General features: G+C 57.3%; 406 protein-coding genes, 2 tRNA genes and 15 pseudogenes (1 of these 423 cut by a window edge). 225 read left to right on the plus strand and 198 right to left on the minus strand.

Annotated elements, in window-relative coordinates:
- Positions 1-52 precede the first annotated feature (52 nt).
- The 4 genes and pseudogenes from ACMXYJ_RS15215 to ACMXYJ_RS15230 all read right to left on the minus strand — a co-directional run bounded on the left by ACMXYJ_RS15215 (position 53) and on the right by ACMXYJ_RS15230 (position 4,635).
- Positions 53-1,063 carry an ornithine carbamoyltransferase gene (locus ACMXYJ_RS15215; RefSeq protein ID WP_415760482.1) on the minus strand — a complete coding sequence of 337 codons (1,011 nt, stop codon included), beginning with the start codon at positions 1,061-1,063 and terminating at the stop codon, positions 53-55.
- Between the two features lie 70 nt (positions 1,064-1,133).
- Positions 1,134-2,390, minus strand: a complete 1,257-nt coding sequence (gene arcA, locus ACMXYJ_RS15220) for an arginine deiminase (protein WP_415760483.1) — start codon at positions 2,388-2,390, stop codon at positions 1,134-1,136.
- A 246-nt stretch (positions 2,391-2,636) separates the two neighbouring features.
- Positions 2,637-3,053: pseudogene (locus tag ACMXYJ_RS15225) on the minus strand (Hsp20/alpha crystallin family protein); the annotation flags it as partial.
- Positions 3,054-3,141: 88 nt separating this feature from the next.
- Positions 3,142-4,635 (minus strand): basic amino acid/polyamine antiporter, encoded by a 1,494-nt coding sequence (locus tag ACMXYJ_RS15230; RefSeq protein WP_415760484.1) that lies wholly within the window; start codon positions 4,633-4,635, stop codon positions 3,142-3,144.
- A gap of 280 nt (positions 4,636-4,915) precedes the next feature.
- Here ACMXYJ_RS15230 and ACMXYJ_RS15235 point away from each other — a divergent pair, with 280 nt between their 5' ends.
- Together ACMXYJ_RS15235 and ACMXYJ_RS15240 are read left to right on the plus strand one after the other, a co-directional pair.
- Complete coding sequence (locus tag ACMXYJ_RS15235; protein ID WP_415760485.1) at positions 4,916-7,198, plus strand: heavy metal translocating P-type ATPase; 2,283 nt, start codon at positions 4,916-4,918, stop codon at positions 7,196-7,198.
- A 28-nt stretch (positions 7,199-7,226) separates the two neighbouring features.
- Positions 7,227-8,363 (plus strand): annotated as a pseudogene (locus ACMXYJ_RS15240) (HAD-IC family P-type ATPase); the annotation flags it as partial.
- A gap of 131 nt (positions 8,364-8,494) precedes the next feature.
- Here ACMXYJ_RS15240 and ACMXYJ_RS15245 read toward each other — a convergent pair.
- Complete coding sequence (locus ACMXYJ_RS15245) at positions 8,495-8,914, minus strand: DUF6691 family protein (protein WP_415760731.1); 420 nt, start codon at positions 8,912-8,914, stop codon at positions 8,495-8,497.
- A gap of 2 nt (positions 8,915-8,916) precedes the next feature.
- Complete coding sequence (locus tag ACMXYJ_RS15250) at positions 8,917-9,351, minus strand: YeeE/YedE family protein (RefSeq protein ID WP_415760486.1); 435 nt, start codon at positions 9,349-9,351, stop codon at positions 8,917-8,919.
- 330 nt (positions 9,352-9,681) lie between these two features.
- Between ACMXYJ_RS15250 and ACMXYJ_RS15255 the strand changes: the two genes are divergently transcribed.
- A complete protein-coding gene (locus tag ACMXYJ_RS15255; protein ID WP_415760732.1) occupies positions 9,682-9,765 on the plus strand; it encodes a hypothetical protein in 84 nt (27 codons plus the stop codon).
- 54 nt (positions 9,766-9,819) lie between these two features.
- Here the strand turns inward: ACMXYJ_RS15255 and ACMXYJ_RS15260 are convergent, their stop codons facing one another.
- The 5 genes from ACMXYJ_RS15260 to ACMXYJ_RS15280 form a co-directional block, all read right to left on the minus strand.
- Entirely contained in the window at positions 9,820-10,521 is a 702-nt protein-coding gene (locus ACMXYJ_RS15260; RefSeq protein ID WP_415760487.1) for a VIT1/CCC1 transporter family protein, read from the minus strand.
- A gap of 31 nt (positions 10,522-10,552) precedes the next feature.
- On the minus strand, positions 10,553-11,524 hold the full coding sequence (locus tag ACMXYJ_RS15265; protein WP_415760733.1) for an FAD:protein FMN transferase: 972 nt from the start codon (positions 11,522-11,524) through the stop codon (positions 10,553-10,555).
- Positions 11,514-13,694 carry a PepSY domain-containing protein gene (locus ACMXYJ_RS15270; protein ID WP_415760488.1) on the minus strand — a complete coding sequence of 727 codons (2,181 nt, stop codon included), beginning with the start codon at positions 13,692-13,694 and terminating at the stop codon, positions 11,514-11,516. Before ACMXYJ_RS15270 ends, ACMXYJ_RS15265 begins: the two co-directional genes overlap by 11 nt.
- 25 nt (positions 13,695-13,719) lie before the next feature.
- Positions 13,720-14,190 (minus strand): DUF2271 domain-containing protein, encoded by a 471-nt coding sequence (locus ACMXYJ_RS15275; RefSeq protein ID WP_415760489.1) that lies wholly within the window; start codon positions 14,188-14,190, stop codon positions 13,720-13,722.
- A 92-nt stretch (positions 14,191-14,282) separates the two neighbouring features.
- On the minus strand, positions 14,283-14,606 hold the full coding sequence (locus ACMXYJ_RS15280; protein WP_415760490.1) for a PepSY domain-containing protein: 324 nt from the start codon (positions 14,604-14,606) through the stop codon (positions 14,283-14,285).
- Between the two features lie 132 nt (positions 14,607-14,738).
- Here ACMXYJ_RS15280 and ACMXYJ_RS15285 point away from each other — a divergent pair, with 132 nt between their 5' ends.
- The 3 genes from ACMXYJ_RS15285 (at position 14,739) to ACMXYJ_RS15295 (ending at position 17,982) form a co-directional block, all read left to right on the plus strand.
- Positions 14,739-15,398, plus strand: coding sequence for a response regulator transcription factor (locus ACMXYJ_RS15285; RefSeq protein ID WP_046815239.1), 660 nt, complete (start codon positions 14,739-14,741; stop codon positions 15,396-15,398).
- Complete coding sequence (locus ACMXYJ_RS15290) at positions 15,395-16,738, plus strand: sensor histidine kinase (protein ID WP_415760491.1); 1,344 nt, start codon at positions 15,395-15,397, stop codon at positions 16,736-16,738. The genes ACMXYJ_RS15285 and ACMXYJ_RS15290 overlap by 4 nt, the downstream gene beginning before the upstream one ends.
- A 596-nt stretch (positions 16,739-17,334) precedes the next feature.
- On the plus strand, positions 17,335-17,982 hold the full coding sequence (locus ACMXYJ_RS15295) for a hypothetical protein (protein WP_415760492.1): 648 nt from the start codon (positions 17,335-17,337) through the stop codon (positions 17,980-17,982).
- Positions 17,983-18,181: 199 nt separating this feature from the next.
- Here the strand turns inward: ACMXYJ_RS15295 and ACMXYJ_RS15300 are convergent, their stop codons facing one another.
- Together ACMXYJ_RS15300 and arsA are read right to left on the minus strand one after the other, a co-directional pair.
- Positions 18,182-19,435 carry a ferredoxin reductase family protein gene (locus tag ACMXYJ_RS15300; protein ID WP_415760493.1) on the minus strand — a complete coding sequence of 418 codons (1,254 nt, stop codon included), beginning with the start codon at positions 19,433-19,435 and terminating at the stop codon, positions 18,182-18,184.
- Positions 19,436-19,935: 500 nt separating this feature from the next.
- Complete coding sequence (gene arsA, locus ACMXYJ_RS15305; protein ID WP_415760494.1) at positions 19,936-21,696, minus strand: arsenical pump-driving ATPase; 1,761 nt, start codon at positions 21,694-21,696, stop codon at positions 19,936-19,938.
- 519 nt (positions 21,697-22,215) lie between these two features.
- Between arsA and ACMXYJ_RS15310 the strand changes: the two genes are divergently transcribed.
- From ACMXYJ_RS15310 to arsJ, 8 genes are read left to right on the plus strand one after another with little or no spacing between them, the layout of a single operon-like run.
- A complete protein-coding gene (locus ACMXYJ_RS15310) occupies positions 22,216-22,629 on the plus strand; it encodes an arsenate reductase ArsC (protein ID WP_415760495.1) in 414 nt (137 codons plus the stop codon).
- A gap of 7 nt (positions 22,630-22,636) precedes the next feature.
- A complete protein-coding gene (locus ACMXYJ_RS15315; RefSeq protein ID WP_415760496.1) occupies positions 22,637-22,993 on the plus strand; it encodes a metalloregulator ArsR/SmtB family transcription factor in 357 nt (118 codons plus the stop codon).
- A gap of 45 nt (positions 22,994-23,038) precedes the next feature.
- The gene (locus tag ACMXYJ_RS15320; protein WP_415760497.1) at positions 23,039-23,509 is read left to right on the plus strand and encodes an arsenate reductase ArsC; all 471 of its coding nucleotides are present in this window, start codon (positions 23,039-23,041) and stop codon (positions 23,507-23,509) included.
- A 16-nt stretch (positions 23,510-23,525) separates the two neighbouring features.
- Entirely contained in the window at positions 23,526-24,587 is a 1,062-nt protein-coding gene (arsB, locus tag ACMXYJ_RS15325) for an ACR3 family arsenite efflux transporter (protein ID WP_415760498.1), read from the plus strand.
- A 4-nt stretch (positions 24,588-24,591) separates the two neighbouring features.
- Positions 24,592-25,308, plus strand: a complete 717-nt coding sequence (gene arsH, locus ACMXYJ_RS15330) for an arsenical resistance protein ArsH (RefSeq protein WP_415760499.1) — start codon at positions 24,592-24,594, stop codon at positions 25,306-25,308.
- A gap of 13 nt (positions 25,309-25,321) precedes the next feature.
- Positions 25,322-25,828, plus strand: a complete 507-nt coding sequence (locus ACMXYJ_RS15335; RefSeq protein WP_415760500.1) for a cyclin-dependent kinase inhibitor 3 family protein — start codon at positions 25,322-25,324, stop codon at positions 25,826-25,828.
- A gap of 35 nt (positions 25,829-25,863) precedes the next feature.
- Positions 25,864-26,868 carry an ArsJ-associated glyceraldehyde-3-phosphate dehydrogenase gene (locus ACMXYJ_RS15340; RefSeq protein WP_415760501.1) on the plus strand — a complete coding sequence of 335 codons (1,005 nt, stop codon included), beginning with the start codon at positions 25,864-25,866 and terminating at the stop codon, positions 26,866-26,868.
- 12 nt (positions 26,869-26,880) lie between these two features.
- The gene (arsJ, locus tag ACMXYJ_RS15345; protein WP_415760502.1) at positions 26,881-28,101 is read left to right on the plus strand and encodes an organoarsenical effux MFS transporter ArsJ; all 1,221 of its coding nucleotides are present in this window, start codon (positions 26,881-26,883) and stop codon (positions 28,099-28,101) included.
- 335 nt (positions 28,102-28,436) lie between these two features.
- On the opposite strand, the gene ACMXYJ_RS15350 is transcribed toward arsJ, so the two are convergent.
- Complete coding sequence (locus ACMXYJ_RS15350; RefSeq protein ID WP_415760503.1) at positions 28,437-28,889, minus strand: winged helix-turn-helix transcriptional regulator; 453 nt, start codon at positions 28,887-28,889, stop codon at positions 28,437-28,439.
- 124 nt (positions 28,890-29,013) lie between these two features.
- On the opposite strand from ACMXYJ_RS15350, the gene ACMXYJ_RS15355 reads away from it, so the two are divergent.
- The 5 genes from ACMXYJ_RS15355 (at position 29,014) to ACMXYJ_RS15375 (ending at position 32,955) form a co-directional block, all read left to right on the plus strand.
- Positions 29,014-29,646: a class I SAM-dependent methyltransferase gene (locus ACMXYJ_RS15355; RefSeq protein ID WP_415760504.1), complete on the plus strand. Its 633-nt coding sequence runs from the start codon at positions 29,014-29,016 to the stop codon at positions 29,644-29,646.
- A 478-nt stretch (positions 29,647-30,124) separates the two neighbouring features.
- Entirely contained in the window at positions 30,125-30,760 is a 636-nt protein-coding gene (locus ACMXYJ_RS15360) for an NADPH-dependent F420 reductase (protein ID WP_415760505.1), read from the plus strand.
- Between the two features lie 48 nt (positions 30,761-30,808).
- Positions 30,809-31,774, plus strand: coding sequence for an SDR family oxidoreductase (locus ACMXYJ_RS15365; RefSeq protein ID WP_415760506.1), 966 nt, complete (start codon positions 30,809-30,811; stop codon positions 31,772-31,774).
- A 113-nt stretch (positions 31,775-31,887) separates the two neighbouring features.
- Positions 31,888-32,508 carry an NADPH-dependent F420 reductase gene (locus ACMXYJ_RS15370; RefSeq protein ID WP_415760507.1) on the plus strand — a complete coding sequence of 207 codons (621 nt, stop codon included), beginning with the start codon at positions 31,888-31,890 and terminating at the stop codon, positions 32,506-32,508.
- A 30-nt stretch (positions 32,509-32,538) separates the two neighbouring features.
- Positions 32,539-32,955, plus strand: a complete 417-nt coding sequence (locus ACMXYJ_RS15375) for a nuclear transport factor 2 family protein (protein ID WP_415760508.1) — start codon at positions 32,539-32,541, stop codon at positions 32,953-32,955.
- 237 nt (positions 32,956-33,192) lie between these two features.
- Here ACMXYJ_RS15375 and ACMXYJ_RS15380 read toward each other — a convergent pair whose 3' ends face one another.
- Entirely contained in the window at positions 33,193-34,248 is a 1,056-nt protein-coding gene (locus ACMXYJ_RS15380) for an alpha/beta hydrolase family protein (RefSeq protein WP_415760509.1), read from the minus strand.
- 620 nt (positions 34,249-34,868) lie between these two features.
- On the opposite strand from ACMXYJ_RS15380, the gene ACMXYJ_RS15385 reads away from it, so the two are divergent.
- The 5 genes from ACMXYJ_RS15385 to ACMXYJ_RS15405 all read left to right on the plus strand — a co-directional run bounded on the left by ACMXYJ_RS15385 (position 34,869) and on the right by ACMXYJ_RS15405 (position 42,635).
- Positions 34,869-35,384, plus strand: coding sequence for an Hcp family type VI secretion system effector (locus ACMXYJ_RS15385; RefSeq protein ID WP_415760510.1), 516 nt, complete (start codon positions 34,869-34,871; stop codon positions 35,382-35,384).
- Between the two features lie 135 nt (positions 35,385-35,519).
- On the plus strand, positions 35,520-37,565 hold the full coding sequence (tssI, locus tag ACMXYJ_RS15390; protein ID WP_415760511.1) for a type VI secretion system tip protein VgrG: 2,046 nt from the start codon (positions 35,520-35,522) through the stop codon (positions 37,563-37,565).
- Positions 37,562-38,428: a DUF4123 domain-containing protein gene (locus ACMXYJ_RS15395; RefSeq protein WP_415760513.1), complete on the plus strand. Its 867-nt coding sequence runs from the start codon at positions 37,562-37,564 to the stop codon at positions 38,426-38,428. Before tssI ends, ACMXYJ_RS15395 begins: the two co-directional genes overlap by 4 nt.
- The gene (locus ACMXYJ_RS15400) at positions 38,425-41,700 is read left to right on the plus strand and encodes a toxin VasX (protein WP_415760514.1); all 3,276 of its coding nucleotides are present in this window, start codon (positions 38,425-38,427) and stop codon (positions 41,698-41,700) included. Before ACMXYJ_RS15395 ends, ACMXYJ_RS15400 begins: the two co-directional genes overlap by 4 nt.
- A complete protein-coding gene (locus ACMXYJ_RS15405; protein WP_415760515.1) occupies positions 41,697-42,635 on the plus strand; it encodes a DUF6708 domain-containing protein in 939 nt (312 codons plus the stop codon). Before ACMXYJ_RS15400 ends, ACMXYJ_RS15405 begins: the two co-directional genes overlap by 4 nt.
- A 407-nt stretch (positions 42,636-43,042) precedes the next feature.
- Here ACMXYJ_RS15405 and ACMXYJ_RS15410 read toward each other — a convergent pair whose 3' ends face one another.
- Complete coding sequence (locus ACMXYJ_RS15410) at positions 43,043-43,654, minus strand: TetR/AcrR family transcriptional regulator (protein WP_415760516.1); 612 nt, start codon at positions 43,652-43,654, stop codon at positions 43,043-43,045.
- Between the two features lie 197 nt (positions 43,655-43,851).
- Between ACMXYJ_RS15410 and ACMXYJ_RS15415 the strand changes: the two genes are divergently transcribed.
- The 5 genes and pseudogenes from ACMXYJ_RS15415 to ACMXYJ_RS15435 all read left to right on the plus strand — a co-directional run.
- Positions 43,852-44,565, plus strand: coding sequence for an SDR family oxidoreductase (locus ACMXYJ_RS15415; RefSeq protein ID WP_415760517.1), 714 nt, complete (start codon positions 43,852-43,854; stop codon positions 44,563-44,565).
- A gap of 9 nt (positions 44,566-44,574) precedes the next feature.
- On the plus strand, positions 44,575-45,483 hold the full coding sequence (locus ACMXYJ_RS15420; RefSeq protein ID WP_415760518.1) for an alpha/beta fold hydrolase: 909 nt from the start codon (positions 44,575-44,577) through the stop codon (positions 45,481-45,483).
- A 40-nt stretch (positions 45,484-45,523) separates the two neighbouring features.
- On the plus strand, positions 45,524-46,444 hold the full coding sequence (locus ACMXYJ_RS15425; RefSeq protein WP_415760519.1) for a ketopantoate reductase family protein: 921 nt from the start codon (positions 45,524-45,526) through the stop codon (positions 46,442-46,444).
- A gap of 144 nt (positions 46,445-46,588) precedes the next feature.
- Entirely contained in the window at positions 46,589-47,914 is a 1,326-nt protein-coding gene (locus ACMXYJ_RS15430) for an epoxide hydrolase family protein (protein WP_415760520.1), read from the plus strand.
- Between the two features lie 192 nt (positions 47,915-48,106).
- A pseudogene (locus tag ACMXYJ_RS15435) lies at positions 48,107-48,328 on the plus strand (integrase); the annotation flags it as partial.
- 116 nt (positions 48,329-48,444) lie between these two features.
- Here ACMXYJ_RS15435 and ACMXYJ_RS15440 read toward each other — a convergent pair.
- The 8 genes from ACMXYJ_RS15440 to ACMXYJ_RS15475 all read right to left on the minus strand — a co-directional run bounded on the left by ACMXYJ_RS15440 (position 48,445) and on the right by ACMXYJ_RS15475 (position 55,510).
- Entirely contained in the window at positions 48,445-49,233 is a 789-nt protein-coding gene (locus ACMXYJ_RS15440) for an SDR family oxidoreductase (protein ID WP_415760521.1), read from the minus strand.
- 60 nt (positions 49,234-49,293) lie between these two features.
- Complete coding sequence (locus ACMXYJ_RS15445; protein ID WP_415760522.1) at positions 49,294-50,841, minus strand: amino acid ABC transporter permease/ATP-binding protein; 1,548 nt, start codon at positions 50,839-50,841, stop codon at positions 49,294-49,296.
- A gap of 64 nt (positions 50,842-50,905) precedes the next feature.
- Positions 50,906-51,700: an ABC transporter substrate-binding protein gene (locus ACMXYJ_RS15450; protein ID WP_415760523.1), complete on the minus strand. Its 795-nt coding sequence runs from the start codon at positions 51,698-51,700 to the stop codon at positions 50,906-50,908.
- Between the two features lie 43 nt (positions 51,701-51,743).
- The gene (locus tag ACMXYJ_RS15455) at positions 51,744-52,814 is read right to left on the minus strand and encodes an isopenicillin N synthase family dioxygenase (RefSeq protein WP_415760524.1); all 1,071 of its coding nucleotides are present in this window, start codon (positions 52,812-52,814) and stop codon (positions 51,744-51,746) included.
- A 14-nt stretch (positions 52,815-52,828) separates the two neighbouring features.
- Entirely contained in the window at positions 52,829-53,680 is an 852-nt protein-coding gene (locus tag ACMXYJ_RS15460; RefSeq protein WP_415760525.1) for a sugar phosphate isomerase/epimerase family protein, read from the minus strand.
- A 421-nt stretch (positions 53,681-54,101) separates the two neighbouring features.
- A complete protein-coding gene (locus ACMXYJ_RS15465; RefSeq protein ID WP_415760526.1) occupies positions 54,102-54,530 on the minus strand; it encodes a hypothetical protein in 429 nt (142 codons plus the stop codon).
- Positions 54,531-54,561: 31 nt separating this feature from the next.
- The gene (locus ACMXYJ_RS15470; RefSeq protein ID WP_415760527.1) at positions 54,562-54,762 is read right to left on the minus strand and encodes a hypothetical protein; all 201 of its coding nucleotides are present in this window, start codon (positions 54,760-54,762) and stop codon (positions 54,562-54,564) included.
- A 223-nt stretch (positions 54,763-54,985) separates the two neighbouring features.
- Positions 54,986-55,510, minus strand: a complete 525-nt coding sequence (locus ACMXYJ_RS15475) for a DUF2867 domain-containing protein (protein WP_415760528.1) — start codon at positions 55,508-55,510, stop codon at positions 54,986-54,988.
- A 236-nt stretch (positions 55,511-55,746) separates the two neighbouring features.
- On the opposite strand from ACMXYJ_RS15475, the gene ACMXYJ_RS15480 reads away from it, so the two are divergent.
- Complete coding sequence (locus tag ACMXYJ_RS15480) at positions 55,747-55,977, plus strand: SDR family oxidoreductase (RefSeq protein ID WP_415760529.1); 231 nt, start codon at positions 55,747-55,749, stop codon at positions 55,975-55,977.
- Positions 55,978-56,063: 86 nt separating this feature from the next.
- Here ACMXYJ_RS15480 and ACMXYJ_RS15485 read toward each other — a convergent pair whose 3' ends face one another.
- The 4 genes from ACMXYJ_RS15485 to ACMXYJ_RS15500 all read right to left on the minus strand — a co-directional run bounded on the left by ACMXYJ_RS15485 (position 56,064) and on the right by ACMXYJ_RS15500 (position 58,586).
- Positions 56,064-56,468 (minus strand): nuclear transport factor 2 family protein, encoded by a 405-nt coding sequence (locus ACMXYJ_RS15485; RefSeq protein WP_415760530.1) that lies wholly within the window; start codon positions 56,466-56,468, stop codon positions 56,064-56,066.
- On the minus strand, positions 56,458-56,829 hold the full coding sequence (locus ACMXYJ_RS15490; protein ID WP_046046710.1) for a Rid family hydrolase: 372 nt from the start codon (positions 56,827-56,829) through the stop codon (positions 56,458-56,460). Before ACMXYJ_RS15490 ends, ACMXYJ_RS15485 begins: the two co-directional genes overlap by 11 nt.
- A 63-nt stretch (positions 56,830-56,892) precedes the next feature.
- Positions 56,893-57,504, minus strand: coding sequence for a glutathione transferase GstA (gene gstA, locus ACMXYJ_RS15495; RefSeq protein ID WP_415760531.1), 612 nt, complete (start codon positions 57,502-57,504; stop codon positions 56,893-56,895).
- A 155-nt stretch (positions 57,505-57,659) separates the two neighbouring features.
- Entirely contained in the window at positions 57,660-58,586 is a 927-nt protein-coding gene (locus ACMXYJ_RS15500) for a LysR family transcriptional regulator (protein ID WP_415760532.1), read from the minus strand.
- Positions 58,587-58,685: 99 nt separating this feature from the next.
- Here ACMXYJ_RS15500 and ACMXYJ_RS15505 point away from each other — a divergent pair, with 99 nt between their 5' ends.
- Entirely contained in the window at positions 58,686-60,059 is a 1,374-nt protein-coding gene (locus tag ACMXYJ_RS15505) for an MFS transporter (RefSeq protein ID WP_415760533.1), read from the plus strand.
- A 170-nt stretch (positions 60,060-60,229) separates the two neighbouring features.
- Here the strand turns inward: ACMXYJ_RS15505 and ACMXYJ_RS15510 are convergent, their stop codons facing one another.
- From ACMXYJ_RS15510 to ACMXYJ_RS15535, 6 genes are all read right to left on the minus strand, one after another.
- On the minus strand, positions 60,230-60,796 hold the full coding sequence (locus ACMXYJ_RS15510; RefSeq protein WP_415760534.1) for a UbiX family flavin prenyltransferase: 567 nt from the start codon (positions 60,794-60,796) through the stop codon (positions 60,230-60,232).
- A complete protein-coding gene (locus ACMXYJ_RS15515; protein ID WP_415760535.1) occupies positions 60,783-62,291 on the minus strand; it encodes a UbiD family decarboxylase in 1,509 nt (502 codons plus the stop codon). The genes ACMXYJ_RS15510 and ACMXYJ_RS15515 overlap by 14 nt, the downstream gene beginning before the upstream one ends.
- Positions 62,292-62,356: 65 nt before the next feature.
- Positions 62,357-62,779 carry a DoxX family protein gene (locus tag ACMXYJ_RS15520; RefSeq protein WP_415760536.1) on the minus strand — a complete coding sequence of 141 codons (423 nt, stop codon included), beginning with the start codon at positions 62,777-62,779 and terminating at the stop codon, positions 62,357-62,359.
- Between the two features lie 15 nt (positions 62,780-62,794).
- On the minus strand, positions 62,795-63,826 hold the full coding sequence (locus tag ACMXYJ_RS15525) for a hydroxyacid dehydrogenase (RefSeq protein WP_415760537.1): 1,032 nt from the start codon (positions 63,824-63,826) through the stop codon (positions 62,795-62,797).
- Positions 63,823-64,695: a TauD/TfdA dioxygenase family protein gene (locus ACMXYJ_RS15530; RefSeq protein ID WP_415760538.1), complete on the minus strand. Its 873-nt coding sequence runs from the start codon at positions 64,693-64,695 to the stop codon at positions 63,823-63,825. The genes ACMXYJ_RS15525 and ACMXYJ_RS15530 overlap by 4 nt, the downstream gene beginning before the upstream one ends.
- 26 nt (positions 64,696-64,721) lie before the next feature.
- Positions 64,722-66,017: an aminotransferase class I/II-fold pyridoxal phosphate-dependent enzyme gene (locus tag ACMXYJ_RS15535; RefSeq protein ID WP_415760539.1), complete on the minus strand. Its 1,296-nt coding sequence runs from the start codon at positions 66,015-66,017 to the stop codon at positions 64,722-64,724.
- 141 nt (positions 66,018-66,158) lie between these two features.
- On the opposite strand from ACMXYJ_RS15535, the gene ACMXYJ_RS15540 reads away from it, so the two are divergent.
- Positions 66,159-67,085, plus strand: coding sequence for a transcriptional regulator GcvA (locus ACMXYJ_RS15540; RefSeq protein WP_415760540.1), 927 nt, complete (start codon positions 66,159-66,161; stop codon positions 67,083-67,085).
- A 121-nt stretch (positions 67,086-67,206) separates the two neighbouring features.
- On the opposite strand, the gene ACMXYJ_RS15545 is transcribed toward ACMXYJ_RS15540, so the two are convergent.
- The 4 genes from ACMXYJ_RS15545 to ACMXYJ_RS15560 all read right to left on the minus strand — a co-directional run bounded on the left by ACMXYJ_RS15545 (position 67,207) and on the right by ACMXYJ_RS15560 (position 73,542).
- Positions 67,207-70,227 (minus strand): EAL domain-containing protein, encoded by a 3,021-nt coding sequence (locus ACMXYJ_RS15545; protein ID WP_415760541.1) that lies wholly within the window; start codon positions 70,225-70,227, stop codon positions 67,207-67,209.
- Positions 70,215-71,330 carry a substrate-binding domain-containing protein gene (locus ACMXYJ_RS15550; RefSeq protein ID WP_415760542.1) on the minus strand — a complete coding sequence of 372 codons (1,116 nt, stop codon included), beginning with the start codon at positions 71,328-71,330 and terminating at the stop codon, positions 70,215-70,217. The genes ACMXYJ_RS15545 and ACMXYJ_RS15550 overlap by 13 nt, the downstream gene beginning before the upstream one ends.
- Positions 71,331-71,700: 370 nt before the next feature.
- The gene (locus tag ACMXYJ_RS15555; RefSeq protein WP_415760734.1) at positions 71,701-72,504 is read right to left on the minus strand and encodes a putative hydro-lyase; all 804 of its coding nucleotides are present in this window, start codon (positions 72,502-72,504) and stop codon (positions 71,701-71,703) included.
- An 84-nt stretch (positions 72,505-72,588) separates the two neighbouring features.
- Positions 72,589-73,542, minus strand: coding sequence for a LysR family transcriptional regulator (locus tag ACMXYJ_RS15560; protein WP_415760543.1), 954 nt, complete (start codon positions 73,540-73,542; stop codon positions 72,589-72,591).
- A gap of 266 nt (positions 73,543-73,808) precedes the next feature.
- On the opposite strand from ACMXYJ_RS15560, the gene ACMXYJ_RS15565 reads away from it, so the two are divergent.
- From ACMXYJ_RS15565 to ACMXYJ_RS15645, 17 genes are all read left to right on the plus strand, one after another.
- Complete coding sequence (locus ACMXYJ_RS15565; RefSeq protein WP_415760544.1) at positions 73,809-75,071, plus strand: OprD family porin; 1,263 nt, start codon at positions 73,809-73,811, stop codon at positions 75,069-75,071.
- Positions 75,072-75,207: 136 nt separating this feature from the next.
- Positions 75,208-75,423, plus strand: coding sequence for a TOBE domain-containing protein (locus tag ACMXYJ_RS15570; RefSeq protein WP_008145745.1), 216 nt, complete (start codon positions 75,208-75,210; stop codon positions 75,421-75,423).
- A 332-nt stretch (positions 75,424-75,755) separates the two neighbouring features.
- Complete coding sequence (locus ACMXYJ_RS15575) at positions 75,756-76,982, plus strand: RtcB family protein (RefSeq protein ID WP_415760545.1); 1,227 nt, start codon at positions 75,756-75,758, stop codon at positions 76,980-76,982.
- A gap of 93 nt (positions 76,983-77,075) precedes the next feature.
- Positions 77,076-77,207 carry a hypothetical protein gene (locus tag ACMXYJ_RS15580; RefSeq protein ID WP_415760546.1) on the plus strand — a complete coding sequence of 44 codons (132 nt, stop codon included), beginning with the start codon at positions 77,076-77,078 and terminating at the stop codon, positions 77,205-77,207.
- Between the two features lie 209 nt (positions 77,208-77,416).
- A complete protein-coding gene (nirB, locus tag ACMXYJ_RS15585; protein WP_415760547.1) occupies positions 77,417-79,978 on the plus strand; it encodes a nitrite reductase large subunit NirB in 2,562 nt (853 codons plus the stop codon).
- Entirely contained in the window at positions 79,978-80,355 is a 378-nt protein-coding gene (nirD, locus tag ACMXYJ_RS15590) for a nitrite reductase small subunit NirD (RefSeq protein WP_415760548.1), read from the plus strand. The genes nirB and nirD overlap by 1 nt, the downstream gene beginning before the upstream one ends.
- 40 nt (positions 80,356-80,395) lie before the next feature.
- The gene (locus ACMXYJ_RS15595) at positions 80,396-80,836 is read left to right on the plus strand and encodes a CBS domain-containing protein (protein ID WP_046046902.1); all 441 of its coding nucleotides are present in this window, start codon (positions 80,396-80,398) and stop codon (positions 80,834-80,836) included.
- A gap of 802 nt (positions 80,837-81,638) precedes the next feature.
- Positions 81,639-82,082 (plus strand): CopD family copper resistance protein, encoded by a 444-nt coding sequence (locus ACMXYJ_RS15600; RefSeq protein WP_415760735.1) that lies wholly within the window; start codon positions 81,639-81,641, stop codon positions 82,080-82,082.
- Between the two features lie 116 nt (positions 82,083-82,198).
- Positions 82,199-83,542 carry a coproporphyrinogen III oxidase gene (locus ACMXYJ_RS15605; RefSeq protein WP_415760549.1) on the plus strand — a complete coding sequence of 448 codons (1,344 nt, stop codon included), beginning with the start codon at positions 82,199-82,201 and terminating at the stop codon, positions 83,540-83,542.
- Between the two features lie 21 nt (positions 83,543-83,563).
- Positions 83,564-84,952, plus strand: coding sequence for an oxygen-independent coproporphyrinogen III oxidase (hemN, locus tag ACMXYJ_RS15610; RefSeq protein WP_415760550.1), 1,389 nt, complete (start codon positions 83,564-83,566; stop codon positions 84,950-84,952).
- A gap of 99 nt (positions 84,953-85,051) precedes the next feature.
- Positions 85,052-87,232, plus strand: a complete 2,181-nt coding sequence (gene nosR / locus ACMXYJ_RS15615; protein WP_415760551.1) for a transcriptional regulator NosR — start codon at positions 85,052-85,054, stop codon at positions 87,230-87,232.
- Positions 87,233-87,285: 53 nt separating this feature from the next.
- A complete protein-coding gene (gene nosZ / locus ACMXYJ_RS15620) occupies positions 87,286-89,208 on the plus strand; it encodes a TAT-dependent nitrous-oxide reductase (protein WP_415760736.1) in 1,923 nt (640 codons plus the stop codon).
- A 27-nt stretch (positions 89,209-89,235) separates the two neighbouring features.
- Positions 89,236-90,525 (plus strand): nitrous oxide reductase family maturation protein NosD, encoded by a 1,290-nt coding sequence (locus ACMXYJ_RS15625; protein WP_415760552.1) that lies wholly within the window; start codon positions 89,236-89,238, stop codon positions 90,523-90,525.
- Positions 90,522-91,445: an ABC transporter ATP-binding protein gene (locus ACMXYJ_RS15630; RefSeq protein WP_415760553.1), complete on the plus strand. Its 924-nt coding sequence runs from the start codon at positions 90,522-90,524 to the stop codon at positions 91,443-91,445. Before ACMXYJ_RS15625 ends, ACMXYJ_RS15630 begins: the two co-directional genes overlap by 4 nt.
- Entirely contained in the window at positions 91,442-92,272 is an 831-nt protein-coding gene (locus ACMXYJ_RS15635; protein ID WP_415760554.1) for an ABC transporter permease, read from the plus strand. The genes ACMXYJ_RS15630 and ACMXYJ_RS15635 overlap by 4 nt, the downstream gene beginning before the upstream one ends.
- Before the next feature lie 33 nt (positions 92,273-92,305).
- Positions 92,306-92,809, plus strand: a complete 504-nt coding sequence (locus tag ACMXYJ_RS15640) for a nitrous oxide reductase accessory protein NosL (protein ID WP_415760555.1) — start codon at positions 92,306-92,308, stop codon at positions 92,807-92,809.
- 109 nt (positions 92,810-92,918) lie between these two features.
- Positions 92,919-93,662 (plus strand): SDR family NAD(P)-dependent oxidoreductase, encoded by a 744-nt coding sequence (locus tag ACMXYJ_RS15645; RefSeq protein ID WP_415760556.1) that lies wholly within the window; start codon positions 92,919-92,921, stop codon positions 93,660-93,662.
- Between the two features lie 766 nt (positions 93,663-94,428).
- On the opposite strand, the gene ACMXYJ_RS15650 is transcribed toward ACMXYJ_RS15645, so the two are convergent.
- From ACMXYJ_RS15650 to ACMXYJ_RS15700, 11 genes are all read right to left on the minus strand, one after another.
- Positions 94,429-95,922 carry a cytochrome D1 domain-containing protein gene (locus ACMXYJ_RS15650; RefSeq protein WP_415760557.1) on the minus strand — a complete coding sequence of 498 codons (1,494 nt, stop codon included), beginning with the start codon at positions 95,920-95,922 and terminating at the stop codon, positions 94,429-94,431.
- Positions 95,919-96,758 carry a uroporphyrinogen-III C-methyltransferase gene (gene cobA, locus ACMXYJ_RS15655; protein ID WP_046046552.1) on the minus strand — a complete coding sequence of 280 codons (840 nt, stop codon included), beginning with the start codon at positions 96,756-96,758 and terminating at the stop codon, positions 95,919-95,921. Before cobA ends, ACMXYJ_RS15650 begins: the two co-directional genes overlap by 4 nt.
- Positions 96,759-96,828: 70 nt before the next feature.
- On the minus strand, positions 96,829-98,007 hold the full coding sequence (gene nirJ, locus ACMXYJ_RS15660) for a heme d1 biosynthesis radical SAM protein NirJ (RefSeq protein ID WP_415760558.1): 1,179 nt from the start codon (positions 98,005-98,007) through the stop codon (positions 96,829-96,831).
- 27 nt (positions 98,008-98,034) lie between these two features.
- Entirely contained in the window at positions 98,035-98,538 is a 504-nt protein-coding gene (ahbB, locus tag ACMXYJ_RS15665) for a siroheme decarboxylase subunit beta (RefSeq protein ID WP_415760559.1), read from the minus strand.
- Complete coding sequence (locus ACMXYJ_RS15670) at positions 98,513-98,956, minus strand: Lrp/AsnC family transcriptional regulator (RefSeq protein ID WP_415760560.1); 444 nt, start codon at positions 98,954-98,956, stop codon at positions 98,513-98,515. The genes ahbB (ACMXYJ_RS15665) and ACMXYJ_RS15670 overlap by 26 nt, the downstream gene beginning before the upstream one ends.
- On the minus strand, positions 98,949-99,464 hold the full coding sequence (gene ahbB / locus ACMXYJ_RS15675) for a siroheme decarboxylase subunit beta (RefSeq protein WP_415760561.1): 516 nt from the start codon (positions 99,462-99,464) through the stop codon (positions 98,949-98,951). Before ahbB (ACMXYJ_RS15675) ends, ACMXYJ_RS15670 begins: the two co-directional genes overlap by 8 nt.
- Positions 99,461-99,919 (minus strand): Lrp/AsnC family transcriptional regulator, encoded by a 459-nt coding sequence (locus tag ACMXYJ_RS15680; RefSeq protein WP_415760563.1) that lies wholly within the window; start codon positions 99,917-99,919, stop codon positions 99,461-99,463. Before ACMXYJ_RS15680 ends, ahbB (ACMXYJ_RS15675) begins: the two co-directional genes overlap by 4 nt.
- A 1-nt stretch (position 99,920) precedes the next feature.
- Complete coding sequence (locus ACMXYJ_RS15685) at positions 99,921-101,099, minus strand: cytochrome D1 domain-containing protein (protein WP_415760564.1); 1,179 nt, start codon at positions 101,097-101,099, stop codon at positions 99,921-99,923.
- Positions 101,096-101,422, minus strand: a complete 327-nt coding sequence (locus tag ACMXYJ_RS15690; RefSeq protein WP_046046545.1) for a c-type cytochrome — start codon at positions 101,420-101,422, stop codon at positions 101,096-101,098. Before ACMXYJ_RS15690 ends, ACMXYJ_RS15685 begins: the two co-directional genes overlap by 4 nt.
- Before the next feature lie 16 nt (positions 101,423-101,438).
- Positions 101,439-101,753: a c-type cytochrome gene (locus tag ACMXYJ_RS15695; protein ID WP_415760565.1), complete on the minus strand. Its 315-nt coding sequence runs from the start codon at positions 101,751-101,753 to the stop codon at positions 101,439-101,441.
- Between the two features lie 24 nt (positions 101,754-101,777).
- The gene (locus ACMXYJ_RS15700; RefSeq protein WP_415760566.1) at positions 101,778-103,466 is read right to left on the minus strand and encodes a cytochrome D1 domain-containing protein; all 1,689 of its coding nucleotides are present in this window, start codon (positions 103,464-103,466) and stop codon (positions 101,778-101,780) included.
- 199 nt (positions 103,467-103,665) lie between these two features.
- Between ACMXYJ_RS15700 and ACMXYJ_RS15705 the strand changes: the two genes are divergently transcribed.
- The 6 genes from ACMXYJ_RS15705 to ACMXYJ_RS15730 all read left to right on the plus strand — a co-directional run bounded on the left by ACMXYJ_RS15705 (position 103,666) and on the right by ACMXYJ_RS15730 (position 109,349).
- Positions 103,666-104,469, plus strand: a complete 804-nt coding sequence (locus ACMXYJ_RS15705; RefSeq protein WP_046046542.1) for a CbbQ/NirQ/NorQ/GpvN family protein — start codon at positions 103,666-103,668, stop codon at positions 104,467-104,469.
- Positions 104,453-105,040 (plus strand): cytochrome c oxidase subunit 3 family protein, encoded by a 588-nt coding sequence (locus ACMXYJ_RS15710; RefSeq protein ID WP_415760567.1) that lies wholly within the window; start codon positions 104,453-104,455, stop codon positions 105,038-105,040. Before ACMXYJ_RS15705 ends, ACMXYJ_RS15710 begins: the two co-directional genes overlap by 17 nt.
- 10 nt (positions 105,041-105,050) lie before the next feature.
- Positions 105,051-105,308: a cytochrome C oxidase subunit IV family protein gene (locus ACMXYJ_RS15715; RefSeq protein ID WP_415760568.1), complete on the plus strand. Its 258-nt coding sequence runs from the start codon at positions 105,051-105,053 to the stop codon at positions 105,306-105,308.
- Positions 105,309-105,555: 247 nt separating this feature from the next.
- A complete protein-coding gene (locus ACMXYJ_RS15720; protein WP_008156283.1) occupies positions 105,556-105,996 on the plus strand; it encodes a c-type cytochrome in 441 nt (146 codons plus the stop codon).
- Positions 105,997-105,999: 3 nt separating this feature from the next.
- Positions 106,000-107,430, plus strand: a complete 1,431-nt coding sequence (locus tag ACMXYJ_RS15725) for a cbb3-type cytochrome c oxidase subunit I (RefSeq protein ID WP_415760569.1) — start codon at positions 106,000-106,002, stop codon at positions 107,428-107,430.
- Positions 107,431-107,507: 77 nt separating this feature from the next.
- A complete protein-coding gene (locus ACMXYJ_RS15730) occupies positions 107,508-109,349 on the plus strand; it encodes a nitric oxide reductase activation protein NorD (protein WP_415760570.1) in 1,842 nt (613 codons plus the stop codon).
- Positions 109,350-109,413: 64 nt separating this feature from the next.
- On the opposite strand, the gene ACMXYJ_RS15735 is transcribed toward ACMXYJ_RS15730, so the two are convergent.
- Complete coding sequence (locus ACMXYJ_RS15735; protein WP_415760737.1) at positions 109,414-109,605, minus strand: protein DnrP; 192 nt, start codon at positions 109,603-109,605, stop codon at positions 109,414-109,416.
- Between the two features lie 5 nt (positions 109,606-109,610).
- Complete coding sequence (locus tag ACMXYJ_RS15740) at positions 109,611-110,294, minus strand: Crp/Fnr family transcriptional regulator (protein ID WP_046046537.1); 684 nt, start codon at positions 110,292-110,294, stop codon at positions 109,611-109,613.
- Positions 110,295-110,803: 509 nt separating this feature from the next.
- Between ACMXYJ_RS15740 and ACMXYJ_RS15745 the strand changes: the two genes are divergently transcribed.
- Complete coding sequence (locus ACMXYJ_RS15745) at positions 110,804-111,994, plus strand: NnrS family protein (protein WP_415760571.1); 1,191 nt, start codon at positions 110,804-110,806, stop codon at positions 111,992-111,994.
- A gap of 25 nt (positions 111,995-112,019) precedes the next feature.
- Positions 112,020-112,460, plus strand: coding sequence for a CopD family copper resistance protein (locus ACMXYJ_RS15750; protein ID WP_415760572.1), 441 nt, complete (start codon positions 112,020-112,022; stop codon positions 112,458-112,460).
- Between the two features lie 75 nt (positions 112,461-112,535).
- On the opposite strand, the gene ytfE is transcribed toward ACMXYJ_RS15750, so the two are convergent.
- Positions 112,536-113,210, minus strand: coding sequence for an iron-sulfur cluster repair protein YtfE (gene ytfE, locus ACMXYJ_RS15755; RefSeq protein ID WP_415760573.1), 675 nt, complete (start codon positions 113,208-113,210; stop codon positions 112,536-112,538).
- A gap of 155 nt (positions 113,211-113,365) precedes the next feature.
- Here ytfE and norR point away from each other — a divergent pair, with 155 nt between their 5' ends.
- The 7 genes from norR (at position 113,366) to ubiT (ending at position 120,098) form a co-directional block, all read left to right on the plus strand.
- Positions 113,366-114,895 carry a nitric oxide reductase transcriptional regulator NorR gene (gene norR, locus ACMXYJ_RS15760; RefSeq protein WP_415760574.1) on the plus strand — a complete coding sequence of 510 codons (1,530 nt, stop codon included), beginning with the start codon at positions 113,366-113,368 and terminating at the stop codon, positions 114,893-114,895.
- An 88-nt stretch (positions 114,896-114,983) separates the two neighbouring features.
- The gene (gene pdxH, locus ACMXYJ_RS15765; protein ID WP_415760575.1) at positions 114,984-115,631 is read left to right on the plus strand and encodes a pyridoxamine 5'-phosphate oxidase; all 648 of its coding nucleotides are present in this window, start codon (positions 114,984-114,986) and stop codon (positions 115,629-115,631) included.
- 243 nt (positions 115,632-115,874) lie between these two features.
- Complete coding sequence (moaB, locus tag ACMXYJ_RS15770; RefSeq protein ID WP_046046532.1) at positions 115,875-116,429, plus strand: molybdenum cofactor biosynthesis protein B; 555 nt, start codon at positions 115,875-115,877, stop codon at positions 116,427-116,429.
- Positions 116,426-117,661: a molybdopterin molybdotransferase MoeA gene (locus ACMXYJ_RS15775; RefSeq protein WP_415760577.1), complete on the plus strand. Its 1,236-nt coding sequence runs from the start codon at positions 116,426-116,428 to the stop codon at positions 117,659-117,661. Before moaB ends, ACMXYJ_RS15775 begins: the two co-directional genes overlap by 4 nt.
- Positions 117,662-117,737: 76 nt before the next feature.
- Complete coding sequence (gene ubiU / locus ACMXYJ_RS15780) at positions 117,738-118,733, plus strand: ubiquinone anaerobic biosynthesis protein UbiU (RefSeq protein ID WP_046046530.1); 996 nt, start codon at positions 117,738-117,740, stop codon at positions 118,731-118,733.
- A 10-nt stretch (positions 118,734-118,743) separates the two neighbouring features.
- A complete protein-coding gene (locus tag ACMXYJ_RS15785) occupies positions 118,744-119,634 on the plus strand; it encodes a U32 family peptidase (RefSeq protein WP_415760578.1) in 891 nt (296 codons plus the stop codon).
- Positions 119,628-120,098: a ubiquinone anaerobic biosynthesis accessory factor UbiT gene (ubiT, locus tag ACMXYJ_RS15790; RefSeq protein ID WP_415760579.1), complete on the plus strand. Its 471-nt coding sequence runs from the start codon at positions 119,628-119,630 to the stop codon at positions 120,096-120,098. The genes ACMXYJ_RS15785 and ubiT overlap by 7 nt, the downstream gene beginning before the upstream one ends.
- Positions 120,099-120,953: 855 nt before the next feature.
- On the opposite strand, the gene ACMXYJ_RS15795 is transcribed toward ubiT, so the two are convergent.
- The 4 genes from ACMXYJ_RS15795 to ACMXYJ_RS15810 form a co-directional block, all read right to left on the minus strand.
- On the minus strand, positions 120,954-121,349 hold the full coding sequence (locus ACMXYJ_RS15795; protein ID WP_415760580.1) for a putative zinc-binding protein: 396 nt from the start codon (positions 121,347-121,349) through the stop codon (positions 120,954-120,956).
- A gap of 74 nt (positions 121,350-121,423) precedes the next feature.
- Positions 121,424-122,098: a Crp/Fnr family transcriptional regulator gene (locus ACMXYJ_RS15800; RefSeq protein ID WP_033059073.1), complete on the minus strand. Its 675-nt coding sequence runs from the start codon at positions 122,096-122,098 to the stop codon at positions 121,424-121,426.
- Positions 122,099-122,184: 86 nt separating this feature from the next.
- Complete coding sequence (narL, locus tag ACMXYJ_RS15805; RefSeq protein ID WP_129444700.1) at positions 122,185-122,832, minus strand: two-component system response regulator NarL; 648 nt, start codon at positions 122,830-122,832, stop codon at positions 122,185-122,187.
- Entirely contained in the window at positions 122,829-124,631 is a 1,803-nt protein-coding gene (locus tag ACMXYJ_RS15810; protein ID WP_415760581.1) for a HAMP domain-containing protein, read from the minus strand. The genes narL and ACMXYJ_RS15810 overlap by 4 nt, the downstream gene beginning before the upstream one ends.
- A 304-nt stretch (positions 124,632-124,935) precedes the next feature.
- Between ACMXYJ_RS15810 and ACMXYJ_RS15815 the strand changes: the two genes are divergently transcribed.
- The 13 genes and pseudogenes from ACMXYJ_RS15815 (at position 124,936) to ACMXYJ_RS15875 (ending at position 141,414) form a co-directional block, all read left to right on the plus strand.
- Complete coding sequence (locus tag ACMXYJ_RS15815) at positions 124,936-126,240, plus strand: MFS transporter (protein ID WP_134102488.1); 1,305 nt, start codon at positions 124,936-124,938, stop codon at positions 126,238-126,240.
- A complete protein-coding gene (locus ACMXYJ_RS15820; protein ID WP_415760582.1) occupies positions 126,218-127,615 on the plus strand; it encodes a NarK family nitrate/nitrite MFS transporter in 1,398 nt (465 codons plus the stop codon). The genes ACMXYJ_RS15815 and ACMXYJ_RS15820 overlap by 23 nt, the downstream gene beginning before the upstream one ends.
- 69 nt (positions 127,616-127,684) lie before the next feature.
- Positions 127,685-131,458 (plus strand): nitrate reductase subunit alpha, encoded by a 3,774-nt coding sequence (locus tag ACMXYJ_RS15825; RefSeq protein ID WP_415760583.1) that lies wholly within the window; start codon positions 127,685-127,687, stop codon positions 131,456-131,458.
- A gap of 1 nt (position 131,459) precedes the next feature.
- The gene (narH, locus tag ACMXYJ_RS15830) at positions 131,460-132,998 is read left to right on the plus strand and encodes a nitrate reductase subunit beta (RefSeq protein ID WP_046047388.1); all 1,539 of its coding nucleotides are present in this window, start codon (positions 131,460-131,462) and stop codon (positions 132,996-132,998) included.
- Between the two features lie 2 nt (positions 132,999-133,000).
- Complete coding sequence (gene narJ, locus ACMXYJ_RS15835; RefSeq protein WP_223430084.1) at positions 133,001-133,756, plus strand: nitrate reductase molybdenum cofactor assembly chaperone; 756 nt, start codon at positions 133,001-133,003, stop codon at positions 133,754-133,756.
- Complete coding sequence (narI, locus tag ACMXYJ_RS15840; RefSeq protein ID WP_128871529.1) at positions 133,749-134,429, plus strand: respiratory nitrate reductase subunit gamma; 681 nt, start codon at positions 133,749-133,751, stop codon at positions 134,427-134,429. Before narJ ends, narI begins: the two co-directional genes overlap by 8 nt.
- Before the next feature lie 10 nt (positions 134,430-134,439).
- The gene (locus ACMXYJ_RS15845; protein ID WP_415760584.1) at positions 134,440-135,399 is read left to right on the plus strand and encodes a peptidylprolyl isomerase; all 960 of its coding nucleotides are present in this window, start codon (positions 134,440-134,442) and stop codon (positions 135,397-135,399) included.
- Between the two features lie 25 nt (positions 135,400-135,424).
- A complete protein-coding gene (moaA, locus tag ACMXYJ_RS15850; RefSeq protein WP_415760585.1) occupies positions 135,425-136,417 on the plus strand; it encodes a GTP 3',8-cyclase MoaA in 993 nt (330 codons plus the stop codon).
- Positions 136,418-136,793: 376 nt separating this feature from the next.
- Positions 136,794-138,809: a ribonucleoside triphosphate reductase gene (locus ACMXYJ_RS15855; RefSeq protein WP_415760586.1), complete on the plus strand. Its 2,016-nt coding sequence runs from the start codon at positions 136,794-136,796 to the stop codon at positions 138,807-138,809.
- Positions 138,810-138,841: 32 nt separating this feature from the next.
- Positions 138,842-139,009: an anaerobic ribonucleoside-triphosphate reductase gene (gene nrdD, locus ACMXYJ_RS15860; protein WP_017338867.1), complete on the plus strand. Its 168-nt coding sequence runs from the start codon at positions 138,842-138,844 to the stop codon at positions 139,007-139,009.
- Positions 139,006-139,701 carry an anaerobic ribonucleoside-triphosphate reductase activating protein gene (locus tag ACMXYJ_RS15865; RefSeq protein WP_415760587.1) on the plus strand — a complete coding sequence of 232 codons (696 nt, stop codon included), beginning with the start codon at positions 139,006-139,008 and terminating at the stop codon, positions 139,699-139,701. The genes nrdD and ACMXYJ_RS15865 overlap by 4 nt, the downstream gene beginning before the upstream one ends.
- 162 nt (positions 139,702-139,863) lie before the next feature.
- A pseudogene (locus ACMXYJ_RS15870) lies at positions 139,864-140,241 on the plus strand (MCP four helix bundle domain-containing protein); the annotation flags it as partial.
- 36 nt (positions 140,242-140,277) lie between these two features.
- Positions 140,278-141,414 (plus strand): methyl-accepting chemotaxis protein, encoded by a 1,137-nt coding sequence (locus tag ACMXYJ_RS15875; protein ID WP_415760738.1) that lies wholly within the window; start codon positions 140,278-140,280, stop codon positions 141,412-141,414.
- Between the two features lie 33 nt (positions 141,415-141,447).
- Here ACMXYJ_RS15875 and ACMXYJ_RS15880 read toward each other — a convergent pair whose 3' ends face one another.
- From ACMXYJ_RS15880 to ACMXYJ_RS15900, 5 genes and pseudogenes are all read right to left on the minus strand, one after another.
- Positions 141,448-142,827 (minus strand): 4Fe-4S binding protein, encoded by a 1,380-nt coding sequence (locus ACMXYJ_RS15880; protein WP_415760588.1) that lies wholly within the window; start codon positions 142,825-142,827, stop codon positions 141,448-141,450.
- Complete coding sequence (locus ACMXYJ_RS15885) at positions 142,815-143,669, minus strand: FTR1 family iron permease (RefSeq protein WP_415760589.1); 855 nt, start codon at positions 143,667-143,669, stop codon at positions 142,815-142,817. The genes ACMXYJ_RS15880 and ACMXYJ_RS15885 overlap by 13 nt, the downstream gene beginning before the upstream one ends.
- 22 nt (positions 143,670-143,691) lie before the next feature.
- The gene (locus ACMXYJ_RS15890) at positions 143,692-144,024 is read right to left on the minus strand and encodes a cupredoxin domain-containing protein (RefSeq protein WP_033055182.1); all 333 of its coding nucleotides are present in this window, start codon (positions 144,022-144,024) and stop codon (positions 143,692-143,694) included.
- A complete protein-coding gene (locus ACMXYJ_RS15895) occupies positions 144,025-144,555 on the minus strand; it encodes an iron transporter (RefSeq protein ID WP_415760590.1) in 531 nt (176 codons plus the stop codon).
- Between the two features lie 93 nt (positions 144,556-144,648).
- Positions 144,649-145,004 (minus strand): annotated as a pseudogene (locus tag ACMXYJ_RS15900) (hypothetical protein).
- 170 nt (positions 145,005-145,174) lie between these two features.
- On the opposite strand from ACMXYJ_RS15900, the gene ACMXYJ_RS15905 reads away from it, so the two are divergent.
- The 5 genes from ACMXYJ_RS15905 (at position 145,175) to ACMXYJ_RS15925 (ending at position 147,854) form a co-directional block, all read left to right on the plus strand.
- Positions 145,175-145,396: a DUF3079 domain-containing protein gene (locus tag ACMXYJ_RS15905; RefSeq protein ID WP_309673996.1), complete on the plus strand. Its 222-nt coding sequence runs from the start codon at positions 145,175-145,177 to the stop codon at positions 145,394-145,396.
- Positions 145,397-145,599: 203 nt separating this feature from the next.
- Positions 145,600-145,673, plus strand: a tRNA-Cys gene (locus ACMXYJ_RS15910).
- 433 nt (positions 145,674-146,106) lie between these two features.
- Entirely contained in the window at positions 146,107-146,595 is a 489-nt protein-coding gene (locus tag ACMXYJ_RS15915; RefSeq protein ID WP_415760591.1) for a hypothetical protein, read from the plus strand.
- Positions 146,592-147,446: a DUF5677 domain-containing protein gene (locus ACMXYJ_RS15920; RefSeq protein ID WP_415760592.1), complete on the plus strand. Its 855-nt coding sequence runs from the start codon at positions 146,592-146,594 to the stop codon at positions 147,444-147,446. Before ACMXYJ_RS15915 ends, ACMXYJ_RS15920 begins: the two co-directional genes overlap by 4 nt.
- Positions 147,447-147,608: 162 nt before the next feature.
- Positions 147,609-147,854: a type II toxin-antitoxin system Phd/YefM family antitoxin gene (locus ACMXYJ_RS15925; RefSeq protein ID WP_415760593.1), complete on the plus strand. Its 246-nt coding sequence runs from the start codon at positions 147,609-147,611 to the stop codon at positions 147,852-147,854.
- An 89-nt stretch (positions 147,855-147,943) separates the two neighbouring features.
- Here the strand turns inward: ACMXYJ_RS15925 and ACMXYJ_RS15930 are convergent, their stop codons facing one another.
- Both ACMXYJ_RS15930 and ACMXYJ_RS15935 read right to left on the minus strand, forming a co-directional pair.
- Positions 147,944-148,306, minus strand: a complete 363-nt coding sequence (locus tag ACMXYJ_RS15930) for a histone-like nucleoid-structuring protein, MvaT/MvaU family (RefSeq protein ID WP_415760594.1) — start codon at positions 148,304-148,306, stop codon at positions 147,944-147,946.
- 55 nt (positions 148,307-148,361) lie between these two features.
- Positions 148,362-149,402, minus strand: a complete 1,041-nt coding sequence (locus ACMXYJ_RS15935; protein WP_415760595.1) for a hypothetical protein — start codon at positions 149,400-149,402, stop codon at positions 148,362-148,364.
- A 439-nt stretch (positions 149,403-149,841) separates the two neighbouring features.
- Here ACMXYJ_RS15935 and ACMXYJ_RS15940 point away from each other — a divergent pair, with 439 nt between their 5' ends.
- The 3 genes from ACMXYJ_RS15940 (at position 149,842) to ACMXYJ_RS15950 (ending at position 152,878) form a co-directional block, all read left to right on the plus strand.
- Complete coding sequence (locus ACMXYJ_RS15940) at positions 149,842-150,210, plus strand: hypothetical protein (protein WP_415760596.1); 369 nt, start codon at positions 149,842-149,844, stop codon at positions 150,208-150,210.
- Positions 150,211-150,235: 25 nt separating this feature from the next.
- On the plus strand, positions 150,236-151,684 hold the full coding sequence (locus ACMXYJ_RS15945; RefSeq protein WP_415760597.1) for a relaxase/mobilization nuclease domain-containing protein: 1,449 nt from the start codon (positions 150,236-150,238) through the stop codon (positions 151,682-151,684).
- A gap of 492 nt (positions 151,685-152,176) precedes the next feature.
- Positions 152,177-152,878 (plus strand): hypothetical protein, encoded by a 702-nt coding sequence (locus ACMXYJ_RS15950; RefSeq protein WP_415760598.1) that lies wholly within the window; start codon positions 152,177-152,179, stop codon positions 152,876-152,878.
- A gap of 166 nt (positions 152,879-153,044) precedes the next feature.
- On the opposite strand, the gene ACMXYJ_RS15955 is transcribed toward ACMXYJ_RS15950, so the two are convergent.
- From ACMXYJ_RS15955 to ACMXYJ_RS15980, 6 genes and pseudogenes are all read right to left on the minus strand, one after another.
- On the minus strand, positions 153,045-153,404 hold the full coding sequence (locus ACMXYJ_RS15955) for a hypothetical protein (RefSeq protein WP_415760599.1): 360 nt from the start codon (positions 153,402-153,404) through the stop codon (positions 153,045-153,047).
- Between the two features lie 217 nt (positions 153,405-153,621).
- Entirely contained in the window at positions 153,622-154,206 is a 585-nt protein-coding gene (locus ACMXYJ_RS15960; protein ID WP_415760600.1) for a hypothetical protein, read from the minus strand.
- Positions 154,203-155,470: pseudogene (gene umuC, locus ACMXYJ_RS15965) on the minus strand (translesion error-prone DNA polymerase V subunit UmuC). Before umuC ends, ACMXYJ_RS15960 begins: the two are co-directional and overlap by 4 nt.
- Complete coding sequence (locus ACMXYJ_RS15970; RefSeq protein ID WP_415760601.1) at positions 155,467-155,658, minus strand: hypothetical protein; 192 nt, start codon at positions 155,656-155,658, stop codon at positions 155,467-155,469. The pseudogene umuC and the gene ACMXYJ_RS15970 overlap by 4 nt, the downstream one beginning before the upstream one ends.
- Positions 155,655-156,095: a LexA family protein gene (locus tag ACMXYJ_RS15975; protein WP_415760602.1), complete on the minus strand. Its 441-nt coding sequence runs from the start codon at positions 156,093-156,095 to the stop codon at positions 155,655-155,657. The genes ACMXYJ_RS15970 and ACMXYJ_RS15975 overlap by 4 nt, the downstream gene beginning before the upstream one ends.
- Before the next feature lie 742 nt (positions 156,096-156,837).
- A complete protein-coding gene (locus ACMXYJ_RS15980) occupies positions 156,838-157,623 on the minus strand; it encodes a LuxR C-terminal-related transcriptional regulator (protein WP_415760603.1) in 786 nt (261 codons plus the stop codon).
- A 133-nt stretch (positions 157,624-157,756) separates the two neighbouring features.
- On the opposite strand from ACMXYJ_RS15980, the gene ACMXYJ_RS15985 reads away from it, so the two are divergent.
- From ACMXYJ_RS15985 to ACMXYJ_RS15995, 3 genes are all read left to right on the plus strand, one after another.
- Positions 157,757-158,590 carry a carbon-nitrogen hydrolase family protein gene (locus ACMXYJ_RS15985; protein WP_415760604.1) on the plus strand — a complete coding sequence of 278 codons (834 nt, stop codon included), beginning with the start codon at positions 157,757-157,759 and terminating at the stop codon, positions 158,588-158,590.
- Between the two features lie 119 nt (positions 158,591-158,709).
- Positions 158,710-159,819, plus strand: a complete 1,110-nt coding sequence (locus ACMXYJ_RS15990) for a polyamine ABC transporter substrate-binding protein (RefSeq protein ID WP_415760605.1) — start codon at positions 158,710-158,712, stop codon at positions 159,817-159,819.
- A 64-nt stretch (positions 159,820-159,883) separates the two neighbouring features.
- Entirely contained in the window at positions 159,884-161,026 is a 1,143-nt protein-coding gene (locus tag ACMXYJ_RS15995; protein ID WP_415760606.1) for a P1 family peptidase, read from the plus strand.
- A gap of 518 nt (positions 161,027-161,544) precedes the next feature.
- Here the strand turns inward: ACMXYJ_RS15995 and ACMXYJ_RS16000 are convergent.
- Genes ACMXYJ_RS16000 through ACMXYJ_RS16030 form a run of 7 tightly spaced genes read right to left on the minus strand, consistent with a single transcriptional unit; the run spans position 161,545 to position 167,879 of the window.
- A complete protein-coding gene (locus ACMXYJ_RS16000) occupies positions 161,545-162,528 on the minus strand; it encodes a Csu type fimbrial protein (RefSeq protein WP_415760607.1) in 984 nt (327 codons plus the stop codon).
- Between the two features lie 16 nt (positions 162,529-162,544).
- A complete protein-coding gene (locus ACMXYJ_RS16005) occupies positions 162,545-164,938 on the minus strand; it encodes a fimbria/pilus outer membrane usher protein (RefSeq protein WP_415760608.1) in 2,394 nt (797 codons plus the stop codon).
- Between the two features lie 48 nt (positions 164,939-164,986).
- On the minus strand, positions 164,987-165,772 hold the full coding sequence (locus ACMXYJ_RS16010) for a fimbrial biogenesis chaperone (RefSeq protein WP_415760609.1): 786 nt from the start codon (positions 165,770-165,772) through the stop codon (positions 164,987-164,989).
- Between the two features lie 26 nt (positions 165,773-165,798).
- A complete protein-coding gene (locus ACMXYJ_RS16015; RefSeq protein WP_432760546.1) occupies positions 165,799-166,296 on the minus strand; it encodes a Csu type fimbrial protein in 498 nt (165 codons plus the stop codon).
- 4 nt (positions 166,297-166,300) lie between these two features.
- On the minus strand, positions 166,301-166,837 hold the full coding sequence (locus tag ACMXYJ_RS16020) for a Csu type fimbrial protein (RefSeq protein ID WP_415760610.1): 537 nt from the start codon (positions 166,835-166,837) through the stop codon (positions 166,301-166,303).
- 17 nt (positions 166,838-166,854) lie between these two features.
- Complete coding sequence (locus tag ACMXYJ_RS16025) at positions 166,855-167,394, minus strand: Csu type fimbrial protein (RefSeq protein WP_415760611.1); 540 nt, start codon at positions 167,392-167,394, stop codon at positions 166,855-166,857.
- Positions 167,388-167,879, minus strand: coding sequence for a Csu type fimbrial protein (locus ACMXYJ_RS16030; RefSeq protein WP_415760740.1), 492 nt, complete (start codon positions 167,877-167,879; stop codon positions 167,388-167,390). The genes ACMXYJ_RS16025 and ACMXYJ_RS16030 overlap by 7 nt, the downstream gene beginning before the upstream one ends.
- Positions 167,880-168,421: 542 nt before the next feature.
- On the opposite strand from ACMXYJ_RS16030, the pseudogene ACMXYJ_RS16035 reads away from it, so the two are divergent.
- Together ACMXYJ_RS16035 and ACMXYJ_RS16040 are read left to right on the plus strand one after the other, a co-directional pair.
- Positions 168,422-168,694: pseudogene (locus ACMXYJ_RS16035) on the plus strand (PAS domain-containing protein); the annotation flags it as partial.
- Between the two features lie 201 nt (positions 168,695-168,895).
- Positions 168,896-169,987, plus strand: coding sequence for a methyl-accepting chemotaxis protein (locus ACMXYJ_RS16040; RefSeq protein ID WP_415760741.1), 1,092 nt, complete (start codon positions 168,896-168,898; stop codon positions 169,985-169,987).
- 161 nt (positions 169,988-170,148) lie between these two features.
- On the opposite strand, the gene ACMXYJ_RS16045 is transcribed toward ACMXYJ_RS16040, so the two are convergent.
- The 3 genes from ACMXYJ_RS16045 to ACMXYJ_RS16055 all read right to left on the minus strand — a co-directional run bounded on the left by ACMXYJ_RS16045 (position 170,149) and on the right by ACMXYJ_RS16055 (position 171,974).
- Positions 170,149-170,745 (minus strand): hypothetical protein, encoded by a 597-nt coding sequence (locus ACMXYJ_RS16045; RefSeq protein WP_415760612.1) that lies wholly within the window; start codon positions 170,743-170,745, stop codon positions 170,149-170,151.
- A 316-nt stretch (positions 170,746-171,061) separates the two neighbouring features.
- Positions 171,062-171,526, minus strand: coding sequence for a hypothetical protein (locus ACMXYJ_RS16050; protein WP_415760613.1), 465 nt, complete (start codon positions 171,524-171,526; stop codon positions 171,062-171,064).
- Positions 171,527-171,764: 238 nt separating this feature from the next.
- A complete protein-coding gene (locus tag ACMXYJ_RS16055) occupies positions 171,765-171,974 on the minus strand; it encodes a hypothetical protein (protein WP_282314828.1) in 210 nt (69 codons plus the stop codon).
- 197 nt (positions 171,975-172,171) lie between these two features.
- Between ACMXYJ_RS16055 and ACMXYJ_RS16060 the strand changes: the two genes are divergently transcribed.
- Positions 172,172-172,993 carry a MinD/ParA family protein gene (locus ACMXYJ_RS16060; protein WP_415760614.1) on the plus strand — a complete coding sequence of 274 codons (822 nt, stop codon included), beginning with the start codon at positions 172,172-172,174 and terminating at the stop codon, positions 172,991-172,993.
- A 194-nt stretch (positions 172,994-173,187) separates the two neighbouring features.
- Positions 173,188-173,619, plus strand: a complete 432-nt coding sequence (locus ACMXYJ_RS16065) for a hypothetical protein (protein ID WP_415760615.1) — start codon at positions 173,188-173,190, stop codon at positions 173,617-173,619.
- A 162-nt stretch (positions 173,620-173,781) separates the two neighbouring features.
- On the opposite strand, the gene ACMXYJ_RS16070 is transcribed toward ACMXYJ_RS16065, so the two are convergent.
- A complete protein-coding gene (locus ACMXYJ_RS16070) occupies positions 173,782-174,459 on the minus strand; it encodes a hypothetical protein (RefSeq protein ID WP_415760616.1) in 678 nt (225 codons plus the stop codon).
- A gap of 399 nt (positions 174,460-174,858) precedes the next feature.
- Here ACMXYJ_RS16070 and ACMXYJ_RS16075 point away from each other — a divergent pair, with 399 nt between their 5' ends.
- Entirely contained in the window at positions 174,859-175,149 is a 291-nt protein-coding gene (locus ACMXYJ_RS16075) for a hypothetical protein (protein ID WP_348129774.1), read from the plus strand.
- Between the two features lie 147 nt (positions 175,150-175,296).
- Here ACMXYJ_RS16075 and ACMXYJ_RS16080 read toward each other — a convergent pair whose 3' ends face one another.
- Entirely contained in the window at positions 175,297-175,725 is a 429-nt protein-coding gene (locus tag ACMXYJ_RS16080; RefSeq protein WP_415760617.1) for a hypothetical protein, read from the minus strand.
- Positions 175,726-176,270: 545 nt separating this feature from the next.
- On the opposite strand from ACMXYJ_RS16080, the gene ACMXYJ_RS16085 reads away from it, so the two are divergent.
- On the plus strand, positions 176,271-176,648 hold the full coding sequence (locus ACMXYJ_RS16085) for a hypothetical protein (protein ID WP_027922974.1): 378 nt from the start codon (positions 176,271-176,273) through the stop codon (positions 176,646-176,648).
- Positions 176,649-176,947: 299 nt separating this feature from the next.
- On the plus strand, positions 176,948-186,646 hold the full coding sequence (locus tag ACMXYJ_RS16090; RefSeq protein ID WP_415760618.1) for a cadherin-like domain-containing protein: 9,699 nt from the start codon (positions 176,948-176,950) through the stop codon (positions 186,644-186,646).
- A gap of 30 nt (positions 186,647-186,676) precedes the next feature.
- Here the strand turns inward: ACMXYJ_RS16090 and ACMXYJ_RS16095 are convergent, their stop codons facing one another.
- On the minus strand, positions 186,677-187,783 hold the full coding sequence (locus tag ACMXYJ_RS16095; protein ID WP_415760619.1) for a helix-turn-helix transcriptional regulator: 1,107 nt from the start codon (positions 187,781-187,783) through the stop codon (positions 186,677-186,679).
- A 338-nt stretch (positions 187,784-188,121) separates the two neighbouring features.
- Between ACMXYJ_RS16095 and ACMXYJ_RS16100 the strand changes: the two genes are divergently transcribed.
- Together ACMXYJ_RS16100 and ACMXYJ_RS16105 are read left to right on the plus strand one after the other, a co-directional pair.
- Positions 188,122-188,481 (plus strand): hypothetical protein, encoded by a 360-nt coding sequence (locus ACMXYJ_RS16100; protein ID WP_415760620.1) that lies wholly within the window; start codon positions 188,122-188,124, stop codon positions 188,479-188,481.
- A gap of 128 nt (positions 188,482-188,609) precedes the next feature.
- On the plus strand, positions 188,610-188,918 hold the full coding sequence (locus ACMXYJ_RS16105) for a hypothetical protein (protein WP_415760621.1): 309 nt from the start codon (positions 188,610-188,612) through the stop codon (positions 188,916-188,918).
- 371 nt (positions 188,919-189,289) lie between these two features.
- Here ACMXYJ_RS16105 and ACMXYJ_RS16110 read toward each other — a convergent pair whose 3' ends face one another.
- Both ACMXYJ_RS16110 and ACMXYJ_RS16115 read right to left on the minus strand, forming a co-directional pair.
- Positions 189,290-189,844 carry a YdeI/OmpD-associated family protein gene (locus ACMXYJ_RS16110; RefSeq protein WP_403143339.1) on the minus strand — a complete coding sequence of 185 codons (555 nt, stop codon included), beginning with the start codon at positions 189,842-189,844 and terminating at the stop codon, positions 189,290-189,292.
- A gap of 291 nt (positions 189,845-190,135) precedes the next feature.
- A pseudogene (locus tag ACMXYJ_RS16115) lies at positions 190,136-190,345 on the minus strand (hypothetical protein).
- Between the two features lie 198 nt (positions 190,346-190,543).
- Here ACMXYJ_RS16115 and fleN point away from each other — a divergent pair.
- Complete coding sequence (fleN, locus tag ACMXYJ_RS16120) at positions 190,544-191,386, plus strand: flagellar synthesis regulator FleN (protein WP_415760622.1); 843 nt, start codon at positions 190,544-190,546, stop codon at positions 191,384-191,386.
- A gap of 162 nt (positions 191,387-191,548) precedes the next feature.
- Here the strand turns inward: fleN and ACMXYJ_RS16125 are convergent, their stop codons facing one another.
- The gene (locus tag ACMXYJ_RS16125; RefSeq protein ID WP_415760623.1) at positions 191,549-191,677 is read right to left on the minus strand and encodes a hypothetical protein; all 129 of its coding nucleotides are present in this window, start codon (positions 191,675-191,677) and stop codon (positions 191,549-191,551) included.
- A 361-nt stretch (positions 191,678-192,038) separates the two neighbouring features.
- On the opposite strand from ACMXYJ_RS16125, the gene ACMXYJ_RS16130 reads away from it, so the two are divergent.
- Positions 192,039-193,334 carry a hypothetical protein gene (locus ACMXYJ_RS16130; RefSeq protein ID WP_415760624.1) on the plus strand — a complete coding sequence of 432 codons (1,296 nt, stop codon included), beginning with the start codon at positions 192,039-192,041 and terminating at the stop codon, positions 193,332-193,334.
- Positions 193,335-193,414: 80 nt separating this feature from the next.
- Here the strand turns inward: ACMXYJ_RS16130 and ACMXYJ_RS16135 are convergent, their stop codons facing one another.
- The 4 genes from ACMXYJ_RS16135 to ACMXYJ_RS16150 all read right to left on the minus strand — a co-directional run bounded on the left by ACMXYJ_RS16135 (position 193,415) and on the right by ACMXYJ_RS16150 (position 197,678).
- The gene (locus tag ACMXYJ_RS16135; protein ID WP_415760625.1) at positions 193,415-195,973 is read right to left on the minus strand and encodes a caspase family protein; all 2,559 of its coding nucleotides are present in this window, start codon (positions 195,971-195,973) and stop codon (positions 193,415-193,417) included.
- Positions 195,974-195,979: 6 nt separating this feature from the next.
- Positions 195,980-196,306 (minus strand): hypothetical protein, encoded by a 327-nt coding sequence (locus tag ACMXYJ_RS16140; RefSeq protein ID WP_415760626.1) that lies wholly within the window; start codon positions 196,304-196,306, stop codon positions 195,980-195,982.
- 413 nt (positions 196,307-196,719) lie between these two features.
- The gene (locus ACMXYJ_RS16145; RefSeq protein ID WP_415760627.1) at positions 196,720-197,058 is read right to left on the minus strand and encodes a hypothetical protein; all 339 of its coding nucleotides are present in this window, start codon (positions 197,056-197,058) and stop codon (positions 196,720-196,722) included.
- Positions 197,055-197,678: a hypothetical protein gene (locus tag ACMXYJ_RS16150; RefSeq protein WP_415760628.1), complete on the minus strand. Its 624-nt coding sequence runs from the start codon at positions 197,676-197,678 to the stop codon at positions 197,055-197,057. The genes ACMXYJ_RS16145 and ACMXYJ_RS16150 overlap by 4 nt, the downstream gene beginning before the upstream one ends.
- 312 nt (positions 197,679-197,990) lie before the next feature.
- Between ACMXYJ_RS16150 and ACMXYJ_RS16155 the strand changes: the two genes are divergently transcribed.
- The 4 genes from ACMXYJ_RS16155 to ACMXYJ_RS16170 all read left to right on the plus strand — a co-directional run bounded on the left by ACMXYJ_RS16155 (position 197,991) and on the right by ACMXYJ_RS16170 (position 202,529).
- On the plus strand, positions 197,991-198,467 hold the full coding sequence (locus ACMXYJ_RS16155) for a DUF6232 family protein (protein WP_415760629.1): 477 nt from the start codon (positions 197,991-197,993) through the stop codon (positions 198,465-198,467).
- A 635-nt stretch (positions 198,468-199,102) separates the two neighbouring features.
- The gene (locus tag ACMXYJ_RS16160; protein ID WP_415760630.1) at positions 199,103-199,960 is read left to right on the plus strand and encodes a tetratricopeptide repeat protein; all 858 of its coding nucleotides are present in this window, start codon (positions 199,103-199,105) and stop codon (positions 199,958-199,960) included.
- A gap of 1 nt (position 199,961) precedes the next feature.
- On the plus strand, positions 199,962-201,863 hold the full coding sequence (locus tag ACMXYJ_RS16165) for a trypsin-like serine peptidase (RefSeq protein WP_415760631.1): 1,902 nt from the start codon (positions 199,962-199,964) through the stop codon (positions 201,861-201,863).
- A 150-nt stretch (positions 201,864-202,013) separates the two neighbouring features.
- Positions 202,014-202,529, plus strand: coding sequence for a hypothetical protein (locus tag ACMXYJ_RS16170; RefSeq protein ID WP_415760632.1), 516 nt, complete (start codon positions 202,014-202,016; stop codon positions 202,527-202,529).
- 55 nt (positions 202,530-202,584) lie between these two features.
- Here the strand turns inward: ACMXYJ_RS16170 and ACMXYJ_RS16175 are convergent, their stop codons facing one another.
- Positions 202,585-203,238: a hypothetical protein gene (locus ACMXYJ_RS16175; RefSeq protein ID WP_415760633.1), complete on the minus strand. Its 654-nt coding sequence runs from the start codon at positions 203,236-203,238 to the stop codon at positions 202,585-202,587.
- Between the two features lie 166 nt (positions 203,239-203,404).
- On the opposite strand from ACMXYJ_RS16175, the gene ACMXYJ_RS16180 reads away from it, so the two are divergent.
- From ACMXYJ_RS16180 to ACMXYJ_RS16200, 5 genes and pseudogenes are all read left to right on the plus strand, one after another.
- Entirely contained in the window at positions 203,405-203,644 is a 240-nt protein-coding gene (locus ACMXYJ_RS16180; RefSeq protein WP_415760634.1) for a hypothetical protein, read from the plus strand.
- A gap of 59 nt (positions 203,645-203,703) precedes the next feature.
- Entirely contained in the window at positions 203,704-204,021 is a 318-nt protein-coding gene (tnpA, locus tag ACMXYJ_RS16185) for an IS66-like element accessory protein TnpA (protein ID WP_415760635.1), read from the plus strand.
- Entirely contained in the window at positions 204,018-204,353 is a 336-nt protein-coding gene (gene tnpB, locus ACMXYJ_RS16190) for an IS66 family insertion sequence element accessory protein TnpB (protein ID WP_415760636.1), read from the plus strand. Before tnpA (ACMXYJ_RS16185) ends, tnpB (ACMXYJ_RS16190) begins: the two co-directional genes overlap by 4 nt.
- Before the next feature lie 50 nt (positions 204,354-204,403).
- On the plus strand, positions 204,404-205,930 hold the full coding sequence (tnpC, locus tag ACMXYJ_RS16195) for an IS66 family transposase (RefSeq protein WP_415760637.1): 1,527 nt from the start codon (positions 204,404-204,406) through the stop codon (positions 205,928-205,930).
- A gap of 969 nt (positions 205,931-206,899) precedes the next feature.
- Positions 206,900-208,532: pseudogene (locus ACMXYJ_RS16200) on the plus strand (efflux RND transporter permease subunit); the annotation flags it as partial.
- 351 nt (positions 208,533-208,883) lie between these two features.
- Here ACMXYJ_RS16200 and ACMXYJ_RS16205 read toward each other — a convergent pair.
- Both ACMXYJ_RS16205 and ACMXYJ_RS16210 read right to left on the minus strand, forming a co-directional pair.
- Positions 208,884-209,903, minus strand: a complete 1,020-nt coding sequence (locus tag ACMXYJ_RS16205) for a hypothetical protein (RefSeq protein WP_415760638.1) — start codon at positions 209,901-209,903, stop codon at positions 208,884-208,886.
- 126 nt (positions 209,904-210,029) lie between these two features.
- Entirely contained in the window at positions 210,030-210,452 is a 423-nt protein-coding gene (locus ACMXYJ_RS16210) for a hypothetical protein (protein WP_415760639.1), read from the minus strand.
- Positions 210,453-210,788: 336 nt separating this feature from the next.
- Between ACMXYJ_RS16210 and ACMXYJ_RS16215 the strand changes: the two genes are divergently transcribed.
- Genes ACMXYJ_RS16215 through ACMXYJ_RS16225 form a run of 3 tightly spaced genes read left to right on the plus strand, consistent with a single transcriptional unit; the run spans position 210,789 to position 215,405 of the window.
- Positions 210,789-212,369 carry a hypothetical protein gene (locus tag ACMXYJ_RS16215; RefSeq protein WP_415760640.1) on the plus strand — a complete coding sequence of 527 codons (1,581 nt, stop codon included), beginning with the start codon at positions 210,789-210,791 and terminating at the stop codon, positions 212,367-212,369.
- 8 nt (positions 212,370-212,377) lie between these two features.
- Positions 212,378-213,496, plus strand: coding sequence for a caspase family protein (locus tag ACMXYJ_RS16220; RefSeq protein ID WP_415760641.1), 1,119 nt, complete (start codon positions 212,378-212,380; stop codon positions 213,494-213,496).
- Positions 213,480-215,405: a hypothetical protein gene (locus tag ACMXYJ_RS16225; RefSeq protein ID WP_415760642.1), complete on the plus strand. Its 1,926-nt coding sequence runs from the start codon at positions 213,480-213,482 to the stop codon at positions 215,403-215,405. The genes ACMXYJ_RS16220 and ACMXYJ_RS16225 overlap by 17 nt, the downstream gene beginning before the upstream one ends.
- A gap of 63 nt (positions 215,406-215,468) precedes the next feature.
- Here the strand turns inward: ACMXYJ_RS16225 and ACMXYJ_RS16230 are convergent, their stop codons facing one another.
- Both ACMXYJ_RS16230 and ACMXYJ_RS16235 read right to left on the minus strand, forming a co-directional pair.
- Positions 215,469-215,900 carry a hypothetical protein gene (locus tag ACMXYJ_RS16230; RefSeq protein ID WP_415760643.1) on the minus strand — a complete coding sequence of 144 codons (432 nt, stop codon included), beginning with the start codon at positions 215,898-215,900 and terminating at the stop codon, positions 215,469-215,471.
- Complete coding sequence (locus ACMXYJ_RS16235) at positions 215,897-216,478, minus strand: alpha/beta fold hydrolase (protein ID WP_415760644.1); 582 nt, start codon at positions 216,476-216,478, stop codon at positions 215,897-215,899. Before ACMXYJ_RS16235 ends, ACMXYJ_RS16230 begins: the two co-directional genes overlap by 4 nt.
- A 392-nt stretch (positions 216,479-216,870) precedes the next feature.
- Here ACMXYJ_RS16235 and ACMXYJ_RS16240 point away from each other — a divergent pair, with 392 nt between their 5' ends.
- Both ACMXYJ_RS16240 and ACMXYJ_RS16245 read left to right on the plus strand, forming a co-directional pair.
- A complete protein-coding gene (locus ACMXYJ_RS16240) occupies positions 216,871-217,308 on the plus strand; it encodes an amidase family protein (protein ID WP_415760645.1) in 438 nt (145 codons plus the stop codon).
- Between the two features lie 443 nt (positions 217,309-217,751).
- Positions 217,752-218,150, plus strand: a complete 399-nt coding sequence (locus tag ACMXYJ_RS16245; protein ID WP_415760646.1) for a hypothetical protein — start codon at positions 217,752-217,754, stop codon at positions 218,148-218,150.
- Positions 218,151-218,339: 189 nt separating this feature from the next.
- Here the strand turns inward: ACMXYJ_RS16245 and ACMXYJ_RS16250 are convergent, their stop codons facing one another.
- Entirely contained in the window at positions 218,340-219,656 is a 1,317-nt protein-coding gene (locus tag ACMXYJ_RS16250) for a hypothetical protein (protein ID WP_415760647.1), read from the minus strand.
- 297 nt (positions 219,657-219,953) lie between these two features.
- Between ACMXYJ_RS16250 and ACMXYJ_RS16255 the strand changes: the two genes are divergently transcribed.
- The 7 genes and pseudogenes from ACMXYJ_RS16255 (at position 219,954) to ACMXYJ_RS16285 (ending at position 227,166) form a co-directional block, all read left to right on the plus strand.
- Positions 219,954-220,559: an SCO family protein gene (locus tag ACMXYJ_RS16255; RefSeq protein WP_415760648.1), complete on the plus strand. Its 606-nt coding sequence runs from the start codon at positions 219,954-219,956 to the stop codon at positions 220,557-220,559.
- On the plus strand, positions 220,559-221,047 hold the full coding sequence (locus ACMXYJ_RS16260) for a copper chaperone PCu(A)C (RefSeq protein WP_415760649.1): 489 nt from the start codon (positions 220,559-220,561) through the stop codon (positions 221,045-221,047). The genes ACMXYJ_RS16255 and ACMXYJ_RS16260 overlap by 1 nt, the downstream gene beginning before the upstream one ends.
- A gap of 146 nt (positions 221,048-221,193) precedes the next feature.
- A complete protein-coding gene (locus ACMXYJ_RS16265) occupies positions 221,194-222,105 on the plus strand; it encodes a hypothetical protein (RefSeq protein WP_415760650.1) in 912 nt (303 codons plus the stop codon).
- Between the two features lie 159 nt (positions 222,106-222,264).
- Positions 222,265-223,914, plus strand: a complete 1,650-nt coding sequence (locus ACMXYJ_RS16270) for a hypothetical protein (RefSeq protein WP_415760651.1) — start codon at positions 222,265-222,267, stop codon at positions 223,912-223,914.
- Between the two features lie 652 nt (positions 223,915-224,566).
- On the plus strand, positions 224,567-225,637 hold the full coding sequence (locus ACMXYJ_RS16275; RefSeq protein WP_415760652.1) for an RDD family protein: 1,071 nt from the start codon (positions 224,567-224,569) through the stop codon (positions 225,635-225,637).
- Positions 225,634-225,957 (plus strand): annotated as a pseudogene (locus ACMXYJ_RS16280) (RDD family protein); the annotation flags it as partial. The gene ACMXYJ_RS16275 and the pseudogene ACMXYJ_RS16280, both read left to right, overlap by 4 nt.
- Positions 225,958-226,143: 186 nt before the next feature.
- Positions 226,144-227,166, plus strand: a complete 1,023-nt coding sequence (locus ACMXYJ_RS16285) for a hypothetical protein (RefSeq protein WP_415760841.1) — start codon at positions 226,144-226,146, stop codon at positions 227,164-227,166.
- A gap of 740 nt (positions 227,167-227,906) precedes the next feature.
- Here the strand turns inward: ACMXYJ_RS16285 and ACMXYJ_RS16290 are convergent.
- Positions 227,907-228,179 (minus strand): helix-turn-helix domain-containing protein, encoded by a 273-nt coding sequence (locus tag ACMXYJ_RS16290; RefSeq protein ID WP_415760653.1) that lies wholly within the window; start codon positions 228,177-228,179, stop codon positions 227,907-227,909.
- A gap of 91 nt (positions 228,180-228,270) precedes the next feature.
- On the opposite strand from ACMXYJ_RS16290, the gene ACMXYJ_RS16295 reads away from it, so the two are divergent.
- Together ACMXYJ_RS16295 and ACMXYJ_RS16300 are read left to right on the plus strand one after the other, a co-directional pair.
- Positions 228,271-228,726, plus strand: a complete 456-nt coding sequence (locus tag ACMXYJ_RS16295; protein WP_415760654.1) for a hypothetical protein — start codon at positions 228,271-228,273, stop codon at positions 228,724-228,726.
- Positions 228,710-229,084, plus strand: coding sequence for a hypothetical protein (locus tag ACMXYJ_RS16300; RefSeq protein WP_415760655.1), 375 nt, complete (start codon positions 228,710-228,712; stop codon positions 229,082-229,084). Before ACMXYJ_RS16295 ends, ACMXYJ_RS16300 begins: the two co-directional genes overlap by 17 nt.
- Before the next feature lie 406 nt (positions 229,085-229,490).
- Here the strand turns inward: ACMXYJ_RS16300 and tnpC (ACMXYJ_RS16305) are convergent, their stop codons facing one another.
- The 4 genes from tnpC (ACMXYJ_RS16305) to ACMXYJ_RS16320 form a co-directional block, all read right to left on the minus strand.
- A complete protein-coding gene (gene tnpC, locus ACMXYJ_RS16305; protein ID WP_415760656.1) occupies positions 229,491-231,017 on the minus strand; it encodes an IS66 family transposase in 1,527 nt (508 codons plus the stop codon).
- A 61-nt stretch (positions 231,018-231,078) separates the two neighbouring features.
- Entirely contained in the window at positions 231,079-231,414 is a 336-nt protein-coding gene (tnpB, locus tag ACMXYJ_RS16310; protein WP_415760657.1) for an IS66 family insertion sequence element accessory protein TnpB, read from the minus strand.
- Positions 231,411-231,743 (minus strand): IS66-like element accessory protein TnpA, encoded by a 333-nt coding sequence (gene tnpA, locus ACMXYJ_RS16315; protein ID WP_415760658.1) that lies wholly within the window; start codon positions 231,741-231,743, stop codon positions 231,411-231,413. The genes tnpB (ACMXYJ_RS16310) and tnpA (ACMXYJ_RS16315) overlap by 4 nt, the downstream gene beginning before the upstream one ends.
- A 360-nt stretch (positions 231,744-232,103) precedes the next feature.
- Positions 232,104-232,409 carry a helix-turn-helix domain-containing protein gene (locus ACMXYJ_RS16320; RefSeq protein WP_415760659.1) on the minus strand — a complete coding sequence of 102 codons (306 nt, stop codon included), beginning with the start codon at positions 232,407-232,409 and terminating at the stop codon, positions 232,104-232,106.
- Positions 232,410-232,557: 148 nt separating this feature from the next.
- Here ACMXYJ_RS16320 and ACMXYJ_RS16325 point away from each other — a divergent pair, with 148 nt between their 5' ends.
- Together ACMXYJ_RS16325 and ACMXYJ_RS16330 are read left to right on the plus strand one after the other, a co-directional pair.
- Positions 232,558-233,496: a hypothetical protein gene (locus ACMXYJ_RS16325; RefSeq protein WP_415760660.1), complete on the plus strand. Its 939-nt coding sequence runs from the start codon at positions 232,558-232,560 to the stop codon at positions 233,494-233,496.
- 39 nt (positions 233,497-233,535) lie between these two features.
- On the plus strand, positions 233,536-233,982 hold the full coding sequence (locus ACMXYJ_RS16330) for a hypothetical protein (RefSeq protein WP_415755981.1): 447 nt from the start codon (positions 233,536-233,538) through the stop codon (positions 233,980-233,982).
- 153 nt (positions 233,983-234,135) lie between these two features.
- On the opposite strand, the gene ACMXYJ_RS16335 is transcribed toward ACMXYJ_RS16330, so the two are convergent.
- Positions 234,136-235,050, minus strand: a complete 915-nt coding sequence (locus ACMXYJ_RS16335; protein WP_415755982.1) for a hypothetical protein — start codon at positions 235,048-235,050, stop codon at positions 234,136-234,138.
- 355 nt (positions 235,051-235,405) lie between these two features.
- Between ACMXYJ_RS16335 and ACMXYJ_RS16340 the strand changes: the two genes are divergently transcribed.
- The 7 genes from ACMXYJ_RS16340 (at position 235,406) to tnpC (ACMXYJ_RS16370) (ending at position 243,754) form a co-directional block, all read left to right on the plus strand.
- Positions 235,406-236,470 carry a ComEC/Rec2 family competence protein gene (locus tag ACMXYJ_RS16340; protein WP_415755983.1) on the plus strand — a complete coding sequence of 355 codons (1,065 nt, stop codon included), beginning with the start codon at positions 235,406-235,408 and terminating at the stop codon, positions 236,468-236,470.
- Positions 236,463-237,785, plus strand: a complete 1,323-nt coding sequence (locus tag ACMXYJ_RS16345; protein ID WP_415755984.1) for an ABC-three component system protein — start codon at positions 236,463-236,465, stop codon at positions 237,783-237,785. Before ACMXYJ_RS16340 ends, ACMXYJ_RS16345 begins: the two co-directional genes overlap by 8 nt.
- Positions 237,772-238,305 (plus strand): ABC-three component system middle component 1, encoded by a 534-nt coding sequence (locus ACMXYJ_RS16350; RefSeq protein WP_415755985.1) that lies wholly within the window; start codon positions 237,772-237,774, stop codon positions 238,303-238,305. Before ACMXYJ_RS16345 ends, ACMXYJ_RS16350 begins: the two co-directional genes overlap by 14 nt.
- Positions 238,295-241,417 carry an AAA family ATPase gene (locus ACMXYJ_RS16355; protein WP_415755986.1) on the plus strand — a complete coding sequence of 1,041 codons (3,123 nt, stop codon included), beginning with the start codon at positions 238,295-238,297 and terminating at the stop codon, positions 241,415-241,417. Before ACMXYJ_RS16350 ends, ACMXYJ_RS16355 begins: the two co-directional genes overlap by 11 nt.
- Positions 241,418-241,558: 141 nt before the next feature.
- Positions 241,559-241,780 (plus strand): IS66 family insertion sequence element accessory protein TnpB, encoded by a 222-nt coding sequence (gene tnpB / locus ACMXYJ_RS16360; RefSeq protein WP_415755987.1) that lies wholly within the window; start codon positions 241,559-241,561, stop codon positions 241,778-241,780.
- Positions 241,781-241,823: 43 nt separating this feature from the next.
- Positions 241,824-242,183: an IS66 family insertion sequence element accessory protein TnpB gene (gene tnpB / locus ACMXYJ_RS16365; RefSeq protein WP_412041168.1), complete on the plus strand. Its 360-nt coding sequence runs from the start codon at positions 241,824-241,826 to the stop codon at positions 242,181-242,183.
- A 17-nt stretch (positions 242,184-242,200) separates the two neighbouring features.
- The gene (tnpC, locus tag ACMXYJ_RS16370; protein WP_415755988.1) at positions 242,201-243,754 is read left to right on the plus strand and encodes an IS66 family transposase; all 1,554 of its coding nucleotides are present in this window, start codon (positions 242,201-242,203) and stop codon (positions 243,752-243,754) included.
- A 23-nt stretch (positions 243,755-243,777) separates the two neighbouring features.
- Here tnpC (ACMXYJ_RS16370) and ACMXYJ_RS16375 read toward each other — a convergent pair.
- The 3 genes and pseudogenes from ACMXYJ_RS16375 to ACMXYJ_RS16390 form a co-directional block, all read right to left on the minus strand.
- Positions 243,778-244,017: pseudogene (locus ACMXYJ_RS16375) on the minus strand (hypothetical protein); the annotation flags it as partial.
- Positions 243,999-245,108: a TonB-dependent receptor domain-containing protein gene (locus ACMXYJ_RS16385; protein WP_432760548.1), complete on the minus strand. Its 1,110-nt coding sequence runs from the start codon at positions 245,106-245,108 to the stop codon at positions 243,999-244,001. The pseudogene ACMXYJ_RS16375 and the gene ACMXYJ_RS16385, both read right to left, overlap by 19 nt.
- 270 nt (positions 245,109-245,378) lie before the next feature.
- On the minus strand, positions 245,379-246,062 hold the full coding sequence (locus ACMXYJ_RS16390; RefSeq protein WP_415755989.1) for a TonB-dependent receptor plug domain-containing protein: 684 nt from the start codon (positions 246,060-246,062) through the stop codon (positions 245,379-245,381).
- 27 nt (positions 246,063-246,089) lie between these two features.
- Between ACMXYJ_RS16390 and ACMXYJ_RS16395 the strand changes: the two genes are divergently transcribed.
- From ACMXYJ_RS16395 to ACMXYJ_RS16405, 3 genes and pseudogenes are all read left to right on the plus strand, one after another.
- Entirely contained in the window at positions 246,090-246,521 is a 432-nt protein-coding gene (locus ACMXYJ_RS16395; protein WP_415755990.1) for a nitroreductase family protein, read from the plus strand.
- A 40-nt stretch (positions 246,522-246,561) separates the two neighbouring features.
- Positions 246,562-246,771 (plus strand): annotated as a pseudogene (locus ACMXYJ_RS16400) (hypothetical protein); the annotation flags it as partial.
- A 394-nt stretch (positions 246,772-247,165) separates the two neighbouring features.
- Positions 247,166-248,188 carry a zinc-dependent alcohol dehydrogenase family protein gene (locus ACMXYJ_RS16405; protein WP_415755991.1) on the plus strand — a complete coding sequence of 341 codons (1,023 nt, stop codon included), beginning with the start codon at positions 247,166-247,168 and terminating at the stop codon, positions 248,186-248,188.
- Between the two features lie 378 nt (positions 248,189-248,566).
- Here the strand turns inward: ACMXYJ_RS16405 and ACMXYJ_RS16410 are convergent, their stop codons facing one another.
- Both ACMXYJ_RS16410 and ACMXYJ_RS16415 read right to left on the minus strand, forming a co-directional pair.
- Positions 248,567-248,914 (minus strand): hypothetical protein, encoded by a 348-nt coding sequence (locus ACMXYJ_RS16410; protein WP_415755992.1) that lies wholly within the window; start codon positions 248,912-248,914, stop codon positions 248,567-248,569.
- A gap of 201 nt (positions 248,915-249,115) precedes the next feature.
- Positions 249,116-249,820 carry a hypothetical protein gene (locus tag ACMXYJ_RS16415; RefSeq protein WP_415755993.1) on the minus strand — a complete coding sequence of 235 codons (705 nt, stop codon included), beginning with the start codon at positions 249,818-249,820 and terminating at the stop codon, positions 249,116-249,118.
- Positions 249,821-250,498: 678 nt separating this feature from the next.
- On the opposite strand from ACMXYJ_RS16415, the gene relB reads away from it, so the two are divergent.
- Both relB and ACMXYJ_RS16425 read left to right on the plus strand, forming a co-directional pair.
- Positions 250,499-250,723: a type II toxin-antitoxin system RelB family antitoxin gene (relB, locus tag ACMXYJ_RS16420; RefSeq protein WP_415755994.1), complete on the plus strand. Its 225-nt coding sequence runs from the start codon at positions 250,499-250,501 to the stop codon at positions 250,721-250,723.
- Positions 250,724-251,241: 518 nt separating this feature from the next.
- Complete coding sequence (locus ACMXYJ_RS16425) at positions 251,242-251,451, plus strand: hypothetical protein (protein ID WP_415755995.1); 210 nt, start codon at positions 251,242-251,244, stop codon at positions 251,449-251,451.
- A 284-nt stretch (positions 251,452-251,735) separates the two neighbouring features.
- Here the strand turns inward: ACMXYJ_RS16425 and ACMXYJ_RS16430 are convergent.
- Positions 251,736-251,820, minus strand: a tRNA-Leu gene (locus ACMXYJ_RS16430).
- 224 nt (positions 251,821-252,044) lie between these two features.
- On the opposite strand from ACMXYJ_RS16430, the gene ACMXYJ_RS16435 reads away from it, so the two are divergent.
- Both ACMXYJ_RS16435 and ACMXYJ_RS16440 read left to right on the plus strand, forming a co-directional pair.
- Positions 252,045-254,591 (plus strand): hypothetical protein, encoded by a 2,547-nt coding sequence (locus ACMXYJ_RS16435; protein WP_415755996.1) that lies wholly within the window; start codon positions 252,045-252,047, stop codon positions 254,589-254,591.
- Complete coding sequence (locus tag ACMXYJ_RS16440) at positions 254,572-255,012, plus strand: antitoxin Xre/MbcA/ParS toxin-binding domain-containing protein (RefSeq protein ID WP_415755997.1); 441 nt, start codon at positions 254,572-254,574, stop codon at positions 255,010-255,012. The genes ACMXYJ_RS16435 and ACMXYJ_RS16440 overlap by 20 nt, the downstream gene beginning before the upstream one ends.
- 132 nt (positions 255,013-255,144) lie before the next feature.
- Here ACMXYJ_RS16440 and ACMXYJ_RS16445 read toward each other — a convergent pair whose 3' ends face one another.
- Together ACMXYJ_RS16445 and ACMXYJ_RS16450 are read right to left on the minus strand one after the other, a co-directional pair.
- Positions 255,145-256,557 (minus strand): hypothetical protein, encoded by a 1,413-nt coding sequence (locus ACMXYJ_RS16445; protein WP_415755998.1) that lies wholly within the window; start codon positions 256,555-256,557, stop codon positions 255,145-255,147.
- 389 nt (positions 256,558-256,946) lie between these two features.
- Entirely contained in the window at positions 256,947-257,981 is a 1,035-nt protein-coding gene (locus ACMXYJ_RS16450; protein WP_415755999.1) for a site-specific integrase, read from the minus strand.
- Here ACMXYJ_RS16450 and ACMXYJ_RS16455 point away from each other — a divergent pair.
- Positions 257,911-258,537 (plus strand): annotated as a pseudogene (locus ACMXYJ_RS16455) (amino acid ABC transporter ATP-binding protein); the annotation flags it as partial. The gene ACMXYJ_RS16450 and the pseudogene ACMXYJ_RS16455 overlap by 71 nt on opposite strands.
- A gap of 83 nt (positions 258,538-258,620) precedes the next feature.
- Entirely contained in the window at positions 258,621-260,231 is a 1,611-nt protein-coding gene (locus ACMXYJ_RS16460; protein WP_415756000.1) for a gamma-glutamyltransferase family protein, read from the plus strand.
- A 65-nt stretch (positions 260,232-260,296) separates the two neighbouring features.
- On the opposite strand, the gene mhpT is transcribed toward ACMXYJ_RS16460, so the two are convergent.
- Positions 260,297-261,532 carry a 3-(3-hydroxy-phenyl)propionate transporter MhpT gene (gene mhpT, locus ACMXYJ_RS16465; protein ID WP_415756001.1) on the minus strand — a complete coding sequence of 412 codons (1,236 nt, stop codon included), beginning with the start codon at positions 261,530-261,532 and terminating at the stop codon, positions 260,297-260,299.
- Between the two features lie 334 nt (positions 261,533-261,866).
- Between mhpT and ACMXYJ_RS16470 the strand changes: the two genes are divergently transcribed.
- A complete protein-coding gene (locus tag ACMXYJ_RS16470; RefSeq protein WP_415756002.1) occupies positions 261,867-263,177 on the plus strand; it encodes an OprD family porin in 1,311 nt (436 codons plus the stop codon).
- 57 nt (positions 263,178-263,234) lie between these two features.
- Here the strand turns inward: ACMXYJ_RS16470 and ACMXYJ_RS16475 are convergent, their stop codons facing one another.
- Positions 263,235-263,723: a MarR family winged helix-turn-helix transcriptional regulator gene (locus ACMXYJ_RS16475; protein WP_415756003.1), complete on the minus strand. Its 489-nt coding sequence runs from the start codon at positions 263,721-263,723 to the stop codon at positions 263,235-263,237.
- A gap of 212 nt (positions 263,724-263,935) precedes the next feature.
- On the opposite strand from ACMXYJ_RS16475, the gene ACMXYJ_RS16480 reads away from it, so the two are divergent.
- The 5 genes from ACMXYJ_RS16480 to ACMXYJ_RS16500 all read left to right on the plus strand — a co-directional run bounded on the left by ACMXYJ_RS16480 (position 263,936) and on the right by ACMXYJ_RS16500 (position 270,472).
- Positions 263,936-264,766: a p-hydroxycinnamoyl CoA hydratase/lyase gene (locus ACMXYJ_RS16480; RefSeq protein WP_140678313.1), complete on the plus strand. Its 831-nt coding sequence runs from the start codon at positions 263,936-263,938 to the stop codon at positions 264,764-264,766.
- A 129-nt stretch (positions 264,767-264,895) separates the two neighbouring features.
- On the plus strand, positions 264,896-266,344 hold the full coding sequence (locus ACMXYJ_RS16485) for an aldehyde dehydrogenase (protein ID WP_415756004.1): 1,449 nt from the start codon (positions 264,896-264,898) through the stop codon (positions 266,342-266,344).
- A 154-nt stretch (positions 266,345-266,498) separates the two neighbouring features.
- Positions 266,499-268,382, plus strand: a complete 1,884-nt coding sequence (locus ACMXYJ_RS16490; RefSeq protein ID WP_415756005.1) for a feruloyl-CoA synthase — start codon at positions 266,499-266,501, stop codon at positions 268,380-268,382.
- Positions 268,379-269,620, plus strand: coding sequence for a thiolase family protein (locus ACMXYJ_RS16495; RefSeq protein WP_415756006.1), 1,242 nt, complete (start codon positions 268,379-268,381; stop codon positions 269,618-269,620). The genes ACMXYJ_RS16490 and ACMXYJ_RS16495 overlap by 4 nt, the downstream gene beginning before the upstream one ends.
- A 138-nt stretch (positions 269,621-269,758) precedes the next feature.
- Positions 269,759-270,472: a GntR family transcriptional regulator gene (locus ACMXYJ_RS16500; protein WP_056740094.1), complete on the plus strand. Its 714-nt coding sequence runs from the start codon at positions 269,759-269,761 to the stop codon at positions 270,470-270,472.
- A 12-nt stretch (positions 270,473-270,484) separates the two neighbouring features.
- On the opposite strand, the gene ACMXYJ_RS16505 is transcribed toward ACMXYJ_RS16500, so the two are convergent.
- The 4 genes from ACMXYJ_RS16505 to ACMXYJ_RS16520 all read right to left on the minus strand — a co-directional run bounded on the left by ACMXYJ_RS16505 (position 270,485) and on the right by ACMXYJ_RS16520 (position 278,568).
- Positions 270,485-271,435: a PDR/VanB family oxidoreductase gene (locus ACMXYJ_RS16505; protein ID WP_415756007.1), complete on the minus strand. Its 951-nt coding sequence runs from the start codon at positions 271,433-271,435 to the stop codon at positions 270,485-270,487.
- 99 nt (positions 271,436-271,534) lie between these two features.
- Complete coding sequence (locus ACMXYJ_RS16510) at positions 271,535-272,593, minus strand: Rieske 2Fe-2S domain-containing protein (protein WP_415756008.1); 1,059 nt, start codon at positions 272,591-272,593, stop codon at positions 271,535-271,537.
- A gap of 375 nt (positions 272,594-272,968) precedes the next feature.
- Positions 272,969-275,725: an ATP-binding protein gene (locus tag ACMXYJ_RS16515; RefSeq protein WP_415756009.1), complete on the minus strand. Its 2,757-nt coding sequence runs from the start codon at positions 275,723-275,725 to the stop codon at positions 272,969-272,971.
- Positions 275,726-275,754: 29 nt separating this feature from the next.
- Entirely contained in the window at positions 275,755-278,568 is a 2,814-nt protein-coding gene (locus tag ACMXYJ_RS16520; RefSeq protein ID WP_415756010.1) for an ATP-binding protein, read from the minus strand.
- A 536-nt stretch (positions 278,569-279,104) separates the two neighbouring features.
- On the opposite strand from ACMXYJ_RS16520, the gene ACMXYJ_RS16525 reads away from it, so the two are divergent.
- The 7 genes from ACMXYJ_RS16525 to ACMXYJ_RS16555 all read left to right on the plus strand — a co-directional run bounded on the left by ACMXYJ_RS16525 (position 279,105) and on the right by ACMXYJ_RS16555 (position 284,910).
- A complete protein-coding gene (locus ACMXYJ_RS16525; RefSeq protein WP_415756011.1) occupies positions 279,105-279,266 on the plus strand; it encodes a hypothetical protein in 162 nt (53 codons plus the stop codon).
- 116 nt (positions 279,267-279,382) lie between these two features.
- A complete protein-coding gene (locus ACMXYJ_RS16530) occupies positions 279,383-280,306 on the plus strand; it encodes a SctD/MshK family protein (RefSeq protein ID WP_415756012.1) in 924 nt (307 codons plus the stop codon).
- A gap of 34 nt (positions 280,307-280,340) precedes the next feature.
- On the plus strand, positions 280,341-280,697 hold the full coding sequence (locus tag ACMXYJ_RS16535) for a hypothetical protein (protein WP_415756013.1): 357 nt from the start codon (positions 280,341-280,343) through the stop codon (positions 280,695-280,697).
- Positions 280,697-281,032: a tetratricopeptide repeat protein gene (locus tag ACMXYJ_RS16540; RefSeq protein ID WP_415756014.1), complete on the plus strand. Its 336-nt coding sequence runs from the start codon at positions 280,697-280,699 to the stop codon at positions 281,030-281,032. The genes ACMXYJ_RS16535 and ACMXYJ_RS16540 overlap by 1 nt, the downstream gene beginning before the upstream one ends.
- Positions 281,029-283,170 (plus strand): type III secretion system export apparatus subunit SctV, encoded by a 2,142-nt coding sequence (sctV, locus tag ACMXYJ_RS16545; protein WP_415756015.1) that lies wholly within the window; start codon positions 281,029-281,031, stop codon positions 283,168-283,170. The genes ACMXYJ_RS16540 and sctV overlap by 4 nt, the downstream gene beginning before the upstream one ends.
- Positions 283,167-284,489: a type II and III secretion system protein family protein gene (locus ACMXYJ_RS16550; RefSeq protein WP_415756016.1), complete on the plus strand. Its 1,323-nt coding sequence runs from the start codon at positions 283,167-283,169 to the stop codon at positions 284,487-284,489. The genes sctV and ACMXYJ_RS16550 overlap by 4 nt, the downstream gene beginning before the upstream one ends.
- Before the next feature lie 13 nt (positions 284,490-284,502).
- Positions 284,503-284,910, plus strand: coding sequence for a hypothetical protein (locus ACMXYJ_RS16555; protein ID WP_415756017.1), 408 nt, complete (start codon positions 284,503-284,505; stop codon positions 284,908-284,910).
- 8 nt (positions 284,911-284,918) lie between these two features.
- Here the strand turns inward: ACMXYJ_RS16555 and ACMXYJ_RS16560 are convergent, their stop codons facing one another.
- Positions 284,919-285,704 (minus strand): tetratricopeptide repeat protein, encoded by a 786-nt coding sequence (locus tag ACMXYJ_RS16560; RefSeq protein WP_415756018.1) that lies wholly within the window; start codon positions 285,702-285,704, stop codon positions 284,919-284,921.
- A gap of 187 nt (positions 285,705-285,891) precedes the next feature.
- Between ACMXYJ_RS16560 and ACMXYJ_RS16565 the strand changes: the two genes are divergently transcribed.
- From ACMXYJ_RS16565 to ACMXYJ_RS16625, 13 genes are all read left to right on the plus strand, one after another.
- On the plus strand, positions 285,892-286,473 hold the full coding sequence (locus tag ACMXYJ_RS16565; RefSeq protein WP_415756019.1) for a type III secretion protein: 582 nt from the start codon (positions 285,892-285,894) through the stop codon (positions 286,471-286,473).
- Between the two features lie 70 nt (positions 286,474-286,543).
- A complete protein-coding gene (locus ACMXYJ_RS16570) occupies positions 286,544-286,780 on the plus strand; it encodes a hypothetical protein (protein WP_415756020.1) in 237 nt (78 codons plus the stop codon).
- 105 nt (positions 286,781-286,885) lie between these two features.
- A complete protein-coding gene (locus ACMXYJ_RS16575) occupies positions 286,886-287,230 on the plus strand; it encodes a hypothetical protein (RefSeq protein WP_415760743.1) in 345 nt (114 codons plus the stop codon).
- A 3-nt stretch (positions 287,231-287,233) separates the two neighbouring features.
- Positions 287,234-288,013 (plus strand): type III secretion system inner membrane ring lipoprotein SctJ, encoded by a 780-nt coding sequence (gene sctJ / locus ACMXYJ_RS16580; protein WP_415756021.1) that lies wholly within the window; start codon positions 287,234-287,236, stop codon positions 288,011-288,013.
- Positions 288,013-288,678 (plus strand): type III secretion protein, encoded by a 666-nt coding sequence (locus ACMXYJ_RS16585; RefSeq protein WP_415756022.1) that lies wholly within the window; start codon positions 288,013-288,015, stop codon positions 288,676-288,678. Before sctJ ends, ACMXYJ_RS16585 begins: the two co-directional genes overlap by 1 nt.
- Positions 288,675-289,268 carry a FliH/SctL family protein gene (locus tag ACMXYJ_RS16590; protein ID WP_415756023.1) on the plus strand — a complete coding sequence of 198 codons (594 nt, stop codon included), beginning with the start codon at positions 288,675-288,677 and terminating at the stop codon, positions 289,266-289,268. The genes ACMXYJ_RS16585 and ACMXYJ_RS16590 overlap by 4 nt, the downstream gene beginning before the upstream one ends.
- Positions 289,265-290,596 (plus strand): FliI/YscN family ATPase, encoded by a 1,332-nt coding sequence (locus ACMXYJ_RS16595; protein WP_415756024.1) that lies wholly within the window; start codon positions 289,265-289,267, stop codon positions 290,594-290,596. Before ACMXYJ_RS16590 ends, ACMXYJ_RS16595 begins: the two co-directional genes overlap by 4 nt.
- A gap of 29 nt (positions 290,597-290,625) precedes the next feature.
- Positions 290,626-291,114, plus strand: coding sequence for a hypothetical protein (locus ACMXYJ_RS16600; RefSeq protein WP_415756025.1), 489 nt, complete (start codon positions 290,626-290,628; stop codon positions 291,112-291,114).
- Positions 291,111-292,172, plus strand: coding sequence for a type III secretion system cytoplasmic ring protein SctQ (sctQ, locus tag ACMXYJ_RS16605; RefSeq protein WP_415756026.1), 1,062 nt, complete (start codon positions 291,111-291,113; stop codon positions 292,170-292,172). Before ACMXYJ_RS16600 ends, sctQ begins: the two co-directional genes overlap by 4 nt.
- Entirely contained in the window at positions 292,169-292,822 is a 654-nt protein-coding gene (gene sctR / locus ACMXYJ_RS16610) for a type III secretion system export apparatus subunit SctR (protein WP_415756027.1), read from the plus strand. Before sctQ ends, sctR begins: the two co-directional genes overlap by 4 nt.
- Positions 292,823-292,829: 7 nt before the next feature.
- The gene (locus ACMXYJ_RS16615) at positions 292,830-293,099 is read left to right on the plus strand and encodes an EscS/YscS/HrcS family type III secretion system export apparatus protein (protein ID WP_415756028.1); all 270 of its coding nucleotides are present in this window, start codon (positions 292,830-292,832) and stop codon (positions 293,097-293,099) included.
- Positions 293,100-293,106: 7 nt separating this feature from the next.
- Positions 293,107-293,919 carry a type III secretion system export apparatus subunit SctT gene (gene sctT / locus ACMXYJ_RS16620; protein WP_415756029.1) on the plus strand — a complete coding sequence of 271 codons (813 nt, stop codon included), beginning with the start codon at positions 293,107-293,109 and terminating at the stop codon, positions 293,917-293,919.
- A 24-nt stretch (positions 293,920-293,943) separates the two neighbouring features.
- Entirely contained in the window at positions 293,944-294,990 is a 1,047-nt protein-coding gene (locus tag ACMXYJ_RS16625; protein ID WP_415756030.1) for an EscU/YscU/HrcU family type III secretion system export apparatus switch protein, read from the plus strand.
- A 462-nt stretch (positions 294,991-295,452) separates the two neighbouring features.
- Here ACMXYJ_RS16625 and ACMXYJ_RS16630 read toward each other — a convergent pair whose 3' ends face one another.
- Positions 295,453-297,021, minus strand: a complete 1,569-nt coding sequence (locus tag ACMXYJ_RS16630; protein WP_415756031.1) for a GMC family oxidoreductase — start codon at positions 297,019-297,021, stop codon at positions 295,453-295,455.
- Positions 297,022-297,235: 214 nt separating this feature from the next.
- Here ACMXYJ_RS16630 and ACMXYJ_RS16635 point away from each other — a divergent pair, with 214 nt between their 5' ends.
- The gene (locus tag ACMXYJ_RS16635; protein WP_415756032.1) at positions 297,236-300,832 is read left to right on the plus strand and encodes a hypothetical protein; all 3,597 of its coding nucleotides are present in this window, start codon (positions 297,236-297,238) and stop codon (positions 300,830-300,832) included.
- A 148-nt stretch (positions 300,833-300,980) separates the two neighbouring features.
- Here the strand turns inward: ACMXYJ_RS16635 and ACMXYJ_RS16640 are convergent, their stop codons facing one another.
- The 4 genes from ACMXYJ_RS16640 to ACMXYJ_RS16655 form a co-directional block, all read right to left on the minus strand.
- The gene (locus ACMXYJ_RS16640) at positions 300,981-302,627 is read right to left on the minus strand and encodes an AMP-binding protein (RefSeq protein ID WP_415756033.1); all 1,647 of its coding nucleotides are present in this window, start codon (positions 302,625-302,627) and stop codon (positions 300,981-300,983) included.
- 165 nt (positions 302,628-302,792) lie between these two features.
- Positions 302,793-303,356 carry a methyl-accepting chemotaxis protein gene (locus tag ACMXYJ_RS16645; protein WP_415760744.1) on the minus strand — a complete coding sequence of 188 codons (564 nt, stop codon included), beginning with the start codon at positions 303,354-303,356 and terminating at the stop codon, positions 302,793-302,795.
- 1,518 nt (positions 303,357-304,874) lie between these two features.
- The gene (locus ACMXYJ_RS16650) at positions 304,875-307,235 is read right to left on the minus strand and encodes an efflux RND transporter permease subunit (protein ID WP_415756034.1); all 2,361 of its coding nucleotides are present in this window, start codon (positions 307,233-307,235) and stop codon (positions 304,875-304,877) included.
- On the minus strand, positions 307,232-308,362 hold the full coding sequence (locus ACMXYJ_RS16655) for a WD40/YVTN/BNR-like repeat-containing protein (protein ID WP_415756035.1): 1,131 nt from the start codon (positions 308,360-308,362) through the stop codon (positions 307,232-307,234). Before ACMXYJ_RS16655 ends, ACMXYJ_RS16650 begins: the two co-directional genes overlap by 4 nt.
- 348 nt (positions 308,363-308,710) lie before the next feature.
- On the opposite strand from ACMXYJ_RS16655, the gene qhpR reads away from it, so the two are divergent.
- The 8 genes from qhpR to ACMXYJ_RS16695 all read left to right on the plus strand — a co-directional run bounded on the left by qhpR (position 308,711) and on the right by ACMXYJ_RS16695 (position 318,705).
- A complete protein-coding gene (gene qhpR, locus ACMXYJ_RS16660; protein ID WP_415756036.1) occupies positions 308,711-309,712 on the plus strand; it encodes an AraC-like transcriptional regulator QhpR in 1,002 nt (333 codons plus the stop codon).
- Positions 309,713-309,997: 285 nt separating this feature from the next.
- Entirely contained in the window at positions 309,998-310,618 is a 621-nt protein-coding gene (locus tag ACMXYJ_RS16665) for a c-type cytochrome (RefSeq protein ID WP_415756037.1), read from the plus strand.
- A gap of 8 nt (positions 310,619-310,626) precedes the next feature.
- A complete protein-coding gene (locus ACMXYJ_RS16670) occupies positions 310,627-311,811 on the plus strand; it encodes a cytochrome-c peroxidase (RefSeq protein ID WP_415756038.1) in 1,185 nt (394 codons plus the stop codon).
- Entirely contained in the window at positions 311,808-312,872 is a 1,065-nt protein-coding gene (locus tag ACMXYJ_RS16675; RefSeq protein WP_415756039.1) for a hypothetical protein, read from the plus strand. Before ACMXYJ_RS16670 ends, ACMXYJ_RS16675 begins: the two co-directional genes overlap by 4 nt.
- A gap of 11 nt (positions 312,873-312,883) precedes the next feature.
- The gene (locus tag ACMXYJ_RS16680) at positions 312,884-314,257 is read left to right on the plus strand and encodes a parallel beta-helix domain-containing protein (RefSeq protein ID WP_415756040.1); all 1,374 of its coding nucleotides are present in this window, start codon (positions 312,884-312,886) and stop codon (positions 314,255-314,257) included.
- A gap of 292 nt (positions 314,258-314,549) precedes the next feature.
- On the plus strand, positions 314,550-316,403 hold the full coding sequence (locus tag ACMXYJ_RS16685; protein WP_415756041.1) for a DUF1302 domain-containing protein: 1,854 nt from the start codon (positions 314,550-314,552) through the stop codon (positions 316,401-316,403).
- 18 nt (positions 316,404-316,421) lie between these two features.
- Positions 316,422-317,774: a DUF1329 domain-containing protein gene (locus ACMXYJ_RS16690; protein WP_415756042.1), complete on the plus strand. Its 1,353-nt coding sequence runs from the start codon at positions 316,422-316,424 to the stop codon at positions 317,772-317,774.
- Between the two features lie 127 nt (positions 317,775-317,901).
- Entirely contained in the window at positions 317,902-318,705 is an 804-nt protein-coding gene (locus tag ACMXYJ_RS16695; RefSeq protein ID WP_415756043.1) for an SDR family oxidoreductase, read from the plus strand.
- A gap of 173 nt (positions 318,706-318,878) precedes the next feature.
- Here the strand turns inward: ACMXYJ_RS16695 and ACMXYJ_RS16700 are convergent, their stop codons facing one another.
- Positions 318,879-320,681, minus strand: coding sequence for a hypothetical protein (locus ACMXYJ_RS16700; RefSeq protein ID WP_415756044.1), 1,803 nt, complete (start codon positions 320,679-320,681; stop codon positions 318,879-318,881).
- Positions 320,682-321,181: 500 nt separating this feature from the next.
- On the opposite strand from ACMXYJ_RS16700, the gene ACMXYJ_RS16705 reads away from it, so the two are divergent.
- The 5 genes from ACMXYJ_RS16705 to ACMXYJ_RS16725 all read left to right on the plus strand — a co-directional run bounded on the left by ACMXYJ_RS16705 (position 321,182) and on the right by ACMXYJ_RS16725 (position 327,938).
- Positions 321,182-322,921, plus strand: a complete 1,740-nt coding sequence (locus ACMXYJ_RS16705) for a type I secretion system permease/ATPase (RefSeq protein ID WP_415756045.1) — start codon at positions 321,182-321,184, stop codon at positions 322,919-322,921.
- A gap of 13 nt (positions 322,922-322,934) precedes the next feature.
- Positions 322,935-324,257 carry an HlyD family type I secretion periplasmic adaptor subunit gene (locus ACMXYJ_RS16710; protein ID WP_415756046.1) on the plus strand — a complete coding sequence of 441 codons (1,323 nt, stop codon included), beginning with the start codon at positions 322,935-322,937 and terminating at the stop codon, positions 324,255-324,257.
- Positions 324,258-324,289: 32 nt separating this feature from the next.
- Entirely contained in the window at positions 324,290-325,666 is a 1,377-nt protein-coding gene (locus ACMXYJ_RS16715; RefSeq protein WP_415760745.1) for a TolC family outer membrane protein, read from the plus strand.
- Positions 325,667-325,845: 179 nt separating this feature from the next.
- A complete protein-coding gene (locus ACMXYJ_RS16720; protein WP_415756047.1) occupies positions 325,846-327,276 on the plus strand; it encodes a coniferyl aldehyde dehydrogenase in 1,431 nt (476 codons plus the stop codon).
- Positions 327,273-327,938, plus strand: a complete 666-nt coding sequence (locus ACMXYJ_RS16725; RefSeq protein ID WP_415756048.1) for a polysaccharide lyase family 7 protein — start codon at positions 327,273-327,275, stop codon at positions 327,936-327,938. The genes ACMXYJ_RS16720 and ACMXYJ_RS16725 overlap by 4 nt, the downstream gene beginning before the upstream one ends.
- A 604-nt stretch (positions 327,939-328,542) precedes the next feature.
- Here the strand turns inward: ACMXYJ_RS16725 and ACMXYJ_RS16730 are convergent.
- Together ACMXYJ_RS16730 and ACMXYJ_RS16735 are read right to left on the minus strand one after the other, a co-directional pair.
- Positions 328,543-328,752, minus strand: a complete 210-nt coding sequence (locus ACMXYJ_RS16730; protein WP_415756049.1) for a hypothetical protein — start codon at positions 328,750-328,752, stop codon at positions 328,543-328,545.
- Between the two features lie 159 nt (positions 328,753-328,911).
- Complete coding sequence (locus tag ACMXYJ_RS16735; RefSeq protein ID WP_415756050.1) at positions 328,912-329,748, minus strand: NmrA family transcriptional regulator; 837 nt, start codon at positions 329,746-329,748, stop codon at positions 328,912-328,914.
- Between the two features lie 169 nt (positions 329,749-329,917).
- On the opposite strand from ACMXYJ_RS16735, the gene ACMXYJ_RS16740 reads away from it, so the two are divergent.
- Positions 329,918-330,604 carry a TetR/AcrR family transcriptional regulator gene (locus ACMXYJ_RS16740; RefSeq protein ID WP_415756051.1) on the plus strand — a complete coding sequence of 229 codons (687 nt, stop codon included), beginning with the start codon at positions 329,918-329,920 and terminating at the stop codon, positions 330,602-330,604.
- On the opposite strand, the gene ACMXYJ_RS16745 is transcribed toward ACMXYJ_RS16740, so the two are convergent.
- The 8 genes from ACMXYJ_RS16745 to ACMXYJ_RS16780 all read right to left on the minus strand — a co-directional run bounded on the left by ACMXYJ_RS16745 (position 330,601) and on the right by ACMXYJ_RS16780 (position 336,729).
- Positions 330,601-330,885 (minus strand): hypothetical protein, encoded by a 285-nt coding sequence (locus ACMXYJ_RS16745; protein ID WP_415756052.1) that lies wholly within the window; start codon positions 330,883-330,885, stop codon positions 330,601-330,603. The genes ACMXYJ_RS16740 and ACMXYJ_RS16745 overlap by 4 nt on opposite strands.
- 309 nt (positions 330,886-331,194) lie before the next feature.
- On the minus strand, positions 331,195-331,425 hold the full coding sequence (locus ACMXYJ_RS16750) for a hypothetical protein (protein WP_010460746.1): 231 nt from the start codon (positions 331,423-331,425) through the stop codon (positions 331,195-331,197).
- A 127-nt stretch (positions 331,426-331,552) separates the two neighbouring features.
- Positions 331,553-331,774 (minus strand): hypothetical protein, encoded by a 222-nt coding sequence (locus ACMXYJ_RS16755; RefSeq protein ID WP_415756053.1) that lies wholly within the window; start codon positions 331,772-331,774, stop codon positions 331,553-331,555.
- A gap of 72 nt (positions 331,775-331,846) precedes the next feature.
- On the minus strand, positions 331,847-332,887 hold the full coding sequence (locus tag ACMXYJ_RS16760; RefSeq protein WP_415756054.1) for a DNA topoisomerase IB: 1,041 nt from the start codon (positions 332,885-332,887) through the stop codon (positions 331,847-331,849).
- A 75-nt stretch (positions 332,888-332,962) separates the two neighbouring features.
- Positions 332,963-334,042: a molybdenum ABC transporter ATP-binding protein gene (gene modC / locus ACMXYJ_RS16765; RefSeq protein ID WP_415756055.1), complete on the minus strand. Its 1,080-nt coding sequence runs from the start codon at positions 334,040-334,042 to the stop codon at positions 332,963-332,965.
- 3 nt (positions 334,043-334,045) lie between these two features.
- Entirely contained in the window at positions 334,046-334,726 is a 681-nt protein-coding gene (modB, locus tag ACMXYJ_RS16770) for a molybdate ABC transporter permease subunit (protein ID WP_415756056.1), read from the minus strand.
- Positions 334,727-335,494 carry a molybdate ABC transporter substrate-binding protein gene (gene modA, locus ACMXYJ_RS16775; RefSeq protein WP_415756057.1) on the minus strand — a complete coding sequence of 256 codons (768 nt, stop codon included), beginning with the start codon at positions 335,492-335,494 and terminating at the stop codon, positions 334,727-334,729.
- A 170-nt stretch (positions 335,495-335,664) separates the two neighbouring features.
- Entirely contained in the window at positions 335,665-336,729 is a 1,065-nt protein-coding gene (locus ACMXYJ_RS16780; RefSeq protein ID WP_415756058.1) for an NAD(P)H-dependent flavin oxidoreductase, read from the minus strand.
- Between the two features lie 189 nt (positions 336,730-336,918).
- Between ACMXYJ_RS16780 and ACMXYJ_RS16785 the strand changes: the two genes are divergently transcribed.
- A complete protein-coding gene (locus ACMXYJ_RS16785) occupies positions 336,919-337,902 on the plus strand; it encodes an acrylyl-CoA reductase (NADPH) (RefSeq protein WP_415756059.1) in 984 nt (327 codons plus the stop codon).
- 53 nt (positions 337,903-337,955) lie between these two features.
- The gene (locus tag ACMXYJ_RS16790; RefSeq protein WP_415756060.1) at positions 337,956-338,444 is read left to right on the plus strand and encodes a GyrI-like domain-containing protein; all 489 of its coding nucleotides are present in this window, start codon (positions 337,956-337,958) and stop codon (positions 338,442-338,444) included.
- On the opposite strand, the gene ada is transcribed toward ACMXYJ_RS16790, so the two are convergent.
- The 6 genes from ada to ACMXYJ_RS16820 all read right to left on the minus strand — a co-directional run bounded on the left by ada (position 338,408) and on the right by ACMXYJ_RS16820 (position 342,081).
- Positions 338,408-339,481 carry a bifunctional DNA-binding transcriptional regulator/O6-methylguanine-DNA methyltransferase Ada gene (gene ada / locus ACMXYJ_RS16795; RefSeq protein WP_415760746.1) on the minus strand — a complete coding sequence of 358 codons (1,074 nt, stop codon included), beginning with the start codon at positions 339,479-339,481 and terminating at the stop codon, positions 338,408-338,410. The two genes, ACMXYJ_RS16790 and ada, sit on opposite strands and share 37 nt — an antisense overlap.
- Before the next feature lie 87 nt (positions 339,482-339,568).
- The gene (gene alkB, locus ACMXYJ_RS16800) at positions 339,569-340,249 is read right to left on the minus strand and encodes a DNA oxidative demethylase AlkB (protein ID WP_415756061.1); all 681 of its coding nucleotides are present in this window, start codon (positions 340,247-340,249) and stop codon (positions 339,569-339,571) included.
- Positions 340,239-340,943 carry a 2OG-Fe(II) oxygenase gene (locus ACMXYJ_RS16805; RefSeq protein ID WP_415756062.1) on the minus strand — a complete coding sequence of 235 codons (705 nt, stop codon included), beginning with the start codon at positions 340,941-340,943 and terminating at the stop codon, positions 340,239-340,241. Before ACMXYJ_RS16805 ends, alkB begins: the two co-directional genes overlap by 11 nt.
- A complete protein-coding gene (locus tag ACMXYJ_RS16810) occupies positions 340,940-341,446 on the minus strand; it encodes a methylated-DNA--[protein]-cysteine S-methyltransferase (protein WP_415756063.1) in 507 nt (168 codons plus the stop codon). Before ACMXYJ_RS16810 ends, ACMXYJ_RS16805 begins: the two co-directional genes overlap by 4 nt.
- Before the next feature lie 126 nt (positions 341,447-341,572).
- Entirely contained in the window at positions 341,573-341,749 is a 177-nt protein-coding gene (locus tag ACMXYJ_RS16815; protein ID WP_156363902.1) for a hypothetical protein, read from the minus strand.
- A 29-nt stretch (positions 341,750-341,778) separates the two neighbouring features.
- The gene (locus tag ACMXYJ_RS16820; protein WP_024164534.1) at positions 341,779-342,081 is read right to left on the minus strand and encodes a DUF1883 domain-containing protein; all 303 of its coding nucleotides are present in this window, start codon (positions 342,079-342,081) and stop codon (positions 341,779-341,781) included.
- 212 nt (positions 342,082-342,293) lie between these two features.
- Here ACMXYJ_RS16820 and ACMXYJ_RS16825 point away from each other — a divergent pair, with 212 nt between their 5' ends.
- Positions 342,294-342,650, plus strand: a complete 357-nt coding sequence (locus ACMXYJ_RS16825; protein WP_415756064.1) for a hypothetical protein — start codon at positions 342,294-342,296, stop codon at positions 342,648-342,650.
- A 72-nt stretch (positions 342,651-342,722) separates the two neighbouring features.
- Positions 342,723-342,953 carry a hypothetical protein gene (locus ACMXYJ_RS16830; protein WP_008155098.1) on the plus strand — a complete coding sequence of 77 codons (231 nt, stop codon included), beginning with the start codon at positions 342,723-342,725 and terminating at the stop codon, positions 342,951-342,953.
- Positions 342,954-342,964: 11 nt separating this feature from the next.
- Here the strand turns inward: ACMXYJ_RS16830 and ACMXYJ_RS16835 are convergent, their stop codons facing one another.
- A complete protein-coding gene (locus ACMXYJ_RS16835) occupies positions 342,965-343,246 on the minus strand; it encodes a hypothetical protein (protein ID WP_056740098.1) in 282 nt (93 codons plus the stop codon).
- A 139-nt stretch (positions 343,247-343,385) separates the two neighbouring features.
- Complete coding sequence (locus tag ACMXYJ_RS16840) at positions 343,386-343,577, minus strand: hypothetical protein (RefSeq protein ID WP_415756065.1); 192 nt, start codon at positions 343,575-343,577, stop codon at positions 343,386-343,388.
- Positions 343,578-343,844: 267 nt separating this feature from the next.
- On the opposite strand from ACMXYJ_RS16840, the gene galU reads away from it, so the two are divergent.
- A complete protein-coding gene (gene galU / locus ACMXYJ_RS16845) occupies positions 343,845-344,684 on the plus strand; it encodes a UTP--glucose-1-phosphate uridylyltransferase GalU (RefSeq protein WP_076030977.1) in 840 nt (279 codons plus the stop codon).
- A 135-nt stretch (positions 344,685-344,819) separates the two neighbouring features.
- Here the strand turns inward: galU and ACMXYJ_RS16850 are convergent.
- Positions 344,820-345,610: pseudogene (locus ACMXYJ_RS16850) on the minus strand (transposase).
- 179 nt (positions 345,611-345,789) lie between these two features.
- Between ACMXYJ_RS16850 and gorA the strand changes: the two are divergent.
- Positions 345,790-347,148 carry a glutathione-disulfide reductase gene (gene gorA / locus ACMXYJ_RS16855; protein WP_415756066.1) on the plus strand — a complete coding sequence of 453 codons (1,359 nt, stop codon included), beginning with the start codon at positions 345,790-345,792 and terminating at the stop codon, positions 347,146-347,148.
- On the opposite strand, the gene ACMXYJ_RS16860 is transcribed toward gorA, so the two are convergent.
- Positions 347,145-348,164, minus strand: coding sequence for a DNA-binding protein (locus ACMXYJ_RS16860; protein ID WP_415756067.1), 1,020 nt, complete (start codon positions 348,162-348,164; stop codon positions 347,145-347,147). The genes gorA and ACMXYJ_RS16860 overlap by 4 nt on opposite strands.
- 178 nt (positions 348,165-348,342) lie before the next feature.
- On the opposite strand from ACMXYJ_RS16860, the gene ACMXYJ_RS16865 reads away from it, so the two are divergent.
- The 3 genes from ACMXYJ_RS16865 to ahpF all read left to right on the plus strand — a co-directional run bounded on the left by ACMXYJ_RS16865 (position 348,343) and on the right by ahpF (position 351,698).
- A complete protein-coding gene (locus ACMXYJ_RS16865) occupies positions 348,343-349,287 on the plus strand; it encodes a site-specific integrase (protein ID WP_415756068.1) in 945 nt (314 codons plus the stop codon).
- A 145-nt stretch (positions 349,288-349,432) separates the two neighbouring features.
- Positions 349,433-349,996 (plus strand): alkyl hydroperoxide reductase subunit C, encoded by a 564-nt coding sequence (gene ahpC / locus ACMXYJ_RS16870; RefSeq protein WP_129444510.1) that lies wholly within the window; start codon positions 349,433-349,435, stop codon positions 349,994-349,996.
- Between the two features lie 139 nt (positions 349,997-350,135).
- Complete coding sequence (gene ahpF / locus ACMXYJ_RS16875) at positions 350,136-351,698, plus strand: alkyl hydroperoxide reductase subunit F (protein ID WP_415756069.1); 1,563 nt, start codon at positions 350,136-350,138, stop codon at positions 351,696-351,698.
- A 95-nt stretch (positions 351,699-351,793) separates the two neighbouring features.
- Here the strand turns inward: ahpF and gloA are convergent, their stop codons facing one another.
- Positions 351,794-352,315, minus strand: a complete 522-nt coding sequence (gene gloA / locus ACMXYJ_RS16880; RefSeq protein ID WP_033055156.1) for a lactoylglutathione lyase — start codon at positions 352,313-352,315, stop codon at positions 351,794-351,796.
- Positions 352,316-352,460: 145 nt separating this feature from the next.
- Here gloA and ACMXYJ_RS16885 point away from each other — a divergent pair, with 145 nt between their 5' ends.
- The gene (locus tag ACMXYJ_RS16885; RefSeq protein WP_415756070.1) at positions 352,461-352,985 is read left to right on the plus strand and encodes a DUF4946 domain-containing protein; all 525 of its coding nucleotides are present in this window, start codon (positions 352,461-352,463) and stop codon (positions 352,983-352,985) included.
- Positions 352,986-353,159: 174 nt separating this feature from the next.
- Here ACMXYJ_RS16885 and ACMXYJ_RS16890 read toward each other — a convergent pair whose 3' ends face one another.
- Both ACMXYJ_RS16890 and ACMXYJ_RS16895 read right to left on the minus strand, forming a co-directional pair.
- On the minus strand, positions 353,160-353,522 hold the full coding sequence (locus ACMXYJ_RS16890) for a histone-like nucleoid-structuring protein, MvaT/MvaU family (RefSeq protein WP_415756071.1): 363 nt from the start codon (positions 353,520-353,522) through the stop codon (positions 353,160-353,162).
- Positions 353,523-353,888: 366 nt separating this feature from the next.
- Positions 353,889-354,761, minus strand: coding sequence for a LysR family transcriptional regulator (locus ACMXYJ_RS16895; RefSeq protein WP_415756072.1), 873 nt, complete (start codon positions 354,759-354,761; stop codon positions 353,889-353,891).
- Between the two features lie 79 nt (positions 354,762-354,840).
- Here ACMXYJ_RS16895 and ACMXYJ_RS16900 point away from each other — a divergent pair, with 79 nt between their 5' ends.
- Both ACMXYJ_RS16900 and hppD read left to right on the plus strand, forming a co-directional pair.
- A complete protein-coding gene (locus ACMXYJ_RS16900; protein ID WP_415756073.1) occupies positions 354,841-355,785 on the plus strand; it encodes a DMT family transporter in 945 nt (314 codons plus the stop codon).
- A 252-nt stretch (positions 355,786-356,037) separates the two neighbouring features.
- Positions 356,038-357,114: a 4-hydroxyphenylpyruvate dioxygenase gene (gene hppD, locus ACMXYJ_RS16905; protein ID WP_046047435.1), complete on the plus strand. Its 1,077-nt coding sequence runs from the start codon at positions 356,038-356,040 to the stop codon at positions 357,112-357,114.
- 64 nt (positions 357,115-357,178) lie between these two features.
- Here hppD and rarD read toward each other — a convergent pair whose 3' ends face one another.
- The 3 genes from rarD to ACMXYJ_RS16920 all read right to left on the minus strand — a co-directional run bounded on the left by rarD (position 357,179) and on the right by ACMXYJ_RS16920 (position 360,855).
- Positions 357,179-358,066, minus strand: a complete 888-nt coding sequence (gene rarD, locus ACMXYJ_RS16910; RefSeq protein ID WP_415756074.1) for an EamA family transporter RarD — start codon at positions 358,064-358,066, stop codon at positions 357,179-357,181.
- A 249-nt stretch (positions 358,067-358,315) separates the two neighbouring features.
- Positions 358,316-359,329, minus strand: coding sequence for an aldo/keto reductase (locus ACMXYJ_RS16915; protein ID WP_415756075.1), 1,014 nt, complete (start codon positions 359,327-359,329; stop codon positions 358,316-358,318).
- Positions 359,330-359,544: 215 nt separating this feature from the next.
- Complete coding sequence (locus ACMXYJ_RS16920; RefSeq protein ID WP_415756076.1) at positions 359,545-360,855, minus strand: MFS transporter; 1,311 nt, start codon at positions 360,853-360,855, stop codon at positions 359,545-359,547.
- A gap of 170 nt (positions 360,856-361,025) precedes the next feature.
- Between ACMXYJ_RS16920 and ACMXYJ_RS16925 the strand changes: the two genes are divergently transcribed.
- The 4 genes from ACMXYJ_RS16925 (at position 361,026) to ACMXYJ_RS16940 (ending at position 366,684) form a co-directional block, all read left to right on the plus strand.
- Entirely contained in the window at positions 361,026-362,153 is a 1,128-nt protein-coding gene (locus tag ACMXYJ_RS16925; RefSeq protein ID WP_415756077.1) for a sugar diacid recognition domain-containing protein, read from the plus strand.
- Positions 362,154-362,432: 279 nt separating this feature from the next.
- On the plus strand, positions 362,433-363,575 hold the full coding sequence (locus tag ACMXYJ_RS16930; protein WP_415756078.1) for a glycerate kinase: 1,143 nt from the start codon (positions 362,433-362,435) through the stop codon (positions 363,573-363,575).
- 254 nt (positions 363,576-363,829) lie between these two features.
- On the plus strand, positions 363,830-365,455 hold the full coding sequence (locus ACMXYJ_RS16935; RefSeq protein WP_415756079.1) for a methyl-accepting chemotaxis protein: 1,626 nt from the start codon (positions 363,830-363,832) through the stop codon (positions 365,453-365,455).
- Between the two features lie 41 nt (positions 365,456-365,496).
- Positions 365,497-366,684: a pyridoxal phosphate-dependent aminotransferase gene (locus ACMXYJ_RS16940; protein ID WP_415756080.1), complete on the plus strand. Its 1,188-nt coding sequence runs from the start codon at positions 365,497-365,499 to the stop codon at positions 366,682-366,684.
- A gap of 126 nt (positions 366,685-366,810) precedes the next feature.
- Here the strand turns inward: ACMXYJ_RS16940 and ACMXYJ_RS16945 are convergent, their stop codons facing one another.
- From ACMXYJ_RS16945 to ACMXYJ_RS16965, 5 genes are all read right to left on the minus strand, one after another.
- Entirely contained in the window at positions 366,811-367,788 is a 978-nt protein-coding gene (locus ACMXYJ_RS16945; RefSeq protein WP_415756081.1) for a 2-hydroxyacid dehydrogenase, read from the minus strand.
- 21 nt (positions 367,789-367,809) lie between these two features.
- The gene (locus ACMXYJ_RS16950) at positions 367,810-369,108 is read right to left on the minus strand and encodes an MFS transporter (RefSeq protein WP_415756082.1); all 1,299 of its coding nucleotides are present in this window, start codon (positions 369,106-369,108) and stop codon (positions 367,810-367,812) included.
- A 103-nt stretch (positions 369,109-369,211) separates the two neighbouring features.
- Positions 369,212-370,198: a sugar kinase gene (locus tag ACMXYJ_RS16955; protein WP_415756083.1), complete on the minus strand. Its 987-nt coding sequence runs from the start codon at positions 370,196-370,198 to the stop codon at positions 369,212-369,214.
- Positions 370,191-370,973 (minus strand): sugar phosphate isomerase/epimerase family protein, encoded by a 783-nt coding sequence (locus ACMXYJ_RS16960; RefSeq protein ID WP_415756084.1) that lies wholly within the window; start codon positions 370,971-370,973, stop codon positions 370,191-370,193. Before ACMXYJ_RS16960 ends, ACMXYJ_RS16955 begins: the two co-directional genes overlap by 8 nt.
- A 158-nt stretch (positions 370,974-371,131) precedes the next feature.
- Complete coding sequence (locus ACMXYJ_RS16965) at positions 371,132-372,157, minus strand: LacI family DNA-binding transcriptional regulator (protein WP_415756085.1); 1,026 nt, start codon at positions 372,155-372,157, stop codon at positions 371,132-371,134.
- Between the two features lie 220 nt (positions 372,158-372,377).
- Here ACMXYJ_RS16965 and ACMXYJ_RS16970 point away from each other — a divergent pair, with 220 nt between their 5' ends.
- The 3 genes from ACMXYJ_RS16970 to ACMXYJ_RS16980 all read left to right on the plus strand — a co-directional run bounded on the left by ACMXYJ_RS16970 (position 372,378) and on the right by ACMXYJ_RS16980 (position 377,751).
- Positions 372,378-373,175 carry a hypothetical protein gene (locus tag ACMXYJ_RS16970; RefSeq protein ID WP_415756086.1) on the plus strand — a complete coding sequence of 266 codons (798 nt, stop codon included), beginning with the start codon at positions 372,378-372,380 and terminating at the stop codon, positions 373,173-373,175.
- Positions 373,176-373,263: 88 nt separating this feature from the next.
- Positions 373,264-375,270: a hypothetical protein gene (locus ACMXYJ_RS16975; protein ID WP_415756087.1), complete on the plus strand. Its 2,007-nt coding sequence runs from the start codon at positions 373,264-373,266 to the stop codon at positions 375,268-375,270.
- A gap of 285 nt (positions 375,271-375,555) precedes the next feature.
- Positions 375,556-377,751, plus strand: a complete 2,196-nt coding sequence (locus tag ACMXYJ_RS16980; RefSeq protein ID WP_415756088.1) for an autotransporter outer membrane beta-barrel domain-containing protein — start codon at positions 375,556-375,558, stop codon at positions 377,749-377,751.
- 68 nt (positions 377,752-377,819) lie between these two features.
- Here ACMXYJ_RS16980 and ACMXYJ_RS16985 read toward each other — a convergent pair whose 3' ends face one another.
- The 4 genes from ACMXYJ_RS16985 to ACMXYJ_RS17000 all read right to left on the minus strand — a co-directional run bounded on the left by ACMXYJ_RS16985 (position 377,820) and on the right by ACMXYJ_RS17000 (position 383,734).
- Positions 377,820-378,326: a hypothetical protein gene (locus ACMXYJ_RS16985; protein WP_415756089.1), complete on the minus strand. Its 507-nt coding sequence runs from the start codon at positions 378,324-378,326 to the stop codon at positions 377,820-377,822.
- A 301-nt stretch (positions 378,327-378,627) separates the two neighbouring features.
- A complete protein-coding gene (locus ACMXYJ_RS16990; protein ID WP_415756090.1) occupies positions 378,628-379,269 on the minus strand; it encodes a DUF1345 domain-containing protein in 642 nt (213 codons plus the stop codon).
- Between the two features lie 193 nt (positions 379,270-379,462).
- The gene (locus ACMXYJ_RS16995; RefSeq protein ID WP_415756091.1) at positions 379,463-382,561 is read right to left on the minus strand and encodes a multidrug efflux RND transporter permease subunit; all 3,099 of its coding nucleotides are present in this window, start codon (positions 382,559-382,561) and stop codon (positions 379,463-379,465) included.
- Between the two features lie 15 nt (positions 382,562-382,576).
- Positions 382,577-383,734: an efflux RND transporter periplasmic adaptor subunit gene (locus ACMXYJ_RS17000; protein ID WP_415756092.1), complete on the minus strand. Its 1,158-nt coding sequence runs from the start codon at positions 383,732-383,734 to the stop codon at positions 382,577-382,579.
- A gap of 267 nt (positions 383,735-384,001) precedes the next feature.
- On the opposite strand from ACMXYJ_RS17000, the gene ACMXYJ_RS17005 reads away from it, so the two are divergent.
- The 3 genes from ACMXYJ_RS17005 to ACMXYJ_RS17015 all read left to right on the plus strand — a co-directional run bounded on the left by ACMXYJ_RS17005 (position 384,002) and on the right by ACMXYJ_RS17015 (position 388,273).
- The gene (locus tag ACMXYJ_RS17005; RefSeq protein WP_008155184.1) at positions 384,002-384,703 is read left to right on the plus strand and encodes a response regulator transcription factor; all 702 of its coding nucleotides are present in this window, start codon (positions 384,002-384,004) and stop codon (positions 384,701-384,703) included.
- Between the two features lie 4 nt (positions 384,704-384,707).
- Positions 384,708-386,009: an ATP-binding protein gene (locus tag ACMXYJ_RS17010; protein WP_415756093.1), complete on the plus strand. Its 1,302-nt coding sequence runs from the start codon at positions 384,708-384,710 to the stop codon at positions 386,007-386,009.
- Positions 386,010-386,173: 164 nt separating this feature from the next.
- Positions 386,174-388,273 (plus strand): hypothetical protein, encoded by a 2,100-nt coding sequence (locus tag ACMXYJ_RS17015; protein WP_415756094.1) that lies wholly within the window; start codon positions 386,174-386,176, stop codon positions 388,271-388,273.
- Between the two features lie 334 nt (positions 388,274-388,607).
- Here the strand turns inward: ACMXYJ_RS17015 and pncA are convergent, their stop codons facing one another.
- The 4 genes from pncA to ACMXYJ_RS17035 are packed head-to-tail and all read right to left on the minus strand — an operon-like array spanning position 388,608 to position 391,151.
- Positions 388,608-389,237 (minus strand): bifunctional nicotinamidase/pyrazinamidase, encoded by a 630-nt coding sequence (pncA, locus tag ACMXYJ_RS17020; protein WP_415756095.1) that lies wholly within the window; start codon positions 389,235-389,237, stop codon positions 388,608-388,610.
- 52 nt (positions 389,238-389,289) lie between these two features.
- Positions 389,290-390,066: an anti-sigma factor family protein gene (locus tag ACMXYJ_RS17025; RefSeq protein ID WP_415756096.1), complete on the minus strand. Its 777-nt coding sequence runs from the start codon at positions 390,064-390,066 to the stop codon at positions 389,290-389,292.
- The gene (locus ACMXYJ_RS17030) at positions 390,063-390,560 is read right to left on the minus strand and encodes an RNA polymerase sigma factor (RefSeq protein ID WP_415760747.1); all 498 of its coding nucleotides are present in this window, start codon (positions 390,558-390,560) and stop codon (positions 390,063-390,065) included. The genes ACMXYJ_RS17025 and ACMXYJ_RS17030 overlap by 4 nt, the downstream gene beginning before the upstream one ends.
- Before the next feature lie 54 nt (positions 390,561-390,614).
- Entirely contained in the window at positions 390,615-391,151 is a 537-nt protein-coding gene (locus ACMXYJ_RS17035; protein ID WP_415756097.1) for a tetratricopeptide repeat protein, read from the minus strand.
- Between the two features lie 226 nt (positions 391,152-391,377).
- On the opposite strand from ACMXYJ_RS17035, the gene ACMXYJ_RS17040 reads away from it, so the two are divergent.
- Positions 391,378-392,151: a class I SAM-dependent methyltransferase gene (locus tag ACMXYJ_RS17040; RefSeq protein ID WP_415756098.1), complete on the plus strand. Its 774-nt coding sequence runs from the start codon at positions 391,378-391,380 to the stop codon at positions 392,149-392,151.
- On the opposite strand, the gene ACMXYJ_RS17045 is transcribed toward ACMXYJ_RS17040, so the two are convergent.
- The 6 genes from ACMXYJ_RS17045 to ACMXYJ_RS17070 form a co-directional block, all read right to left on the minus strand.
- Positions 392,148-393,101 carry a D-2-hydroxyacid dehydrogenase family protein gene (locus ACMXYJ_RS17045; RefSeq protein ID WP_415756099.1) on the minus strand — a complete coding sequence of 318 codons (954 nt, stop codon included), beginning with the start codon at positions 393,099-393,101 and terminating at the stop codon, positions 392,148-392,150. The genes ACMXYJ_RS17040 and ACMXYJ_RS17045 overlap by 4 nt on opposite strands.
- Positions 393,102-393,114: 13 nt before the next feature.
- A complete protein-coding gene (locus ACMXYJ_RS17050) occupies positions 393,115-394,140 on the minus strand; it encodes an alpha/beta fold hydrolase (RefSeq protein ID WP_415756100.1) in 1,026 nt (341 codons plus the stop codon).
- 85 nt (positions 394,141-394,225) lie between these two features.
- Complete coding sequence (locus tag ACMXYJ_RS17055; RefSeq protein WP_415756101.1) at positions 394,226-394,660, minus strand: YqaA family protein; 435 nt, start codon at positions 394,658-394,660, stop codon at positions 394,226-394,228.
- Positions 394,660-395,106 (minus strand): DUF411 domain-containing protein, encoded by a 447-nt coding sequence (locus ACMXYJ_RS17060; RefSeq protein WP_415756102.1) that lies wholly within the window; start codon positions 395,104-395,106, stop codon positions 394,660-394,662. The genes ACMXYJ_RS17055 and ACMXYJ_RS17060 overlap by 1 nt, the downstream gene beginning before the upstream one ends.
- 204 nt (positions 395,107-395,310) lie before the next feature.
- A complete protein-coding gene (locus ACMXYJ_RS17065) occupies positions 395,311-397,302 on the minus strand; it encodes a methyl-accepting chemotaxis protein (RefSeq protein ID WP_415756103.1) in 1,992 nt (663 codons plus the stop codon).
- A gap of 275 nt (positions 397,303-397,577) precedes the next feature.
- A complete protein-coding gene (locus ACMXYJ_RS17070; protein ID WP_415756104.1) occupies positions 397,578-398,573 on the minus strand; it encodes an aldo/keto reductase in 996 nt (331 codons plus the stop codon).
- 118 nt (positions 398,574-398,691) lie between these two features.
- On the opposite strand from ACMXYJ_RS17070, the gene ACMXYJ_RS17075 reads away from it, so the two are divergent.
- Positions 398,692-399,618 carry a LysR family transcriptional regulator gene (locus ACMXYJ_RS17075; protein WP_415756105.1) on the plus strand — a complete coding sequence of 309 codons (927 nt, stop codon included), beginning with the start codon at positions 398,692-398,694 and terminating at the stop codon, positions 399,616-399,618.
- Here the strand turns inward: ACMXYJ_RS17075 and ACMXYJ_RS17080 are convergent.
- The 6 genes from ACMXYJ_RS17080 to ACMXYJ_RS17105 form a co-directional block, all read right to left on the minus strand.
- Positions 399,607-400,560 (minus strand): GNAT family N-acetyltransferase, encoded by a 954-nt coding sequence (locus tag ACMXYJ_RS17080; RefSeq protein ID WP_415756106.1) that lies wholly within the window; start codon positions 400,558-400,560, stop codon positions 399,607-399,609. The genes ACMXYJ_RS17075 and ACMXYJ_RS17080 overlap by 12 nt on opposite strands.
- Positions 400,560-401,849 carry a phenylacetate--CoA ligase family protein gene (locus ACMXYJ_RS17085; protein WP_415756107.1) on the minus strand — a complete coding sequence of 430 codons (1,290 nt, stop codon included), beginning with the start codon at positions 401,847-401,849 and terminating at the stop codon, positions 400,560-400,562. Before ACMXYJ_RS17085 ends, ACMXYJ_RS17080 begins: the two co-directional genes overlap by 1 nt.
- Before the next feature lie 65 nt (positions 401,850-401,914).
- The gene (locus ACMXYJ_RS17090; RefSeq protein WP_415756108.1) at positions 401,915-404,317 is read right to left on the minus strand and encodes an acyl-CoA reductase; all 2,403 of its coding nucleotides are present in this window, start codon (positions 404,315-404,317) and stop codon (positions 401,915-401,917) included.
- 1 nt (position 404,318) lies between these two features.
- Positions 404,319-405,449: an acyl-protein synthase gene (locus tag ACMXYJ_RS17095; RefSeq protein ID WP_415756109.1), complete on the minus strand. Its 1,131-nt coding sequence runs from the start codon at positions 405,447-405,449 to the stop codon at positions 404,319-404,321.
- A 21-nt stretch (positions 405,450-405,470) separates the two neighbouring features.
- Complete coding sequence (locus ACMXYJ_RS17100; protein ID WP_415756110.1) at positions 405,471-406,712, minus strand: MFS transporter; 1,242 nt, start codon at positions 406,710-406,712, stop codon at positions 405,471-405,473.
- A gap of 274 nt (positions 406,713-406,986) precedes the next feature.
- Entirely contained in the window at positions 406,987-407,124 is a 138-nt protein-coding gene (locus ACMXYJ_RS17105; RefSeq protein WP_008155215.1) for a hypothetical protein, read from the minus strand.
- 157 nt (positions 407,125-407,281) lie between these two features.
- On the opposite strand from ACMXYJ_RS17105, the gene ACMXYJ_RS17110 reads away from it, so the two are divergent.
- Positions 407,282-407,470 (plus strand): hypothetical protein, encoded by a 189-nt coding sequence (locus ACMXYJ_RS17110; protein ID WP_010460665.1) that lies wholly within the window; start codon positions 407,282-407,284, stop codon positions 407,468-407,470.
- 19 nt (positions 407,471-407,489) lie between these two features.
- On the opposite strand, the gene ACMXYJ_RS17115 is transcribed toward ACMXYJ_RS17110, so the two are convergent.
- The gene (locus ACMXYJ_RS17115; RefSeq protein WP_415756111.1) at positions 407,490-407,861 is read right to left on the minus strand and encodes a fe2+ zn2+ uptake regulation protein; all 372 of its coding nucleotides are present in this window, start codon (positions 407,859-407,861) and stop codon (positions 407,490-407,492) included.
- A gap of 245 nt (positions 407,862-408,106) precedes the next feature.
- On the opposite strand from ACMXYJ_RS17115, the gene ACMXYJ_RS17120 reads away from it, so the two are divergent.
- On the plus strand, positions 408,107-410,452 hold the full coding sequence (locus ACMXYJ_RS17120; protein WP_415756112.1) for a bifunctional acylase PvdQ: 2,346 nt from the start codon (positions 408,107-408,109) through the stop codon (positions 410,450-410,452).
- A 57-nt stretch (positions 410,453-410,509) separates the two neighbouring features.
- Here ACMXYJ_RS17120 and ACMXYJ_RS17125 read toward each other — a convergent pair whose 3' ends face one another.
- From ACMXYJ_RS17125 to ACMXYJ_RS17135, 3 genes and pseudogenes are all read right to left on the minus strand, one after another.
- Entirely contained in the window at positions 410,510-411,511 is a 1,002-nt protein-coding gene (locus ACMXYJ_RS17125; RefSeq protein ID WP_415756113.1) for a FecR family protein, read from the minus strand.
- Positions 411,512-411,608: 97 nt separating this feature from the next.
- A complete protein-coding gene (locus ACMXYJ_RS17130; protein WP_415756114.1) occupies positions 411,609-413,240 on the minus strand; it encodes a hypothetical protein in 1,632 nt (543 codons plus the stop codon).
- A 139-nt stretch (positions 413,241-413,379) separates the two neighbouring features.
- Positions 413,380-414,063: pseudogene (locus ACMXYJ_RS17135) on the minus strand (dermonecrotic toxin domain-containing protein); the annotation flags it as partial.
- A gap of 230 nt (positions 414,064-414,293) precedes the next feature.
- On the opposite strand from ACMXYJ_RS17135, the gene ACMXYJ_RS17140 reads away from it, so the two are divergent.
- Positions 414,294-415,334: an Ldh family oxidoreductase gene (locus tag ACMXYJ_RS17140; RefSeq protein WP_415756115.1), complete on the plus strand. Its 1,041-nt coding sequence runs from the start codon at positions 414,294-414,296 to the stop codon at positions 415,332-415,334.
- A gap of 88 nt (positions 415,335-415,422) precedes the next feature.
- Here the strand turns inward: ACMXYJ_RS17140 and ACMXYJ_RS17145 are convergent, their stop codons facing one another.
- On the minus strand, positions 415,423-415,740 hold the full coding sequence (locus tag ACMXYJ_RS17145) for a DUF883 family protein (protein ID WP_123364977.1): 318 nt from the start codon (positions 415,738-415,740) through the stop codon (positions 415,423-415,425).
- Between the two features lie 165 nt (positions 415,741-415,905).
- Between ACMXYJ_RS17145 and ACMXYJ_RS17150 the strand changes: the two genes are divergently transcribed.
- On the plus strand, positions 415,906-416,157 hold the full coding sequence (locus ACMXYJ_RS17150) for a hypothetical protein (RefSeq protein ID WP_008155229.1): 252 nt from the start codon (positions 415,906-415,908) through the stop codon (positions 416,155-416,157).
- Here the strand turns inward: ACMXYJ_RS17150 and ACMXYJ_RS17155 are convergent.
- Positions 416,132-417,067, minus strand: a complete 936-nt coding sequence (locus tag ACMXYJ_RS17155) for a LysR family transcriptional regulator (RefSeq protein ID WP_415756116.1) — start codon at positions 417,065-417,067, stop codon at positions 416,132-416,134. The genes ACMXYJ_RS17150 and ACMXYJ_RS17155 overlap by 26 nt on opposite strands.
- 85 nt (positions 417,068-417,152) lie before the next feature.
- Between ACMXYJ_RS17155 and ACMXYJ_RS17160 the strand changes: the two genes are divergently transcribed.
- Complete coding sequence (locus tag ACMXYJ_RS17160) at positions 417,153-418,076, plus strand: carbon-nitrogen hydrolase family protein (protein WP_415756117.1); 924 nt, start codon at positions 417,153-417,155, stop codon at positions 418,074-418,076.
- Between the two features lie 148 nt (positions 418,077-418,224).
- Here ACMXYJ_RS17160 and ACMXYJ_RS17165 read toward each other — a convergent pair whose 3' ends face one another.
- From ACMXYJ_RS17165 to ACMXYJ_RS17200, 8 genes are all read right to left on the minus strand, one after another.
- The gene (locus ACMXYJ_RS17165) at positions 418,225-418,770 is read right to left on the minus strand and encodes a GNAT family N-acetyltransferase (protein ID WP_415756118.1); all 546 of its coding nucleotides are present in this window, start codon (positions 418,768-418,770) and stop codon (positions 418,225-418,227) included.
- 27 nt (positions 418,771-418,797) lie between these two features.
- Positions 418,798-419,271: an LEA type 2 family protein gene (locus ACMXYJ_RS17170; RefSeq protein ID WP_415756119.1), complete on the minus strand. Its 474-nt coding sequence runs from the start codon at positions 419,269-419,271 to the stop codon at positions 418,798-418,800.
- 136 nt (positions 419,272-419,407) lie between these two features.
- Positions 419,408-420,487 (minus strand): nucleoside hydrolase, encoded by a 1,080-nt coding sequence (locus tag ACMXYJ_RS17175; RefSeq protein WP_415756120.1) that lies wholly within the window; start codon positions 420,485-420,487, stop codon positions 419,408-419,410.
- Positions 420,488-420,599: 112 nt separating this feature from the next.
- Complete coding sequence (locus ACMXYJ_RS17180) at positions 420,600-421,910, minus strand: MFS transporter (RefSeq protein WP_056739956.1); 1,311 nt, start codon at positions 421,908-421,910, stop codon at positions 420,600-420,602.
- A 242-nt stretch (positions 421,911-422,152) separates the two neighbouring features.
- On the minus strand, positions 422,153-422,785 hold the full coding sequence (locus ACMXYJ_RS17185; RefSeq protein WP_415756121.1) for an N-carbamoylsarcosine amidohydrolase: 633 nt from the start codon (positions 422,783-422,785) through the stop codon (positions 422,153-422,155).
- A gap of 12 nt (positions 422,786-422,797) precedes the next feature.
- Positions 422,798-423,550: a maleate cis-trans isomerase family protein gene (locus ACMXYJ_RS17190; RefSeq protein ID WP_008149891.1), complete on the minus strand. Its 753-nt coding sequence runs from the start codon at positions 423,548-423,550 to the stop codon at positions 422,798-422,800.
- A gap of 19 nt (positions 423,551-423,569) precedes the next feature.
- Positions 423,570-424,388 (minus strand): alpha/beta fold hydrolase, encoded by an 819-nt coding sequence (locus ACMXYJ_RS17195; protein ID WP_415756122.1) that lies wholly within the window; start codon positions 424,386-424,388, stop codon positions 423,570-423,572.
- Complete coding sequence (locus ACMXYJ_RS17200) at positions 424,385-425,533, minus strand: FAD-dependent monooxygenase (protein WP_415756123.1); 1,149 nt, start codon at positions 425,531-425,533, stop codon at positions 424,385-424,387. Before ACMXYJ_RS17200 ends, ACMXYJ_RS17195 begins: the two co-directional genes overlap by 4 nt.
- 312 nt (positions 425,534-425,845) lie before the next feature.
- On the opposite strand from ACMXYJ_RS17200, the gene ACMXYJ_RS17205 reads away from it, so the two are divergent.
- From ACMXYJ_RS17205 to ACMXYJ_RS17220, 4 genes are all read left to right on the plus strand, one after another.
- On the plus strand, positions 425,846-426,898 hold the full coding sequence (locus tag ACMXYJ_RS17205; RefSeq protein WP_415756124.1) for a 2,5-dihydroxypyridine 5,6-dioxygenase: 1,053 nt from the start codon (positions 425,846-425,848) through the stop codon (positions 426,896-426,898).
- 152 nt (positions 426,899-427,050) lie between these two features.
- Positions 427,051-427,533 carry a MarR family winged helix-turn-helix transcriptional regulator gene (locus ACMXYJ_RS17210; RefSeq protein WP_415760748.1) on the plus strand — a complete coding sequence of 161 codons (483 nt, stop codon included), beginning with the start codon at positions 427,051-427,053 and terminating at the stop codon, positions 427,531-427,533.
- 161 nt (positions 427,534-427,694) lie between these two features.
- On the plus strand, positions 427,695-428,171 hold the full coding sequence (locus tag ACMXYJ_RS17215; protein WP_056739967.1) for a (2Fe-2S)-binding protein: 477 nt from the start codon (positions 427,695-427,697) through the stop codon (positions 428,169-428,171).
- A 16-nt stretch (positions 428,172-428,187) separates the two neighbouring features.
- Positions 428,188-431,742 carry a molybdopterin cofactor-binding domain-containing protein gene (locus ACMXYJ_RS17220; protein ID WP_415756125.1) on the plus strand — a complete coding sequence of 1,185 codons (3,555 nt, stop codon included), beginning with the start codon at positions 428,188-428,190 and terminating at the stop codon, positions 431,740-431,742.
- An 85-nt stretch (positions 431,743-431,827) separates the two neighbouring features.
- Here ACMXYJ_RS17220 and ACMXYJ_RS17225 read toward each other — a convergent pair whose 3' ends face one another.
- The 3 genes from ACMXYJ_RS17225 to ACMXYJ_RS17235 all read right to left on the minus strand — a co-directional run bounded on the left by ACMXYJ_RS17225 (position 431,828) and on the right by ACMXYJ_RS17235 (position 435,082).
- Complete coding sequence (locus ACMXYJ_RS17225; RefSeq protein WP_415756126.1) at positions 431,828-432,484, minus strand: TetR family transcriptional regulator; 657 nt, start codon at positions 432,482-432,484, stop codon at positions 431,828-431,830.
- 53 nt (positions 432,485-432,537) lie between these two features.
- Complete coding sequence (locus tag ACMXYJ_RS17230; protein WP_415756127.1) at positions 432,538-433,986, minus strand: nucleobase:cation symporter-2 family protein; 1,449 nt, start codon at positions 433,984-433,986, stop codon at positions 432,538-432,540.
- Positions 433,987-434,188: 202 nt separating this feature from the next.
- The gene (locus ACMXYJ_RS17235) at positions 434,189-435,082 is read right to left on the minus strand and encodes a LysR family transcriptional regulator (protein ID WP_415756128.1); all 894 of its coding nucleotides are present in this window, start codon (positions 435,080-435,082) and stop codon (positions 434,189-434,191) included.
- A 102-nt stretch (positions 435,083-435,184) separates the two neighbouring features.
- On the opposite strand from ACMXYJ_RS17235, the gene ACMXYJ_RS17240 reads away from it, so the two are divergent.
- Together ACMXYJ_RS17240 and speB are read left to right on the plus strand one after the other, a co-directional pair.
- Positions 435,185-436,276, plus strand: a complete 1,092-nt coding sequence (locus tag ACMXYJ_RS17240; RefSeq protein ID WP_415756129.1) for a polyamine ABC transporter substrate-binding protein — start codon at positions 435,185-435,187, stop codon at positions 436,274-436,276.
- A gap of 13 nt (positions 436,277-436,289) precedes the next feature.
- Positions 436,290-437,249 carry an agmatinase gene (gene speB, locus ACMXYJ_RS17245; protein ID WP_415756130.1) on the plus strand — a complete coding sequence of 320 codons (960 nt, stop codon included), beginning with the start codon at positions 436,290-436,292 and terminating at the stop codon, positions 437,247-437,249.
- Between the two features lie 115 nt (positions 437,250-437,364).
- Here the strand turns inward: speB and ACMXYJ_RS17250 are convergent, their stop codons facing one another.
- Positions 437,365-438,417: an aldo/keto reductase gene (locus ACMXYJ_RS17250; protein ID WP_415756131.1), complete on the minus strand. Its 1,053-nt coding sequence runs from the start codon at positions 438,415-438,417 to the stop codon at positions 437,365-437,367.
- 204 nt (positions 438,418-438,621) lie between these two features.
- Between ACMXYJ_RS17250 and ACMXYJ_RS17255 the strand changes: the two genes are divergently transcribed.
- From ACMXYJ_RS17255 to ACMXYJ_RS17275, 5 genes are all read left to right on the plus strand, one after another.
- Entirely contained in the window at positions 438,622-439,338 is a 717-nt protein-coding gene (locus ACMXYJ_RS17255) for a helix-turn-helix transcriptional regulator (RefSeq protein ID WP_415756132.1), read from the plus strand.
- A 52-nt stretch (positions 439,339-439,390) separates the two neighbouring features.
- The gene (locus ACMXYJ_RS17260) at positions 439,391-439,732 is read left to right on the plus strand and encodes a nuclear transport factor 2 family protein (RefSeq protein WP_415756133.1); all 342 of its coding nucleotides are present in this window, start codon (positions 439,391-439,393) and stop codon (positions 439,730-439,732) included.
- A 26-nt stretch (positions 439,733-439,758) separates the two neighbouring features.
- A complete protein-coding gene (gene zapE, locus ACMXYJ_RS17265; protein ID WP_415756134.1) occupies positions 439,759-440,877 on the plus strand; it encodes a cell division protein ZapE in 1,119 nt (372 codons plus the stop codon).
- A gap of 16 nt (positions 440,878-440,893) precedes the next feature.
- A complete protein-coding gene (locus tag ACMXYJ_RS17270; RefSeq protein ID WP_415756135.1) occupies positions 440,894-441,475 on the plus strand; it encodes a DinB family protein in 582 nt (193 codons plus the stop codon).
- A gap of 113 nt (positions 441,476-441,588) precedes the next feature.
- Positions 441,589-442,080 carry a GNAT family N-acetyltransferase gene (locus ACMXYJ_RS17275; RefSeq protein ID WP_415756136.1) on the plus strand — a complete coding sequence of 164 codons (492 nt, stop codon included), beginning with the start codon at positions 441,589-441,591 and terminating at the stop codon, positions 442,078-442,080.
- A gap of 48 nt (positions 442,081-442,128) precedes the next feature.
- Here ACMXYJ_RS17275 and ACMXYJ_RS17280 read toward each other — a convergent pair whose 3' ends face one another.
- The 4 genes from ACMXYJ_RS17280 to ACMXYJ_RS17295 form a co-directional block, all read right to left on the minus strand.
- Positions 442,129-442,335: a hypothetical protein gene (locus ACMXYJ_RS17280; protein WP_415756137.1), complete on the minus strand. Its 207-nt coding sequence runs from the start codon at positions 442,333-442,335 to the stop codon at positions 442,129-442,131.
- A gap of 96 nt (positions 442,336-442,431) precedes the next feature.
- On the minus strand, positions 442,432-444,669 hold the full coding sequence (locus ACMXYJ_RS17285; RefSeq protein WP_415756138.1) for a TonB-dependent siderophore receptor: 2,238 nt from the start codon (positions 444,667-444,669) through the stop codon (positions 442,432-442,434).
- 168 nt (positions 444,670-444,837) lie between these two features.
- A complete protein-coding gene (locus tag ACMXYJ_RS17290) occupies positions 444,838-446,571 on the minus strand; it encodes a phosphoethanolamine transferase CptA (RefSeq protein WP_415756139.1) in 1,734 nt (577 codons plus the stop codon).
- Positions 446,572-446,772: 201 nt separating this feature from the next.
- Positions 446,773-446,955, minus strand: coding sequence for a DUF6026 family protein (locus ACMXYJ_RS17295; protein ID WP_415756140.1), 183 nt, complete (start codon positions 446,953-446,955; stop codon positions 446,773-446,775).
- 272 nt (positions 446,956-447,227) lie between these two features.
- Between ACMXYJ_RS17295 and gnd the strand changes: the two genes are divergently transcribed.
- The 3 genes from gnd to ACMXYJ_RS17310 are packed head-to-tail and all read left to right on the plus strand — an operon-like array spanning position 447,228 to position 450,546.
- A complete protein-coding gene (gnd, locus tag ACMXYJ_RS17300) occupies positions 447,228-448,208 on the plus strand; it encodes a phosphogluconate dehydrogenase (NAD(+)-dependent, decarboxylating) (RefSeq protein WP_046054127.1) in 981 nt (326 codons plus the stop codon).
- Positions 448,205-449,728 carry a glucose-6-phosphate dehydrogenase gene (gene zwf, locus ACMXYJ_RS17305; RefSeq protein ID WP_415756141.1) on the plus strand — a complete coding sequence of 508 codons (1,524 nt, stop codon included), beginning with the start codon at positions 448,205-448,207 and terminating at the stop codon, positions 449,726-449,728. The genes gnd and zwf overlap by 4 nt, the downstream gene beginning before the upstream one ends.
- Entirely contained in the window at positions 449,725-450,546 is an 822-nt protein-coding gene (locus tag ACMXYJ_RS17310) for an HAD family hydrolase (protein WP_415756142.1), read from the plus strand. The genes zwf and ACMXYJ_RS17310 overlap by 4 nt, the downstream gene beginning before the upstream one ends.
- A gap of 117 nt (positions 450,547-450,663) precedes the next feature.
- Here ACMXYJ_RS17310 and nhaB read toward each other — a convergent pair whose 3' ends face one another.
- The 3 genes from nhaB to ACMXYJ_RS17325 form a co-directional block, all read right to left on the minus strand.
- A complete protein-coding gene (gene nhaB, locus ACMXYJ_RS17315) occupies positions 450,664-452,166 on the minus strand; it encodes a sodium/proton antiporter NhaB (RefSeq protein ID WP_415756143.1) in 1,503 nt (500 codons plus the stop codon).
- 78 nt (positions 452,167-452,244) lie between these two features.
- Entirely contained in the window at positions 452,245-453,534 is a 1,290-nt protein-coding gene (locus tag ACMXYJ_RS17320; protein ID WP_415756144.1) for a hypothetical protein, read from the minus strand.
- A 239-nt stretch (positions 453,535-453,773) separates the two neighbouring features.
- Complete coding sequence (locus ACMXYJ_RS17325; protein ID WP_008149930.1) at positions 453,774-454,043, minus strand: hypothetical protein; 270 nt, start codon at positions 454,041-454,043, stop codon at positions 453,774-453,776.
- A gap of 341 nt (positions 454,044-454,384) precedes the next feature.
- On the opposite strand from ACMXYJ_RS17325, the gene ACMXYJ_RS17330 reads away from it, so the two are divergent.
- Positions 454,385-454,411: the start of a sigma-54 dependent transcriptional regulator gene (locus tag ACMXYJ_RS17330; RefSeq protein WP_415756145.1), read on the plus strand. Its footprint extends 1,299 nt past the window's final position; only the first 27 of its 1,326 coding nucleotides appear in the window; its start codon is at positions 454,385-454,387; the stop codon falls past the right edge of the window.

Here is a 454,411-nt window from a genome sequence, read left to right on the forward strand (position 1 = left end):
CATTCCTTTTAGTAACATCGCTCCGCGCGATACGTGGAGACGATCGATACGGTTAGATATCTGCCAACGCCGACACCAGAATCGCCTTGATGGTGTGCATGCGGTTTTCCGCTTGCTCGAAGGCGATGTTGGCCGGCGATTCGAAGACCTCTTCAGTCACCTCAATACCGTTGGCCAGGTACGGATAGCGCGCGGCGATGTCTTTGCCGACCTTGGTTTCGCTGTTGTGGAACGCCGGCAGGCAGTGCATGAATTTCACGCGCGGATTGCCGGAGGCTTTCATCATGGCGGCGTTCACCTGATACGGCAGCAGTTGCTCGATGCGCTCGTCCCACGCTTCCACGGGCTCACCCATCGACACCCAGATGTCGGTGTGGATGAAGTCCACGCCTTTGACCGCTTCTTTCGGGTCTTCGGTGATGGTGATGCGTGCGCCACTGTCTTCGGCGAAGGCTTTGCATTGAGCAATGAAATCAGCGTGCGGCCACAAGGCTTTCGGTGCGGCGATGCGCACGTCCATGCCCAGTTTGGCGCCGATCATCAGCAGCGAATTACCCATGTTGTAGCGGGCGTCGCCGAGGTAGGCGTAGCTGATGTCGTGCAGCGGCTTGTCGCTGTGTTCACGCATGGTCAGGGTGTCGGCGATCATTTGCGTCGGATGGAATTCAGCGGTCAAGCCATTGAACACCGGCACGCCGGCGAACTTGGCCAGCTCTTCGACGATGTCCTGTTCGAAGCCGCGGTACTCAATGGCGTCGAACATCCGCCCCAGCACGCGGGCGGTGTCCTTCATGCTTTCCTTGTGGCCGATCTGCGACGACACCGGGTCGATGTAGGTGACGTGAGCGCCTTGGTCGTGGGCCGCGACTTCGAAGGCGCAACGGGTGCGGGTCGAGGTTTTTTCGAAGATCAGTGCGATGTTTTTGCCTTGCAGGTGCGCACGCTCGGTACCGGTGTACTTGGCGCGTTTGAGGTCACGGGACAAGTCCAGCAGGTAGTGCAGCTCGCGAGTCGTGTGGTGCATCAGCGAGAGCAGGCTGCGGTTGCGCATGTTGAAAGCCATGATGGGATCTCCTTGAGTTTGGGGTATCCACCTGCCTCCCGCTTTATGAGCGCGAAGCAGGGCACAGGAATTAATAGTCGATAGGATCGCGGATGATCGGGCAGGTCATGCAATGGCCACCACCACGCCCGCGACCGAGTTCGCTGGCGCTGATGGTGATGACTTCCACACCGGCCTTGCGCAGCAGCGTATTGGTGTAGGTGTTGCGGTCGTAGCCGATCACCACGCCCGGTTCCACGGCCACCACGTTGTTGCCGTCGTCCCACTGCTCGCGCTCGGCGGCGAAGCTGTTGCCGCCGGTTTCCACCACGCGCAACGTTTTCAGGTTGAGAGCTTTGGCCACGGTGTCGAGGAAGTTGGTTTCTTCGCGACGAATGTCGATACCGCCCGGTTTGCTGTCGTCAGGGCGCAGGGTGAAGGCGACGATCTGGCTGACCACTTCCGGAAAAATCGTCACCAGGTCGCGGTCGCAGAAGCTGAACACGGTGTCCAGGTGCATCGCTGCGCGGGATTTCGGCAGGCCTGCGACGATCACGCGCTCTACGACGTTGTGCTTGAACAGGTTCACCGCCAGTTGGCCGATGGCCTGGCGCGACGACCGTTCGCCCATGCCGATCAAGACCACGCCGTTGCCGATTGGCATCACGTCGCCGCCTTCGAGTGTGGCGTTGCCGTGTTCCTGATCCGGATCGCCATACCAGATCTGGAAGTCAGCGTTGGTGAACTCCAGGTGGAATTTGTAGATGGCGCTGGCCAGCAACGTTTCCTGACGGCGCGCCGGCCAGTGCATCGGATTCAGAGTCACGCCACCGAAAATCCAGCAGGTGGTGTCGCGGGTGAACTGGGTGTTGGGCAACGGCGGCAGAATGAAGCTCGAGTGGCCGAGGAAATCGCGGAACATCTGAATGGTCTTGCCGCCGAAGCTGTCCGGCAGATCATCCGCCGACACGCCGCCAATCAGGAACTCGGCAATCTTGCGCGACTCCAGGCTGCGCAGCCACGAGCTGACTTCGTTGACCAGGCCCAAGCCCACTGAATTGGCGGTGATCTTGCGCTCCAGGATCCAGTTCAGGGCTTCAGGGATGGCGACGATGTCGGTCAGCAGGTTGTGCATTTCCAGTACGTCGACATTGCGCTCGCGCATTTTGGTGACGAAGTCGAAATGGTCGCGCTTGGCTTGGGCGACCCACAGCACATCATCGAAAAGAAGCTCGTCGCAGTTGTTCGGGGTCAGCCGCTGATGGGCCAGGCCTGGAGAGCAAACCATGACTTTGCGCAGTTTGCCGGCTTCGGAATGTACGCCGTACTTAACTTTTTCCGTGGTCATTGCAGTGATCCTCCAGATGACAACTCATTCCCTCTTCACAGCGAGGGGCTTACAGGGACAGGAAACTTAAACGGCATGCGCGCGGCGGGTTGTGCGGATATCCTTAGCCAAACCATGGCCGCCTTGAACAGCAACATGGCTTGCGCTTATTAACCCGCCCCCCTGTAGTTTCTCGCCAACGGAAGTAGGGGGTCGCCTGCTTCGGACCCAGGTTCGAGAAAATCAAAGATGAGCTGGCGGAACTGGGTTGAACACCCGTTCGAAGGAACCGTAGTGACGCTCGCTGAGGTGATAGCCCTTCCTTTTTTCTTCCTTGTCCTCTTTCTTTTCGCCTTTGATGATCAGGCTGCCGTTGGACAGTTTGATCTCAATGTTTTTCTGATCCATACCGGGCAGTTCGGCAGTGATTTCGAAGCTTTTGTCTTTCTCGGTGATGTCCACGGCAGGCAGGCAGTGACCAATCAACTCCCGACGCCAGAGCGACTCGACATCGAACAGCCCGCGACCGAATGGCGACAGCCCAGAGCCGCGATTGAAGTCTTCGAACAAGTGATCAACCTGCTGGCGGAGTTTTTCCAGGGGGCGCCAAAGGTCTGTTGCCACCGGATGCTGACTGGCTTTGTTGTCGCTATGAACCGGCACTTTTTTTTCGCTGTTGCTCATTTTGATTTCTCCTCTTGGGTGATAGAGATGGATCGCAAACACCCCGTTTGCCGGTCCACCACGACAGAACAAACACATGACACTGCCCCTACAACGCCAGTGTCCCGGACCACAGCATCCAGCCGGCGAAGGCTGCCGCCGTCCAGATAATGATCAACAGTCCCGTCTCGGGGCCGCTGAGCGGTTGCCCCTGACGAGCCTTCATGGTGGCCAGGTAAATCAACGAACCGGGGGCGTAGAGCAAAGCGCTGAGCAACATGTATTTAGGCCCGGCGGCATACAGCAGCCACAGGCAATACAGTGTGGCGATCGAGGCGATGGCCATGTCGCGTAGTTGCAGGGCGCGGTGGCCGGCATAGGTCTGGCCCTGCCAGGTCAGTTTCAGCGCATACAGCCCGCTGAACAGGTACGGCAGCAGAATCATCGAGGTGGCCAGGGAAATCAGCGCGAGGTAACTGGCGCTCGAGTACAGCGTCAGTAACAGGAACAGTTGAATGCAGCTGTTGGTGATCCACAGCGCATTGGCCGGCACACCCTGGGTGTTTTCCACGGCGAGCGCGCCGGGCATGACCTTTTCCTTGGCCGGTGTGAACACCGATTCCGCCGCCAGCAGCGTCCAGGCGAGTAGGGCGCCCCCCACCGAAATGATCAAGCCAATGCTGATCAACACCGCGCCCCATGGCCCGGCTGCGGCCTGAAGCACGCCGGCCATCGAAGGATTTTTCAGGGCGGCCAGTTCAGGTTGTCTGAGAATGCCCAGCGAGAGTAACGACACTGCAATCAACAGCAACAGGGTGATGACAAAGCCGATGACCGTGGCGCGGCCGACATTGGCCCGCTCCGCTGCGCGGGCAGAGAACACATTGGCGCCCTCAATCCCGATGAACACCCAGACAGTCACCAACATGGTGCTTTTGACTTGATCGAGGGTGCTGCCCAGCGCGGGCGACCCCCAGAAGTCGACACTGAAGGTTTCACGCTGGAAAGCCGCTATCACCACACCAATAAACAGCAGCAACGGCACGATCTTGGCCACCGTCGTCAACGCGTTGGCGCGCGCTGCCGTGTGCATGCCCCTGAGAATCATCCAGTGCAACGACCACAGCACCACGGACGCCCCGGCAATCGCAGCTTTGTTATTACCTTCACCGAACAGGGGGAAGAAATAACTCAGCGCAGCGAACAAAATCACCAGGTAGCTGACGTTGCCGATCCAGGCGCTGATCCAGTAGCCCCAGGCTGAGTTGAAGCTGAGGTATTCGCCACCCAAGGCGCGGGCGTAGGCGAACACGCCGTTGTCCAGCGCCGGTTGGCGGTTGGACAAGGTCTGATAGACCAGCGCCAGCGACAGCATGCCGACGCCGGTGATCAGCCAACCCATCAGGATCGCCCCGGCACCCGCACTGACTGCCATGTTTTGCGGCAGGCTGAAAATGCCGCTGCCGATCATCGAACCGACCACCAGGGCAATCAGCAGGCTCAAGGACAGGCGCTTGGGTTCCACCTTTCGCAAACTGCCTGCAAGGGGGTGGGTGGCAGTCGGTGGGACGACCGGTTGGGTGCCTTGCAGGTGCGTAGCCATGGGAGCCTCCACGAAACGAGAGTTTCTGCATCCATTGAATGTGATGGTGCGACTGCTGACTCTAATTTCTACGTGAACGTCCAAGGCCTGGTTGATTTAGATCAGAAAGAGGGCAAACACCTGGTTTGTCCGGGCACAGCCATGACCTGCGTTGTGTCCAACGCCTCAATTGTGGCGCCTCGCCGGACACGAAAGACATTCGAGTCCTAAGCTCTACCTCGATGAGCGACAGATGTTTTTACAGCGAGGCATGCCAATCGCTTTTGAGGAACTCACTTCGATGCTCAGCAAATGGCTGGACCCCGTTCTATTGCTGCTCACCGCTCTGGCGCTGCTGGCCGGCGGCGTTGCGTATGTTGCGCAAGAACCTGATTGGGCATCGATGTGCTGGGCCGCAGGCAGTCTGGTGATGTCCGCGGTCCTGCTCATTGAGATCGTCAGGCGCCTGGCCCGACGCGAGGCCGGTGTCGACCTGATCGCGCTGCTGTCGATCACTGCCGCCCTGGTCTTTGAGCAGACACTCGTGGCGGCGGTGATTGCCTTGATGCTGGCGACCGGACGAACCCTGGAGTTTTTCACCAAGCAACGCGCCGACCGCGAGCTTCGTGCGCTCATCGACCGGGCGCCACGTTTTGCCTGGTTGCAGGAGGAGGGTGGCTTGCGCCAGATCCCCGTTGAGCAGGTCCAGCTAAATCAAACATTGCTGGTGCGGTTGGGAGAGGTGATACCGGTCGATGGTCGCCTGCTGAGTCATGCGGCCATTCTCGACGAATCGGCGCTCAGTGGTGAGTCGTTGCCCGTAACCCGTCGAGAGGGCGAGCAACTGCCCAGTGGCGTATCCAATGTCGGTGCGCCCATCCTGCTATTCGCCACGCGAACGGCTGCGCAGAGTACCTATGCCGGCATAGTGCGGCTGGCTGAGGAAGCACGTCGTTCGCGCGCACCTTTCGTGCGCCTGGCCGACCGCTATGCATTGTTCTTCATCCCACTGACGTTGCTGATTGCCGGATTGGCCTGGCATTTGAGTGGTGATCCTTTGCGAGCGCTGGCGGTTCTGGTGGTGGCCACACCTTGCCCTTTGATTCTGGCTGTACCGATTGCCATCATGTCGGGGATTTCCAGGGCAGCACGGCGCGGGATCCTGATCAAGGACGGCGTGACCCTGGAAGCGTTGGCCGGAATCAAGCAGGTGTTCCTCGACAAGACCGGCACGCTGACCAGCGGCCATGCCCGTCTGCAGTCGATAGAGGTCAACGGACTGGCCGATCCGCAGCGCCTGCTTGGCCTGGCCGCTTCGCTGGCGCAGGCCTCGACGCATCCTGTCTCTCAGGCAATTGTTGAAGCGGCGCATCAGCGTCAATTGCCTCTCAGCGTCCCACAGGAAGTAGAAGAAATCCCAGGCTCTGGACTTTGTGGGCACGTCGATGGCGTGCAGGTGCGTTTCGGCACGTTGTCTTTTGCTCACAAAGACGCCCCTGAAACTGACTGGGTCGCCGCCATGCTGCGCCACATGGATTACCTGGCGTGCAGTGGAAGCTTCATCGACGTGGATGGGCAACTCGCGGGCCTGCTGGTTTTCTCGGACAAGGTTCGGCGCGAAACTCCACAGACTCTGCGTCGACTGCGCAATAGGGGCATCGAAAAGATCGTCATGCTCACCGGGGATCGCCTGGAAACCGCCGAGATGATTGCGCTGTCTGCCGGGATTGACGAGCTGCATGCCGGGTTGACCCCTGAGGATAAAGTGCGTGCGGTACAGCAAGGTTGCCTGCGCACTAGCACATTGATGGTTGGCGATGGCATCAACGACGCCCCCGCGCTGGCAGCGGCGAATGTCGGCGTGGCCATGGGGGCCAGCGGTGCCACTGCTTCTGCACAAGCCGCTGGTGTTGTGCTGCTGGTGGATCGTCTGGATCGTCTGGTCGAGGCGCTGGACATTGCCCGACGCACCCGCTACATCGCCCGCCAGGGTGTGCTGGTCGGCATGGGGATGTCGTTGTTGGCCATGGCGGTGGCGGCCCTCGGTTACCTGCCGCCGCTGATTGGCGCCGTGGTGCAGGAGGGCATCGACGTGGTGATCATCCTTAACGCCTTGCGGGCACTGGGGCCATCGTGGGAGCTGAGGAAACGAAAGCTTGCCGCAGCGCATATTGATCGCCTGCAAGATGAACACCAGCAACTCTCCACCGTACTGAGCGATCTGCACCAACTGGCCAATGACTTTGCCCAGCGCCCACTTGCGCAAGCACAGACCGACTTGGTGGAGCTGGTCAACAAGCTGCAAACATCACTGGCGCAGCATGAGCGGGAAGATGAAAACACACTGTACCCGCTGCTGACGCGAAGCATGCCGGGCGAGGACCCGATGTCGGCTATGAGCCACGCTCACCGGGAGATTTTTCGCCTTATCCATTTACTGACGCGCATGAGTAGCGACTTCAGTTCCGACCCCGCAACGGCACCTGCTGATGAGATTCAGCATCAGCTGATTCGTCTGGATACCCTCGTGCGACTGCACTTTGATCAGGAGGAGGAACTGTTTCGTTATCTGGATTGGCGCTAGAAAATTAAGTCCGACAAAAGGGGATCAAATGAGTAAGACCGATGAGCGTGGCAAGCGTTGTATCGCCTCTCCATACCTCGTAGACGTCGAAACGATCGTCCGTGAGCTGGATTCTGACACCCGCGCAGGCTTGTCCAGTGCACAGGCGCAAATGCATCTGGGCCGTGACGGGGCCAATGAGTTGCGCCCCCAACCTGTCCTGCTGGTGTTATCCGAGGGCGATTTTGTGGGCGCCGATGCTCGACTCATTCAGGCCAATGCCTTACGGGTACTGGAAGCATCGCTGACCGGAGAGAGTGAACCGGTCTCGAAAAATGCAGCGCGTTTACGCACAGACATGCCTTTGGCAGAGCGCTCCAATATGGTGTTCAAAGGCACCGCCATCGCCCGGGGGTCGGGGCTAGGCGTCGTCACGGCAGTCGGTATGGCGACTGAAGTAGGGGCGATAGCTCATCTGCTGGATGTCACGCCCGAAGAGGTAACGCCTCTGCAAAAGGAAGTGCGCGAAATAGGGCGGATGCTCGGTATTGCAGTTCTGGTGATCGCTACGGTTGTCGTTGTGGCAGTACTGATGCTCTCTGAAATTCACACTGTCGACGATGTGCTGCGGGTTCTCCTGCTAGGTGTGTCCCTGGCGGTGGCTGCGGTGCCAGAGGGACTGCCTGCCGTTCTATCACTGGTGCTCGCATTCGGCATGCTGCGGATGGCCCGCAGCAAAGCCATCATCAAGCGACTGTCTTCAGTGGAGACTCTGGGGTCTGCATCAGTCATCTGCACCGACAAGACTGGTACGCTGACTCGATCCGAAATGACCATCCAGCAAACCATGACGGCATCCGGCAAAGCCGTGGTCAGCGGTGTCGGTTACGCCCCGAAGGGCCAGATTCATCACCAGGATCAGCCCATGGCCGGCGGCCCGGTGCACAGCGAAAATGTCCTGTTGTTGCGTGGCGGAAGCCTGGCCGGTAATGCCGCGCTTGCGCAGCAGGAAGATGGCAACTGGGTGATTCGGGGAGATCCGACCGAGGGTGCCTTTCTGGTGGCAGAGCGCAAACTTGATGCACCTGCACGCAACATCGAACGCTTCGAACGCGTGGCGGAAATACCGTTTACCTCCGATCGAAAAATGATGTCAGCACTGGTCATCGATCACGAGCACAGCGATGAGCGACTGCTGATCAGCAAGGGTGCGCCGGATGTACTCCTTCAACATTGCACACAGGTTCAAGTCGGGATGGATGTCGTGCCACTCACTGACGACCTTCGAGCAAAAGCCGTGGCTGAGCGATCTCCCTATCAATGGCTGAACCGGGTCTCCAGCGCCGTGAACAACAACATGCCAGCCAGCATGGCTAACATGAATACGAAGGCTTGCCAGTGTCCAGTTAACAGGATGGCCACTGCGGGACCAGGACAGATGCCTGCTATTCCCCAGCCAATGCCAAATAACAGGCTGCCGCCAATCAGGCGCGGGTCCAACTCACGTTTGATCGGTAACTGCATGGGGTTTCCGAGTAGCGAGCTCGATTGCTGGCGTGCCCAGGTGAGCGGGCCGATGGCTACGCCAATTGCCCCAACCATGACCAACGCCAGGGAAGGGTCCCAGGCACCGGCTAAATCCAGGAAAGCCAGTACTTTTCCCGGGTTGGCCATGCCCGCCAGAAGTAGACCCAAGCCGAACAGCAGGCCGGCAATGAATGCACTCAGTTTGATCATGTTCAAGCACCCGGCAGATGACGCAAGACAAACGCCGTAGCGAAACCACTGAACATGAAACACACCGTGGCGACCATAGAGCGCCGCGAAAGGCGTGATAGGCCGCATACCCCATGTCCACTCGTGCAGCCCGAACCGTAGCGGGTGCCGATGCCCACCAATACGCCGGCGACGGTTAGTCCGAGCCAGCCTCTCTGGAATTCAATGTGGGGCAGGGTGGCAAACAGTCCCCATAAAAGCGGAGCGATGAGCAGGCCCAGGAGGAACAGCGCTTTCTCAATTGCCCCCTCGCTCCGATGCTGTAAAAGACTGCCGATCAGACCGCTGATGCCTGCGATACGCCCGTTGGCGACGACGAAGAGACTGGCAGCCAGACCAATCAATGCGCCACCGGCCAAGGATGACCAGGGAGTGAAGTTAAGCCAATCGACATCCATGAGCCTTCTCCAGCGAAAATTGTAGTTACAGGGTGTGGATTACCACCAATGCTCCGATGGAAAACGCAATGGCGACTGTCCACCGCAAGCGCCCGGCTGCCAAGTTTGTAGCAACGCCGGAAATGGAAACCAGTGCTATAACGGCCAGCGACCTTGCAAGGACGGACTGTGCTGTCAGATTGGTGTATTGCTGCCGCGATAATGTTCGTCTGCAGGCTCTATCCCCTTGATGGCAACCCCCGACGATAAAACCGACCTTGCTCTGGCCATGGCATTGTTTGCGGCCATAAGCGTGGCCTTTGTAAGAGGGGCGTGGGATTTGTCCCGCAGATGTTCGTCTGGCGTTGGTTGTTTTCAGGCTGGACCTGTTTTGCTGCACCTGCAATTGCGGGTTGGATCAAGTTCCTGCATTGAGTACCGACGACATGAATGAACGCTTGAACGCCCACCAGAAAAACTTCGCCAGTATTAAACCACCGCTCCGAACAGCGATCCCACCAGCGCCGTGATACCCATGGCCAGTGCGCCCCAAATAGTCACGCGCCAGGCGCCGATCATGACTTTGGCACCACCGGCCTTGGCCGCAATAGCCCCCAGGCCGCCGAGAAATACCAGCGACATACCGCAAAGCCATGGCACAACGCTCTGCGCTGACGCGATGAAAACCACCGCCAAAGGCAATGCAGCACCCACCACGAAACTGGCGGCCGAGGCCAGGGCGGCCTGCAAGGGTTTGGCGGTGAGGGTGGCGCTGATGCCCAGCTCGTCCCGGGCGTGAGAGCCCAATGCGTCATGGGCCATCAATTGATCGGCCACTTGATGCGCCAGTTCGGGTGATACGCCGCGATGTATGTAGATGTTGGCGAGTTCGATGTGTTCGGCTTTCGGGTCGCTCGCCAGTTCTGCCCGTTCGCGGGACAGATCGGCCCGCTCGGTATCGGCCTGGGAGTGCACGGAAATGTACTCGCCTGCGGCCATGGACATTGCCCCGGCCATCAGCCCCGCCATACCGGTGACCAGCAACGTGGCGTGGCTGGCGTTGGCTGCCGCGACACCGATCAGCAGACTGGCGGTAGAGACAATCCCGTCGTTGGCGCCCAGGACGGCGGCGCGCAGCCAGCCGATACGATCGCTTCGGTGTGCCTCGGTGTGCCTGTGCATGAACTTCATTGTTTAACGGGACTCACTGTCATTAGCCGGTTCAAATCGGACGGGTTTCAATCTGCGTCTGCAACTGACCGCCGACAATGGATATTTCTTTGAACTGTTCACCCTCGCGCAGCACGAACAACGCGTCCATCCCGCGCTCCTGAGCCAGACGTGGGCCCTCGGTTTCGCCCAGGACCATCAGCGCCGTGGCCCAGGCATCGGCGAGCATGCACGAGGCCGCCACCACGGTGACGGCCGCGAGCGGGTTGCACAACGGTGCGCCGGTGGCCGGGTTCATGGTATGAGCATAGGACTGACCGGCCACATCGACCCAGTGTCGATAGTCCCCGGAGGTCGCAATGGCGGCATCGCTAAGTTCCATCACGCCCATGACTTCACGCACGCCCCGGTTGGGCTTTTCCAGGGCCACGGCCCAGCACTGGCCGTCAGGTTTGACGCCCCGGGCGCGCATCTCGCCATCGATGCCAACCAGGTAGCGGGTGACGCCCAAACCCTCCAGGCAACGGGCCAGTTCATCCACACCAAAACCTTTGGCGATGCCACTCAAATCAAGGTTCAACGGCACGCGCTTGCGCACCTGATTGCGTAGCGGGTCAACCACCAACGCGGCGCTGGCTGACAGCCGGGCGCGCGGCGCAATCGTGCCGAACGCTTGCTCTGTAATCGTCTGCTCTCCGGGGCCGAAGCCCCAGGCGTTAACCAGATCACCGACAGCGATGTCGAAGGCGCCGCCGGATTGCTGACTGACGCGCAATGCAGCAGACAGCACCGTCGCCAGTTCCTTGGGCACGGACACCCATTCCTGCTCGGGGGCGGCGTTGAGGCGGTTGAGGTCCGAGTCGGGTTTCCAGGTGGACATTTGCTGGTCCACCCGGGCCACGGCGCGCGCCAGGCGATGGCCAACGTCGTCGGTATCGATCCCGGCGCCGGCATAAAATAGGGCGGTGTAGCGGGTGCCCATGGTTTCGCCATTCAGGCTATAACGCTGCAACTCAGTAGACATCTTCACGGTAGCGTCCTTGTGCCTTGAGGGTCAGCACACTCAGGTTGAGAGGCGCCAACACTTCATCGAGGGCCTGCATCACGCCTTTGGCCATTTCGCGACTGCCACACACCAGCACTTGGGCACCTTTTTCAATCAGTCGGCGCAAGGCCAGGGCATCGCCGATCAGCCGGTCTTGCACGTAGCTGCGGTCCTGAGCCTGAGAGAAGGCGGCGCGCAATGCCGTGAGGCGTCGGTCCGACAAGTATTGGTTGAGCTCCGGTTCATAGAGGAAATCCGAGGCCGGGTTGCGCCCGCCCCAATACAAGTGCATCGGGTGTCGGGCCTTGTTGTTGCGAATAAAACCGGCCAGAGGGCCGATGCCGGTACCGGCGCCGATCAGGATCACCGGGTGTGTGCCCGACGCCGGACGAAATTGCGGGTTGGGCTGGATAAAAGCTTCGATCTGCGCGCCGATGTCCAGGCCATGAAGAAATTCCGAGCACATGCCACCGTTGTGTTTGCGCACACAGATCTCCAGCACGCCGTCCTGCGAACCGCTGGCCAGCGAGTAGAAACGCGGGATCGGGCTGCCCGGGGGCAGAATCCCGACCAGGTCGCCGGCCAGAAAGCCCGGCATCTCGCCGGAGGTTTTGAAACGCAGCACGTGGGTCGGCGCATTCACCTGTTCGCCATAGGCAATCCGCTCTGTCAGCTCCAATTGATGCGTACGCGGCTGCTGCGGGGTGTGAACAAGCACCAAGTCCTGTCCTAATACTTCGCCCAACGCGTGGCCCCAGCGCGCAAATTCCTGAGAGGACTGGCGGTTGACGGTTTCCAGCTCCAGCAATGGCGAGCCACCGGCCTGCAACATCGCGTCCTGCACCTGATGGGCGTACTGACAGAACTGCGCAAACTGGCGGTCGCCCAGACCCAGCACAGCAAAGGGCAGGCCGGGTTTGAAGCCGGTTTTGGCCAGCCGCGTCAGGAACTGCGAAGCCGAGGCCGGCGCATCGCCGTCACCGTGGGTCGCGGTGAGGATGAACACCCGTTGGGCATTGCGGTAATCGCCTACCCATTCATTCATTGCCGCGCTATGCACTTGATGGCCACTCTGGTGCAAGGCGTCGTGCAAGGTTTTGGCAAAGCCCCAAGTGCTGTTGTTTTCACTGCCCACCAGAATCACGCTGTCGGCGGAGTGGGCAGGGCTGTTGTGGCGAATGTTCGGGCCAGCCTTGCGGCGACGCCACCACAACAGGATGCCGGTTACGCTCATCAACGGCACGCAGAGGGCGCAGAGCCCCAGCGGCAGGCCCAGCCACCACAGGCCTTCGCCGGTGTGCAGCTGATAGATCCATTCGTAGAGGTTTTGCATCGAGTCGTGGGCTTGATAGGACAACAAGGCGCCGCTGGCCTGATCCACGTAGCCGTCGCCCTGGGCCGTGCGCAGGGAAAACACATCGTGCGGGTTGCCGGGGCTCGGGAAGACCAGCTCGCGCAGGTCGTTCAGGTCGGTGGCCTGCAAGGCTTGCAGCTTCGCCACCGGCAAGGCCGGGCCGGCGCTGACGTGGGCGGGGAAGGCGGGCTCACTCTGACTGCCGTCGGCGATAAAGCCAAAAGTGGTGGCGGACATGTAGAGCCCGCTCAATGCCGACAGCAGCAGCCCGAGCAAGGCCAGTCGCCCGACTTCAGCATGCCAGCGCTGGCTGAAGGTGCCCCGCAGTGGCCGCAGCAGGTTGCGCCAGCCGCCCAGGCGCCGGGCCAGCAATAGCGCACCGGACACCGACAGCATCAGCATGAACAGCGCGCCGACACCCGACACCCCATGGCCCGGCGTGCCAAGAAACAGCGAGCGGTGCAGGTCTTTCACCCACCGTGAGAACGCGGATGGCTCGTAAGGTGCGAGGCTTTTGCCGGTCAATGGGTCGACCTTTTCAGCCCCGGCCTGACCGTTCTGGTTGTAGTAGACGATCACCGTGCCGGACGCTGTGCGCTGGATCTGCTCCACGCCCGGAAAGTGGCTGGCAACGCGCCCGGCCAGTTGGCCGACGTTGAGTTGTCCGGCAGGAGTGGACGTGCTGTGCAGGCGTTCCAGCGCCGGGTCGACAGACAGGATCGCGCCGCTGATGGCCAATAACATGACCAACAGGGCGGCGATCAGGCCAGGAAGGGAATGGAACTGACGAAGCATGTTCAGCCTCCAGAAATGGCGGGTGCTACAGATCGTAAGTAAAGGAGCCCACGTAGGTACTGCCGGTCGCCGGCTTGCCTGCGCCCTTGGACGTCAGGGGCACGCTGACATCGGCGCGGGCATCACGTTTGTCCTCGACGGCGCTGTCGATTCGGATCTGATACCCGGCATCAATCAGGGTGTCTGCCAGTTCGACGCTGACTTTGAGCGTGCGCCCACTGCCGACACTGGCGCCGCTGACCCCGTCAAACTCGCTCGGATTCATTCCGCTGCCACGGGCCCAGTCGCCCAGGTGCTTGTAATATTTGGCCTTCTTGCCGGCCACCCAGAGGGTTTTCTGGTATTGGCCATTGGCGTCGGTGACGTAGATCGCCAGGTAGGCATCATTGCCGCTGTAGTTCTTGAGCTGTGTGGTCAAGGTCACTTCGCGGGCCTGGGCCAACCCCGGCAGGGCAATGGCGCCGACGAGGCAGGTTGCTGCGATGATCTTTTTCATGGCGGTGTCCTTTTGATCGTTAGGTCGAGAGCCTGGACTTGCTTGCTGACAGCAACCTGAAGCGCAGGAAAAATTCATCGACAGGTGAGGCGTCATTCGGTGAGCGGGCTGCCGAGGTAATCCCTGGCATCGCCGTCGTCCCGGAAATGGATCTCGAGTGTGTGCAGGCGCAGCGATGCCGGTGAATAGCTCGCTTCGATGGCATTGCCTTTGCGGTCCAACCCCTTGAGCTCGTAACAACCGTCGTCGACCTTGATGCGCTGCACGCTCCAGCCGTACTGCCGCTCGACCTGCTGACGCAAGGTTTCGCGCGGTTGCCAGTCGCTCACCGGGTCACTGCAATCGTCATCGGCCAGGGCGTAACCGCTGAGCAGCAGGCTCAATAGCGTGGCATTGGCAATAAAACCTGATTTCATGATCTGTCTCCTGCCGAGGTCGGCGTCTGTGGCATACCCTAAGGTGCATTCCTGACAACCAGCTGAATCTTCAGATTCACGTCAGGTAAAGCCATTAAGGTGCTGCACGACAACCATCACAGGAGGTGCCAGATGCGGGTTTTATTGGTCGAGGACGCACCCGGGTTGGGGGAGGCGGTGCGCGAGCAGATCGCCGATGACGGCCACGCAGTCGATTGGGTGCAGCGTCTGGACCATGCGCGCAACAGCGTGCGCACCACGCCTTACGACCTGATCCTGCTGGACCTGATGCTCCCGGACGGTCGCGGGCTGGATTTTTTGCGTCAGCAACGCTCGGCAGGGGACGTGACCCCGGTAATTATCCTGACTGCCCAGGATCAGATTTCCGATCGTATCGCGGGCCTTAACGCGGGTGCCGACGACTACCTGGTCAAACCGTTCGACCTGTTTGAACTCTCGGCCCGTGTGGCGGCGGTGGCCCGGCGTTATAGCGGCAATCCCAATCCGCAGATCAAGCTCGGTGATTTGCAGGTCGACATGAGTGCCCGTACGGTACAGCGGGCCGGTGCGACGGTGGACCTGACCGCGCGGGAATGGGCGCTGTTCGAGGCGTTTGTGCAGCGCCCCAGCGCGCTGCTGTCCAAGTCGCAGCTAGAAGAACGGCTGTATGCCTTCGGCGCCGAAATCGAAAGCAATACCATCGAGGTCTATATCAGCCGTCTGCGTAAAAAACTCGGGCGCGACCTGATTGAAACGGTGCGGGGCATGGGCTATCGGTTGATGTCCGCATGAAGCCGTCGTCAAGCCTGCAAAAACGTCTCGGCCTGGGATTGACGTTGGGCACGACCTTACTGTGGCTGGCGGCGACCGTCGGCGCCTGGCTGGTGGTGCAACATGAATTGAACGAGGCGTTCGACAGCGCGCTGGAAGAGACCGCGCAGCGCATTCTGCCCCTGGCCGTGCTGGAAATCAGCAACCGGGAAAACCCTCGTGAGGCACAACATGTCGCCACCCTGAAAATGCACAAGGAATACCTGACGTATCTGGTGCGCGATGCGAAGGGCGAGATCCTGATGCAGTCCCACGACGCCAACCCGAAGATCTTCAACCAACAACCGGCCGAAGGTTTTTCAACCACTAAAAAATACCGTCTCTACGCCGCCAGTGCGCTGCGTGAAACAGTGTTTATCGAAATCGCCGAACCTCTGGAACATCGCCGTGAAGCCGCCCGCGAAGCGTTGCTTGCCTTGTTGTTGCCGTTATTGGCGTTGATTCCCATCAGCCTGTATGGCACCTGGATGTTTGTGCGCATCAGCCTGCGCAGTGTATTGGCCTATCGTCGTGCCGTGGAGGTTCGCGGCGTGGGCGATCTGTCGCCGATCAACGTGGCGCGATTGCCGGCGGAAATCGCCCCGCTGGCCGAGGCGGTCAATCATCTGCTGGAGCGCTTGCGCAAGGCCTTGGAGGCCGAGCGCAGCTTTACGGCCAACAGCGCCCATGAATTGCGCACGCCACTGGCCGCGACCCTGGCGCAGATCCAGCGTTTGCGTCACGAAGCGCCCGAAGGCCCGTTGCGGTTGCGCGCGGCTAAAATCGAAACCTCATTGCGCGAACTGGCGCGGCTCTCGGAAAAACTCATGCAACTGGCCAAGGCCGAGGGAGGCGGGCTGTTGTCCGAAACGCCCCAGGACCTCATTCCGTTGCTGGCCCATGTGGTCGATGAGTGGAACCACAACAGTGGGCACCGGATCGCGTTGCACCTGCCAACCCAGGCGAGCGTGTACTCGACGATTGACCCGGACGCCTTCGCCATCCTGTTGCGCAACCTGATCGAGAATGCGCTCAAGTATGGCGCCGCGGATCAACCGGTCGAAGTCAGCCTCACCGATCAGGGGATGCTGCGAGTGGTCAATGGCGGCCCGCCGGTGCCCGAGGCGGTGTTGCAGCGACTCACCGAGCGGTTTGTGCGGGGTAACAGTGAAGCCAGCGGTTCAGGGTTGGGATTGGCGATCGCCAAAACCATTGTGCAGGGCGTCAACGCGAAAATACGGTTGGTATCGCCGGCGACGGGTCGAACGGAAGGATTCGAAGTCTGCGTCTGGTTTGCGCTGGCGTCGACTGTCGAAGGCTGAGGGCGGTGCCGGACAGGGATGCTAACGTGCTGTCCGGTCGCTCGATAAAGTCAGTGTGTTTTTTAAATGAAAGGTATGACTATTTAGTTGATGTATCAGGCCTGAATGAGAGTGGATCGCTATTGCCCTTGTTGTGCGCGTAGTCACAACTCATGGATCCAATAAACACTGTTTTATGTGGATGTCATTCGCCAGGCTAGTTGCCATGGGCGTTTCGGGAAAGTGCACGAATTACTGTGAGGAGAATATCGTTCACAATAACCACCGTTTGTCGGTAGTGCGCTCAAAAAATGAACATTCTGGAAGCTCGGGCCTCTGATTCTTCAGCACGTCACCCAAGACCTGCTCCTGCAGCCGCAGAAAAAAAGTGGAAAATTAACCTCATGTGCATTGAATGCTAATGGGGATTTTTTTACCTGAAATTCAGGAGGCAATAACTAAGCCGGTCATTGATTTGCCAAGTGAATCAATGGGCTAAGCAGTGCCAGGTCTATGAGTTGGCATATCTTATAAAAGTAAGATCGCACAGGGGGTTGATGCGTTGAATACCCTGTTAAGTATCGATCTGTACTATCGAATAAGGTGGAGAAAGTACCGTGGCGATAAATACAATTATGAGCCTGCTCGAAAATAAAGAGTTTATGGAGTTTTTTCGGTTGGGCGTTATTTACGTTCATTTAGTGTCGTGTTGTGTCGCTATTGGTTTGGTATTAACCAGTGATATTGCGATGGTGAGAGATTTGTTAAAGCGAAAAACATTCACTGAACATGATAATGCTCACATGGAAAGTCTCCAGAAGTCTGTCATCGTTGCATTGATAGCGTTGTGGGTGACCGGTATCGCCGTCATCGGTATTGATTACCTGGAAAAAGGTCTGGATTACTTCATGAATCCAAAGCTTCACGCCAAAGTGATTATTGTCGTGTTGCTGAGTTACAACGGCCTCTTGTTGCATCGCCTGGTATTGCCCGCGCTGCAAAAGGCCGGCTCCTTGCTCCATCTCGGGTTCAGCGCACGGATGCTGGCGCTGTTCTGCGGCTCGCTGTCGGCGGTGTCCTGGATGTATGCGGCCATGCTGGGAGTCGGGCGCCCGCTGGCCTGGAAATACTCCCTTTCCGAACTGTTGATGGCGTATCCGCTACTGATTGCGCTGGGGTTCCTGACGATGCTGGTGTTGACTCAGCGCGTGAAACGACAGGACCGCGCCGTTATTTCTGTGCGGACAGTAGCGAGCGCATGCTAGGCCGGTACTGCGCGTAAGTCTTTCGGGCTTGTCCATAGTCCGAAAGGTGGAGACCTTCGTGGTACAGGCTGAAACTCAGATGCGGCAATGCGCGTTTTGCCGAGGCAGTCGTTGCTGCATTCTTGACCGACCGCTAAAGTAAGTCCGTCAAATTAGGCGACAAAACCTGGGGCAATTTAGTGGGTTGCATCCCGCCGGGTCAACGGAACTCGAAGAGTTCGAAGTGCAGATTAGCTTTCGGGATCCGGTTGATATCCATCAGTTCATGCACCTTGGCCAGTAAACCTTTGGGGCCGCAAAAACTTACGTGAATCTTGTGTGGTTTGGTTTGAGCCACCGCTTGGCGCAAGGTTTCGGCCAACTGTTCGATGCCACCGACATTACGAACGAATTGTGCCCCGCGCATCTTGGTCATGGCTTGCAACTTCTCGGGCGGTGGGAAGGCGCGCGAGGGCGTGAAGCAATAGACCAGAGTCGCTTTTTCGAAGTCTTTGGCATCTGGGTCTTGCAACCAGGAAATGAAGGGCGAAATGCCCACACCTGCGCCAATCCAGATTTCCCGCTCGGCCTGAGGGGCGCGTTTAAAACGTCCGTAAGGGGCGTATATAGTGGCGCGCATTCCGATTTTGGCGCACGCGCACAGCTTTTTGGTGTAATCCCCCAGCCCTCTGATCATGAACGCAATCTGCCCATTCGGACCGTTGGCGCTAGCTATCGTGAAGGGGTGTGGCTCCCGCAGGCCCTTTTGCTGCATTGCCAGAAACGCGAACTGCCCGGCTTTGAAGTCAAACCCTTTATGGATCGGCTCCAGTGTCAAATGCAGTGCATCATTTTCCCTATTCACGGCTGTCACCCGGTACTCGCCCGCACGGGCAACAAATGGATAGAACACCAGCTTGTAGAGGGCGGCGAGCACACCCAGTCCGCAGAACAGCGTCAACCAGATACCCGAAGGGCTGAGCAGGGTGATCGGCGATTTGAAACTGAGCCAATGCACGATCACGATCAGGAACAACGGGCCGGAGAGCTTGTGCCACCATCGCCATAGGCGGTAAGGAATGTTGCGGTTCAGCGCCAATAGCACTATCAGACCCAGTGCGACATAGCTCAACTGGCGTACCAGTCGCGTCCAGTATTTGGGTAGTTCCAGGATAGACACGCTGTTCCAAGCATCTAGATTCGCCTTGAATACAAAATGATACGAGGCAAACACGAGAGCCCATATGCCTAGCCACTTGTGTGACTCATAGACGCGATCCAGGCCACCAAACAGACTCTCAACTACACCCCAGCGACTGGCCAGCAGGCAGCAAGCTGCCATGTAAACCAGTGCGCTAGTCCCGAGTGTCAGGCTAAGGGTTGCCGACGTCAGCCAAGTATCGACAGGTATGTCAATCAGCAGCGTTAGTGCCGTAATCAGCAAGATTCCGCATATGCAGTGCGAGGCTTTCAACGCGAATGCTCCAATCATTAATTCGGTGTTACATGACTGAAATCTCACCTTCCTTGGCAGTATCAGGGGCTTCAGACCCTAGCAGAACGCTGAAATAGGGATATGACCTCAGTCATAATCAGGGCGAAAATCCAAATGAGTCCGCTCGTACACACCGCCACTCTCCATACTTGGCATCCCGACTTGCTTGCTGATCACTTAAACCAACACGTCCTCTTTGCTTTTTTGCTGGACAATTGCGTCGACCTGAATAGCCCTGCGTCTCCTATTGGCCGATTTCTGCCTGTCGCGACCGGTTGAATCCACAACCCAAAGCGGCCAGTGACGATTGCCAAAATTAGTCAAAACAACATCCCCCAGATGTGTCTTAAAACCCGGGGGCGATTCATACATCACCGCGAGCATCCACGCTCCATGGCGCGTGGATGCTCACACACAAAGAAAATCACGTCTGCCCAGTCTTTCGGAGTGCAACCATCGAATCGCTCTCCTCTGGTTTGTCAGCTGTGTCTCTCGCTTAGTCGGAGCAAGCGTTCTACCCCAACAGGCTCCTCAGCCATCAAGGGGATCACGGCATAGCGTTGGGCGTGCTCACTGGCCACATGTTCAATTTCTTTGAGCTCATTTCGCGCTCGCTTGCGAAGTAATGGTGATTGAGTCCTGGAGGCCGCGATGCTGTTGTTGACCACCCACGCCCAAGGTTCAATGCCTGCGCGGCGCAGATCGGATTCCAGATTGGCAGCTTCAAGCACCGGAGTCGTCTCGGCCAATGTAACCAGTAAAACCTTGGTTTGCTTTGGGTCTTGAAGCTGCATCATTGGCGTACTGAAGCGGGTATTGCTGCCTTGCATCTGCCGAGCGATGTCGCGGTGATAGGCCCCCGTGGCATCAAGCAATAAAAGGGTATGCCCGGTCGGCGCTGTATCCATAACCACAAACTGCTTGCCAGCCTCCCGAATAACACGCGAGAAGGCCTGAAATACTGCGATTTCTTCGGTGCAGGGCGAGCGAAGATCCTCTGCCAAAAGTGCTTTTCCCTGCTCGTCCAGCTTTGCGCCTTTAGAGGCCATCACTTGATCACGATAGCGCTGAGTTTCAACGTGAGGATCTATGCGGCTGAGGGTCAGGTTCGTCATTGCCCCATCCAGGGTTTCTGCCAGATGAGCCGCTGGATCGGATGTGGTGAGGTGAACCGGTAGCCCTCTGTGTGCCAACTCGACTGCCACCGCCGCAGCGAGTGTTGTTTTGCCGACTCCACCTTTACCCATGACCATAATAAGTCCATGACCATCAGCGGCAATTTCATCGACTAAATCACTCAGGCTTGGTGCATGAATCTCGACCGTTGCAGATTCAATCTCATCAACGACTTGGCTATCTTCACTCAGTAACTGTTTCAGCGCTTCAACGCCGACTAGATTGAAGGCTTTGAGGGGAAGCTGATCAAAGGGCAGGGCCTTGAGCTCAACCGGCATTCCAGCAAGGGCCGCCTGTTCCCGTGCATACACCGCTGCGGCTAAAGGGTCTTTCTCTGCCTCAGTACTGGGCAACACTCCGTTGACCACCAGGTATTGCTTGCTCAGGCCAATACCCGCGAGCTCTTCGTGGGTGCGTGCGGCTTCACGCAGTGTGGTCGTTTGGGCGCGAGCAACGAGTACGAGCCGAGTACGTGCGGGATCGGACAGGGCTTCAACGGCCTTACGATATTGATCGCGCTGTTTATTGAGACCAGCCAATGGCCCCAAGCACGAGGCATCACCCTGGCCGGCCTCAAGGAAACCACTCCAGGCTCCAGGTAGTTGGAGCAGGCGAATGGTGTGACCGGTAGGGGCTGTATCAAAGATGATGTGGTCAAAGCCATCAGTGTGCTTGGAGCCCACCAGGAGTTCGGTGAACTCATCAAAGGATGCAATTTCTGTTGTACAAGCCCCGGACAACTGTTCTTCCATGCCTTTGACCACATCGGCGTCCAACACGCCTCGCGCAGGCCCGACAATGCGGTCTCTGTAGGCCTGAGCCGCGGCCTGGGGGTCAATTTCCAGCGCTGACAAGTTAGCAACGGCAGGTATTGGCGTGATGTTGTTGCCAATGCTGATGCCAAACACTTGGCCAACGTTGGACGCCGGGTCGGTGCTCACCAGCAGGACGCGTTTGCCTTGCGCCGTCAGCTGCAGCGCTGTAGCGCAGGCAATCGATGTTTTGCCAACACCGCCTTTGCCAGTAAAAAACAGAAACCGTGGTGCTTTCTCAAGAAACTGCATGAGTAATTCCCTAGCGATTCGACAGTCTGAACTCGTACGCACGAGTGCCATTGACCCTTTTTACTAACCAGAGCCTTACCAGCACACTGATTAATGCGCTTACCTGGTAGTCGTTATGCCCAGCGATCAGGATTGATAGCGCGTCCTGAGTCTAGTCCCCACGTGGAAGAGACGATCTGATCCTCGTCAAGCCTGGGGTAATGGCCGCAAGTGTATTGGGCGCCTGGGCGGGGTTCGCAGGGGCCGTTTGTTCATCGCAAGGTTCCTGCTGGGGCTGAAGTGTGGGGGCGCGTAAAGCCACTGTGATGACAGATTAATTACACATTCGGATATACGAGTAACCAGATGTTCCGTGATGGGGCTTCATGAGAAATGAATGGCGGATGTCCTTATGCTTATGGTTTTAGGAAGGTAATGGCTTTGCTGGCGGCTTTTCCTGCTCAGAAGCGGCGTTACTGCTTTACTGTATATGCGTAAAAACATATATTCGGAAAATCATATCCTCGTCGAGACTTGGCAATGACCGACAAGACCCGCGTGCTGTTTGTTTGTGTGGCTAACGCTGCCCGCTCGCAGCTGGCTGAAGCGCTGCTGCGGCACACTGATTCAGAGCATTTCGAGGCCTTTAGTGCAGGCAGCCTCGCCAGCGAGATCGATCCCCGCACCTTGGGATCGCTTCAGCACCTAGGTGTAAGTACCGAAGGGTTGTACAGCAAGTCTATCGATGAGTTTGCGGGAGAGCGTTTCGATTACGTCATCACGTTGTGTGATAAATCGTCTCTGGAATGTCATGCCCTTCCAGGCGCCGGAGAGGTGCTGGCCTGGAACTTTGAAGACCCGGTGACCAGCACCAAGCACGATGCATTCCGTCACACCCTTCACGAGATCCATGAACGCATCAAGATGTTCGTGTTGGTGAAAACCAAACCTTGAGACCCCTATGGCTGACCATCTGACACCAACCACTGTATTCAAATGCCTGGCCGACGAAACCCGCATACGCCTTATGTTGCTCATCACCCGTGAGGAAGAGCTGTGCGTTTGCGAACTGACCTGCGCACTCGATGAGAGCCAGCCGAAGGTTTCCCGCCACCTGGCGCAACTGCGCAATTGCGGTTTGCTGGAGGATCGTCGGCAAGGTCAATGGGTGTATTACCGCCTGCATCCCAGTCTGCCCGACTGGGTGATCACCGTACTGAAAACCACTCTTGACGCCAATCAGCATTGGCTCAGTCCTGACGCCAAACGCCTCGACGTGATGGGTGATCGCCCTCAGCGCCTAGCCGCTTGCTGCTGAGTTAACGTCTGCCCCGGCAGCGCTCGGCCTTTACGAGATAGCCTGATGAAGATTCTGTTTCTGTGCACCGCAAACAGCTGCCGCAGCATTCTTTGTGAAGCCATGTTCAATCATTTGGCTCCGACGGACATGCACGCCTACAGCGCAGGCAGCCATCCGAAGGGTGAAGTGCATCCGCTGAGTCTGAAAGCGTTGGATAAGGCTGAAATCTCGCCCGCAGGGCTCTATAGCAAGTCCAGCGAAGTCCATGAGCACCTGGCACCTGATTTCGTCATCACGGTGTGTGACAAGGCTGCCGGCGAAGCCTGCCCGGTGTTTTTCGGGCCCGCTATCAAGGGCCACTGGGGGCTGGCTGACCCTTCGGAATACCAAGGGGCTCAAGAAGAGATCGAGGCGGCTTTCGAAGCCACTCTGGAACAGATCAGAACCCGAATCGAAGCCTTCCTGGCTTTACCGCTAAAGCAGTTAAGTGCCGAACAACTCAAGGCCGAGCTGGCCCTGATCGGCACCCTCTGACACTGGAGACATGACGATGAGTAAAAGCCGTCTTTCTTTTTTGGATCGCTATCTGACGGTCTGGATCTTTCTCACCATGGCGATTGGTGTCGGCTTGGGCAGCCTGTTCGAGGGGCTGCCGGTCTGGCTTAACAGCCTGTCGGTGGGTTCGACCAATATCCCGATCGCCATCGGCCTGATTGTGATGATGTATCCACCGTTGGCCAAGGTCAGGTACGAAGAGCTGCCGGAGGTGTTCAAGGACAAGCGCATCTTGGCGCTATCGTTGATCCAAAACTGGGTGATTGGCCCAGTGCTGATGTTCGTACTGGCCATCGTCTTTCTCGCTGACAAGCCGGAGTACATGACCGGCCTGATCCTCATCGGTTTGGCTCGCTGCATCGCCATGGTGCTGGTGTGGAATCAGATCGCGGGCGGCAATAATCAATACGTCGCCGGGTTGGTGGCCTTCAACAGCATTTTCCAGATCCTGTTCTTCAGTGTGTATGCATGGGTCTTCCTTGGTCTGTTGCCGCCACTGTTCGGTCTGCAGGGCAGCGTGATTGACACCAACTTTGTCAGTATCGCCGAGTCCGTGCTGATCTACCTGGGCATCCCATTCCTGGCTGGCTTCCTGACGCGCAAGATCCTCATCAACCGCAAGGGCCAAACCTGGTACAGCGAGCGTTTCATCCCGAAGATCAGCCCGCTGACCCTGATCGCGCTGCTGCTGACCATCGTCGCTATGTTCAGCCTCAAGGGCGACATGGTGCTGCAACTGCCATTGGATGTGTTGCGCATCGCTATCCCGCTGACCATCTACTTCGTGGTGATGTTCTTCATCAGCTTTTGGATGGGCAAGCTGCTCCGTGCGGACTATCCACGCACCACCGCACTGGCCTTTACCGCCGCCAGCAACAACTTCGAGCTGGCAATCGCTGTGGCCATCGCCACATTTGGCCTGGCCTCGCCAGTGGCGTTCGCTACGGTGATCGGCCCACTGGTTGAAGTGCCGGTTTTGATCATGCTGGTCAGTGTGGCCCTCTGGCTCAAGCGCCGCTGGTTCGATCATCCGAAGGGTGCCCTCGCTCAGGAGTAAATTTATGACTGAAGAAATGATCCCTAACCTCGATGCTGAACTGGTCGATCTGCCGACCCTCGATAAGCTCGGCAGTACGTTGTCGGCCACGCACAAGCCGCGCATCCTGCTGCTCTACGGTTCGACTCGCGAGCGTTCGTTTAGCCGCCTGCTGACCGAAGAAGCTGCGCGCCTGTTGCAGCACTTCGGCGCAGAAACACGAATCTTCAATCCATCTGAGCTGCCGTTGCCAGACGATGTGCCGGACAGCCATCCCAAAGTGCAAGAGCTACGCGAACTGGTGCTCTGGTCAGAAGGTCAGGTCTGGTGCTCCCCGGAGCGCCACGGCTCGATGAGCGCGGTGTTCAAAGCGCAGATCGACTGGATTCCGTTGACCATGGGCGCGGTGCGCCCAACCCAGGGCAAGACACTGGCGGTGATGCAGGTCTGTGGTGGTTCGCAATCCTTCAACGTGGTCAACCAGCTGCGTGTGCTGGGTCGTTGGATGCGTATGTTCACCATTCCCAACCAGTCCTCGGTGCCGAAGGCCTACCTGGAATTCGATGACGCCGGGCGGATGAAGCCCTCCGCATTTTACGACCGTGTCGTGGACGTGATGGAAGAGCTGGTGAAATTCACTTTGCTGCTGCGTGAGCGGCAGGACTATCTGGTCGACCGCTATTCCGAACGTAAGGAGTCGGCGGAAGAACTCTCCAAACGCGTTAATCAACGCTCTATCTGAAGGACGCCTGATCGTGCACCAACATCCGTACTCCGTGCTTACCACGACAGCTGTGCAAGGCCAACTGATCTTCACGCCTTGCCCAGGCACCAAAGACGCGTCGGTCGCTGAGGCGCTGGACACTCTCAAGGCAGCAGGTGCTTCGGCCTTGCTGACGCTGATGCCCGCCGAAGAGTTGAGTCAGAACGAAGTCGAGAGTCTGCCAAAGCAATGCCAACAGCACGGCATCGAATGGTTTCACCTGCCTGTGGAAGACGATCAAGCACCTGCTGAGCCGTTTCAGGCTGCCTGGGAAGCCAATCGTGAGCGGATCAAGCAACTGCTCACCGAAGGCAAGAATATTACCATTCACTGCAAGGGCGGCTCGGGCCGTACCGGATTGATTGCAGCGCAACTGCTGATCGAGTGCGGAGTGCCGTTCCGCGGGGCGGTAAGCGAAGTACAAGCGCTGCGTCCGCGTGCGATTCAGCACTCTGCGCATATCAACTACATCAGTCAATTCGACATCGCCAAGTCGTAATTGCCCCCAGACAGCAGCCCCAAGAGAACAACAGCATGAGCATCAAAGTAGGTATCAACGGTTTCGGTCGCATCGGTCGTCTCGCCCTGCGTGCAGCCTGGGGCTGGCCAGAGTTCGAATTCGTGCAAATTAACGACCCAGCAGGTGATGCAGTAACCCATGCGCACCTGATCAACTTCGACTCTGTGCATGGTCGTTGGCACAACGAAGCCAGCGCTGAAGGCGATCATGTAGTGATTGGCGGCAAGCGCATCAAGGTCACCGCGAACAAAGCGATTGCCGACACCGACTGGTCGGGTTGCGATCTGGTGATCGAGGCCAGCGGCAAGATGAAGACGGTGGCGGTGTTGCAGGCCTATCTGGATCAGGGCGTTAAGCGTGTGGTGGTCTGTGCGCCGGTCAAGGAGCAGGGCGCCTTGAACGTGGTGATGGGCGTTAACCAGCACCTGTTCGACCCGGCGCAGCACCGCATTGTGACCGCTGCCTCCTGCACCACCAATTGCCTGGCTCCAGTGGTCAAAGTGATCCACGAGAATCTGGGCATTCGCCACGGCTCGATCACCACGATTCACGACCTGACCAACACCCAGAGCATCCTCGATCAGCCGCACAAGGATCTTCGCCGGGCCCGCGCTTCAGGCATGAGCCTCATCCCGACCAGCACCGGCTCGGCCACCGCGATTGCGGAAATCTTCCCCGAACTGCGTGGCCGCCTCAATGGTCACGCGGTGCGCGTACCGCTGGCCAACGCCTCGCTCACCGATTGTGTGTTCGAAGTGGAGCGCGCCACCTCGGTGGACGAGGTTAATGCGTTGCTCAAGGCGGCGGCAGAAGGCCCGCTGAAAAATATCCTCGGCTATGAAGTGCGCCCATTGGTGTCCATCGACTACCGCACTGACCCGCGCTCATCGATCATTGATGCACTGTCGACGATGGTGATCAATGGCACTCAGGTGAAGATCTATGCCTGGTACGACAACGAATGGGGTTACGCCAACCGCGCTGTTGAGCTGGCCAAGCTGGTTGGTTTGGCTGATTAACAGGGAGCGATCATGAACGCGTTGTCAGCCCTTTCCCCGCCAGTGCGCCAGTACCTGTTGGTGACCGGCAATTACTGGGCCTTTACCCTCACCGATGGTGCGCTGCGCATGTTGGTGGTGTTGCACTTCCATGCGTTGGGCTACAGCCCGTTGCAGATTGCGTTCCTGTTTCTGTTCTACGAAATCTTCGGTGTCATAACCAATCTGGTGGGCGGTTACCTGGGGGCCCGTCTAGGTCTGAATCGCACCATGAACATTGGTTTGGGCTTACAGGTGGCAGCCTTGTTGATGCTGACTGTGCCCGCCGCCTGGCTGACCATCCCTTGGGTGATGGGGGCCCAGGCGCTATCGGGTATTGCCAAAGACCTCAACAAGATGAGTGCGAAGAGTTCCATCAAGCTGCTGGTGCCCGACAACCAGCAAGGCACCCTTTACCAGTGGGTGGCAATTCTCACCGGCTCGAAGAACGCGCTCAAAGGCGTGGGTTTCTTCCTGGGTGGTGCACTGCTGGCATTGCTGGGCTTTACCGTTGCCGTGCTGGCGATGGCCGCGACTCTGGCGCTGATATGGATAGCCAGCCTGTTCCTGCTGAAGAAGGATCTGGGTAAAGCCAAGGCCAAACCGAAGTTTCGCGACATTCTCTCCAAGAGCCGGGCGATCAATATCCTCTCGGCGGCGCGAATGTTCCTCTTTGGTGCCCGCGATGTGTGGTTCGTGGTGGCGTTGCCGGTCTACCTGAGCACTGTGTTTGGCTGGGACTTCTGGAAGGTTGGCGGGTTCTTGGCAGCCTGGGTCATCGGCTACGGCATCGTCCAGTCGTTGGCCCCGAACATCACCGGAAAGAATCGCGGCCACGTCCCAGATGGGCGGGTTGCCTTCGTTTGGGCGGCATTGCTGGCGGGTCTGCCTGCGGCAATCGCCCTGGGCCTCTCGGCGGGTTGGTCGCCGCACGTCGTGCTGCTGGGTGGTTTGATGGTGTTCGGCGTGCTGTTCGCGGTGAACTCTTCGCTGCACAGCTATCTCATCGTCTCGTACGCAAAAGAAGATGGGGTGTCGCTGGACGTGGGCTTCTACTACATGTCCAACGCCCTCGGACGACTGCTCGGCACCGTGCTGTCCGGCTGGATATATCAGAGTTACGGAATGGAGGCCTGCTTGTGGGTTTCCTCGGCCTTCGTGTTGCTGGCCGCCCTAATTTCTATCGCCTTACCCAGGCATGCCGAGGCGATATGAAACCGTCAGACAGGACGGAGTGAACCTCTGCGCGCTACGCGTGTGACTGGCCCCCACCGATAGTCACTATGTCTATTTTGTTACAGAGTGACTGAGCCATGGGTCGAACCTTAGCTCGATACTGGGCGGCAGCCAATATAGCGACGCAGGTTTGCATCTAGCTGATCTACCTCATACTTAAATGGTATTGATTGTGACCGTTTCTATGCTTCGAAGGGCAGCTTTTGGCCGTTTTCAGCCTGTGGTGACCGGCAGAAAACGACCCATAGCTGCCGGTGAGCAACGGCAGCGTTCGACCCTGAGCAGACGCCGGGTCGGTGAAACTTGCGTCTAGCTCATGCCTTGCTCTCAGGAAACATGCATCCGCCATTGCGCACCAGCGCCTTCAACTCTTCGCTCACCTGGGTGGGGTCTTGAGTTAAACGGGTCACGAACTCCTTGAGGTCCCGTGCGTACGACTTCGAGTCGTGCTTCGCGCTCCAAAGGACGATGTTGAGCACGATAGGAATGAGGTCCAGGCCTTTCTCTGTCAGCGTGTAGAAATCCTTACGCCTGTCGTCGGGGTTGGGCGCCTTCGAGAGAACGCCTTGCCCTTCAAGAAAGGCAAGGCGGGACGCAAGGACATTGGACGCGATGCCTTCTTCCGATTTCAGGAACTGGCCATACGTCTTCTTACCGGCAAAAACGATGTCTCGAATGATCAAGAGCGACCACCGGTCGCCGAAGATCTCCACGCCATAGTTCACTGCGCAATGGGACCGAATGTCTTCTTTAGATGTGGTTTTCATGGCGGGATCTTAACATCACTTGCATTGCGCAAGTAAATTCCTGATGTTTACTTGCTTTTTGCAAGTTAGGCGGCCAGCATGGCTAGGACATTGAGCGCGATTACCCAGCCGTAAAGGAGATCCCATGTACGACACAACCAAGTTATCCGAGTTGCTCCGGTTCGCACGCGTCGATGCAGGCTCCACCGTCATCGATGTTTACCCAGGCGACGGCGACTGGACCCGTCTGTTCTCCGACACCGTGGGACCAAAAGGACGGGTCTTCAGCTTCGTGCCGGCCGAAGTCGCCCACTTCAAGAACGATCCGCTCGGCAGCATGCAGACGCTCGCGAAAGAGCCGGGCCGGGAGAATGTCGAAGCCGTCTCCGCCGACCTCACCGCGATGCCGCAGGCCACGCAACCTGCGGATGTCCTGTGGCTGCACCTGTTCTACCACGATCTCCACACCACGCTGATGCAGGCCAGGGGCGCCACGGCCGCCGACTTCAACCGAGCCGTCTATGAGCAGCTGAAGCCTGGTGGGTCCTACATCATCATCGACCACGCCGCCGCCATCGGGGCGGGCACGAGCGAGGCCCAGTCGCTGCATCGGATTGAGCCCGCATCCGTTCGCGAGGAGGTGGAAGCGGCCGGCTTCGTACTGGACGCGCAAAGCACCCTGCTCGCGAACAACGACGATCCGCACTCGATAAAGGCGTTCGATCCCGCCATCAAGGGCAAGACCGATCGCTTCGTCTATCGGTTCGTGAAGCCCTGACAGGTCACGACGCCGTCTTCATGTTCGTCAGTCAAGTTAGACCAAGGAAGGTCGGTAGTAGCAATCGACCAGGTGGCTTGGACGAGGCCATTCTGGTCGCGAGGTTTCTGACCTCGTTTTTGCTTGCCGTCTGGTTCATTCCTTAATCTCGGGAAAGATACATCCGCCATTGCGGACCAGCGCCTTCACCTCTTCGTTGACCTACCTGGGGCTTCGACTTAGTCGAGCATCCACCTCCTATGATCAAGAGTGACCACCGGTCGCCGAAGATCTGCACGCCATATTTCACTGCGCAATGGGACCGAACGTCTTCTCTGAGAGGGTGTTTTTGTTATCACTTGCGTGGAGCAACTAATTTCCTGATATTCACTTGCGTTTTGCAAGTGAAACGACCAGCATGGCTCGTAGGTTGAACGCAGTCGCCGGATCACGCCGGCAGTCCTTGAATGATCAACCCATATCTGTAAGGAAACTGCACATGAGCACTATCAGCATCATCGGCTCAGGTGGCATGGCTTCAGCGATCGGCGGCCTTGCCGCCAAAGCCGGACACACCGTCGAGGTGGTGAGTCGTGACGTCGCCAAGGCGCGGGCGCTGGCCAAGCAGATCGGAGCTGGCGCGACGACAGGAACGTTCGGCGCCGCCCCGGCAGGGGATATTGTGATCCTGGCGGTTCCCTATTCAGCCGTTCTCGACGTGGTGAAACAGTACGGCGAAGAATTGGCAGGCAAGCTTCTTGTCGACATCACCAACCCCGTCGCGCCTGACCTCACAAGCTTTGTGACCCCTGAAGACAGTTTCGGCGCGCAGGAAATCGCCAAAGCGGCCCCTGCCGACGCCGAAGTCATCAAGGCGTTCAACACCCACTTCTCCCACGTCCTGGCTGCAGGTCCTGTCGAGGGCCACTCGCTGGACGTGTTCATCGCTGGAGACGACGCGCAGGCGAAGGCACGCGTCTCGGCATTCATCGAGAGCCTCGGATTACGCCCGATGGACATCGGGCCGCTGCTCATGGCGCGAACGCTGGAGCACGCCTGCCTGCTTTCGCTGGGCCTCATCGCTCACTCCGCCAAGCACACCCACTTCTCAATCGGCGTCAGCTTTCTCGGCTGAGCGCACCCGCAACACCATTTTTTCATCTCGCTTACAAGGAACACCAACATGCGCGTTTTCGTTACTGGCGGGACCGGCCATTCCGGTCCGTACATCATCTCCGACCTCATCGCCGCCGGCCACGAGGTCACCGCTTTGGCCCGGTCAGACAGTTCGGCGCAGGCGCTCACGGCGCTCGGCGCAAAGGTGCGTCGCGGTGATCTCGATGATCTCGACGGGCTCAAGGAAGCGGCTGCAGCCGCCGACGGCGTGATCCACGTCGCGCACAGACAAGACCTGCTTGCGGTCGGCGGGATCGACGCTGTTGCCGCAGCGGAGGTCCAGATCATGCTCGCATACGGTGATGCACTGGCTGGAACGGGAAAGCCGCTGGTCGTGTCGGGCAGCATCGGTTCGCCGACCAACGAGGGTTGGCCGGTTCCTGGGCCGCTCCAGAGCCGACCGGCGACCGAGGAGGATTCGGCTCTTTCTCCGGCTGGCGATCATTACAAGGGCTCGCTGCGGGTTCGTAATGTCGTGGAAACCACCGTAATTGGACTCGCGGACCGGGGCGTACGATCTTCGGTCGTGCGCATTTCTGAAATCATGCACAGCTCAACCGACAAGGCCGGTTTCCTTCAGGTCCTGATCGGGCAAGCAAAGGAAAAAGGCGTCGTTGGCTACCCCGGCGACGGCTCCAACCGGTGGGCGGCAGTGCATGCCCGCGACCTCGCTACCTTGTTTCGCCTGGCTCTGGAGAAGAGTCCCGCTGGCAGATCCTGGCATGCGGTTGCCGAAGGGGCGATCCCGTACCGCGAGATCGCGCAGGCCATTGGCAGCCGTCTGAACCGTCCCGTCGTGCCCATTCCTGTGGACGTAATGATGGGGCCGGGTTTCTTCGGCTTCCTCGCGAACCTGGTGACGCTGGATACCCCGGCGTCGAGCGCTATCACGCGCCAGACGCTCGGCTGGACACCCACGCAGCCCGGCCTGTTTGCCGATATGGACAATGGCCACTACTTCCCTGTCGCCTGAGTGAGCTGAGGCTGTGCGCCGGGTCGCAACGAGCCCGGCACACACGGGATATTAACCTGGGGAAACCCGCTCAGAGACTGCGGGCAGTACCCCAACTCATTTGGAGATTGCACATGAGCACCATCAGCATCATCGGTTCAGGAGGCATGGCTGCGGCCATCGGCGGTCGTGCCTCCAAATCTGGACACACCGTCGAGGTGGTCAGCCGCGACCCTGCCAAGGCGCAGGCGCTGGTCGACAAACTGGGAGCCGGAGCGACCACAGGAACCTATGGGGCCGCGCCCGCCGGCGACATCGTCATCCTCGCCGTGCCGTACTCCGGAGCGGCATCGGTGGTGGCCGATTACGGGGACGCGCTGGACGGCAAGGTGATCATCGACATCACCAACACGGCCTCTCCGGACCTCAAGGGCCTCGTCACTCCCGCTGGCAGTTCTGGTGCGCAGGAGATCGCCAGGATCGCCCCCGCCAGCGCGCATGTCGCGAAGGCATTTAACACCCTTTTCGGCCACGTCCTTGCTAAGGGAGGCCCCCTCGATGCGTTCATCGCCGCCGACGATTTGGAGGCCAAGGCGCGCGTCTCGACGTTCATCGAGAGTCTCGGGCTACGTCCATTGGATGTCGGTGGCCTGCAAATGGCCCAGACGCTTGAGGCGCTCGGCCTGATGATGATCGGCCTGGCCAAAAACGGTGCCGGCACTTGGGACATCGCGTTGAAAGTCGATATCGGCTGAATCAGATGCGAGAGAAACGGGGAGATTTTTATGAACACACAAAAGAATGTTCAGGTTGTTAAGGACTTCTTTACAGCAATGGGCAGCAGCAACAGGCAAGGTCTACTGGCGCTGACTTCCGAAGATATTGAATGGATCATTCCGGGCGAGGACTGGCCGCTGGCTGGCACGCACCGCGGGCATGCGGGATTGGCAGATCTGCTTCAGAAAGCTTCCGAAAAGATGGAAACATCCGTCATGGAGTTCCACGAATACGTGGCGCAGGGAGACCGGGTTCTGGTCGTCGGCTTCGCCAAGGGGAAAATTAAGGCCACGAATAGGACGTGGGAGGACGATTGGGTCTTCGCCATTACCCTACGAAATGGAAAGCTGACGAACATTCGGGAGTACGTCGATACGCAAGCACTGGCGCGGGCCTGCGAAATGGACGCAGGCTCCAGGCCCTGACTCATCGAGAAGAACTGTACGCAGTCGGGGAGGGGAGCGGGAAAGACATCGCGAAGTGTGTCTTTTTCTTCTCGGATAAATGAGAGATTTGGCTAAAGAGCCGTCGGGCGCTTCCCTAGGTCAGTGCATTATTGGAGGTACTGCCGCTGGTTTGGTGCCGTCTGCTAGCAAAAACCAATGACTTCTTTTGGCCGATAGTTGTCTATCAGGAAGTGCCGCAGTTCTCGTACCACGATTTTAGAAACTGCCTTCTTTGTAGATAGAGGACTGAAGAAACTCGTCGATCAGCGATGTAACCTGCTGTTGGATCACCCCACGCGAGCGAGCGCCATCGCCATCTCGGCAAATGATGCCATCACCTGGTACTTCTTCTTCGAGCAATACCTCCGCGCCAGGTTTGCACACCGACAAGAAGCTGAAGTGGCTTGCGTCGCTGATTTCGACGTAACGGCTTGACGCCGCAGGCAGGCGTTTGGCCAGGTTGGCAGACTCCAACTCGGCGGGAAGATCGTGCGACGGTACGCCGGCAGCGATCACCAGCGTTGGTACCGGCAGCGCGATCAGGCTTTCATCGGTCAGGCCCCGTGAAAGGCCCAGGTCCAATGTAACCACAGCAGTGACGCGTTTATCGCGCAAATCGGCGGCCAACGCGGCCTTTGATTCTGAGGTGCTTGCGGGGTTTATCTTTCCATAGACGGTGCAACTTGCTAACTGCGGGTGTGCTTTGCAGTCATGGGCGAAGCGGTCTGGATCGAAACGAGCACCGGCGATCTCCAAGGCGGTCATGCCGCCGAGTGAATGGCCCACTACTGCAATTCGGTCATTGGCGACCAAGCCGAATTTTTCAGGTTGAGTCGTGACGCTATCAATGGCTCGACGCACATCAACGGGCCGCTGCCATAACTGCGCCGCTGCTTGAGGGCTACGGTCATGAGTGGTGGTGCCAGGGTGATTGATTGCGGCGACGATGTAACCCCTATGAGCCAGAGCACTGGCAAGCCAGATCTGGTTGCTCCAGTTACCTCTGTACCCGTGGGAGAGCACCAATAATGGATGCTTGCCAGCAGCGGGCGGCGCGTCACGAACGGCAGAAGCCCCGACGAACACCACATCATCGCCGATCAATTGCGTGGTGGCGGTAGTTGCACTGGGGTACCAGACGACCATCTCCAGTGCGCGGTCATTGTGCGAGTCCGGCAGTGTGGAAGATTGGAAGCCGACAGGGTTCTCGTCAGCGAGTGCGATAGTAGTCAGCCAGGTCAACAACAGGGCGCCGAAAGCTATTTTTTTCAATGTCGTTTCTTCCTTGATTAGACGAGTGCATGGCAACCTGAACCCGCCGTTAGGGGCATCCATCTTCGTTCGGCTGCATATAAGCACGGACATTAAAACCCACATTCGAACCGTCGCGCATAAATTCCATCGTTAGCTCTATTCGTGGTCTTTAGTGAGAAGGCTGAACGTCTGTTTTTGACCGAAAGCAGCCCTTAAACTCATAATATCTGTTCTATATAGCTATAGGTCGTACGGGGGAATATGCCGACCCGGATCAACGAAAAAACAAAGATTTAAGTCATCAGTTCCCCCTAAAATCTCAAGCGCCATCATTTAGCCACACTGCGCAAGAAGTTGCACAGTACCCCATAATAAAACACCCCTCTGAAGCGCTACAGACCATACGCAACGAGGCCTGTAGCCAAGTGCGCAAGAAGTTGTGCAGTACTGCGCAACTTCTTGCGCACTTTTGCCCTCGCTCCCCCGGGAAAAACCTTCACAATCGCAGGCTAAAGCACTTTGACCCCCGCCCTCCGGGGACTTCGCAAAACCTGGCACGCTCCTTGATAACAGTCAGGCACCCACCGGGCGATTTCGCCTCCCGGGCACCTTAAATTTATCCGCAAGGAGAGCACCCCATGGCAACACCAGCGTACATGTCGGTTACCGGCGAAAAACAAGGCCTGATCACTGCAGGCGCATTCACCGCTGACTCCGTTGGTAACACCTACCAGGAAGGCCACGAAGACCAGGTCATGGTTCAGGCGTTCAATCACGACGTCATCATCCCGCGTGACCCGCAGTCCGGCCAACCGACCGGTCAGCGCGTCCACAAGCCAGTCGTGATCACCAAGGTCTACGACAAGGCTTCGCCACTGCTGCAAGCTGCTCTGACTTCCGGCGAGCGCATGAGCGAAATCGTTATCCAGTGGTTCCGTACTTCTGCTCAGGGTACCCAAGAGCACTACTACACCACTAAACTGGAAGACGCGATCATCGTCGCCATCAACAACAAAATGCACAACTGCCAGGATCCGTCGAACTCGCACTTCACGCACCTGGAAGAAGTGCAGTTCACCTACCGCAAAATCACCTGGACCCACGAAGTATCCGGTACTTCGGGTTCCGATGACTGGCGTCAACCAGTCGCTTAATCGCGGCTGACCGCTTCACGCATCGGCCAGCTCTGCTGGTCGATGTTGTTTACGCCTTTCCGGAATTTTGCGTCTGCTGATCCCTTATTCCTGGGGCTATTGGCGAACGCCGCTGCACTGCACGAGGAACAAGGGATGTTCGCGCCGGCTAATCAGACTCACTTTGCCCTGACTATCGAAGGCCTTTCCAACGACTTACAGGTCCTTGCCCTGCAAGGCCGGGAAGCCATCAGCCAGCCCTTTGTGTTTGAGGTGGAGCTGGTCAGTGAACAGCCGTCCCTGGACCTCGAAACGCTCCTGCACAAACCGGCCTTCCTGCAACTGTCGCCCGACGGCGGCGGCATCCATGGCCAGATCTATCGCGCCGCCCAGGGTGATTCCGGCAAACGCCTGACCCGCTACGCGGTGACCCTGCGCCCGCAACTGTCCTACCTGGCGCACCGCATCAACCAGCGCATCTTCCAGAACCTCACCGTACCGAAAATCGTCGGCATGGTCCTCGAAGAGCACGGTATCCAAAGCAACGCCTACGAATTCAAAGTCGGGGCGATTTATCCCGAGCGCATTTACTGCGTTCAATACGATGAATCGGACCTGCACTTCATCCAGCGCCTGTGCGAGGAAGAAGGTATCCACTACCACTTCCAGCACAGCGCCACGGCCCACAAACTGGTGTTCGGCGATGACCAGACGGTGTTCCCGAAACTCAAACCAGTGGCCTATCAGCAAGACTCGGGCATGGTCGCCAGCGACCCGGTGATCAAGCGTTTCGACCTGCGCCTGGAAACCCGCACCAGCCGCACCACGCGCCGCGATTACGACTTCGAAAAACCACGCATCACCCTCGAAAGCGAAAACCGTGGCGACGTACTGCCCGACCTCGAGGACTACGATTATCCCGGTCGCTTCATCGACCGCGAACGCGGCAAACACCTGGCCAACCGCGCCCTTGAACGTCACCGCAGCGACTTCCAGCTCGCCGAAGGCAAGAGCGATCAGCCGTTACTGGTCAGCGGCCATTTCCTCGCGCTGACCCAACACCCGAAAGCCAAATGGAACGACCTCTGGCTGCTCACCGAAATTTTCCACGAGGGCAAACAGCCGCAAGTGCTGGAAGAGTCGGTGACCAGCGACACCACCGCGCTGAAAGACGATTTCCATCAAGGCTATCGCAACCGCTTTCAGGCCACGCCGTGGGACGTGCCGAACCGCCCGCCGCTCAATCACCCCAAACCACGCATCCTCGGCAGCCAAAGCGCCGTGGTTACCGGACCCAAAGGTGAAGAAATCCACTGCGACCAGTACGGTCGCGTCAAAGTGCAATTCCACTGGGACCGCGAAGGTCAGGCCGACGACAAGACCAGCTGCTGGCTGCGCGTCTCCAGCGCCTGGGCCGGCGCCCAATACGGCGGCATCGCCATCCCGCGCATCGGCATGGAAGTACTCGTCACCTTCCTTGAAGGCGACCCCGATCAGCCCTTGATCAGCGGCTGCCTGTACCACAAGGAAAACGTCGTCCCGTACGACCTGCCGGCGAACAAAACCCGCAGCACCTTCAAAACCCTGAGCTCCCCCGGTGGCGGCGGTTACAACGAACTGCGCATCGAAGACAAAAAGGGCCAGGAACAAATCTTCCTGCACGCCCAACGCGACTGGGACGAAAACGTCGAGCACGACCAGAAGATTCGCGTCGGCAACGAACGCCACGACACCGTCGAGAAAAACAGCTACAGCGAATTCAAAGCCGAAGAACACCACACCGTCTACGCCGACCGCAAAGTCGAAACCCGCGCCAACGACCACCTCACCGTGGGCGTCAACCAGCACATCAAGGTCGGCACTGGGCAATTCATCGAAGCCGGCCAGGAAATCCACCTGAGCAGCGGCATGAAGGTCGTGCTTGAAGCGGGGGCCGAACTGACGCTGATTGGCGGGGGTAGCTTCATCAAGATCGACAGCGGCGGCGTGACCCTGAGCGGCCCGGTGATCAACATAAACTCCGGCGGTGGGCCGGGCAGCGGCACGGGGGCGGCGCCATTGTTGCCGGGGCCGTTGAAGCAGGCGGATGCGGATAAGGCTGGGCAGTTGCTGGTGCCCGCCTTGCGTCAAACCCTACAACGAGCAGCCACAACGGCTCAGCCAGTCTGCGAGATATGCCAACAACTGAAGGCGATGAAATGATCCCCGCTGCCACGCGTTATCTGCTTCTGGATGGAGCAAAGATCGAAAACCTGCCGGCCCGTTTGTACAGCCTGGACGACAATCCAACTATCGAATGGCTCTATCACGCCACGCCCTACAAAGAGGTGTTTGATGTCGGTCCAGCGCTGGTTCTCCTCCGCAACAATGGCGCCCTTGAACAAGCCTTTACGGAGCATTGGCAACACGATGCCGGCCTGCTGATTGAAAGCGACGCGCCCTTGCCGCAACTGGCTGAACACCTGCGCAGCCTGATTCACGCTCGAGTAACTGGCGAGGTGACGTTGCTGTTTCGCTACTACGATCCGCGCGTCATGCGCCATTGGCTGCCGACTCTGATCCCGGGCGAAAAAGATCGCATGATGGGCCCGGTCAGCCGAGTGCGTCTGCCCGGGCGCGATGGTCAAGGAGAACAGTGGATCGTGCGCGATCAACGCCAGCAAAACGCCGAGCAATATGCCGAACGGCCATGGTTGTATCTGGACGATCAGCAGTTGCAACAGCTCAACCAAGGCAAGCTGGAAACCTTCGATCAGCAGCTCTTGGAACACGTCCACACCTACTTTCCCGACTGTCTGGCCCAACACTCGACTGCCGACCAGCAGCAATGGGCGGTGCTCTGCCGTGAAGGCGCCGCCAGCCACGGATACTCTGCGCCAAAAGAAGTGGTGCGCTGGTCTGCTCTGGTTGCCGAGCACGGCACGGCGTTTCCGCAAGCGCCCGACCATCAGGCCTACCGCGAGATCCTGCAACAACCAACGCTTAACGCCACACAACGCCTGGACGCCTTGTTGGTAGAACTGCATCGCCATTGGCTGCTGACTGACAAGGAGTCTATTGCATGACCACCGCACCACTCGATAAAAACCGCAACCTGGCCGCTGCCGATCAGGCAGCGCAATGCCAGTTCGGCGACGAAGAGTTGTCCAGCCCGGCTACCACCTGCCCTGCGCGCCAACCCGAAATCTTCGTGGTTCCCAGCCGCTACGCAATGGCCGAACAGTCCGCCGAACATGCCGATTTCGCGCCTTCCAGCCCGACCAAAAGCCACCCGATGGCCTTGCGCCGCTTGCGCGCGGGTTACGTCTATCTATGGCATGCCGAAGGACCACTCAAACGCTACGCCGTCGCGTCTGATGGTTTGCTGGTTGAACAACCGCTGACGCAACCCCACTCTGCTCTGACGACCGGTGAAAACGCCGGAATCGCGGTGAACAAAAGCACCGACGCGTGGATGCTCTACAGCGAAGTACCATTGGGCAAAGACGCCTGCGAGCGCCTGAAAAAGAACGGTGAACGTCGCAAGCGTATGCGTCAGATCGCCCTCACCGACGTCGCCAAACGCCTGTCGGCCAAACACTGCCCGCCGCTCGAAAAAGCCCCGACACTGGTGGCCGAACTCATGCCGAAAGTGCGCGAAAAAACCCTCGCACATGAACATCAGAAGAACGGCGCGACTGACCGCGAAGGCGTGAAAGAACAACGCAAAACAGCGCAAGCCGCGCCTACTCAAGACAACATCAAAGCCTATTCCGCCAGCTCGGAATCTCTGCGCGAACGCGAACAGGCGGCCGGCACGCAACCACCGGGTGAGCCCGTGGTCGAGCCTGGGAATTGGAGCGCCAGCCCATGGGAACTGGCACCTACGCAAGCCTGGCTGGACAAAGCCAAGAGCGAGTCAGCTCCGCTGTATGCTGTGTTTGCTGCGCTGGATGATGATCTGGGGGTGTTGCGGGATATCGACCACGAACAGAACAAGGTCGAGGCAGAACACGAAGAGTGGGTAGCCGACAATAGCTTGCGCCAGACCATCGGCAGCTTTATCCGCAACATGGTCACCGAAGACGGTGGCGAAGTTGCCAACCTGCTCAACTACCGGTATCGCGAACACAACCTGCAACTGACACCGGAACAGGGCGACACCCTGATCGACAGTCAGAAGCAGCTGAACACCCTGATGCTGGAAGAAACACGCATCAACCAACAACGCGGCCGACAGTATGAGCATGCCCAAGCGGATGGCCTGTTGGCTCAGGTTCGATCCCGTGAAGAGGCCGTACTGAACAAGGTGCGCAGCTTCATCCCGAGCGAGCTGCATCAGGAAGCGCAACAAGTCGTGCGAGATTATCGCCAGGAAAAAACTAGCAATCTGGAAGGTGGCGGCGGAACCAAAGTTGGTGAATACATCGACTTGGCGAGCATGGACCATTGGCTGGATCAGGAGGCGCCGCAGCACTTCAAGCAGGTCGAAGAACGCCATCAATTGCTGTACGCCGATCGCATAACCTACCTGCCACGCAATGACAGCGGCACGTGGTTTGTCGACCAGAGCAGCGAAGAGCACCTCAAGTGGCTGGAAAGCCTGACGATCGCTTGCCTCAGCGCTCAGTGCAGCCGTAGCGAAGGCGCCAAACAGTTTGCCGACTACGTGAGTAGCGATGACCCCGGTTTGCTACGTCTGGTGTTCCAGGCGTGGAGTCCGAGCCTGGAAGCGGCGGTAAACAATACCTCGCGCCTCAACGAACTGGTCACGGCGCTCAGTCTGGAAAACCTCGCCGACTCCCGCGCAGCCGCACTCAAGATTCTGGACGCGGACACCCTGCGCAATATCGAGCGGTTAGCGAGCAATCTGGAAGGTGCCTGGACGGCGACCATGACCCGCCTCGGCGCGTCTTTGATTCATGCAAGCAAAGGCACGGCGATGGCAATGGGATTATTCCTGGTCATCCGCCTCGGCGATAACACCCGCCTTGTGCAGGGCGTAGAGAACGGTATCAAAGTCTGGCGCTTGGTCGGCCAGAACGCTGAAGCCCTCAGCCAATGGACCCGAAGCACCGCTCAGGCCATCAGCCTCGGTCGCGTTAACGGCATCGTCAACGCACCCTCGATCAAAGCCTCGGGTGGCCTACTGCCGCTGGCGGCGCTGGTGGTCAACATTCTCAACGCCGGAACCTATGCCGGACAGGCAACGGCGCTGGAAGGCAGCGATGCGCAACGGCAGGCGGATAGCATGTCAGCGTATTTGTACGCAGGGGCAGCGTTGGGGGCGGTGATTCAGAATTGGGTGATTTTGGGTAAGGGGATGAATGAGGTTAGCTTAGCTAAAGGCCAGCTCTCCTTTACTGCACCGACGCTAACTCTATTCGGGGCGATTGTGGGAGGCTTGTCAGGGTTTGCCGCGTACAACGAATGGAACTCATTGAACAGTCAGATCGCAAGTGCTCAAGAAAATGTCGACCCTTGGCTCAGACTCAAGCAAGTGGCCGTGACCGGCCAAGTTGCAGTGTACTTCGCGCAGGGACTACTAGGCCTTAGCCTTACCAGCCTGCGTCTAGCCAATACAATCAGCACTCCAGTAGCGATACGCCGCTTCCGCTTGGGCATGGGCCCCTTGAATCTGTTGCTACTGGCGCTCGGGGGGCTTTACCTGTTCGCTTGGTTCCGCCAAGCCAGCCCATTGCAAAGCTACCTCGCCAACTGCTGCTGGTCCCATCGCCGGGCCAAAACTAACAAAGGCATCGCACCTCAGGCCCAACAAGATGAAATCAACGAGTTGATGATTCTGCTCTACCAACCCCGTCTAGCTATGGATACGCGCGAAGTGCGTATCGGTGGTTCACTGGGAGACACGATTACACAGGATGGAATCTGCCAACTGACAATTGATCTACCCGGTGCGGCCCCCGGCGCAGCACAAATCGACTTGGCCATGAGTGGCAACCTAACCCCTGTTTCCGCCGGTTTGGGTACTGGCACGCGGGGAACCCCCACAGACCTCGGAGCCACTTGGCTGAATGCCACCCAATGCAACTGGATTCCTGTAGATGCGGGTCAAGGGCTGCGCCTGAGCGGAAGCTTCCCACAACCTCTCACACGACTATCCTTACGCCTGTGTTACCTCAGTCCGGTGGCGCTGCTCGCGGGTGTCGGTGTTACCATCGGTGGCGCCAAAGGCGTAGCCTATACACTATCGCCAAATGGCGGCCTGCTGAGCCCTGACGGCGAAATCATCACTTTACGTTCCGGCGAACCGACTCCTGAATTGGATCGGGCCATCGTTCATCGATTAGGCCCTCAGCAGAACTCAAGCTATTTGACACCCAAGGAAAAGGTATGACTTCACCTTCGCCCAACAGCCGCAGGGGTGCGCTCTCGCGGGAGGACTACCTAGCACCACTTGCCGTTCCGACCGGACAACCCCCCAAGGATGTACTCAATACTATCTGGCGCAAGAACGAGGTATATCTTGATATTGGCTCCTACAGCATTGGCTCTGCTGTCATGGTGCTGTGGCCGGTGGTAATGCTCTGTTTACTCATGATCTACATAGAGCGAAATGGCGAGAGGCTGGTGGGAACAGCCCTATTGTCGTTGGTGCTAGTTGGTATTCCGATATTGATCCTTTTACATGGGCTGACTAAGCCCGTGCCGCTACCTGTACGCTTCAACCGCCAGCGCCGCGAGGTCTGTGTGCCATTCAATGACGGCCGTTACTGGATAGTCCCTTGGGAGCAGGTTACTGCTCAAGCGGTAGCAATCCACTCCGTCGGTCAGCACGGTAAAACTACTCAAGGCCTATTGGTCGTAGGCTTTCGCAATCCCGACCCAGATGCACCGGAGAAGGAACGAGACTTCAGCTTGGGATTCAGTTGCGGCGGCGGCGAAACGGCCATGTGTCTCTGGGAGTGCATGCGCAGCTACATGGAGGTTGGGCCTGAAGCCGTTCCGAAGTGCAACTTCGAGGGAGAGAACAGCAAAAAGGGCTTGATCAGCTGGACCGTTAGCATTTTGTTTGACGCATTGAAGTCTGCTGCCAAGGGAGACTTTAAATCTGCCATTAATGATGTTTTCTTCACTGTTTTTTTAGGTGCTCCCTTGGGTTTTTATTTGCAAGAACGCAAGCTGGTTCCGCCGCCCGACTTGACCGCCCCGGAAATAAAAGAATGGTCCAAAACACTGCCGGCCGAGCAATGGGCCAAGCGCTCCCCGGAGTTGGAAGTGGCTATTGCCAAGCGTGAAGCAACGCTGGAGGATTCAGCACAAGTCGCATGACTGTCAACACTAAGGAGCGCGATTGGGGAAGAATCCCCACTGTCCGGCACTGACTCGCCTCTAATTCTGTAGGTACCTGTGAACGACCGCATTTGGCCGATTTCTGCCCGTTGCCACCAGCAGCTTTCGGCCAAAAGCAGACGGTCAACTCAGACGGTTTTCCACCCATAGCGGCCCTTCGCGAAGGCCTCCACCGTTAACGTCCAGGATTTTTGCTAGATGGATGCTTGCCAAACTCCAGGCGAATAAAATTCCACGCAGCTATTAACGTTCGTTCACTCAAAGTCACGGGAGATTGTTTTACTTTGATGGCGGGTAAGTGCCGCAAAGCGGCAAAGATTAACTGTGTAGTGCTTAGTGCCAGAGGAGCGACTTGAACAGGCAACCCAAGAGGCTGGCCTTCGTCCTCATCTGGACTTCTCGCGTTCGCCGTATGGTTTGCCCAGTGCGGCGTCAATCATTGGACGCACACCTTGCAGTACTTGGGCCGATACCTCTGGCCTGGCCTTCGCCGTAGCGCGCGCAACCGAGAGGGCGCCAATCATTGCCGCAACAATGCCCATGGCGGTGGCAAGCGCGTCGACGGCTTGGTTGTTGGCCGCCACCCTGCGCTCGAACGCTCGAACCAGCACCAGGTAACCCTCGGTAAACTTTGAGCTGGTCACCGCATCCTGGCGGCCAATTTCGCTGGCTGACGCGGCCATTGCACAGTGGTCGGCATAATCGTCGCGCTTGTCGACAGACAGATAGTCGGAGAGAAAGCGTTCCAGATCCGGCTCGCCATCCACCGTACCCGAATAGAGCTTGGCATTGCTCTGCTCCAAGCTCCACGCCAGTGCCTCGGCCGCCAGAGCTTCCTTGGATGGGAAATGCGCGTACAGGGCACCGTGCGTCAAGCCTGCTGACTTGCTGATTTCGGCAACGCCCACGCCATCGATCCCTTTCTGCCGAAACAGACGGCTCGCCGTCTCAATCAATGCGGCGCGATTGGCCTCTGCTTTTTCTTTCGAGATTTTCATGACAAGGCTCCTTTGAAGGTGATCTTTGCACATTATAGTTGCGTCCACAATCATTCAAAACCCTATACCAAAAAGTGATAATTGTTATTTCCACCTGAGTCTTGACTTTAATAATTGTCAGTACCACTATTAATTTAATGATTGCGATCGCAATCGTAAGGCACCGTTAGTTACCCATTCCCTGAGAGCACACAACAATGAAAATCGAGAATGCCGTTGCATTTGTTACCGGCGCCAACCGTGGTCTTGGCCTCGCGTTCGCAAAAGAACTCGTAGCCCGCGGCGCGAGCAAGGTCTACGCCGGGGTGCGCAACCCCGAAGGCGTCAACATTCCGGGGGTGATCGCCATTCGCCTGGACGTCAGCGACCCGGCATCGGTGGCTGCGGCGGTGGCTCAAGCTGGCGACGTTACGCTGCTGGTCAACAACGCAGGCATTGCCCGCCTGTTGCCATCGATGCTTGATCCTGGCCTAGAGGAAGCCGCTCGCGAAATCTTCGAAACCAACTATTACGGCGTCATGCACGTCAGCCTGGCCTTCGCCCCTGTGCTTAAAGCCAACGGCGGCGGCGCGATTGTCAACGTACTGTCGGATGCTGCCTGGGTTGCCGCGCCTTTCCTGTCCGCTTACGCGGCATCGAAAGCGGCAGCGTGGAGCTTCACCAACTCGCTGAGGATCGAACTCCATGACCAGGGCACCAGCGTGCAAGGCCTGCATGTGGGCTTCATCGACACCGACCTGACACATGGTTTTGACGTGCCGAAAGTCCAGCCATCCGACGTCGTGATCCAGTCGCTGGACGGCGTGGAAGCAGGCTTGAAAGAAGTGCTCGCAGACCAAGGGACACGCACCATCAAGGCCAGCCTGTCGACTGAGCAAGCGGCATACCTGAACCCTGAAGCGACTGCGTAGGAGTACGAGATGAATTTCATGCAACGGCTCGCCCTCGGCGCAGCGTTTTCTGTCATGACTGCTGGGAGTGCCTTCGCGGCGTCAACTGCTACTCACAACACAGCACCCAATCAGTTCGTTGAAGCGGACGGCGTGCGATATGCCTACCGTCAACTTGGTTCGCAGACGGGGGTTCCGGTCATCCTGCTTCAGCACTTTCGTGGCAACATGGATTACTGGGATCCGGCACTCACCGATGGTCTGGCAAAACAGCGGCCGGTTTACCTGTTCGACAATGCTGGCGTAGGCCTCAGCGGTGGCGAAACCCCCGATTCGTTCGAAGCCATGGCCGATAACGTCGCCGCATTTGCACGCGCACGCGGGTTGACGCAAGTGGATGTGCTGGGTTTTTCAATCGGCGGCATGGTGGCTCAGGAAGTTGCACTGCGGCATCCAGAGCTGGTCCGCAAACTGATCCTTGCAGGAACGTCGCCGCGCGGTGGAGTACCGGGAAATGATCCAAAGGTACCGGGGATCGCCCTGCGCGAGACGATAGCCTCACAGGAAGAAACCGCCTACCTGTTCTTTGATCCGGCTCCGTCCAGCCAGCAGGCGGCCCGGGACTTCTGGGAAAGGCGTCATCAACGCAGCGAGGGCCTCGACACACTCGCTTCGATGAAAGCCATCAACGCTCAAGGCGCGGCGCTGGGCAAGTGGAACTCGCCCGGTGACGGAACTTTTTCTCAGCTGAACCACATTTCTCAGCCGACTTTAGTGGTCAACGGCAGCAAGGATGTGATGGTACCGACCCAAAACTCATTCACGTTGCAACAGCACATCCCGAACGCCAAGTTACTGATTTATCCGAATTCGGGGCATGGAGCACTGTTCCAATATGCCGACGACTTTGTAAATCAGGCCAATGCTTTCCTGGACTGACCCAGATCAGACTCAACCTGCTGTAACGAGGATTTTAACAATGAGAATTTTGATCGTGGGCGCCGGCTCGACCGGCGGGTTTTTCGGGGCAAAGCTGGCCAAGGCAGGTCGCGATGTTACGTTCCTCGTACGGCCGCAACGACTTCGCCTCATCGAGCAACATGGCCTGTGCGTCAGAAGCCCGGCCGGTGACATCGACATACAACCGCAGCTCATTACATCAGCGCAAATCAATGGCACCTTCGACATCGTTTTGCTAGCGGTCAAGGCCTACGCGCTTGACTCTGCGCTACAGGACATGGCCGCCGCTGTCGGCCCCGAAACAGTCATCTTGCCATTGCTCAACGGCATGCGGCACATGGACGTCATCTCGGAAAAATTCGGTGCAGAGCGCTTGCTGGGATGCGCTTGCAAAGTGGCAACAAGCCTTGATGAGAGTGGACGTATCATCCAGCAGGGCACGTTCAACGATATCTCCTATGGAGAGCTGGATGGGAGTGATTCGGATCGACTCGCAGCCGTGCACGCGTTCATGCGCGACGCCGGATTCGATGCAAACATTTCGAATACGATTTTAAGGGACATGTGGGAGAAGTGGACGTTGCTCGCGGCGATGGGGAGTATCAATTGCCTGATGAGAGGCAGTATTGGCGAAGTCGTAGCGGCCGCAGGAGGTCACGAATTTGCGCTACGCATGATTGATGAAGTGGCGGCGGTTGTCCGTGCCGCAGGTCAAGAACTAAGCGAGCCCTTCCTGACGCAAGCCTATCGTCTTCTCACATCGCAAGGCTCCCCACAAACATCGTCGATGTATCGGGATCTAGTGGCCGGCCGAGCCATCGAAGCCGATCAGATCATTGGGGATCTCCTCGTGCGAGCGTCTGCAAAGGATATGGAAGCTCCCCTGTTGGCTTTGGTCTATGCGCACTTGTTGGTTTACCAAGCACGATTGGATAACTGAAAAGTTCCAAGGACAGCACCTGACGGCCCGGCCATGGGCCATTCCGACCGCCTCGCTGATCGGAGGCGACACCCCGAAAATCTGCCTGTGGCGCAGGTGGTGCGGCTGACCGCATACATCGCGCCATTCTTCAGGAGAAAGACCATGTCTTCTATATCATTCCCGCACTTGCGGCGCAGCCTGCTTGCGACTACCGCAATTGCAGGTGCCTGCGCACTGCTCGCACTCGTCTCACCCAGTTACGCCCGGGCCAGCACCACACCGGAGGTCGCTGCCACCGTTGAGCAGGACAGCGCGATCCGTCCTTTTAAAGTTAACATTCCTGAAGAGGCGGTTGCCGACCTGCGCAAGCGTGTGTTAGCCACACGCTGGCCAGACCGTGAAACGGTAGGCGACCAATCCCAAGGGGTGCAACTGGCGAAACTCCAGGATCTGGTGGCTTACTGGGGCACGCAATACGACTGGCGCAAGGTTGAAAAACAGCTCAATGCCTTACCAATGTTCGTGACCAAAATTGACGGCCTCGACATTCAGTTCATCCACGTCAAATCAAAACACCCGAACGCTATGCCGCTGCTACTCACCCATGGCTGGCCCGGGTCGATCCTGGAGCTGACCAAGGCCATCGCCCCCTTGACCGATCCCACTGCCCATGGAGGTCGCGCCGAAGATGCTTTTGACGTAATCATTCCCTCGATGCCCGGCTACGGTTTTTCGCAGCGTCCCACCAGCGGCGGTTGGAACCCTGACCGCATCGGACTCGCTTGGGATGTGTTGATGAAGCGTCTGGGCTACAAGCGCTACGTGTCCCAAGGCGGCGATTGGGGTTCTGTGATCGCAGATGCCATGGGGCGCCAGGCGCCATCAGGCTTGCTGGGCATACACGTGAACATGCCAGCTACCGTACCCGCCGATGTCGCCAAGGCAATAAGCGACGGCACCCCTCCACCCGCCGGTCTGTCGACCTCGGAGACAGCGGCCTATGAATCGCTGAAAACCTTCTTCTCCAAAAATGCCGCTTATGGCGCCATGATGGGTACCCGCCCACAGACCGTAGGGTACGGCTTATCCGATTCACCTGCGGGGTTGGCGGCGTGGATGTTCGACAAATTCAATCAGTGGACCTACAGCGGTGGTGATGCCGGCAAATCCCTAACCAAGGACGAGATGCTCGACGGTATTTCGCTCTATTGGTTGACCAATAGCGCCGTCTCGTCCGCCCGCCTTTACTGGGAAAATAACAACAACAACTTCAACGCAGTGGAACAGAAGACCCGCGACATCAAGATCCCTGTCGCGGTCACCGTGTTTCCCGGCGAAATTTACAAGGCGCCGAAGACCTGGACTGAGCGCGCTTATCCCAACCTGGTTTATTTCAACGAAGTAGACAAAGGGGGACATTTCGCGGCGTGGGAAGAACCTGAGCTGTTCGCAAAAGAACTCCGGGCAGCATTCCGCACCTTGCGTTAAGTAAAACGTTGCATATGGCCTGCCCACTTGCAGGGCAGGCCGTACACCAATGCCCGTCTAGATGCAGCTGGTGCTGACCGGCTGCTTTTGGCCGATTTCTGGCTGTCGCCACCGGCAGCTATGGGTCGGATAGCGACCACCAGCCATTGTGACTGATCCACCCTTGTCCTCCCCTCACGTGGAGGACAAGCCATGAACACTATTGCTAGATACCAACATCAGCCTTGGAACAAGGGAAAGCTTGTCGGGCAGAAAGCTCCGCTTCGAGTCAGAGATATCTGGGCTATCCGCGTAAGACTTCAGCTTGCTGAGAAGACGCGTGATTTGGCGCTCTTCAACTTGGCCATCGATAGCAAGCTGCGTGCTTGTGACTTAACCAAGTTGCGAGTCCGCGACATCACCCATGGGGAGCATGCGAGGCTTCATTTGCCTTAGACCTCGACGGTTTCTACACGCGGGATGAATCGATTGCCGATGGGGGAGGTTCCAAAGGCAATGCTCCAAGGTTCCAGGTTCAACGCCCGTTGTCTTTACTGGCTGGAGCGAATGGCCCCTCCATCAATCAACACGTTCTGCCCGGTCAGGTAGCCCGCATGACTGCTGCAAACGAAAGCGCACAGAGCACCGAACTCCTCGGGTGAGCCGAAGCGTTTAGCAGGAATTTCGCTACGGCAATCGCCGAGGAATGCCTCACTGTCTTGCCCCGACTCTTCGGCCGCAGCGACCAGGTTGTCACGCAGTCGATCGGTGTCGAATGAGCCCGGTTGCAGGTTGTTGATCGTCACATTCCGACTGGCAATGTTTTCTTGCCGGGCAAGCCCTGCGATAAACCCCGTCAGACCACTGCGCGCGCCATTGGACAGACCCAGGCTTTCGATTGGGGACTTCACGGCACTCGAGGTGATGTTGATGATTCGGCCAAATCCGCGTGTGGCCATACCGTCTACCGTTGCCTTGATCAACTCGATAGGGGTGAGCATGTTGGTATCCAGCGCCTTGAGCCAGGCGTCGCGGTTCCATTCGCGAAAATCCCCGGGAGGAGGGCCTCCAGCGTTGTTGATCAAAATATCGAAATGCTCATGGGCCATAAGGGCGGCCGCGCGACCCTCGGGCGTCGAAATGTCTCCGGCTACGGCGATGACAGTCACTTCAGGATTTATCGCTCTGAGCTGACGGGCTGTTTCATTCAGCGTCTGTTCGCCTCGGGCGGTGATCACCACGTTAACGCCTTCGCTGACGAGTGCCTGTGCGCAGGCTTTACCCAGGCCTTTGCTGGCCGCGCACACCAGCGCCCAGCGTCCTGCTATTCCAAGATTCATGCGTGTTTTCCTGAAAGAAGGAAGCTCAAAGAAAGTGGTTGCCTACTGCAGTACCCATGCTCACGCATGATTCGCAGTGACAGGCAGGTTTGGCGATCGAGTACTGATTCCCATAAAGCGCCGCACTCGCTCTCCTTCGGCATCGCAGCGTATGGTTTCAGGTGCAGCATCCAGTTGGATATTACCGTTCTCCATGAAGACGACCCTGTCGGATATCGACATGGCAAAGTCCATTTCGTGGGTGACGATAATCATGGTCATGCCTTCGCTGGCAAGGTCGCGTATGACGTTCAGCACATCGCCCACCAGCTCTGGATCGAGCGCTGACGTAGGCTCGTCGAACAGCATGATGTCCGGCTCCATGGCCAAAGCACGAGCGATCGCCACGCGCTGTTGCTGTCCGCCGGAGAGCTGGTGCGGGTACTTGTGGGCGTGGGCGAGCAGGCCGACCTTGTCCAGCAGCGCATAAGCACGGTGTTCGCTCAGCTCGCCCGGGATGCCGTGGTAACGCGGCGCCAGCGTGACGTTGTCGAGAATGGTGCGGTGCGGGAACAGATTGAAGTTCTGGAACACCATGCCAATGTGCCGCACGCCTTTGCGCAGACGGGCGCTGTTGGGTTTGTCCGAAGCTTCGATGAACTTTTCACCGAACAACAGAATGTCGCCTGTATCGATGCTTTCCAGACCGTTGACCGTGCGGATCAGCGACGTTTTGCCGGAACCGGATGGGCCAATGATCGAGATCACCTGGCCGTATTCGACATTCAGATCGATACCCATCAGCACTTGGTGCGTGCCATAGCTCTTCTGGATGTTCTTCAGTTGCAGGATGGGCGTCGCGTTGCTGCCCGTGGCTTTACGCGCATTGTCGGGCAAGGCTTCGGCGCAGGCCTTGAGCTTGGCCTCGGCGGCGGCATCGAGTGTATGCGGCTTGCGGAAGTTCAGGTCCAGGTAGCGCTCCAGGCGCTGCAGGAAAAAGCCGAACACGGTGACGATCAGCACGTAGTACACGCCCACCGCCGCCAGGGTTTCCATGACCAGGAAGTTGGTGGCATAGAGGCGTTGGCCGACCGTGAGGATTTCGGTCAGGGAGATGACCGAGACCAGCGACGTCAGCTTGACCACCGTGATGTATTCATTGATCAACGTAGGCAGCGAGATACGGAAAGCCTGGGGGATCACGATCAAGCGCTGCATGCCGAACAGGCCGACACCCAGCGCGCGGCCTGCTTCCTTCTGGCCCTTGGCCACGGAGATCAGGCCACCACGGTGGATCTCCGCCATGTAAGCCGCTTCCGTGACCACCAGGGCCAGCAAGCCTGCGTAGAAGGGGTTGGACAGAATCGGTCCGCTACCGGGAAACAATTGTGGCAAGTTGTAGACGAAGACCACCAGCACCAGCAACGGGATGCTGCGGAAGAACCAGATGTAGACCGCCGCGGGAATGCGCATTAAGGGCGACTGGGACAACTTGGCCGTGGCCAGGCCAAAGCCCAGCAGCATGCCGAGGAACCAGGCCAGGGCACTGAGCTGGACCACCGTGACGCAGGCCTTCCAGAAGTCCGGCAGGGAGAACAGGGAGATGAAATACGACCAATCGAATTGCATAGGGCACCTCGATCTGCCGCCCCGGTTCAGGGGCGGCAGATGACCAGACTACAAGGACACGTTCTTAGTGGGCAGTCGGTTCTTCCAAGCCATATTTCTTGAGAATAGCGGCGTATTCACCGCTCTTTTTGGTCTCCTCGAAGGCTTTTTGTACGGCCTGGAATGTTTCGTCGTTACCTTTCTTGACGAAGATACCCAGGGTTTGCTGATAGATCGGGTGGTCGGTGGTGATCACCACCCGGCCATTGGTTTTTTCCGCGATCAATTTTGCGGCGCCGGCGATTTCAACCTGGGCCTGAATGTTCTTGGACAACAGGGCCTGGGTCACTTCGGGTGCCGAGGGGTACTCGCTGACGGTGATGGCGCCTTTGTTGTTCGGCACGCAGTACTCATCGGACAGCTTCCTGAATTCCTTGACCCAGGTGGTGCCCTGTTCCAGGCCCAGTTTCAAGCCGCACAGGTCTTCAGGTTTTTTCGCATTGATCTCGCTGCCCTTGGGCACCATGACCGCGGCACCGGTGTTGGCATAGGCGATGGTCTGGGCCTGAGTCTGGCGCTCCGGTGTGATGTACATGCCGGAAATGACCGCGTCGTATTTGGCGGAGTTCAGGCCCAGGATCAGGCTCGGAAACTTGGTGTCGATGAACTCCACCTTGGCGTTCATGTGCTTGGCCAGTGCCGCTGCTATCTCGGGGTCCGAACCCACCACGTTTTTGTCCTTGTCATAGGACTCGAAAGGAGGGTAGGTGATTTCCATGCCGACTTTGAACGTGTCTGATGCGGCCATGCTCACCGAGGCACCGAGCATGCCGGCTGCCAATACAGCCAAGCTCAACAGGTTTTTTTTATTGTTTTTCATTTTTACTGACTCCGGCGTAGGTAGGGGTAACTGAAAACTTCAATCAGGACGGTTGAGCCTGATTTTTCAAATGTCCGAAACTGGCGGGCTTGCGTGCCTTGCCTGGCAGTTGAACGTCCCCATTGGCCACCCTCTGGCGCAGATACTGATAGGTCTGCAGTGCCTGGCCGTACATGTGTTCGCCGATCGTGATTTCTTCGTAGTCGTTACCTCCCTGGGCGAACCCGGGCAGCGGTTTGATCTGGGTGTGATAGTCGCAGGCATAAAACAGCGGAAAGGAATAACGCTCCTCCTTCACGCTCCGCACCCGGTGCGCAGTGGCAACGAATGCGCCTGCCGTCATCACTTCCAGCATGTCGCCGATGTTGACCACAAAGGCATCGGCAATCGGTGGTGCATCGATCCATTGTCCAAGGTTGTTCATCACCTCAAGGCCTGGTTTGTCGGCCAGGAGGATGGTGAAGCACTCATAATCAGTATGGGCGCCAAGACCCGGTGCGTCATGGGCGGCACCGTCGAAGGGGTAGTGGATCAGGCGCAGCTTGGACGGCGGGCGGGTGACCAGGCTGTCGAAATAGTTTTCTTCCAGGCCCAGGGTCAGGGCGAAGCCGCTAAACAGCCGCCGGCCCAAGGCGAAAATCGCGTCATAGTAGGCCTGCACCGACGCCTTGAAACCCGGCAGCTGCGGCCAGTCGTTGGGCCCCAGTAGCGGGGTGTTGGCCAGCACCAGCGGATCATCGGCCGGGACTTCGAAGCCGACGTCGAAGGCTTCCTTGTGGTCCGGCTTGCCTTTGGAATAGACCTCTTCGCCTTCGGGTACAAAGCCCTTGTGGGTTTGCGAGGTGCCGATGTAGTGCCGCATCTTGGTGTCGAAGGGCTGGTCGAAAAAGTCCTTGGCAGCCTTGCGCAGGTTGGCGATCAGCTGCGGGTCGATACCGTGATTGGTGATATAGAGGAACCCGACTTCGCTGGCGGCGCGCCCCAAATGTTCGGCCACGGCCAGGCGGTGTTCCAGTTCGACGCTGAACAGACCGGCGATGTTGACCACCGGGATGCTATTGAAGTTGGCTTTGTGTGTGTCAGTGCTGGCGCTGTTGTTTTTATTGTCAGGCATGACGCATCGGCTCCCTAAGGATTGCTTGAGTGGTGGAAACGCTCGAAGTGTTCGCGCTCGGTCTGGCCCATCCACACGTTCAATGACCACAGGTCGGCGACCGGGACATTGGTGAAGGGCAAATGGTGCAGGTAGCCGTCGGCGCCGAATTCCGGGGTCAGGGTGCTGACCTGGTAACCGCGGGCTTGCTGCGAGCGCCAGATGCTTTCCCAGTGCTGCTGGTGGAAAGCCAGTTCTTTTGCATACTCGGGAGCCGCCGGGTGCGGAACCTGCGGACCCTGGTCGTAACCGACCCGGGCCTGGATATGGTGAACCCGCTCGATGAAAGCGCTCAGATCATCGGTCGGGTCATTCAACAGGCGCTCGCAGGTCACGACCCAATGGCTGATGTCACTGGTGAACAACAGATCGGGCAGTTGCCGGATCAACTCCAGGGTCACCCAGGGGTTGAACAGCGATCGCGAGCGGTGAGTTTCGAAACTGCAGACCTGACCGTGCTTGCGCGCCAGTTCCAGTGCCTGACCGAAGAACTCCACTTGTTGTGGCAACGACCAGCGGTCATTGCCCGCCAGCACGTTGACGAAACGTGGGCCGAGCTCGGCGGCCCAGGCGAGTTTCTGATTGAGGTCATTGAGGTGAACGGCAGGGGTCGCCGATTGCTCTGGCAGCACATCGTAGGCCGTGAAGACTGTGCTGATATAACCCAGGCGATTGGCCTGGAGAAAAGCGGCGAACTCAGCCCGTTCACGGGCGTCCAGTGGCAGGCGTGCTTCCATTCCATCAAAGCCCGCCTGCAGCAGCTCTTCAAGCGCCTGGGCCTTGCTGGCGGTGTAACCCCACAGCGTGCGGAAAATTTCCAGCTTCATCGGTGATCCTCAAAAACCCTTGGGCCTACTAAGCGCTGCCGAGGCTAGTTCGCTGTGGAGCCGATGTTAGGCATAGGCGACGGGGTGGAAGAATCTGAAAATTCAAATGAATACTTCAGACTTTCGTCAACAAATAGCTAGCTATTTATCGCGCGTTTCAAGAGGGATTTTATGGGCGAGGAGGTGTCTACGCTGGCTATTAGCGAGGGGTGCTATTGTTACGGCATCATTTTGAAGAGTCCCAAGCGAGACCGGGGCGCTGATGGTTCGCTTCTGGCTGTGAATTCAACCGGTCGATGCAACAGATTGGCTAGATCGTTCAGCGGGCGTTTCGTCATTTAGTGTTTTTCGAGGGCGGTTATTTATCTGCCTTGCCACTTCATTGAGCGTGGCGTGCAAAACAGGCCGGAACTGTCCGGGCTCAATATCCATATTCAACGTAGGGGTCCAAGTAGAAACTTTGCGTATCCCAGTTGATTCGATAAATCACTTCTTTCCCTGGCTTGATGTTGGCCGCGACAGTTTTGATCGCGACACCAGCACATAATCCAGACTCGGCGAGCCCCGTGCCGAGGTTCACTTCACCGGGCGGCAAAATGAAAGATGCCTTCTGACCGGGACCTATCTTGGCTGCGCGCTGACCATCAATGTAGAACACGACGTCACATCCCGCACCGACAAGCCCGTCATCACGAAGAATAGTCAGGCGTCCCGGATCGTTCGAGCCCTGGCTTTTGAACGCGTACATCTGATTGGCCGGCACTGGCCGCGCTTCAGAAACCCGCATAGGTGATGTTGCGCAACCGCCCAAGGCCAGCAAGAGCGCCCCCGTTGCGATAATCCTTCGCATAATTTTTCCCTCCTGAAAAAGGGCGAATGTATCAGAGCGTCATACTGCTTTGCTTCATAACGTGCAGGCCCACCAGGATAGGCTTGATCGACTGAGCATCGGCTTTCAGTGCGAAGTAGGTCCATAGGCCTCCCAAAAGATCCGCTACTCCGAAGAGAACGATCATTGGACTGGCGAGGCCAACGACAGCGAAGGTAGTGAAGGCCACGAAGACGGCGAAGCGCGTGTACACCGACGCTTCCAAAAATGGCTTGTTTTCGTGCTTGGCATGCGACCCATGCGTAGGCACTGAACGCAAACCTGGACCTATTTTCCATTCCTTTAGTGATGAACGGCAGATGGAGCGAATAAATCCTGGAGGCCTGACGTTTGACTTGAGAGGCTTGGCCGGGCTGCCGGAACAAGCCTCTCGATGGAAGGGTTAGACTTCTGAGGGGCACACAGCGTACTCAGCCTTAGGGGCAGGTAGCCAGAGGCCAACCGATGCGCGCTGCACGCAGGAGACTGGCCTTAACAACCAAGCGGTGAAATGGGGCAATGACGAAGATGTAGGCCCGGCCTAGACGGTTGTGGCACTGGACCACGGTTGACAAAACGAGTTGGTGATTGCCTTCTGCCTCTCCAGAACACAGAACCGATATCCGGAAGTCGAGGTGCTTGTCGTCCTCTCCCAACACGATTTCAGTCTGGTTCGTGCTGTAGACCTTGAAGATTCCAAGCCGATTAGCAAGTGATGCCAAGTGTTTGGCTGTCTTGAGACCAAAACAGGCAACGATAGTGTCTCGGACTTTCAAGAGCCATCCGATCCAGGATGGCTGGTGGGAAAAGATGAATCGAGCCAGCAAATCTGGATTGCTGGATGTGCCCGCAGGGAGCCGAATCGCAAAAGCGTCCGCTAGGTTCATTGACTTGTAAAAGTGGGAGATGCCGGACCTCGAGGGGACTGGCACGGACGTAATAAGCTCGAATTCTCTGGGCATCGGGGATCTCTCCTGAGGTCTAACTACTAATAATTAGACGACATGCCATGTCGCGTTTCCTGTTGCGATGGCTTGTCGAATAACGCTCCTTTTCGCCCTGCAAGTACTTGTCTAGCTTAGAAGTGGTTGCGGCAAACGCGACATCGCCCTGAGAAAAACACAACAAGGGCGGCGGTAAGCCCTGCTGCCTTCTGGATTCAAAAGCGGCATCGGTACGCTACCCATTTGCCATCACTGTGTCCACCGTCCTCTCCTGGCCGATAACTGCCCTCGGTTACAGGCAGCTACCGGCAAAAAATTACCGCCATCTGGCACTTGGGGCGGGATCGACTGGCGTCCGTGGTGCCGAGGGGCGTTTGGGCGAGCCGAGTGAAATCGCCAGGGCTGCGTTGTTCCTGGCGTCAGATGACAGCGGTTTGGTCATTGGCATTGAACTGTCCGTCGATGGCGGCACAGCGCAAATCTGATCCTCAAAAGAAATCAGCCCTGCACGCCAGATGCGTGCAGGGCTTTTTTGTTTTACGCGATTGAACGCTGGCGCACGCCGAATCGTTCACGTTGCCTCGATCACCACGGCTGGCTTGAGCGGCGTCGCTTGATAGACCAGCAGTTGCCATTGTTCATCGGTTTTCTGCCACGCCGTGAGCGTTCGGTTGTGCAGATGTTTTCGCACGCCCCCGGAGGTGACGGTGGTGAACATCTCGCCAAACGCGATCGCCAGTTCACCCACCCGGGTCACTTTGTCGATTTGATGGTTGAGGGTGTGATAGATGAACTCCCGGGCGCGGCACTTCTCAAGGTAGCTCTTGAGATCGTCGACCACACCGCTGGCGTGGATGTAGGTCAGGTCCGGGTGGAACAGGTAGCTGAAGATATCCAGATGACCGCCGAGCATGGCGGCACTGCGTTGTGCTTCGCAGGTGCGGATCACCAGGTCGATCTGATCGTTATGCGTCATCAGCCGCTCCTCGAGCTGCCGTGACGATGATTTCGATCAGCAGTTTTCCACCCAGGTCGACGCCGTAACAGGCGCGCTGGGGCCAGTGTTGCGGGTTGTCGCCGATCCACCTGGCCCAGATTTCATCGACCATGGGTTTGCTGCCCATGTCCGCCAGTAGCACCTGGGCCGACAGCATGCGCGAAGCGTGGGAGCCAAGGCCTTCGAGGCTGGTACTCAACGCGGCGAGGGCCTGGTGAGTCTGGCCGACGATGTCCAGTGAGGTGTCCGCAGAGGTTGCCACGGTATAAACGGTGTTGGCGCAGGCGCAGGAACGGCTACGTCCTGCGTGGCCGCTCGGAACGCGTTCAATTGTTTGCATAGGGTCTTCTTCCAGGTTGAAGTGAGGCACAAGCCAGCATCGACTGGCTTCTGCCGTCCTTGATTAAACCGGCAGCGTTGCTTCTTCCGCGGCAATGGCGGCCTGCACGCTTGGACGTGCTTCGATGCGCTTCATGAACGACGCCAGTTCTGGCCAGTTCTTGACATCGATATTGAAGAACGGCAGCCACTTCAGCACGGTGAACAGGTAGGCATCGGCCAGGCCGAAGGCGCCCAGCAGGTAGTCTTTGTTCACCAGGCCCCTGTTCAGGTAGTCCAGGCGCTTGAACAGTTTCTGCCGGAAAATTTCTTTGGTGGACTCAGGAATATCAGCATTGAACAAGGGCGCGCTGCCACCATGGATTTCCGAGGTGATGAAGTTCAGCAATTCCTGCAGACGAGTGCGCTCCCAGGTGCCGTTGGCCGGTGCCAGGGAATTGCCCGGAACCTGATCGGCCAGGTACTGGACGATGGCCGGCCCTTCGGTCAGTACCTGGCCGTTATCCAGCACCAGTGCGGCGACGTATCCCTTTGGGTTGATGTCGCGGAAATCACGGCCGTCTGCTGTGGCTTTGGTCTTGTTGTTGACTCGGATCAGTTCGAAAGGCAGGCCCAGTTCACGTAGCACGATGTGCGGCGACAGGGAGCAGGTCATAGGGGCAAAGTACAGTTTCATGGGTATCTCCTTATAAGCGGGCAACGCTTACCCTAACGTGGTGCCGTTCCAGGCCTGAAACGGCTGTGAACCTCGTTCCAGACATATTGGTGGCATGTCATCGAACGGTAAAATTACGATCTTATGCGCCCATCATTAGGTGCCCTTATGTCCATTCAGGCGACTTTCGCTTCAGTACTGCGAACCGTCATCGGGATGTCGCTGCCGAGGGTCGACTTGCGGATTTCATTGAGAAACGCCTGGGCAGAAGGCGTGTGTTCGCCGGCGGGTGAGCACACCAGGCCGAACTCACGATAGATCGGCTTGCTCAATTCGAAGACCCGCATTCCCCGGCGATCAACCGGCAGTGTCGAGGCCGGTACGATCGAAATGCCCATGCCTTCACTGATCAACGCAAACGCGGTGGTCCAGTCGCGCACGGTGATCTTGATGTCCTTGAGCTTGAGTCCTTCACGCTCGACCAGTGACTGGCCATTGAGGTAGCAGCCGCCGGTCGCGAGGATGAAAGGCTCTTCCACCAGATCCTTGAGCGCGACCGTGTTGGCCGAGGATTTGCGGGCCAAGTGATGGTTCGCGGGGACTGCCGCCACCCAGGAGTCGCGGCCCAGCAACAGCGCACCACGGGACGGGCAGGGGTTCATCACGACGCCCAGGTCGATGCTACTGTTGGTCAGCCATTGTTCGACTTCTTCGTCGGTACCTTCCAGCGAGACGATTTCGATGCCGGGGTGCAGCCGGCTGAAGCTTTGCAGCAGCGGCGGCAGCAGGTTGGCGAACACGGATGGAAAACTCGCGAGTTTGATCCGTCCCAGATGGCATCCGCGCGATGCATCTACCAGATTCTGGATTGATTCGAACTCGCTGAGCATGCGTCGTGCGCGGTCGATGATCTGCTGCCCGATCGCCGTCGCGGTGGTCTGGCGGCGGTCGCGCACGAACACTTTTACGCCTAGCGCTTCCTCCATCTGCGTCAGGGCCTGGCTTGCGCCCGACTGGGTAATGCCATAGCGCTCGGCGGCGCGGGAAACATTTTCGGCTTCAGCCACGGCGACCAGCAGGCGCCAATGCATCAGGTTCATCATCTCAGTAGTTCCTCTTATGTTCGGCTAATCGAGATTTAATTTTACGAAGCACCTGCACAGCCTCAGGATCGCCCTGAATACACAGTGAGGTGTTGGAAAGTGGGCAAAACCTTGTCAATGGATCTGGCGGCCAGACCCGCCTCGGCGGCTCCTGTTCTGGTGAGCGTGGCGTTGAGTTCGTTCATGGTCGCGCTGGATGTCACAGCGCTGAACGTGGCGCTGCCGAGCATCGGGCATGACCTGGCAACGGGTATGGATCGGCTGCAATGGATCGCCGGCGCCTACACCCTGATGTTTGCCAGCCTGCTGTTGTCCGCCGGTGCGTTGAGTGATCGTCTGGGGGCCAGGAAAGTGTTCCTGTTTGCCCTGTTGGTTTTTACCGGTTCGTCGGTGGCCTGCGGATTGGCCCAAGGCGTTGTTGAACTGATTGCCGCGCGGGCCATTCAAGGCATCGGTGCGGCACTGATGCTGCCCAGTTCCATGGCACTGCTGGTCGAGGCGTTTCCCGATCCCAAGGCGCGGGCCAAGGCCGTGGCCTTGTGGGGCGGGATCTCGGCACTCGCGCTGGTGAGCGGCCCGTTGTTGGGCGGCATGCTGGTGGAACTGGTCGACTGGCGTTCGATTTTTTATCTGAACGTACCGTTCTGCCTGATTGCCCTGGGCTGTTGCGCGGTACGCAGCAGTCGCCTTGCCATCCAGCCGCGCTCGATTGATTGGGCGGGACAGATGCTTTCGGCGCTGGCGCTGGTGTCGTTGATCTTTGCCCTGATTGAAGGGCCAGTGTGGGGCTGGGGCAACGCCTGGGTCATCGCGACATTGCTGGTGGCGCTGGTTTCGGGCGCGGCGTTTATCTATTCGCAGCAGGCGCAGCGTGAACCGATGCTGCCGCTGAATCTGTTCGAGTCCAGAACCTTTTCCGCCGCCATTGGCGCCGGGTTTCTGCAAACCCTGGCGTATTACGGCAGCCTGTTCGTGCTGCCGTTCGCATTGCAGGGGCAGGGCCGGACGCCGGTGGAGGTCGGTCTGGCAATGATCCCGATGACGATTGCGACCGGCGTGATGGCGAGTCTCTCGGGGCGTTTGTCGAATGCCTTCGGGGCCCGTTCAGTCGGTACCGCCGGCATGCTTTGTGGAGCGCTCGGGGCGGTATTGCTGGCGCTGTACGGAATGGATCGCATCAACCTGATGCTCGGGGGGCTGTTGATCGGTCTGGGTGGTGCGACCTTGCCGGTCATTGTCGGCGCTTGTCTGGCGAGTGTGCCGAGCGGCAAGGTCGGCGTCGGTTCCGGGGTACTCAATGCCGCGCGCCAATGTGGCGGGGTGACCGGTATTGCCTTGCTCGGCGCCACGCTCGAAGAGCCGGGGCGCGCCACTGGGGCCTTATCGATCATTGCCCTGTCGTTCATTGCCGCCGCCTTGCTGACTGTACTGCGGCTGTACACCGACGAAGTCGATGTCGTGAGTGAATGCTGACCGGCGCGCCGAAGCTGGCCGGTGAGTGTTTCAATGAATCGACGTTGCGTTGCCTGCCCCGTATCGAGCAGGCAGGCAAACGCAACGTTGTTGTGTCGGTTCAGGTTGTGAAAGAGCGATTCGGCAAGGCGCCGAAGCACGCTTGCCGAAGATGCAGCCAACAGCAACGTTCAACCCCAGCGACGTACCGTCCCGGTGTCCAGTCCCAACAGATCGAGCATTCGGCCAACCGTGTGATCGACCATGTCTTCGATGGTTTGCGGTCGGGCATAAAACGCCGGTACCGGCGGCATCACGATGCCGCCCATCTCACAGACCTGGGTCATGCTGCGCAGGTGTCCAAGATGCAACGGCGTTTCCCGCACCATCAGAATCAATGGCCGGCGCTCCTTGAGCGTCACATCGGCGGCGCGACTGAGCAGGCTGCCGGTGATGCCGCTGGAAATTTCCGAAAGACTCTTGATCGAGCAAGGGGTCACCACCATGCCCAGGGTCTTGAACGAGCCACTGGAAATCGATGCGCCGATGTCCGCTGGATCGTGCACGACGCTGGCAAGGGCTTTGACATCTGCCACTTTCATGTCGAGTTCATGGGCCAGCGTGACTTGAGCCGATTTGGTCATGATCAGGTGGGTGCCAATGCCCAGCTCGCGCAGCAGCTTCAGTGTGCGCACGCCGTAAATCACGCCGCTGGCACCGCTGATGCCGACCACGATGCGTCGTTCAGGGCTGCTCATGGGAATCCACCACGTTGTCGAATGCGCTGATCACCGGCGCTTCGCCCGGCAGACCCAGATCGTTCCAGCGCTCGCGCACGCGTTCATAGACTGATGGACGCAACAGGGTGCGGGTGGGGAAGTTGCGAATGTTGCGGTAATCCTTGCAGGCGTTGATCAAGGCTTTGGAGCCGAAGAAACGCTTCTCAGGCGGGTTCTGTGCCGGATCCAGCGGCGAGCCGCGGGTGTTGCGCAGAATGTCGATGTCATCGCTGGGCGTGGCGCGCGTGGCCATGGCCCACAGCACCTGATTCATGTCGGTGGGATCGACGTCCTCATCCACCGCGACGATCCATTTGCTGATGTAGGCGCCGCCGGGCACCTGGCTGGCGAGGGCCAGGGCTTGTGCGGCATGCCCGGCGTATTTCTGTTCGAGACTGATGACGATCATGCCGAAGGCTCCGGCAGCGGCGGGCGGGCAATACACCCCTTTGATGCCCTGAATGCCGAGCTTGTCGAGGTCGCTCCAGATCTTGGCCGAGCGGATGGTGGAGAAAAACGCGCTTTGCTCGTTCGAGGGGAAATCGGCCATCAGCGCATTGGTCAGAATCGGTCGGGTGCGGTAGTGCAGGGCGGTGACTTCGATCAGCGGGCAATCGATGTCCTTGTAGCCGTAGTAGCCGGTGAACTCGCCGAAAGGCCCTTCTTCACGAGTCGATCCCGGGCGAATGACGCCCTCAATGACAATTTCCGCTGCGGCAGGAATCAGCAGGTCGGAGTTTTTCGCGCGCACCACTTCAACGGGTTTGCCCTTGATGCCACCGGCAAAATCATACTCGCTGACGCCCGGCGGCAACGACTGCGATCCCACCACCATCATCAATGGATCGACGCCCCAGGCTGCCGCGACGGGCAAAGCCTCGCCTCTGGCCCATGCCTGGTGGATATGACGCAGGGCATCCTTGCCCGGTGCCAGCGACAGGCCGACTTCGCGGGGGCCCTGGATCATCATTCGATAAGTGCCGACGTTCAGGTAGCCGGATTCCAGATCCCGGGTGAACACCGCATCCGCCGTTCCGGCGTAGGCGCCGCCATCCCTTGGCCAGTGTTTGGGGATCGGCAGGCGGGTGAGGTCGATGTCGTTGCCGGTGAGTGTGTTCTGGTAGATCGGCGCGGCTTCAGCCGAGATTTCAAGCGGGGCGATGCTGTGTTTGAGCTTGTCTTTGGTGCGCCGGATCAGTTCCATGGTCGGCGTGTCCGGTGCCTCCTCAAGGGTGATCGCGGTGCGCGCCACGCTCGGGCCGAAGATGTTCCACAAATGACGCAAGCCCAGCGGCGAGTCCGCTTGGTCGAAGAGCACTGCAGGCGAGGCGGTTTGGCGGGCCACCAGATAAGTGATGGCGCTCATTTCTTCAATCGGGTCGACGGCTTGCGAGACGGTCTGCAGTTCGCCGATCTTCTCGGCCCGTGCCAGCCAGTCTCGAAGGTCGGCAACTGGTTCAATCAATTCGTTCATCTTGGGTATCCGCAAGGACTGAATAGAAAAACGACGGGCGCATTTCTGCGCCCGCCGCCAAAAGATCAACGTTTGTCGATCGAGTACTTTCCAGGCCCCAACAGGCAGAGGAAAAGGAAACCGCCGGCAATGCTCACGTTCTTGAAGAAGTGCACGAACAGCGTGTGATGATCGGCCGGATTGGTGGTGTTCCAGAACGCATGACCGATGATCCCGGTGCCGATGGTGTACAGCACGAAAATCGCTGCGATGGGCCGGGTCCAGAAGCCGAACAGCAGGGCCAGTCCGCCGAAGAATTCGACGACGGTGGCGACGATCGCGGTGAACTCGGGGATCGGCGCGTTCACCGATTTGAGGTAGGTCACGAAGCTGCCGTGGTCGGTGACATAGGTAAAGCCGAAGTAGCCGTAGAGGATCAGGATCATGATCCGTGCCACGAGGATCAGTGCGTCGCGTTGGTCATCGAACAGCTGATAGCGTAAGTACATTCCATTGCTCACAAGTCAGATTGGGTAAGGGATAGCGGCGGAGTCTGTGTCAGCCAGAAAAAACGATCGGTTGAACACCTGTGGGTTCACCGCGTTTTCGTGGTTTGGTTGAGCGTCGAAAACGTCGAGTACGTTGCCGGCGGCCAGTTTCGCCATGCGGCTCACCGCCTCGCGGGAAACCCCGGCCAGGTGCGGCGAGCAGATAACGTTGTCGAGGCTGGGCAGACCGCTGCCGTGGGACGGCGGTTCTGGCAGGAACACGTCCAGCGCGGCGCCGGCGATGCGTTTTTCGACCAGTGCCTGATAAAGCGCCTGCTCGTCGACGATGCCGCCACGTGCGGTGTTGATCACATACGCCTGGGGTTTCATCAGGGCCAAACGCTCGGCGGACAGTAAGCCGACCGTTTCGGCGGTCTTCGGGCAGTGCAGGCTGACGTAATCGGCACTTGCCAATCCGTGTTCAAGCACTGCAACCGGTTCTACGCCGTGGGGCAACTGTCGTGGGGCGAGGTACGGGTCGTACACCTTGACCCGCATCCCCAGGGCCACGAGGAGCGTGGCAACACGGGCGCCAATCCGCCCGCAACCGACGAGCAGCACTTCGCGACCTTCCAGTTCACTGGGCAAGTAGTCGTAGCGCTGATGCCAATTGCCGTTGCGCACCAGATGGGTAAGCGCCTCGGTTCGTTTCGCCAGGGACAGCATGAAGCCCAGGGTGTGTTCCGCCACTGCCCGGTGATTGGCATTGGCGCAGACCATCACTGGAATCGCGGCCTCGGTCATCGCCGGGATATCGACCGTGTCGAAGCCGACGCCGATCCGCGACACCACCTGCAAACCTGGTGCGCGTTGCAACTCGCAGGTGCCGAACCGGGTCAGGCCGAGAACCACGCCGTGCACTGCATCGAAGCTCTCGAGCAAGGCCTGGAACTGGCCTTGCTCAATGGTGTTAGGAAACTCCACCACTTCAATGTCGTCACGCTCGCGCAGCATTTGCTTGCCTTCGGCACCCAGGATATGGGCGATCAGTACGCGCTTCTTGTTCATGCGACGTGCTCCTGTACCGCGTTCCGGGCAAAGAACTCGCCGTCATTGACGCCGATGCGGAACATCACCCGCTGGGCATCCCGCGACAGCTCGGTAGCGCAGTGCAGCACCGAACGGTTATCCCAGATCAGCAGGTCGTTGGGCTCCCACTGGTAGTTGAAAATCCGCTCCGGCGTCAGGGCAAACGCAAACAGCTCATCAAGCAACGCCCGACTTTGCTCTTGCGAGTAACCGTTGATGCGCGAGGTGTAGCCCGGGTTAACGTAGAGGCTTTCGTGCTGTGTGCGAGGATGCACGGCAACTGTTGGGTGGGTGCTGGCCGGGAAGGTCTGCTCCAGGCGAGTGAAGATTTCCTGGATCGACTCCCCGACATCGTCTTCCTTGACTTTGTAAGTCCAGCGCACGTCATGTACCGCCTGACGATTGTTGACCCGCTCGTACAGATCCTTCGGCAGATCGTCATACACCGACTGCATATCCACGAACAGCGTATCGCCACCCGCTTCGGGAATCTGTTGCGCGTGCAGCATGGTCAGTGGCAGTGGCTCGGCCAAGTAGCTGGAGTCGCTGTGCCACATGTTGCCGAGCTTGCGCGCGCCGACCGCGCCAGCGCCGTTGCGGTTGTTGATTACCAGAATGTTCGGATACGCCGGGTCGTGGTAACTCTTGAGCTTGAACTGTTCGAGTTCCCCGAAGCACGCTGCGAACTGTTGATAACCCTCACGGGTCAACGTCTGGTTTTTCAGTGCCACCACTTTGCGTTCGTATACCAGTTCCTGAATGGCACGAATCTCCTCCAGGGAAGCCGTGTTGATATCGAAATCCGTCACCGACGTGACGAAGGTTTGCGCCAGATCCGTTCGCTTCATGTTGTGAGTCTCCTGCACAACGTCAGTCAAACAGCCAGCGCAGGCTGGAGTTGGGCCGCGACAGGAGCGCTATCCCGATTCGAATCGCTGCTTTTGAGCATCAGGCTCAGATCGAGGATATCGGCCGGGTTGTGTGCCGAGGTGACCGACATGCGCAGTGCTGCCTGACCACGTGGTACGGTCGGGAAGAACACGACGGAGGTGTAGTGACCCTGTTGCAGCAGGTACTCACCCTTGGCGATGGCTTCCTCTTCGTTACCGATGCGTACGATCCGGATCGGCAATTCGCTGCCGCTGGTTTCGGTCGGGATCAGGTTGTCGAACAGCTTCATGTTGTTGCGCAGCGAGCGTTGCAGTTTGTGCAGTTCCGGCGTGGCATGGATTTCCGCCGACGCCAGTGCTGCGCCCACGGCAGCCATGTTTGGTGCGCAGGAGAAGCCGTAGGTGGGTGCATAACGACGGATCGAGTTCTCGATGTGCTTGGTGCCAAGCATCAACAGACCGCCCGCTGCGCCAAAGCCTTTACCCAGGGACGCGGCCACGATGGTGTTCTCATCCAGGCCGTCCAGTTGCGAGCGGACGAAGCCTTCACCGTGCTGGCCGACCACCGAAATACCGTGAGCGTCGTCCAGATATACGAACAGACCGTACTTGTCCTGCAGGGCACGCAGCTCGCGAACCGGCGCCGCGCCGCCCATCGAGTAGGCACCGTCGCCCACGTAGGCGACCTTGCGACCGCCCTGGCACAGACGCTCCAGGTGTTCGAGGTCGTTGTGCTCGATCACGATCACGTCAGTTTCTTCGCGCAGTACCGGGATGTGGTACTGCAGCGTCACGTGGGCGAAACGGTCGAAAGCGATCAGCGGTTTCTCACCACCGGTGAACAGGCCGGCAGCCAGCAGCGGCAGGGCGCCCATGTTGGCGGCAGCCACGGTCGGGAACACCACCACACCGTTTACATCAAACAACTTGGCCAGGGTGTGTTCCAGGCGCACTAGCGGCTCGGCGGAGAGGCGTGTGCGGGCTACCGAAAAGTGCGCCGACGGGATTTCATCCATCGAGGCCTTGGCGGCGGCGAGCACTTTAGGGTGGGCGTCCAGGTTGAGGTAACCGCAGCGGGTGTAGTCGATCACTTCCTTGCCGCTGGTGGCAATTTCGATGCGGCGGTTGTCGAGCACACGGCAAGAAACCCCCATCAGACCTTTTTCATACGCGGCGTCGAAATGCGGACGGCTGATTTCAGCCATTCTCGAGGCATTGCGAGCCTTCAGTTGTGGCGCTTTTTCGTCCGGGCTGTTGTTGATTTCAACTGTTTTATTCACGGCGATCTCGTCCTTTGAGTGGTCGTTTTCAAGCCGTTGTGGCTTGAGAACGGCGCTAGGATCCACGACCGCTGAAACATTTTGCAAAGGACTTCTTGAGTGCTACCTTATGACAAAATCTCATGAGCATTACGAAGTCTTATGGTTGCCAGAATTCCCTCTCTCAATGGATTGAAAGCGTTTGAATCTGCTGCTCGCCATATGAGCTTTACCAAGGCCGCCGAGGAACTCAATGTCACGCAGACGGCCATCAGCCATCAGATCCGCCGACTTGAAGATGAACTGGGCATTCGCCTGTTTCTGCGGCTCAAGGATGGTCTGGCGCTGACCACTGAAGGTCATGCATATTTACCTGGCATTCGCTCGGCGTTTCATGAGTTGCGCTATTCCACGGAAATGTTGCTCGAGTCGACCAACAACAGCGCATTGACCATCAGCACCCTGGTTTCCCTAGCGTCCAAATGGCTGTTGCCGCGCCTGGCATCCTTTCAGGAAGCATTTCCCAATATTGATGTGCGGGTCACCGCATCAACCGAACTGGTCGACTTCCGCAAGGGCGGCATCGACGCCGCGATCCGCTACGGTTTCGGCGACTGGAAGGGCTTGCGGGCGGACTGGCTGATGTCCGACGAGATCTTTCCTGTGTGCAGCCCCAAGCTGCTGACTGGCCCCAAAGCCTTGAAAAGCCCGGTTGATCTGGCCAATCACACGCTATTGCAGGTCAGCGGCATGACCAGCAACGACTGGAACATGTGGTTGAGCGCGGCAGGGCAACCGAAGAAACTCGCCGAAGGCACGCGGCTAACCTTCGATCTGGCAATGATGGCGGTGCAGGCTGCCATCGACGGATTGGGGGTGTGCATCGGTCGCTCCACCTACGTCGATGACGATTTGAAGGCCGGGAAACTGGTAGCGCCGTTCAACCTCAAGTTGAAGTCCGATCTGGGTTTCTACCTGGTGACGCCGCTGGAAATTGCCAACTCGAAAAAAGTCGTGGCATTCCGCACCTGGCTGATCGATCTGGTGCAGAGCGCCAAATCTGCCTCTGCTTCCGAAATCCTTAAATAAGCTTTGCGTTTTGTATTGGCATCTATCAATCCCGCTCTTGCATACATGCCGATAACAATTTTTCGTTCGCTGACACATCGTCAATACCTGCCCCAGGCTGTGTGAAAGGCCCTGCGCAGTATTAATGCCCGGGCATTGGACTGCTTGGGCGTTTTACATCGCGTTTTCGCCTTGCCGAGCCAGGGCTCGCAATGCGGCTCTGCTGAGGCAGCCGTGGCGTACGCAGTAACAGACTGATTTCCTCGGCGCTGACCGCTCTGCTGAAAAAGTGGCCCTGAATTTCATCGCAGCCGTTTTCGCGCAGGAAGGTTTGCTGCTCTTCGGTTTCGACGCCTTCGGCAATGACCTTGAGGTTCAGTTTGTGCCCCAACGAAATCACTGCGGTGGCGATGGCTTTGTCGTTCTCGTTGTCGGGCAGATCACGCACGAAAGACTGGTCGATCTTGAGTCTCGCGATCGGGAAGCTTTTCAATGCGGCGAGGCTGGAGTAGCCGGTGCCGAAGTCGTCGATCGAGAGACTGATCCCCATTGATTGCAGTTCCTTCATTTTGCTGATGGCTTGCTGAAGGTCTTGCATGATCAGACTTTCGGTCAGCTCCAGCTCAAGGTACATCGGGTCCAGTCCGGTTTCTTGCAAGGCATGCCTCACCCGGTCGATCAGGTCCCTTTCGATGAACTGGCGTGCTGAAATATTCACCGACATGGTGATCGGCGGCGAGCCCGCATCCTGCCACTCCTTGTTCTGTCTGCACGCGGCATGAATCACCCAGTCACCGATGGGCACGATCAGCCCGGTCTCTTCGGCCTGCGGAATGAATTTGATGGGAGACACGATGCCGAGCTCGGGGTGCTGCCAGCGGATCAGTGCCTCTACGCCAATAATCTGACCTGACTGCAAATCCACCTGTGGCTGGTACAGCAACAGGAACTCGTCATGGTTGAGTGCGTTTCGAAGCCCGTCTTGCATGGCGAGCTTGCCCTGAACCTTGTTTTTCATCTCGCTCGTATAGAACTGGTAACTGTTGCGACCCAGCTCCTTGGCCCGGTACATGGCGGCGTCCGCGTTGCTGAGCAACGTGTCGGTATCGCCGCCGTCGGCAGGGTAGGTGGCCAACCCCATGCTGCAGGTGACGTGGAGTGTATGTCCGCTGAGCTGAATCGGGCGCAGGATGGCTTCCTGGATTTTGTGCAGGGCTGGAGTAACGCCGTCGAGGTCTGAGGGCTGGTCGAACAGGATGATCACAAACTCATCGCCCCCCAGGCGCACGACGGTGTCGGTGCGGCGTACACACTCCCGCATGCGCTGGGCGACGGTTTTCAGCAGTTCGTCTCCAGCACTGTGCCCAAGGCTGTCATTCACCAGTTTGAATTTGTCCAGATCGAGAAACACCACCGTCACCAGGCGGTCGTAGCGCTGAGCATAAAGTATTGCCTGCTTGAGACGGTCTTCAAGCAGTGTGCGATTCGGCAGCCCGGTCAGGGCGTCATGGTCGCCCATATAGCGAATGCGCTTTTCGGTCAGTTGGCGTTCTATCGCAATGCCGGCAAGCGGTGTCGCCATGTCGATCAGTCGCGTCTCGGTCGAGCTAGGGCTGCGTACGGTGTTGGAATACAAGGCAAACGTACCCAATACCTTTCGCTCATGGGAGAGAATCGGCGTCGACCAGCAGGCGCGAAATCCATAGGGCGCAGCGGCTGAACGGTACGCCTCCCACAGCGGATCCAGCTCGATATCCGTGACGATGACCGGTTCTCGTCGATACACCGCTGTGCCGCATGAACCGACGTTCGGACCGATTGCAATCCCGTCAATGAGCTGGTTATAGGCTTTCGGCAAACTGGGGGCAGCCCCGTGCAGCAGGTGTTTGCCATCCTCATCCAGCACCAGGATGGACACCATCATCCCCTCCAGCTGGGACTCCACCAGGTGAGCCAGGCTGTCGAGGACTTCTGCAAGCTCGGTGCTCCTGGCGATCAGCTCCAGGACATGACGTTGTCCGGCACGGATGACGGCTTCTTGCTCTAATCGGCTGTTTTGCAGGGCGAGCCGCTCTGTGGCGATACTCAATTGGACCGTTCTTTTTTCCAGCTGAAGTCGGTCTTTGAGGAATTGATTCACCGCACGGGCCATGTTGCCGATCTCGTCCTTCCCATGTTCCTCCATCATCAAATGCGTTTTGTCAGTGTGTTCCTGACGCAACTGCCGGCTTATTTCATTCAGGCGCACGAGCACATGACGGCCCATGAAGACCCGGGTCACGAACCAGGCGAATATCAGGCTGGTGCCCAACATGATCAGCACCCATTGCTGGTTGCGATTTGAGGCCTCGACCAAGCGCTGCAGGGCTTCGCGATAGTCTTCGGTGTAAGCACTGGATTGCGCACGGGCCACCGCGACCAGAACCCCGGCCTCATTCTTCAGTTCCTCATTGAAGCGCTGTATGACGTTGTGCTGATTGATGAGCCTCAGGCGCAGGGAGAAGAGATCGGGCGTCTCCACATCCGCGTCGGGTAACTTGCCGGCGCTGCGTGACAGGCGCTCATAGCGGATCCGCAGCCGTTGCACGGCATCACTGTCAACAGTCTGCGGCAGATCGAAAAGCAACACCGCCAGTTCCAGGCTGACCCGGGCCTGTGTCGCGGTTAACCGGGTGGTGTAATCCTCCATGGCTTGCTCGAAGGTGACCTCGGTTTGCAGCAGGCTTTCTCGCAGCTGCGCAACGATGTTGGCGGTATTGCGGAACATCTGACTCGACTGATGCATGTCGAGTATCGCCACGCCACTGTTCGCAGCGGTCAGCTGCCGCACCAGTTGATCAAGGGCCTCAAGCTGTTCGACGGTCGCCGCATAGCTTGAACGCAGGGTGTCGGGGGAGCGGGTTGTCAGAAGCTGATCGGTCTGGCGTTCGATCAGCAAGGTACGCTGCAGCATGTCTTGCCCATCTTGCATGCGGACCAGTCGTTCATCCGTCAGCTGGCGGGTGGCATTGTTTGACGTGCGCAACGCGTAGACCGCCGTTGCACCACTCGCCAGGATCAGCAGCGCCAGCGTCAGAAACGCCAGTGTGAACTGTGCGCGTAGCGATTGTGGCAATAGCGGGCGTCCGAGCCGGGAAATAACGTCCAATATCAGGGGTTCCATTGGTGGCGATAGATGTCTCGATAGCCATTGTCAGGGTCGTACTGGAATTTCTTCCCGCCGTCGAAGGCGATATTGTCGGCATTGACCAGGTGAATCGGCGCGACGAAGCCGCTCACCGGCTGACCTGCAAACAGCCGGTTCAATTCATCCATCACTTGCCAGCCATGCAGGTTGAGCGGCTCGGCCACGGTGACGGTCTGGTAGGTTTTTGCCTGTATGCGCAAGAAAGCCGAAGCGCTGCCATCACCGGCAGACAACAGACTGATGCCGTCGCTGGGTATTGCGGCGTTGGTCAATGAGGCAATCGAGTAGTCGAAATAGATATCGTTGATGGCCAGCGTGTGGGTCCAGCGCTTGCCATAGCGCTGAAGCAGTTCCTTGGTGATCGCCGGCATCTTCTCGCTACTTTCGGAGATCGCAACATCGCGCACTTCCAGCAACGTACATTCCCGACAGGCCCGAATGACGTTTTCCATGGCCTTGGCTTTCGCCATGGCGATGCTGTACCTGGAGTCGGTCAGGATGACCACGCCGGCCTGTCCGTTTGACTGTGCCACTGCCGCCATGGCCGTGAGGCGAGCCACTTCGAGCGGGTCGGTCGTGACGTTCATGGCCACCGGCGTGCCGTCAATCGGTCCGGGTCGTGCCCCGGCGTGCCAGCCAACCACCGGCACATCCCGGTTGGCGAAGAGGATCAGCGCCGCATTGTTCTCAAGGGCATCGGAGCCGCACAGTATGAGGCCGTCGGGTTTCGCTGCCAGGGCATCGGAAAAGGCCTTCGCGCGCCCGGCCGATGATCCCGCGCCATCGAATATCTTCAGCGTCCAGCCCATCGCCTTGGCGGCCTCGCGAGCGCCCTGCGCGACACCGACAATGCCTCCGTTACGCAAATCTTCTGCGACAAAGGCGATGCTCTTGCCCCGCAGGGCTTGCGGGCCGGATTCAGGGCCGCTCCAGCGAACGGCTTCAAGGGTGGCCCTGGAAACGATTTCCTGCGCTTGAATCACCGTAACCGTGGCGTTTTCGACAGCCGCTGTGGTTGGCGGGTTCTGGCCGTATCCGGGAGTTGCCGTGAAAAGACAGAAAACCGTAATTGAAGCCATCCGGAGTGGCCCGGGCCTGGAGCCGATGGCGCGATCATAGTCTGGCATGGCGTCCCTTTTTGCCAAAAGTGCAGCGTTCACTGTCCGAAAGGATAGTCGGTTCTGCTGTCACCTGGTCTTTTGTGGGTAATGTGCGCGAACTTTAGTCCTGAACATTCAGGAAATGGGGCAGGGTCCATGGCACAAAACAAGGGACGAGGGCCAATTGCATCGTTGACTACATTGAGTGGTTTTACAAGGCTTCGACTTTGCATAGGCAGCCAAATCGCGATCTGTAGCAGCTGTCGAGCTTGCGAGGCAGCCGAACGCAGCCTCGCAAGCTCGACAGCTGCTACGGATGGTGTCGTTCCATTACGGCACACCCACGCCTTTACAAAGCGCTGTTGTACAAATCCGTCACCAGCATGCAACCGGGAGCATGGGTGATGCACAGTGGCGGACGTGAAGCCTGCACCACCGATTGAGGCGTCACACCGCACGCCCAGAACACCGGTATTTCGTCAGCTTCAATGGGAACGGCATCGCCGTAGTCCGGGGTATTGAGCGCGTGGATACCGATCAGCGACGGATCGCCGATGTGCACGGGAGCGCCGTGGACGTTGGGCATGCGCGCAGTGATTTGAATGGCCTGGATGGCGGCAGCAGCTTTCATCGGCCGCATGCTCACCACCAGCTTGCCACCGAGGCGAGCGGTGGGGCGCGTGTCGATGTTGGTCTGGTACATGGCGACATTGCGCCCCAGATCGATGTGCTTGAGGGGGATGCCGGCATCCAGCAGCGGTTGTTCGAAGGAGAACGAGCAGCCGATGGCGAAGGCCACCAGGTCATCCTGCCAAAGGTGCTCGATATCCAGCGGTTCATCGCTCAGTTCGCCATGGCGATAAACCCTGTATCGGGGCACATCGTGGCGAACATCAATGGCTGTCCCGAGATTGCGGAAGTACGGATCGCCCGGTTCGGTAATGTCGAGCAGCGGGCAGGCTTGACGATTGAGGGTGCAATACCTGAGGAACTCGTTGGCCCAATCACTGGGCAGAATCACGATATTGGCTTGCACCCGGCCTTGGCCCAGGCCGCTGGTGTGACCCTGATAGTGCCCGGCGGCGATGCTTTGGCGCAGGACGAGAGGAGTGCTGCGCTGCAGTTGTTCGAAGGACAGGGCGGGTTGATTCATCATGGCATCTCGGCAGGTTCGTTGACCCTTTTTAGAAACCCGCGGTGATGCCGTCCAACAAGGAATGTTGTTGCCCCCAGACAACTAAAAGTTATTCAGGGGCAGTCGGCTGTCGAGGCCCGGCGCCGCCACCATGAGTAACGGACCGACATCCGCCGCGTATTGGCAGACCACCTGGCGACTCATCTCGACGATGTTCTCGATCAGTTCCAGTCCGACCCCCGCGCGCCACGAGGCCACGACATCCAGTTGCGGCAAGCGACTGCCGGGATCCAGCTGGATCAACTCGCCGCTGGCCAGGGGTTTGGCCACCAGTGCCGCCGGCAAGGCGCCGATACCGAAGCCGTCACGAATCAATCGGGTCATGGCCGACACCGAGTTGACGCAACTGACGCGCGGAGCGCCGATGCCATGGGCGTGCAACAGGTTGAGCACATCCTGATGCGGCCGTGAGTGTTTGACGAAGGTGATGATGCGCTCGCCGGCCATCTCGGTGAGCGAGGCATAAGGCCGGGCGTAGATCGAGTTGCTGGCCGCGATCCAGTGCATGGGGTAGTGCGCCAGCTCGAGGTTGCGCACGCTTTCATGACGGATCAGATCCGTCTGGAAAACGATGTCCAGATAGCCCTTTTGCAGTTGCTCGCAGAGATTGCGTGCGGCGTCGGCAGTGATCTCGATTTCCACGGCAGGGAAGGTCTGCATCAGGGTCGACATAAACGGGCTGAGCCAGGTGTGAATCACCGTATCCATCACGCCGATGCGCACCAGACCCTGCTGCGGGCTGGTGTTGTCCAGCGAGTGTTTCAGCGCACGCTGAACCTCGAGCATCTGCTCGGCGTAATCGAGCACCTTGAGACCTTCGGGCGTCAGCGACACCCCGCGTGAATCGCGCACGAACAGGCGCAAGCCCAGCTCGTCTTCCAGCGCGGCGATCCGGCTGGAGATCGCTGCCTGAGTGCTGAACATTTTTTCGGCGGTCAGGCTGAAGCTTTGCAGGCGGGCGACCCAGACGAAGGTTTCGAGGAATTTGAGGTTCATGGCGGTTCCCTTGGCGCTTATGGCTCTTGTAATGAAGGGGCGAGTTGCAATTGTTACTCCAGAGTCCGTCATCGCGGGCATCAAATTTTCTTATGCATAACCTCGTCTTTTTCCCGTTTGACGCCGTTCTGCCCCGGCACGAAGAATCCGCTCCACGACGCAGGTCGCTGCGTCCGCCCCCCACGACAATGCCTTCACAAAAAAACAATGAGGCGTGTCCGTCATCTTCGCTTGCTGCTGCAGGAACCTCTTCCATGGGAAAAATCATGACTGTCCACGTGCCTTCAAAAGCGGGTCGCACCCGCCCATTCAATGGGTGCGCCCCAGTTGGCACATTGCTCGGCCTGAGTCTGCTCTGTGCACCGACCGCTCAGGCGGATTTCGTCGCGGACAGTAAAGGCAGCCTGGAAGCGCGCAACTTCTACTTCAACCGTGATTTTCGCCAGGACGGTTCGCGCGACAAGGCCGAGGAATGGGCACAGGGTTTTCTGTTGCGAATGGAGTCGGGTTACACCGCGGGCACGTTGGGTTTTGGCCTGGATGTTTTGGGCATGGCCGGTTTCAAGCTGGACTCCGGTGGCGGTACGGCGGGGACTAATCTGTTGCCGCCGGATAGGTCCGGCGGCTCGCAGGATCGCTATGGCGAGTTAGGCCTGACAGCGAAAATGCGCGTGTCCAACAGCACCCTGAAATTCGGGGCGTTGCAGATCAAGGACCCGGTGGTGAGCTCCAACGATACCCGCCTGTTGCCGAGCACGTTCAAGGGTGGGCTGGTGAATGTGCAGGAAATCGATCGTTTGAAGCTCACGGGCGGTCAACTCACGCAGATCAATTTTGTCGACTCCACCGACTATCAAGACATGACCGCCAACCGCATTGGCGGGCGGAGTGACAAGTTTCAGTTTGCCGGGGCTGACTATCAGTTCCTGCCGAACCTGACCGCGCAGTATCGCTACGGCCAGCTTGAGAACATCTACCAGCAAAATTACCTCGGGCTTGTGCACGCGCTGGACCTGGGCGCCGGCCAGTCGCTCAAGAGCGACGTGCGCTATGCGCGCAGTACCGAAGACGGCAACTTTCGAGATATTGATAACCAGGCCTTCGGTGCGATGTTCACCTATAGCCTGGGCGGCCATGCGTTGGGCTTTGGCTATCAGCGCATGAGCGGCGACGATCCGTTTCCCTATATCGGGCGCAGCGATCCGTACTTGGTCAACTTCGTGCAGATCGGTGACTTCGCCAACATCGACGAACATTCCTGGCAAGCGCGCTATGACTACAACTTTGTCGCACTCGGCGTGCCGGGGTTGACCTTCATGACCCGCTATATCTCTGGCGACAATGTGCAACGCACTGCGCCGGGTGAAGGCAAGGAATGGGAGCGCAACACCGATATCGCTTATGTGGTGCAGGACGGTTCGTTGAAAGGGCTCGGACTCAAATGGCGCAACGCATCAGTGCGTTCGAACTTCGGTAATGACCTGGATGAGAACCGTCTGATCGTCAGCTATACCGTGACGTTGTGGTAAATGCTGGGCGGACTTTATATTCGATTAAGGAATAAGCAAATCAATATATATTCCTTTTAATATTGATCCGGGAGGTTCATTTTGAAGGCCTGCACATCCGTGCGGATGTATTCGACATTAGACAGGAAGCCTCATCATGACCATCAAAGCGATCAACGTCCGCAACCAGTTCAAGGGTGTCATCAAGGAAATCGTGACAGGCGAAGTGGTCTCCGAAATCGATGTGCAAACCGCCTCCGGTATCGTCACCTCGGTGATCACCACCCGTTCAGTGCGAGATCTTGAATTGAAAGTGGGGAGCGAGGTGATTGCCTTCGTCAAATCCACAGAAGTTTCGATCGCCAAGCTCTGAAAGAGTGCCTGTTTGTTACTCCAGCAGAACCCACAAAAAAACGCCGCTCACTGAGCGACGTTTCTGTTATCGGCGCTGACAGGAGAAAAGTGTCGGCGGTTGCTTTCTACGGTGTACCGAGTGCTACTCGGGGGAGCCGTGCCTGCTCATCGAAGCTTGTGTACCGGGCGACTCCCAGTAAATAAATTCATACCGTTTTTTCCGCGAAGTAGGAGAATCAAAGCTGACGCGTCGGCTGTTAATACCTTCTTGACAGGCGACTGGCGATGCCTTTTTCACCTTTGGCTCCAGAACAACGTCGAACCGTCGACCAATCGAAAAGAATCGAAGTCATGCAAGCACCTACCTACCAACTACTGGAAGTCGCCAACGGCAAACCGATCAAGCTCTGGACCGAAGGCGTCCCGGTAGAAAACGAAGCCAGACAGCAATTGATGAACACCGCCAGGATGCCGTTCATCTTCAAGCATCTGGCCGTGATGCCCGACGTCCACCTGGGCAAGGGCTCAACCATCGGCAGCGTGATCCCCACCGTCGGCGCAATCATCCCCGCCGCCGTCGGAGTGGACATCGGCTGCGGCATGATCGCCGCGTGCACGTCGCTGACCGCCAGCGATTTGCCGGACAACCTGCATGGCTTGCGTTGTGCGATCGAGAAAGCGGTGCCCCATGGCCGCACCGGGGGCCGCGGCGTTCGGGACAAGGGCGCCTGGGACAGCGTTCCGCATCAGGCGGACCGGGCCTGGGCGGCACTGGACTCGCGGTTCAAGGCGATCACCGGTAAGTACCCGAAACTCGCCAACACCAATAACCGTGGGCACTTGGGTACGCTGGGCAGCGGGAACCACTTCATCGAGGTGTGCCTGGATGAAACCAACCGGGTCTGGTTCATGCTGCACAGCGGTTCCCGTGGTGTTGGCAACGCTATCGGCAACCTGTTCATTCAAATGGCCCAGGCGGATATGCGTCAGCACCTCGCCAATCTGCCGGACCGTGACCTGGCTTACTTTAAAGAGGGCAGCCGGCACTTTGATGACTATGTCGAAGCGGTCGGCTGGGCTCAGGACTTCGCCAGGCAAAACCGTGCGTTGATGATGCAAGCGGTGATTCAGGCGACCCGAAAAGTGATCAGCAAGCCCTTTGAGGTGGCGCTGGAAGCGGTGAACTGCCATCACAACTACGTGCAGAAAGAACGACATTTTGGTCAGGAAATTCTGGTCACCCGCAAAGGCGCGGTGTCGGCGAAGAAGGGCGAGTTGGGGATTATTCCGGGATCGATGGGCGCCAAAAACTTCATCGTCCGCGGGCTGGGTAACGAGGATTCTTTCTGCTCTTGCAGCCACGGCGCCGGTCGCACCATGAGTCGTACCAAAGCGAAAAGCCTGTTTACTGTCGAAGACCAGATCCGTGCCACCGCCCACGTGGAGTGCCGCAAGGATGCTGCCGTTATCGATGAAATTCCGATGGCCTACAAGGACATCGACCACGTCATGCACGCCCAGCGCGAGCTGGTGGAAGTGCTGCACACCTTGCGTCAGGTGGTGTGCGTAAAAGGATAGGAAAAATGGGCTCGGGTTCATCGCCGCAGCAGTGGGGCGTGCCCTTTCCAAACTGCCGCGCACTCAGGAAGGCAGCGAAACGGGATCGCCTTTGTGCACTTTTATAAGGCCGCGCAACACGCCGCTGCACTATGCGAAGGCAAACATCGGGCGTTCATGGTCACCCGTGGTCAACGTTTACTGGCGCAAGGACTGCCAATGGCCGGCTGGCACAAAGTCTGCTAGACACTGTTCAGGCCCACTGTGAATGCAGTCGAGTGGGCAGCCCCCTCGGTCAACGACGATCGATTGACCAAACAGGTCGTGGGCAACATCGGTGGTTCCGGCATAGATGCCTGACTTAGCACCGTAAATGAACAGGCAAAGACGCCTGGAACCGCAAGGTTTCAGGCGTTTTTTTTTGCTTTTTGAACAGCTATCGACGGGTGTCTCTTATGAATTCCAATGTTGCCACTTTGAACAAGCTGCAAACGCTGATCGTGATCGGCAATGGCATGGTCGGACATCATTGTGTCGAACAGTTGATCGAACGCGGTGCCCTTGATCAGTATCGGCTGCACGTGTTCAGCGAGGAGCCGATGCGTGCCTACGACCGCGTGCACCTTTCCGAATATTTCTCCGGCCGTGATGCCGAGTCGCTGGCCCTCGGTGAAGCTTCGCTGTACCAGACCCCGGGCGTTACGCTGCATCTGGGGGTGCCGGTCCTGGAAATCGACCGCGCCCGCCGTCAGGTGATCACCGCGCAAGGCTGCGTTTCCTACGACAAATTGGTGCTGGCCACCGGGTCTTATCCGTTTGTGCCGCCAATCGAAGGTGCCGAGGGCGATTCGCGGCTGGTGTATCGCACCCTTGAAGACCTCGACGCCATTCGTGCTGCGGCAAGCAACGCCCGACGCGGTGTGGTGGTCGGCGGTGGCTTGCTCGGCCTGGAAGCGGCTAACGCGCTGAAAACCCTGGGGCTGGAAGCTCACGTGGTGGAATTCGCCCCGCGCCTGATGCCGGTGCAGCTGGACGAGTACGGTGGCCTGGCGCTCAAGGCGCAGATCGAACGACTCGGCGTTGGTGTGCACCTGTCGCGTGGCACGCAATCGATCAGCGCAGGCGAGGAATACCGTTACCGGATGAACTTCGCCAATGACGAATTCCTTGAAACCGACCTGATCGTGTTTTCCGCCGGTATCCGTGCTCAAGACGCACTGGCCCGTCAATGTTCGCTGGAAGTCGGCCCGCGCGGCGGTGTGGTGATTGACGACCAATACCAGAGCAGCGATCCGAACATCTATGCGATCGGCGAATGTGCGGCGTGGAACGGCAGTATTTTTGGCCTGGTCGCCCCGGGCTACCAAATGGCGCGCGGTGTCGCCGCATTGCTGTGCAACGAAACCGCCGAGCCGTTCATGGGCGCGGACATGTCGACCAAGCTAAAGCTGCTGGGCGTCGATGTCGGCTCCATCGGCGACGCCCACGGCAGCACGCCGGGCGCGCGCAGTTATCAGTTCATCGACGAAACCACGGCCAGCTATCGACGCCTGGTGGTGGATGCCACGGGTAAGCACGTCATCGGTGCGGTGCTGGTCGGTGACAACAGCTATTACGACACACTGCTGCAATACATGCAGAACGCGATTGCGCTGCCGGCGGAACCCGCCAGCCTGATTCTGCCGTCGTCCGAAGGTGCGCCGACCCTGGGCCCGGGCGCGTTGCCCGAAGCGGCCACGGTCTGCTCGTGCCACAACGTCACCAAGGGTTCCATTTGCTCGGCCATCGACGGTGGCTGCACCGACCTCGGCCTGCTCAAGTCGCAGACAAAAGCCTGCACCGGTTGCGGTGGTTGTGCCGGGCTGCTCAAGCAGGTTTTCGAACATGAGTTGATTGCCCGAGGCGTCAGCGTCGACAAGAGCCTGTGCGAACACTTCGCCTATACCCGCCAAGAACTTTATGCGCTGGTGCGGGTAGAAGGGGTGATCACTTTCGAAGAACTGCTGGCCAAGCATGGCCGTGGCCACACCGGTTGCGACGTGTGCAAACCGGCGGTGGGCTCGATCCTCGCGTCGTGCTGGAACCAGCCGATCATGGACGCCTCACTGGTGCCGCTGCAGGACACCAACGACACCTTCATGGCCAACATGCAGAAAAACGGCACCTATTCGGTGGTGCCGCGCATCCCCGGTGGCGAGATCACTGCCGACAAACTGATCGCGATCGGTGTGGTGGCGAAGAAATACGACCTCTACACCAAAATCACCGGCGGCCAGCGTATCGACCTGTTTGGCGCGCAGTTGCATGAACTGCCGGACATCTGGGCCGAGCTGATTGCGGCCGGATTCGAAACCGGGCATGCCTACGGCAAATCGACCCGCACGGTGAAGTCGTGTGTCGGCAGCACCTGGTGCCGTTATGGTGTGCAAGACAGCGTGCAAATGGCCCTGACCATCGAGGACCGCTACAAAGGCCTGCGCTCGCCGCACAAGCTCAAATTCGCGGTATCCGGTTGCACCCGCGAGTGCGCCGAGGCCCAGAGCAAAGACGTTGGCGTGATCGCCACCGAGAAAGGCTGGAACCTTTACATCGCCGGCAACGGCGGCATGCGTCCGCGCCATGCTGAACTGTTCGCCACCGACCTCGACGATGCGACCCTGATCCGCTACATCGACCGCTTCCTGATGTTCTACATTCGCACCGCCGACAAATTGCAGCGTACCTCGGTGTGGCGCGAAAGCCTGGAGGGCGGCCTCGATTACCTCAAGGACGTGATCATCAACGACAGCCTCGGGCTGGGTGAAGAACTCGAATCGCAGATGCAACTGGTGGTCAACCGCTATGAATGCGAGTGGGCCAACGCCCTCAAAGACCCGGAAAAACTCAAGCGTTTCCGTACCTTCGTCAACGATAAACGCCCGGACCCGGACATCCATTTTGTCCAGGAACGCGGCCAGCGGCGCCCGATCATGGCGGCCGAACTCAACCTTATCCCTGTTACCGAGGAGATTGCCTGATGAGCCAGTCCAATACCCAACGCATCGATTCCCTGGAACACACCGAGGCCTGGCAAACGGTGTGCGAGCAGCAGGACCTGGTCAGCAACTCCGGGGTTGTCGTCTGGCTCGATGGCGCGCAAGTGGCGCTGTTCTACCTGCCGGGTGCCGAGGGTCGGACCCTCTACGCCATCGACAACCATGACCCGCAATCCGGGGCGAATGTGATCGGTCGCGGGTTGGTCGGCAGCATCAAGGGTGATCTGGTGGTTGCATCGCCGATCTACAAACAGCATTTCCGCCTTGAGGACGGCAGTTGCCTGGAGTACCCGCAACAGCGTCTGCGTGTCTGGCCCGTGCGGTTGAACAGCGGCGTGGTGGAAGTCGGGGTGGCTTGAGTCTGTTTAACCGCATCGCGTATCCGCATCGGAGGCATTTATGAAAACAGCTGCGCAGTTGCTGAAACTCAAGGTCGTGCAAAACCGTCAGGTGCATAGCATCGCGCCGGATGAAATGGTGCTTGAAGCGCTGAGGATCATGGCTGAAAAGAACGTGGGTGCGCTTCCGGTGATCGAGGCCGGGCAGGTGGTCGGCGTGATCAGCGAGCGCGACTATGCGCGCAAGGTCGTGCTGCAGGGGCGCTCTTCGGTGGGTACGCCGGTGCGCGATATCATGAGTGCGCCTGTGGTGACGGCTGACAGTCAGCAGAGTATTGAGCGTTGCATGGCGGTCATGACTGACAGCCATCTGCGTCATCTGCCGGTGATGGAGGGTGGTGAACTGATGGGGCTGTTATCGATTGGGGATCTGGTCAAGGAAGCTATCGTTGAGCAGGCGGATTTGATTCGGCAGTTGGAGCATTACATTCGCGGGCACTGAATGGGTCTGGGCCTAGGTGTTCACTTGAGGTTGGGGGACATATCCGTTTCTGCGGTGATGGCTGCTGAGGGTTCCGCCCTTACGGCGGGTCACTTTGGAAAAGCGCCAAAGTAACCAAAACGCTTTGGCCCCTGACGTACGGCCCTTCGCCTAGGCTCAGGGTACCCTCGCTCCGGTCCTGCTCCGTGGGCCCGCCGCCATCGGCCATCCATGGCCGGGGGCGGCTACCGCGGCATCCTTGCCGCGGTGCCCACTGCGCAGAACCTGCGCTCGGCCTTCCGACGGGGCAGGTCAAAATCAAAAGCCAGATCAAAAGCCAGAGCGAGGCGACCTGATAGCCGGCCTGATGTCAGTCATGGTCATCGGCGGTGGACACCTATGCCATGCCTGCCAAAAATCCAACTGTGGGAGCGAGCCTGCTCGCGAAGGCGGACTTACATTCAACATTGATGTCGACTGACAGGACCTCATCGCGAGCAGGCTCGCTCCCACAGGGGAATGCGTACGCTTGAAGAGACAGGCCGGCCGGTAGGCCGCCTCGCGGTGCTTTTTACGGTGCCCGCCCCATCGAAAGGGGCAAGAGCCCTTGGTTACTTGGGGCTTTTCAAAGTAACTCGCGGTAAAAGCGAAACCGATAGCCGCCGTAACCGCAGAAACGGATATGCACACGGTTTTGCGGCTTTCTTGATCAGTATCAACCGCATATCCAGGCAGTCTCTGTAGTCTCCAGAGACCGACAGCCAGTGCGCTCACCCCAATGTTCGCCGTAGCGCGGGTTGCCTTGACCCAAGGCGAAAACACCATGATCTATCCGCTGATTCTGACCTTGCACCTGTTTGCCGCGCTGATCTTCATCGGCACGGTGTTCTTCGAAGTCCTGTTCCTGGAAAGCATCCGCAAACAGCTACCCGCCAGGGTGATGCTGCTGGTGGAGCAGGGCATCGGCCGCCGGGCCCGCTCGCTGATGCCGTGGGTGCTGCTGGTGTTGTTCGGTGCGGGGCTGGGCATGGTCTGGTTGCGTTACTTGCCAGCCCTGGCCTCACCACTGTCCTCATCGTTCGGCACATTGCTGGCGTTGAAAATCGCAGTGGCCGTGAGCGTGCTGCTGCATTTCCTCGGCGCGATGTTTTTGTTCAAAAGCGGCCGGATGAGCCCTCGATACCTGCACTTCATCCATGGCAGCCTGTTCTGCCACATGGTCGTTATCGTGCTGCTGGCCAAGGGCATGTTTTACCTGACGTGGTAATCGGGGCTGACCGGTGGTCCGTTGTGCAGACACTTAGCTTGCGCTTGATGCAAATCAAGGAGCATTGATGGTTAAACCCGGAGACTGAAAGTCCGCAGCCAGTCTCGGAGACCGTCATGCTCGATTTCTTTCACAACCCTGGCGAGATCGCTCGGTGCGATCAAGGCGTGCTTGACCCTAACTGTCATGCCGACACGCAAAAATTTCATGACGGTATTGGCTCGCTGGATCTGCTTCGTGCACTGCGCGTCAGCCGCCAGAAGTGCCGTCCGCTGTCCCTGAACGTGCAACTGCCTTCCAGCCTCAAACCGTCTTCCTGTTCCCCGCGCGATATCGCTGGCGAGCACAGCAACATCGAGCAGTACCTTCAGCACCTGGAGCAGGAAATCGACCTCGTTGGTTGTCACCTGGGTGCGGAGCAACGGGTCGAGCAGTTTCATCTGGGCGGCGGAATACCTGCGCCTGCTGATCTGGAACGGCTGATGAGTCATCTGCGCGGCCGGTTCAAATTTCTTGAACATGAAGGCGGCGACTACAGCGTCGAGGTCGATCTTCACCACACCGACTGGTCGACGATGGGGTTGCTGCGTAACCAGGGATTCAATCACGTCAGCATCGGCGTGCCGGATATCGACGCCGACTGTGACAGGTCGGTGGCCTGCTACCAGAACCCGGCGCCGATCCAGTCACTCATGGATGCCGCGCGCACCTTTGGCTTTCGATCCATCAACGTCGATCTGGGTTTTGGCCATGCCTGGCAGACACCAGACAGTTTTGCGCTGAAGCTGGCGAGCATTATCGCGCTGGAGCCGGACCGGCTGATGGTGTTCGATTATGCCCGGCCACCACGCCGCTATCGGCCGGTGCTCGGTGACAAAGTCAGAGCACTGTGCAGCCAGGACGATAAAGGCGCGATGCGCCAGATCTGCTTTGATCAACTGCTTTGCGCGGGTTATCACTACATCGGTCTGGGGCAGTTTGTCCGGCCCGATGATGATCTGGCGGTCGCCCAGGAGCGAGGCCGGTTGCGCCGTACCTGCGAGGGTTTCTCCCGTCACGGCTATTGCGATCATGTTGGATTTGGCTTGGGCGCCATCAGCCAGATCGACGATTTGTACACGCAAAACACCGACGAGATTGAACGCTATCAGCAACAACTGGACATGCGGCAATTGCCGACGTGTCGAGGCTGGCGCTTCGAGGCGGGGGATCAGATCCGGCAAATGGTCATGGAGCGTCTGGCGTGTGATCAGGAACTGGATATCCGCGCCATCGAGAGGCGTTATGGGCTGGTTTTTTCCAAGTACTTCTCCGCCGTCTGGCCGTTGCTGGAGCAATTGAGCCGGGATGGGTTGATTGAATTGTCAGACCGCTTCATCAGCATCCTTCCCGCCGGTCGGCCGGAAGTGGACGCCATCTGCAACCTGTTTGAAAAGGATTTGGGCGGTGCGAAGCATTAACCTCCTGCGAGTTGATCGATCATGAACACGACCTTTGATTTCAATCGCGCCCTGGTCGAAAAGTACGACCGCCCGGGGCCGCGTTATACCTCTTACCCCACGGCGCCGCAGTTTCATCAGGCGTTTGCCGTTGACGACTATCAGCGTGCCGCCCGTGACAGCAATCAGGTGGCCGCGCCAAAACCGTTGTCGGTGTATATCCACATTCCGTTCTGCAAAAGCCTTTGTTACTACTGCGCCTGCAACAAAATCATTACCCAGAAAACCCATCGCGCCGTCGAATACCTGACGTACCTCAAACGTGAAATCGCGATGCAGGCGGCCTTGTTCGACACCACCCGCAAACTCACTCAGTTGCACCTGGGGGGCGGCACGCCGACCTATTTGACCAGCGAGCAGCTGGCGGACCTGATGGACTGCCTGCACCAGGCGTTCAACATGGATGACAGCGATGACCATGAGTTTTCCATCGAAGTCGACCCGCGCACCATCAGCACCGAGCAGATTCAGTCGTTGCGCCAGTTGGGCTTTAATCGCCTGAGTTTTGGCGTGCAGGATTTCGACCCCGACGTGCAGGCGGCGGTCAATCGCCAGCAAAGTGAAGAGCAGATTTATGCGTTGGTGGCGGCGGCGCGCGAGGCGCACTTCAAGTCGATCAGCGTCGACCTGATCTACGGTCTTCCCCTGCAAACCGTGCAGAGTTTCGACGTCACCCTCAGCAAGATCATCGCGCTGCGTCCGGACCGGATTGCCGCCTACAGCTACGCGCATCTGCCGGAGATGGTCCGCGCGCAACGGCTGATTCGTCCCGCCGACATGCCGCCACCGGAGCGCAAGCTGGAATTGCTCGAACTGACCATCCGCCGTCTGACCGAGGCCGGTTACGTCTATATCGGCATGGACCATTTTGCCTTGCCGGATGACGAACTGGCGCTGGCCCGGGCCAATGGCACCCTGCAGCGTAACTTTCAGGGCTATTCCACCCATGCCGACTGCGATTTGATCGGCCTTGGGGTGTCGTCGATCGGCAAGGTCGGCGACAGCTACAGCCAAAGCGTCAAGGAGCTTTCGCAGTACTACGCGCGTATCGATCAAGGGTTGCTGCCAGTGCATCGCGGTTACCGCTTGAACGCTGACGACCTGCTGCGCCGCGAGGTAATCAGCGACTTGATGTGCCATGGCCGTATCGCGTTCAGCCAGTATGAGGCGCGGCATGGCATTCGCTTTGCCGAGTATTTTGCCGAGGCGTTGGCACAGTTGGGCGAGCATGTGCGCGATGGGCTGCTGCAGATTCACCGCGACGAATTGGTGCTGTTGCCACAAGGGCATTTGATGATGCGCAGTGCCGCGATGGCGTTTGACGCCTATCTGGGCGGTGAGCAAAAAGGGCAGTTTTCACGCACGGTTTGAGGCCGCGTGTCCTCTAAAGACGCAAGTTGATTTCAATCAAGGGCAGGGGGCGCAGCGCTCCCTAACATGACCGAAAGCCCTTTCGAAATCAGCGAACCCATGACAATCCAACAGCCTTCGATACTCGGCAACCTGCGCGCCTGGGGCGTCGGGCTGGTGGTCATGCTAATGCTGATGCTCGCCACCTTCGAGGCTGTGCAGGCCAAGCAGTACGGCGACATCGAGCAGCAGCGCATCGAGAAAACCTTCCCTCAGACCGATTCCGTTTCCGCCCCCGAAGGCCCGTTCAAGGTCCGCACACTGTCCGCCGCCGGCAAGGTCATCGGCTATGTGTTCCAGAGCCTGGACGTGGTGGATATTCCGGCCTACTCAGGCAAACCCATCAACACCCAAGTGATTCTCGACACGACCGGCATGATTCAGGATGCCTATGTGCTGGAGCACCACGAACCGATTCTGCTGATTGGCATCCCTGAGGCAAAACTTCACGGGTTCAGCGCCAAGTACAAAGGCGTCAAGGTCAATCAGCGGGTCGTCGTTGGTCATTCCAGTGATCCGAATGCGGTCACCGTCGATGCCATCGCCGGCGCAACCGTCACCGCCATGGTGGTCAACGAGGTCATCATGCGCGCTGCCCACGAGGTGGCCGTATCGCTGAAGCTGATCGAGGACACGGCCGGTATGGCACGCAAGCCCGCCACCGTGCGGCAGGGCTTTTTCGAGCCCGCCACCTGGGAACAACTGACCGGCAACGGCGCCATCCGCCGCTTGAACCTGACCCGTGGCCAGGTCGATGCCGCCTTCAAGGGCACCGACGCTGAAGGTGTGGAAAACGCCGCCGCCGATCAGGTTGATGAGACCTTTATCGAGCTCTACACCGCCGACCTGAATCCGCCGACCATTGGCCGCGCGCTGCTGGGCGACAATCAATATCGCTTCCTCATGCAAGACCTCAAGCCCGGCGAGCAGGCCATTGTAGTGCTGGGTCGCGGGCTGTTTTCCTATAAGGGCTCGGGATACGTGCGCGGCGGGATTTTCGATCGGGTGCAATTGCGCCAGTTCGGGAATGTCATCAGCTTTCGCGACATGGACCACCAGCGGCTCTCCGACGTGTTCGCCAAGGGCATGCCGGAATTCACTGAAATGTCGATTTTCATCGTGCGCGAACCAGCGATGTTCGATCCGGGATCGCCCTGGTCCTTGGAGTTATTGGTACGTCGCCAGACTGGCCCGGTCAGCGGCACGTTCAGCAGCTTCGAACTGGCCTATCAATTGCCCGAGCCGTACCTTGAGCGCCCACTGCCCAGCGCCGAAGAACTGGCCGCCATCGAGGAAGCCAGTCGGCCGATGTGGTTGAACATCTGGTACCAGAAATCCTTCCAGATCGCCGTACTCGGGACTGCGTTGTTGCTACTGACGGCGATCCTGTTCCTGCAGGATACCTTCACCCGCCGGCCGCATTTTCTGCACTGGCTGCGCCGCGGTTACCTGGTCTTTACCGTGGTGTTTATCGGCTGGTACTCGCTGGGGCAGTTGTCAGTGGTCAATGTCCTGACCTTCGCCCATGCGCTGTTCGATCATTTTCGCTGGGAGCTGTTTCTCACCGCTCCGCTGATCTTCATGCTCTGGGTCTTCGCCGCCGCCAGCATTCTGCTGTGGGGTCGCGGTGTGTTCTGCGGCTGGCTGTGCCCGTTTGGCGCCTTGCAAGAGTTGATCAACGAGGCCGCACGCAAGCTGAAAATCCCTCAATACGAACTGCCGTTCGCGGTCCATGAGCGGCTGTGGGCGATCAAATACATCATTTTGCTGCTGCTGTTTGGCATCTCCCTGGAGTCGATGTCCACCGCCGAGCTGTTCGCCGAGGTGGAACCGTTCAAGACCGCCATCACCCTCAGGTTCGACCGCCAGTGGTGGTTCGTGCTCTACGCGGTGGCGCTGCTGGTCATCAACCTCTTCACGCGCAAAGTCTATTGCCGCTACATCTGCCCCCTGGGCGCGGCGTTGGCGATTCCGAGCAAATTTCGCCTTTTCGACTGGCTCAAGCGCCGCAAGGACTGCGGCACGCCCTGCCAACTGTGCGCCAAGGAATGCGAGATCCAGGCGATTCATCCCGATGGCCGAATCAATGCCAACGAGTGCCACTACTGCCTCGATTGCCAGATGACTTACCAGAACGACAACAAGTGCCCGCCGCTGATCAACAAGCGCAAGAAGCGCGGCAAAGCGGCACCCGCCGCTGTGCAACTGATACCTGTCGTGGAAGTGACCGCTCTGGGATGAACCCCGCGAGCGCCTGTCCGCAGTGACCGTTTTTATCTCTTCAAGGAAAACACCTGATGAACGACACAGAATCTAAAAAAGTAGCTGAAGTGCCGGAATCGACCGGCCTCAGTCGTCGCGGCTTCCTGGGTACCAGCGCGGTGACCGGCGCGGTACTGGCTGGCGCCACGGCCCTTGGTGGCGCAGTGTTCACCCGTGAAACCTGGGCGGCTGCGGCCAAGGACGCGCAATCGAAAACCCACGTCGGGCCGGGCGAGCTGGACGAATACTACGGTTTCTGGAGCGGCGGCCATCAGGGCGAAGTACGGATCATGGGCATTCCGTCGATGCGCGAGTTGTTGCGTGTTCCGGTGTTCAACGTCGACTCCGCCACCGGCTGGGGCCTGACCAACGAAAGCAAACGGATCATGGGCGACAGCGCGCATTTCCAGAATGGCGACTGCCACCACCCGCATTTGTCGATGACCGACGGCAAGTACGACGGCAAATACCTGTTTATCAACGACAAGGCCAACAGCCGCGTTGCACGTATTCGCCTGGACATCATGAAGTGCGACAAGATGCTCACCGTGCCCAATGTGCAGGCTGTTCACGGGCTGCGCCTGCAAAAAATGCCGCACACCAAGTACGTATTCGCCAACGCCGAATTCGTCATTCCACACCCTAATGACGGCAGCACCTTCGACCTGCAGGACAAGAACAGCTACACGATGTTCAACGCCATCGATGCCGAGAAAATGGAAATGGCCTTTCAGGTCATCGTCGACGGCAACCTGGATAACACCGACGCCGACTACACCGGCAAATATGCGGCTTCGACCTGCTACAACTCGGAGAAGGCCTACGACCTGGGCGGCATGATGCGCAACGAGCGCGATTGGGTGGTGGTGTTCAACATCCAGCGCATTGAAGCGGCGATCAAGGCCGGCAAGTTCATCACTCTGGACGGCTCGAAAGTCCCGGTAGTCGACGGTCGAAAAACCGAGGGCAAGGACAGCGCATTCACCCGTTACATCCCGGTACCGAAGAACCCCCACGGGATCAATATGACGCCCGATGGCAAGTACTTCATTGCCGCCGGCAAACTCTCGCCGACCTGCACGATCATCGCCACCGCGAAGCTGGATGATCTGTTCGACGACAAACTCAAGGACCCGCGTGACGCGGTGGTCGGCGAGCCTGAACTGGGTCTGGGCCCGCTGCACACTACTTACGACGGCCGCGGCAATGCCTACACCACGCTGTTTATCGATAGCCAGGTGGTGAAGTGGAATGTGGAGGAGGCCGTTCGCGCCTACACCGGCGAGAAGGTCAACTACATCAAGCAGAAACTCGACGTGCAGTACCAGCCGGGCCACAACCATGCGTCGCTGACTGAAACCAGCGAAGCCGACGGCAAATGGCTGATGGTCCTGAGCAAATTCTCCAAAGACCGCTTTCTGCCGACCGGCCCGTTGCACCCGGAAAACGATCAGTTGATCGACATCTCCGGCGAGGAAATGAAACTGGTGCACGACGGCCCGGCCTTCGCCGAACCCCACGATTGCATCATGGCCCGGCGCGACCAGATCAAGACCAAGAAAATCTGGGACCGCAACGACCCGTTTTTCGCCGAAACCGTGGCGATCGCCGCCAAGGACGGGATCAAGCTGGAGACCGACAACAAGGTCATCCGCGACGGTAACAAAGTCCGCGTCTACATGACCTCGATGGCCCCGGCCTACGGCATGCCGGAGTTCACCGTCAAGCAGGGCAACGAGGTCACGGTGACCATCACCAACATCGACCAGATTGAAGACGTGACCCACGGCTTCGTGATGACCAACCATGGCGTCAGCATGGAGATCAGCCCGCAGCAGACCTCATCGATCACCTTCATCGCCGACAAGGCTGGCCTGCATTGGTACTACTGCAGCTGGTTCTGCCATGCGCTGCACATGGAAATGGTTGGCCGCATGAAGGTCGAGAAGGCCTGACCGTTGCCCATCGACAGGAGCGAAGCAATGACTGACAGCAAGGGAAACCCGGTGAAGGTCATTGCGCTTGCGCTCCTGCTGATGTCCGGCAGCGCGCTGGCGGTGCAACCCATCACCACGCTGCCGTTGACGGTGGACGCCGATCAACGCTGGCACCTGCCGGCAGGGGAGTACCGTGGCTCGTTCAGCGTCGATCAACCGATGCAGATTGTCTGCGAGCCCGGCGCGGTATTTCAGGGCGAGGGGCAGGGCAACGGCTTGATCATCAGTGCGCCGGATGTCGGCATCGAGGGCTGCACCTTTCTGGACTGGGGGCACGACCTCACCGCCATGAATGCGGCGGTGTTTATCCAGCCCAAGGCCCATGGTGCGGTGATTAAAGGCAATCGCCTGCAGGGTAAGGGCTTCGGTATCTGGGTCGACGGTACGCAGGACGTGAGCCTGATCGACAACCGCATCCAGGGTGATCCGGCGATGCGCTCGCAAGATCGCGGAAACGGCATTCATCTGTATGCCGTGCATGGCGCCAGGGTCATTGGCAATCAGGTGCGTGACACCCGCGACGGCATCTACATCGACACCTCCAACGGCAACCTGCTGCAGGGCAATACCCTGGAAGACCTGCGCTACGGCGTGCATTACATGTTCGCCAACGATAACCAACTGATCGGCAACACCACCCGCCGCACCCGTACCGGCTACGCCTTGATGCAAAGCCGCAAGCTCACGGTGATCGGCAATCGCTCCGAACAGGATCAGAACTACGGGATCCTGATGAACTACATCACCTATTCAACCTTGCGTGACAACTTCGTCACTGACGTGCGCGACGGCTCGACCGGCGACAGCATGATCAGCGGTGCCGAGGGCAAGGCGCTGTTCATCTACAACTCGCTGTTCAACAGCATCGAACACAACCACTTCGAGCACAGCGCCGTGGGTATTCATCTCACCGCCGGCTCGGAAGATAACCGCATCGCCGACAACGCTTTTGTCGGCAACCAGCGGCAGGTCAAGTACGTCGCCACCCGCTTGCAGGAATGGTCGGTGGATGGCCGCGGCAATTACTGGAGCGATTACTTGGGCTGGGACCGCAACAACGATGGCCTCGGCGATATCGCCTACGAACCCAATGACAACGTCGACCGCCTGCTGTGGCTGTACCCGCAGGTGCGCCTGTTGATGAACAGCCCCGGCATCGAGTTACTGCGCTGGGTGCAACGGGCCTTTCCGGTGATGAAATCGCCGGGGGTGCTGGACAGCCACCCGCTGATGAAGTCATCCACTCCAACCCTGACCCAGGAGCCCACCTCATGAACGTCATCGACATAGAAGGCGTGAGCCAGCGCTATGGGCATGCCACCGTGTTGCATCAGCTCAACCTCAGCCTGGCGGAAGGTGAAGTGCTGGGCTTGTTCGGGCACAACGGCGCGGGCAAGACGACCAGCATGAAACTGGTGCTTGGCCTGCTCCAGCCCAGCGAAGGGCAGGTCAGGGTGTTCGGCCGTTTGCCCAGTGATCCCCATGTGCGGCGCCTGCTCGGTTATCTGCCGGAAAACGTCACGTTTTATCCGCAATTGAGCGGTGTTGAGACTTTGCGTCATTTCGCGCGACTCAAAGGCGCCACGTCCGCTCAGGTCGACGTACTGCTGGAGGAAGTCGGCCTGGCCGGTGCGGCGCATCGGCGGGTCAAGACCTACTCCAAAGGCATGCGCCAACGCCTGGGATTGGCGCAAGCGCTGCTCGGCGAACCGCGTTTGTTGCTGCTCGACGAACCGACGGTCGGCCTCGATCCCATTGCGACCCAGGATCTTTATCGGTTGTTGGATCGTCTGCGCAGCCAGGGCACCAGCATCATTCTCTGTTCTCACGTATTGCCGGGCGTCGAGGCGCATATCAACCGCGCGGCGATTCTGACCCAGGGCCGCCTGCTGGCCCTCGGCAGTCTGCGCAGTTTGCGCGAGGAGGCCGGGTTGCCGACGCTGATTCGCGCCAACGGCCTCAAGCACGCCGGGCCCTTGCAGCAACGCTGGAACAACGCCGGGCACGTCACCGAGCGCTGGGGCGTCGAAGGGCTGGAAGTGGCCGCACTCAATGGCAGCAAGCTCGGGCTGTTGCGCCAACTGCTCAATGAAGACGAGCCGGCCGACGTGGAAATCCATCAGCCGTCGCTGGAAGATATTTACCGCTACTACATGAGCCGGGCCGGTGCGGCGCCGATTGGGGAGGCCGTATGAACGCTGTCTGGAACATGGCCCGCAAGGAATTCAGTGACGGTTTGCGCAATCGCTGGTTGTTGGCGATCAGTGTGTTGTTCGCGGTGCTGGCCATCGGCATCGCCTGGCTGGGCGCCGCAGCCTCCGGCCAATTGGGTTTCACCTCGGTGCCGGCCACCATCGCCAGCCTCGCCAGTCTGGCGACGTTTTTGATGCCGTTGATTGCGTTGCTGTTGGCCTATGACGCCATCGTCGGCGAGGACGAGAGCGGCACGTTGCTGCTGTTGCTGACGTACCCGTTGGGTCGCGGGCAGATTCTGCTGGGCAAGTTTGTCGGCCACGGGTTGATCCTGGCGCTGGCGACACTGATCGGTTTCGGCTGCGCCATGCTGGCCATCGCGGTGCTGGTGGACGATGTCGAACTGAGCCTGCTGCTCTGGGCGTTTGGCCGGTTCATAGCGTCGTCGACGTTGCTGGGCTGGGGGTTTCTGGGGCTGGCCTATGTGCTGAGCAGCGTGTCGGCCGAGAAGTCCACGGCGGCCGGGTTGGCGTTGGGTGTCTGGTTCTTCTTTGTACTGGTGTTCGACCTTGCGCTGCTGGCGCTGTTGGTGCTCAGCGAAGGGCAGTTCAACCCCAAAGTCCTGCCCTGGTTGCTGCTGCTCAACCCCGCTGACATCTACCGTCTGATCAACCTCTCCGGTTTTGAGCCTGGCGCCAGTGCCGCGGGTGTGCTGACGCTGGGCAGCGATTTGCCGATGCCGGGCTCGATGCTCTGGCTGTGCCTGTCGCTGTGGGTGGCGGTGCCATTGGGCTCGGCCTGGCTGTTGTTTCGTCGCCGGGCGACATGAATTTTCACTTTGATAGTTTTGGAGTAGTTGAGGATGAACACCTTTTACCTGACGACGATGCGCGCGGTGGCGGGCCTGATGATGTGCCTGTTGCTGACGGCTTGTGACAATCCGGCCCAAGCCACCTACAGCAACGCTGCCGCAGCCTTTCATCCCAGTGATGAATGCCATGTCTGCGGGATGATCATCAACGGATTCCCCGGGCCAAAGGGCGAAGTGGTCGAGCGGGCCGGGGTCATGAAGTTCTGTTCCACGGCGGAAATGATCGGTTGGTGGTTGCAGCCGGAAAATCATCATGGCGATGCAAAACTGTATGTCCATGACATGGGCCGTAGCCCGTGGAATGCGCCGGATGACGCTCACCTGATCGATGCCAAGGATGCGTTCTACGTGGTCGGCACCCAACTCAAAGGCGCCATGGGCGTGGTGCTGGCGTCCTTCTCCAGTCGCGAGGCTGCTGAAAAACTTGCCGCTGAACAGGGCGGTCGCTTGCTGCGGTTTAGCGAGATCACTCCGGCGCTGTTGCAGCAACACTAACGACGTCGAAAAAATCTGATCGCCGTCAAGTCGTTTTTTCTTCTCCTGTTCAAAGATAGGGCTCGCTATGTCCCCAGTGCTTGGCATCCGTGATGCCCAGGAGTAGATGATGAAAACCGAGTTTCAGGATCGTTTGGCGGTGGTCACGGGTGCCAGCTCCGGGATTGGCCTGGCACTGTGCGCCGCGCTGTTGCCGCGCGGGGTCAAGGTGCTGGCGATGTCACGGACCCTGGGTGAATTGCCGGCCTTGCAGCAGATCTACGGCGAGCGATTGCAGTGGTTTGCCGGGGATGTCACGAATCAGCAGGACCTGCGCGAGTTGGCCGAGCGTGCTGCGGCGATGGGTCCCGTGGACTATCTGGTGCCCAATGCGGGGATTGCTGAAATGGCTGACAGCCTGGATATGGCGGCTTTCGAGCGTCAGTGGGCGGTTAATGGTGCCGGGGCGTTGAATACGCTGGCGGCGTTGCGGGGTGAGTTGGCGAGTCCGGCTTCGGTGGTGTTTGTCGGGAGTTTTCTGACGGGTTCGAGCTTTCCGGGGTTGGCTGCGTGCATTGCCAGCAAGGCGGCGCTGGCGGCTCAGGCGCGGACGTTGGCGGTGGAGTTTGCGAGTTTTGATGTGCGCATTAATCTGGTCTCGCCGGGACCGACCGCGACGTCGATGTGGGACAACCTGGGGTTGAGCGAGGGGGAGCTTGGCGATGTTGCCGACACGCTGGGGAAACGTCTGTTGCCGGGTCATTTTCTTGATGCGGCGGCGGTGGCTAATGTGATTGTTTTTCAGTTGTCGCAGGGGGCTCGGGGTGTTTATGGTCAGGATTGGAAGGTTGATAACGGTTACACCTTGGGCTGAAGTCCGTTCGGGGTACATATCCGTTGCTGCGGTAACGGCTTCTTTGGGTTCCGCCCTTACGGCGGGTCACTTGGAAAAGCGCCAAGTAACCAAACGCTCTTGCCCCTGACGTACGGTGCCTCGCCTAGGCTCGGCATGCCCTCGCTCCGGTCCTGCTCCGTGGGCCCGCCGCCATCGGCCATCCATGGCCGGGGGCGGCTACCGCGGCATCCTTGCCGCGGTGCCCACTGCGCAGAACCTGCGCTCGGCCTTCCGACGGGGCAGGTCAAGATCAAAATCAAAGCCAGATCAAAAGCCACAGCGAGGCGGCCTGATAGCCGACCTGATGTCTGTCATGGTCATCGGCGGTGGACACCTATGTCATGCCCGCCAAAAATCCAACTGTGGGAGCGAGCCTGCTCGCGAAGGCGGACTTACATTCAACATTGATGTCGACTGACAGGGCCTCATCGCGAGCAGGCTCGCTCCCACAGGGGAATGCGTACGCTTGAAGAGACAGGCCGGCCGGTAGGCCGCCTCGCAGTGTTTTTGCGGTAGTCGCCCCCTGGAGAGGCCGAGTGGAGGTTCTGCGCAGTGGGCAACCCGGCATGGATGGCGGCGGGCCTACGGAGCAGGACCGGAGCGAGGGCACCCTGAGCCTAGGCGAAGGGCCGAACGAAAGGGGCAAGAACCTTTTGGTTACTTTGGGGTTCTTTTCCAAAGTGACCCGCCGTAAGGGCGGAACCCTAAGCCGCCTTTACCAAAGAAACGGATATATCCCCAAGGCCTAGTGCGAAGTCCCCTCAGCAAACTCAATCTTGTTCCCCACGTTGTACTTACCCGAAGGCTTGTTCATCGGAATACGTTTGATCTCCTTGAGGGTGTTGCTGTCGTAAACAATCAGCGCACCGTCGGTCGCCCAAATGCTCAGCAGCAGATAACGACCATCCCGGGTGAATTCAACATGAGCGGCAGTTTTACCGGGCATCGGGCGCAAGGTGTGGGCAATCTCCAGCGTCTGTTTGTCGATCAGGTGGATCGCATCGTTGTCCGGCCCGAAGAACACATCGGTCCAGGCATACCGCGAGTTGACGTGACTGCGCATGAAAAACCCGGGCCCCAGGGTCGGAATTTCCTTGATCAGTTTCCAGGTCTTGAAGTCGATAACCGAGATCAGCCCCTTGCTGATATTCGGCGTGGCGAATACCCACTCGCCGTTGCGTTTCCAATAGGTCCCCGAGCCCAAATGCGGCATGCCCGGCAGCGGGATGTCGGTGACCACCTTGCCGCTGTCGAGGTCGATCACTTGACCGCCCTGGGCTTTGCGCGACGTGGCCAGCAACTGTTTGTAGTCCGGTGAAAAGGAGAAGTCGTCGAGAACATCCCCGGCAGGGATCCGCCGTGGTTCGAAATCCGGTGTGCCAGCCCAGGACAGTTCCCAGACTTCCTTCACGTCCTTGAGCGCCACAATGAAACTGTCGCGCGGCGGGGCGGAGTAGACCGCGCTGACCCGTGACGCGGTACCGTCCTGACCGATCGTGGGAATGGTTTTGACCAGCGACAGATCGCGGGCATCGAGCACCACCACGTTGCCGGGCAAATAGTTGCCCACCAGCACCCAGCGTCCATCCTTGCTCACCGCCAGGTTACGGGTGTTGAGACCGGCGCGGACCTCGGCGATCAGCTTCAGATTGTGCAAGTCATACAGGCTGATCCAGCCGTCACGGGAGGCGAAGTAGACGAAGCGTCCATCCGGCGAGAACTTCGGCCCGCCATGCACGGCGAAGTGCGAAGCAAACCGCGCCAGCACCTCAAAGCGGTCACCGTCGAGGATGTCGATGTGATGGTCGCCGGCTTCCACCACCACGAACAGGTTCAGCGGGTCGGCGCCATGCTGGGGCGTGGTGGGCAGCTTGCTGAGGTCCGCGAGCATCGTGTGACTGCGGAGAATGTCGTCATTGCTCCAGGTGGGCGGGGTGGCGGGCGGTTGCTGAAGGTAGTCCACCAACGCGTCGATCTGTGCGGGGCTGAACACGTTGGCATAGCCGGCCATTTGGCTCGCGGGGCGGCCGTTCTGGATCACGCTGCGGATTTCATCGGGTTTGATCCGGCTGAGACTCTCCGGCAACAACGCCGGCCCCGCACCGCCGAGACGGTTGGCCCCATGGCAGCTCTGGCAGTGTTGCTGGTAGTTTTTCTCGGCTTGTTCAAGTGCCGGATTCGTAGCGCCGGCATGGGCCGCACCGACCCATAACAAGGGGGCAAGGATCAGACGCCTCATATCGCCACCTTGGCATGGCGTTGCAGCGCTTGGGCCGGGTAAAGTCGTGCCGGGTATTCCAGTTGTTCTGCTGCAAACAGATCGACCACGGTGCCGATCACCGTCAGCGTCGGAATGCCCGGTGGACAATCCAGCGCCAGGGTTGGCAATTGGTGCAGCTTGCCACGGGCGACATGCTGGTCGGGGCGCGTGCCGTTACTGATCAGCGCCGCCGGTGTATCGGCCGACATCCCGGCTTCGATCAAGCGTTGAGCGATGATCCCGAGGTTCGACAAGCCCATGTAAAACACCAAGGTCTGGCTACTGTCGGCAAGGCTGCTCCAGGGCAGCGACAACTCGCCGTCGCGTTGCAAATGGCCGGTGATGAACCGGCAGGAATTGACCAGGTCGCGGTGGGTTAACGGTATGCCCGCGTAGGCGCTGCAGCCGGACGCGGCGGTGATGCCCGGGACCACCTGGCAGTCAACACCGCGTTGCAGCAGGTACTCCAGCTCTTCGGCGCCGCGACCAAAAATGAACGGGTCGCCGCCCTTGAGCCGGACCACGCGCTGCCCTTGATCGGCGAGGTCGGCGAGCAGTTCATTGATTTGTTCCTGGGGCAGGCTGTGGCAGCCGCTGGCCTTGCCCACGTAATGACGGGCGCAGGTCAGAGGGATCAAGCTCAGCAGTTCGGGGCTGATCAGCCGGTCGTACACCACGGCGTCGGCCTGCATCAACAGGCTCCAGGCGCGCAGGGTCAGCAGGCGTGGATCGCCGGGGCCGGCGCCGACCAGGGCAACTTCGCCCGGCCGGAACGGGGACTCAAGTGTGGCCGGTATAGCAATCGATGGAGGCATGGGACGTCCTTGGTGCTTCATCAGGTTGACCGGCCCCAGCCTTTGTCAGGTGGTTGGCCGGACGGGCTATTCAGTGAGTGATGCAAGGGATGTTTACTGACGGCGCAATTCCGATTTCGTCATCGCTGAGGTGGCAGCCGGGGTCCTGGCCCCACAAATCGCCCTCGGCCCAGGCGCGGGTTCGGGTGTTGCCGTTGCAGATGGGCAACCAGCGGCATTGTGCGCAACGACCACCGACGGCACGGGGATGGTCACGCAGGCGCATCAGCAGGGCATCGGGCTGATCCAGCCACAACGTGCGGAACGGCGTGCGCCTGACATTACCCACCGAGTGCTGCCACCAATAGGTGTCCGGGTGCACTTCGCCGGTGTTGTCGATGTTGGCAATGCCGCTGCCCGAGGCGTTGCCGCCCCAGGCTCGGAGCATGAGTTCCAGGCGTGGGTAATGCTCGGGCAGACGAAGGCCTGCCCATTGCAGCAGGAGAATGGCGTCGGCATCGTTGTTGCCGCTGACAAAGTCGCTGTCGCGACCCTGTTGGATGTCTGCCCAGGCCCGCTCAAAAATCAAGGTCATCGCCTCGCGGCTCATCTGCTGGTGCGCATCGAGTTTGCGACTGCGTTTACCGCGACCGCTGTAGTTGAGGTGCGACAGATAAAACTTCTGCACGTCGTACTCGCGCATCAGCGCCAGTAACTGGGGCAGCTGCGTATGGTTCTGCTGGGTCAGGGTGGTGCGCAGCCCGACGCGAATGCCTTGTTCGCGACAGAGCCGGATCGCCTGCATCGAGCGGGCGAAACTGCCCTTGAGTTGGCGGAAGGCGTCGTGGGTGGCTTCCAGGCCATCGATGCTGATCCCGACGTAGTCGAAATTCGCCGCGCTGATCTTCGCGATGTTCTGCTCATCGATCAGCGTGCCGTTGGTGGACAAGGCCACAAAGATACCCTTGGTCCGGGCGTAGGCGCTGAGCACAAACAGATCCTCGCGCAACAACGGTTCGCCACCGGAAAGAATCAACACCTTGACGCCGGCATCGTGCAGATCGTCGATCACGGTCAGCGCGGCGGCCGTGTCCAGCTCGTCGCGAAAGACACTGTCGGCCGAGGTGGCGTAGCAATGTTTGCAGGTCAGGTTGCAGCGCCTGAGCAGGTTCCAGATCACCACCGGCGCCCGATTGCTGCCCGGTGGACGGGTTCTGGGCGCAGGTGCCTGGCCGGCCAGCGCACGCAGGTATTGGCTGATCCTCAACATGCAACTCTCCTTGAGTCGGGAACGTGTTCAGCGCGAAGCGGGCGGCAGGCGCAAGCCGGTTTTTTTCAGGATGCGGCTGCTCACCAGCATTTCGTCGGCCCCACAGGCGTCGCCCAGCAAGTAGCGCAGGTGTTCGCGGTAGTTGTTGATTTCATCGCTGCTGCGGCCATGCACCATGGCGAACAAGTTGTAGCGCCAGTCGGGTCGGCGTGGACGGCGATAGCAGTGGCTGACGAAGGGTTGCGCGCCGATCAGCGCGCCGAGGCGCGGCATGTCGGTGTCGCGCACATCCCAGACCGTCATGCCGTTGTGGCGATAACCCAGTCGGTAGTGATTGGGCACGGCGGCGATCCGCCGAATCGCACCTTCGGCTTGCAAGCGCTTGAGCAGATCCAGGGTGGCTTCGATGTTCAGCCCCAGTTGTTCGGCGAGCCACGCCCACGGGTCGTCCAGCAGCGGAAGACCGGCCTGGGTCAACACGATCAGACGCTGGACGAGGGTGTCTTCAGGCCGGGAAATACAGACCGACATGGTAGGTCTCCTCTTTGGGCAGGTTGAGCAGCGGCAATCCGGTGAGGGTTTCGATGTGGTGCAGGGTTTCGGTCAGGTCATGTTCAGTTGCGCAGGCGAGCACGAACCACGTGTTCCAGGCGTGCTCGCGTCGATAGTTGTGCGCCACTTCAGGCAGGTCATGCAGTTGCTCGGCGACGTCTTCAAAACGTTCTTCCGGGACCGCGAGTGCGGCGAGGGTGAAGGCGCCACCCAGCCGTTCAATGTCGAACATCGGGCCGAAGCGGGTGAGCACGCCGTCATCGAGCAGGGTGTGCAATCGGCCGAGTAGTTCAGTGCTGCTGGTCTCCAGTTCGGCCGCCAATACCCGCCAAGGGTGGCGCACCAGCGGCAGGCCCAATTGCAAGCGGTTGATCAGGCGACGGTCGAGGTCATCCATGGCTCGGTGCTCCTGTGCGCGAGGGCGCAAAGCGTCCGCCGCACTGCTTGAAGACCTGGGTGCTGAACAGTAATTGATGGGGCAAGTCGCTGAGCAGATGGTCTTCGAGCAACGCCTGGATCTGCGCCTCCACCTGCTCCCGTTGACGCCCGTGCACCATGCAAAACAGGTTGTACCGCCACTGCGGCAAGCGCCGTGGCCGCTGATAGCAGAGGTTAATGCCGGGCGCTCGCCCCAGGCGCTGGCCGACTTCGTCGATCAGCGCGTCGGGAATATCCAGCACCAGCATGGCGTTGGCGGTAAAGCCCAGCGCGCGATGGTGCAGCACCAGGCCGATACGGCGAAACAGCCCTTGCTCGCTCCACTGACGCATTTGTTCGAGCACCTGGTTTTCGTCGGTGTTTATCCGTTCGGCGAGTTCCTGATAGGGGCGCGCTACCAGCGGCAATCCGCCTTCGAGGTGCCGGCGCAGCGCCAGCGCTTGGTGGGGGCTCAATCCAGATGTCATGCGTTTTCTCCCAGGGCAAAGCCCAGGTCGATGCGGTAGGCGGTCAACATCGGCAGGTCCAGCGGCATGAGGCCGGTGTCGTCCTCCAGCTCTTTGAGCACACGGTCGATGTGTTGGCGATCAGGGCCGGTCAGCACAAACCACAGGTTGTAGAAATGCTCCCGTGCGTAGTTGTGATTGACCTCCGGGTACTGACTGACGCGATCGGCCACCTGTTGCAGGCGTTCGGCGGGCACGGCGAGGGCGGCGAGGGTGCTGGCCCCGGCGCGGCTGTGTTCGAACACCGGGCCGATCCGTGAGAGGGTGCCGGCCTGATCCATTTCTTCCAGGCAGGCCATCACTTGCGATTCGCGGCACCCGAGAATCCGCGCCATCTCCTTGTACGGTGACGGGCACAGCGGCATGCCGTGCTGGAAGCGGTCGATGAGTTGGCGGCTGAGCAGCTCAAGGTTCATTTCAATACCCCATTTTCTGCGCGCGACTGCTGAAGAAGATGCCGCTCGGCGCGGAGGCTGGCAGGGTGCTCAGCAGCTTCAGGCTGTACGGATCCCAGACTTGAACTTGATCGCCGTCGCGTAACGACAGCCACAATTGGTCACCGCGCGCGGTGAATTCCATGTGCAGCACCGCCGGCCCCGGCTTCAGGTCGGCGATCACGGCATGGGTTTCGGTGTCGATGACCTGAACCCGATCGTTGTCCGGGTAGGCGAAATTGACCCACAGTTGCCGACCGTCCGGGCGCGACGTGACGAACACCGGTTGACCAGCGACCGGGATCACCGCGGTCTGCTGCCAGGTGCGTGAATCCATCACCAATACTTGATGCCGACCCACTGCGGGCACGAAGGCCTGGTTGTCGGCAACGGCCCAGCCTTCCAGGTGCGGCATCTTGTAGACCGGGAGTTTCGCCTGGCCGCGTCCGTAGTCGCCGAGTACCCGCTGCACCCCGCGCTCTGGATGCCAGAGATCGAGTTGCGCCATGCCGTCTTCACCGAACAGGCCGGCCATGTAATAGCGCCCATCGGGAGTAATCAGGGCGTCGTAGGGTTGCTCTCCGATGCCGGTGAAACGGCTGATCTGCGGTGTGCTGCCCTGACTGAAATCGGCGGTCCAGATCTCGCCGGTATCGAACAGGCTGAAGACAAAACGTTGCCCCGGCGCGTCGACCAGGCCGACCACCCGGGAGCGCTTAGTGCCATCGGCCAGGGGCGTGGCCGGAATATCGGCCACCTGTTGCAGGGTGTCGGCATCGAACACCTTGACCCCGCCGGGCACGTAGTTCGACACCGCGATCAACTTGCCGTCCTGACTGATGGCGCCGCCAATGCTGTTGCCGCCCTGGATCACACGATGGTTAATACGCCGGGTCAGCAAATCGATTTTGCTCAACCCACCGTCGCGCCCGAATACATAGGCGAAACGCTGGTCACGGGAGAACACCACCGAGGCATGGGACAGGTCGCCGAAACCCTCGAGTCGGGCCAGCGCGGTGCGGGTGTCGCTTTCGATGATTTGCACGCTACCGGTGGCGCGCTCCACGACCACGCCCAAGTCGCCAGTGCCGCGCAACGGTGGTTGAACGCAAGCGGACAACAACAGCCCGGTCGCCGCTGACAGCAGGATTGAACGGATCATGGTGCGGGATATCCCTGGAGAAGAAGATCGACCAGCCAACGGATGTCGTCGGGGCTGAGCAACGGGGCCCAACCGGGCATCGCGGTGCCGGGCCGGCCTTGGGTGACGGTGGCAATCAGGCTGTCCCGTGACTTGCCGGCCAGCGCTGCGCGCGTCAGTTCGGGGCCCAGCCCGCCGGTCAGGTGCAGCCCATGGCAGGCGCCGCAGTCCTGGGTCAGCAGGTGTTCGAGTTGCGCCTGACGCTGGGCGTCCGGCGCTGCAACCGCGGTTGCGCAAATGAGGAGGAGGGCCGCCAGAATCACAGCGTGTCGATAAACCATCATGACGCCCTCCAGGCGGTTATTTGAGTGTCAGTACCCAGGTCGCGAGCACTTTTGCTTCTTCATCCGTTACCGGGTTGGCCGGCATGGGCATCGGTCCCCAATTGCCTTGTGTACCGTTCTTGATGTGGCTGGCCAGGGTGTCCACGGCCCCAGGTACGCCAGCGTTCTTGGCCGCCACATCCTTGAGCGCCGGGCCGACAATCTTGGTGTCGATGGAGTGGCAGGCTGCGCAGGGTTTGCTCTTGAACAGCTCCAGCGCGTCTTGGGCCATGGCCGGCTGCACACTCAGCGCAGCGGTCAGGGCGAACAGTGAAAACAGAGTATTTTTCATGGTGTTTCCTTGCATTGATGGAGCTCAATAGATGTCGTGTTGGGTGTTGTAGACGTTGAACTTCCCGGTGGGTGTGATCAGTCGTTTGTCCTTGATGACTGACTTGAGCTTCAGTGTTTTGTCGTCGATCACCACCAGCGCCGACTCGTCTGCCTGGCCGCTCCACACGGAGAACCAGACTTCATCGCCGGCCTTGTTGTATTCCGGTTGCACGACGCGCATGGCGCCTTGCTTGATGCCCGCGTATTCGGCGATGGGCAGCACGGTGTAGCCGGCGTCGAGTTTGTCGAGGTTGAACACCGCCACTGACTGACTGAGTTTTGTATCCGGGTTGAGGGTGGTGTCGACGTACAGGTGACGGGATTTGGGATGGGTTTTGATAAACAGCGATCCGCCGCCCTGGCCTTTGAGCGAGGCGACCTGCTTCCAGGCATATTGCGGGTGTTTGGTCGGGTCGGTGCCAATCAGCGAGATGCCGTCATCACCCAGATGGCTGGTGGCCCAGACCGGGCCGTAGGTCGGGTGGTTGAAGTTGGCGCCGCGACCCGGGTGAGGGGTTTTGCCGACGTCCACCAGCGCGGTCAACTTGCGCTCCTTGGAGTCGATTACGGCGACTTTGTTGGAGTTGTTGGCGGCGGTCATGAAGTAGCGGTGCGTGCTGTCCCAACCGCCGTCATGCAGGAAGGGCGCGGCGTCGATGTAGGTGACGGTGAGGTTTTTGATGTCCTGGTAATTGACCAGCATCACCTTGCCGGTTTCCTTGACGTTGACGATGAACTCCGGCCATTCGTGAGAGGCGATGATCGCCGCGACGCGAGGCTCCGGGTGATATTCCTGCTTGTCGACGGTCATGCCGCGGGTCGAAACGATCTGCTTCGGCTCCAGGGTTTCGCCATCCATGATGGTGAATTGCGGCGGCCAATAAGAACCGGCGATGGTGTATTTGTCTTCGTAGCCCTTGAACTTCGAGGTCTCGACCGAGCGCGCCTCGATGCCCACTTTGACTTCGGCAACCTTGGTCGGCTCGACCGGCCACAGGTCGATCATGTCGATCCGCGCGTCTCGACCAATCACCAGCAGATAGCGACCCGAGGCAGAGATGCGCGAGATGTGCACCGCGTAACCGGTCTCGATCAGTTTGACGATCTTCTTGCTGTCCCCATCAATCAGGGCGATCTTGCCGTCATCGCGCAACGTCACCGAAAACAGGTTCGGCAGGTTGAGTTTGCTCAGCTGCTTCTTCGGACGGTCCTCGGGTTTGACCAGCACTTTCCAGGTTTTCAGCGTCTCGGCCATGCCCCATTCCGGTGGCGTCGGCGGCGTGTGCTGAATGAACTTGGCCATGACCGTGATCTGATCTTTGGTCAGCGCATTGGACGTCCCCCAGTTCGGCATGCCCGCCGGTGAACCGTAGGTAATCAAGGCTTCCAGAAACGGTTGCCCGCGGTTCTGGGTAATGTCCGGTGTCAGCGGTTTGCCGGTGGCCCCTTTGCGCAGAACACCGTGGCAGCCTGCGCAGCGCTGGAAGTAGATTTCCTTCGATGAGTCGAACTCGGCCTGGCTCATGTCGGGAGCGCCGGCGGTTTTGACCATGGGCGGGTTGGCCGCCGCGGCGGGCTCTTCAGCGCTGGCGGCATGGCTCACCGCCAGGGCCAGTGACGAACACACTGTGGCGAGGGTCAGGGCAAACGTTTTTCTATAGCTGATCAGCATTCCATTTCTCCTCAGGCAAGACCTTTGCGATGTGCTGAAACGGCAGCGCAGAACGCAGGTTCTTAGTGCCGTGCAAGGCTATGCCTGAGCAGGCCATTGTTCGCTTGACGACGATCAAGTTTGCCGGCCATCTCACTTGCCAGGTTGTCGCAGGGGCCCGTAGCGTGTTCCTTGAATCCGCTTTTGGAACAGGCAGCCCATGGACCGTACCCAGTCTTGCGAACACCCGATCGAACCCTTCTACCAACCGCTGAATAATGAGGAGGCGCTGTTCGAGCAAGCCTGGCGACACGGCATGCCGGTGCTGATCAAAGGCCCGACGGGGTGCGGTAAGACCCGTTTCGTCCAGCACATGGCCCATCGGCTGAAACTGCCGCTGTACACCGTGGCTTGCCATGACGATCTGAGCGCAGCCGACCTGATCGGTCGTCACCTGATCGGTGCCCAGGGCACCTGGTGGCAAGACGGACCGCTGACCCGCGCGGTGCGTGAAGGCGGCATCTGTTATCTGGACGAAGTGGTCGAGGCGCGCCAGGACACCGTGGTGGTGTTGCATCCACTGGCCGATGATCGTCGGGAGCTGTTCCTGGAACGCACCGGCGAAGTGCTGAAGGCACCGCCGTCCTTCATGCTCGTGGTGTCTTACAACCCCGGTTACCAGAACCTGCTCAAAGGCATGAAACCCAGCACCCGCCAACGCTTCGTGGCGATGCGTTTCGGCTATCCACCGGTGGCCGATGAGGAGCGGATCGTCGCCCGAGAAGCTCAGGTGGACAGCGCGCTGGCGGCGCAGGTGGTGCGGCTCGGCCAGGCGCTACGCCGGCTTGATCAACATGATCTGGAGGAGGTCGCCTCGACGCGACTGCTGATTTTTACCGCGCGGATGATCCGCTCCGGGATGAGCCCGCGTGAGGCGTGCATGGCTTGCCTGGCCGAACCGCTGAGCGATGATCCGCTGACCGTCGCCGCGCTGATGGACGTGGTTGATGTCCACTTCGGCTGAGTCCACGGGCGTCACGCGCCGTCACTTGCCGGGTGATCTGGCGATGTGGTTTTTCATTCTCGCCGAGCTGTCGGTGTTCGCCATCCTGATCCTGGCGTTCGCCGTGACCCAGGCGCTCAAGCCGCAGATGTTCAGTGAAAGCCGTCTGTTGCTGAACACCTCAACCGGGTTGGCGATGACCCTGAGCCTGCTCACCGCGGGGCTGTTCGCCGCGCTGGCGCAGGAGCAAGTCAGGCGCTCACGGTCGCGTCACGGCGCCGTCTTCCTGCTGATGGCGTTGCTCGCCGCCAGTGTCTATGTGGTGCTGAAACTCACGGAATACCGGCACTTGCTGGCCTCGGGGCTGGGCATGGAGCACAACACGTTTTTCACGTTGTACTGGATTCTCACCGGTTTTCATTTTCTCCACGTAGTGCTCGGCATGATCATTCTCGGATGGCTGGCCGAGCGCTGTCGCCGTGGCCTGTACGACGCCAATACGCGCAGCGGGTTTGAATCCGGCGTGTTGTATTGGCACATGGTCGATCTGATCTGGGTCATGCTTTTTCCGCTGGTCTACGTGCTGAGTTGACGAGGTTCTCATGACTGTTTCCAGGGTATTGCTCGTCTGTTGGGCCGCGCTCGCGACGTTAAGTGTCTGCACGGTGGTGCTGGCCCAGGCCGGTGCGACTTGGTTGCTGTCGATTGCCATTTTGGTGGTGGCGGTTGGCAAGGCCTGGCTGATCACCGACGGCTTCATGGAAATGCGCCACGCACCGCGACTGTGGCGGCGATTGATGTTGAGCTGGGCGCTGGTGTTGGCAACGGTGGTAGGCCTGACATTGGTGTTGTTCCGCTGAAGGAATACAGCCCCTAAAACACCGCAGTTCCAATGTGGGAGCGTGCTTGCTCGCGATGGGGCCATAACATTCAACATCTTCGCCGACTGCAAGACCGCTATCGCGAGCAAGCTCGCTCCCACATTGGATATTCGTCAGCCATACGATCAATACCCGACCAAAACCATCTGACTTTCTTGATCGCCATCAAGCAGGTTTCAACCCTTCGCTTCCTATCATGGACGGGCCTAGCAAAGAGGAAGCGACCATGTCAGACACCTTCACCAAAGGCATGGCCAGGAATATTTACTTCGGGGGAAGCATCTTCTTCTTCCTGATATTCCTGGCTTTGACCTATCACACGGAACAGACCTTTCCAGAGCGCAGCAATGAGGCGCTGTTAACCGAATCAGTCGAGCGCGGCAAGTTGGTCTGGGAGCAAAACAATTGCATCGGCTGCCACACGCTGCTGGGCGAGGGCGCCTACTTCGCGCCTGAGCTGGGCAACGTGTTCCAGCGGCGCGGCGGGGAGGCGGGCTTCAAACCCTTCCTGCATGCCTGGATGAAGATGCAGCCACTGGGCGTACCGGGTCGTCGCGCGATGCCGCAGTTCAAGTTGAGTGACCAGGAGGTGGATGACATCGCCGAGTTCCTCAAATGGAGCTCGAAAATCAACACCAATGGCTGGCCGCCAAACAAGGAGGGCTAAGCGATGAGCATTGCTAATCCGCATCTGAAATTCGCCTCGCAATCCGTGGCCAAACCGTACTTCGTGTTTGCTCTGATCCTGTTTCTCGGTCAGATACTGTTCGGTTTGATCATGGGGCTGCAATACGTGATCGGAGACTTTCTGTTCCCGATCATCCCCTTCAACGTGGCGCGGATGGTGCACACCAACCTGCTGATCGTCTGGATATTGTTCGGCTTCATGGGGGCTGCCTACTACCTGATTCCGGAAGAGGCCGACCGCGAACTGCACAGTCCGAAACTGGCGATCATCCTGTTCTGGGTATTCGCCGCCGCTGGCGTGCTGACGATCCTCGGTTACCTGCTGGTGCCTTATGCCGGCCTGGCCAAGCTGACCCACAACGAGCTGCTGCCGACCATGGGTCGGGAGTTCCTGGAGCAGCCGACCATCTCCAAGATGGGCATTGTGGTGGTCTGCCTGGGCTTTCTCTACAACATCGGCATGACCCTGCTCAAAGGTCGCAAGACCACCGTCAGCATGGTCATGATGACCGGGTTGATCGGGCTCGCGGTGTTCTTCCTGTTCTCCTTCTACAACCCCGGCAACCTGGCCCGCGACAAGTTCTACTGGTGGTGGGTGGTGCATCTTTGGGTAGAAGGCGTGTGGGAACTGATCATGGGCTCGATGCTGGCCTTCGTCCTGATCAAGATCACCGGTGTAGACCGGGAGGTCGTGGAGAAATGGCTCTACGTGATCATCGCCATGGCGCTGATAACGGGGATCATCGGCACCGGTCACCACTTCTTCTGGATCGGTGCACCTGAGGTCTGGTTGTGGGTCGGTTCAATCTTCTCGGCACTCGAGCCGCTGCCGTTCCTGGCGATGGTGATATTCGCCTTCAGCATGGTCAAGAACCGTCGTCGGGACCACCCGAACCGCGCCGCCACGCTGTGGGCCAAGGGCACCACGGTCACCGCCTTCTTCGGCGCTGGCGTCTGGGGTTTCCTGCATACCCTGGCACCGGTCAACTTCTACACCCACGGTTCGCAGTTAACGGCGGCCCACGGTCACCTGGCCTTCTACGGTGCTTACGCGATGATCGTGATGACCTTGATCAGCTATGCCATGCCGAAACTGCGAGGGCTCGGCGAAGCAGCGGACGAGCGTTCGCAGCAACTGGAGATCTGGGGCTTCTGGTTGATGACCCTGTCGATGGTCATGATCACGCTGCTGCTCACCGCTGCCGGTGTCGTGCAGATCTACCTGCAACGCTGGCCGGTGGATGGCGTCGCGTTACCGTTCATGGCCACTGTCGATCATCTGCAAGTGCTGTTCTGGGCTCGTCTGGGCGCCGGTCTCGGTTTCTTCGCAGGGCTGATCTGCTACCTGTTCAGCTTCAAGCGGCGGGTGCCAGTGGGGATCACTGCGACTGCCGCCTCCGCTGTTCGTTCGTGAGTCAGTAACCACCTGAAGGAGGACGGCCCGGCTGGTACAGCGGGCCGTTTCACATTGGTTTTCAGAGGAAAAAAACCATGGCCTTTACCGTCGAACTGGAAGAGTGGGTCGGCAGTGTCTGGCATCGCTTTATCACCCGCCGCGCCAGCCCGGACTTTCCCGAGGCCCGGGTCGAACTGATCCACCAGCAACGACCGCTGGCGTTGTTGTTTCGCGCCATGGGGGGCGCCAATGGCGTCGGCGTGGAAGCCGCCAGCGACCGCGATCTGCTGTTGCGGCGCAACGTGCTGCAGCAGATCGCCGGCACCTGCAAGCAAGTGCCCTTGGCGTGGTGCGACGAGACCAATCTTCGTCTGCCATCGAGCCTCGCGGTGTTTCCTGAAGTCGCATTGAACGAGGAACTCTATCGTTGGCTCGCATTGCTGGCGGCGCAGGCCGGTCAGATGCGGCACTGGGGGCGGGACAATCAACGCTGGACGCAACAACTGTTGCGGCGCTATCCCGCGATGCGTGCCCGGTACAAGCGTTTGGTCGATGCCCATCTGCAATTGCGCCCGGATCCGGCAACATTGAATGCCGGCGAAGCGGCGCTGGAGCGGGCGTTATGCCAGGCGCTACGCGAGCCCGGTAGCGTCGAACATTTTCCCCGCAGTGAGCGGGCCGCATGGCCGCTGCCGCTGTGGTTGTACCCGCCGCAAAACCTTGCCAGCCCGCAGGCTGCCGACCTCGGCGACGAATCGGAAGAGACGCTGACGACCCCTCCCGGTGAACAGAAAGGCGGAAGCAAACGCGCCAAGCGAATCGATGAAGGCAGCCGCGATGGCGGGTTGTTGATCGTGCGCCTGGAGAACCTGTTCAGCTGGACCGAACACGTCGACCTGGATCGCTGGTCAGACGACAGCGAAAACCCTGACGCGGCCAGAGTCGCCGAGGACCTCGACGAGTTGAGCCTGTCGCGTACCCGTCTGCGCAAGGGTGGCGGCCTCAAGCTGCACCTGGATTTGCCGCCGGCCGATGTCGACGATATTCCCCTGGGCGAGGGCATCAAGTTGCCGGAATGGGACTATCGCAAACTGCAAATGCAGGACGCCTTCGTCAATCTGCAAATGATGGTGCCCCGCGACTGTGAGGCGCAGCCATTGCCGCCACGGCTGAAGGCTTCGGCTCACCGTCTTCGCCGCCAGTTCGAGCACCTGCGCAATGACCGTCAATGGTTACGCCAGCAACCCCAAGGGTCTGAACTGGACATGCAGGCCTGGCTGGATTTTCACGTTGAACGCGAGCATGGCCAATGTGCGGAACGCGGTCTGTTCATGGAACAACGGCAGACGCGCCGCGACCTCGCGTGCCTGTTGCTGGCCGATGTGTCGATGTCCACCGACGCGCACTTGAACGATGAGCATCGGGTGATTGATGTGATCCGCGACAGTTTGCTGCTGTTCGGCGAAACCCTGTCGGTGCTGGGTGATGATTTTGCCCTGTACGGATTTTCCTCGCTGCGTCGTCATCAAGTGCGCATGCAGGAACTCAAGTCCTTCACCCAGCGTTATGACGACAACACCCGCGGCCGCATTCAAGGGCTCAAACCGGGTTATTACACCCGCATGGGTGCCGCCATCCGCCACGCCACCCAACTGCTGGGCAAGAGCAAACGCCGCAGCAAGCTGTTGCTGCTGCTGACGGATGGCAAACCGAATGATCTGGATTTGTATGAGGGGCGTTACGGTGTTGAAGACACCCGCGAGGCGGTACTGGAGGCGCGGCGTCAGGGGTTGACGCCGTTCTGTATCACGATTGACCGCGAGGCCGGGGATTACCTGCCTTACATGTTCGGCGCCAATGGCTACACCTTGATCCGCCAGCCCGAGCAATTACCCCTGCGCTTGCCGCAGTTGTATCGCCAGCTGACCCAGCCGTGATGAACACGGTCTGTAGCAGCTGCCGAGCCTGCGAGGCTGCTGCTACAGGGGATAGGTGGGGGATTCAGGAGATGCTGCGTGGCAACCAGAAAAACATGGCCACGCAGAAAATCGTCAGGCCGATGCAGAACCACGTGAATCGGCGCAGCCGGCGTTCCCCCGCCTGTGCGGCGAATGCCGGCAGGGGCATGCCGCATTGGCGGCACTCGGTTTCTTCTGCGGGGTTTACGTGTTGGCAATACAAACAGACGGGCATGGCACTCACTCGAACTGTTCCAGGCGCAGACGATCGAGAATGGCGATTTGGCGGCCGTCCTGGGTGATGATTTTTTCATCGATCAGGCGACGAATGATCCGCGAAAAGGTTTCCGGCTGGATCGACAGATGCCCGGCAATCAGTTGCTTGGCCATCGGCAGTTCGAATTGGCTGTCAACGGTTTGCTGGCGCACCAATTGCGTCAGCAGATAACGCACGACCCGGTGGGTGGCGTTTTTCAGGGACAGGGTTTCGATTTCGTTGACCCGTTGATGCAGGCGAACGCAGAGCTTGCCGAGCAGCGCAAAGGTCAGTCGGCTATTGCTCTGCAGCAGGCGCATGTAGGTGTTGTTGGATAACCGATAGAGCTGAGTCGGGCAGATCGCTTCGGCCGAGGCCACATAGTTCGGGGTGTCCATCAGCATCATCGCCTCGGCGAAGGTTTGCCGATCGCCGATCACCTCAAACACTTTCTCCTGCCCATCCGGTGTCAGGCGGTAGATTTTCACCGCGCCGGCAATCACGAAATAGAACGAGTCTGCCGGCTCGCCCTGGCGGAACAACGGTTCGCCCTTGTCGATGCTCAACAAGTGGCTGGTACTCATCAATTCATCCAGCTGTTCTTCGTTCAACGGCTCGAACAAGTGATGACTGCGCAGAATCTGGTGATGGACACGATGAAGCACCATATGAATTCATCCTGAGGATTGAGGAGGGGTGGCGATCAAGTCAAACGAGGCCCAGCGAGACGCCGCTGGCCAACGCCAGAACCGAGGTCAACACCACAAACCAGGCCAGAGGCTGGATGACTTTTTTCATGACGACTCCTGGGGATCGAGAGGGATCAAGGTTTCTTTGATTGCTGAATGCTTGAGCAAGACGCGGGCCATGCCTGGAGGCCTTTGTTTATTGAGGTTGTCAGATGCGAAGGTAAAAATGACCACGAGGTGTAGGGTTTAAATAACCATTAAAGGGTCATTTGTACCTTGAGCCGATCCCCCTGTGGGAGCGAGCAAGCTCGCTCCCACAGGGGGCAAGTCCTCTCACCACGGGGTTCGAATGAGCAACGGGGCACGCCCCTTGCACACTTGATCTGCGACAAAGGCAATTGATCGCCAATACCCGATCATTGCCCCCGGACTTACCTCGACGCGTGCGGGTTGGCGTCAGGTCAGCAGCAAGGTAAAGGAGTGGCTTTATGCAAGTGCTCGACCGCCGTAAAGCGATGGCTATCGCGCCGCTGTTACGTTTGGCCTTCCGGCCATTTTTCCTCGCCGGCTGCCTTCTGGCAGTGCTGGCGATTCCGCTCTGGCTGGCCGCCTTCAGTGGTGCGCTTTCCGGCTGGCAGCCGGCGGGAGGCTGGCTGGGTTGGCATCGACACGAATTGCTGTTCGGGTTCGGCTTGGCGATCATCGCGGGTTTTCTGCTGACGGCCGTGCAGACCTGGACCGGTCGCCCCGGCCTCAGCGGGCGACCCCTGGCTGCGCTGGCGTTGCTGTGGTTGTTGGCGCGCGTGGCCTGGCTGGTCAATGCACCGTGGCCGGTGCTCGCGGTGCTGGAATTGGCGTTCCCGCTGGCGGTGGCCGCGCTAATGGGGTTCACCTTGTGGAAGGTGAGGCAGAAACGTAACTACCCGATTGCGGTGGTGCTGCTGTTGTTAGCGGCGGCCGACGGGTTGTCCCTTTACGGCCTGGTCGAAGGTCATGAAGGTTGGCAGCGTCAAGGCGTGCTGACCGGCCTCTGGCTGGTGGCGGCGATGATGGGCTTGATCGGCGGGCGCGTCATACCGTTCTTCATCCAGCGCGGTCTCGGCAAGGTCGAGGGCGTTACCCCTTGGCCTTGGCTGGATTGGTTGCTGCTGATTGGCTCTCCTCTCGTGGCGTTGTTGTACGCCGCCGGACCAGCACTTGAGCCCACTCTCTGGGTCGGCCTGTTGTTCGCCGCGTTGGCCGCCGGGCATCTGGTGCGCCTGGTTCGCTGGCATGATCGCGCCCTCTGGCGTGTGCCGTTGTTGTGGTCGTTGTACCTGGCGTATGCCTGGTTGGCGGTGGCCTGTCTCGGCATGGCGCTGTGGCATTTCGGTGTGCCGATTAACCCGAGTCTGGCGGTGCATTGCCTGACAATCGGCGCCATGGCCGGCCTGGTGCTGGCGATGATCGCACGGGTCAGCCTGGGTCATACCGGCCGCGCGCTGGAGCCGCCATCGGGCATAACCCTGGCGTTCATTTTGCTTAACCTGGCGTGTCTAAGCCGGGTCGTGTTGATCCTGTTCTTTCCCCTGCCTGCGTTGTGGCTGGCCGGTGTGTGTTGGGCGATGGCGTTTGCGCTGTACGCCTGGCGCTACGGTCCGATGCTGCTGCGGGCCCGGGTGGACGGTCATCCGGGCTAACCACGTGAACTGATGGAGGCTGCCGGTGTTATATCCCTTTTTACTGGTCACCCATTTGCTGGCGGCGATTGCCTTCATCGGCACCCTGTTTTTCGAGGTGGTGATCTGGCACCGCGCCCGCCAGCAGTTGGCGGATCCCGCGCAAGCGACCGCAGATCAAGCGATTGCAGTGCGCTCGCGCAAGGTGCTGCATGGCGTGGTGTTGCTGTTGTATGGCGCCGGTATCAGCCTGGCGTGGCAGCACCGTGGCGTATTGAGTCAGCCGCTGGCCAGCAGTTTTGGCACGTTGCTGAGCCTGAAGATCGTCCTGGCCCTGAGCATCATCGGCCATTACTTCCTGCTGGCGTATTGGCTTAAAAGCGCACGACTGACCACGACCCGCGCCAGCTGGATTCGCCGCAGCATCCTCGGGCACATGGTGTTGATCGTGATCCTGGCCAAGGCCATGTTCTATTGGCACGGTTGATCACACGCCTTTCCTGACAGACAAAACCCGCGTCAACCGGAGGGCTGACGCGGGTTGGGTGTGAGTGGCAATTGATCAGTGACGACGGTTCAAGGCGTTAACAAACAACACGTTGTTTTCCAGATGGATGTGTTGCATCAGGTCATCACGAAACTCCAGCAGCCCACGATAAAGGGCGCGCCAGGTGTTACAGGCATCGGCCGGCGGGGTGATGTTGTTGGTCAGCGCGAGCAGCTTTTCGAGGGCTTCGCCATGTTGATCATGTTCAAAGCGCAGCACCTGGATCGGCGGCGCGGCCTGAGGGCCGATGCCCTGTTGCAGCATCGGGAAGAGCACTTGTTCTTCCTTGAGCATGTGGCCTTCGAGTTCTTGTTGCATGTCGGTCAGCAGATCGGCCAGGCCATTGGGGCAGCTGCTGCGCGCACCGTGGACCTGCTCGACGCGACGGGCCAGGCGGATCAGTTCCGGCAGTTGCTCGCGATGGCGGGCGTGGTAGCGCGCCAGTAGGTGGGCGATCAACAGTTCCGACGGTTCGTTGCGCCAGTCGTGTTGGGTTTCGCCGGTGTCTTGCAACCGGTGCAGCGCATTGGCAATCAGCACCGGATCGAGGTCTTTGCCCGCGGCCGCTTCACGCAGGCTTTTATGCCCGCCACAACAGAAGTCCAGTTTGAAGGTGTGGAAAATCCGCGTGGCGCCGGGAATGTCGCAAGCCAGTTGGCCGAGGCTTTGTTCCAGTAGGGTTAGGCTCATCAGGGTTTCCTTGTTTGGATTTCAACGGTTCCCCAGGCTCATTGCATCCGGCATGCCATATTTAACGTATTGAAAAATATGGCTTAATTTTTAGTTGTGGTGATAGGCACCCGGACGCTTTAGGGTGAATCCAACCATAGAGGGTAATAACTACCATGCTGCGTGAAAGCCTGGCGGCCGACCTGATTGTCGAGTTGCCCAATGCTGTGCGGTTGCAACGACTGGTCCAGACCCTGCGCGAGTACTTCAACAGTGGCGCCGTGGGATTGCTGCGTCTGGATGACGACAGCCTCAGGCCGGTCGCGACGGTGGGGCTGGTGCATGAAGCATTGGGGCGCCGCTTCGTCATCGCCCAGCATCCGCGGCTGGCGGCGATCATGGCGTCGCGCGAACCCACCTGGTTCGAGCCCGACAGTCGCCTGCCGGATCCTTATGACGGCTTGCTCGACGATCACGCCGGCGAACCGATGCCAGTGCACGACTGCATGGGCGTGAGCCTGTATGTGGAGGGGCGGATCTGGGGCGCGATCACCCTCGATGCGCTGCACGCCGGGACCTTCGACAGCCGTGCGCGGGAAGAGCTCAAGCGCTGCACCTTGCAGATCGAAGCCGCCGTGCGAGTCACCCGGCTTGAGCAGGAAAACCGCAGCCTGCGCTTGTCCCGCAGCGATACTCAAGACGTGCGGCGGCCGGCTGATGAAGGCGAAATCCTCGGGCAGAGTGAGGTGCTGCATCAGTTGCTCAATGAGCTGGACGTACTGGCCGATTCCGAACTGCCAGTGTTGCTGCTGGGCGAGACCGGCGTCGGTAAGGAACTGTTCGCCCGGCGCTTGCATCGTCTGTCGCGCCGCAGTCATAAGCCGCTGGTGCAGGTTAACTGCGCCGCGTTGCCGGAGTCTCTGGCAGAGAGTGAATTATTCGGCCATGTCAAAGGCGCGTTTTCCGGCGCCACCAGTGACCGTGCCGGACGTTTCGATGCCGCCAACGGTGGCACGCTGTTTCTCGATGAAGTCGGTGAATTGCCCTTGGCCGTGCAAGCGAAGCTGCTGCGCACCCTGCAGAACGGCGAGATCCAGCGCCTCGGCGCCGACAAGCCGTTGCATGTCGACGTGCGCATCATCGCCGCGACCAACCGGCACCTGCCGGACAGCATCCGCGACGGCTTGTTTCGGGCCGATCTGTATCACCGGCTCTCGGTGTATCCGGTGCCGATTCCGCCGCTGCGCGAGCGGGGCAACGACGTGTTGATGCTGGCCGGGCATTTCCTTGAGCTCAATCGGGCGCGGCTCGGTCTGCGTGGCTTGCGCCTGTCGCCGGCAGCCGAGCGAGCGCTGCTGACGTACAGCTGGCCGGGCAACGTGCGCGAGCTGGAGCATGTGATCAGCCGAGCCGCGTTGAAGCAACTCAGTCGCGGCACCAGTCGTACGCTGATCATGACCCTGGAACCCGAGATTCTCGACCTCGACAGTGCCATGGGCGGGCAGGGCGCGGTCGTCGAAAGTCCCCTGGACGTGACGGCTGATGAGCCGTTCCAGCCCCTGGGTGAAGCGGTCGACGATTACCAGCGCAAGAAAATTCTCCAGGCCTTGAGCCTGTCCGGGGAGAACTGGGCCAGCGCCGCGCGGATTCTGGAAGTCGATCCCAGCAACCTGCACAAACTGGCTCGGCGCCTGCGCCTTAAATAAGGCTGGGCGTGCTCAGTGTTGATGGTGGTCAAGGTGCTGTTGCGCAGTGCATTGCACACTGGGCAGAACCTTTTTGGAGATCATCGCCATGCCCCTTTCCCTGGCACAGATGCGCCGCAACTACACCCTTTTTGGCCTGCAAGACGAGTCGGCGCTGGACGACCCGATGGCGATGTTCCGGCAATGGATGCAGCTGGCCCGCGACACCGAGCGCGTGCCTGTCGAAGCCAACAGCATGGTGTTGGCGACGGTCGACAGTGAAGGGCGCCCGCACTGCCGGGTCCTGCTGCTCAAGGGTTTGAGCGATGAAGGCTTCACATTTTTCGGCAATTACCAGAGCGACAAAGGCCAGCAACTGGCTGCTAACCCGCATGCCGCCATGACCTTTTTCTGGCCGGGGCTGGAGCGTCAGGTGCGTATCGAAGGCCAGGTCTCCAGGCTCGACCCGACGCTGTCGGATGCGTACTTCGATTCCCGCTCACAAGACAGTCGCCTGGGCGCCTGGGCTTCACCGCAAAGCCGAGCGCTGGCCAATCGGGCCGAGCTTGAGTCGCTGCTGCTACAAACCACCCAACGTTTTGCCGGCAAGACCGTGCCGCGGCCCGAGCATTGGGGCGGTTACTGCCTGCACCCTGAACGTCTGGAATTCTGGCAGGGCCGTGCCGACCGTTTGCATGATCGTCTTGATTACCGGTTGCGCGATGGCGCATGGCAACGCAACCGCCTGGCGCCTTGAGACCGCACAACGCGCAGCGATAGAGAACAATGTGGGAGCGAGCCTGCTCGCGATAGCGGTGGATCAGTCAACATCAATGTTGCCTGACAAACCGCTATCGCGAGCAGGCTCGCTCCCACAGGTTTTGTGTGCCTAACACAATATTCTTATGTCCCTGACGAGGTACCTCCTTGGAGGAATAGGCTCACTGCGAATTCCAGTTCAGGCTTTGTCTCATACCCTCATACACGGGAAGGCTTGGATATGGCCCATCTGGCGCAACGCACGTTTGAACCCTTGAACATTGCCGTGCTGACCATCAGCGATACGCGCACCTTTGACACCGACACCTCGGGGCAGACCCTGACGGATTTGCTGCAAACGGCCGGGCATGTATTGATCGATCGTGATCTGGTCAAGGACGACATTTATCAGATCCGCGCCAAGGTCTCCCACTGGATCGCCGACCCTCAGGTGCAAGTGATACTGATGACCGGCGGCACCGGTTTCACCGCGCGCGACAACACACCGCAAGCGGTCTTGCCGTTGCTGGACAAACACGTGGAAGGCTTCGGTGAACTGTTCCGTCAGGTGTCCCTGGCGGAGATTGGCATGTCCAGTCTGCAGTCACGGGCACTGGCCGGGATGAGCAATGGCGTGCTGGTGTGCTGCGTCCCGGGTTCGCCGGGCGCGTGTCGAACCGCTTGGAACCAGATCCTGCTCGAACAATTGGACAGCCGCACCGGCCCGTGCAATTTCGCCCCGCATTTGAAACCGCAAGCACAGCGGGTCATCGACGCCTGCGAGTCACGCTCATGACTGGCCGGGTGTGCGACCTCGGCAACCTGATGCCGGTGGACGAGGCCATCAGCCGTCTGCTGGATCAGGCACCGCCGCCGCCCCTGGCGCAGAAGATCGGACTGGATCAAGCCTTGGGGCGGGTGCTGGCGGCGGACATTCATTCACCCGTCAACCTGCCGGCCTGGGACAACAGTGCCATGGACGGTTACGCACTCAGGGCCGCTGACCTGCCACCGGACGGTGGCTGTTTGACGATTGGCGGACGAATTGCGGCGGGGGATCAGGCGTGCTCGCCGTTGCTAGCGCAGCAAGCGGTGCAGATCTTTACCGGTGCGCCATTACCGCCGGGTGCCGACACGGTGGTACCGCAAGAGCGCTGCCGGATCGACGGCGAGCGTGTCTGGTTTCCGCCCGTAAACGCCGGCGATCACGTGCGCAAGGAAGGTGAGGAGGTTCGCCGGGGAGATCTTCTGCTCCAAGCCGGCAAACGCCTGCGTGCGCAAGAAGTGGGGTTGCTGGCCGGCGCGGGCATTGCGCGGGTCGAGGTCTACCGCCCGTTGCAGGTGTGCTTGCTCAGCAGCGGCAATGAACTGCGTGAGCCGGGCGATCCATTGGCGCCGGGGCAGATTTACAACAGCAATCGCTATTGCCTCGCGGCGTTGTTGAGCGGTTGGGGCGTCGAGGTGCACGACTATGGCGTCATGGCCGATGAGTTGGCCGCCAGCCGGCATGCCTTGAGCCTGGCGTCCTCGGAATGCGACCTGTTGTTGAGTTCCGGTGGCGTCTCGGTCGGTGAGGAAGATCACCTCAAACAGGCCATCGAGGAGCTCGGTAGCCTGGATTTCTGGCGGCTGGCCATTCAGCCGGGTAAACCGCTGGCCTTTGGCGAAGTGGCCGGAAAACCGTGGATCGGCATGCCGGGCAATCCTTCAGCGGCGCTGATTACCGCGTTGGTGGTAGTGCGTCCGTTCCTGCTCAGGGCCCAGGGCGTGAAAGACGTGTTGCCGGTGCCAATGGCCGTGCCCGCCGGGTTCGACTGGTTGCAGCGCAACAAACGTCGGCAGTACCTGCGGGCACGGTTGACGCCCGGTGCTGACGGCCAATTGAGCGTGGAGCTGCACCCTCAGCAAAGCTCGGCGATGTTGAGTGCCGCGTGTTGGGCCGACGGGCTGGCGGTGATCGAGTGCGAGCAGCAAGTGCTCAAGCACGACAACGTGATGTTCCTGTCCTTCGCCGACCTGATGCATTGATCGCAATTGATTGCCGTCAAGGCTCTGGCTGTCGGTCTCGCTAGACTGGCAGCGCGTTTTTCCATGAGGATTACCCATGCAACTGGTCTGCCCGGCAGGCAACCTGCCTGCGCTGAAAGCGGCGGTGCGCGAAGGCGCCGATGCCGTTTATGTCGGTTTTCGCGATGACACCAATGCCCGGCATTTCGCGGGGCTGAACATGGACGACAAACAGTTCGACGCCGCGGTCGCCCACATCCGCCAGCATCAACGCAAACTCTACGTCGCGGTCAACACCTACCCGCAACCCAAGGGCTGGGAACGCTGGCAGCGGGCAGTCGATCGTGCCGCCGATTTCGGCGTGGATGCGCTGATCGCCGCTGATCCCGGCGTGCTCAACTACGCCAGCCAGCGGCATCCGCAGCTGGCGTTGCACCTGTCGGTCCAGGGCTCGGCTACCCACGCTGCGGCGCTGGAGTTTTATGCGCAACGCTACGGGATTCGTCGTGCGGTGCTGCCGCGAGTGTTGTCGTTGGCGCAAGTGCGCCAGGTCGCCGCGAGCAGCCCGGTGCCCATCGAAGTGTTTGGCTTCGGCAGCTTATGCATCATGGCCGAAGGGCGTTGCCATCTGTCTTCCTACATCACCGGCGAGTCGCCGAATCTCTGTGGCGTCTGTTCGCCAGCCAAAGCGGTGCGCTGGAGCGAAGACGCTGAAGGTTTGAGCGCACGGCTCAGTGAAGTGCTGATCGACCGCTACACACCTGACGAACCCGCCGGTTACCCGACCCTGTGCAAAGGCCGCTTCCTGGTCGGTGGCAAACGCTTCCATGCGCTGGAGGAACCCACCAGCCTCGACACCCTGGATTTGCTGCCGGAATTGACGGCCATCGGCGTTGAAGCAGTGAAAATCGAAGGCCGGCAACGCAGTCCGGCCTATGTCGAACAAGTCACCCGCGTCTGGCGCGCGGCACTGGATGCCCATCGGGGCTCACCGGGCAGTTTTCGGGTCAAGGAGGAATGGCGTCGGGTACTGGCCGGTTTGTCCGAAGGCAGCCAGACCACCCTGGGTGCTTATCATCGATCATGGCAATGAGGGAGGCGACATGAAGCTCAGCCTTGGACCGGTCCTGTTTTATTGGGACAAAGAGCAACTCAGCAACTTTTACGCCGAGATGTCGGCCTTGCCTCTGGATGTGATTTATCTGGGGGAAACCGTGTGTTCGAAACGCCGGGCCTTTTCTTTGGATCAATGGCTGGGCCTGGGGCGCGAATTGCAGGAATGCAGCCAGGCACAATTGGTGATCTCCAGCCTGACGCTGATCGAAGCGGCCTCCGAACTCTCCAGCCTGCGTCGGCTCTGCGACAACGGCCAACTGTTGGTGGAAGCCAACGACATGGGCGCGGTGCAGTTTATGGCCGAGCGCAAGTTGCCGTTCGTGGGCGGTCCGGCACTGAATTTGTACAACGGTCATGCGCTGGCTCAACTGATCGACAGTGGAATGACTCGTTGGGTGCCGCCCGTGGAATGTTCGGCTGCGCTGATTAGCGACGTGATCGGGCAGGTCCGTGAACTGGGTCGTGCCGTGCCGGAGGTGGAAATCTTTGCCTACGGACATTTGCCGTTGGCCTATTCCGCGCGCTGCTTCACGGCCCGGGCGGAAAACCTGCCCAAGGATGACTGCCGGTTTTGCTGCCTCAACTACCCCGACGGCCTGCCGTTGACCAGTCAGGAAGGGCAGGCGTTGTTCACCATCAATGGTATTCAAACGATGTCGGCGGAGGTGACCAATCTGCTGGCGGATTACGCCGGATTGGTGGCCTGTGGCGCCGACCTGTTGCGTCTGAGCCCTCGCGCTCAGGGCATGGCCGAGGTCATTGCTGCCTATCAACGGGTTCGTCTGGGCGAGACGCCGCCGTTGTTTGTTGACGGTTGCAACGGTTACTGGCATGGCCAGGCCGGCATGTTGCGCGTCGAGGAGGTTGGCCTGTGTTGAATCGTAAAAAGTGGTTGTTGAAAGGTGCTGACCGGCTGTTGCCGCTGGTGCGTCGGGTGCCTTTTGCGGTGCAGCGCCTGGCGTTGCAGCAGGCGCTGAATCGTTGCCTTGCCGAGCCGTTGCGCGATGGTGAATTTGAAGTGTTGCGCGGGCGTTGGTTGTGCTTGCGGATTCCGGATCTGGGGTTGTCCTGGTATTTGACGTTGACCCGTCAAGGGCTGCGAATTGCTGAACGCGCCGACGCGCATGTGACCATCAGTGGCAACTGGCGTGAGTTTTTACTCTTGGCGAGTCGTCAGGAGGATCCGGATACGTTGTTCTTTCGCCGGCGTTTGGTGATTGAGGGGGATACGGAGTTGGGGCTGGCGCTGAAGAATTTGATCGACAGTCTGGATCCTGATGTGTTGCCTGTTTGGTTGTGGCGCAATCTGGAGCGGGCGGGGAAGGGGTTGGCGGCGGGTTAGTCGAGCTGTGTTTTTGGTTGGGGTACATATCCGTTGCTGCGGTGATGGCTGCTGAGGGTTCCGCCCTTACGGCGGGTCACTTTGGAAAAGCGCCAAAGTAACCAAAACGCTTTGGCCCCTGACGTACGGCCCTTCGCCTAGGCTCAGGGTACCCTCGCTCCGGTCCTGCTCCGTGGGCCCGCCGCCATCGGCCATCCATGGCCGGGGGCGGCTACCGCGGCATCCTTGCCGCGGTGCCCACTGCGCAGAACCTGCGCTCGGCCTTCCGACGGGGCAGGTCAAAATCAAAAGCCAGATCAAAAGCCAGAGCGAGGCGACCTGATAGCCGGCCTGATGTCAGTCATGGTCATCGGCGGTGGACACCTATGCCATGCCTGCCAAAAATCCAACTGTGGGAGCGAGCCTGCTCGCGAAGGCGGACTTACATTCAACATTGATGTCGACTGACAGGACCTCATCGCGAGCAGGCTCGCTCCCACAGGGGAATGCGTACGCTTGAAGAGACAGGCCGGCCGGTAGGCCGCCTCGCGGTGCTTTTTACGGTGCTCGCCCCCTCGAGAGGCCGAGTGGAGGTTCTGCGCAGTGGGCAACCCGGCATGGATGCCGGGTTAGCCGCCCCCGGCCATGGATGGCCGATGGCGGCGGGCCCACGTAGCAGGACCGGAGCGAGGGCATGGCGAGCCTAGGCGAGCCACCGAACGAAAGGGGCAAGAGCCCTTGGTTACTTGGGGCTTTTCAAAGTAACTCGCGGTAAAAGCGAAACCAATAGCAGCCGTTACCGCAGAAATGGATATGTACTGAGCCAAAAGACGCCTTCGCGAGCAGGCTCGCTCCCACATTTGATCTGCGTTGCCCTCAAGCCATCAGTTCAGAGGCGTGATGCTGCCGAGCATCACTGGCAATCAACTGCCTGATCTCTTCGAACAACTCATCCCCCTGCACCGGCGTGCAATCCTCGCCATTGCGCTTACGCAACCCGTAATGGCTAAGGATCAAGTGCACATCCGCATGCAAACCATGCTGCTTCAAGCAGTTTTCAACGCATTGCAACGGGCAACCATCCAACGCAAAAATCCGCCGTCCCGAACGGGCCTTGTTGACCAGCGCCGCCACATGCCCACCGACCCCGACGATGCAGGACATTTCAGCCAGACCACTGCGATCCAGCCGCACGGCCAAGGCATTGGCCAGTTGGGCGACGTTGGAGCAGCCTGAGCAGGAGTAAATCAGGGGCAGGGTTGAACGGGACATGAGCGTTCTCCATGGATGGACTTCTTCAGTGTGCAAGGCCGGTGGCATTGCGCATTGACTGCGGTCAATTCCGTTTATTGGAAGGCCGCGAGATCCTCTTCAGCGAGGATGCTGATATTGCGTCGTTCCATCGCGATCAGGCCGCTGTCCACCAGGCGGTGCAATATCCGCGAAAAGGTTTCCGGCTGAATACCCAGCTTCGAGGCGACCAGGCGTTTGGACACCTGCAAGACAATCAAGCCGCTGACCGGGTTGCGTTCCTGGAACAGGAAATTGATCACCCGCCGGCTCGCACTGGCCATGGTCAAGGTGTCGATGTCCCGCAGACGCAGGTGCAGGTGCACACTCATGCTCGCCAGGATCGCCAGGCACACTTTCGGCTGGTCTTCGAGGGCGTTGCGGTAATGGCTGCCCTCGATACTCACCAACACGCTGTCCTTCAGCGCCGTGGCACTGACCGGATAGAGACGGGCCTGGCTAAACAGCAAGGCTTCGGCAAACGTCTGGCCGGGCTGAATGATCTCCACCAGGTTCTCCTGGCCTTCACCGGTGAGCCGGTACAACTTGATCTGGCCGCTGACCAGCAGGAAAAAGCGCTTGGCCGGATCCCCTTGGTGCATGAGCGTGCTGTGACAGGCCAAGCGCTTGAGCATCGCGAGGCCGCAGACTTCCTCGAAGATTTTCTCCGGCAACTGGCTGAACAGATGGTGACGACGCAACGTTAAAACGATGGAAGGGTGGGTCAGCATGGCGTACCTCCGCTGACGCTCATAGTAGAGAGCGCCGGCCGGATGACCTATGCCTCTGCCGGCCTACCTCCAAAGAGGCATGCCCCTCAACCCGCATTGCGCAGATGTTCCATGGCCCACACCGCCGCCTCGACCCGCGAGCGCAAGCCGAGTTTGTGCAGCAGGTTTTTCACGTGAACCTTGACCGTGCCTTCGGTGATGCCCAGCTTGTGCCCGATGACCTTGTTGCTGAAGCCGCTGGCGATGGTTTTCAGCACCTGGCGTTCACGCTCGGTCAGTTCCACCACGGTCTGGCGCTGCGGTGAGCGCAGTGCCTGGGCCATGACTTGGGTCAGCCCCGGGCTGATCACCAATTCGCCGTTCAAGGCATTGCGGATGTACTGAATCAACAGCTCGGGCTCCATGTCTTTGAGCAGGTAGCCGTCGGCATCCAGACGCAACGCGTCGCGAATATCGTCTTCGGCGTCCGACACCGTGAACAACAGCACCTTGCCGGTGTAGTGCATCGCCCGTAACTGGCGCAGGGTTTCAATGCCATTCATCAGCGGCATGTTGTTATCGAGCAACACCAGATCCGGTTGCAGCGGCTCGATCAGACCAAGCGCTTCTTCACCGTTGCTGGCTTCACCGACGATCAGGAAATCATCTTCGAGTTCGAGCATCTGGCGGATGCCGTGACGCATCATCGGATGGTCGTCGACCAACAGGATGGTGTGTTGCAGGGAGGGGTTCATGTGACGCTACCTTCTGTTTGCTGCCCGAGAAACTCCGGTTGGAATTCCAGTTGGACGCGGGTGCCTTGCGGCTCCCTGGAGACTATTTCGAGTTGGCCGCGCAAGCTGCGGGCCCGCTCATCCATGATTTTCAGGCCGTGGTGTTCGCGTTGGTCGACGTTGCCGCTAAACCCGCGCCCGTCGTCTTCAACGATGAGCCTGACGTTTTCACCGTCCTGACGCAGTTGCAGCCAGGCGTTTTGCGCGTGGGCGTGACGCAGGCAATTGGAGAGCGCTTCGCGGGTGATCTGCAAGATGTGGATTTGCTCGCTGGCCGATAACTGAAAGGCCAGCGCGTCGACGTGCAGGTGCACCTGGAATTCGCCGCGACGGGAGAACTCTTCGGCGGTGTCCTTGAGTTCCTGCACCAGCCCCGCATCGTGAATCTGCAAGCGAAAGGTGGTCAGCAACTCGCGTAACTGGCGGTAGGCATTGTTCAGCCCCTCGCGCAGTTCGGCGGTGACGTTTTCCAGGGTTTCGACCGGTTCGCCACGGCGCATCAGGGTCTGCAGGCGGCTGACTTGCAGCTTCATGTAGGACAGGGCCTGGGCCAGTGAGTCGTGCAGTTCGCGGGCGATGATCGTGCGTTCGTCGAGCAGCAGCAGGCGATGATCCTGTTCCCGTTGACGCTTGAGCGAGAGCGAGGTGCCGATCAGGTTGGCCAGGGCCTGGATCAGTTGGGTTTCCCAGGCTTGGGTCGGATGTCCGTCGACAAAATGCGCCTTGAGTTCACCCAGTTCACTGCCCTGGTTGCTGATGCTGAACGTTTGTGGGCTGGCTTTATGGTGCTTCTGGCACGTGGCGCAATCGCTGCTGGCGCAGACTTCGCGGATGTTCGCGCCATGCAGGGCGAGCAACTGCTGGGCCGGTGCCTGCATTTGTCCTTGCAGGCACAGCGACAGGCGCAAGCCGGGCAGGCGTTGCTGGAAGCGTCGAATCAACTCATCCAGCCCTTCGGCATTGGCCAGGCGTGTGGCCAGGCTTCGACTGCTTTGGTACAGCAACTCGAGGGCGGCATTGGCTTGTTGCAGGTTCAGGGTTTTTTGCTGGACCTGACTCTCAAGGGTGCGATGCGAGTCTTCGATCGTCTCGGCCATGGCGTTGAAACTCGTGGCCAACTGGCCCAGTTCGTCCTGGGACTGATGGTTGACCCGCACCTTGAAATCGCCGCGACGAAAGCGCTGGGTCGCGTCCACCAACTCTTTCAAGGGCATGACGACCCCGTACTGCAATTCGTAGAGCCCAATCAGCAGGACGAACAGGGTGGTGAACAGGGCCAGGCCCTGGATCACCTGTTGCCAGCCTTGCTTCTGTTCGCTTTGGCGCTGCAACAGGTTGACGAACTGGTTCAGTTGTTCAATGAAGGGCAAGGCCTGGACCTGAAAATAGGCGGCATCGCCGCGCTCCAGTGCCGGGCGCAAATCCTCATTCCAGTTTTGCTGGATTTGCCCGTAGCTGATTTGCAGCGCGGTGGTCGGGCCATCTTCCAGCACCGCTTTGAGTGACTGGCTGGTGAGACGGGTTTGCAGGCTGTCGCTGATGGCGGCGATTTCCCAGGGCGTTGCACCCGCCGCCAGCTTCCAGCTCAGGTGGTAAGTCTCCATGCGCACCGAGCCTGCGGTGTTGATGGCCGCCGCATCGCCCTGGCTGAACCAGGCGATCAGTCCGGCGCTCAACGAACTGGCAAGGGCGAGTAAGGCGATCAGGATCACCGCCAGCCCGGCGCGAGCGGGCAGGGAGCCGCGCAACCAACGCATCATCGGCGCAGGTCCGGGAAGAAATCAGGAAAACCGAGCATGTGCAGCTCCAGGATGGGTTTTGCCGCCGATCCCGGGCGCGCTACCTCTAAAGAGTTGTCGACTGATCCTTGTCAGCAAAAACCTTGGAAGAAAACCCTAAGAAGCTGATAAATCAATGGTTTTAGGGTTTTTCTGTACTACCTCCTTAGAGGTAGACCGCACAAGCATAGGCCTATGCCCCCTAGGGCTTCGTTGACGCAGGTCAAGTTTTTGCGGGGTTGGCCTCTCTAGTCTGCCGCCATGGCTAACTGACTGGAGAGCATTTGTGAACCCACCGCGTGTACGACAAGGCTTGGTGCTGGGCATGAGCACGCTGGCCTTCACTGTCTGTTTCATGGTCTGGATGATGTTTGCCGTGCTCGGTGTACCGATCAAGGACCTTCTCCAGCTCAACGAAACCCAGTTCGGCCTGCTGGCCGCGACCCCGGTACTCACCGGCTCGCTGGTGCGGTTGCCGCTGGGCCTGCTGACCGACCGCTTTGGCGGGCGCAGCGTGTTCTTCCTGCTGATGTTGGCGTGCGTCGCGCCGCTGTATTTGATCAGTCACGCCACCGCCTATTGGCAGTTCCTGGTGCTGGGCTTGTTCGTCGGCCTGGCCGGCGGTTCGTTCTCGGTCGGGATTGCCTACGTCGCCAAATGGTTCGACAAAGAGAATCAGGGTTTCGCGATGGGCATCTTCGGTGCCGGTAACGCCGGGGCCGCGGTCACCAAGTTTCTCGCCCCGGCACTGATCGCTGCCGGAAGCTGGCAGCTGGTGCCGAAAGTCTTCAGCGCAATCCTCTTTATTACTGCGCTGTTGTTCTGGTTCCTCAGCGCTGAAAACAAGGACCACCGCAGTGCCACCGGCGCCACCTTGCGTGAGCAATTGAGCTCGCTGAAGGACCCGGCGGTGTGGCGCTACTGCCAGTACTACTCGATCGTCTTCGGTGGTTATGTCGCCCTCGCGCTGTGGATGACCAAGTACTACGTGCAGGAATACGGTTTCAGCCTGCAAAGCGCGGCGCTGCTGGCGGCCTGTTTTTCCCTGCCCGGCGGCGTGCTGCGTGCGGTCGGCGGCTGGATGTCGGATCGCTGGGGTGCGCAAAGCGTGACCTGGTGGGTGTTGTGGGTCAGCTGGATCTGCCTGTTCCTGCTCTCGTATCCCCAGACCCAGCTGCAAGTGCAAACGATCAACGGCCCGGTGGATTTCCACATCGGTCTCAATCCCGCGCTGTTCACCGTGCTGCTGTTCGTCATGGGCATCGCCTTCGCGTTCGGCAAAGCCTCGGTCTTCAAATACATCGCCAACGACTACCCGAAAAACATGGGTGCGGTGTCCGGCATCGTCGGCCTCGCCGGTGGCCTGGGCGGTTTCGTGCTGCCGATCCTGTTCGGCGCCCTGGTGGACCTCACCGGCGTGCGCTCTTCCTGCTTCATGTTGATGTACGGCGTGGTCTGGGTCTCCCTCACCTGGATGTACTTCAGCGAGATACGCAAAAGCCCGGTGCTGGGTAAAGCGCCGCTGCTGACCCCGTCCCCGATTTCCAGCATTGCCCTAGGAGAAGAACATGTCCGTTCTGCAAAAGCCTGACAAAGGCCCGGTCATTCATGACTGGCGCCCCGAGGACCCAGCATTCTGGGGAAGTAGCGGCAAACAGACCGCCACGCGCAACTTGTGGATTTCCATTCCTGCGCTGCTGTTGGCCTTTGCGGTGTGGATGGTCTGGAGCACGGTGATCGTGCGTTTGAACGCCATCGGTTTCACCTTCACCACTGACCAGCTGTTCTGGCTGGCGGCGTTGCCGGGGCTGTCCGGGGCGACCTTGCGCGTCTTCTATTCCTTTATGGTGCCGATCTTCGGCGGCCGTCGCTGGACCGCCCTGAGCACCGCGTCGCTGTTGCTGCCCTCGATCTGGATGGGCTTCGCCGTGCAGGACCCGAGCACCTCCTACAGTGTGTTCGTGTTGATTGCCTTACTCTGCGGTTTTGGTGGCGGCAACTTCGCCTCGAGCATGTCCAACATCAGCTTCTTCTATCCCAAGTCGCAGCAGGGCACGGCCCTTGGCCTCAACGCCGGGCTGGGTAACCTGGGCGTCTCGGTGATGCAGTTCTGTGTGCCGCTGGTGATTACCTTCGGTGTGTTCGGCTTCATGGGCGGCTCGCCGCAAGCGTTGCCGGACGGCGGTCAGTTGTGGTTGCAGAACGCCGGTTTCATCTGGGTGCCGTTCATTGTCCTGGTGACGGTGCTGGCCTGGTTCGGCATGAATGACTTGTCCAGTGCCCGCGCTTCCTTCAGCGAGCAGGCGGTGATTTTCAAACGCAAACACAACTGGCTGATGTGCTGGTTGTACCTGGCGACCTTCGGTTCGTTCATCGGTTTCTCCGCCGCGTTTCCTCTGCTGATCAAAACCTCGTTCCCTGATGTCATCGCCTTGAAATTCGCCTTCCTCGGCCCGCTGGTTGGCGCCCTGGTGCGTCCATTGGGCGGCTGGCTGGCGGACAGGCTCGGCGGCGCGAAAGTGACCTTGTGGAACTTCGTGGCGATGATCGTGATGGTCTTCGGCGTCATGCACTTCCTGCCGCAGAACGGTGAGCCCGGCAACTTCTACGGCTATCTGGGCATGTTCATGCTGCTGTTCATTACCACTGGCATCGGCAACGGCTCCACCTTCCGCATGATCCCGGTGATCTTCCGTACCCAGCACGAAAAAGCCTCGGCCGGTAAACCACCCGCCGTGCGCGAACAAGCGCTGAAGAATGCCGGCAAAGAGTCAGCCGCCGTCCTGGGCTTCAGTTCGGCCATGGGCGCCTTCGGTGCGTTCTTCATTCCCAAATCCTTCGGCTCTTCGATGGCCCTGACCGGCGGCCCGGAGATGGCCTTCTACATGTTCGTCGGCTTTTACCTGAGCTGCATCGTCGTGACGTGGTGGTGGTACGCGCGCAAAGGCGCAGCGACTCCCTGCTAAGACGACCCGAATCCAACCATTGCGTGGGCGGGGCACAGACTCCGCGACAAAGCCTGAGAGGACTACACCGTGAGTCATTTACTGGATCAATTGCGGTTTTTCAATCGCAAGCAAAACGAGTTTTCCGACGGTCATGGCGAGACCCGCAAAGAGTCTCGCGACTGGGAGAACGTCTACCGTTCGCGCTGGCAGTACGACAAGATCGTGCGTTCCACCCACGGGGTGAACTGCACCGGATCCTGTTCGTGGAAGATCTACGTCAAGAACGGCCTGATCACCTGGGAAACCCAGCAGACCGACTACCCGCGTACCCGTAACGATCTGCCGAACCATGAGCCCCGTGGCTGCCCGCGTGGTGCCAGTTACAGCTGGTACATCTACAGCGCCAACCGGCTCAAATACCCAAAAATCCGCAAGCCGTTGCTCAAGCTCTGGCGCGATGCGCGGCAGACCATGGCGCCGGTGGAAGCCTGGGCCAGCATCGTCGAGGACAAGGCCAAGGCCGACTCCTATAAAAGCAAGCGCGGCATGGGTGGCTTCATTCGTTCCAACTGGGAAGAAGTCAACGAGATCATCGCGGCCGCCAACGTCTATACCATCAAGCAATACGGCCCTGACCGGATCGTCGGCTTCTCGCCGATTCCAGCCATGTCGATGGTCAGCTACGCCGCAGGTTCGCGTTACCTGTCGCTGATTGGCGGCGCCTGCCTGAGTTTCTATGACTGGTACTGCGACTTGCCACCGGCCTCGCCGATGGTCTGGGGCGAGCAGACTGACGTGCCGGAATCGGCCGACTGGTACAACTCCAACTACATCATTGCCTGGGGCTCCAACGTCCCGCAGACCCGTACTCCCGACGCGCACTTCTTTACAGAAGTCCGTTACAAAGGCACCAAGACTGTCGCGATCACTCCGGACTACTCGGAAGTCGCCAAGCTCACCGACCTGTGGCTGAACCCTAAACAAGGCACCGATGCGGCGCTGGCCCAGGCGTTCAACCATGTGATCTTCAAAGAATTTCACCTGGACAAACCGAGCGCCTATTTCACCGACTACGCCAAGCGCTTCACCGATTTGCCGGTGCTGGTGCTGCTCAAGCAAATGGTCGACAAGGCACCGGGCGCCGGTTACCAGCCGGACCGCTTCCTGCGCGCCAGTGACCTGACCGACAACCTCGGCCAGGAAAACAACCCGGAATGGAAAACCATCGCCCTGGATGTCAGCGGCGAACTGGTGTCCCCTCAGGGTTCCATCGGTTATCGCTGGGGCGAGAAGGGCAAGTGGAACATCCTGCCCCGTGAAGGCGGCGAAGGCCGTGAGATCGATCTGAAACTGAGCCTGATCGGCGATGACGTTGCCGAAGTGGCGTTCCCGTATTTTGCCGGCGAGTCCCACGAGCACTTCCAGCACGTGGCCGGTGATGCCGTGCAATACCGCCGCGTGCCGGTGCATAACGTGGTGCTGGCGGACGGCAGCGTGGCCAAAGTCGCCACTGTGTTCGACCTGTCGGCCGCCAACCTGGCCATTGATCGCGGCCTCGGTGGCGAAAACGTCGCCAAGGATTACGACGACGCCTCGGTGCCTGGCACCCCGGCGTGGCAGGAGCAGATCACCGGCGTCAGCCGCGAGAAAGCCATCCAGATTGCCCGTGAGTTCGCCGACAACGCCGACAAGACCAAGGGCCGCTCGATGATCATCGTCGGCGCGGCGATGAACCACTGGTACCACATGGACATGAACTACCGCGGGCTGATCAACATGCTCATGCTCTGCGGCTGTGTCGGTCAGACCGGTGGCGGTTGGGCGCATTACGTCGGCCAGGAAAAACTCCGTCCGCAATGCGGCTGGCTGCCCCTGGCGTTCGGCCTGGACTGGAACCGTCCGCCTCGCCAAATGAACGGCACCAGCTTCTTCTACGCCCACAGTTCGCAGTGGCGCCACGAGAAGATGAGCATGCACGACGTGCTCTCGCCATTGGCCGACAAATCGCAATTCCCTGAGCATGCCCTGGACTACAACATCCGCGCCGAACGCGCCGGCTGGCTGCCCAGTGCACCGCAACTCAACACCAACCCTTTGCACATTTGCCGTGATGCGGCTGCGGCCGGCATGGACCCGAAAGACTACGTGGTCAAGTCGCTGCAGGACGGTTCGCTGCGCTTCTCCTGCGAACAGCCGGACAGCCCGGTCAACTTCCCGCGCAACATGTTCATCTGGCGTTCCAACCTGCTGGGCTCCTCGGGCAAGGGCCACGAGTACATGCTCAAGTACCTGCTGGGCACCAAAAACGGTGTGATGAACGAAGACATCGGCCAGGTCGGCGACTGCAAACCCGAAGAAGCCGAATGGGTGGACGAGGGCGCCATCGGCAAGCTCGATCTGGTCACTACGCTGGACTTCCGCATGTCTTCGACCTGCGTCTATTCCGACATCGTGTTGCCGACCGCAACCTGGTACGAAAAAGACGACATGAACACCTCGGACATGCACCCGTTCATTCACCCGTTGTCGGCCGCCATCGACCCGGCATGGGAATCGCGTTCCGACTGGGAAATCTACAAAGGCATCGCCAAGGCGTTTTCCAGCATGTCCGAAGGGCATCTGGGCGTTGAAAAGGATTTGGTGACCATCCCGTTGATGCACGACAGCGTCGGCGAACTGGCCCAACCGTTTGGCGGCACCGACTGGAAAAGCGACGGCGTGGCACCCGTGCCGGGCAAGAACGCACCGAACCTGCATGTGGTGGAGCGTGACTACCCGAACATCTACAAGCAGTTCTCGTCCCTCGGGCCATTGCTGGAGAAACACGGCAACGGCGGCAAGGGCATCAACTGGAACACCGAAGACGAAGTGAAATTCCTCGGTGAGCTCAATCATAAAGAAGGCGATGCCGGTATCAGCCAGGGTCGGCCGAAAATCGACACGGCCATCGATGCCGCCGAAGTGATTCTGTCCCTGGCACCGGAAACCAACGGCCAGGTCGCCGTCAAGGCCTGGGCCGCGCTGTCGGAATTCACCGGTATCGACCACAGCCACCTGGCGCTGTCCAAGGCCCACGAGGCGATTCGTTTCCGCGATATTCAGGCACAGCCGCGCAAGATCATTTCCAGCCCGACCTGGTCGGGCCTCGAAGACGATCACGTCAGCTACAACGCCGGCTACACCAACGTTCACGAAGGGATTCCATGGCGCACCATCACCGGTCGCCAGCAGTTCTATCAGGATCACCCGTGGATGCAGGCGTTCGGCGAGCAGTTGATGAGTTATCGCCCGCCGGTCAACACCCGCACCATCGAAGGGGTGAAAGGCAAGCGCAGCAACGGCCACAAGGAAATCGTCCTGAACTGGATCACTCCGCACCAGAAGTGGGGCATCCACAGCACCTACAGCGACAACCTGCTGATGCTGACCCTCAGCCGTGGCGGGCCAATTGTCTGGCTCTCGGAGAACGACGCGAAAAGCGCCGACATCGAGGACAACGACTGGATCGAGTGCTTCAACGTCAACGGTGCACTGACTGCCCGGGCGGTGGTCAGCCAACGGGTCAAGGACGGCATGGTGATGATGTACCACGCCCAGGAACGGATCGTGAACGTGCCCGGATCGGAAACCACCAAGACCCGTGGCGGCCACCACAACTCGGTCACCCGCGTTGTGCTCAAGCCGACCCATATGATCGGCGGCTATGCCCAGCAGGCCTACGGTTTCAACTATTACGGCACGGTCGGTTGCAACCGCGATGAATTCGTCGTGGTGCGCAAAATGTCCAAAGTCGACTGGCTCGATGGTTCAAGTGGCGATGACCTGCCACGTCCGCTGCCGACCGATATCGAGGAGAACTGAGATGAAGATTCGCTCACAAATCGGCATGGTTCTGAACCTGGACAAGTGCATCGGTTGCCACACCTGTTCCATCACCTGCAAAAACGTCTGGACCAGCCGCGAAGGCATGGAATACGCGTGGTTCAACAACGTCGAATCGAAACCCGGGATCGGCTACCCGAAAGAATGGGAAAACCAGGACAAGTGGAAGGGCGGCTGGATCCGCAATGCCAACGGCACGATCAACCCGCGCATCGGCGGTAAATTCCGCGTGTTGGCGAACATTTTCGCCAACCCGGACCTGCCGAGCCTGGACGACTACTACGAACCGTTCGACTTCGATTACCAGCACCTGCACACCGCACCACTGGGTGAGCATCAGCCCACTGCGCGTCCGCGTTCGCTGATCTCCGGCAAACGCATGGAGAAAATCGAGTGGGGCCCGAACTGGGAAGAAATCCTCGGCACCGAATTCGCCAAGCGTCGCAAGGACAAGAACTTCGACAAGATCCAGGCGGACATTTACGGCGAGTACGAAAACACCTTCATGATGTATTTGCCGCGCCTGTGCGAGCACTGCCTCAACCCGACGTGCGCAGCGGCTTGCCCGAGCGGTGCGATCTACAAGCGTGAAGAAGACGGCATTGTCCTGATCGACCAGGAGAAATGCCGTGGCTGGCGGATGTGCATCAGCGGTTGCCCGTACAAGAAGATCTATTTCAACTGGAAGAGCGGCAAGTCCGAGAAATGCATCTTCTGCTACCCGCGTATCGAAGCCGGGATGCCGACCGTTTGCGCAGAAACCTGCGTCGGGCGCATCCGCTACCTCGGTGTGCTGCTGTATGACGCCGACCGCATCAGCGAAGTGGCGAGTACCGCCAATGAGCAGGACCTGTACGAGAAACAACTGGAGATCTTCCTCGATCCAAATGACCCGGCGGTGATTCGTCAGGCCTTGGCCGATGGCGTGCCGCAGTCGGTGATCGACTCGGCCCAACGTTCGCCGGTCTACAAAATGGCCGTGGACTGGAAACTCGCACTGCCGCTGCATCCGGAATACCGCACCTTGCCGATGGTTTGGTACGTGCCGCCACTGTCGCCGATCCAGAACGCCGCCACTGCCGGCACCGTCGGTATGAACGGGGTGATCCCGGACGTCGACAGCCTGCGTATTCCACTGAAGTACCTGGCCAACCTGCTGACGGCGGGCGATGAAAAACCGGTCAAGCGTGCGCTTAAACGCTTGCTGGCAATGCGCGCCTACAAACGCTCCGAGCAAGTCGACGGGGTTCAGGACCTGCAAGTCCTGGCGGATGTCGGCCTGAGCGTGGCCCAGGTCGAGGAGATGTATCGCTACCTGGCGATCGCCAACTACGAAGACCGCTTTGTTGTACCGAGCGCCCACCGTGAAGACGCCATGAGCGATGCCTTCGCCGAACGCTCCGGTTGCGGCTTCAGTTTCGGCAGCGGCTGCAGCGGCAGTTCCGACACCAACATGTTCGGCGCCAAGAAGGCCAACCGCCGCGACATCCTGAAAACCGTCCAGTTGTGGGAGGAATGAGCATGCAAATTCTCAAAGTGATTTCGCTGCTGCTCGATTACCCGACCGAAACGCTGATTAGCGGCCGCGACGAACTGGAGCAAGCGATCATCCAGTCACGGGAAATCAGCCCGACTCAGCGCGGTGCGTTGTTCGAATTGTTGGAGTTGATCTGCGGCAATGACCTGATGGACGGGCAGGAGCACTACGGTGCGCTGTTCGGTCGGGGGCGCTCGCTGTCGCTGCTGTTGTTTGAGCATGTGCACGGTGAGTCCCGCGACCGTGGCCAGGCGATGGTCGACATGATGGCGCAATACGAAGAAGCCGGTTTTGCCATCGGCGTCAAAGAGCTGCCCGATTACATCCCGCTGTACCTGGAGTTCCTGTCTACCCGCGAAGACATCGAGGCCCGCGAGGGCCTGGCGGATGTTTCGCACTTGCTGGCCTTGCTCGCGGCACGTCTGGAAGAGCGCGAAAGCGCTTATGCCAGCTGCTTCCGGGCGTTGCTGCAAATTGCCGGGGCCGAGCCGCATCAAGCGGTCGCCGACCTGCGGGCGCAGGTCGCGGCGGAACCTCGCGACGACTCCCTCGAAGCCCTCGACAAGATCTGGGAAGAGGAGGCCGTGGACTTTCTCCAGGCCGAACAGCAGGACCGTTGCAGTTCGCTGCCAAGCGCGCCGGGCAAGGCCCGTGAGGAAAGCGCGGTGCCGTTGCACTGGGTGGATTTTCAGCATGAAGGGCTGGCCGCCGTGCCAGCCAAGGAGGTAGGCAATGTCTAAATGGAACCTGTTGTTATTCGGGGTCTATCCCTACGTCGCCCTGGCGATTTGCCTGATTGGCAGCTGGGCGCGCTTCGATCTGTCGCAGTACACCTGGAAGGCGGGCTCCAGCCAGATGCTCAATCAGCGCGGCATGCGCGTGGCGAGCAACTTCTTCCACATCGGTGTGTTGTTCGTGCTGGCCGGACACTTTGTCGGCCTGCTGACCCCGGCGTCGATTTATCACCACGTGATCAGCACTGAGAACAAGCAGTTGCTGGCAATGGTTTCGGGCGGGTTCTTCGGCCTGTTGTGCCTGATCGGCCTGCTGATGCTGGTTAACCGGCGGCTCAGCGACCCTCGGGTTCGCGCGACTTCCAGCCCTTCAGACATCCTGATTCTGCTGGTGCTGCTCGCGCAGTTGCTGCTCGGTCTGCTGACCATCGTCGCGTCCACCGGACACATGGACGGCTCGGTGATGGTGATGCTCGCCGATTGGGCGCAGAACACCGTGCTGTTGCGTCCGGTGGAAGCAGCGGCGGCCATCGCGCCGGTCGGGCTGATCTACAAGTTGCATGTGTTTCTCGGCTTGACCCTGTTTGTACTGTTCCCCTTCACCCGTCTCGTACACATGATCAGCGCACCGATCTGGTACCTGGGGCGTCGTTATCAAATCGTTCGTCAGAAGTACTGAGGAGACAATCATGTCAGGTGGATGTGGATGTGGTGGTGGTAACGGGGGCAGCGGTGGCTGCGGTTCTTCAAAAAAAGCCGAGGCCGTTCTCGACATCGCGCCGGTCGCAGAGGCGCAGTTTGAAGCCCTGCCGGTTGAGCCCGCGGCGGCCGATGACGCCCCGGCGCAGTTGATCGCCAGCAGTGAACAGGAGTGGCCGATCATCACCGTCAACGAGGTGTCGATCACCCCGGAAGCGATGGCCCAGGAGCTGCAATATCACCCGGCCGAAAGCCGCGAGGAGGCGGTCTATCTGGCCGCCCGGGCGCTGGTGATCCGCGAGTTGTTGCAGCAGCGCATCACCGAACTCGGTGTGTCGCTGGAGATCGGCGCCGGTGAGAACGAAGAAGAAGCGGCCACGCGTTTGTTGCTCGAACGTGAGGTGAAAGTGCCGCAGTGCGACGAGGAGTCGAGTCTGCGTTACTACGAAAACAATCGCGGACGCTTCCACAGTGCACCGTTGCTGGCGGTGCGGCACATCCTGCTCGAATGCGCGCCGGACGATGTCGAGGCCCGGGAGCTGGCGCAGGGTCAGGCCGAAGTCCTGCTGCAGCAACTGGATGAATTCCCCGGCAGTTTCGCCGAGCTGGCGGTGAAATATTCGGCCTGCCCGTCGAAAGCTCAAGGCGGTTCTTTGGGGCAGATCAGCAAGGGCCAGACTGTGCCTGAACTGGAGCGTCAGCTGTTCACCCTGGCACCGGGCCTGGCCAGCAAACCGCTGGAAAGTCGCTACGGCTGGCATGTGATCAGTGTCGATCAGCGAATCGAAGGCATGCCGTTACCCTATGAAGTGGTGTCGACGGCGATCCGTACGCAGTTGCAGCAAGGCGTCTGGCAAAAAGCCCTGGTGCAATACCTGCAAACCCTGATCGGTGCAGCCGATATTCGGGGCATCCACTTGCAGGGCGCCGACTCACCGCTGGTGCAGTGAGCATCGAGGCAAACCGGGAGATGTGATGAACGCTGTAATGCAGGATGGCTTTGGACGGCAGATCGATTATCTGCGGATGTCGGTGACGGACCGCTGTGATTTTCGCTGTGTGTATTGCATGGCGAAAAACATGACGTTCCTGCCGCGTCAGCAGGTGCTCACGCTGGAGGAATTGCAGCGTTTGGCGACGCTGTTCGTTGGCCTGGGTGTACGCAAAATCCGTCTGACTGGCGGCGAGCCGCTGATCCGTCCGGGCATTGTCGAACTGTGCCGCAACATCGCCGCGTTGCCCGGTTTGCGCGAACTGGTGATGACCAGCAACGGCTCGCAACTGGGCCGTCTGGCCCGGCCATTGGTCGACGCCGGGGTCAAGCGGATGAACATCAGCCTCGATAGCCTGGACGGGCAGAAGTTTCGGGCGATCACCCGCATCGGCGATCTTGATCAAGTGCTCAACGGCATTGAAGCGGCGCGGGACGCAGGGTTCGAGCGGATCAAGCTCAACTGCGTGGTGATGAAAGGCCGCAACTTCGATGAAGTCCCGGCGTTGGTGCAGTACGCAATCGACCAGCGCATCGACATCAGTTTCATCGAAGAAATGCCCTTGGGCGACGTCGGTCGTTCCCGGGGCGAATCGTTCTGTTCCAGCGACGAAGTGCGCACGCTGATCGCCAGCCAGCATCGGTTGCTCGACAGCACCGAAAACAGCGGGGGACCGGCGCGCTATGTGCGTCTGGAACGCCATCCGGATACCCGGATCGGTTTTATTTCGCCCAACAGCCACAACTTTTGTGGCAGCTGTAATCGGGTGCGGATGACGGTTGAAGGGAAGCTGTTGCTGTGTCTGGGGCAGGACGATGCTCTGGATTTACGTGGATTGCTGAGGCGTTATCCGTTGGATGATCAGCCGGTGATCAATGCGGTGCAGAAGGCCTTGCGCGGTAAGCCGCTGCGGCATGATTTCAGTCCCGACGGGGAGGTGCAGATTGTGCGGTTCATGAACATGAGTGGGGGTTGATTCGGGGGGCAGTGTTCTGATCCGAAATCCACCCCTCACCCCAGCCCTCTCCCCATAGGGGAGAGGGGAAAGGGGGCCGATCTTCATGCTTTTCGAGCCTGAGTTCGACTCGGGCTTTCAGGTCGATGTAGCTCGAAAGAATACCTCGGTCAGTCCCCTCGCCCCTCTGGGGAGAGGGTTAGGGTGAGGGGTGGATTTCAGATCCGAGTGTTTATACCCGCCTTTTCAATACTTTCCCTTTGCCGCCTCAGGGCGGTTTTTTTTCACCGGCAAATCTTGATATCGATCAATTGCAGAACAGCACTTTGTCCGTAGCCTTCACTGCATGTTGTGGTTTTAAGTTTATTTAAGTCTATATGTAGTGTCTGGAGGCCAAATGCAGAGCACGCTGATCGCAGTAGGATGTAACCGCTTGCACAAACGCGATGGCAGTCAGGTCGCCTTCGATGCCGACAAAATCCGTCAGGCATTGATCGCCGCCGGCAAGGCGACGGGGGAGTACGGCGAGGTTGAGGTTGAAGGCTTGCTTAACGCGGTATTGGCCAGGCTCGAAGGGTTGCCGAGGCTGCATGTCGAGCAAATCCAGGACCGTGTTGAGCGGGTGTTGATGGACGCCGGTTTTTTCCTCGCCATGCGCGCCTACATTGTCTACCGCGAACAGCACGGGCGCTTGCGCCGCGACCGCCGGACCATGGTCGAAGTGGCGACCTCGATGAACGAATACCTGGACCGTGAAGACTGGCGAGTCCAGGCCAACGCCAATCAGGGCTATTCCCTGGGCGGTCTGGTGTTGAACGTGTCGGGCAAGGTCACCGCCAACTACTGGCTGGACGAGGTGTACAGCGAGGCCATCGGCCAGGCCCACCGCGAAGCGGACTTGCATGTGCACGACCTGGACATGCTCGCCGGTTACTGCGCGGGCTGGTCGCTGCGCACCCTGTTGCACGAAGGGCTCAACGGTGTGCCGGGGCGTGTCGAAGCCGGTCCGCCGAAGCATTTGAGCAGTGCCCTGGGGCAGATGGTGAATTTCCTCGGCACCCTGCAAAACGAATGGGCCGGTGCCCAGGCGTTCAGCTCGTTCGACACCTACCTGGCGCCCTATGTGCGCAAGGACCAGCTGAGCTATCAGGAGGTGCGCCAGGCGATCCAGGAGTTCATCTACAACCTCAATGTCCCTTCTCGATGGGGTACTCAGACGCCGTTTACCAACCTGACGTTCGATTGGGTTTGCCCGCAGGATTTGCGGGAACAGATACCCGTCATCGGCGGTGAAGAAATGTCGTTTGCCTATGGCGACCTGCAAGTCGAAATGGAGCTGCTCAACCGCGCCTACATCGAGGTGATGCAGGCCGGTGATGCGAAAGGGCGGGTGTTCACCTTTCCGATCCCGACCTACAACATCACCCACGACTTTCCGTGGGACAGTGAAAACGCCGACCGCCTGTTCGAAATGACTGCGCGTTACGGCCTGCCGTATTTCCAGAACTTCCTCAATTCGGATTTGCAACCCAATCAGGTGCGCTCGATGTGCTGCCGTTTGCAGCTGGATGTCCGCGAGTTGCTCAAGCGGGGCGGCGGCTTGTTCGGCTCGGCGGAGCAGACCGGATCGCTCGGCGTCGTCACCATCAACTGCGCGCGGCTGGGCTATGTGTTCAAGGGTGATACCAGCGGTTTGCTGCAGCGTCTGGACACGCTGATGGAACTGGCGATGGAAAGCCTGGAGGTCAAGCGCAAGGTGATTCAGCACCACATGGATGCCGGTTTGTACCCGTACACCAAGCGCTACCTCGGAACCCTGCGTAACCACTTCTCGACCATCGGCCTCAACGGCATGCACGAAATGCTGCGCAATTTCACCGGCGACGAGGAGGGCATGCACACCGAGCACGGCCGCCGGTTTGCCCTGAATATGCTCGATCATGTGCGTGCCAAGTTGCTGCGTTTCCAGGAAGAAACCGGCCACATGTACAACCTTGAAGCGACACCGGCCGAGGGTACGACCTACCGCTTCGCCAAGGAAGATCTCAAGCGCTACCCCGACATTCTCCAGGCCGGCAGTGTGCAAGCGCCGTATTACACCAACTCCTCGCAACTGCCCGTGGGCTACACCGAAGACCCCTTCGAGGCCCTGGAACTTCAAGACGAACTGCAATGCAAATACACCGGTGGCACGGTCTTGCACCTGTACATGGCCGAGCGGATTTCGTCGACCGAGGCCTGCAAGCAACTGGTGCGCAAAGCCCTTGGCCGTTTCCGCCTGCCGTACCTGACCGTGACCCCGACGTTCTCCATCTGCCCGGTGCACGGCTACCTCGATGGCGAGCATGAGTTCTGCCCCAAGTGCGACGAAGCACTGCTGCTGAAAGAACAGAAACTCGGCACCGTTCATTGATTTCGATCCACTCAACTGCAAGGAGCTTCACCATGACTGCATCGCAAACATTGCCCCAGGCTCAACGTCAACGCTGCGAAGTCTGGACCCGGGTAATGGGCTATCACCGCCCTGTGTCGGCGTTCAATCCGGGCAAACAGTCGGAGCACCGCGAGCGGGTGCACTTCACCGAAAGCGCGGCGCTGGCCGGGCGCCAATGAGTCGAACGCTTCGGGTCGGGGGCATGGTGCCCCTGACCACTATCGACTATCCGGGACAGCTCGCCTGCGTGCTGTTTTGCCAGGGTTGCGCCTGGCGTTGTCGTTACTGCCATAACCCGCAGTTGATCCCGCCTCGTGGCACAGACGAAGTGGATTGGCGGCGGGTGTTGGCGTTTCTGCAACGGCGTCAGGACCTGCTCGATGCAGTGGTGTTCAGTGGCGGAGAGCCGACCTTGCAGGACGGTTTGCTCGGTGCCATGGATGAGGTGCGGGCGATGGGATTTCGCATCGGTTTGCACAGCGCCGGGATCAAACCCGCGGCGTTCGCCAAGGCACTGACCGGGGCCGATTGGGTCGGTTTCGATGTCAAGGCGTTGCCCGAGGATTGCCAGGCGATCACTCGGGTCGAGGGCAGCGGAACGGCCAACTGGCGCAGCCTTGAGCATCTACTGGCCAGCGGTGTCGACTACGAATGTCGCACCACCGTGCATTGGCATCTGTTCGAGCCGTCGCGTCTGCTGATCCTTGCCAAGCGCTTGAGCGAACTCGGCGTCAAACGCTTCGCCGTGCAGTTGGTTCGCACCGAGCGGATGTTCGATCCGCTGTTGCCAAGCGTTTCGGCACAAGCCTTGCTACCTGAGCTGTGGGAGGCCATGCGCGAGTTGTTTCCAGCCTTCGTGTTACGGGGGTAACCGGGGCTGAGGTTTTACGTTTAGCAGGGATATTCATCATTAGGTTTTCAAATGCGCTGCCAATCGGCAGGTATCAAACGGGGAGCATTTGATATGGCCAAATTAACGACAGCACAACGTATCGTCATCGGCTTTGCCATCGCGCCGCTGGCATTGATGGGCATGGCGTTTTACGCGTTGCACGATCTGGCAACGCTCAAGGAGCAGGCGGTCGTCATCGTCAAGCAGGACTGGCCGAAGATCGATCCGATCATGGTCATTGCCACCGGCGTGCGTGATAACGCCAGGAACACCCGGGATTTGCTGATCGATAAAGACAATCAGCAAGTGCAGCAGTCAATCGACACCACCAAGAAACGGATCACCCAGGCGCTCGAAACGCTTGAGCCGTTGTTCTATTTGCCCGAGGGCAAAACCGCTTATGCCGCGCTGAAGAAGAATCGCGAAGCCTATGTTTCGGCGTTCACTCAAGTGCAGGTGTTGATCCGGCAAGGCGCCTTCGATGACGCCATGGCACAGCTGAAACAAAAGGTCGTGCCGGCCGAACGCGAGGTTTATAGCAGCCTGGATCAGTTGATGGTGCTGCAAGGCAAAATATTCGCCGATCGAGAACAGGCGGCGCAGGAACTGTACAGCGATGCGCGGCGCAATATGCTCGGGTTGTTTTTGTTCTGTGTGGCGCTGGTCATCGCCGCGGCGGTGATCGTCACGCGCAGTGTGACCCGTCCATTGGGCGGCGAACCGGACGATGCCGCACGGTTTTTGAGTCAGATCGCTCAAGGCGACCTGACGATTCAGGTGCCCGTGAGCTCAAGTGCCGGCGGCAGCGTGATGATGAACATGCATCAGATGCAGCAAAGTCTGAATGCCATGGTCAAGCACATCGCGAACTCGGTGGACCAGGTGGCCAGTTCCTCCGAAGAACTGAGTGCGGTCAGCAGCCAGACCAGCAGTAACCTGCAATTGCAGGGGCTGGAGATCGAGCAGGCGGCCACCGCAGTGAACCAGATGACGGCGGCGGTCGATGAAGTGGCGCGCAATGCGGTCAGCACCTCCGAGGCCTCGCGGCAATCCGAGCAAACCGCACAGCGCGGGCGTGAACAGGTTCAGGAAACCGTGGTTTCGATCGGCGCACTGGCCGATGGCGTCACCGACACCTCACAGCGCATCGAGCAACTGGCGGGCCGGGTGCAGGACATCAGCAAGGTGCTGGACGTGATTCGCAGCATCGCCGAGCAGACTAATCTGCTGGCCCTCAACGCAGCCATTGAAGCGGCCCGTGCCGGTGATGCCGGACGCGGTTTCGCCGTGGTCGCCGATGAAGTGCGCGCCTTGGCGCATCGCACTCAAGAGTCCACCCAGGAGATCGAGCAGATGATTGGCAACATTCGTCTCGATACCGGCCACGCGGTGACGGCCATGCAAAGCAGCAGCAACCTGGTTCGGGCCACCCTTGAAGTGGCGCAACGGTCGGGCGATGCACTGGATGAAATTACCCGGTCGATCTCGCAGATCAACGAGCGCAACATGATGATCGCCAGCGCCACGGAAGAGCAGGCATTGGTGGCGCGGGAGGTGGATCGCAATCTGATGGGGATTCGCAATTTGTCCGAGCAGGTCTTGCTGGGTGCCCAACATACTCACACCGCGGGTCACGATTTGGCGCAGATGGCCGGGGCGCTGCACCAGACGGTGGCGCGTTTTAAAGTCTAGGTAATTCGGGGTGGTGGTTGTGGATGAGGGCGCTCAAGACCAGCCCCAGAACTGCAACCACCAGCCGAACCCTACCAAGCCGATGGCGAGTAACAGGCAAGTGCTGCCAGCGCAGCGACGAACCTGGGAAAGGCCTTCGCGGTCAAGTCGTTTCCATCCCAGCAGCAGACTCCAGCCCATCGCGGCCAACAACAAACAAGCTCTGGCCGGTTGTACCCACTCCAGCAGCAGCCCTTCATAGCGCAGCAATTTCACCGTTGTGGCCGACAGCCCGAGAAACAACCCCGCACCACCCAAGGGCGTGAGTGTCAGCGCCAGGGGCCAATACAGTGCAGGATCTTGCGTCAGTCGAGCCGTCAGGCGCAGAAGGATCATCAACGCCGTGCCCAACACCATCGAACTCAAACCCAGATAAACGATGATGCTGAAACCGTCGAGCCAGCTGAAGCTGTCGTTGAGCTGCGGGTAATGGGTGAGCAACCACCAGGGCGCGTTGTCCTGCAATGCCCAGAGTTGGTCGTGCTCGACCAGCCATTGGGCGAGGGTCTGTTTGAGGGCAACGAACCATGGGCTGACCGTCCACTGAAACGCGCCCATGGCCAGGCCTATTACACCGAACAACAATAAGCGTGCGTCCCACGGTGAAAGCGTCTGCGCCGTCGCGTGAAGAATTTCTTGGTTGCCGGAGCGGGCGATCAACTGAACGGCACCGCGTTGGCCGCTGCAACGTCCGCAGGCATGACAGTCACTGGCGCCTTGCATGCGACGGATATCGAGCAAGGGCGCGCAGTTGGGCGGCGGCAGGCGTGGCGCGGCATTGTCCATCCAGCGTTGTTCGTCGACCTGGAAATGCACGGGCGCCAGGCGAGCGAGCAGGGCGAAGACGCCGCTGACCGGGCACAGGTAACGGCACCAGACGCGCTTGCCCCGGGCGAACAGCAGTCCGACGACGACTGCGGCGACAGTCGAACCGCCCAGGATCAACAGCGCCGCCTGGGCGTAGTCATAGACGCTGATCAACTGGCCGTAGAGGGTCGTCAGGCAGAACGCCAGGGTTGGCCAGCCGCCCCAACGCAACCAGCGCGGCACACCCAAACCTTTGCCGTAATGGCTGGCCCATTCGCTGAGTGAACCTTCCGGACAGAGAACGCCGCACCAGAGCCGGCCGAACAAAACGATCGACAGCAGCACGAACGGCCACCAAACGCCCCAGAACAAAAACTGCGCGAACAGGGTCAGGTTATCGAGCAGCCGTGCCTGGCTGTCCGGCAGCGGCAACACGGTCGGGATCACCAACAGCAACGCGTAGAACAGTACAACGACCCACTGCACGGCACGAATGACGGGCGCATGACGGCGCATGCCGTCGCCCAGTCGCTGCAGCCATCGATTGTGGCGACTCAGCTCAGGCATGGGACTTTTTCCGCAGCACGTTGACGCAACCAGCCGCCGACGGTCAGCCAATAACCGGCTAACACCAGTAACGTCATGCCGCTGGGCGTCGCGCGATAACCGGCAAAGCCCGCGAGAAAACCACCCAGTCCATGGCTGTCGCTGAGTAAGGCGCTGCTGTCCCAAAGCGCATCACCCACGAGGCTGTACATTGCCTCCGGCAAATCCATGGCAAGTAATTGACCGCCGATTCGCTCGGTGCCGCTGACCAGCAATGCCGCGCCGAGCATCAGCAAAACCGCTTCGCTGATGGCAAAGAATCGCTGCCATGAAATAAACCGACGACTGCTGTGCAGCAGGGCAATGGTCAGCCCCGACAGCACCAGTCCCATTGCGCCGCCGATGGCAAACAAACCGAGCTGCGGACCTCGCAACTGAGCACCGGCGCCATAGAGAAAGACCACCGTTTCACTGCCTTCGCGGCTGACGGCGAGCATGACCAGCAGTAACAGACCTGTGCCACCTTGCAGGGCCAGGTGGCTGTCGGCGTGTCGTTGTAAGTCGTGTTTGAGCGAGCGCCCGTGGCGGTGCATCCAGCCAACCATTTGCACGATCAGCAGGCTGGCCACCAGCGCGAGTGCGGCCTGGAACCATTCACTGGCGGAGCCGCTCATGGCCTCACCGGCAAACAGAATCAACACCGCCAGCAGGCCCGAAAGCATCAACCCCAGCACCACACCTGCCCACAAGTACTTCGCCAGTCGATCACCCTGATGCTGCTGGCTGACCCAGGCCTGGAGAATGCCGATCACCAGCAGCGCCTCGACGCTTTCGCGCCAGACAATGAACATTGATTGATTCATGAAAACTCCGTGTTTGAACGGGTTATTTCGCGAGGATGCCGCCCTCGGGCAGTTGCGGATTGAACTCGTCGAAGAAGGGATAGTGACCGGGCCTGAGGGGATGAATGACTACGAAAGTCGTCACGCCCGGCGACAGTACTTTTTCAACCCGCAAGGGCGTGCTCTCGAACTCGGCAGGCCCCTTGCCGATATTTTTCAAGATGATTTTGAAGCGCTGACCGGCCGGAACCTCCAACAGGGCGGGGGAGAAGTGGCCATCGCGCAGGCTGAGTTCATAGCTCGGTAATTCGGCATAGGCCGTGAACGGCGCAACTGCTCCAGCAAGCATCAGCCAGGCAATTTGCAGGCGCTTCATTCAATAGCCGCCTTTTTTACCAATGCCGGCGTAGATGAATTCGTAATGCAATTCGCAGCGTTCAAACCAGGGGGCTACGCCGGTTTCCTTATCGATATGGCGGCCAAGGGAGCCATGACCGCCGGGCGGCAGGACGGTGAAGGTCAGCTGATATTTACCGGGGCCCAACAGCTTTACATTGTCGCCATAGTGCGGACCGTCATTGGCGACCATGGCGTGGAAATCGCCTTTGAGTTCGTTCTCGTTGCCCTGTTTTTTCAGGTTGAACGAGACATTGAGGTAAGGCACGAAACTGCCTTCCTGAAAGCCCTGTCGATTGTCCGCCGTGGCGCGAATGTCGGCTTCCAGATGCACATCGGAATCCGCGGTGGCGCGCATCATTCCGGCAGGTGCCATCTCGATCGGCTGCAAATACACCGCCCCGACTTCCAGCCCTGGACACAACTGGGGTTCCCCGATCGGGTATTCCTTGGCCTGAGCCAACGGTGTGAGCAAGAGCAGGGCGAATGACAGCGAAAAGGTCGTACGCATGATGTCTTCCTGGGCACTAACGAGTAGGAGCCCGAGTGTAGGAAGCTTTCCTGCGAATAATAATGATTGTTATCAAGTTTTCAGCGATTAAGGCTAGGACAAGGAACGCTTTCGAAATCGCTCGGCGCGGTCGACGCTGTCGCTCATCTGCGCAGCCGCGCAGCCGCGTGAATCGTCAGAGGATGCTGGGTGAAGCCGGGCCGGGGTGAAATGTAGGCGGCCATTTCGCGAGCGACGGCTAACTGTTGATCCGAACCTTGTGTCAGTAACGCAATGACCAGATTTTCCAGGGCAATCACTCGGACACGAAGGTGGACCAGTTCTGCATTGGTCAATTCGGGGGGAGAGGACAATGCTTGCGCGGCGAGTGATTTTTCCGCGCCTTCATCATCCCAGGTCGACAGTTGGACAGGGCGTTGGTCTTCGGCAGGTGTTTTTTTACCAGGCATAAGAAGCTTCTCCAGGTGTTTTTATGTGGCTGCCCAAGGACCGGAAAGCGCTATGCCGTAGCCGAGTTCCCGGCAGAACAAGCTTAGCCGTACCTTGATCCGTATCAAGGCCACCTTTGCGCGAGCGATGTAGGTTGGAGGCACATCCTAGAGGCAAACCGGGGATCGACATGGCCAAGAATTTTCCCATCAGCCCCAAACATCCCGAGCGCATTTGCTGGGGCTGCGACAGATACTGTCCGGCCAATTCCCTGGCGTGCGGCAATGGCTCCGACAGGACCATGCATCCAGCCGAAATGATCGGAGACGATTGGTATCTGCATGGCGACTGGGGCATTGAACCGTTGATCGCGGTAGAAGACGTGACGGACGATCCCGGCCGGAAGGGCTGAGCAACCCCTGGAAACATAGAAACCACCTGACGGAATTTTTTTTGAAATCAAGGGGTTGCCAGCCTCGGGAAATCAGTACATAATTCACGCCATCGAAAGCACTGACCGCTGAAAAAGCTCAATGTTTTCAAGGAGTTAGATCACGTATCTGATTCCAAGTTTGTACGCGTTTGATGTTGTGCTACATGACATCTGATGCTTGAGGCCGAGTAGCAAAATGGTTATGCAGTGGATTGCAAATCCACCTACGCCGGTTCGATTCCGACCTCGGCCTCCACTTTAAACGAGCTCCGTAGATCTATGATTTACGGAGCTTTTTTATTTGCACTGTCCTGCAAGATTTAGTCTTGAAAAGGCCAGTCGCGAACTTGCTTCACCGGAGCGGGATGTATATATTTCCCCCTCTGCCGCACAGGCGTCAGAACTGCCAGATCGTTATTTGACAGTCTTCAGACTGCTTCACCGCGCTACCGCCCGAATGGCGAAACTGGTAGACGCATGGGACTTAAAATCCCTCGCTGGTTAATTATTAAAGCTTAAAGTATTTCTCTGAAACCCGCATGGCTCATGGGCTGCGCGGGTTTTTTGTTTTCCGTTTCAAAACCTCTTGGTAACAAATTGGTAACACGGCGCCATTAGCAAAATTTAATAATGCCATTTGGGCTTCGTTTTAGTAACAATTGGCCATCACTTAGGCCCTGGGAGGGCACATGGACGTTGAGTCTTTGACGAAGCTGATCACGCTAGCTGGTGCTGTCATAGCGGCGTGTACAGGGGTTTGGAGCCTCTGGCTTCAGATGCGTGGCAAGCGCGACCGTTTCACTGTCGGCCCAGGAACTGTCCGCCCAGAGATCCTCCGGGAAACAGCGATGCATGTCGTGAGCCATAGCGATCATCCGATTCAACTCGCGGATTACGGCTTCATTGACCCTGACTTTCAGTTTTCGTCAATTCCACTGGAGCAAGAGCTGTACGATTTCCACGACAGCCATGTCTTCACCCGTGGCGAAAGTGCCCTCGAAAAGCGCAGCGACTACTTCGAGATCGGCTACGTCCGACGCGACACGCCCATTGGTGCATTTGCGCGGTCCGTTACTCAGTCTCGGCCCAGAATCGGCTTCGCATATGACACACCTCTTTGGAAGAAGCTGTGTGTTAGAACCCTGATTTTGGTGAAGGGGCGAGGGTATTTGAGATGACTGCTTTTCCAAGGGATATCGAACATGATTTCGATGCGCTGATTGAGCTGATGATCCTCGTCATCAATTCGCGGCTGAATATGCCGGTTGAGCCTGAAATGGTGTTTCTGAACGACATTCAGACGCTTTCTCTGAAGCTTTTTAAGCAGCTGTGCTCAACCAAGACCATTTCGACTGGTTGCGTGTTTCAGAGCAAAACCGGCTCGGCGTATGAGTTTATTGACCAGGGGTCGGTCTCGATACTTGCACGAGCTTCAATCGAAACCTTTTTGACGTTGCACTGGCTTTTCAGCGGTGACCTAGAGCTTTCGCGGTTCCGCCATCGGGTTTGGCAGTATGCAGGATTGGCCGACAGGGTTGGTCACACGGCGACAACTGATGAGGGGCGAGTAAAGCAAGCATCTGCACGTGAGCAGCAAGCAGAGCTTCTCATCCAACTTCAGGGCTCTGAGCACTTTAAGGGGTACACAACAAAGCAGGCTGACCAAGTGTTGAAGGGAAATTGGCGTGTTGGCTGGTCATGGGCAGATGAGGCAGTGCGAGCGGGGTTTCATCGTAAATACTTCGACAACGTGTACAGCTATCTCTGTGGTTACTCGCATAGCAATTACATTAGTGCGATGCAGATCGGTCAGGCGCAAGATCTCCCTACACAGGCGAGAATGAGCGGTGCAGGGCTCCAGATAAGCGTCCACATCATGTCCCACTTTATCCATCTCTACGCTTCAACGTTTTCCACGGCGTCTGACATTCTCAACACTTCAGAGTCTCGACAAATCGCGACCTACTGGCACTTTAAGTCGGATGACATGAATCCCATTTTCGACCGAGGTGTTTCAGGAGGCGCCTAGGTTTGACGTCTGTAACGCTTCTGTAAACCTCAGAGCGGCCTCCGAGAGAGGTTGTGTTTGATGCTATTCATCCGGCAAGCAACAGCTGGTAGGGCCGGTAGGCGATCCTGTGGCCAGCTGATTTTTGGCTAGACTCATCTAACTCATTCTGGAATCTTCGGCATGCGAACGATCTCCATCCAGCAAGCAAAAAAACACCTGTCACGTCTTGTCGATGCGGCTGCCAAAGGCGAGTCATTCCTAATTTCCAGTTCCGGCAAACCCGTGGTCAAAGTGATTGCATTCGTTGCACCTGGGCATGGTCAGTTGAAGAGGCTCGGATTCCTGGAGGGGCAGTTCGCCATTCCGGAAGATTTTGATCGCATGGGCAGCTCTGAAATCGAACGTGATTTCGGCGTGTCTGACTGAGCTTGGGCACAAAAAAAGCGCCGATCCGAGGGGGAAGGGCGCTTGATCTTATGCGAATTTTATAGCCGATTATAGAGCGACTATAGAAATTACTGGAGCCAGGACTCTACTTCAGCGGCGCCGTGCTCTGTTTTCCATTCTTTCAAAAGTTTGTGATTTCCGCCCTTGGTCTCAATCAGCTCGCCAGTGTGTGGGTTTTTGTAGCGCTTGACTGCGCGAGCTTTGCGAACCAGTTTGGCTTCAACAGGCTTGGTGGCGCTGCGACGCGCTGTTGGATCGAGTAGGGCGATGATGGCTGGCAGGCTGACGCTGTATTCACCCATCAATGTGCGCAGTTTGCTTTCGAACTCTATTTCGCGCTTCAGGCCGTCGTCGTTTTTCATCGCATCGAGCTGTTTGAGTTGCTCTGCAAGCTGGGCTTCAAGACTTCTGAATTCTGCAATCTTTGACATTTTTGATCTCAATTTTTTGGTGTGGGGAGCAAGCCATCCTTGGCCTTGTGGTCTATCAAACTGCTTTTAGTGCGTCGATTTGCCCGAGAATTGCGGCGTTGAACTCGTTCGCGAGAGCGACTTCGCTTTTAAATTTTTCGAGCGTCTCAAGTGTCAGTTCAGAAGGCGGCTTTGGGACGATCAGCTGCGATTCTAGCTGCCGCACGATTTCTAGGATGCCTGGGGTGTACTCGCGTTGAGAGCGGACAACCTGCGTAACCAGCGGTGCCTGCACGAACGCTTTGGAGGATTGGTCTTCTTCGCTCAGTTGCTGCTCAAGTGCATTGATTTCAGCATCTAGCTTATCAATCATTGCCTGAATGGTTTCAGAGTTTTCAGGCTCTTTCTTAAGCTTCATATTCAAGTCACGTTTGTCGATACGTGCGTTATCCAACAAAATCTTTGTGCGTTCCGCAGATGACATTTTCGACAGCTCGTCGTCGATATCCTTTCTTATCTGTTCGATATCGCGCTGATAGTAAGCAACGCGTTCACGAGACGACATCGCCGGGCGACCCAAGCCGTCATAAACAGGCGATGCGCTGTCATCGATAGCAGCCATCGCGTCTTCCATGTGTTTCAATTTTCTCCGCAGATGTCGAAATTTCCTGCCGATTTCGCTAATCCCAGGGCGACCTGGGCCTTTCTCGCGGAGACGTTCGCCTTTCTCGATAATTTCTACTTCTGGAATTTCTTCACGGCCTAGCTGCTTTTCGTATTCGCGCAGTTCAGCCAACTTTTCGTTGTAGGCCAATTCTGCTCGTTGACGCAGTGTTTTCAGTGGTACAGGGGGGCGCCCCATGCGCTTGTTCCCCTGGCGTTCGGACTCAACATCGTCTTCATTTTTGTCGAGCAGTTCTTGCCATTTCCAATACAGCACGCCGCACTTATCAACGAGTTTGTCCGTTTCTGCCTTTCTTGGCCGCATGTATTTTTCCTCTTTAAGCCCTGAAACAGTGGGCTTTTGGCCGAATGCACCACGCAACATCTTGAAAAATGGGTGTCGCGTTGGCTGTTCAATACGCAACGGTTTCACTGTGAATGCATGCTCTTCCATATTCGTACTCCGCTTTTTTCTATGCCAGTTCATACGTTTACGGGCATGCACTTCACTTCTAAATTTCATCACTAATGGGGCAGTTAGGACCTACACACCAACCCGCTGGTCCATTTCAGCGTTAGCTGGCTCCTACGCATACGTCATAACCACTGACTTTACGCTTTGAAAACCCTCATCGTTCCCAAAGCATAGTAGAAACGAGATAGATTGCAAGAAAATAATTAGAAAAAATTAATAAAGCCCCAAAAAAGTCAATACTTAAGTGATATAATATTTTTATTGACTAGAATTGCAAGCTATGTCTCACAACCCCGTGATACCTCGTTCCTCGATCCACTGGGCGTTCGACGGGCTTCTGCTCAAATCCTTCGGATTCTGCGCGATTTGAATAAAAAAAATTAAAGCCAAAAAATAAAAATAATAAATGGTGAGCTGCATGTCGAAAGAATTGGTTAAGAACAAGGGCGGAGCCCCTCGTAAAGAAATACGTCAAAGCAAAGCTTTTAAAGTTTATCTAACACCTGAGGAGTTTCAGGCCATTAAAGTGATAAGTGAAGAGTTGGGCTATCCGACGATTTCTGGGCTTTTTCGGGAGAAGATTCTTGAGTTTTGCAGAAAGGGGAGGATTTCAACAGCGAACAACCCCAGCATCCAGGCCGCATCTGCTTATTTAGGAGATCTGGCATTTTCAAGCCATCTCCTGGTCCAGTTCTCCCAAGAGTTTAAACTGCCTGAAAATGTTCTGGAATCGATCCGAGGACTGCCGTCCAAAATCGAGACAATCGAAAGCTTCCTAACACAATAAAAACAATAAATAAGGAGCAACAAAAATGATTGGTGAACAATTTGATTATTCAGAAACATCGGAAGACAGAGTTTCCTATATTTTCGCGGAACCCGAGAAAGATCGCGATAAACGCCCGTTCGTTGAATTTTTGGGAGGCAATCTTATTGCTGGCGATCCATTTGTCCGCTCTGTAAATAGTGACGGAACTGAAAATGTCGAGGTCGATACTTCTCAGATTGCCGCTGAGATGAATGGTCACGCGAATAAATATAAAGGGACATCTAAGCAGCTGTTTGCACACTATATGCTTTCATTGGCTCCCGGCGAATCTCTAAACAAAAAAGAATTACTAAACTGCGCAAAGCATTATATGAAGTCCCTTGGGTATGGAAAGGGGGCGAAATGGGTTGCTAGCGTTCATAACGACACTGACAATCAGCACATTCACATTGTCGCCTGCCGCGCTCAGTTAATTCATGGTGACGTTGCGCCGAACGGAAAGCCTCGTGCCCCTCAGTTCTCAATCGTCAGTGATAGCAACGGATACAAAAAAGGCTGGGAAGCATGTAGAGAGCTTGAAGCAAAGTATAATTTGAAGGCCGTGGAGAATCCTGACCAATGTTTCGCCAAAAACGGAGATTTATTTAGAAAGGGCAGCGATCAGGCAAAAATTCTCAGAGGGATTTTCGGCGATCTGTGGAAAGAAGGTAAGCCAAATACATTCTCGGAACTCGTTCTGGCTCTGAATGAAAGAGGTGTAGCGACCCAGGTCAAAACTGAGTCAAACAACCCAGATCATATCAAGGGGATAATGTTCAAGCTCAATCGCCCAGATGGCAGATGGATCTCAGGATCAAAACTTAAAGCCACCCGTTTGACGTTTGACCAGCTAATTTTGAAGGAGGGCATCAATTACAATCCGTCACGGGACAACGCCTTGCTTGGCTTGCCTCCTACCGCGTACACGCTCGTCCAGAACGCAAAGAGCGCCATGCCTACGTACCAGGAGGCTGGGAGCATGGTTACGTTCAGCCGTGTCTACATTAAGATTCCTTCGAATAATTCACGTATCCGCTCATACGTGAAAAACAGAGGACGGGCCTTTGGAATATATGCGGACTCAGGCTCAACCTATTTGGGATTCAATGCCAGCTTCAATTTACGACTCCGTAAAATGTCTAGAAGTGAGGTAGAAATAAAAATTGAGGCTGAGCGCATCGAACTAATCATGAAACTGATGATGCAACTAATAAGACGTGCTATAGACGATTTCTTTGACGGTCTTCAAGTCGAGTTTGAAGAATTTACTCCATCAAACGAGCTGCCAGAGACAGCCTATCGGCTAAGTATACCAGTCATGATCGATTTGCCGGATGACGATATGGCAGATGTGATGGAGTTGGATATCGAAGAGGAAGTTCAGAGGCATATGACATATCTAGCATCGCTTTGCAGAGGTGTCACCGAGCTAGATCAGAAGCTAGAAGCATGATCAAAGCCGGGTTCTTCCCGGGTTTTTGCCCCCAAATAAACAAAACCCCCGGAGCCCACAAAGGGTTACAACGGGAGTTTATAAGCGCCTAAGTATATTCGAGTAAAAGTTGTTCAATAAAAAGGAACACAAACTTTGCGAGTGTTGTGCTCCTTAGATGTAGCTTCCATGCTGCAATAGAAACTGAAATCCATTTGTTCGTCTTTCCGAACTGCCAGAATCATGCGTGAGTTAATTGAAAAGATGGACTTCAGTCTCATTCTTCTATTGTAGTTGCAGATAACGCTATATACAATACCTTGCACTAAATATATCGTTAAAGTATGCTGGTTTAAAACAAGAGCAAAGATTTTTTGGAGATAATTAAGCATCGCGAAATAACGCAACATTTAAAATATTATAAGTATTTGCTCGTTTTGATAAGTGTGCGTTATAGCTCGTTCTTGGCGTGTTATAATTAAAAATTAGAACAATAATAATGAGTAACAAGTTATGTATATTCGTATGACTCAAAACTGTGAGCGTGTATTCGTCGTAAAATCAGTTTCTTCAGCTGTTGCAGCTTTCGATGCAGACGGCGAGCCTCTCAAAGGTGTTCGTAAAAGCACGACAATTCAAATTGCTTCTTTCGACCTTTCCGAACCCATTGTCCACGCCGAAATACCTGCCGAGAAGGCTGAGGAATTCGAAATCTGGAGATCTCTTCAGATCAGCCGCATCCATAAAGCATTCATCGACGCTGCCGCTGCTGGCAAACTAGGTGGCACACCTGTTCTGAAGACTCGGACAGCATTCGGTGACCCTCAGGCTAAAGTCGGTGAATTCAGTGGCGTCATCGACCCATTGGTGGAAGTGCAGACAGGCCTTATCAAAAGCGCAATGTCCGGTCAGAAAAGTGAACCAGCGTTTCCAAAAGTGCCAGTTGATGGAGTAGATGCTCAGTCCATCATTAGCTCCATTTTGGAAATATCTTCAAGAATTTTGAGGCATCAGCATCGCACTGGGCTAAAGGGTGACGACTTATATACCGTTACCGAACTGCTGGATATTCGAGCAGCGTGGTCTGCCCTTGGAGCCAGCATGGAAGATGAGGTAACTGGTCAGGGCAAAGTTGAAGGAGACCGCGATGGTCGTAACGCTGCGAAGGAGGGCAGATTGATGTACAAAAAAATGAGGAAGAGCATCACAGGTTAATCACCAAGGCGCGTCCAGAACGCGCTTTTTTACGCCAGGAACATTCTGCGTACACTTGCCGACAAGTGCTATCAAATTGCTCCTGAAAATCCACTGAGAGCAGGCTCATTTGACATTTTCCACCCTCTGAAACCACACACCTCGTTACGCCTCCAGGGCGTAAGAATCAGCTAGCTTTCTTCTTGACGCAACGCTTGCAGAGCTTCCAGATCCAGCTATCGATTTTCTCTTCGGCAGCGGGATACTCGCCACAGCGCTGACAGATTTGGTTCGTGGCTATCTCAACGGCGTACCCGAGATTTTTGATGTGCGGCGGGGCAAAAAAGCAATCGACTCGCAGGAAGCCCTGTTCCGGCCTCGACACAATTTCGCAGTCGTAATCTTCGCTCGCTATTTTCAGAGCATTGGCAAAGCTTTGCCAGCCTCGATAATTCTCACCGAGCCAGCTGTCTTCAGATTTGATATCGGGCAGCAGGTGCCGAATTGACGCGAGCGGATCGACCGGTTTTTCTCCATCATCACTCACGTTCAGACCCCTTGTTTGACAACAAAAAAGCTTTGGATATGGTTCGCTGCTACGAGAAATCTGGGTTTTTGCATGCCCCATAGGTCTGTTGATTTCACGCAGAGACGTTTTTGACAGGGTAGATCTATTGGATAGGTTTGCAGCGGTTTACCTGGCTTTCATTAGAACGATCGGCAACCACCCTCAAACCCGCTGGCCGGCTTACGGCGAAGCCGGGTTAAAACTTGATGTTGTCCCAGTTGACAAAGAAGCCCAGTGGACGGATGAGCTGATCGACAGCGCCAGCAACTCTTTCCTGCACAAGCCAATCTCGCGGGGAGTAGCTGATCGCGACTGCCAAGATGAGCTGCTCTTCCGAAAGCTCTGCTGGATCGAAGGGCCAGATCTGAATTTGCGCAACATTCGCATCTCCGAAATCGTGCTCGAAGTTTTCGTCCTCCAAGACAACATCCTTGTCTCGCTTGAACTCTTCCAGATCGTGAATAGAGATGGCATAGGTTTTCTGCGTGCCATCAGTAAGCATCGTTCTTTCGCTGAGAAAGCTGTCGCCGACTTCGGTTAACCCCGCGCCTTTATGCGTCCTTACCTCAGCGTCAGCCAGCTCAGTTTTTTCGAAATACCCCCTTTCCATGACGGGACCACGGGGGCCTCGAACATGAAAATCTGCCAGCCTTGGCGTTGAAACGTAGTCTTTGACTCGTTCGATATCAATCAACCCCTCAGGTGATTTCGGATAGTGCTGCAACACGTTCAGAAGCTTCTTGAGCAGGTCTGGCTCGTTCGCCATTACTCTATTAATCATGCGTTGATCTCCATAACATCACTCCATCGGGTTGTGTAATTTTGGCTTAGCAGCTGCTGCTTCATGTGCCATGGGGCAACAGCGGGCTCACTTGCGAAACGAACAGATCCTCGCCCGTGAACCATGTTTATCTTATCGAGCACTGTCATTAGCCGCTCACTGTTTTTTCTCTTCGGTTGCGCAAAAAGGTTGTCGGTAAACATCCCTGGATCGAAAAACTGGGACAGGATGACACCGGCCTTGGCATATCGTGGACCGCTGATATAAATCTGCTGCAATCCGGCCAGCGCAGCTTCCATCAAATCGCGTGTGTCGAAGCTCGGGTACGCCAGGGGAATGCTCACAGACCTTGCATACGGGATTCCGCTGGTGTCGAAAGGGCTTGTTCGAACGAAGACCTGGACGCAGACCGCGTACTGGTTCTGTGACCGTAGCTTCCGCGAAGCGTTGGCAACAAACGTCGATACTGCTGAGCGAAGTCCATCAAGTGTCGTCACTCTTTCGCTGAAGCTACGCGTACACGCAATCATTTGCTTCGGCACAACATCTTCTTCCAGGGCGTAGCAGTATTCTCCAGACAATTCGCGTGCGGTCTTCTCGACGTTGATATTGAAATGCCTACGCAACGTTTTCTTGTCGAATGTCGCAAGATCCCAGGCCTTTTTGATATTCATCAGCTCAAGGCGCTTATTGAGCTGCCTGCCAATGCCCCAGATCTCTCCCACATCAGCGAAGCGGAGCAGCTTTTCCTGCTTTGCCGGATCAACCAGATCAACGACGGCGCCTGTTTTTACCTTCCATTTTTTGCTAGCCCAGTTCGCCAGTTTTGTAAGCGATTTTGTGGTCGAGATGCCGACGCCGACAGGTATTCCGACCTCTCTATAGACGATATCCCGAAGGTGTCTGCCGTAGGCTTCGAGGTCGCGATCAGGGATGCCGGTCAGGTCGAGCCAGCCTTCGTCGATTGAGTAAACCTCGATTTGCGGTGCTTCTCGGCTAAGCACTTGCATGACCCTGTTGGAGAGGTCTTGATACAAAGCGTAGTTACTGGAAACGCAAATCAGACCCTTCCGTTCGATGAGGTCGCGAAGCTCGAAATGTGGCTGCCCCATCTTCACGCCAAGGGCCTTGGCTTCATCGCTACGACTCACGGCGCAGCCGTCGTCGAGAGCGCGACGACGGGCTTGCCCAGCAGCTCAGGCCGAAATAGGCGCTCGGCAGAGACGTAAAAACAGTGACAGTCAACGAGTCCGAATCTCTTCATTGGTCATCCTTTGGTTCCAGCAGGCCGAGCTGCTGGTGACAGCCCATGTCCGATTTCAGCGCCTTCAAATGCTCAACGCCTTGGTTATTCAGCTCAATGATTTGGTCAACTGACAGTGTGTTTTCAATGTAGATCTTCAACTGTTCGCGAGACCACTTCATCTCCAGCAACTGCTTGAACGTAATCATGCGAATGCCCCGCGCAGCGGATGCAAATTGAACGTCACAACGCCCCAGATTTCGCACTCTTCGTCGTCACCCAAGCGGATAGGTGGGCTATATGGATTTTCAGCCTGGAGAAATGGAACACCATTGGAAACGCAGTACGTTTTGACGGTGAATTCAGATCCGATCCTTGCAACGATCACATCGTCCTGAGCAGGCGTCAGGGCTCGATTGATTATTAGAAAGTCGCGGTCGAAAATCCCTTTTCCTGTCATCGAGCGACCAGTTGCACGACCCACGAACATTGAGGGTGCGCGCATTCCCACAAGCTCATCCAGAGACAGCGAGGGTTCTTCGTGATCGAGTCCTGGTGATGGAAATCCACACGCGAGCTGGCCGAGCTGCTGCATTAGCTCGGGCTCTTGAGAAGGAACAAGGAGGCGAATTTGAACTGCTTTCATTGGGATCGCACGCAAATACTGGACATTCATACAGTATAGTGCGATTTACGCAATCGCCAAGGTCATCGGGACGAGTAACCTGCTTACGGCACAGTTCGGCTTGCGTCTCTCGTCACCGTCTTACTTCGATTCGTTTCCAACGGGGGCCATGTTCTCCCACCCTGGGATGATTGAGTCGGATGGTGTCGCAGATAGAAGCGCCGCAAGCGAGTGCTTAGGACGAGAGATGAGAAGGCCACCGTCGGCACTCTCTTGTATTGTCACCACGCAGCCAGCAGGAAAACCAGCGCGCAGGGCTAGAGGAATCGCGATGCGAAAGTCTGTATCAACCGTAATGTTAGTCATGATCGAAGCCTTCTTCGCGCGGAGGAGGGAGACAAGACTTTAAACCGTTGGCAAGCCTCGGCAAATCAAGGAGGTCAAAAGTGAAAATAACGAGAGGTTCGAGGACCAAAAGCCACCATAGCATCGGGTGGAAGTGACTGGAAACAGCCGCCTCGGGAATGCTCTGTGCGTGCGAAATTGCATGGACTTGACCTCCCGCTAGCATTCGACCTAAAAGGCCACTCACATCGGACTTGGCCAACTCGGTTTGTAGCCATGTAGGGCAGATATCGACCCATAGCAGTCATTCAGTATTTGCGCAGTAACGCTGACTTTGAGGGGGGCGTCGCTGACGTGGGCGCGAAGCCGCGACGAAGCCGATTGTCTTGGGATCTGACGCCATCATGAACCTACGACTTCAACTCTGCGCGCTCAGGAACAGAGAGAACAGCTCGGACTGAGATTTAATGCCGAGTTTGCTGTACATGTGCTTGCGGTGGACCTTCACAGTCTCGGCGGAAATCGCCAGCTTGCGCGCGATCTCTTTGTTCGAGCAGCCGCTGAGCATTAGCCGACCGACTTCCAGTTCGCGGGCGGAGAGCGGCGTGTCCAACCGCCGGTCTGTGGAATCCAGCCAGCTCTGCCAGCTTGGTGTTGGCAAAGCGGTCTGCTCCAGCGCCTCCCGCTCGAATACCATGCGCTGACGCATCAGGGCGCCGACCCAGGACTGGATGAGCGTGAGCAAAGCAATTTGCTCTGGACTGAACAGGCCCTCGCTTCCCAGCGACAGACTGAGGGTGCGTTGCGCGTCAAGCTGCACGTTGATATGCACTTCGTCGGCAACGACATTGAGGCGGAAGTAGCGCTGGTAGTAGTCGGTCTGTTCGAAGCACTCCGGCGCCACGTCGGTTAGCCAAAACAAACCGTTTTGCGGTGCTTCTCGGTTGGCCAGGTAGAAGGGGTCGAGCAGATACAGGCCTTTGAGGTAGTCCTGAAAGAGCGGGTCTGGCCCGCCATCCTTGCCCGGGCATTCTGCGAGCACCTGCGGGCGGCCATTGCTGAAAACCAGCACGACCCAACTGTCGACCGCAATGTAGCGGTTCAGCAGACGCACCAGCGCGAGCCAGAAATTGGGGCGGTCAAGACCCTCGATCAGCCTGCCTACCGCCTGGTGCCAGGCGATGTCCTGCAATGTAATGCTCACGACTCTACCCATTCGGGGTTACCCCATCGATGTAATTACTTTGCGCATGGCGGCTCTCCATACTTTATCCAGCCCTGGCGGGTGCTGTTTGGTTTGGCAATTGTGAGCCCACATAGACGTGAAAGGATCACCGATGAAGATTGAACTCGTACAACTTACCGGTCGCGATGGTGACACCGCTTATAACCTGGAGCGTACCTTGCAGGCTATCGCCACCTGCGCAGTGGACACCGATCTGCTGATATTTCCCGAGACGCAGCTGATGGGGTTCGCTGACGCGCAGCAGCTTGCCGAAGTTGCCGAGCCATTAGACGGACCAAGTGTACAAGCCGTCCAGCACGCTTGCCGCGAACGTGATGTCTGTGTAGTTGTGGGTATGGCGGAGAACGACGCGGGCACCTTCTACAACACCTCTTTGTTGGTCACCCCACAAGGGATCGCCCTGACCTATCGCAAGACTCATCTTTGGCCGTCGGAACGTGGTCTGTTCCAGGCGGGTGATCGCTTTGCTACTGCGGTCTGGAAAGGAGTGCGCGTCGGCATCCTGATCTGCTACGACATCGAGTTGCCGGAAAGCGCTCGTGCCCTCGGCCAACTCGGCGCCGAGCTGATCTTGGTGACTAACGGCAACATGGATCCCTACGGCCCTGTCCACCGCACCGCGATCATGGCTCGAGCCCAAGAAAATCAGGCATTCGCCGTGATGGTGAATCGAGTCGGGGAGGGCGATGAAGGTCTCGTTTTCGCCGGTGGCAGTGCGGTGATAGACCCCTTTGGGCGCACGCTGTTTGAGGCGGGGCGCGCAGAGTGTCGTCAGGTGGTAGAGCTAGATCTCGATTTGCTTCGCACCGCTCGCCATGAATACGACTACCTCAATGACCGGCGCCTGCACCTGACCGGCGAACAGGTTGAGCACGCTGATGGTCGACGCGAACTGCTGATACCGGACCACGCGCGAGGGGTGTAACCACACCAAGCGTCGTTGCGTTTTGCTTCACATTTCCACCCTGCCACAACAACAATCACAAACCAGCAGGAGCAGTGCTCGTGTCCCTGGACTCGGCGCTTGTGCTCTGGAGCATCCCGATGAAATCCACTCGCTACATGCAATGCGTCCTGGTCACGCTTTTCAGTTTCGGACTGGTCTGCGCCAAGGCCGACGAGCCTGCCAAATCGAGCGTGCACATCTACAACTGGTATGACTACATTGCCCCGAACACGATGAAAGACTTCCAGAAAGAAGCGGGCATCAGCGCTGTGTACGATGTGTTCGACAACAGCGACGTCATGCAAAGCAAACTGATGGCCGGCCGCAGCGGCTATGACGTAGTCGTTGCCAGTGCCGACCTGCTGCCGAACCTGATCAAAGCAGGTGTACTCAAAAAACTGGATCGCTCAAAGTTACCCAATTGGTCCCACCTCGACCCTGACATCCTCGCCAAGTTGCAGAGCAACGATCCCGGAAACAGCTATGCGGCCCCTTACCTATGGGGTACCACTGGCATCGGCTATGACGCGGACAAGGTTAAATCGATACTCGGCCCCGATGCGCCTGTTAATTCTTGGGATCTGATTTTCAAGGAGGAAAACCTGGCCAAACTGAGTCAGTGCGGCGTGGCCATGCTGGACGCGCCTGGCGAGGTCATTCCCATTGCCTTGCACTACCTCGGACTCCCCTACAACAGCCAGAACCCTGAGGATTACAAAAAAGCCCAGGCGCTGCTGCTCAAGCTGCGCCCGCATATCGTCTACTTCGATTCTTCCAAGTTCATCTCTGATTTGGCCAATGGCAACGTCTGCGTCGTGCTGGGCTGGGGCGGAGGTGTTGCCGATGCGCAAAAGGCTTCGGAACTGGCTGGCAACCATCGCAACCTCGTTTACAGCATTCCCCGCGAAGGAGCACCGGTGTGGGTGGAGAGTCTGGTGCAACTGAACGACGCCCCCAACCCGGAACAAGGGTTGGCCTTCATCAACTACATGCTGCGCCCTGAAGTCATCGCGCAGGCATCCAACTACCTGAGCTATCCAAACGCCAACAAGGATGCCACCGCACTTGTCGAGCAGAAAATCCGCGACAACCCCGGGGTGTATCCGTCTAAGAAAGTGTTGGACACATTATTTCCTCTAGAACCTCTCCCGCTGAAGATGGAGCGCGTTCGCACCCGCGCCTGGAACACCATCAAGACCGGCACTTGATTGGCGCACTCGGTGCCCGAAGCCTGTCAGAGCCATTTTATAAAGCCTATCAAAAGCGAAAATCATGAAAGACATGACGAAACCACGTGCCCGCGATCTGGATATTCAATTCGGCCAATTGCAGCCCGGCCCACTCAACGCCATCACCGATGTGCCAGGCGTACGGGTCGGCCACTGCAATGTGCGCGGAAAGTCCGCCAACGGCCGCGACATCCTCACCGGCGTAACCATTATTGAACCGCGAGCCGGTTCGACCAGCCACCAGCCGTGCTTTGCGGGCGTCCATGTGCTCAATGGCAATGGCGATGCCACGGGACTGGAGTGGATTCGCGAAGCGGGGTTGTTGACAAGTCCGATCGCGTTCACCAACACGCACAGTCTGGGTGTGGTGCGCGATGCGGTGATTGTGCTGGACCGTGAACAGCAACCGGATGAGGGCCGGCTCTACTGGAACATGCCAGTCGTGCTGGAAACCTTCGACGGTTTGCTTAACGACATCAACGGCTTTCATGTGAAGCCCGAACATGTCGCCGAAGCCCTGCTCACAGCGGTTGGTGGGCCGGTCGCCGAGGGCAACGTCGGTGGCGGAAGCGGCATGATCTGTCATGAATTCAAGGGTGGCATCGGTACTGCTTCGAGGCGGCTGAGCAGTGCCCAAGGCGGTTGGACCGTCGGCGCTATCGTCCAGGCCAACCACGGCATACGCAACGAGTTGCGGGTCGATGGTTACCCGGTCGGACGCTACATGGAAAAGGCCGATTCACCGTTTCTCAAGGCCTCGCTGCCGCATCCGGGCATGGGTTCGATTGTGGTTTGCCTGGCCACCGACGCGCCGTTGCTGCCGCACCAGTGCACACGCCTGGCTCAGCGCGCCAGCCTCGGCCTGGCTCGTACTGGCGGTGGCAACGAAGACCACAGCGGCGACATCTTCATTACTTTCGCGACCGGCAACGACATGCCGCCCGCCGCTTATGAAAGCAAGAAAGCGCCGACCTGCGACAACCTGCGCATGGTGAATAACGATCACATCAGTGAACTGTTCCTGGCCGCCACTGAAGCGGTCGAGGAAGCGATCATCAATGCGTTACTGGCTGGCGAAACGGCTGAAGGTAATGGGCATGCCGTACCGGGGCTGGATTCAGAGACATTGCTCAAAGCCTTGCATCAGGCCGGCTGGCCTGGCGCGGAGAATGGCAAACTGATTTAGCGGTATTGAGGTGGTGTGCGTGTTTCGCGTTCATGCCACCTCAACCACATTGATTGCATCGTCAGGTTACAGGAAAGACATCGCGGCTTAGCGTCACGCGACATTTAGGTGAGAGCCGTCGGCTCTATGGTAGGCATTAATAATGCAGGCGTCCTACTGCGGCAATGCTGGCCGGGTAATGACCTGAATTGTGGATGCAAATTAAGAAATATCACTTCCCTCCTCGAAACAAATGATCATCGTGGACGACGCCCCAGCACGGCGCATCAACAGCGGGCAATTGTCTTCTCTGGCGTTCGCAAACTCGTCTATCGCACACCGCCTGCCGAATTTAATGTTGACAGTTTTGAATGACTGCTATTGGCCGACTGCGGTCTGATGCCACCGGCGGCACCCTCGTGGCAGCAGCCATTCCGATGGGCTGCAAACCGAGTACTGGTCCTGCGGCGGTTTAACTATGCAATAGTTAGCCCGTCGGACCAGCCGACCACACAAATGCTCAAGCAAACCCTGCGGCTCTAGAAGCCTACGTCCAGCACCACATTGTCGATATACGTCCCCCCCGGCGGGGTATTCTGGTCCGTGTAGATCTTGGCGTTGTAGTTGAAAATCTGACTGCCAGTACCCAGGCCGTTGCCCGGGTTGACCTCGGCCGTGGAGCTGGCGCGGCGCGCGGTCGTCACACTGCCCCAACGGGTGGTGGTGGCGCTCTTGAAGATGTCATAGGCCAGCAGATTGCTGCCGGAGATCATCTGCCGCCGCCCGCCCACGCTTGCCGGGTTCTGGCCGTCACTCAAGCCCACGGTGTAGGCACTGCCCTTGGTGCAGGCGATGTTGATGGTCTGGCCGGTCACCGCGGCGAAACCACTGACCACCGGTGCGCTGCCAAAACTGATATTGGGCGCGGTGATCTGACAGTCATTGGTCACGGTCAGGCTGACGGTCAGGCTGGCGACGCCGCTATTGATGTCGCGCAAAATACACAGACTACCCAGCCCCAAGGCCGCGCAGTAATTCCAGCTCCAGGCAATGCTCAGCGTTTCGGTGTAAAGGCCAGCTGCCACATTGCTGCCGGTAATGCTGCTCAGGTAGATCGGCACGGTTTTATTGCCGGGCCCAGAGATCAGGCCCAGGCTCTGGGCAATGCCGTTGCTGGCAAAGTCGAACTGGGTCCCACGAGTGATCGGGTAACTGGTGCTGTTATTGGCGTAAATCGTATAACCAATGACGTCACCCGTCGGGCCGACCATGCCGCTGGTCGCCGAGGTGATCGTTGCATAGAAGTGATCGCTGGCGGCCAGCAGCGAAATCAACGTCGCTCCACAACTCAAGCCGGCGTTGGTGGTCGAGCTGGTCTGTGCGGCGGTACGCACCGTCATCGAACTCACCGAGCCGAAACCGGCCGGCACGGTCGACACCACTGAGCAAGCCGCCCGGGCCTGTTCCGCAAAACCCAGGCTTGCCAGCAGCGCCAGGGAGTACCCCCCTTGCTTGAGCCGCATGTCCACACTCCTTACGTCATTGACAAACCAACGGGCCAATCAGCGGCACCTGTTCCTGCTTGATGTCCAGTTCGAATGTCGCCTGGCACGTGTGGCCCTCGCCCACAGTCACCCGCAACGTATTGTGCTCGGCCAGGCCCTCCAGGTAGACCAGGCCATCCCAGCCCACCACCGCCTGCGCGCCGCTTTGCTCATGCTGCACCAGGCTGCCCAGGGGCAGGTCCTGGTGCTGAGCATCCACCAGGGTGATGCTGGCCGCAATGACCCGGCGCACTGGAAACTCCAGCACATAGCCGCTGCCTCGGCGAACCGCGACGCGTTGTTCGACCTGCGGGGTTTGCACGTTGGACGGCAGGTTCAACGGATCGATTTCATACTTGGCGCGGTAATACGCGCTGCTCCAGGGCACCAGCAAATGCCCGTTGCGGTCGGTTTCCCCTACCTTCTGGTTCTCGTAGAGCACCGGCACGCCGGCAAAGCCATCGGTACTGACCACCACAAAGGCGTCATTGACCCGATTGGCGGCGAATACTTGCTTGTCCATCCATACCAGCGAGCCGCTGGCGTCCGCCCAACGGGTTTGCGCATCGCTGCTGCCATACACGCCAGCCTGCAACTGCACCGACTGCAAGCGCCAGATCAGGTCCGCCTGGCGATAGACCGGACCGTCGCCATGGGCGTAGCCGAGGTTGTAGCCAACGCCGCCATCGGTGGGGACCGCACGGCTGTAGTTGACCCGCTGACGATTTCCCCCGGCCTGGCTGCGTTCATTGTTCAGGCTCAGGCTGCCGTACATGTCGAAGGGGATCACCAGTTGCGCCTGCATGGCCCAGTTGCTGTCACCAATCTCGCGGTTGGCGGACAGGTAGAAACTGGTGTTGTGCCACAACTGTTTACTCCAGGTCAGGTTCAACAGCCGCGTGCGTGAATCATCAGCCGCCTGCACATCAAAATAGCCGGCGCCAATGCTGCCGTAGCTGTCCAGATTCAGACTCAGGGTCACCTGTTCGCTGCGCTTGCTGAGGCTGGCATATGGCGTATTGATCAGACTCAGGTCGGCGTACTGGTCACGGCGCCGTACCCTCTGGTAGGACAGGCTGTAGCGCTGGCTGCTGTACTGATAGCCCAGGCTAAATTGCTGGCCTTTCTCGCCGTCGAACTGGCTTTGGCTGAGGGCCGTGTTGAGCACACCGAAGTTGCCCAGTCGCAGGTTGCCGCCCAGCCCTCCCAGGGTTAGGGAATTGGAAGCTTCGGCATGGCTCTCCAGGGTGAACGTGTCCGATAGCCCGTAACGAAAACTGCCGCTGGCCACCCCGGGCCCGTAGCTAAAGTCCCGTACGGTGTATTCCCGACGCAGAGTACCGGCGGCCACCGAAAAATCCGAAAGGCCTTTTTGTAGCAGCGTGCTGGTGACGTAGAACGGCACCGTAGTCGAAACCTGTCGACCCAGGGCATCAGTGGTGACCACCACCGCTTCGCCCGCACCGTTGATAAAAGGAATATTGGTCAGGGTGTAGGGCCCCGGCTGCAAGTCGGCACTGCTGGATTTATAACCGTTGATAAACAGGTCCACCGACGATGGCACGGCGGCCTCACCGGCGAATTGTGGCAAGGGGTAAGTCACCAAGTCTGGGCGCACGGCAAAGTCCCGGGACAGTTGCACACCACCCAGGCGTACCGAACTGCTCCAGGGCAACGCACCGCTGATCACGTCGCCGGCCTCGTAAGTCAGCAGGCGTTCATCGTCGGAAAAGCGCCAGGTGGTGTCATAGCGCCGGTAGCCATTGTTCAGGGTGCTGCCTTCCACTTGGGAGCCAATGGTGCTGCGATACTGGCCGGTGTTGGACAGCGTGCCCCAGGTGTCAAACAGCCGTACTTCATTCCAGACGGCCAGGTAGGTACCGCTGTCGTCGGTGTCGTTGAGGTATGCGTCATAGTTGAGCAAGGCGCCAAAACTGCTCATCGCTTGGGTACGCGGGTAGTTGCTGCGGTTGCCGATGAGCTGATCCGGCAACCAGGCTGGCGGCACATTCAGCAACAAACGCTGGCCCTGACTGTCGTAGTCACTGTGCAACCCGGCCAGGCTGTCGAGGGCGACTTCTTCGGTCACGCCAGCGGGCAGTTTCATACCCACGTCACGCAAGGTGGCCGCCGACAGAAACAACCGTTCGGCACGCTGATTGACGGCGACCACCCGGCCGGTGTCCATCTGGTTGACCACAAGTTCCAGAAACAACTGTGCATCTGCAACAGCCTCCATATTGCCGGGGGGCGGCGGCAACGCAGCGGCCATGCCCAGAGGCGCGAACACCAGGTCATACAGGTAACTCACTGCCAACACCGATCGCCACAGATAACGATGCCGATCATGGCTCATGAAGGTTTTGTGTCCTTCAATGGACATCTCCATCCTGTTAATCGAAGGGGCTGCCCCTGCATCACGCTCCAGACCGCGGCACTACCGTCCTGGCGCAATGTTTTCCACGTTTGTTGCCCCGTTGATCCGCACCTGCAACGGCTGATCGGCCGGCATCGTATCCGGTACCGGCCAGCGCATGGTCGCGCCCGGCAGCACGTAGCCGAGCAAGCCCTCCACCAGCGGCCGAGGCTGGCCGCCCTGCTTGAGCGCGGCATCAGTCAGCCGGGCGTGCACCGCGCCTTGATTGCGCATTTCCACATAGTTACGCCCGGCGACGGTGACCTTCTTCCAGCTCAGATCCGGCTTGCCCGCGCCTTTCGGGTCCCGCTGGCGGGTGCTGTCGTCCTTGCTCCACAGGCCGGGGCCATAGACGAACAAGGGCACCGAATAACGCATCTGAAAGCGGATCGCAGCAGCCGTCTTGCCATCGGCCGGTAGCGCTACCGGCGTCGCCGAAGGGATTTCATCGATGATGATCCGATAGGCCAGCTCCTGGCCCGGCGGCACTTCCCGGGTTCGGGTCAGGCGCACCAGTTGCTTTTTCCCAGGTTCGATCTTGGCCACCGGCGGGCTGCCAATCACGTCGCGCTGGTGCTGGTATTGATCATCAAACCCGCTCTGACTCCAGGCGAACACCCGGATTTGCAGGTTGGCCGTCTCGGTGCCACGGTTCTCCAGCCACAACGCGCTGGCCTGTTGATCCGCTTCCAGAACAGGATCAATGGGCCAGATCAGCACGGAGCTGGCGGCCTGAATTTTTCCCACACCCAACGCCACCAGCCCGATAAAACCCGCAACCCATAACCGCCGGGAAGCTGAATACATAGGCCCCACTCCTTATGCCATTAGCCTTACCACGACAGCTGCACCTGCAACACGTCGCTGTACGTCCCCCCAGGCTGATTACCCGGTAACTGCACCTGTCCGTAAATCGGCAGGGTGATGTCGTTGGCGTTGCTGTAGGCCACGCTGACGCTCTGGCTGATCCCCAGGCTCTGGCTCAGCGCGGCATCCCGAAACAACTGGTACGCCACCTGTGCACTGCCGCTATTGAGCCGCAGGTGCCGGCCACTATTGTTGTATAAACCGCCATCGACGCTCATGTTCAGGGTCACTCCCGGCGTGCATTGCAGGGTCACACTGCCGCTCAGCGACACGGAGACGCTGCTGGTGGATAACGCCGAATAGGTGCCGAAGGCCAGGCTGCCATAGTTCGACCCGCCGCCGACCACCAGGCAACCCGGCGTGATCGTCGCGCTGACCTGGAATGTCTGGCTGGTGACCGCCAGCAGTGACAGCGGCATCCCCCAGATAACCACCGCCGCCGTCGTGTACCAGACGCCCTTCATGGCGCTAGAACGTCAGTTGCACGGATACCGTATCGGTGTAAGTGCCGGCCGGCAGCCCCGTCTTGCCCACGGCTTGACCGTAGATATTCACGGTTTGCGCCAGGCCAGTGCTCGCGCCCACGTTGATCGTTCCGTTGATAGCCAGAAGCGTCGAATGCCCGGAGTCGGTGTAGAAGTCATAAGGCACATAATTGGCAATGCCATCGTACAGTGCCCGGGTACCGCCCGTCGATTGGCCGTCATAGGACCCTGCGCCCACGGTGATCACCGGCGAGGTGCCCGAAGAACACTGAATGGACAGGGCGCCCCCACCGCCGCCCAGCACTTGGCCGGTGGCCGTGGTGAACTGGCTGCTGGTGGTACCAAAATTGACTGTACCGAAGTTCAAGCCCGAGGTACCGCCCACGCCATTGACCAGGCAACTGTTGGTCAATATCAGGGTGGAACTGATCTGCCCGGTCACGGTGGTCGCCGCCTGAGCGCTGGAGGCCAACACCAGCGCCATCAACGGAAGGCCTGCTTTCGAGACAAGTGCATGCATGATGTTCTCCTCATGGTTTACCAATCCAGTGTCACCGTCAGGGTGTCTGTGTAGATTCCAGCCGGTAACGCCCTGGCATTCGCCTCCACCGAGCCGAATACCAAAATCGGTATTTGTGTGCTCTTGGTTACGACGAAATTGCGTTGTTGGCCGATGCTGTAGCTGTTGCGACCGGAAGCATCGGCAGAAAGACGATAGGGGATGGTCTGTCGACCATTGCTCAGGCGCCGGGTGCTGCCGTCGCCATGGGCACCACCATCGATGGTCACCGTGAAGCTGCTGACCGACGGGTTGCAAGAGACCGCCAACGGCGCCCTTTCACTGTCACTGATCTCGGCACTCGGGCGGTTGTCCCAAGTCGGGCCATGGTTGCCGAAATCCAGCACCTCCACTCGGCCGTCCGGGCTGACCGGAGCGCTGTCGGTGCCTTTGCTCACCTCGCAGCTGGCGGTGATCACCAGCCGCGCGTGAATCTGCCCGCTGACGGCAGCGTCGGCGTCATCGGCCAGCAGCAAGAGGCCGGCCAGCGCCGCGAAGGCACAACGGCGGGCTACCATGTCACCGTCACCTTGAGCAGGTCGGAATAGCGCCCGACCTGGGGAATGTCCTTGAGCGGCTCAATACGCCCGTAAAGCGGCAAATCCACCGACCCTGAATCCGGCACACGACCGCTGACCGGCACATTCACGGCCAGAGGGATTCGCCGGGCGGCGTCGGTATAAATCCGATAGGGAATGGGTTTGCCTGACGCAGACGCGGCAGCCAGGTAACGCACCTCGCCAACGCCACCGTGCAGGCCACCGTCGACTCGTACCTGATAGGGCGTATCCGGGTTGCACTCCAGGCGTGGTTGGCGCTGGCTGATCAGCGCGGCACTCAACGGGCCAGCGGGGTCATCCAGGCGCGGGCTGCTGCCAAAATCCAGCACTCCGAGTTGTTCGATACCGGTACTGCGAGTGGTACCCACCAATTGGCAACCACGCTGCACGTCAATGCGCACCTCCACTTGGAGCTGTGCACCGTAAACCGTGTCGCAGAGCATCGCGCTCACGACTGCCAAGACTGCGTGTCCCTTCACTGCCCCAATCCTTGTACAGGGGTGATTGCTGGGTATGAGGTTAGCAACGCAGGGGGAATCTGCCAGTCGGATCAGGTCTTGACGCCCGGCGTGGGGGCGGCTGACGGCCAGAAGCGAACTCTCGAACGCTCAGCGCTCAGCGCTCAATCCGGACGCTACTCAGATTCGGCACATGGCTCCCAGTAGCTAAACTAGCAAAAGACTTTTTCATTCAGGCGCTATGCTTTCCACGATCCGCTCACAGCATGGCGCCCAGATTGAGCCAAGAAAATCATTTATTCCCATAGAAAGTCCGCCGTACTCTGACTTTTTGTTGTTCACCCTAACCAGTGCAGGCTCAACACCGTCGCACGGGCTTAATCCATGCCAACCACCGCACTACAGTCACCGCTTAATCGACGAAAAAAATGAATGCAACCAATTGTTATTAAAGTATTTTTTGCAATATCACATTAACTTTTCTGAATGGCAGTCGATGGCCTTATAGGAACTAGGGAGCAGTCAGAATGAGAAATAATCAGCCAGTTACGCAGCGTGAAATTTCACTCGTCCCTCAGCAGAAGCTCATCTCCACAACAGATGCAAGAGGCGTTATCACATACTGCAATGACGCCTTCGTCGAGATCAGCGGTTTCAACAAGGTGGATCTGATCGGCGCGCCGCAAAATATCGTTCGTCACCCCGATGTACCCTCCGCCGTATTCGCCCACATGTGGGCCGCCCTTAAGCAAGGCAAGCCCTGGATGGGCATCGTCAAGAACCGCTCCAAAAACGGCGACCACTACTGGGTCAATGCCTACGTCACGCCCGTTTTCGAAGGTAGCCAGGTCGTTGGTTACGAATCGGTCAGAGTAAAGCCGACGGCCAACCAAATCCGCCGCGCCCAAGCGCTCTATAAGCGCATCAGCCTCGGAAAGGCTGCTGTCCCAAGCCGTGATCAATGGCAACCCGCCCTACTCGGCTGGCTGCCGGTTTTGGCGATGGGTTTAGTGGGCACGCTGGGCGGCGTCTTTCTCAGCACTGCTGAGGCCATCATGCTGGCTGTCGGGGTATCGGTTCCGGTCGGGCTGATTGTCTCGCGCCAGCAAAATCGAGGAGCGCTGCGTTTGCTGGAAATGGCTGAAGCCTCAACCTCAGACTCGTTGCTGGCCAAAATGTACAGCGACGAGCGCGGCCTTCAGGCGCGTCTTGAAACGGCCTTTGAGAGCCAGACATCCCGGCTCAAGACGTGCCTGACTCGGTTACAAGACACCGCAGAGCAACTCACAGGTCTGGCCGGAAGATCTGACGGCCTTGCCTCCGATAGTTCGCGCGGACTCGAACGCCAACGAGTCGAGACTGAGCAAGTGTCAGCCGCCGTAAATCAGATGGCGGCGACCACCCAAGAGGTCGCCAGCCATGTTCAGCGCACGGCTGATGCCACCCAGGAAGCCAATGTGCTGACCGGGCGTGGACGCGACGTGGCCCGAGACACCCGCGAAGCCATTCAGCGCCTCTCCGTGGTGGTGGGTGAAACAGGGCTGACAGTCGCGCAATTAGCTAAAGACAGTAATGAAATCGGGATGGTAGTCGATGTCATCAAAGGCATTGCCGATCAGACCAACCTGCTGGCGCTGAACGCTGCCATCGAAGCCGCGCGCGCGGGAGACATGGGTAGAGGTTTCGCGGTGGTCGCCGATGAAGTGCGCCAGTTGGCACAGCGCACGACTCAGTCCACGACTCAAATCCATAGCCTGATTTCCAAGCTACAGGTCTCGTCCAACAATGCCGTAAAGACCATGGAAAGCGGACATCGACAAGCCGAAGAAGGCGTCGCCTGGGTGCTTGAGGCAGACAAAGCATTGGTCGGTATCAGCGAAGCCGTAGCGCACATTACGGACATGACCACCCAGATTGCCGCGGCGACAGAAGAGCAAACCGCCGTAGCAGAGGAAATCAGCCGCAACATCACGACCATCGCGAATCTGGCAGATCAAACATCTGAACAGGCGAAACATTCCGCAGAGCTGAGTAAAGAATTAACTCAAACAGCCATGACCCAGTACTCATTGGTCGAGCGATTTAACCGCTAGTCAATCAACCTGCTCGACAAAAGCCCGCTATGCGCGGGCTTTCTAATTGCATTTGTATCCGTTCGCTCTGGGTCGATTTCGGCCAGTTGTGACAGGCAGAAATCGGCCAGGAGCAGCCAGTCAGATGTGTTTGGATAATCTGGAGTGATCCGGAGTACCGATTAATGCTTGCATGGGTTGAATGCCTCCAACTCCCCACGGGGAAGAGGTACTCCGATGTCCCATGGGGCATAGTTGTTCGGCAAGGGGACATTGGAAGACCAGTTTCCGGTTGCACGAACAAACAAGCCGTCTTGTACGGTGAGCAACGGTATGTGTTGGGACTGTAAATACCGAACTACTTGCGCCCTTTTTTTCACGTCCATTGCTCCTACAGTTTCGCCTAGGCTCAACGCGTAAAAATGCTCCGCCTCGAATAGGTGCACAGGCATCGTGTCCTGCTCCCCCCTCCAGATGTAACCGCATTGCACCTTGGGCGCGCGAAGTTCGCCAGCTTGCCGGTAGTGCTTATTGTCGAAAATTACCAAACGTAAACCACTACGCTCCGAGACAAGCAGCCCTTTTGTCGGTTCAGCTGGTTTCGTAACCCCATAGGGCACAGACATCCAGTTTGCCGGCACAACAAGTTCCGGCACTCCATCAAGTGCAAGGTCGCTCACCAGTTGAGAGGTAGCCTCCGGAGTTCCATAGGGCGCCTGGTATGCACATCCAGCAATCAGCGAGGTGGCAAAGGCCAGAGCAAACAAATCCTTCTTCATACGACCCTTCCTGAAAAGGCTCGTATTCAACACCAATTTCCCGTCTATCACCACTCGCCTATTTTGCAGAACGCGGCAGCCACATCCGCATAAATGTCTCTAGTCAGAAGCCGCAATCGTTGGATTCAGATCAGTCGTCACATGCAGAAATTGGCCGTTAGCTACCTTGCGCGAAAGGCAGCTATGGGTCGAATTCAGCCCTTCGTGACAGGCAGAAATCGGCCCATTGCGGTCAATCGATCTGAGGCGATGAGCTGGATGGCTTATACCAGTGAACTCTGGAGGCGACTAGATTGGACGAGATGATTTCTATCATTTAGTGGGGGGGTGTTTCTGGAGCGGGCATGTTGAGTATTGATCGAATAAATGTGTCATCAGACCCGCCTTGGAGGGCATATATGTACCAACTGCCTAAAACTTTTCTATAGCCAACATGCAGGCCTATGACTTCGCCATCATCTCGTTCAATTAGATAGTTTCTATTCTCGAATACTCCGGCTCGTTTAACACTTGGGCTGATGTGAACTTTGTACACGGAGTGCCCATCCAGCCAAGCAAGGTAGGCCTCTTGGCTTTTGGTTATTATCGTGGTTTCGTTTTTTTGCCACTTGTCGAAGTGACCGATAAACGCCTTGTCCCAGCAGTTGTTCTCAAAACGCGTCTCTATGCATTTTACATAGCTGCTTTCCAAGGAATCTATGTTTGCTATCAGTGAGTTGGCGTAGGCCGTGGAGGTGGTTCCCAGCGCCATCGCAATGACCAAAATAAGGTTTTGCTTCATGTGTTGTTGCTCCGTGCCCCAAAGCTCAATATGAAAAACCATCATCCAATGATAACCCCGCTCCGAGTCAGAGATATCTGGGCCATCCGGCTCAGACACCAGCTCGCAGAGCAATCAGAAGTCTGCCAGGGTGGAGGTCATGAGCCTGCCTTTGAGAGAAATTGGATGGCTAGTAATTTCGCACGCTCGGGAGATAGATGAATAGCGAAATTGAAGGACCGCTTCTGGCCGTTAACTGTCACTCAGGCGTCATTAGGACTGCGAGCGTAAGCTTGATGAACTCCTCGTTCTTGTCGATGGTGTCCAAGGCGCCGCGCACGTTGTCGGCGACGTCAGCCGAGCCGCGGGCCTCGACCCAATTGGAAAGCTCCAAGATGGCTGCTTCAAGGGCGAGCTGGTTTTCGTTGATCTTGAATAGCAGGGAAGGGAGTAGGTCTGAATTTGGCATAGCGATTCCTCCGTGAAGAGGTCAGCGTAGCAGTGGCAGTTCTGGTTCGCGTTATTGCCATGTAGTGGGTTACAGCGTTTCTGGTGATCCTGTGATACAGCTAGTGGCCATGTGTCTGCACTTTTCAGCTACCATTGCGCATCTAGGAATAGTTAGCGACTACTCGCACGCGTTGCACATGGAAGGTAATCAATAACATGGATGGTGTGCGTTCTGTACAAGTTATCGCCGTGACCGGCGGAAAGGGCGGCGTCGGCAAGACGACGGTGGCTGTGAATCTTTCATTGGCGCTGGCGAAGTTTGGAAGGCGAGTCGTATTGCTTGATGGCGATCTTGGCTTGGCGAATATCGATGTCCTGTTAGGGCTTTCCACGCAGTACACGCTTACCGATTTAATCGAAGGTCGCTGTGAGCTATCCGATGTACTTTTGCGTGGGCCGGGCGGGATACGAATCGTCCCCGCGGCTTCAGGCATCCAGAGCATGGTGCATTTGTCTCCGACTCAGCACGCAGGTCTGATCCAGGCCTTCAGTGAAATCGGTGACAGTCTCGATGTGCTGGTGATTGACACAGCTGCGGGCATCGGCTCGTCGGTGGTCAGTCTCGTCCGGGCGGCCCACGAAGTCTTGCTGGTGGTCTGCGACGAACCGACCTCGATCACCGATGCCTACGCACTGATCAAACTGCTTAATCGTGATTACGGAATGGACCGTTTCCGGGTGCTGGTCAATATGGTGCAGAGCCCGAATGAAGGTCGCGCGCTGTTCGCTAAATTGGCCAAAGTCACCGATCTCTTCCTCGACGTAACCCTACGGTATGTGGGAGCGGTTCCGTACGATGTATGTGCGCGTAGGGCAGTGCAGAAGCAGCGAGCAGTCTACGAACACTTTCCGCGCTCCAAGTGCGCCGAAGCATTTCAGGAAATCGCTTTAAAGGTCGACGCTTGGCCTTTGCTGACTACCCCCAGAGGGCATATGGAGTTCTTCGTTGACCGACTCGTCCATAATTCGAGAGGGTGACATTTCCCTCCCTGCCGTAAGAGTGGTGCGATTGTGGTGTCCGCTTATGGCCGATTTCTACCTACCGTGACCGGCTAAAATCAACCCATAACTGCCAGTCAACGATCGATTTCCAGGAAGGCTTTACCCCCACTGTACCTGGGATTTGATTAGCTACGCTTGGTGTATGACAAACAGCACGGACGGTGGCGAACATGCAAAAAAAGCTGTTTCTTTTCGATGATTTCTCAAAGAGTTGGCGGTTGATCAAAAGCTTGGTGTGTTCCTTATTTTTGTTGTGCGTCATCTGGGAGACGGCTTACGCAGCAAAGCGTTCCTCCGAATCGAGACCGGAGTTGTCGGCTGCCTTGGTGGGACGATATGTGGATAGTGGAATCTGTCGTAATGAGGAAGAGTGCCGTGCGTCACAGATAATGTTGGATCGCGGTGGGAGTGATGGGTTTAATATAAATTTTTACCGAGTATCTAATCCAGGGCTGGCTCAGTTATTGATTTCAGATATCTTGAATTATTGCGCAGCGCATCCTGGTGCCACAGCGAACGTTGCTTTTTATCCTGATGAAAAAAGGGTTGATTCCTTTTTTTTCACTACCGCCAAGCCTAAATGGACCTTGGAGGTTAGATAAATAAAACCCTACCGTGAATGTGCGAGCATTAGATGATTTTGCCCGACATTTTCTGGCAATGATTGGCCGGAAATAGCCATTGGCGGCAGACAGCAAACGACCCAAAACTGTTGGTGATAAGTAGCCATATAGCACGATGTCCAGGCTGCTACCGATAAACTACTAGCGATAGATTTGCCCCAAGAGTTCAACCGACTTTTTCAGCACGTCATTCCATGAGGGAAGATATAGATAGTTAAATCTGAGTGTAATGAGTGCACCTTCCTGCTCCGCTCCGGTTGTTAAATTGCAGAGTGCGCCTGTTGTTTTCGTCCTGTAAACACACTGAATTAAAAGCTCAATTTTTCCGCTATTATCGTTCTTCCAGTAAAGCTCAGTATGTAATTGAGCAAAAGACGGGTCTGGCCCAGTATAGAAGGATAGACCGAACCTATCAGGGTAAGCCTCCACGTCCTGGGGGTTGGCCTTTCTCAGAAGATATTTGAGCAGCGCGCCCAAATTCAGATCATCGGACTTGGCCCCAAATTCCAACGTACTAACCCCCACAGCAATATGCCTCGTATCGTTATCGTTGTAGACATTGAGTTGACCTGCGGGGGCCATATCGGGCCAATAGGCCTCCAGCACAAGCGACTTGACGGGATCCGAGCACTTTGTGATTTTCGGTGTAGTGCCGCTCCAGGAGTCGCCCTCTCTCTCGGGCCAAAAAAACAGATACGTTCTAGATACTGAATATTCTTTTCCGGCCAAGGTTCCACATACAGAAGGGGCATCTCCGCTAGCCATTATAGAAGCGAACACAGCTAGTATACCCGCTCCAATCTGGACGCCTGTTTTCACTATCGCTCCCACACCAGTACCTATCCTCGCTTAGCAAAAGTTCAGAGCCACAAGCATAGCTGGTGGTATTTCTCGGACCGAACCTCGGTGGCCTTCTACAAACTAAATGATGAAGTCGAAGGAACCGGCAATCCATCTGATGATAAGTTTAATTCTCTAAATCGCTGATTTTGACAACCGGTGAATATTTTTAAGGAGTCCCCATAAATCCTATCTTTGGAAAAAATGACGCCCCGATCGGCCGCTTTTGGCCGGTTTCTGCCTCTGCTGACCGGCAGCTTTGGGTCGGTTGCTGTCCTTCGCGACAGGCAGAAACCGGCCAATAGCGGGCATTCGAGAATCGTGCGCTCGCAGTCATGTTATGGTTAGAAACTGAAAGGTAACGTACGAAAATCAAACATGGATCTGGTTCAGCTCGCGCCTGCGACATATCACACAACGGACGACTACTGGCATCTTCTTCGCGCAGGAGATGGCTCAATCTATGTCCTCGTCAACTGCGAGGCGTCTTTTGTGAGTTACGAATGTCTGATTAAGCTCAACGACGAGGAATTGCGCGACTACCGAGGCTTGGGCTGGCTATCCATTCAGCACCTGGCTAACCGAATCAATTACTTTGTCGATGATTACAATGGCCGCCGGATCACGGGCCCTTTGCTCGAAGCAGCCATTCAGGCTTCGAAGCTCTAAACATCCCAAGACATCTGGGTAATGTTCGTCAATCCGCAGCCGAATGACGGCTAAGGGTCGATTTCCGCCCATAGCAATAGGCAGAGAACGGCCAATAGCGGAAGCCTGTTCCAGAGTTCCCCGAAAAGGGCGTAAATCATGGCGAACTCAGTCACAGCGCATGCAGTCTGCTTGACGTTTTTTTCTCACCCAATTGATCGTCAACAGCACACCGGCCGCAATTCCTTGCGACCCGCAGATAAGCCAGATGAGGCCTATGTGGAACAGCGTCCAGGCACTCACGCCCAGTAGCAATGTCAACAATACGCCAAGCAAAAGCAGCGGCAGGTGCCGCACAGAGGGAATGTCTTCCAGCGCGTCAGCAAAAATGCTCCAGCATGTCCACTGGGAGAACAACGACAGTACAAGCCATAACAGAATCTTTTCCCAGTTCGTCGTGGACTGTGAGGTGATTAAACTGATCGGCAAAGTGATGACAAACCAAAGAGTAAAGAAGACCGTCACGCTTGCAGGTACGGCATAGGCTGGAAGGGCAATGGCTATTTGAATTAACTTGAGTGTTTGCAATCGAGTCATCAAGTCACGCACTCCTAGCTAGTCGAAATTCGCCAACTCCGATGGCTTACATTGACTATAGCTCCGGGGACCACCTTAGCTCGGTCTATCCGAAAACTCATCCTGAGTCGTTGCGCAATGATGGATGGAACGATTCTAAAGATCGGTCTCGCTAACCGTCAGCTATTGGCCGTTTTCTGCCTGTCGCGACTGGCTGAAAACGACCGAGGCTGTGTGAAAACGTTTTCGAGCACGTTTGACAGTCAGGACGACGCCGAAAATCGCGTTCCTACGCAAATTTTCGGTCTGCTGATTAACCAAACGCTGGCAGATTTTACGTAGCAACGCAGACTTCAAAACGGCGCATGCGTTTTCACACAGCCTGGACCCAAAGCGGACGGAGGGAAAAAACCGTAGAGTCCTCCAGATCGTAAATGTTCGTTTGGTGATGGATTGCGAAAAATCGCCCTGCCTATGGCCAAGAAGTCTTGGAGAAAAACTGCGTTACAGATGGCTGATGATTAGAATGGGATCAAATTCACCGTGATGTCAGCAAAGGATGCTTTATGCCCCTCTTAACATGGGATCCTTTTGATCTAATCGCCGTACTCGGCGTCTTCCCCTCCCTGGATGAGTTCGAAACATCACACTGTTACGTTATCGAGCAAGGAACTGTCAGACTGAAATTGACAATTTGGCAATATGATTCTGATGTGGAAATTCAGGTGAGTGAGGCTTCACTACCAAACCCCATTATCAAATACACAATGCTTGGATGCCCCGGTATCCGCGTTGTTGATGACAAGCGCGGTAAATTCTTGGAGTTTGCAGCTTCGAATACTTTCACTGGGCGATACGACGGGTATTCGGTAATTCCCTACGGTTTAAGGTTGTGGGTCGAACCTCAAATTTTGCTGGAGCCGTTCACTTACGCGTCTGCTTAGAGAGAATGACGGACGGTCATGAGTATGCGCTTTTGGCTGTTCTCCGTCGGTTGTGACCGGCTGCTTTTGGCCGATTTCTGCCTGTCACAACTGTCCGAAATCGACCCAGAGCGAACGGATACAAATGCAATTAGAAAGCCCGCGTATGTCCTGTTAGACAAGGCCGACGGGCAACCGGGCATTGGATCCGACGTTCAGACGAAAGGTTTGCCTGGTCATTCAAATGGATGAGGGCCAGCAAGAGGCTGCGGACTACGCTCCTAGAGTCGAAAAACTTCGTACTCATCAGGGGTTAGGTAATGGCCACCATCAACGGTAATGATAGCGCCAACATTCTGACAGGGGGCGCCGCGTCCGACACCCTCAATGGTCTGGGCGGTGACGATACCCTCTACGGCAACGCGGGTAACGATACGCTGGACGGTGGCACCGGCAATGACCGGCTCCTGGGTGGGCGCGGCAGCGATACCTACCGGTTCGGCCAGGGCTATGGCTTCGATGTGATCGACAATTCCGGTGGCGCCAACAGCGACGTCGACATCCTCCGGTTGACCAACCTCAACGCCAACCAGATCCGCTTGACCCGCATGGGCAACGACCTGGTGCTCACCGTTCTGGCCACTGGCGAAACCATCACCGTGAGCCTGTGCTTTCTCGATGCAGACCATGCGATCGACCGAATCCAGTTCGCGGATGGCAGCAGTTGGGGTGTCAGCGAGGCGTTGGCTAACCTCTATTACCCGCCAGTTGCGCCGACCAATGGCGCGGACGTGATCAACGGAAATCCCACCGATGACACTCTCCTGGGCCTGGGTGGCAACGATACGCTGTATGGCAACGGCGGCAATGACACGCTTGACGGCGGCAGCGGCAACGACCGCATGGAAGGTGGCGTGGGGAATGACACGTATGTGGTTGATACCGCCGCAGATGTGGTCGTGGAGGCCAGCAACGCGGGCGATGATCTGGTCCGGGCCAGCATCAGCTACACCTTGGGCAGCAACGTCGAGCGCCTGACCCTGACCGGCAGTGCCAATATCAATGGCACGGGCAACGCCCTTGCCAACACTCTGATCGGCAACGCTGGCAATAATCAGCTTGACGGCGGTGCCGGCAACGACCTGCTCCAGGGCGGCGATGGCAATGACACTCTGCAAGGCGGCTTGGGCAATGACAGCCTGAACGGCGACGCCGGCAACGACCTGCTTGACGGTGGTGCTGGCAACGACAGCATGGCGGGCGGCAGCGGCGACGATATCTACATCGTCGATCAGAGTGGCGACAGCCTGTCCGAACTGGCAGGTGGTGGCAACGATACCGTCCGCGCCTCGTTGAACTACAGCCTGGGCGCCAACCTGGAAAATCTCGAACTCACCGGCACCAGTAATCTCAATGGCACCGGCAATGCCCTGGCCAACAGCCTGACCGGCAACACTGGCAATAACCTCCTCGATGGTGGTACCGGTGATGACTTTATGGCGGGTCGCCGCGGCAGCGACACCTACCGCTACGGCACTAACTATGGCAATGACGTGATCGATAACAGTGGCGGTGTCAGCGCCGACGTCGATACCGTGCAGCTGGTGGGGCTCAACAGTAACAACGTGCGCTTCGTGCACACCGGAAACGACCTGCAGATGGTGGTGCTGGCAACCTCCCAGACCCTGACCTTGAAAAACTTTTATCTGGGCGCCGATTACGAGATCGACCAGGTTCGTTTCGGTAACAACGTGGTCTGGAACACCGCCGCCCTCAAGGCCGCGGCTACTCTTCCAGTCAACGCTGCTCCAAGCTCGACCAATGACACTCAGACCACCCTGGAGGACACGCCAGTCATCTTGGGCAGCGCCGACTTCGGCACCTACAGCGATCCGGAAAACACCCCGCTGGCCGCGGTGAAAATTACCAGCCTGCCGTTGCTAGGCAGTCTGCAGTACAACAATGGCAGTGCCTGGGTCGCGGTGGTTCAGGATCAGGTCATCAGCAAGGCCGACCTCGACACCGGCAAACTGCAATACGTGCCGGCCCTCAATGGCAATGGCAGCAACTACGTCAGCATCGGCTTCAAAGTCAGCGACGGCACGGCTTTTGCCGTCAACGCCAATACCCTGAGCATTAATGTGACGCCGGTCAATGATGCGCCAACCATCAGCAGCCCGGTCAGCCTGCCCAACGGCGTGGAAGACAGCGCCTACACCTTCACGGCTGCCCAGTTGCTGGCCAACGCCAGCGACGTCGATGTCGGCGACAGCCTGAGTGTGCAGAGCGTCAGCGTTGACTCGAGTCTCGGATCCTTGACCAACAATGGCAACGGCAGCTGGACCTTTACTCCGGCGAGCAATCTCAATGGGCCGGTGAATTTCGCTGTGGTCGTGAGTGACGGCAGCCTTCAGGTCGCCACCACGGCGCAGCTGAATCTGGCGGCGGTGAATGATGCGCCGGTGGTGAATGGGGTGCCGTGGGCCGAAGGCAACGAGAACGGTTTCATATCGGCGAATGTGAGTACGAGCGTACAGGACCCGGACGGTGATTCGCTGACCTACACCTTCGATCCTCAAAGCACCTTGGGCGGCAGCGTTGCAGCCTTTGTCGAGTCTCCCGGGGCCTTCTTCTACAGTGGTAATTCGGCGGTCATCAACAGCCTTGCTGCGGGAGCGCAGGCGGTCGATGTGATTGCCTTTACCGTGCAGGACGGACAGGGTGGCTCGGCCAGCGGCACCTATGAGGTGCGCCTGACCGGGGTCAATGATGCGCCAATCGTGGCCACTGCACTGCTCGCGCAAAATGCCAGCCAAGACTCGCCCTTCAGCTACACCGTGCCGCTCGCCACATTCACCGATGTGGATGCCGGCGATACCCTCGGCTACAGCGCCAGCCTGGCCAATGGTGACCCGTTGCCGAGCTGGCTGAGTTTTGATCCGGTCAGCCGCAGCTTTAGTGGTACGCCGGGGAATGGTGATGTGGGCAGTTTGAGTGTGAGAGTGACGGCTGCCGATGGCAGCAATGCGACGGTTAGCAGCAGTTTCACCCTTAGCATCGGCAACACTAACGATGCGCCTGTTGTCAGTGCGCCGAGCGCTTTGCCTTCCGGCACGGAAGACACGGCCTATGGCATTACCGCCGCGCAGTTGCTGGCCAAAGCCAGCGATCCGGACGGTGACACCTTGTCCGTCGCTAACCTCAGCGCCAACCACGGCACGCTGGTCGATAACGGCGACGGCAGCTGGAGCTTTACACCGGATGCCAATTACAACGGCGCGGTCACGCTGAACTACCAGGTCATCGATGGCCATGGCGGTTCGGTCGCCGCTACGCAGGGCTTCGATCTGGTGGCGGTGAATGATGCGCCGACCGTAGCCGCCGCACTCGTCGCGCAAAATGCCAGCGAAGACTCACCCTTCAACTACACCGTGCCGCTCGCGACCTTCGCCGATGTAGATGCCGGCGATACCCTCGGCTACAGCGCGAGCCTGGCCAACGGCGACACATTGCCGAGCTGGCTGAGCTTCGATCCGGTCAGCCGCAGCTTCAGCGGCACGCCGGGTAATGGTGATGTGGGCAGTCTGAGTGTGCGGGTGACGGCGACCGATGGCAGTAATGCCACGGCGAGCAGCAGTTTCACTCTGACCATCGGCAACACCAACGATGCGCCGATTGTCAGCGCCCCGAGCGCGTTGCCTTCCGGCACGGAAGACACGGCCTATGGCATTACCGCCGCGCAGTTGCTGGCCAACGCCAGCGATCCGGATGGCGACACCTTGTCCGTTGCCAACCTCAGCGCCAACCATGGGACGTTGCTCGATAACGGCGACGGCAGCTGGAGCTTTATACCGGATGCCAACTACAACGGCGCGGTCGCGCTCAACTACCAGGTCATCGATGGCCATGGCGGCTCGGTTGCCGCTACCCAGGGCTTCAGCCTGGTGGCGGTGAATGATGCGCCGACACTGCAGGTGGCGTTGTCCGACCAACTCAACGGGCTGGGGCAAGCCGTTGCTTACACCTTGCCGGCAAATACCTTTGCCGACATTGATGCCGGCGACAGCCTGATCCTGAGTGCCCGCTTGGCCAATGGCGCCCCTTTGCCGACCTGGCTGAGCTTCAACCCGGTCAACCGTAGCTTCAGCGGCACGCCACCGGCAGGCACCCAGCCAGGGGGAATAGGCATCACCGTTACGGCGACCGACTCGGGCGGGCTTTCGGTGAGTGATGACTTCACGCTGAACCTGCTTAGCGCCTTGGTCGGCACACCCAACGACGACGTGCTCAACGGCAGCGTGGTCGACGATGCGATTTATGGCTTGGCCGGCAACGATACGCTGAACGGTTTTGGCGGTGATGACCTGCTCGATGGGGGCAGTGGTTTTGACTTTCTGTACGGTGGCCAAGGCAACGACACGTTGCTGGCGGGCAATGACACTGACGGCAGTCAGCTCTCTGGTGAGGACGGCAACGACATACTGACCGGTAGCGGTGGCACGGACTATCTGTATGGTGGCAATGGCAATGACACGCTTGACGGCGGCAGCGGTAATGATTTCCTGTTCGGCGAGGCGGGTAGCGATATGCTCCATGGCGGTGACGGCAACGACACCCTGAGTGATTTCGACGGCTCCGGCCAGGTCACCAACAACAGTCTCGATGGGGGGGCCGGTGACGACACAATCTCGGTCTTCCAGTACAACGTCAATTCGGTCACCACGGTCACCGGTGGCAGTGGGCGCGACACCTACCAGTTGCGGCCTGACTCCTTTGGCCAACTGCTCGTCAGCGACTTCGCTCCTGGCGCCACGGGTGACATCCTCAGCATCAACCTCTTGCTGCTCAACAGCAACGGCTACAGTGGCGGCAACCCGTTCGACCCGGCGTTGGGCTACCTGCGCCTGGTACAGCAAGGCGCCGACACGCTGCTGCAGTGGGATCGGGACGGTGCGGCCGTCGCCACTAGCAGTTGGCAGACCATCATCACGCTGCAGAATACCAATGCGGCGACGCTGACCCTCGACAACTTCGCGCCTGCCGCGCCGCCGGATGGCAGCTCATTGGGTCTGACGCTGAACGGCACACCCAACGACGACGTGCTCAACGGCAGCGTGGTCGACGATGCGATTTATGGCTTGGCCGGCAACGATACGCTGAACGGTTTTGGCGGTGATGACCTGCTCGATGGGGGCAGTGGTTTTGACTTTCTGTACGGTGGCCAAGGCAACGACACGTTGCTGGCGGGCAATGACACTGACGGCAGTCAGCTCTCTGGTGAGGACGGCAACGACATACTGACCGGTAGCGGTGGCACGGACTATCTGTATGGTGGCAATGGCAATGACACGCTTGACGGCGGCAGCGGTAATGATTTCCTGTTCGGCGAGGCGGGTAGCGATATGCTCCATGGCGGTGACGGCAACGACACCCTGAGTGATTTCGACGGCTCCGGCCAGGTCACCAACAACAGTCTCGATGGGGGGGCCGGTGACGACACAATCTCGGTCTTCCAGTACAACGTCAATTCGGTCACCACGGTCACCGGTGGCAGTGGGCGCGACACCTACCAGTTGCGGCCTGACTCCTTTGGCCAACTGCTCGTCAGCGACTTCGCTCCTGGCGCCACGGGTGACATCCTCAGCATCAACCTCTTGCTGCTCAACAGCAACGGCTACAGTGGCGGCAACCCGTTCGACCCGGCGTTGGGCTACCTGCGCCTGGTACAGCAAGGCGCCGACACGCTGCTGCAGTGGGATCGGGACGGTGCGGCCGTCGCCACTAGCAGTTGGCAGACCATCATCACGCTGCAGAATACCAATGCGGCGACGTTGACCCTCGACAACTTCGCGCCTGCCGCGCCGCCGGATGGCAGCTCATTGGGTCTGACGCTGAACGGCACACCCAACGACGACGTGCTCAACGGCAGCGTGGTCGACGATGCGATTTATGGCTTGGCCGGCAACGATACGCTGAACGGTTTTGGCGGTGATGACCTGCTCGATGGGGGCAGTGGTTTTGACTTTCTGTACGGTGGCCAAGGCAACGACACGTTGCTGGCGGGCAATGACACTGACGGCAGTCAGCTCTCTGGTGAGGACGGCAACGACATACTGACCGGTAGCGGTGGCACGGACTATCTGTATGGTGGCAATGGCAATGACACGCTTGACGGCGGCAGCGGTAATGATTTCCTGTTCGGCGAGGCGGGTAGCGATATGCTCCATGGCGGTGACGGCAACGACACCCTGAGTGATTTCGACGGCTCCGGCCAGGTCACCAACAACAGTCTCGATGGGGGGGCCGGTGACGACACAATCTCGGTCTTCCAGTACAACGTCAATTCGGTCACCACGGTCACCGGTGGCAGTGGGCGCGACACCTACCAGTTGCGGCCTGACTCCTTTGGCCAACTGCTCGTCAGCGACTTCGCTCCTGGCGCCACGGGTGACATCCTCAGCATCAACCTCTTGCTGCTCAACAGCAACGGCTACAGTGGCGGCAACCCGTTCGACCCGGCGTTGGGCTACCTGCGCCTGGTACAGCAAGGCGCCGACACGCTGCTGCAGTGGGATCGGGACGGTGCGGGTGTCGCCACGAACAGCTGGCAGACCGTTATCACGCTGCAGAACACCAATGCGGCAGCGCTGACCCTCGACAACTTCGCGCCAGCCACGTCGCCAGCAGGCGGTGTGATCAATCTGATCGAAGGCGGCGCCGGCGACGATCCGCTGACTGGTACGGCGTTGGCCGACCGCCTGCTTGGCCACAACGGTAACGACATGCTGTTTGGTCTCGCAGGCGATGACGAACTCGATGGCGGTGCTGGCAACGACCTGCTGGATGGCGGGGCGGGCAACGATACCGCGCTGTTCGCCGCAGCGATGAGCCATTACACAGTCACACTCGACGCGCGCGGCTATCTGACGGCACAGGCCGACGCCACCAGTGGCGAGGCGGGGCTGGACCGGGTGCAGTACGTCGAGCAATTGCAGTTCGTCGACGGCAGCATAATGGTCGAAGGCGCGCCCGGCGGTGAGGTGCGGGTCAACAGCACCACCGCGTACGATCAGGAGCAACCGGCGATCACCGCGTTGGCCGACGGCGGTTATATGGTGAGCTGGATGTCGTTCATCCAGGACGGTAGCTTCTGGGGAATCTATGCCCAGCGCTTCGATGCCAGCGGCGCGGCGCTGGGCGGCGAGGTGCGGGTCAACAGCACCACTGCATCCTATCAGCAGCAACCGGCGATCGGCGCGCTCAGCGACGGCGGCTATGTGGTGAGCTGGATGTCGCTCGATCAGGACGGCAGCGGCTGGGGTATTTACGCCCAGCGCTTCGCTGCCAGCGGCACGATGGTGGGAGGCGAGGTCCGGGTCAACAGCACCACTGCGAACCACCAAATCCAACCGACAATCGGCGCGTTGGCCGACGGCGGTTATGTGGTGAGCTGGATGTCGCTCGACCAGGACGGCAGCGGCTGGGGTATCTATGCCCAGCGCTACGCTGCCAGCGGCGCGGCGCTGGGCGGCGAGGTGCGGGTCAACAGCACCACCGCGTCCGATCAGCAGCAACCGGCGATCGCCGCGCTCAGCGACGGCGGTTATGTGGTGAGCTGGATGTCGGCTAATCAGGACGGCAGCGGCTATGGCATATATGTCCAGCGTTTCAATGCCAGCAGCGCGGCGTTGGGCGGCGAGGTGCGGGTCAACAGCACCACCGCGTCTGACCAGCAGCAACCGGCGATTGGCGCGCTCAGTGATGGCAGTTATGTGGTGAGCTGGATGTCGGTCGACCAAGATGGCAGCGGCTACGGCATCTATGCCCAGCGTTTCGATGTCAACGGCGCGGCGCTGGGTGGCGAGGTGCGGGTCAACAGCACCACCGCGTCCGATCAGCAGCAACCGGCGATCGCCGCCCTCGGCGACGGCGGCTATGTGGTGAGCTGGATGTCGGTCGACCAAGATGGCAGCGGCTACGGCATCTATGCCCAGCGCTTCGATGCCAGCGGCGCGGCGCTGGGCGGCGAGGTGCGGGTCAACAGCACCACCGCGTCTGAGCAGCAGCAACCGGCGATTGGCGCGCTCAGCGACGGCGGGTATGTGGTGAGCTGGATGTCGGCTAATCAGGACGGCAGCGGCTTGGGCATCTATGCGCAGCGCTTTGATGCCAGCGGTCAGCCAGTCGTCAACACGCTGACCTTGAAGGGGGATGCTGGCGACAATCTAGTCCAGCTCGGCGCCAGCGATGAGCGCATTGCCGGGGGCGGCGGCAATGACGTGTTGGATGGCGGCGAGGGGCAGGATACCGCCCTTTACCAGGGCAACCAGCGTGACTTCGTCCTCGCTTTTCAGGGGGCGCAGGCTCTGGTTATCACCGATCAAAACGTAGCGGATGTCGATGAAGGAATCGATGTGCTGCAGAACTTCGAAACGCTGCAGTTTGGTGATGGCGTCCATCTGCGGGTAGGCGGCGAGGTGCGGGTCAACAGCACCACCGCGTCCGATCAGCAGCAACCGGCGATCGGCGCGCTCAGCGACGGCGGCTATGTGGTGAGCTGGATGTCGCTCGATCAGGACGGCAGCGGCTGGGGCATCTACGCCCAGCGCTATGCTGCCAGCGGCGCAGCGCTGGGCGGCGAGGTGCGGGTCAACAGCACCACCGCGTCCGATCAGCAGCAACCGGCGATCGGCGCGCTCAGCGACGGCGGCTATGTGGTGAGCTGGATGTCGCTCGATCAGGACGGCAGCGGCTGGGGAATTTACGCCCAGCGCTATGCTGCCAGCGGCGCAGCGCTGGGCGGCGAGGTGCGGGTCAACAGCACCACCGCGTCCGATCAGCAGCAACCGGCGATCGGCGCGCTCAGCGACGGCGGCTATGTGGTGAGCTGGATGTCGGTCGACCAAGATGGCAGCGGCTACGGCATCTATGCCCAGCGTTTCGATGCCAGCAGCGCGGCGCTGGGCGGCGAGGTGCGGGTCAACAGCACCACCGCGTCTGAGCAGCACCAACCGGCGATCGACGCGCTCGGCGACGGCGGCTATGTGGTGAGCTGGATGTCGTTCAATCAGGACGGCAGCGGCTACGGCATCTATGCCCAGCGTTTCGATGCCAGCGGCGCGGCGCTGGGCGGCGAGGTGCGGGTCAACAGCACCACCGCGTACGATCAGGAGCAACCGGCGATCACCGCGTTGGCCGACGGCGGTTATATGGTGAGCTGGATGTCGTTCATCCAGGACGGTAGCTTCTGGGGAATCTATGCCCAGCGCTTCGATGCCAGCGGCGCGGCGCTGGGCGGCGAGGTGCGGGTCAACAGCACCACCGCGTCCGATCAGCAGCAACCGGCGATCGGCGCGCTCAGCGACGGCGGCTATGTGGTGAGCTGGATGTCGCTCGATCAGGACGGCAGCGGCTGGGGTATTTACGGCCAGCGCTTCGCTGCCAGCGGCACGATGGTGGGAGGCGAGGTCCGGGTCAACAGCACCACTGCGAACCACCAAATCCAACCGACAATCGGCGCGTTGGCCGACGGCGGTTATGTGGTGAGCTGGAAGTCGCTCGACCAAGATGGCAGCGGCGGGGGCATCTACAGCCAACGCTACGACGCCAACGGCAACCCGGTCGTCGACCACCTCGAATGGACTGGCGACGCCTCGGCCAACCTGATCCGCAGTACCGTCGAAACCGACTGGTTCAACGGCGGCGCTGGAGCCGATACCTTCCAGTTCGCCCAGTTACCTGGCGCGCGTGCCGATCTGATCACCGACTTCACCCAAGGCAACGATTTGCTGGCGCTCAACTCTGGGGTGTTCAACTTGCAGGGCCAGACCGTCGCCGAGGCGCTGGCCAATGTCAGTGGGGTGCAAAATGAGGCGGCAGGGGCAAACCTGGTGTTCAATCAGAATGACCACACGCTCTATTACGATGCCGACGGCGCGGCCAACGGCAACGCGGTCGCGGTGGTGACTCTGGCCGGTGTGGCGACTCTGACGGCGAGTGATGTGCAGATGTTCGTCTAAGGTGTCGGGGGTTGCAGGACAAACCCGTCCTCAACCCCCAATCAGCCGGGTGAAGAGCTTGATCAGCTGCGCCTGGCGGGTGGTGCCGGTTTTGCGAAACAGTGCGCGCAGTTGGGTGCGCACGGTGTTGATGGAGACGTTCAGGCGCGCCGCGCAGCCTTCCAGGGTCAGCCCCTGAGCCAGCAGTTCGGCCAGTCGGTGTTCGGCCCGGCTGAGCTGGAAAAGCTCGGCCAGCAATGGGCTTGGCAAGCGATTTTCCAACAATGCCAGCAGCACCAAGGGTTTGTTGAAGTGACGGTTGTAGCCCGCGTCGGCGGGAACCGGAGTGACCAGCAACTCTTGCGATTTTGTGGTGTCGAGGCGTAGCCAGCCGGCCTGGCGCTTGCCGTCTTTACCCGCGGCACGGCGGATAAGTGTCCGCAGACGAGTGTCCTGAGTCGTGCTGTGCAGCTGGGCGAATTTTTCAAAAATGGGCGACCCGCTCAGACTCATGTGTCGCGCGGCCTGATTGCAGTGCAGGACCTGCCCCTCGCCATCGAGCAGCCAGAGCGGAGCCGTGTGATGGTCCAGCAGCAGGTCGCGCTTGGCCAGATCCAGTTCCAGGCAGTTGATCCTGGCTGACAGTTTGACTGCCTTGAGCAAGTGCGGGGTGATTCGCTCCAGCAGCGCATAGTGCCGGGCAGAGGGAGAGGGCGCACCGACCTGGTGGAGTGCGGTCAGGTAGATACCCGAGTCGGTCTGCTCATCGAGCCTCACGCTGGCTACATTATGTAGGCCATGAGGACGGTTGAGCGCCTGATCATTCGGATCTTGCAGGGCATGTTCGGTACCGAAATCGATGAGCTTCTTGTGCCAGGAGCCCAAGGTGTGGCAGCCACTGAAATCAAGACCCGGGGTAAGCTGCCAATGCTGATTGTTGTAGCCGTTCAATCCTACAGGGGTGCGCAGGTTGATGGTCGGAGCGGCTTGGGCGTCGCTCTTGTGGTGACTGGCGTAGAACAAAAAAAGCTTCTGATGACCGCTGGCCTCTACCAGCCGCTCCAGCAAGGGCTGCCAGGTTGTTGTACCCAGCGCACACTCATAGCACAGGTCGACGAGTTCGTCGTACAGCCGCTGTTTGCGTACTTGAGTCACCATGCTGAGTTCGCCTTTTGCCCTGAAGGAACACGTTGTAACGATGATGGCGTATTGCTTTATGTATGGTTCAAGGTCGGCTGCTCTGCAATGCCGGTGGTCGGGTGGGAGCTGCGAAGGGATAAAAAATATGCATTCGCCATGAGTGCGTTGTCAGCAATGTCTTTTCAGGTGGAGGGTAAGTGCTTGCGACGAGTATCGATGTCTTGCGGGACAGTCACTGACAATACGGCATTCGACGGTGGAAGACGGAATGCCAATTTAAATGACTTCTTTTGGCCGTTCTCTGCCGGTCGTCATTCCCATGTGCGCTGGTCAAGTCCGATGCAAATGACTGGTCAGTGGTGATGCAGTTGGGGGCAATTCCGTGCAACCCCAAACGGCTTTTTACTGCCCGCTCATCTGCTCAGTCGCACACTTTTCATCTGCCAACTTCAAACTATTACGGCCCAGAAAAGCTGGACCTCATTGGTGAGGTGGGTATGTCTTCCGATTCGAGTTTTCAAGACCAAACACAAGGTTCTGTTCCATCCAAGCCTGAGCCAGGTTCAGATGAGCCGACGCTAGATCCAGACGATCCGAATAAATACGATCCGTTAACAAAACCCAGCGATGATCGCCCAGAAGACTGGAAAGAACCTGGTGAGAGGACTACACCAGAGGCAGATGAAATAACACCGCTATCAGACGATATGCGATAGGAGAGAAAGCCCGGCCAGCAAGCCGGGTTTTTTGTGTTCGCCGTCTGTCCAATGGTAGGCACTTTCAGCGCACGACCGCTTCTCATGTTTAAGCACGGAAATCACGCGCATTAGGTCGGAGAGCCACCATGGAAATTAACGAGAACGCACCAGGCAATAAATCGCAGCAACGCGAAACACGCACCACGGACAACGAAACTGGCCACGACCCGAGCTGGAACCAGTACGAAGTTCCATTACCGACCGACGATGAAGCTCCTGTCGATGCAGATATGGCTGATGTGGATGCTACTAATTCGGTATCGAGTGAGCATCCAAAAGCTGGTACGAACAGCCACGTCGATAACCCAGACAACGACCCACAGATGAACGACCAGGACGAAAACGATAAGGGGGCTCGCGGGATGCCTGCGAGTGACCCTGAATCAGGTGCCTGAATTAGTTCGGATGATTTCCGATGCCCGCTCAACGCGGGCAGCCCTCGGGGAGGCCTGAACGTCGTTAGCCGGATAGTGCAACGTACGGAATCAACGTCGCCAGCCCGCGCACCCTGACCTTACATGCATTCGGGGTGGTGCGAGACGGGATCAGCGAGACCGATGCAATAGGGCGTCGGCGCCGTGAACGTCTTCGGCAGACAGCGGGATTTAGGTGCGTTGCGCCGACCGGTTGAATCCACAGCCGATTGCTGCCTGTCGTAACTGACCGAAATCCACAACCCTTTGCAGACATTCATAACAATCAAGCTAAAAGGCAAGCTTAGTCGGTCCCGGTGAACGAGCCGAACGATTTGAATCTAATGCCCCATTTAAGAATTATCCGCCTCGGGCGCACGGAAGGCCTTACTGTAGTAACCGGACTGGTCGAAACAGCAAACGTGCTTCTTGCCGGATGCGAGCATATCGCAGGCATCACTGATTCGTTTTGCGCGGGTCTTGAGTTGCTTGGCTGAAGTAATCCAGTGAATCCAGTCTACTCGTGCGATGGTCGTCGTATTGTTCCAGACTTTACGAGCCTCAGGAGTGGCTGCCAGTGCCTCCTGAAAATCTGCCGGGATGTCAGGCTCGGGTTCCTTCTTCACAGAGGCTAGCTCCAGCGTAACGATGTCCCCAACAGCCGCGCCTGCGGCTTCGAGTAACTCTCTGCTGACCCGCAGCCAATGGCTCAGCTGACCATCCGGCTCAAGGGTTGCCTGGAAGTGGTGCGCATTGATTGTGCCTTCAACTGTCGTCCTTCCTCGCCTCGGAAGCTGTTCACTCGCGTCTCCTGGCAGTACCAGAAACGCCCACGACGTATCATTACCAGGCTTTGCCGGACGGAGAAGCTTTGCTTCGAATCGGGATTTCACATCGATTGTTGTCATTGCAACTCCTCCAACCAATACGCCTGACGACTTAACTACGGGAAAGACTCAGTGCAAAGGGTCGACGCTACCTATTAGCCACTAGTCTGTCCAGCGGCTGCTTATGGCCGAGGCTGTGTAAAAACGTTTTTCAGCACAACAGCTACTCAAAACCGGACTGGAAATCGCGCTTCTACGTAAAATCCACATCTGCTGACGTGCCGATAAATTTCAGATTTAACGTAGACGGGCACACTGCAACTTTGGCGAAGCGTTTTTACACACTCTGGGCCGATTGCTGCCCGTAAGCGATCACTCTGGGGCCAAAAGCATGGCGAGCATCATCTTGATGAATTCTTCATTTTTGTCGATCATTTGCAGCGCGCCGCGCACATTTCCACCAACCTCGGTCGCGTCGCGCTGCTCAACCTAAAGCGTCAGCTCTATGATGGCAGCCTCCAGGGCGAGTTGATTTTCGTTGATCTTGTATAGCAGGGAAGGGAGTAGATCTGAATTCGGCATGGGCGATTCCTTAACGGATGAGGGCATCGTTGCAGTGGCAGTTCTGGTTCGCGTGATTACCATCTAGTGGGTTACAGCGTTTCTGGTAATCTCGTCATACAGTTAGGGGCTCTGTGTCTGCACTTTCAGTTACCATTACGCATCTAGGAATAGTTAGCGACTACTCGCACGCGTGGCACATGGAAGGGAATCAACAACATGGATGGTGTGCATTCTGTACAAATTATCGCCGTGACCGGCGGAAAGGGCGGCGTCGGCAAGACCACTGTGGCTGTGAACCTTTCAGTGGCACTGGCGAAACTTGGAAGGCGAGTCGTATTGCTTGATGGCGATCTTGGCTTGGCGAATATCGATATCCTGTTGGGGCTTTCCCCGCAATACACGCTTGCCGACTTAATCGAAGGTCGCTGTGAGCTATCCGATGTGCTTGTGCGCGGTCCGGGCGGGGTACGAATCGTCCCCGCGGCTTCAGGCATCCAGAGCATGGTTCATTTGTCTCCGGCTCAGCACGCCGGCCTGATCCAGGCCTTCAGTGAAATCGGTGACAGTCTCGATGTGCTGGTGATTGACACAGCTGCGGGCATCGGCGCGTCGGTGGTCAGTCTCGTCCGGGCCGCCCACGAAGTCCTGCTGGTGGTCTGCGACGAACCGACTTCGATCACTGATGCCTACGCACTGATCAAACTGCTGAACCGCGATTACGGCTTGGACCGCTTCCGCGTCCTAGCCAACATGGCCCAGAGCCCGCAGGAAGGGCGCAACCTGTTCGCCAAGTTGACCAAGGTCACGGATCGCTTCCTTGACGTCGCCTTACAATACGTCGGCGCGGTGCCTTACGACGAAAGTGTGCGCAAGGCTGTGCAGAAGCAGCGAGCAGTCTACGAACACTTTCCGCGCTCTAAGTGTGCCCAAGCATTTAAGGATATCGCTTTAAAGGTCGACACTTGGCCTTTGCTGACTACCCCCAGAGGGCATATGGAGTTCTTCGTTGAGCGACTCGTCCATAATCGAGAAGGTGACATTCCTCTCCAGGCCGTATGAGTGGTGCGATTGGGGCTTCCGCTTATGGCCGATTGCTGGCGGTCGCAAAGAACCGCAGTCGACCGAAGTTAGCAGAGCGAGCGAGCTGCCAACGATGGCAAGCGCTAGCGGGCTGGCGAGAGTGTGTTGCCACGTGTACGTTTGACGAGCGTTGAACTCTTTTCATTTGATGCCCACATCAAGTGCCAACGTTGAACGCTCGAGTTTAATGTTCTTCAGCTCAGTCTGTTCTTCGAGCGTCGAGCCACTTTGAGTTAGCCCTGATGTGGCATGCTCGATAGCTTCAGTCATGGATGAATTTCCAGATCGGCTTTTGCAACACTAATAGTAGACACCTAATGGTTCGATAGAACTCGGTGGATAACATTCTTGGCAATATTGGTACTTGGTCGCTCTGTAGTGCTGCACTAATCCCTGTGAGGAACGTGTAAGGATTAGGACCCATATCCCCGTACTGCGCTCATCTCGACACCCCGACTTTTTTCAACGCACTCCAATGAAGCCGAATCATGAACGTAAAGTCGTCACTTGAAGGATGAAATCGTCCCATGCCAAGAGGTCGCGTGAGATTAAGTGCGTCTTTGCGTGCAGCCAATGGAGCGACTATTGTCTGAGGTAGCTAAAGGCCACCCGCATGACTCACGGAGGAAAAATGCACATTCGGCGCTCCCTCACCGTACTCGGTCTGCTAATGCTTATCAGCGGATGCATGCCTCTCGATCCATACCGAGTATCAAGGGACATTCCCCCAGCCTCCAACGGCCAGCTTCCTACCCAATCTGATTTCCATCCCGAGCGGACTCAGGAATGCAAGGGTGCCAGGTGCGTCAATTTCGTAGAGTTTGATGAATTTGGCAACGCCGAAAGTCGTCGGCAGCTTGAGGCTGCTTTGTCAGCAGCCGATACGGTTACAAAAAACGATGGAGTGGTGGTGGTATACGTCCACGGCTGGCACCACACAGCCAGACCGAAAGACAAGGACGTTGCCAATTTTCTAGATTTGGTTTTCGGCGCTGAATCCAAGGAAGAAAAGCCAATCGTAGGAATTTATGTAGGCTGGAGAAGTGACTCGATAGACTCAGACGTATCGCTATTTAAGCCCCTCAGTTACGGACTCACCTTTTGGGATCGTAAGGCTACAGCTCATAACATTGGCAATGGAGGAGGAGTATCCGAACTGATTCGCTCACTATCAGATAGCCGCAATCAGAGAGCGGAGGCTCGCTTGATGGTGATAGGCCATAGCTTTGGTGGCGCGATTGTGTACTCGAGTATCTCGCAGGGGGTGGCTGAGCAAATACGCCGCGACGCACAGAACAGTTCAGCTTATCCCCCCATTGCTGATCTTGTCGTGCTAGTGAACCCCGCCTTCGAAGCAATGCGACTTCAGTCCCTTTACAGCTTTTCGAGGAACTTGGAGTATGCCGATGCTCAACGGCCGCGCTTAATGATAGTCACGACCAAGGCCGATATTCCAACGCGGGCGGTGTTCCCTTTGGGTCGACGTTTAGGGACTCTTTTCCAGTCGTATCCCGATGATTATTCGCAAGATCAGGATGTCACGGCGATCGGGCATTATGAACCATTCATTACCCATCAATTAAAATTGTCGAACTGCGAGGCTGAGCAGCCGAAGTTCACCCTTGAGGGAGCCGGTCGGCCTTTGAGTATGTGTTTCAAAAACGGTGTTCAATCGTTGCTATTGACTAGGTGTGACACAGACAAAGACTGTGATGATGTAACGGACGGCCATTATATAATTCGGGGTCCCGCGGGGAATTTTATTCCTCATCGTTTCCCCATTTACAACATCCGAACCACTGAGAGTGTGATGGATGGGCATGTAGATATCTGGAATCCAAGGATGAAATTTTTTCTTTTCTCCCTGCTGGAGGAGGTCCAGCACCCTGAGCGACTGCCGATGATAGAGCGTACTCAGAACAGGTAGGTCAAGAACGGCTTATCAGTAATCGCGGATTCCATTCATGAAAGGGCCAGGTCCGAGGCGACGGGCATTCGATATGGTGCTCAGTCCACCCTTGCCAAAATTAGCCCGAGCGCCCGACGCAGCTCCGGCTCCGGTTCGTTTCGCCAGAACGCGGCTAGGCTGCGCAAGGTTGTAATACGCCCGCCATCCGGTAAGCCGTTGATCGCTGCTATCGCAATGTCCACCGTCAACAGGCGACGCCGAGCGTCGCCTCGTTGATCCATCAGCCGGTCCCTAATGCCATCTGCCAGCGTCCCCCTCTGGTTTCGCAACAATGAGCCCAGCCCCTCGATGGCTTCCTTACGTAATGGAATAGAGTTACGGTTGGCCAACAATAACTCGACCTGCTCCAGTGCCTTATCTGGTATGGGAGTAGTGCCCGCTGCGATGGCCAACGCTGCAACTGCATCTCGAGCATCCACGACAATTAGGTGGTACTCCTCGAACTCGGATTGTGGGTCGACTACTCCCACAGATAGCTGCTTAATCCAGCGGTCGATGATACGAGGGTCCACTTGTCTCTGGCGTCCAAGAAGTGCAGCGCCAAGGGTTATATCGCTGCCGGGGAATAACATGGAAGCGTTGGCCACCAACCATTTTTGAATTCCCTCTTTTTGGGCCTGAGATTGCCAGGCGAATGAGCGCGCCAAATAACGCGCTGCTATACCTTGGCGCATAGGATCTTCAGTGCTCTGAAGCTGCTCATACAATGTGTTATAGGCTTGTGGTCGCATCGTCACATGCTCAAGTAGTCGCTCAGTCTCTGGCTTAACCTGTCCATCAAGCCAGCTTTCCATATCCTGAACGGTTTCGGCGAGCAACGGTCGATAGCTGCCGATGATCGAAAAATAGCTCCTGGGTAGTTCTATCAAGTAGTCGTACTTGGCACCTATACGGCGAAAAGCATTGAGAATATCTACCATCGCTTGTTTGGATGTTGGATCATCGGCACGCAACAGCGCTTCTGCCCCGGCTTTGTCTTCCCCTTTTCCAAGAGCGATCAGGATGCCGATAGCCAGTGGCGAGCACGTGTTTGGTTGTGTCGGAGGCAAAACAGCACGCAATTCAGAAAGGGTCTGAGGGGAGAGAGTCAAACCGTTGGAGCGCGCAATTTCCTCCAACAATACCTGTGCTTCAAGCTGTGCCGTCGGATCGTAATTGCGGTCTCGTGAGCGTTGCGCAATGAAACGCGCTAACTTCCAGACCTCTGCAGATGGATCCTTACCTTGAGCAGCACCGTATCGGATGAATGCTCTGATGTAGTCCTCCAGTGACCCAGTCTGGGCAATCTCGAACTGCACGACTTGCTCATTACCAAGCACTGTGCAACTCACAGGCATCAAGGGACCATGCAACAGTAATTGCTGTTTTGAAGCGATAACGGCTGGATCGGTGTCCATGGTGCGCGCAGCAAAATTTATTGCGGTGAAGGTGATGGCCGAATCAGAGTCGTCGCCCTCACCAGATGCTATGGGGTGGATAAAATTGAGTGCTATTCGGTCCTTCAGCATTGGCGTAAGCAGGTCAATCCACTGGCGTAGGCCATCAAGCGTGCGCTGTGTTGAGACCGTTCGAAATTCGCCGTTTGCTAGCTTCTGCAAGGCTTCATCCTGCATGGGGTCAAGTTGGCTGCCCCTAAAACCGGTATCCACAACTTTGCCGAGGTGCACGGGTAACAGACTAAAAGTTGATGCTATGCCAGGCCTTAGGACAATGGCCTGGTCTCCGGATATAGCCAAGTGAGTCCAGAACGCCTCAATCAGCAGCAGCGCAACCAATACCGTTGCAACCGACCAGATAATCAATCGTCTCACCTGATTGCGCAAAATCTCGCGCAGCGTGAGAGAGCGGCCAATACTACCTGCCTGTACTGTGGGTAACCTCATGCCGATAGCTGCCAGACCACCAACGACCGGCTGCTGAATAGAGCCACTTTTTACCTTGGCTGCCACCAGCGGCACTTGGTCACGAAGGAATGGAAAAAGTTGTTCGCCGATGCTGACGTGTCCAGTGATGTCTGCCAGTGCCGAGGTCTGCGATAAGCCAAGAAACAGCACATGGGACAGCACCGACCGCTGCAGCTTTAAATCTTCCCAGGCACGTTCATCAGCACGGGAGGACGCGCAGAACAACCGCGCCTGGCGGCCCTGCAAATCGGCGAAGAAGGGTACACCAGAGATGATTGACTCCGCATGGCAGCAATCGAGAATTAACAGCACGCTTGAACAATCGATCCTGCTCAACAACCTATCGAGCACTACCCGATCCAGGCTCGGAGTGTCGGGGGTTGCATCCCAAAGACAGAACCAACCCGAATTGTCAGGCCCGCGCTGTCCATGACCGCTCAGGTAGAGTATTGCTAGATCGAAGCTTCCGGCCTGTTCGATCTGAATGAATGCCTGCTCTATTCCCGTTGCTGATGCAGCCTCGTCGCAGAGCAACAAATGGATGTTGTTGGCCTCCGCGGTTGGCCAAGCGAGCGAGGTATACCGGTAAAGGGCTTCAGCATCTGTGACAGCAAAATGCAAGCGGGTATCGCTGTTTCGCAACGCGTTCGCGCGATATTCTGTAATACCGATGGAAAGCGAGGTGCAACGCATACCTTGCTACCATCTCATGAAGTTGATTGGTGTTGTCCCGATGCTCTTTGCCCCCGGCTCACCGGCAAGAGTGGAGGCTAGTTTCTGCAGTAAGAGCGGTGCGGACGCCCCCACATGGAATGCAACGACACCATCGGCACGAGATCCAAAATACAGCACTGCAATGCCGCCTCCGAATACAACCATAGCCAGTGTGATGATCCAGTAGACTGGAGATGCTGCATAGGCTGGAAGTCGCTCGTCACGTCGCAATGCATACCAGTGCAGTAATTCAAGGGCGATGCCACCGGCAGCACCAACGAGAAACACGGCCCAAATAGTCTGTAACGACATAACCAGCCCTCTGAAGAGTCCATGAAGTCTATTTCGGCTCAACGGCCGCTTAGCGGCGACTTTGTAAACAACGCATCCACAACCGATAGCAGTGGATTCACATCAACCATTTGAATGCGAACGAGTGTCCCCTGGTGCTCACCACAACTGTAGTTGAGAAGCTGCAGCAGTGCATTCCACTGACAATTGCTTTTTTGACTTCAATCATCGCGCGCTGCCGGTGATCGAACTAACTGGCATAGAAGGGGGTGACCATCTGGTGACGCAAGTTTTCGATCCGATTCCGTGATAGAGAGAGCGCCGCTGGGGATTTTCACATCCCCGGCAACACTCCTCGTTTCACATCTGAAATCGGGCTAATACACTTCGCCTTGTAGCCTCCTTGGACTGTCACAGCTTGGTGGAGAACATCCCTAGAAAACCTCCCAGCCAATAGCGGTGTTGATGGCTGACTTGAATACTCCTGCTATCGCGTTGATGATATCTTCTGCGATTTGCATTGTGACAATGGCGAGGGAGCGCAGCCGCATTCTCGCAACTATCTTTTGATCTTCCATGAACATTCTGGCATCGGCCTCGTCAAACTCGCCGCTGTCGTGTTTCTTTTTTAGAAACAACGCGTCGTTGGCAATCCCGCGACCGATGTTTTCCACATAGTCTTGCAGTGTCGGCCAAGTTGTATCAGCGACTGCTTTGGCCGCCTTAATGGCGTCCTTTATTACAATATCGAAATCAACACCATTAATTTTCATTTGCTCTCACCTTTTGTCTTGTTTTTGAATGCCTCGGCAGACTGAATTTCTAGTATGGCGCGGAAGAGTGTTCTTTCTCGCCCTTCCCAATTGGCTTTCTTTAGAATCTGCTTGCCATCTGAGGCGCCGGTGCCACCAATTCCTTGGTGTTCATTCTTCCATTTTGTGACTAAGCATTTAAGGTCAATGTAGTTCCTGGTAGTGAGGTCCACTGACGGAAAGTCCTGTTGGGCAGTTTCACATACAGTGGAGACATTTTCTCTGATGAGGTCTTCAATCTTGGCTTGGGCCTGCTTGCCTATGTCGTCAACCTTTCCAGAATTGGCCAAGGAACGTAAAATAAGTGCGTTACTGTCGACGAGAAGTTCGTCGTAGTCGGTTTGGAATTTGCTGAAGTGTCCCGGATTATCGCTTGCTGCCTTGGGCGTAATGTTCGCCAGTTGCTGGGCCGTAGGACTAGAATTTTCTCCCTTGAGTATCATTGTGGCGGCCTTCTTATAGAATGCTTCGGTGTTTTTGTAGAGTTCCGCATCGTATGGTTGGACCAACGTCACAGTACATCCGAACAGCATCAGTGAAATCAGCAGTACTGGTAAAAATAGCCTTGCCGGAAAATTCATCTTGATACTCCTACATGTTCCAAGCGGGTTTATTGCATTTTTTATAAATAGTGGCCATAGGCTAGTCGTGATTTTTCACTCCAACTTAAATTTTTCTGTTTTTTGCAAGACTAAATCGCACTTACTAAGGAATACCTTTATTTCGGTTCGCGATATGAAAGCAATGGTACCAAGTTTTGGTCAATTGCATTCCCTGCCGAAAGGCAGATAACGGCCAAAAGCAGCCATGGATACGTCGGCGTTGCTACACTCCCAGAGACGGCCAAAAGCCATGTCGCCTTTCCTCCTCGCTTAGGAATGAGATGAAAAGCTATGGACAAAGTATTTCTTAAAAATGGTGATATCTCCATAACAAGCACGCGGGTAATTGTAGGCACAAAAGTTTATTTATTGAGAAATATTTCCTCCTTTGATGCAAAGGTAACATCCCACTTGGAGGTGGACATAAAGTCACAAGCGTTAATAAGGAAAATTATATATATTGTTGGAGCTATTGCAGGGGCGTTGTTAGGTATATACATTGGCGGCAACATTTTAGAGCACTCGCAGTCTTCTGAATTTCTTGGCGACTTAGGTAAAGCAGTAGGGGGTTGGTTAGGTGGTTTTGTTGCTGCGATGATTGCGGCTGCTTTTTTTGCAGACAAGGTAAAGCCAAAGAGGTCATACGATCTCTATCATGTAATTATCGACGCATCAGGTGCAAGTGTTGACATGTTTTCAACTAGAAGCAGAGATCTTCATGATGAAATAGTACGTGCAATGCACTCGGCAGTAATTGAGCAGCACTGATTTGGTCAACGGTTGTGTGGGATTGTTTTCTGATCATCAAAGGGTGTCGCCAGTAGGCTGTTCGGAGCGAAAAGATGCTACACCTTTTGCTGTTCCAAATTTAATTACAAATATTCAAAGCTCTTAATCGGACGTCAAAATATCTACTGGCTCATTCAAGTCGACATACTTCGCGATGCGGCTAACTAAGGCTTTGGCGGCAATGCAGGGGCCGCGTAATTGAAGAAGTGAATCGGCCCTAATATCGTAGACCCATTTGAGGGGCTGCTTTTGGCCCAGAGTGTGTAAAAACGCTTCGTCAAAATTGAAGTTTGCGCGACTATGCGAAATCTGAAAATTATCGGCTGCTCAGCCGATCTGGATTTTGCGTAGAAACGCGATTTTCAGTCCAACACTGGGCTCCAATCGCGCTGAAAAACGTTTTTACACAGCCTCGGCCGAAAGCCGCCTGTTTTCCGAGGGCTACCTTTACTCATATAGTCTCAGACACACATCCACTCGGCGGCCAAGGGAGTTGAGCGGGTATAGGGATTACCCTGAGTTCCATTTTCCGACACTGGTATGTGCAGGAGGCTCAGCACTGTACTAGCGTGTTGATAAGAAGTGAGCGGCATTCACTATGCGGGACGTGCATTATGGCAAGTTTCTTCTGCGGCCCCCTCGTTCTCGCCCTTTCAATGCTTTGTTGCGCAGCACCAGTGTTTGCAGACGAATTAGAGGATTGTCAGCGTCTCTACAATGGCGGTCACCGTGATCAGGCTTTGGCGCCTTGCCTGCGAGCCGAGAAGTCCACCCGTAGCGCCTCGATCCAGTTCGCCCTGGGACATATCTACGAGAGGGGCTATGGCGTGCCGGTCGACCAGCAGAAGGCCTTTACTTGGTATATGAGGGCCGCCCGCCAGGGGCATGCCACGGCCCAAGAGGCAGTGGGTTTTGCCTATCAACAAGGGCAAGGTACGGCGATAGATCATGTACAAGCCCGCACCTGGTATCTCAAAGCGGGCGCGCAGGACAGTGAAGGGGCGCAGTTCGCCTTAGGTGAACTCTATGGTAAAGGTCTTGGCGTTGCGGCCGATCCGCATCAAGCCGAACAATGGTTTCTCAAAGCAGCCAACCATCACAACCCCGAAATGATGAGGTCGGTTGCCGATCACTTTCTCAGAGGAGAAATGATCGAACGCGATCCGGAGAAGGCAGCAATATGGTTCAAGAACGCTGCCGTTGCCGGGGACGCCCCGGCTCAGCTCAACTTTGCAATGTTACTCAACCGTGGTCTTGGCGTTCCTGTCGACAAGCAAGCGGCGCTCGGCTGGTTTGAGCGGGCAGCACAGCACTACATTGGACGCAAGGGGTTAGACCCGAAAACATGCACGGCTGAATGCTACCCAGCGATGCGTTACTTCATGTTGGCGCTGAAGGAAGCCCCAGCCAGCAAGGGCAACCGTACTAAGATAGCGCGACTTGACTCACTGCTTTCGGGGGAAGGTCCCTGAATTGACGTCTCCGAAAAAAGATGGCGAGCCGTTATCGGAGAAGGAACCCGCCGATGAGCATGACAACCTGAGAAAGGGTACGGATTGGCTAAAGAACCGTTACTGGCGTTCGCCGTGGTTGGTAGAACCACCACCATCCGTATGGCGTAAGTCTGATCCCGATATCGTGGTTTCCGGCCGCTCCAGTCTTGAAACTCAACCTAACCCAGGTGCGAGCTATCAGGTCGAGTTCGACCTTTCAGTCGTCAATTTCGGAAAATTGGCCAACAGCGACGATGGGCTACAAAAGAAACTGCAGGCAACAGCTGACCTGCTTTCTTCATGTGGCATCAGGATGCGTCACGTCCAGATCACCGGAGTCAATGTCGACAACCAGGCAAATGACTATGTCCCCGGGGATATCCCTTCGCCGAATGCATTGGCCTGGGTCCTTCCAATCGCTCTGCAGGATCTTAGGGATGCCGATGGTGTCGCCTCTATAGATAATTTGTCTAATCAAGAGCAGCCAAAAGTGCACATCGGCGAGATAGATACGGAGAACGAACTGATTCCAGCAACAGAAAGTTTGATCGTGTGGCCGCACGAACTGGGCCATCTGTTAGGGGAGATGGGCCACCCGGACGATTTACGTCCCAGCGTCATGCACTACTACGCGCTGACCGACTGGAGTTTTACCCCCGAACAGTGCGAACGCATGCGCGACTGGCCGTGGATGTACCGGTACCGCGAAAATGCCAGCAGCGTGGAGTGGCCGCCGACGCTAGGCACTGAGGAAGGTCTGGAACTGGTCCTGAAAATCGAGGGGGATGCCAACGAGGGCACCAGGCTTCGGTCGCTGCAGCGGTTGCTCCTCGGCAAGGTGACGGGCGAGACGCCTGATAACGAGGAAGAATACGCCTTCGCATCGCTGATCGAGCATTTCTACAAAGCCGGCTTGCCTCGCCAAGGCTTTTACCTGGAACTCCTATGGGAGCGCCGACATGGCTTCACGATCGCTGACTCCATACTCGATCCGGTGGGCTTCCGGCCAGCGGCCCTAACCCGTGAGGTAGCCGCCCAACTTCGTGACGTCTACATGCACAGCCGGCCTGAACAAATGCTTTTCGATCCAGAGTTCTTGGCCGGAGAACCCTCTGCTGACGATCCGGCTTCAATGCCTAAACCGATGGTGGTCGTCTCCAGCGACGAAATGCTGGAGGGTGACCGTCGCCAAGCAGTGGATCTCACCAATCCGTCGAACCTAGCACTGGGCGCAATAGGGACAGTCACTACGCCTTCCATGCCGCGGGCGGCGAGCGGTTACTTGGTAAGCCGCTGTCTAGTGCTGACCAATAAGAGTGCAGTGTTCCCGTCGGCGCACCTGGCCCGTATCAAAGCACAGGTGACTTTTCGTCCAGCTCACGCATCCGCGAGGTCGCTTGCTGGTAGGGTCGTGGCCTATGGCGGGTATGCAGGCAAGATGTACGACGCCAACGACAATTGGGCCTTGATCCGTCTGGACCAGGCACTCCCAGCCGATGCCCCGGTCATCCCGTTGTATCAGATGAGCATGGAACAGTTGAAGGACCGGCCCCTGACTGCCGCCGGCATGCTAGGTGCCACCGACAAGCCGTATTTCGACAGCCAGTGCAAGGCGGAGGGCTTGAGAGTCATCAGTTTCACTTTCGCTCACCATTGCCAAACTACAACCAGCCAGATGGGGGGGCCGCTGCTGGCCAGAGGTAAAGATGACCGACTCTATGCCATCGGCATGCTCACCGACGATCCCTGGACGGCTACCGAAGATGCGGACGAGTTCAGCCACCACCAAGGCATCAATTTCATTCCGGGCAAGATCTACGACCTGACCACCATGGGAGACCGGATAATTGCTCAACTCAAAGCGACCCGTTGCGGCGAATGAGATCGCGGTGAGCGTAAGAAATGGATGCTTTTGTTCAATAGCGCGATGTCATCGCCAGGTCGTATCCGTTTTCCCAAGCCCACGAATTAGGCCATTATATTCTGCACCGACAAACGCGTGAGGCATTCCAGTGCAGTAGTGACGACATGCTTGACTGGGAAGAAAAAACGATTGAGGCACAGGCTGATCTTTTTTCCTCTTTACCTGCTTATGCCTTTGGACGATTTTCGAGCGCAAGTCACGACGCTGGTCGATCTTGAATTGCTTGGGCACTGTGCAGATAGATATGGCGTTTCGCTGACCGCAGTTGTGTTGAAGTGGATTCAATACACGGAAGAAAACGCGGTCCTGGACTTGTCACGTGATGGCTATATGCAGTGGTCTTTTTCGAGCCGACAAGCAGCGCGTGACGGTGCTTTTTTTCGGACACGAAAACAAACTGTTGCCGTGCCGGCAGGCTCTATTGCCCTCGCACCTGGAGTGAAGCATGAACGACGAGGCATCGAAGTACCCGCCAAAGTCTGGTTTCCTCATGCTGATGCAGGGATGTCGGTCCGTGAGATGAAAGTATCCTCTGACCAGTTTGACTACGTCCTATCGCTCCTCAACCTGCCGCGTTCAGCTTCGGTATGGCGTCCATCTGAGACTGAAAGGCATGGCTGGTAACATTCGACGAAGTCGGTGTTCTATTCCAGACTATCGGAAGCTTGCGTTGGACAGATCAGATGTCAGCATCCTTAAAAAGGATCTTTGGATCTAATGTAGTTTTTTCAATTCCCTCCAAGAGAGTTTTTACGAAGGCTTCGGAGGCCTCATTTTTTGGATCATCTGGTATCAGCGAGTGTTCGGTTTTAGAGGTTCTGAGAGCAATCATCCTGAAAATTAAGGCCATCGAACGCAGGAAAACCTTGCGCGGAGGAGAGCCTTTTTCACCAATGCCATAGTAATTTAGCTCCAGACATCGAGACTTGATGCTATGTGTTTCAAACGTCTTAGGGGCCGTGCTATGAGCGAATTCATTTCTGATGGCGCGTAGCTGGTGGAGGTCCTGCCTGAGGGTGTTAGGTAATAGGCCTAACAAAAAAGCATGGTCTATTCTTCCTGAAAATGATCCAAGCGCGCCGTTAAAAGAAAAAGCACTCTTAATAAGCTTCTTATCATTTACCATTTTTGACTTTATGAGCTTCGCGAGTTCTTCGCTGAGGATCTCTGCGGCAACCAAGGCAGCACCTCGGTCACTTTCTTCGTTAAGAGTCTCGGTAAAGTCTCTGAGTTGCTTGAAGCTATCCGCAGCTTCCTTCGTTAAGTAGCTATAAACCAGCTCCTCAAGCTCCTCCATAAATTTGTGTTCGTCGCTTTTTTCGTCGTCAGCCATGGTTTTCTCGAATAGTTGAGTGTCCGCGGTATTGAGGGCTCTCCCGTCCGCGTGATTGGGGAGGTCTGCATTGCTGAGTTCTACCGCACCGCACATCCGACCTAGTGGGCATTATGTGATTAAAGCTGGTGACTGCTCTACCGTGGACTGAAACACGTGCGCAGTTATGCGAGTTCACACGTATGTGATCGCCACGAACGCGGGCTCCGCGCTCAACTACGATGCGCCGACCGTTACGCTGGCTGTCTGTAAGCAACGCACCCGCAAGAAGGCGAAGGTCGACGACCCCGTGCTTGTATTTTCAGGTTCGGCAGTGAATCCCTTCTCAGGCCAAAGCGTCGTTTGGGCCGGCATCGTCTCTGAGGGTAAGCGACCGGGGAAGTCACCTACCGAACTCCAGCATTAAGGACGATGGTGTCCGCGTATTTTTAAGCGGACGCGATCGCCCTTATCGCAAGGATTTCCATGCGCCAACGAAGCTCTTATCCCAAAATGTTCAAAGCCCAGGTCGTCCAGGAATGCCTGCAACCTGGAGCGACGATTTCCAGCGTAGCTATCCATCACGGCATCAACGCTAACGTCATCCGTAAGTGGCTACCGATGTACCGGAATCAATCACCCGCAACGCTGCCGGCTTTTGTTCCCGTAAAAACGACCCCAAGGCGCGTAACAGAAGAGATGGTGATCATCTCGCTGCCTCTGGGCGATAAATCCATCACAGTTAAATGGCCAGCTTCGGATCCGGACGGCTGCGCGTGTTTCGTTCGTGGCCTGGCCCAATGATTCGCGTCGATGCCATCTGGCTCGCCACCGAGCCCATGGACATGCGTGCCGGCACTGAAACCGCATTGGCCCGGGTGGTCGCGGTGTTCGGTGCGGCGAAGCCGCACTGCGCCTACCTCTTTGCCAACCGCCGGGCCAACCGCATAAAGGTGCTGGTGCACGACGGCGTCGGTATCTGGCTGGCGGCGCGGCGTTTGAACCAAGGCAAATTTCATTGGCCGGGCATCCATCGTGGGGTGGAGCTTGAACTCGACCCCGAACAACTTCAGGCGCTGGTGCTCGGATTGCCCTGGCAACGAGTCGGTGTGGGTGGCGCAATTACGCTGCTTTAAACGCTACCTTTTAGCTGTAGCAGTCGGCCTGCTTTGGTAAAATCCACGGCATGACTTCCTTGCCCAATCTCGACCAAATGCCCCCCGAACAACTGCGCACGCTGGCTGCGCAGTTGATGTCCAAGGTCGACACCATGGGCAGAAAGATCCATCGTGATGAAACGATCATCGAGCAGCTCACTCACGAGATCGCCATTCTCAAACGGCACAAGTTCGCCAAGCGCAGCGAGCAGATCAGCCCGGCGCAAGGCAGCTTGCTCGATGACCTGCTCAATACCGACCTCCAAGCCATCGAGGCTGAGTTAAAAGCACTTCATCCCGCACCCGCGCAGGCAGAACCCCGCCAGCAACCCAAGCGTGCGCCGTTGCCGCCGCAGTTCCCCCGCACTGTGATCCATCACGAGCCGGACAACACTCAGTGCGCTTGCGGCTGCCAGCTTCAGCGCATCGGTGAAGACGTCAGCGAGAAGCTGGACTACACACCGGGCGTGTTCACCGTCGAACAGCATGTGCGTGGGAAATGGGCCTGCCGGCAGTGCGAAACACTGATCCAGGCCCCGGTGCCGCCGCAGGTGATCGACAAGGGCATCCCCACTGCCGGCCTGCTGGCCCACGTGATGGTGGCCAAATTCGCCGACCACCTGCCACTCTATCGACAGGAAAAGATCTTCGGCCGTGCCGGCCTGGCCATCCCGCGCTCTACGTTGGCGCAGTGGGTGGGTCAAACAGGCGTGCAGCTTCAGCCGCTGGTCGATGCGCTGCGCGAAGCGGTGCTGGCCCAGCGCGTGGTTCACGCTGACGAAACGCCGGTGCAAATGCTGGCTCCAGGTGAGAAGAAAACCCACCGCGCTTATGTCTGGGCTTACAGCAGCACGCCATTCTCGGCACTCAAGGCCGTGGTCTACGACTTCAGCCCCAGCCGTGCAGGCGAACATGCGCGTAACTTCCTGGGCACCTGGAACGGCAAGCTGGTCTGTGATGACTTTGCCGGTTACAAGGCCAGCTTCGAGCTGGGCATCACCGAAATCGGCTGCATGGCCCATGCGCGCCGCAAGTTCTTCGACCTGCACGTGGCGAATAAAAGTCAGTTGGCGGAGCAGGCGCTTCACTCGATTGGTGGACTGTACGAAGTCGAGCGACACGCCAAGGAAATGAGCGACGAAGACCGCTGGCGATTACGCCAGGAAACAGCGGCGCCCATCGCTGAAAAACTGCATGAGTGGATGCTGGCCCAACGCGAACTTGTGCCCGAGGGCTCGGCTACGGCCAAAGCCCTGGATTACAGCCTTAAACGCTGGATAGCGCTGACGCGCTATCTGGAAGATGGTGCTGTGCCCATCGACAACAACCAGATCGAGAACTTGATCCGGCCGTGGGCACTTGGGCGGTCGAACTGGCTGTTTGCTGGATCGCTGCGCAGCGGCAAGCGGGCGGCGGCGATCATGAGCCTGATCCAGTCAGCGCGCATCAATGGGCATGATCCGTATGCCTATCTCAAGGATGTGCTGATGCGGTTGCCGACGCAGCGAGCCAGCGAGATCGAGCAACTGCTGCCGCACCAATGGATGCCTGCCTGATCTGTGCAAGGTGTGTTTGCTGGCCGCTTACCTCTGAGGTGCTGACCTTTACCGAATGCTGGAACGATCTCCGTTTCGCCTCGAAGAAACCTGACCGCATCGACGTAACGGGCAACTTCTATTGGCCTACTGGCGACGGTGGCTTCGGCTGGCAAGCCAATCCCATTCTCGGGGCTGAGGCAAAAGATCGTGACACCGGCGAGCTGAACATACCCGCGTTCGATCATTCTTGCCGCTTCGGTGCCTTCGGCTCCCTTCTACCAGAGGACTTTGGTCCGCGAATGGTCGTAGGCCGGCGCGGGGAGGGGGTTGCCGACTCATCGATTCGGTGTGGCAGTGAACTGGCCTCTAAATTTGGTTGAATGCCCAGTCGCGAGTCATCATTGAGGCAGCCAGTGACCGCAAGCCAAGCCGCAGTTACACGCACAGGGCGCTACTGGTCTCACCACAGCCAGCCTCCTCAACATGACGGAGATGCTGACAGATGGGAGCATCTAAAGGGCGTTCTTTTCTGTGCTAGCCCCTCCAATTTTGAGCTGTAATGAAAACTGGAAATTGGAAATTGGAAATGACCAGATGACACTTTTTGCTCCTTTGGCCATTCGAGCACGACGTTTGTCGCCGTCATTTCGATACAAGAATTCCCCAAGCCTGCCGTCAATCCACAACCAATATTGATCAACTACCTAGGTTGCGTTTCCCAAATCAATTTCACCCGCGTGTTTCTCAAGCTGGTGCTTTTGGCTTTGGGAAGGGTGGCCCTGGAAAGTCGCCTGACTTCACCATCGTGAGGGGGAGGGTCTTAATCGCGGGGGTGCAATGCACCTGCTGCCCGAGCGCTCTCTGCCCAACTATATTAAGAAAAATTTGGGAGCATTCGATGGACGCAGCAATCACTCCAACTCAGCTTCGGGATCTTCGCAAGCTCTTGGGCTTAACCGCCCAGCAAGCAGCCGATTCTGTTCGAGTACCCTAGTGATCTATCTGTATACCCGCTGCTGGCGGAGCACAGCGCTAGTGGTGCTGTGTTCTCTGGTGGCCGTGGTGTGGTTGCTGGGGCTGCTGCCGAGTCTGGGCTACGAGTTGGACCCGTTTTCGGTGCTGGTGCCGTTCCTGGTATTCGCTATTGGCATGAGCCACGGCGCACAGAAAATGAATGGCATCATGCAGGACATCGGGCGTGGTACCCACCGCTTGGTGGCGGCGCGCTATACCTTCCGGCGCCTGTTTTTAGCTGGAATGACAGCCCTGCTGGCCGATGCTGTAGGTTTCGCGGTGCTGATGGTCATCGATATCCGCATCATCCAGGATCTGGCTGTTACCGCCAGCCTTGGCGTGGCGGTGCTGATCTTCACCAACCTGGTTCTGTTGCCCATTCTGCTGTCGTATGCCGGGGTCGATGCGAAAGCTGCGCAGCGCAGCCTGAAGGCCGAGTCCAGCGAAGTGCGTCATCCACTGTGGCGTTTTCTCGACCTGTTTACAGCACGCCGCCATGCCCTCTGGGCGATTGGCGCAGGCGTGCTGCTGGCAGCCATCGGCTTCGCCTTCAGTCTGCAACTGAAGATTGGCGATACCGGCAGCGGCGCCCCTGAACTCCGTGCCGACTCGCGTTACAACCGCGACAACGCCTTCATGGTCGAGAACTACAGGGCCAGCAGCGACACCTATGTGATCATGGTGCGTACCCCGCAGTATCAGTGCGGTGCCTTCTCAACCCTGCAAGCCGTGGACGAATTGGAGATGCGCTTGCGTCTTCTGCCCGGTGTGGAGACGACCCAGTCCCTGGCCAGCCTGGCCAAACACGCCAGCGTAGGGCTTAACGAAGGCAATCTGCTGTGGTACGAGATTCCGCGCTCCCAGGACATGCTCAACGCCATCATCACTCGCGCGCCTCGCGAGCTGTTCAACCAGAACTGCGACTTGCTCACCCTGTACGCCTTCCTCAAGGATCACAAGGCCGATACCCTGACCCAGGTGGTCGATACATTCGAGGCCTTCAACGCCGAACGGGGCGCGGACGAGGTGCGTTTCTTGTCAGCAGCGGGTAATGCCGGCATCGAGGCCGCCACCAACATCGTGGTGCGCAAGGCAAACGTGCAGATGCTGCTACTGGTTTACCTGGCGGTCAGTATTCTGGCCTTCATCACTTTCCGCTCCTGGCGTGCGGTGGTCTGTGCGGTGCTGCCGCTGATGCTCACATCGGTACTGTGCGAGGCGCTGATGGTCTGGATGGACATCGGCGTCAAGGTTGCCACCTTGCCGGTGATTGCACTCGGCGTGGGTATCGGCGTGGACTACGCGCTGTACGTGATGAGTGTGACCCTGGCGGAGCTGCGCGCAGGACGATCGTTATCCCAGGCCTATTACCGGGCATTGCTGTTCACTGGCAAGGTGGTGATCCTCACTGGTAATCACCCTCGGCATCGCGGTGGCCACCTGGGCCTTCTCGCCGATCAAGTTCCAGGCAGACATGGGTATCCTGCTGGCCTTTATGTTCGTTTGGAACATGCTCGGTGCGCTGATCCTGCTGCCTGCGCTGTCATACTTCCTGCTGCGTGAACCGCAGATGCACAAGGTACCGGTGCAAAGTCTCGCAAGCTAGGTGGTAGCAAATGAGTGTTGCGACTCCGTAGCGCTGTTTCGCGGGCGGGTTGCAGTCTTTTAAAAGGTCTAGTGAAGCAACGCCGGGGCCGTTTCGGCCTCGGTAGTTGACGGGTTTTCCTGGTGCGGGGAATAAATGGCCTGTCGCGCTCCCATCCGATCAGCACGAAAAGCCAGGCGTCGCGGGCTTGGACTACAGCGTCAGAGGGCCTGATGTATAGCACTCCGCATTGAAGCTGCACTTTCGGCGCATGGCCACGCGCCTGCCCGGTGGTCTGCCCCTAAAGTTTCTTAATTCTAAGAGTCACTGAAAATGCAGCTATGCCGATGAACTCCGTAGGAGCGCACGCAGTCACTCTGGTGGTGGTAGGGCGATTTCATTGAGGGGGGCTGGCATGCTGACGGTTGCGTGGATTGCAGCGTCCTTAATGACCTTATCCACTCTTCTCTGCATGCCGACGACGTTCTGTCCAGACAATGGTTCTGGCTTTGGGTCACCGGGATCATTTCCGAAGAAATTTTCCCAGTGTCCAAGCAGCACGAGTCTGGGTCTTGTCCGCTTAAGTAACTCGTCCGGATAGTTGTCCACGTTTTCCCATGACCCAACGCCGAGAATTTCCACGTCAATGGCCTTACCATCTGGCAGGGGTTGGAGGATTCCGCAGGGGGGCGCTGCAGCGCTATCCTGGAAGTGGATCCGGTACACGGGCTTATGGCTGTCATCCAGCAAATCAATCAACCAGGCCATCGACTGGCCTTGCTTCCATCCGAACACGGACGTCGGAACCTCGGTCAGATCCGTCTTATAGCCACCGTCAGCAAAGGTATGACCCAAGATGTGGCTCGCATGCATGCTCTGGATGGGCATTGCCTTGATATGGCCACCACTGGAGGGGATCCACTCACCGGGTGTTGACGGATCCTGCCTGCCTTCGCAATTTTGAACAGTCGCCATTTTCGGGTTAACAATTTGGAGTCGATCGGGGTCTACCCAAGTCCAATGTTCATTCTCGACTTTGTTGCGAAAGCGCATCGAATGCAAGATCTGTACAACGGTTTCAGAACCATAGAGCGTGGCGTGAGGGGTGTGCTTGCGCATCACCCAAGGCACGTCCAACAGGTGGTCATAGTGACCGTGCCCGACAAGAAGCATCGTGACGTCGTCTGCTTTCGGCATGGACTGGTCGATCTTCTGCTTGTTGGCTTCGACCCACAGCGGTGGCCAGCCCTTGTGATTCAGCGTTGCAGGGTTGCTGAAGGATGGCGCCAGGAGCAGGCCTTCTCCCCGCCAATGCAGCAACCACCCACCCACCCACCCCCAGATACTGGATTTTTGGCTCGGGCAGGCCCCGGCCATGGGAAATTTTAACATTCTCGCTATCCGTGCTGTGGGCGCAACTCGTAAGCAACAACGCGACGAACCCTGCGAGCACAGACTTGCTCATCCACGGGAAGTGTCTTTTTTCGCTGGTAAAACCTACCTCGGGCAAGGGCCCGATCATCGCCAAACCTCCAACGTGATGGATGAGGTGTTGTTCCAGTACATGCCGTGCATGTCATTGGCGAAGGCAGTCAGTCTCCCTCCCGTTGGGGCAATCCACCCATCGCGTAAGCGCGCCCCATCGCCAATGACAAACAATGAGTCCGTCGACTCTTCGATAGCCCCGATCAGGGTGAACCAGATGGCCCCGTCCTTCCGGCAGCGGAGACGATCCTTGGCAAAATTCGTATACCAACGGTCGTAGCCATTCGCATCGCAATGGATCAGCGCGTCCCACCATTTGCCATGTGCCCTGAAGAAATACCGCGCGCCTGGTTCCAGGAGGATGTGAGTGTCCCCCCAATCGTCTCGGGAGGAGATCCTGGTTTGTACCAGCAACCGAGATGCGCCGGATGGCGGTGAGAGCGCCTGGTCGTTCATGGATGCACCGACTTGCTGAAGGGGTTGAAGTTGGTGAAGACGTCAGCCGTTGGAGTTTTGTCTTCGCTCTGTTCTTTAGTGACCTTGCCGCTCATAACGTGCTCCGTTCATGGCTGAGGCATGACAGAAAATCCTCCAATAGCACAATGGGTGACCATTGAGTGGGTCTAGCCTCCCCGTAGTTACTTGTCAACGCGGAGTCGTGCTAGCTATCGCTGCACCGATCCGAAGGATGATGTAAAGGCATGTGATGCAAAAACAAATAGATGATCTATAAAGAATGTAAGTATTTTCACAGCCGGTCGCGAGTAGAGCCAACTTCTTGGAGGGATTCGTATGTCCGAACAGCATTTGGTACCCAATAAGGACAACTATCTAGTGTCCGCCAACGGAAGGTTGGGGAACCCACCGCAAAGTGCTACAACTGAAGTTGCGCGCATCTTGGAACTCGCGATACAGCAGGCACCGGAGAATGGCTTGATCCTCCACATGCACGGTGGTCTAGTCAATCGGGAATACGCCCTTAACAACATCACTGCACCGCTCACCATGCGGTACGCGCAGGCCAATGCCTATCCGCTCTTCTTTGTCTGGGAGTCCGGATTCAAAGAAGCCGTCTTGAACAACAAGAGTGACCTTCTCAAGGACCCAGCATTCCGGGAGCTGGTCAAGAAAGTCTCGGAGTGGGTAATCAAGAAGGTTTCACCCACCGGTGAATTCTCCTTCAGGGGCGCCGGGGGCCAACCCATCGAGGATCTGGACAAGTTCCGGGACGAATACGACCGCTGGTTCGACGGTGTCCGAGATGTGCCGCCGGTTGAGGACAGCGATATCGCAGGCGATGCCGGAGCTAAAACTCGGGCAGCCGCGGGTGAACCCAACATCGATGACCTGGCCGACGCCATCCAATGGCAATTGGACGACGACCCCAAATTTAAGAAGGCGATGGCCGAGGCGTTCAATGCGGCCAATCCCCCTGCTGACGATGTTTCGACTAAAGGTTCTGGAACCTCGAAGCGTGCCGATGTACTGCTCCTTAGCTCTGATGCGCTGGATGAAATGTTTCCAGCCGAGGAAGAAGCCCCTCTCGACGATAAGGTCAAGACGAGAGGCCTTTTTGCTTTGGCCAACGTGGCGTATTTCGTTGCCAAGATTGTGATTGCGGTTGTGAAGCGTTTCCGCAAGGACCGCGACCACGGCGTGTATTGCACGGTCATCGAAGAAGTTCTCCAGAGTGCCTATGGAGATCTGATTGGTGCAACCGTCTGGAATGCCATGAAGAAGGACACGTTGGACAGTTTTTCCGTAGGGGCGGACTCATGCGGGTTGCTGGTGGTCAAGAAGCTAAAAGATCTGGAGAACGAGGGTAAGCGTTTCAAGAAAATCACCTTGGTGGGCCACAGCACAGGCGCCATTTATATCTGCAATTTCCTTGACTCCGCCAAAGCGCTGGGGCTAACGACACCGATTCAGGTCGTGTTTCTGGCTCCAGCGGTCACCTGCCAGCGGTTTGTTGAGGCGCTCGACGAACACGAGCACACGTACCTACAGAACTTCCGAATGTTCGCCATGCGCGATGCCCGGGAAGTCGCAGACCAGATGCTTAAGCCGCTCTACACGCGCAGCTTGCTCTACTTTGTCTCCGGGCTGCTGGAAGGCGACGTGACAGGTGGGAAATGGGAAGGCGTGGAGGACATGCCTCTGGTCGGTATGGAGCGGTTCTTCACCGTTGGGGCGTTCAGCAATGACTCCCAGGTCAAGCGCGTTTGGACCTTCCTCAATGCCAAGCCAAACCGGATGGTATGGTCAAAGGCTGAAGGGGGAGGTGCCGGTCTGAACAGCGATTCACAGCACCATGGCGACTTCGACAACGACGAACCAACACTAAAATCACTGGTGGAAATCATCAGCGGGTGAGCGCGTGTATGGCAGCCGACGACTATGCAATCCTGGTAGGCATCGCCAGGTACCGGGACACTGAGCAGTTTCCGACGCTCGATGGCCCCCTGAACGATGCCGAGCGTGTCCGAAAATGGTTGATTGACACTGAACTTGGGGAAGGCGTACCCAATGAAAATGTGTTGACGTTGACGACCCCCGAAGAGTTGTTGAATCTGCCATTGACGGGTTGGCCGCCTCAGACCAATTGGTCGCCGAACACGGTGTCGTTTTCTCAGAAGTTCAATAGCATCGCTTATGATGACGCGGGAAAGCCAGTGCGTCGCGAGGGTCGTCTATATCTTTATTTCTCGGGGCACGGCTTCTCGCTTAACGACGACGACTCGCCCAGCGCGGCGCTGTTCAGCGCAGACAACTATGGAGACATTCATTCCAACCTTGCAGGAACTGTCTACGCTGCGGCGATCAAGCGCGCCCGGCTATTCAAAGAAGTCGTTCTCATCATGGACTGCTGCCGGGACGTATTAGGCAACTATACTTACAACCTCCCCACTTTCAATCGGGTCGAGAACAGTGGTGCAGAGAGTGCAAAATTATATGCCCTCTATGCGGCGCCTCGGCGAGGAAAGTCTCAGGAGCGTGAACTTCCGGACTCGGAGGGGAAGGTGGTGGGGCTGATGACCGACGCCCTGCTGAGGGCGTTGAAGGAAGCCCCAAGTGACGTCGCAGGACGGGTCGCTGGACGTGTGCTCACTCAGGTTATGGCATTCAACTGGACGAATTGGTACCCGGTACGCCCAATGCCGCCGGCTCCTCGCGGAGTGTCTCCAGATCAAGGTGACATCTACTTCAAGTCGCGCCAACCATTGATATCGGTGGAGTTCAGTAGCCCAACAGTACTTGTTCCCGGTAGCACAATGCGCCTACGGTCGGAACTCTGGATTGCCATAGCAACGGTGGGAGCGTCGTCTCTCATCTGGCGCGACACAGCTTACAGTTGGGTTCAGGAGATCCCTTTGAACCAGCAGGCTCCTGGTGCCGCCATGCAGTTCACGTTGGTGCTTCCGCCTGGAAAGCATGAGTTGACTATCGGCGCAACCGTTCACACTTTTGACCCTGAGGTTTCTAATGCCATTTTCCTCTGACCCTGAAGAAGAGAGTCTAGAACCTCCTGTCCACTACCAATTTCATAGGAAGGTCGACACTGAGCCTGACGCAGATACGATTGGCCCATGGCAAGCTGTTGCTGCTCCCGAGCAGCAATCTGATTCCTCGCTGGTCAGGGTGTTCATAAAATCCAAGGCGTGCGCCTCTGAACTCTACGTTGTCAATCGAGCGTATGCCCTCGTGGCAAAAGGTGTTGGCATTGTCGATGCCCATCTGGAGCCCGGTCGATACAAAGTGCGTCAGCGTATCGGATATTCCGAACTTGTTCATGACCTGGAGATACCGGATGCCCAAGGGGACTTAGATGTGGAACTCCCAGCTTTGGACTTCCCTTCACCTATTCCGCTCGCTGGCACATCTCTGGTATCCAATTTGATGGTGCGGCCTTTCTCCTTGGGGGCCGGCAACTTCCGGTTCATCTTGAGGACGCCAATTGAAGCGGGTTCGTCGCTGACTACGACCTACGTCGAGCATATGCGCAATGAAATGAGGCGGTTTCGGCTAGAGAGCTTTGACGGTGAGCTTTCGATACCCTTTGGCGATGCTCAGCCTATCGGCGAGGAGCAGAGTGCGCTGGTGTTTGACACCGACCTCTCACCGGGAATGTACGTTGTAGTTCAGCAGCAACATGACCAGCGGCAGGTTTGTTTGCCGGTGCTTGTGCTGAAAAACCGAGTTACAGCTGTATTCAGTCTGGCGCTGAACGATGGGACGGTGCCCGTTCCGGTTCAGCTTGATCATGCCGCAGTCGCTATGCTGCGAGAGGACGAGCAGGATTTGCCGTATGAAGGATCTTTACTTCGTCTGGAGGCCGCCAGGAAGGCGATTGGTGCGGGGCGTCACGTGTACGGGTGGGACCATCCAGCTGTCGACCCTGGATCATCCGAAAACATTCTGTTGGCTTTGCTGGATCTGCAACTTGGATGGCGCTGTATGAATCCACTCGTGACCGACCAGGGCGCATCGCCTCCATCGGATGAGCGCCCACTTATGCACGTCGATGTCGCAAGATTGCTCGACCAACTCGAGTTAGTCCGCTCGGTGTTGGGGCAAGGGAACGCAGATCTCGTAGCTCTTATTTTCGCAATGAAGGTCGAAGTTGCTGAAAAAGAAATTCTGCCGCTTAAAGGGCCGCCGCTCCTAAGACGAAGCTGGGACCAGTTGCTGTCGACACATGAAGGAAACGCACTAGCAGCCAACTTGATGACGTTTCCCTTTCAGACGGAACCGAGTCCCACGTGGTTCCTTTGGAGCGAGAAGCCTGGCGTACGAGCTTCCGCTTTGGCTGAAGGGAGAAGGAGGGTACAGGCGGGCTCAGACGGTCCCACATTCTCGTTTCCAATCTCGGACAGTGGTGTACTGGGATCTGTTCTTACTTCGGCGATGAACATCACCCTGCCGCTAAAAGGGACGTTTGCATTAGGTCTTAACGTGGTGAAAAACCTGATTCATAGAGTCCCGTGGTTGACCAAGTCGCTCGATACGGCGCACCCGAGCACGGTAACTTTCGACGATGTTGAAGCGATGCTTGCGGCATTGATTCGGAACAAGTCTTTTGTGGATTGGCTGAACAAGGCGCAGCTGGTCTTCCAGGCAGAAGACGAGACAATCACTGACGAGTCGATGCGAAGACTGGTTTCCAGCCTTCACGCGCTCTCCGACCCTAAGTTGGTCGAGATGCTGGGACCGGATGTAATAGCAAGGCAAGTTCTTGCGACGCTTCGTCTTCCTCAGAGTCGTGTGGTCCAGCTTGTGGAGGAGCTACTCAAGGGGGTCGTGAATCGGTTGTCTGATTCTGACCGTACGGCAATCCTGGCTGTTCTCCAAGGTGCGGTCGCCGCGGCGGAGGTTTGGCTCACGACGAAGACACCTCCAAAGAATTCATAGATCCTGTCGCCATCCGCTCGTTGCGGAACCAATCTGGCCGCTATTGCAAAATAGAGGCTCGCATTACGATGCAAGCACTCCTTTGAGAGCCATGTCGATATAGTCGATATCCGCTGGGTTGATCCCGGCACCGGACGCATGGCCCCAAATGGACGGAATGACGTCGAGCCGGGCATCCGACAGAAAACTAACCTCTATCTCGCTATCCTCGGGCGGAAAATAGAGATCCGTCTTGCAAGGCATGATCAGGCATTTCGCCGTTATGCCGCGTAATGCAGCTGCGAAATCGCCGTTGTAGGTCTCATTCCGGCTGATATCAGCCGCTTGCCAGGTCGCGATCATGGCCAGGATGTCGTTCGGATCGAAGTCACTGAAAAGGGTTTCCCAGAAGCCGACGAAAAAATCGTCGAGCGACGAAAAACCGAGCACCTCACGATCCAAGCCCTGACGGAAAAAGGTTTGGGAAAGGGCCCAGCCCGCGTAAACCCGGCTCATGGCGCGCACCCCGTCGATGCCGGACCCGAGAACTCTCCTCCGATGAAAGCGGCATCGGCCGTCAGTGCGGCTTTTACCCCTTCGAGGAACACATAATTATGCCGCGAGGTCTTGGCGGAGCCGCAGAGCGCCGTCAGACGCTTGACGAAACCAGGATGGGACGACGCCCATTCGTAGGCCTGCAAGGCGCCCATGGACCATCCTACCGCCAGCGCGATGCCCTGCACCCCAAATCTCTCTTTCAAAAGCCGGTGTTGGAGGACGACGTTATCGTGCGTGGTAACCAGCGGGAAATCCTTCCCGGAAAAGGGGGCAGGGGTGTTGCTGGGTGAGCTGGATAGCCCATTGCCAAACAGGTTCGGGACGACGATGAAGTATTCCCGGGGGGCGAGGGCGCGGCCTTCGCCGATCAGCCATTCATTGCCGGTATGCCGGCCGCAGAACCACGTGGGAAAGACGACGACATTGTCGCGGCTCTCGTTTAGATGGCCGTAAGTCTTGTAAGCGAGGTGGGCTTTTGGAAGCGCAATCCCGCTTTGCAATGCAAAATTGTTCACCGTAAAAATGTCATGGTCCATGGTGGCTCCTCCATATGCGTAACGTGACGGTTGCCGACCGCAGATGCTTTCGGGTCACTGGTCCCCGTGCGGCCAATACTCGACCGATCCGGAAACCCGAGGGACGGCGTCCTGCCTTTTTACGTCGGCGCAACCTCGCTTCACATCCACAAAATTGTGGATGTTCGAAGGCGCTGTGGTCCTGAAGACTACCCCAGAGTCGGAAATGGAGCGTAGAGGCGTGAGCCCCGGCGCGCAAAAGTCCTCAGGCACAGCCCGGTCACCGGGAGCAACGTCCTCGGGGCGATTGCGGTGGGCGCGGCCGTCCTCGCGAGCGAGACCCTGTTTCCTGCCTATCAACGCCGTGCAGATCACTGCCGGTAGCGCGTTCTCGCACACTGGAGAGCAAAGACGTGAATCCGATAGACCTTACTTGCACCGACATTGCCCGGATCGTTGCCACCCGCGAGATGACATCGTCCGAGATCGTTGCCGCGCTGGTACAGCGCACGCAAGAGACGCTGCATTACAACGCCTATTCCTCTTTCGACGGGAACCTGGTCCTGCGTGCCGCCGAGGAGGCCGACCGTGCGATGGCCAATGGAAAGAAGCTGGGCATTCTCCATGGCGTGCCGGTGGCGCTGAAAGACAGCATCAACGCGGTTGGCTATCTGGGAGTGTTGACCAAGCTGATTGCGAGCGACAGTCAGAAATCGCGTCGGGTAAAGGCTATCACCGCCTTGTCCGCGCTGGTTGGCGCTGTGTCGCTGGCGCGGGCAGTGAACGACGAAAAGCTTTCCCGAGAAATTCTCAAGTCGGTCGCGGACGAGTTGAAGGCGCAGTTGGGGTAATGTCGTTGTTAGGGTGGTCGTGAGAAAGATTGATCTGATAATATTTTGATCATTCTTCTAGAGTAGTTAACAAACCTCGGTAGTTGTGTCACCTTCAATATTCCAGCGAAGAGAGCTGTAACGAACATCGTTATCGTCGCCTTGCATAGCTAGGCGCAACAATGAATACGTCCCATCTCTACCTAAGACGGGTTGGTTGTGGGGTATATGGGGCGATATTGTCGAAGGTAAGTATTTTCCTTAATGGGCTCCTATTTTCGTTGGCGGTTCAGAATAAGCTTCATTTTTCGGCGCATAAGCTAAAATGTTTTTCATATTGACAACTAAGGATCGTTGCTGGAAAGATTTTCATTTTTTATGATTGATGGCTATTTGATAGTTACTTGTTGTTTTTTTGATGTTAGAATTAAAACAGGAAGCTAAATTTTCAGAGGTTGTCAGATATGTGGAAAGACTCGGAGTATGATCACGTAATAATTCAAACAACAGTGGTAGGGGTGGATGATGCAGTTTTGGATCCGCCCGACCCAAGACTGTTAGCATTTTCTACCTCTTATGTATTTGAGAACTATGTGAGGCCTAGCGAGCGCGCACTGTTTGGGAGTGAACTTAGAGTAGTTGATGGTGAGGGTTACGAAATCCAAGAGGTGACCCAGATATTGGTAGGTCCCTCTTCTGAGGCGCGCGCTATTTTTCTTCGATCTGAAACGTTTTTCTTAGGTCTTGATTTTAAGCCTCTCATGGAAGGTGTCTCAATGAACGAGGTCAGTAGAGGCACAGTTCGAGATTTCGTCATGAGAAACAATAAAGGTATCTCCGCTATTTCGGTGAAGAAGATCTGATAACGGAGTGTTCGCTCCTGCGGAGCGTTTGGTAGGGGTGCTATCAGCAGCGCCCTGATTCGTTTTGATACTCCCGTTAATTGAGTCGGTACAAATCGTATAAATGTTATGGGCGTTAGACGCTACTGCCAAACTATCCGGCTACACCTTGCAGCATCACAGCGCTTGATAGGGTTGGTAACACCCACCTCACGATGGCTTGTGCTGGTTTTTGAGACGCCGGTAGCTCCAGGTTAAAAATTTAATCCCCCCTCTCGATACGGTACCAGTTACTTTTAATGCGTTATAAACCAGTTTTCGAATTCTTTGTTTCTCTTCGGGAGTCCTTTGGTCAACTTCGACTACACGAGTGGTGGAGTTTGCTATCTTTCCACCTACAATGATTGAGAAAGCGATGAAGAATAGCCAGCGATAATGCTTGGAGCGCTGATTTTGGGAAACAATGGCAATAGCCTTCTCTTGTTTATCCCTGAGTCTAACCAAAGTGGGTACGATACATTCAGATGCTAAAGCTACGGTTCTAATTGCCACATATTTGTCGACAAGGCTTTCAGGCGGCTCAGGGAAAGAGGTGCAATAGGACGCCGGTACCGTCTGACAAACCCCTGATGATGCTGAGAGTTGATACGAATCGCCGCCTAAGTTTTTAACTGGGCATCTCTTGCTGTTGTAATCATTTATTTCTTCTCTGATCTGAAATATTTCTTCATCTGATATTTTAGACCAGGTTGGAGCGTAGACGGTGCGGCTAACATGGGGACCGAACTCTTTGTAGATCTTATGGTGGTCGCTTGCATATTCGTTAAGCTGTTGTTGAACACGTGAGGCCCAACGACAGGAAGCAGTTTCTAAGGATCCATTCCGCAGGCAGTAATTATCGTACTCCCGTACTTGTGCTAACAAGTATAAGCTCGCATTTCTTGTTGCAGCACTGGCTTCTGTCAGTGCCTGAGCGTCCTCGGAGGCTCCACTATCGGCAACGAAGAATATTCCCGTCAAAATAGCTGTAAGAAACCAAATATGGTCATAATAGTGGCGGAAGCGGTCATTCAGTTTGAATGCGTCGTAGACTATTATGGTTACAGACCATCCGATTAGGACTCCATATAATATTAGAGAGGCAAATCCAAAGGCGCTTCCTAAGCTGCCTGTGCCGCCCACTAAATACTGGGATGGGGTTAGACTGAATGGAGAAATAAAGCCAAGTACGTTAAGAAAGCCTGGCGATAACAGCAGAAAGCCAACTACCATTACACCTTTTGTTTTACCGAGAATGTACCCAGCTAAAAGCATAAAAGGTAAAGAGCATAGTGCTAAAAACATTATGGCGACTAATACTGGTATAACTGCTTCGCCGGGAGCGAAGCCACTTACTAGCTCACCATTCGCTGCCTTTTCGATGAACCAGGTAGAGGAAATGCCTAACCCATCCAATGTCTGATGCAGGTTGTACGCTGCGCCGTGGAAAAACCTCACATAGGGAGATAGAAACTCAAATAACATCATCAGCTTTACTCGGAATGTCTATGAAATATATCGCGTACCGTCTCGGTTCGCCCTTGAGCTGTAGGGGCTGCGAATGCTGGGAACTGCACCAGATAATGTAATGCCAAAATAGTGGCACTGGTGCTATTTTCCTTTTTGATGTTCATGTATCCCGCATGCCGCGACCTTTTGGCGCATGACCGGCTGGCCATCGATTGAGTACTAACGAGCAACAGTTTGTTAACCTCCACGCGCTTTTTCTCGTCTGATTAATCAGCCACTGTAGATTTCCAGTTGCTACACAGGATGCTTTTTTTCATGAGTACGTTGTATTCCCGTCGTACGGTCCTGCAAGGCATGAGCCTGCTGAGCCTTGGCCTGCTCGCCGGCTGCGACGCCAGCAGCAAGCTGTCGTTCAAGTACGGCAAGGATCTTAGCGACAAGATCATGGGCCGTACCTTCAAGCTCAAGGATGCCGAGGGCGAAAGCCGGATGCTCACCAGCTACCGGGGTCTGATGCCGATGATCTTCTTCGGATTCACCCAGTGCCCGGCCGTATGCCCGACCACTCTGGCCCGTGCCGCCCAGGCTAAAAAGCTGATGGGTCGCGACGGCGAGCGCCTGCAAGTGATCTTCATCACCCTGGACCCCGAGCGCGATACACCGGATTTACTCGACAAGTACGTGAAGGCCTTCGATCCGAGCTTCGAGGCGCTGTACGGCACGCTGGAAGAAACAGCCGCCACCGCCAAGGAGTTCGGCGTGTTCTTCGAGAAAGTCCCAAGCGGCGACACCTACACCCTGTCCCACACCGCGACCAGCTTCGTGTTCGACACCAAAGGCAATTTGCGCCTGGGCCTGTCCGCGTCCCTTACCGCTCAAGAGTGCGCAGAAGACCTGCTCACCGTCATGGAGATCTGCTGATGACTTCGTTCTGTGCGCCACGTATCAAACAACTGGCCCTGGGCCTGTCCCTGCTTGGCATGGCGTGGCAGGTGTCGGCGCAATCCCAGGTCAACAATGCCTGGGTCCGCGCCACGGTCGCCGGCCAACCTTCAAGCGGTGCCTTCATGACCTTGCAGGCCGACACCGACAGTAAGTTGATCAGCGTACAATCGCCCGTGGCGAAGCTGGTGCAGATTCACCAGTCCAGCATGAAGGACGATGTGATGAGCATGCAGCAGGTCGAGTCCGTCGCCTTGCCCGCCGGTAAGCCGGTGAGTTTTGACCCCCACGGCTACCACATCATGCTGATGGATCTGACGGCACAGATCAAAGAAGGCGACACCGTGCCCCTGACCCTGACGGTGGAAAATGCCAAGGGCGAGAAAGAGACGATCAAGGTCGAAGCCCAAGCGCGTTCGCTGGATACGATGGATCACGGCATGATGGATCACAGCAAGATGCATTGAGGGGCTGACGGCCTCGCCCAAGAGGCCGTTGTTTGATGGGAGGCGCGTAATATTCCGATCAACATCGAAACCGCCATCCCGGGGACGATATCCGCGTTGAACTAAAATCAAGGCGACTATCACCGAGAGGACTGCTAGGGGAACCTATGCAGCATTTGAGAATGGACGAGAGGATTTTGCAGCTCATTGGTGACTCGCAGTTCGAGCGAGACCTGTACGAGGCGGCGTATCTCAACCTTCATGACCGAAGGAACAAGCTGCGCTTCAATAACTTCGCTTATGCAATGCGTGAGCTGGCCGGGCACACCCTTGCTCGATTGGCCCCCGACTCCGAGGTGCAGAAGTGTGCCTGGTGGAATGCAAAAGCCGAAGGTGAAGTTCACCAAGTCACAAGGATTGAACGAGCTGTATACGCCACGCAGGGAGGCCTATCGAACTTCTATGTGAGAAAGAGACTCGGGCTAGATTTTGCAGAGAGCCACTTGGAGCTTCGGGAGGCAATCAAGCGACTCAGTGACTACACCCATATCAAGCCAGAAGTCTTTGGGATGGGTAATGAGGGAATTGATCGACTGGCGGCAGAAACCACCGAGGCGGTTGCCGGGCTCATGGCCTCTATCCAGGAATGCCGGGCGGCCGTTGCGGAGCGACTCTCGGATGCAATAACCGATGCGGCAATTCAGCAGGTGCTTGGGGAGAGCCTGGATGCTATCGATGAACTGGCTACCCATTACTTCGTCGAGGAAGTCTACGTCGACTCGCATCAAGTTACCGGCATTACTGCCGAAGCGGTCCATTTCAGAGCAAGCGGTACTATCGGCGTCACACTGCAGTGGGGATCAAACTCCGATGTGCGGAACGGTGACGGGTTGGAAATGGGAGAGTCCTTCGGCTTCACTTGTGAGCTGACCTGCGAGACGCCAAATCCTGATCCAGACACCCTTGAGTACGTTGAGAACTCGTTGATGGTGGACACTGGAGATTGGCAGACAAGACCTGATGAGTGGGAGGATCACCCGGATGCACCCACTACAGAAGTCCTAAGACCAGATTTCTAAATAAGCGTGCTCAGTTCAGGGGCATTCCATCCAAGGCGGCTTTGTAGTCGAGTTTGGCGGGAAGGATGCCTCTTAAATTCATAGCGTCGATGATTCGATGAGAATCATGACGGGAACAAGCTTATCTCTTACAAGCAGCACGTTTTGGGAAAATTCACGATGAATCAAGCTTTCACGACAGTCCGGACCGCCGCAGATTTACATCGATATCTGACGAAAAATAAGAATTTCGATTTCAATCCAGATCACGGTCGCGATGAGGCGCTTTACACCGAACTGAAGCGAACGCTTGAATTGCCAGATGGAAAGTTTCTGGAGGGGCTTAGCGAGAAAAATATTTCTGCTGAGCAATATCTCCGTGCATTGATGGCAATAGCGGAACCGTTGTCCGAAATGTACCGAGGGATCTTGGCATATTGCACCCGCGCTAACGTCCTACGATCCAAGAGAAGCGCCAATATTGAGTGGGAAATAACATTGGGGGAGGAGCGGATTGGTTTCTCTTTCGAAGACTTCAGGCTCTTCGATGAGATCAAGACCAGCATAGCGCCTTCGTTCGAATTAATGTTTTCGACAAAGAATGACCTTATGGATTGGTTGGCTCATGAGGTCTTCAAGCCGTCTCACCAGGGCCTACCGAGTTGGGATTTTGATTGGAGAAGCGTCGAGATTTTCAGGATCCTAACAAATGCCCGAAATCGACTTGGCTTGGAATACGCGCCGATCTTTGGTGGGCTAAATAATTTATATCTTGGTGGAAGCGGTATAAACGTACCGGCGGATCTGGCGCTGCGTGTCACAGGACACAGAGATTACCAGGCGAAACTATCAGCGGTTGCCAAAGCGTTCGATCCCGAGGCCATTGAATCGATTGCGTCAAAATTCATCGAACTTCCGTTCTGGAAATTTCGTTGGCAGATCTACGAGATCTGGATCATCACAGTGTCTTTGTCGGAATTTGACCATTTTGGATTCCAACTGGTCGCCAACCATGACGGCCACTCATTAATCGAACTAGGACGCCAAGCTACCCTGGCGGCGCATGACAAGAGCCCTAGCACTTTCATCTACCAGCCAACGTACTGGAACAGAAACAACGATGAAGTACGGCCGGACATCGTCGTTTCCAGCCGATCCGACGCGACCCCAAATAACGTAAATTTAGTAATTGAATGCAAGCAGAGACTCAGTCTCGACATCTCTCACTTGGAAGAAGTTCGGATCAAATACGAGGCTGGGGTCTGTCCAGCGAGGGGTGAGGTAGTCATTGTGAACTACGATGACGTGCAACCATGGCCGCGATCAGGACAAGACAAAACCACGCTCATAGCTAACGTACGACCGCACTCGTCGGGAGAGACCGAATTCAGGAGATTCCTGAGAACCACACATATTGCCAGGTCGTTACGCAAGGAGGTTTGGTTCGTCGATATCTCGCTGAGCATGGGTGGGGTTCTTAACGATGAATTTCGACGGTGCTTGGCAGAACACATGGATTCCCTCTCGCCTGGGCAGTTCAAGCTTTACGGATTCGCACAAGATATTGTGGAGAGGCAGGCGCTCGATCTCCGTGGAGAGGTCGCGATGTCTCAGTCCCCTAATGACGCTAATTGGGAGGGGCGCGGAATTGACCTTCTTTGCATTAAGGCCCGTGAGTGCTTAGCAGACAAGAGGGTGAGGTTGTTCATCGTTTCGGATATCGCCAGCACGATAGAGAACAAATTATTTCTTGAAAAAGACGAACAAGACCGAGTTTGTTTCACGGATCCGAGTCAGGTGCTCTCGATGCTAACGGAACTCTCGTTCTGAATGTATGGGAGTGACGTAGGATTGGTCGGAGAGTCAGCATCGAGCGTCATCGATTTATAGATCAAAGACGCACCGTCTGATCCTGGTTTGCAAGAGGTGCAATGCATGACTAACGAAGAAATTCGCCAAGGCTGAGGGTCTACCGGTCACGTACAGCAATATCTGATCTTAACTCCCCCCAATATCTCTCAATTCAAGCCCGGCCACTGAAGGCAAAGGGCTTGCTTTTACCAAATTCAGCGGCAATTCTCAGGCACTCAGCGCGTGAACGCGCATTTATTGATTCTCGCTCCTCGTCGCTCAATCTGCGCAAGATTTCAAACTTTCGTTCACCGTCTGACTGCTTTTTAGCTATCAGATGGGAAAAGCAGGACGATTCCACAGGAAGAATCTGCATGATGCACCTTGGGAAGATTGGATTGCGGCACAGAAACAATAGCAAAATTCGCTATGTCTTGCGGGGCGACTGAGTGGGGAGGCAGATACAGCAGAGCGCTGCATAACCTGTTGTCGGTGATGCCAAGCAAGGCTGTGCAGTTTCCTGTTCAGTGGGCTTTACTCTGTATCTATCACTGGAAAGATAGCTCCCCCGTAGACGTCACCTGAGTAGTTGAACTACGGCTTCGAAGGCAAAGTCGCCGGAGGACCACCCATGAGCGCACGGCTGGCTGGCGAGCATCCCGGCCCATTGAGTTGTGTGGTCAGGCGGTGCCTCGCCAAAGCGGTCGACATAACTCTGTTTGTCTCCATTTCCTTTGTGGTTGCATTTTTCATCCTACCCGGTTCATTACGCTTCGATGCGCTGGTCCCTGCATTTTTTTCGGTGCTTTGGGTGCTTGGCTTCATCATCAGCGCCGATATTGTGTTTGTGCTGCTTTTCGGCAGAACCCCAGGCGAAATGCTAACAGGCATACGTGTATTGACACTGGAAGAGGAGCGCTTGGGGTTATCCCAGCGTCAGGATCGAACCACGGATGCATTCGTTGACGGTACGATCGGCTGCATTTCTTTGCTATCGCTTTTCTGGCGGCGTGAACCCGCACCTTACGATAAAGGATGCACTGTCTGGTTCGTTCGCCTGACACGACAACGACTACTGGTCACGGCTCTGGTATCCGTTGCATTTGTAATGACGCTGGTAGTGGGCGGTATCGCTTTCGGTTTCATGGGGGTGCAGGATAACGCGCCTGCGGTAGTCATTCGCATCATGAAAAAGGTCGGGTTCGATGTCCAGGAGCGGTGGGTCAACCCCCTTACTGGCAAAGTGCTGGTCCTGCCAGAGGGTTGGCACGTACTGGATTCGTCGCAGCTGCCACAGTATGGCGAGTTGATGGTGAATTTTGCTTACACGGATGACAATTCATATCTGGTGAGATTGGTCATTGCACCTGACGCGATCCTATACGCTCAGCCGGAAGAGGTGAGCAATTTCGACCAGTTGGACTGGATCCTGCGTTCTTCCCTGATAGTTGATTATGACGCGGGTAGCTTGGGCGTGCGAGAGGATGTCCAGGGGGAGCGTCGGTTCGATCTCCTTTATTCGGCTAGATTAGCTTTTGAAAACGCCACTGACCTGAGTGGTACTGCCATTGTCTGGTTTACCGAGCGCAGGCATACATGGGCGCTTGCTATTGCTCATTCCATAAAGGCGAGGCCAGAGCTGAAGGAAGAAGCCTATCGTCTTGCATTCGGTCTGATCCAATCCACTAGGGTGTCGCGATGAGTGTGGGCTCATTTCCCGCATCACCGGACACGGCTGGCGCTTTTACTTGGCGCAGAGTTACCGCTCGCCTTGTGGATTGTGTCTGGCAAGTTCCGGTTGGCATCGTGGTGTGGTATGTCACGGTTCAGTTGACTGATTTGCCTTGGCGTTGGGGGATTGTCGCCACGGCAGTGGCTGTGAGTTGTGTTCAGATCCTTGGTGAGACCTTTCTGGTGTGGGGGCTGGGGACGACACCAGGCAAGGCCGCGGTCGGCCTGCGCGTATGTGAGGATGAGACTGACGAGCCACCAGGATTCAGAGCCGCACTTCTGCGGGCAATGAAGGTAGTGACGTGGGGCATGGGGTTCTGGCTGGGGCCGTTGGCGTTAGGTTGTGCCACAGGAGCGTTCTGGCGTTTGTCGACCGCTCGACTGATGCCATGGGAGAGGGGTGGAGAGGGTACAGCTATTCGTTCAATGCCATCGACTGCTGGCCGGCAGCTGACTGCCTGGGTAGTGGGCGCTAGCATGTTGTTGCTGGCAAGCATGGGGCCTTTATTGATGTTGACAGGGACAGCTTCTACTTCTGCAACGTTGTCCCAAGATTTGCGCCGGAGCATCAGTGGGCAGTGGCTGTGGATGAATCAGCTGTCCGGTAGTCTGGTGACACTCGACTCTCGGTGGCGTTTGGTTCATGAGAGCATCAATTTGCCCCGTGGTCACTGCGAAGCCAAATTTGCCTTTGGTGAAGGCGACGCCAATGTGGTCAAGTTGTCGGTGGCGTGGAAGCGCCCACCACCACCACTATCACTTTGTATTCCCGGCGAACTGGATCTGCAGGAAATGGGCTTCGTTGTCATCCAGACCGGTGACTTCCACGACGAACGAACGCAAACCCGCTGTGAGGTCCATGGTGGTGGTGTCATTGCCGATACTGTGGTCTTCGGGAAGGTTGATACATTTCTGAAGGGTAAAGCCGGTTCAGTTGTGTACAAGGTTTTTTCATCCAGTGCGCAAACTTCCGGTTATGCAACCGAAGCCGTCGAAGGTCTGGCAGCGCGGCTACTTGATGAGGCGGGGCCGTTCGAGGACGGTAACGGTAATCTTGACCGATATTCCTGGCGCAATGGGCTAACTGGTGAGGTTGCCCAATTACCTGGCGATTGGATGCTTAATGACATGATTGTGGCTGAGGGGGACTATGTGACCTACACCTTCTACCGCTGGTCGGGAGCCGGTAAAGACTTTCAGACCAAGGATGTTGCCTTTTTAGGAGGCCTTGAAAAAAACAGTCCAGTCAAGCTCGAAGATGTGATCCAACAGCTACTCGACAAGCGGTCCACTGGCAAGCAGCAGTTGAGCAAAGAGCTGCTCCCGGGTGGCGATATTCACTATAAATTGCAGGGGGATGGACAGGAAGCAAACATGATCGTGCGCGACGGGAAGCGGTATTCCTGGATCCTAGTTTGGACAAGCATCGAAGCTGGTGCTGCACCGGGTAGCTTGGAACAACACGCGTTATTGTCGCGGATTTTGCCGACACTCCGGTGATAGCTAGCCGCTTTCCTTCCAAGTTTTCGGGATCTCACCTCGCTCTTGCATGGACCGCTTGCGGCTAGTACACATTTTTTAAAAGCGTATGCGCCGCAGAGCGGTCTGAACCGAAGCCCTAGAAAGCACCTCACTATCGAGGGTCTCGGATGTTCGCTTTACTGGTTTAAGTCGTCCGAACGGGCTTGCGACTTTTCGCGGTGTTACTGACTGGTGCGGGAACGGGAACAACAGTTGAGGTAGCTAGTCTGTGTGTGATCACGGACGCACTCTTGTTTCCAAGTTGCTCCTCCAAATGATTTCGCACCGATTGGGCTGTCAGTATCCGCGACGACTCGACTGCGGAGGCGGTGGATTGGCCAGCCGCTGTCAACACTAGAACCGTGTCTAAAGCGGTGTTCACTGACGCAACCGCAATGTTACCAACGCCATCTTTGATCATGATGATAGCCTCGATTGAAAAGCCTCCTGCAACGATGCAGACAAGGCTTTCAACTAGCGTAACGCGGAATCGGGTCAACCGTTGGGAGGAGTGATAGGCGGGAGTCTACGGAAATATTTGCGTCCGTAATCTCGCGGTAGCTTTCGACGCCTCGACGGCACCATCTTCCTTACAGGCGCTGTCTAATAGTGAACCAGGAGCCGATTACTCTGACGCTGCTTTCAGTGCTTGTCGGAAGGCAAACGTTTCTGCGAAACGTCTGGCGAAATTATCGGACAAAGCGGAAGCGCCCGCCTATTCAAATGGCAAGGTCGAAGCGGATTTTCTCGAACAGTAATTCAATGTCCTCGCAGGAAGATCTCTCCAGGTAGCACTTAATAAGGAGGCTTGCTGGGTGGATGTCCATGACTGCAGCGAGGTGCTCGACCTTCTCGAGCGTAGGGTTTTTCAATCCCCGCTCAAGCTGACTCATGTAGCTGAGACTCGTCACTAGCGCAAAATCTTCCTGGGTTAGCGCTCGTCGTGTTCGTAAATTTTTCAGTGCCCGGGCGAAGGCGGTATTGAGTTCCATTGTGTCATCTCTTAAAAGAGATGATGAAGCATGAAATCAGCACTATAATGCCACGTACTATAGTGCTGATTCGTGCTTTTGGAGAAATTATATGTTTGAAACGTATGAGGCGGCGAGGCTGCCGGCGCTTCCGTCTTTTGAGCGAGACACGACTCGCTGGGCTTTCATCGCTCAGTCCGCCAACCGTGAATGGTTCTATGTGACGCACCAGTATTTTCAAGACGGTGACCCCGAATATGTGTGCAGTCAGCAGTTCATGATCCCCGATGTGATTGGTCTGATGAGCCTCGTGAAATCCAACACGGATGTCGCATTTGTCAGCGCGGTGCAGCTCGTATCCCCAGGCTGGTTGAATGGCTCGGAGGAATGGCGCATGGAGCCACTCATAAGGTTGATCGCTTTGCCCGATGAAGAAAGCAGCAGGTTTGCCTACAAGGTTGCGGGGGGCGGAATTTATCCACCTCAGCTCGCGGATACTGCGCAGAGCGTGGGAAAGGGCATTTGGCCAATATCTACAGGGGAGGGGTCCAGTGAGTCCACATCTTGAACATTTGCTTTGTAAGCCAAATTTGTCGCTGTTCCCAAATGCCACGATTGTCGACGATCACTTCTGTTGGGGATTCGAGTGCGGTGATGGTTGGTTCGACATACTCAACCACGCATTCGCCCTCGTTTCGGCAAGAACAGATATTAGCCCTGAGTGCGGGGAGGTGACGGTCGAGGAGGTGAAGGAAAAGTTTGGTGGATTGAAGATTTATTACCGTGGAGGCGACGATTTTGTTGAAGGTGTTTTCAATCTTGCAGAGTCAGCGTCCGTTCACATCTGTGCCATCTGCGGTAACCGTGCCCCCAATCGACGTATGCATTACCACCATCCGCGATGCGAAGACCACTATGGGAAATAACCGGTGAAGTACGGCATGACCCATCGTGAGAATTGGATTGTAAACATGCATGAGCAGCTTAAATGCGGCGATTCGTTGATTGGCCTAGCTGATGTCCGAAGCTGCGTAACCGTCCGGGCATCCCACCTTACGATAGAGCCATTTGACTCATCTAAAAATCACGACGCTTTGCCGCTAATGCGAAGGGGCTATGTTAAATTCAGCTCAGTCGTTAATGGATATTTCGGTTATGGAGAACGCATCATGCTCGCAGTAGGAGTGGCGCTAGTCGCAGTAGGCTTGGGCACAGGAAATCCTGGCTTTTGGATACCAGGCTGTGTCTTCATGGCTGTAGGGTGCTTTAAAAGAGTCAATCGTCGAGACTGATGGTAGGGGGTAAGTGACTGCCGTATTTACCCTGTGCAAGTCAGGCCTGCACCCATTGATGCGGCAGTAGCTGTCCTATTTCACTGGCCCGCTGCGTCGGCAGGCGCGTGAGAACATCCTTCAAATAGGCGTACGGGTCATGACCATTCAGCCGCGCCGACTGGATCAGACTCATGATCGCCGCCGCTCGTTTGCCGCTACGGAGCGACCCTGCAAAGAGCCAGTTCTTGCGCCCAAGAGCCCATGGTCGGATCTGGTTCTCTGCCCAATTATTATCAATGGGTACAGCCCCGTCATCGAGGTAGCGCGACAGCGCTACCCAGCGTTTCAGGCTGTAATCGAGTGCTTTGCTGATAGCCGCGCCTTCGGGCACGAGGTCACGCTGGGCGATCATCCAGGCGTGCAGCATGTTCATCACCGGTACAGCTTTTTCTTGCCGTATTCGGCGCCTTAAATCCGGCTCCAGGTCGCGGACTTCACTTTCGATTTCGTACAGCAACTGGATATAGCGCAGGGCTTGCTCGGCGAGCGTGCTTTTATTCGTAGCGTGCAATTCGAAGAACTTGCGCCGCGCATGAGCCATGCAGCCGATCTCGGTCACGCCGAGTTCAAAGCTGGCCTTATAACCGCCAAAATCGTCGCACACCAGCTTGCCCCTCCAGTCTTGCAGGAAGTTGCGAGCATGCTCTCCGGCGCGGCTGGGGCTGAAGTCATAAACTACCGCTGCCACGTCCGAGAACTGGCTGGTGGCGTAGGCCCAAACATAGGAGCGGTGGGTTTTCTTTGCTCCCGGCATGAGCATCTGCACCGGTGTTTCATCGACATGAATAACCTGCTGCCCGAGTACCACGTCGCGCAGCGCATCAACCAGCGGCTGCAACTGAACCCCGGTCACGCCAACCCATTGAGCCAAGGTTGAGCGTGGAATCGCCAGGCCCGCTCGACCGAAGATCGATTCCTGACGGTAAAGCGGCAGGTGGTCGGCAAACTTGGCAATCATGACGTGGGCCAGCAGGCCGGCGGTTGGGATGCCCTTATCAATAATCTGTGCCGGAACCGGTGCCTGAATCAGCGTTTCGCAGTCATCGCAGACCCATTTGCCACGTACATGGCGTTCAACGGTAAATACGCCGGGCGTGTAGTCCAGCTTCTCGCTGACGTCCTCGCTGATGCGCTTGAGGGCACAGCCGCAAGGGCAGTGAGTGTTGTCCGGTTCGTGATGGATCAGTGTGCGTGGAAACTCAGCCGGTAATGCAGTGCGTTTGGGTTTCTGCTTTTTCTCGGTCGCCGCTGGCACTGTTTGCAAGGCTTGAAGCTCTGCTTCAATCGCTGCGATATCGGTATCGATCAGGTCATCGAGCAAACTGGCTTGCTCGGGATTCATCTGCTCGCTGCGCTTGGCAAACTTCAAACGCTTGAGCTGGGCGATCTCGAAGGTCAGTTTCTCGATGACTGTTTGATCACGGTTGATTTTCTTGCCCATCGTGTCTACTTGCGACAGCAACTGCGCTGCCAAAGTACGCAGCAGGTCGGGGGACATTTGGTCGAGATTGGGCAAAGAAGTCATGCGCCGGATTTTGCCAGAGCAGGCGCTTCGCGGCGATAGACCGATAGGCTAATGGCAGCCATTAAAGCAGTGTGATCGAGCCTCCAGAACCTGCGCGTTGCCATGGCAGACCCAGCACCAATGCCTGAAGTTGCTCGACCTCCAGTTCCATCTCAAAACCGTAGCGAATGCCAGGCCAGTGGAACTTGCCTTGGTTCAATCGGCGCGCCGCTAGCCATATTCCGAAGCCGTCATGCACCAGCACTTTCATGCGATTGGCGCGGCGGTTGGCGAACAGATAAGCACAGTGCGGTTGCGCCGCACCGAACACTGCAATCACCTTGGCTAACGCCGTTTCGGTACCGGCGCGCATGTCCATCGGTTCGGTGGCGAGCCAGATGGAGTCGATGCGAATCATCGCAGAAGGTCTCGAAGAAAGGTCGCGCAGGCAGCAGCGTTTTCAGTGGGCCAGTTCACTTTTACTGTGCCGCGCGGGTGCTGGATCTCAACGAAGATATTCGAGGAGGCTGGGTGCAAGCTTGCCCCGGTCAGCGGCACGGGTAACGGAATAAACGCAGGTTGCAGCGCTGTGCGTTTCTGCGATTGCAGCCGAATCCATTTGTGGACGAGGTTTGCGTTGAGGTTATGGCTGAGGGCGATGCTGGCAATCGAAGCGCCGGGCTGGGCACACTCTTGAATGACTTGGGCTTTGAAGAACTTGGAATAGGAACGGCGTGTTGGCTGCATGAAATACCCGCTTAAAAGGCTAGAACTGGTGTCCACTTAAATTAAGTGCACACCATGTCTTGGCTTTGCAGGACTGGGTAGCTGACTTGGCCGGACGCATACGAAGCTGCGTCTCGTCGCCAAGGTTGTTCGACAACACCTTACGAGGCCTCAAGGAAACACAGGCTTATCTCGGCGATACGTTCTTGGATCAAAGGTCAACGCTCGCCGACAGGCCGCAGCGGAGATATGGGGGCTCTTTGGAGTGTACGCAATGATTTAGGTGGAGGGAGCGCGCGGCGAAGGAATTGCTTCAGAACGGAAGCTCTGAACAGATTTTTGGATTGAGGCGAAAAAAGATTGAGGTGAAATAACGACTTTCTACTTCAGGTCGTTGAGGCACTCCATTAATTGAGCTTTACCTGCATTGCTCATCCTGTAATAGCGCTCCAGCAGTTCTGCCTCATCGTTCTCAGTGGCGTAAAAGTAGGCCGCAGGCAAATTCAGCTCGGTGGCAACGCGCGCTATCAATTCGAGATCCGGAGTTCTCTTTCCTAACTCATACCTATTCATCCGAGTGCTAGCAGAGGCTGGCTCTAAGCCAATCCGTATGCCCAGTTCTTCTTGGGAAAGCCCAGCTCTCAAACGCGCGTGCTTGAGGCGGAAACACAAAGTGCTAGTCGTCATGACGTCTTCTAATGAACCAAGGACGTCATCGTGCAATCTGGCGCTTTTCTAAATACTACCGATTTGGTAGTTTTGATCAGGAAAGGCGAATGAGCGGCAGGGTAGCGCTTGAGTTGCCTCCACTAAAAATCTCATAGGGATAATTTTCATGGTTTTGGGGCACAAGAACGTGTTGGGGCGTACGGCGCTAGCGCTGGTGGTCTCAGTCAGTAGCTTTTCACTGGCTGGTTGCGGTGGAGGGAATGAGCAATCCAACAGTAAGGATGCATCGGCAAAACAGAGTTCGGAGAGATCTGATCCTACTGATAAGAAAGCGACTGACGAAGCAGTGCTGAGCCAATTGGCACAAGAAAATACACCGCGCATGGTTACGTTTACGAACCCTGGAGTCGGCGATCTTGCGTCTTATCTTGATGCCAAGCAGCCGATGATAGTGTTCAACATGTACAACGCTAAACGTGATTGGCCTGAGACACCTGAAGACATTGCAGACTCCATGGGCGACCCTTTTGCAATTCGTGGCGCAAATCCAGATTTGTATCGAATTGCGACCGAACGGCAATCTGCAAAGGATTCATTTAAGAAAAAGGATCTGGCCACCGAACTTAATATGTTGGTGAGCAAGGAAGCCGAGAGCATAGGGCAAAGCAATTTGGTGAAATTGAGTTCAGATGATTGGACTCCAATCGCTCTCAGTACATTCGATCAAAGCGCAAAGGGTTTCCGAATAGACAATTGTCTATTTTCGGACAAGCTAGAATACAACGACGAAGAGAGGCGCAGTTCGACGACTCTGGCTCGTGCTCCCAAGATTCGCTGTTATTTGAATCCAGGCCCTACCAATTACTTTATTGGCTTTCAAGGCGGTTCTGGGTTGCTATTAGATGTCTCTGATGAATCATTGGCTCGTGTCATTGAAGCACAACGCGAGACGATCAAGATTGATATCTATGGCTATGTCAAATCAGTGGCGCGTGAACGTTTTGCTGGCGAGTTTGGCCCTCAGCGGTTTGTCCTGATAGCTCCCCAACGCATTGATCTCAAAGATGGAGTAACCGGAAAAGTAATTTATACCAAAAATATTTAATTTCGATTAATTAATGTCTTCTTTGAAGGCGGTAAAGATATGGCTCTCGTAATTTTAGATGGTGTCATTCAGGAAATTGGTTTTGGTTCATATGTCGACGGGCAACGGGTCATATCATTCGTTAAGATAAACGGTGTACGTATAAGGGATATCGTTTGTGATGATTACATGCGATCTTTCTTGGTTGTAGGCAAAAAAGTAAAGTTAGCACTAGTCCGGCGATTCCTAGGTCCGCACATCCTATACTCTGCACAGCTTGAGGACGGTGAAGTCGTAAACAAGGACAAAGGCCTTCCGATCGTGATGGTTATGATGGTAGGTCTAGCGTTCTCGCTACTACTTAGTCCCGTGTTTATCGGCATTCTCCGGGCGACAAATTCGATCCTGTTTTCCTTGATAATATTAATAGGGGCGGGAATGAGCATTGCTTATCTAGTAATGAAGGATCACTTCAAGGCTCGTAAAGTATTTCAAGTTGCGCGCTGACTAGGTCAAGCTCCTACGACAATGTGACGACAGCATGATTGCCATCATGCTGTCGTCTTCGCTTCGCGGCATTCAACCATCAAGCGGATTTTCAAACCCGCCTTAATCTCCGTTTTGGCTTGCCAGATCTCCCTACATCCGCATTGCCTCTTCTCAGGGATTTGCGCGTGATTGCTGAAAGCCTGCGACTCCGAGGGAGGTAGTAATCAGAAAGTTTTGTTGCTTCTCCATTTTTGTAGAGGTGTAGCCCGCGCCGAAGTTTGACGCCGTCAGCCACTCATCACGCGCTGCGCCCGAAAAGGTTGATAGCAAGTAACCAGAGGCAGACGACTCCCAGAAGTACTGGAAGGACGCACAAAACCAGATGTTCCAGCGGCTACAGTAACTTTCAACCAATAATCCCGACTTTAGAAGTGTTATGAGTGGGCGACGAGTACTCTTTTGCTCGGTGGAGAACAGCGGAGTTGTTACGATATCGGGGCCGAAATAAATACCAAGCATGTTGTCCGGTAGACTTGGATCCCTTGAGTAGTGCACGCCGTTGTCCATGAATCGAAATGCCATGTCTATGATCGCAGCGCTCTTCCCAATGGCTGCCCAGCGTCCCATGTGAGGAGGTAGATCCGGAAGATTGGCAAGTTCGCGGCTCCGGGACACAATGCTCACTCCTTCCACTGGTATCGTCGGCTCCATTCTGTGGACTTGTGCACCATCGAATTTCCAGCCAGCTTCACTGAGCAAGATCATAAACCTCCCTGCTGCAACGCAGGACACCTCGCTCCAGTTAACACAACCTATCCGCAGTGTGTCGAGATGCGCTCCTTGCGGCACACTAAGAAGATCAAGAAATTCACCGCGTCGATGTTGGGATAGGTCATAGGATTGCGGCGCCGGTTGGTGCGAGGTGAAAAAAGGATATAGCCCAAAGTAAAGCCCAACTACCGTAATAATGGTGCCTATGACCGTCAGCATGTAGCTGACGTACGCGCGCTTAGTTTCATTATCGGCCTTGCTCCATTCATCTCGTGAGGGAAGCAAAAGTTTATTGCTTGGCGGGGTAGGGGGCATTTTTGAGTCTCGCGCTTGTGGAGGTACTAATTGGGCTAGCTTACTGACGGGCACTAAATCATCGGACAATATGATACCCACAACCGGAAGCAACCACTTGTCACTCCGTGGGAGGGGGCTGTTCGTCCCGGTTAAATAGTCTTGAAACCGCTTTGGCCCATAGTGTGCGTGAAAACGCTGATGGATCTCATCGTCTTGGAGCATCGACTGTCGTTGGCTGACCGATCGCACGGTCAATGTCGTGCCTAATGGATTTTGCGAAGGCAATGTGCTACCAAGCATGTGGTATTCGCTCTGTGGAGCGTGTGGCAACTCTTACTTCAATCGATGAATGTTCAACAGGGACGAGGGGCACATGGCCGTCAGTATCAGATTCCTACAAGCGCACCATGGTGACTGCATTTTGATCACTGTGCAGCTCGGCGACGTGACCCAACGTATCCTCGTCGATGGCGGCCCTGCGCGAACCTTCAAGCCTAGGTCGAACACTGAAACGCGGGACGGTGACCTTAAGAAAGTCTTGACCAGTCTCCGCGGTGAGGGGCATGGCATTGACCTGGTGATCCTTACACACATTGACGACGACCATATCGGAGGATTGATCACTGCATTTGAAGCGCCAGATTTGCTCCAGACGATGGCAAAACGGGTTATTTTCAACTCCGGAAGGTCTATCCATAAATACTTCCACGCACCAGTTGATCCAGCAAAAGACCTAACTGGAAATTTTTCTCGATGCCAGAATACTTCAGTCACACAAGGGCAAACATTAGAAGATTTTCTGGTTGATAAGGAAATATGGCAGCAGGAAATAGTAATGCGTTCCTCTAAGCATTTGCTTAGCAACTGCTCACTAATATTCCTTACACCAGATGAAAGCGAACTGAGAAAACTACTGGGGAAGTGGACCAAGGAAGCAGGCCAGCAGGAGACTGCGGGTGCCGCAACCGACTGGCACTGTACATATGAACAGCTAAGGGCGGGTGACGCTTTCAAATCTGACTCATCTATTCCCAATGGAAGTTCGCTGTCCTTTATCCTTAATGTTGAAGGGGCGGCATACCTATTCTTAGGGGACGCGCATCCAGGCTCCGTAATTAAAGGCCTTGAGTCTCTGGGTTATACCAAATCAAATCCACTAAGAGCCAGGCTTGTGAAAGTTTCTCACCATGGCAGCAAAGGCAACACTAGTACAGAACTGCTAGAATCGGTCCTGAGTGATCATTTTGTGATTAGCGCAAATGGATTAAGTCATGGTCTCCCAGATAAAGCCACATTGGCTCGGATCCACACTGTGCATCCGGCGGCCACAATACACTTCAATTACGTGAACCTTCCTAAGAAAATTTACAGCGAAGCAGAATTGCACAGCATGGGAGAAAAGGTGAATGCTTTGCAGGGAGACATGAGTTTTGAGTGACTTTTCCGAAAAAATTAAAAATCACAGTTTTATCGTAGGTACGGGAACTGGCGTTTTAATCAATCCCCATGAAGGTGATTTTTCGTATGTACTTACGGCTAAGCATGTTATTGAACATAAAGCTACGTCTGAAGGCTTTTTGAAGGCTACTGACATAAGGGTATTCAATTGGAGTGGTGAGCCAATTGCTATATCTGCACGGTACGTGAGTCCGACGGATGATCTAGCAATATTGGTTACGAGCAATCGTCTGGATGCGCAGATGAGAGCCTCGTTGTCACCACCAGTACGAGATGAAAAATTATATTTTTTTGGATACCCTAAAACGAGGCGTGGCGGCAACCCCGAAGATATTCTTCGAGAATTTCCAGGTGAGGTCCAGTCTGCCGGGGACCGCCAGTTCATTTTACAACTTACTGGTGAGCCAGATTGGGACCAGATAGCAGGTGCCTCAGGAGGAGGCGTATACAGGGGGAGCGGGGAGGAGGCGTTCCTATGCGGTTTAGAATATCGGATTGAGGGCGATACTGCGAGCGAGCGTCATGGACGAGTGCTCTGTCATGATTTTTCCCTAATCAATGAGTTGCTTGAGAAGGAAAATTTGCCACCCATCTACCCCAGTTCCATGAACGATTTTTGTAGCTTGGTATCACACACATTCAAAAGTTATGACAAGGCTGAAGATCCTGAGAACGTACGCTATCTTAAAGCTACCCTTCACGAGCGCGCAAAACAAATAAGTAAAAATGGTGCAGTTCGTCCTATAGATATTTATAAGGCTAGAAAAGAAGCTCTTCTTATTAAGGGAAGCCCGTTACAAGATTTATATGAGGATCATCTCTGGATTGCATATTTGGAGTTTTTGGTTATTAGTTGCCTAATCGACTTGCACGGAAATATAGAGTTTTCTTATGTTGATAGCCTCTTCGCGAAAAGAAGGTTCTTATTCTCTGCCCACGATGGAAATTGGGTGCATCGATTACGTGAAATCTACCATTCAGACTTCAGAGGTCTGGAAGTTGGTGGCGTAGTGGTCGTCAGCACAGCAGACACATCAGCCGCGCTACAACCTAAAGAGCAGTCAACCAATAAAATTGTAGTAGACATTGGAAGAGTTGGAACATCGCAGCTTATGGTTGATTCTGTAATAAACAATCCCGCCCTACAGTTCAGGTTGTATCATCTAACAGGAATGCACAGGATATGTGTTACCGATAAAGAGTTTGACTACGGCAATTATTGGGCTGGCCACCAGGATTTCGAAGAGCAGCAGCTATTCGAGAAATTAAGGGGCGAATACTGTGCGTATATGTAAAAATGATCTGGATCTGAGCGGTATTTCAAGCGAGTTTCCGGAAGCGAAATTTGGATTCTATAAGTCTACGCCTGATAGTTATATATCCTGCTTCACTTGCGCGGTAGCAGATGAGGCGACACTTTTGAAGATTTGGTCTGGAGTGGTAAGTGTCATTGCCGCAGAGTACCAAGCAAAACTCAAAAGCAAATTTGAAATGTGGAATATCTATCTGGCTTTTATCGTTACGGCTCCAATTTGTAAAAATTTGGAATATGAAATTGAAAATGATAAGTTCTCAATGCGCAAAATAGTTTCAGTGTCTGCTGATGGTGATGATGTTGAGATTTTTTTGAACGACGAAATTCTTGGTGCAGACCTAACTTCGAAACTTGCTAGTGCCGAATCTGTCCCTGATAGCAATATTGTTGAAAGTCACCTGCGGGGTAAGATCCTAACTCTTGTTGATAGTGAGGGTGTGATGCCTACGGATATTGACATTCTAGACCTTGCAGAGTGGGCGGCAAGCAATGAAATTTAAATTTGTCGACATTGTTGGTTTCAGAGCCTATGCCCAAAAAGGGGATGGTACATTTAGTTTTTTAAAGGGCGACGGGAACGTTTCGAATTTTGTTTCGATTTATGCACCGAACGGGTTTGGGAAAAGTTCTTTCTACGATGCGATGGAGTGGGCAATAACTAATAATATAGGTAGATATATAAGAGATAGCCAAAGGACTCTTAATCAGAGTACTTCCTTATCTATGCGATCGACCGAGACTGGTCAACGGATCCTAAAAAACAGATATATAGGCGAAGATGCTCTTTCATATGTGAGCGTTGTTACAGATGGGCAGTTAAAATTTCAGAAGAAGGTAAGGAAGGCCGCGCCGGGTCACCGCGACTACACGTATGAACCAAAATCCACAGACCAAGAAACCAAGCATTTAGCTAACATTTTCCTCTCTCAAGATGCAATTGACAGCTTCCTAAAGGAGGACAGACCGGAACGACGCTATGAAAAATTTATGGAGGATTTCGGAGGGGAAGATGAAAAGTATAGATTGCAGTTATTTTCTCTCCAGAAGCTATGCTTGAAAGAATCTGAGAAGCTTTCAGCCGAAATGTCGGCATTGGATGAGAGGGCAAAAGAACCGCAATTGGAGTTTAGCATCGATAAGGTGAATGAACTGATTGAGGAACTTTTATCGATTGGTGTCACTCTACCAAAAATTGATATGGGGTTCTCCGAGCTTGAGCAGCTCGCCATGCAGTCAAAAATATTAGAAAGTGTTAGCGGCGTTGCTAGTCAGAGAAGCATCCTGCATGAACGGTTGATAAGTATCAAATCAGCTCTGCAAAGCATACCAAGTCTAACTGAAGAGCTAGTTCGAGGCTCCGAGTTACAAGGCCAATTTTCGGAAATTAACGAGAATAAGGTGTTGCTTGACGACTTGAGTCGGGTTGAATATACCAAAAATGAGGCCGAGATAGAGCGCGTCTCCTTCGCTAATGTTCTTGAAGAATTAAGAGCTATTCGTTCAGAAGTAGGAAACTTGCTACTCATTGTCACTCGGCTTAGCGAGCTAAAGCGATTAATTGAAGAATCAGAAAGGCAGGTCGGAAGCCAGAAACTTGTAGTTGAATCTCAAGGGCAGAAACTATCCATTGAACAAAACGTTAGATTGGAGCTGGATGCTAGTTTTGCCGCGTTACAAAGAGATATCGGGCAAGTAGAAGCGAAGTTTATTGAGGTCTCGCATGCAGAGACACAGCTTTCCAAGCTCAAAACCGATATCAGTGACATTGTGCGCAGGGGAGAATCTCTAGCGAATCTCAAGCGCAATCTTCAGTCGGAAGTTGCCCAGATTGAACAATTCCAGTTTTTAAAGACCTTTATTGATGACGGTGCCGTCGCGCTATTCAAGCCCGATGAAGAATTCATACCAGTTTTTCATCAATCACTAGAGCGAGAGAAACAGCTAACTACAGAAATTCGGGACTTGGATGACAAGGTAAAGGAGCTTGACACGCTCAGTCAGGACCATTCTGAGCTTATCGGCCTAGCCAAGTCTCTTCTTTCCAGAACGTTATCCAGCTGCTGTCCAGTGTGTGATGCGGATTACGAACAATATGGCCTTCTACTCTCTCGAATCCAACGTGCCCAGAGTTCCGGACCAACTGGTGATCTGTACATAAAGCGTCGTGATGATGCGGCTCAAGAGTTAATAGGCGTACATGACTATTTAGATCGGGGTGTTAAATATTTAGACTCCTTAAAGTCACGCCTGTTAGACAGTTCTAGCGAAAAACTAGCCACTACAGACCGTGATCTAACCCTGCTTGAAAACAGTTGGCGCCAGCTTAACGAAGAAATAAAGCAAAAAGCCAACTCACTAGACCAGTTGAAAGCGGGTATCCAGAACTCTACGAAAGAGCAGTACCTGCATAAATTACAAAGTGACAGTCTTCTTCTAAGCGATAAGCTCACTTCCAGTATTTCGCTGGTTTCAGATTTCGCTAATGCTTTGGAATCAGAAAAGCTCAAACTTACTACGGCTTTGCATGAAAAAGAAATGCTTGAGGTGGAGCTGGCAACCCTAAACTCTTCGAACCTTTATCTTCGGTTTGGAGATATAAAGAATCGGCACCAGCTTTCTGACGAGGATATAATTTCGGGGTTAGATAGTGCTATTCATGCTGCATCGCAGGATCTAATAAAAGCGGATGACCAGATCAATGCTTTGTCTAAAGATATCCATAAAATAAGGGAGAAAATTGCCCAGATTAACGGGTTTTTTTCAACTGAAATGGTATCCGAACGTTGGCAATTTCTTACTTTGGCCGTTGCTGCCTCTGAACAGTTAGCTCTACAAATAGAAGGTCGGGTTAGAATCTATACTCCTGAAGGTGTCAGTAGTGCAGAACTTAAGATATATCTGGAAGATGAATTTAAATCCGTCGAGTGCCAAATATCCGACATCCAAATGGTCGAGCTAAAGTTAAATAATTTGTTGCTGCAAATCAGCGACGCGCTACCATTTATTAGTTACTGGCTCGCTCGTGAAAAGTTTGGCGAGTTAGAGATTTCTCTAGATCAGGTTCAGGCATTACAGCTGACGGTGAGTCGGGATCTTCGTGTTATAGAGCGTCAACTAAAAAATAAAATTGACGGATTTTTCTACACGGATCTAATCTCATCTATATATAGAAAAATTGACCCCCATCCTTTTTTCAAAACCGTTAGGTTTGAGCCAGTTTTTCCAGCAGAAGACAAACCTCGCCTAGAGGTCTATGTATACGAGGAAAGTTCGGTAACGCCAATTTCACCCAGCTTATACTTCAGCTCAGCACAAATTAATATTCTAAGCTTAAGTATTTTTCTCGCGAGAGCTTTACATGTGGAGCATGATGGTCAGCCTGTTCGAGCGATTTTAATAGACGACCCGATCCAATCGATGGATTCAATAAATATTCTCTCGGTCATAGACCTTTTACGAAATATATCTATAAATCTGGATCGTCAGATTATATTGTCTACTCACGATGAGAACTTCTATGAGCTGCTGAAGTTGAAAATACCTTCGGATAAATTCGGGTCTAAGTTTCTGAAGTTTAAATCCTTCGGGGTAGTCATCCCTGACGATAATTAGAGTTTATGAGCGCCCCCCGGCTGGCGCCAATGAAGTGGCCAGGGGGTGTTCTGCTTTGTATCCGCTCCACGAACCCCACATTCCAAGCGAATAGCTGACAACGGATGCTGTGCTCCCGATTTCCATCAGGAGCCCATCACCATGATGCGTCCCAATGCCAGTGTTGAAAAAGTGTACCTCTACCCCAAACCGGTGGACTTTCGAAAGTCCATCGACGGCCTGGCTGCGCTGGTCGAACTGGATATCAAAGTCGCGGTGTTTGACCCCGTGCTTTTCGTTTTTCTGAATCGCCACCGCAACCGCGTCAAGGTGTTGTATTGGGGTATCCGCTCCACGAACCCCACATTCCAAGCGAATAGCTGACAACGGATGCTGTGCTCCCGATTTCCATCAGGAGCCCATCACCATGATGCGTCCCAATGCCAGTGTTGAAAAAGTGTACCTCTACCCCAAACCGGTGGACTTTCGAAAGTCCATCGACGGCCTGGCTGCGCTGGTCGAACTGGATATCAAAGTCGCGGTGTTTGACCCCGTGCTTTTCGTTTTTCTGAATCGCCACCGCAACCGCGTCAAGGTGTTGTATTGGGAGCGCAACGGCTTCTGCCTTTGGCTCAAGCGTCTGGAATCCGAGCGGTTCAAAACTTCACCCGATGAACTGGATGAGGCCATCGTGCTGACGGTGCAAGAACTGAACTGGTTACTGGATGGGTTTGACCTCTGGCGCAACCGCCCGCACAAGGTTTTGACTCCAAGGTTTGTTGCCTGACGGGTATAATCCAGGGCATGCGACCATTGCCCGAAAACCTTCCTGACGATCCCGTACTGCTCAAACAGATGCTGCTTGAGAGTTACGAAGCACGCTCGCGCGAGCAGGAAGTCAAAGACGCTTACGCCACCCACATTGTTGATCTGAAAGAACAGATCAAGCTGTTGCGTGACCGTATCTTCGGGCGCAAATCCGAGCAGACGGTCGAGCCCAACACGCCGCAACTGGCACTGTTCAACGAGCCCGAAAGCGAGCCGATGCCTTCAGTCGGCGACGCTGACGAAGAAGTCGTTGCTCCGACTCTACGCCGTGGTAAGCGCAAACCCTTGTCGGCTGATCTGCCGCGTATCGAAGTCATCCACGAACTGCCCGAACACGAACTGACCTGTGCCTGTGGTTGCCACAAGCATGTGATCAGTGAAGAAACCAGCGAACAGCTGGACATCGTGCCGATGCAGATCCGCGTGATCAAACATATCCGCAAGGTTTACGGCTGCCGTGGCTGTGAAACAGCGCCGGTCACCGCCGACAAGCCCGCTCAATTAATCGAAAAGAGCATGGCCAGTCCAAGCGTGTTGGCGATGCTGCTGACCACCAAGTATGTCGATGGCTTGCCGCTGCATCGTTTTGAAACGGTGCTAAGCCGACATGGCATAGAAATCCCCCGCCAAACTCTGGCCCGCTGGGTTATCCAGTGCGGCGAACATCTGCAACCGTTATTGAATCTGATGCGCGAGCGGTTGCTGGAAAGTCCGGTCATCCACTGCGATGAAACCCGCGTCCAGGTACTCAAAGAGCCGGATCGAGACCCGACCAGCCAATCCTGGATGTGGGTGCAAGCAAGCGGCCCGCCGGATCGCAAAGTCGTGCTGTTCGACTACACCTCCAGCCGAGCGCAGGACGTACCATTGCGTCTGCTGGAAAGTTATCGCGGCTATGTCATGACCGACGATTACGCAGGCTATAACGCGCTGGCGTTGCAACCGGGCGTGGAACGTCTGGCGTGCATGGCTCATGTACGTCGCAAGTTCGTGGAAGCACAGAAAGTGCAGCCCAAGGGCAAGACCGGGCGTGCCGATATCGGGCTGACGATGATCAACAAGCTGTATGGCATCGAGCGTGAGCTGAAAGACGTCAGCGACGAGCAGCGATTTATCGGTCGGCAGGAAAAGAGCTTGCCGATCCTCGCCCAGTTGAAAAGCTGGCTGGATAAAACGCAGTCCCAAGTGACACCGCAAAGCGTGCTGGGTAAAGCGGTTAATTATCTGGCGAGCAACTGGCTTCGGCTGGAGCGTTACGTTGAAGCTGGTTTTTTACCTATCGACAACAACGCGGCGGAGCGTGCAATAAAGCCGTTTGTGATTGGGCGCAAGGCCTGGCTGTTCAGCGATACACCCAAAGGCGCCACCGCCAGTGCGCAGATCTATAGCTTGGTCGAGACCGCCAAAGTCAACGGCCAAGAGCCCTATACGTGGCTGCGCCACGTACTTGAGCGCTTGCCGCATGCCTCGTCGGTGGAAGACTACGAAGCCTTGCTGCCGTGGAACTGCTCACCGGAAATGCCACGGTAAACGAGGGGCCCACCTGGCGATAGGTGTGCTTCATGGATCGGATACATCCATTTGGCTGAGTACTCGCGATCCAGGCTCGGATTGCTGGAGCTGTTGACCTCCGTGTAAGTGCCATAGCGGGTCAGGCGCAGATTGACGTCGAAGTCATGGATCGCCCAGTCAGCGGAAAAAATCGCCTAGCTGCTGGGGGAGGTTTTGGTGATTAGTGCGCGCGCCTGGCGGCCGAGCAACTGATAGCTGCTGTTTAGGGCCGTGAGTTGCGCCGTAACCGCTCCATTAACCCCACATTCAAAGCTGACACCTCATCCCCGAAGCTGTGCTCCCGATTTCTCTCAGGAGCCAGCTCGCCATGATGCGACCCGACGCCAAAGTCGAAAAAGTGTATCTCTATCCCAAACCTGTCGACTTCCGAAAATCCATTGATGGTCTGGCTGCGCTGGTCGAGCTGGATATCAAGGTCGCCGTGTTCGACCCCGTACTTTTCGTTTTCCTCAACAAGCCGCGCAACCGGGTGAAGATTTTGTACTGGGAACGCAACGGCTTCTGCCTTTGGCTCAAGCGCCAGGAAACCGAGACTGAAGTTGGTCGACCGTTCGGGTTTCAAGGACTCGGCCCCGAGCGCTTGGACGCCCGCGGTGTCCACCGGTAAAATCACGTAGTTGTAGGACTGGTAGACGCCATTGATGGTCGAACCCGGTCGAACGCGCGGTGAAGATTCGTTGGCCAGCGACGGAGCGCGAAAGCCGTTGCTGATTGTGCCGCGTATCGAAAACACCGGGTTGAACTCGTAACGGCTGCTGATCTTGCCGCTGCGCGTGCTACCGACGCCTTCGTTGTAATGCTCGTAGCGCGCGGCGACACCGAGGTACCACTGCTCGAGGGGGTAGAAACCCAGGTCGATATAGCTGGCAACGTTGTTGCGACTGACTTTTTGCGCGTCGTCCGGGGTGATGCCGTTGGTGATCTGAGCGCCCGGATCGGGACGTTGTCCGGCACGCGGATGGCCGGCCGGGAACACATAGCCCCCGTCGATGTAAGAGGCTTCGGAGCCGGCACGCGTCTCGTAGCTATCGCGTCGATGCTCGAAACCGAAGGCGACATCCAGTGGCTTGGCTAAACCGATGTCATAGTTGTTCTTCAGGTCCAGGTTGATGGTCCACTGGTCGGCGATATAGATGCCGGAAGTGAATTTGTTTGGCGTGTTCTCGCCCAGCGACGGGTTCTGGTTGTCGTAATTGCGCTGCTTGGCGTAGTTGCGCCCGTAGGTGCTGCTCAAATCCCAGGCCCAACCACCGATACCGATGTCGTCACCCCTGGCGCCGAAGCCGGTTTGGAAATCGGTTTCGTTGATCACCCAGTACGGGCTGTAACCGTCGGGGAAGCCATTGGGACCGGAGGTGATGGTGTTGCATCCGCTGGGCAGGCGAAAGTTCTGGCCGTCGTTGTTCTCCCGTGTAGCCAAGGTCGAGAACGAATAGAGGGTGACGGCATCGTTCAACGGCAGGTCGAGGTTATAGGCGACATCCGCCAGTTGGCTGCGCGGCAAGCCGTAGCCTTTGTAGGTGTGATGGCTGGCCGTGGCCTCGCGCGGATCGGGCGAACCGTCCGCCAGTGGGTAGTAATGCTAGCTGTAGCCGTTGCTGCCGGCCTTGTTGTCGCGTTCCTGGTAGCGGGTGTCGAGCGAAAGGTTGAGCACGCCGGCTTCACCTACTTCGAAACCATAGTTGAGCGCCTCCTGCCCGGTGCCGCGCTTGCCGTCGTAGTTCTGTCCTAGGATCGTGTCGGAGCTGCCGCCGGTGGTCTGCTTGAGGATGATGTTGATCACCCCGGAAATCGCATCCGACCCGTATTGCGCGGCCGCGCCATCGCGCAACACCTCGATATGATCGATGGAGGCCACCGGGATCAGGTCCAGGTCGCTGGGCGCCGCACCGCTGTTGATGCCATTGATGTTCAGCGTCGCGCTGGTGTGCCGGCGCTTGCCGTTGACCAACACCAGCACATGGGAGGCGGTCAGGCCGCGCAGGGTGGCCGACCGAACCACGCCACTGGCATCCCAGCCGGCGCGGTCGGGCAGGTTGAAGGACGGAATGAATTTACTCAGTGCCTCCAGCAGGCTCGGTTTGCCCACCGCGCGCAATTGTTCGCCGGTCACCACGTCGATCGGTGTCGGGCTGGTGGTGACGGTGCGTTGCTCGGTGCCACGGTTGCCGGTGACGACTACGGTGTTGAGGGTCGGTGAGCTGGTTTCGGCGGCTTCGAGGTTGAATGAGGTGAGGCCGCCAGCCACCGGAATATCGAGCTGCATGCACCGGCCTACCTCGATAGTTTGCTGGTGAGCAGCATCGATGCCGCACTGGCGGCGCAAAATGCCGTCGTGGCCTTGGAGTCCCTCGGGTTAGGTGGTGTGTATATCGGTGCGTTGCGCAATAACCTCGCCGCGGTAATCGATGAGTTGCAGCTGTCGCCACTGGTCTTTCCGGTCTTCGGACTGTGTGTCGGCTACGCCGATCCGGACAAACCGGCCAGCGTCAAACCACGTCTGCCCCAGCAGGTAGTGCTGCACCAAGAGACCTATGGGCATCCGGTCGAACAGCAACTGGTCGAAGACTATGACCAGCATATCTCGGCTTTTTATCGGGAGCAGGGACTCACAACGCCCAAGTGGTCGGAGCAGCCCGTGGAGCGTCTGCGCAGCATCCAGACATTAAACGGACGTGAACACATCAGTGCGGTGCTCAAGGGGCAGCGCTTTGAACAAAAATGATGGTTTGGCTCTCCCACCTATACCTCTGTGAGCATGATGCATGTCGGCCTATCGATTATCGGGTGCCGCCATTGTCGGTTGTGCGTTGTTTATGCAGTTGCTCGACGCCACTGCCGTACTGACGGCGTTACCGCAAATGGCCGAGGACTTCGGTGAGCCCGCGTTACGGATGAATTTGATGGTGTCGTTGTACCTATTGACGGCGACGTTTTTTGTGCCAGCCGGTGGTTGGGCGGCGGGTCGATTTGGGCAACAGTGAGTGTTTCATCCAAGGCTGGCGATTGCGTAGGTTGGCTGAATTTATCATGTACTGATCTCTGAGATATCCGGAGGGTCGATGGCCGATCTTGCACCCTTCTGCAGCTGTTGGTCAGGAGGAATGGGCTTTCAGCGGTACGGTAAAACGGGCGAAAAATCAGAAATCTCCGTTCTCCGGCAAGGCTGACTGGATTCCCAGAAAATCTTGATACGACGAGTAATTCGGTTTTCCTCCGTAGGCGGTTTTGCTTTCTTACGAAATTTGACGATGTTGCTACTGCTGCGGAATCAATGACATGCATGTCGACTATTAATAGCCACTCATAGTGTTGGGTAGAAAGTCCAGATAGAGTTCAGGGCATTAGAGGTTTCTTGGCGAGGTTTGCATGTCCCGCACGATCCGATTTCACAAGTTTGGTCCGGCCGAGGTGCTCAAGTGCGAAGAGCATGCGGCAGCTCTGCCTGCACCGGGTGAAGTGCAAGTGCGCGTCGAAGCCATTGGCATCAGCTGGTACGACACTCTCTGGCGTCAGAACCTAGCGTCGTCCCGCGCTCATCTTCCATCCGGTCTTGGCCAGGAAATGGCTGGTATCGTCACTGCTGTCGGCGAGGGTGTCGATGACTTGGCGGTAGGTGACAAGGTCGCTAGCTTTCCAGCCGAAAACCCGAACGACTATCCGGTCTATGGCGAGCAGATCGTTTTGCCTCGCTCGGCATTGACCCGATATCCGGATGTGCTCAACCCGATTGAAGCTGCGGTGCATTACACGCCGCTGTTGACTGCCTATTTCGCCTACGCCGATCTGGCACGGGTCAAACCCGGGCAATTTGCTCTGGTCACCGATGCCAGCCACTGTGCCGGCCCCTCGTTCGTGCAACTGGGCAAAGCTTTGGGGGTAAGGGTGATTGCCGCCACCAAGACGGCGGAAGAACGTGAATACCTGCTGTCGTTGGGTGCCGAGAAAGTCATTGTTACCGAGGAAGAAGATCTGCTGATGCGGATTAACAAAATCACAGACAACCGCGGCGTGGACGTGGTGTTCGATGGTTTGGGCGGTCCGCAGATGTCGTTGCTTGGCGATGTCCTGGCGCCTCGCGGCAGCCTGGTGCTGTATGGCCTGCTAGGTGGTAACCAGACGCCGTTCCCGGCCTGCGCAGCCTTCCAAAAAAATATTCAGTTCTTTGTGCACTGCATCGGTAATTTCATCGGCAAGCCGGAATTAGGCATCATCCAGGATCAGGTCGCGCTGCAACGGGCCTTACGCGACATCAACCAACTGACTGCAGATCGCGTGCTGCTGCCACTCAAGACTCGGGTCTTCCCGTTTGTCGAGTTTGTCGAAGCGCACCGCTACATGGACGAATGCCCGTGCCGCGAGCGGGTCGCCCTCCAGGTCGAGCCGGTATAACCCCCGGCAAGAGTCCGTGCCCGCACGGACTCAAGGCGAGGTTGTTGGCCGGCGATCCAATACCCTTGGTTTCTACACGACAGCCGTACTCAACACGAAAGTCGTTGTCTTTGCGTTTCCCCACCCACCATTCGACGCAGGAGTCTTCCTTAATCTCTACCTTGTCCGCCACTGCGAGATGGGCCTGAAGCCTAGAAACTGTCTAAGGATCAGCGGTGACCCCAGGCAGCTCGATAAGCCCGAACGTCGCCAGAACACTCTGGATCGAACAGGTCTGCATGGATGTGTTGGTGATTGGATTGCGCTCAAAATCTGTAGGCGTGCAGAAGTGCTCAATCAGGTATGTCGGAAGCTGTTTGATTGATTCTGCACGCACATTCATTCGTGAAAACCGATCTGGTGAAGAAATTCTCGGTTAGCAGGGGTGTCTCCCAGAATGTGCAAAATCGAAATAACGTCATAGCCGTAACCGGCGTAGTGAAATTCCGACTGCTTGTTGCGATCTTTGTCTTCAATGATGTGTGACATCGTGAAACGGTAAAATGGTTTCACCTCACGGCTCGGCAGGCGCAACATTTGATCTGTGTAAAATGATTCGATTCGAACGCGCTCTGACAAGCGTTTGTTATTGCGCAGTAACTCGTAAGTGCATACGGCGTACAAGTTGGGATTCTTCTCAAGCTCTGCGCCATTAAAGTCCGTATAAATTTTGAGGCTTCTAAGCATTTGATGTTTTCGCCAATTGGAAATCGATGACCATTTACATTATATCGAACTTAATTGACAAAAACAATTTACGTCTTCGTTGTTATTGGTTAGGTATTTGCGCCCAAAATGCCTGAGGCCTTACAAAATAATAAGACTCTATTAAGTATAAATAAAAATTGCGAACTGTTATTAAAAAGAAAACCCGGTTTAACCGGGGCCTTACTCAGTCACGCATTCTTCGTAAGAGATGTCGGTATAGAGAGATTTTGCTGTCTCCGCGGGGTTGTCTCTGTCAGGACGGTTCCAATTAAGATAGGCAAGATTGTCAAGGGTGTGTATTTCGACGCCAGAAGTTCTTTTGATTTCATTAAATATTTGCTTGAGGCACGTTTGAACCGATTCAAATTTCTGCCGGTTTTCGGAAGTCACGCGCATTTTTCTAAATCTGATTAACTCAGCAATCTGATGCTCAGTTTCATGAGGGGACATCAGAGATCGAATATGCTCATGAATGGCGGTTTTTGCTGCATTGCGATCTGCTTGGGCCTTCAGTGTTTTATCACTAAGGTCCTTATATTTTTCCTTCAGATTGCTTAATGTTAAAAGCTCAGAGTCCAAATCAGGCTGCTTATCAATAATTTTTTTGAGTGACAGTTGAAGGGCCTCTATAGACCCTTCGAACTTCTGAATTTCCTTTTGCGTTAGCTCCGACTCTTCTAGCTTCTCTATCATCACAATTGCGGAAACGGTTTTTTCTTTAAGGTACTCAATTTTATTTAGATTGATCTTGTTGTTTTTTACGAACCAAATTTTTTTCGTTGGATTCCATTGAGCCGTTTTGAATATCTCTCTGAATTGATCTTTGATGGCGAATGGAAAGGATATCTCAAGATAGTCGCCTACAGGCTTAAATGATATTGACATTGCGTTGCTCCGTTTGTTTTATACATAATTATAGTATAACTTACTTGATATCTTTTCAATATGTTGGCGATTAATAAAGACAAGTATTTTAATTTGGCTGATTAGAGTTTTGTTATTGGTGGCTTGTATATTTAAACTACTTTTTTGGCAACAAGCGATCTCTTGTCACCAAACACAATCAAAGGGAGGAGATCCACACCCGGTGACTGCCGGAGGGCTCCAGTCAGCTGATTCGGGCATAAAGCTATCCAAGGTTAGGGTAAAGCGAATGGGGGGAGAGGAAGATTTTGGCGCAGCATTAATAATCTTCATTGTTGCCAAATTCTGTAGCTGTGAGTTTTGTTACAGGAACAGAAAGCGTGAGAGGAGGGAAGTGGATCAGATCCGCCGATTCCTACCGCGTTGTGGGAGTTGAGAGGCTCCCTCCAGCAGTTCCGGGTGGGCGGTCAAGTCCCTACACCAGGGCTGGATATTGTGCGGGACGCCTTGCATGATATTGAACACGTTTGAGCTTCGATAAATCATGTTCTTTGCGCTCAAACCTCCGGCAACCCCATCCTCGGGTTCAAAGTAGCGAGTGTTGGCGTGTTCAAGTACGTATGGAGGAAGGTATGCCTTTTGGCCGTGGGCAACTGGTGACTTTACTTTGTGAGTACACGATCACAGCGAGACTCAGACATGACCTCAATTCAACTGGACCCTGAAACTGAACGGCGCTTGGGGTTCTTGGCTGAGAGCACCGGTCGCACCAGGGAGAGTTGCCTCCAGGAAATCATCGACTACGGCCTGACCGAAATGGAGGATTACTACCTGGCGACTGAAGTCCTAGAACGCGTCCGTAGCGATGAGGAATCAGTCCATTCGACTGCTGATGTGAGAAAAGATCTTGGTGTGGACGATTGACGCCTCTCTGCTTTTATAGGGAATTATAGAGCGATTATAGGCCTGGGCGCGTAGCCCTCCCTGCCGCCTACCTGTGCTAGATTCCCGAGCACGGTGCTGCCGCTTCAAGGCCTAGAGAGCGGCACTCTCCAAGGTATAGATGCATTCCACTTTTATAGGACGACAGTGATTGAGGCCAGAGCCTCGGTTTTGCTGGATTTCTTCTTGCGGACTGTCGTTTTCTTGGCCTTGGGTTTGTGTGACTCGATTAGCTTGTCTGGCGTGCTGCCGGAGAGATGCAGATGACCATAGTGTGCAAGGAAGCAGGGCATCGCTGCGTCCATCTCTTAAACCGCCTCGTGGGCCGTACAGAAGGGCGGCGAGATATAGGCGCTTGGCGAGATCTGCGATTTTCAGCTTGTGGACGGCTTGTCTTTTGAGCTGGACTGGATGCCGAAATGGCTTTGCCATGCTTGGGGCCTGATTAGCATGTACGGAACGCCCGAGGCGGCTAATACACCGGTAATCGATCCGAGTGCGTGGCCAAACGTGAACATGGACGTAACACCCTGTCCTGGGCGAGCTGTAACGCACTCACAGATGGCAAACTCGGGGTTGTGTCGCTGTATGAGGGAGGCGAGATGAACGCTATTTATACGGCTTTCTGCGGACTCAATATCGACGATCTCAATCAATCGGCTGTTTTCCAAAAAGGCTATGGCTCCGCTAAGTCCTGGATTTATTCCTAAAATTTTCATGACTTTTCATTGTAGTAAGCTATTACAGCGTCTTGTTATGCAGTCAGCGGCTGTTTACTTGGCTGACATTTTGAGAGGATTGGAATGGTTTTTCGGTGACCGAAAATCAAGAGGTGTAAATGGCTGTAACCCTTGATTTACGCGGGTTTCAGCTGTCGTAAGCCGTATATTTCCTCTTAAAAGAAATATCGGTAGTGACGACAGACCAGCTTCGCTGAATGTGGCCAGCGGTGGGTTGTCGTGGAGGAGGGAGCTGAGATGAAGATATGTGATGGTGGTGCGGGGTGCGGGACTTGAACCCGCATGCCTTGCGGCGGCGGATTTTAAGTCCGCAGCGTATACCAATTTCGCCAACCCCGCTTTGCAGCAGCGACGGATCATACTGATTTTTCTAAGGATTGTCACAGGATTTCTGCTAGCCCTCCACAAACTCGCTGGCTAGCTTTGCTCCGAAGGAGCGGTGAAAAGGGAAGTACATTACTAAATAATGTGATAAAAATGCATTTTTACGATTAATAAAGTTGCAAATAACTCTTGAGGACGTTATACTGTAGATAAGCCGAAACAGATCCACGAGTATAAAAATGAACGTAATTATCCTTTCTACCCACGATTTGTCATTGGGTTTGCCAGACATTGCTGGCTATGACCTGCCTGCGTCTTTTACCTCTCACATTGTTTACAGCTTGCAAGAGCTGGAGGTTGAAGCGCACGAATTCAAAACGCGCCACGTAAAATTTTCAGTCATGAACAGCTGCGCTAAAGCTGTCCTTTTTGCCCTGCAATGCGGCGCCTCCGTCTGCAACAAGAAAGGCGAGGCGATGTATTTCATTTCGTCGCAGCGCCAGGGCGAAGGTGAAGTAAATTCCACTTTCTATACGAAACCAGAGATGCAGATTCGGGCAGTCATTGAGTCTGCCTGTAATACTCGGGACGCCGAACAGGCGAGCTGGAGGGTCAATAGGATGTTGAATGCTGGCCTCGATTTTTTCGGAGATGAAACATTACGTTGTATTCTACAAGAAGGCATTAACTCCCCGAAAATTCTGGCTGTATTTCAAAAGTCGTATGCGAAATTTGTCAGTGATTATGAAGCGAAAGTAAATCGAATCATCAAGCCCAGCACCCCTGAGATAGTGGATCTGAAGACTTTCCGGCCCACTGGTGCCAGCGTCCTGAGTTTTGAAATGGGATCAGGCAAGTCGGTGCTGATGAACAACGAGTTTGACTCTGCCCGGAATGACGGGCGCTTTCCGATGATGCTCGTGCCAAACATCGCGCTAACTGGCCCGCACGCCTCACGTGATGAACACTACAAAAATACTGTCGATACAGACGGGCGAGAAATTATCAAAAAAGGTGCAATTTCGACTCTGAACTCCGCGAAAATCAGTGGTCATTCTCGGATTAACAGCGAAGGAAATCTGCTGATTATCGACGAGGCCGTAAGAGGTTTTGAGCACATCAATGGCGATGCGTTCTTTGATGGAACCGTCGCTGACAAGCGATCTGGGTTCAAATATATTTTTGATCGCATTAAATCATGTGAAGACGTAACAATTTCGGACGCTCACTTTGGTCAGGAATATATTGATATACTCGAAGGGATAACCGGTAAAAAATTTACAGCATATAAAGATGAGGGAGGTCGTTATAATAATATTAAGTTTAATTTCGGTACTTTGAAAAGCGAAGACCTTATTCACAAAGCAAAGAATGATTTCAGGAACAATGAATCAATTACGTTTTTTTCTGATCGAAAGCAAGAAATCGCTAAATCAATGTATTGTGAGCTTGCCGACTTTACCCAAGCTAAGGGCGGTAAATCGATTCTGCTGAATGCTCATGAAATGAACGTTGATGAAAGCATCGCTTCACAAGCAGCATCAGACCCGTCAAACGTACTAAAAGATTACAACTTGATTTTCTGCACTCCCGCCGTTGGTCCCGGCTTCAGTGCTGTGCTGCCAGAAGTTAAGAAGATCTATATCGATTGCTGCGGAACGATATCGCCACTGTCTTTAATTCAAACATGCTTGCGTTTTAGAAATGTGGAGGAGATTTACATCTCATTTTCGCTAAATAATAGAAAGGCGGCGCTACCCGAAACCCGCTCAGACGTTTGCTACAGCCTTATCGAGCGCGAAAATGAAGTGAATCTTAGTGAGGGAGATACTATTCTTTCGCACAATACTACACTTCACAACAAAATGATGGCTGACCCAATTCTATGTGCCGCTTTCGATTTTTTGGCAATAGAAAACTGGACGCGTAATTCGTACAAAAATTTTGTAATAACTGCTATGAAGCAGCTTGGATTTGCTTTGAAGTTCATCTCGACCGATGAAGATAATGTTGCAATGCAATCCTCTAAATTGGCGGCAAGAAAAACCGCTGAAGCTGAGTTTAAAAGAAAGCTTTATCAATCGGTAGAAATGATCTCTGCTAAAGAAGTAAAGTTTTTGGAGAATAAAACCAAGGCTGGTTTAGTCGATTTAAACACTCAGTATTTAATTGAGAAGGCATCAAATGCATTAATAATGGGAGTCAACGACACGTTTTCAGACATTGACTATGATTTTGTGTGCCGAAAAGGCGTGGTATTGATCAACAGAATTCGCCTTGCTAACGGAAAGCCTGGCTTTGAACGCACAACCGCAGAAAGAATGCAGGCTCAAGTTTTGAGAGATATTCAAAATTTTTTGACCATTGGAGAATTCACACAAGAGTCATTCTCATGCTTTGTATCACATATGAAAGTTACAAAGGGAATCTATGAAGGAAAGAATATCTCGCAAATCAAGCTGCTTAAAAACTATTTCATGTTGATTGTTGACGCCAAGGATAACTATAAGGCTGTCAATTCGATGATTGGATTGCTGGGATTTAAGCTGCGCTCCGACAAAAACAAAAAAACAGGAAGAGGCGCAGATAGAAAGAATGCTTATGTTCTCGACACATCATTTCGTGATCAGGCGGACGCGTATATTCAGCGTGGCAATCGATACGACGATTACAGCATGATCGCCTATGAAATTTCCTCAGATCCTCTGCAAGAAAACGACGAGGAAGCTATGATTCATCAGGTTCAAAAATGCGGAGCACTAAAATTTGAGGGAGTACCGGCCTGAACCAGTAGCGCTAGCTCCAACCCCTTGGGATCGCCTCGGCATCCCTTCGGGCGGCTCTGAGCTGCTCACTCAGCTGCACCAGGGCTTCTCCATCAGCACCCTTCAGTTTCTTTCCGAGATTATCCTGATTGACACCAGAACCCTCGGGCAAGCCATTTCCCTCAGCCCCTCAACGCTTGGCAGAAGGGCTAGGGCAGGGCGCTTCACAACCAGTGAAAGCGATTCAATCTACCGACTCGCCACCGTCATCCTCTCCGCCCTGGATCTTTTCGAAGGCAATGTTTTGTCAGCAAAAACCTGGCTTCAAACACCTGCGTTGGCCCTGGGAGGGCGCAAGCCCCTGGACATGGTAAGCACCCAAGTTGAGACGAACGCCGTGCTTTGGCTCATTGGGCGGGTGGAGCATGGCGTCTTTAGTTAAATCGTAGGCAAAATAAAAGGGCTCTCACCGAGAGCCCTTTTATTGGTCGCCGAACCAAATTGACACGCAAAATAACAACGTTCCAACAATTTCTATTATAGGCGTTGCTTTATTTACTTGTCAATATAATAATTAGACTGTTTCGTCTTTTTTGCTCGGAAGTCCAAGTTTTTTCAGTTCTTCTGGTGAAAACTCTGCCAACAGCTTCATCAGCTCATTGAACTTGTTTGTCTCTTCCAACTTCAGGCCAAACAGATCCTTTGTGAGGCCAGTCTTTTCAAGGATGAGGTCTGTAATCTTCTGCGTTTGTTTGCGCAAGTGTTCAGGGTCGTCCCAGGTGTAGCCGACTGTCACGTCCTTCTGCTTTGGGACGTGATCTACAAGAGCTTTCCAATCGTGCAACGGTATTTCTGCGCTCCTGCAAAACTGCTGGAAAATATTCCTCAGAGCCTTTTTGGGATAGCGCGCTAGTCCTGCTTCATCAAAAATCAGCTTGAGATACTCACGAGCACTGGTCTCTGCTATTGGTTTCGTGGGCTCTGTAGGAGACTGAAAGAGCATAGAATGGCTGGGATCGTACTCTCGCTCGACAAACGTCCATGCTACATCGCTTAATGGAATCTCGATTTCCTGCCCACTCTTCCTGACTGCTAGTGCATAGGCCCTGTCATACACAAAACTTTTTCTGTGCGTGTAAACCATTTCTAATGGTGTGGCTCTCAGCTCACCTGGACGCATTCCGGAAAAAAGTTGTAGCAGATGCAGGTTGATACAACGCTTAAGCTGATTCGTGCTCCTCATGCCGTCCGGAGGGTTGTCACGTAATTTCAGGGCTGCACGAACGAATTTCCCAAGGTCGTCGTCCGTAATTTTGTACTCATTCCTTTTTTGAGGAACGTCTTTGTTGAGGGCAGCGATGATGCTCGTAAAGTTGTGAAATCCTTGGTCTTTACGGGTCGCCATGGCGAATTCAGTTAAGACAGAAAGCACCACTTTCACTTTGCGAGCGGGTGAAATTCCCTTCGGAGATAGCTCATTGTATTTCGCTAGGAACTCAGCCTCTGAGATTTCTCTAAGATCGCGATCTAACCAATCGGACACGTATCGATTCAGCACGCCGAGCATCTCTTTGTAATAATCGGCGGTTTTACCTTTCTCATTTTTGACGCTCAGAACACCGTACACACCTTTCCATTCTTGAAAGGCTTGCCTAATGGTGAACTCGTCACCTTTTTGATCGAGCAGTTCCCCTGGTTCCAACGTCGATAGCAGGCGTTTGGCCTCAATCCTAAGGTCGTCCAAATCGTAACTTTTGGGATCATGTGGAATGATCTTGTTTATCAGGTTTTTCTTGCCGACACTCCTGCGAGCATTCACGTAAAAGCTTTTTTTCGTCACGCCGATTTTCAGCCGAAGGTCGCTGCCTTCGGTTGTATCTCGATAGAAAAGGGTGACGCCTTTAGCGGACAACGGGAGCTTGTCGATTTCCTTTTTCTTAAAAACCATCTCAAATGTGCTGCTGCTTCCGCTATTCTCGTTGCCCATGGCGCCTCCGATTATGATTTTAGTAACATAGTCTATTCCGTCCCTCGCGCCAAGATATAAATTTGATAACTTTTTAGTAACGTCAATGCCGCCGTAGGATTGACTAAACAAGGTAATATGTTATTGAGTGTTTTTAAGGTTGTCGAGATTAGCCTGTATGGTGTGTATTTTGTTGTGAGTGCGTCATTTCCTTTGTTTTTCTCATAACAAAATATACTGCAATGTAATAAGCTTGAGGGACTTAAAATCCCCCGCTCGTAAGGGCGTGCCGGTTCGATTCCGGCTTCGGGCACCATAAATATCAAGGGCTTGCGTGACATACCTCACGCAAGCCCTTATTTATTTGCTCCGCAAAATCCAATCTCTGCTCCGCAACTCGCTACCATCGGTCATTTCGTCGGTGTGACTTTCATCCCTTTGCGCATTCGAATGTACTGCTCTGTCATGCCGACGGTGGTGTGCCCCAGTTGATCGCGCGCTGCTCTGATGTTGCCTGTTGATTCCTCCTTATCTGTCGCCGCCTTCGCCCGCAAATCTCGCATTTGAAAGTCAGCTTTCGGAATGCCAGCGGCTTCCCGCGCATCATCGAATCTTTTTCTGAGCATGCTTGTCGTAATCGGTTGCCCGTTCTCCATCACGACCAGGCGAGTAGATCTAATCTTGTAGCCGGCCTTGCGAGCCATAATCCGGTCAATCACAACTTTCAATTCACCAACTATCTCGATGCGCCGTTTCGCGCTGGTTTTCCCTTGTTGAACCGAAAGCTGGCCGTCGCGAATATCTCGCTCGTCCATTTTCAATGTGTCGGCAACCCGCTGTGCCGTGAGGTAGAACAGGTCCAGCGCGTCTTTTAGCGGTTGCTCTGCGTGCTGATACACCTTCAGCAGAAGGTCGTCTTCCACATAGATGTCCCGGCCAGTTTCTTTATTACCTTTGATCCCCGAACACGGGTTGGCCAAGGCTGTGTATCCGCTCTGACGTGCGAAGTTCCAGATTGAACTCAGTAGTGCCTTTTCGCGATTTACTCGAACGGGAGCTGTTTTTGAGCGGTACCGCAGGTACTGCCTGACGTGTTGGGGTTCAATTGCCTCAAGCGGGGCAGGTGGATCGTTGAAGAAAACTAGCAACTGCTTCAATTCGCGTGCGTTGTCTTTCTGGGTTGCGGGTGCCTTCGTCGGTACGACTTCGGCCATATAGAGATTTGCCACATATTCGAAGGTGAGTACTGTTCTCACCAACGCAACCGAGACTCGAGAATTCTCCAGCTTGGCGTACTCTAGGATGGCTAATCCGTAATCAGAGCCCAGTGGAATCTCCCGACGCGGCTTTGATCCAGTGTCGTAGTAGTAATAAACAACACCACTACGCTGTTTGCGCTTCCTTAAGCGAGTGATGCTGTCCGGTTTCGATGGCTTACGACCCATTTATAGTGCTTTCCTTGGCTGCCTGGTGCGCGACTCCGAGCGCAACATCGCTCGCCAGCGTCGGGACATCGGCATGGTCTTCCAGCGTTTCAATCTGTTCCCCCACATGACCGCGCTGGAAAACATTATTGAGGCGCCGATTCAGGTCCTGGGCGTGCCACGTGCCGAGGCTTTGGAGCAAGCCCGGGCCTTGCTCGCCCGGGTCGGTCTGGCGGACAAGGCCATGCATTACCCGTCGATGTTGTCCGGTGGACAGCAGCAGCGCGTGGCCATCGCCCGGGCACTGGCGATGAAACCTCAAGCCATGCTGTTCGACGAGCCCACCAGCGCCCTGGATCCGGAAACCGTCGGCGAAGTGCTGCAGGTGATGAAGCAGCTGGCCGACGACGGCATGACCATGGTGGTGGTCACCCATGAAATGGGTTTTGCCCGAGAAGTCGCTGACCGCGTGGTGGTCCTCGATCAGGGCGAATTGATCGAACAGGGTCCGCCGGAGCAGATCTTCAGTCGACCGACTCATCCGCGTACCCAGGCCTTTCTCAGTCGCGTGCTGTGATCTTTGACTCCAGCCTTTTATCGCTCGGGAATGGAACCGGATCAAATCCGGCCAATGAATCTTTGTTTGGAAGAGCTTTTGCCATGTTGAAATTCTCTGCCCACGAATATCCCTATCCGTCGCAACGTCAGAGTGTGTTTGCCCGCCGTGGAATGGTCGCGGCTTCCCAGCCGCTAGCCGCCGAAGCCGGCATCGAAATCATGCGCAACGGCGGCAATGCCATTGATGCCGCGATCGCCACGGCGGCGGCTCTGACGGTGGTTGAACCCACCGGCTGCGGCTTGGGTGGCGACGCCTTTGCCTTGGTCTGGAGCAAAGGCCAATTGCATGGACTCAACGGCAACGGTCACGCGCCGGCGGCACTGACGATCGACGCGGTCAAAGCGAGTGGTCACGAGCAGATGCCGCTTTATGGCTGGACTCCGGTCACGGTGCCGGGTTGCCCTTCGGCCTGGGCGGAGCTGTCCAAACGTTTCGGCAAGCTGCCCTTTGCCGAGTTGCTGCAGCCCGCCATCAGTCTGGCCCGGGATGGCTTTCCACTGTCACCGGTGGTCGCCCGACAATGGCAGACCGCTCTGGATGAATTCGGCCCCCATCGAGACCCAGTGCTCGACGTCTGGTTCGACACGTTCCTGATTGATGGCCGTGCGCCAAAGGCTGGTGAATTATTCCGCAACCCGGCGCAAGCCCGAACGCTGGAAGAACTGGCGGACAGCGCTTGCGAAAGCCTCTATCGCGGTGATTTGGCTCAGCGTCTGGATGCCCATTCCCGCGCCACCGGCGGCTATCTGCGAGCCAGCGACCTGCGGGACTATCGCGCTCAATGGGTGGATCCGATCAGCATCAACTACCGCGGCTACGATGTGTGGGAAATCCCCCCTAGCGGGCAAGGATTGGTGGCCCTGATGACCCTGAAAATCCTTCAGGGCTTTGACTTCGATCACCGAGACAGCCAGCAGACCTGGCACCGTCAGTTGGAAGCCATGAAGCTGGCCTACAGCGACGGCCTGCATTACATCACCGATCCGCTGCACATGCGTGTGGCTGTGGCTGACCTTCTCAGCGATGCCTATAGCAGCCAACGTCGCGAACAAATCTCTGATCAGGCGCGCGAACCCAATCCCGGCGATCCCCACGCTAGCGGCACGGTGTACCTGGCCACGGCGGATGCGGAGGGCAATATGGTGTCCTTCATCCAGAGCAACTACCACGGTTTTGGCTCCGGTGTGGTACTGCCAGACAGCGGCATCGCCTTGCAGAACCGCGGACAGGAATTCAGTCTCGACCCTGACCACGCCAACTGCCTGGCACCGGGCAAAAAAACCTTTCACACCATCATTCCTGGCTTTATCAGTAAAGGCGACGCACCGGTGGGACCGTTCGGCGTCATGGGTGGCTACATGCAGCCCCAAGGCCATGTGCAGATGGTTATGAATCTGGTGGATTTCGGTCTCAACCCCCAAGCCGCGCTGGACGCTCCGCGGTGGCAATGGTTGGGGGATATGAAAGTCGGCATCGAACACGGGGCGTCTCGGGATTTGGCCGCTTCGCTGGCACGGCGTGGACACCAGATTCAGGTTGATTGCGACCTGATCAATTACGGCCGAGGGCAGATCATTGTCCGTGACCCGGACACTGGCGTCCTGTGCGGCGGCACCGAGCCACGAGCCGATTCCCATATCGCCGTGTGGTAGCGGGCCGCTGAAAACAAGAAAAGAGACCTCGGTCTCTTTTCTTGTTTTTGCGGCAGGCGGCGCGGTCAGCGTTTGTCCGTGACCGGGGTTGCCGTTCTAAACTCGGGCACAGTCTGCGGGGCCGATCGGACAATCACGCTGATGATGGCCAGTGCTGCAATCACCAACCCAGGTGAAGTTGCCAGTAACACCCCAGTGGTGCCGGCACCGGCCGCCAGTATCTGCCCTGCGGCCAAAGGCCCGGCCACCGACCCCAGACGACCAATGGCTACCGCGGCGCCGACGCCGGTGGCACGTACCGAGGTCGGGTACGACGGTGGTGCCAGGGCGTAAAGCACCAGTTGCGCGGCCATCACAAACAAACCCGCGCAAAACCCGGCGATGGCCATGGGGACGATGCCCACCGACAAGCCGACCCCGGCCAGCGCTGCCAGCAATGCGGCGTATACGAATAGCACCACCTTGACGCCGTTGCAGCGATCCAGCAGTACCCCGCCAAGTAGCGAGCCGAGGGCGCCGCCGATGTTGAACAGCATCTGCACCAGGCCAGCCTCGGCTTTGCTGAAACCTTGTTCCAGCAGCAGTGATGGCAGCCAGTTGAGCAACATGTACATCACGGTCAGGGTGAAGAAGTAGCTGAGCCACAACGCCAGGGTGACGCGAGCCCGGTCTTCGCCGAATAACGCCTGGCCGGTTGAAGTGCGGGCCATGGTGACGGTGCCTTGTTGCTGGCGAAAGGCGCTGGACTCGGGCAGCAGCAGGATCATCAGCGGCACCACCAGCAAGGGCGCGAGCCCACCGATGATGAAGGTCGTCTGCCAATGCTCGGTGAAGAGCATGGCGACCACCGCCGCCAATGCACCGCCCAACGGCACACCGGCATACATGATGCTGATCGCGGTGCCGCGACGTTGCTCACCCACGGCCTCGGCACACAGAGCGATCAGGTTGGGCAGGGCGGCGCCCAGGCCCAGGCCAGTCATGAAGCGAGCCAGTAGCAGGCCAGTGAAACTGCCGACGTAGGCGGTGCTGAGGGAGAAAATGCCGAACAGCAGCACTGCTGCGATGAGGATTTTCTTGCGGCCGATTCGATCGGCAATCCAGCCGCCGAAAAAGGCGCCGGGCAGCAAGCCGATAATTCCGGCACTGAACACCCAGCCCATCGATTTCGGGTCCAGGGCAAAGGTCTGGCGCAGGCCCGCGGCGGCAGTACCGGCAGCTTGCAGGTCGAAACCTTCGATCAATGCAACGATAAAACACAGGGCAATGGTCAGCGTCGTACGACGTGATGGGGTGTCCATGGCGAACCTCATTATTGTTTTTGTTGGTGTGCTGACGGATGAGCGCGAGCCTGTTCTCACGAGGCGATGACAGGTCTTAAATAAGATTAACAAAGATAACTAAAAAATGAATACTCAGAATTGTTTGCTGAAAAACAGCATTAAACCTATTTAAATCAATCAGATGACATCTCTATAAAGATAAATTCTGAAAATAGATAACAATATTAATGTTCGTTTATCGGTCACTTACGGTTGACGCCATGCCAGGCTGTTTCCATTCTCTGGCCGCAGATCTCCGGGATAACCCCAACGATCCCGTTCAAAAAACAACAACAATAAGTGGACATCGAACATGCCAAACCTTCCTTGGGACGTCCTTGCGGCGGATTCAACCTTACCTGTTCGCGCACGCCACCTGGCCTTGCTGGGCCTGAGTTTGATTGCGCCATCGGCGCTGGCTGACGGCTTCATCGATGACAGTCACGGCACCTTGACCTTGCGTAATTACTACCTGGATCGGGATTACAAGGACGACGGAGCGAAAACCGCGGCCCGGGAATGGGCTCAGGGTTTCATCATGAATGTGGAGTCGGGCTTTACCCCGGGGACCGTCGGCTTCGGCCTGGACGCCCGTGGGTTGATGGGGGTCAAGCTGGACTCGGCGCCGGACCGCAGCGGCACCGAGTTACTGCCGGTGTCCAGCAGCGACAAGCGCGCGGCGGACGAGTATTCGCGCCTGGCCATGACCGCCAAGATGCGTGTTGCCCAGACCACGGTGAAGACCGGCGACGTGTCGATTTTCCTGCCATTCGCTTTCGCCAGCCCGTCGCGGCTGCTGCCGCAGACTTTTCGCGGCACCACGCTCAGCTCAAAGGACATCGACGGACTGACCGTCAACACCGGCTACATCGACCGCATCAACAAGCGTGATTCCACCGACTACCAGCCAATGAGCATCGCTTCGCCAAACCGGCGTTTCAACGGCGCGGCCACCTCATCGCACATGGCCTATGTCGGCGGCGATTACCAGGTGAACAAGGACCTCAGCTTGCGCGTGTATCACGCCGAAGTGGCGGACCTGTATCAGCAGAACACCCTGGCGTTGCTGCACACACTGCAGGTGGGCGAGGGCACGCTGACCAGCGACCTGCGCAGTTTTTTCAGCGATGAAGACGGCAGCGCGAAGGCCGGCAAAGTGGACAACCGCAACCTCTCGGCGCTGTTTGGCTATCGCTTTGGCGGCCATCGTTTGAGCCTTGGCTATATGCACGCCAGTGGCGACACGGCGACGCCCTATGTGTCAGGCACCGAGTTGATGGGCATGAGCGAGCTGACCATGAGTTCGGATTTTCTCAATGCCAAGGAGCGAACCTGGCAGGCGATGTACGACTATGACTTCGCTGCCGCCGGGGTGCCCGGCCTGAAGAGCCGCTTGCGTTATGTGCGCGGTGACCATATCGAACTGGCGGCATTGAATGCCGACGACCGCAAGGAGCGGGAGTTCCAGATGGAGCTGGGGTATGTGATCCAGAGTGGTCCGCTGAAGAATGTCGGGCTGATGGCGCGCAAGTCGATCTATCGCAACGACTTCCCCGCCGGCGCGGCGTTTCGCGATGAAAACCAGACGCGCTTTCTGGTGCTCTACACCGTGCCGATCTGGTAAGCCGTTTCACTTGTAATGAATCCGGCCGTTCCCCATGAGCGCGCCGGCGTTCGCGTTTCAGGCTTGATAGACCTTTTTCAGCAACCTGAGCAGTTCTTCGCGTTCCTGGCTGTCGAGAGCGGACGTGGCATCCATGTCGCTCTCGGCGGCAATCAGCTTCAACTCCTTGAGTAGCGTCTCGCCGGTCTTGCTGAGGAATATCCCATAGGAGCGTTTGTCCGGTTTGCAGCGTACCCGTACCGCGAGCGCGCGCTCTTCGAGTTTGTTAAGCAGCGGCACCACTTGGGGCGGTTCGATAGCCAGGGCTTTAGCCAGGTCGGACTGCATCAGCCCGGGGTGCTGCTCGATAATCGCCAGCGCCGAGAACTGCGCGGGCCGCAAGTCGTGGGCCGCAAGTCGGCTGATCAGATTCTGGAACAGTTTCAACTGGGCCCGGCGCATGGCGTAACCGATCAGATCGTCCAATGCGGAGTCCATCGGCGCCTGAATTTCAGCGTTGTCGGCCAGGGCTTCTGGGGCAGCGACATTTTTGGACGACTTGGCCATTGCGGGAATATCCCTCGGGTTTCAGGTTAATAAAGATATCTAGTTTGACGAGGTTGAACTGGAATAGCTACGTCAGGAGCCTAACACGTCGCCTTTCCATGGAGATCGATGGCGAAAAATATTTTGTTAATTCAATTAATAGTTAATTGACATAACTAGTTTGCCGGTTTAGTTTTTACCCATCGTCAAGCCAAGAACAAGAGAGCATCACCATGAGCAATTACGAAGGTCGCTGGACAACGGTCAAAGTGGAAATCGAGGAAGGCATCGCGTGGGTCATCCTCAACCGCCCAGAAAAACGCAACGCCATGAGCCCGACCCTGAACCGCGAGATGATCGATGTTCTGGAAACCCTGGAGCAGGATCCGGACGCGGGCGTACTGGTGCTGACCGGTGCGGGCGAAGCCTGGACCGCAGGCATGGACCTCAAGGAATACTTCCGTGAAGTGGACGCCGGCCCGGAAATCCTTCAGGAAAAAATCCGCCGCGAAGCCTCTCAATGGCAATGGAAACTGCTGCGCATGTACGCCAAGCCGACCATCGCCATGGTCAACGGCTGGTGCTTTGGTGGCGGTTTCAGCCCACTGGTGGCCTGTGATCTGGCGATCTGCGCCGATGAAGCGACCTTCGGCCTGTCGGAAATCAACTGGGGCATTCCGCCGGGCAACCTAGTGAGCAAAGCCATGGCCGACACCGTGGGCCATCGCCAGTCGCTGTACTACATCATGACCGGCAAGACCTTTGATGGGCAAAAAGCCGCCGAGATGGGCCTGGTCAACGAGAGCGTGCCCCTGGCGCAACTGCGTGACGTGACAATCGAACTGGCGCGTAATCTGTTGGAGAAGAACCCGGTGGTGCTGCGCGCGGCCAAGCATGGCTTCAAGCGTTGCCGTGAACTCACCTGGGAGCAGAACGAAGATTACCTGTACGCCAAGCTCGATCAGTCGCGCCTGCTGGACACCGAAGGTGGCCGCGAGCAGGGCATGAAGCAGTTCCTCGACGACAAGAGCATCAAGCCCGGTTTGCAGACCTACAAGCGCTGAATTGCGGCGTTGAAATCAAGGCGAGCTGGCCGGGCGATCGAGCGTCCGCCAGCTGTTCGCCCCGGCGCCTCGGCGCTACTGTGAACCCCTCGAACGTATTCCCGATAAAGACAATAAAGAGGAATCACCATGCTGGACGTGCCCCTGCTGATTGGCGGCCAGTCGTGCCCCGCCCGAGACGGTCGAACTTTCGAACGGCGTAATCCGGTGACCGGTGAAGTGGTGTCGCGCGTTGCCGCCGCCACCCTGGAAGATGCCGATGCTGCGGTCGCCGCGGCCAAAGCGGCATTCCCCGCCTGGGCGGCCTTGGCCCCCAACGAACGACGTACCCGGTTGCTGCGCGCGGCTGAGCAGTTGCAGGCCCGTAGCGCGGAGTTCATCGCCGCCGCCGGCGAGACCGGCGCCATGGCCAACTGGTACGGTTTCAATGTGCACCTGGCGTCCAACATGCTGCGCGAAGCCGCGTGCATGACCACCCAGATCAACGGCGAAATCATTCCCTCGGATGTGCCCGGCAGCTTCGCGATGGCCCTGCGTCAACCCTGCGGCGTGGTGCTGGGCATCGCGCCCTGGAACGCGCCGGTGATCCTCGCCACTCGCGCCATCGCCATGCCGTTGGCTTGCGGCAACACCGTGGTGCTCAAGGCGTCGGAACTGAGCCCGGCGGTGCACCGGCTGATCGGTCAGGTGTTGCAAGACGCCGGGCTCGGTGATGGCGTGTTAAACGTCATCAGCAATGCGCCCCAGGATGCCGCGGCGATTGTCGAGCGGCTGATCGCCAACCCGGCGGTGCGTCGAGTCAACTTCACCGGTTCGACCCATGTCGGGCGCATCGTCGGCGAACTGTCGGCGCGTCATCTCAAACCGGCGTTGCTGGAGCTGGGAGGCAAGGCGCCGTTCCTGGTGCTGGAGGATGCCGACCTGGATGCAGCGGTGGAGGCGGCGGCGTTTGGCGCCTTCTTTAATCAGGGGCAGATTTGCATGTCCACCGAGCGCCTGATCGTCGATGCCAAAGTGGCCGATGACTTTGTCGTCAGGCTGGCGGCTAAGATCGCCACCTTGCCCGCGGGCAATCCCAATGCCGAAGGTTCGGTCCTCGGTTCTCTGGTGGACAGCAATGCCGGTGAACGCATCAAACTGTTGATCGACGATGCCCTCGATAAGGGCGCAACCCTGGTTGCGGGTGGTCAGCTGGAGGGCAGCATTCTGCAGCCGACCTTGCTCGACGGCGTCAACGATGCCATGCGTCTGTACCGCGAAGAATCCTTTGGCCCGGTGGCGGTGGTGCTACGAGGCGAGGGCGATGAAGAGCTGTTGCGCTTGGCCAACGACTCCGAATTCGGCTTGTCGGCGGCGATCTTCAGTCGCGACACCAGCCGTGCTCTGGCCTTGGCTCAGCGGGTCGAATCGGGTATCTGCCATATCAACGGCCCGACCGTGCACGACGAGGCGCAGATGCCCTTCGGCGGAGTCAAGTCCAGCGGCTATGGCAGTTTTGGCGGCAAGGCGTCCATCGAGCACTTCACTCAATTACGTTGGGTGACCTTGCAGAACGGACCGCGGCACTACCCGATCTGAGCAGCCGTCGCACCGTCGGGCGACGAACGCTTGAGAGCGATCGTCGCCCGCGTGCAGGCCAGACATAACAATAACGAGGCTGCAGTCGCAGGCTGCCATGCCCCGGTGAACGCATTTCTGCGAGCCGTGGTGTGCCTTGATGGAGAACAAGCACGTGAGTTCCGAATTCAAATCGCCACCCCAGAACGAAGCCCGTGCGCCGCGCTATCGCCACGTATCCATCGGCCGTCCTGCGGTCGAGGTCAGCGAAGAGCAGGGCATCCTGCACATGCGCTCCCTGGAGCCTTTGGCTGAGTTGCCCGCACGCTTGCTGGATCGCCTGGTGCATTGGGCCCAGGTGCGCCCGCAACAGACCTTTATCGCTGCTCGCCAGGACGGCGGCGACTGGCGCCGGGTGAGTTACGCCGAGATGCTGACCAGCGTCCGCGCCATTGCCCAACGCCTGCTGAGTTACGGTCTTTCGGCCGAGCGACCGCTGGCGATCCTCTCGGGCAACGACATCGAGCATCTGCAAATTGCTCTGGGCGCCATGTACGCCGGCATTCCCTATAGCCCGATCTCACCGGCCTATTCGTTGTTGTCTCAGGATTTCGCCAAGTTGCGGCATGTCTGCGACCTGCTGCAACCGGGCCTGGTGTTCGTCAGCGACGCCTCGACCTATCAGCGGGCGATCGATGCGGTGCTGCCGGCGCAAACGTCGCTGATCACCGTGCATGGCCAAATACCGGGCCGGAGTCAGGTGAGCTTTGCCAGCCTGCTGGAGCAACCTGGCGGTGCCGAGGCCGATTGCGCCTTCACGGCGACCGGGCCGGACAGCATCGCCAAGTTTCTGTTTACCTCCGGCTCCACCAAGCTGCCCAAGGCGGTGGTCACCACCCAGCGCATGCTCTGCGCCAACCAACAGATGCTGTTGCAGACCTTCCCGGTATTCGGCGAAGAACCACCGGTGCTGGTGGATTGGTTGCCGTGGAATCACACCTTCGGCGGCAGCCACAACGTCGGCATCGTGCTGTACAACGGCGGCACTTTTTACCTGGACGATGGCAAGCCGACCGCCCAGGGTTTTGCCGAAACACTGCGCAACCTCAAAGAGGTATCGCCTACCGCCTACCTGACCGTGCCCAAGGGCTGGGAAGAGCTGGTCAACGCCCTGGAGCAGGACAGTGAGTTGCGCGAACGTTTCTTCTCGCGCATGAAGCTGTTCTTTTTCGCCGCTGCCGGTTTATCCCAAAGGGTTTGGGATCGCCTGGACCGGGTCGCCGAACAGCATTGTGGCGAACGCATTCGCATGATGGCCGGGCTCGGCATGACCGAGGCGGCACCGTCCTGCACGTTCACCACCGGGCCACTGTCCATGGCCGGTTATATCGGCCTGCCGGCTCCCGGTTGTGAAGTGCGGCTGGTGCCGGTGGACGGCAAGCTGGAGGGGCGTTTTCGCGGGCCGCACATCATGCCCGGTTATTGGCGTGCGCCGCAGCAGACCGCCGAGGTGTTCGACGAACAAGGTTTCTACTGTTCCGGCGACGCGCTGAAACTGGCCGATGCCCGTGATCCACAACTGGGGCTGATGTTCGACGGGCGCATTGCCGAGGACTTCAAACTCAGCTCCGGCGTGTTTGTCAGCGTCGGTCCGTTGCGCAATCGCGCGGTGCTTGAAGGTTCGCCTTATGTTCAGGATATGGTGGTGGCCGCGCCCGACCGCGAATGCCTGGGTGCGCTGGTCTTTCCTCGGCTGTACGAATGCCGACGTCTGGCCGGTTTGAGTCCGGACGCCAGCGATGCCGAGGTCCTGGCCAGCGTGCCGGTGCGTCAGTGGTTCGGTGATTGGCTGCAACGGCTCAACCGCGACGCCACCGGTAATGCCAGTCGACTGGAGTGGATCGCGCTGCTCGACGAGGCCGCGTCTATCGATCGCGGTGAAATCACCGACAAAGGCTCGATCAACCAGCGGGCGGTCTTGCAATGGCGTGCAGCCAAGGTCGAGGCGCTGTATCGCGGCGAAGACCTCTCGATCCTGCGCGCCGGTCCACGGTCTTGAATTACGCAGGGCAGTATTCGGCCTTCACCGATGCGGCGATTCTTGAGGCCGTGCGCACGCCCTGGATTGACATTGGCGGTGCGCTGGCCCAGGTATCGCCCATCGATCTGGGCATCAAGGTCGGTCGTGAAGTGCTGGCCCGTGCCGGGCTCGATCCACGGACAGTCGACACGGTGCTGGCGGGCTCCATGGCCCAGGCCAGCTTCGATGCCTACTTGCTGCCACGCCACATCGGTCTTTACAGCGGTGTGCCGCAACAGGTGCCGGCGCTGGCGGTGCAGCGCATCTGCGCCACCGGCTTCGAGTTGCTGCGCCAGGCTGGTGAGCAACTTCGCGACGGCGCAGAACTGGCGCTGTGTGTGGGCGCCGAATCCATGTCGCGCAACCCGATTGCTGCCTACACCCATCGAGGCGGATTTCGTCTCGGTGCGTCGGTGGATTTCAAGGATTTCCTCTGGGAGGCGCTGTACGACCCGGCACCGGGGCTGGACATGATTGCCACGGCGGAAAACCTTGCCAAGCGTCATGGCCTGAGTCGCGAAGCGGTGGATACCTATGCCCTCAACAGCCATGAGCAAGCGTTGCAAGCGCAGACCTCTGGCTGGTTCGCCGATGAAATCGTCGCAGTGCGCAACGAGTCGTTCGAGCTGGACGGCTATCAGCCAAGGGGCATTACGCTGCCGCGTCGGGTAGACGCAGCCACCCTCGACAGCCACATTCGGCCCACTGATTTACTCGCGTTGGCGAAGTTGCGGGCGATTCATGCGAGGGGCGTGCAAACCGCCGGCAACAGCTGCGCCGTGGTGGATGGCGCGGCGGCGGTGCTGGTCGGTCGCGCATCGACGGGTACGCGACCGGCACTGGCAGACCTGCTGGCGACGGCGGTGGTTGGCGTGGCCCCGGAGTTCATGGGGATCGGCCCGGTGCCGGCGATCCAGCTGCTGCTGCAACGCAGCGGGATGGTGCAGGACGATATTGCCCTGTTTGAAATCAATGAGGCGCAGGGCGCGCAGGTGCTGGCAGTGGCCCAGGCGCTGGAGATGGACACCAATAAGCTCAACCGCCGAGGCGGTTCCATCGCCCTCGGCCATCCATTGGCCGCCACCGGCCTGCGGCTGGTGATGACCTTGGCCCGACAGTTGCGCGAGCAGAATCTGCGCTACGGAATCGCCGCTGCCTGTGTCGGTGGCGGGCAGGGCATGGCCGTGTTGATCGAGAACCCGCAGTACCGCGACTGAGCCCTATCGCCTCTTGCGCGCAGGCAAACTGGAAACCGCTAGCCTCTTTTTTGCGTATTTGCTGCTGTGCGAGTTGATCTCCAGCTTGTGCAAGGCTTGCGTTACTATGGCCGCCCACGTTTTCTGGAAGTTGCCTGGATGAGTAAGCCCGGTCAGTTGGTGCTGGTAGCGCTGCGCAAGATGATCGCCTCGGGCGAGCTGGCTGCTGGCGAACGACTGATGGAAATTCCCACGGCGGAGCTGTTCGGGGTGTCTCGGATGCCGGTGCGTATGGCTTTTCGAACCCTCGAACAGGAAGGGTTGTTGGTGCGGTTCGGCGGTCGAGGGTTTCAGGTGCGCTCGGTCAGTGCTGATGACATTGCCGGTGCCGTTGAAGTGCGTGGAGTGCTCGAAGGCCTGGCGGCCCGTCAGACTGCCGAGCGCGGACTCTCGGCAGAGGGGCGCGCGATCCTGGAGCTATGCCTGCTGCAAGGTGACGAGTTGTTCGACAAGGGCTATGTCACAGAAGACGATCTGGAGGTCTACCATGACCTCAACATGCGCTTCCATCAGGTGATCGTCGAAGGCAGCCACAACCCGGCCATCGCCGATGCGCTGGCGCGCAATGACCACTTGCCGTTTGCTTCGGTGACCGCGCTGGCGGTGGATCGCAATGACATGGCCCGCGAGTATCGGCGTTTCAACTACGCCCACATGCAACATCATGCCGTCTTCGATGCCTTGATCAATCGCCAGGGTGCCCGCGCCGAAGCGATCATGCGCGAACACGCCAACGCTACCCTGCGCTATGCCGAGATATTTGGTTCTGCGACAGCCAATGAGCGGATGAAGGTCATTCACCGCTCTGAGTGAGGTTCGGCCTTTTCAGAGGTCCAGCACCAGCAACGGTGATTTCGAGCGTGAGCAGCACGGTGTGAACTGATCATTAAGTGCCTGCTCATTTTCGGTGAGGAACAGGTCGCGGTGATCCGGCACGCCCTCCAGTACCCTGGTCAGGCACGTGCCGCAAATACCCTGTTCGCAGGACATGGCGATATCGATGCCATGGCTTTCCAGTACTTGAACCACGGTCTTGTCGGCCGGGATTTCGAAGACCTGGCCAGTGCTGCCAACCTTGACCGAAAAGCTCCCGTCGTTACGGGTGTCAGTTGGCGTGGCGGCAAAGTATTCGCGGTGCAGCGAGTCTTCCTGCCAGCCTTGAGCCCTGGCGCTGTCCAGCACGTGCTGCATAAAACCGCCCGGACCGCAAACATACAGATGAACGTTTTCTTCCGGCTGGGCCAATACCCTGGCCGCGTTCAGCGCTGTCTCGGGTTGCTCATCGAAATGCAGAAATACCCGGTCGGCGAAAGACGAGTTCTTGATTCGTTCGACAAAGGCCGCACGCTCGCTCGAGCGTGCGCAGTAATGCATTTCGAAGTCCGCGTCGCTGTGGGCAAGACGTTCAGCCATGCACAGGATCGGCGTGATACCGATGCCGCCGGCAAACAACAGGCTGCGCCTGGCCTGGTGTGCCAGCGGAAACAGATTGCGTGGCTCGCTGATGCGCAGGCGATCCCCGGTGTTGATCTGTTCGTGCAGGCATTGTGAGCCGCCACGCGAGGCCGGATCCTTGAACACGCCGATCAGGTAACGGTGGCGCTCTTCGGGGTGATTGCACAAGGAGTATTGGCGGATGAGTCCGCCGGGCAGGTGCACATCAATGTGCGCGCCGGCACTGAAGCCGGGCAGTGCGCTGTCATCGACGCGGGCCAATTCATAGCTGCAGATGTCCTGAGCTTCGTTTTTGCGCGATACCACCACCACATCGATCATGCTTCATCCTCGGAGCGTTGCCACCACAGTGGTCACTTCTGGTTATTTTGAAATTGTGCTGCGCAAGGGGCGGGCACGGCATGGTGTGCCTTGGCCAGGCTATTGAGCGGTGGCGATCAATTGCGGCTCGGGGGTTCGCTCGCTGACGATGATTCGATCCAGGACGCGGCGCGACTGCACGCCGCCCGCATCGATATTGAGCTTGAGCACGTTGCGCTGGGGGTGGTCCAGCAGGTTTTGCTGCTGGCGTTCGAGCATCTCCAGGTCTTCGCTGAAAATCTTCCCCTGACCCTCGCGAATGGTCGCGGTGAGTGCTTCATCCTGAGGATTGAAGTTGCGCGCCATGCCCCAGAAGTACCAGATGGAGGTGTCGGTTTCCGGGGTGATGAAGTCGACCACGATGCTTGAAGCTTTGAACTCGGCGTCAGCGTGGTAGCCGCCTTTGCCGGCATGGGCGACACCCACTTCGATCAGTACGTGACTGGGTGGTGAGAAACGGCAGATTTGCCAGCGGTCCACCGGCACATCGTCGGCCAGATTATTGCCGCGCAAGGCCATGCGCCAGAACGGCGGTGCCATGATGTTTTCCATGTGGCGTGCGGTAACCACTTCATCGCCCTCGACCGTCGTGGTCGGGGCGGCCTCATCGATTTCTTTCTGGCCGATGCTGGACGCATGTACGTAGGTCTCGTGCGTCAGATCCATGAGGTTGTCGATCATCAGGCGATAGTCGCAGCCGATGTGGAACAGACCGCCGCCGTACGCCCATTGATCGCTCACGGCCCACTCCAGGTGGTGGATCAGCGTCGGGTCGGCTTTGTCCTGTTCTCCAGGCCAGACCCAGATAAAACCGTAACGCTCGACCACCGCGAATGTCTTGTTGCAAGGGAAGCCGCGTACCCGTTGCCCTGGCATTTCGACAGTTTTTCCGTCGCAACCCATGACCAGGCCGTGATAGCCGCACACCAGGTTGCCGTTTTCGACATAGCCCAATGAGAGCGGCGCGCCGCGGTGCGGGCAAAAGTCCTCGACCGCTGCCACCTGGTTTTCCTGGCCGCGATAGAAAACGATTTTTTCGCCGCAGATCTGCCGTCCGAGGGGTCCTTGTGCAATTTCATCGGGGGTGCAGGCGACGTACCATGTGTTTTTTGGGTACATGAAAATTCTCCAGGTAAGCGCTTTTTTTGTTTTGATGGATCCATTAGGCGACAATCGAATGCCGCAAGTCAACCTTGCTCGATGCCATTAATGCCAGTAATTAGGCTATAACGGCATGGTTTATTAGGTTGAGTCTGTTTTTGATTGTATTCAATGGATCCATTGAATAATGTTCATGTACAAAAAAACCGCCAGTGGCGGTTTTTTTGTGGCTGATAGACGTGCTGGCCAGGTATTGCCAACACAGTACCAGCCAGTGACAGGTAAATGACGATATCCGCCGCCCAACTATTGAACACGCCACCCCATAGTGGATACAGCCAATGCAGCCAGGCGCCAGGTACCTGCATCTAGAGGCAGACAGGTAACACCACACTACGGGCGTGTCACCGCTACTGACTGTGCCAGATCGAAAGCGATACGGGCACGCCAAAACTCGGCACCCTGGCTTTCGGCCTGAATCAATGCATGATTCAACAACTCATTCACATATTTGCGTGATGACGGTGTAGCGTCTTTGAGCAGCAGTTGTCCCTTGACTCTCAGCAGTTCCGGTAGAAACCATCGTTCATCACGTGACGAGGCAACTCGTATCGTTTCATCGATCGTCTCCAGGGCCTGCTGGTTCAAGCCCAGCATCGCCATCCCTTGCGCACCTTCGCAACGCAGCAGGCTATAAAACGGACTGGCGCCTTGCTGGTCCATTTCGCTCATTGTTTCACTCAGCCGCCGCAATCCCACCTCTGGTTCATCCTGACGAATCAGAAGAATGCTTTCGAAGCATCGGGTGAGTTGGCGCCAGATCGGCAAGTCATGCAGTGCGATGCTTTTTTGCATTGTGGCGAGATGACTATGAACCTTGGGTAAGTCGCCCGCGATCAGCGCCATTGGCAAGGCACTAAAGCATAGAGTGTACCAGAGGGTTGCGGGGTGATTGAGGATGATGGACTTTGCTACATTCTCGTCGATATGCAATAGAGCCTGGTTAACGTCACCTTGCAGCAGCTCAATATGCGCCTTGATACCGTGCGCGGCGATTCGCTGGTCAAAGTGCACGTCAATAATGTGTGAGGATGGTGAAGAGGGTGAAATCAACGCTTCGTTAATGCTCTGAAGGGCGCCGGCCAAATCGGCCATGTGAAACAGCGTGGACGCATGCATGCGTTTGGCCAATAGTCGGTGATGCGTGAGCGCCTCCGCGCGGCTCAACTGGATATAGTCTTCGGATAATTTCAGTGCTTCCGGATATTGATTGCTACACGTGCATTCACTCCACAACCCCCAGAGCGCACGCAGTTCATGTTCGGTGTCGTTGAGGTCGATGGCGTCTTTGCGCACTTGGCGCCAGTAATCACCGATCTTCGGCCCCGTACCGTAGCTCAACAATAAAACGCTGGCCGCTGCCGTGAGCAAGAGCATCCTCTGGCGGGGGAGTATGGGTGATAACTGTTCGGTGTCCGACAAGCCTTTGTCGACCCAATGACGGCATTCACCGATCAGTGACAGTCGTAGCCAGAGGGGCATGCAGAGCAGTATCAAATCGATGCCCAATTCCCGATCACCCGCTGGCGAGTAGGCCCAATCGAGCGCGGTCCGTATGGTGTCTATTTCAGGACCGTATTGCATAACCCAGGCTTGTGGAGGTGTCCCGCTTAGATCTTCGCGTGCATTGCGCAAAAGGCCCAATGCGTAGCCGGCGTTGAGCCGAGAAAGTTTGGGTGTCTCGCCGTGTTTTGCACGCTTTTCCCGCGCGTAGGCCCGAGTTGTTTCGAGCAGTCGGAAGCGTCGACCGGCGCCGTGTTCGTGTGTCGTCAGAAGCGATTTGTCCACCAGGCTTTCGAGTAGTGGCAACGTCGCCAATGCATCAATGCTCATGCCGTCAACAATGGCGATGATGGCGTCAACCGTGAAAGAACCTGGGAAAATCGAGAGGTATCTCAACATCGTTTGTTCGTGGACCGAAAGCATTGAATAGGTCCAATCCAGCGTTGCACTCAGGGTACGGTGTCGATCCAGAGAGGTGTCTTTGCCAGCCATTTGCAGGCGAAAGCTGCCATCGAGTAATTCGACAAGCGCCTGAATGCCCAGGGCTTGTACCCGAGCCGCCGCGATTTCAATGGCGAGTGCGTTGCTGTCGAGCTTGCGACAGATGGTGCAGACTGTTTTAACGTCACTGTCGTGAAGTGAAAATGTAGGGTCGCGAGCCGTTACGCGTTCGACGAACAATTGAATCCCTGAATAGCTCATGGCCTGCTGTGCGGTCATTTTTTTTAGGGCGGTGGGTACTGATAACGAGGGCAGGTGATACACGAATTCACCTGCGGCGTGCAGGGGTTCGCGACTGGTAACGAGAACGCAGCATTGGGGGGCATTATTCAAGAGCGTCTCGACAATAGTCGCGACTACTTCCAGCAAGTGTTCGCAGTTGTCGAGAATCAACAAAAGCCTGCTGTTACCCATCGTGTCGGCAACACTTTGCAAGGGGGTATCGGTCGCACAGTTAATGCCCATTGCCGAAGCGATCATACCGGGTATGAGTTGTGCAGACGTCACGGGCGCCAGGTCGATAAAGCAGATCCTACGAGGAAATTTCCCACTCAATTCGTTGGCCAGCGCAAGCGCGACAGTGGACTTGCCAGCACCACCAGGACCCAAAAGTGTCACGAAGCGTCGGGCTTGCAGCTGCTTGCCAAGTGCCTGAATCAGATCGGCTCTTCCGATGACTCGATTGGGCGTATTGGGTGGGGGTCGTATCGCTACAGGTTCTTTCGGTGGCGTGTCGTGGGTGACTGAGGCGACAAAGCGATAGCCCAAGCCAGGTACTGTAACGATATATTCGAAATCACCCCGATCAATCAAGGCACGACGCAACGCAAGAATCTGTGTGCGCAAATTGCACTCTTCAACAAACACCTTAGGCCAGGCGATGGAGATCAGCTCGGATTTTTCCAGCAATTCTCCGGGGCGGGAAGCCATCGCAATCAGTAAGCACATTGCACGACTACCCAGGGAAATGGGCGTGTCATCTTTAAGTAGCAATTGTTGGCGCGGGTGCAGTACAAACTTACCGAAACAGATAGTCTCCGGGATGACGGCCAGCCTTGCGGCGTGGTGGAGCCCACTTGTGTGCATTAATAACCCTTGTACTGATTGGTTTTATATCAGGTGAGCTCGCCAATCCTGATGGCCTTGTGGTGGCAGGTTTCACTATTCAGTTGCAACAAGTCGTAGTTAATAGCGCAACGCCACAATTCAGCATCCTGGGTTTCAGCCTGAGCCAATGCCAGCGTCAATACGGCGCGCACATTTGCCAGAGGGGCAGGGGATTTATCTGTCAGCATCAGGTGCGCTTTTATCCTCAGCAACTCCGGCAGGAACCATTGTTCTTTGCGCGAAGACGCAACCCTTATTGTTTCTTCGATCACCTCCAAGGCCTGCAAAGTCAGACCGAGCATGGCCAGCCCATAGGCATATTCACTTCGCAAAAAACTGTAAAGCGGGCTGCCGCCAAGGGCGCGCATCTCGTGCATCGCTTCACCCAACTGAGGTAATCCCGCCTCAGGCTCACCTTCACGAATCAGTACAATGCTTTCGAAACAGCGTGTGAACTGACGCCAAATCGGCAAATCATGCCTGGCCGTGCTTCCTTGCAGCATGGCCAAAAAATGGCGCGCTTTGGTCATGTTGCCACCCATCAACGCCATCGGGATCGCGCTCAGGCACAGGGTGTACCAGAGCGTCGCAGGATGATTAAGCGTCGTCGCTTGCGCCACGTTTTGTTCGATGGCCAGCAAGGCATCGTTGGTATGGCCGTCGAGTAGTTGAATCTGCGCCGATAGACAACGGGCGGCGATTCGCTGATCAAAATAAACATCAATAACATGTGAATAGGGTGACGACGGTGAACTCAAGGCCTCCCGGATGTCACGTCGGGCGGTTACCAGATCGGCCATGTAAAACAACGCGGTAGCGCGCATGCGCTTGGCTAGCAGCCGATGGTGGTGCAAATTCCCGGCAAGGGCTCTTTCGTTGTACCGATCGGCCAGTTCCAGCGCCTGCTCATATTGATTGCCACAACAACAATCGCTCCATAGCCCCCAGAGTGCTCGCAACTGGTGTTCGACGTCATTCAGCACGCTGGCATCTTCAAGTGTTTGCAACCAGGCATCGCGAATGCCTTGGCCCGCACCGAAGGTCAACATCAAAACACTGGCAGATGCGGTCAGCAGCAGCATTCGTTGTCGCCGTAAGGTCACGACTGAGTGAGATCTGTCTTTGAGCCCTTTATCCACCCAGGCGCGACATTCGCCGATGAGTGACTTTCGCAACCAGAGGGGAACGCTCAGCAGTGTCAACTCAACGCCCAGTGTGCGATCGCCTTTTGGCGAGTAGGCCCAATTAAGCGCTGCGCGAACATTGTCAGTTTCCAGACCGTACAGCGCCAGCCACTGTTGCAATGGCATGCTACTCAACTGCTCGCCCGCTTCGCGAAGCCGGCCCAGCGTATAGCCCGCATGACGCGAGGCAACAGCGGCAGTCTCGCGATGTTGCGTAAGTTTCTCCTGCGCGTAGACCCGCGTTGTCTCAAGCAGTCGGAAACGGCGGCCTCGCTCCTCATCCAGGCCGCTGAGCAGCGATTTGTCTATCAGACTCTCAAGCAAAGGCAGCGCGCCCCGGGTGTTTAATGTTTGTTCTTCGATAACGGTAGTGGCTGCTTCCAGGGTGAACGCTCCGGTGAATACCGAAAGCTGGCGCAACATGGTTTGCTCATCCCCGCTCAGCATTGAATAGGTCCAGTCCAATGCGTTGCTCAGGGTTCGGTGTCGCTCCAGGGAGGTGCGGCGGCCGGTCATCTGCAGGCGAAAGGTGCCATCAAGCAGCCCAACCAGTGCGTGAATGCCGAAGGTGCGTACCCTGGCTGCCGCAATTTCAATAGCGAGTGCATTGCTGTCGAGTTTGCGGCAAATGGCGCTAACCATGTCGACATCATGATCATTGAGCAGAAAGGCAGGATCATAAGCCGTCACACGCTCTACAAATAATTGAATCCCTGGAAACGTCAGCGCTTGTTCAGCTGTCAATCTGACTTCGGGTGCTGGTACGGCCATAGGGGCAAGGTTATGTACAAATTCGCCCGAGGCGTGCAAAGGCTCACGGCTGGTTACTAGAACGTAGATGAGCGCTGTGTCGCGCAGAATGATTTCGACGCAGTCAGCGATCATTTCCAGTACGTGTTCGCAGTTGTCCAGAACGAGCAACAAATGGGTATTTGCCAGATTGCCGGCAACACTGTGCAAGGGATTATCGCTCGCAGAGGTGAGCCCCAACGCCGAGGCCAGCATGCCAGGTATAGGGTGGGGCGATGTTACGGCGGACAGATCGAGAAAGCAGACGCCTTGGGCGAACAGCCCATTGAGATCTGTGACCACCCCCAGTGCAACAGTTGTTTTGCCTATGCCCCCGGGGCCCGTAATGGTTACGAAGCGCCCGCTGAGCAGCTGCTGGCCAAGGACTTGCACCTGCTCGGTGCGACCAATGATGTTTGGGTTGAACCTTGGCAAGCTCGCCCTGACAGGGGATGGAATCCCTACGGCCTCATCCTGCCGAAGATGGGTGACGGGCGCGACGAATCGATAGCCGCGCCCCGGTACCGTTATCACATACGCGCCGTCACGCTGATCTCCCAGCGCGCGCCGCAATGCAACAATCTGCGCGCGTAAATTGCATTCCTCTACGACAACCCCGGGCCAGGCGAAGGCGATGAGTTCTGCCTTTTCCATCAGCTCAAAGGGACGTGTTGCCAAGGCCACCAGTAAATACAACGCGCGATTACCGAGGTGAACGGTCTGACCATTCCTGAGCAGTAGGAGTCGACGCGGACATAGCTCGAATTCGCCAAAATACAACGTAAGTTCCGGTAGTTCCGGGCCCGCAGTGAGGCCATCCGTTGTGTCTTCATGGGAGGAAAAATTCATAGTAATTTGTCCTTTTGGCCGCGTGCATCCCCCCGAGTGAACTTAAGAAGAGTTTTCCGAGCGATAACATGAAGTTAGTGCGGCACGGTTGCCGCATACAATCACAGAGCTGATGTTACTGAATGTTGCGCCGCCTTCATTTTCAATCACATATGCCAATGGTTTCAGCCCAACATAAATTGATGCGATCCAGCCGATGGCCAAAAATGGATATTTATAGCCCAGTTATACATGTAAACACCTTCAGGTGGTGTATCTGAAGTAATAACAGTGAATAAAAAGTTTGACTGCGTAGTCACGAGATGACGTTTTAAAAGTGTCTGAAAGAAACTCAAGGTAGTGGCTATTCAGCACTGCGCGAGGAAAAGGCGAGTGAGCGAGATACAGCCGAATTCACAACTTTTCACAGCGATTCGAGTTTTTCCTAAGTAGATTCGAGCCGTACAAGTTCTGAGCATTACAGCGACTTGTGCAATCTGGTCAGCCTATTAAAGGCCCCCATAATCATATTATTCATAAGCTCGAGGATATCGAAAATGTCAGATTCCGTTCCACCGGTAAGCTCCGGTAACTCTCAGGCCGCTATTGATAGAATGGGTGCTGTTTTCGATATGGCGATCGAGAAGTCCGCAAAGATCACCGAAATCAGTACAGCAAAAAAGGCTGAACTCGACGCAACAAAACAACGGCCTAACTAACCGGTCGTCGGGCGGGATGCGGCACCGTAGCCCGCCCTTTTTTAAACCTGCATCTCAATAATTTAGTGTGCTCCCACGGCATCCAGCACTGCGTATTCAACGGTGGTATCTGAATTATGACTGCCTTGATCTCATTGTCATCGCCGGCCAATAATTTTGCGCCGGTGCTCAGGATTGTGGACGGCTTGCACCAGGGTGTCTCGTTGTCGCTCGACCGGTTGGTTTATACCGTTGGTACTTCGATTGGCTGCGATCTTGTGCTCGGTGATCCAGGTATTGCCGACGAGCATTTGTGTCTGCGTATCAGCGACCAGAGCATTGCTATCGAAGCGGTGGGTGGTGAGGTCTGGGTGCTGTGCAACGGCTCAAGGCCCATCAAAATCCCTCTTGGTAGCGGACATTGCGCACGGATGCCAATGGAAGTCCGTATCGGATCTGCCCGGTTGATGTTGACGTTGGCCGACGTCCCGGGCCATTCCCGCACTACCGCTTCTTTCCCCGCTCACCGAAAACCGCTGTGGTTCGTTGCGACGTTGGTGACGCTGCTTGGCATCTGGGCGTTGACCTTACGCGAAGAGCCAGCCCCCGTCCTTGCGCCAACAGGTTTCGCTCCTCAGATCGATTCCCTGATCGAGCCCACATTACCGACACTTACAGAAGCCCGACTCTGGTTAGAGCAGCAGTTGAAAGTCGGAAAATTCCGTTCAGTAGAGGTGACCGAAATCGACGCTCAGCTCGTGGCAACGGGGTCCTTCGAACTCACCATGAAACCTCAGTGGGCTGCCTTGCAAAAGGCATATGACCAACGCTATGGGCACCACGTGGTACTGCGCTCAAGCGTTAGCGCCAGAGCAGCCATTGCCCAACCCCGGGTTCGCTTTCAGGCGGTCTGGTTCGGAACCGATCCTTACGTCATTAGCGATAGCGGCAAGCGGCTCTATCCTGGTGCATTACTGCCGGACAACTGGGTCCTCAAGCACATCGAAAATAACGAAATTATTCTCGCCCGGGGCGACGAACTCTTCCGGCTCACGTTATGAGCGGTGCATCGCCATACCTCATGCAGACCGCTCTATGAAAATTGATTCTCACCTCAATCCCGTACCCAGTACCCGGTCATCCCCGGTGGATGTGACGAAATCCATTAAGGGCCAGCTGACTACGCCGTTCGAAGCCGTACTTGGCAAGCGGGAAATCCGTACGCGCCGCTCCTTGCGGGCTGATGTCGAGAAGCTCTACGGCGGCGCGAGCGTGAGCGCAGAGTTGTTCGGCAGCACGCGTTCATTGGAGCTTCTTGACTACATTCTGCAGAAAGTCCTGCCCTCCCTGGACACCGATGATCAAACCAGAGCGGTGGCCGAAACGTTGATCCTTGAAGAGATAGAGATGCGACGCTCATTGGAGCAACAGCGGGCCGAGGTTCAAGGCTGATGTCCAGAGACGAGCAAGATTGTGTCGACCTGCTCAAGGGACTGGGCGAACTTTATCGGCGTTGCGGTCAATCGAAACGGGCACTGGCGTTGATGCTGATTGCGTTTCAGGTGGCGCCTGCCGATCCGGTATTGCTCCGCCATCTGGTGCTGGCATTTACCGATAACGGTGATCACGAGCGTGCGCTGAATGCCCTGGATCGGTTGACCGAGTGTGAAGGAGAGTCTGCCGGTTCGTTGTTGCTTCGCAGTCGCGCATTGTGGCGCGGTGCTCGCAGGGAAGAAGCGCGGCAGTGCTTCAAACGCTATCTGACTGCCCGCAGGTTATTGCCATGAGCGTATTGAGCAGGCTCAACGACGTTGCTTACGCGGCTTCCAGGCGCACAGATGTGATCATCGTCGCCTTCATGCTGATGGCCATCGCCATGATGATCATCCCGCTCCCAACTTTTTTGGTGGATGCTTTGATCGGAGTCAACATTGCCCTGAGCCTGTTGATACTGATCGTGGCCTTTTACATTTCTCACTCGGTCGAGTTCTCCGCGCTGCCACCGCTGATTCTGCTGAGTACGCTGTTCCGCTTGGCGCTATCGATTACCACTACACGGTTGATCCTGCTTCACGGTGATGCCGGGCACATCGTGAAAGCCTTTGGTGACTTCGTGATTGCCGGCCAAGTGGTGGTTGGATTGGTCGTGTTTTTGATCATCACCATTGCTCAATTCATCGTGATCACCAAAGGCGCAGAGCGCGTGGCAGAAGTCGCAGCGCGTTTTACCCTGGATGCGATGCCCGGCAAGCAGATGAGCATCGATAACGATTTGCGCAACGGCGATATCGATCAGCCCCAGGCACGCCTTCGCCGCTCGCGTCTGGAGCGTGAAAGCCAGATGTTCGGTGCCATGGACGGTGCCATGAAATTCGTTAAGGGTGATGCAATTGCCGGCTTGGTGATTTTGTCCGTCAACCTGTTAGGCGGACTGCTGATCGGCATGCTCGAGCGCGACATGTCGTTCGCCGATGCGGCTCACACGTATGCGCTGCTATCGGTGGGGGATGGGCTGATCGCACAGATACCGGCGCTGATGATTTCGGTCGCCGCCGGCACCGTTGTCACCCGCGTCAACAGCGATGGGGCGCAGGGAGATCTTGGCAGCGAGATCGTTCGACAACTGGGCGCCAGCCATCGTGCTCTGGGACTCACCGCAGTGATTCTGGCAGGCATCAGTTTGTTGCCAGGGTTTCCCGTGGTGGTGTTTATCGTGCTGGCTCTGTTGTTTGGTGTCGCAGCGTTTGTCATGTACAGACGCCAACAATCATCCGCCGAGCTACTGACCCGGACGGAAGATGTCATCGAGTCAGTGACCCAGGAGGAAGAGGTGCAGGCTGCGTCCTTCAGAAAGCCGATGGACAGCAGAATACTGTTGATTGTCGGTCCTGCCTTGGCCGATGCATCCCCGTTGCAATTGTTGCGTCAGCGCATGGAATCACTGTGTCACGAGATTCGTACCGACCTTGGCATTGAAGTGCCGGCCCCCGACGTCCATGTCGATCAAACGGCCGAGGCTGGGTATTTCAGTGTCGAACTTGAAGGTGTACCGGTCAGTGGCGGGACGATGCCTGTCGGTCGCTTGATGCTTCTGGATGACTCGGTGCATTTGCAGTTGTTGGACATACCGTTCGTTGAGGCGAATTCACCATTAAACCGTCGACCTTCGCAATGGATCGAACTTCAGTACGAGGAGACTTTACGGGCTGCAGGTATCGGTTTTCTTTTCCCAGATGAAGTTCTGCGCAGCCTGCTTGATTGCATCTTGCGACGATATGCTGCCGATTTTCTGGGCATCCAGGAAACCCGATCCATCCTCGAACGAATGGAAAATACTCACGGTGAACTGGTCAAGGAAGTTCTGCGAATCGTGCCGTTGCAGCGAATTGCCGAGACGTTGCGATTTCTGATCGGCGAAGGGGTTTCTATCCGCAATCAGCGGGCACTGCTCGAAGCGATGGTGGAGTGGGGCGCTCGCGAGACCGATGCCGCACGGCTGGCCGAGCATATGCGCGCAGCATTGGCACGGCAGATCTGTCACCCCTTCGCGGACCACAACCGTGTTATCAGTGCGTTCGTGCTGGTGCCACGGCTTGAAGAACAATTGCGCACGACGCTGCGTAATAAAGACCTTGGGCGTGACACGTTCCCGGAAGAGATCAGCCACGCACTGCTGACTCAGCTGCGTCTGACCTGTGAGCCGTTATCCCATTCCTCAGCTCCCGTTTTGCTGGTTCATCCCGAGCTACGTCGCAGCATGAGGCGCCTGACAGTACGAGGGGAGGTTGAGCTTTCGGTCCTGTCGTTCCGGGAACTGGCGAGCGAATACAACGTGCAGGCTTTAGCCACCATTGGTCTTACCGACATCACCAATCGCCGCGCACCCGCCGGTTCCACGGTCACTTCGCTGGCGAGTGCTTCATGACCTGTCGTCCATTCTTTTGTGTGTCTACCAGGTTGCTCACGCTCTTGCCCGGACTTTGCTTCGCTTCGATTGCCAGCGCACAGGCTATTGGCGAGGGCGAACGAGGCAACATTGACCTGGCGCAAGGGGAGGGCCGCGTCCTGCGTTTTGCGGCTCCCTTGGACTCGGTGCTGGTGGCGGAACCGACCATCGCCGACCTGCAGGTGGTGTCACCAGGGGTGGTCTACGTCTTTGGCAAAACTGTCGGACAGACCAATCTGATTGCGCTGGGTCCGCAGGGGCAAGAGATCGCGTCCCTGAGGCTCAATATCAGTAACAGCGCTCAACCCGTCGCCCGACCGATGAAAGCACTGCATCCGTCGAGTTCGGCGCAGATTGATGCAGTCGGCAGCAAGGTGATCGCCAGCGGCAGCCTTGCCAGCGTAGCGGAGGCCACCGACCTCAATGCGTTGTTGAACACCGAGGGTCAAGGCTTCCAGAGCACCTTGAACAGTGCCACTTACAGCGGTTCGGCACAGGTCAATATTCGTGTGCGCTTCGCTGAGGTTTCTCGCTCCGAGTTGCTGCGTTATGGCGTCAATTGGAATGCGTTGTTCAACAACGGTACGTTTTCTTTCGGATTGATCACCGGTGGCGCACTGGCGGCGGATGCAGCATCGGGGGCATCAAACGTGGTCAGTGCAGGGTTGAACTCCGGCAATGTGAACATTGATGCGCTTCTCGAAGCGCTGCAGAGCAATGGCATCCTGGAGATCCTCGCAGAACCTAATATCACCGCGATGACCGGTCAGACGGCGAGTTTTCTCGCCGGTGGCGAAGTGCCGATCCCGGTGCCGGTCAATGAGGATGTTGTGGGCATCGAGTACAAGTCGTTCGGCGTTTCCCTGATGTTCACGCCAACGCTTTTGCCCAACGGGCGCATCGCCTTGCAGGTGCGTCCTGAAGTCAGCAGTTTGATGGGCAATTCCGTAGAGTTCGGCGCTTTTCGCGTGCCCTCATTTCGCGTGCGACGCGCCGATACACGGGTAGAAGTGGGCAGTGGCCAGACGTTTGCGATTGCGGGTCTGTTCCAGCGCGAGAGCAGTCAGGATGTAGAAAAATTGCCGCTGTTGGGCGACATACCGATCCTCGGCAATTTGTTTCGCTCCAAACGATTTCAACGCAACGAAACCGAGTTGGTGATCCTGATTACGCCCTACCTGGTCGAGCCAGTGCGCGCGCGAACGCTGGCCACTCCTCAGGATTCACAGCCATCAGGCGCGGCCACTGCTGCTGCCGGTCCGCGCAGCGGTGGAAAATTCGGCTTCTACATCAACTGAACGGGGAACACTGATGAGTCATTCTGCATTGTTGTTCTGCCTGGCAGCCGTGGTTCTGGTGGCTGGCTGCAAGACCCATCTGGAACCGGTGTCTTACGCGCCGGATTACCAGGCCACGACCCATGCCAATGGCCGCGTCGAACTGACCCCTGTGGAGTGCCTGAAGCCATCGGCAGTCGATGAGTTTGATATGGCTGAGGATTTCCGACCGACGCTGGCGCCAGGTTGTGCCAACGCACTCAACTTGTTGCAAATGGTGGAGCAGCGACAGGACGTTATGACGGGGCGAGTCACTGGCCCGACCATGGCCGCGCCGGTCGGCCGTGCCGCGCAGGTTTATATCGATGGCTATGATCGGGAAGAGTTGCGTCGTCGCCAGACGGAGCAAGAGTCCGCCGTCAGTGCAGAGGGCACGCGATGAACACCGACTCAGCGACTGTCGATCAATCCCAGTTCCTGGGCCTGGCGTCTCGGGTCGGTGATGGCCTTGATGCGTCTGGCTTCGATGAGCAGTTGCTGACGTTCGATAGGCGCAATATCATCCATCTGCGCCGTCATGACGTCTTGTTCGCGGTTGGCCAACACCATGACCAGCAGTTCGTTGCGTTGATGGCGCGGTTGTGCGCGTGGCGACTGGCTAACGCTGTGAATGTCATCCAAGGCCTGTTGCGACTGGCCTCCAAGGGCACAAGCCAGAGCCAGGTTGCTTTGTGTGTCGAGGTCGTCGGGAGTCAGGCTCAGACTCTTTTTGAAAGACGCCTGCGCCTCGCCCGCCTGACCGAGCAGAATCTGCGCAATCCCCAATCGGTTGTACGCCGCAGGCAAATCGAACAAAGCGCCAGCCCGGGTCAAGACGGCCACCGCGCGTTCCAGTTTGCCCAATCGCAGTTGTGCGGTACCCAGACCCAGCAAGCCATCGGCACTCTCCGGCTTGAGTTCAAGCGCTTGCTGAAAGGCCCGTTCGGCGCCTCGGGTATCACCACTCTTGAGTCGTACCTGACCCAATGCGAGCCAGGCATCGACGCCAGCACCTGGTTGTGCGGCGGCCTGCTCGTAAAACGCCGCCGCGGTGACGGGGTCGCCTCGTTTGTCGAGATCGTTCGCCAGACGCATGAAGCGGTCGTAGCTGGCGTCGGTTGCCGGATGGCTCGAACAGCCAGCGAGCAACAGGCTGCCTGCCAGCAACAGCAGAGTACGGGGAACGATTTTTGGCATAAACGAAACTCTTCCGTCGGTGACGAGGCATTCGGCTGGAGGCAAACGCCGAGTCCTGAAACAAGGCAGATGCGTGGCGGCCACTCTACCGACTTTAACTTCAATAGCGACCCATTTATGGCGAGGGACGCATTGCTGACTTTCCGGTTTCGCCGTTCCAGTCGTGCCGGTCGTAGCGATGTGTAATTTGTCGCGCGCGCTGCTTTGCCTGCTTTCAGGGTGGGGAGTGCTTCTGTCGTCGGAGGTTGTCGCCGAGGAACATCCGAGCTGGTATTCCGAGCCTTACCATTACGTGTTGGTGGATCAAGACATCCGCGCCGCGCTCGGCGAGTTTGGTCGTAACCTCGGCTTGATACTGGTGCTATCGGAAAAGGTACGCGGCAAATCGCGAGGCAACATAAGGGCTGAAACAGCAGGCCAGTTTCTCACGCAGCTAAGTGACTCCAACAACCTGAGTTGGTACTTCGACGGTAACGTTTTTTACGTCAATTCCGACGACGAGGTCGCAACCCGTTTGTTCAACGCCAAGTCACTGGATGTGGCCCGATTGATGGGCTGGCTGAGCGATCTGCAGGTGTTCGGCAAACAACTGTCACTGCGCACCAGCCCCGGCGGCGACGAGTTGTTCGTGTCAGGTCCGCCTCCTTATCTGGCGCTGATCCAGCAACACATTGAAAACGAGGAAGTACCCGTCGCTGTCGCGCTCGTTCGCGAACGTGGCGTGCGGGTGTTCCGCGGCAGTGCGGTCACCGAAGCAGGCCGCCCATGATCGTCCATCAACATGGGATGGCACCTGTCCCGGCACTTAAGCATTCGCTGTACAACCCAGGAGACACACCATGTCTGTAAACCCTATCGAAAGCGGAACCACTGTTAGCAATGTCCAGGAAGCCGAGTTCAATACTGCCCTGGACAACGCAAGTGTCAGGGCCGCTGCGGCTGCCGAGGAGTCGGGAGAGGTGAGTGATGACTTCATGGATCAGCTAATCGGTCAGGCCGTGGTAATGGGAGGGCAATTTATCGTGATGCCGCTGGCTCAGAACTTATTGAAAGAAGCCCAGGAAGACGATGAGTAAGGTGCAACCATGACCGTCAGCCTCGCAGCGACTTCCGCAACGTCGGCCCTGCCGCCTTCGGGCGGGCAGGGTGGAATTGAAGCCTCCCAAAGCCTGTTTGAACACATGGCAAACACTGCCAAGGGAACAGCCAATGGCGCCAGCCCGCATGAGATTGGCAACAACCTTATGGAGCGTCTGAACGACTTCATCGATCGCACGCGCAGTTTCTCGCAACGTACCGAGGCGTTGACGCAAGGCACGGCGCCCAGCGGCAACGTGTCTGCGCCAAGTATTGAAAAGACCACGACGGCACCGGGCGATACGCCAAAGGTTGCTGGCGAAAAACAGGTCGATCAACTCGTTCAGTCAATGGGGAAGATGTTCGATTACTCCATTGAAACGCAGATGGTGGTGCGTGGCGCGACGCAAATATCCGGCGCTGCCAACACGCTTCTCAAGGGTCAATAACCTATGTCCAGTTGCTGGCGAAAGATGCACCTGACCCTCCTGTTCGTCGTGATCGGGCTGCTACAGGCCTGTGATATGGACCTCTACACCAATCTGGGCGAGCGTCAGGCGAACGCGATGGTGGCGGTATTGCTCAGGGAAGGTATTCCGGCAACACGCAAGGTGCAGGATGATGGACTGCTTCGGGTGGTGGTCGATGAGCAGCGCTTCCCTGAAGCGATGGCGCTGCTTGAGGCCGCCGGATTGCCAGAGCAGACATTCTCCAACATGGGGCAGGTGTTCAAGGGCAATGGCCTGGTTTCTTCGCCTGTGCAAGAGCGGGCGCAGATGATCTATGCCCTGAGCGAGGAACTGTCGCACACCGTCTCGCAGATCGACGGCATTGTATCGGCCAGGGTGCATGTGGTGCTGCCGGATAACGACCTGCTCAAACGGGTCATCTCGCCGTCTTCGGCGTCCGTGCTGGTTCGCTATGATCCGGCAACCGACGTCAATCAATTGATTCCGCAGATCAAAACACTGGTCGCCAATGGCATATCCGGTTTGGGTTACGACGGCGTTTCGGTCACTGCCGTCATGGCCGCAGTGACCGCCACCAAAGCCGGCACCCAACCCCGGCTTGGCAGTTTCCTGGGCCTGTGGATGCTCGAGGAAAATGTACCTCGGGCGCGGCTGATGTCGGGTGGGGCATTGTTGGCCGTTATCGCATTGGCTGGCGCACTGGTCATGCAACTGTGGGGCCGGCGGCGCGCGCAGTCTCTTTACGCGCTCAAGGATCAGTGATGAATCAATCAAACGTGCAGCAGCAATGGCAGGACTTGTTGGCGCGACCTCTCGACTTTACTTCCCGGGAACATTTGATCGAGTGTTTTGGCGGCGAACTCACGACCGAGCAACTGCAATCACTACAGCATTCACCGCGATTCCAGGAACGGCTTTTACGTCTGGTCATGCTGCATTTCAAGCTGCCGGCACTGAACACTCTGCCAGTTCCGGATGAAAGGGATATGCCCGGGCTGCTATTGGCGTCCAGCGCATTCGAGCAATTACCCCGAATGTGCGGCGCGGTGTGGCATGCGGCGACCCTGAGCCGTGAAATTCGAAAAGAGGCGGTGACCGAATTGCGCCGTGCACTGGGCAACGATGTGTATGCCCTGGCATTGGCCAGTCGGGACCTGGCAGGCGCCGCGGATCTACTGCGCGAACCGGCTCAATTGATCGAATCCATCGACCATGATGGTCGCCTTTGTGTCGGTGCCTGGTGGCGATCGCAATCCGTGCCGTTGCAGCATTGGATGTGTTTGCGCCTGCCCGGCCCCGGTACTGATGAGACGCGCCTGCCACGAGACATCGACATTGTTCGCCGCATGACCGCGACATTTGCTCCATCAACGCAATCTCTTCAAGACACTGAGCGCAGCCCGCAGGCGGAGGCCGACACCCTATGAGTGATCTACCGACACAACCAGGCCCCCGAATTCTGCGTGCTGACGACGCGGCCCTTTGGGTCGACGGGTATGCTTTTTTGCAGGCTGCCCGCGAGGTGTCTGAGACGATGCGAGACGAGAATAGCCAATGGATGGCGCAGGCGCGCGCAGAGGGTTTCGAGTCGGCGCGCGCCCTCGGCGCCGAGCAAGCGGCCGAACTGTTGGGGCAAACCGCCGCTCAGGTGGATGCCTATCTGGCCGGGTTGGAATCGGGATTGGTGGAGCTGGTTCTGGGTGTGGTGCGCGAGGTACTGGACGACATGGACAACGCCGAACTTCTGGTGCGCTGTACCCGTAAAGCGCTGCTTGCATTCCGCCAGGACCAGAGCCTGACACTCTTCGTGCCTTTGTCGGAGGTGGAGACAGTTCGTCAACACCTGCAAACCCAGTCAGTGAGTTCGCCGTCGATCGGGGTGGAGGGTGACGATCAACTCGCAACGGGGCAGGCACGTTTGAGCAGCAAGATCGGGTCGGTGGAACTGGGGCTTGAGGCGCAATTGCGTAATGTTCGCCGTAGCCTGCTGCCGTTCAGCGAGGAGATATCCTCTTGAACCCAGCGCTGGCAGAGCTGATCCCTCGTTTGACCGGACGCCTGGAGCAGGCCCGACCACGGCCCATGAAAGGCACCATCAGCAGCATAAGAGGTGTGCTGCTGCGGGCCAGTATCGCTGGAGTGCGCATCGGTGAGTTATGCCTGCTGAGCGATCCTGGAAATGGCCGCACCCTGTCCGCTGAGGTGATCGGCTTTGATGAGGACGAAGCCATCCTGTCGCCAATTGGTTCGATGGAAGGCTTGTCTACGCGCACTCAGATCGTTGCCACTGGCGAAACTTTGGGAGTCAGCGTCGGCGATAGCCAGTTGGGCCGTGTAATCAGTCCCATGGGGGCGTTTCTCGATGGCGACGGGATCGCCCCACTGGGCACCTTGCTGCGTTACCCCTTGCACGCCGAACCACCGCCTCCTTTTACCCGGCAATTAATCGTGCGGCCCATGTCCCTGGGCATACGGTCCATCGACGGTCTGTTGACCATGGCGCAGGGACAGCGCATGGGCATCTTCGGTGAGCCAGGGGTCGGCAAATCCTCATTACTGGCCAGCATCATTCGCAACAGCGATGCGGATGTGATTGTGATCGGTTTGATCGGTGAGCGGGGCCGGGAAGTGCGCGAGTTGCTCGATGTCCAACTTGACGCTCGTGCCCGGGCGCGGACGGTTACGGTGGTGGCAACCTCGGACCGGCCTGCCGCTGAACGCGTGCGCGCGGCCTTCGTCGCTACCGCCCAGGCCGAATATCACCGCGACCAGGGGCGCAATGTTCTGCTGTTGATGGACAGCCTGACACGCTTTGCCCGGGCACAGCGGGAGATCGGGCTGGCGGTGGGGGAGCCGCCAACACGTCGGGGTTACCCACCGTCATTTTTTTCTGCCTTACCGCGTTTACTTGAGCGGGCCGGCCCCGGCGCCACCGGCAGTATCAGCGCGCTTTATACGGTACTGACTGAAGGTGATGCGTCCATGGACCCGGTCGCCGAGGAGGCGCGCTCGATTCTTGACGGCCATATCGTACTCAGCGCGGAACTGGCCCAGCGAAACTATTTTCCCGCGGTCGACGTATTGCGCAGCCGTAGCCGGTTAATGGAACAGGTAGCTGGCGAGGAGCAGCGTCGCTTAGCCATGCACATACGCGAGCTGATGGCGCGACACGCTGAAATTGAAATGTTGATTCGCGTTGGCGAATACACCGCTGGCAGCGATCCGCTCGCGGATGAAGCCATCGCTCGCCATGACGCCATCGACGCTTTTTTGCGCCAGGGCGCGAGCGAGCCCAGTAGTACGCAAGAAACACTGCGGGCGATGCGCAAGGTTCTGAACGGATGACCGCAATCTATGAATAAGCAGACAGCACCATGAAAACCCATGAGCTTCGAAGTTTGCAGGCGTTGCGCAAACTGCGTGAGCAACGTGCTGCCAACCAACTTGTCGCCCAGCACCAGCGCTGTCAGCAGACCAGTCACGCTCTCGATCTGGCGAAAGAGCGCCTGCACTTGCACCGTGAAAACCTTGCTCGAGAAGCGCAGCAGATCTACGCCTCGCTGACTGAAGGACTGTCAGTCATCAGTTGGCAAGACGCGCAAGCGCGTTTGAGCGCACTCGCCAACGGCCAGCAGCAAATGGAAACAGGTATCGATGAGGTCGAACAAACCCTCGAGACTCAAAAGCGCGAGCGAGAGACATTTCGACTCGAACGTATGACCCGCCAGCGTCAATGCGAAGCGTGGGACATGTTGCTCGGGCGCCGTGAACACACCGAGCAGCGCGCAGCGGAGCATCTGGAGGACGCAGACGAGGGCTTGCTCATGCGATTGCCCGCCAGCGTTTCAGGAACAGGACAATGACTGGCATGCCACGTGAACCGGACGGTTTGGTCGCGTCTTTGCAGAAGACCTCGATCGACGCCTGTGATGCAACGTTCGAACAGTACGATCGTGCACTGCTCACGCTGAACAATCTGCTGCACCGAAGTCGTCAACCCTCGCTCGGGCGTTGCACCGGAGAGTCCATCCGTGTGCACTGGACCGTCGCGGGGCCGCGGATTGAAGGCGCCATCGGAATTCTGTTTTCACTCGGTGTCGACACCGTGCGGTTGTGGGTGCCATCAAGTGCGCTGGAGCAATGGCAATCCATTCTGGCGATCCCGCATCCGGCGTTGGACCCGTTAGCGACCGCCCTGTTGTGGGAACTGACATTGCTGGAGTTGATCGAGCCGCTGGAGCAGTTGCTCGGGCAGCCGATTCGGGTGAGCGACAGCACAGAATCGGGCGCGCCTCTCGTTGCGTTGCGTCTGGGCCTGGAGGTCTGTCTCGGGCGGACACCCGTGCAGTCCCTGCAACTGGACATGTCACCTGCCTCGGCGCGGGTGGTCGCGGATCTGCTGCAACACCACTGCGTGCCTGAGCTGAACGATCCTGGCCAATTGCGCTTTCACCTGGCGGTAGAAACCGGTCAAGCCTGGTTGAGCCTCTCGGACTTGCGCAGTCTGAAGCCGGGCGACGTGGTGATGCTCGATACGTTGCCGGACGCCGCTGTGCGGGTCGTGTTGTCCGGTCAACTTCAGGCCCGTGCCAAACGTGACAGCACCGCAGGGCTGCGATTGCTGGAACCCCTCAATGCTGTGAACTTGACGATGGAGAATGTAATGACACAACCCGAAGCAGCGCCCGGTGTGGACGCGACCCTGGATGATCTGCCTCTCAAGTTGCTGTGCCAGGTGGGCAGTGTGGAACTGTCGCTGCAGCAGCTTCGACAATTGGGGGTCGGAAGCGTCTTGCAATTGAGTTCGCCGATGCAGGACGGTGTCGATCTGATGATTAACGGTCGTCGGGTTGGTCGTGGACAGCTGGTGCAGATCGGTGATGGTCTGGGTGTACGCGTGTTGGATTTCGCCAAACCATGACGGGGTACCAGCCCAACCTGATCGAGATAATTTTGGTCGTTGCGTCCATCGGTTTGATCCCGTTGGCCGTTGTGACCATGACTGGCTTTCTGAAAATTTCGGTGGTGTTGTTTCTGGTCCGCAATGCGTTGGGTATTCAGCAAACTCCGCCGAACATGGTTCTCTACGGTATAGCCCTGATTTTGTCGGTGTACGTGACGACGCCGCTGATTGGCGAAATGTACCAGCAAGTGCAGGGCAAGGAACTCAACCTGGAGAACGTCGAGCAGCTAAAGGAGCTGGGTGACGCCTTGAGGCCACCGTTGCAGGCGCACCTGGCGCGTTTTGCCAATGAGACGGAGCGCGGCTTTTTTATCTCCGCCACCGAGACGATCTGGTCTGCGGAGGCCAGGGCCGATTTGCGCGATGACGACCTGGTGGTGCTGATTCCCGCCTTTGTCAGCTCCGAACTAACCCGCGCCTTCGAAATCGGTTTCTTGTTGTACATCCCGTTTTTGGTGGTTGATCTGCTGGTCTCTAATGTTTTAATGGCCATGGGCATGTCGATGGTTTCGCCACCTCTGATCTCCATCCCGTTGAAAATTTTGCTGTTCGTTTCGTTGAGCGGCTGGTCGCGCTTGATGCACGGTTTGATCCTTAGCTACGGGTGATGCTGTTATGGGGCAAGACGTTTTTCTTTCGTTGATGAAACAGGCGTTGCTAACGGTACTGTTCTTGTCGGCTCCCGCGCTGGTGGTCGCAATTGTCGTGGGCATGGGCGTCGGGCTATTGCAGGCGTTGACGCAGATTCAGGATCAGACGCTGCCGCAGGTGGTCAAGCTGGTCGCTGTGCTATTGGTCATCGTTTTCGTTGGTCCGCTGCTGGCCGGACAAGTGGTGGAACTGGGCAGCCTGGTGCTGGACAACTTCCCGATATGGACGCGTTGAGTCCACCATGGAAGTTCAAGTTGCTAACCAACTCGTAGAGTTTGCTTACCCGGTTATCACGTCGGCGGCGTTGGCGGCCTGTCGCGCCACCGGGCTGGTGTTGATCACCCCGGCGTTCAATCGCCTGGGCCTCACCGGAATGATCCGTAGCAGCGTGGCTGTCGCCATTTCCGTTCCGATGTTCCTGCCGGTGTTCGACGCGCTGACCTCACGGGCTGATTACGGCAGCTTGTTTCTCGCGGGTTTGATGATCAAGGAGTTCCTGATCGGGCTACTGATCGGCCTGCTGTTCGGTATCCCGTTCTGGGCGGCGGAAGCGGCGGGGGAGCTGGTTGATCTGCAGCGCGGCTCGACGATGGCGCAACTGGTTGATCCTTCGAATGTGGGTGAGTCCAGTGTCATGGCGACGTTATTGACGGTCATGCTCATCACTCTGTTCTTCATGTCTGGCGGCTTCATCATGATCGTCGACGGCTATTACCACAGTTATCAGCTGTGGCCCGTGACGGCATTCACGCCCTTGTTCGCGTCTTCGGCGCTGCTGGCAATCCTGTCGATTCTCGACCAGATACTGCGGCTCGGCGTCGTCATGATTTCGCCGCTGATCATCACGCTGCTGGTGACGGACCTAATGCTGGCCTATCTCGCGCGGATGGCACCCAATCTGCACATCTTCGATTTGTCACTCCCCGTGAAGAACCTGTTCTTTTCGATCTTGATGGTTATCTACATTGCCTTCCTGATTCCCATCATGCTCGACCAGCTCAGTGAATTTCAGGGAGCGGTCGAACTCTTCAAAACCCTGGTGGGCGAACAATGAGCGCGAATGCCTGGAGTGCACGATATGGGTGAAACCAGTGAGGAAAAATCAGAGCCGGCCACGGATAAAAAGCTTAGGGAAGCGCGGGGAAAAGGTCAGGTTTCCAAGAGTCAGGATCTGGTGTCGGGCATGGTCATCCTGGCGTGCACGCTGTGCATCGTGGTCATCGCGCCACGGGCGCAGGCGCAGATAACGGCGCTGCTCGACCTGATTGTTCAGGTCTATATTGAACCCTTCGCGACCGTCTGGCCTCGGGTGCTGGATACCGCCGAACAATTGCTTATCACCATTACTTTGCCCGTTGTGGCTGTGACAGTGGCAGTGGTGATTGTGACCAATATCGCGACCATGCGCGGAGTGGTCTTTTCCGTAGACCCCATTAAATCCGACATCAAACACATCAATCCGATCGAAGGCTTCAAACGCATTTTTTCAATGCGCAGTTTCGTGGAGTTTCTCAAGGGACTGGTCAAAGTGGGCCTGCTGGGCATTGCGTTTTATGTGGTGGGCCGGAATGCCTTGCAGGCACTGATGGAGTCTTCACGCTGCGGCGCTGGCTGTATCGAGTCCACCTTCTATCTGGTCCTGAAGCCACTGGTATTTACTGTACTGAGTGCGTTTCTGCTGGTGGGTGGAGTGGACGTCCTGATGCAGCGCTGGTTATTTGGTCGCGACATGAAAATGACCCGTAGTGAGCAAAAACGTGAGCGCAAAGACACCAATGGCGATCCCGCGATCAAGGGTGAGCTGCAACGACAACGCCAAGAGATGCACGCTCTGGCTACAAAACTGGGGTTGGCTCGGGCATCGATGATCATCGGTACCGCCGGCGGATGGGTAATCGGCGTGCGCTACGTACGCGGTGAGACGAAAGTTCCGATTGTGGTCAGCCGCGCCTCAGGAAAAGACGGAGTGCAGATGCTGTCTGACGCGGCGGCTTTGGGCATTTTGAAGGTGAATGATTCGGCTCTGGCGGCAGAAATCAGCAAGCGATCGGTGGCCGGAGATCCAGTTCCCGATACGACCTTCCAGGCCGTAGCTGATCTATTGGTGACTGCCCGTCTGATCTGACGTTTTTAACGAGAAGAGCGCACGCGTCTAATTGTTAAAATAGCAATTCCATCTGTTTTTATTATTTCAGAAAGTGCGATGTTTTATAGCGTGTGAAACTTTGTGAATATGACGCATGGCTGGTTTGGAAACGATGGATTGGCTGCTAATGTCAGTAAGCACACACTACGCGTGCTTATATAGGGAATAAATATGAAGCTTAAACAAAAACTCGCCATTATTGCAGTTTTTGGCATGCTCAGCATGGGGAGCATGCAAGCTCAGGCAGACATCGGGTATGACCTTTCAATGAGACTCAAGTGTTTGATGGATCGAACGCCAGTGTGCGTAATAGCGGGTTATTAGTCAAAGGCGGGTAGCTTGTCGCTGATCACCAGATAGTGGTGAGTTATTGTTTTTTCGCCCTGCAAGCTTTAACTTGCGGGGCTTTTTAGTTGCGCGGTCATTGCATGAGCAGCTGGATCAAAGCCGGTATTTCGCCTTCAACAGTTCAGCAGCAATTTCTCCGATGATCACGCAAGGCGCCATGGTGTTGCCAGTGGTTATCCGCGGCAGGATTGAAGCATCGGCGACTCGCAGGTTCTCCACGCCGTAAACGGCTAACTCGCCATTGACGACCGATAAGGCATCACGCCCCATCTTTGCGGTGCAACTCTGATGCCAGACAGAGCTGGCTGAGTCGCGCACGAACTGTTCCAGTTCAGGTTTGTTCAGCCCAGTGGGTGTCACTTCGCGTTTGACGAAAGGTCGCATCGCCGCAGAGTTGGCAAGATCACGAGCAATCTCCACAGCTGTCATCAACACCTTCAGATCGGCTGGGTCGGCTAAGGTGTTGGCATGGATTTCCAAGCCGTCGTTTGGGTTGGGACCGGTCAACCGAAGGCTACCAATGCTTTTCGGCCGTGCGAGCGTCGGCATCATCGACCACGCACATTCGGGTATGTCGACGCGAGCAGCGATTTGAGCACTGGCGAAAGGAACCCCTACCTGCATTATCTGGATGTCTGGTGTGTCGATCCCGGATTCGCTTTGCAAAAACAGGTTGGCTTGCACGCCTGGGTCAGCGGACGGCGGGGCTTCGGGGTACTCCCAGATGCAACCCATCGCCATGCAGTGATCCTGGAAATTCTGACCGACTCCCGGTAAGTGCTCGACTACAGGAATGCCTAAAGGCCTGAGTTGAGCTGCGTCGCCGAGACCTGATTGCATTAGCACTTTGGGCGTTTGGATAGCACCTAGCGAAAGGATGACTTCTTTGTTCGCATTGAAGGTGTATTGGTGCTCACCGACGAAGCAATGAACACCGGTAGCGCGCTTGTCCTTGATCGCGACGCTGACGACCAGTGCGCCGGTCAGCACTGTCAAGTTGTGCCGTGTGACAGGGGAGTCGAGATAGCTACGGAATACCGATAATCGTTGACCGTTCTGAATACGGACATCGGCCAGGGAGATGCCGCCGCCGCCTTCCATAATGGCTCCGTTCTGGCTGTCGTAGACCGGTATACCCATGCTGGTCGCGCTTTGAAGCAGCGCCAGGGCGACAGGTTTTGGTTGTGGAACCGGTTGGACGAACAGTAAACCGTCCTTGCCCCGGTGGACGGCATCCGAGGGGCCTTGCCAATTTTCGATCTTTAAATAAATATCGAGAACGGACTGATAGCTCCAGCGAGAATGGCCGGCTTGCTCGGCGAAGAAATCCCAATCACTTTTGTGGCCGCGAGACCATTGCATGACGTTAATGCTTGAGCCTCCGCCCAGCACCTTCCCCATATTCATGGCCAGCGCCCGCCCATTCAGATGCGCGTTAGGTTGAGCCTGAAAGTTCCAGTCTCGAACCGATCCCAGGTTGGCAGGCCAGGCGCTGGCGTCATCTACCTCGGGAACGTTTCCATGTCCGCCTGCTTCCAGAAGCAGCACGGAGACTTCCGGGTTATCGGCAAGGCGACGGGCAATGACAGAGCCCGATGACCCAGAACCGCACACGATGAAGTCATAACGGTCCTGCAGGTCTTTTTTTCTGATTTCGGGCATTAGATTTTCCAATGGGTTAGGCATGTAGGCTGAAACAGTTGTAAGACCACGAAAACAACTTCTGCCGGGCAACGCTTGTGAAATATTGTGAATTCTTGGCGGCAATAGCCCGCGTTGGGCAGCGCGTGGCCTAATATCCCATCTCTAATTGAACCCATTACTTCTGGTTTTCGACCAGTGTGTCAGCCGGTCACTCTGCCAAGTGGATATGTCAATGATTGATAGTGCGCATAACAACTCGTCCAAGACTTCAGTCGCAGATCAGCGAAATAAGAACAAGTTTGAAAATCTGGTGGCTGACTTGACGCGAAAAACGATAGATTCTGCGAAAGGTGGGAAGAATCACATAGACATTTCGCAATACAAAGAAATCACCGAATTCAAGGGTGGGCTCGACATTGATAAACTCAATGTTATCGAGGCGGGGGGCGGTGTTGTTTATTTTGAGTATGCGGGCAAGAACTATCAGATTTCCGACGTTAACATCGAAAGGGATGATGTCGCAGGGCACTTGCGAGTCAGCGGAGGACCCGCCACTAAAGAAAATGGATCTGACTCGACAGAGAAACTGAACGGTAACTTGACGGAGCAATTAGCCCAGCCATTGTCCGGGGGCATGAGCGTGCCAAGCGGCGGGACACCCCTTTTAGAATTTCTTGAATTGATGTTTGCAACTAAAGACTTTCCCGCTCAACAAATAATTAAAGACAGTTTTAATAATTCCAATCAGGAGCTATTGTCGCGAACAGAGGCTAGCAAGGGGCAAATGCGAGAAGGCGTTGCCTCAGTGCAAACGCCGGCTGAAGGCTTAGCTCAAGTAACGCTGAGCGACGGCAGGATACTGATCGTATCAAAGCAACTGACACCCCAAGCCTACCTGGACTACACAAGGCCGCCTGGTCAGGCCGAGTATTTGACCGATCCGCAGGCTCGCAACGATGAAGGCGAGCCTGCTTATTTCGGTGGCAGTAATGGATCGGAATACAAGACAGTCACCCAAATGCCCCAGGATTTAAATTCGGACGACCTAAGGGTCATCGCCAAAAACTCCGAAATGGGCATGATCTATTTCGAGTATGCGGGTGAGAAATTCAAAATACAGCAAGGAAAAGCCCGGGACTTCAGCGACTTGGATGCCAAGAAAGAATATGTGCATGAGCCGTCAGCGCCGGGAGAAAATAGCGGCAGTCAGCTATATGACTATCTTGACCTGGTGCTCGAAAGCAAAGGTACGCCGCTCGAAGACATCTTAAGGGAAGCAGAGAGCACGCGTTCCAGCACTATGCTGTTACGTGGGGACGGAGGGCCTGTCCAGAACGTAGCAAATGTTCAAATGGACGATGGTTTTCTTTGCCTCACACTGGAAGATGGCAAAAAACTAATCGTCCACTCGCAGTTAACGCCCGAGGCTTATGATTATTATAAAGGCATAGGCGATCAACAAAAAACAGATGCATTTATTAAAGCGACTGTGGCAACCGAAGAAGCCAAGGGGTTTGTTCGGGCGGGTGAAGATATTTATCTGTCTGACACTAAGGACGTGAGAGACGCTGTTGCTTTCACCGGGCATGACCAGAACGCCGAGGTTATTTCATTTGTGTACAAAAAGCCGGGTGGGGCGGAGCAAAAATTCTACGTTACCAAGGAAAGTAATCCTCAGTTGTTTGAGCAGGTCATGTCCAGATTGACAGATTCGCGCGCGGCCATCCCCGTAGCGAGTCGCGAATCTGCAGGGTTACCTTCGATAGAAGAGGTATCGGTCGATGCCTTGCCTACCACCGAAAAAAATGCAGATGGCAGCCCCGTGACAGTGGGTAACTTAGCGTTTGAAAGTATGGTCAATGATTATCGCAAAGGAATTGCCGATGGCAGTATCGGCAAGGATGACTTGCGTGCGCAATTTATCCGCGCGTTTGATGCCAAAGGGATGTCTCAAAACGGAATGGAGATTATCCCTGAGCATACAGCGGACAAAAGGATTGGGCAGCCAACGCATGTTACGGGAAGGGACGTTAATGAAAAAATCTTTGATCAGAAAAAAATAGATTCCCGCCTCAACGAATTGCTGAGCGACAAGCAGATCCAGGACGACATTATTCTGTACCACGACAAGGCCGTTGAAAAAGCCCAGGGTGGTGAGGCAAAAGTCAAAGCAACAGAGCAGAAATTGATCGAAAGCTCTTCGTCGGAAGCCTACGTCAAGTACCTCGACGATTTGGCGAGTTCAGGAAACAAAGATCAGGCAATGTTGGACTACCAGGCCACCTACACGCAGATTGCGGCCATCGATCCAGCCAAGGCTGAAGAATTCAAGGCAGAGCTCGAGGCTAATGGTCTTGTGTTGGAGATGGAAAAGTTGATGAGTGAGCCAGGGGCAATTTCTGACGAGAATATGGGCTTGGCCGCCCAGGATATTACCAAGTCTGCCCTGGCTGCGGGTAAAGCGTGGGGGGATGGAATACCTCGTCGCGGCTACGGTATCTGGAAAGAAACGATGACTGAACTCGCTAATAACATGAGCGATGAGAATGCACCTAGCTGGGGTGCTGTACTGAAAGAAGTGGGAGAAACATGGGCGAAGGACGGAAAGATAGAAGACCAGCAACTGGACGCCATCATTAAAAAACACATTACTCCCGGCATGGGGATGCCCTCCAATGAAAATTTATTCAACACGCTAAAATTCATGAAAGACAATGGTGTGTTGGGCTCAATCGGAGGGACGTTCTCGATAGCCTCTGCCGCGTACCAACTGTATGGGGGAGGTGGTGGGCTGGGCGCCTCGCACAAGGAACGTTTATCTGTTGCAGCCGCCTTTATGGGCGTTCTGAGTGGCGCCAATCATTTTTTCACATTGGGTGTCAGTAGTTACGATGCCTGGAACAAATCAGGTCTGATGAAGGAAATGGGTACAGACCGTCCGTACCAGGCTGTTTGGACCCCCGGGAGCAAAGCACAAAACTTTGACGATCAATATTTACGAAGCATCGCTAATGAAAATCAACAAAAATCCCTGGATACCTTATTTTCTTCTGATGCGGAAGGTAGCTATAAACTTTCTTCTGACGATATCAAGGCTGCCCATCAAGCCAGTTGGGACGCCATCGCGAAGCGCGGAAATGTCAGTGATTCTAGAGTAAAGAAAATAATGGGCACCTACCCTAGAATGATCGGCGGCGCTGGGGATGTTGGCGGCGGTGTTCTCGGTATCACACTGGGCGCTATGAACATTCAAACGGGCGTAAAAAACGGTGATGAGTTGACCATTGCTTCCGGCTCTGTCGAAGTTGTCGGCGGCGTGGGCGGTTTGGCCGGTGGCGGCGCAACAGTTGCAGAAATTTTTGGCAAAGGAGGGCGTGCAGCGGCTTGGGGTGGGCCTATAGGCTTTGGAATTGCAGCAGTTACTTCCTTCATTTCGGCGATGATGAGCGTGGCCCAAGACCAAAAAATGCATAAGGCCTCAGTTCAAAATTATGATGACTTATGGCAAATGAAGAATGATGGTTTGCTTGCAGAAAACGGAACCGAGAATTACGTCTGGCTTCAGACGTATTTGCATGGATATCTGCAACGTGACGCGCCGATTGATCAAAGTGTATTTGATTACAGAAAAGATGAATTTGAAAATGGCGTACTACCCTTTGAAGAAGGGGATCCTGTGGAGCACATTGACTACACAGCTGATGGTTACAATAGATTCAGTGAATCTGACGCAGGGAACACTCAGGGCTACACCCTGAAAATGGTGGACGATGAGGGCGATATCCAGGAATTCAAAACGTCCTACAAAAATGGATGGTCACCTGTTTAGCAGGTGTTTTCATCGTATAGAAAAGCCGGTATCTCTTGACCCGCATGGTCACCATTCAATTCTCAAATGACAGAATGCCAGTGCGCGCAGATTTGGGCTTGCGCCCAAGTCTGGAGCGTTCCGAGCGGTTTAGTGCCGAACCTCCTTATCAGCCAAGATCACGCAGTTCCCGACGCAAAACCTTGCCGACGGTGGATTTCGGTAAATGGTCCATGAAGACGACGATCTTCGGCACCTTATAGCCGGTCATTCCACCACGGCAATGGGATTTCACTTCATCTGCAGTCAGGAGGTTGCCAGGGGTTCTGACGACGAACAGCTTCACGGCCTCACCGGTCCTCTCATTCGGCACACCGATGCACGCACTCTCTTCTACACCCGGGCAGCCGGCTACAAACGCCTCGATCTCGTTGGGGAAAACGTTGAAGCCGGACACGATGATCATGTCTTTCTTTCGATCGACAATCGTCAGGAAACCGCGCTCGTCGAACCTGCCGATATCACCGGTAAGAAAGAAACCGTCGGCCGTGAATGCCGAGGCGTTCACGTCAGGCTTGTTCCAGTAACCCCGCATCACTTGAGGCCCCTTGGCGCAGATCTCGCCGACTTCGCCGATGGCCACTTCGTTACCATCTTCGTCGAGCAATTTGATATGGGTTCCGGGCACCGGCAGGCCCGTAGTCGCGGTGAACTCATTGATCGTCGACGGATTGAACGAGAGGATCGGTCCCGTTTCGGAGAGGCCGTAGCCCTCGCGGATAAAGGTGTCGGTCAGGTTTTCCCATTTCCTCGACGTGACGTCCAGGACCGCTGCGCCGCCTCCACCTGCCAGATGCAATCTGGAAAAATCCACTTCGCCAATACGCGGGTGCGCGACCAGATTTGCGTACAGGGTGTTGACGCCCATGAACAGACTGGGCCTGGCCTGTATCAGTATGTCAATGAACCCGTCCATGTCGCTGGGGTTGGCGACCAGCCAGTTATCCGTACCAATCGAGAAGCAGGTAATGAAATTCACCATCAAGGCAAAGATATGGTAAAGCGGCAACGCGGTGACCAGCACCTCCTCGCCGTGCTGCAGCAGGCCCGGCATCATGATCTGGAATTGCTGGGTATTGGCCAGCAAGTTGCGATGTGAGAGTGCGGCGCCCTTGGACAACCCCGTGGTGCCGCCGGTGTATTGCAGGAGCAGCAGGTCATCACCGCCGATAGCCACCGGGATGCGCTGCAGCAGTGCACCTTGTCGCAGGGCGGTGTCGAAGGCGATCGTATTGCTGAGACGGGGGCCCATCGGCGAGGGCGGGGGCGGTGATTGATCATCGTCGTCGACACTGACGCCAACCGTAATGACCGCCTGGATAGAAGTCTTGTCGATCACGGCCGGCAACGTCGGACTCGAACCGTTGAAGACGACGATTACTTTGCATCCCGAATCGTTCAGCTGATGCTCAAGCTCGGGTGCGGTGTAGAGCGGGTTGATGCTGACCTGTATCGCACCGGCACGTGCAATCCCGAGAAACGCAATGGGAAAGGCAAGCAGGTTTGGCATCATCACCGCGATGCGATCACCCTTCTTGACCCCCAGTCTGTGTTGCAGCCACGCGGCGAACGCATTTGAGAGACGATCCACGTCCTTGTAGCGCAGCGTTTGACCATACGAATGAAAGGCGGTTTTGTCGCTGAACTTCCTCATGGCCTCTTCGAGCAGATCGACCACTGAGTGATGGTGGCTTGGGCCGATATCGGGAGCAATTCCATGTTGTTGATAGGTGGCTAGCCAGGGCTTGAAGTTCATTGGCAGTGTCCTTGTGATGTTCGTCGAATGGCGAGTTGGTAAGACGTGCCAGTGGAGGCTCAGTCAGCTATTCGAGTATCCCGGGTCGGTCTTCCTTCTATTGGATATCTCGCGCCAAAAAGTTGCTTTTTGGTGCCAGGCGCATCGTGGTGGTGCAATCGTGAGTCACACTTTGAATGTGCCGATCAACCCGTTAAGTCTGCTCACCAACTGCCCCAGTTCCTTACTTGCATTCTCGGCCCGGCTTGCGCCTTGAGCCGTGAGTTCGGCGGCCAGATTGATCTGCAGAATGTGTTGATCGATCTCCGTTGCCACAGCTGTTTGTTCTTCTGCACTGGCTGATATCTGCAGACTTTGCTCAGCGATCTGGTCAACCGTGTTCAGGATGACCTCCAGCCTCTGTTGAACCAGAATAGAGTCGGCCACATTGCCAGTGGCCTGCGTCCGACTTTTATCCATTGCCTCCACGGCAGCGTTTGCACCTGTTTGTAAATGGTTGATCATCTGTTCGATTTCCCCACTCGAATCCTGCGTACGCCTTGCCAGGTTGCGCACTTCATCCGCCACTACGACGAAACCGCGGCCTTGCTCTCCTGCACGCGCAGCCTCGATCGCGGCGTTCAGGGCAAGCAGGTTGGTTTGCCCGGCAATGCCTTTGATCACGTCCAGGACCTGGCCGATGGCTTTGCTGTCATCCGCCAGACGCTCGATGACTTGAACGGCTTGCATTATTCCCATGGCCAACTGGTGGGTGCTTGCCGTCTGACTGCTGACGAGGGAATTGCCGAGGGCGGTTTCATGGCTGACCTGTTCTGCGCCGCGTGAGGCTACCGCCGCGCTGCACGCCACTTCCTGTGACGTCATCGTCATCTGATTCATTGAGGTCGCGACCAGCGCGATCATCTGGCGCTGGCTGATCATCGCAGCATTGGTTTCGCTGGCGATGTCTTCGACCTGTTTGGCTTGAGCTTCGACCTGACCGATTCCCACATGGATCTCACTGATCAGCAGGCGTATGCGTCGCACACTGCCATTCAAGACCAGGCTCAGTTCATTGAGCTCGTCTCGGCTGTTGGTGCTGTACTCACAGGTGAGATCGCCCTGCGCGACTTGTCGCAGCGTGGCTGCCAGTCCGTTCAGGTTGCTGCGCAGGGAGACGTAAAACGCGCTGTATAAATAGACCATCAAAAGCAGACCGAGTAGCGTCAGGGCGGCCTGGAACAACATCCTCTGCTGGCTTTGTTGCAGCTTCTGTTCAAGCTGTGTTCGTAGCAGCGACAGCATGTTTTGTTCGATCGCCAGCGTGCGCTCAAGCTGCTCGGAAACGCTGTCGAAAAAGGGTTGCCAGGGCCGGTTCAGGTCATCGGTCAATAGCACCTGTTTTTCCAGCATGTCGCGGGTCGTTGCCAGGCTGTCGATGCTGGCCTGGAGGCTGTCGTCCAGCGATGGATGCAGCTCTGCGTGCTGTCGCAACCCCTGGTATTCGTTACCCAGGTTTTCCAGCTCGACACTCAGTTCATCGAGCTGGTCGCTGGAGGTGGCGGGGAGACTTTTGAGAAGAAGTGCTTCGGCGCCGAGGGCGCGACTCTGGCCAATAATCCAGCGAGTCTTTGGACCGTCCCTGACCAGTAGAGCCACCATCTGCCGTATCTGTACGGATGCGTTTTGGGTCAGCCCGGAACCACTGGCGGCCCATTCAATCAGCGCTGGCGCCTGGTCCAGTGTCTGCTTGAGCTGACTCTGCCGGGTACTGACCGATGCCTGCATGACACCCTCGAGGGTGCTTGCCAATTCATCTCGCACTTTGACGAAACGCGCCGCACTGACCGGCTCGCCCCAGTCGGCCTGCAGCGCTTGCAGTTGTTCCAGAGTTTTCTGGCGCAACGGCTCCAGACCTGTTGCACCTGCACCGACCTGCGTCGCCCGTTGTGTCTGGTTAAGGTCATGCAGAGCCTCCAATGAACTGAGCAGTTCAAGACTCTGCGAGATCGGCTCCAGCCCGCTGATCTCATGGCGGATGGCGGCGCTGTATCGAAGGCGCTCGTCGAGTAACAGGTAGTTTGTCAGCAACGCAGGAATGAAGACCAACAGGCTGATCAACCCGAATTTACGACTCAGGCGCAGGCGATCGAGCAGGCGGCTGCCAGGACGGAGCACGTTGAACATCGTTGAATTCCTATTAAGGCGCAGCGGCGATGAGTGTTTTAAATCACCCGTCACCCGCATTGCGCGGGCGACGGACTGGCTTCAATTCCTTTGCTTGTGACTCATCAGCATTGAGGCGAGGGCGGGCAGCAGCAGGAGGGCACCGATCATGTTCCAGATGAAAATCAGCATGAGCAGCAGGCCCATGTCCGCCTGGAATTTCAGGGCCGAAAAGGTCCATGTGCCGACACCCACAGCCAGCGTCAGGCCGGTGAATGCCACCGAAGTGCCGGTCGTTTTCAACGCTTCGAAGTACGCGGCGCGCAACTTCAGGCCCTGGTGCAGAAATGTCTCCATCCGGCTGTACAAGTAGATGCCGTAGTCCACTCCAATACCGACGCCAAGCGCGACAACCGGCAGGGTGGCGACTTTTACACCCAGCCCCATCTGAGCCATTACCGCCTCGCACAGCACCGTGGAGAGGTAAAGCGGAGCCATCAGGGCGAAGGTGACTTTGAGCGAGCGGAACTCCCAGAACACCACCAGCGAGATGATCACGAACACCAGGATCAGCATGCGTTTTTCGGAGTCCTGGATGACGATGTTGGTGGCCGCTTCGATGCCGGCGTTACCCGCCGCCTGCAGGATCTCGAACTCACCCGTGTCGTACTGTTTTTTGAAGGCATCTACGGCGTTGACAACGCGACTGAGGGTCTCGGCCTTGTGATCGGCCAGGTACAGGCTGATCGGCGCGACGCTGCAATGGGGGTCGACAAACTCGGCGGATACGCTGGAACGGGCGTTGTTCATCACGTACTGGTCTCGCGACAGCTCCGCCCACTTGGGATTGCCTTCATTGCGCGCCAGGATGTCGAAGCGCATGGCTTGATACAGCGATTGCACGGACTCGACGCCGTCGACTTGCAGGAGGGTTTGCTGCAACTGGTTGGCGATGTCTGCGGCGGCAAACCGGGAACATTGCTCCTGGGGTGTTTTGAACATCACGATGTAGACGTCGGTACTCGTCGAGTAGTGATTCAGCAGGAAGGCGTTGTCCTGGTTGTATCGAGATTCCGGGCGGAACTCTGGCGCTCCCTTGTCGAGGTCACCGATCTTGAGATCCTGGCGCAAAGAGTAGCCGGCCCCGAGCAGCAGCAGGCTTGTCACAATCAGCGGTATGGCCACGCGCGGTTCGACCACGGCCGACAGCCGACGGAATACCGGCCAGGAGGATTGATCCCGTTTCTGTTGCTGGCGCATGCCGCTGGGGCTTACGCCGACATAGGACATCAGCACCGGCAACAGGAACATCTTGGTGAAGATGGCGACGAATACACCGATGCTCGAGGTGATTGCCAATTGCTGGATCACGCCGATGTCGATCACCAACAGCGTTAAAAAGCCGACGGCGTCGGCCAACAATGCGGTTGAGCCGGGAATGAACAGCGCACGGAAGGTTCGCCGGGAGGCTTGCACCGGGGTGGCGCCGGCGCCCATCTCGCTCATCATCAAGTTGATGTTCTGCACCGCGTGGCTTATCCCGATGGCAAAGATTAGGAAGGGCACCAGAATGGAGTAGGGGTCCAGGCCAAAACCCAGCAGATTGAGCAGGCCGAGCTGGCAGACCACCGTGAGCAGGCACGTCAGCACCGTCGCCGCCGTGCTCCGCCAGCAGCGGCAATACCCGTACAGCAACAGGCTGATCAGGACGACCGTGACGGCGAAGAACACGGCGATGTCACTGGCTGCAGCGAGTAGATCACCAATGATCTGTGCGAACCCGATGACCCGAATGTTCACACCCAGGGTGGCAAAGTACTCACGAACATCCTTCTCCAGTGCGAGGCTGAAGGCGCCATAGTCCAGCGGCTTGCCGGTTTCCGGATCGCTTTCAAGCAGGGGAACCCGGATGACCGTCGATTTAAAGTCATTGGCCACGAAACTGCCGATCATGTCGGCGCGTTGTATGTTGTGCCGGACCTGCGCAAGCGCTTCAGGACTGCCGTCATAGGTGTCAGGAATCACTCGTCCTGCGCGCAGGCCCTCGGTGGTGACTTCGGCCCACATCGCGTTGGGTGTCCACAGCGATTTGAGATTGCCGCGGTCAACTCCGGGTATGTAGAAGACCTTGTCGTTCACCTCGCGCAACGTCTCCAGATAGTCTTTCGTCAGGATGTCGCCTTGAGGATTTTCCACCACGATTCGCAGCACGTTGCTCTGCGGGCGCAGCACGTCTTCAAACTTGAGGTAGTTGGTTACGAACGGGTGGTCTGTGGGGATCATCCGGGTGAAGCTGGCATCCGGTCGCAATGACAGGGCGCCGATGCCCAGTGTTATCGAGGCGAGAAGAAACAGCAGGATGACGGTCAGACGATGGTTGAACAGCATCCTTTCGGTAACGTCGACCACTCGTTGTACGGCGGTCGGTTTTGCTGCGCAGGGTGGCTCGGAGCGTGCGTTCATTGCAGCTGCTCCTTGATCGTGGCCAGGGCAACGAGTTGCATTCCGCTGCTACCGATCAGTGCCAGTTGTTCGGCATCGACCTGCGCGACGCCCAGCAGCGAGTTGATATCTGCGCCGTGCCAGAGTTTGAAGTGTTCTCCATCGCTGCTGTAGAGCAGCACGCCTCCCTGGCCGGAAAGCACTACGGCTCCGTCAGCCAGTTGTCTTCCACCGTAAAGGCCTACGGGGGCCGGCGTCTTGATGCTTTTCCAGTTCTGGCCCAGGTCCGGGCTTGAGAGCAGTGTGCCGCCAAAGCCCAGGGCGAGCAGTCGGCCATCGGCCAGTTGCATCAGTTTATAAAGTGAAGCCTGCGTCAGTTGTTGGGGGGGCTGCCAATGCTTTCCACCGTCCTCTGAACGGTGAAGAAGGCCGCCTTCGCCGACGACCAGCAGCGTACCGTCGGGTAGACCCAGAACTGCGTTCAAGTGCAGGCGGTCCGGGTTGGCCAAGGCAGCAACGTACTCCCAGTTTTGGCCGCCATCTTTTGTGTGCACGATCATGCCGTACGCACCGACCGCCCAGCCTTCATCGGCATCGCGAAACCATACGTCCAACAGTGGCCGTGACGGGCCCGAGGCGCCGCTGGCCTTTGCGTCGTCGAGTGCGAAGAGCGCGTTGTCCAGAGCGGCAACCAGGTCCTGGTCTTCTGGGGCGGCGGCGCTGGCGTCTTGCAGGCGAGTCACTTCAGCCAGGGCTCTTTCGAGCAGCAGCGGGCTGATCTGATTGCCATCCAGTTGCTTGACCCACGTGTTGCCTGCGTCCGTACTGTGCAGAATCACCCCGTCATGTCCGACGGCCCAGCCTTGACTCGCATCGATGAAATGCACTGCCGTCAGCAGCAGGTCAACGGGTACGCTGGCCTGACTGGTTTCGCCGTTGGCATTGCGCAGCAGCACGTGGCCGCTTCCGCCCACCATCACCAATGCCTGACCGACGCTCTGGACATCGGTCAGCGGAGCGTGGATTGCATCAGGCGATATCAGTGAGGGTCGGCCCAGGCGATCCGGTAGGGGTGCAGCCGATACGGGCTCCATGCCGCTGACCGCAAGATGCAGCAGCGTGAACGCACAGAAAGTGAGGGTCTTCATGCGAAATACTCTTGAAAAGAAGGGTTTCAGGCGGAGCAAGCCTTACGCCTCTTATTGTTGGCCACGCCAGGCGTGCCGCTGGCTGAGCCAGTCGGAGGTGATTCGAGTATCAGTGAGCGGGAGGGACTTAACTGGATGTTTCGTGCCACGGATTTGCTATTTGATGCCACTGCGATGGAGGCGATTGCAGTGGGTCGCAGGCAGCAATTTTCTTGACGAATTGCATCGCTCGTGTGCTCTATGTCATCCCGTCAATGGTGAGTTTTGTTACGCGTTGTTTCAGCGCTAGCGCACCATTGCCGATCCGGTCACCTGGTCTTGGGTGGAACGACCCTCAGAGATAGACCTATGGCACTTGCGCAGAAAAACACCATGCACCCGGAGCTGCTATTCAGTCAGTTTGCCGATCAACTTTCCCCGTTTCTGGAAGCAGCAGGCCTGGAAGCGTCTTTCTTCACTGACCCCGAGGTGGAGTGTTCGGCTGCCAGCCTGGTCAAGCTGCTGGAGTTGGCCGGTCGCAACCTCGACGACGGCATCGGGCTTCGCTTTGGCGCGCAGATACGTTCATCTGACATGGGCGTGCTGGGGCAGGCACTGCGCAGCATGGATCGACTCGGCGACACCCTTAACGGGCTGAGCCGCTACATGGTGACGCGCAGCCAGGCGGAGAGAATCGAGGTCATCGAGCTGGATCGGCTGGTCGTTCTCTCGTATCAACTAGCAGACCCCAGCATCACGCAGAAGCGCCAGGATGCAGAGTTCAGTCTGGCGGCAATGCTGGCGTGCATACGTGATCTGACGGGATGCACGGTAATGCCCGTTCGGGTTGATTTCGAGCACGCGGCGCCAAAGGATTTGTCCGGTCACCGCGAGATGTTTCATTGTCCGATACGATTCGCTCAGGATTGCAACCGTCTCTATTTCAACAAGTCAGTACTCGACTTACCCATTTGCACGTCCAATCGACGCTTGCTCCAGGCACTTCAGCCCTATCTTGAAGAGCAGCGCAAGTTGCGTAGCCAGTCCGCCAGTTTGCTCATCGACGTCTCCGGGGCAATAGCCACGGAGTTGGGGCGCGGTCGGGTAGGGGTGGTGCAGGTTGCGGAGGCCATGAATTTGAGTGTGCGAACGCTACAGCGCAGGCTGCGTGAACTCGATCTGGAATTCGGTACGGTGGTCGAAGATGTCCGGCGAGCGCTGGCTATCGAATACGTCGGTAACAGCAGCTACCGTCTCACCGATGTGGCGTTGATGCTCGGCTATACCGAGGCCAGTTCCTTTTCCCGGGCATTTCGCCGCTGGACCAATCTCACTCCCCGTGAATATCGCAAGACGTCGGGCCTTGCCTGACTGCCGGTGAGTCAAGACGCAGAGCCTGTGGGATTTTCGTCGCTCCAATCCCTTCCTCATGTCCTGATGCCCGCGAGGGCCTCCATTTAGCGTCCCTCGTCTTCCTTTCGTGCTTCGTGCGGCAAATGACAATTTTGTTGGCACGTACTGGCAAGCTGCCGCAGCCCTCTCTCCTTATCGTCGCTGTATAGCCAGGCGGGTGTCCGCCGTAGTGATCGCGCAGTCCTTCCTCTCATACGGAACGTTCATGTCGCGGTACGGGCAGAATAATAAGCGGGGTTGGACGTGAACAAGTCGGTAGCGGCATTGGGTTTGGTACTTGCTCACCTCTGTAACACCAGTTGGGGGAGCGAGCCGGGCCAAGACCTTTTCGAACAGCGTTGCGTGGGTTGCCACATGATCAATGGCGCAGGAAGCGAGGCAGTCAAGGCACCCAATCTCACCGGTTTGTCTCAAGCCTACCTTCAGCGGCAGCTCCAGCATTTCAGGGCGGATGTCAGAGGCGACGATGCGAGGGATGCCGAAGGGCAGATGATGCGCGCCATGGCCACGAGCCTTGGCGACGATGAAATCAAGCAACTGAGCCAGTATGTCTCAAGCCTTCCACGCCAACCCGCCCCCAAACCTGAACGGTCCGCGGGGTTTACCGGACGCGGCTTGTACTCGGGTTGCACCAGCTGTCACGGAGCCCAGGCTGAGGGCTTTGACGAGTTGGGGGCGCCTCGCCTGGCCGGCCAACATGGCTGGTACCTCAAAGCCCAATTGTTGAAGTTTCGCGCAGGATTACGCGGCGCCCATGCCGATGACAAATTCGGCCAACAGATGCGGGCCATGGCGTCGGCGATACGCGACGATGCTGCGATCGACACGTTGGTCAGCCACATCGGCAGTCTGGTCGGGGAGTAGGTCGCACCATGCGCGAATTCCTTCTTCTGGGACTGGTGTCAGTTTTAGGGCTGGTGTCTCTTACATTGCTGGTTCACGCAGAAGCGACCGAGCTCAGTAAGACCTGTCCGCCAAGCTTTGAGTTGCTGGCGGAAGGTCAATGCAAGTTGCGTACGCTGTATGACTTCTACGACTCACCGGCCCAACACGGAGGCGTGAAAGTACGTCTGCCTGAGCTCGAGACGACCTACACACCGCAGCAGATTGATCTGGGTCGTCAGCTTTTTTTCGACCCTTTACTGTCAGGTAAAAAAGACCTGTCGTGCGCCTCTTGCCACCAGCCGGACAAAGGCTTCGCCGACGGTCGTGGCCAGGGCCTTGGCGCACGCCAACCGGGTGGCGTACGCAAGGATCTATCGCGTTCAGCACCCACCCTCTGGAACGTGGCGTTCCTCAAGCGCCTCATGTGGGACGGCCGGGCCAGCTCCCTGGAAGAACAGGCGTTGTTGCCTTTGTTCAATCCCGATGAAATGGCCAACAACGCTGACCAGCTACAGAAGGATCTGGAGACCACCCCGGCTTACGTTGATCTGTTCAGGCAGGCTTTTGGTGCGCCGCCCACACTGGACAATCTGGCACGCGCATTGTCGGCATTTCAGACCAGCCTAGTGAGCTTCAATAGCCGGTATGACCGCTATGCCTACGGCGACGCCAGCGCGCTGAGCGATCAAGAGATTCGCGGCCACAATGTGTTTCGCGGCTTCGTCGCGCGATGTTCGCAATGCCACATTCCCCCTTTGTTCACCGACAGCGAGTTGGCGGTCATTGGCAGCCCGGCGCTGCCAGGCAAGGCGCCCGATCCAGGTGCCGGTGGCATATCCCCTGATCCGAATCTGCAAGGGGCGTTCCGCGTTCCCACACTGCGCAATATCAGCGCTACAGCCCCGTACTTCCATGCGGGTCAGTTCAACACGCTGAAAGAGGTCGTGCACTTCTACAACGACAACCGCGGCCACGCGGCACCCAAGGATCAAAACCTGAAAATCCACTGGCATATCCATATGACCAGAGGGCCTGAGCTGAGCAAAGAAGACGAAGCAGACATCGTCGCTTTCCTTGGCAGCCTGGACGATCAGAGCATGACGCCCCCTGTTCCAAAGACCGCACCCTCAGGGCTGCCGGTTGCACCTGCGCTCAACCTGGAGACTCCATGAAAACAAGAAACCCCAACCCCCTGACCGTGGCTGTACTCGTCGGACTTGCCAGCCTGGTGGGTGCGTACACGTACACCCAGGCCGCCACAAAAGTGGCGACGACAACGCTTGAATCCGAGATGCAGGATCCGGCGAAGCAGGTGGCCTTTCGCAAAGAAGCAGAATTGTTATTGGTGTGCGATCAAATAAGCGATCCGCAGCAAAAGGCCGCCGCTTTCGCCAGGCAGGCAGTGATGAAGTGGGACCGTAAGCAAATGGGTTGTGGCGTGCGTTACGGTTTCGAACTGGCACAGGCGCAGCCAGAAAACATCGAACTGCAACTGCAGGTACTGGGCGCTCATGTCGAGTACTTCAGCGTCCTGGACAAGAGTTACAGCCGGCTCTACTCGGCCAGTCCGGTCAAGGACGTCGAGCTGCGTCTGCGCTGGACCGAGACGAACGAACACAGCGCAGTCCTGCTCAAGCGACTTGAACCGCTGGCGGGTCAAGTCCCCGAGATTCGAGCGTTGCGCGGTATCAATACGTTGCTGTCACGGCAGCATGAAGCCCCGGAAAAGGAAAAACTCGCGGCACCCGGCCTGGCGCTTGCGGATCTGGAATCGGCGATCAAGGCCAAACCCGATGTGCTGGATGGGGCCGCACTGCTGACGTTGGGCACGGTGATTTCCGGACTGCCGGAGTTCGCCGGTGGGGACAGCGAGCGCGCCATCAAGTTGCTGGAGGAGGGCAACACACTCGAGCCGCAGAACCTCCAGCTGAAGACGGCCCTGATTGACGCCGAACTGGGCGAGCGCAATAGCAGCAAGGCACTCACCGTCCTGCAGGCGGCCATGAAGATCAGCGATGAAGGACAGAACGAACAGGATTATGTGGATTCGCTGCGCATCCTGGTTGGACAAGCCATGCGTCTTGAGCAGAGGGAGCTCGCCAAGCAGATCGACGTCCGTCGCGATGACTTTCTGGCGGCTCATCCGTACCTCAACAAGCGCAAATCAAGCGCCGCCGTTGGACACGGCGGAGTGGATCCGTTTACCGGCCAAGACCCGGAGAAAATCCAATGAGGAATTTCCAGATGAAAAAACTTACTTGCCTGGTCGCATTGTTCGCAGCCTACAGCCTGAGTACCACTGTGGCAGCAGCGGAATTGACAGTGAAGGCGGGGCAGAGCATTCAGGATTCGGTGAAGAAGGCCAAGGATGGCGACACGATCCTCGTTGAACCGGGGGTCTATACCGAATCCATCTACATTGATAAGCAGAACATCACGCTTAAAAGTACCCGTAAGGGCGAGGCGGTACTGGACGGGGAGAACAAGCGCAATGACGGCATCATCGCCTCCGGCCACGGGGTGGTGATCGATGGGTTCATGGTCAAGGGTTACAAGGGCAATGCGATCATGACCCAAGGCTCCAACAACTTTAAGATCATCAACAACGAAGTATCCGGCGCGTTCTACGCCATCTTCCCTCAGTTCGGCAAGAACGGACTTGTGCAGGGAAACGAAGTGTATGGCTGTGAAGACGCGGGCATTTATGTGGGCATGAGTGACAACATCAACGTCCTCGACAACGTGGCCCACGGCAACGTGATGGGGCTGGAGTTCGAGAATACCCGCAACGCGCTGATGGCTGGCAACAAGGTGTACAACAACACTGCCGGGATCATGCTTTCGCTGATTCCTGGCCTGCCGGTGAAAGACTCGCAGTACGTGGTGATTCGCGATAACGAGGTCTACGACAACAACCTCAAGAACTTTGCCCCTGCCAGTTCCATCGCGGCGGGCGTCCCCTCGGGGCTTGGCATACTGGTGGTCGGTTATGACGATGCGACGATTGAAAACAACCTGATCAAGGACAATCAGGGCATCGGCATCTTCGTCGTGGATAACGTCACGTTCGGTATGGCGGATGACCCGAAGGTCGATCCGTATCCGGACAATGCTCGAATCATGAAAAACACCTTCGTCAACAACGGAGAGAAGCCTGAAGGACTCCTGGCCGACTTCATTGCACCAGCCGGGCGGGTGGGCTTTGAAGTGGTATCGACCGGCAAGGGTAAAGGCCATTGCTCGGTCAAGCAGGAGGGGGTCGACATGCTCGGGACCAATCGCTGGGGCGTGTGCGATAGCAGCATGAGCAAGGCGGACTACAAAACGGCGATGCTCGACAAGCCGGCCCCCAGTGAGCCTTTTTCTGCCGAGCAACGTGGTCGTCTGACTTACCTGGCCGTGTGTACCGGGTGCCACACTTACTCAAGCGTGCTGCACGGCCCATCGATTCAGTCGATCCAGGCCATGTACGGTAAGGATGTGAACGCCCTGGCGAAGTTCATCGCCAACCCGGTGCGCAAACGCACCGACTTTGCAGAGATGCCGCCTCAGGCCTACCTGGGGGATGAAACGATCAAGGCCATCTCGCATTACATCTTGAACGACGTCAATCAGTGAGGCGGCTTCGTTCGCTGAGCATACGAGTCTATTGACCCTATCGGCTGATAGCGACTCATGAGAGCCCGCGATCACTTTTGAAAGGCGGTGTTGAACTTTGGTTCGACACCGCCTTTTTGCTTTTTCCCGTCTGTGCTTTACGCCCCCGCGCACCTCTTTTCCACATTGGCGTGTCAAGCCGATTTCCTGGCACGGGATGTCGAGTAATGCGGTGGGCATCTTACCGATACTCGATGTTCCTGGAGTCAATGCACCAGGGCCTCAATAACAATAAATAGTGGAGTTAACGCCCGTGTATCTACTCTGCAAGAAGAGGTGTCTGGCCGTAGCCACATTAGCCGCTACCACGCTGGCCCCCCTGACAATCGCCATCCCTGCTCATGCAGCAGAATTTACGCTGGGGGACATTACAGGCAATGCGCGGGGCAGCATCGCGACGGGTGCCATCTGGAGCGCGGAGAAGCCCGAATCCAGTTTTATCAACCAGGGCAATGCGACCAGCATCGGCCTGGGTGGCGGTTATAACCCGAACAATGCCGCGACCATCGACGACAGCCGACTGAACTTTCGCAAGAAGCGCCAGTTGGTCAGTTCGCCTACCACCTTGCTGGGCGAGCTGGAACTTAAATATCAAAACTATGGGGCATTCCTGCGTGGGAAGGCCTGGTACGACTACACCCTGGAGAACAAGGACGTCGACTTCGGCCATGCCTCCAATGGCTATCGCCAGAACAGCAAGCTGGACGACAGCCACTTCGACGAACTGGCCAAGTTTCAAGGGCTGGCGCTGCTGGATGCCTATGTCTACGGCGACTTTACCTTGGGCGAAAAACCGCTGCATCTGCGAGCTGGGCGTCAGGTGATCAGCTGGGGGGAGGGGTTGTTTTTCCAGAGCGGGATCAATGAGATCAACCCGTTCGATGTGGCGGCTTTGGTGCGCCCTGGGTCGCAACTCAAAGAAGCCTACCTGCCGACTAACATGCTGTATGGCAACTTCGGGGTCACCGACAATCTGACCCTGGAAGCGTTCTACAAACTGGAGTGGCGCAAGACCGTCTTGCCGGGTTGCGGTACCTTCTACGCAGCGAATGATTTCATCCAGGATGGCTGCGATGGCCTGACGGTACTGAACGATGTCAATGCAGCATTTGGAGGGGAGTCCAACGACGGCTCCGCTTTCAGTAATGACGTCTACATTCACCGCGCGAAGGATGACGAAGCACGTGACGGCGGTCAGTTCGGCGTTGCAGCACGCTATTACATCGAGTCGATTGGCACTGAGATAGGCGCTTATGCGATGAACCTGCATTCGACCATTCCATTTGCGTCGGCGCAGCTGTTCGGTTCCAACTTCAGTGGCGACTTCTCCGGGCCTGACGCTTCTCGCTATTTCGCAACGTACCCGGAAGACATCCGTATTTTCGGCCTGAGTTTTAACACCAACATATTGGGTACCTCAGTTTTCGGAGAGTACAGCTATCGACCCAATCAACCGGTCGGGCTCTATGCCGGCGACTTCCTGCCGGCGGTCCTCGATCCGGTTGCCGTTTCCGGTGGCTTCAACTTGCCGCTGGCCAATGATGTTCTGGCCGCTGCTCCCGGCAGCAATTTCAAAGGCTACGACCGACTGAAAACCTCACAGTTGTCGTTGGGCTTTATCAAGAGCTATCAGCAGGTCTTGGGCGCGGACAGTTTGAACCTGGTCGGTGAAGCCGCGTTCAAGTACATCCACAACCTGCCGGATACCGATGCCCGTCGTTACGGCAACGTCGACAACTACGGCAGCGATTTCAACGCCGAACAGGGCTGTCAAACGGCGGTGCTGCAGCAGTACCAGAAGTACGCGTGCTCCGGAGAAGGCTTCGTCAGCAAGTTCGCCTGGGGCTACCGGATCAATGCCGAACTCTCCTACTTGAATGCCGTGGCCGGGGTCAACCTGACGCCGTATGTCTCCTTCGGTCATGACGTCAAGGGTTGGTCCCATGACGGTGAGCTGGTTGAAGACCGCCTGCGCGGAACAGTCGGCCTGCGCGCCGATTACGCCAAAAAATACACGGTCGATCTGTCGTGGTCGGGCAGTGGCAATACCCGCTATGCCCTCACGGATCGTGACTTCGTCGCCCTCAGTGCGCGAATGGGCTTCTAAAAGATAGAGGAAACAATGATGAACAATACCCTCGTCAGAAGCGCGATGCTCTTCGGACTCATGACACTCGGATGCAACCTGGCCCATGCGAAGTTGAATGCCGAGGAGACGGCCCGTCTGGGCAAGGACCTTACGCCGACCGGTGCAGAGAAGGCTGGCAACGCCAGTGGCACCATCCCCGCCTGGGAGGGCGGCCTCACGACAATCCCGGCGGGCTACAAGCCCGAAGCAGGGTACGCCGACCCCTTCGCCAGCGAGAAGCCCCTTTTTACCGTCACGTCGGCCAACGTCGGGCAGTATGCCGCCGTGCTCAGTGACGGCTACAAAGCCCTGATCAAACAGTACCCCGGCTACAAGATGAATGTTTACCCAAGCCACCGGACCCTGGCGTTACCCGCCGAGGAGTACAGCCGGATCGCAAAGGAGGCGCCCAATGTCGAGTTGGTACCGGGTGGTGCGGGGATGGTCAATTACGGCAGCACCAGTGTTCCGTTCCCGATTCCCAAGGACGGTCTGGAAGCGATGTGGAACCATATCGTGCGTTACCGTGCAGGTGGCACTCTGCGTTACTACAGCCAATTGATCGTACAGAGCAGCGGCAGCTTTTCGGCGGTGCATACCGAGGCTCGCCAGGCCATGGCCAGCGGCTTGAGCAATCCTGAGCCGAACCGTTTGTTTTACTACCTCGACATGGTCACCGGCCCGGAGAGCCTTGCGGGTTTGCAGACACTGGTCCACGAGCCGCTGGACCAGGTCAAGGAAGGGCGCCTGGCCTGGCAATACAACCCTGGCCAGCGCCGCGTGCTTCGAGCCCCGGAAGTCGCCTATGACACACCGGAGCTCAGCGCCGATGGCCTGCGGACCAACGACAGCGTTGATATGTACAACGGCGCCCCCGACAAGTACGACTGGAAGTTGATCGGCAAGAAGGAAATGCTCGTTTCGTACAACAACTACAAGCTCAATGACCGGAGCCTGAAGTATTCGCAAATCGTCGGCAAAGAACACATGAATCAGGATCTGGTGCGCTATGAGCCACATCGGGTCTGGGTGGTCGAGGCGACCTTGAAACCGGGCGCGCGCCACATCTATGCCAAGCGCCGTTTCTACCTCGACGAAGACAGCTGGAACATCGTGCAGGAGGACCTTTACGACGGGCGCGGCGAATTGTGGCGCGTGCTGGAGGCCCATACCTTGCAGCGCTACGACGTCGCTGTGAACTTTCCCTCAAGTGATGTGGGTTACGACTTGCAGGCCCGGCGCTACCTCGTCAACGGCGTCGAGAATGAAGAGAAGGCGCCCAGCCAGTTTGGCTGGAAAGGCAACCTGCGAGAGTTCAGCCCATCGGCATTGCGCCGGTCTGGTCGCTAGGTTTCTTCTCCCCGATGTCGAGCGTGAAAGGGTTCACCTTGCGCGCTCATTCCTTTGAAGCCGGCAGCGTCTGGCACCCTCCGGTGCCACGGCTGTTGTCGCAACAAGATTTAGCGAGAGACAGACCATGAGCAAGATTGTACTGGTGACCGGGGCATCATCCGGTTTGGGACAGGCGATAGCCGAGCGTTTGGCAGCACAGGGACATACTGTATTTGGCACCACTCGATTGCCTAAAGGCGATGTGGGCAAGGTTCGGATGATTGCGCTGGATGTGACCGACGATTTCTCGGTGACCAGGGCGATCAACCAAGTGATCGCCGCTGCAGGTCGAATCGACGTATTGATCAACAATGCGGGTGTCGGCATCTGTGGCGCTGTCGAAGACACGGGGCTGGACGAAGTCCGTCGGCAGATGGAAACCAATTTCTTCGGGACCGTGCGGACCATTCACGCCGTCATACCGCATATGCGTGCGCAAGGTGCGGGCCGCATCATCAACGTCAGTTCGCTGGCAGGCCTTGTCAGCTTGCCATTCCAGGCCTACTACAGTGCCAGCAAGTTCGCGCTTGAGGCCTTGAACGAAGCGCTGCGCATGGAGCTGTCGGGAACCGGCATCGATTCCACCAATATCAATCCTGGGGATTTCAGGACGGGGTTCACTGCCGCGCGAGTGTTCACCCGTCAGGCCCTTTCCGGGCCCAATGCTACGCAGCTGACCACCACGGTGGGGATGTATGAGCGCGATGAGAACAAAGGGGCAGACCCGGCATTGGTCGCGGAACTCGCCGCACGTCTTGTGGTTCAGCGCAAAGTGAGTGTTCGCTACTCCGTAGGGCGATTCGACCAGCGCTTGATGGTATTGGTTAAACGCGCCATACCCGCCTGGGTTTTCGAGCGAATGATGAAGGTCGTTTACGCAATCAAGTGATGTCTTCTCGGTGAACGTGGCTGGCAAAGTGGCAAGTAGACGCCAACTATGGAAACCATAAAACTCTTTGAACTATTGGCAACAAACATGATGACTTGGGGGATGCCAAATATATAAACCCTGCAAGTGCGAACTTGCAGGATTTAGTTTAGGTCAGTCCGCCAGTCTTGTTTTCAAGCAATAACGTGGTTGCTAAAGATAATACCGTTGGAGAAGCTCACGTCGCTCAACGACTCGATGCCTGATAGTTCGATCTCTATAGTGTTGCTGGTGGCACCACCCACAGCATTACCTACTGCGTTCTTTTCCATGACGACCGTTATGACCTTGGAGTCGTAGCTGTCCTGTGTGAAGAATACTTCCAGCGAGTGGGTGTCGCTGCCAGTGAAGTGGCCTGTACCATCAATGGCGTTGTTGGTGTTCAGTGTGTAGCCTTCTCCCACGTATATCGCGTCACCCTTATTGAAATTGGCGATGTAATATGTGCTCCTTTCGAGGCCGGCGTCAGCAGCCGAGTAATATAGGTCTGTGGTGTCGGTGCTCTTGTCAGCCAGGTCTTTGACAAAGGAGGGCAGCGCGACATCCGTCGCGGCTTCCAGCGCCAGGTGAGTGCTTTCAAGTAATTGTGCCTGGGTAACCAGCACATCGGCAGCTTGTGTGTTAGTCAGAGTGTTGTCAGCGTCGGCTTTGTCAGCAAAGGCTGTTTTATAAGCGTCACCCGCAGCGCCGGTGATGGCTGAGGCGGCAGTCTCTTCGGCACCTTGCGCAATCGCTTTGGCATAGTCAGTCGCGGCAAGTGCTTTCAGCTTGCTGAAGTCAGCTGCGCCGTCAACACCCAGGAATGTGCCGAATGCATCGGTTATGGCAGTAATTTGAGCGCTAGTAGCCTCAGGATTGGTCAGGCTCTTGTAAAGGGTTGTTGCGCTATCAATGAAGGTGCCGGCGGCTTCATTGGCGTGTACCAGTTCAAGCCCTGTACTCCCTTCTGCGACAGTGAAATCAGCCTGAACCTTGCCGGTTACCACATTTACTGTCTCCGGAGCGGCGGCAATCAAGTCATTGTTGGCTTTGACCGCATTTTCGTAATCAATTGCCAATGCCACATGGCCAACGGTACCGGCCTCGAGGGTGTAGGCCTGGCGAGCCTCAGCCAATTCCGATGCTTGCGCCCCAGCATTTATTTGCAGCTCTGCGGTCGTGCTGCCGCTGATTGCATCACGCAGTAGCTCGGCATTGGTGATGGACTGGTCAACGCCTTCATAGTCCGGCCAGCCAAGGGCCTCCAGCTCTGCCGGGGCCTCCAGTTTCTGATTGAAGGCGACTACCGCTTTATTTAAATCCACCAGCTCGGTGACTGCGCTGGCTTCAAATGCAGACAGCGCTGCTTCTGCGTTGGCTTCGGCCTTGATAGCCGCAACGCCCGCCGGGATGGCGATACCTGCCAGGCTGCCGTCTTCCAGTTTATCCAGGGCGTCATCAACAGACGCGGTCGTACCGTCAACACCGTCCAGAACTGTCGTCGAGTCTGCCAGGGTGTAGTTCGTGCCGACGGCAGCCGTATAGGCCTGCGCTACGAAAACCTTGTTGGCAATGACTTGTGCGTCGGCAGCGGTTGCGCCGTTTGCGAATGTGGTGAGCAACTGATCAGCAGGGATGGCTGCCCCCGCCCCCGAAGTCCAGTAGTCAAGGTCGGTGGTATCTGGCGAGCGATTGAACAGGTTGTTGTACATCTTGATAACCGTATCGGACCGAGACAGGCCACCGTAAGCATCAGAATACTCGGGCCGTTCGTTAATGAGCTTTGTGCCGAGGCTCTCCAGTGTCAGGGTAGGCGTTTCGGCGTTCAGCTCCGACATCCAGTAATCCAGACCGGCTTTATCAGCGGCGTGACCAAGGTATACGACATACAGCTGTTGAACTTGTGCGGAAGTAGATGTCATTACGTTTTTATCTCCAATATGCGTCAATATCGACATCCGGCACTCGATACCGGTTGAGTGTAGAAAGTTATTTCAAATTTCTGACGGATAAGCTGCAACTGTCGGCTCATAATACCTTTCAAAACAATATTGGCCGTGTGAATTCTTGTTAATTTATTCCTGGGCTGTTCGATAATCGGATTTCGCTCTGAGAGGCAGTTGCATATTTGTTATATGTGGGTGCGACTGGACCGGCAAATACGACATAAGTTCATCTCTAATTATATTTATTTTGCCTTGTGCGCAAGTGTAGTCAACCATTAGACTATTTTTGCCGATTGATTGGACTTTAAAATCATAGGTCAATATTAATTGTTGCATGATAATGCGCTGCCCGTCTGGCCTTGTTAATAAACGAGGGTTATGGTGGTTCAGCGTAGTTGTTTCTTTGCGGTTATTTTAGACCTATTGCGTTGCTCTATTTCCTGAATTCTGCGCCTGTGGCGTGGGCGAAATATGCGCACACTTTTTCGTACCCTCCTGGCAGTTTCGAGACTATGCGCAGCACACATGAAAACAGCTTGCAGACTGCATTGAGTGTGTGCCGGAGCAGTTTCTTATCGGTTGGCTTCTTCAGCTTTTTTATCAACGCGCTGATGCTGGTACCGACCTTTTACATGCTCCAGGTATACGGGCGGGTAGTGACCGGCGGCAGCCTGTCGACGCTGTCCATGTTGACCCTCATCATGACGGTTCTGGTGCTGACCATGGGATCGCTGGAATGGGTCCGCTCACGCATCATGGTACGGGTCAGCACCCGGCTGGATGTGTTACTCAACCGCCATGTCTATAAGGCCGGCTTCAAACGGGCCCTGGAAAGCGGCGGTATGGATGCATCTGCCCAGTCGCTGAGCGACTTGACCGGTTTGCGACAGTTTCTGACTGGCAACGGTCTTCTCGCTTTTTTCGACGCGCCATGGCTGCCGATTTATGTGGGTGTGATGTTTCTGTTTCACCCTTGGTATGGCTGGACCGCGCTGGGCTGTGCCGTGATTTTGCTGTTGCTGGCCTTTATCAACGAACAGGCGACTGGCAGGACGCTGGCTCAGGCCAACAAGGAAAACAGTGCGGCGACGTTGGACACCACCAAGAACCTGCGCAATGCCGAAGTCATTGAATCCATGGGTATGCTCGGCAGCCTCATGGACCGCTGGAGCCTGCGCCACGCACGCGTGCTGATTCTGCAATCGAGAGCCAGTGACAGGGGAGGGTTAGTCAGTGCCATTTCGAAAACCTTCCGCATGCTGGCCCAGTCGCTGATCCTTGGACTTGGCGCCTTTCTGGCGGTCAACCATGAAATCAGCCCAGGCCTGGTGATCGCCGGCTCTGTGCTGTTGGGCCGTGCCCTGGCACCGATAGATTTGATCATTGGCAGTTGGAAGGGTTTTGTCACCGCTCGTTCGCAATACGCCAGGCTCAACGCCATTCTGGACAAGCTGCACGTCGAACCGGAGCGGATGTCCTTGCCGGTGCCTCAAGGTCATGTGCAGGTGGAGAACCTGGTCGTGGCGGCGCCAGGTTCGAAAACGCCGATTATCCTCGGTATCAGCTTTGGTGCACCGGCCGGTTCCGTGGTGGGGATCATCGGCCCGAGCGCTTCGGGTAAATCCACCCTGGCCAGGGCATTAATGGGGGTATGGGTTCCACAGCACGGCGTTGTGCGGCTGGACGGTGCCGATATCAGCCACTGGGACAAGCACGAACTGGGTCCGCATATGGGCTATCTGCCGCAGGACATCGAACTGTTCGAAGGCACCATCAGCGAGAACATTGCGCGCTTTGCCGATGTCGATTCCGAGAAAGTCGTGCATGCCGCCAGGATGGCTGGCGTGCATGAAATGATCCTGCTGTTGCCCCAGGGCTACGACACCGTCATTGGCAGCGAAGGCATCAACCTGTCCGGTGGCCAGCGTCAGCGGGTGGGTCTGGCCCGGGCGATCTACGGCACTCCGCGGCTGATCCTGCTGGACGAACCCAATTCCAATCTCGACGAAGTCGGTGAGCGCGCGCTGACATCAGCCATCCAGACGCTCAAGCTGACAGGGGCGACCATTTTTGTCATCACTCACCGCACCACCATTCTCGCGCAGCTTGATCGCATTTTGGTGATGAGCGCAGGAGGGGTAAGCATGTACGGGCCCCGCGATCAAGTGATGGCAGAACTCGACGCGCAGCAACTGGCGGCTCGACAAAAAACAACTCAGGTTGCGACAGGTACGTCTGCGGCCAGTGTCTGAAAGGAAGATTTCGATGACACGTACAGCAGCAACTGCAGCCGATCGCTTCGCCGATTTGCCAACATCCGACCACGCAACGCGCCGCCTGGGATTTGCCATCGTCTTCGTGACGTTCGGTGTGTTCGGAACCTGGGCGGCATTCGCACCCCTCGATGGTGCGGCGTATGCGCCAGGGGTCGTCACCGTGCAGACCTACCGCAAAACGGTGCAGCACCTGGAGGGCGGTATCGTCAAAGAGGTGCTGGTACACGATGGTGACAGGGTGACTAAAGGCCAACCGCTGATTGTGCTGGATGAGGCACAGCTTAGGTCCGAATACGAGATGAATCACAATCAGCTGATCGCCGCAAAAGCGATGGAAACCCGCCTGATTGCCGAACGTGACGACACCACCTCAATCAACTTCGACGCGATGGAAGATGCCGATTCCATGCGTGGCGTTGAAGCGCGCGTGGGTGAAAAACACGTGTTCAACGCCCGTCGTGCTTCACGTCTGGGCCAGATCTCGGTGCTGCAAGAGCGCATCGGCCAACTGAACCAGCAGATCAAAGGCACTGACGCAATGATCGCGACAAAGAACAACCTGAAAAAATCCTACAGCGGCGAAATCGGCGACCTGAACGAATTGCTGGCTCAAGGCTTCGTCGATAAACAGCGTCTGTTGGAGCAAGAGCGCAAGCTGGACATGCTGCGGTCGGAAGTCGCAGACCACAATTCCACCAACATCAAGACTCGTCTGCAAATCAACGAAACACAACTGCAGGTCCTGCAGGTCGATAAGGATTTCAACTCCGAAGTGGTCAAGCAGTTGTCCGAAGTCCAGACTAAAAACTACGACCTGCAGGAGAGCACGTCAGCCCTTGCCGATCGATTGAGTCGCATCATTATCCGCGCGCCGGACGATGGCATGGTCATTGGCATGACCGTGCACACGGTCGGCGGTGTCGTTGCTCAAGCCAGACCGTTGCTGGACATCGTGCCTTCGGTCTCCGATCTGATAGTCGAAGCTCAGGTGGCGCCGCAAGACATCAATCGTATCGCCATTGGCAAACTAGCCGACATCCGTTTCAGCGCGTTCAACAGTGCCACCACTCCGGTCGTCGAAGGCCTGGTCACCGGTATTTCCGGTGACCGCCTGATCAACGAGAAAACCGGCGAGCCTTATTACCTGGCGCGGATAAGCGTGACCCCTGAGGGCGTACACACATTGGCTGACCGCAAGTTGTTGGCCGGTATGCCGGCTGATGTGCTGATCAATACCGGTGAGCGCACGATGCTGCAGTACCTGATGCAACCTGCACGCGATGTTGTTTCCCAATCGATGATTGAGGAATGACGGTGCGCCTGTTGCCATGCCTGATCCTGGGGATGCTGGTGCAACCCGTTCACGCTGGCGAGCCGAAAACGGCCGAGCCTTCGACGCCCCGGCCGGCGCCGGACAGCATCAGTGCCAAGGACTATTCGGCAGATCTGATGCAACTCTACCGTGAGTCGCGCCTGGAGGACCCTAGGGTCCTGGCCTCATATTCGCGCGCCCAGTCCAGCAAAGAGCAACAGCGAGAAGCCTTTGGCGGTCTATTGCCGCAGATTTCGGCCAATGCCGGTACCAACCGCATCAGGCAGACCAACGAACTCACCGACCAGGTTTACAACAGCGAGAATTACAGCCTCAACTTGACCCAGGCCCTCTATAACAAGGCGGCCTGGGAGAATTACCAGAAATTCAAAAGCCTGGCCCGACAGTCCGGTGACGAATCTAGGGACGCCCAGGCCGAAGCCACTGTCGATCTTGCGCAGCGCTATTTCGCGGCCCTGGCTGCTGACGATGAACTTGAACTGGTCCAGGTCGAACGCCGGGCCACGCAGAAAAATCTCGACCGGGTCAAAGCCTTGTACGAGAAACGTCTGGCGATGATTACCGACAAGCTCGACCTCCAGGCTCGGGTCGACTTGCTAGCGGCGCAAGAGGTGGATGCAAGCAATCAAGTGCGGGTAACCCGTGCCGCGTTGTCGGAAATCATCGGGCGCCCGGTGAAAGAAAAACTCCGCCGCGTGCGTGATGACGTGCAGTTGCGGGTGTCGGCTCAAAGCCTGGACAGTTGGGTGCGGTTGGCGGTAGAGGAGAGCCCGCAGTTGCAGGCCAGTCAACATGCTGTAGAAGCCGCCGGTGCCGCGTTGCGCGCGGGCAAGGGCGGGCACTACCCGACTGTCAGTTTGAATTTAAGCGCTCAAAACTCCAACGAAGGCTACAACAATGCCCTGGCGCCCAAGACTGACAGCTACGTTGCCGGCATTGGCGTGCAGGTTCCGATCTACAGCGGCGGCTCCACCTCGGCACGTGTGCGTGGTCTTTATCAGGATCAAATCACTGCTGAACAGCAATGGGAAGCCACTCGCCGTCAGGTGGTCAAGGAAACGACAAATGCTTATTTGACCGCAGACTCAAGCGTCGAAAAGATAAGCGCCAACCGAAATGCCCTGGCGTCAGCCGAACAGTCCAGTGTTGCGGCTCAAAAAGCGTTCTCCTATGGCGTGGTGAATGCCGTGGATGTATTGACCAGCGTACAAAACGAATTCAAGGCTCGCCGTGACCTGCTCAAGACTCAATACGACTTTATAACCAACCTGTTAATTCTTAATCGTTGGGCCGGCAAGCTGTCCGAAGACAGCGTCGAGAGCGTCAATGTGTGGTTGAGCAGTAATGGCAAAGCCGATCCGGCCCTTGATCGGAGCAGCTCTCAATAAAGTCCAGTCCCACCGAATCCGCTCGGCATCGCTGCCCGTTGGCCCTACGCATCTACAAAAACACCTTGCAGCCAGATTGGCGTGGACTGCCAAAATCTCTGTCACCCAGTGTCAAGCAGCGCACCAGCCTGAGGCGGTAGCCTCCCAATCTGCATTATTCAGAAACAAGGGTTTTCTATATGGTTGCGCAACAAGAACATCTGGATTGCTCGCCCCAGCAAGTTGAGCAGATGCGTGAGGTTTTCGTTCGTCAGCAAGCGGCTTTCAGGTCCGATCCGATGCTCTCCGCGGAACACCGAATCACGTTACTGAAAACGCTGCGCAGAATGATAGTCCAGGAAAAATCCGCGTTGGTTGACGCCATCCGCGTCGATTTCGGTAATCGCTCAGCTGACGAAACCATAGTGGCGGAGATCCTCCCTTCACTGCATAACATCGACTACACAGTGAAGCGTTTACGCCGCTGGATGAAGCCTTCAAGACGCTCTGTAGGGATGCTTTTCCAACCGGCATCGGCACGGGTGGTCTATCAACCTTTGGGTGTAGTGGGTGTGATTGTTCCCTGGAACTACCCATTATTCCTGGCCATCGGTCCTCTCGTCAGCGCCCTCGCAGCCGGAAATCGAGTGATGCTAAAGCTCAGCGAGGCGACGCCTGTTACATCGCAGTTGCTTAAAACGCTGTTGGGCCAGTTGTTTTCCGAGGAGATGATCTCGGTCTCACTGGGGTCGGCCGAGGTAGGCGTAGCGTTCTCCCAGCAGCCGTTTGACCATCTGCTATTCACTGGCGCGACCTCAGTAGGACGATACGTCATGCGCGCCGCCGCAGAGAATCTCACGCCAGTGACTCTGGAGCTTGGTGGAAAGTCGCCCGCTATCATCTCCTTCACGGTGCCAATGGCGCAGGCTGCCGAACGCATTGCATTTGGTAAAGCCATGAACGCGGGGCAGACCTGTGTCGCCCCTGACTACGTCCTCGTACCGCGATCGAGACTCGACGATTTCACAATGGCTTACCGGGAAGCAATACAGCGTTTATTCCCCAAGCTTGAGGACAATCCAGACTATACGAGCATCATCAATGATCGTCAGATAAAGCGACTCGCCACCTACATCCTCGATGCGGAACAGAAGGGCGCTCAGATTATTCCGTTGTTCCCGGCTCTCCAGGAGAGACGGTTACCACACACGCTCATTTTGAATCCCAGCGACGACATGGACGTAATGCGCGAGGAAATATTCGGCCCACTCCTGCCCGTTGTGACCTATGAACGGATTGAAGAGGCTTTGCACTACGTAACAGAGAGACCCCGGCCACTGGCTCTCTACTATTTTGGCCATGACAGAAAGGAGCAGGAGCGAGTGCTTTACCAGACACACTCAGGCGGTGTGTGCCTGAACGACACGCTTATGCATGTGGCGCAGGACGACTTGCCTTTTGGTGGTGTCGGGCAGTCAGGTATGGGGCACTACCACGGGCACGAAGGTTTCCTTACGTTCAGCCATGCAAAAAGTGTATTCAGCAAAGGCGGAATCAACTCTGCGAGACTGATATATCCACCCTATGGGAAAACCATTCAGAAAATTATCTACTGGCTGTACCTGCGATGATTGACCTAGCAACATGGAATTTGACCATTCCTGTCGGAACACCTTCCAAGGTTATTGATACCCCGCGTTTGGTAGGCGGTTATTCGGATCGTTACTTTCGATCCGGCAACACGCTTTTTTTCTGGTCGCCGGTGACGGGGTCTACCACCTCCAAGTCAGAGTTTCCGCGTAGCGAACTACGTGAGACGTTTAATGATGGACGTTTACGCAACTGGACGTATCCGGAAGGCGACAATGCGCTGAAAGCTACATTGGCCATCAACCAGATGCCTTCTTCCGGCAGGGTCGTCATTGGGCAAATCCATATTTACCAGGGCAAAGGTCCGTTGCTGAAGGTCGAGTACCTGTATGACGCAGCTAAGAAAAAGGGCGAAGTTGTCGCCAAATATCGGCTAAAGCCTGGCAGCGACGACACTGCGATCATCATCGCCAAGGATATTGCCCTCAACGAGCGGTTCTCTTACAACGTGAATTTGAGTTCCGCAGGTTATCTGCAAGTCAGCGCCGAAAACTACAGTTGGGGCAAACAACTGAGTTCGAGCTGGAAGAACAAAAAGCTGTACTTCAAGGCGGGCGTCTATACCCAAGACAACACCGGCTATAACGATGAAGGCGCTAAGGCGACGTTCTATAAACTAGATGTTGGCCATCAGAAGAAATGAGCAGCGCTCGTGATTGCTGCCCATCACCACAGGTAGCTTTGGGTCGCCTACAGGTGGTTCTGAATTGGGGGAGGGCGCGACTGTCGGTGGGGGCGATTCTCGAGCTGAACCTGCGTGTCTGATGCTGTCAGGTTAATGATATTCTCCAATTGGATATGAGCGGAACCCAATAGCGTTGCCTGGAATCACTCATTCTTTGCTCTTGATGCACTCTATAAACAAGTCCAGAATTGAGTCCATTCCTGCTTCAGGAATGAAAGAAAACCCTTATATTTCAATGGGTCGGACGCTAGATGCGAGTCTCGTTTCCCGCTCCAAATGTTGCTCCATGGAGGTTTGACTGAATTCTACGAGGAACGAAAAAACGATCGGGATATTTTCGTCTACTCGGTGCCTCACCGCGTTCCAGTCGTACCATTGGAAGCCCCGTGAGGGTACACATAGAGGTACAAAAATTTTCGACTTTAAAAATTTCCTTTATTTTCAGCGACAAAGAGAAAGGTTCGATTCCGGCTTCGGCACCATCTAAAATCAAGGGTTTGCGGGCGAAAGCTGATGCAAACCCTTGTTTGTTTCTGGCTTGCTGTTTTTTAGCCTGCGGCAGTTATTGATCCCGGCCGCTAGCCCCTGGACCAGCGCCGCGTCGATTTTCGCCAGCAGGGTTGCCGGTATCGACAAGCCGTCTCTCGACCAAAACATTTTGAAGGGCCTGGCGGGCGTCGGGGTCCAGCTGGTCCTCTCTCTCCTTGAGTTCAAGCAAGATTGGGCTGGACCAGGTGCGATAGGTTTGCTCGGTCTTACGAATTGATGTCATCTGTCCCCTCCTTGATGAGTGCCCGCCAACATCATCGGCGCAATTTTGGTTCGATAGAACCCTAGTCGAGAAATCTGTTTGCCGCCAAAAATGGCAGGATGCCAGCGGGCACCTCGCTGGTGCCGTTATTGGGTTCGTGATGGAATGCAATACTCGATTTCATCCCTCATTTTCCCAGACGCCCGTAGCAGCCGTGCGCCGAACATAGTCGGAAAAATCCCGCGCCGGCCGACCCAGCGCACGCTGCACGCCATCGGCAACCGGTGCATTACGGCCATCAAGCACGGTGGTGAAGAGATACAGCACCAGGTCGATCAATTGTGCAGGAAGTTCTTCCTGTTCCAGCGCCTGACGGTAAGCCTGCGGTGGCACTGCGGTGAAACGGATTTCGCGTTTTGTCGCACGGGCGATTTCATCGACGGCTTCGGCAAATGTCAGCGCTCGTGGGCCCGTCAGTTCATAGAGTTGGCCAGAGTGTTCTGGTTTGGTCAGTGCCTCGACCGCGATCTCGGCGATGTCTTCTGCGTCGATGAAGGGCTCTGCGATAGGACCGACGGGGAGGGCCAGTTCCCCTTGAAGGATAGGTCCCAGGAAGTGCGCCTCGCTGAAATTCTGGAAGAACCAGCTGGCCCGCAGAATTGTCCAGTCGACTCCGCTGTTCTGGATGACGCGTTCGGCCTGTTCTGCTTCGACCTCGCCGCGACCCGATAGCAGCACCAGCGTGCTGACACCGCTTTTGACCGCCTGATCGGTGAATGACTGAACCGTTTCCAGCGCGCCGGGGACGGCGAGGTCTGGTTGAAAGGAGAGGTAGACCGCGTGAATGCCATCAAGCGCCGCTTCCCAGGTAGCTCGATCTTCCCAGTCGAAGGGTGGGGTCGCCGCACGGGAACCCAGGCGGACAGGCAGGCCCGCAGTTTCCAGTCGTTGGGCAATTCGCCGACCGGTTTTGCCAGTCGCGCCAAGAATCAGGATGTTCTCTTGAGTGGTTTTCATCGCGTTCATCTCCATTGGGCTAATGTGAGTGATGCTCACGTTTAAAAGATGATAAACCCTCACGTTATGCCGTCAACTGACAGAACCCTGGAAACCGACGTATGGCAGCTGCCTGTTGAGCGGTGCTAAGGTGAGCCTATGTCATGTTTATTGAACGGGAAGTGCACCCATGCCCAAGAAAATTCCTGAGGTGCTTGAGCCCCTTGTTTCAGAGCCGACTCGGCGCAACCCCACGCAACAACGCAGTCGAGAGCGGCAGGAGCGAATCCTGGCCGTGGCGACTCAACTGATCGCGACCAAGGGCAGCGATCAATTAAAAATGAGTGAAATTGCCGAGCATTCAGAGATATCGATCGGATCGCTTTATCAATACTTTCCCGACAAGAGTTCGGTGATTCGGATGCTCGCCGAGCGCTATAACGCCGAAAGCCGTCGCTGTATCGAAGAGGCGTTGGGTGCTGTCGAGGACGCGCAAGGATTGCAAGCAGCCTATTCGGAGCTGCTCGATCAGTATTACGAGATCGTTTTTGCTACACCGGCGATGCGTGATATCTGGTCCGGGATGCAGGCGGACAAACAGCTCATGGTGTTGGAACTGCAGGAAAGTCGTATCGCGGGCGGGTTATTGGCTGATGCGATGCTTCGGGTATTCCCCGACAGCGATGCGTTGCGCGTTCGGGAATCCGCGTTTCTGATCTGGCATCTGGGGGAGGCGACCATGCGGCTGGCAATCACCTGTGCACCCGAGGAGGGGCGTGGTCTGGTCGAAGCCTTCAAGCGCATGTCGTTGCTGGAAATCATGGCGCCAGCGGCCGGATCGAGTGACCTCGATTCAGCCGCCGAAGCTGTCAGTTAAACGAAAGGTTGACCGGTAAAACCACGAGGCAATCGTTGCAATCCATCCATGGCAGTGAGCCGTTCGACCCAAGCCGCGCGCCAGTCATTGGCGGTGTGCGTAACTTTGGCTTTGCGTGCGGCGCGGCGTGCAGCGTTGCGCTGGTCTTTGCGCGCATCCTTGAACGCGTCGGTGTTGCGGCAGCTTCTGCATTTCACCCGGGTAAGTTCGCTGGTTGAAACGAGCTTGCTGCCTTTGTGACCGCAGGCCAGATGCCCGCCGACTTTGAAGTGAGTAACCATCAGACGCCTCCTTCGTGACGTGTGATCGTTTGACCTCCAGCGTACGGTGACGTTCGTTACCTGCGTAATGGGCAAAAAAAAGGCCCGCATGCGGGCGGGCCAGGGGGATTCTTCAAAGGAGTCCGGTCACTGTAGGGCGTGAGTTGTGAACGCAGTGTGAAATAGACTGCACCGCAATAAAAAAGCCCAGCGTCAGGCTGGGTTGGGGATGTAGCAGGAAGCGCTCAGGCAAGGACGCACCCGGTGACGATAAGGTCGCCGTTTATGCGTCCTGAATCAGGCCGTGTCCTTGAGGATGTCCAGATCGAATCATCTGAACCGCGGCAGGGGCGGGTCAACAGGTTTGAGCGACGACAGCGTATTGCGAATCAGTGGCGCGTCCTTCTCGATGTCGTTCAGACGATCACGGATTCTGAGGGCCGTCGGGTGCCCGCCTTGATGATCGACCCAGTCGGCGATTTCCTTGCATGCCGCTGCCAGGCGAGCCTGACGGGAGTCGAGCAGGGTGAGCAAAGTGGTGATGGACTCTTTTTCGGACATGGCAAACACCTCCGTTCAAGAAACCTTTAATTGGCAGCAAAAAGCCCGCGGGGGAGCGAGCTGTCTGCCGATGGGGTCGCTAATCCTTCAGCTTTTTTCAGTATAGACCCGTGAAAGGCCGGTGGCATCAGCCTTCTCGGACCGTCACTTGCGACCTGGCATTCAGCTGCCGGCATTCACGCCGGGCGTCTTCTTCATGATCGAAACCGTCACCGATGAAGCCACGGGTTCGAGTATCGGCGATGCGATACCAGACGGTGGCATCGGGTGGTGGATGGTTGGCATCTCCGGTTCGGCGGCCATAGATGATGATCTTGTTGCAACGCTTCACAACGAAAATGTCTTCCATGGCGTCACCACAGCTAATTCAGGTTCACAACAACTATAGAAGCCATTTGCGATCGTGCAAAAAATAGACAGGTCAGTTCGTCGCCTCAGCCATTGCTACCCTCATCTCCAAAAACACTGCCAGCCCGACTTCCTCTGCCCTGAGCCCTTTACGCGCTCGTGGTCTGGGCAGCTCAGCCAACGCCCCCAAAAGAAAACCATCGAGCACCGCCGGGTGGATGTAGCACTTGCGGCAGACTGCCGGGGTGTTACCCAACTGTTTGGCAACGTTCTTGACCATCTCCACCACATGCCGCTTGGCATCCGACTCAGGCTCCCACTGCAGTTCACGCAAAACCGCCAACGCCAATGCGCTGCCGGCCCAGGTTCGGTAATCCTTGGCAGTGAAATCGGCACCGGTGAGGGTTTGCAGGTAGGCGTTGACGTCGGAGGAACTGACGGTGTGCCGCTCACCGTTTTCATCCAGGTACTGAAACAGGTTTTGCCCGGGAATTTCCAGGCAACGTTTGATGATCCGCGCCAGGCGTCGGTCTTTCACGGTGATCTGGTGCTCGACGCCGCTCTTGCCACGGAACTGGAACAGGATCGCGTTGCCGTTGACCTCGACGTGACGGTTGCGCAGGGTGGTCAGGCCATAGGAACGGTTGTCCCGAGCGTACTGGGTGTTGCCGACCCGGATCAGCGTCGCGTCGAGCAAGGTGATCACCGTGGCCATGACTTTGTCGCGACTGAAGCCGGGAGCCGCCAGCAGTGCTTCAAGCTGTTTGCGCAGTTTTGGCAGGGCCAGGCCGAAGTCTCGCAAACGCGAGTATTTGTCGGCATCGCGCACTTCTCGCCAGCGCGGGTGATAGCGGTATTGTTTGCGACCTCGGGCATCACGACCGGTAGCTTGCAGATGGCCGCGCGGGTCGGCACAGATCCACACATCGGCGTAGGCCGGGGGCACGGCGAGGGCATTGATGCGTTTGATCTCGTCTTGATCGGTGATGCGCTGACCCGCAGGGTCGTAATAGCAGAACTTGCCGCGCAGTTTTTTGCGGGTGATACCGGGCTGGGTGTCATCGACGTAGTGCAGGTCGGATGGCAGCACATCGGGCAGCGCGATATCAGGCATGGCGGTAGTCCTTGGCAGTGGATCAGGGGCCGTTACAGCCATTGACCGCGCGCCGTTGCAGTCGTGCCAGCGGATTTACGCCAGTACCGCCACCGCCTTGATCTGTGCCCAGAGTTGCTGGCCGGGGTGCACGCCCAATTGGTCCCGGGAGTAGCGAGTGATTCGCGCCAGCAGCGGTGTGCCACCCGCGTCCAGACGGATCAGCACGTGTGCGGCGTTGTCCGCGCCCATTTCACTGATCACGGTGACGGGCAGGCGATTGAGGATGCTGCTTTGCTCGACGCTTTGCAGGCTCAGGCTGACATCCCGCGCCTGGACCTTGCAGCGCAGCGCCTGACCCGGAGTCATCGGTGAGTGAGCCACGCGAATGTTCAGGGTCGTGTTCGGCAGTTGCAGGGTCAGCAACTGATAGTCGGCGTCATAGGCACTGACGTGCCCCTCGATTACCACGCCGGCGTCATCGCCCAGCGCCAAGGGCAGGTCGAGACGGGCCAGCGTTTCGCCAATAGGGCCGCTGGCCAGCGCCTTGCCTTCACTCAGCAAGACGATGTGGTCGGCCAACCGCGCGACTTCATCCTGTGAGTGGCTGACGTACAGCACCGGGATGTCCAGCTCATCGTGCAGTCGTTGCAGGTAAGGCAGGATTTCGTTTTTGCGTTGGCTATCCAGTGCCGCCAGCGGTTCGTCCATCAGCAACAGTTTCGGGCTGGTGAGCAGGGCGCGGGCGATGCCGACCCGCTGCCGTTCACCGCCGGAAAGGTGCTGCGGATGCCGATCCAGCAAATGGCCGATCCCGAGCAGTTCGGTCGCGTGTGCCATGTCGACCCGCCGCTGTTGGCGAGGAATGCGCTTGAGACCGAACTCCAGATTGGCCAGCACCGACAGATGGGGAAACAGGCTGGCTTCCTGGAAGACGTAACCCAGTGCGCGTTTGTGTGGCGGTACGAAAATCTTCTTGTCGCTGTCCTGCCAGACTTCATCGTTGATCTGGATGAATCCCTGCTCGGCCTTCTCCAGGCCAGCGATGCAACGCAGGCAGGTGGTCTTGCCCGAACCGGAATGACCGTAAAGGGCAGTGACGCCGCGGCCGGGCAATTGCAGATCTACCTCTAGGGCGAACCCCGAATACCTCAGTTTCAGACGCGTATGAATCATCGATCAGCTCCAGCCTGCTTTGGTTTTACGGCTGGAGTAGAGCGCCAGCAACACCATAAAGGAGAACACCAGCATCGCCCCGGCCAGCCAATGGGCCTGGGCGTACTCCATGGCTTCGACGTGATCGTAGATCTGCACCGAGACCACACGGGTCTTGTCGGGAATGTTGCCACCGATCATCAATACCACGCCGAATTCACCCACGGTGTGGGCGAAACCGAGAATGGCAGCGGTAATGAAACCGGGGCGGGCCAGCGGCAGGATCACGCTGAAAAACGTGTCCCAGGGATTGGCACGCAAGGTCGCGGCCACCTCCAGTGGGCGAGTGCCGATGGCGGAAAAAGCATTTTGCAGTGGCTGGACCACGAACGGCATCGAGTAAAGCACTGAGCCGATCACCAGCCCTGCAAAACTGAAAGTGAGGGTGCCGAGCCCCAGTGATTGGGTGAAGTGGCCGACAAACCCGTTAGGGCCGAGCGCCAGCAACAGATAGAAGCCAATCACCGTCGGCGGCAGCACCAGGGGCAGGGCGACGATCGCCCCGACCGGGCCGCGCAACCACGAGCGGGTGTGCGACAGCCATAACGCAATCGGAGTGCCGATGATCAGCAGGATAACCGTCGTCAGCGACGCCAGTTTCAGGGTCAGCCAGATGGCGGAAAAGTCGGCACTCGATAGCGTCATTTAGAGTTGGTAACCGTAGGATTTGATGACGGCGGCGGCTTTCGGACCTTTGAGGTAGTCAACCAGCGCCTTGGCGGCCGGGTTGTCCTTGCCCTTGTTGAGGATTACCGCGTCTTGTTTGATCGGGTCGTGCATGTCCGCTGGAACGATCCAGGCCGAGCCGCCGGTGACTTTGCCGTCTTTGTAGATCTGCGACAAGGCCACAAAACCCAGTTCGGCGTTGCCGGTGGAGACGAATTGATAGGCCTGGGTGATGTTCTGGCCTTCAACGATCTTGGCTTTGACCTTATCGGTCAGGCCCAGCTTGGCCAGTACCTGAGTAGCAGCCAGACCGTAAGGCGCCGCTTTCGGGTTGGCGATGGACAGATGCTGGTATTCGTTCTTTTTCAGCACTTCGCCCTTGGCATCGACATAACCTTCCTTGGCCGACCACAGCGCCAGGGTGCCGACGGCGTAGGTGAAGCGCGAGCCCTTGACCGTGTCGCCTTCGGTTTCGAGTTTTTGCGGGGTGGTGTCGTCCGCCGAGAGGAACACTTCGAACGGTGCGCCGTTCTTGATCTGGGTGTAGAACTGGCCGGTGGCACCAAAGGAGGTGACCAGTTTATGCCCGGTGTCTTTTTCGAAATCGGCGGCGATCGCCTGAATCGGTGCCGAGAAGTTGGCGGCGACGGCAACCTGGACTTCGCCCGCCTGGGCGGCCCCGAAAGCGAACACTGCCAGCAGGGCTGCCAGGCAGGTGGGGGCAAAACGTGAGGCACGAATGGTCATGAAACGGCTCCGTTATAGGCAAGTGCAACGAGGGGGGCGAAACGCTATATAGTGGAATATATAGCGAAATGCCTGCAAACGGAATGTGTCGGATGCGTGTTATTGAGACCACGGTGAACCTTGTAGCCGCTGGCGCAGCCAGCCTTCGGCAGCTGCTACACGGACGTGCGTTACCGACCCACCAATTTTGCCAACCCTTCATCTGCCAGCTTCCGGGTCAGTTCAGTCGTGGTCATTTCAACGCCCAGCGTGAATGCCTGACCCGCCCAGAGATTGCTGAAATCCGCTTCTCCCTTGGCCCGCAACGGCATCAGCGCGCCACCCGCCAGCGGAAAGGCCGGTGCTTTGGCGCTCATCGGTCCAAGTTCGCGCATCACCCGATTGAGAATGCCGCGCGCCGGGCGGCCGGTGAAAATGTTAGTGACGGCCGTTTCACTTTCCTTGGCCGTGCGCAACGCCTTGTGATGAGAAGCGCTGACCTTGGCCTCTGGTGTGAACAAGTACGCCGTGCCCACTTGCACCGCCGAAGCCCCCAACAGGAAAGCCGCCGCGACGCCTCGTGCATCGGCAATCCCGCCAGCAGCAATCACTGGCACTTTCACCGCATCAACGATCTGCGGCACCAGCGCAAATAGGCCCACTTGGCTGCTCAGGTCATCACTGAGAAACATGCCCCGATGGCCACCGGCTTCATACCCCATGGCAATGATCGCGTCACAACCCTGCTGCTCTAACCAGATCGCCTCTTCGACGGAGGTGGCCGACGAGAGCACTTTCGCCCCAGTGGCTTTAACGCGATCCAGCAGGGATTTTTCCGGCAGGCCGAAGTGAAAACTCACGACTTCAGGGCGAAACTCTTCGACCACTTCGCAGGCCGCGTTATCGAACGGCGCTCGATTGGACACCGGCGTCGGCGCGTCGACGTCCACGCCAAGTTCCCGGTAGTAGGGCTCCAGCAGATTCTTCCAGTCTTGAGCGCGTTGCTCATCGGCGGCGGGAGTCTGATGGCAGAAGTAGTTGACGTTAATCGGGCGCTGAGTGTGCTGACGAATCGTTTTCAGCTCCTCGCGCAACTGATCGATGCTCAACATGGCGGCCGGCATCGAGCCCAGGCCGCCGGCATTACTGGCTGCGATAACCATGGCCGAACCGGTCGCGCCGGCCATGGGCGCCTGGATGATCGGCAGCTCAATGCCAAGCAGATCAAGAATGCGGGTGTCTGGCCATTTGCTCATTTGAAGGGTTCTCCGACGTCATAACAGGACAGGGACGGTAGGACCGTTTTTGTATCAGCTATGACTGACATATGGCCAGTCGAGTTTTCGGTTCGTGTGCCATTCTTGGCTTAAAGTCGAGTACGGCGAAAGGTTGCCATGTGTTATTTCAACTGCACCACAACTGAGTGATTCCATTGGGAGGCAGCAATGTTCCAAGGCATTTTGATCGACAAAGACGACAGCGGTTACCGGGCCACACTGCAAGAGATCAATGACGATCAACTGCCCGAGGGCGATGTGACAGTGCGTGTGGCGTACAGCACGCTGAACTTCAAGGATGGCCTGGCGATCACCGGTAGCAGCCCGGTGGTGCGAAAATTCCCGATGGTGCCGGGGATCGATCTGGCAGGCACTGTCGAAGTCAGTGGGCATCCGGACTACAAGGTCGGTGATCAGGTCGTACTCAATGGCTGGGGTGTTGGCGAAGGACATTGGGGTGGACTGGCGCAGAAGGCTCGCTTGAGTGGCGACTGGCTAATTCCGCTGCCCAAGGCGTTCACCGCGGCGCAAGCGATGGCCATCGGCACGGCGGGTTACACGGCGATGCTGAGCATCCTGGCGCTGGAACATAACGGCGTGACGCCCGATCAGGGCGACGTATTGGTCACGGGCGCCAATGGCGGTGTAGGCAGTTTCGCCATCGCACTGCTGAGCAAGCTTGGCTATCGGGTGGTCGCGTCTACCGGCCGAACCTCGGAACACGATTACCTCAAGCAACTCGGCGCCAGCGAAATCATCGACCGCGCCACGCTGTCCGAGCCGGGCAAACCCTTGGCCAAGGAGCGTTGGGCGGCGGTCATCGACTCGGTCGGCAGCCACACCCTGGCCAACGCTTGTGCCAGCACGAAGGCCAATGGCACTGTCGCCGCGTGTGGCCTGGCGCAAGGCATGGACTTCCCGGCTTCAGTCGCACCGTTCATTTTGCGCGGTGTGACCCTGGCCGGGATCAACAGCGTGACTCAGCCCAAAGCCAAGCGGATACTGGCCTGGAATCGTCTGGCCAAGGATCTGGACTTCACCTTGTTGCCGCTGATCAGCCACGAAATCGGCTTGAGCGAAGTGATCGAAGCTGCACCGAGATTGCTCGCCGGTCAATTACGTGGACGGGTGGTGGTCGACGTCAATCGTTGACTGTCTCACCGCCAATCAAACAGACAAACGAACAGAGACAAGGACTACCGACCATGGATGTAAAGCAGCGTGAAGTGCGGCCCTTTAGCGTCTCGGGCCTGCAAGTGCGCACCTGCAATGCCGCAGAGCAGCAACCAGACACTGCGCGCATCGGCCCGATGTGGGAACAATTCTTCGTTGAGGACATCTTCGACAAGATCCCCCACAAACAGCCGGATTCTTTCATGTACGGCGTCTACTCCAACTACGAGTCCGACGCTTCGGGCCAATTCGATGTGACCGCGGGGGTGGCGGTCACCGCACCCTCCGAGGACTTTGCGCAGGTTCAGGTGGAGGGAGGCGATTACCTGGTGTTCAGCGCCAAAGGGGCGATGCCGGATAGCGTCATTCAGGCGTGGGGCCTGATCTGGGCCTACTTCAAGGACAACCCGCAGATTTGCCGCGCGTTCGCCACAGACTTCGAGGTTTATACCAGCCCGGATTCAGTGTCGGTCTATATCGGCATTCAGGACTCAGACGGGTTTTCGCGCTCAAGCAACTGACGCTTGCGCTCTACACCCCAGCGATAGCCCGACAGGTTGCCGTCGCTGCGCACCACGCGGTGGCACGGAATCGCCACCGCCAGGTTGTTCGCGCCGCAGGCTTGAGCCACGGCGCGCATTGCTTTTGGCGCGCCGATTCGTTGAGCGATATCGGCGTAGCTGGCGGTGCAACCGGCGGGAATCTCCCGCAGGGCTTGCCAGACCCGTTCTTGAAAAGCGGTGCCACGAACATCCAGCGGCAAGTCCAGGCCCAGGGCCGGCGCTTCGATAAAACCAACCACCTTGGCGATCAGTTGCTCGAACGCTTGGTCGGCGCCAATCAAATTCGCGCGTCGAAACTTGTCCTGCAGATCGCAGACCAGTTGGTGTGGGTCATCGCCCAGCAGGATCGCGCAAACACCACGCTCACTCTGCGCCACCAGAATCGCCCCCAGGGAACACTGGCCGACGGCAAAACGAATGTCGTTGTTCTGACCGGCGGCGCGGTAATCACCGGGTTTCATGCCCAATAGCTGATCGGCGGCTTCATAGAAACGGCTGTTGGAGTTGAAGCCGGCGTCATACAGCGCGTCGGTCACCGAGTCTCCGTCCGCGAGGCGCTCACGGACTCTGCGTGAACGGTGGGCCGCGGCGTAACCCTTGGGCGTCAGACCGGTCACCGCTTTGAACACCCGATGGAAGTGAAAGCTACTCAGGCCCGCAGCAGAAGCCAGCTCGCTCAGAACAGGCAGATTTTCCGCGGTTTCGATGTGGCGACAAGCGGCCGCCACGGTCGCTGCATGTTGCGCGGCGATGTCGCTTTGATCCTTCGCGGCGCGTTTGCTGGGGCGATAACCCGCTGCCTGGGCCTGCTCGGCCGTGTCGAAGAATTCGACGTTCTGCGGTTTCGGCAAGCGCGCCAGGCTACTGGGGCGGCAGTAAATGCCGGTGGTTTTCACCGCATACACAAACTGTCCATCTGCCCGGGGATCACGCGCGACGACGGCGGCCCAGCGCGGGTCGTTCTCGGTGGAGATCTTTGTCGAGTGGCTTGTCATGGCTTCATGTCCGTTGATCCGTTTCATGCAGATTAACCAGCCGACGGGGTCGCCACACCCCGGGTCTTGCGGTCGAATTCGAAGGCGTCATCCGGCGGTACGAAAGGTGAAGTTGATCCGTTGCTCGCCCAGTCGCGGGTGTTGGCCGTCCTTGATCGGCAAGACCCCGTGATAACGCAAGCGATCCACGCCACCCCAGACCACAACGTCGCCATGCAACAGCGGCACTCGTTGGCTTTTATCGCTGCGTTCGAAGCCGCCGAACAGGAACATCGCCGGTAATCCCAGGGACACTGAAACGATGGGCGCTGCGTAGGAAGCTTCGTCTTTGTCCTGGTGCAACGACATCTTGGCTCCGGGAACATAGCGGTTGATCAGGCAGGAATCAGGCACGAAATCCGCAAACCCTGATTCCCGCGCCGCCGCTTGTGCCAGTTCGAAAAACACCTCGGGCATTTTCGGCCAGGGTGCTCCGGTCAGCGGATCATGGCGGGTATAACGATAACCGCTGCGGTCGGTGGTCCAGCCCAGCGTGCCGCAACTGCTCAAGGCGACCGACATGGTAAAGCCACCGGGCGTGATCATTTGCCGAAACGGTGCCGCCGCCAGAACCGCGTCCAGTGCGGGCAGCAACTGATCCAGCCAGGGCAGGGCAAAACCTCTGAGGACGCAAGACTGTTCACCGATCCGGTCGAGCCTGGGTTGCTGCTCGGGTTCCGCGTCGGCAAACAAGTCGAAGGTGGTCGGGCTCATGGGGTCATAACGCATCGTGAAAGATGATTCCAAGGGTATGCCGTTTTCCACTGTGCAGGCGACTCACCCCGTGGCGCAGGGTAACCCGGTAATAGCCGCGAACGCCTTTGACCGGTCGTTGGTTGACGGCAAAGATCAGCCCGTCACCTTTCTTCAGGCCAATGACCTGAGGGCGCGACTGCATCCGTGGGCGCTGTTCCGTCAGCACGAACTCGCCACCGGTGAAATCGTCGTCCGGCTCTGACAGCAGAATCGCCACTTGCAGCGGGAAGACGTGTTCGCCGTACAGGTCCTGATGCAAGCAGTTGTAGTCCTGCGGTCCATATTGCAGCAACAACGGCGTCGGGCGTTCCTGACCGGCGGTATGGCAGCGTTCGAGGAACGCCTCGTGGGTTTCCGGGAAACGGGTCGGCAGGTCCATGTGCTCGTGCCAGCGATTGGCAATGGGCACCAATCGAGGATAGAGCGCACTGCGCAAACGGGCGACGACATCTGGCAACGGGTATTTGAAGTATTTGTACTCGCCACGGCCAAAGCCGTGACGAGCCATGATCACTTGCGAGCGAAACGGTTGGGGGCGGGCATACAGAGCGCTGATTTCATCGCACGTCTCGTGGCTTAAAAGCGACCTGATAATCGCGCAGCCATCTTGATCGAGTTGCTGTGCCAGCGCGTCCCAGTCCAGTCCATCAAGAGAACGCTCGCTCATTGCTGCGCCTCTCGCTCCAGCAGTTGCCGTTTGCGTTCCAGCCCCCAACGGTAACCGCCGAGGCTGCCATCCTGACGCAGCACCCGATGACACGGCACGATCACCGCCAACGGGTTCGCTCCGCAGGCGTTGGCCACTGCCCGAAAAGCCGTGGGTTGTCCCAGTTGTCGCGCGATATCCAGATAGCTGGCGGTTCCACCCACCGGTATTTGCCGCAGGGCATTCCAGACTCGCCGTTGAAACACGCTGCCCGTCAGATCCAGCGGCAAATCCAGGGCGGAGCGCGGGTCTTCAAGGTGGCGCAGGGTTTGCTCCAGCGCAGGCATCAAGCCCTCATCGCGCTGCGGTGTTTGTTTTGCGGGGAAACGTCGCGCAAGATCGCGTTCCAGCATGGCCAGGTCATCGCCGAGCAGCAACGCACACAAACCCTCGGCGCTGAACGCGAGCAGCAAGACGCCAAGGCGGGAAGGGCCACTGATGAAGCGAATCGAGGAAGTAGACATGTTCTGACTCCTTAACCCAAGGTTGAGGTGGCCAGTCTAGGGAGAGGGGGCTTCGTTAACACTCCGGCGCTTGCGGTTGAATTTCAGAGGCAGGAGCAGACGTCCATGTTGTCGCTCCAGATTCCGTTACAACGCTTTGCTGACGCTTATTTCGCTGATGACGTCTTCGCTCGAACCATGAAGAGCGTCCAGCGCGGCCTTGGCTTCTTCTTCGGTGCCGTTTTCAAGCTGGGCAAATTCGAAGCGACGCTCGCCATTGAGTTTGTATTTGATGACGTACTTGGTCGTTTGGGCCACGGTCATACCTGCTTGTCTTCGTGTTTGGGTGTCACTCAGCTCAGTTTCGTGCTGGAGCGGCGGATGATCTTGATGGTGTGAGTCAGGGTCGGTTTGCGAGTCACGCTGATCGGCCGGCGGTTGACCGTGTCGATGGTGATGTTCCAGAAACCGGTGCTCGGCGCGGTAATTCGGGCCGGGAAGGTGTCGAATGCACCACCATGGTAAGTGTGGCGGCCGCCATTCTTGAAGCTGCGGAAATTGGCGTCGTTCATCAAGCGGATGTTGCATGTTTGGGAGCATTGAATGACGACGATGTCGTCTTCGTTGAGGTGCTCGCGCTGGTGGATAAATTTCATGAGGCGCCTCCAGAAGGGCTTTTTCTACAAAATCAAAACGATAGCATGTGCGATTGGCGCAGTTTATCAGCCCGAACGGGTTATTATCCGGTCCTCGAGGTCTGCTTTGACAATTAAAAACAGTTATACGGAATTCTATGAGCGATAAACGCAGCGTGCCTCGGAGAAAAACAGCATTTGTACTGTCGGAGTGTCTTTATCGGAGGTGTTGTATGAAGTGGGGTGTGCTGTTCCTGCCTATGGCGATAGCGATGAGTGGTTGTGCGAGTGTCTCGGAGATCAATGAGACGTTACCGACCATGAGCGTGATTTCAGGCAAGAAGCCTCATGAGTACGCGCAATGCCTCACAGAGAAACTGGCCAGCAGCCGGGGAGCCCTGCAAGTCGAACCGCACAAGGACGGAATGCGAGTCATCGTGCCGCAGAAGTTCTCCTCGGGTCCGGCTGCGGTGTTTGATATCGAAGACCGCTCCACTGGCAGCAGCATCAAGTTGCATGAGCGCATTTCCAATGTGCCGTTGCGCCCCATGGATGTACGCAATGCCGCTACTGAGTGCATTTCCGGCTGATAGACTGTCGCCCGTCAGCACCGATGCCGCCAAAGCAGCGCTTTGGCGGCATTGTCATTTCTGGAGTCGAGCATGAAGCGAGAGCAGGTACGGGAGCGCCATGCAGAGGGTCACATCTCTGCCACCCACGTGATTCAGAATCCGGCGAATCCGGGAGAATGGATCGTGTTTTTCAAGAAAAGCGCCGGGCGCAGTTATTTTCTGGTGGATGAAAACGATGAAGTCGAATCCTTCAGTAGCCTCGATGAATTGATCGAGACGGTGCGCGGCCTCGGGATCAAGTTCGCCGAAATTCACATGTAGGGCAGGGCGCCTTACTTGCAGACCACCACGACGCTGCGGTTCTTGTAGTTGCCGACGTCGACACCCAGCGTTTTGTCGCTTTCCTTGGTCGAAGGTGTTCCGTCGGTACCGACGATCCGATAGCCGGTGCCGGCGCAAGAGGCATCGGCTTTTTCGTAACAGGTCGCCCAGGAATTGGCTTCCCCGGAGCAGTCGATCGCCAGGCCTTGCTCGCCGTTGTTCAGGTAGGTCGTTTCGGAAGTGGCGCAGCCGCTCAGGGCCAGTGCCGCGATCAGGGGCAAAAATTTATTCATGTCGTTGTCGTCGTCAGGATGAAGGGGCTGAGCCTGTGACAGCGCAGGCATCAAAAGGTTATAGCGAATGGCCACTTTGTTGCAGGCAATCACAAAAAAGCCCTGCGCAGGGCAGGGCTTGGTCAAAAACCGGTTCAGATCAAGTCTTGTCTTTGCCGCGGTGTTTGACGGGCGGGTGTTCAAGTTGCAATACGGATGCCACCTCAATTGCCAGCGCTTCAGTGGCGAAAGGACCGGCGATCTCCTCGCCGCCGCCGAAGTTGAATATCCACCACTGGCCGTCTTTCGCCTGATTGATCAGGAACCCGTTGACACTTTTTGCTTCCGACATCTATCTGCCTCGTTGACTGGTTCAATCGCGCAATGATAGCGCCAAATGCACCCAACCGGTGCTGATGGTGTAGGGTTGTGCGATTCGCGGCCGTGCAGATCTGATGGTCTGTGCTATCTATAAAGGCTGCGGAGCTATCTCGGGAACTATCCGCGAGAATATTTCTCTATGATGGCATCGGTTAGCCAGTGCGGGGGCATTGTAAGGTGCACGCCGCCTGATTAGACTGCGCCGAAACTCGTACACACAGCCCTATCAAGGACTTATATGATCAAGAAATGCTTGTTCCCAGCAGCCGGTTACGGTACTCGCTTCCTGCCAGCGACTAAAGCCATGCCCAAAGAAATGCTGCCGGTGGTAAACAAGCCACTGATCCAGTACGGCGTCGAAGAAGCACTGGACGCTGGGTTGACTGAAATCTCCATCGTCACCGGTCGCGGCAAGCGCGCTCTGGAAGACCACTTCGATATCAGCTACGAGCTGGAAAACCAGATCAAAGGTACCGACAAGGAAAAATACCTGGTCGGCATCCGTAAGCTGTTGGACGAGTGCTCGTTCTCCTACACTCGCCAGACCGAAATGAAAGGCCTGGGCCACGCGATCCTGACTGGCCGCCCGCTGATCGGCGACGAACCGTTCGCGGTAGTGCTGGCGGACGACTTGTGCGTCAACCTCGAAGGCGACGGCGTCCTGACCCAGATGGTCAAGCTATACGAGCAGTATCGCTGCACCATCGTTGCGATCCAGGAAGTGGATCCGATGGAAACCAACAAGTACGGCGTGATCGCCGGCGAGCTGATCGCTGATGATTTGTACCGCGTTCGCAACATGGTCGAAAAACCAGCCCCGGAAGACGCACCGTCGAACCTGGCGATCATCGGTCGTTACATCCTGACGCCGGATATTTTCGAGCTCATCAAGCAAACCGAGCCAGGCAAAGGCGGCGAGATTCAAATCACCGACGCCCTGATGAAACAGGCGAAAAACGGTTGCGTGATTGCCTACAAGTTCAAAGGCCAGCGTTTTGACTGCGGTGGCGCCGAAGGCTACATCGAAGCCACCAACTTCTGCTTCGAGAACTTCTACAAGACTGGCAAGGCTTACTGATAGCCTTTGACCCACTTGTATTGAAAAGCCACCTTCGCAGACTGTGTGAAAACACACTGATGGTGATTTCAAGCAAACGCCCCGACTTGTTCGGGGCGTTTGCTTTTGTGCGGACGGCAGACGAAAAAGGGCGTTTCAGCCCATCAACGCCATCAACTGACGTTCGCCGAGCACGTTAATCGCTCTTTTCAGGTTATAGGCGTTCACTGCCAAGGCCATTTCGGCTCTCGCCCCCTCGAGCTGTCGCAGCAAGAAGCGAGCGTTGCCAAACAACCACTGTTTTAGGTTGCCGAAGGGATGCTCCACGATGGATCTTCGGCTGACCATCATTTCGGGGTGTGCCTGCATTCGCCGCTCCATGCGTTCGAACGCCTCTTCGTGAGCATGGCGTGAGACATATCGGCGCCGGCAATGCGTTTATCCAGCGTCTGCTCCTGGTGCTTGAGCCGCTTCAAACTCATATGACGCCGCGAGGAAGCAACCGCCTGAAACTTGCTGCCATCGATGGCCACCAGCTCACCGGCTATCAGGCCGGCGGTTCGGCAGAACTGGACGAAGGCCCGGCACGTCGCCACAAAGGCCGGTTTGTTGTTTTTGCGAAAGTCGGCGATGGTCTTGAAGTCGGGTTTGAGCCGGTTGATCAACCACATCACTTCGATGTTGCGCTGACACTCGGCCTCAAGTCGGCGTGAGGAGCGAATCCGTTGGAAATAGCCGTAGAGATAGAGTTTTAGCGGATCGGCAGGATCATAAGAGGGGCGCCCGGTGCCTTTGGGCAACGCTTTGTCGAAGCCCAGTTGCACCAGATCCAGCTTGGCGACGTAGAGGTCGATCACACGAACGAGGTGATCCTCGGGGATCAGTTCCTCCAGCGAGGCCGGGAACAGGCTGGTCTGGCTGCGGGACTCTCCTTGGATGTAGGCCATAACGAAAAATGCTCCGTATCTTTCGATACGGAGCATTTTCTTTGAGTGCCGCACAGATTGCTAGGTTTTCACACAGTCTGTTCGGGTGGCTTTTTCATTTTCCGTCCCCATATCGTTTACAGCGCTTGCCCAACGGATGTCTGCGGGTATGCTTGTGGACTGCCAAGGAGATTGAAAAAATGGCCTACGATTTTGACCTTTATGTAATTGGCGCCGGTTCCGGCGGTGTGCGGGCTGCGCGTTTTGCTGCCGGTTTTGGCGCGAAAGTGGCGGTGGCCGAGAGTCGATACCTGGGTGGCACTTGTGTCAACGTCGGCTGTGTGCCGAAGAAGCTGCTGGTTTACGGCGCACACTTCGCCGAAGACTTCGAGCAGTCGCAAGGTTTTGGCTGGACGCCGGGCGAGGCGAAGTTCGATTGGGCGACGCTGATCGCCAACAAGGATCGCGAGATCAATCGCCTGAACGGTATCTACCGCAATCTGCTGGTTAACAGTGGTGTGACCTTGCATGAAGGCCACGCCAAAATCGTTGATCCGCACCAGGTCGAGATCAATGGCGAGCGCTACACCGCCAAAAACATCCTGATTGCTACCGGAGGATGGCCACAGATTCCGGAAATTCCGGGGCACGAGCACGCGATCAGTTCCAACCAGGCGTTCTTCCTCAAAGAACTGCCCAAGCGCGTTCTGGTGGTAGGCGGTGGATACATCGCGGTCGAATTCGCCGGGATCTTCCACGGTCTGGGCGCCGACACCACGTTGCTTTATCGCGGTGAACTGTTCCTGCGCGGTTTCGACGGTGCGGTGCGCAAACACCTGCAGGAAGAGCTGACCAAGCGCGGCATGAACTTGCAATTCAACGCCGACATCGAACGTATCGACAAGCAGTCCGATGGCAGCCTGAAGGTGACCCTCAAGGACGGCCGTGAGCTGGAAGCTGATTGTGTGTTCTACGCCACCGGTCGACGTCCGATGCTCGACAATCTTGGGCTGGAAAACACCGGGGTCAAACTCGACAAGAAAGGTTTCGTCGAGGTCGACGAGCAGTATCAGACGGCTGAACCGTCGATCCTGGCGCTTGGCGATGTGATCGGTCGGGTTCAACTGACGCCGGTGGCGTTGGCGGAAGGCATGGCCGTGGCGCGACGTTTGTTCAAACCTGAGCAATATCGCCCGGTGGATTACAAGATGATCCCGACCGCAGTGTTCAGCTTGCCGAACATCGGCACGGTCGGTTTCACCGAGGAAGAGGCCCGGGAGGCCGGTCACGATGTGGTGATCTTCGAAAGCCGCTTCCGTCCAATGAAACTGACCCTGACCGAATGCCAGGAACGCACCCTGATGAAGCTGGTGGTGGACGCCAAGACCGACAAGGTTTTGGGCTGTCACATGGTCGGTCCGGAGGCTGGGGAGATTATTCAGGGCTTGGCGATCGCCTTGAAAGCGGGTGCTACCAAGCGCGATTTCGATGAAACCATCGGCGTGCACCCGACTGCCGCCGAAGAGTTCGTCACCATGCGCACGCCGGTCGCGGGTTAATCGTCCTTTTGGGGGGCTGATGCGTCTGGCGCTGTCGCAATGACGGCCGCCAGGCGCACGCTCTCATCGAGGCTCGCCTGAGTCTTGAGCAACTCGATTTCCAGCGCTTTGTTTATCTGCGACTGCTCATCGACGCTCTGTTTCAACGACTGACTTTCCAGCAGGGCAGCGCGCAAGCGTTCCTGGAGGAGGGTGCGTTCGCTGTCGATACGGTTCACCTGTTCCAGCAACTGATCCTGTCGAGCGTTGGTTTGCTTGAGTTGATCCTGCAGCAGGCTCAACTCTCTCAGGGTGCCCCGGTTCTCCGTTAACAAACGCTCGTTGTCGCGGTGCAGTTGTGTGATCTCATCCTGGCGCACCAATGCGCTTTGCTGGGCTTGGCGCAATTCCATCTGAATCTGCTGCACCTGGCTTTCGTGGCGACGTTGTTCCTGCTCGCGCTGTTCTTTGACGGCGTTGCGGTAGTGTTCCAGGGCGTCGCGAGCGTGCAGGTGTTTCTCTTCAAGGGAGCGGATCTGCTCGTCCTTGTCTTGCAAGCGTAATTCGAAATCGGCCAATGCCTGGTTCAGTCCGGCGTTGCGGGTTTGTTCGGTCTGCAGCATGGCGCGGGTTTCTAGCAGGGCCTCGGACTCTTGAGTCAGTGCCAGGCTTTGAATCTCGTACTGCTGCTGCAATTGCGTGTTGGCCTGCAGGGCTTCATGCAGCTGCGTATCCAGCGCTTTCTTTTGTTTGTCGAACTGCTCGCGAGCCTGATCGATGGGTTCCTGAGCCTGCTCCTTGAGTCTTTGTGCCAGCCGCACAACCAGTCCCGCCAGCTCGTCATCAATCGGTTCTGGCGGCACTTCGGCGCGCTCTGCACCGTCATCCAGCTCCTTCAAATAGCGATGAATCGTGGTTTTCGAGCCCGTGTTGCCCATCTCGATCCGTACCGCATCAATGCTTGGGTTTTCGCCGCGAGCCAAAATTGCCAAGCGTGCTGCCTGGACCACTGCTTTGTTTACACCGCCACGAGCCATGAGTTCTCCTACGATTTCGTACTGTGGTACATGCCACTTAAGTACACAATGTACCACGCTAACTAAAAAGTTAAAATACGATGGGTAGTCATGCGGGATATACTGGTATTACCCCGTGTGATGAGCCCGGTGGCGCGTTTTCACCCGCCAAAGCGGTACGTTTTAGAGAGTTGAGCTGATGACTGAGCTGGATCGTTACCTGCAAGCCGCCACCCGCGACAACACCCGTCGCAGCTATCGGGCGGCTATCGAGCATTTCGAAGTCAGTTGGGGCGGCTTCCTGCCGGCGACCAGCGACAGCGTCGCGCGCTATCTGGTCGCTCATGCAGGCGTGCTGTCGATCAATACCTTGAAGTTGCGCCTGTCAGCGCTGGCGCAATGGCACAACAGTCAGGGTTTTCCAGACCCCACCAAGGCACCGGTGGTGCGCAAGGTGTTCAAGGGCATTCGCGCGCTGCACCCGGCTCAGGAAAAACAGGCCGAGCCGTTACAACTTCAGCATCTGGAGCAAGTGGTTGCCTGGTTGGAGCAAGAAGCGCAAACCGCGAAGTCTGAACACGATCAACCGGCTCTGCTGCGGGCCCGGCGCGACAGGGCGCTGATCCTGTTGGGCTTCTGGCGCGGCTTTCGTAGCGATGAGTTGTGCCGGCTACAGATCGAGCACGTGCAAGCGGCTGTCGGCTCAGGCATCACGCTCTATTTGCCGCGAACCAAGAGTGACCGCGAGAATCTCGGCAAGACTTACCAGACACCCGCGATGCAGCGCCTGTGCCCGGTGCAGGCCTACGTCGACTGGATCACCGAAGCCGCGTTGGTTCGCGGACCGGTATTCCGAGGCATCGACCGTTGGGGCCACCTGAGCGAGGAGGGGCTGCACGCCAACAGCGTGATTCCATTACTGCGCCAGGCGCTGGAGCGTGCCGGCATCCCGGCCGAGCACTACACCAGTCACTCTTTGCGGCGTGGCTTTGCCACTTGGGCGCATCAGAGCGGGTGGGACTTGAAGTCGTTGATGAGTTACGTGGGCTGGAAGGATATGAAGTCCGCCATGCGCTATGTTGAAACCAGCCCGTTTCTCGGGATGACACCGCTCGCGGAAAAAGCCATTGGCGCTGCTAAGTAAGTTTTCTTCTATTAATACGTTCCGCTAATAGCGAAAACCAATGAGCAGCATGAGGTTTGCCAATGAGCCATCCGGCAATCGAGTCGGTAGGATTCACTCCATCAACTTCTCAACCAAACTTTTCAACCCTGACGGAGAGTCATCGATGCCTATCATCAACAGCCAAGTTAAACCGTTCAAAGCTGACGCCTTCAAAAATGGCGACTTCGTAAAAGTGTCGGACGCCGACCTGAAAGGCAAATGGTCTGTCGTGTTCTTCTACCCAGCCGACTTCACCTTCGTTTGCCCGACCGAGCTGGAAGACCTGGCTGACAACTACGACGCGTTCCAGAAGCTGGGCGTCGAGATCTACAGCGTTTCCACCGATACCCATTTTGCCCACGCTGCCTGGCACAACACTTCGCCTGCTATCAGCAAAATCCAGTACACCATGATCGGCGACCCGACTCACGCCATCTCCCGCAACTTCGACGTGCTGATCGAAGAAGCAGGTCTGGCTGACCGTGGCACCTTCGTCATCAACCCTGAAGGCCAGATCAAAATCGTTGAGCTGAACGATGGCGGCGTTGGCCGTGACGCTTCCGAGCTGCTGCGCAAAATCAAGGCTGCTCAGTACGTCGCGGCTCACCCAGGCCAGGTTTGCCCTGCCAAGTGGAAAGAAGGCGAGGCCACACTGGCTCCGTCCCTGGACCTGGTCGGCAAGATCTAAGTCTGTGGATCGCATCATCAGGGCGGGTTTCCGCACCTAAGTAAGCTGCAACCGCCCAATAAAAACGCCCGGGCGAGATTCGCTCGGGCGTTTTTTTTGTCGGCTCTTTATGTAACTGCAAAAAAAGGAAATCGCCCGTATGTTGGACGCCAATCTTAAAGCCCAGTTGAAATCGTACCTGGAACGGGTCACCCAGCCGATCGAGATCGTTGCCTCCCTCGACGACGGTGCGAAATCCCAGGAAATGCTCGCACTTCTGAAAGACGTTGCCAGTCTTTCTACCCAAATTACCTTGCTCGACAACGGTGACGATGCGCGTAAACCATCGTTCTCGATCAACCGCCCGGGTGCCGATATCAGCCTGCGTTTCGCCGGCATCCCGATGGGCCACGAATTCACATCCTTGGTGCTGGCCTTGCTGCAAGTCGGCGGCCACCCTTCGAAAGCCAGTGTTGAAGTGATCGAACAGATCCGTTCGCTCAAAGGCGAGTTCAGCTTTGAGACTTACTTCTCGCTGTCCTGCCAGAACTGCCCGGACGTGGTCCAGGCACTGAACCTGATGGCCGTGCTGAACCCGAACATCCGCCATGTCGCCATCGACGGCGCGCTGTTCCAGGCTGAAGTCGATGACCGTCAGATCATGGCCGTGCCAAGCGTTTACCTGAACGGTGTGAACTTCGGTCAGGGGCGTATGGGTCTGGAAGAAATTCTCGCCAAGATCGACACCAGCGGCATCGAGCGTCAGGCCGAGAAAATCAGCGCAAAAGAAGCTTTTGACGTGCTGGTCGTCGGCGGTGGCCCAGCCGGTGCTGCGGCTGCAATCTACGCTGCCCGCAAAGGCATTCGCACTGGCGTGGCCGCTGAACGTTTTGGTGGGCAGGTGCTCGACACCATGGCCATCGAGAACTTCATCTCCGTGCAGGAAACCGAAGGGCCGAACCTGGCCGTGGCGCTGGAAGAGCACGTCAAGCAATACGACGTCGATATCATGAACCTGCAACGCGCCGACAAGTTGGTGCCGGGCAAGAACGGCGAGTTGCACGAAGTCCACTTCGCCAGCGGCGCGACCCTGAAAGCCAAGACTGTGATCCTGGCGACCGGTGCGCGGTGGCGTGAAATGAACGTCCCGGGTGAGCAGCAATACCGAAACAAAGGCGTGGCGTACTGCCCGCACTGCGACGGTCCGCTGTTCAAAGGCAAGCGCGTGGCGGTGATTGGCGGCGGTAACTCCGGCGTCGAAGCGGCCATCGACCTGGCGGGCATCGTGTCCCACGTAACATTGCTGGAGTTCGACGTGCAGCTGCGCGCCGATGCGGTCTTGCAGCGCAAGTTGCACAGCCTGCCGAACGTCACCGTGATCACCAGTGCGCAAACCACTGAAGTGTTGGGCGACGGTCAGAAGGTCAACGGCCTGCGCTACAAGGATCGTCAGTCGGACGAGTTGCGTAGCGTCGAGCTGGAAGGGATCTTCGTGCAGATCGGTTTGCTGCCCAACACCGACTGGCTCAAAGGCACCATCGAGTTGTCGCCTCGCGGTGAGATCATCGTCGATGCCCGCGGTGAAACGTCGATGCCGGGTGTGTTCGCTGCCGGTGACGTGACCACCGTGCCGTACAAGCAGATCGTGATTGCGGTGGGCGAGGGCGCCAAAGCCTCCCTGAGCGCATTCGATCACCTGATCCGGACCTCGGCCCCGGCATAAAACCCGACGCTGAAAACACAAAAACCCCATGAGTGATCATGGGGTTTTTTGTGTCTTGTACATTCCAAGTGTGGGAGCGAGCTGTGGTGGGAATGTTACATCGGTGCAGGCTGGATGATCTCAACCCAGTAGGCATCCGGGTCTTTGATAAAGGCCAGGCTCTTCATACGGCCGTCATTCAGACGCTTCTGAAAATCGCAGCCCAGCGCTTCGAAGCGCTCGCACGCAGCGACGATATCCGGCACCGAGATGCAGATGTGGCCAAAGCCACGCGGGTCGGTGTTGCCGTTGTGGTAAGCGAAATCCGCGTCGTTCTCGGTGCCGTGGTTGTGGGTCAGTTCGAGAATGCCCGGGATCGACTTCATCCATTCAGTGCGGGCAGCAGCGTCGGCCGGGATCTGGTTTTTATCGACCAGTGCCAGGAAGTACAGGCTGAACTCGGCTTCCGGGAAATCGCGTTTTTCCACCAGCGAGAAACCCAAAATGCGCGTGTAGAAATCCAGGGACTTGGTGATGTCCTTGACCCGCAGCATGGTGTGGTTGAAGACGAACTTCTGGGTGGCGGTGTCAGGTTGGGCAGTCACGCCTGGGAAGGTGTTCAATTCGTGCAGGCTCATGGGCCCTCCGGAAAATAAGTGGGGCTAACGAATGGCGACAATGATACGCAAGGGCTCTGACATCACCAAACCCAAACAGTCGGCTATTGCCTGACAGGCGGGCGAGGCTCAGACTTTACGGTTCAATCCGTGAGTGTTCATTGCAATGATTCGTTTCTGTAAATCGATGTTCGTCCTGATCTGCGTGCTTTCAGGCGTTAACAGCGCTCACGCAGACGAGCCAATCATGACCTGGCCCAACGGCTGGGAGGTCGAAGCCGTCCCGCAAGATGACGCCAATACCCACGTTTCCCGTCAGCGCGCGGTGAAGAATGATCAGGACGGCACGCCGGTAATGGTGATGGAGTTGACCATGACTCAGGTGGAAAGTGGTCATCAGGTGAATCTGCAGGGCGTATTGCTGGAGATGCGCAAGTCGGTGCAGAAGGACTTCTTTCAAGGCGGTTATCAAAGTGTCTGCAACAAGATTCATCCGACGACCTTGAGCCGCTTATCAGCGCTGGAAACTACCTGCACGATCACGCAGAACGGAAGGCATGTGCTCTCTCAAACATTGGTTGCCGCCGTGGATGCCGATAAGGCCTATGTTCTTTCCTATGCCGGGCAGGCTGAGGTTTATAAGGCAAGTCAGGACGAAATAGAGACAGCCCGTAACAGCTTGAAACTTTAGTTAAAGATTTCAATGGCTGCCGATTTCAGCGCATTCTGAAATTTTTAGATACCCAAAGGGATTAAGCACAAAGTTATTCAGCAAGTAGCGAGTTGATCGACGCCAATCGTTGCATTTAGAAGGCGTCCATGAAAAAGCCCTGCATTGGCAGGGCTTTTTTGTCACCGCGAGTGTTTAGCCTCGCAGCCAGGAATCAACGGTAGCTGCACCGTATTGTTCCTTCCAGGCTTTCAGGCCGCGGTGGTTGCCACCCTTGGTTTCAATCAGTTCACCGGTGTGCGGATTCTGATAAACCTTGACCACGCGAGCGCGGCGGGTTTTAGGCGCTGCCTGTTGCAGACCGGATTTTGCCGGGTTCGGATCGAGAATGGCGATGATGTCGCGCAGGCTCTTGCCGTAGGTTTTCATCAGCCCCTGGAGCTTTTCTTCGAATTCGATTTCTTTCTTGAGCCCGGCATCATTCTTCAGGGTTTCCAGCTGCTTGAGCTGCTCTTGAAGGGCCTTTTCAGCTGCACGAAATTCAGCGAGTCTGGACAATATCTTTACTCCAATAGTGTGTTTGGCTGATACCAACCGCAAACAAAGCTATAAGCCAAGAGCCTTGAAGCGACTCGGTGATAATGGCTCACCTGCCAATCTAGCGCAGGCATGAAAAATTGTAGTAGTTAATTGGCCAAGAGTAAATCCTGTCTTTTTCTTCATGTAACAACAGTAGTCTTTTGATTCAAATTGGGGCGCGATCTCCTTGTCTCGTCGCTGAGCGCCGCTAGTTAATGGTGACTTAATGCGTTAATGAAGTCCGCGCCGGGCATCGGCCGGCCGAACAGATAACCTTGCAAGAAGTTCACGCCGTGGGTGGTCAGGTAATCACTTTGCTCCACTGGCCCTCGGTTAGTGTGCCGCTTAGCGGTAGTTCAGGCGCTCGGCCAGTTTGATAAAAGCCAGCGCCGCAGGGGATGACTGGCGCTGGTCGAGCACCGCCAGACCAACCTGGCGTGTGACCGCTGGCGATAGCGCTCTTTTCACGTAGCGACCGTCGCGATCATCGGGCAATGAGCCTTCGGCGACGACCGTCAGCGCATCGCCTCGGCCAACGGTGTCCAGCGTGCTCAGTAGTTGCGAGCAGCGATAACGGATGTTCGGTGTCAGCCGGGCGGCACTGAACAGCCGCGACACCAGTTCCGAAGAACCGGCCTCAGTCAACACAAACGGGTCGTTGCACAGATCGCTCAGAGTCAGGCTGTCGCGACGGGCCAGCGGATGATCGACGGGCAGCAGCGCGACCATCTGGTCTTCGATCAGTGCAAAGGTATCGAAGCGGTCCTCGGGCAACACCACGAAACCGATATCGATCCGACGCTCCTCCAGCCACTGGATCACCTGCCGGTCCGGGCCTTCATCTATATGGACCTCAATGCCCGGGTGAACCGCGCGGTAGTGCTGCAGGATCAACGGCAGCAATTTGATCGATGAGGTCGGACCGAACGAGCCGATGCGCAACGTGCCGCGTTTCATTCCGCGAGCATCGGCCGCTTCCTGGCGCAAGGTGTTGGCCAGGCCCAACATCGCCTGGGCGCGCAGCAAAAGCTGTTGGCCGATGTCGCTGAGTTCGACCCGGGACTGATGCCGGCGGAGCAGCTCGACGCCCAATTCCTGTTCCAGCGACTTGAGCGCATGAGAGACCGCGGATTGGGAAATCTCCAAGCGATTGGCTGCCGCGGTAAAGCCGTGAAGCTCGGCGACCAGAGAAAATATCTCGAGTTGGGTAAGGGTCATGAGTATTCACTCATTTTACGATGAGAAGGTATTAGTTTAATGATACGTCATCTCTCCCGATTTCTTGTTCTGGAAACCTATGACGACCTGTGAGCAGAGCCTGTCCAACCCTTCGGATGTCCCGGTTTATCTGAAACTGGCGGCAGTCACCATGATCTGGGGCGGGACCTTTGTCGCCGGGCGGTTTCTGGCCGACAGTCTCAGCCCCTTGTTTGCCGCCAGCCTGCGATTCTTGCTGGCCAGCGTGGCGTTGCTGGTGTTTCTGCTACTGGCCCGCGTGCCGCTCGCAAGGCCCAGCCCCAGGCAATGGCTGCAATTGGCGCTGCTGGGTTTTTTCGGGATCTTTTTCTACAACCTGTGCTTCTTTTATGGGCTGCATTACATCAATGCCTCACGGGCGTCATTGATCGTGGCGTTGAACCCGGCCGTGATTGGGTTGGCGTCTTGGCTGTTGTTCAAGGAGCGCTTGAGTCGAGCGAAAGTCATCGGAATCGCGATCTGCATTGCCGGGGCGAGCCTGGTGATCGTCAGCCGCAACCCGCAGTTGTTGGCCGGCAATGCCGACGCGTGGATCGGCGATCTGTTGATCTTCGGCTGCGTGCTTGGCTGGGGCGTTTATTCGCTGTTCTCCAAAGACCTGAACCAGACGCTAGGCCCGGTGCAAACGGTGACGTACTCGATTCTGCTGGGCACGCTAATGCTGTGGGTGACCAGTGCTGTTCGCGGTGAATTGAGTGTGGCTGCACTCGCCAGCCTCGGACCAACGCAATGGTTGAGCCTGATGTACTTGGGCGTATTGGGCTCGGCGCTGGCCTATATCGGCTATTACGACGGCATTCGCAAAATCGGCGCGACGCGTTCAGGCGTGTTCATTGCCCTCAATCCGCTGACCGCGGTGATCCTCGGTGCGCTGCTGTTAGGCGAGCAGTTGACCCTGGCGATGTGCCTGGGGGGAGGGCTGATCCTCGCGGGGATTTTCCTGTGCAACAAACCCCTTGCACGAGCAGGGAAAAAGGGGATTTGATACAGAAGGCGGACAAACCGATTTACGCTGTGTAGAATCGGGTTACGCATATAAGAATAATCGTCTTCTGGCAGCAGAAGCCTCGCCCGCAATAGCCTTGGGTCGACAATGAAGAGTTTTGGGTTTCAATTGATCTACGGTGACTTCCTCGCCCGCAGCGTGCGGGGCATCTCCTGCGCTCCACCCGCCGGTCTCAGCATTGCTAGCAACTAACGATCCGTTAATTGACAAGAAAATGATGAGGCGCCAACCATGGCAGATTTATACGAAAACCCAATGGGCCTGATGGGCTTTGAATTCATCGAATTCGCATCGCCAACCCCGAACACCCTGGAGCCGATCTTCGAGATCATGGGCTTCACCAAGGTTGCGACCCACCGTTCCAAAGACGTGCACCTGTATCGTCAGGGCCAGATCAACCTGATCCTCAATAACGAACCGCACAGCGTTGCTTCGTACTTCGCGGCCGAGCACGGTCCGTCGGTGTGCGGCATGGCGTTCCGCGTCAAGAATGCCCAGCAGGCGTTTGCCCGGGCTCAGGAACTGGGCGCTCAGCCGATTCACATCGAAACCGGCCCGATGGAACTGAACCTGCCGGCGATCAAAGGCATCGGCGGTGCGCCGCTGTACCTGATCGACCGTTTCGGCGAAGGCAGCTCGATCTACGACATCGACTTCGTGTTCATCGAAGGCGTTGACCGTAACCCGGTCGGGGCTGGCCTGAAGATCATCGACCACCTGACCCACAACGTGTATCGCGGTCGCATGGCCTACTGGGCCAACTTCTACGAGAAGTTGTTCAACTTCCGCGAGATCCGTTACTTCGACATCAAGGGCGAATACACCGGCCTGACCTCCAAGGCCATGACTGCGCCGGACGGCATGATCAAAATCCCGCTGAACGAAGAATCGTCCAAGGGCGCCGGGCAGATCGAAGAGTTCCTGATGCAGTTCAACGGCGAAGGCATCCAGCACGTTGCCTTCCTGACCGATGACCTGATCAAGACCTGGGATCACCTGAAAAGCATCGGCATGCGCTTCATGACCGCGCCGCCGGAAACCTATTACGAAATGCTTGAAGGTCGCTTGCCGAACCACGGTGAGCCGGTTGATCAACTGCAATCGCGCGGCATTTTGCTGGACGGTTCGTCCGAGTCAGGCGACAAGCGTCTGCTGCTGCAGATCTTCTCGGAAACCCTGATGGGCCCGGTGTTCTTCGAATTCATCCAGCGTAAAGGCGACGATGGTTTCGGCGAAGGCAACTTCAAGGCGCTGTTCGAATCCATCGAGCGCGACCAGGTTCGTCGTGGCGTGCTCTCCACCGACTAAGTCGTTTCAGATGTAAAAAAAGCCCGGTCAGCAGCAATGCTGGCCGGGCTTTTTCGTGCCGGTCCTACATCGATTTGCGTCGATGCCGGACCAGATGTTTGAACCCTTCGAACACCAACACCACAACAGCCAACCAAATCGGGATGTAGGTTAACCATTCACCGGGCTTGATGGTTTCCCCCAGCAGCAACGCGACGCCGAGCAACAACACCGGCTCGACGTAACTCAACAACCCGAACAGGCTGAACGGCAGCAGTCGGCTGGCGATGATGTAAACCACCAGCGCCGAAGCACTGATCGCCCCGAGTAAGGGGATCAGCAGCGACAGCCACGGGTGTTGATCGAACACGGCGAAACCCTGCTCACCGCTTTGTACGAACCAGAACGCCAACGGAATCATCAAGGCCATGTCCATCCACAAACCGCCGAGGTTGTCAGTCGCCAGTCGTTTGCGCAGGATGAAGTAGAGCGGATAACCGATGACGACCAGCAAGGTCGCCCAGGAAAAACCGCCGACCTGATACAGCTCGTTGAGCACGCCGAGGGACGCAAAAAACACGGCAACCTTTTGCAGGTAAGACAGTCGCTCGCCATAGGCGAACCGCCCGGTCAGCACCATGGCCAGCGGCAACAGGAAGTAGCCCAGGGACACATCGAGGCTATAGCCGTTGAGCGGCGCCCACATGAATAACCAGAGTTGCAGGCCAAGCAGCGTCGCGGAAAGGATCAGGCCTGCGAGCAATTTTGGTTGGCCCACCAGCCGCCGAAAAAGGGCGACCACGAGCTTCCATTCACCGGAGACCACCATGAAAACGGTCATGCATGGCAGGGTCAGCAGCATTCGCCAACCGAAGATTTCCACGCCGCTCAAAGGCGTGAGCAACGACGTGTAGTAATACATGACGGCAAACAGCACCGAGGCTGAAACCGATAGAGCGATACCTTTAGACAAACTGTCCTCGCGAAGTTGAACGTGAAACGGGTGCGGAGGATACGTGGTTTTCGAACTGAATATTGTCCGATTGATCAACACAAACCTAATGTGGGAGCGGCGGTGCGGCGATCCGACTTGCTCGCGAAGGCGGTGTGTCAGTCAGCAATGATGCTGGATGTGAACCTGCATTCGCGAGCAAGCCCGCTCCCACATTTGACCGTGATCGACATCAGAACCCTGTGGGAGCGAGCCTGCTCGCGATAAATCTCAAGCCGAACGCGGTTTACGCCCCGATACAAAATGGCTCACATCATTAAACCCCGGCGTCGACGCATGCCCAGGCACAACCAGCGAATCAATAAACGCCTCATCCTCAGCCGTAATCTTCACCGCCTGCGCCTTAGTGTAGGCATCCCATTGTTCTTCAGTGCGCGGCCCTACGATGGCCGAGGTGACGGCGCTGTTGTTCAGCACCCAGGCGATGGCGAATTCGACGATGCCCACGCCGCGACCCTGGGTGTACTGCTGGATCTGCTGAGCGATGCGCAGGGATTCGACGCGCCATTCGGTTTCCAGAATGCGTTTATCTGCGCGGCCGGCGCGGCTGTTGGCATCCGGCTTCACGTCTGGCGCGTATTTACCGCTGAGCACACCACGCGCCAGCGGGCTGTAAGGCACCACGCCCAGGCCGTAGTTTTGCGCGGCGGTGATCTGCTCGGTTTCTGCCTGACGGTTGACGATGTTGTACAGCGGCTGACTGATCACCGGCCGGTCGACGCCCAGTTGATCGGCCACGCGAATCACCTCGGCGATGCGCCAGCCACGGTAGTTCGACAAACCCCAATAGCGAATCTTGCCTTGGCGGATCAAATCGCCGATGGCCGACACCGTGACTTCCAGCGGTGTGTTGTGGTCTTCGCGGTGCAGGTAATAGATGTCGAGATAGTCAGTGCCCAAACGCGTCAGGCTGGCGTCGATGCCATTGAACAGGTGCTTGCGGCTCAAACCGCTGCGGTTGGGCACGCCGTCCACCGGGCCGAAACCGACCTTGGTCGCCAGCACCCATTCGTGGCGGTTACCGGCAATCGCTTCGCCGACGATCTCTTCGGAGCGGCCGTTGGTGTAAACGTCCGCGGTGTCGATGAAATTGATGCCCTGGTCCCAGGCCTTGTCGATGATCCGCAGGGAATCTTCGGTGCTGGTCTGTTCGCCGAACATCATGGTGCCCAGGGTCAGGGTAGAAACCTGCAAACCCGAATGACCCAGCGTGCGATAGCTCATGACGAAATCCTTTTACCGGTGGGAGAAAGGCTCAATCAAATACCAGAACGGTACGGCGGGGCAAACGGAAATATCGAACACCCCGTGCGGATCGTTCCCACGCTCTGCGTGGGAATGCCTCAAGGGACGCTCCGCGTTCCAGCCCTCGAAAGGGACGCAGAGCGTCCCGGGCTGCATTCCCACGCAGAGCGTGGGAACGATCGATCCGCAAAACCTTACACCCGCAACGTCCGAGTCATGCGCAACGCCAACAAACTCCCGCAAACAATCACGCCCGCCAGCAGGTAAAGCGCGGCATCGGTCGACCCTGTGCTGTCCTTGACCCAACCCACCAGATACGGACTCAGGAACCCGGCCATCTGCCCCATGGAGTTGATCAACGCCAAACCACCCGCCGCAGCGCCCGCGCTCAGCAGCGCAGTCGGCACCGGCCAGAACATCGGCAGGCCGGTGAGGGCGCCCATGGTGGCGATGGTCAGGCCGAGGATGGCGATGGCCGGTGTAGTCGCAAAGTTCACAGCGATCAGCAAACCGACCGCGCCCATGAGCATCGGCACCACCAAGTGCCAGCGGCGTTCTTTGCGCAGGTCCGCCGAGCGGCCGACCATCAACATGAACACGGCCGCCAGCAGATACGGAATCGCACTGAGCCAGCCAATCACCAGATTATCGCTGAAACCCAGGTTTTTGATGATCGACGGGAGCCAGAAGTTGATCGCGTAGACACCGCTCTGGATGCAGAAGTAGATCAGACCGAAGGCCCAGATAGCCGGGTTCTTGAACACCGCCAGCAGCGAGTCTGTGGTGGTTTTCGGTTTGTTGGCCAGGTCTTCGGCGTGGTCGGCTTCCAGCACCGAGCGCTCGAACGGCGTGAGCCATTTGGCGTTGGCGTAGCTGTCGCTGAGGAGGAAGTAGGCGAGGGCGCCGAGGATCACGGTCGGAATGCCTTGCAGCAGGAACATCCACTGCCAGCCGGCCAAACCGCCCTGGCCTGCGGCGAAGTGATTGAGAATCCAGCCGGAAAACGGGCTGCCGAGCAGGCCGGACACCGGGATCGCCGACATGAACAGGGCCATGATGCGGCCGCGGCGGAAGGTCGGGAACCACTGCGAAAGGTAAAGCACTACGCCCGGGAAGAACCCGGCCTCGGCCGCGCCGGTGAACAGGCGCAGGGTGTAGAACTCGGTCGGTGTGGTGACGAACAGCAAACAGGTGGAGAGCGAGCCCCAGACAATCATCATCAGCGCGATCCAGCGGCGCGGGCCGAATTTGGTCAGGGCCAGGTTGCTGGGGACGCCGCACAACACGTAGCCGATAAAGAAGATCCCGGCCCCGAGGCCGTACACGGTTTCGCTGAATTTCAGTGCGTCGAGCATCTGCAGCTTGGCGAATCCAACGTTCACCCGGTCGAGGTAGTTGAACAGGTAGCAGATGAAGATGAAGGGAATCAAACGCAGGGTAATGCGTTTGTAGACGGCGTTTTTCTCGTCAACGATGGCCTGGGTAGCGGCGGCGCTCTGTGACATGGCGGGCTCTCTCTTTATTATGATTTTTTGCGATGCAAAGGGTAACGTTGATCGCCCTGAGAGTCTCAGCCACCCTCAGGGTTGCTGTCTTTGTGCCTGAGCACAGGGTTTGCAACCAAGGCCTGTGCGGGTGAACAATCCGCTCCATCACGCTTTCAAGGATCCCCGCTATGTTCGAACTCGATCACGACCTGGCCCAGGACATCGTCGACCGGGCGATGGCCATCCTGCCGTACAACGTCAACGTCATGGACAGCCAGGGCCTGATTCTCGGCAGCGGCGAACCGGAGCGGGTCAACACCCGTCATGAAGGCGCGCAATTGGTGCTGGCCAACGGGCGGGTGGTGGAGATTGACGCCCAGACCGCGATTCATTTGAAAGGCGTGCAGCCGGGTATCAACTTGCCGCTGTTGCTCGATCAACGGTTGATTGGCGTGCTGGGCATCACCGGTGAACCCGAGCAGTTGCGCACCTACGCCGAACTGGTGCGGATGACCGCCGAGATGCTGGTCGGCCAGCGCAATCAGCAGGCCGAACAGCAATGGCGGCGCCAGCGTTGCGACGATCTGCTGGCATTGCTGCTCAGCGAGGCCGGGGATTCGCCGCGGTTGATCGACGAAGCGCAACAGCTTGGGCTCAAGCCGCAGATGACGCGGGTGCCGTATCTGTTCGAGTTGGGGATGGAACACGGTCCGGGGCAAACCGTCGAGGCGCTCAGCGCCTGGTTGACCTCGCGCTACCCGGACAGTTGGTGCGTGAGCTCGGCCAAGTCTTCGTTGCTCTGGTGCCGGCCGGCCGCGCAAGCGATCGAGAATGACCGGCTGCTGGAAAAACTCGATGGGCTTGGCTGGAACATTCTGCGCATTGCTGTGGGTGGGCAGGCCGATGGATTGTCCGGGCTTCGTCGTTGCTATCGACGCGTCGGCGACTTGCTGGCTTATGGGCGAGAGGTGTTGCCGCACTCCCGCTTGCTGACGCTCAATCGTTATCGATTGCCGGTGATGCTCTGGCGGCACCGCAACGACGACGCGCTGGACGAGTTGCTCAAACCGCTGCGCAAAGTCATCGCCAAGGATGGCAACGGCCAACTGCTGGCGACGTTGCGCTGTTGGTGCGATCACGACGGGCAGAGCCAGGCGTGTGCCGATGCGCTAGGTATTCATCGCAATAGTCTGCGTTACCGGATGGAGCGGATTGCCGAGCTCAGTGGTGTTGATCCGCTAAGACTGGACGGAATGCTGGCGCTTTACCTCGGCGTCCAGCTCCTGCCCCAAACTGACGCGCCCACAACTCTGTAGGCGCACGGCTTGCCGGCGATGGAGTCTCCGAGGACGTCATCGCGAGCAAGCTCGGCTCCCACAGGGATCAGCGTCGTGCACAAATATGAATTCCACCACGGACCACTGTGGGAGCCGAGCTTGCTCGCGATAGCAGACGATCAGCCAACTCGGAGCTAGATTTGAAAACACGGACTTTGTGGAAATGAACAATAAACGCCACACCTGCTTGTGCAGCGGACCGGCGTTATTGTTCTTGCCTGCTGGCAGCATGGAACGCATTGGAACTGGAGAATTCGCATGAAAATCGTCATCGCCCCCGATTCGTTCAAGGACAGCCTGAGTGCCCAGGGTGTGGCTGATGCCATTGCTCTCGGGTTGGCGCAGGTTTGGCCCGATGCACACTTGATCAAATGCCCGATGGCTGACGGCGGGGAGGGAACCGTCGAGTCGATTCTGGCAGCGTGCGAGGGCGAACTGCGTCGCACCCCAGTTCGTGGGCCGCTCGGCGCGACGGTTGAGGCCGCTTGGGGCTGGTTGCCCCAGAGCCACACCGCGATCATCGAAATGGCCGAGGCCAGTGGCCTGCAACTGGTTCCGCCGGGCAAGCGTGATGCGTGCTTCAGCAGCACGTTCGGCACCGGCGAATTGATCCGCGCGGCGCTCGATGCCGGGGCGCAACGGGTGATTCTGGCGATTGGCGGCAGCGCCACCAACGACGGCGGGGCGGGTGCGATGCAAGCCTTGGGCGTCAAATTGCTGGACGCACAGGGCCGAACACTGGCACCGGGTGGTCTGGCGCTTGGACAGCTGGCCCGCATTGATCTGAGTGAATTCGATCCGCGTCTGGCCGAGGTGCGATTCGACATCGCCGCCGACGTCAACAATCCACTGTGCGGCCCTCACGGCGCTTCCGCGATTTTTGGCCCGCAAAAAGGTGCATCCGCTGAGCAAGTCCAGCAACTGGATCGCGCACTCGGGCACTTTGCCGAGCGGTGCGCGCAAGTCCTGAACAAAGACGTACGTGACGAACCGGGCAGCGGTGCGGCGGGCGGCCTGGGGTTTGCCGCCAAGGCGTTTCTGGGGGCGCAATTCAAGGCTGGCGTGGAAGTGGTCGCCGAACTGGTCGGCCTGAACGATGCGGTCAAGGGCGCCGACCTGGTGATCACCGGTGAAGGTCGTTTCGACGCTCAAACCCTGCGCGGCAAGACGCCATTTGGCGTGGCGCGTATTGCTCGGCAGCACGGCGTGCCGGTGATCGTCCTCGCCGGGACGCTGGGTGAGGGTTATCAAGCACTGTACGAACATGGCATCGATGCCGCGTTTGCCTTGGCCAGTGGGCCGATGACGCTGGAGCAGGCCTGTGCCGAGGCGCCGCGGTTGTTGCGGGAGCGGGCGAGTGATGTTGCGCGGGTTTGGCGGGTGGCTTTGCGTAAGGCTTGAATGTTGCGTTGGATTTTAGATCTACCCCGGTCAGTTCCCTCTCCCCCTGGGAGAGGGTTAGGGTGAGGGGCGGTTCCAAACTTGAAATATATTTCTCAACGCCCCGCAAAAATCCTCATCCCCAGCCGATACAGCGAATAGGCCCACACAAACCTATTCCAACAGTGGCGCCAACCTGAAAACGCGCGCGCCGCCGCCCGCCCTTCAGCGATCACGCAAGGATGCTCGTAGCCCCATCACCCGAGAATCATCCTATGTCACTGCGTAATCTGAATATCGCGCCTCGAGCTTTCCTGGGTTTTGCCTTCATTGCCTTGCTCGTCATCGTGCTGGGTGTGTTTGCCGTGAACCGCATGACGAGCATCCACCAAGCCTCCCTCGACATGGAAACCACGCAGCTGCCCAGCGTCGGGTTTCTCGGCAACCTGACGGAAAACGTCCTGCGCATGCGCATTCTCTCTTTCCGGGTGTTGGTCAACCGTGATCCGAATGCGTTGCAAGAAGCCCAGACGCGTATCGGCGTGCTGGTCGACAAGGTTCGCAGCGCACAGTCGAGTTATGCCGCGTTGTCGGCCACCCCGGAAGAAGCCGCGCTGTACAAGACGTTCACGGCAACGCTGGACAGCTACATGCAAGCCCAGACCCAGATGCTGGAGCTGTCGCGGCAGAACAAGCTCGATGAGATGCGCACGCTGATCAACACCCGGATCAAGGAAGGTACGGACCAGATGGGCGAGCAGCTGAACAAACTGGTGGCGATGAATAACGCAGATGCGAAAACCGCATCAGCCGCAGCGGGCGAGCAGTACCGCAGCGCGATTACCGGCATCATCGCCGTGGCGATCATCGCGGCGCTGATGACCGTGCTGCTGGCCTGGCTGCTGACCCGCAGCATCGTCACACCGCTGAACCGTGCGCTGCAGGCGGCGCAAACCATTGCCGGCGGCAACCTGACCACACTCATCGAGGTCGACGGCACTGACGAACCGGCCCGTTTGCTCGGCGCCTTGTCCACGATGCAGGCCAGCCTGCGCAAAACCATCGAACAGATTGCCGGTTCGGCGACCCAACTGGGTGCCGCCGCTGAAGAACTCAGCACGGTCACCCAGGAAGCGTCCCGCGGTCTGCAACAGCAGACCAACGAAATCGAACAGGCTGCCACCGCGGTCAACGAAATGACCGCTGCCGTGGAAGAAGTGGCGCGCAATGCAGTGTCGACGTCCGAAGCCTCGAACCAGTCGACCCAGGCCGCCCGCGAAGGTCGTGACCGTGTGGTGGAAACCGTCGGCGCGATCCAGACCATGACCCACGATGTACAAAACACCTCGGTGATGATCGAAGGCCTGGCCGCTCAGGGGCGCGACATCGGCAAGGTGTTGGACGTGATCCGCGCCATCGCCGAACAAACCAACCTGCTGGCGCTGAACGCCGCGATCGAAGCCGCCCGTGCCGGTGAAGCTGGGCGCGGTTTTGCGGTGGTGGCGGACGAGGTTCGGGCGTTGGCCCATCGCACCGCACAATCGACCCAGGAAATCGAAAAAATGGTCGCCGGCATCCAGAACGGCACTGGCCAAGCGGTCTCCTCAATGCAACAAAGCAATCAACGCACCCAAAGCACCCTGGAAATGGCCCGCGCTGCCGGTGTGGCGCTGGAGCAGATCACTCAGTCGATCCAACTGATCAACGAGCGCAACCTGGTGATCGCCAGCGCATCGGAAGAGCAGGCCCAGGTGTCCCGCGAGGTCGATCGCAACCTGGTGAACATCCGCGACCTGGCCACCCAGTCCGCCGCCGGTGCCAACCAGACCAGCGCCGCGACGCACGAACTGTCGCGCCTGGCCGTGGATTTAAATGCCATGGTGGCGCGTTTCGTGATTTGAGATAGGGTTGAGGCTTGGAACCCGCGCGACTGGAGAATTACATGCGCTATTCAGCCTTGACCAAACGAATCGCCGGTGACGGCGCTGCGGCCTGGCAGATTCATGACCGAGCACTGGAGTTAATTGAGCAGGGCGTTGATGTGCTGCTGCTATCGATCGGCGATCCCGACTTCGATACGCCGCAGCCCATCGTTCAGGCGTGCATCGATAGCTTGTTGGCCGGTGACACCCACTACCCGTCAGTACGTGGCAGTCGGGGGTTGCGCGATAGCATTGCCAACCGCCATCGACGTCGCAGTGGTCAAGCAGTGGATGCCGATCATGTGATCGTGCTGCCGGGTGCGCAATGTGCGGTGTATTCGGTCGCGCAGTGCCTGCTCGACCCGGGCGATGAAGTGATCGTCGCCGAACCGATGTACGTGACCTATGAAGGCGTGTTCGGGGCCTGCGCCGCCAAAGTGGTGCCGGTGGCGGTGCGCCCGGAGAACGGCTTTCGGGTCGATCCGGCGGATGTCGCGGCGCTGATCACACCCAAGACCCGCGCCATTTTGCTCAACAGTCCGAACAATCCTTCCGGCGCCAGTTTGCCGCTGATGGTCTGGCAGGAACTGGCATCGCTGTGTGTTCGTCACGACCTGTGGCTGATCAGCGATGAGGTCTACAGCGATCTTTTGTATGAAGGCGAGCACATCAGCCCGGCCAGTCTGCCGGGCATGGCCGAGCGTACGGCGACCATCAATAGCCTGTCCAAGTCCCACGCCATGAGCGGTTGGCGCGTGGGCTGGGTGATCGGGCCGAAACCTTTGGCCGAACACTTGGTACATTTGTCGTTGTGCATGCTGTTTGGCATTCCGGATTTCATTCAGAACGCCGCGCAACTGGCGCTGGATGAGGATCTGCCAGAAGTGGCGCTGATGCGCGAGGAATATCGCCAGCGTCGCGACCTGGTGTGCGCGAGCCTGAGTGATTGCCCGGGCATCCGGCCGATCCGGCCCGATGGCGGGATGTTCGTGATGATCGATGTGCGCCAGACCGGATTGTGCGCCCAGAGCTTTGCCGAGCGGCTGCTGGAAGGTTATGGCGTGTCAGTGCTGGCCGGTGAAGCGTTCGGGCCGAGTGCGGCGGGGCATATTCGACTGGGGTTGGTGGTGGATCAGCTGAGGCTGGCGGATGCGTGTCGGCGGATTGCGTTGTGTGCGGCGGACCTTCTGGAGGCGCGCCGGGCCTGAAAGTTTGCGTTGCCATTGCCGGCCTCATCGCGAGCAAGCTCGCTCCCACAGGGGATCTATGAGCACCGCAGATCCAGTGTGGGAGCGAGCCTGCTCGCGATGGCTGACTGACAGGCGCCAAATTTCTTAAGCTTTCCACGCACCGGCATTCACCAGATTCTTCGGCCGCTCACCCGCCAGCGCCGCCAGCAGATTGTCCACCGCACACGTCGCCATCGCCTCTCGCGTTTCATGCGTCGCCGAGCCAATGTGCGGCGTCGCCACCACGTTGTTCAACTGCAACAGCGGCGAGTCGGTGTTCAGCGGTTCACGTTCGAACACGTCCAGCCCCGCAGCGCGAATCTGCCCGTCACGCAAGGCCTGGATCAGCGCCGCCTCGTCCACCACCTTGCCCCGTGAAATGTTGATGAAGATGGTTTCGGGGCGCATCAGGGCAAACTGCTCTGCGCCGATCAGCCCTTCGGTTTCAGCGGTCAACGGCAAGGTCAGGCAAACGAAATCCGCCTGCTGCAACAGCTCCGGCAGGCTGCGGTATTGCGCGTTGAAGCGCTGTTCCACCGCCGGTTTCGGCGAGTGACTGTGGTAGATAATCGGCATGCCAAACCCGAAATGCCCACGCTGGGCCAGGGCCTCACCGATCCGCCCCATGCCAATGATGCCCAGGGTTTTACCGTGCACATCTGTACCGAACTGCGCGGGACCGACATTGCGCTTCCACTGACCGGCGCGAACCATGTTCGCCAGTTCCACCACGCGCCGGGCGGTCGCCAGGATCAGCGCGAAACCGGTATCGGCGGTGGTTTCGGTGAGCACGTCCGGGGTGTTGCTGAGCAGAATCCGTCGTTCGGTCAGGTAGTCGATGTCGTAGTTATCGACCCCCACGGACACGCTGGCGATGGCTTCCAGGTTCGGCGCCAGATCCAATAATCCGGCATCCAGTTTCAGACTCGCACCGAGCAATCCGTGGGCGCGGGGCAGGGCCTCGCGCAGCGTTGCCAGGCCGTCGGCATTGAGGTTGTCGATCAGCGTCACCTCGGTCTGCTCGTGCAGGCGAGCCATCAGCAGCGGTGAGAGTTTCTTGTACAGCACAACCTGCTTTTTCATCGTCATCATCTCAACTTCAATTCAGGAATGTGCAGCCGTCGACCGTTGCACAACGGCCTTGGCCACGACCCGGTCGCTGGCGCCGGGCTTGAGGAAAATCGTCAGCACCACCGAGAGCATCAACGCGCCGCTCATCAACAGATAAGAAGCACCCGGCGAGCCAGTGGAGCTGTTCAAGTAGCCCACCAGATACGAACCACCAAACGAACCGAGCGCGCCCATGCTGTTGATCAGCGCCATGGCGCCCCCGGCCACGTTGGCCGGAAGGATTTCCGGAATGATCGCGAAGAACGGACCGTAAGGCGCGTACATGCAGGCGCCAGCGATCACCAGCAGGGTGTAGGACCACCAGAAGTGTTCAGCGCCCAAGGCGTAGGAGCCATAGAAAGCAATCGAGGCGATCAGCAGCGGCGGCCAGACGAAGCGTTTGCGCTTCTGCATTTTGTCCGAGCCCCAGGACACCAGCAGCATGCCGATCACCGCGGCCAGGTACGGCAGCGCCGAGAGCCAGCCGGCTTCGATCATGTCCATCTGTGCGCCAGCCTTGAGGATCGACGGCAGCCACAACACGAAACCATAGACGCCGATGCTCCAGCAGAAAAACTGCAAGGCCAGGATGATTACCTTGGGCGAACGGAAGGCTTCGGCGTAGTTCTTCACCGCTTTGATGCCCACCTGTTCGGCGGCCAGAGCGCTTTCCAGATCGTGCTTTTCCTGGTCGCTCAGCCACTTGGCCTCGGCGGGACGGTCATCGGCCAGACGCCACCAGATAAACGCCCAGAGCACCGCCGGCAAACCTTCGATGATGAACATCCAGCGCCAGCTGTAATGCTGCACCAGATATCCCGAGACCACCGACATCCAGAGCATGGTCACCGGATTGCCGAGGATCAGGAAGGTGTTGGCGCGCGAGCGTTCGGCACGGGTGAACCAGTGGCACAGATAGATCAGCATCGCCGGCATCACCGCGGCTTCGACCACGCCGAGCATGAAGCGAATGACGATCAGCCAGTAGGCGTTGGAGACGATCCCGGTCAGCGTGGCCAGACCACCCCAGAGAATCAGGCTGACGAAAATCAGCTTCTTGACGCTGTGCTTCTGGGCGTAGATCGCGCCCGGCACCTGGAAGAAAAAGTAGCCGAGGAAGAACAGCGCGCCGAGCATCGACGACAGGCCCGGCGTGATCATCAGGTCGGCAGCCATCCCGGAGGCGGCGGCGAACCCGTAGTTGGCGCGGTCCAGGTACGCCAGGCTGTAGGTGATGAACACGATGGGCATGATGTACCACCAGCGGCGGGCGGCGAGTGTTGCGGTTTTCATAGTGGTGCTCCTGAGCTTGTTGTTTTTGTCGCAGCAGGTAACGGGTTAAATCTTCAGTGACTGTGCGGGCCTCATCGCGAGCAAGCCCGCTCCCACAGGGGAATTACGTTGGAATGCGATCCAATGTGGGAGCGGGCTTGCTCGCGAAGGCGGCCTCAAATTCGGCGATCATTTCAGATCGATCGGGCAACCCCTCCATATCCCCCCGGCTCTGCACCGCGCGGCTGCCAATCCAGTTGGCGCGCTTCACGGCATCGGCAAAGCTGTGGTTTTCCAGCAGCGCGCTGATCATGCCGACGGCAAATCCATCGCCGGCACCGACGGTGTCGACCACCGTTTTCACCGGCACACCCGCCACGAAACCCTGGTCCAGGTGGGTGCGGTAATACGCACCGTGCGGGCCCAGTTTGATTGCCACGGCTTCGGCGCCTTGATCGAGGTAGAACGCCGCGATGTCGGCCGGGTCTTCGAAACCGGTCAGCAAGCGGCCTTCACTCAACCCCGGCAGCACCCAATGGGCGAGGGCGGCGAGGCGGTTGATCTCGGTAATCATCTGTTGTTCGCTGGCCCACAGGCTCGGGCGCAGGTTTGGGTCGAAGGACACGCTGCGCCCGGCATCGCGCATGCGGGTCATCAATTCGAAAGACATTTCCCGCGCCGTTTCGGACAGCGCCGGCGGAATACCGGTGGCGTGCAAGTGCCGAGCGTTGAGTAATTCAGGTGCAATCGACTGCCGCGACAGATGACTCGCCGCCGACCCACGGCGGAAATACTCGACCACCGGATCGCTGCCATCGTCGGTGCGCGACTTGAGTTGAAAACCAGTTGGGTGCGCGGTGTCGATGGCGACGTTGCTGCAATCCAGGCCTTCTTTCTCCAGGGTATCGATGACGAACCGGCCCAGCGAATCAGCGCCGACCCGGCTCAGCCAGGCCACGTTAAAACCCAATCGCGACAAGCCAATGGCGACATTGCTGTCGGCCCCGGCAATGCGCTTGTGGAATCGGCTTACGTCGGCCAAATCACCGTTCTGCTCGGCGACGAACATCGCCATGGTTTCGCCGAACGACAGAATATCGATCTCAGACATGGGCGCTCTCCAACCGGGTTTGACCGAGGCGGGCGAGGGTGGCGACATGCTCGGTGGTCAACTGCACAAGGTCGTCGCCTTGCAACGGGTATTCCGCCGCTCGCATAACGCCTTGGGCCATGTGCCGCAGCAGTTGTTCCCATAGATTCAGGTCACTGGCGGCCGGCGGTATGGCGACCAGTTTGCCGTCAGCCCGGCGCGTCACGGCTTTGCAGTGCACATAGCCGACGTGACGACCGAGCAACCGCGCGGCGCTGGCGGCGGACTGGTCTTGCCAGTGCCAATTGCCGATATCGAAGGTCATTTTGACCGGCAGGTTGTGTTGCTCGATTTCAGTGAAAAACCGTTGGAACGGTTCGATCCGGCCGCCGTGCAGGGTTTGATCATTTTCCACCAGCAACTGCACAGCACTTTTGCCCAACACGCGGGACAAGGTCTGGAGGTCGCTGTTGTCGGTGAAATAACCCAGGGACACTTTCAGCCATTTGGCACCGAATGCCTGGGCGCGCTGTAATGCAGAGATCAGTTCGGGATTGGGTTTGGACTGGCCGACCAGCCACAATTCCATCGGCGAGGAATACACGCTTTCGAGGCCTTGGGCCTGGGTGGCATCGGCCAGTTGCGCGGGATCTTCGACGGTCAGCAGTTCTTCGCGCCATTCGATGCGCGTGGCGCCCGCGGCGGCCAACACGTCGATAAACGATCCCTGGCCGCGTTCGCGAACAAGGTCGGCGCCGTAGCTCGACAGGCTGATGGAAACGGGTGGTTTATTCATTGTTGTATACCTCTGAAACCGGTTTCATTTTTGTTCAAAAAAAATGTCTGTCTGGGTGGTGCGGCGTTCTTGAGGGCCTCTTCGCGAGCAAGCCCGCTCCCACCTTGGAACGCGGTGCACTTGTAGGAGCGGGCTTGCTCGCGAAGAGGCCAGTCCAGTCACCGACAATCTCCAAGGGTCGAACCACGCACAATCAACCGCGCCGAAAAATCGAGGGTCCGCACCGGCCCGTCATCACCGCGCAAACGCTTGAGCAAACACTCGAACGCGCTGGCGCCAATTTCGGCCGTCGGCTGGGCGAGGGCGGTGATGCCGCTGCCCACCAGCGGATACCAATCCAGGTCATCGAGGGCGATCAGGCCGACGTCCTCGAACAGGTTGCACTTCAGTTCTCGCAACGAATGGGTGCTGGACAGCGCGGCGATTCCGTTGGCGCAGAACAGCGCTTTCGGGCCGGCGCCGGGCGTGTCGAGGAAGGTTTTCAGCTGCGCGGTCAGTTCGCTGCCGGTTTCGACGAGGGTGCCGCGCAGGGCAGGGCGTTGTTCGATCTGCGCCTTGAAGCTGCTGACCCGCTCAATCCGCGAACTGGTGCCGTCATAGGGTTCAGTGACCAGCAGCACGTCGCGATAGCCGCGTTCTTGCAAATGGGTGAGGGCCATTTCAACGGCGGCAGGATTGTCCAGCCCGACCAGATCGCTCTCAAGCTGATCAACCTTGCGGTCCACCAGCACCAGCGGCATTTCCCGATGCAGTTCACGTAATTCGTCGCGGTGATGACCGAGGGTGTTCACGATCAGCCCTTCGATGTTGTAGGAGCGCAGCAGGGCCAGGTGCTGGCGTTCCTGCTCGTCATCGCGATCGGTGTTGCACACCACCAGGCTGTAGCCGTGCTGACGGCAGGCGGTTTCCACCCCGTGCATCACGGCAATCGAATAAGGGTTACGGATATCGGCCACCAGCATGCCGATCAGGCGGGTTCGCCCACGCTTCAGACCGCGGGCCATCTGGTTCGGGCGATAGCCGAGTTTGGCGATTGCCTGCTCGATGCGCAGGGCGATGGCATCGGAGAGCAGGGCGCGGTCATCGCCGATGAAGCGCGAGACGCTGGCTTTGGAAACGCCGGCGTGTTCGGCGACGTCGAGCATGGTGACGCGGCTGCGCTGGGCGGCGGAAAAGTCGTTCACGGTTTTTAACCTTGTTATTGGAGTTTATGCAGGCTGGATCTGAAACCGGTTTCAGAAGACACCATTAACCAAGACACGTCAAGACAGAGGCACCTCAATGTGTAGGAAAAAGCCGACGAGCGGTAGCTTTACCTGTCAGATATGACAGTAGGCCGGCGACGAAAATTGGCGCTTAATTTGATTCAAATGCGAGTTCGAAGAGACAACCGGGGAAGTAATTATGCCGCCTAGTGAAATCTTGACGTACGACCCACCCAAAGTGATCGGAGTTGCCGACGACGATCCGGAAGGTTACATACCACTCGATCTGTTGCAGAAGGGTATAGAGGTCGTAGTGCCAATATGGCCCTTACAATCTCCTGACGGGCGGCAAGATACGCTTACTGTTTGGATGAAACGCAGCGGCGTTGTGGAATTCGAGTCAAGTAAATCTTACGACACCCCGATCAGTGAGTTGGAGTTCATCGTTCCAATCGGCCCTGAATATTTAGTTGCTGACGGTGTTGTCGAGGTTTCTTATGAGACACGCAATTTTGTAGGTAATCCTAGTCCTTCAGATCCACGAAAACTAACCATTGACCATGCGCCGATACCCAAGGATCTGCCTGAAGTCAATTTTCCAGCCGCAAACCTTTGGGGTTATTTAAATTGTTCATCCAGCCCGCCCATTTGGTCGGGGGTGGAGGTTAAGGTTCCTCCGCTTCCATCTTTTTGCAAAGTAGGTGATGTCTGTAGGGTTGAATGGATAGGTTACCTAAGTCTGAATGGCAGCGGCCATTCCATAGCAAGTACCTATAAAGTAGTTAATAAGAAGCTGTTGAGTGATCTCGAAATCAAAAATGGCTTCTCGGTCACGATAGAACCGTTCATGCCTCATTTAAAGCCCATGCAGAACAATGCGTCGGCGATTGCGGAGTACTCGGTTTGCCGCGGTGCCAAATTGATTGGCGTTTCGGAGAAGGGATTGGTGAAAATTGATCGAGTTATTTCCGGAGATACAGTTCCGTGTGGCCCCTGAATATGTTGCGATAACGCGTTGTCAATGTGCACCGTATTACGTTGCGTTGCGGACGAGGTGCAGTCGTTTATAAAAGGAGATTGATCAAATGAACGCTAAAGTTGAAAGTTACGATGTGAGCAAACAAGTTTCGCTTCGGAGTGGAGGTGTCGTGCTGGCTGATGCAGCCACCATTACTGCACAAACTCTTCCTGGGGGGGACTTGCGTATTCCGGTTGCAGCACTTGGGGCCGCTCTGGAGTACACGATCCCTCGACCGGTGACGGAGTATGCGCGCGATAGGCTGACCGTCTTTTTACGGGTAACTGGCAATCCAACAAAAATACCTCTCATGACAGGGCACCCGTTGGGTCCGGTTGTTGACCGCCAATGGCCGATGCCATTCACAATTCCGGTTGAGCAACTCAAGGAGCTGCCGGCTCCCGAAACACCTACCGAATATGAACTGGTGTATGTGCTTATCGCTAATGGTGCAAATCCGGGTCCTGAGGCCATAACCCCATACCGTATTGACAGGACGAAGCCCTACCAAACCAAAACTCCCGCAACGGATTTTTCCCCGCCGGCGGCTGCATTCCCTATCGATTTGCCGCCGAGCAAAGAGATCGATGATGCCTATATGGGTGCCAATCCTACCGGTATCGAGATTACGCTGACACTCGCCACCAACAACGCCGAGACAACAGATGTCTGTGATATTTACTGGGGCGACCCGGCGGAGCCTGCCTTTTCCACGCCAGTATTGGCAGGCGAACCCGTGCCTCCGAGTGGCAAAATTACGATTCCTATCAACATTTTCCAGGATTCCAAGGAAGGTGTGAACACGCTGGTTTATGAGGTCAAGGATCTGGCGGGTAACATCAGTCGCCGCTCCAGACCGGATCAACGCACAGTCCGGCGTCTGGCTCCCCCGGTACCGAAAAAACCAAAGGTGCCTCTAGCGGATGGCACAGACGGAGACACCCTGATCGACGTAGCAGACTGCAAACAGGGTGTGACCATCGAGGTTGAGGTTCCGCAGCCAAGCACCCCCGCTGACACGATTATCGCCAAATGGCAGGGTATTGAACTTCCTGCACAGCGCGTAGGTACAAACACAACCCTGGTGTTCGATGTGGATTACAAGACCGTCATCAAGGTCGCTTATGGCGCAACAGACGGTGCTGTTCCAACGACAGTCAGCTATGACATGTTTCGGGGGTCGGGAACTCCGATCGCAACGGAAAATACTATTATTGATGTTGATATTTCCTATCCTGGTCCGACAAACCCTAGTGAGCTGGATCCGGTCAATCCGGATTTGGAGTTGCCTCGCCTGGTTTCGTCACAAAATAGGAACAATACCCTCGACGATAATGACTTCGGTGAGGACGCAGACATTTTTATCCAACTGTATGCCGCTCCGCCGACTGAGAGCACGCAGATTATTACGGTGTTCTATGATGACGTGGAACTTGATCCTCCGTACTTGTTGCAACCGGGAGACGAGGGTAAAGAAATCAAGGCGGTAACGGTGCCTTGGTCCATTATCGAGAAAAAGCTCAATGCGACGATAAAAATAAAATGGAGACTGTCGGCCGTCGGGGTTGTTAACCCGGTCCTCTCAGAAGAGGAAGACGTGGTTGTTGATGTGACCAAGATTGATTTGCCGAAAGTGCAGGTTCAAGGCCTTGTATTTGATTCTATTTCCTGTCCGACATTGAATTTCATGCCAATAGACGATCCAGAAAATCCGGGTGATGGAACAGCGCGTCGTAACTTGAAAGTCACGATTCCATACAGCGCGTCACTTATTGATGGGAGAACGGTGACATTGAAATGGGAGGGGTTTTCAGATGTAAACGCGACCAATCCCATCGCCGGAACCGCCGTTACTAAAGACATACTTATTTCCGGTGTGGTACCTCCGGAAGGCATTGACGAGTCTATTGGTGACTATTTCACTCATTTCAAACCAGTATCGGACGGCTATGGGAAATTGACCTACACCATAACAGGAGTCGTGCCGGAGTCTGAGCCTGCTATTCACTATGCATTTATGCTGGATAACGACGACAAGTTCTGCGAAATAGCCAATCCGATACCAGCTCCTTGATCAAGCCTCAAAGAAGTGCGGTGGGCGTGAATTGATTTCGCGCTCACTGCGTTTGAGTATTTAACATTTTGTAGTAGCGGGTTTTGCAGGATTTATCCCCCTGAACATAAAGAAAAGTCCTACATAACAATGCGTAGTTACTCGATAGCCTAGCGGACCTTCAACGGTAGGGTCGTGCATGTTTACGGCCACCCTCAAATTTCGATTAAGTATTTTCGATGCAGGTGTCCATTTATGCATTACCCCTCCAGGTCACTCCTTTCTCCGCCCTTCACGAAGGCTACGTTGTGTGTCCCGTTCTTAATGTTTGCTACCCTCGCCAATGCTGCGCCGGTCGTAGGGGGCACCGTCACTGTTAACAATGGTGACGCAGTTGAAAGTTGGTTCTTGAGCCAAAGCGCAACATTGAACGTCAATAATGCAGTCTCCCTTGCTATTGATGCCGACAGTTCGACGGTAAATGTCAACGCCGGCAGCAGTACTCAGGCCATTATCGCCAGTAACAATTCGACTGTGAATCTCATCAGCGCCACAGTAACGGGGACGAACGGGCAGTCGGGACTGCAGTTGGTTTCCAGTCGGGCCAACGTCAGCAGCAGTACAATCAGTGGCGATTTTTTCGGTTTGTCCGCCGTGCGGACCTTCGGTACTCAGGACGGTTCCATTGTCAATGTTACGGGTAACAGCACCGTCACCGGTGTGGATGCCGGCGCATTTGCAACTTCCCACAGCCTTGTCAATATCACCGACTCCGTTCTGGAAGGCACAGCCTCTACCGGTTACGGACTGTGGTTGCAAAGTGCCGATGCGGTTGCCAAAAACAGCACGATCACTGGTGGGCAGAACGGAGTGTTCATTGAGCTTGATGTGACCGGCGTGGCACCGGCGACTCTGAATCTGGATAACACCACGGTTCAAGGCAAAACCGGATCCGCTATTGTGGTGGATTTCGACAACGTCGTAGCTTCCACGGCCACTTTGACCCTGAATAACTCCAGACTGCTGGCGGGCAACGACACTCTGCTTGAGGTCAAGGGCGGCGCCACAACGTTAATGACCGTCAATGCCAGCACTTTGAGCGGCAACATCGTTACCGAAACCGGCAGTACAACTGACCTCACGCTGCAAAATAACTCTTCTCTCACCGGGCGTCTGGTGAATGTCGCCAGCGCGACCATTAGCGACACCTCGCAGTGGGCACTGGTTGACAACAGTCAGGTTGACAAACTCGTGCTAAATGGCGGGTCGGTGAAGTTCGGAGACAATACTGCTTTCTATCAATTGAACGTGACCGATCTGTCAGGGAACGGTCGATTTATCATGGGTACAGATCTCGCCACGGGGCAGACTGACCTGTTGAATGTCACGGGAACAGCTAGCGGATCACATGAGTTGTTGATTGCCAGCAGCGGTACTGAACCACCCGCCGGACAGCCGATCACCGTCGTAAAAACCGTCGGTGGAGACGCGCAATTCACTCTGCCCAACAACGTGGATCAGGGCGCCTATTCTTACGCCCTGGCGAAAAGCGGCAACGATTGGATTCTGGATCCGAGCACCCGCATCGTAAGCCCTGGAGCACGTTCGGTACTTGCGCTGTTCAACACACCGTTGCCCACCTGGTACGGAGAGCTGACCTCGTTGCGCACTCGAATGGGAGAGTTGCGTTTCAATGGTGGGCAGGGCGGAGCCTGGGGACGAACCTATGGTAATAAGTATGAGATTGCCGATGGTTCCGGCACGGGTTACCAGCAAACTCAACGAGGGTTCACATTGGGGGCGGATACGCGGCTGCAAATAGGTGATGGCGAATGGCTGGTAGGAATTCTAGGTGGCAACAGTACATCTGACCTCGACTTGGACGCTGGTACATCGGGTACGGTCGACAGTTATTACCTCGGTACGTATGCCACCTGGCTCGACGCCGCCAGCGGTTACTATCTGGATGGTGTTCTCAAGGTGAACCGGTTTCGAAACGATGCCAAAGTCAGCCTGAGCGATGGAGCCCGAGCCAAAGGTGACTATGACAACACTGGTGTGGGCGGATCTGTCGAGTTCGGCCGTCATATCAAACTTGACGATGGTTATTTCATTGAGCCATTCACGAAGTGGTCCACCGTCGTCATTCAGGGCAAACACTTTTCTCTTGATAATGATTTACAGGCTGATGGTGGTCGTGCGCGGTCGCTGCTGGGCGAGGTCGGGATGACGGCGGGCCGAAACTTTAAAATGAGCAGCGATATCCAGTTGCAACCTTATCTGCGTGTCTCCGGCGCTAATGAGTTCGAAAAAAATAACGAAGTGCGCGTTAATGACAACGTATTCAAAAACGATCTTTCCGGCGCGCGAACATTGCTGGGGGCAGGGATTGCAGTATCAATGACAAATAATCTTCAGATGCATGCGGATTACGAGTATAGCGATGGTAAAAACTTTAGGCAGTCGGGCGGATTGACATTAGGTTTTCGCTACGCGTTTTAATATGAAGCTAATGAGTTAATTAAAAAGGAAGCCCTCGGCTTCCTTTTTAATTGTTCTTCTTTAACCGATCAGCATCGTTCTGCTCTTGATGAAGGGCGCCGTGGGTTTCTTCTTGCCGGTGCGTGTTGATGCGCTTCGAAGTCAACTTTCACATCCAGTGTCCTGCGGGTGTCTTCGTCTAGATTCTCGAGTAAGACGCTGATTTCTCCAGAAAAAGTCGAAGTGGATGTGTCGTATTTAACCCTTGCGATACCCTGTGCCTGTGTATAAACAACCGGTTTAGTCGGAACCGAGCTGTCAATGAAAAGCACCCGAACTGTATGGAAATCCGGATACAGTCCATAATTACTATCGGGAAAACCCTTGGAGAATGAAATTTTTAGTTCTTTTGTCGTGTAATCCGGCCCGGGTGCTCGTTGGGTAGCGAGCATGACATACGCTTCGCTGTGAGGAGGGGGGTAGATAGCGTCGAAAAGCTCTACCAGGCCGGCATCAAATGTTTCTGATGCATTGATCGTACCTTTGCAGTTTCCCAGCAACTTGGGTTGAATTACCGCTTTCGCAAATGCGTTCATTGATCAGTCTCCGCTGTCATGACAAGTGATATCTCGCCTTTGGATACAACAGGCGGGATTAGCCTATAAAATGCGAAGTCAACCAGCTTGTAAACTGTAAAACTTGACAGTTTACAGGAGGGGCATAATGTGAGTGCCTTATTCGGCCTATTGAATGTACTTATATGAATCAAAACCACAATCCTGGCCATGTCGAAAGCAATAGGATTTTCATCAAGCGCAGATTACACGGCTGGAAAATTTTGAGCAGCGCTTGCGATACATCGCGGTGTCAAACCATAGCTAGAAGGTTGTGCAACCATCAGTTGAACAGTCCCGCCGCGATGTTGATCGAAAACCCGAGAATGGCCGTGTTGAACAGAAAGCCGATCAGCGACTGCGCCAGGACAATCTTGCGCAAATCCCGAGTCGCCACGCCAACATCGGACGTCTGCACCGCCGCACTGATGGTGAAAGAGAAATACAGGAAGTCCCAGTAATTGGGCGTTGTCAGGCCTTCAGCAAAACGAAGTGCCGGGTCTTTGCCGCCCCAGGTGTAGAACAGGCGGGCGTAGTGCACGCTGAAAATCACCCCGATCAACAGCCATGAACCGATCACGGTCAACGCGGTAAAGCCGTAGTGTAACAGCTTGCGGGTCGTTTCCAGGTCTCTGCCGCCAGCCAGTTCAAAGGCGATGGTCGCCAGGCTCGCTATCGCAGCGATGCATACAACAAACAGCACCAGCCCGGCGTTTTCGTCTTCGACCTCGGCAATGCGTTTCACATCCGGCGCTTTGGCGCGGGCGGTGAGCCAGAACATCAGGATCAGGTAAGTCCAGACTCCGGCATTCCAGCCGAAGAGGATCTTGCTGATGATCGAGTCGGCCGGCGCCAGAATGCCCACCGCGACGCCGAGGGTGGCAGCGGCGGACAGGCGAGGGTGGGTGCGGGCGAGGAAAGGCATGTGAACTCGATGCGTCAGGGCTTTGCAATCACCTTAGCCCAGCGCGGTCGGGTGTGACCACAAACGATCAGGCAAACGCTGATCCTGTGGGAGCGAGCCTGCTCGCGATGAGGTCGTAACATTCAACATCCATGTTGACGGTTACACCGCTATCGCGAGCAGGCTCGCTCCCACATTAGGCCGGTGTTGTTGGTTAGAGGTCTTTATGCCGCTTGCGGACCAGTTTCATCACCACCACAAAAAACACCGGCACAAACACCACCGCCAGCGTCGCCGTGATCATCCCGCCAATCACCCCGGTGCCAATGGCCTGCTGGCTCGCCGAACTGGCCCCGGTGGCAATCGCCAACGGCACCACACCCAGAATGAACGCCAGCGACGTCATCACAATCGGCCGCAGTCGCAGACGCGCGGCTTGCAGCGTGGCGTCGATCAAGTCGTGGCCTTCGTCGTACAAGCTCTTGGCGAATTCGATGATCAGGATCGCGTTCTTCGCCGACAGCCCGATGATGGTGATCAATCCGACCTTGAAAAACACGTCGTTGGGCATCCCGCGAAAAGTCACGGCCAGTACCGCGCCGAGCACGCCGAGCGGCACCACTAACAGCACCGAGGTCGGAATCGACCAGCTCTCATACAACGCGGCCAGACACAGGAACACGATCAGCAAGGACAAACCGAGCAGGATCGGTGCCTGACTGCCGGATAAGCGTTCTTGCAACGATAACCCGGTCCATTCCTGCCCCAATCCCGCCGGGCCAAGTGCAACCAACCGCTCGACTTCAGCCATGGCGTCGCCAGTGCTGTGACCGGGCGACGGTTCACCGGAAATGCTGATCGCCGGGTAGCCGTTGTAACGCGTCAACTGCGCCGGGCCCTGAGTCCACTTGGCCTGGACGAAGGCCGACAACGGCACCATTTTCCCGGCGCTGTTACGCACGTGAATCTTCAGCAGATCGGCGACCTGACTGCGCTGATCGCCTTCCGCCTGAACCACCACACGCTGCATCCGCCCCTGATTGGGGAAGTCGTTGATGTAGGCCGAACCGACGGCGGTGGACAGCACGTTGCCAATGTCGGCAAAGGAAACACCCAGTGCGTTGGCCTGTTTGCGGTCGACTTCCAGTTGCACCTGCGGCGCTTCGGCCAGGGCGCTTTCGCGCACGTTCATCAGGATCGGACTTTTCTCGGCGGCAGCGAGCAATTCACTGCGCGCCTGCATCAGCGTGGCATGGCCAAGACCGCCACGGTCCTGCAGGCGGAACTCGAAACCGCTGGAGGTACCAAGGCCATCCACCGGCGGCGGCAGTACCGCAAACGCCACGGCATCCTTGATCTGGCTCAACGCGATGTTGGCGCGATCGGCAATCGAACTGGCCGAGTCGTCGCTGCCTCGATCAGACCAGTCCTTGAGCGTGGTAAACGCCAACGCGGCGTTCTGCCCACTACCGGAGAAGCTGAAGCCGAGAATCACCGTGCTGTCGCCGACGCCGGGTTCAGTGGCGTTGTGGGCTTCGATCTGCTCGACCACCTGCACCGTGCGGTTCTTGCTCGCGCCCGGTGGCAGTTGAATGTCGGTGATGGTGTAACCCTGATCCTCGACCGGCAGGAACGAGGAGGGCAGTCGACTGAAGCACACGCCCAATCCGATCAGCAGCACGCCGTAGATCAGCAAGTAACGGCCCGTGCGTTTAAGCGCATAGGCGACCCAGCCTTGATAGCGCTCGGTCAGTTGCTCGAAACGCCGGTTGAACCAGCCGAAGAACCCGCGCTTCTCGTGATGCTCGCCCTTGGCAATCGGCTTGAGCAGCGTCGCGCACAACGCGGGAGTCAAGGTCAGGGCGAGGAACGCCGAGAACAGAATCGAAGTCGCCATCGACAAGGAGAACTGCCGGTAAATCACCCCGACCGACCCCTGCATGAACGCCATCGGAATGAACACCGCGACCAACACCAGCGTGATGCCGATGATTGCCCCGGTGATCTGCTTCATCGCCTTGCGCGTTGCCTCTTTGGGCGACAGGCCTTCCGTGGCCATGATCCGCTCGACGTTCTCCACCACCACAATCGCGTCATCCACCAGGATGCCGATCGCCAGCACCATGCCGAACATGGTCAGTACGTTGATTGAGAACCCCAGCGCCAACATGGTCGCAAAGGTGCCCATCAGCGCCACCGGCACGACGAGGGTTGGAATCAGCGTGTAGCGGATGTTTTGCAGGAACAGGAACATCACCGCGAACACCAGCAACATCGCCTCGCCAAGGGTGTAAACCACCTTGGTGATCGAGACTTTGACGAAAGGCGAGGTGTCGTACGGGATCTTGTATTCCACGCCAGCCGGGAAGTAGCGCGCCAGTTCGTCCATCTTTGCCCGCACCAACGTGGCAGTGCTCAGAGCATTAGCGCCCGGCGCCAATTGCACGCTGACGGCGGTCGACGGTTTGCCGTTGAGGCGCGTGGAGAACTGATATTCCTGACTGCCGATCTCGACGCGCGCCACGTCTTTGATGCGCACAGTTGAGCCGTCAGGATTGGCTTTCAGGACGATGTCGGCGAATTCTTCCGGCGTCGACAACTGGCCTTTGACCAGAATGGTCGCGGTGATTTCCTGGGTGGTGCGGGTCGGCAAATCGCCGATGCTGCCGGCCGAGACTTGAGCGTTCTGCGCGACGATGGCGGCGTTGACGTCAGCCGGGGTCAAGTTGAAACCGATCAGCTTTTGCGGGTCGATCCAGATCCGCATCGCCCGTTCGGCGCCATACAACTGTGCCTTGCCGACGCCGTCCAGACGTTTGATCTCGTTCATCACGTTGCGCGCCAGGTAATCGCTGAGCGCCACGTCGTCGAGCTTGCCGTCACTGGAGGTGAGGGTGATCAGCAGCAGGAAACCGGCGGAGACTTTCTCCACCTGCAAACCCTGCTGTGTCACCGCTTGAGGCAGACGCGACTCGACCACTTTCAGGCGGTTTTGCACATCGACCTGAGCCATTTCCGGGTCAGTGCCCGGCTGGAACGTCGCGGTGATGGTGGCGCTGCCGAGGCTGCTTTGGGATTCGAAATACAGCAGATGGTCAGCGCCGTTGAGTTCTTCCTCGATCAGACTGACCACGCTTTCGTCCACGGTTTGCGCGGAAGCGCCCGGGTACACGGCGTAGATTTCGACTTTCGGCGGCGCGACGTTGGGGTATTGCGCCACCGGCAACTGTGGAATGGCCAGGGCGCCGGCCAACAGGATGAACAGGGCGACCACCCAGGCGAACACCGGGCGATCGATAAAGAACTGCGGCATAAAGAAGCGTCCTGCTTACTGACCAGGAGCCTGGGCAAGTGGAAGAGGGGTGTCGTCGATCTGCACTTTTTCGCCGGGGCGGGCGTGCTGCAGGCCTTCGGTGACGATGCGATCACCGGGCTTGAGGCCGCCGGTGACGATCCAGCGATCGTTCTGCACGGCGCCCAGTTCGACCGGTTGCTGGCCGACCCGTTGTTCGGCGTCGAGCAACAGCACTTGGGCGATGCCGGCGCTGTCACGCTGGATGGCCCGTTGCGGCACGCTGATGCCTTGCTGAATGACCGCTTGCTCCAGACGCACACGCACGAAGCTGCCCGGCAGCAAATCGAGGTCCGGGTTGGGGAATTCGCTGCGCAGAATGATCTGGCCGGTGCCCGGGTCGACGGTGATGTCGGCGAACAGCAACTTGCCCGGCAACGGATAGAGACTGCCGTCGTCCTGGATCAGCGTGGCTTTGGCCTGGTCCTGACCGACCTGCTGCAACTGGCCGGAACGGAACGCCCGGCGCAGGTCGTTGAGTTCGCGGGTCGATTGGGTGAGGTCGGCGTGAATCGGGTTCAGTTGCTGAATCAATGCCAGCGGTGTGGTTTCGTTCTGCCCGACCAGTGCGCCTTCGGTCACCAATGCGCGGCCGATGCGCCCGGAAATCGGCGCCGTGACGGTGGCGTAACCCAGGTTGAGTTTCGCTCGTTCCACGGCGGCTTTGTTCGCGGCGACGTCGGCAGCGGTTTGCCGGGCACTGGCCCGGGCGTTGTCATAATCCTGGCCGCTGATGGCATTGCCTTCGATCAACTGCGCGTAACGCTGCTCTTGCAGGCGCGCCTGGAACGCATTGGCCTCGGCCTTGCGCAGCGCCGCTTCGGCGCTGTCCAGGTCAGCCTTGAACGGCGCCGGGTCGATACGGAACAACACTTCGCCTTTTTTCACATCACTGCCTTCACGGAACGCCCGTTGCAACACCACCCCGGCAACCCGGGCGCGGACTTCGGCAATCCGTGGCGCAGCAATCCGCCCGCTCAGTTCACTGGTGATCGACAGGGGGCTGGCCTGGATGGTTTCGATCCGAACCGTGGCCAGAGGCGCCTGTTCTTCGGCCGTCGAGGCCTTGTCACAAGCGCTCAGCGTCACCGCCAGTGCAATCAGGCTGAGCCTGGCAAGCAGATTCTTTGACATGTAATACCCCAATAATGACCCCCAGCATCCTACGGGGAGGCGACGAGGGTAGCGGTGAAGCTTTGTAGGCGCTGTGTGAAATTGTGTAAGGGTTTTACTCAGGCACGGGCGAGGGCGTATATCCTTCGCAACTTGATTACGTTTGCGCCTGCCAGGCCGCCTTCGCGAGCAAGCCCGCTCCCACATTTGAAATGCATTCCCCTGTGGGAGCGGGCTTGCTCGCGAAGAGGCCGGATCAGGCACCACAGCACTTTCTGGAAACACCCCATGCCCAACATCCTCCTGGTCGAAGACGACACCGCGCTCTCCGAATTGATTGCCAGTTACCTGGAACGCAACGGCTATAGCGTCAGCGTGATCAGCCGTGGTGACCATGTGCGCGAACGTGCGCGGGTTAATCCGCCGGACCTGGTGATCCTCGACCTGATGCTGCCGGGGCTCGATGGCCTGCAAGTCTGCCGCTTGCTGCGCGCCGATTCGGCCACGTTGCCGATCCTGATGCTCACCGCCCGCGACGACAGTCACGATCAGGTGCTGGGCCTGGAAATGGGTGCCGACGACTACGTCACCAAACCCTGCGAACCGCGCGTGTTGCTGGCCCGGGTGCGGACGTTGTTGCGTCGCAGCAGCCTGACTGAACCGCAGACGGCCAACGACCGCATTCTGATGGGCAATCTGTGCATCGACCTGTCCGAGCGCACCGTGACCTGGCGCGAGCAATTGGTCGAGCTGTCCAGCGGCGAATACAACCTGCTGGTGGTGCTGGCTCGGCATGCCGGCGAAGTGCTCAGCCGCGACCAGATTCTGCAACGTCTGCGCGGTATCGAATTCAATGGCACCGACCGCTCGGTGGACGTTGCGATCTCCAAACTGCGACGCAAGTTCGACGACCACGCTGGCGAGGCGCGCAAGATCAAGACCGTGTGGGGCAAGGGTTACCTGTTCAGCCGTTCCGAGTGGGAATGCTGAGTCGATGTTCAGAATCCTGTTTCGCCTGTATCTGGTGACCATCGTTTCGTATAGCGCGGCGATCTACCTGGTGCCGGATCTGGTGATCAAGGTCTTCCAGGAGCGCTTTGTCACCTACAACCTCGATTATTCGCGCGGGTTGCAAACGCTCATCGTCAAGCAGTTTCACGCCGTGCCCCCGGAACAATGGCCGGCATTGGCCGCGGAGATGGACAAGGAATTCCAGCCGCTGCATATCGTCCTGACCGGTAACGACGATGCTGACTTCACCCCTGATGAGCGCAAACGTCTGCAGCGCGGCGAGAACGTCGTGCGCATCGGCGACTGGGGTTGGCGAACCCTGGCGGTGTCGCCGCTGAACGAGCGGACGGTGGTGGAGATGGTCGTGCCGCCGGACCCGATGGACGTCAGCCTGTTGTACTGGAGCATCAACGTGCTGATCGGCGCGACCATGCTCGCCTGCCTGTTGCTGTGGCTGCGCCCGCACTGGCGCGACCTGGAACGCCTCAAAGGTACGGCTGAACGTTTCGGCAAGGGCCACTTGAGCGAGCGCACACAGATTTCCCAAAGCTCCAACATCGGCAGCCTGGCCAATGTCTTCGACACCATGGCCGGCGACATCGAGAACCTGCTCAACCAGCAGCGCGACCTGCTCAATGCCGTCTCTCACGAATTGCGCACGCCCCTGACACGACTGGATTTCGGCCTTGCGCTGGCACTGTCCGACGATTTGCCAGCCGCCAGCCGCGAGCGTCTGCAAGGTCTGGTCGCACACATCCGCGAACTCGATGAGTTGGTGCTGGAACTGCTGTCCTACAGCCGCCTGCAAAACCCGGCGCGGCTGCCGGAGCGGGTCGAGGTGTCGCTGGATGAGTTTATCGACAGCATCCTCGGTAGCGTCGACGAAGAACTGGAATCCCCGGACATCGTTATCGATGTGCTCCTGCACGGACAACTCGAACGCTTCACCCTCGACCCAAGGCTGACTGCCCGCGCTATTCAGAACCTGCTGCGCAATGCGATGCGTTACTGCGAAAAACGCATTCAGATTGGTGTGCAGGTGTGTGCCAAGGGGGCTGAAATCTGGGTGGACGACGATGGGATCGGTATTCCGGATGAGGAGCGTGAGCGGATTTTCGAACCGTTTTATCGGCTGGACCGCAGTCGGGATCGGGCCACGGGAGGCTTCGGTCTGGGGTTGGCAATCAGTCGTCGGGCGTTGGAAGCTCAGGGCGGCACGCTCACCGTCGAAGCGTCGCCGCTGGGTGGGGCGCGATTCCGTTTGTGGTTGCCAGCTACGGCTTGAACCGAGAGCACCCGAATCGACGGACGGTAGTGATTATCGGGCTGTTTTCGGCCTGATCTGTCACATTTGACAGTAGCCAGACAGGCGCCATGGATGTTCCATAGCCTCCACAGCTTTCCACCTTTTCCATCCCCGGAACGCTGCCAATGACAGGGAGCGCTTCCATGACCGACATGTCCGTACTGACGCTATTCGCGCCACGAATTCCAGGCTGGCAAGCTGTTGTGCCTGGCGCAATCAACGCTCACGGCGGGATCCCACTGGCGCTGACCTATCTCTATCCCGGTCAAGGGGTAAAAGTACTGGTCGACGCTTATCTGGAACAATTGGCCGAAGACAGCATCGATCTTTACCTCAATGGCGTTGTGGTGGATGTGGCTATCGTCGAGTCCACGACGGACAAGCTGTTTACCCTATACCTGCCCGTAAAAGCGCTGCTCGACGGACTCAATACCCTCCACTACACCGTCCGGCGCGGCTCGGAGAATATCGACTCTTCGACGACATTGAGGGCGTGGTTCCATAAGCTGCGTCCAGGGCTCAAGGACCTTGAAGGTAACCATGAGTGGCACTCGGAACTGGCGATCAATGTGTTGCCGCCCAACGTGCTGGACGACGGGGTAGACCCTGAACAGGCCCGGCAAGGGGTGATTTGTACCGCGTTTTATCCTTTAACGAGAGCGTTCGACAAGATTCGCGTGAGGTGCGGGGGCGAAACGATTGACCACGTAGTCACCGAGGATGAGGCGAGATCCGGCGACCCCGTTCAGGTACGAATCGAGGAAGCGGTGTTCAAAGAGGTCGGTGACACTGCGAAATGCGTTCTGACCTATACCGTGTGGGACTGGATTGGTAACAGCGTTGATCTGGACGCACTTTGGTCGGCGGCCCTCGAACTGTTCGTTAGCCTGAACGGCATCTGGCTGGAACCACCGCTGGTGAGCGAAGACCCGAACGATGCCTCGGACGATCCGGACAATATCGATTTGGGCAAGCTTGCAGGAAGGCCGGCGATTGCCCAAGTGCATGCGCAGCGGTCCTGGCAACGCGATGACGTTATCGAACTGACCTGCACATTCAAAACGGCATCAGGTGCATCCGAAGCGTTAATTCTGAAAGAGACCGTGGTCAGCGCGCCGTTCATTTACAAACTGTCGGTACCTCACGCTCACTTCGTGGCAGCGGTGGGTGGTTCAGCCACCTTCAAATATAAGCTGCTGCGCGCGGGCAAAGAGGTCGGCCGGTCCTTCACGACTCGGGTCGATGTGATTGGTGAGGCGCTGATCGATCTGCCACTGGTGACGGTTGTGGGTGTACCGGGACTGGTGGTTGATCCGCTCGCCAGTTTGGCTGGCCAAATTGCGCGCGTCGAATTTGCCCAGGCGCAGACGGGCGACCAATGCCAACTCTTTGCCCGCCCCGTGACGGCGAACGGCCTGCCGACATTTACCGCCAAGGCATTCAATGCCAATAACCGGGTCAATAACACGCTGGCGATTGAAGACCTGGTTGCCCGACACGGCACGGTGATCCGCTTGCCGTGGGAGCTGATGCGAAACGGCATCAAGACCCGCTCGAAACCGACATTGCTGACGGTGCAGAAAATTGCCGATGGGGATTCGAGACTGCCAACGCCGAAGGTGCCTCAGGCGCCGGATGACAAGGTGTTGGATTTGGGTAAGTTTGAAGGTGATGCCGAGGTGAAGGTGTTGCCGTGGTTGGGGATTCGGGAAGGGCAAGAAGTTGAACTGAAGTGTGTCGGGATCGATAGCGCGGGCGCTGAGTATGTGATTCTGCTGCTGGAAGCACATAAAGTAACGGAGGCGGAGATGAACTCGGGGCTTAGTGTACCGGTGCCGCGGGGGAAACTGCAGGGATTGAAGAATGACAGCACGTTAACGGTGACTTTGAGGGTGTTGTTCGGTCAAGCCGCCAGCCCGGTTGCTCCGGTTTTATTCCCTGTGTTGAGCCTGAATGTATTAGTTGTTCCTCCAGTGCTGCATGAGGGATTTGAAACAGGCGTTGTGGGGGCTAAACCCGTCGGTACAGTGATGGATTTTCCAGCCATGACTGTTACGGTAGTGAGAGGGAATGTGCAATTGGGCGCGGATGGTAGTGCTTACGGCCCGCCTATCACTTTGAAGTATTTATATATAGCGCCTGGCGCAACTCTTAGGTTTACCGTTGAAAACGGCCGCGAGAAGTGTGAGGTTTGGTATAGCGGACTCCTCCGGAATTCCGTCGTCGGTTCAGTGTTACGATGAAAATAATCAATTAATTGTCTCGCGTAGCACGCCTGCATACGGTGGTGCGTATCAAGTTTGGGCTGACTATGCTGGTACAGCTAATCAAAAAATAAAGATCATGGATATCACGGATGGAGGAGGGGATTCGTTTCTCGATAACTTCACCATGCAGTATTAGTTGATGAGACGGATTATTAACAAATCGACCTGACACTGTCTCTGTGGCGGGGGGCTTGCCTCCTGTTCGGCTGCGAAGCAGCCGTAAATTCTGCCAGTGCAGTGTGACTGACAGAATGCTGGGGGCCGCTTCGCGACCCAACGGGGGCAAGCCCCCTCACCACAGGGTGCAGTGTCAGGCGATTAATTCGGTGGATTCAATCAACCCAACCCCAGCCACCTGCATCCGCTCGATCGCTGCGGCCAGTGAGCCGTCCAGATCAATCGCCCGACACGCATCCAGCACCACAAACGCGTTAAACCCTGCCGCCCGCGCATCCAGCGCCGAGAACATCACACAGAAATCGAGTGCCAGCCCAACCAGATAAACCGTGTCGACACCGCGTTCCTTCAAATACCCGGCCAAGCCTGTGGTGGTCGTTCGGTCCGCCTCCAGAAACGCCGAGTAACTGTCGATGTCCGGGTTGCAGCCCTTGCGGATGATCAGTTGGGCGTGGGGCAGGTCCAGATCGTTGTGCAACTCGGCACCGGGTGTGGCTCGCACGCAATGGTCTGGCCAGAGCGTCTGCTCGCCATAAGGCAGTTGAATCACGTCATAAGGTGCGTGGCCCGGATGGCTGGAGGCGAAGGACGCATGTCCGGCCGGGTGCCAGTCCTGGGCGATGATGACTTGGGTAAACCGGGCGCCGAGGCGGTTGATCAGCGGGACGATCCGGTCGCCCTCAGGCACCGGTAGATGGCCGCCGGGGATGAAGTCGTTCTGGACGTCGATGACCAGCAAGGCTGTGCGTGAAGAAATAGGCATGGGTGGGTTTTCCTCCTTGGAAATGAGACACCCAGCATAGTGACAAAACGGATCAGGCGCTCAGCCGACCTCTCAACAACTTCGCCATGTCCTCCAGGTCCGCCACCGGGTTATGCCCGATCAGCATCCAGGCATGTTGCATGTCAGCCCAATAGACAATGTTCATCCCGTACCGGCGCTCCTGGGCGAAATGCCGGCTGCCGCTGTTGGAGCGGGTGACGCACAGCGCCATGGGGCCGTGCGCCGGGTCCAGGTAGGTGATTTGGGCAATGGCGACGCCGTCGTACTCCAGGATTTGCGCGCGCTTGAGCTCGGAGCGTGGCAGGGCCAGTTGCGCCGGCACGAGATTCAGGCCCAGACGCGCATCAATGGTCCGCAGTTGCGCCCGCTGATTGGCTTCGTCAGTGGACAAGTGGTCCAGGGTTTGCGGCACGTAGAGCGACATGTACTCGGCTACCAGCCCGCGCCAGTTTTCCTTTTGCTGGCTCAGCTGCCAGCCGAGGAACAGCCGATCCGCCAGCACGCCACTCACCACCAATCCGGCGGCCGCCGCGAGAAACCAGCGCCGATTCATGGCCGGGCGTTCAGGTGAAGGCAAGGTGTCGAGCATCGATTGCAAGCGGTCCATAGGTGCCTGTCGACCCAACTCGTCGTAGGCCTCCTTGAACGGCAGGCTGCTGCGGGCCAGCCATTGCAGGCGCAGGTTGAGCGTTGGGTCCTCGGCAATGGCCGCTTCGATGCGGGTGCGCTGTTCGCTGTCGAGCTGGTCGTCGAGGTAGGCCACCAGTTGCTCATCCGTGGGTACCGTCGGGCGTGCGTGATCGTTCATCGACGTTCTCCAGTGGAAGGGTTCGGCACGGTGTGCAATGGCGGGTACTCGGCCAGTTTCGCGCGTGCAGCGGCCAGGCGACTCATGACAGTGCCGATGGGAACTTCCAGCACGTCGGCCACTTCGCGGTAGGACAAGCCCTCGACGTAAGCGAGAAACACCGTTTCGCGCTGGGCTTCGGGCAGAGCATCAACGCGCCTGATCACCTGAGCCGCGAGGACATGGGTTTGCGCCGCGTATTCACCGTCGAACGACAAGGCGTTGTCGGCATCCACCAGCCCCTGTCCATGACGCACCCTTCGGGAGCGCACTTCGTTGAGCCAGATCGAATGCAGAATACTCAGCAACCAACGGTCCATGCGGGTGCCCGGGACAAACTGCCCGGCTCGCTCGAGCGCCCGCACGCAGGTCGCCTGCACCAGGTCTTCGGCGACATGCCGTTGCCGGGACAACAGCAAGCCGTAGCGCCATAAACGCGCCAGGTGCTGGCCCAGCTCTGCCCGTATTGCCTGATCGCTGGCGATGGCGACCTCCGTCTGCTCGGTGTCTCAGGTTTTCGATGAATCGTTGATGGCTTCGGCCAGGTCCTGGTATTCCTCGCAGGTGGTGCTGCCGCAGATGGATTTGATCTGCTGCAACTGTTCCTGAGCGAGGTCCAGCCGACCTTTGATCACATACGCTTCGCCGAGGTATTCGCGAACTTGCGCGTAGTGCGGGTCAAGTTTGACCGATTGCAGGTAATAACCGATGCCTTCGTCGGTGCGCCCCAGTTTACGCGTAGCGTAGCCGCGATAGTTCAAAGCCTTGGCGGTGTTTGGCACTTTGAGGGTGTCAAGCAGGGCCAAGGCCTCTTCGTAGCGACCGTCCTTGGCCAGGCGATAAGCGTAATCGGTGCGGTCGGCGTCCGGTACCAGGCTGCTGGTTTGCTTGAGGCATTTTTGCGACCTGGAGTCGAAGACCTGTCCTTTGGGGCAATTGGGTCTTGCCGGGGCGTCATCGCCACCACCATTGGCGAACGCCAGCGAACTGGACAAGGCGACCGCCAGCAGCAACTGGACGGTTAACACAGCGAGACGGGTGTTCATGGGCGATGCTCCACAGGTTCATTCAGCCAGTGCAGGCTCATGGTCAGGCGGTCGTAACGTGTCGCCGCGTTCAGGTTTGGGGTGTTCATGGGCAATTCTCAGGGGCGATGAAAGGTGAACACCACAGGGTGAACAATTATTCATTTCTTTCTGGCGGTCTGTGCAAGGAAAGCTCAAATCGAGGCGCTATGCTCGACAGCATTCGTTGTCGATCTGGAGCACTGCCATGAAAGATCAGGTCCATCACTCGGCCGCTGCCGGCTATAAAACCGGCGCTGATACCTACGTTCGCGGTCGTCCGGACTATCCGGCGCAAGTGGCCGATTGGCTAACGGGCACTCTTGGATTGAACGCGGACAAAGCCGTGGTTGATCTGGGCGCCGGCACTGGCAAGTTCACCGGTCGGCTGGTGGCGACCGGCGCGCAAGTGATTGCAGTGGAGCCGGTGGCGCAGATGCTCGAGAAATTGTCCGAAGCCTTCCCCGAAGTGTTGGCCGTCAGCGGCACCGCCATGGACCTGCCGCTGCCGGATGCGTCGGTGGACGTGGTGATCTGCGCCCAGGCTTTTCACTGGTTTGCCAGCACCGAAGCGCTGATCGAAATTGCCCGTGTACTCAAACCCGGTGGCAAGCTGGGGCTGGTGTGGAATCAGCGTGATTCCCGGGTGAGCTGGGTGCCGAAACTGGATGCGATCGTCAATGCGCTGGAGGGCGATACGCCGCGCTATTACACCGGGACCTGGCGGCAGGCGTTTCCGCATCCGGCGTTCGGACCGCTGCAGGAACAGCGCTTCAGCCATGGCCATACAGGTTCGCCCGAGGATGTGATTTTCAACCGCGTGCGCTCCACCAGTTTTGTGGCGGCATTACCAGCGGAGGAGCGGGCGAAGGTGGATGAGCAGATCAGGGCGCTGATTGCGGCGGAGCCTGACCTGCGTGGCAGAGACGTGGTGACGGTGCCCTATGAGACGGCGGCGTTTGTGGCGGTGAAGGGCGGTTAGCCCAACAACCGAATCGGTTCTCCCGCAGACCAGGCTTGAATGTCCTCAATCATCTGCGAAAAAAACTGGTGGTAGTTCTGCTGGCTGACATACCCGACGTGGGGCGTGGCCAGCACATTGTCCAGGGTTCTGAACGGATGATGAGGCGGCAAGGGTTCCTGCTCGAAGACATCCAGCGCAGCACCGGCCAGTCGCCGTTTCTGCAACGCCTTGATCAACGCGGCCTCATCGACAATCGGACCACGGGCCGTGTTGACCAGCAGCGCCGAGGGCTTCATCCAGTCCAGCGCCTGGGCGTCGACCAAGCCACGGCTACGATCGCTGAGCACCAGATGGACCGACAGCACATCGGCCTGTTCGAACAGTTCCTGCTTGCTGACGTAGGTCACGCCGACTTCGGCTGCGCGTTCGGCGGTCAGGTTCTCGCTCCAGGCAATCACCCGCATGCCGAATACTTGACCGAACTGGGCAACGCGAGTGCCGATGCTGCCCAGACCGAGGATCGCCAGGGTCTTGCCGTGCAGGTCGCCACCCAGGCTTTGCTGCCATAAACCGGCGCGCAGGGCATTGGCTTCGACCACCAGGTTGCGGGTCGCCGCCATGATCAGCGCCCAGGTCAGTTCCGGCGCGGCGTGCTTGTAACTGTCGGTGCCACAGACCTGGATACCCAGCGCGGTGGCGGCTTTCAGGTCCAGGGCGGCGTTGCGCATGCTACCGGTGGCCAGCAGCTTGAGTTTCGGCAAGCGCCGCAGCAGGTCCTCATCGAACCGGGTGCGTTCGCGCATCACGCAGATCACCTCGAATTCGCCCAACCGTGCCGCCAGGGTTTCGTTGTCGGCAGGGTAGTCATGGAGGAAGCTCACTTCGCCGATGTCGTCCAGCACCGACCAGTCCACCACGCCACGGGCCACGTCCTGCCAGTCATCAATCACCGCAATCTGCACTGCCATCAGCCTTACCTCATCAATGAACGGGGTTGGTTTTGTTCAACCAGGCGAGCAGGGCCAGGTGGAATTGCGCCGGTTCTTCCATCTGCGGCGCGTGGCCCATGCCGAGGAATTCGACCAGCGTCGATTGGGGAATCAGTTTCGCCACCTGCTTGCCGAGCACGTCGTAGTGACCGAGTTTCGCCTTGACCTCGGGCGGTGCGATGTCGCTGCCGATGGCGGTAGTGTCGGATGTACCGATCAGCAGCAGGGTCGGCATCTTCAGGTCCTTGAACTCGTAGTACACCGGTTGGGTGAAGATCATGTCGTAGATCAGCGCCGAATTCCACGCCACCTGCGTGTGCCCCGGTCCTTTGTTCAGCCCGGCGAGCATGTCTACCCAGCGATCGAATTCCGGCTTCCAGCGGCCGCCGTAATAGGTGTTGCGTTCATAGGTGCGGATGCCGTCGGCCGTGAGTTTCAGCTCGCGTTCGTACCATTGATCAACTGTGCGATACGGTACGCCGAGGGCTTTCCAGTCTTCCAGGCCGATGGGATTGACCAGTGCCAGTTGTTCGACTTGATCGGGGTATTGCAGCGCATAGCGAGTGGCGAGCATGCCGCCGGTGGAATGCCCGAGGAGACTGGCCTTCTGAATGCCGAGGGCTTTGAGCAGTTGCTGGGTGTTGGTCGCCAGTTGCTGGAAACTGTACTGATAGTTGTCGGGTTTACTGGAGGTGCAGAAACCGATCTGATCCGGGGCGATGACCCGGTAACCGGCCTCACTCAGGGCCTTGATCGAACTGTCCCAGGTGGCACCGCAGAAGTTCTTGCCGTGCATCAGCACCACGCTGCGTCCATTGGCCTTGCCGTGGGCGGCGACATCCATGTAACCCATTTGCAGGGATTTGCCCTGGGACTCGAAGGCGAAATGCTTGACCGTGTAGGGGTACTCGAAGCCTTGCAGCTCCGGGCCATATTCCGGGCCTTCGGCGTGGGCGATGACAGGTAATGCAGCGGTCAGCAGCAGGCCGGGCAGCCAGCGGGAGCGGGTGAGGGACATGGGCGAACTCCATTGGAAATCGGCCGATGCTGGATCGGCATGATTAGGGCGACATTAAACACAGGCAATCGCCGTGGATGATCGTTCAACCCATCCAGCCCAATGTGGCCACGGCCAGCACACCATAACGGGCGCCTTTGGCGAGTGTCACGATCAGCAGGAATCGCCCCAGCGGCTCGCGCATCACGCCGGCCACCAAGGTCAGCGGATCACCGATCACAGGCACCCAGCTCAGCAGCAATGACCAATGACCGTAACGCTGATAATGGACTCGGGCTTTTTCCAGATGGCGCGGGCTGACCGGAAACCAGCGCCGATCACGAAACCGCTCGATACCGTGCCCCAGCCACCAGTTCAGCAGTGACCCCAGAACATTGCCCAATGTCGCCACGGCGAGCAGCGACCAGAGCCCATACTTGCCGCTGAGCAACAGCCCCACCAACACCGCTTTGGACTGCAAGGGCAGCAAGGTGGCTGCGCCGAATGCGGCGAAGAACAGCCCGATGTACGCACCGAACATCAATGGGCGGGGTAGTCCGCCACCACCACGTCAGTGCCGTCTTTTTTCAGACCGATCACTTGATAGGCATCGCTCATGCCGTCCATTTCCATGCCCGGCGAACCCATGGGCATGCCGGGGGCGGCAACACCCAACAGATCGTCGCGCTTGCTCAAGGCCAGCACCTGATCGGCAGGGACATGACCTTCAACGAACTTGCCGTTGATCAAGCCGGTATGACACGACGCCAGACGCGGAGGCACGCCGTGCTGTTGCTTGAATTCGCTCATGCTGGCTTCGACGCGATCGTCGACTTTGAAGCCGTTGGCTTCCAGATGGCTGATCCATTTTTTGCAGCAACCGCAATTGGCATCGCGATGGACTTCAATCGGGATCAGGTCGGCGGCCTGGGCCAGGGAGGAAATGAACAGGGCGCTCAGGGCGACCAGACGCAGGTGGGTTCGCATGGGGAATCTCGTGTCGAATTGCGGCCAAAAAAATGCATTCTGACCATTTTTTTTGGCCAGGCATCCAAGGAGTGTTTCGAAGTAATACAAAGCTGGGCAGCCTTGATCATCGTAGATCAAAGCTGTCAGTCAGATGAGGCGCACATTACAAGATTGTCAGGTTGGCCGCTGAGTGCCGGGGACGGCACTCAGGGTAGAGCAGAATTAACGAACCTTGAACCGCCCCATGATCGCGCTCACGCGACTGTTGGCTTCCAGCAGTTGGCGGGTATTGAGCTCGCTGGCCTGACCGCTTTTCACCAGTTCGTCGACCATGTGGCGGATTTGCACCATGCTGCGGTTGATCTCTTCGGTCACCGCGCTTTGCTGCTCGGCGGCCGTGGCGATCTGGGTGCTGAGGCTGTTGATGTGGCTGACGTTGCCGGCCATTTCATCCAGACCGGTGTTGACCCGTGCCGTGGCATCAGCGGCCGACTGGCAGCTGGTCTGGGTGTTTTCCATGGCGGTTACCGATGAACTCACACCTTGAGTCAGGCGCGTCAGCATTTCATTGATTTGCGACGTACTGGCCTGAGTGCGGGCGGCGAGGGCGCGGACTTCATCGGCGACTACCGCAAAACCGCGGCCCTGCTCGCCGGCGCGGGCGGCTTCGATGGCCGCATTGAGGGCCAACAGATTGGTTTGCCCGGCAATGGCACCGATCACCCCCAGGATCTCGGTGATGCGTTGAGCATCCTGTTGCATGCTTTCGACTTTATGGGTGGCGCTGGCCACTTCGTCGATCAGCGCAATCACGCTGCTGGACGCTTCGCCCACCACGACCCGCGAACGGTCGGCGTTTTCGTTGGCGCGTTGGGTGAAGGCCGCGGTTTCGGCGGCATTCTGCGCGACGCTTTCGGCGGTCGAACTCATCTCGGTGATGGCGGTGACGGTCTGATCGGTTTCCGAGGCGTGACGCACCAGAATCTGGCTGGTGTGGGCGGAGGTGCGTTGCAGGTTCTCCAGGCTGGAAGCCATGGCGCCGGTGGCCTGGGTGACTTCGCCGATCATGCTCTGCAAGTAGGCGATGAAGGCGTTGACCGAGTGGCCAATGGCGCCCAGTTCGTCTTCGGCGCGAATGGTAATGCGTTTGGTCAAGTCGGCATCACCGGCCGACAGCGCATCGATATTGGCCTTCAGGGTTTTCATGCGCTGGACTAGTTGGCGAATCGCATAGATCTGTAGCAACACCAGCAGGATCACCATCGGGATTTGCAGCAGGCTCAGCGTGCTGAGCACGTCGTCACGCTGGGCGGTGATCAGCTTGGTCGGCAGGGCGGTGGCGAGGAACCAAGGCGTGCCTTCGATCGGGCGCATGAAGAAGGTGCTGGCTTCGCCGTTGTTGTCGAACTCGACCCGCTGCGACTGGTCACGGTTTTGCAGGCCGGCCTTCACCTGGGTGGCGAACGGCGAGTTGCTGGCCAGCTCACTGATGTTCTTCAGCACGATCGGCCCGCTGATGCGCGAGCTGTTGCTGATGATCTTGCCGTCGGCTTCGACGATCAGCATTTCGGCGCCGAGGTCTTTCTCCTTGCGTGCCACCAGTTCATTGAAAAAGCCCAGGGTCACGTCGATGGTCGACACGCCGTAGGCCGCGCCATTTTTCTGGATGGCCATAGCGCAGTTGGTGCGTGGCTCGGCGCTGGCGTCATCTTTATAGGCGGCCGCCCACGCGCATTGGCCGCGCGGGGTTTGCATGCCGCCCTTGTACCAGGTCTGGTCGTAATAGTTGGGTGCGGCGTCGCTGTTCCAGAAGGTGTTAACCGCCAGTTTGCCCGAGGCATCCCGGTGCCAGAATGTGCTGAATTTGTTGCGCCCGGCTTCACGTTGGCCTGGCAGCGGCCAGATCCCGCCGCCGAAGACTTTCAGCTCGCCGTACTGGTCGACCAGGCCCGGCAGGACGATGTCGATGGCGGCGCTGTCGAGCAGGGGAATGGTCTGGGTGATGCTGCGCTGTTGGGACTGAACCTTGTTCAGTTCGCCCTGGATTTGCTCGGCGACTTCGGCGATGCGGTTGAGGGCCACTTGTTCTTCGGTGTGACGCAGCTTCGGTGCGACCAATTGGCTGATGCCGGCCACTGTCAGCACAAACAACAGCAGGATGAACAGGACCAGAAACAGCGTGTAACGAGCCTGAATGGTACGGAATGCGGGCATGGGACCGGTCCTTAGAGCAGCGTTCTTGTTGTGATTATCGGTATGAAATCGGCGCTTCCAAGGGCTATCGGCTTGGAGATGCCGAGCTTTAGGTACGATCGTACAAGAACGTCGCGAGGTGATGGACGGTGCGCAATGAAAGGTGTCGTAGTAGATGCAAACTAACTAATCACCGTGTACTTAGTACGACAGTGCCGACCGACAAGGCGTCAGGTTCAAGGCGTGACGCCCGATTGCCCTGGCCCGCTCAACTTGTCGAATGGGCCAGGTGTCGGTTACCGGTCAAGTAACTCCATGACTTCTTCCGGGTAACGTAAACCGGCCGTGGCATTGGCCGGGAATATCGCTTCCAGCGCTTGCAAGTCTTCGCCGCTGAGCGTCACATTCAGCGCGGCCACATTTTCTTCCAGGTATTTACGCTGTTTGGTTCCCGGAATCGGGATCACGTCATCACCCTGAGCCAGTACCCATGCCAGCGCCAGTTGGCCGGCGGTCACGCCTTTTTCTGCGGCCAGGTCCTGCACTTGCCGCACCAACAACAGATTCTTGGCGAAGTTCTCGCCTTGAAAACGCGGGCTGAAGCGACGGTAGTCATCTGCCGCGAAATTATCAGGGCTTTTCAGCGATCCGGTGAGAAAGCCACGGCCCAAAGGGCTGTAGGGGACGAAGGCGACACCCAGACGCTGACACGCGGCCAGACAACCGTTTTCCTCCTGATCACGGCTCCACAACGAATACTCACTTTGCAGTGCACTGATCGGATGAACCTTGTGTGCCCGCTCAAGCGTTGCGACCGAGGCCTCGCTCAAACCCAGGTACCGAACCTTGCCGGCTTTCACCAGGTCGGCCATGGCGCCGATTGTTTCCTCGATGGCCACCTGCGGATCGATGCGGTGCTGGTAGTACAAATCCAGGGTCTCGACACCGAGGCGCTTGAGGGTGCCGTCGATAGCGGCGTGAATGTACTCCGGTCGGCCGTTGACGCCCCGCGCAACCGGGTTGGCCGGGTCGCGAACAATGCCGAATTTGCTGGCCAGAAACACCTGGTCGCGTTTGCCGACGATGGCTTTGCCGATCAGTTCTTCGTTCGTGTGCGGTCCGTACATGTCGGCGGTGTCGAGCAGGTTGATCCCCAACTCCAGTGCGCGGTGCAGAGTGGCCGTGGCTTCGTGGATGTCGACGCCAGTCGTGTAGAAATCGGTCATGCCCATGCAGCCCAGACCAATCGCGCTCACTTGTGGACCGTTTTTGCCCAGTTGACGTGTTTGCATGAAATCAGCTCCCTATGAATGTGGAGTCCATTGTTGGCCTCGACAGAAACAAGATAAACCGGCTAAAACTGCTATCACTGTTCGTAATTTCTAAATAATCAGCCGGTAATCCAAAGCAATGGACCGTTTTAACGCCATGCGCGTATTCACTCGAATCGTCGAACTGGGCGGCTTTGCCAAGGCGGCGGATAGCCTGCAATTGCCCAGGGCCTCAGTGACCGTTCTGATCAAGCAGCTGGAGGCGCATCTCGGTGTGCAGCTGTTGCAACGCACGACGCGGCAGATCAGCCTGACGCTCGACGGCGCGGCCTATTACCCTCGTTGCGTACGGTTGCTGGCGGACCTGGAGGAAACCGAAGCGGTGTTCAGCGCTGCACGCAACAATCCCAAAGGGCTATTGCGCGTGGACATGCCGGCGGGCGTGGGACGCTTGATGGTGATCCCGGCATTACCGCAATTTACAGCTCGATATCCCTTGATCGAGCTGGAAATCGGCTTGAATGACCGGCCTGTCGACTTGATTCGCGAAGGCGTCGATTGCGTGCTGCGGGGCGGCGCGTCACTGGACGATTCACTGGTGGCGCGGCCGTTGGCCATGCTGGACCAGGTCACGTGTGCCAGCCCCGAATACTTGAAGCGATTCGGAACGCCTCAGTGTCTGGCTGACCTTGAAGGCCATCAGATGGTGGAGTACTTCTCCAGCAGCAATGGCAAGCGTTATGGGCTGGAATTCATGGTCAATGATCAGGTTCAGCTGATTGATTTGCCCAAGCAAGTCTCGGTCAACAGCGCCGATGGTTATCTGGCCGCTTGTGAGGCGGGGTATGGTCTGGTCCAGACCCCGTATTACCACGTAGCCCGCCAGTTGAGCGAAGGCCGTTTGTGTGAGGTCCTCAGGACGGTGCCGACACCGGGGATGCCGCTGACGGCGCTCTACCCGCCACACCGCCAGTTGTCCCGGCGGGTGAGGGTGTTTGTCGACTGGCTGGTGGAGCTTTGCGCGCAGCCGGGCAATGACTTTTATCGAAAAGACTCATGCGGCTGAACAAGCTCTGTCCTGTGCAGTGTTACTGCTGTGTGTGTTGCCGTTTTGCTGTAAGTCGTCATGCAACTTTTGCATGTGCGGGCAGTGCAGATCGAGGTGCCGAGTCTGCGCCCCTCGATGAAACAGCGCGAACCACCCTTTACTGTATTGCGTGGCCATCAGCCCGGTGAAGGTGAAACCAAGCGCCGACAAACTGCGTAACTCTTCGGCAAAGTGCCAGGACAGTTCGAGTTTGACCGAGATCAGCCAGTGCCGGGGCAGGTGCCGAATTTGATCAAGGAGATGTTTGTTCAAGCGCTGTATGAGCATTTCGAACCGTTCATGGTGTTGTTCGATTTGCATGGGCAGATTGAGGCAAGGCGCCATGCCCTGGTGAGTGCCAAACACTGAACAAAGGTGCAGCATGAACGCTCGGCAACTGTCGGGCCACGGGATATTGGGGAGCGGGCGCGCGTGTCCTTCATTGATGTGATAACCCAGCACCATGGTTTCCCGTAACGGGTCAGCGAGCGGCGACGCGATGTAGTCGGGAAGCAAACCCGTGCTGTGGAAACCGATTTTTGCTGCCATGCGTTGGGTATACGGATGGTGAGACACTTGCTTGATCGAGAGGCTCTCGAGTTTCAAGGATTCTGAAAGCTCGATGAGTTGCGAGCCAAGTAGCGTTGCGACACTTTGTCCCTGAGCGGCGGGATGTACCGCCATGAGCGCCATTTCAGCGGTTAATGAAATCGCATCGAGGCACAACGCGGCGTGCCCCAGCACCCGCTTGTCGTCCACCGCAACGATGGATTGCCAGCGGCCCTCGGTATTGTGCTGACTGATCATGGCCGGTAAGTAAATATCTGGCCTGCCGTAATGATCGCCGTAGATCTCGCGAAATAACTGACTCACGGCCTGTGCGTCGGATGGCTGGTAGCGCCGAAAAATCAACTGGCTCATTACTCAGGCTCCGGCGAGGGGGCGTCATACACACGTAAGTCCAGGATCCGCGGTTGTTTGCCGGAACGGGGATGCAGGCTCAGGTCTGTGACTGCGCAGGACAGGACCCGCAATTCGAGCAGTCCATCGCGACTCAGGTCGTCGATGCCGGGGTATTGGATGACCAGCGCTTCTTGTAATGCCCGGAGCATGGGTTCGATATTCTGTTGGTTGGGCTCGGGTACCCATTTCATACTCAGAATGTCCTTGTAACCGGTATGTTCGATAAGTAGCTGCCATTGGTCGCTGTCGGCAATCCGCTGGACGATCTCGCTTATTTCACTGGGAAACAGTGACAGCACACCGACTCGTATCCGCTGGCTGTCGGCACTTCGCCCCTTTAGAGCAAATTTACGCCTCGGGGTCGCGAAAGGTTCACGCCAGCAGGCACTGTCACCCACCGGATAACGCAGCAGTGGCATGAGCCGACGAGTCAGATTGGTCACCACTAACCTACCGGTGCGATCGCATTCCTCGATGACTTCGCCGGTGAGTTCATCGATGATTTCCAACAGGGTATGGCGTTCGAACACTCGATGTTCGCCCAATGCACAGCCGCGGTCGGAAGCCCCGATGAGACCGGCGTCCACGCTGGCATAGCCAATCGAAGCGATGCGAGCGTTGGGAAACACGTCGGTGAAGATTGCCAGTTGCCCGGCAAACAGGCTTTCTCCTGCATAAAGCAGCGTTTCGACCCCGCTCAGCACTTGCCGCTGCTGCGACAGGTACGCGGCGAATCGTAGTAATTGTGCCGGCACCCCCGCCAGAACATTGATTCGATGCCGGGCAATGGCCTCTGCCAGTCCATCCAGTTCGACTTGGCCGGTAAACGGAAATTCGCAGATGGATTTCCCGACATGCGCCAATGAGTGATGTGTGAACAGAAAACTGGCGTAAAGATCTCCGGAAAAAAATAGATTCGCGACCCGGTCACCGTGGTTCAGTTGAGTCGCGAGACTTTGACCAAACGTACTGACCATGGCGTGCCATTCGTCGCGGGAATAAACCGAGAGCTTGCCCTGGCTGGTGGATCCCACCGTTTTAAACACCAGAGCATCATCGACAAAGCCTGTCAGGACCGGCCAGTTTTGCAGATCATTGCTGCCGGCCCAATAGTCGGTCACGTTGATCAGTGGTAAATCTTTTAATTCAATACTGTTCAGTGGTAAGTGTTTCAGGTGTGTGCGGTAGAACTTGGAGTACTGCCTTATATAAGGCACAAGTTGTTCAAGCGAGTACGGTGATTTCACTGGGTTCTCGTTTGTTATCAGGTATCTGGTTAAAAAAACAAGGTCGCGGAATAAGCAGTCGATTTTTATTGTCTTTGATCGATGATCAGCGGTGTCTTGCCACTGTGTTTGTTTCGGGTGAACTCATGTTCGACACACACTTCAATTTCCACTATTAACAACGCGGCGCTCACGGCATTCGCCACGGCTATATGTGTCATTAGTTGGTTATAAACTTGGTCGGCATCAGCATCCGCTCGGACTCGCATGCGTTCGACGCCGTTGGCGGTGTGGTCCAGAAGAACTTGAATGGGTAAACCCACACTTTGTTGCAGAGCGGAAGGCGAAATGAATTCCGTGCCGATTCGCACCAGCTTGCCGTGCCGCTGCAGCAGCTCGAATCGCGGTGAATCCAGTCCGCAGGGGCAGGTGCCGGGCATCCAGCGACCGGTATCGCCTATTTCATATCGACGCACGGTTTGATCTTGCCGGGCGAGGGAAGTAAAGACCAGACGACCTATTTCATTGTTCTGCACCGGTACGTCCTGTTCGATCTGTACGATTTCCAGGTGCTGGATGTCGCTCATCAAGTGAAACACGCCATCCGCTGTTGCCGCGCAGGCATGCCCCAGGGGACCGGCGTCAACGGAGCCATAGAGTGCAGAGCGAATGGTCGAGACTCCACAGCTTTCCATCAGGCGCCGACTGGCCTCTCCCGGATGCTCTCCGCCGAGGAACACTTTGCCAATGCGCGCGTACGTGCGAAGTCGGGCCTGCTCGGTGAAAAACAGTCGGTGCAAGGTACTCGGCATGCCGATCAACACGGTGATGCCCCGGTCTACGATCAATTGGGCGATTTCGCTGAAGTCATCCTCCTGGGGCGCCCCCATGGGGAAATGCGTAACGCCCATCTGTTCAAGGATTGTGGAAAAACTGAAGAACCCGCCGTACAGGTTGCCGCTGTAGAACAGATTCATGACTCGGTCTTGTGACGGATCCAGCCCGGCAGCGAACATGCCATCAGCCGCGGCGCGCATCTCTCGTTGATAAACGCGATAGCTTAAACCGGTCAGGGCCGGGGTCCCGCTGCTGCCTCCGGAGCGGAAATACAACTGTGCCGCGGGGTCAATCGGCTGGGCCGTGAAGGTGTCTTTGTCCATGATCGGATCATTGGCGGTGTCGGCGGGTGGTGGAACCGGGTCGAGCGTTGCTCGGCCCGTCGAAACATCAGGGGCCAGACTCACCGAGAGACGGCGACTCAGGCGCGACAGTGCATAGACACCATCGTGGGGTTCACCGGCGTAGCCGTCATGTATCGACGCGCAAGGCGCAATGCGGGTAACACCGGCGTTGACCAGTGTTCGAACGAGCTCGGGCGTTTCGACCGGGGTGCACATCAGCGCGCAGCTTTGCAACACCGTGCGCCAGGGCAGCAGTGTCTCTGCGATCAGGTGCCGGGGTACTGGCTTCAGCACAATCGTACGAAACAGCGGCGACGGCGCGAGCGTTTGATGGTGCTCCCAGATCACACGCCACCCGAGGCCGTTCCAGACCTGGCCGGTCTGGTTCGTGAAACAGTGTTCCAGCCGCGCCATGGTCGTGCGGGTGGTGATCTCGCAAGCTTCCGGGTCTGTGGGAACCAGCGCTGGCCAATGGGCCGCGCGACGCTTGAAGGCTTCGGCCAGACGCTCCCCCAAATCCTTCAGGACTGCCGGATCGTTGCTGTCCACCAACACCCATTGCGGGCTGGAACACGCCTGCTGATCGAAAAGACAGACTTCATCAACCAACGCATCCATCGTCGAAAGACTCGCCGCGTCGGGCGATAGATAGGCAAAGCTGATCCTGTGCCCCCAGTCGATCCAGCGGCATCCTGCCGGGATTTGCTGTCGAATCGATTTAAGCGCCTTTTCCCCACCCCAGGCTGACACGCCATCGGCTTGAGCGCAGAGTCGGGGTATTTGAGAGGTGCTCACCGGTAAAACCGCGACGAACTCAGCGAGCCTGCCGCTGATGTCGCAGCGCACAAGGGCGGCCAGCAACTGTGCGGTAAAACCCTCATCATTTGAGCTCGGGCGTAGCCAGTTGATGTTGCCGGCCAGCAGGCCTTCGATGACTGCGCAGAATGCGAGCATTGGCGCATTGCCCGGTGTGACATGCACCACCAGCCCCAAAGGGTGCCAACTTTCGAAGCTCGGCTGTTGGTAGTCGATACGCCTCAGCGAACGAGCGTGTACGCCCAATTCGCGCTCCAGCTTTGTGCTCAGGTTACCGGGCTGGCAGAAATCGATAAGCCCCTGGCGTTGATCGTCTTCGAGGGACAGATCAAGACTGCGACTTTGTAATTGCGTGGCGAAACGGGCCGCCGACTCGATGACGGTATCGCTGTCGATCGGCGTAGAAAGCAGCCGAGGCAAATGTTTCTGAAGGAGGTCGAGGGCGCTTTCCAGGGAGATGTCGTCACGCAATTGGCCATTGATCAAGTACATATCAAACTCCTTCGAGCAGTTCTGAGGCGGCCATGGCACAGCTGCGACTTGCGGTGGTGCCGGCACGTCCGTGCAGCTCGAACCAATCGGTCGCCAGGCCGCATCCGCAACTGGCGCCTGGGTGCAATGTCGCCAGATCGCCCATCACCACTGCATGCGCCGGGCTTGACGAGATGTACGGGGAGACGAACTCCAGCAAGCCGCGCTGGCCGTATGGCTGGACAGTGAAATCGGATGGGTTGCGCACAAAAACCTTCGAATAAACCGGGACATGGAAATGATGGTGGGCGCACTGGAGATAAGGCACGGCATGCTCCACCGCGCCGTAGCCGTCTCGACAGCGGGACAGGTCGACACCCAATTGGCGGTGAATTCGGGCATACAACTCAAGCAACGGGATTTCCTGCGCGGCCTGGGTTTTCCAGCCGCAGCCCAGAAGCACCAGTGACTGTGCAGGTAACTTGAGATTCGGCGCATTGGTGTGTTCCATTTGCTGTAGAGCATGCGAAAGGAACGCTGGAAATCCGAGAATTCGAACGGGTAAGCCTTCGTCGGCAAACTCCTGCAAGGCGCGAATAACACCAAACAGGTCGAACTCATGACCTTTACGGGTCAGGCGCAATCCGAATACAACCCGGTTGACGGGTGCATAGCTGCAGAGAAACTGGTCGGTATAAGCGGTGCCCAAGGTGTTGGCAGCCTCGGGTTCGTAGCTCAGAAGCAAGTAATTGCAGGGGCTGTGCGGGGTATCCCAGCTGTAGTGGCGGAAAATGTGGCTCACCATGCCCTGGGCGGCGGCCATGCTGCGAGTGTCATAGCGCATGCGACTCTTCTGGCCGCTGGTACCCGATGATGTCAGCTCCAGCGCGCCTTCGCCGGTGGGGCCGAACAACAGGTGACGTTTGAAATAGTTGGCGAAGATCGGCGGCAGTCTTGACCAGTCATCCAGTGTTTCGAGGTCCTGGGCATCAAGTCCGTTGGCGTTTAGCCAGCGTTCGTAACCGGGCGTGTGGTGACAATGAAACAGGCTGATTTCCCCCATCGCATGGTCGAACAGGCCGTCGGGCACGGAATCCAGGCAATAGGGTTGCGTTAACGCGCAGAGCGCATCGGTGTGGGGTAAATGGATCATTAAAAGACCTACTGTGTGGTGTCAGACGGCAAGCGCGATGTGAGAGCGCCGCAGAAACAGGCTTAGGGGTGCCAGGCTCAGCAGCCCCGCGATACCCGCCATCAAAGCGAAGGATTCGTGGCTGTCACCGGCACCGGCGGCGGCAATAAGCGAGCCGCCGCCGCCCATGACGGCGATCGAGATCATGCCGATCATGGCCGAGACCAGACCTTTGCTGTCGTCGCTGGCGAACAGTGCAAGCCGGTACAGCGCAGCATTGCTCATGCCAAGCCCCACGGCGTAGAGCGCCAGGCAACTGATCAGCACGGCTGTCGAAGCGCCGTAGACGCTGACGGCGACTAACGAGATGAGCCCGCCACAAAACGGCCACAGCGCGTATCGAATCAGTTGTGACAATTCAGCGTTGGCAATCAGTCGGTTGAGGATCAGATTGCCGAGAATGACTGCCGCGAACACCGGGATTTGCCACAGACCATAGTGCCGCGTTGAAAGCCCCTGGTTGTGGATCAGCAAGAGCGGCGCCAACCCGATCCAGGCAATCAACGGCAGGCTCATCACGCCCAGCGCGACAGCGGCGCACAGGAATCGCGGGTTAGTCAGCAACGCTGCATAGCGGCGCAGGGTGCCGTGCCATTCAAAGCGTACGGCTTCCAGTCGCTGACCGTCGTGGCGCAGGGTGCCCACGGTTTCCGGCATGAACAGGTAAAGCGCGAGCCAGACCATCACGCCGCCGAGACCCAGCATTAAAAACAATTCCCGCCAGGACAACCATTCCAGCAGCAGACTGCCGAGCAACGGCCCCAGAAGCGGGGAGAGCAGTGCAACGTTCCCCAGCAACGCCATGATTTTGACCGCGTCGGCTTCGCAGAAAACTTCTTGCAGGGCTGGGTAGCTGACCGCGATGACAAACCCCAACCCCATGCCCTGAATCAGTCGCAAGCCATTGAACGCGTAAATGCTCTGCACGTTGAACGCGGCGGCACAGGCCAGGGTGAATACCGCGCAACCGATGAGCAACATCCGGCGGCGACCGAAATGATCGGACAGCGGGCCAATAAGCCATTGCAGAAGAATGCCGCCGGCCAGATAAAGATTGAAGGCGTAGGGGACGTGATCAGGACTGGCATCCAGTTGACGGGTGACGGTCAACATGGCCGGCATAATCATGTCGCTGGCCATATAAGTCAGAAGTTCGAAAAACGTTATTGCAAGGCAAAAGCCAAATAAATGGTGAGGGCTTATATTGATTAAAGGCTTGTGCATGGCATCCCTGTCTTTGCTGAAAAATTAATAACGGGCTTATTGCGATGCACCGAGAGTAATCATCGAATATGAATAGCTCAAATGGACGATTGAGACCGAAAGCTTCAATGGTTATCGCTATGTTTCGACGTGCACAGAGAAGGAAACAAGAAGTGAATATGCATGTACGAAAAATACCCGCAACAGGGCGGGCATTTGTTCGGTAGTTATTGGGTGGGGTATTTATCTTACGAATGAATGTTCAATTACTCACGCTTTATGACACAACCAACCATCATCGATGCTGGTAATAACCCGGCCCGCCACGGTCGTAATGGTGACCGCCGTGCCAGCCGCCGTGGGGGAAAACGATGCAACCGCTCAGTGTCAGGAGAGCGAGCAGGGGAATCAGCAGTGTGATTCGACGGAACATTTCTAAATCCTCATGGTTATCGCCACTATGAAGCCAAATCTCTTCATCGGCTGTAACATGAGACCCCGTTTGTAGCGCCCCATCCCCGGAGAAAGGTAAGGGCTTGGCATGCGTTCTGATACAAATCGGATACATTTTTCAGGTTCAGGAACTCGCAATGACTCAGTCGCAACGTTTGAAATACTCGATTCTGATCTCCCTCGTGGTGTTGGGGATCATGTTCGGCCTTTCGTATCTGCAAAACGCAGGCGTCATCAGCGAGAAGCTGTTTCAGTACATCGCCATCGGCGTGGCGGTGATCGTGGTGGTGGTCAATGGCGTGATGCGTCGCAAGGTCAAACCCTGAACGACGCACCTTGAGCGGATCACTCGCGATGGAGCATGGCTGCAGCGTGCGGATGCAGGCTGTAGCTTTTGTCCGGATTGAGCGTGATCACGCCTTCGCTGCACAAGCGTTTCAATACTTCCCGCACGCTGAGAAATGACAGGGGGATATCCAGGTCCAGCAAGTGCGTGTGCACGCCGCGCACGCCAAGGCTGCGGTCGCTTTCGGCGGCGGTCAGCAAGGCGTCGATGACTTTGAGGCGGATCAGACTGGTTCGCAGACCAAAGCTCTTGAGCAGCAGCCTGATCCGCTCGTTGCCGTTGCGTTCACTGCGTTGACTAAAAACACTGGAGCCCATGGCAGAGCCCATTGGCGCATTGCTACCGTCCGTTGGCAGTTGCGAGTTGTACATGCAAAAACTCCTTTTCCGAGCCGGCCAGGAAATGTGATGGGTGCTCTCATTCAATAAGACGTATGAGCAGGGCAAATAATGAAGCCTCCAATGTAGAAATTTTGTCGCCATCACGTCAGTGGCCTGTGAGATGCCCGTGAAAAGCGCCTTTCACGGCCTAAATTTTTTGTCATTTGTTTCGTTTCCAGGGGAAGGCGCAGTGCGTGTATGACGCAGGGTGTTTGTCTTTTCGATCAGGAGCGAGCGTGATTATTTCCAGGCAGTTAACCCGGTTGAGCCTTGCAGGCGTGTTGGCAGGCTTGAGTCTTGCGGCAAACGCACTCAGTCAGCCGGAGCAGGCGAGCGCCGACATTCGCCGGACCAGTTTCGGTGTGCCGCATATCCGTGCCGACAACGAGCGCGGGCTCGGTTATGGCATTGGTTACGCTTACGCTCAGGACAATCTGTGCCTGTTGGCCAATGAAATCACCACCGTGAACGGCGAACGTTCACGCTATTTCGGCCCGGATCAGTTCACGGTCGAAGAACGCGGAAACCTGGTCAGCGATCTGTTTTTCAATTGGCTGAACACGCCACAGGCCGTCGAGGGTTTCTGGCAGGCGCAAACCCCGGCAGTGCGCGATCTCATTGACGGTTATGTGGCGGGCTACAACCGTTCGCTGACAGAGCGTCGGGCGCAGGGTTTACCGCCGCAGTGTCAGGGCGACTGGGTACGCGAGATTACCGCCCAGGATCTGGTCAAGTTGACCCGGCGTCTGCTGGTTGAAGGCGGAGTAGGGCAGTTTGCCGAAGCATTGGCCGGCGCAACGCCCCCTAAAGCCGTGGCTCATGTAGCAGGCGAACCCGCGTCGTTCCAGATGGCCGCCTCGCGCATGCAGCGGTTTGCCCTGGATCGCGGCAGCAATGCGGTGGCGATTGGCAGTGACCGTTCTTTCAACGGCCGCGGCATGTTGCTGGCCAATCCGCATTTCCCTTGGGTCGGCGGGATGCGTTTCTATCAAATGCACCTGACCATTCCCGGCAAACTGGACGTCATGGGCGCGGCGCTGCCGGGGCTGCCGATGATCAACATCGGTTTCAACCAGCACCTGGCGTGGACCCACACCGTGGACTCGTCCAAACATTTCACCTTGTATCGCCTGCAACTCGATCCCAAGGATTCAACCCGTTATCTGCTTGACGGCAAGTCATTGCCCATGAAGAAACAGACCCTGACCGTGGACGTGAAACAACCGGATGGCCAGACCCGACCGGTTTCTCATGTGGTCTACAGTTCGCAGTTCGGCCCGATCGTGCAATGGCCCGGAAAACTCGACTGGGACAACCAGTTTGCCTACAGCCTGCGCGATGCCAATCTGGATAACGACCGGGTCTTGCAGCAGTGGTATGCAATGAACCGCGCGGTCAGCCTCAAGGACTTGCAGGCCTCGGTGCACAAAATCCAGGGGATCCCATGGGTCAACACTTTGGCGACGGATGATCAGGGACAGACGCTGTACATGAACCTCTCGGTCGTGCCGAACGTCAGTGCCGACAAACTGGCCAGGTGCAGTGATCCGCGGGCCGGGTTGCAAATGATCGTCCTCGACGGTTCCAACAGTGCGTGTGCCTGGGACATCGACCCGGCGGCTGCACAAAAAGGTATTTATGCCGCCGACAAATTGCCGCAGCTGTTGCGCAAGGATTTTGTGCAGCACTCCAACGATTCGGCCTGGATGGCTAACCCGGCGCAACCGCTCACCGGATTTTCGCCACTGATCAGCCAGGACGGCCAGCCATTGGGGCTGCGCTCACGCTTTGCACTGGATCGCCTGAACACGTTGAACAAGGCCGGCCCGATAGCAGCGACAGATCTGCAACACATGGTGATGGACGATCAGGTGTATCAGGCGGCTCAAGTGATGCCGGACCTGCTGCGGTTCTGTGAGGTGGCACTGGGTACCGATGCGCCAGCGCTCACGCCGCTGTGTGCCAACCTCAAGGCTTGGGATCGCAGTGCGAATCTGGACAGTGGTCTCGGGCTTGTGCATTTCCAGAATGTCATGGAGTCGCTACAGCAAACGCCTGATCTCTGGCGTGTGGCGTTCGATCCGAAAGACCCGCAACACACCCCGCGTGGCCTGGCGGTCGATCGTCCGGAAGTGGCGAATGCTGTACGCGAGGCGATGCTGGCGTCGGTCGCGCAGGTGAACAAGATGAGGCTCAACGCTGATAGCCGCTGGGGTGATATCCAGATGGTCAGCAGTGGCGGCCAGCAGACGCCGATTCACGGTGGACCTGGCACTCTGGGGGTTTATAACGCCATTCAGAGCGTGCCGAGAACCGACGGTAAACTCGAAGTCGTCAGCGGGACCAGCTATTTGCAGGTGGTGACTTTCGATGACAAGGGACCGCAGGCCCAGGGCCTGCTGGCATTCTCGCTATCCAGTGATCCCGCCTCCCAGTACTCCAGAGACCAGACCCTGGCGTTTTCCAGGAAACAGTTGAGTGTGTTGCCGTTTACCGAGCAGCAGATCACGTCCGATCCGCAGTACCAGGTTCAGACGATCCGCGAGCATGACGAAAAAGCCGGGAAGGTGGCCGCACAGTAACGCTGAAGATGCTTGAACCAGAAAATGAAGGCCGCACCCCGCAAAGGGTCGCGGCCTTCAGCTTTTTGGGGTTTGTCGCGGAATGGAATTGAGGACCGGATTGCCATCCTTGTTGCGGGTCAGGTAGACCGGCAACACCTTGGGCAGGGACGCCACCAGGTTGTTGAGCTCTTTGATGTTGTAGATGCCGCCGATGCGAATCGAGCCGGTGCTGTTGTCGGCCACCATCACCGGTTTGTTCAAGTAGCGATTGATCAATGGCAGTGCGTCGGTCAGCGCCAGGTCATCGAGCACCAGTTTTCCGCTGCGCCACGCCAGTGAGTTGTCATTGTCGTAGGTCTGACTGATCCGGGGAGTGAAGTCGCCGCGTCTAAAGCTCGCCTGCATTGCTGGCTCGAGGCGCAAACCGTCACCCGCAACGGCGTCGTTACTGCTCACCAGCACCGAGCCTTCGATCAGGTTCACGCGCACTTGATCTTCATACATCCAGACGTTGAATTTGGTTCCGGTGACTCGAATCCTGCCTTCGGCTGCTTTGACAATGAAGGGGTGTCGAGTGTCGTGACTGACGCTGAAGAAGGCTTCGCCTTTTTTCAGCGTGATCCGACGTTGATCCTTGTAGTTGCTGAACGTCAGCTCACTGCCCAGGTTCAGTTCCACCTGACTGCCATCGCTCAGAGTGACCTGGCGGACATTGTCGTTCGCCTCGAAATGTTGGTAGGAATTGGGCAGCCAGCCCAGGTTCCAGCCGCTATAGGCCGCCAATGGCAACGCCATGGCGCAAACCGCGGCGGCGATACCGAAGGTGCGCCAAGGTGTAGCAGGTTTGGCGCGGACCATCGGGACCACGGTTTCTGGACGCGGCAGGTCACCCGCGACATCCCAGATCTCCAGCATGGCCTGGTACTCGAACGCGTGAAGCGGATGAGCGTCATGCCATTGCTCGAACGCCAGCCGCTCTTCAGCCGTGCAATCGTTGGCGTGCAGACGCATGCACCAATGCGCAGCGGCATCGGTGACAGCGTCATATTCGGCTTGCGAGAGAGGGTTGTCGGTCATTGACTCATCCTGATTTCCTGCATTCTAACCTTGTGAGGAAGTCTGCGAGAACAACCGTCATGGCAATTGCCCATCAAACGGGCACTTATTTTTCGATTCACGGGGTGCTGGTGTGCAATTGGCGCCCCATATGACTGATGAGCCATGCAACGCTGTCGGCGTTGCCGAGTTGCACCTTGAGTCTGACCAGTGGATCTCTCTTGAAAATACTACGGGCACCGCTCAGGTTTTCTCCGCCGGTCAAGGTCAATATATGTGCTTTGACCCGATCAGTGTTTTCATAAGAAGTGCTGCCCGGATCCTCCCACACACCGGTATCAGGATCTTCGGTCATGAACAACTGAGTCAGGGGGGTCTTGATCGAGAGTGCAGTGTCCTGAAGCGTGGTCAACGCGTTCTTGAGGTCACTGGCGGTTGCGCTGGTCGTTGCGATCAGATGGGAGAATGGTCTGCCGGAATCGAGGTAAGCAATGTCTTCGGTGTTGCAGACGAGGTGGGAAAGCTCATGAATAAGGGTTACTGCTCGGGCATGCATGTTGATAGGGAAGGCAGGGTCGGTGAGATGTGGGCGGTAAATGTCGAAACCTGTGTCGAAGAATTTTTCTGCCAGATAAATTTTCCGCGTTGCATCCGTTGGAACGGTGAAACCGAATGATGCTTGCGCGCCACTGATCAGCCTGCCAATTACAAAACGACTGGTCTTTGGCTTTCTGAGTGCGGGGTCCAACAAGGCCGCAAAAATGTCACTGATGACTTTTTCAAGCTGCTCCACATGCGTGGACTGCACTTGCGGCACATCAATAAAATCCATGATGAGTTGATGCACGGGGGTCACCGTGTTGTCGGAAGACTTCAGCAATTGCAGGTTTTGAAAGCAGTTCCAGGCATAGGTGGTTGCCAGGTCCAGCGCTTCGTCAATCTGACGAAACTTTTGCGGAAACAGTCGACGGATTTCGGGCATTCCATTGGCATCGACGTTCATGCCCTTCCAAACCGACAATGCGGTGCGCAACCGATTTCCGATGCTGAAACGGGGCGCTGGCGTTTGCCTGTCCAGAACCCATTGTTTCGACACGTTCTGACTCAGCCGAGGACCGCGAATGTGTGTGTCGGCGATACGCCAGTGTTTGCCGAGCTTAGCGACCGGATATACCTTTCCTTCAACCGGTGCGTAGGTTTTTTTTGTCGTCGGATGGGTATAGAGCCCAAGACTTGAGTTTAATGTGAGCGAATTCAGGTCGACGTCGATGCTTTCATGACGCTTCAACTGCGTACGTTCGGGGGCTGTAATAGCAACGTTCTGCCATTTGAACCGGGTATCGGGCGTTTCTGGCGCAGGTGCACTTGGCGTAGAAGATGGCTTCGCTCGCGTTTCCAGCGATTGTCGCAACGTGGCGAGTTGTGCAATGCCGCTGATGAACGCTTTTATCGCGGGGCGCCATTTGTGCGTTTGGAGGTCTTCGGCGGATTGCTTGATGTCGCGATAACTGCGGCACACCGTAAGCGGGTAGGCAAGCTTGCCCGTCAGGAACGTAAATGCCTCATGCAGATCTTCACCCAGCACATGCTTGATGGTTGCCCATTCGCCCTGCTTTTTGTCATCGGACTGACAACCGAGCAATCGGACTAATAACTCGACGTTGTCGTTGAACAAGTGTTTGAACAGATTCCCCTTGATCGGATTGGACGCCAGCGTCACTTCGGGGAGGCGGTTACTGGAGGTCACCATCCTGTACTCAAGCAGTATCCGATCAGGCTGCGAGAGGTTCATGAGTACCCAGTCGAGCAGACCGCCGCGAGTCTAAAACTGCAAGAGCGCCTGAGCGAGACGGGGTTTGATCTGATACGCCAAGTCATGGACATGCCTGCGAGGAAAACGTGTGTTGGTAGTCGCTGTTGTCGAAGGCTGAAATCGTATTGACGACGTTCTTCAGTCGAGTAAGGCGCTGGTCCAGTTTGGGGAACGGTTTGTACAACGCGTTCTTGAGGGTCTCGTCCAGCATCGATTGCAGCGTTGGCAGCTTGACCAGATCGCCCATCATCGTCTTGATGTTCTGAGCCTGATTGCGCTCCAGGGTGAGTTTCTGGTCCTGGAACACCGCACCTTCAATTATGTGCGTGGCAATATCTGGCGCAGTGGTGGCGGGTAAAGCGGTGCGTTGTTCGATGGAGAGAAAACGCAGTAGCTCACGCTTGCCGGTGGCTTGCGGCAACCACTCCTTGAACTTGCTTTTGAGGTCGTCCATGTCCGCGAATTTGATCAGGCCTTTCCACGGTGTGTAGAGCGTGACTTCTCCATCGTTGGGCCGGCTCATGGCAAAAGCGCCGGCCAGGGGGATATCGGGTGCATCAGGCACGCTTAAAAGCAGCTGGGCGACGTGCATGGGCGTGCTATTGGCGATACGGATTTCATGCGTCGCCAGATAAACAACCTGCAACCACTTCAGGTCATCAAGCGTGAAGGACAGTGCCTTTTCGCGTTCACCGGGCTGTTTGGCTTTGGATGCAAGTACTGCTTCGTCGAAAAAATACGGCAGTGGGGGAGCAATCATGGTTTTCCTCGATGTGCTGCGATCGGCGGGTAATCGCAGGCTGTTGGATTGAGGAAAAACAGTACGGTCAGTGGAAGGCTCGGGTGCGGTACATATTGCTTGATCCAAACAGGCTGTCGAGACTTGACAGGAAGCCGGTAGAACAGCGCTTAATCGACAACTGTTTTGGGTTGCCCTGCAACCTCGCTTCACCCTGTTGCCCGTACTCAATAATAAAACTGGAGCTTCAGATGACCGCAACGCCCGAAGTGGCCGTCAGTTCGAACACTCAAACGCTCGATTTCGACGCGCTCGTTCTTTTGCTTGAGCAGATTTTTCAGCGCCATGGCACCAGCGCCGATGTCGCCAGAACACTGGCCCTCAACTGCGCCGGTGCCGAACGCGATGGCGCCCATAGCCATGGCGTGTTCCGCATTCCCGGTTACGTGTCGACGCTCCAGAGCGGCTGGGTCAATGGCCAGGCCGTGCCGGTGGTCGAGGATGTCGCCTTGGGTTTTGTCCGGGTCGACGCTGGTAATGGTTTCGCCCAGCCGGCCCTCGCAGCAGCGCGCGCCTTGCTGGTGGAAAAGGCCCGCAATGCCGGCATTGCGGTGCTGGCGATTCGTAACTCCCACCATTTCGCCGCCTTGTGGCCGGATGTCGAGCCCTTCGCCTATGAAGGCCTGGTGGCGCTGAGCGTGGTCAACAGCATGACCTGCGTGGTGCCGCACGGCGCCGACCGTCCGCTGTTCGGGACCAACCCGATTGCTTTCGCGGCGCCTCGGGCTGACGGTGATCCGATTGTCTTCGACCTGGCGACCAGCGCCATTGCCCATGGCGATGTGCAGATCGCCGCACGCAAGGGCGAGCGTTTGCCGCCAGGCATGGGTGTAGACGGTCTTGGCCAGCCGACCCAGGACCCGAAAGCGATTCTTGAGGGCGGTGCGTTGCTGCCGTTTGGCGGGCATAAAGGTTCGGCGCTGTCGATGATGGTCGAGCTGTTGGCGGCGGCGTTGACCGGCGGCAATTTTTCCTTCGAGTTCGATTGGTCGAACCATCCGGGGGCCAAGACGCCGTGGACGGGCCAACTGTTGATCGTGATCGACCCGAGCAAGGCGGCCGGGCAGAATTTTGCCGAGCGCAGCCAGGAACTGGTCCGGCAGATGCACGGGGTAGGGCTCAAGCGTTTGCCGGGTGATCGACGTCACCAACAGCGGGCCAAGTCCAGCACCGAAGGCATCCGGCTTGATGCTCAGACGTTGGCGAGTTTGCGGGAATTGGCCGGGCTCTGAGTCCTGCACAGTCTGCATAGAAGCCGGGCATGAAGAAGGCGAGCTGCGTGCTCGCCTTTTTGCCGGGTACTGATTAAAACGGGGTCGCTTAACGCCGACCCAGCAACAACCCGACTACCAGGCCGAAACCGGCAGAGATCGCCACGGTCTGCCACGGATGACCACCGATGTAGGTTTCAGTGGCTTCGACCGCAGGTTTGGTCCGGTCACGAACGCTGGTGACGGAGTCCCGCGCCTGTTGAAGTTTCTGGGCGATCTGCCCACGAAGTGTGTCCGCTTCCTCTCCGACGAGCGAGGCACTGCTTTTGAGCAGCTTTTCCGACTCTTCGATCAGAGCCTGAAGTTCGCTGAAGGCTTGATCCTTGATCTGGTCTTCGGCGACTTGTGCGGCGGTTTTCCGGGCCATTGAGGTACTCCTTGCAGATAAATGGACAGTGAACAGTGGAGTCTGTCGTCAGCGAAAAAGTTGCAGTGGATTTTCGCGTTGACTCAACCCTGAGGAAAAATCCTGAGTCGGACATTTCTTCCTACAGTGTAAGATGTCGCCTATTTTACGCAGCAGGTAACTCCCATGAGCTTCAATCTGGCCGACAAACCCCTTGCCGAGCGCGCTGCGCTTGAAGATGAGAAATCCCGTCTGTTCGATCTATGGCAAAGCAACCTGGGCAAGTCCAAGGGCGAGGCCGCGCGGTTGTTCGGTGAACGCGCCAAGCGCAAAGGCAAATGGGCCGAGTGGGTCCGTGCCGAACTCGACGGCATGTCGCCCCCGGAATTCGCGAACATGGTGCGCAGTGAAGTCAATCGCCTGATGGCTGCCAAGTAGCGCTCGCGAAGCTCGCGACAATCGCTTCCCGCACTTTCAGCACCACCGGATCAAGCTGTGTACTGGTGCGCCAGCCCAATTCGATCGGGTATCGCGGCAATGCCAAAGGGCAGGGCAGCAGCGCCAATCCGCTGAGTGAGGCAATGCTTTGCGCCGCATGGGCTGGAATGGTCGCCACGGCCTGACTGCCCTTGAGCAAGTGCGGCAACGCGGCAAAATGTGTGGTCGAAGCGCATACCCGCCGACTCAACCCCAGCGCCGCCAGCCCCTCATCGGTGATCCCGATAAAGCCGCCCGACGACACCAGAATGTGCTCGCGGGCGACGAACTCATCAAGGCTGAGGGTCTGCTGTCCCTCGGCCAGGCTGAGCGGGTCCACCAGGCACAGATAACCGCCTTCTCCCAGCACCTGACGGCTGAGCAAGCGCTCGGCAAACCCACCTGCGGTGATCGCCAGATCAATGCTGCGTTCCATCAATGCCTGGGCGACGATCTGGCTGTGGGTCTGACGAAAGATCAGCCGCAGCTTCGGCGCGACGCGGGCGATCTCCTCGATCAGCCGGCGCCCATAAGCAATTTCGAAATCATCGGACATCCCCACGGTCACCGAGCGCCCGTCGTAATGGTGGGCGGCCGGATCGACCATCGCCAGGCTCTGCCGGCATTTGTTCAGGGCATCGCTGACCACCGGTTTCAACTGGTTGGCCTTGAGCGTGGGCGCGAGGCCGCGGCCGGTGCGCACGAACAACTGATCGCCATACACCTCGCGAAGCCTTCGCAGTGCCGCGCTGACCGCCGATTGCGTCACGCCCAGACGCAACGCGGCCCGGCTGGCGCTGGACTCCTCGTGGAGCGCTTCGAAGACTTTCAGCAGGTTGAGATCGACGGTGGAGATATTCATATGGTTCATATCATTCAGCAGCAAACGGGGCTTTATTGATGATCCCGTGGCGCCGGAGAATGAGCAACACCTCATTGCTTTCGGAGTTACTGCGATGCCCAAGTCAATCGTTGCTGCACTGCAAATCGGTGCCTTGCCCGGTGGCAAGGCACAGACCCTGGAGCAGATCCTTGCCTGGGAAAACGCGATTATCGAATCCGGCGCTGCGCTGGTGGTGATGCCCGAAGCGTTGCTCGGCGGTTACCCCAAAGGCGAGGGCTTTGGTACTCAGCTGGGTTATCGCCTGCCGGAAGGGCGTGAAGCCTTTGCCCGGTATTTCGCCAATGCGATCGACGTGCCCGGCGCGGAAACCGAAGCGTTGGTCGGGCTGTCAGCGCGTACCGGCGCCAACCTGGTGATCGGTGTCATCGAACGCGCAGGCAGCACGTTGTACTGCACCGCGTTGTATTTCGATCCGCAGGCCGGGCTGGTCGCCAAGCACCGCAAACTGATGCCCACCGGCACCGAGCGGTTGATTTGGGGTAAAGGTGATGGCTCGACGTTGCCGGTGATCGATAGTCAGGTCGGGCGGATCGGCGCGGTGGTGTGTTGGGAAAACATGATGCCGCTGCTGCGCACCGCGATGTACGCCAAAGGCGTGGAAGTCTGGTGCGCGCCAACGGTGGATGAGCGGGAAATGTGGCAGGTCAGCATGCGCCATATCGCCCATGAAGGACGCTGCTTTGTGGTCAGCGCCTGTCAGGTTCAGGATTCACCGCAAGCCTTGGGCGTGGAGATCGCCAACTGGCCGGCGGGCCGGCCATTGATTGCCGGTGGCAGCGTGATCGTCGGGCCGATGGGCGACATTCTGGCGGGGCCGCTACGTGACAGCGCCGGTTTGCTCACCGCAGAAATCGACACTGACGATCTGATCCGCGCCCGTTACGACTACGACGTAGTGGGGCACTACGCGCGCCCGGACGTGTTTGAGTTGACGGTGGATGAGCGGGCCAAGCCTGGCGTGCGTTTCACCGCATGACCCTGTGGAAGCGGGCTTGCTCGCGAAGGCGGAGTGTCAGTCGACAGTAGAGTTGCCTGACCCACCACTTTCGCGAGCAAGCCCGCTCCCACATTGGATTGGTGTCGAGCACGAGTTGTGTGACTGGCACCGCTCCCACATTGGATCTTCAGTGCTGCTGTAGCCACTCTTCACGGGTGATTTCCCAGAGGTCTCTGGGGAATCGCCCGCTGACGAAGTCGCCCTCATCGCTGCGGATCAAGCGCATGCCGGTGCGTTCCGAGAGTTTGCGCGAGCCGAGGTTGGGCGCTGCTTTCGGTACCCGCATCACGGATCGGCCGAGTGTTTCGAACCAGTACTCGGTGGCCGCCGCACTGGCTTCGGTCATCAAGCCTTGACCTTGCCATTTTGGTCCGAGCCAGAAGCCGCGGTTGTTGTCCTGTTCATCCATCAGGCTGATATTGCCGATCAGTTGCTCCGGCGCCGACTTCAGGCGAATCGACCAGTGCCACTCGTTGCCTGCGGCAATCGCCGACAAAGCGATGTCACGCAGATAGGTCAGCGCGCCGTCGGCAGGGTACGGCCAAGGTACCAAGGCGTTGAGATAACGCACCACTTCCCAGTGCGGGAACTGTTGCTGGATGGCTTCGGCATCGGATAATTCCAGCGGGCGCAGGATCAGGCGTTCGGTGTACAGCGTGGGTGTGACTTCCATGTTCTTTGTCGCTCCTTGAGTCGTGAATTACCAGGTGCCGGTCGTCGACGTTGGCAGGCTGAGTTTGCCACTGTCTACGAAACGCATCGTGCCGAACAAGCCGCCCGCGAGTTTGCCGCGCAGGACGTAGGGCAGGTTGTCGAGGGTTTGGGTTTTGCTCAGGCCCAGGGTCTGGCGCAGCACGGAGAACGCCGAAACACTCACCGGCACGGTCAGCACGGTTTCGGAAAAGCGTGCAATCGAGCCCGATTGATCGCTGACGCCGGAGGCGAGTGGCTGGCCGTTGACTTCCAGGTCCAGGGCCACACCGTTGTAATTGATGGCGGTTTCGTTGGGGTTTTGTACGCGTATTTTCACGGCAAAGCGTACTTCCATGTCCTGGCTTTGCAACGGCTCGAAGCCGACCACGTTGATGTTCAGCGGGTCACGATTGGGAAGCAGGGCGCAGGCGCTCAGGGAGAGCAACAGCAACGAGAGGGATAAAGCGAGGAGTCTGCGCATGAAGGGTTCTCGACAGAAAAGGGACCGAACCGCTGACGGCTCGGCCCTTGAGCAACGTTCGGCGGTTCACCTGTGCGACCACGCTCACTGTGAGGGGTTCGCCGCAAGCTGTCACTTCTTCATGAGCGGCGCGGCATCAGCTGCCTTTGACCGGTGTCGGCAAGGTCACAAGATTCACATAATCATCCCAGAACTGCTTCTGGTCGATGGCAAACACCACCTTGGCTTTTTGCGTGCCCATGGGTGGATTTTTCTTGTAACCCAGGGCACGACCGTAGTCGGCACCGAACTGGGCATTGACATCGACCCACAGCTCGCGGGATTCGGTGACGATGCCCGGCTCGACCAGAAACAGGGCCGGCAGGCTGTCCCAGGTAAAACTGTGATAGCCGGGGTCTTTGTTGAACAACGGCGCGAATTCGTGTTTGTACAGATCGGCAATTGGTCCTGTCCGGGCGATGACGCGCTGGTAGATCGAGGCATCAAAGGTGACTTTTTCGCACACATCGTTGGGAAAAATGACGTGTTCGATGGGTGAGCGCAGGACGATCTTCGCCGCCTCGGGGTCGAACCACCAGTTGAATTCGGCGGCCGGTGTGGTGTTGCCCGGAATCTCGATGGCCCCGCCCATGTACACGATGCGTTTGATCAACGGCACGATGTCGGGGGCGGAGCGAATGGCCAGGGCGATGTTGGTCAGCGGGCCGACCGCCAGCAACGTCACCTTATGGGGATTGGCGCGCACGCTGTCGACGATGAACTGGGCGGCGGTTTCCTTGCGCAATGAGGTGTGGGTCGCCAGGCCATCCGGCGGGGCGATCAGTTGCGCAGCGGAAGTCGGGCGCGGCGCCTTGAAAGCACCCGGCCAACCAGCCCCGAACAGGGCTTTTTCCTGCGGATAGGTGGCGAAGTCATGAAGCAACGGGTAGGCCGCGCCGGAATAGACGCCGACGTCCTTTTCCACACCCATGCGCTCTACCGCCTTGAGGGCATCCACCTGTTCCTGGTCGACCCAGGCGTTGCCGCTGACCAGGGTCATGCCGAGCAGCTCGATGCGTTTCTGGGCGTGGAGCTGGACGAGCATGATGAAGGCCTGGCCATCATCGTTGAGTACGTTGAAGTCGGTGTCGAAGATGACTTTTTCCGCCGCTTGCAGGGAGCCGGCGCAGAAGCCGGCAGCGACAAGCAGGGCACAGCGTTTGATGAAACCTTGCATGGGGACTCACCTGATAATTTGAATGAACACCCGTAGGAGCACGGCTTGCCGGCGAAGGCGTCCTTGAGATCGCCATCGCCGACAAGCCGTACTCCTACAAAAGCGGTGGGGATCAGCGGTTGACCAGTTTGGCCGGCAAGGCGATCACCAGAAAGCTGCTGAGAATCAGGCAGCCGGCAAAGAACCACAGCGCACCGGCGCTGCTGCCAGTGACGTCGATGGCGACCCCCATCAGCGAGTTGCTGACCAGCCCGGCGATGTTCGCCAACGAGCAGGCGAGGGCGAAGCCGGTGGCCGCCGCAGTGCCTTTGAGAAAGGTCGCCGGCAGACTGAAGAACACCGGCACCGCGCCGATGATCGCCGCCGACGCGATGGCGAACAGTGCCACGGTCGCCACCACGTTGTGGACGAAGAACGGCGCACTGGCCATGGCGGCTGCGCCCACCAGAAACGGTACGATGATGTGCCAGCGACGTTCGCGGTGTTTGTCGGAGCTGGCGCCGATCAACAGCATGCCCAACAACGCGGCGATGCTCGGTAGCGCCGTGAGTACGCCGATGTGGAACGTGTCGCTGATGCCTGCATTGCGGATGAAGGTCGGCATCCAGAAACCCATGGCATAGGCACTGAGCAGGATCGAGAAGTCGATCCCGCCGAGCATCCAGACCTTCAAGTTGAAGAAGCCGTCGCGAAAACTGTGTTTGCTGTCCCCGCCACTGGCCTCATCGGCGCGCAGCTCTTGCTCCAGCAGGTTTTTTTCATCGTCGTTGAGCCATTTGGCCTGACGATAGTTGTTGGGCAGGGCCCAGAAGGTCAGCACGCCCAGCATGACACTCGGTACCGCTTCGATGAGGAACAGCCATTGCCAGCCATGCAGGCCGCCAAAGTTATCGAAATAACCCATGACCCAGCCGGACAGCGGGCCGCCAATCACGCTGGACAACGGCAGGCCGATCATGAACAAGGCGATGATGCGGCCCCGTCGATAGGTCGGAAACCAGGTCGTCAGGTAATACAGAACGCCTGGCAGAAAGCCTGCTTCGGCGGCGCCGAGCAAGAAGCGCAGGATGTAGAACTGAGTGGTGGACGTCACGAGCATGGTGCAGGCCGACAGCAGGCCCCAGGTGATCATGATGCGGGCGATCCAGATCTTGGCGCCGACTTTCTCCAGCACCAGGTTGCTCGGCACCTCGAACAGGATGTAGCCGACAAAAAACAGTCCGGCACCGAGGCCGAAGGCGGTTTCGCTGAAGTGCAGTTGATCGAGCATCTGCAGTTTGGCGAAGCCGATATTGATCCGGTCGAGGTACGCGGCCAGGTAGCAGAAGCACAGGAAAGGGATCAGCTTCCAGGTGATCTTGTGGTAAAGCGCTTGAATCGGGTCGGCGACCGTGGTCGCAGGTGCTGCATTCGCAATGGGCATTGGGTGTCTCCTGGCGGTGACTTATGGTTTTTATACAGCCGCTTTTTTCCAGCGCTCTGGCGCGCTGTAGCAAGCGACGTCCAAAGGCAGTGTCAGAAGACTGAGGGCCCATCTGTAGGAGCAAAGCTTGCTCGCGATGGCATCCTTGAAATCGCCATCGCGGGCAAGCCTTGCTCCTACAAGGTTTGCTCCTCAGTTTTTACCAAGACCTGCGCTCTATGGCGCGGTTCTTGTGGTACGCCTTACATTTTTTTGAAGTGCGCGATGGCCTCCTGCTTGCTGACGACATCGCCGTACTTGCTGTCGATATCGAACAGGTTGGCTTCATGGGGCGCCGGATGCCGGTCGCCGACGCACTCGCGCACGACGATGGTGCGAAAACCGTGTTGCACGGCGTCCACCGCTGTCGCCCGAATGCAGCCGCTGGTGGAGCAACCGGCCAGCACCACGGTGTCGATGCCTTGGGCGTGCAGCATCGAGGCCAGGCTGCTGCCGAAAAAGGCACTCGCGTATTGCTTGCTGATCACTACTTCATCTTCCTGGGGCCGTACCTCTTCGCAAAACGCCGCCAAGGGGTTGCCCTCGACCATATCTTTCATCACCGGAGCCTTTTTAACCCAGATACCACCGTCGGCGAAATGGCCGGGATGGTAGCGAATATTGGTGTGCACCACCGGGATGCCCTGACGACGGGCGCTGGCCAACAGTTCAACGCTTTCGGTCACGGCACTGACCACGCCGGATGCGAACAGCGGCGCCCCTTCGGTGGTGTAGCCACGCATGAAATCGATCATCAGCAACGCGGCTTTCTGGCCGAAACCGATGCGCTGGCCCCACACGCCCTGATAGTTGTCGTTGGCGGTTTGTTCGCTCATGTCGCTCACCTCTTAATAGGCGCCGGAGAGCAGGGCGCCTGCGCCGGGAACAATCGGTTCCAGGTCCAAGGCCTTGAGCATGGCGTAGGTGGTGGCAATGGCGGCGGTGAGTACCGGTTTACCGGTTTGCGCTTCGACTTGCGCCACCACGGGCAGTGACTGCATCTGCACGCAGGCCGAGAGCACGATCACGTCGACGCCCTCCAGGTTCATACCGGCCACGATGCCCGGCAGATTCGCCGGATCGTGACGGGCCACGGCGAGGTTGTCGGGAATTTCCAGTGCGCGCCAGTCCACGACTTCGAAACCTTCTGCGCGGATGTAATCCACCACCAGTTCGGTGAGGGGTTTCATGTACGGCGCGACGATAGCGATGCGTTTGGCTCCCAGCACTTTCAGGCCTTCGATCAAGGCGCCGGCGCTGGTAATGACCGGTGCGTTGCCGTCGTTATCGGCGGTGGCCTTGCGCAGCCGTTGCTCGGATTTGCGGTGATAACCCAGACCCATGGCCATGATCGCCACCAGGCACGCGTAACCCAAGACGTCGACCTTGGCGTCGGACAATTCCACGGCGCAGCGGTCGGATTCGCCGTCCATCGCCGCCAGCTCTTCCTTGCGCACTTGCTTCATGCGCATGCGGCTGGAGTGAAAGGTGAAGCGTTCCGGGCGGATCAACTGACGCGCGGTGAGCATCGCCGGGATCTCGGTTTCCATGGTGGTGTTGGAGCTCGGCACGATCTGGCCGATGCGGTAAGGCGTGAGCATAAAAGTCTCCCGATGGCTTTTAATTAAGGGCCGGATTCAGACGTGGGCCGAGGAAGTCACCGAAGGCGGCGAAGAAGCCTTCCAGGTCATCCCAGGGAATCATGTGCCCGGCGTTTTCGACGTGGACACTGCGAATGTTCGGTTGCAGGTCGAGTATTTCCGCTTCGTCCTCGGGCTGAATAACACCACCACGGCCGGCGATCATCAGTAACGCCGGGGGCTGGAGTTTCGGCAGGTCCTGGTGGAAATCCACGTCGTGGAAATCGTTGAAGGCCCGCACGATTGCCGGCTCGTAGCAGGTGTGCAGCCATTCGGCGCGCAGCTGCAGTTGCTCGTCGGTCCAGGTGGCACAGAAGGCGCGCATCGCCTCGGCGTCCATCCCGATCAAGGACTGGCGGATCGAATCGACGTACCACGGCAGTTTGCTCGGGTATTCGCGCCGGCCAGGGCCGGACACCGGTGGATCGATCAGCACCAGACGGTTCACCCCGGCCGGATGACGCACCGCGCTGCGCACGGCAAAACGGGCGCCCATGGAATGGCCGACCAAGTGGTAGCTATCCAGATTCATGGCCTGTGCGAAAGCGCCGATGTCGTCGGCGCAGGCGTCAGCGCTGTAGTCCAGCTCTGGGCCAGTGGAGGAGAGGCCACGACCGCGAACGTCCAGCACGTAAGTGTCGAAATGCTCGCCGAGTCGTTCCGCGACAAACCCCCAGGTGATCGCCGGGCTGGTGATGCCGGGAATCAGAATCAGCGCCGGGCCTTTACCGCCATAGCGCAGGTAGTGCTGGCGAATGCCGTTGGCCTGGACGTTACCGCCATGGATGAACGTACTCACGCGGCTACCCCCGATTTCAGCGGTTGGGCGTACAGGTCATAGCCGTAAACCCAGGCCGGATCTTCCTGGGTGCGAAGCCAGGTGTTGGCGTTGGACACGGACTGCACGCGGGAGGCGCGTTCCTTGCGGTTGGCTTCATAGAGTTCGAACGCGGTGCGGTAATCGCCGAGCCCGGTTTCCTGCAGGCAGCGGGTGAGCATCGCGGCGTCTTCGATAGCCATGCCTGCGCCTTGGGCCATGTGCGGCTTCATCGGGTGGCAAGCGTCGCCCAGAAGCACCAGTCGCCCACGGCTCCACAGCGGCAACGGGTTGCGGTTGCGCAACGGCCATTTGGTGACGCTTTCGGTGGATTCGATCAGCGCCTGGACCGTCGGGTGATACCCCAGGAACGCCTCAAACATTTCTTCGCGGCTGCTGTCGACGAACGCGCCCTGGAAATCCCACTCCGGATGCGGCACGCCGGTGACGTAGTAGTACTCATCGCGCTTGCCGGTGGTGTAGTAGACCATCATGTGCCGATCCTCGGTCCACCACTTGATGCAGTCTTCGAACTTCAAATCGTATTTGGCCAGTTGATCACCACGGATCAGCGCGCGATGCGCCACCCAGCCGCTATACAGCGGTTTTTCCGCGCCGAGCAACTCTTCACGAATCTTCGAATTGATGCCATCGGCGCCGATGACGATGTCGGCGTAGGTCACTTCGCCATCGCTGAAGGTCAGGCGCACCTGGCTGTCGGTTTCTTCCAGGGTTTCCAGGCGCTTATTGAAGTGCACGGTGCCGGGTTTGATCGTCGACATCTGCAGGGCGTGCAGGTCGCCGCGGTGCACGGTGATGTAGGACGCGCCGTATTCCTTGCGAGCGAAATCTCCCAATGGGATGCGTGACAGGTAATCGCCACTCAAGCCGTCACGGCTGAACCAGTGATCCGGATGTGAGCCCATCAGGTCTAGCTGTTGCTCGATGCCCATGCGCCGGAAGATTTTCATGATGTTGGGGCCCATGTGAATCCCGGCACCGAGGCGGGAGAACTCGGGGGCCTGTTCGTAGATGTCCACCTCAAACCCGGCTTGTTGCAGCAGCGTCGCAGCGGCTGCACCGCCCAGACCCGCACCGACGATGGCGATTTTTTGTATTCTTGCCATGGGGCTTGTTCCTCTTCTTCGAATGGTCGCTGGCGGTGTCGCCGCAAGGTTTTTAAAGTGTATACGCTATAAAATTTAAAAAGAAAGAGTTGTTTTGGAAAAATTATTTTCAGCCGTATTTGTCCGTGGTCACCAAATGTAACCAGTAAATATTGGATTTGTGTGAGTTTGTAACGTTATTGCCTGGCGCTTGCAGTCAGTCTTCTTTTAGGGTCTTATCGTTAATAAATGGCGTATACGCTATAAAAATGCACTAGAGTGAGGCGGGGCGCCTCGACTTGGTGCGCAACAAACGATCGAGGAGACAGGAAAATGCCGGTAAGCGATTGCGAATTGACCCAGATGTTCGAACACGTGTTGAAGCTGTCGAAGGTCGACCCGACCCAGAGCGTCGCCGTGCTCAAGAGCCATTATTCGAACCCGCGCACTGTGCGTGCGGCGATGGATGCGGCCCAGCGGCTGGGGGCCAAGGTCTACGCGGTGGAGTTGCCTTCGTTCAACCATCCGACGGCCATGGGTAATGACATGACGGCCTACTGCGGCGATACCGCGCTGACCGGCAATATCGCGGCGCAGCGGGCGCTGGAAGCGGCAGACTTGATCGTCGACACGATGATGCTGCTGCACTCGCCGGAGCAGGAGCAGATCCTCAAGACCGGCACGCGAATTCTGTTAGCTGTCGAACCCCCGGAAGTCCTGGCGCGCATGCTGCCGACCGAGGCTGACAAGGTGCGGGTGATGGCGGCGGAGCAACTGCTCAAACAGGCCAGATCAATCCACGTCACCTCCCGCGCCGGCAGCGATTTCCGTGCGGCGCTGGGGCAATATCCTTCGGTTACCGAATACGGTTTCGCCGATGAGCCGGGGCGTTGGGACCACTGGCCCAGCGGCTTTCTGTTCTCCTGGCCCAATGAAGAAACTGCCGAGGGCGTGCTGGTGCTGGATGTCGGCGACATTGTGCTGCCGTTCAAGAACTACACCCGGGAGAAAATCACCCTGGAAATCGAGAAGGGCTTCATCACCGAGATCCATGGCGGTTTTGAGGCCGAATACCTGCGTGACTACATGAAGTACTTCAACGATCCAGAGGTCTACGGTATTTCCCACATTGGCTGGGGCTTGCAGCCACGGGCGCAGTGGACGGCCATGGGGCTGCACGATAAAAACGATGGCATGTGCATGGATGCCCGGGCGTTCTACGGCAACTTCCTGTTCTCCACCGGACCGAATACCGAAGTCGGCGGCACCCGCAAAACCCCGTGTCACCTGGATATTCCATTGCGCCATTGCGATGTGTACCTGGATGACCAGGCGGTGGTGATTGGTGGGGATGTGGTGGCGCCCGAGGCTTCCCGGGTTCGCTGAATGTGTTTGCTGAAATGCTGAAACCTGTAGGAGCAAGGCTTGCCCGCGATGGCGATCTCAAGTGCGCTATCGCGGGCAAGCCTTGCTCCTACGGAAAGCGGGTCAGGTGTTTGCCCAACCCGCTCTTGAGTCCACCCGCCAACCTGTCCATCATGCCTTCCCACCACTTTTCGCTTTTCGAGTCTGCCGTGCCTGAAACTCCTGATTCTTCCTACGTTTTCTCCGAACAAGTCGGGCATTTGCTCCGCAAGGCCTATCAACGGCACATGGCGATTTTTCAGGCAAACGTCGGCGACTCCCAGCTCACCGCGGTGCAGTTCGTCACCCTGTGCGCCGTGCGTGATCACGGCCCCAGTTCGTTGACTGAACTGGTCAAAGCCACCGCCGTGGACCAGGCAACCATTCGCGGCATCGTCGAGCGGCTCAAGGCCCGGGAACTGATCACCCTTGAACCCGACCCGCAGGACCGGCGCAAAGTCATTGTCGGCCTGTCCGAAGCCGGCGATCGACTGGTGCAGCAAACCGTGCCTTGTGCCGGAAAAATCACTGAGCTGACCATGAGCAACCTCAACCCTGCAGAGCAGGTTGCCGTGCTGTTTTTGCTGCGCAAGATGATCGACGACCCACAGGACTGATCAGCCCGCTCGGTCTTTGGCATCGTTTTTGCTCTCTTTTCATGTAGTAACCACTTCACCACTCGAGTGTGTCGCGACGCCACAAACTGATTCTGGCCCGCGACCTTTTCTTCGACTTTTTGGTGTAGTGGATACTTCATCAACTGAAGCGGGCGAAGCGAATGACAAGCCAGGAAATCACGGTAGCGCTTGAAGTCAACGGCCACACCAGCACCGTCACCGCGATGGCGGATACGCCGTTATTGCTGATCCTGCGCAATGACCTGCAACTCAACGGCCCCAAGTACGGTTGCGGCCTGGGCGAGTGCGGTGCGTGCACGGTGATCATCGACGGCGTGGCGGCGCGTTCCTGCGTTTTTCCGCTGGCCGGCGCCGTGGACCGGCAAATCGTCACCCTCGAAGGGCTCGGCAACCGCGCCGATCCGCACCCGGTGCAACAAGCCTTTATCGATGAGCAGGCGGCGCAATGCGGCTATTGCCTCAACGGCATGATCATGACCGCCAAGGCCTTGCTCGACCGCATCCCGCACCCCAGCGAAACCCAGATCCGCAACGAGCTCTCGGCCAACCTCTGCCGTTGCGGCACCCATATCGAAATCCTCCGCGCGGTGCTGCGTGCCGCCCGTCAAACGCCTTGAACGTGGATCGATGACCATGACTGACGCAATCCCCACCCGCGACCAATGGCTGGCCAAGACCGGCGTTCTGCTGATCGTCGACGACATCCTGCCGCCATCAGGCCCGGTGGCCAAAGGCGGTACGCCGCTGATCAAACCCAAAGAGCTTGGGTTGTTCATCGCCATCAGCGATGACGCACGGGTGTATGCCTTCAACGGGCATGTCGATCTCGGCACCGGCATCCGCACTTCGCTGGCGCAGATCGTCGCCGAAGAACTGGACTTGCAACTGGAGCAGGTGTGCATGGTGCTGGGCGACACCGAGCGTGTGCCCAATCAAGGCGCGACCATCGCCAGCGCCACGCTGCAGATTTCCGCGATCCCGCTGCGCAATGCGGCTGCCGAGGCCCGACGGTTTCTGCTGGAGCGGGCGGCAGAACGCTGGTCGGTGGAGGCGGGCAGTTTGACGGTCGAGGCCGGGGTGATTGTCGCAGCGGACGGACGCACCATGTCCTACGCCGATCTGGTGCGCGGTGACCATGTTGAACTGCGCCTCTCCGGCACCGCGCCACTCAAGTCTGCCGAAGACTATCGGCTGGTCGGCAAGGGCTCCGCGCGGGTGGATATTCCGGCCAAGGCCACTGGCGAACTGACTTACGTCCACGACATGCGGGTGCCGGACATGCTCCACGGTCGGGTGATTCGCCCGCCCTATGCAGGGCTCGATTGTGGTGACTTCGTCGGCAATAGCCTTTTGGAGGTCGACGAGGCATCCATCGCGCATATCCCGGGGATCGTCGCGGTGGTGGTGATCCGTGATTTCGTCGGGGTGGTGGCGCTACGCGAAGAGCAGGCGATCAAGGCCGCCCAGACGTTAAAAATCACATGGAAAGCCTGGAACCATAAATTGCCGGACATGAGCAATGTCGAGCAGGCCATCCGCGATAACCCGCGAGTACAGCGCGTCGTTCTCGATCAGGGCAGCGTCGACGACGCCTTGGCCGGGGCCCATCAGCGCATGCCGCGCACGTATCTGTGGCCGTATCAGATGCATGGCTCCATCGGCCCGTCTTGCGGGTTGGCGGACTATCAGCTGTCGGGCATTCGCGTGTGGTCCGGTAGCCAGAATCCGCATTTGCTGCGGGCGGATCTCGCCTGGTTGCTGGAGTGCGCAGAAGAATCAATCGAGATTATTCGCATGGAAGCGTCGGGCTGTTATGGGCGTAACTGTGCCGACGATGTCTGCGCCGATGCCTTGCTGTTGTCCCGTGCCGTGGGCAAACCGGTCCGGGTGCAATTGACCCGGGAGCAGGAGCACCTGTGGGAACCCAAGGGCACCGCGCAACTGATGGACGTTGACGGCGGCTTGAACGCCGATGGTGGTGTGGCGGCTTACGATTTCCAGACCAGCTACCCGTCCAACGGCGCGCCGACCCTGGCCTTGCTGTTGACCGGACGGGTCGAGCCGGTGGCGGCGATGTTCGAGATGGGCGATCGCACGTCGATCCCGCCTTATGACTTCGAACACATGCGCGTGACCATCAATGACATGGCGCCGATCGTCCGGGCTTCGTGGATGCGCGGGGTGTCGGCGCTGCCCAACACCTTCGCCCACGAGTCGTACATCGATGAACTGGCGTTCGCGGCGGGCGTCGATCCGGTGGAGTACCGACTGCGCTATCTGCGCGATGAGCGCGCCATTGACCTGGTGAAATCCACCGCCGAGCGCGCCGCCTGGACCCCGCGCACCGCGCCGATGCAAACCCCGAACGATGATCAGTTCCTGCGCGGTCGCGGCTTTGCCTATGCGCGCTACATCCACAGCAAATTCCCCGGGTTCGGTGCGGCGTGGGCCGCATGGGTGGCGGACGTGGCGGTGGATCGCCAGACCGGTGATGTGTCCGTCACGCGGGTGGTGATCGGTCATGACTCGGGGATGATGATCAACCCGGCGGGCGTACAGCATCAGATCCACGGCAACGTCATTCAGTCCACCAGCCGGGTGCTCAAGGAGCGTGTGACCTTCGAAGAGTCCACCGTCGCCAGCAAGGAGTGGGGCGGTTATCCAATCCTGACCTTCCCTGAAGTGCCGCAGATCGACGTCATGATGATGCCGCGTCAGGACCAGCCGCCCATGGGCGCCGGTGAGTCCGCCTCGGTGCCGAGCGCGGCGGCGATTGCCAACGCTATTTATGACGCCACCGGGATTCGTTTTCGCGAACTGCCGATTACCCCGGAGCGGGTGCTGGCGGCGTTGAACGCCGGCACCTGTGACGAGCCACCGAAGTCGCCGGCCAAACGCTCGAAATGGTTGTTCGGCTCTCTGTTTGCGGCGTTCGGCGCGGTGCTCGGTATGGCCGCGACAGCGTGGCCATTTCACGGTGAAATCGCGCCGATTGCCCCGCCAAGTGCTGGCACCTGGTCGGCGGCAACCCTTGAGCGCGGGCGTTTGCTGGCGGCCGTCGGCGATTGCGCGGTGTGCCATACCGCGCCCGGCGGCGCGACCAATGCCGGAGGCCTGGCGATGCAGACACCCTTCGGCACGCTCTATAGCAGCAACATCACACCCGACGTGAAGACCGGCATTGGCAGCTGGTCGTACCCGGCGTTCGAACGTGCGATGCGCGACGGCATCGGCCGCGACGGACGCAATCTGTATCCGGCGTTTCCCTACACCGCGTTTCGCAATATCAACGATGCCGACATGCAGGCGCTGTATGCGTACCTGATGTCGCAAGCGCCGGTCAGCCAACCGGCGACTGCCAACGACATGCGTTTCCCGTTCAATCTGCGGCCGTTGATGGCCGGGTGGAATTCGCTGTTTCTGCGCCGGGGCGAGATCAGCGTTCAGCCAGAACGTAGCGAGCAATGGAATCGAGGCGCTTACCTGGTCAACGGTTTGGGGCACTGCGCCGCCTGCCATTCGCCACGCAACCTGATGGGCGCGGAGAAGGGCGGTGCATCTTTCCTGGCCGGTGGCAGCGTCGATGGCTGGGAAGCGCCGGCGTTGAACGGCTTGTCGAAAGCGCCAACGCCGTGGACGGAGAATCAGCTGTTCGACTATCTCGGCACCGGCTATTCCGACGCCCATGGCGTGGCGACCGGGCCTATGGGGCCGGTGGTCAGTGAACTGGCGAAATTGCCCAAGACAGATATCCGCGCGATGGCGGTGTACCTGGCGTCACTCAACGGCGCGCAGGCTGAAGCGCAAGTGGTGGAGAAAGCCACCCGGCCGTCGCCAGTCGCGAGCCTGTCATTGAGCAACGGTCAGCGGGTGTTTGAAGGTTCGTGCAAGGCCTGTCACGCGGATGGCCTGGGGCCGAAACTGTTCGGTGTGAGTCCGTCTCTGGCGAGCAATACCAATGTGCACAGCGATCAACCGGACAACCTGATCAAGGTCATACTGCAAGGCATCGATGCACCGGCCACCAAGGACCTGGGCTACATGCCCGGTTTCAAGGACAGTTTGTCCAATACGCAGGTGGCGGAACTGGCGGCGTATTTGCGTAATCGGTTTGCGACCGCTGCGCCGCAGTGGCAAGGGTTGGAACAAAAGGTTGCACACTTGCGGGCTAATCCAGGGAGCCATTAAAAGCATCGCGAGCAAGCTTTGCTCCTACAGGAGAAAATGCAGATACCGTAGGAGCAAGGCTTGCCCGCGATTGGGGCCGGCACATTCACCCCAAATTCTGCTCGGGCAACCGCATAACCCCCCGCACCACCAGATCCTTGATAAACCCCAACCAATCCTCCCGCTGCCCCTTGTCCGCCAGATCCTCCCCCAGGAAGGAACTGAGGGTGTGCTGGTTGGAGTTATAGAAGTAGCAAAGCGAGGCGATCATCAAATACACATGCTTGATGTCCAGATCCTGACGAAACAATCCCTGAACCTGACCCGCCTCAATGATCGGGCGCAACACGCCGACCGCTTCTCCCGACAACCGGCGCAACTCGCTGGACTGTTGGGCGTGCTTGCCGTTGTGCAGGTTTTCGTTGCTGAGGATGGCGACGAATTCCGGGTGTTCGACGTAGTAGTTCCAGACGAACGTCACCAGATCCTGCAGAGCCACCAGCGGTGTGCGCAGGTCCAGCTTGAGTTGGCTTTCGGCTTTGTTGAATTGCTCGTAAGTGTGTTCCAGCACGCAGATGAACAGCTGCTCTTTGCTGCCGAAGTAGTAATAGAGCATGCGGTCGTTGGAATCGGCTTCGCGGGAAATGCTTTCCACCCGCCCCCCGGAGTAGCCGTCGCGGGTGAACACCTTCACGGCCGCTTCGAGAATCCGGGTTCGGGTTTGATGGGCCTGAGCGGCCCGGATGCCGGTTTTCTTGTTCAACGTGTGGTCAACCTTCTACCAAGCGGAGTCGCAACGAATGTAGCACGGTCCCATCAGCGGTTCAGGCTGGCGGCGGTTTCAGTGGCCGGCGGATTTTCCATGACTTGCAGGATCGAGGCTTCCGGATCGAAGTCATCTTCTTCCAGCTCAATGAATTCTTCAGGCAGGAAGATATTCAGCACGATGGCGCACAATGCGCCGACGGTGATCGGCGATTCGAAGATGTTGTGCAGCGCCTTCGGCAACTCGCGCAGCACTTCCGGAACCGCCGCGACACCCAGGCCCATGCCGAGGGAAATCGACACGATCAGCATGTTGCGCCGGTGCAGGCCGGCTTCGGCGAGGATCTTGATCCCGGCGACGGCGACGGTGCCGAACATCACCAGTTCAGCGCCACCCAGTACCGGTTTGGGCATCAGTTGCAGTACTGCGCCGATCATCGGGAACAACCCCAGCAGCACCAACAGACCGGCGATAAAGAACGCCACGTAGCGGCTCGCCACACCCGTGAGCTGAATCACGCCGTTGTTCTGAGCGAAGGTCACCATCGGCATGCTGTTGAACACGGCGGCCATGGCTGAGTTCAGGCCGTCGGCGAGTAGGCCGGACTTGATCCGGCGGATGTAGATCGGGCCTTTGACCGGCTGCCGGGAAATCATCGAGTTGGCCGTCAAGTCACCGGCGGCTTCCAGCGGCGACACGAGGAAAATCACCGCCACTGGCACAAACGCCACCCAATCGAAGTTAAAGCCGTACTTGAACGGCACCGGTACGCTCATCAGCGGTACGTCGGGCAGGCTGGCGAAGTTGACGTCACCCATCAGCCAGGCCACGAAATAGCCGAGGGTCAGGCCGATGACGATCGCCCCGAGGCGCAGGAACGGCACATCGACCCGGTTCAACACCACAATCGTTCCGAGCACCAGGGCCGCCAGGGCCAGATGACTGGCGGCGCCGAGGTCCACCGCACCGAAACCACCCGCGATGTCGGTCATGGCGACTTTGATCAGCGACAGGCCCATCAGCGTGATGATCGTGCCGGTCACCACCGGGGTGATCAGCATCCGCAATTTGCCGATGAACTGGCTCAACACCACTTCGATGAAGGCGGCGAAAAAGCACACACCGAAGATCGTCGACAGGATCTCATCGGTGCCGCCACCCCGGGCCTTGACCATGAAGCCGGCACTGAGAATCACGCTGATGAATGAGAAGCTGGTGCCTTGCAGACACAGCAGGCCGGAACCGATCGGGCCGAAACGTCGTGCCTGAACAAACGTGCCCAACCCCGAGACGAACAGCGCCATGCTGATCAGGTACGGCACTTCGCTTTGCAGACCGAGGGCGCCCCCCATGATCAGCGTCGGGGTGATGATGCCGACGAAACTCGCGAGTACGTGTTGCAGGGCGGCGAAGACGGTGGCGGTCAGATGCGGGCGATCGTCGAGGCCGTAAATCAGGTCGTTATTGCGCGGGGCAGGGGGTTTTTCAGAGGCGGTCATGGTGATGTGCGTGCCAGAAGGCGGGCCGGGTCAAAAATGGAGGCGCAGGATGCCAGCAGCGGGCATCGAGGGCAACGCACAACGCACTGATCGTTCCCACGCTCCCGCGTGGGAATGCCTCACCGGACGCTCACCGGACGCTCTGCGTCCGCTCTTGGACGCGGAGCGTCCCTGGCTGCATTCCCACGCGTGGGAACGATCATCAACCGAACGCCGCGAGTAAATCCTCTTCAAAGGCTTTCTGTGCATCCCCCGGCACCTGGGCGCGATGGCGGGCCAGGTGGAACGCCACGTCGAAACTCATATCGGCACGGCGCACCGCCCGCAGCAATTCCTTGTCTTCCCAGCTGCGGGCAAAGTGTTCGGGTAAATAACCGACATGTTTGCCCGAGAGAATGAAGGCGAGGGTGCCTTCGACTTGTTCCGAGCGCGCCGAACACATCTTCCCCTGGAAGGGCTCGTCGCTGCGCAGGAAGCGGTAAGGGTGATCGACCCGATCACAGGCCTGTAGCGCTAGATCATCAGGCGCATCGTCGGTGAACAACGGATGGCCGGGGGCGCAATACAGGTGCTGGGTTTCGGTAAACAGTTCGCGGTAGTCAAAAGCGCTTTGCACTTGGGAGAAATAGCCGATCGCCAGGTCCAGTCGTTGTTGCAGCAGCAACCGTTCCATTTCGCCGGGCATCGCGCTGATCAATTCGATGCGTACCGATTCGTCCCGTTCACGAAAGCGCCGGATCGCATCGGCCACCCGTTGCAGCACGGATTGATCGAGTGCTTCGGACAGCCCCAGCCGAACCTCGCCGATCAAGCGCCCGGCCACGCCGTTGGATTGATGGCGGAAGGCTTCGATGGACTCGAAGAGGCTGCGAGTCGCACTCAGCAGTTGCTCGCCCTTGGGCGTGATCTTGAAACCACCCTTGCCACGACTGCACAGGCGATACCCGAGTCGGGTTTCCAGTTTGGCCATTTGCTGGCTGATGCTCGACTGGCTCAAGCCCAACTCACCCTGAGCCGCGCTGAAACCGCCGCACTCCACCACGTTGACGAACAGGCGCAGCAGTTGCAGATCGAGATCGTGGAGTTGGCCGAGCATCAAACATTACTCCGGGATAAAGTCAGGATAACTAACTTGGTATTTTTCCAATGTATCCGACGACGCATTCTGCATCCACTTCATCTGGTCAGGTGTTTCGTCATGGCTCCCATGTTCAAGCTGTGTTTGCCCGCGCTGTTCCTCGCCATGGCTGTATCGGCCCAGGCCGAGGAAAAAGTCCTCAATCTCTACAGTTGGTCCGATTACGTAGCACCTGAAACCTTGCAGCGTTTCGAACAGGAAACCGGTATCCACGTGCGCTACGACACGTTCGATTCCTCGGAGGTGCTCGAGACCAAGTTGCTTACCGGTGGCAGCGGTTATGACGTGGTCGTGCCGTCTTCCAGTGTGCTGGCCCGCGGATTGGCAGCCGGTGCGTTGAAAGAGATTCCCCACGAAGGCCTCAAGGGTTACGCCAACCTCGATCCGGATTTGCTGGAAAAACTCGCTGCCGTCGACCCCGGCAACCGCTATGGCGTGCCCTACACCTGGGGCACCTTGGGATTGGGGATGAATGTCGAAGCCGTGAAGCAGCGTTTGCCGGACGTGCCGCTCAACAGCCTGGACCTGCTGTTCAAGCCTGAGTACGCCAGCAAACTGAAAGATTGCGGTATTGCCATTCTCGACTCGCCTCAGGAAGTGATCGGCCTGGCGCTGCATTACCTCGGTAAAAATCCCTACAGCACTGACAAGGCTGATCTGTCAGCTGCCGAGGCGTTGTTGCATCAGCTGCAACCCAATGTGCTGTACGTCGCGACCGGTCGGCAGATCAGCGATCTGGCCAACGGCAGCGTATGCCTGGCGCTGACTTACAACGGTGACGCCAGCATGGCCGCCGATCAGGCGCGCAAGGCCAACAAGCCGTTTGAAGTGGCGTACCGGATTCCGAAAGAGGGCACGCTGGTCTGGCAAGACAACCTGGCGATCCCCAAGGACGCCCCACACCCCGAAGCTGCCCGCGCCTTTGTCGAGTTCATGTTACGCCCGGAATCCGTTGCGGCGCTGACCAACGAACTGTTCTTCGCGACAGCCAACCAGGCCGCAACTCCGCTGGTGGATGAGGCCGTGCGCACCGACCCGGATATTTACCCGCTGCCTGAGGTGCGTGACCGGCTGTACGCCGACCGCAGCATGAGCCTCAAGGACCTGCGTCAACGCACTCGCTTGTGGACCACTTTCCGTAGCCGCCAATAATAAGGAACCTGAGATGGACGTCCCGATGCAAAACGATCAGGCCATGACCCGCGACAGCCTCTACGGCACTGCCGCCGAAAGTACCTACGCCGGTATCACCAGTTTCATGCGTCGACGCTACAGTCGCGACTTGCGCGGCGTCGACGTAGCGGTCAGCGGTGTCCCGTTCGACACCGCCACCAGCAACCGCCCCGGAGCGCGTTTCGGACCACGGGGCATTCGTGCCGCGTCCACCGGGATCGCCTGGGAACGCCACTGGCCGTGGACCTTCGACCCGTTCGATCATCTGGCGGTGATCGATTACGGCGATTGCGACTTCGACTACGGCACACCGCAGTCGGTGCCGGAAAGCATCGAAGCCCACGCCGAACACATCCTCAACGCCGGTAGCGCGATGCTGACGTTCGGCGGTGATCACTTCATCACGTATCCGCTGCTCAAGGCCCATGCGCGCAAACATGGTCCGTTGTCGTTGATCCACTTCGACGCCCACAGCGACACCTGGCCGGACGAAGACGGCAAGCGTGTCGATCACGGCACGATGTTCTGGCACGCGGCCAAGGAAGGTTTGGTGGATCCGTCGCGTTCGGTGCAGATCGGCTTGCGTACCACCAATGATGATCATCAGGGTTTCCAGGTGCTGGATGCGCGACAAGTGCATCGACGTGGTGTTGATGAAATTGTCGAGGCCATTCGGGCTCGGGTCGGTGATCACCCGGTGTACCTGACGTTCGACATCGACTGCCTCGATCCGGCATTCGCTCCAGGCACCGGAACGCCGGTGTGCGGTGGCTTGAGCACGGTGCAGGCGCTGGAAATCCTCGGTGGCTTGCGCGGGATTAATCTGGTGGGAATGGACGTCGTGGAAGTGGCACCGGCCTACGACAGTGCGGACATTACCTCACTGGCGGCGGCGACGTTGGCGATGGAAATGCTGTGTTTGTATGCGGCTAAACATAAGGTCGATTGGTAACACACAAAACAAAATGTGGGAGCGGGCTTGCTCGCGAAGGGGACATAACATTCAACATTTAAGCTGAATGTCAGTCCGCTTTCGCGAGCAAGCTCGCTCCCACATTTAATCTGTGTCAGGCCACTGGAATGATTGGCAGATCCAGGGTTTCAGCCCCGGTAAATCGTGCCGCCGACCCGGCAATGGATTCATGGGGCACGCCCATCTCCACACCACTGACCCCATCAAGCCGCGACAGCTGTTCAGCACTCAATTGCACACTCAACGCACCCAAGGTCGCATCCAGTTGTTCACGGGTGCGTGAGCCGAGAATCGGAATCAGTGCCGTGGTCGAACGCTTGGCTTTTTCCCGCAGCCAGGCAATGGCGACGTGCGTCGGGCTGGCGCCCAGTTCTGCGGCGACGGCTAGCAACGTGTCGAGCAGGGCGGTTTCACGGGCACTTTTCTCGGCGTGAATCAGCATCCCGAGTTTGGCGGCGCGGTTGTCGCCATCGTTGGTGCGGTACTTGCCAGTGAGGAATCCGCCACCCAACGGTGACCATAACGTAGCGGCCAGGCCCAAGGCTTCGGCCATCGGCAGTTGTTCACGTTCGGCCGTGCGTTCGGCGAGGCTGTATTCCACCTGAATCGCAGCAATCGGCGAGAAACCACGAACCTCGGCCAGCAAATCGGCCCGAGCGATGCGCCACGCCGGGAAGTTTGACAGCCCGGCGTAGTGAATTTTGCCAGCGCGCACCAGATCGTCGAAACCGCGCAGGATTTCTTCCATCGGCGTCACGCCATCGCTCATGTGGGCCCAGAACAGATCGATGTGGTCGGTGTTGAGTCGTTTCAGGCTTTCTTCCACGGCGCGAACCATGTTCTTGCGGTTGTTGCCAGTGTGGGAAATGCCCGCAGCCGGCGTGGTCCCCAAGGTGTATTTGGTGGCGATGACCAAGCGATCCCGTTCCGCTGCGATGAACTCGCCGAGCATGGCTTCCGACTGGCCGGCCTGATAGCCGTTGGCGGTGTCGATGAAATTGCCGCCGGCCTCCAGGTAGCCATCAAAAATGCGTTTGGCTTCGTCGCGCTCGGCGCCATGGCCCCAACCGGTGCCGAAATTACCGGCGCCCAACGCCAGTTCCGAGACCCGTAAGCCGGTTTTGCGGCCGAAGACTTTGTAATGCATGGGATGACTCCTGAAGGAAAAGACGTTGGGCTCGAATATAGATGTCTAGCGACATGTATTTAATATGATGCGAGTAATATTTGGCGTCAAGGCGCTTTTTCATTCGCGAGAGAAGGGCCGACCAGCGGCCCCATCGCTACTGCCACTTTCTGACAGGGTGCTCTGCTAAGCTCCGACAACTTTTACGGACAGAGCCTGCCGATCGTGTCGCGGACCACTCGTTTACTGACCTTGTTGCAAGTGCTGCGCGGCAAAAGTCGTCCGGTGACCGCGGCGACGCTTGCCGGCGAACTGGAGATTTCCGAACGCACGCTGTACCGCGACATCGCCGAACTCACCGCCCTCGGCGCGCCAATCTACGGCGAAGCGGGGATCGGCTATGTGTTGCGCAGCGGTTTGTTTCTGCCGCCGTTGATGCTCAACGCCGATGAAACCGAAGCCATCGTGCTGGGGTTGCGCTATGTGGATCAGCGCGGCGATGAGGTGTTGAGCAAGGCTGCGGCGGATGCGCTGGCCAAGATTGCTGCGGTATTGGCGCCTGAAGCGCTGGACGCGTTACGCAACCCGACGGTGTTGCCGGGGCCGCCCGGTTATGGCTTCGCGCCCAACGCCGTGCCACTGAATGTGTTTCGCCAGGCCATCCGCGATCAGGTCAAGCTGCACATCGACTACGCGGACGCCAACCAGGTGCCCAGCCAGCGACTGATCTGGCCGCTGGCCCTGGGGTTTCTCAACGAGGTGCGAATCATCGTCGCCTGGTGTGAGTTGCGCAGTGCCTACCGAACCTTTCGCACCGACCGGATCTCGGCGGCGAACGAGCAGGGCGAGCGTTATCCGGGGCGACGCAGCGACCTGTTGCGCACCTGGCGCAAGCAGATGCAGCTGGACGAAGCAGGGCGCTTCACTCCTGACAAGAACTGACACAGGCTTGTTTTAGCATGGCTCCAGAATCAACAAACAAGGAGCCGTAACCATGTCCAATCCCGCCTCTCCACTGGCCCCCGCCATCGCCGCCTACATTGCTGCCGCCAATGCCCGCGATACCACGCGGGTCGCCAGTTTTTTCGCTGAGGATGCCAATGTGTTCGATGAAGGCCAGCACCAGGTCGGCACTCAGGCCATCGCGCAATGGATGCAAGACACCGCCCAGCGCTACCAGCCACGGGTTGAAGTGCTCGACGTGCAACTGCGCACCGGCAAAGTGCTGGTGCATAACCTGATCTCCGGAACGTTTCCCGGCAGCCCGCTGGAATTGCGTTACATGTTTCGCCTGAATGAACAGGGCAAGATTGCCCGGCTAGACATCTCGCTCTAACCAGGGCGCATGGCATACTGCCGCGCATGAATGTCGACTCCCCCTTAAGCGCCTGGCAACACGCCATCGAACAGAAGGGCTTCGTCCAGGACGAAGCCCAGGAACATGCCGTGTGGGCGCTGCAGAAATGCTACGAAGCGCTGCATGAAGGGCGCACGCCGATCACTGGCGTGTACCTCTGGGGGCCGGTCGGGCGCGGCAAGACCTGGTTGATGGACCAGTTTTACCAAAGCCTGAAGGTCCCGGCCCGCCGCCAACATTTCCACCACTTTATGGGCTGGGTGCATCAGCGTTCGTTTCAGCTGACCGGCACCGCCGACCCGTTGAAGGCGCTGGCTCGCGAACTGAGCGAGGAAGTGCGGGTCCTGTGCTTCGACGAACTGTTCGTCAACGACATTGGCGACGCCATCATTCTCGGGCGTTTGTTTCAGGTGATGTTCGAGCAGGGCGTGGTGGTGGTCTGCACCTCCAATCAGCCACCGGATCAGCTGTACGCCGACGGCTTCAATCGCGACCGGTTCGTGCCCGCCATCGAGGCCATCAAGAAACATATGCAGGTGATTGCGGTGGATGGCGGCGAAGATCATCGTCTGCACCCTGGCAAAGGTTTGCAACGCTATTGGGTGGCCGCGCCCGGGCAGCCCAGCGCTCTGGGTGAAGTGTTCAAGGCATTGACCGTCGGCCAGTCGGTATCCAGTGACCCAATCAAGGTGGGCTACCGTTCACTCAATGTCGTGCAGGCCAGTCCAACCGTACTCTGGACTCGTTACGCCGACCTCTGTGAACAGCCGTTTGCCGCCATGGATTTCATCGCCCTGTGCGACACCTTCAGCGCTATTCTGTTGAGTGACGTGCCCAACCTCAGCGCGCAAAAGCGCGAAGGGCGCATCGCCCGAGGCACTGAAGACGGCATCGAGCGGGTGGTGGCGGGCGATCGCGAGTTGCCGCAATTGTCGGTGCATGACGACGGTGTACGGCGTTTCATCGCCCTGGTGGACGAGTGCTACGACCGCAAGGTGCCGCTGTGCCTCGAAGCGCAGGTGCCCATGGAATCGTTGTACACCGAAGGTTATCTGGAGTTTCCGTTCCGCCGCACCCTCAGCCGTCTACAGGAAATGCAGCTGCAACGTTTCGCCGAAGCTTGAACAAGGAGCCGCGAACATGAACCAGCCTCTGTCGCACCATTTGCTGACCATGGCCTATCAGAACGCCTGGGCCAATCATCGCCTCGCCAAGGCCTGGAGCCAGTTGAGCCCGGCCGAGCTGGCGGCGCCGCGGGTCAGCTTCTTTCCCAGTCTGCGCGCTACCCTCAATCACATCCTGACCTGCGACTGGTTTTACGTGGATGCGCTGGAGCGGGAGTTGCGCGGCGATGACCCACATCCCGAATGCTATGTGTTTTTCAACCAGGACGAGCCGTTTACGCACGCAATAGACCTCAAGCGCGAACAAGCGCTGGTGGACCTTCGACTGATCGCCTATTGCGAGCAAATGCGCGATGCAGACCTCGGTAAGATCGTGACCATCGCCCGAGACACGCCGCAACATGACAGCCGCTTGCGCCTGCTGTCCCATCTGTTCGAGCACCAGATCCATCATCGTGGGCAGGTTCACGCCATGCTCAGCGGCACCTCGGTCAAACCACCGCAACTGGACGAGTTTTTCTGTGCCGGTGAGTCAGGCCTGAGGGCTGAGGATTTTGCCGAACTGGGGTGGACCGAGGCGCTGATCTGGGGCGCTTGAGCGAAAAATTACAGCAGGATCCGGTTGTCGACACGGCTGTGCCCGCGATATTGTCGGTCGGCCTTTCAGTGCGAGATGCGCTGGGGCAACTTAATGTGCGAACGAGGGTGGAAATGGAATCCGCAGAAATTCTTGTGCTTCAGGCCAGTTACACCAATCCGGTGCATGCCGAGGCTATTGGGCTGGTGCTAAATGCTTACGCCGAAGACCCGATGGGTGGCGGCCACTCGTTGCCCGCCGACTTGTTGAAGCAACTGCCGGCGGAACTGGCCAAACGTCCCCACGCGTTCAGCGTTCTGGCGTTTGTCGATGGCGAGCCGGCCGGGCTGGTCAATTGCTTTGAAGGTTTCTCGACCTTAGCCTGTCGGCCGTTGGTCAACGTGCACGATGTGTGTGTGGTGTCGAAATTTCGTGGCTTGGGGTTAAGCCAGAAGATGCTGCAAAAGGTCGAGGACATCGCCCGCCAGCGCGGTTGCTGCAAAATCACGCTGGAGGTGCTGGAAGGTAATGCAGTCGCCCAGGCTTCCTATGGCAAGTTCGGTTTTGCCGCAGGCATGTTCGACCCGGCGCACGGTCGGATGCTGTTCTGGACCAAGGCGCTTTAAGGCGTTCCGGGCATAAAAAAAGGGCGTCCATCAGGACGCCCTTTGTCGTTACGGTTTGTAGTGCTCTGTCACTTGCGCGGTTTGATCATTTGGAACCCTGATTTCAGCAGCGTTGCTGGCATTACTTTGATTCGCCTCTTGGCTGAGCCGCAGGCTCTCAAAGTAGTACCGCATGCGTTCAGCGCCACCTTCGGCGAATGCAGCGGTTGAACTGAACATCATCAGGCCGGCGAGGATCATGGTTGTACGTTTCATGGTGTGCCCCACTACGAGTTGTCGGGTCCTTTCGTCCATGAAGCAATGTCGAAAGGACATTATCCGCCGATTCCGTCAAATGGGAATTACCTGCGCCTAGAGCTTCCAGTCCAGGCTCAGGGTCACTGTGCGTGGGTCACCCCAAAACACACCGTTATAGAACCCGACGTTGTCGTAATACTTCTTGTCGAACAGGTTATCGACGTTCAGCGAGGCCGACAGGTGCTTGTCGAACTCATACCGCGACATCAGTTTGACCACGGTGTAGGCCTCCTGCCGGATCTTGGTCCTTTCGGTGATCACCGCACCGTCGGCACTACGTCCCACCGGACGGTTGGCGGCGCGGAACACATCGCTCTGCCAGTTCACCGCGCCACCCACGGTCAGTGCCTGCCAGTCGCCGGGCAGACGATAGGCCGAGGAGAGCCGGAACATGTTCAGCGGCTGGTTGGTATTGGCGCGTTTCTTTTCGCCATTGGCCGAGTGGGTGTAGGTGTAGCCGGCCGTCATGTTCCAGCCGGCCATGACCTCGCCCGAGACCTCGGCTTCGAAACCCTGAACCTTGTTGCCTTTGCCGCCTGACTTGAAGAACTCCTCGCCGGTGACCGGGTCCGGTGGCACCGAATCGTCGAGTTCGGCTACGTTGTCCTGTTTGCTCCAGAACAGCGCGGTAGCCACGTTGAGGCGTTCTTCCAGCAGACTGCCCTTGAGCCCCAGCTCATAGTTGCTGCCCACCACCGGTTCGAGGTATTTGCGACTGCTGTCGCGATTGTCTTGCGGGTTGAAGATGTCGGTGTAACTGACGTACGCCGTGTATTCGGGGGTGAGGTCGTAGAGGAGCCCGGCGTAGGGCGTCCACATGTCGTTGTGCTCCTGGCTTGTCGCATCGACGCTGCTCAGGTGCAAGTTGTTGTCGTACTTGTTGGTCCTGCTCGACACTTTCCAGCTGCCATAACGACTGCCGAGTACGGCGTGCAGGTCATCCGTCAGGCTCAGGCGAGTGGCCAGGTAACCGGCCTTCTGGCGGGTACTGTCTTTTGAACCTGAAAGATTGGTGACGGTGTCCGGAAACTTGGCGATGTCACCCATGTATTTCCAGTCGCGGATTCTTTCGTAATCCGCCGCCCTCGGACCGTCCACCATGTAGGGGGAATCTTCCCGGCGCTCGGCCTCGCCATAGCCGATCATCATTTCGTGTTCCCGTCCGAACAGCGAGTAAGGGCCGGCCACGTTGAAGTCATAAGCCTTCATTTTTTGCGTACTGAGCATGTGGCTGACGTTGGCGCTCATGCCACTGCGATCTGCCTCGGGGAAACCCCCACCGCCGTAATAGATCTTGCCGTCGGTGTCGCTCTCGCGATGGGTGTAGGCGGCTTTGGCATGCCAGCCGGCACCCAATTGGTGTTCCAGCGTGGCGAACGCGGTTTTGTCCTCGAGCGGCCAGGAACTCCACGACGTGGCCATGTTGGTGGAGCGTCCGAGGTTGGCCTTGCCACCGTCAGCGTTCCAGTACGGCACCGTGCCCCAGGACGTGCCCTGGACGTGTTTGTTCTGATAGTCGTAACCCACGGCCAACACGGTGTCATCGGTCAGGTCGGCTTCGAGAATGCCGTAGCCGACTTCCCGTTGTTGCTGGTACTTGTCGCGGAACGAATCGCTGTCGCGATAGGCCAGCACGCTACGTCCACGCAAGCGTCCGTCGAAAGCCAGCGGGCCGCCGACATCCAGATAACTGTAGTAGTCGTCATAACTGCCGCCGCTGACCCCGGTCCGGACTTGCCACTGCGCCGTCGGTCGTTTACGCACCATGTTGATGGTGGCCGACGGGTCGCCCGCGCCCGTGGTCAGGCCGGTGGCACCGCGAACCACTTCGATGCGGTCGTAGATGATGGTGTCGGAATCGGACTTCATGTAGCTGAAGGTGTTCAGCATGCCGTCGATCTGGAAATTGGTGATCGAGTAACCCCGGGACGAATAGCTGACCCGGTCCGAATCGTTGTGCTGAACGACTACGCCGGTGGTCTGGCTCATGGCTTCGGACAGCGTACCAAGTTTGAAATCGTCCATTTGCTGGCGCGTGACCACGGACACCGATTGCGGCGTTTCCTTGATCGACAGGTTCAAACGCGTCGCAGTGCTCATGGCGCCGGTGGTGTACGACTCGGTGTTTTCGGTGGTGCTGCCCAAGCCTTGGGCGGTGACATTGGTGGCGCCCAGTTCGAGGGTACGGCCGGGCTCTTTGTCAGGACCGGTTTCAGCCAGCAAGTCGGGGCACAGGGCGGCACTGCACAGGCCCAGGGTAAAGGTCATGGAACGGGTGATAGGCGCGAACATCGCAGCCGACTCCTTATCTTCGAGGGAAAAATTCCGTTTGTTCAAAGACGAAGAGGGAAGGAAGGATTTAGCGATTAACGAGAATTATTGTTATTTGTAAATGTTTCCGACAACGCAATTGCGCCATTGGCACAGTGAAAAAGGGGCTGGAACCGGCCCCTGAAAGGATTACTGCTGAATGGCTGCCACCGCTTTGGGTTTCATCAGGCTGAAGTCGATCAACGCCTTTTGCTCGCGCTCATAAGGATTGCCGATCATCAATGGCCGTGGCTTGAAACTGTCGCTGACCAGGCTCTTGCTGCGATCCAGTTCATCGAAGCTCAGACCCGCCAGATCAGCCCAGGTGTGGATCAGGTGCGAGCTGCTGTAAGGCCGCCCCAGATCGCCGGCAAAGCTCCAGTCATGGTTTTCGCGCCATTTCGGCGAGGCCCAGGCCATGAACGGAATGGTGTACATCGGCGCCGTCGGTTTGCTTTCGTTGCGGCCAAGGGTGCTGTGGCCAGGAGAGTCGAAAACATCTTCACCGTGGTCGGAGAGGTACAGCAGGAACCCGTTGGGATCGGTTTTGGCGTAGTCCTTGATCAGGCTCGAGACCACGAAGTCGTTGTACAGCACCGCGTTGTCATAGCTGTTGTACGTTGGCACCTGATCGTCGCGCACGCCGTCCGGAACGCCTTTGCGGTCCTTGAACTTATCGAAGGACGACGGATAACGGTATTGATAGCTCATGTGCGTGCCGAGCAAATGCACGACGATCAGCTTGCGCGGCGCAGCGTCGGTCAATGCCTTGTTGAACGGCTCGATCACGTCGCCATCGTACTGGGCGGCATTCTGGTTGCGGTTGTTGTTCAGGTACACCTGCTCGTCGGCCTGCTCGGAGAAGGTCGTCAGCATGGTGTTGCGCTTGGTCATGGTCTGCTGGTTGGTGATCCAGAAGGTCTTGTAGCCTGCCTGTTTCATCATGCTGACCAGCGACGGGGTCGACAGGTACAGGTCCGGGTTTTCTTCGTCGGCGAAGGTCAGAACCTGCTGCAACGCCTCGATGGTGTAAGGGCGCGGGGTGATGACGTTATCGAAGACCGCCAGTTGATCCTTGAGCTTGTCGAGCTCCGGGGTGGTTTCCCGAGGGTAGCCGTACAGGCTCATGCGCTGACGGTTGGTGGACTCGCCGATCACCAGCACCAGGGTCGCCGGCTGATTGGCCGCCGAATCCTTGAGATTGTGCAGCGGTGGAATCTTGCTGGCGCTTTGGAGCATGTCTTGCATGCCGGCCAGGGTATCGAGATAGCGGTGATAGGCCACGGCCATCTGCCAAGGCACAGCGGGCTCGATGCGGCTTTCGAACTTTTCGAAACCACCGGCAAGGCTGCCAGTACGCGCGGTTTGCTTGATCAGCGGATAACCGACGACGGCGACCACAATCGCCGTTGCAGCCACCAGTGCCCGACCGCGAGGCATGTACACCGGGCGCAAGCGAGTCCAGAGGAAGTAAGCGAAAGCGGTGTGAGCGAGGAACGCAGCCACCATCCACCAGGCAAAGTACTGAGTCATGTACTCGCCGGCTTCAGAGACGTTCGACTCGAACATAATGAAGATGACGCTTTGGGAAAACTCCTGCTGATAGATGAAGAAGTAACCCAGGCTGGCCATTGAACAGGCCCATAGCACCACACCGATCAGTGCAGCCATGACACGTGTTTGTTTGGGGAACAGCAGCATCGGCGCAAGCCAGATGGCGCTCATCACAAAGGCCTGGCGGAACCCGGCAAAACCGGAGGTGCCTGTCAGTTGGATCAGAAGTTGGGTAATGCCGGAAAAATACCAGAAGAACAGAAACAGCCAGAGAAATCCTGTCCAGTCGAAACCTTTCGCAGACGTATTGCTGCGTTTAAACAAAGCCATTCAGCGCTCCAGCCAGTAATCACTTTCATCATCGGGACATCAATATCACCGACGAACAGGCACCGCGCGGATACCGAGCGGCCATAATGAGCCGGAGTATCAACAAGCGGGTGTGAAAACTTTGTGAGTTGCCGGGTTGGTCAAAAGGGGGGATGGCAGGTCGGAAACAGCAGAGGGCTGCTTCCGAATCAAGCGAGGGGATCAGGCGTGAGGCACACGGTGAGTGACGGGCAAAGGCTGGGCCTGATTGCTTTGTGTCAACAAGCGCAATTGCGCGAGCTCCTGCTTCAACTGGTCGCGCTCGTCTTTCAACTGGCGCAATTCATCGCGACGAATCGTGACGTAAAGGGTTTGTGCTGGCCGTGCTGCATATACTGTGCCCATTGCTCACCTCGCAAATGGCTGCCTCAACTGTAAACCTGCCCCGACATCGGGTGCTGACTTACTATCGGCGCTGATTTTGATTTCTTTTGCCCCAGAAGGGAACTTTTTTATTTTCCATGGTCGTTGTGTCTTCGGCGCGATTACCGACGTTATCAATCTGGATCGGGCACAATGCCCGGAAACTATGTGCCCCGACGCTGGACTAAGTCGAATAAGTCGCGTTTGGGCTATAACCTTTGACACACATTATTTGTAGTAGGGAGCATCAGCACATGCAACTCGGGATTATTGGACTGGGCCGCATGGGCGGCAATATTGCGCGGCGCCTGATGCTCAACGGGCATACCACCGTTGTTTACGACCGCAATACCGCCTTTGTCGACACCCTGGCCGCAGAAGGCGCCTCTGGCGTCATCGACCTGCCGGCGCTGGTCGCTGGCCTGGCCAAGCCACGTGCGGTGTGGGTCATGCTGCCGGCTGGCGCGCCGACCGAAGACACCATCGACACCCTGAGCACCCTGCTCGAAGCGGGCGATACCATCATCGACGGCGGCAACACCTTCTATAAGGACGATATCCGCCGGGCGAAAACCCTGTCGGAGAAAGGCCTGCACTACGTCGACGTCGGCACCTCCGGCGGCGTCTGGGGCCTGGAGCGTGGTTACTGCATGATGATCGGCGGCGAAGCCGAGGTGGTTAAACGCCTTGATCCGCTGTTCGACAGCCTTGCACCGGGCCTGGGTGACATTCCTCGCACCAAGGACCGCAAGTCCGAAGACGATCGTGCCGAGCGCGGTTACATCCACGCAGGCCCGGCCGGTTCGGGCCATTTCGTGAAAATGATCCACAACGGCATCGAATACGGAATGATGCAGGCCTTCGCCGAAGGCTTCGACATCCTCAAGACCAAAGCCAGCACCAACTTGCCGGAAGACCAGCGTTTCGACCTGAACGTAGGCGACATCGCCGAAGTCTGGCGTCGTGGCAGCGTCGTGTCGTCCTGGTTGCTCGACCTGACCGCCGACGCGCTGGCCAGCGATCCGAAACTCGACGGTTACTCCGGGTCGGTCGCTGATAGCGGTGAAGGTCGCTGGACCATCGAAGCCGCCATGGAGCAATCGGTGCCCGTGCCGGTGCTGTCGAACTCACTGTTCTCCCGCTACCGTTCGCGCGGGCAAGGCACCTTTGGCGACAAGATTCTCTCGGCCCAACGCTTCGGCTTCGGCGGCCATGTGGAGACTTCGAAAAAATGACCCGTCTGATCCGCAATAAATCCAAGGCAGAACCCGCACCACCGACCACGCTGTTTCTGTTCGGTGCCCATGGTGACCTGGTCAAGCGTCTGCTGATGCCGGCGCTGTACAACCTGAGTCGTGACGGTCTGCTTGGGGATGGACTGCGGATCATCGGCGTTGACCACAACGCCATCACCGATGAAGCCTTTGCGAAAAAACTCGAAGACTTTATTCGGGCCGAGGTGGCCGCCAAGGTCGGCAAGGGCGATCAAGCCCTTGACCCGGACTTGTGGGCCAAGTTGGCCAAAGGCATCAGCTACGTCCAGGGCGACTTCCTGGACGACAGCACCTATCAAGCCCTGGCGGCGAAAATCGCCGCCAGCGGCACCGGCAATGCCGTCTTCTACCTGGCCACCGCGCCACGTTTCTTCAGCGAGGTGGTGCGTCGTCTCGGCGCCGCCGGCTTGCTCCAAGAGTCGCCAGAAGCATTCAGAAGGGTAGTGATCGAAAAACCCTTCGGTTCCGATCTGCATACTGCCGAAGCCTTGAACGCTTGCTTGCTCAAGGTGATGTCGGAAAACCAGATCTACCGGATCGATCACTATCTGGGCAAGGAAACCGTGCAGAACATTTTGATCAGCCGGTTTTCCAACAGTCTGTTTGAAGCGTTCTGGAACAACCACTACATCGACCACGTACAAATCACCGCCGCCGAAACCGTTGGCGTAGAAACCCGTGGCAGTTTTTATGAACACACCGGCGCCTTGCGGGACATGGTGCCCAATCACCTGTTCCAATTGCTGGCGATGGTTGCGATGGAGCCGCCGGCCGCCTTTGGCGCCGATGCGGTACGTGGCGAGAAAGCCAAGGTGGTCGGTGCGATTCGCCCCTGGTCGGTCGAGGAAGCGCTGGCCAACTCGGTGCGCGGCCAATACACAGTTGGTGAACTCGACGGCAAGGAGTTGCCGGGGTATCGCCAGGAAAACAACGTGTCGCCCGACAGTAATACCGAAACCTACGTCGCGCTGAAGGTCATGATCGACAACTGGCGCTGGGTCGGCGTGCCGTTTTACCTGCGCACCGGCAAGCGCATGAGCGTGCGCGATACCGAGATTGTCATCTGCTTCAAGCCGGCGCCGTATGCGCAGTTCCGCGATACCGAGGTCGATGAGTTGCAACCGACCTATTTGCGAATCCAGATTCAACCCAACGAAGGCATGTGGTTCGACCTGCTGGCCAAACGGCCCGGCCCGGCCTTGAAAATGGCCAATATCGAACTGGGCTTTGCCTACAAGGATTTCTTTGAAATGCAGCCGTCCACCGGCTACGAAACCCTGATCTACGATTGCCTGACCGGCGATCAGACGCTGTTCCAGCGCGCCGATAACATCGAGAATGGCTGGCGCGCCGTGCAGCCATTCCTCGACGCCTGGCAGCAGGACGCGAGCGTGCAGAGCTATGCCGCTGGCGAAGACGGCCCGCAGGCTGCAGAAGATCTCCTGACCCGCGACGGTCGCGTCTGGCACGGCCTCGGATGAGTGATACAACGCCGCAAACCATCCGTTTTCTGCTCAGTGATATGGACGGCACCTTGTTGCTGCCCGATCACAGTCTCAGCCAGCGCACGATTGAAGCGGTCCGTTCCCTGCGCGAGGCGGGCGTGTTTTTCAGCCTGGCCACCGGCCGTCCACCCAAAGCCATGTTGCAGCAGATTGAAGCCCTGGGCGTCGACTTGCCAACGGCAGCCTTCAATGGCGGCACCATCGTCAATCCGGACGGCAGTTTGCTGGTCGCGCATTACTTGCCGGCGACGGCTGCGCTGACGGCATTGGCGCTGTTTGCCGACCGGCCGGACATCGAAATCTGGGTGTTCAGTGGCGGCGACTGGTTGCTGAAAGATCCGAACGGCCCAATGGTGCCTCGTGAACAGCACGGCCTGGGTTATCCGCCAGTGGTGGTGGAGAGTTTTGAGCCGTACCTGGAACACATCGACAAGATCGTCGCCACCAGCAACAACACGCAGTTGTTGATTGAGCTGGAAGCGCTCCTGCTGCCCAAAGTGGAAGGCCAGGCACAGGTCTCCCGTTCACAGCCGATTTATCTGGACGTGACCGCGATGCAAGCCAACAAGGGTGCAGCGCTGGCGACACTGGCCGAATTTCTCGGTGTGCCGCTGGAGCAGACCGCGGCGCTGGGCGATGGCGGCAACGACCCGGCGATGTTTCACCGAGCCGGGTTGTCAATTGCCATGGGGCAGTCGGAAGAGGCGGTGAAGCGCCAGGCGGACGTGGTGACGGGCGCCAATACCGAGGACGGCGCGGCGCAAGCTATCGAGCGCTACATCCTCCCTCACTAACAACACACAACCCCTGTGGGAGCGAGCTTGCTCGCGATAGCGGTCTGTCATTCAGCAATGATGTTGGCTGACACGACCTCATCGCGAGCAAGCTCGCTCCCACATTTTGTTCCGGGTTTACAGCCAGAAACTCACTGCATACCAGCCAAGCACACCCATCACCACGGTGTACGGCAACGCCATCCACACCATCCGCCCGTACGACAGTCGAATCAGCGGTGCAATCGCCGAGGTCAGCAAGAACAGAAACGCAGCCTGACCATTGGGCGTCGCCACGCTCGGCAGGTTGGTGCCGGTGTTGATCGCAATCGCCAGCGTCTCGAAATGCTCACGGCTCATGTGGCCGGAGATGAAGGCTTGTTTGACTTCAGTGATGTAAATGGTCGCGACGAACACGTTATCGCTGATGGCCGACAGCAAGCCGTTGGCAATAAACAGCATGCCCGGCTGTTGATCCGCTGGCAGCGCCAGCACCCACTGGATCAAAGGCGTGAACAGCTCCTGATCGTGAATCACCGCCACCACCGCGAAAAACACCACCAGCAGCGCTGTAAACGGCATGGCGTCCTTGAACGCGTTGCCGATACGGTGCTCGTCGGTGATGCCAGTGAATGCGGTGATCAGCACGATCACCATCAAGCCGATCAGGCCGACCTCAGCAATATGGAAAGCCAGCCCCGCAATCAGAATCAGCGCCGCCAATCCCTGCACGATGAGCGCTGCACGTTGGCGCGAGGTGCGTTCGGCATTGTCTTCGGCGGCGTAATTGGCCAGGACCGCACGCACGTTGTCCGGCAACAGCGTGCCGTAACCGAACCAGCGAAGTTTTTCCAGCAGGACGCAGGTCACCAGGCCTGCCACCAAGACCGGCAATGAAACCGGGGCGACTTTCAGAAAGAACTCAAAGAAGTGCCAGCCCATCTCGTGGCCGATCAACAGGTTCTGCGGCTCACCGACCAATGTGCAAACACCGCCCAGCGCGGTACCCACGGCGCCGTGCATCAGCAGACTGCGCAGAAAGGCGCGAAATTGTTCGAGGTCGGCGTGATGGAGTACGGGCAGGTGCTGATCATCGCCAAACTCGCTATCCTGACGCGGATCGTTGCCGGAGGCGACGCGGTGATACACCGAGTAAAACCCGACGGCTGCACTGATGATCACGGCGGTCACGGTCAAGGCATCAAGAAACGCTGACAGAAACGCCGACAGGAAGCAGAACATCAACGCCAGCAGTGCCTTGGAGCGAACCCCGAGCAGTAGTCGTGAGAACAGAAACAGCAGCAGGTCTTTCATGAAGTAGATACCGGCCACCATGAACATCAGTAGCAGGATCACCGGGAAGTTGTGCACCAGCTCGTCGTAGAGTGCCTGGGGCGTGGTCATCTTCAGCAACAGTGCTTCGATCAACAGCAGGCCACCGGGCATTAACGGATAACACTTGAGCGCCATGGCCAGGGTGAAGATGAACTCCAGCACCAGCAGCCAACCAGCCGCTACCGGGCCGACGGTCCACAACACCAGTGCGTTGAGAATCAGGAAACCGACAATGCTTGCCTTGTACCAGCGGGGTGAATGCCCGAGAAAATTGTGCGCGAACGCCTGAGCCATTGAACCGGGCATCGGCTACTCCTTGTATTAAGAAGCGCGCAACTTGCCGTAAGCGGAAGCGAAGATCAAGTGTAGGAAAACTGTGCAGGCCTAACCCAGATAGCGTGCGACGATCGCTCGATAGTTGCCGTCCAGTGAATAGCCTCCGACGACAATGTTTCCGTCGGCCTGCATGACCACAGAAGTCGCGGTATCCAGGCTGCGGCCAAGGCGGGTGCGAACCCAGCCGGTGCCATTGCCGAAGCTGCGATCGAGCTGCCCGTCGGGCAGATGCCGCGCCAGAATGAAATCCGCCTCGACGCCGCCGATCGTGGCCCCGACCGTCACCACGCAGCCGTCCGGCAGTGCCTGTGCGTCGGTCCACTGACAGCCGCTGTGACCGATCCCCAGCAATTGGGCCTGTCCCCCATTGCAATGAATGTCCGGGCGACCGTTGCTGTGTACTTTCAGTGCCAGGCAATGCATCGGGTCGCGGCTGCTGCCAAAACACTGCACATCGCCATTTTCCTGTTGGACGATCTGGCTGACCTGAGCGCTATACCCACGTGCCTTGAAGGTCATGAAACCATCCACGGCGAAACAATCATCGAGCCTGCCGTCGGTGTGATAGCGGGCCAGCAAACCTTCTTCGGGAAAATTGATCGACCCGCCCACCAGGATCCGGCCGTCTCGTTGCACGATCAGGCTGCTGAGCCAGGTGTTCATCAGCAAGTGCCTGACAATCACAAAGCCACGACCGTTGAAGGTGTCGTCCAACGAGCCGTCGGTGTTGAGGCGTATCAGCATGCCGACATGATCGGCCAGTTCGAAGTGATGATTGGCTTGCAGCAGGATTCTGCCGTCCTCCTGCACGCAGATATCACAGGCTTCTGCGCCCGGTACGCCGGGGGGTAGCCAGGAGTCACGCACACCTTGGGAAAGGTCTCCCGGTAGTCGCACGACGCAGCGGCCATTGTCGCCAAAACATTGAGCCGGTCGACCATGCGGGTCAAACAGGGCGAGGGCGGGCAGTGTCCGGTGAGCATTTTCGTAGTGCAGGCCGGCCACCAGAATGTGCCCATCGGGCAGTACGTGGACTTTGCCGGCCATGGCCTCGTAGCCGTGTTGAAATTGCCCGATGACGCTGCCTTGATTGCCGAATGCAAGATCCGCCGAGCCGTCCTCGAGCAAGCGAGCCAAACCGAAGCGACTGCCGCCTGGCGTTCCGACCTTGGCCGCCACGAGCAGCCTGCCACGTGAATCAATCGCGACGCCGTTGGCCATACTTGAGAGGCTGCCAGCGAAATACACCTGGGTTTTGCCAGACGAGGCAAAGGTTGTATCAAGTTTGCCGGCGTTGTTCAGGGTTGCCGGTATTGCAAACGCGGTCTGGATTGACATGCACGCAGCTCCTTGCGAGTCGTCCTGAACCGGGAGTTTGGGCGGCGACTGTATAAGGAAACATTCAACCCCTGAACGGCTGAATGCACAACTGTCATAACTAACAGGCGGAGGGTCGCTGTGTGCCAGAACAGTGTCTTTTCGACCCACTGACAAGCCTGCCAAGTAGTTAGGCGAGTGCAGTTTCGAACATTAATCGGGGGAGGGCGCGGGTCACCGTTTGGTAACCCGCAAAACGCTTAGTGTGGCATCGACCACGATTGGAGTTTGTAACCCTCCTCGCTCAATTCCGCACGTGCCGCTTCAAGCAGGCATTCAAGTTGCGCAGGATCGGTATAGGCACTGCTTGGGATCTGCTTGCGGCCGATGCTGCGGGTGTTGGTGCGATCGATAACGGTCAGGCTGAGTTCGCCATTGCCGTCTTGTGGGGCCCAGGCCACGCATTGGAACGGTTGGAATGCGCGGTCGGCAATCAAAAGAGCTTCGTTGATGCGGAGCGGGGCGTTCATGGGTTTTCTCTCTGTATGCCCAATCAAGTAATGTGCCGTCGGTTGGGCTTACCGTTCGGCTGGTTACTTGTACTGATGCCCGCAACCGGGGGGCGGGTCACATACAATTAAAAGAAATATCAACTTTCTTTCATTGGCTCAAGGTGTGGACCGGATTTGAAAGCTGAATGAAAGGAAGGACTCGTTAGGTAACTAACTAAGTCGCTTCTTATAACTAATTACGCAACCGCTCTATAGTCAAACGGTACAAGGTCACGTCAAATTATTGCTAACGTTACAGCCAGGTCCGCCAAACGACTGTTTTTAATAATATTTCATAAATTTGGCGCCAAGGAACAGTCATGATCGAAGTGCCTGCCTTACGACGT

The organism is Pseudomonas arabinosi, assembly GCF_047758675.1.
Classification (GTDB): Bacteria; Pseudomonadota; Gammaproteobacteria; order Pseudomonadales; family Pseudomonadaceae; genus Aquipseudomonas; species Aquipseudomonas arabinosi.

What these genes read in the sequence shown, in the direction of transcription:
- tnpB (WP_415760657.1), bottom strand. Translation starts at nt 231,414, where the DNA reads ATGATTCGCATCGACTCCATCTGGCTCGCCACCGAACCGATGGACATG.
- ACMXYJ_RS17105 (WP_008155215.1), bottom strand. Translation starts at nt 407,124, where the DNA reads ATGTTCCGTCGAATCACACTGCTGATTCCCCTGCTCGCTCTCCTGACA.
- ACMXYJ_RS17205 (WP_415756124.1), top strand. Translation starts at nt 425,846, where the DNA reads ATGCCGGTAAGCGATTGCGAATTGACCCAGATGTTCGAACACGTGTTG.
- ACMXYJ_RS15595 (WP_046046902.1), top strand. Translation starts at nt 80,396, where the DNA reads ATGAAAACAGCTGCGCAGTTGCTGAAACTCAAGGTCGTGCAAAACCGT.
- ACMXYJ_RS15600 (WP_415760735.1), top strand. Translation starts at nt 81,639, where the DNA reads ATGATCTATCCGCTGATTCTGACCTTGCACCTGTTTGCCGCGCTGATC.
- gstA (WP_415760531.1), bottom strand. Translation starts at nt 57,504, where the DNA reads ATGAAACTGTACTTTGCCCCTATGACCTGCTCCCTGTCGCCGCACATC.
- ACMXYJ_RS16160 (WP_415760630.1), top strand. Translation starts at nt 199,103, where the DNA reads ATGGCAAGTTTCTTCTGCGGCCCCCTCGTTCTCGCCCTTTCAATGCTT.
- ACMXYJ_RS16265 (WP_415760650.1), top strand. Translation starts at nt 221,194, where the DNA reads ATGCAGCATTTGAGAATGGACGAGAGGATTTTGCAGCTCATTGGTGAC.
- ACMXYJ_RS15570 (WP_008145745.1), top strand. Translation starts at nt 75,208, where the DNA reads ATGACCATCAAAGCGATCAACGTCCGCAACCAGTTCAAGGGTGTCATC.
- ACMXYJ_RS15680 (WP_415760563.1), bottom strand. Translation starts at nt 99,919, where the DNA reads ATGAACCTTGAGCTGCTCAGCCGCCAACTCATCGACCGCTTCCAGCAC.
- ACMXYJ_RS16130 (WP_415760624.1), top strand. Translation starts at nt 192,039, where the DNA reads ATGCACATTCGGCGCTCCCTCACCGTACTCGGTCTGCTAATGCTTATC.
- speB (WP_415756130.1), top strand. Translation starts at nt 436,290, where the DNA reads ATGGACGTCCCGATGCAAAACGATCAGGCCATGACCCGCGACAGCCTC.
- ACMXYJ_RS16830 (WP_008155098.1), top strand. Translation starts at nt 342,723, where the DNA reads ATGAAGCGAGAGCAGGTACGGGAGCGCCATGCAGAGGGTCACATCTCT.
- ACMXYJ_RS15275 (WP_415760489.1), bottom strand. Translation starts at nt 14,190, where the DNA reads ATGAAAAAGATCATCGCAGCAACCTGCCTCGTCGGCGCCATTGCCCTG.
- ACMXYJ_RS16510 (WP_415756008.1), bottom strand. Translation starts at nt 272,593, where the DNA reads ATGTACCCAAAAAACACATGGTACGTCGCCTGCACCCCCGATGAAATT.
- fleN (WP_415760622.1), top strand. Translation starts at nt 190,544, where the DNA reads ATGGATGGTGTGCATTCTGTACAAATTATCGCCGTGACCGGCGGAAAG.
- nirB (WP_415760547.1), top strand. Translation starts at nt 77,417, where the DNA reads ATGAATTCCAATGTTGCCACTTTGAACAAGCTGCAAACGCTGATCGTG.
- ACMXYJ_RS15565 (WP_415760544.1), top strand. Translation starts at nt 73,809, where the DNA reads ATGACTGTCCACGTGCCTTCAAAAGCGGGTCGCACCCGCCCATTCAAT.
- ACMXYJ_RS15925 (WP_415760593.1), top strand. Translation starts at nt 147,609, where the DNA reads ATGCGAACGATCTCCATCCAGCAAGCAAAAAAACACCTGTCACGTCTT.
- ACMXYJ_RS15800 (WP_033059073.1), bottom strand. Translation starts at nt 122,098, where the DNA reads ATGCTGACCCACCCTTCCATCGTTTTAACGTTGCGTCGTCACCATCTG.
- cobA (WP_046046552.1), bottom strand. Translation starts at nt 96,758, where the DNA reads ATGCCTCCATCGATTGCTATACCGGCCACACTTGAGTCCCCGTTCCGG.
- ACMXYJ_RS15865 (WP_415760587.1), top strand. Translation starts at nt 139,006, where the DNA reads ATGAGTCGAACGCTTCGGGTCGGGGGCATGGTGCCCCTGACCACTATC.
- ACMXYJ_RS16110 (WP_403143339.1), bottom strand. Translation starts at nt 189,844, where the DNA reads ATGACAACAATCGATGTGAAATCCCGATTCGAAGCAAAGCTTCTCCGT.
- ACMXYJ_RS16040 (WP_415760741.1), top strand. Translation starts at nt 168,896, where the DNA reads ATGGGTTTAGTGGGCACGCTGGGCGGCGTCTTTCTCAGCACTGCTGAG.
- ACMXYJ_RS16725 (WP_415756048.1), top strand. Translation starts at nt 327,273, where the DNA reads ATGATTGACCTAGCAACATGGAATTTGACCATTCCTGTCGGAACACCT.
- ACMXYJ_RS16335 (WP_415755982.1), bottom strand. Translation starts at nt 235,050, where the DNA reads ATGCCCCCTACCCCGCCAAGCAATAAACTTTTGCTTCCCTCACGAGAT.
- ACMXYJ_RS16695 (WP_415756043.1), top strand. Translation starts at nt 317,902, where the DNA reads ATGAGCAAGATTGTACTGGTGACCGGGGCATCATCCGGTTTGGGACAG.
- ACMXYJ_RS17090 (WP_415756108.1), bottom strand. Translation starts at nt 404,317, where the DNA reads ATGTACTTGATCAATGGCCAATTGCGTGACGACATCTCCCTGGAAAGC.
- ACMXYJ_RS16810 (WP_415756063.1), bottom strand. Translation starts at nt 341,446, where the DNA reads ATGTCTACTTCCTCGATTCGCTTCATCAGTGGCCCTTCCCGCCTTGGC.
- ACMXYJ_RS15465 (WP_415760526.1), bottom strand. Translation starts at nt 54,530, where the DNA reads ATGCGAAGGATTATCGCAACGGGGGCGCTCTTGCTGGCCTTGGGCGGT.
- ACMXYJ_RS17140 (WP_415756115.1), top strand. Translation starts at nt 414,294, where the DNA reads ATGACCGCAACGCCCGAAGTGGCCGTCAGTTCGAACACTCAAACGCTC.
- ACMXYJ_RS15230 (WP_415760484.1), bottom strand. Translation starts at nt 4,635, where the DNA reads ATGGCTACGCACCTGCAAGGCACCCAACCGGTCGTCCCACCGACTGCC.
- ACMXYJ_RS15550 (WP_415760542.1), bottom strand. Translation starts at nt 71,330, where the DNA reads ATGGCTTCAATTACGGTTTTCTGTCTTTTCACGGCAACTCCCGGATAC.
- ACMXYJ_RS16075 (WP_348129774.1), top strand. Translation starts at nt 174,859, where the DNA reads ATGGATCTGGTTCAGCTCGCGCCTGCGACATATCACACAACGGACGAC.
- gloA (WP_033055156.1), bottom strand. Translation starts at nt 352,315, where the DNA reads ATGAGCCTGCACGAATTGAACACCTTCCCAGGCGTGACTGCCCAACCT.
- qhpR (WP_415756036.1), top strand. Translation starts at nt 308,711, where the DNA reads ATGGCACTTGCGCAGAAAAACACCATGCACCCGGAGCTGCTATTCAGT.
- ACMXYJ_RS16085 (WP_027922974.1), top strand. Translation starts at nt 176,271, where the DNA reads ATGCCCCTCTTAACATGGGATCCTTTTGATCTAATCGCCGTACTCGGC.
- ACMXYJ_RS15525 (WP_415760537.1), bottom strand. Translation starts at nt 63,826, where the DNA reads ATGAACAAGAAGCGCGTACTGATCGCCCATATCCTGGGTGCCGAAGGC.
- tnpC (WP_415760656.1), bottom strand. Translation starts at nt 231,017, where the DNA reads ATGACTTCTTTGCCCAATCTCGACCAAATGTCCCCCGACCTGCTGCGT.
- ACMXYJ_RS16785 (WP_415756059.1), top strand. Translation starts at nt 336,919, where the DNA reads ATGTTCCAAGGCATTTTGATCGACAAAGACGACAGCGGTTACCGGGCC.
- mhpT (WP_415756001.1), bottom strand. Translation starts at nt 261,532, where the DNA reads ATGGACACCCCATCACGTCGTACGACGCTGACCATTGCCCTGTGTTTT.
- ACMXYJ_RS15975 (WP_415760602.1), bottom strand. Translation starts at nt 156,095, where the DNA reads ATGAAAGCAGTTCAAATTCGCCTCCTTGTTCCTTCTCAAGAGCCCGAG.
- ACMXYJ_RS17000 (WP_415756092.1), bottom strand. Translation starts at nt 383,734, where the DNA reads ATGTCAAAGAATCTGCTTGCCAGGCTCAGCCTGATTGCACTGGCGGTG.
- ACMXYJ_RS16550 (WP_415756016.1), top strand. Translation starts at nt 283,167, where the DNA reads ATGACCTGTCGTCCATTCTTTTGTGTGTCTACCAGGTTGCTCACGCTC.
- ACMXYJ_RS17320 (WP_415756144.1), bottom strand. Translation starts at nt 453,534, where the DNA reads ATGTCAATCCAGACCGCGTTTGCAATACCGGCAACCCTGAACAACGCC.
- nhaB (WP_415756143.1), bottom strand. Translation starts at nt 452,166, where the DNA reads ATGCCCGGTTCAATGGCTCAGGCGTTCGCGCACAATTTTCTCGGGCAT.
- hppD (WP_046047435.1), top strand. Translation starts at nt 356,038, where the DNA reads ATGGCAGATTTATACGAAAACCCAATGGGCCTGATGGGCTTTGAATTC.
- ACMXYJ_RS17155 (WP_415756116.1), bottom strand. Translation starts at nt 417,067, where the DNA reads ATGAACCATATGAATATCTCCACCGTCGATCTCAACCTGCTGAAAGTC.
- ACMXYJ_RS16940 (WP_415756080.1), top strand. Translation starts at nt 365,497, where the DNA reads ATGCGCTATTCAGCCTTGACCAAACGAATCGCCGGTGACGGCGCTGCG.
- ACMXYJ_RS15560 (WP_415760543.1), bottom strand. Translation starts at nt 73,542, where the DNA reads ATGAACCTCAAATTCCTCGAAACCTTCGTCTGGGTCGCCCGCCTGCAA.
- ACMXYJ_RS16655 (WP_415756035.1), bottom strand. Translation starts at nt 308,362, where the DNA reads ATGAAGACCCTCACTTTCTGTGCGTTCACGCTGCTGCATCTTGCGGTC.
- ACMXYJ_RS16025 (WP_415760611.1), bottom strand. Translation starts at nt 167,394, where the DNA reads ATGGTAGCCCGCCGTTGTGCCTTCGCGGCGCTGGCCGGCCTCTTGCTG.
- ACMXYJ_RS16730 (WP_415756049.1), bottom strand. Translation starts at nt 328,752, where the DNA reads ATGACATCAATTCGTAAGACCGAGCAAACCTATCGCACCTGGTCCAGC.
- ACMXYJ_RS15475 (WP_415760528.1), bottom strand. Translation starts at nt 55,510, where the DNA reads ATGCCCAGAGAATTCGAGCTTATTACGTCCGTGCCAGTCCCCTCGAGG.
- ACMXYJ_RS16055 (WP_282314828.1), bottom strand. Translation starts at nt 171,974, where the DNA reads ATGCCAAATTCAGACCTACTCCCTTCCCTGCTATTCAAGATCAACGAA.
- ACMXYJ_RS15375 (WP_415760508.1), top strand. Translation starts at nt 32,539, where the DNA reads ATGAACACACAAAAGAATGTTCAGGTTGTTAAGGACTTCTTTACAGCA.
- ACMXYJ_RS17115 (WP_415756111.1), bottom strand. Translation starts at nt 407,861, where the DNA reads ATGTACAACTCGCAACTGCCAACGGACGGTAGCAATGCGCCAATGGGC.
- ACMXYJ_RS17165 (WP_415756118.1), bottom strand. Translation starts at nt 418,770, where the DNA reads ATGGAAGTCACACCCACGCTGTACACCGAACGCCTGATCCTGCGCCCG.
- ACMXYJ_RS16030 (WP_415760740.1), bottom strand. Translation starts at nt 167,879, where the DNA reads ATGCTCTGCGACACGGTTTACGGTGCACAGCTCCAAGTGGAGGTGCGC.
- ACMXYJ_RS16535 (WP_415756013.1), top strand. Translation starts at nt 280,341, where the DNA reads ATGAAAATTGATTCTCACCTCAATCCCGTACCCAGTACCCGGTCATCC.
- ACMXYJ_RS15950 (WP_415760598.1), top strand. Translation starts at nt 152,177, where the DNA reads ATGTATATTCGTATGACTCAAAACTGTGAGCGTGTATTCGTCGTAAAA.
- ACMXYJ_RS16640 (WP_415756033.1), bottom strand. Translation starts at nt 302,627, where the DNA reads ATGAACTTCAAGCCCTGGCTAGCCACCTATCAACAACATGGAATTGCT.
- ACMXYJ_RS15270 (WP_415760488.1), bottom strand. Translation starts at nt 13,694, where the DNA reads ATGCTTCGTCAGTTCCATTCCCTTCCTGGCCTGATCGCCGCCCTGTTG.
- nirJ (WP_415760558.1), bottom strand. Translation starts at nt 98,007, where the DNA reads ATGTTGAGGATCAGCCAATACCTGCGTGCGCTGGCCGGCCAGGCACCT.
- ACMXYJ_RS16720 (WP_415756047.1), top strand. Translation starts at nt 325,846, where the DNA reads ATGGTTGCGCAACAAGAACATCTGGATTGCTCGCCCCAGCAAGTTGAG.
- zwf (WP_415756141.1), top strand. Translation starts at nt 448,205, where the DNA reads ATGACCCGTCTGATCCGCAATAAATCCAAGGCAGAACCCGCACCACCG.
- ACMXYJ_RS16865 (WP_415756068.1), top strand. Translation starts at nt 348,343, where the DNA reads ATGACTGAGCTGGATCGTTACCTGCAAGCCGCCACCCGCGACAACACC.
- ACMXYJ_RS16285 (WP_415760841.1), top strand. Translation starts at nt 226,144, where the DNA reads ATGTTGTTGCTGGCAAGCATGGGGCCTTTATTGATGTTGACAGGGACA.
- ACMXYJ_RS15260 (WP_415760487.1), bottom strand. Translation starts at nt 10,521, where the DNA reads ATGAAGTTCATGCACAGGCACACCGAGGCACACCGAAGCGATCGTATC.
- ACMXYJ_RS15940 (WP_415760596.1), top strand. Translation starts at nt 149,842, where the DNA reads ATGTCGAAAGAATTGGTTAAGAACAAGGGCGGAGCCCCTCGTAAAGAA.
- ACMXYJ_RS16125 (WP_415760623.1), bottom strand. Translation starts at nt 191,677, where the DNA reads ATGACTGAAGCTATCGAGCATGCCACATCAGGGCTAACTCAAAGTGGC.
- ACMXYJ_RS16270 (WP_415760651.1), top strand. Translation starts at nt 222,265, where the DNA reads ATGAATCAAGCTTTCACGACAGTCCGGACCGCCGCAGATTTACATCGA.
- ACMXYJ_RS15690 (WP_046046545.1), bottom strand. Translation starts at nt 101,422, where the DNA reads ATGATGGTTTATCGACACGCTGTGATTCTGGCGGCCCTCCTCCTCATT.
- ACMXYJ_RS16995 (WP_415756091.1), bottom strand. Translation starts at nt 382,561, where the DNA reads ATGCCGCAGTTCTTTATCGATCGCCCGGTGTTCGCCTGGGTGGTCGCC.
- ACMXYJ_RS17060 (WP_415756102.1), bottom strand. Translation starts at nt 395,106, where the DNA reads ATGCGAACCCACCTGCGTCTGGTCGCCCTGAGCGCCCTGTTCATTTCC.
- ACMXYJ_RS15455 (WP_415760524.1), bottom strand. Translation starts at nt 52,814, where the DNA reads ATGCCTGACAATAAAAACAACAGCGCCAGCACTGACACACACAAAGCC.
- ACMXYJ_RS16060 (WP_415760614.1), top strand. Translation starts at nt 172,172, where the DNA reads ATGGATGGTGTGCGTTCTGTACAAGTTATCGCCGTGACCGGCGGAAAG.
- ACMXYJ_RS17150 (WP_008155229.1), top strand. Translation starts at nt 415,906, where the DNA reads ATGAGCTTCAATCTGGCCGACAAACCCCTTGCCGAGCGCGCTGCGCTT.
- ACMXYJ_RS15645 (WP_415760556.1), top strand. Translation starts at nt 92,919, where the DNA reads ATGAAAACCGAGTTTCAGGATCGTTTGGCGGTGGTCACGGGTGCCAGC.
- ACMXYJ_RS15555 (WP_415760734.1), bottom strand. Translation starts at nt 72,504, where the DNA reads ATGAATCAACCCGCCCTGTCCTTCGAACAACTGCAGCGCAGCACTCCT.
- ACMXYJ_RS16045 (WP_415760612.1), bottom strand. Translation starts at nt 170,745, where the DNA reads ATGAAGAAGGATTTGTTTGCTCTGGCCTTTGCCACCTCGCTGATTGCT.
- ACMXYJ_RS15715 (WP_415760568.1), top strand. Translation starts at nt 105,051, where the DNA reads ATGACTGTTTCCAGGGTATTGCTCGTCTGTTGGGCCGCGCTCGCGACG.
- narL (WP_129444700.1), bottom strand. Translation starts at nt 122,832, where the DNA reads ATGAACCCCTCCCTGCAACACACCATCCTGTTGGTCGACGACCATCCG.
- ACMXYJ_RS17130 (WP_415756114.1), bottom strand. Translation starts at nt 413,240, where the DNA reads ATGGTGACCTCCAGTAACCGCCTCCCCGAAGTGACGCTGGCGTCCAAT.
- ACMXYJ_RS15685 (WP_415760564.1), bottom strand. Translation starts at nt 101,099, where the DNA reads ATGATCCGTTCAATCCTGCTGTCAGCGGCGACCGGGCTGTTGTTGTCC.
- ACMXYJ_RS15775 (WP_415760577.1), top strand. Translation starts at nt 116,426, where the DNA reads ATGACTGGCCGGGTGTGCGACCTCGGCAACCTGATGCCGGTGGACGAG.
- ACMXYJ_RS16930 (WP_415756078.1), top strand. Translation starts at nt 362,433, where the DNA reads ATGAAAATCGTCATCGCCCCCGATTCGTTCAAGGACAGCCTGAGTGCC.
- alkB (WP_415756061.1), bottom strand. Translation starts at nt 340,249, where the DNA reads ATGCGTTATGACCCCATGAGCCCGACCACCTTCGACTTGTTTGCCGAC.
- arsJ (WP_415760502.1), top strand. Translation starts at nt 26,881, where the DNA reads ATGAACGCGTTGTCAGCCCTTTCCCCGCCAGTGCGCCAGTACCTGTTG.
- ACMXYJ_RS17075 (WP_415756105.1), top strand. Translation starts at nt 398,692, where the DNA reads ATGGACCGTTTTAACGCCATGCGCGTATTCACTCGAATCGTCGAACTG.
- ACMXYJ_RS17190 (WP_008149891.1), bottom strand. Translation starts at nt 423,550, where the DNA reads ATGCTCACGCCTTACCGCATCGGCCAGATCGTGCCGAGCTCCAACACC.
- ACMXYJ_RS17260 (WP_415756133.1), top strand. Translation starts at nt 439,391, where the DNA reads ATGTCCAATCCCGCCTCTCCACTGGCCCCCGCCATCGCCGCCTACATT.
- ACMXYJ_RS15670 (WP_415760560.1), bottom strand. Translation starts at nt 98,956, where the DNA reads ATGGATGACCTCGACCGTCGCCTGATCAACCGCTTGCAATTGGGCCTG.
- ACMXYJ_RS17100 (WP_415756110.1), bottom strand. Translation starts at nt 406,712, where the DNA reads ATGCACAAGCCTTTAATCAATATAAGCCCTCACCATTTATTTGGCTTT.
- ACMXYJ_RS16935 (WP_415756079.1), top strand. Translation starts at nt 363,830, where the DNA reads ATGTCACTGCGTAATCTGAATATCGCGCCTCGAGCTTTCCTGGGTTTT.
- ACMXYJ_RS16050 (WP_415760613.1), bottom strand. Translation starts at nt 171,526, where the DNA reads ATGAAGCAAAACCTTATTTTGGTCATTGCGATGGCGCTGGGAACCACC.
- ACMXYJ_RS15215 (WP_415760482.1), bottom strand. Translation starts at nt 1,063, where the DNA reads ATGGCTTTCAACATGCGCAACCGCAGCCTGCTCTCGCTGATGCACCAC.
- ACMXYJ_RS15385 (WP_415760510.1), top strand. Translation starts at nt 34,869, where the DNA reads ATGGCAACACCAGCGTACATGTCGGTTACCGGCGAAAAACAAGGCCTG.
- ACMXYJ_RS16760 (WP_415756054.1), bottom strand. Translation starts at nt 332,887, where the DNA reads ATGCCTGATATCGCGCTGCCCGATGTGCTGCCATCCGACCTGCACTAC.
- ACMXYJ_RS15895 (WP_415760590.1), bottom strand. Translation starts at nt 144,555, where the DNA reads ATGCGTACGACCTTTTCGCTGTCATTCGCCCTGCTCTTGCTCACACCG.
- ACMXYJ_RS15425 (WP_415760519.1), top strand. Translation starts at nt 45,524, where the DNA reads ATGAGAATTTTGATCGTGGGCGCCGGCTCGACCGGCGGGTTTTTCGGG.
- ACMXYJ_RS16135 (WP_415760625.1), bottom strand. Translation starts at nt 195,973, where the DNA reads ATGCGTTGCACCTCGCTTTCCATCGGTATTACAGAATATCGCGCGAAC.
- ACMXYJ_RS16915 (WP_415756075.1), bottom strand. Translation starts at nt 359,329, where the DNA reads ATGAGCTATCGCACGCTGGGTCATTCGGGTTTGCAGGTTTCTACCCTG.
- ACMXYJ_RS15795 (WP_415760580.1), bottom strand. Translation starts at nt 121,349, where the DNA reads ATGTCCCGTTCAACCCTGCCCCTGATTTACTCCTGCTCAGGCTGCTCC.
- ACMXYJ_RS17240 (WP_415756129.1), top strand. Translation starts at nt 435,185, where the DNA reads ATGGCTCCCATGTTCAAGCTGTGTTTGCCCGCGCTGTTCCTCGCCATG.
- ACMXYJ_RS15725 (WP_415760569.1), top strand. Translation starts at nt 106,000, where the DNA reads ATGAGCATTGCTAATCCGCATCTGAAATTCGCCTCGCAATCCGTGGCC.
- ACMXYJ_RS16390 (WP_415755989.1), bottom strand. Translation starts at nt 246,062, where the DNA reads ATGCAGCTCGATATTCCGGTGGCTGGCGGCCTCACCTCATTCAACCTC.
- ACMXYJ_RS15365 (WP_415760506.1), top strand. Translation starts at nt 30,809, where the DNA reads ATGCGCGTTTTCGTTACTGGCGGGACCGGCCATTCCGGTCCGTACATC.
- ACMXYJ_RS16475 (WP_415756003.1), bottom strand. Translation starts at nt 263,723, where the DNA reads ATGGCCAAGTCGTCCAAAAATGTCGCTGCCCCAGAAGCCCTGGCCGAC.
- ACMXYJ_RS17200 (WP_415756123.1), bottom strand. Translation starts at nt 425,533, where the DNA reads ATGGCAAGAATACAAAAAATCGCCATCGTCGGTGCGGGTCTGGGCGGT.
- ACMXYJ_RS16325 (WP_415760660.1), top strand. Translation starts at nt 232,558, where the DNA reads ATGGTTTTGGGGCACAAGAACGTGTTGGGGCGTACGGCGCTAGCGCTG.
- ACMXYJ_RS16520 (WP_415756010.1), bottom strand. Translation starts at nt 278,568, where the DNA reads ATGAATTTTTCCTCCCATGAAGACACAACGGATGGCCTCACTGCGGGC.
- ACMXYJ_RS16745 (WP_415756052.1), bottom strand. Translation starts at nt 330,885, where the DNA reads ATGGTTACTCACTTCAAAGTCGGCGGGCATCTGGCCTGCGGTCACAAA.
- ACMXYJ_RS16740 (WP_415756051.1), top strand. Translation starts at nt 329,918, where the DNA reads ATGCCCAAGAAAATTCCTGAGGTGCTTGAGCCCCTTGTTTCAGAGCCG.
- ACMXYJ_RS17185 (WP_415756121.1), bottom strand. Translation starts at nt 422,785, where the DNA reads ATGAGCGAACAAACCGCCAACGACAACTATCAGGGCGTGTGGGGCCAG.
- ACMXYJ_RS16140 (WP_415760626.1), bottom strand. Translation starts at nt 196,306, where the DNA reads ATGTCGTTACAGACTATTTGGGCCGTGTTTCTCGTTGGTGCTGCCGGT.
- ACMXYJ_RS15530 (WP_415760538.1), bottom strand. Translation starts at nt 64,695, where the DNA reads ATGAAGCGAACGGATCTGGCGCAAACCTTCGTCACGTCGGTGACGGAT.
- ACMXYJ_RS16600 (WP_415756025.1), top strand. Translation starts at nt 290,626, where the DNA reads ATGAAAACCCATGAGCTTCGAAGTTTGCAGGCGTTGCGCAAACTGCGT.
- ACMXYJ_RS16885 (WP_415756070.1), top strand. Translation starts at nt 352,461, where the DNA reads ATGATTCGTTTCTGTAAATCGATGTTCGTCCTGATCTGCGTGCTTTCA.
- ACMXYJ_RS15705 (WP_046046542.1), top strand. Translation starts at nt 103,666, where the DNA reads ATGGACCGTACCCAGTCTTGCGAACACCCGATCGAACCCTTCTACCAA.
- ACMXYJ_RS16540 (WP_415756014.1), top strand. Translation starts at nt 280,697, where the DNA reads ATGTCCAGAGACGAGCAAGATTGTGTCGACCTGCTCAAGGGACTGGGC.
- ACMXYJ_RS15430 (WP_415760520.1), top strand. Translation starts at nt 46,589, where the DNA reads ATGTCTTCTATATCATTCCCGCACTTGCGGCGCAGCCTGCTTGCGACT.
- ACMXYJ_RS16320 (WP_415760659.1), bottom strand. Translation starts at nt 232,409, where the DNA reads ATGACGACTAGCACTTTGTGTTTCCGCCTCAAGCACGCGCGTTTGAGA.
- ACMXYJ_RS16630 (WP_415756031.1), bottom strand. Translation starts at nt 297,021, where the DNA reads ATGCCCGAAATCAGAAAAAAAGACCTGCAGGACCGTTATGACTTCATC.
- ACMXYJ_RS16405 (WP_415755991.1), top strand. Translation starts at nt 247,166, where the DNA reads ATGTCCCGCACGATCCGATTTCACAAGTTTGGTCCGGCCGAGGTGCTC.
- narI (WP_128871529.1), top strand. Translation starts at nt 133,749, where the DNA reads ATGTCTAAATGGAACCTGTTGTTATTCGGGGTCTATCCCTACGTCGCC.
- ACMXYJ_RS15290 (WP_415760491.1), top strand. Translation starts at nt 15,395, where the DNA reads ATGAAGCCGTCGTCAAGCCTGCAAAAACGTCTCGGCCTGGGATTGACG.
- ACMXYJ_RS15985 (WP_415760604.1), top strand. Translation starts at nt 157,757, where the DNA reads ATGAAGATTGAACTCGTACAACTTACCGGTCGCGATGGTGACACCGCT.
- ACMXYJ_RS16900 (WP_415756073.1), top strand. Translation starts at nt 354,841, where the DNA reads ATGACGACCTGTGAGCAGAGCCTGTCCAACCCTTCGGATGTCCCGGTT.
- ACMXYJ_RS16750 (WP_010460746.1), bottom strand. Translation starts at nt 331,425, where the DNA reads ATGTCCGAAAAAGAGTCCATCACCACTTTGCTCACCCTGCTCGACTCC.
- tnpA (WP_415760635.1), top strand. Translation starts at nt 203,704, where the DNA reads ATGCGCCAACGAAGCTCTTATCCCAAAATGTTCAAAGCCCAGGTCGTC.
- ACMXYJ_RS15370 (WP_415760507.1), top strand. Translation starts at nt 31,888, where the DNA reads ATGAGCACCATCAGCATCATCGGTTCAGGAGGCATGGCTGCGGCCATC.
- ACMXYJ_RS17295 (WP_415756140.1), bottom strand. Translation starts at nt 446,955, where the DNA reads ATGGGCACAGTATATGCAGCACGGCCAGCACAAACCCTTTACGTCACG.
- ACMXYJ_RS15920 (WP_415760592.1), top strand. Translation starts at nt 146,592, where the DNA reads ATGACTGCTTTTCCAAGGGATATCGAACATGATTTCGATGCGCTGATT.
- arsB (WP_415760498.1), top strand. Translation starts at nt 23,526, where the DNA reads ATGAGTAAAAGCCGTCTTTCTTTTTTGGATCGCTATCTGACGGTCTGG.
- relB (WP_415755994.1), top strand. Translation starts at nt 250,499, where the DNA reads ATGACCTCAATTCAACTGGACCCTGAAACTGAACGGCGCTTGGGGTTC.
- ACMXYJ_RS16860 (WP_415756067.1), bottom strand. Translation starts at nt 348,164, where the DNA reads ATGGCTCGTGGCGGTGTAAACAAAGCAGTGGTCCAGGCAGCACGCTTG.
- ACMXYJ_RS15280 (WP_415760490.1), bottom strand. Translation starts at nt 14,606, where the DNA reads ATGAAATCAGGTTTTATTGCCAATGCCACGCTATTGAGCCTGCTGCTC.
- ACMXYJ_RS15400 (WP_415760514.1), top strand. Translation starts at nt 38,425, where the DNA reads ATGACCACCGCACCACTCGATAAAAACCGCAACCTGGCCGCTGCCGAT.
- ACMXYJ_RS16530 (WP_415756012.1), top strand. Translation starts at nt 279,383, where the DNA reads ATGACTGCCTTGATCTCATTGTCATCGCCGGCCAATAATTTTGCGCCG.
- ACMXYJ_RS17180 (WP_056739956.1), bottom strand. Translation starts at nt 421,910, where the DNA reads ATGCCCATTGCGAATGCAGCACCTGCGACCACGGTCGCCGACCCGATT.
- ACMXYJ_RS16950 (WP_415756082.1), bottom strand. Translation starts at nt 369,108, where the DNA reads ATGAAAACCGCAACACTCGCCGCCCGCCGCTGGTGGTACATCATGCCC.
- ACMXYJ_RS17045 (WP_415756099.1), bottom strand. Translation starts at nt 393,101, where the DNA reads ATGGCAGTGCAGATTGCGGTGATTGATGACTGGCAGGACGTGGCCCGT.
- ACMXYJ_RS17055 (WP_415756101.1), bottom strand. Translation starts at nt 394,660, where the DNA reads ATGTTCGGTGCGTACATCGGGCTGTTCTTCGCCGCATTCGGCGCAGCC.
- nrdD (WP_017338867.1), top strand. Translation starts at nt 138,842, where the DNA reads ATGACTGCATCGCAAACATTGCCCCAGGCTCAACGTCAACGCTGCGAA.
- ACMXYJ_RS16090 (WP_415760618.1), top strand. Translation starts at nt 176,948, where the DNA reads ATGGCCACCATCAACGGTAATGATAGCGCCAACATTCTGACAGGGGGC.
- ACMXYJ_RS16205 (WP_415760638.1), bottom strand. Translation starts at nt 209,903, where the DNA reads ATGTTAAAATTTCCCATGGCCGGGGCCTGCCCGAGCCAAAAATCCAGT.
- ACMXYJ_RS15735 (WP_415760737.1), bottom strand. Translation starts at nt 109,605, where the DNA reads ATGCCCGTCTGTTTGTATTGCCAACACGTAAACCCCGCAGAAGAAACC.
- ACMXYJ_RS15740 (WP_046046537.1), bottom strand. Translation starts at nt 110,294, where the DNA reads ATGGTGCTTCATCGTGTCCATCACCAGATTCTGCGCAGTCATCACTTG.
- ACMXYJ_RS16005 (WP_415760608.1), bottom strand. Translation starts at nt 164,938, where the DNA reads ATGGAGATGTCCATTGAAGGACACAAAACCTTCATGAGCCATGATCGG.
- ACMXYJ_RS16625 (WP_415756030.1), top strand. Translation starts at nt 293,944, where the DNA reads ATGGGTGAAACCAGTGAGGAAAAATCAGAGCCGGCCACGGATAAAAAG.
- tnpB (WP_415755987.1), top strand. Translation starts at nt 241,559, where the DNA reads ATGATGCGTCCCAATGCCAGTGTTGAAAAAGTGTACCTCTACCCCAAA.
- ACMXYJ_RS15930 (WP_415760594.1), bottom strand. Translation starts at nt 148,306, where the DNA reads ATGTCAAAGATTGCAGAATTCAGAAGTCTTGAAGCCCAGCTTGCAGAG.
- ACMXYJ_RS15445 (WP_415760522.1), bottom strand. Translation starts at nt 50,841, where the DNA reads ATGCAATTCGATTGGTCGTATTTCATCTCCCTGTTCTCCCTGCCGGAC.
- ACMXYJ_RS17065 (WP_415756103.1), bottom strand. Translation starts at nt 397,302, where the DNA reads ATGCCCGCATTCCGTACCATTCAGGCTCGTTACACGCTGTTTCTGGTC.
- gnd (WP_046054127.1), top strand. Translation starts at nt 447,228, where the DNA reads ATGCAACTCGGGATTATTGGACTGGGCCGCATGGGCGGCAATATTGCG.
- ACMXYJ_RS17325 (WP_008149930.1), bottom strand. Translation starts at nt 454,043, where the DNA reads ATGAACGCCCCGCTCCGCATCAACGAAGCTCTTTTGATTGCCGACCGC.
- zapE (WP_415756134.1), top strand. Translation starts at nt 439,759, where the DNA reads ATGAATGTCGACTCCCCCTTAAGCGCCTGGCAACACGCCATCGAACAG.
- ACMXYJ_RS16735 (WP_415756050.1), bottom strand. Translation starts at nt 329,748, where the DNA reads ATGAAAACCACTCAAGAGAACATCCTGATTCTTGGCGCGACTGGCAAA.
- narH (WP_046047388.1), top strand. Translation starts at nt 131,460, where the DNA reads ATGAAGATTCGCTCACAAATCGGCATGGTTCTGAACCTGGACAAGTGC.
- ACMXYJ_RS16615 (WP_415756028.1), top strand. Translation starts at nt 292,830, where the DNA reads ATGGGGCAAGACGTTTTTCTTTCGTTGATGAAACAGGCGTTGCTAACG.
- ACMXYJ_RS16105 (WP_415760621.1), top strand. Translation starts at nt 188,610, where the DNA reads ATGGAAATTAACGAGAACGCACCAGGCAATAAATCGCAGCAACGCGAA.
- ACMXYJ_RS16705 (WP_415756045.1), top strand. Translation starts at nt 321,182, where the DNA reads ATGCGCAGCACACATGAAAACAGCTTGCAGACTGCATTGAGTGTGTGC.
- ACMXYJ_RS15695 (WP_415760565.1), bottom strand. Translation starts at nt 101,753, where the DNA reads ATGAAAAATACTCTGTTTTCACTGTTCGCCCTGACCGCTGCGCTGAGT.
- ACMXYJ_RS15490 (WP_046046710.1), bottom strand. Translation starts at nt 56,829, where the DNA reads ATGCAAACAATTGAACGCGTTCCGAGCGGCCACGCAGGACGTAGCCGT.
- ACMXYJ_RS16340 (WP_415755983.1), top strand. Translation starts at nt 235,406, where the DNA reads ATGGCCGTCAGTATCAGATTCCTACAAGCGCACCATGGTGACTGCATT.
- ACMXYJ_RS16815 (WP_156363902.1), bottom strand. Translation starts at nt 341,749, where the DNA reads ATGACCGTGGCCCAAACGACCAAGTACGTCATCAAATACAAACTCAAT.
- ACMXYJ_RS16175 (WP_415760633.1), bottom strand. Translation starts at nt 203,238, where the DNA reads ATGGCTGACGACGAAAAAAGCGACGAACACAAATTTATGGAGGAGCTT.
- ACMXYJ_RS15255 (WP_415760732.1), top strand. Translation starts at nt 9,682, where the DNA reads ATGTTCGTCTGGCGTTGGTTGTTTTCAGGCTGGACCTGTTTTGCTGCA.
- ACMXYJ_RS15450 (WP_415760523.1), bottom strand. Translation starts at nt 51,700, where the DNA reads ATGAAAAACAATAAAAAAAACCTGTTGAGCTTGGCTGTATTGGCAGCC.
- ACMXYJ_RS15360 (WP_415760505.1), top strand. Translation starts at nt 30,125, where the DNA reads ATGAGCACTATCAGCATCATCGGCTCAGGTGGCATGGCTTCAGCGATC.
- ACMXYJ_RS15265 (WP_415760733.1), bottom strand. Translation starts at nt 11,524, where the DNA reads ATGTCTACTGAGTTGCAGCGTTATAGCCTGAATGGCGAAACCATGGGC.
- tnpB (WP_412041168.1), top strand. Translation starts at nt 241,824, where the DNA reads ATGATGCGTCCCAATGCCAGTGTTGAAAAAGTGTACCTCTACCCCAAA.
- ACMXYJ_RS16230 (WP_415760643.1), bottom strand. Translation starts at nt 215,900, where the DNA reads ATGAGCCGGGTTTACGCGGGCTGGGCCCTTTCCCAAACCTTTTTCCGT.
- ACMXYJ_RS16840 (WP_415756065.1), bottom strand. Translation starts at nt 343,577, where the DNA reads ATGTCGGAAGCAAAAAGTGTCAACGGGTTCCTGATCAATCAGGCGAAA.
- ACMXYJ_RS15905 (WP_309673996.1), top strand. Translation starts at nt 145,175, where the DNA reads ATGGCCAAGAATTTTCCCATCAGCCCCAAACATCCCGAGCGCATTTGC.
- ACMXYJ_RS15575 (WP_415760545.1), top strand. Translation starts at nt 75,756, where the DNA reads ATGCAAGCACCTACCTACCAACTACTGGAAGTCGCCAACGGCAAACCG.
- ACMXYJ_RS16505 (WP_415756007.1), bottom strand. Translation starts at nt 271,435, where the DNA reads ATGATCGATGTGGTGGTGGTATCGCGCAAAAACGAAGCTCAGGACATC.
- ACMXYJ_RS16500 (WP_056740094.1), top strand. Translation starts at nt 269,759, where the DNA reads ATGAGTAAGCCCGGTCAGTTGGTGCTGGTAGCGCTGCGCAAGATGATC.
- ACMXYJ_RS16210 (WP_415760639.1), bottom strand. Translation starts at nt 210,452, where the DNA reads ATGAACGACCAGGCGCTCTCACCGCCATCCGGCGCATCTCGGTTGCTG.
- ACMXYJ_RS15785 (WP_415760578.1), top strand. Translation starts at nt 118,744, where the DNA reads ATGAAGCTCAGCCTTGGACCGGTCCTGTTTTATTGGGACAAAGAGCAA.
- ACMXYJ_RS15745 (WP_415760571.1), top strand. Translation starts at nt 110,804, where the DNA reads ATGCAAGTGCTCGACCGCCGTAAAGCGATGGCTATCGCGCCGCTGTTA.
- ACMXYJ_RS16960 (WP_415756084.1), bottom strand. Translation starts at nt 370,973, where the DNA reads ATGAATAAACCACCCGTTTCCATCAGCCTGTCGAGCTACGGCGCCGAC.
- ACMXYJ_RS16895 (WP_415756072.1), bottom strand. Translation starts at nt 354,761, where the DNA reads ATGACCCTTACCCAACTCGAGATATTTTCTCTGGTCGCCGAGCTTCAC.
- ACMXYJ_RS15820 (WP_415760582.1), top strand. Translation starts at nt 126,218, where the DNA reads ATGTCCGTTCTGCAAAAGCCTGACAAAGGCCCGGTCATTCATGACTGG.
- sctT (WP_415756029.1), top strand. Translation starts at nt 293,107, where the DNA reads ATGGAAGTTCAAGTTGCTAACCAACTCGTAGAGTTTGCTTACCCGGTT.
- ACMXYJ_RS15970 (WP_415760601.1), bottom strand. Translation starts at nt 155,658, where the DNA reads ATGATTACGTTCAAGCAGTTGCTGGAGATGAAGTGGTCTCGCGAACAG.
- ACMXYJ_RS16700 (WP_415756044.1), bottom strand. Translation starts at nt 320,681, where the DNA reads ATGTCGATATTGACGCATATTGGAGATAAAAACGTAATGACATCTACT.
- ACMXYJ_RS16970 (WP_415756086.1), top strand. Translation starts at nt 372,378, where the DNA reads ATGCCGCCTAGTGAAATCTTGACGTACGACCCACCCAAAGTGATCGGA.
- pncA (WP_415756095.1), bottom strand. Translation starts at nt 389,237, where the DNA reads ATGCCTATTTCTTCACGCACAGCCTTGCTGGTCATCGACGTCCAGAAC.
- ACMXYJ_RS15545 (WP_415760541.1), bottom strand. Translation starts at nt 70,227, where the DNA reads ATGGAACCCCTGATATTGGACGTTATTTCCCGGCTCGGACGCCCGCTA.
- ahpF (WP_415756069.1), top strand. Translation starts at nt 350,136, where the DNA reads ATGTTGGACGCCAATCTTAAAGCCCAGTTGAAATCGTACCTGGAACGG.
- ACMXYJ_RS15880 (WP_415760588.1), bottom strand. Translation starts at nt 142,827, where the DNA reads ATGCCTGAGCTGAGTCGCCACAATCGATGGCTGCAGCGACTGGGCGAC.
- ACMXYJ_RS17095 (WP_415756109.1), bottom strand. Translation starts at nt 405,449, where the DNA reads ATGATCCATTTACCCCACACCGATGCGCTCTGCGCGTTAACGCAACCC.
- arsA (WP_415760494.1), bottom strand. Translation starts at nt 21,696, where the DNA reads ATGCAGTTTCTTGAGAAAGCACCACGGTTTCTGTTTTTTACTGGCAAA.
- ACMXYJ_RS16560 (WP_415756018.1), bottom strand. Translation starts at nt 285,704, where the DNA reads ATGCCAAAAATCGTTCCCCGTACTCTGCTGTTGCTGGCAGGCAGCCTG.
- ACMXYJ_RS16260 (WP_415760649.1), top strand. Translation starts at nt 220,559, where the DNA reads ATGACTTCGTTCTGTGCGCCACGTATCAAACAACTGGCCCTGGGCCTG.
- ACMXYJ_RS15945 (WP_415760597.1), top strand. Translation starts at nt 150,236, where the DNA reads ATGATTGGTGAACAATTTGATTATTCAGAAACATCGGAAGACAGAGTT.
- ACMXYJ_RS17270 (WP_415756135.1), top strand. Translation starts at nt 440,894, where the DNA reads ATGAACCAGCCTCTGTCGCACCATTTGCTGACCATGGCCTATCAGAAC.
- tnpB (WP_415760636.1), top strand. Translation starts at nt 204,018, where the DNA reads ATGATTCGCGTCGATGCCATCTGGCTCGCCACCGAGCCCATGGACATG.
- ACMXYJ_RS16955 (WP_415756083.1), bottom strand. Translation starts at nt 370,198, where the DNA reads ATGTCTGAGATCGATATTCTGTCGTTCGGCGAAACCATGGCGATGTTC.
- ACMXYJ_RS17050 (WP_415756100.1), bottom strand. Translation starts at nt 394,140, where the DNA reads ATGTCCCTCACCCGCTCCCGCTGGCTGCCCGGCCTGCTGCTGACCGCT.
- ACMXYJ_RS17145 (WP_123364977.1), bottom strand. Translation starts at nt 415,740, where the DNA reads ATGGCCCGGAAAACCGCCGCACAAGTCGCCGAAGACCAGATCAAGGAT.
- ACMXYJ_RS15440 (WP_415760521.1), bottom strand. Translation starts at nt 49,233, where the DNA reads ATGAATCTTGGAATAGCAGGACGCTGGGCGCTGGTGTGCGCGGCCAGC.
- ACMXYJ_RS16835 (WP_056740098.1), bottom strand. Translation starts at nt 343,246, where the DNA reads ATGAATAAATTTTTGCCCCTGATCGCGGCACTGGCCCTGAGCGGCTGC.
- narJ (WP_223430084.1), top strand. Translation starts at nt 133,001, where the DNA reads ATGCAAATTCTCAAAGTGATTTCGCTGCTGCTCGATTACCCGACCGAA.
- ACMXYJ_RS16450 (WP_415755999.1), bottom strand. Translation starts at nt 257,981, where the DNA reads ATGGGTCGTAAGCCATCGAAACCGGACAGCATCACTCGCTTAAGGAAG.
- nosR (WP_415760551.1), top strand. Translation starts at nt 85,052, where the DNA reads ATGACAATCCAACAGCCTTCGATACTCGGCAACCTGCGCGCCTGGGGC.
- ACMXYJ_RS15885 (WP_415760589.1), bottom strand. Translation starts at nt 143,669, where the DNA reads ATGAATCAATCAATGTTCATTGTCTGGCGCGAAAGCGTCGAGGCGCTG.
- ACMXYJ_RS16255 (WP_415760648.1), top strand. Translation starts at nt 219,954, where the DNA reads ATGAGTACGTTGTATTCCCGTCGTACGGTCCTGCAAGGCATGAGCCTG.
- ACMXYJ_RS16290 (WP_415760653.1), bottom strand. Translation starts at nt 228,179, where the DNA reads ATGGAACTCAATACCGCCTTCGCCCGGGCACTGAAAAATTTACGAACA.
- nirD (WP_415760548.1), top strand. Translation starts at nt 79,978, where the DNA reads ATGAGCCAGTCCAATACCCAACGCATCGATTCCCTGGAACACACCGAG.
- ACMXYJ_RS16575 (WP_415760743.1), top strand. Translation starts at nt 286,886, where the DNA reads ATGGCAAACACTGCCAAGGGAACAGCCAATGGCGCCAGCCCGCATGAG.
- ACMXYJ_RS15990 (WP_415760605.1), top strand. Translation starts at nt 158,710, where the DNA reads ATGAAATCCACTCGCTACATGCAATGCGTCCTGGTCACGCTTTTCAGT.
- arcA (WP_415760483.1), bottom strand. Translation starts at nt 2,390, where the DNA reads ATGACCACGGAAAAAGTTAAGTACGGCGTACATTCCGAAGCCGGCAAA.
- ACMXYJ_RS16650 (WP_415756034.1), bottom strand. Translation starts at nt 307,235, where the DNA reads ATGAACGCACGCTCCGAGCCACCCTGCGCAGCAAAACCGACCGCCGTA.
- norR (WP_415760574.1), top strand. Translation starts at nt 113,366, where the DNA reads ATGCTGCGTGAAAGCCTGGCGGCCGACCTGATTGTCGAGTTGCCCAAT.
- ACMXYJ_RS16015 (WP_432760546.1), bottom strand. Translation starts at nt 166,296, where the DNA reads ATGAAGGGCGTCTGGTACACGACGGCGGCGGTGGTTATCTGGGGGATG.
- ACMXYJ_RS15285 (WP_046815239.1), top strand. Translation starts at nt 14,739, where the DNA reads ATGCGGGTTTTATTGGTCGAGGACGCACCCGGGTTGGGGGAGGCGGTG.
- ACMXYJ_RS16225 (WP_415760642.1), top strand. Translation starts at nt 213,480, where the DNA reads ATGCCATTTTCCTCTGACCCTGAAGAAGAGAGTCTAGAACCTCCTGTC.
- ACMXYJ_RS17220 (WP_415756125.1), top strand. Translation starts at nt 428,188, where the DNA reads ATGACTGACGCAATCCCCACCCGCGACCAATGGCTGGCCAAGACCGGC.
- ACMXYJ_RS17175 (WP_415756120.1), bottom strand. Translation starts at nt 420,487, where the DNA reads ATGCAAGGTTTCATCAAACGCTGTGCCCTGCTTGTCGCTGCCGGCTTC.
- tnpC (WP_415755988.1), top strand. Translation starts at nt 242,201, where the DNA reads ATGCGACCATTGCCCGAAAACCTTCCTGACGATCCCGTACTGCTCAAA.
- ACMXYJ_RS16215 (WP_415760640.1), top strand. Translation starts at nt 210,789, where the DNA reads ATGTCCGAACAGCATTTGGTACCCAATAAGGACAACTATCTAGTGTCC.
- ACMXYJ_RS15460 (WP_415760525.1), bottom strand. Translation starts at nt 53,680, where the DNA reads ATGAAGCTGGAAATTTTCCGCACGCTGTGGGGTTACACCGCCAGCAAG.
- galU (WP_076030977.1), top strand. Translation starts at nt 343,845, where the DNA reads ATGATCAAGAAATGCTTGTTCCCAGCAGCCGGTTACGGTACTCGCTTC.
- ACMXYJ_RS16755 (WP_415756053.1), bottom strand. Translation starts at nt 331,774, where the DNA reads ATGGAAGACATTTTCGTTGTGAAGCGTTGCAACAAGATCATCATCTAT.
- ACMXYJ_RS15875 (WP_415760738.1), top strand. Translation starts at nt 140,278, where the DNA reads ATGGTGCTGCAAGGCAAAATATTCGCCGATCGAGAACAGGCGGCGCAG.
- ACMXYJ_RS16275 (WP_415760652.1), top strand. Translation starts at nt 224,567, where the DNA reads ATGAGCGCACGGCTGGCTGGCGAGCATCCCGGCCCATTGAGTTGTGTG.
- ACMXYJ_RS16990 (WP_415756090.1), bottom strand. Translation starts at nt 379,269, where the DNA reads ATGCCTTTCCTCGCCCGCACCCACCCTCGCCTGTCCGCCGCTGCCACC.
- ACMXYJ_RS17040 (WP_415756098.1), top strand. Translation starts at nt 391,378, where the DNA reads ATGAAAGATCAGGTCCATCACTCGGCCGCTGCCGGCTATAAAACCGGC.
- ACMXYJ_RS17210 (WP_415760748.1), top strand. Translation starts at nt 427,051, where the DNA reads ATGCCTTCCCACCACTTTTCGCTTTTCGAGTCTGCCGTGCCTGAAACT.
- ACMXYJ_RS17080 (WP_415756106.1), bottom strand. Translation starts at nt 400,560, where the DNA reads ATGAGCCAGTTGATTTTTCGGCGCTACCAGCCATCCGACGCACAGGCC.
- modC (WP_415756055.1), bottom strand. Translation starts at nt 334,042, where the DNA reads ATGATTCATACGCGTCTGAAACTGAGGTATTCGGGGTTCGCCCTAGAG.
- ACMXYJ_RS16715 (WP_415760745.1), top strand. Translation starts at nt 324,290, where the DNA reads ATGCTGGTGCAACCCGTTCACGCTGGCGAGCCGAAAACGGCCGAGCCT.
- ACMXYJ_RS16180 (WP_415760634.1), top strand. Translation starts at nt 203,405, where the DNA reads ATGCGAGTTCACACGTATGTGATCGCCACGAACGCGGGCTCCGCGCTC.
- sctV (WP_415756015.1), top strand. Translation starts at nt 281,029, where the DNA reads ATGAGCGTATTGAGCAGGCTCAACGACGTTGCTTACGCGGCTTCCAGG.
- ACMXYJ_RS16355 (WP_415755986.1), top strand. Translation starts at nt 238,295, where the DNA reads ATGAAATTTAAATTTGTCGACATTGTTGGTTTCAGAGCCTATGCCCAA.
- ACMXYJ_RS15710 (WP_415760567.1), top strand. Translation starts at nt 104,453, where the DNA reads ATGTCCACTTCGGCTGAGTCCACGGGCGTCACGCGCCGTCACTTGCCG.
- hemN (WP_415760550.1), top strand. Translation starts at nt 83,564, where the DNA reads ATGAACACGACCTTTGATTTCAATCGCGCCCTGGTCGAAAAGTACGAC.
- ACMXYJ_RS17275 (WP_415756136.1), top strand. Translation starts at nt 441,589, where the DNA reads ATGGAATCCGCAGAAATTCTTGTGCTTCAGGCCAGTTACACCAATCCG.
- ACMXYJ_RS16155 (WP_415760629.1), top strand. Translation starts at nt 197,991, where the DNA reads ATGGACAAAGTATTTCTTAAAAATGGTGATATCTCCATAACAAGCACG.
- ACMXYJ_RS17015 (WP_415756094.1), top strand. Translation starts at nt 386,174, where the DNA reads ATGACCGACATGTCCGTACTGACGCTATTCGCGCCACGAATTCCAGGC.
- ACMXYJ_RS16410 (WP_415755992.1), bottom strand. Translation starts at nt 248,914, where the DNA reads ATGCTTAGAAGCCTCAAAATTTATACGGACTTTAATGGCGCAGAGCTT.
- ACMXYJ_RS16145 (WP_415760627.1), bottom strand. Translation starts at nt 197,058, where the DNA reads ATGAAAATTAATGGTGTTGATTTCGATATTGTAATAAAGGACGCCATT.
- ubiU (WP_046046530.1), top strand. Translation starts at nt 117,738, where the DNA reads ATGCAACTGGTCTGCCCGGCAGGCAACCTGCCTGCGCTGAAAGCGGCG.
- ACMXYJ_RS16065 (WP_415760615.1), top strand. Translation starts at nt 173,188, where the DNA reads ATGCAAAAAAAGCTGTTTCTTTTCGATGATTTCTCAAAGAGTTGGCGG.
- pdxH (WP_415760575.1), top strand. Translation starts at nt 114,984, where the DNA reads ATGCCCCTTTCCCTGGCACAGATGCGCCGCAACTACACCCTTTTTGGC.
- ACMXYJ_RS15640 (WP_415760555.1), top strand. Translation starts at nt 92,306, where the DNA reads ATGAACACCTTTTACCTGACGACGATGCGCGCGGTGGCGGGCCTGATG.
- ACMXYJ_RS16470 (WP_415756002.1), top strand. Translation starts at nt 261,867, where the DNA reads ATGCCAAACCTTCCTTGGGACGTCCTTGCGGCGGATTCAACCTTACCT.
- ACMXYJ_RS15520 (WP_415760536.1), bottom strand. Translation starts at nt 62,779, where the DNA reads ATGTACTTACGCTATCAGCTGTTCGATGACCAACGCGACGCACTGATC.
- sctR (WP_415756027.1), top strand. Translation starts at nt 292,169, where the DNA reads ATGACGGGGTACCAGCCCAACCTGATCGAGATAATTTTGGTCGTTGCG.
- ACMXYJ_RS16825 (WP_415756064.1), top strand. Translation starts at nt 342,294, where the DNA reads ATGAAGTGGGGTGTGCTGTTCCTGCCTATGGCGATAGCGATGAGTGGT.
- ACMXYJ_RS17310 (WP_415756142.1), top strand. Translation starts at nt 449,725, where the DNA reads ATGAGTGATACAACGCCGCAAACCATCCGTTTTCTGCTCAGTGATATG.
- ACMXYJ_RS16010 (WP_415760609.1), bottom strand. Translation starts at nt 165,772, where the DNA reads ATGTATTCAGCTTCCCGGCGGTTATGGGTTGCGGGTTTTATCGGGCTG.
- ACMXYJ_RS16925 (WP_415756077.1), top strand. Translation starts at nt 361,026, where the DNA reads ATGTTCGAACTCGATCACGACCTGGCCCAGGACATCGTCGACCGGGCG.
- ACMXYJ_RS15960 (WP_415760600.1), bottom strand. Translation starts at nt 154,206, where the DNA reads ATGATTAATAGAGTAATGGCGAACGAGCCAGACCTGCTCAAGAAGCTT.
- ACMXYJ_RS16945 (WP_415756081.1), bottom strand. Translation starts at nt 367,788, where the DNA reads ATGAAAAAGCAGGTTGTGCTGTACAAGAAACTCTCACCGCTGCTGATG.
- ACMXYJ_RS16985 (WP_415756089.1), bottom strand. Translation starts at nt 378,326, where the DNA reads ATGAACGCATTTGCGAAAGCGGTAATTCAACCCAAGTTGCTGGGAAAC.
- ACMXYJ_RS17170 (WP_415756119.1), bottom strand. Translation starts at nt 419,271, where the DNA reads ATGCGCAGACTCCTCGCTTTATCCCTCTCGTTGCTGTTGCTCTCCCTG.
- ahpC (WP_129444510.1), top strand. Translation starts at nt 349,433, where the DNA reads ATGCCTATCATCAACAGCCAAGTTAAACCGTTCAAAGCTGACGCCTTC.
- ACMXYJ_RS15540 (WP_415760540.1), top strand. Translation starts at nt 66,159, where the DNA reads ATGGTTGCCAGAATTCCCTCTCTCAATGGATTGAAAGCGTTTGAATCT.
- ACMXYJ_RS17035 (WP_415756097.1), bottom strand. Translation starts at nt 391,151, where the DNA reads ATGAACACCCGTCTCGCTGTGTTAACCGTCCAGTTGCTGCTGGCGGTC.
- ACMXYJ_RS17280 (WP_415756137.1), bottom strand. Translation starts at nt 442,335, where the DNA reads ATGAAACGTACAACCATGATCCTCGCCGGCCTGATGATGTTCAGTTCA.
- ACMXYJ_RS16295 (WP_415760654.1), top strand. Translation starts at nt 228,271, where the DNA reads ATGTTTGAAACGTATGAGGCGGCGAGGCTGCCGGCGCTTCCGTCTTTT.
- ACMXYJ_RS17230 (WP_415756127.1), bottom strand. Translation starts at nt 433,986, where the DNA reads ATGACCGCCTCTGAAAAACCCCCTGCCCCGCGCAATAACGACCTGATT.
- ACMXYJ_RS17290 (WP_415756139.1), bottom strand. Translation starts at nt 446,571, where the DNA reads ATGGCTTTGTTTAAACGCAGCAATACGTCTGCGAAAGGTTTCGACTGG.
- ACMXYJ_RS17235 (WP_415756128.1), bottom strand. Translation starts at nt 435,082, where the DNA reads ATGCTCGGCCAACTCCACGATCTCGATCTGCAACTGCTGCGCCTGTTC.
- ACMXYJ_RS15515 (WP_415760535.1), bottom strand. Translation starts at nt 62,291, where the DNA reads ATGAACGAATTGATTGAACCAGTTGCCGACCTTCGAGACTGGCTGGCA.
- ada (WP_415760746.1), bottom strand. Translation starts at nt 339,481, where the DNA reads ATGACAAGCCACTCGACAAAGATCTCCACCGAGAACGACCCGCGCTGG.
- ACMXYJ_RS15410 (WP_415760516.1), bottom strand. Translation starts at nt 43,654, where the DNA reads ATGAAAATCTCGAAAGAAAAAGCAGAGGCCAATCGCGCCGCATTGATT.
- ACMXYJ_RS16480 (WP_140678313.1), top strand. Translation starts at nt 263,936, where the DNA reads ATGAGCAATTACGAAGGTCGCTGGACAACGGTCAAAGTGGAAATCGAG.
- ACMXYJ_RS15845 (WP_415760584.1), top strand. Translation starts at nt 134,440, where the DNA reads ATGTCAGGTGGATGTGGATGTGGTGGTGGTAACGGGGGCAGCGGTGGC.
- ACMXYJ_RS15250 (WP_415760486.1), bottom strand. Translation starts at nt 9,351, where the DNA reads ATGGATGTCGATTGGCTTAACTTCACTCCCTGGTCATCCTTGGCCGGT.
- ACMXYJ_RS16435 (WP_415755996.1), top strand. Translation starts at nt 252,045, where the DNA reads ATGAACGTAATTATCCTTTCTACCCACGATTTGTCATTGGGTTTGCCA.
- ACMXYJ_RS17110 (WP_010460665.1), top strand. Translation starts at nt 407,282, where the DNA reads ATGACTCAGTCGCAACGTTTGAAATACTCGATTCTGATCTCCCTCGTG.
- ACMXYJ_RS16780 (WP_415756058.1), bottom strand. Translation starts at nt 336,729, where the DNA reads ATGAGCAAATGGCCAGACACCCGCATTCTTGATCTGCTTGGCATTGAG.
- ACMXYJ_RS16790 (WP_415756060.1), top strand. Translation starts at nt 337,956, where the DNA reads ATGGATGTAAAGCAGCGTGAAGTGCGGCCCTTTAGCGTCTCGGGCCTG.
- ACMXYJ_RS15935 (WP_415760595.1), bottom strand. Translation starts at nt 149,402, where the DNA reads ATGGAAGAGCATGCATTCACAGTGAAACCGTTGCGTATTGAACAGCCA.
- ACMXYJ_RS15245 (WP_415760731.1), bottom strand. Translation starts at nt 8,914, where the DNA reads ATGATCAAACTGAGTGCATTCATTGCCGGCCTGCTGTTCGGCTTGGGT.
- ACMXYJ_RS15340 (WP_415760501.1), top strand. Translation starts at nt 25,864, where the DNA reads ATGAGCATCAAAGTAGGTATCAACGGTTTCGGTCGCATCGGTCGTCTC.
- ACMXYJ_RS15500 (WP_415760532.1), bottom strand. Translation starts at nt 58,586, where the DNA reads ATGATGAACCTGATGCATTGGCGCCTGCTGGTCGCCGTGGCTGAAGCC.
- ACMXYJ_RS17250 (WP_415756131.1), bottom strand. Translation starts at nt 438,417, where the DNA reads ATGCATTACAAAGTCTTCGGCCGCAAAACCGGCTTACGGGTCTCGGAA.
- gorA (WP_415756066.1), top strand. Translation starts at nt 345,790, where the DNA reads ATGGCCTACGATTTTGACCTTTATGTAATTGGCGCCGGTTCCGGCGGT.
- arsH (WP_415760499.1), top strand. Translation starts at nt 24,592, where the DNA reads ATGACTGAAGAAATGATCCCTAACCTCGATGCTGAACTGGTCGATCTG.
- ACMXYJ_RS16525 (WP_415756011.1), top strand. Translation starts at nt 279,105, where the DNA reads ATGTCAGATTCCGTTCCACCGGTAAGCTCCGGTAACTCTCAGGCCGCT.
- ACMXYJ_RS17010 (WP_415756093.1), top strand. Translation starts at nt 384,708, where the DNA reads ATGTTCAGAATCCTGTTTCGCCTGTATCTGGTGACCATCGTTTCGTAT.
- modB (WP_415756056.1), bottom strand. Translation starts at nt 334,726, where the DNA reads ATGACGCTATCGAGTGCCGACTTTTCCGCCATCTGGCTGACCCTGAAA.
- ACMXYJ_RS15510 (WP_415760534.1), bottom strand. Translation starts at nt 60,796, where the DNA reads ATGAGCAGCCCTGAACGACGCATCGTGGTCGGCATCAGCGGTGCCAGC.
- ACMXYJ_RS16590 (WP_415756023.1), top strand. Translation starts at nt 288,675, where the DNA reads ATGAGTGATCTACCGACACAACCAGGCCCCCGAATTCTGCGTGCTGAC.
- ACMXYJ_RS16680 (WP_415756040.1), top strand. Translation starts at nt 312,884, where the DNA reads ATGAAAAAACTTACTTGCCTGGTCGCATTGTTCGCAGCCTACAGCCTG.
- tnpA (WP_415760658.1), bottom strand. Translation starts at nt 231,743, where the DNA reads ATGCAGCCAACACGCCGTTCCTATTCCAAGTTCTTCAAAGCCCAAGTC.
- ACMXYJ_RS16675 (WP_415756039.1), top strand. Translation starts at nt 311,808, where the DNA reads ATGAAAACAAGAAACCCCAACCCCCTGACCGTGGCTGTACTCGTCGGA.
- ACMXYJ_RS15605 (WP_415760549.1), top strand. Translation starts at nt 82,199, where the DNA reads ATGCTCGATTTCTTTCACAACCCTGGCGAGATCGCTCGGTGCGATCAA.
- ACMXYJ_RS16920 (WP_415756076.1), bottom strand. Translation starts at nt 360,855, where the DNA reads ATGTCACAGAGCGCCGCCGCTACCCAGGCCATCGTTGACGAGAAAAAC.
- ACMXYJ_RS15310 (WP_415760495.1), top strand. Translation starts at nt 22,216, where the DNA reads ATGACCGACAAGACCCGCGTGCTGTTTGTTTGTGTGGCTAACGCTGCC.
- ACMXYJ_RS16415 (WP_415755993.1), bottom strand. Translation starts at nt 249,820, where the DNA reads ATGTCAATATCATTTAAGCCTGTAGGCGACTATCTTGAGATATCCTTT.
- ACMXYJ_RS15650 (WP_415760557.1), bottom strand. Translation starts at nt 95,922, where the DNA reads ATGAGGCGTCTGATCCTTGCCCCCTTGTTATGGGTCGGTGCGGCCCAT.
- ACMXYJ_RS15730 (WP_415760570.1), top strand. Translation starts at nt 107,508, where the DNA reads ATGGCCTTTACCGTCGAACTGGAAGAGTGGGTCGGCAGTGTCTGGCAT.
- ACMXYJ_RS15995 (WP_415760606.1), top strand. Translation starts at nt 159,884, where the DNA reads ATGAAAGACATGACGAAACCACGTGCCCGCGATCTGGATATTCAATTC.
- sctQ (WP_415756026.1), top strand. Translation starts at nt 291,111, where the DNA reads ATGACTGGCATGCCACGTGAACCGGACGGTTTGGTCGCGTCTTTGCAG.
- ACMXYJ_RS17005 (WP_008155184.1), top strand. Translation starts at nt 384,002, where the DNA reads ATGCCCAACATCCTCCTGGTCGAAGACGACACCGCGCTCTCCGAATTG.
- ACMXYJ_RS16570 (WP_415756020.1), top strand. Translation starts at nt 286,544, where the DNA reads ATGTCTGTAAACCCTATCGAAAGCGGAACCACTGTTAGCAATGTCCAG.
- ACMXYJ_RS15485 (WP_415760530.1), bottom strand. Translation starts at nt 56,468, where the DNA reads ATGACGCATAACGATCAGATCGACCTGGTGATCCGCACCTGCGAAGCA.
- ytfE (WP_415760573.1), bottom strand. Translation starts at nt 113,210, where the DNA reads ATGAGCCTAACCCTACTGGAACAAAGCCTCGGCCAACTGGCTTGCGAC.
- ACMXYJ_RS16670 (WP_415756038.1), top strand. Translation starts at nt 310,627, where the DNA reads ATGCGCGAATTCCTTCTTCTGGGACTGGTGTCAGTTTTAGGGCTGGTG.
- ACMXYJ_RS16975 (WP_415756087.1), top strand. Translation starts at nt 373,264, where the DNA reads ATGAACGCTAAAGTTGAAAGTTACGATGTGAGCAAACAAGTTTCGCTT.
- ACMXYJ_RS15720 (WP_008156283.1), top strand. Translation starts at nt 105,556, where the DNA reads ATGTCAGACACCTTCACCAAAGGCATGGCCAGGAATATTTACTTCGGG.
- ACMXYJ_RS17160 (WP_415756117.1), top strand. Translation starts at nt 417,153, where the DNA reads ATGCCCAAGTCAATCGTTGCTGCACTGCAAATCGGTGCCTTGCCCGGT.
- ACMXYJ_RS16250 (WP_415760647.1), bottom strand. Translation starts at nt 219,656, where the DNA reads ATGATGTTATTTGAGTTTCTATCTCCCTATGTGAGGTTTTTCCACGGC.
- ACMXYJ_RS15320 (WP_415760497.1), top strand. Translation starts at nt 23,039, where the DNA reads ATGAAGATTCTGTTTCTGTGCACCGCAAACAGCTGCCGCAGCATTCTT.
- ahbB (WP_415760559.1), bottom strand. Translation starts at nt 98,538, where the DNA reads ATGTCGGTCTGTATTTCCCGGCCTGAAGACACCCTCGTCCAGCGTCTG.
- ACMXYJ_RS16000 (WP_415760607.1), bottom strand. Translation starts at nt 162,528, where the DNA reads ATGCGGCTCAAGCAAGGGGGGTACTCCCTGGCGCTGCTGGCAAGCCTG.
- ACMXYJ_RS15890 (WP_033055182.1), bottom strand. Translation starts at nt 144,024, where the DNA reads ATGAAGCGCCTGCAAATTGCCTGGCTGATGCTTGCTGGAGCAGTTGCG.
- ACMXYJ_RS17285 (WP_415756138.1), bottom strand. Translation starts at nt 444,669, where the DNA reads ATGTTCGCGCCTATCACCCGTTCCATGACCTTTACCCTGGGCCTGTGC.
- ahbB (WP_415760561.1), bottom strand. Translation starts at nt 99,464, where the DNA reads ATGACATCTGGATTGAGCCCCCACCAAGCGCTGGCGCTGCGCCGGCAC.
- ACMXYJ_RS16245 (WP_415760646.1), top strand. Translation starts at nt 217,752, where the DNA reads ATGTGGAAAGACTCGGAGTATGATCACGTAATAATTCAAACAACAGTG.
- sctJ (WP_415756021.1), top strand. Translation starts at nt 287,234, where the DNA reads ATGTCCAGTTGCTGGCGAAAGATGCACCTGACCCTCCTGTTCGTCGTG.
- ACMXYJ_RS15855 (WP_415760586.1), top strand. Translation starts at nt 136,794, where the DNA reads ATGCAGAGCACGCTGATCGCAGTAGGATGTAACCGCTTGCACAAACGC.
- ACMXYJ_RS16095 (WP_415760619.1), bottom strand. Translation starts at nt 187,783, where the DNA reads ATGGTGACTCAAGTACGCAAACAGCGGCTGTACGACGAACTCGTCGAC.
- ACMXYJ_RS17070 (WP_415756104.1), bottom strand. Translation starts at nt 398,573, where the DNA reads ATGCAAACACGTCAACTGGGCAAAAACGGTCCACAAGTGAGCGCGATT.
- ACMXYJ_RS16690 (WP_415756042.1), top strand. Translation starts at nt 316,422, where the DNA reads ATGAACAATACCCTCGTCAGAAGCGCGATGCTCTTCGGACTCATGACA.
- ACMXYJ_RS16710 (WP_415756046.1), top strand. Translation starts at nt 322,935, where the DNA reads ATGACACGTACAGCAGCAACTGCAGCCGATCGCTTCGCCGATTTGCCA.
- tssI (WP_415760511.1), top strand. Translation starts at nt 35,520, where the DNA reads ATGTTCGCGCCGGCTAATCAGACTCACTTTGCCCTGACTATCGAAGGC.
- ACMXYJ_RS16485 (WP_415756004.1), top strand. Translation starts at nt 264,896, where the DNA reads ATGCTGGACGTGCCCCTGCTGATTGGCGGCCAGTCGTGCCCCGCCCGA.
- ACMXYJ_RS15635 (WP_415760554.1), top strand. Translation starts at nt 91,442, where the DNA reads ATGAACGCTGTCTGGAACATGGCCCGCAAGGAATTCAGTGACGGTTTG.
- ACMXYJ_RS16220 (WP_415760641.1), top strand. Translation starts at nt 212,378, where the DNA reads ATGGCAGCCGACGACTATGCAATCCTGGTAGGCATCGCCAGGTACCGG.
- modA (WP_415756057.1), bottom strand. Translation starts at nt 335,494, where the DNA reads ATGACCATTCGTGCCTCACGTTTTGCCCCCACCTGCCTGGCAGCCCTG.
- ACMXYJ_RS16515 (WP_415756009.1), bottom strand. Translation starts at nt 275,725, where the DNA reads ATGCACACAAGTGGGCTCCACCACGCCGCAAGGCTGGCCGTCATCCCG.
- ACMXYJ_RS16150 (WP_415760628.1), bottom strand. Translation starts at nt 197,678, where the DNA reads ATGAATTTTCCGGCAAGGCTATTTTTACCAGTACTGCTGATTTCACTG.
- ACMXYJ_RS15625 (WP_415760552.1), top strand. Translation starts at nt 89,236, where the DNA reads ATGACTGACAGCAAGGGAAACCCGGTGAAGGTCATTGCGCTTGCGCTC.
- ACMXYJ_RS16820 (WP_024164534.1), bottom strand. Translation starts at nt 342,081, where the DNA reads ATGAAATTTATCCACCAGCGCGAGCACCTCAACGAAGACGACATCGTC.
- ACMXYJ_RS15355 (WP_415760504.1), top strand. Translation starts at nt 29,014, where the DNA reads ATGTACGACACAACCAAGTTATCCGAGTTGCTCCGGTTCGCACGCGTC.
- ACMXYJ_RS15235 (WP_415760485.1), top strand. Translation starts at nt 4,916, where the DNA reads ATGCTCAGCAAATGGCTGGACCCCGTTCTATTGCTGCTCACCGCTCTG.
- ACMXYJ_RS16020 (WP_415760610.1), bottom strand. Translation starts at nt 166,837, where the DNA reads ATGCATGCACTTGTCTCGAAAGCAGGCCTTCCGTTGATGGCGCTGGTG.
- ACMXYJ_RS15315 (WP_415760496.1), top strand. Translation starts at nt 22,637, where the DNA reads ATGGCTGACCATCTGACACCAACCACTGTATTCAAATGCCTGGCCGAC.
- ACMXYJ_RS17125 (WP_415756113.1), bottom strand. Translation starts at nt 411,511, where the DNA reads ATGACCGACAACCCTCTCTCGCAAGCCGAATATGACGCTGTCACCGAT.
- ACMXYJ_RS15350 (WP_415760503.1), bottom strand. Translation starts at nt 28,889, where the DNA reads ATGAAAACCACATCTAAAGAAGACATTCGGTCCCATTGCGCAGTGAAC.
- ACMXYJ_RS15915 (WP_415760591.1), top strand. Translation starts at nt 146,107, where the DNA reads ATGGACGTTGAGTCTTTGACGAAGCTGATCACGCTAGCTGGTGCTGTC.
- ACMXYJ_RS15415 (WP_415760517.1), top strand. Translation starts at nt 43,852, where the DNA reads ATGAAAATCGAGAATGCCGTTGCATTTGTTACCGGCGCCAACCGTGGT.
- ACMXYJ_RS16555 (WP_415756017.1), top strand. Translation starts at nt 284,503, where the DNA reads ATGAGTCATTCTGCATTGTTGTTCTGCCTGGCAGCCGTGGTTCTGGTG.
- ACMXYJ_RS16805 (WP_415756062.1), bottom strand. Translation starts at nt 340,943, where the DNA reads ATGAGCGAGCGTTCTCTTGATGGACTGGACTGGGACGCGCTGGCACAG.
- ACMXYJ_RS16080 (WP_415760617.1), bottom strand. Translation starts at nt 175,725, where the DNA reads ATGACTCGATTGCAAACACTCAAGTTAATTCAAATAGCCATTGCCCTT.
- tnpC (WP_415760637.1), top strand. Translation starts at nt 204,404, where the DNA reads ATGACTTCCTTGCCCAATCTCGACCAAATGCCCCCCGAACAACTGCGC.
- ACMXYJ_RS16235 (WP_415760644.1), bottom strand. Translation starts at nt 216,478, where the DNA reads ATGGACCATGACATTTTTACGGTGAACAATTTTGCATTGCAAAGCGGG.
- ACMXYJ_RS16635 (WP_415756032.1), top strand. Translation starts at nt 297,236, where the DNA reads ATGATTGATAGTGCGCATAACAACTCGTCCAAGACTTCAGTCGCAGAT.
- ACMXYJ_RS17215 (WP_056739967.1), top strand. Translation starts at nt 427,695, where the DNA reads ATGACAAGCCAGGAAATCACGGTAGCGCTTGAAGTCAACGGCCACACC.
- ACMXYJ_RS15395 (WP_415760513.1), top strand. Translation starts at nt 37,562, where the DNA reads ATGATCCCCGCTGCCACGCGTTATCTGCTTCTGGATGGAGCAAAGATC.
- ACMXYJ_RS16445 (WP_415755998.1), bottom strand. Translation starts at nt 256,557, where the DNA reads ATGGGCAACGAGAATAGCGGAAGCAGCAGCACATTTGAGATGGTTTTT.
- ACMXYJ_RS17025 (WP_415756096.1), bottom strand. Translation starts at nt 390,066, where the DNA reads ATGAACGATCACGCACGCCCGACGGTACCCACGGATGAGCAACTGGTG.
- ACMXYJ_RS15420 (WP_415760518.1), top strand. Translation starts at nt 44,575, where the DNA reads ATGAATTTCATGCAACGGCTCGCCCTCGGCGCAGCGTTTTCTGTCATG.
- ACMXYJ_RS16585 (WP_415756022.1), top strand. Translation starts at nt 288,013, where the DNA reads ATGAATCAATCAAACGTGCAGCAGCAATGGCAGGACTTGTTGGCGCGA.
- ACMXYJ_RS15405 (WP_415760515.1), top strand. Translation starts at nt 41,697, where the DNA reads ATGACTTCACCTTCGCCCAACAGCCGCAGGGGTGCGCTCTCGCGGGAG.
- moaB (WP_046046532.1), top strand. Translation starts at nt 115,875, where the DNA reads ATGGCCCATCTGGCGCAACGCACGTTTGAACCCTTGAACATTGCCGTG.
- ACMXYJ_RS16460 (WP_415756000.1), top strand. Translation starts at nt 258,621, where the DNA reads ATGTTGAAATTCTCTGCCCACGAATATCCCTATCCGTCGCAACGTCAG.
- ACMXYJ_RS16330 (WP_415755981.1), top strand. Translation starts at nt 233,536, where the DNA reads ATGGCTCTCGTAATTTTAGATGGTGTCATTCAGGAAATTGGTTTTGGT.
- ACMXYJ_RS16645 (WP_415760744.1), bottom strand. Translation starts at nt 303,356, where the DNA reads ATGCAAGCCGTTCAAGTCATCGAGCGTCTGGCGGATGACAGCAAAGCC.
- ACMXYJ_RS15630 (WP_415760553.1), top strand. Translation starts at nt 90,522, where the DNA reads ATGAACGTCATCGACATAGAAGGCGTGAGCCAGCGCTATGGGCATGCC.
- ACMXYJ_RS15700 (WP_415760566.1), bottom strand. Translation starts at nt 103,466, where the DNA reads ATGCTGATCAGCTATAGAAAAACGTTTGCCCTGACCCTCGCCACAGTG.
- ACMXYJ_RS15810 (WP_415760581.1), bottom strand. Translation starts at nt 124,631, where the DNA reads ATGATGCGTTGGTTGCGCGGCTCCCTGCCCGCTCGCGCCGGGCTGGCG.
- moaA (WP_415760585.1), top strand. Translation starts at nt 135,425, where the DNA reads ATGAACGCTGTAATGCAGGATGGCTTTGGACGGCAGATCGATTATCTG.